This is a genomic window from Nocardia sp. CA-290969 (genome assembly GCF_050936135.1).
In the GTDB taxonomy this organism is placed as follows: Bacteria; Actinomycetota; Actinomycetes; order Mycobacteriales; family Mycobacteriaceae; genus Nocardia.
Map to the genome: position 1 here is coordinate 1,944,634 of NZ_JBNJNJ010000001.1, position 457,493 is coordinate 2,402,126.

The following is a 457,493-nucleotide window of genomic DNA, read 5'->3' on the forward strand; positions in this document are numbered from 1 at the left end:
TCCAGACTGCCCTCGTAGACCAGGCCGGGTGTCGACGAGACAGCATTCGGCATGGCGAGCTGGCACAGCGGAAGCATCGGTAGCGGCGGTGGATCGAACAGGCAACCGTGGGCGGGATTCGGCGTGCTCCAGATGACCTCGCCGGTCGCCGGGTGCAACGCGAACAGTGTGCCCGGCGTGCCCTGATACGTGGCGACATACAGACGGTGGCCGTCATAGCCGGCACCCCATTGAATGCCTTGCAGCGATTCCGAGCCCGGGATGGGCAGCACCGGAACCGGCGTGTTCAGCCTGGTCTGCCAGACGATCTCGCCGGTGACGGCGTCGAGTAAGTGGTAGACACCGCTCTTCTGGCCCGCGCCGACGACCAGCCGGTCACCTATCTCGAAAATGTTCGGCTGCGAACCGAAGTCGAAATCGTGCCCGGGCTCGGGACAGTTGCCGCCCGGCGGCGGATAGGTGCAGCGGCCGTTCCAGGGGGCTTCCCCGGGAGTCATCCGCCGGACCCACCGGGTGGTTCCGCTGTCGATGTCCAGCGCGCCGATCGCTTCCGCACCCTCGGGATAGCCGGTGTAGGCGTTGCCGGCGGTGTAGTACAGCGTGCGCGACTCGGGATGGATCGTGGGTGAGGACCACACCGGCGCACCGCTGGGGGCGAACGGCGGCGACCCACTGGGCGTCGGCTCCGGTGCCGGGATCGTGTAGTGCTGCCATTGCACCTCGCCGGTCGCCGCGTCCAGCGCCACAACACTTCCCCGGAAGGTGCAACACGGGTACAGGTCGCTGGTGGCGGCACCCAGCTCTTGACTGGACACACCGACATAGACGTGACCGTCGAACACGAGCGGTGAACCGGTGATGATCGCGTAACGATGATTGTCCAGTTGCCGAACCCAGCGCTGGGCACCGGTCTGCGCGTCGAGGGCCCACATTCTGGCCGAGTTGTCGCCGAAATAGACCGTTCCATCGATGACGGCGGGCCCGTTGCGCAGCCCGTACGTCGGGAGGTTTCCGCCGAGGGGCGTCTCGGCCCGGAACGACCACCGGGTCGCACCGGTGGACGCGTCCAGCGCGTAGAACGTCCCGTTGCGACCACCGACATAGACGGTTCCGTCGACGACCGCCGGCTGGCTGGAAGCGGCGATCGAGTCGGGAAACGCGAACGCCCACTTCAACTGCAACGAGGGCACCGTGGCCGGCGTGAGGGAGGTCTCGTGGGGGTTGTGCCGGGAACCGGCGAGGTCGAACTGCCACATCGGCCAGTCGCCGTCGGCGCCGGCAGCGGGAGCGGCGTTCCCTACGCCGGACATAGGCAACAGCAAGAAAGCGACGGTCACGAAGATCACTGAACGCAGGAACGATTTCTTCCGAAGTCCGAATGCCCGAGCCGCGAAGATCATCGCCAGAATCTTTCCGTTTATGGTGAGGAAATCGTCCCACTCGGGAGGCCGGGAATTCTCGGACCGGAGGCGAATTGTCGAAAATGTTATCCGGCGGCGCCGTGCGGTAGGCCGGGCGGCGCCGAATCATGGGACCGCAGTCGGTACTTCAACACCAGAGAGCTCGCAAGTAGTGCCAGAGCGACGGCGCACCACGGCACGGCGAGTCCCCAGCCGGTGGCCGGCACCATGTCGATCAAGACTCCGGTGAGGACCGAGCCGACCAGAACGGCGAGTCCGCCGATCGAGGCGAAAAGCCCATAGTAGGCGCCGAGACGGCGTTCAGCGGCCATGCGTGGCACCAGGTCTCGGGCGAGGGGCATGGTGGTCATCTGTCCCAGTGTCAGGAGGAGAGTGAATACGGCGGGCGGGATGAGTGCGGCCACGCCGTGGAGTTGCCGCGGCGCCAGGAGAGCCATCACGACGAATGCGGCGGCCGTCACGATCAGGCCCCAGGGCAGGGCCGCGCCGGTGCGCACCCGCCGGGTGATGGGTAGCTGAGCGATGACGACGAATATCGACGCCAGGGCGAAGTACCAGCCCAGCGGCGCCTGCGACCCCCAAGTGCGGTCGAGCTCCAGCGGTAACAGCAGGTACAGCTGGTTGTACGCCACCAGCTGAGCGCTCATCGCCACCGCGAACAGCAGAAAGGTGCTGTTCCCGGCCACTTCCCGCCAGCCGTCGAGCCATCTTTCGGCAGCGTGGACGCCGGGCTGTGTAGGGAGCCGCCGCAGATGGACGACCAGGATTACGGCGAAGATACCCGCCGCGACCAGGCAGGCGGCGGAGAAGCCGGCCGCCAGCAGGAGCGATCCGAGCAGCGGGCCGATGAACGTGCCGATCTGGCCGTACGCGGCGAAGAGCGCGAAAACGTCCTTTCGGGACTGGCCGCCGTTCTCGGCGCTTCCGGCGGCGGTGGCGAGGGCGGACTCGACCGCCGGGGAGAACAGCGCGCCGGCGAATCCGGTGAAGACGGTCGCCACCACGATTCCGGGCACCGACCCGGCGAAGGCCAACCCGGCGAAGCCGAGGATCCGGCATACACAGCCGGCGACGACCACGGGTTTCACACCCCACCGATCCGCGAGTGAGCCGCCGATGAAGAACAGGCCCTGCTGGGAGAACGTGCGGAGCCCGAGTATCACGCCGACGAACGCCGCCCGCAGGCCGAGATCCTCTGTCAGGTGCACCGACAGGTACGGCAACACCATGAAGAAGCCGATATTGAACGCGAGTTGGGTGAGAACGAGCAGCCGGACGGTCGGGGTCGCCGCCGTAAGGCCGGTCAGCAGCGACCATCGGCGGCCGAGCGCCCGGGGAGCACGTGCCGCCGCGCCGGGCGGTGGCGAGGCCGGCCGGCCGTTACCGCGCGGCGACGGCAACAGGCCCCGGTTCGAACAGGATCGACAGCCGTCCCTTCGACTCGTCGATGAGAACCTCGGCGCGGACGTTGTATACCTGGGCGATCAGTTCGGAGGTCAGAACCTCCGCGGGTTTTCCGCCGGCCACGACCCGGCCCTCTTTCAAAACGACGACGGTATCGCAGAACATGGCCGCGAGGTTGAGGTCGTGCAGGGCGATCACACTGGTGACGGGCAGCCGGGTGACCAGCGCCAGCAATTCCAGTTGATGATGGATGTCCAAGTGGTTGGTCGGCTCGTCCAGGAGGAGCTCGCGCGGCTCCTGCGCCAGGGCGCGGGCGATCTGGACACGTTGCTTCTCCCCACCGGAAAGCCGGTGCCAGAGCCGGTTCGCTTTCGCGGTGAGGCCGGTGTGCTCGAGCGCGGCCGCCACCGCGGCGTCGTCGGTGGTGGGATTCCCGCCGAATGTCGTCCGGTGCGGGATGCGCCCGAGGCGCACGACGTCAGCGACCGTGATGTCGAGGTCGGTGTCGGCGTGCTGGGCGACGACGGCCACCGCGCGCGCAATGTCTTTGCGCCGCATGGTGGACAGGTCGTCGCCGTCGAGGGTGACAACACCCGCGGTCGGGCGTACGACACCGTTGAGCAGATGCAGCAGCGAGGATTTCCCGGACCCGTTCGGACCGAGCAGGCCCACCGTCTCGCCCGGTGCCGGAGTCACCGTGACTCCGTCGACAACGAGCGCACCGCCGCGGTTCCAGCTGACGGTATCCGCGTGCAGGGTCACCGGACTCTCCTCCTGCGCGACAGAATGACGATGAACGCGGGGACACCGACCAGCGCAGTACCCACACCCACCGGCAGGGGAGTGGGCGCGAAGGCGACGCGGGAAACGGCGTCCACCCACACCATGAAGACCGCCCCCAGTAATGCCGTCGCGGGAACCAGCCGGCTGTGCCGGGGCCCCAGCAGGAACCGCGCCGCGTGCGGGAGAACCAGCCCGACGAACCCGATGGCACCGGCGACACTGACGAGGGTCGCGGTGATGATCGCCGTGCACACCAGGAGCATGAGCCGGAACTTCCCGACCGAGATGCCGAGCGATGCCGCGACCTCGTCACCGAACGAGAAAGCGTCCAGGACGTGCGCGTAGTACAGGCATACCGCCGTCCCGGCGAGCACCACCACCGCGCACAGCCGGACGTCGTCCCAGCGGACGCCTTCGAGCGAGCCGAGTAGCCAGAACATCACACCGCGGGTCTCGTCGGAGTCCGCGAACGCGAAGATGACGAACGAGGTCAGCGCCGAGAACAGCTGCGTACTGGCGACACCGGCGAGGATGATCCGGTCGTTGCTGCCGCCGGAGAGACGCGCGAGCAGCAGCACCAGCCCGAACGCGATCAGCGCTCCGATGAACGCCCCGCCGGACAATCCGAGCGCGGCGCTGCCCACACCGAGAACACCTACGATGACCGCGCCTGTCGACGCGCCGGACGAGATGCCCAGGACGAACGGGTCCGCCAGCGGGTTGCGCAGTAGCGACTGCATGATCACGCCGCAGATTCCGAGCCCCGCACCGCACGCGGCAGCCACCAGGGCGCGCGGGAGCCGCTCCTCCCAGACGATCGCGTTCTTCGCCGCCCGCACCGGAATATCGGTGAGACCGAGGTGATTGAGCAGGACGTCACGGACGTTCACCAATGAGACATCCGCCGGGCCCAGGGTGACGGCGATGAGGACCGACAGAGTGAGCGCGACGACCCCGCCGACTGTGATCAGCGACCCGATGACCAATCCTCGCCCCCGAACCCGTTCGAGGGCGACAGTGTCGGCGCGGTCGCGGGTGGCGGTCAGTTGGGCACCTGCCCGTCGCGAAGCCCGGCGACGATCTTCTCGAGTCCGTCGACGGCCCGGATGGACGGGTTCATCTCGGCGCCGTGCAGGGCGATGTACCGCTTGTTGCGCACGGCGTCGAGGTTGCGCGTGACGGGATCGGATTCGAGGAAGGCGATCTTGTCGGCCAGCAGGTCCCCGGGAAAGCGATTGCGCAGCAAATCGCCGAGGACGAGGACATCCGGATTGCGTTCGACAACGGTTTCCCAGCCGACCGCGGGCCAGTCGTCGGTCAGCTCGGCGAAGGCGTTGGTGGCACCGACCGAGGTGGCGAGCAGATTCGCCGAACCCAGCCCCCCGGCCACATACGGGCTCTTGGTATCGGCGAACCAGAACGCCATCGACACCTTCGACTTCTCGAGGCCGGCCAGGGCCGCGGTCTCGCGGCTCTTCAGTTCGTCGATGAGTTGCGCACCCCGGTCGTTCACATCGAAGACGGCGGCGAGCTCACGGATCTCCTGATACAGCGAATCCATCGTCAGCGGTGTGGTGCGCTTCCCGCCACCGTTGACGCTCACCCCGTTATCGCAGTCGGTCGGCGACAGATACGACCCGATCCCGGTCTCTTCGAAACGGCTTCGCTCTGCGACGCCGCCTTGTGCGAAATGCCGGCCGAACGACGCGGTGACGAAGTCGGGATCGGCGCCCAGAACGACCTCGTAGGTCGGTGCGTTTTCCGCGAGGCGCGGAACCGACGCGTTCGCTTCGGCCAGGTTCTCGCGAATGGGATCGGTCCACGAGGCGGTTCCCACCATGCGGTCGCCGAGACCGAGCGACAGCAGGATCTCGGTCGAACCCTGATCCAGCGACACGACCCGTTGCGGTGCCGCGTCGACGGTGATCGTCTCACCACAGTTGTCGAGGACTACCGGGTAGGTGGTACTGCCTTCTCCGGCGGAGACGGTGCCGAGGTCGTCGACCTGCTCGGATTGCCCGCAGGCGACGAGTGTGCTCGCCAGTACGGCGGCGACGGCCACGAGACCGATCCGGCCCACGGAAGTTTTCACGTTCGTCACGGCTTTCTGCTTCTCGGCGACAGGTGGTGCTCCGCGCGATCACTGTGAGGCGGAAACCACAACCTGAACCGAGGAAGCCAGCGAACGTTAGCATAAGTAACCCTATCCTAAGTGTCGCGGTGTAGCCGCAGCTCGGAGCCGGTCGGTTGCGGACCGGCCACGGGCTTCGGGGCAGGTATCGGTGGCCGGTGTCGCATCGATGAGTATCGCCTCTGGTCCGCCCGGGGCGGGGTGCGAGACAATGGGGAGTCGTCGATCACCGGATCGATCAGACCGATAAGGCGCACGGCTATCGGCTCTCGGACAGCTGGTAGTACCCGGTCGGACCGCAGGACGGCCCCGGTGTCCTGCTTCGACCTCCCCGCAGGAAAGGACCGGCGGAAATGACCGAGTTGCAGCCGCTGGATACGGGCTTCATCGAACTGGAGGATGCCGATCCCCGGGTCAGCCTGGGTATCGCCGTCGTCGCGATCATGGCCGGCGAGCCACCACCGCGGCACCGGCTGGCCGAAACGCTGAATCGGCGGTTGTCCGCCGTGCCGCGGTTGCGGCAGCGGGTGCGCCGGACACCCTTGGATCTGACCGCACCGGTGTGGGAGGACGACCCCCGGTTCGATATCGCGCACCACCTTCGGTGGACCGCGCTGCCCTCCCCGGCCGACGAGACGACACTGTGGGAGCTGGTGGCCGCGGAAATCGAAGAGCGCCTGGATCGCGACCGTCCGCTCTGGTCCTGCACCGTGGTGGAGGGGCTGGCCGGCGACCGCTGGGCACTACTGATGAAGGCCCATCACAGTCTGGTCGACGGGGTGTCCGGCGTCGGTGTGTTCGAGAAGCTCTGCGATCCATGGCCGGCGGCCACCCCGGCCGATGCGCCCGCCGTCCGCCGTGAACGCCGGCGGCCGGGGATTTCGCGGATGCTGACGTTGCCGATGGCGGTGCCGGGGGCGGTGCTCGGCACGGTTCGCAGCCTCGTTCCGGTCGGCGCTGCCGTGGTCGGCCCGGGCCCGGAGTCGTCGCTGAACGGGCCGATCGGTCACCAGCGCCGATACGTCGCGGTGCGGTTACCGCTGCGGTCGGTGCGCGAGATCGGCAGCGCCTACGAGGTCACAGTCAACGACGTGGTCCTGGCGGCACTCGCCGCGGGGTATCGCGAGCTGTTGCTACGCCGCGGTGAGGAGCCCACCGCCCCCGGATTACGAATCCTGGTGCCGGTATCGATGCGGGCCGAGCATGCGAAATACGTTATGGACAATCGCGTTTCGGCGGTACTGCCGTATCTGCCGGTCGACCGAGCCGACCCGGTGGAGCGCCTGCGCACCGTGCACCAGCGGATGCGGCACGAGAAGGCCGGCGGGGCGGCGGGCGCCGAGCACACGGTTCTGGGGCTGGCGCATCTGCTGCCGTTCGCCGCCGTGGCCTGGACTCTGCGCGCGGTGGCCCGGTTTCCGCAGCGCGGTGTCGCCGCGCTGGCAACCAATGTGCCGGGCCCGCGACAACAGCTCGGGCTGGACGGGCGACCGGTGCTGGAACTGCTGCCCGCGGTCCCGATCGCCATGCGGCTGCGCACCGCTATCGCGATACTCAGCTACCACGACCAGTTGGTATTCGGGATCACCGGTGACTACGACACGACCCCCGATATCGAAACCCTCGCCGAAGGAATCCAGCGGGCCATAAGCGAACTCGCCGACCGTGCCGGCTGATGGAGCTGCCGTCGACGCGTCCCGATTCTACGGACCGGGCCACCCCTTCCGGGAGTCTCGCGCACCGTCGGGTCAGGCCACCAGTTCCTCGCCCGCGAGGGTTGTGCGGTGCATCAGGCGCCGTGAGGTCGGTTCGAACGGCATGGCGCGATGCAGCATTCCCGTGTTGTCCCAGATGACCAGATCGCCCCTTCGCCAGCGATGATGCAAGACGAACTCCGGTCGCGTCGACCAGTCGAGCAAACTGTCGAGCAGCGTGCGGCTTTCCTCGGGTGTCATCCCGATCACCTCGCCCGCGGTCGCTCCCACGAGCAATGACCGGCGTCCGTTTCGCCGGGTCCACACCAGTGGATGGGTTCTGGTGGGGACACGGTCCCATGCCTGCCGCTCCTGCTCGGTGGCGGAAGGATTGGCGCGGGCTTGGGCGGCGGCGAAACTGTGGACCACCTGCAACCCGTCCAGCCGGGCCTTTTCCGCGTCCGGTAGTGCGTCGTACGCCAGATAAGTATCGGCGAATTCCGTGTCGCCCCCGGCTTCGTCGACCTCACGTGCCGTGAGCAGGGTCGCTCGTTGCGGAGTGTCGCCGGTGGCGCCGTCGATATGCCAGAGGAAATTGCCGCGCCGATACGACGCCAGGGTGGCGGCAGTCTTCGCCGGGTCCAGCGTGATGGTTTCGATCTCGGAGAGGCGGTGCTCTCCGGTGCGGGCGGCTACCGGCCGGCCCAGCGCCCGGGTGAGAGCGACCAGGTCGTCATCGGTGATATCGAGGTCGCGGTAGATCACGACCCCGTACTGCTCCAAGGCGGCCTGGCATTCGGCGGCTGCCGCTCGGCCGGTCAGTTCGCTCCCGTGGGCTCCGATGATCTCGACGCCGAACGACGGTAGGGGGTTCACCGTGGCGCTCATCTCTTCTCCTTTATTGGTGATGCGTACAAGAAGACAGTATCTCATTTATGAGAGTATGATTTCCGTTCATGGAGAGTGGACCGGTGGAAGGAGCCGGGCAGCGGAGTCGCCCAGGAACCGGACGAGCGTCGGCGCGGGCCGCGGCCCGCCTCGGCGGCACCGAGCACGGTGCCGAGAAAACGAACTCCGCCCCCGCTGCGCGTGGCGTCGGCTCGCGAAGCGCGGGCACTCGGGCCGAGCTCATCGCGGCGACCAGGAGGCTGATGCTCGCGCAGGGCTACGCCGCGATCACCTATCGCAGCGTGGCAACCGAAGCGGGAGTCACGCCCGGACTCGTCCAGTACCACTTTCCGCTCCTGGACCAGCTGTTCGAAGCCGTGCTGGAGACCGGAACGGACCGGCTCGTCGAGCGGCTGGGACGGGCAGTGGGATCCGAGCAGCCGTTACGGGCCGTGTGGGCCTACGCCAGTGACCCGGCGGGCACCGCATTGTTGCTCGAGTTCATGGCCCTGGCCAGGCATCGCAAGTCCATCGCACCCGCGCTCGGCGCCGGCGGCGAACGCCTGCGCAAGGCGTTGCTGGCCGCGCTCGAGCCCACGCTGCGGCGGTATCGCTTCGGCGGGCACGACGTTCCGGCGGCGGCAATCGTCTTTCTGATGTCGGCGATCCCGCGAATGATCCACCTCGAGGAGTCCCTCGGCACCTTCACCGGGCACCTGGAAGTAGTGGACTTGATCGAGAAGTGCCTGGACCAGGTGGAACCGAAAGCGCAGGAACAGTGATGAGGATTGTCAGCCAGCGGCGTTTCGGTGGCCCGGAAGTGCTGGAAACTGTCCAGGCTCCCAGGCCGGTACCCGGACGGCGGGAAGTTCTTCTCCGGCTCGGCGCCACCGCGGTGAACCCGGTCGACTGCAAACTCCGGGCAGGCCGGGTGAAATTCCTCGGTGACCCACCCTTCACTCTCGGCTTCGACGTCTCCGGGACGGTTGTCGAAGCCGGAGCCGACGTCACCGGAACAGGCCCGGGCGACAACGTTTTCGGAATGATTCACAGCCGCACCGGAACCTACAGTGAGTTCGTGACTGCGCGCGCCGACCTGCTGGTACCCCACCCGCCGGGCTTGGACCACATGACAGCTGCCGCCGTGCCCACCGCGGCACTCACCGCCTGGCAGGCTCTGGAAGCGGCGGACCCGAAACCCGGCGAGACCGTTCTCGTGCACGCCGCCGCCGGTGGGGTCGGGCATTTCGCCGTCCAGTTCGCTGAGCGCCGCGGCGCGCACGTCATCGGCACCGCACGGGCCGGCAACCATCGGTTCGTGCGCAGTATCGGCGCGGCCGTGGTCATCGACTACACCACGACCGACTTCACCGAGGCAATCGATCGGGTCGACGTTGTGCTGGACCTGGTCGGTGGTGAATACGGCAGACGATCGCTGCGTGTGCTGCGAGACGACGGTCGCTACATCACGGTGCAGGAATCCGACGCCCATGGTGATCCGCGCTACCGGATGGTCACCGGGAAGCCATCCACTACCGTGCTGACGGAAATCGGGGCAGCGGTCGCTCAGGGGCAGGTGCGAGTCTATGTCGACCGTGTCCTGCCGATGAACGAGGTACGGGAAAGTCATCGGCTGAGTGAAACCGGACGAGTCCGCGGAAAACTCGCGCTCACTCCATGGTCTTGACGCAGGTTCGGATGGCGGCTGTGACAAGGGCGGCCACCGAGGTCGTTCGATGTCGTCGGAGCGGAGCCCGAAAGGATTCACAGGGCGGCTGAGGAATGCCGCGGCAAGTCCGTGCAACCGCTTGCCGGCCGTCTCGTGACCGTGTTTCTCTGGGCTCGTTTTCGCTGGCGTATGTCTCCCATCGGATAGGGGAGACCCCGGAAAGGATCTCGATGCTCAAACCTCGAGTCACCGCAACTCGCGAACTGGTGAACCTGGACGGTATGTGGCGTTTCGCCATCGATACCCGTCTCTCGCCCGAACCGTGGAAGCGGCCGTTCGACGTCGCGTACGAGGCTCCGGTGCCGGCCAGTTACAACGACCTCTTCCTCGACCCCGAGGTTCGTGACCATGTGGGCTGGGTGTGGTATCAGCGTGAGGCGCGGGTCCCGCGCGGCTGGGCCGGGGAACGGATCCACCTGAGGTTCGACGCGGCAACGCACCACGGCAAGGTCTACGTCGGGGATGTCCTGGTAGTGGAGCATTCCGGAGGCTACACGCCGTTCGAGGCGGATATCACCGATCTCGTTACCGCAGGCCAGGAGTTCCGCCTCACCGTGGGCGTCAGCGGAGAACTGACCGAGACCACTATTCCGCCGGGCCATATCGAGATCACCGAGGATGGGCGGCGCCGGCAGAAGTACCACCACGATTTCTACAACTACGCGGGACTCGCGCGGTCGGTCTGGCTCTACAGCACGCCCGGATCCCATATCGACGATGTCACGGTGGTCACCGATGTCGATGGTGCCACCGGGCTCGTCGACTACTCGATTACTGCAGTGGGAGAGGGGGAGATTCGGGTTCGGCTTCTCGACGAGCAGGGCGGGGCAGTAGCCACCGTTGAGGGGACATCCGGCACCCTACGTGTTCCGGATGTTCGGCTCTGGCAACCCGGCGCGGCCTACCTGTACACACTCGTTGCGGAATCGGTCGTCGATGGTGTGGTGGTGGACGAGTATCCCTTGCCGGTCGGCGTGCGGACGGTCGAGGTCCGGGGGACGCAGTTCTTGATCAACGGAGAACCGTTCTACTTCACCGGATTCGGCAAGCACGAAGATACGCCCGTGCGCGGCAAAGGCCATGATCCCGCATACCTCGTACACGACTTCGAACTGCTGAAATGGATCGGCGCCAACTCGTTCCGTACATCGCACTACCCGTACGCCGAAGAGGTCCTGGAGTTCGCGGACCGGCACGGCATCGTGGTCATCGACGAGGCTGCGGCCGTGGGCCTCAACCTTTATGTCACCGCGGGACTTCTGGGCGGTGCTCCGAAACCCACCTTTTCCGAAGAGACGTACGGCCGGGCCACCAGGGCCACGCATGAGCAGCACCTCCGGGAACTCATCGCCCGGGACAAGAACCACCCTAGCGTCGTCATGTGGTCGATCGCGAACGAGCCGGCGACTAATGAGGAAGGTTCGCGAGAATACTTCGAGCCGCTCGTCGCGCTCACCCGCCATCTGGATCCGTCGCGGCCGGTGACCTATGCCAATTACATGTTCGCGACACCGGAGAACGAGCTGATCGCCGACCTGTTCGATGTTGTGATGATCAACCGTTACTACGGCTGGTACATCGACAACGGTGATCTGCGGAGCGCCGAGCTGAAACTCGAAGACGAGTTGCGCCGGTGGGTTGCCGAGTACGGTAAGCCGATCATCATGGGGGAGTACGGGGCCGATACCGCGGCCGGGTTGCATTCGCTGTTCGGCAACAGCTGGACGGAGGAGTACCAGGTCGCTCACCTCGAGATGCATCATCGAGTCTTCGACCGCTGCCCGGCATTCGTCGGGGAGCACGTATGGAATTTCGCCGACTTCGCGACCGGGCCGGGAATCCACCGTGTGGACGGCAACAAGAAGGGCGTGTTCACGCGGGACCGCCGGCCCAAGGCAGCCGCCCATGCGCTGCGGGCTCGATGGTCGACACTGCGGAACCGGAAGCCGGATGCCACGGGTGTGGGCCCGGGCTGACGGAGGCAACCCGCGGCAACTGCTTGTGGGTTCGTGGGGCGAGAACGCGTAATTGACGCACGTCACAGCAGAAGGAAGTTCGACATATGTCCGGTCCAGTGCCACGACCAACGCTGTTCGCGCGAATCCTCGCCTTTGCCACCGTTCTGATCACGGGTGCTGCCCTCACTACCGGATGCGCCGGGCAGATGGGCTCCAGTTCGGTCCCGGAGGGGACGCTGGCGATCTCCATTCTCGGCGCGCCCAATTCGTTCGATCCGGCCCACCTCTCCGAGAGCGAGCCGGCCCTTATCTGGAGCGCCGTCTACGACACCCTGCTGTTGACCGACAATTATGGAAAGTTGCAGCCCAACGCCGCGGCGAGCTGGAAATATACCGACGAGGCGCAGACCTTGACCCTGCGGCTGCGCCCCGGGATGAGGTTCAGCAGCGGGGCTCCGGTCGACGCCACCGCGGTGAAAGTGACGATGGACCGCACCAAGGCGACCCCCGGCCAGGTCCAGGGCCTGCTGAAGAACGTGGCCGCGGTCCGTGCGCCCGACCCGCTGACCGTGGTGCTGGAACTCGCCCGGCCGGACGCGGGGTTGTTGCCCGCACTGGCCTCGAGCGCAGGGGTGATCGCCGATCCGGCGACGGTGAGCACCGAGCGCACCCCGCTGAACCCGGTCGCGTCAGGGCCCTACACGCTGGACACCGAGCAGACGGTGCACGGTTCGAAGTACGTCCTCCAGCGCCGTGACGACTACTGGAACGCCGCCGCCCTGCCGTTCCCGACCATCGAGGTCCGGGTGATCGCGGACCGCACGGCGGCGCTCAACGCCCTCCAGTCCGGGGAACTGAATGTCGGCAGTGTGGAGGGCGCCTATGTCGATCGATTGAAGGCCTCCGGCTTCGCGGAGTTCCGGATCGAGGCGAACTCGCTCGCTTATGTGGCACTGGTCGACCGGGCGGGTGAGATGTTGCCACCGCTCGGTGATCTGCGGGTGCGCCGAGCCATCAACCTCGCGTTCGATCGTTCGCGAATCATCGAGACGCTGTTGCGGGACCAAGGGACCGCGACGAGCCAGCCGTTCAACCCGGACGGTCCCGCCTACGACGCGGCTCTCGAGAAGACCTATCCGTTCGATGTCGACGAAGCGAAGCGCTTGCTGGCGGAGGCCGGATACCCGAACGGGTTCGCCGTCACCATGCCGGAGATCTACTACTCCAAGACATTCGTGCCGACGGTGACCCAGTCGCTGGCCGCGATCGGGATCGAGGTGACCTGGGAGCCGATCCCACCGCAGCAGACCAACGCTGTGCTGTCCTCGAAACGGTATCCGATGTACGTCGCCGTCGAGGGGGTCAATGTCTTTCCGCAGGAGTTGGCGTGGCGGTATCTGGTGGACAGTCCGCGAAATCCGTTCGACAGCCGGAGTCCGGAGCTCACCGCGTTGATCGACAGGTACAACCGGGAACTCGACGAGACCTCGAGCGCGGTAATCGCGCGGCAGATCAGTGCATACATGGTGGAGCAGGCATGGGATGCTCCGCTGTTCGCGGTGCCGCGCCACTGGGTGACCAAAGACGGCGTGGTTCTGCTCGGCGACGGGACACGGATCATCTCGACCGTCCGGCAGTTCGGGCTCGCGCAGTGAGGGGTCTTCGAATCGAGTACCGACCGCGTGCCCGGCCGGTTTCCCTCAGCCGTCCAGGCTTCGAGAGAGGCTGCGCCGCAGGCATTCTCGAGCGGATGTCATGACGGTGATCGTGGTGATGGGGGTGTCCGGTTCGGGGAAAACGACGGTCGGTATCCGGCTCGCCGAGCGGCTCGGTACCGAGTATGCGGACGCGGACGCCTTTCATCCGCCGGTGAACATCGAGAAGATGGCCGCCGGTATTGCGCTGACCGATGACGACCGCGCGCCCTGGCTGCGTTCGACCGCCTCCTGGATCGCGGACCGGGGCGAGCGCGGTGGCGTGGTCTCGTGCTCGGCGCTCGAGCGCCGATATCGCGACGTACTGCGTACCGGGGGCGACGTGTGGTTCCTGCACCTGGCCGGATCGATGGCCCTGCTCGCCGCACGGATACAGGCGCGCACGGATCATTTCATGCCTGCCTCGCTGCTGGAATCCCAATTCGCGGATCTCGAGCCGCTTGGGCCTGACGAATTCGGGCGTGTCGTACAGGTGAGCAACCCCGTCGAAAGTGTCGTTGCCGAAGCGGTCGCGGCTTATCGCGGGGCACGAGCCGATATCGAAGCCCAGCGGGCCGGCCGATGACCCTGGCATGGATCGATGCGTCTGCCGGAGTCGCCGGCGATATGTTGCTCGCCGGCTGTATCGACGCCGGTGCTCCACTGGAGGTGGTGCAGCGGGCGATCGATGCCGTTGTCCCCGGCTCGGTCGCATTGCGGCGGACCGAGGTGATGCGCGCCGGGATGCGCGCCTGCAAGATCGACCCGGTGGTCCTGGTCGACGATCCGCCACACCGGCATTGGTCCCGGATCCGGGAGATGCTGGAAAATGCGGATTTACCGGAGGCGGTCCGAGCCGGCGCTCTCCGGGTGTTCCGGCGGCTCGGCGAGGCCGAAGCGGGGATCCACGGCACCACGGTGGACGAAGTACATTTTCACGAGGTCGGTGCCCTCGACGCGATCGCCGATATCGTCGGCACCTGTGCCGCCCTGGATCACCTCGGTATCGACCGGGTCGTCGTGAGCCCGATCGCGGTCGGCTCCGGAACGGTCGGCGCCGCGCACGGGCAGATACCGGTGCCCGTCCCCGCGGTCCTGACCATGACCCGAGGATGGCGAATCCACGCGGGCGGAAGCGGAGAACTGGCGACGCCGACCGGAGTCGCGCTGGTCACCGCGCTGGCCGTCGAATGCGGTCCGATCCCCGATATGGAGCCGGCTGCTGTGGGTATCGGTGCGGGTACCAGCGATTTTCCCGGCCGCGCCAATGTGGTCCGGATCGTCGTCGACTCCGGCGCCGCGGACGTCGGGGAAACCCGGACCACACGGGTGCTGATCGAAGCGAATATCGATGATCTCGACCCACGGGTATGGCCGGTGGTCGTGCAACGGCTGCTGGACAGCGGAGCCGACGACGCCTGGCTCGTCCCTGTTCTCATGAAGAAGGGCAGGCCGGCGCACACTGTCACCGCGCTTGTTCCGGCCGAGGCTGTGACTGCCGCGTCGGAGGTGCTCTTCGCCGAGACCAGCACGATCGGCGTGCGGTACCGCGAAGTCCGGAAAACCGAGTTGGCCCGGACCTGGGTACCGGTACCGGTGGATGGCGGGCAGGTACGGATAAAGGTCGCCGGCCGCCGCGGCGGTATCGACCAGGCGACGGTGGAGTTCGAGGACGCCTTCGCGGTGGCCCGGGAAACGGGCCGGCCGGTTCGAGCGGTCCTCGAGGAAGCCGGTGCTGTAGGCGTCGCTCGCGGGCTGGTCGCGGGAGCGCCCTTCCCCTTTGCGGGGAAACCGGCACCTCCGGCCGAATGAAGGCCTGCTGCGGTCTTCCGCGAAGAGGGCGGGTTGCTCCTTCCGTGTCAGGCGTGCGGTTCAGCAATCTGGGCGGCGAGATGTCCTGCGCCGTAACCGTTGTCGATATTCACCACACCGATACCGGGCGAGCACGAGTTGAGCATCGACAGCAGCGGTGCGATACCTCCGAATGCCGCACCGTATCCGACGGAGGTGGGTAAGGCGATCACGGGCGCGGTGACCAGGCCGGCCACGACGCTGGGTAGTGCGCCGTCCATACCGGCCACCACCACGAGCGCTCGCGCGCGGCGCAGCACCTCGAGCTGAGCGAGTACCCGGTGGAGTCCGGCTACTCCGACATCGGCGATCAACTCGGAGCCGCGGCCGAGGTAGGTCGCGGTGAGATGCGCTTCGAGGGCTACCGGCAGATCGGACGTGCCGGCGGTGACGACCACGACCCGGCCCCCGCTCGGTCGTGGCGGCGCGGGTGGCCAGGCGACCAGACGAGCGTCGGCGTGGTGGGCGGCGTCGGGAAGCACGGTCCGGATCGCCTCGGCTTGTTCGGGCTCGGCCCGGGTGAACAATGTCGCCGTATGCGGGTGCTCACGGACCTCGGCGGCGATGGCGGTGAGCTGCGCAACCGTCTTGCCGCGACAGAAGATGGCCTCCGGGTATCCGCGACGGCCGGCGCGGTCGTGGTCGAGCCGGGCGAAGATCGGTGGTGCCGGCCAGGACGCAGTCACCGGATATCCACCAGCGGCAGGGTGAACGCGCCGGACTGAATGCCCCCGAGGTCCAAGGTGACGAACCGGAATCCTGCCGCTCGTATCGCCGCACGGATCCGGGTACGGGCCGGTTCGACGGCGGCTTTCCCGAACTCGTCGTCCGATAGTTCGATGCGTGCGATATCGCCGTGATGTCGCACCCGGAGGTCACGGAAGCCCAAGGACCGCATCGCTTCCTCCGCGCGTTCGACCTGTGCGAGTTTATCGGGGGTGACTTCGGCGAAATGCGGTATCCGCGACGCCAGGCACGGTGCGGCCGGTTTGTCCGCACAAGGCAACTCGAGAGCGAGCGCCAGCTTGCGGACGGTGAACTTGTCCACGCCCGCCTCGGCCAGCGGACGCAGGACATCGAATTCGGTGGCCGCCCGTGCGCCGGGCCGATCAGGTCTGCGGATATCGTCGGCGTTCTCGCCGTAGGCGACGGCTTCCAGGCCTTCCTGGTCCAGCACGGTGGTCGTGATGCCCTGGAACAGTGCATGTTTGCAGTGGTAACAGCGGTCCGGGCCGTTGTCGCGGTAGGCGGGCACATCCCCTTCATCCGTCGTCAGCTCGACGAGGCGCACGCCGAGGATGGCTGCGAGTTCGTGTGCGCTGCGGCGTTCGGACCGCGCGAGGCTCGGGGATACGCCGAGAATCGCTACCACCTGGTCCGGGCCCAGTTCCCGTACGGCCAGAGCGAGCAGCACGCCGGAGTCGACGCCCCCCGAGATCGCCACCCCGAGCCGTCCGCGGTGCCGTAACCGGGCGGCGACCCTGCGTTCGGCCCGGGCGAGTGCGCCGGAAAGCCGGATCGGTGCCGCGATGCGCCGCTGGCTCATATGCCGTTCTCCCTCACATCCGGTAACTCCGTGTGTTCGCCTATTCAGACCCAGGCCGCCCGGGGGCGGCAAGCGGTTGCCCTGACTTGTTTTCCCGGTGCGGAGTCCACGCAAAGTGGTCATCCGCGCAGTCTCGGCGCGCTAAATTCTTGTAGTGCTAAATTTTGGTGCCCCCGAGTATGCACGCGGCGCCGCGGCCACGGAACCGGTGCGACAGCGGACCTCGTCACCGACCATCTACGACATCGCGCAGGAGGCCGGCGTCGCACCGTCGACGGTGTCCCGCGCCTTCTCCCGGCCGGGCCGCGTGAGCGCGGCGACCTCGGCGCATATCCACGAAGTCGCGGAGCGAATGGGCTACCGGACCACCCCTCGGACGTTCGCACCGGCGAAGGGCCGGACCGGCACACTGGCACTGGTCGTTCCCGATGTGACGAACCCGGGCTTCTTCGCCACTATTCGCGGTGTGGAAGCCGCGGCGGCGGAGGCGGGCTACCTGGTTCTACTGGCCGAGACACAAGAATCCGCGATACTGGAGCGCAAGTTACTGGACCGCCTCATTCCGGATGTCGACGGGGTCGTACTGGTCAGTTCACGTCTCCCGGACCGCGCCGTGCGCACGATTGCGAGCCAATGCCCGATCGTCGTCCTGAACCGGATCGTTGCCGGGATGCGCTGTATCGTGCCCGACACCGCCGTCGGCGTTCGTGGCGCGCTCCGGCACCTGGCCGGACTCGGGCATCGGTCGGTGACCTACATCGCCGGACCGGAGGCGTCCTGGGTGGACGGTATGCGATGGCGTTCGGTGCAGGATCTCTCCGCCGAGTTCGGCTTGAAGGTGAGCAGACTCGGGCCGTGTCCGCCGACGATGTCGGGCGGGCGGGATATCACCACAGCGGTACTGCGCCAGTCGTCGAGCGCCGTACTGGCCTACAGCGACCTGATCGCTATCGGCCTGTTACGCGGACTGCGCGGCCGCGGGATGCGGGTACCGCACGATATGAGCGTGATCGGATTCGACAATGTCGTCGGTTCGGACTTCTGTTCGCCGCCGCTGACCACCGTGGCCGCGCCGCTGCGCACGATGGGCGCAGCGGCATTTCGCGAACTGCGCCACCTGGTTCGCAGCGAATCGGCCGATGCGCGATCGGTGGTCTCGGTACCGCCGCAACTCGTGGTCCGGGAATCCACCGGGCCGTGCGGGTGACCGCGGACCTGTCCCGGGACGGCCGGCTGTGCCATCAGGCCTGGTCACCGCCCGGGTCTGTGCGACGGGAGCACATGGCGACAAAGGTGTCGACCATCGCCGTCATATCGATCGACGAATCCATGAGCCACTGGAGCTGTAGACCGTCGATCACCGCGAGGAGAAGGCGGGCCATATGCTCGACGGGAACGTCCTCGCGCACCCAGCCGCCCTGCTTGCCGTCCTCGAGCGACCGGGTCACCGAGGTCCCGATGGTGCGATACCGGTCGACGAAGTAGCCGTGTGCGTGATGTCCGGGATCGGTAGCTGCCGCCGAGAGGGCGACGAACAACTTGATGATGCCGGGCTCGTCGAGTTTGCGTTGTACGGATTCGGTGGCCGCGGCGATCGGATCATCGGACCGGCGGGCGATCGCGATCCCGAGTTCGTCGCGCCGTTGCAGAATCGCGAGCAGCAGCTCCTCGCGCGACCCGAAATAGTGGAGCAGCGCCGGCTGGGTCACTCCCACCCTGTCGGCGATCTCCTGGAGCGAAGTACCACGATCGCCGTACTCGGCGAAAACACTCAGTGCGGTCTCGAGAATCTGTTCCCGCCGTTCGAGCCCCTTACGGTAAGGGCCACGCCGTTGTCGAGTCGTCACCGGGCCGACGCTACCCTCGGTCGCGACCTCGTTGTCGCGGTTGTCGTTCATTGTGCGTCCTTCACCCGGAGCCGGGAATCTCGGCAGATCCACTCTGCACGGACGATCGGTACCGATAATTCAGCGGGGATCTCGATCGTCAGGGCAACGGATTGCCGCCAGTTGCCCGCACATGGCAATCCGTTGCCACCGCGGTCGGCGCGGGGCTAGCGTCACCCACATCATGACGAAAGCCGGGCGCGCACCCACGATCTACGATGTCGCCGCCGCTGCGGGGGTTGCGCCGTCGACGGTGTCACGGGCGTTCGCCCGGCCCGGCCGGGTGAGCGCAGCGACCGCCGCACGAATCCACCGGGTCGCCGAGGATCTCGGGTATCGGGTGAACCCCCTGGCCCGCGCGCTGCAGAACGGGGCGTCGTCCACCGTCGCGCTGGTGGTCTCCGATGTCACCAATCCGGTCTTCTTCGCCATAATCCGCGGTGTCGAGGCAGCGGCCGGTGCGGCCGGCTACACGATGATGCTGGCGGACACCCAGGAATCGGAATCCCTCGAACGGACCCTGCTCGACCGTCTCCTGCCCGCCGTCGGCGGGATCGTGCTGGCGAGCTCACGCCTGTCCGACCGGGCGATTCGAGCGGTGGCCACCCAACGGCCCACCGTAGTCCTCAACCGGGTCGTCACCGGGACTCGATCGGTTGTCCCGGATACCGCATCCGGTGTCGAAGCAGCCCTCCGGCAACTGTCCGAAATGGGACATCGGTCGGTGACCTATGTGGCGGGGCCCGAGGCATCGTGGGTCAACGGTGCCCGCTGGCGCGCGGTTCTCGACGTAGCCGGTGACCTGGGGCTGCGAGTGGCCCGTACCGGACCCAATCTGCCGACGGTGTCCGGTGGGCTGGCGGCGGCCGAGGCGATGGCGCGCCGGGTGCCGTCGGCGGTGCTGGCCTACAACGACCTACTGGCCATCGGACTGCTCCGGGGCTTCGGGCAGGCCGGGATCCGCGTACCCGACCGGACGAGCGTTATCGGGTTCGACAATGTCTTCGGCTCGGATTTCTGCTCCCCGCCGCTCACGACGGTGGCGACGCCGTTGCGAGCGATGGGTACCGCCGCGTTCCAGGAGCTGGAGCGGGCGATGAAGGCGGAACCGCTGCCCGCGTCCCCGGTGGTTTCGCTGACCTCTCAGCTGGTCGTGCGTGGGTCGGCCGGTCCACGCAGCCGGAAGAGGACTTCGCCGGCTTCGCGCACGACCAGAGTATCGGCGTCGGCTTCCCAGAGTCCCGGCTCCACCGTGGCGGGGTCGACGTAGTCCAGATTCGCCGCGCGCACACGGTGTTCCGGGATACCGGTGGCCAGCGCCACGGTGACCCGGCACCGTTCGCCGGTGTGCTCGTCGTAGGTGCCTGCCCCGCGGAGGTGGGTGGAATGTGCGAGTACGCCCCAGTGCAGATGCCGGAAACGGTCCCATTGCTTCACGAAATAGTCGCGCGTGTGGTAGCCGATCTCCTCGATCTCCGGATGCATCTCCGAGATCGAGGAGATGTGCGGGGCGTACAGGACAACGGACCCGCCGTCGGCCACGATCGGTTCCACCTTGTAGAAGCCCTTGGCAGCGGTCCACATATCGTCGTACTTCGCCGGGATCAGGGAGAGTACGCGACGGACCGGTGCGTCGAGGTAGCGCACGTGAGTGTCCGCCGATATCGCTGCCGCGGCGGCCCAGGCGGTGAGGGGGTCGCCGAACGTCGCGCTGCGCAGCCGTCCGGTGCCGGATTGCACCACCAGGCACAGCGCATGGTGTTCGCCGGGTACCAGTGCAGCGGCCTCGTGAATGAGTGCCCGGACCGGTGTGATGCCCGTGGTCCCGATGATGTCCCGGCTCGTGATCAGGGCGCCCAGCCAGTGCGATACATCGATCACCTCGGGGCCGGACAGCCCGGGGAAGAAGTATTTGTACCCGCCGGAGAATCCGACCACTTCGTGGGGAAAGACCGGTCCCAGAACAACCGTCATATCGTGTTCCACTACTGCCCGGTTGATCCGTACCTCCACGTCGATGTGCAGCAAACCGCCGGACAGTTCCCCGATACGATCGGCCGGTATCCGGCCCACGGTGACGAAAGTCGCCGGATCCCACCATTCGTGGTTGCGGACGGTGAGACCCGGGTAGCGGTCCGCACAGCCGCCGGGCGGATAACCCAGCCAGGTGGCCAGCCGTTCCTCGTCCATTGCCGCATGGGTGCCGAGCGCAATCAGGACGGTGATCCGGCTTGCGCGCCCGGACAATTCGGCGTGCAGGATCGACAGCAGCATCGGCAGGGGACAACTGCGGGTCGCGTCGGGAACCACGAGGCAGACGCTGCGCCCGTCGAGGTGCAGCCCGTCCAGTCGCTCCGCGAGAAAGGCGCGCAGATCGTCTTCGGACAGGTCGGCGCCGTTGTGGCCGGTGAGGGTTACGCACGGCACGGTCACACCCTCGCTTTCTTCGCATGGTCCGGTCGGACGATGCACGCCGGCGAGCGAATCGGCAATGTACTGCGGCAACTGGGGGCAAGGGGTTGTCGGTCACCACCGGTTCCGCACAGCATGGCGGACATGGTTGCTCATTCGCGGACGTCCCGCGGAACACATCCGGATCGCTTGTTCCCGGCCGATCCCGGTGTTCGCGCACTGGCGCGCCGCCTGCACGCGACCGTGCGGGACGAGCCCATCATTTCGCCGCACGGTCATGTGGATGCCCGGCTGCTGGCGGACAACGAACCATTTCCCGACCCGGTGAGCCTGCTGATCACGCCGGACCACTACGTCACGCGGTTACTGCACGCACATCGCGTGCCGCTGAACGCACTCGGGGTAGGGCGGCAGATCCTGGACGAAGCCGAGGCCCGCGCGATCTGGCGGATCGTCTGTGACCACTGGTGGGTGTTCCGGGGAACGCCGGTCCGCTACTGGCTGGAGAGCGAACTCAGCGAGATATTCGATGTCGCCGAACTCCCGGGCCGAGGTCGGCCCGACGCGATCTACGACCGGATTGCCGAATGCTTGCGGCAACCGGCTTACCTGCCGCGGCGGCTGTACGAGCGATTCGGTATCGATGTCCTGGCCACCACCGACGATCCCTGTGACGACCTGTCGGCGCACACACAGCTGCGCTCGGATCCGGCATGGCAGAGCCGGGTGGTACCGACATTCCGGCCCGATCGCTATCTCGAACCGGCGCAGCCGCAATGGAATCGGGACGTCGATCGGCTCGCCGCCGTCAGCGGTGTCGACACCGGTGACTATGCCGGGTACGTGACGGCTCTCGAGGAACGCCGGCGCTACTTCGTTTCCCACGGTGCCACTGCGAGCGATCACAGTCACGAAGACGTGCGCGCCGATCCTCTGGCGCCTGCCGAAGCGCGCCGCATCTACCGTGATGCCCGATCGGGCACCGTATCCGAGGCGGCGGCGACGGCTTTCCGGCGGCATATGCTGTTCGAAATGGCCCGGATGTCGACGCAGGACGGCCTGACCATGATGCTGCATCCCGCGATCCGCCGAAATCATCACCAGCCGACCGCGGCGGCCTTCGGCGCGGACACCGGACACGATATTCCGCTGCGGGTGGAATTCACCGACGCCCTGCGCAGCCTGCTGGAGAACTTCGGTACTCATCCGAATCTGAATCTCGTCCTGTTCACCGCCGATGAAACCGCGTTCTCCCGGGAGATCGCACCGCTGGCAGGCTTCTATCCCACCGTGTTCGCCGGTGCGCCCTGGTGGTTCCTCGATGCTCCGGACGCGATCGGGCGCTTCCACCGGGCGGTCACCGAAACCGCCGGATTCGGCAAACTCGCCGGGTTCGTCGACGACACTCGCGCTTTCTGCTCGGTCCCGGCTCGCCACGATATGGCCCGGCGGCTCGATGCGAGCCGGCTGGCCGAGCTGATCGCCCGGCATCAGCTGTCCGAGGACGAGGCGATATCCGCACTTCGGGGGCTCGTGCGCGAGCAGCCGCGCCGGGTCTTCAAGCTGTGACGCCGCGGCCGGGGCGCCCCGCGCCGGTGCGAATGATCCACCTGGGGCTGGGCAATTTCTTCCGCGCACATCAAGCCTGGTACACCGCACGGGCCTCGGACGCCGCGGAATGGCGAATCGCCGCATTCGCGGGCCGCGGTTCGGATCTCGCCACCAGACTCGATGCCCAAGGTGGGCTGTACACACTGATCACCCGGGGTAGCACGGACGAATTCGAGATCGTCTCCGCTATTTCCCGGGCCCACCGGGCGACCGACCATGCGGCCTGGCAGTCCTACCTGGCGAAGCCGACGGTGGGCGTGGTGTCGCTGACTGTCACCGAGGCCGGCTACACCCGGAACGCCGACGGCGGTCTCGATCACTCCGACCCGGCGGTGCGGGCCGACCTGGCGACACTCCGCACCGAAGTGAATGCGCCGGGAGCCACCGCGGTGGCCCGCCTGGTCGCAGGTCTGGCGGCGCGGGCCGCCGCGGCGGCCGGCCCGATCGCAGTGGTGCCGTGTGACAATCTGCCCGGAAACGGGGCGGCTCTGAAACGGATAGTCCTGGAGTTCGCCGAATATGTGACTCCCGACCTCGCGACGTGGATAGAGTCGAACGTTTCCTTCGTCACCAGTGTGGTGGATCGAATCACGCCGGCCGGCGGTGGCGAGGAATCGCTACTGGCCGAATCCGTCACGGGTTACCACGATTCGGCGCCGGTGGTGACCGAGCCGTACCACGAGTGGGTGTTGTGCGGCGAGTTCCCGGCCGGTCGTCCGCGCTGGGAGACGGCGGGTGCCGTCTTCACGCGGGATATCGCCGCCTACGAACAGCGAAAGCTGTGGATGCTCAACGGTGCTCATTCGCTACTCGCGTACACCGCGCCGCTGCGTGGGCATCGAACCGTGGCGGCCGCCGTGGCGGATCCGGTGTGCCGGGCCTGGGTCGACCAGTGGTGGTCCGAGGTGACACCCCATATCGATCTCCCGGCCGGAGAAGTGCATCGCTACCGAACGGAGCTGATCGGCCGTTTCGCGAATCATCGTATACAGCATCATCTTTCCCAGATCGCCGTAGACGGTGCGCAGAAGCTGCCGGTGCGGATCCTGCCGGTGTTACGCCGAGAACGGGCAGCCGGGCGCCTGCCGGCCGGAGCCGTCCGGGCGCTGGCGGGCTGGGCCTGCGATGTCGGAGCGCGCGGTGCCGGACTATCGGATATCCGCGCGCCCGGGCGACCGGAAGTTCGGTCCGCCCTGCTCCGCCTGGATCCCGCGCTCGGCGTGGATAGCGAACTGATGGCGGCCGTCGTCCGGGAAGCCGAACGTTTGTGCGGCAGAGTATGACTGCGCCGGAACTGTTCCGAGTGGTGGACGTGGAAGCCGGGGTTCCGCAACGAGGAAATGCACACGTCCACCACCCGAAGGGGTGATCGATAGTGGTCAGCCGAGGCTGAACGGTTGACCCCATACCGTGACGACCTCTTTGGCGGTCCCGGTCTCCACCTCCGCCTCCACGAACGCCCGGGCCTGCGCGTAGCCCGCGCAGCCGGCGAGGCCGATCGTACTGTTGCTCCACGTGACGCTGCCGGTGGTGCCCCGGAACGGTGCGAAGTTCCGATGCGATTCCGCGCCGAAGGCATCGGGCGCCTCGAGGTCGAGGAGGTAGAACTTCTTCGCCTGTCCGGGGCCCAGGCTGAGATTTCCGCCGAGACTGCCGCCGGCCGAGGGGCTCTGGCCTGCCCAATCGGAGCTGTAGTTCGCGCCGCCGTTCGCCCCGCCGCCGGCGATATTGACCTGGCAGCCGACGACGTACCCCGGTTTGATCTTTGCTGTGCGGGCCGGTGCGGAAAGCTCGACCTGCGCGCTGGCCGACACCCAGGCATTGCGATGCAGGGGTGTCGCGCCCAGCGACGGGCTGATCGTGGCGGATTCGGCGGCGATGCGCACGACGACGGTGGTGCCGTCGCCGAGGCTTTCGGTAACGCTGCCGCCGGGTAACGGGACGAAGGTGTCGGCTTCGGCGACACCGGTGGCCGCGAATCCCAGAATTGCCGTGGCGGCAAGTCCGATGAGCGTGGATTTCCTGTGGTGGATCATGGTGCTAACCCCTCCGGGTTCGAATCGGCCAGGCCGAGAGCTGTACTGAAGATGCGTTCTGATCAGCCGATACTGAACGGCGCCCCGTACAGAGTGGTCTTGGAATAGTGGTCCCCGATGATTTCGAGGACCGTGTAGGAGCGGGCCTGGGCGTAGCCGCCACAGCCCTGGATCTGTATTTCGACATCGCGGTAGCCGAGGCTGTAAACGCCCGGCCCGAGAATGTCCTTGAAGCCGACACGGACGAACGCGACGTCACCGGGACCGAGTTGGATACCCGCGGAGCCACTCAAGCCGCCGCCGTTGGTGCTGACATTGCCCGACAGGCCCGCGGTGACGGCCTTGTCGCCGATACTGACCTGGCAGCCGACGATGTAGCCCGTGTTCACCTGGCTGGCGCCGTGGGTGGAGGAGTTGTTGGTACCGGGCTGGTTCCCGGGGCTGCTGTACGGACCGGGGCGCTCGACGGTAGGAGTGGCGCGGACATCGGCGGTGACGGTGCCGGACACCCACACCACCCGTCCCGCGCCATTGGCTGCCATCGAAGGTGATACGACAGCCCGCTCGGCGGTCCGGGTGAGCGTGGCCCCGGGGGCATCCGTTCGTCCGTCGGGCAGCGGTACGAAGGTATCGGCGTCGGCCGCGCCGGCGGACAACAGGCCTACGATCACCGTGACGGCCGTACCGATTCCTGCCAGGCGTGCGCCGTTTCGGAATACGGCGGTGCGCGCGCGGTCCGGGATTGTTGCTTTCATGTGCTGGACCCTCATCTCGATGGGAAACCGGTCGTGCCGGAGATCGGAAAGTGCCTGTTCCGGCGGATGACGCCGGAAGCTCGTGACGGGCGAAGTTCCCGGACTTTCCTGAATGGGCTGTCTTTTCCGGGCTGAGCGCCGCGCCGCCGGAAAGCGGTCCGCCGGATCGAGTGGCGCCCGTCACACGGTGTGGTCATGGTTGATGACGGGTGGGATCAGGGGCAACCAGTTGCCGCGAGTTGCCGTACGGCGCGGGTGGGCACGTGGCCCAGGAGCTGGACGTCTGTCCGGTGCACTGCCCAGGCGCGGCAACACACGGCAACTCCTTGTGTGACGGGGGTCTCCGGCCGCGTAATGGACCCACATCGCAGAACAAGGAAGTTCGCCCCATATGTTTGATCAACCGCCCAGTCCACGGTTGCTCGTGCCTTCCCTCGCTGCTCGGAACGCGGGAACCACCTGCTCCTCTTTCGTTCGTCGCCCCGCACCAGCTGTGGCCGGACGGCGCCCCGCCGGGAACGAGGCCCCACGATGATCGGATATGCCGGGCGTCGCCTCGCCGCCGGTGTTGTGCTGGCGTTGCTCGTCACGATGATCACGTTCTCGATGCTGAGCCTGACCTTCGATGACGTCGTGGCGAGCCTGCTCGGTCCGGCCGCCACCCCGGAGACCATCGAGGCGCGCAAGGCCGCGATGGGGCTGGACCGGCCGCTGCCGGTGCAGTACGGCGACTGGCTGCTGCACGCTGTGCGTGGTGACTTCGGCGTCTCCTATTTCAGCAGTGAACCGGTCGAATCCGCGGTCACCGCGCGGTTGGGTGTCACGCTGTCCATCGTGGTGGTCGCCCTGTTCTTCACCGCGGTCGTGAGCCTGACCCTCGGGGTGCTGGCAGCCACCCGGGGTGGTGCGCTCGACCGGATCACCCAAGGAATCTCGATGACCGGCCTGCTGGTGCCGAACCTGTTGCTGGCCATCGTTCTGGTGTACGTGCTCGCCATCTGGCTGCGCTGGTTTCCGGCTACCGGTTTCGCGCGCTTCGGCGACGATCCCGCGCGGTGGGCGAGCACCATCGCGATCCCCGTGATGGCGCTGACGGTGGCCGGGATAGCCGGCCTCACCGCGCAGGTGCGTGGCGCGATGATCGACGAATTGCGCAAGGACTACATCCGCACCCTGCGGACACGGGGGTTGCCGATGCGATCGATCGTGCTCCGGCATGCCCTGCGCAACGCGGTCGGGCCCGCGCTGACGGTTCTGTCCCTCGAATTCATCACCATGGTGGGCGGCGCTCTCATCATCGAGAACATCTTCGCCCTCCCCGGGTACGGCAGCTATGCCTTCAACGCCTCACTCCAGGGTGACGTGCCGGTCATCATGGGCGTGACGACCTTCGTGGTCGTGCTGGTCGTGGGGGTCAATCTCGTCGCCGATCTGTTGAACGGCTGGCTCAACCCGAAAGCGAGGATCCATTGAGCACGAAGTTCTCCGGTCCGGAGATTGCCGCCTCGCCCGATACCGTCGAACGGACCTCCGTACTGCGCAGACTTTCGCGGGATCCGCAAGCAGTTGTCACCGCCGGGTTGCTGCTGGTCATTGTGCTGGCGGGAGTGATCGGCTCGGTACTGGCCGCGCATGAGCCGAACGTCGCGTCGCTCGACGCCATCAATGCCGACCCCGGTAGCCCGGGCTATTTACTCGGCGGCGACAAGGACGGCCGCGATGTTCTTGCGCGACTTCTCCATTCGATCAATACCAGCGTGGTTTCCGCGCTCATCGCGCCGGGGATCGCACTTGCCATAGGTATAACCTTCGGGCTCGTAGGCGGATACTTCGGCGACCGCGTCCGCGGGGCCACGGAATGGGTGTTCAACCTGTTCATGACGTTTCCCGGACTCCTGTTGCTGATCATCCTGATGCCGGTCACCCACGGCGACTATCGGGCCAGTATGGCGATACTCGGCGTCATACTGTCGCCGGGCATCTACCGGATCGTGCGTAACCAGGTGCTGGGAGTGAAGAACGAGCTCTTCATCGATGCCGCACGGGTGTCCGGGCTACCGGACCACCGGATCCTGGCGAGGCACATCCTGTTCCGGGTGCGTGGGCCGGTGATCATCGCCTCCGCTTTCCTGGCCGCCACCGCTATCAACGTGCAAGCCGGACTCGCCTTCCTCGGAGTGGGCTCCAGTACCACCCCGAGCTTCGGGGCGATGATCGCCGAGGGATTCGCCAACATGTACGTCGAACCGGTGCAGTTGGTCTGGCCCAGCGTTCTTCTCGGGGTGATCACCTCGGCGCTGGTCCTGTTCGGCAACGCGCTCCGTGACACCCTCGAAGGCAGTACGAAACCCCGGCCACCCCGGCTCACCGCGGCGCCCGGGCCGACGGCACGTCCCTCGGCGGCCGACGGGTCCGGCGGGGTGCTGGCGGTGCGGAACCTGAGCATCTCCTATCCGACACCGAGCGGCGAGTTGCGTGAGGTGGTCAGCGATCTCAGTTTCGACCTGCGGGAAGGAGAGACACTCGGCCTGGTCGGTGAATCCGGTTCCGGTAAAACGCAAACCGCGTTCGCCGTGCTGGGTGTCCTTCCCGGCGACGCCGTGGTGACCAGCGGTTCCATCGAGCTGGACGGGCGCGAACTGCTCGGGTTGCGGGAGCGGGAACTGCGGGAACTCCGCGGACGCACGATCGCCTATATCCCGCAGGAGCCGATGAGCAATCTGGACCCGTCTTTCACGGTCGGAGCGCAACTCGTGGAATCCGTGCGAGCGGCCACGCCGATGCCGCGGCGGGATGCGCGGCGCCGGGTGCTGTCGATGCTCGACCAGGTGGGAATCACCGACCCCGAACGGACTTTCGATTCCTATCCGCACCAGATCTCGGGTGGTATGGCACAGCGGGTCCTCATCGCCGGTGCCGTGGCCGCACGGCCGCGGGTGCTCATCGCCGACGAGCCGACCACGGCGCTGGACGTCACCGTTCAGGCCGAGATCCTCGATCTACTCCACGACCTGCGGCAGCGTTTGAATATGTCGGTATTGCTGGTAACGCACAACTTCGGGGTTGTGGCGGATCTGTGCGATCGCGTGGCGGTGATGCAGCGGGGTGCGATCGTCGAAACCGGGACCACACCGGAGCTGTTCGCCGGTCCGCGGCACGAATACACCCGGACGCTGCTCGACTCCATTCTCGACGACACCGTAGTGCGCGGCGAACAGCCCGGCAGTGAACCGGGGGACGAGGCCACAGCGATCAGGGAGACGGTGCGATGAGCTCGTTGCTGGAAGTGAACGATCTGCGCGTCACCTATCCGGGCCGCGGTCTGCGGGCGCGGCCGGTGGAGGTGCTGCACGGTGTTTCGCTGACGGTCGGTGTCGGCGAAACATTGGGACTCGTGGGCGAATCCGGTTCCGGCAAGTCGACAATCGGCCGCTCCGTGCTCGGGCTGGCCGCCGCGAACGCCGGTACCATCCGGTTCGGTGGCGCAGACATCACGCATGTGAAGGGAAGACGCCGCCGGGAGCTGGCCCGCGATATCCAGGTGGTGTTCCAAGACCCCTACAGCTCGCTCAACCCTTCCCTCACGATCGGTGAGATCCTGAGCGAACCGCTGGTGGTACAGGGAATCGCGCCGGCGATCGCGCGGTCGCGAATAGCCGAACTGCTCGATCAGGTCGGCTTACCCGGTAATTCTGCCGCTCGGCTACCCCGGGAGTTCAGCGGCGGCCAGCGCCAGCGGATCGCCATCGCCCGGGCGCTGGCTCCCGAGCCGAAACTCATAGTCTGCGACGAGCCGGTGTCGGCGCTGGACCTCAGCACTCAGGCCCGGGTCCTCGAGCTGCTCGACGGAATACAGCGGCGGACCGGTGTGTCCTACCTGTTCATCTCCCACGACCTGGCGGTGATCCGGCACATCAGCCATCGTGTCACTGTGCTGTACCGGGGCGACATCGTGGAGACAGGTCCTGCCCGGGTCGTCACCTCGACCCCGGACCACCCGTATACGCAGCGCCTGTTGCTCGCCGCCCCGGTTGCGGACCCGGTGCGGCAGCGGATCCGCCGGGCCGAGCGTCGCCGGCTGGCGGAACAGACCGGCCCTGCTACGGGCCGGTCACCTGCCGAATGACCGGGCGGATACCCGTCCGGGTGAATTCGAGCGCGGCACTACCATGGGAGCGAATATCGTGGTCGATCTGTCAGCCGGCCCTGCCGGTCGAAATGCCTGGCGTGTGTACTCGGGCGAGGGTGAAGGCAATGGCGTGGCCCGAAGGCGAACACTGCGGCCGCGACTGGTCGCCCTCGCACCGACCGCCGGCACGGTGGTGCGTGACGCCGGGGGATGGCTGTTCGACCGGGCGATGTCCGGCTGGGATGTGACCGTGCTCGTCGCCGACTGCGCCGATACGCGCCCACTGGACATCCTCGGCGTGCGCGTGGTGGATATCGAGTTCGGCCTGACGTCCGCGAAGCCCGGAGCCAGACCACAGGCTGTCGCCGTCGACGCCGGACTGCTCACCTCGGACACGCGCGTCCACGAGGGAATGCTCCGGCTCCTCGACAAGTCGCTGGCGCAGGAGGTGACATTATGGGGAACTCGCTGGCCGGGGGAGTTCCGGGCACATGCGATACCGGTGCGGCATCGACTCACCGCGGCTGCCCGTGCGTTCAAATCCGCGGCCCTGAGCGCCGCATGCGTACCGGTTCGCACCGGCACAGTCGAACGGTTCCGCCGATGTGAACTCTCGGCCGGCGGTGAACGCGGATGAAGATACGCGTGTCTGCTTGCTTGTTCACAGGGAGCGGATCGGATCCCTGCCGTCCCACTCTTCGCAGGCGTTCCGGACCATCGTGGCGAGCTGGGCGGTGCCCGGGGTGTATTCGCTGACTTCGATGATCGGTGCGGGACCGGACGGCGGTTCGAAGTAGGCGTAACGGGCGCCGCCGGGGGCTCCGCCCGACCAGACCACGGGCCGGCCGGCGGTGTGAATCGATTCGAGTGCCGCATCGAAATCGTCTGCCCACCAGGCGAGCTGATGAAAGCCACCGTTTCCGCCGCCGAGGAACTCGGTGTAGATACTCGGGGCGTCGTCATGCTGCTGAATGAGCTCGACCTGAAGGTGTCCCGAGTGGGAGAACGCCAGCGTGACCGTCACTTCGCAGGGTGATCCGCGATAGAGCGACCGCTGGGACAGTCCGCGTAGGACGTACCAGGGACCTATGCCGAGCCCGAGCCACGAGCCGATCTGCTCCTCGATATCGGTGACCACGTAGCCGATCTGCCGTACTGGGCCGGGTAATTGCACCGGCACGCTCGAACTTCCCATGGGCCTCTCGAATCGCTGGTGAACGCTCTGGCTTGTGAACGCTCTGGAGAGTATGGCAATCTCTGTGGCAAGAATAGCATTCTTGAAATAGAGAGTTCCAATCTGAGGTCGGGCCGGTAAGAGCCCGGCCTCCCGGCCGGAGTTCGAGGTGCAGGTGTCATGGGCTATGCCGACAGGCTGTTCGATCTGAGCGGACGGGTGGTACTGATCACCGGCGGCAGCCGGGGACTCGGCCGTGAAATGGCCTTCGCGGCCGCGCGGTGCGGTGCGGACCTGGTGATCGCGAGCCGGAACTTCGAGAGTTGCGCGGCAACGGCCGCGGAGATCGAGCGGGAAACCGAACGGGCCGTGCTGCCCTACAGTGCGCATGTGGGCCGGTGGGACCAGCTCGACGGTCTGGTCGATGCCGCCTACGCTCGTTTCGGCAGAGTCGATGTGCTGATCAACAATGCGGGTATGCAGCCGGTCTACGATTCGCTGAGCACGGTGACCGAGAAGCTGTTCGATTCCGTGCTGAATCTCAACCTCAAAGGCCCGTTCCGGCTGTCGGTACTGGTGGGGGAGCGAATGGTCGCCGCCGGCGGCGGCTCGATCATCAATGTCAGTTCCTCGGGGTCGATCCGGCCGCGGCCGTCGATCGTCCCGTACGCGGCGGCCAAAGCCGGGCTCAATGCGATGACGGAGGGGTTGGCGCTGGCATTCGGGCCGACGGTGCGGGTCAACACCTTGATGGCAGGCCCACATCTGACCGAGGCCACCGCCGGCTGGAAGCTGGAGGATCTCGCGCCCGAGGACAATCCCTTCGCCGCCCACGCGCTGCAGCGTCCGGGACGCCCGGAGGAAATCGTCGGTGCCGCGTTGTTCCTCGCGTCGGACGCGTCCAGTTTCACCACCGGGGCCACGCTGCGCTCCGACGGTGGCATGCCCTGACCTGGATCACTGCCCTACAGCGCCCGATGGGAGTCGGCGAGGGCGAGGCCGCGGACCGTATCAGTGGGATGAGAAGAATTGCAACCACGGTTTCGCTAGAGTTGGGGTGTGGCCGCAGACGAGCCGGTGGCAGGTCCGCCGCGCCCTCGGCTCGCGCCGGTGTACGAGGTCCGCGGTGTGCGTGTGCGCCGTGGTGGAAACACGGTCCTCGATGAGGTGGATGCGGATATTCCGGGTGGAGTCTGCACGGTGCTCACCGGTGCCAGCGGGGCGGGCAAGTCCGCTCTGTTACGGTTGCTGATCCGGCTCGACGACCCCGATGCCGGCCACATCACTCTCGACGGCACGGACCTGACCGCCCACGACGTGCTCGCGCTGAGGCGGCGAGTCCAGCTGGTGGCCCAGCAGCCGATCCTGCTGACCGACTCCGTGCTCGGCGAACTGCGCACGGCCCGCCCGGACCTCACCGAAACCCGCGCCGAGGTCCTGCTGGCGAGGGCCGGTCTGCCTGCCCGCTTCCTCGGCCGCGCCACCAGCGGGTTGTCCGGTGGGGAAGCGGCCCGGGTCTGCCTGGCCCGGGCACTGGCGATGGGTCCGCAGGTGCTGCTGGCCGATGAACCCACCGCCGCCCTCGACGACACGGCCACCCGGGCGGTCGAACACCTCTTGGCCGAATTCGTCACCGGCGGCGGGACGGTGGTGCTGGTCAGCCACGATCCCGCCCAGATCCGCCGGCTCGCGGGCCAGGTGATCGTCCTCGACCACGGCCGCCGCGATCGCTGGAGGGAAGTGGGGTCGTGAACGCTACGGCGATGACCTGGTGGCAGGTGGCGGCCGCGGTGCCACTGGTGGGTGTCGCGGTGGCCACCGCGGCGTATCAGCGGCTGGGCCTGACCCGCGATCTGGTGACCGCGGCGGTCCGGGCCGCTGTGCAATTGGCGGCGGTGGGTGCGGTGTTGCTGCTGTTGTTCGCGCATGCCGCCACCGCGGGGACGACCGGCTGGATCGCGGTGATGCTGCTGATCGCCGGACAGGTCGCCGGGGGCCGGGGCCGTGCCGTACCCCGGGCCCGGATCCTGGCTACCGCTGCGGTCGCCGCCGGGTCACTTCCGGTGCTGGTCGTGCTCATCGTGTTCGGGGTATTGGAGGTGCGGGCCGAGGTGGTCATCCCGATCTCGGGCATGGTCATCGCCACCGCCATGCAAGCCAGTGGTTTGACCTTGGTGCGGGTGGCCGAGGATGTGGGCCATCATCGGCCCGCGATCGAAACCCGTCTGGCACTGGGGATGCCGGCCACTGCCGCGTTCGCTCCGCACCGCCGCTCCGCGGTGCGCACCGCCCTGCTCCCGGCCGTGGATTCGACCAAAGTCGTCGGGCTGGTCAGCCTTCCCGGGGCGATGACAGGGCTGATCATCGCCGGTGTCGACCCGTTGACCGCGATCCGGTATCAGATCGTCGTCATGTACATGCTCTTGGCGGCCGCGACCGTCGCGGCGACCACCAGCGCCTACCTCGCCCACCGCGCTCTGTTCGACAGCACCGCCCACCGGCTTCGCACATCGGCCGGTCCGGCACCCTTTCTCCCGAATCAGCTGAGGAAGTCGCGCTCGTAGCCGAGGCCATCGACGGCCACCCGGTAGCAGTTGTCCGGGTATTGTGCCCGAACAGCGACTGTCGAAGAATGATGAGACCCACACCCCGATGACGATCTCGCGCTCCTCACCGCCGGGGCCGGACACCGCGGCGAACCTCTATGGCAGGCAGAAGGAACGTGGTGCACTGGCGGCACTGATGGCACGGGCACGGGCAGGCAACGGTGGATTCGCTGTGGTACACGGGGAGCCGGGAATCGGCAAGAGCGCATTGCTCGATGATGCTGCCCGCGCTGCCGCAGAGATGCGCGTATTACATGTGACGTGCGTCGAATGGGAATCCGACCTCGGCTACGCGACCCTGCACCATCTGCTGAAACCTGCGCTCGAGCTGCTCGATCGGCTGCCCGAACCGCAGGCAGCCGCCCTGCGGGTGGTGTTCGGGCTGGCGGATGGACCTGCGCCGGACCGATTCCTCGTCGGCTTGGCGGCGTTGTCGCTGCTGTCGGAGCTGGCCGCGGACAAACCGCTGCTCTGCCTCGTGGACGACGCACATTGGGCCGCCGACGCGTCGATCAACGTCCTCGGGTTCGTGGCACGGCGACTGGACACCGAGCCGATCGCACTGGTGCTGGCAGCTCGCTCCGGCGAAGGGCACCGCCTCGAACTTGCGGGAGCCGTGGACCTGCCGTTGACCGGCCTGGACCGATCGTCGGCACGTCGGCTGCTCCTCGAACAGGTCGGTACGCGATTGACTCCGTCGCAGCGCGACGTAGTACTGGAGGCCACTGCGGGCAATCCGCTGGCGATCCGCGAACTCCCGGCCACGGTCGCCGGTGCGCGTGTGCCACCGGGGCCGCTGCCGCTCGTCGAGGAGTTGCAGCGGGCGTTTCTGCGCCGGGTTCGTTGTCACAGCGAACCACTACAGCGGCTGATGCTGTTGATCGCCGCGGACGGCCATCTCCGGTGGGACGTGTTGCGCCGGGCGGCGTCTGTGTTCGATCCCGGTCTCGAATCCGCTGTCGAAGGGATCGGCGACCTCGACGAACTGGTCACCGTGGACGGGCCGACGGTGGTGTTCCGGCACCCGCTGATTCGCTCTGCCGTCTATCACGGGGCCACAGTCGGGGATCGGCGGAATGCCCATCGAGCCCTGGCTGCCGTGGTAGATGACGAAGACGAACTTCGTGCGTGGCATCTGGGACAGGCGGTGGAAGGCCGTGACGAGGATGTTGCCCGGGAGCTGGAGCAAGCGGCGCGCCGGGCCGCCCGGTCGAGTTCCGCCACCACCGCCGCGCTGCTCGCCCGGGCAATGGAAGTGGGTGACCCCGGATTGCGCCGGGCCCGGCGCAGGCTCGAATCCGCGGAGGCGTGGTGGCACGGCGGGGATTTCGACCGGGCCAAGACGATGTTGGAGGGCCTCGAACTGGACAGTTCGGCCGAGCCCCTCCGCGTTCGGGCAACCCTGTTACGGGCGTCTCTGGAACTGCACATCGGCCGGCCCGCCGACGCTCTGGCGATGCTGCGCCCGGTCCTGCCCAGCGCGCTGGAAGCGGGCTCGCACCAGGCGATCCCGCTGCTGATGCGGTTCTGGGAGGCCGGCTTCGCCGCCAATGCGGCGGATGCGTGGGCGGAGTTGTCGAACGTGGTGGAACGGCACGACCTCACCGGCACCGGCGTATGGGAGATCCTCGGCCGGCTGCTACGCGGCACCTGCCGAACCCTGAAGGGGATTGAAGCCGGATTGGCGCCCGGCGACCTGGACGCGGCAGCGCATCTGACAGATCCGGGTCCGGCAGCCTGGGCCGCCGGGATGATCTGGGAACTCGGCGACCGAAAGCGGGGGCGGCACCTGAGCAGGATCGCGATGCGCCATGCACGACGCCTCGGGGCACCGGTGCCCCTGTCCTGGGCGTTGTGGCGAGTGGTCATGGACGACCTGGAGAGCGGGCGTTTCCGCTCGGCGGAAGCGTTCGCGGAGGAAGGCTGCCGGCTGACGGAGGAAACCGGACAGCGGAACGCACACCTGGCGTTTCGCGGCGCCCAGGTCATGCTGGCAGCGCTGCGCGGCGACGACGAGGCGGCCCGTAGGCTCGCCGGTCACGTCATGGCCGACGCGATCGCCCACGGCATGGTCAGTATCGTCGTCCTCGTCCAGCGCGCACTCGGCCTGCTCGAACTCGCGGCCGGCAGGCCCGAGCAGGCTCTGCTGCACTTCCGGCCGCCGGCCGGCGGCTCCTACCTCAGCGTCACCGTGGTCAACGTGCCCGACCTGGTGGAGGCGGCGGTCCAGTCGAACCATGTCGACATGACCGCCGAACCACTGGCACTGTTCACCCGATGGGCGCAGGCCGCCGGCACACCGGAGCTGGGCGCGCCGGCCGCCCGATGCCGCGCACTACTCGCCCCGCCCGAACACGCGGCAGCCGATTTCCGTCGCGCACTGGCACTACACGAGCACACCGACCAACCGTTCGAGACGGCGCGAACACAACTGCTTTTCGGCCGGTATCTGCGCCGCAACCGGCGCAAGTCCGAAGCCCGTGCGCCGCTCAACGCCGCCCTGGAAACCTTCCACATGCTGGGGGCCGACCGCTGGGCAGATCGCGCCCGAGAAGAACTGCGCGCCACCGGCGTACGCATCCAACCCCGCGTTGCCACCGGTGCCGTGCGACTCACGCCGCAGGAAGCGCGGATCGCCGAAGCCGTCGCCGACGGTTACACGAACCGGGACATCGCGGCACAGATGTTCCTCAGCACCCGGACGATCGATTACCACTTGCGCAAGATGTACCAGAAGGCCGGAGTCAACTCCCGCGCCGAACTCACCCGGATCCTGCTGACCGAAGCCGGCAACAACCAGGGTGCCGCGAGCGCGAGAACTGAGCCGGCGACGGAAAGGCCGCCACGATCACCTCTCTACTGAGGTGCTTCTTGAAGTGCGCGGACCTCGATGCGTGAACCCAGTGCGGCGGAGGCTTGTTCGGCCCAGGCCACGGCGGCGGATTCGTCGTCGGCGTTGATGATCCAGAAGCCACCGACGTACTCGGTGGCCTCGACGAAGGGCGCCCGGGTGTGCGACGGGACGTCGCCGGTGGCATCGACGGTGACGGCGGTCGAGGGCGGATGCAGCCCACCGGCAGTGACCAGCGCGTCGGCCGCGACGAGGTCGTTGTTGAACTTCTCGACAGCGGCCATCATCGCTTCGAGTTCGGCGGGGTCCATATCCTGCATGGATTCCATCGTCGGTTCCTCGGCGGTGTCATGGGGCAGGGTCAGGAAGTACTGCGGCACTCGGATTCTCCTTCAACGCGGATCGACGGGTTTCTTTCGAGACGGGCGCGGAAATCCACGCCCGGGCTCTGCCGTGGCGGTCGCGGAGACAGCACCGGGCGAACCGACCGGCGTCGGTCACGCATCGGTGCTCGTTCGCCGGCGGCGGGCCTCAGTCTGCCCGATCGGCGAAGAAGTCGATATCGGTCATATTGCCGGTCTTGCCGTGCCCGGCCGAAGCCGGCTATCTGTGTGTTGCCCGCAGCCGGCCGGACCGCTCGAAGACCTGGACGGCGCCGGCCCTGCTCAGATCCGCTCGATCAGGGTGGCGTTGGCCATGCCGGCGCCTTCGCACATGGTTTGCACGCCGAACCGCCCGCCGGTCGCTTCGAGATGGTTGACCAGTGTGGTCATCAGCCGGGTTCCGGATGCCCCGAGTGGGTGTCCGAGTGCGATGGCGCCACCCCGGGGGTTGAGTTTGGCAGGATCGGCATCGAACGCCGCCTGCCATGCCATCGGAACCGGTGCGAACGCCTCGTTCACCTCGTAGGCGTCGATATCGTCGATGCCGAGGCCCGACCGGGCCAGGATCTTTTCGGTGGCCGGGATCGGGCCGGTCAGCATGATCTCGGGATCGGAGCCGACGACCGTGAAATGGCGCAGCCGCGCTCGGGGAGTCAGATCGAGCCGGGCGGCCGTCTCCTCGCTCATGATCAGCGCTGCCGAAGCACCGTCGGTCAACGGTGAGGAGTTGCCGGGGGTGATGGCCCAGGCGATTTCGGGGTAGCGCCTGCTGAACTCTTCGTCACGGAACGCAGCCGGTAGCGTGCCGAGTTTCGCCGCCGAGGTGGTGGCACGGATCGTCTCGTCGACCGTGTGCAGTGTGCCGTCGGGCCGGGTGACGGGCACGATTTCGGTGTCGAAAGCCCCGTTCGCGCCGGCCTCGGCCGCACGTTGGTGCGAACGTGCCGCGAATTCGTCCAGGGCAGTTCGATCGAACTCCCACCGGGAGGTGATCAGTTCGGCACCGATGCCCTGGTGCGGCAGGCTCGGGAAGCGACCGGCCAAGGGGCCGTGCGGGTGCCCGTCGCCGACGGCTGTTCCCATCGGTACCCGGCTCATCGACTCCACGCCGCAGGCGATCGCGATATCGTAGGCCCCCGCGATCACCCCTTGCGCGGCGAAGTGCACGGCCTGCTGACTCGATCCGCATTGGCGGTCCACCGTCGTACCCGGCACCGTGATCGGGAAACCGGCGTTCAACAGGGCGGTGCGGGCGATGTTGAGCGCCTGGTCGCCGGCCTGGCCGACGCAACCGGCAATCACATCGTCGACCAGTACCGGGTCGATCCCGGTCCGGTCGATCACGGCGGACAAGACGGTCGACAGCAGATCCGCCGGATGGACACCGGATAACGCGCCACCCGGTTTTCCCTTTCCCGATGCGGTGCGGACGATATCCACGATCACAGCTTCGGTCATGCTGACGTGCCTTTCATCGAAGTTCTCTACGGGTTCCGCAGGAGCCGGCGATCCGTATTCGGCCGCATTCGGCTCCTCATGTCGTGACCTTTTCGCGCCCGAGCCTCAGCGAGGTGCCATCCGGATCGCTCCGTCGAGCCGGATGACTTCGCCGTTGAGCATCGGGTTCTCGACGATGTGGCGTACCAGCGCACCGAACTCGGCCGGATCCCCGAGTCGAGACGGATGCGGAACCTGTGCGCCGAGGGATTGTCTGATGTCTTCCGGCAGCGTTTTCAACAGGGGTGTGTCGAAGGTACCGGGAGCTATTGTCGCGACGCGGATCTGGTGTCTCGCCAGTTCCCGGGCGATGGGCAGGGCCATGGAGACGATTCCACCCTTGGCCGCGGCGTAGGCAGGCTGCCCGATCTGCCCGTCGAAGGCCGCGACCGAGGAAGTATTGACGATGACGCCGCGTTCGCCGTCCACGGTGTCTGTCGCCGCGATTCGCTCGGCGGCGAGTCTGATGACGTTGAACGTGCCGGACAGGTTGATCCTGATGATGCGCTCGAAGTCGTCGAGGGGCAGCGGCCCCTTTTTGCCGAGAACCTTTCCGGGGGGTCCGATACCCGCGCAGTTCACCACGACGCGCAGGGGCCCACGCTCGGACAGGATGTCCAGTGCCCGGGTCACGTCCTCGGTGGAAGTCACATCGCCGGGCACGAATGTCACTGCCCCCGCGTGCTTTTCCTGAATCACGGCCCCGGACGAGGAGGGTAGGTCGAGTACGCCGACATGCGCGCCTGCCTCGGCCAGTGCCTCGGTGGTGGCAAGTCCGAGGCCGGATGCGCCGCCGGTGACGAGTGCCACCGTGTTGCCCAGTTCCATCGTGAAGTTCTCCTGTCGATCGAGGTGACCCACCGGTAGGCAGGATGCCCGGCCGAGCGGTCCGAGGTCACAATACGGACCAATAATGTCCAAATCAACAGGGGATCGAGATTCCATCTGTCTCCCGACATGGCTTCTGGCTGCTGGTTCGATAGAACGAGACTCGGGATGCTTCCCAATATGGACGATATATGTCAGTATGGTGGGGGTCACATCGGGAAGTCTCCTCGACGAGGTGAAGCACCCGCGATGGGCCGTTCCGAGCGGCGGTACGAGGCCGTGCGCTATCACCGGACCCGACAACAGGAGCGCAACGTCATGGGAAAGCTCGAGGGCAAGGTCGCCTTCATCACCGGCGCGGCACGAGGCCAGGGCCGCAGCCATGCGATCCGGCTGGCGCAAGAAGGTGCGGACATCATCGCCGTGGATATCTGCGACAACATTCCGGACAGCCCGTATGAGGGCGCTACCGAGTCCGATCTCGCCGAGACTGTGCAGCAGGTCGAAGCGTTGGGCCGGCACATCCTGGCGAGGAAGATCGACGTCCGTGACTACGACGGGCTGAAGAAGGTGGTCGATGACGGCGCCGCGCAGTTCGGCGGGCTGGACATCGTCTGCGCCAACGCCGGTATCGCCGGGATCACCAGCCGGCCGCAGTCCGTCTGGGAATACGACGGCGCAACATGGCAGACGATGATCGATATCAATCTCACCGGCGTCTGGCACACCGCCAAAGCGGCAGTTCCCCACCTCATCGCCAACAAGGGTGGTTCGATCATCCTCACCAGCTCCGCGGCGGGCGTGAAGGCATACGCGAATATCGGGCACTACGTCGCGGCCAAGCACGGGGTGATCGGGTTGATGCGCTCGCTCGCGCTGGAACTGGCACCGCACGGCATCCGTGCCAACGCGGTCAATCCCACCCAGGTGGACACGCCCATGATCCAGAACCAGGCGATGCGCCGCCTGTTCCGGCCCGATCTCGAGCACCCGACGAGAGAAGATTTCGCACCGGCCTCCCAGACGGTGAACGCCCTGCCGATTCCCTGGGTGGACTCGGTGGATGTCAGCAACGCCGTACTCTTCTTGGCCTCCGACGAATCCCGGTACATCACGGGTGTATCGCTGCCTGTCGATGCGGGTGCCCTCATCAAGTAGATGCGAACAGGTCGCGGCGGCAGTGCGCTCGACATTCCGGCGTATCGACCTCGACCGGGACTGCGCTGCGCCGCGCCTTGTGCGAAGACCCTGAATCAGCCGGCCGTGGCCGCATCGGGTGGCCGCACGTGGGAGGAATGGAACAGATGTCACTGACAGACGCACAGCTGATGGAGCTGTACGACAAGCAGGCTCTGCACGACAACCTGATGATGTATGTGCGGGGCGCGGACCGGCACGACCGTGAGCTGATGCGGTCGACGTATTGGCCGGATTCATTCGACGACCACGGTGCCTACGTCGGTGGCGGCCAGGGATGGGCGGATGCGGCGATGACCTGGCACGACAAGATCTACAGCTGCAACCATCATGTCTCGAACGTCCTGTCCGAGATCGAGGGCAACCGGGCGAAGCGGGAGAGCATGTTCGTCTGTGTGGTCCCGTTCAAAGAGCCCGAAGTGACCATGTTCCAGGCCGGCCGCTACCGCGATCTGTGTGAGAAGCGGGACGGTGTGTGGAAGATCCTGCACCGCACGTGTGTCTGGGATTGGATCGACGTCCGGCCGATCAACTCCGATTGGGATATCGTCGATGTGCCACGCGTATCGCACTGGGGCGCTTGGTATCCCGAGGATCCGATCTACCTGGACTGGGTGCAGAGCCCGCCGACCGAGTTCCCGCGACAGCCGGGCCGGCAGCCGTAGCCGGATCGATATCGAGTACCCGGGTGAGCAGCGATCGACAACCGTGATCGATGTCCGCTCACCCGGGTACTGGTTCACAGGAACAACGCTCGGTTCAGGCGAACGAGATAGTCGGCACCCGGGTCCCGCGCACCGCTACCGCTCATGCGTTCCCGGACGGCCTCGAACGCCAGATCCCGGCGCTTCGGCGAACGCGCCGGGTCTGCCGCGGCGAGCGCACCCGGCATCTCCTGGCGGGAAAGGTCCGTGCAGTAGCACGGCGTGCCGGGCTGCTGCCGCCACGATTCGGCCAGAACACCGGCGTCGACGCCGTCGAACCCGGTGTCCTCGACCAGGGCCAGGGCTGTCTTCCGGTCACCTTCGTCGTCGGCGGCAACGGGAATGGCGATCCGCTCCGGACTGCCCGCCGGCCTCCCCTTCTTCGCGAACGAATCCGAGCCGATCGCGTTCCATGCCTTGACCACTGGCCGGCCCAGCTGGTCGGCGACCCAGAGACTCTCGGTCCGACCGGCCTCGAGGGCCTCGATACGCCCATCGCGTTGCGGATAGTAGTTCGAGGTGTCGATCACGACTGTGCTCGATGCCGACCGGCCGATGAGTGGGGCGATATCCGGCAGGCGGTTCAGGGGAACGGAGACGATCGCGATATCGACGTCGAGCACCGCGTCCGCCGCGGTCACCGCGCGCCCACCATGTGCCAGAACGTCGGGCCCGATCGTCTCCGGGCCGCGAGAATTCGCCACCTTCACCTCGTGCCCCGCAGCGCTCAACGTGGTGACCAGGGTTTTTCCGATATGTCCGGTGCCCAGAATGCCGATCTTCATCTATGGTCCTCCTTCTCTTCGGTGCCGAATTCGCCGATCAGTCCTCGTAGCAGGCGACGAGGCGGCCCACGACCCTGCCCTGTCGGAGGAGTTCCAGTCCTTCCGGAATGCGATCCGGTGTGATGCGGTGGATCGGTGGCGCGAGTCCGCCGCCGCGCATGAGCTCGTACAACTCGGTGAGATCCTGCTGGGTGCCCGAGAGGGAGCCGAGGATCTTCAACTGCTTGAAGATGATCGCCTGGGTGTTCACCGTGGCCTCCGGCCGGCCCAGACCGACCTGCACCAGTGTCCCGGCCTTGGGGAGCGCCTCCACTGCCTGTGCGGTGGTGCTCCCGAAACCGGCGTAGTCCACGATCAGCGGCAGATTCTTGTCCGCGAACTCGCCGATCGATTCGGCTACGCCCGCGAGCCCGATCTCGCCGGCCAGTTCCCTTGTGGCCGGGTTCGTTTCGGCGGCATACACCTCGGCGCCTTTCAGCACGGCGATCCGGGCGCCGAGATAGCCGAGACCGCCGAGGCCGATCACTCCGACCCGCATGCCCTCCGTCGCGCCGCCGAGCGCGACCATGGCGTGGTAGGCCGTCAGGCCCGCATCCGTCGCCACCGCTCCCAGCTCGAAGGAAAGTTCGGCCGGCAGGCGGACGAGGTTCGCCTCGGTGGCGCGCACTTCGGGTCCGTAGCCGCCGTCCCAGGTGCCGTAGCCGATGGCATCGCCGTTGGGGATCATCGGCGACAGCCCTACTCGGTCACCGACCTGCCATCGGTCCATCCCGGGACCCACTTCGCTGATCACGCCGGCGTTCTCGTGCCCGAGTGTCATCGGCAGCCGCGGGAACGACGCCATCCATTCCGGCTCGTGCAGGGCGCCCATATCGGAGGCGCACAACCCGGCGGCCTTGATGTCGACGATGACCTCGCCCGGGCCCGCGCGGGGTGTTTCCACCTCTTCCAGGGTCAGGGGCCGGCCGGTGCCGTGAAATCGCCAAGATTTCATGGGGTTTACGTCCTTTCTGGGGATCGAGGGACGAACGGTGAAGAGCGGCGCCGGCCGGCCGGGGTCGAGCGGCGAGATACTCAGGAGAATGCGAACCCGGCGAAATTGTCGGCCGCGACTTTGTCGCATTCGGCGACGTAGCGGTCGAGTCCGGCGACATAGGGCATGAAAACCCTGCTGCCGTCATCGCGATTGACATGCACCATATAGTTTTCGACATTGAGCCGGAGCAGGTTGGACGCGGCCTCCGCCACGTGTGCGGTCCATTCGTCCTGGGCCTTTTCCTCGGGTTCGACCTTCGTGTGACCCCGTTCGCCCATATGCCGCAGCAGATCGGCGACGAAGTCGACATGCTGGACGTTGTCCAGGATCATATTGGCCAGCACCGAGGGACTTCCGGGTCCGGTGAGCAGGAACAGATTCGGGAACCCGCGCGTCATCAGCCCGAGCAGAGTGCGCGGCCCGCGAGCCCACCTGTCGGTCGGTCGCTCGCCGAATTCGTTGCGGATATTGGCCTCGTCGAGGGCTCCGGTGAACGCGCTGAAGCCCAGAGCGAACACGATCAGATCGAATTCCAGATCGTGATCGCGAGTCCGTATTCCCCGCGCCGTGATCCGTTCGATGGGGTCGGCCTTGACATCGATGAGATCCACATTGCTCTGATTGAATGCCTCGTAGTAGCCGGTATCCACGCACAGGCGCCGAGAGCCGATGGGATACGAGCGCGGCGTCAGTATGTCGGCGGTTACGGGGTCGCGCACGGTATCGAGCACATGCTGCCGCACGAAATCGGCCACGATAGTGTTCGCGTGGATATCGGTGCCCTGATCGCTGAAAACGGCATTCATCGTGTGCCCGCCGCGGGCCCAGCGCTCCCGCAGCAGCGCCTGCTGTTCCTCCGGGGTGAAGGAGCCGGCCGGACCGGCACCGAGTGGGATATCCGAGCCGGTCGGATGGTGCAGGATCGCCTCCCGCATCTCGGCGACCCGGCCGGCGAGATCGGCGTACTTCTGCTGATCGAGCGGACCGTTCTGGGCGGGTACGGAGTAGTTCGCGGTACGTTGGAACACCGTGACGTTCTCGGCGTCACGTGCCAGTGCGGGTACCGCTTGGACGCCCGAGGATCCGGTGCCGATGACGGCGATACGTTTACCCGCGGTCTCGACAGGGTCGGTCGGCCAGTGCGAGGTCTGGACCCAGCGACCGCGGTAATCCTCGAGTCCGGGGAAGTCCGGTGTGCGGGCTTTGGAGAGCTGGCCCGACGCCATGATCAGGTAGCGTCCGGTGATCGATTCGCCACTACTGGTGGTGACGCGATAGCGGTGCGCCGCCGGTTCCCATTGAGCGCCGGTGACCCAGGTCGAGAATCGGATATGCGGACGGACGCCCCAGCTGTCGGCGGCGAAATTCAGATACGCCAGGATCTCGGGCTGCGCCGGATAACGCTCTTTCCACGACCATCGCGGATACAGTTCCTCGTCCGGGAAGCAGTAGAAGTAGCTTTCGATATCGACGCGCGCTCCGGGATAGCGATTGTGGTACCAAACCCCGCCCACGTCGGGCGCACCCTCGAATGCGATGACCCGCAACCCCTCCTGGGTCAGTTTGTGCACCGCGTAGATACCGCCCGCACCGGCACCGACCACAACAGCGTCATAGTCCACCGAATTCATAACCGAACCTTTCTCAGGTCGAAATGCCTCATTACAAGCTTTCGTCGTGCCAGGCCGGACCGGTCACGCCGATCGCCGGACAATCGGAAGTACGAGCCTCGACAGCCGGGTGTCGTCGTGCCACACGGTGTTGGTGGCCACCACCAGGTCCTCACGGCGGGCATCCGCGACCGGGATCGCCGCGTTGGGATTGCGGTCGTACTTCGGGAAATTGCTGCTGGAGATGTCCAGCCGCAGCCGATGCCCGGCGCCGAACATGTACGCGGTGGCGACGAGGTCGATATCGATCTCGTAGACCGCGCCGGGTTCCAGGAATTCCGGCCGCGTCGTCGATGTCCGGTAGCGGCACCGCAGAATGCCGTCGCAGACGAGTTCGGCCCGGCCGTCCGGATGGACGTCCACCAGCGTCGCGGTGAAGTCGGTGTCGACCGCGCTCGACGAGACGTACAGTTTCGCCCGGACCGGGCCGGTCACCTCGAGTGACCGGTCGAGCGGCGCGCTCGTGTAACACAACACGTCACGACGGGTCTCGGTGCGTGTCTGGTCCCGGGGGCCCGCGTTGGCGCCGATGAACAGGCCGGGCAGGAAGGTCGCGCCGCCACAGGTCGTGACCGGGTCGGCCGGGTCGTAGACGAAGCTGTCGGAGGCCGCCGCCGAGCCGGTCGAGGTGGACAGCGTGCCGTCGCCGCCGCTGGTTCGGGCATCGGTTGTGCTGCCGAGGTAGTAGTCGACGTATTCGGTGTCCGGCAGGGGCCAGTCCGGCTCGTCGCGCCAGATATCGGGTCCCATGACGAAGATCCGCACCGGGCTGGGCGAAACTGTCGAGGGCGAGCCCGCCAGGTGCTCCTTGAACCACGCCAGTTGGACCCCGGTGATATCCGCCGCGTCGGCCCCTGCCTGGACCCCGAAGGACCGCTCGGGGAACACACCGCTGGTCGCTCCGTGGGCCCACGGGCCGATGATCAACCGCTGACGCCGGGCGTCCGGCCGGTCCGAGCGTGCGCGCAGGGCGAGATAGTTGTCGATCGTGCCGCCCAGGAACAGGTCGTGCCATCCGCCGATGTTCAGCACCGGGATGTCCGGGACAGCCGCCGACAAGTGTTCCCAATAACCGTCCCGGTCCGGGTGGTCCAGCCACTGCGTGAGGTACGGCGCGATGGCGGCCAGCGTGGGGTGATCGCGCGCGGGCAGCGTGCGGAACACGTCGTCCATGTTGTCGAGCATTCGCCGCAGATCGGCGAGGCGATTCTCCTCGACCGAGGGGTTACGGAGCAGTTCTCCGAGGCCGAGTGCCGAAGTGACCCACTGCAAGGCGAATCCCAGGCGGAACGCACCCCCCTGGTACAGCCAGCTGTCGTAGTAGTCACGAGAGGTGACAGCCGCCGATATGGTGGCCAGGGCCGGTGGCCGCTCCGCCGCCGCCAGCCATTGCGTGGCGCCGGTGTAGGAGCTGCCGAACATGCCCACCGAGCCGGTCGACCACGCCTGGCCGGCCGCCCACGCGATGGTGTCCGCGCCGTCGGTCCGTTCGTCGGCGAACGGACGAAAGGTCCCGTCACTCTGATAGCGGCCACGGGTGTCCTGGACGACGACCGCGAACCCTTCCCGCGCCGCGCGCAGCACATCCACCCAGCCGCTGATCATCCCGTAGCTTTCCTTGTTGTACGGAATGCGTTCGAGCAGAGTGGGGAACGGCCCGCCGGTGGCCGGACGGTAGACATCGGTGGCGAGTTCCACGCCGTCGCGCATCGCGACCCTGAGGTTCTTCTCGACGACTAGGTCCATGGTGCCGGCCGAGTCCCTTCCCAGCTTGTTCGTTTCCTGTGGTCGGTCACCACGTCAGAACGCCGTGACGCCGCCGTCGACGGCCAAGGAAAGCGCTGAGGTCCAGGTGGATTCATCGGACAGCAGGTACACGACGGCATGGGAGATCTCGGTCGGGTCCATCATGCTGTCCGGGTGAAAATGGGCGTAGGTGCCCAACAGGGCTTCGTTGCCGGCGGCGATCTCACCGAAGAGGGGCGCGATATACCGCGACATCTCGGTGTCGACCGGACCGGGATGCACGGTGTTGACCCGGATCCGGTGCTTGCCCAGCTCGGCGGCGAGGGTCTTGCCCATCCCGGTGACAGCGAACTTCGAGGCGGTGTACGGGAGATTGAACGGACCCCCTTTGAGTCCGTTGCCCGACGAAACGAGAACGATCGATCCGCCGTGCCCGGCGTCGACCAGTACCGGCGCGGTCGCCTGCACGGTGTTCCACACTCCGAAGAGATTGACGTCGATGACATCGCGGAATTCCTGCTCGCTGAACTTGTCCCAGGGCTTGAAGATTTCGATGCCCGCGTTGGCGACCACACCGTCGAGCCGGCCGAGCTCGGCCACGCCGGCGCTGACGACCTGCCGGAGCCGCTCGAGGTCGCGGACATCGGCCTGCTCGGCGACGATCCGCCGGCCGAGCGCCTCGACGAGACGGACCGTTTCCTGGAGGTCCTCCGCTGTGGCACCGCTGTACTGGAAGACGGTGGGGATCGACGCGCAGATATCGACCGCGATGATGTCCGCGCCCTCTTCGGCAAGGCGGACGGCATGGGCACGGCCCTGACCGCGCGCCGCACCGGTGATGAAGACGACTTTGCCTTCCATACGTCCCGCCATTGCTGATGCTCCATTCTGAAGAGAGAAACCGAGGCGGCGTCCTGCTGCCGCAACCGGAAATGAGTGCTCGCCGCCCCGGCGATGACCGGGGTATGGGACGAGCACTCGGCGAGCACAGTCGCTCAGCCATGTGACGCCGACCATACTGACATGTTCCGTCCAAATTGGAAAGGGAGGCGGCCCGTCGCCCGGCGGGGCTACCACTCGATGCTGCTGCGAGCCTGCGTGCGTCGGCCATATGGAGTCCCGCCAGAAGCTTTGTATCTCGCGCCAGCGGGCGGCGAAGGGCCGTACTTGACGCACTTTCTCACCTTGTTGGCGTCGAATACCGTGCCGGTGTGGCGGCGGCCGCTCCTAACCTGAACACAGCGAATGTGAGCTGAGACACCGACGCACCGGCCCGGAAGAAGATCGACGGACGGAGTGCATCGGCACCGCCCAGGCGCTCGGCTACGAGCCAGTAGACGTGCGATATGACTGGCCGTGCACCGAGCGCCAAACGAGCGGGCGGACTCGCCGGCATTCAGCCCTGTGTCGCGACGGCGAACGCGTATCGCGCAATCCGACCCACCACGGGTGCTTTCCGGCGCCCGGAATCACGAAGATCTGGAGAAACTCGATGAGTACCCCCGAACTGATCAAGAGCGACGTACCGCGTGAATTCGTCGCCGATCACACAGTGGAACGAAATCAGCGGCCCATGATCGACGGACCGAACAAGTTCAAGTTCGCGATCTTCGGGGCAAATGTCTCCACCGGTCAGGGCGGCCTGACACTCGCCGAGAACACGATCAAACTCGGTAATTGGGACGAGGTCCGCGGTCTCGCCGAAAAAGCAGACACCTACGGCGTGGAAGGGTTCATTCCGATCGCTCGCTGGCAGGGGCTTTCCGGGCCGGACCGGCCCTGGGGCCGGCAGCACGAGACCTTCACCTGGGCGGCGGGACTGGCGGCGGCCACGCGGAACATCCAGATCTTCGCCACCTGTCACGTCCCGTTCGTCCATCCGCTCATGGCGGCGAAAATGAGCGCGACGGTCGATCACATCAGTGGCGGCCGGATGGGGTTGAATGCCGTCGCCGGCTACCACCAGCCGGAGTACAAGATGTTCGGTCTCGAACTCCCCGAGCACGATAAGCGCTACGAGATGGCCGAAGAGTGGATGACGATCGTCGAGCGACTCTGGGCCGACGAGGGCGAGGAATTCGAATTCGACTTCGACGGTGAGTTCTTCAAGCTGGGTGGTGCGCAGGCCTATCCCAAGCCTGTGCAATCACCCGGACCCATGGTGATGAGTGCCGGCGCGAGCCCGGCGGGCCAGAAATTCGCGTTCCAGCACGCCAACATCCTGTTCATCATGGTCACCGATGTGAACAACAGCAAACCGGTCACGCAGAAAGTCCGGGCGAACGCCGACCAGGCGGGCCGGCCGGACCTCGACCTCTGGGCGGGTGTGCACATCATCTGCAAAGACACCGAGAAAGAGGCCCAGGACTACGTGAAATACGTCGTCGACGAAAAGGGCGACTGGGAAAGCGCCGTGCGGTATCAGCAGATCATCGCCTCGGGCGATGCCCGCAGTATGCGCTGGGACGATTTCAAACGTAATGAGGACTTCAAGCAGGACGAATCCATCCGCACCTTCATGCGGGCCGGCCTGGTTCCGCTGGTGGGCACGCCGGAGATGATCGTCGAAGGGCTCCAGAAGCTGTCCGATGCGGGTATCGCGGGTGTCTGCACCGGGCTCGTCGACTACGACGAGGGCCTGGACCGGCTCAACGAGCAGATTTTCCCGCTGATGCGCAGTGCCGGACTTCGTGCCTGACAACGGCTCGGATCCTTTACAAAGGAGTGAAGGTAGATGACTTTTCCGGATCCCAAACAATTCCGCCTGATAGTCGCGGGAACCACCGACTCGGGCGAAGCGGATTTTCTCGAGGTCGGCGGCCCTGCCGAGATAAGTATGCCGGGTGTCGCCGAGGGGGCCTTCTATTGGGCAGTTGAAGGCGGACACAGTAAAGAGAACATCGGACGGCCGCCCAGCCGCGTTCAACTGGCCGGGCCGAACGGCTCGACCTTCGGGGTGAGCAGTTTCCCGGCACGTTCGGCCGGAAACGAACTGGATCCCGAACAGCTCGACCCGAGTATGGCCGGTACCGGTGATGACGGCGATCCCAATATGCACGCGAGCGACACCATCGATTACGAAGTGGTGATCTCGGGAAAAGTGGATCTCGAGCTCCCCGGTGGAAAAGTGCGAACCCTCGGACCGGGTGACCTCCTCGTTATGGGCGGCGTACCGCACGCCTGGAAGAACCCGTACGACGAGGACTGTGTCTACATCGTGGTGACGATCGGCTACAACGATTCGAAGTCCAGCGCATAGCGACCGGAACCCAGAAACATCGAACAAGGCAATCAGGATGAAGGAGTAATCATGGGTCCGAGTTCGCCGGGTGCGGCGCTGCGCGAGATATTCCAGCGGCCCGAGACCGTGGTCGTACCGTTCGGATCGCTGCCGATCCACGCTCAGATGGCCCAGCACGCGGGCTTCGAGGCCTTCGAACTCTCGGGTGGGATGTCGGCGTGGTGGGCCGAGGGCGCCTCCGATGTCGGCTGGCTGACGTTGACCGAGGTGGTGGCGCACGCGAAACGCGTCGCACGAAGCACCGATATTCCCGTATATTGCGATGCCGATACGGGTTTCGGCGCCCCCATCAACGTCCAGCGCACTGTCGCGGAGTTCATCGATGCCGGCGTGGCGGGAATCCATATCGAGGATCAGCGGGAGCCCAAGAAATCCGGTGGAACGACCGGAATCGAACTCGTATCCGATGCGGAGGCGATAGGGCGGCTCAACGCGGCGGTCGACGCCCGGGACCGCTTGGATGCCGACTTCGTGATCGTCGCGCGCACCGACGGATTCGGTGCGGCCGGCGGCAGCGTCGACGAGGCGATCCGCCGCGCACAGCTGTACCGCGCCGAGACCGGAGTCGATGTCATTTTCTTCGAAGGCTTCCATACCTGGGAGCAGGCCGAGCTGGCACTGAAAGAAACACCCGGTTCCAACTATGTGATGGGTGCCGATCTCATCGGGCGGCGGCCGCTCCACGAGCTGACCGCGGTGGGTCAGTCGATCGAGGCAGTGCCGTTCGTCCTGCCCGGTGTCCACGAGGTGTGGCGCTTGCTCCTCGATATCAAGGAAGCCGGCGACGCCACCCCCTTCGCGGCCTATGTGGAGAAAATGAACGAGGCGAAAGGCACCGCCTACGACTTCGGATGGGGTGCTCGCCTCGGGCGGCCGTCGCCGGAATATGTGCAGAGCACGGAGGAAAAATATCTTCCGCCGGAAGCCCAGCGCGATTACGTCAATACTCCCAATGCCTAGCGGTCGAATTCCTCGGTCCGCCCGATGATCCACAAACTCTACAAAGGTGTATGAAATGACTGGACACAGCGAACTCGACTTCGGCGGTCGAGTGGCCATTGTTACCGGAGCAGGGCAGGGAATGGGTCGCGAGCACGCCGTCATGCTCGCCTCTCGCGGTGCCCGAGTCGTGGCGAACGATATCGCCACAGCTCGTGCCGAGGAAACGGTGCAGGTAATTACCGAGGCAGGCGGGACGGCAGTCCCCGACAGCCACGATATCGTCACCGAAGCGGCGGGCCTGGTGCAGACGGCCATCGACAGTTTCGGGCGCCTCGATATCGTCATCAACAACGCCGGGATCAACGCGTACGGCCGCTTCTGGGAAATGGACAGCGATCTGTGGTGGCGAGTTTTCGACACCAGCTTCCGCGGTGTCGTCGAGGTCGCGCGCCACGCGATGCCGCACCTCATCGAATCCGGAAGCGGACGGCTGATCAATATCTCTTCGAACGGTTTGATGGGTATCCCCAACGACACGTCCTACGGCGCGGCCAAAGCGGCGGTCTGGGGGCTGGGCAATTCCCTCGTCGCCGAGGCCCGTGAGGTCGGCGTACAGGTCACCACGCTGCTGCCGGTCGCTTGGACACCGATGACCGAGGATGCGTTCGGTAACGGCAGCCCCGTCATTCAGAAGCTCATGCGCGAGCAGTTCCCGGCGGATGCCGTCGCGGCCTTCGTCACCTGGCTCGCGCACCAGGACACCACTGTGCACGGCGAAGCGTTCGAGGTCGGTGGCCTGGCGGCCGCCAGAACTGTCATCACCGCGATGCCGCGGATCAAGGCCGCCGAAACCACCCCCGAAGCATGGGCGGACAAGGCGACCGAACTCACGGCGGACGGTGATCTCACGCCGTTGTTCAACGCGAGCCAGTCACTGCGCGCGCAGATGGTTTTCCTGGCGCCGGAGATGGAATCCGAGATCCCCGCGGACGCGGCGGATGTGTCCGGCAACTGAGTAGCCGGACCGAGCGATCAGTCCCCGGTTCGAAGCGCCGGTGCCGTGCTTCGAACCGGGGCAGGAAGAGAACTGATGAATCGGACCAAAGTACGTGGTTTCGGCGGCGACCCGGCAGTCGTGCGGAACGCGTTTGCGCAATTCCCTTCTGGCGTGGCGGTTCTCGCGGCCGATATCGCCGGCGGCAAGCATGCGCTGGTCGCCTCGTCGTTCATGGTCGGAGTATCGCTGGAACCCTGCCTCGGCGCGGTCGCGGTACAGAAGTCGTCCGAGACATGGGGCGTGCTCGAGGAGGCCGGCTCCCTCGGAGTGTCGATCCTGGGCAAGGGGCAGAGCGATCTGACCCGCAAGCTCGCAAGTAAGGATCGCGCTTCCCGATTCGAGCAGGTCGCGATCGAAGTCGGGGAAGCGGGTGCGGTGTTCATCGAAGACGCCGCACTGTGGCTCGAATGCTCGATCCACGAGGTCATCGAGGCAGGCGATCACTGGATGGTCCTGCTCGAGGTGAACAAGCTCGGCATCGGCGAGAACGACCCGCTCATCTGGCACGGCGCGAAGTTCCGCGAACTGGTCGACGCTCGGACGATCGACGTCGAGTAGACGAGGTGATCAGCGCGGATGGCTGACCAGGGGCGACACCGCCGTCCGGCCCGGTGCGGGCACGAGAGTATGGAGCACAGGACGTGACAAGGTTCGACGATATCGAGCGCGCGGTCGCCGACATCGGTGCCGGTAAACCGGTGGTGGTGGTCGACGACGAGGATCGGGAGAACGAGGGCGATCTGATCTTCGCCGCCGAGAAGGCGACGCCCGAACTGGTGGCGTTCATGGTCCGCCATACGTCGGGATATCTGTGCGTACCACTGGCCGGCGAGGACTGCGACCGGCTCGCACTGCCGCCGATGTATGCCGTCAACCAGGACAAACACGGGACCGCGTACACGGTGACGGTCGATGCCCGGGCGGGAATCGGTACCGGTATCTCCGCCGCCGACCGGGCCGCGACCATGCGCCTGCTCGCCGACCCCGCCGCCGGTGCCGGCGATTTCACCCGGCCCGGCCACGTGGTGCCGCTGCGCGCGAAGGACGGCGGTGTCCTGCGCCGGCCCGGCCATACCGAAGCCGCCGTCGACCTCGCACGGATGGCCGGCCTCCGCCCCGCAGGTGTGATCTGCGAGATCGTGAGCCGGCAGAACGAAGGCGCGATGGCACAGACCGGCGAGCTCCGGGACTTCGCCGACGAACACGGCCTCGCCCTGATCTCGATCGCCGACCTCATCGCGTGGCGCCGCAGGCACGAGAAGCAGGTGGTCCGCATCGCCGACGCGCGGATACCGACCGCGCACGGCACATTCCGGGCAGTCGGCTACCGGAGCATCTACGACGAGGTCGAGCATGTCGCCCTCGTATGTGGGGATATCGCCGGGCCGGCGGGCGACGGTAGCGATGTCCTCGTCCGGGTGCACTCCGAATGCCTGACCGGTGATGTGTTCGGATCGTTGCGCTGTGACTGCGGGCCCCAGCTCGACGCAGCCCTCGAAATGATCGCGAGCGAAGGGCGGGGTGTCGTGCTGTACATGCGCGGTCACGAAGGCCGCGGTATCGGCCTGCTGCACAAGCTGCAGGCCTACCAGCTGCAGGACGCGGGATCGGACACCGTCGACGCGAACCTCCAGCTCGGGCTGCCCGCCGACTCCCGCGACTACGGTATCGGCGCGCAGATCCTCGCCGACCTGGGGATATCCACCATGCGGTTGCTGACGAACAACCCCGCCAAACGGGTCGGGCTCGACGGCCACGGACTGCGCGTCACCGAACGTGTCCCGATGCCGTTGCGTGCCAATGCCGAGAATCTCGCCTACCTGCGGACCAAACGCGATCGTATGGGCCACGATCTCGCCGGTCTGGACGATTACGAAACCGCACACGCCACACCGCCGCCCGGCCATCGCCAACCGATCGAACCTCCGGGCCTGTCGAGCGGATCGGACACACAGGTTCGAGTGCTGATCAGAGCCGACCGCGGATTCGGCTGATCCACTCCGCAAAGCCATGTGTGTTTGTACCCGACTCGATTTTCGAGAACGAACATTTATCAGGAGAGTTAGTGAGTCCCGAAATAGTGCGGACGGCCGAGGCGTATCCGGATATGGTTGCCGAGATCGCGGCCGAGTCGCCGGAAGCAATCTGTCTGGAAGAGGTCGACGGCCCGGTCAGGACCTATGCCGAGGTCCACGCGAACGCGCGGAGATGGCGCCGGGCGCTGGCCGGTCTCGGGGTGGCGGCGGGTGACACCGTCCTGACCTTTGTGGCGTCCTCGGTGGCCTCGGTCGAGTTGTGGTGCGGAGTGGCCTACGCCGGCGCGATCGAAGCGTCGGCCAACCCCGCGTATCGGGGCGCGCTTCTCGATCACATCGTCGGTGATACCCGGGCGCGGGTCGCGGTCGTCGACCACCGGTATTTTCCGGCCGTTCGGGGAGCGCTGATCAAGGCGCCGAATATCGAACAGGTTGTTGTCATCGGCGGCGACTACGATCTCCGATCCGATAATTCCACCGTCATTGTCCGGGCAGACGACATTCTGGCCGCGGCGGGGGAGTCCGCGGACAGCGCGCGCGAGGGCCGGATACCCGGACATACGCCGGCCTGCATCCTCTACACCTCCGGCACGACGGGGTTGTCGAAGGGGGTCGTCGTGCCATTCGCACAGTTGAAGGAGGCGGCGGCCGGAGTCTTCCCGCCGACCGTACTCGGCCATGAGGACGCCATCTACCTCCCCTTTCCGCCATCGCACATCACCTATCGCGCCAATCTGATATCTGTGGCGCGAGTGCGTGGACGGGCGGTTCTACGCGAGCGTTTCTCGACCGACGCCTTCTGGGCGGATATCGAGAAGTATCAATGCACCGCGACGCTACTCCTCGGCGCGATGGCGAATTTCGTCTATCAGAGCGATATCCGGCCCGAATCGACCCCGCTGCGGCGAGTCCAGATGATCCCGGTGATTCCGGAGGTGGAGGAATTCAAGAAGCGGCACGACGTACTGGTGACCACCCAGTGGGGCATGACCGAAGTATGCGCACCCATTGTCGCGGTCGACTACGACGTCAGCATTCCGCAGAGCTGCGGCCGCCTGCGCGACGGGTTCGAAGCACGAATCGTCGACGAATTCGATCGCGAGGTGCCAAACGGCGAACTCGGCGAGCTCGTCCTGCGTCCTCGTGAACCGTGGCATTTCGCCTCCGGATACTGGGCGAATCCGGAGGCGACGGTCGCCGCCTGGCGCAACCTGTGGTTCCACACAGGTGACCAGTTCCGCCGTGATGATCAGGGCAACTACTACCTGGTGGATCGTCTCAAGGATTCGTTGCGCCGCCGCGGTGAGAACATTTCCTCGGTCGAGGTCGAAGCGGCCGTGCTGCAGCATCCCGACGTACTGGAATGCGCGGTGGTGGGGGTCGACTCGGAGTGGGGCGAGCAGGAAGTGATGGCCTTCGTCGTCCCGAAACAGTCGCGGCACCTGGACGAGGCCGCGCTGGACGAATTCCTGTCCGGCCGGCTGGCCGAGTTCATGCGACCACGATTCATCGAGGTGGTCGACCTGCTACCGAAGACCGCGACCGAGCGGGTCCGCAAGGCCGAACTCCGTGAGCGTGGCCGGGGACCCCGGACATGGGCCCGGCCGGAACGTGTCCGGCCCACTCCGGCCCGGATGCCCGAGGGCGGTGTGTCCCGATGATCTCGGGGCAGGACGGCGCCGGCAGCCCGTCAGGTGTCGTCGCCGGGGGAGTCCTGCGCGGAAGGCTGCCGATAGCCGACGCCGCGCAGCACCGTGTCCACGAGTTGTGTCAGGTAGGCCTCCGTATGCGCGACCTCGGCCAGTCCCGGAGGTGTGCTGCGGACGTGCGTGGTGATGGCACCGGCGACGAGATCGGCGATGAGAGTGGGTGTGATGCCGGGGTCGATCTCGCCGCGCCGGACCGCTCGCCGGACCAGTGCCCGGGTCGACCGGATGTAATCGGGATAGTCGAGCTCGCCGACGACCGCGGCCAGCTCCTCGTTGGAATGCCGGTCCATGATCAGCCGGCTGACCATCGTGCCCTCGATGCTCTGGACGAACGCCATCCACTGTCTGGCGAACTCCCGCAGGTCCAGCTCGAGGTTTCCGAGATTGATGTTCCCGACCGAGGGTGCGGCCGAACGTACGGCATCGACCAGCAGTGCGGCCTTGTTGGGCCAGCGCAGATACAGCGAACCTTTGCCGACACCCGCGCGCCGCGCGACCTCGTCGACGGTGAATCCGCTCCAGCCGCGCTCGCCGTATACCGATCTGGCGGCGTCCAGCACCCGGTCGTCGAGATCGGGTTCACGCGGTCGTCCGACCGTGCGCGGCGAAGACGTCATGGCTTTTACCATACCGCTCCGCGTAGCGGCGCCGAAGCCATCTCGCCCGGCCGGAGGGGACACACAGCAAGTTACCGAGCCATTCCGTCCAGAATGTTTCGCGCTCTCGCGGCCGGTGGGGCGCGGTGAGGACGCGGAATCCATATGCCGAGAGGAAGTCCTATGGCGACATCGAATGAACCGGAGACCGACCCGCTTGTGGTCGAGCAGGCCGACGGCGTCCGGACCTTGACCATGAACAGGCCTGCGGTGAAGAACGCCCTGGATTCCGCTCAGTGGCGTCGCCTGGCGGCGGCGCTCGACGACGCGGAGCACGATACGAGTGTGCGCGCGGTGGTCCTGACGGGTGCCCACGGGGTGTTCTCGTCCGGCGGCGAGCTGGGGGCCGACGGTCCACAACATCCGCTGGACCGCATGCGAATCATTTCTGCCACAGCGATTGCCCTGCACGAGTTTCCGAAGCCGACGATCGCGAAGGTGCCGGGCCCGGCGATCGGCGGTGGCTGGAATCTCGCGCTGTGCTGCGACCTCGTGATCTGTTCGAGCAACGCCACTTTCGCGCAGGTGTTCCCCCGGCGGGGGTTGTCGATCGATGTCGGTGGGTCCTGGTTGCTGCCTCGTCTCATCGGGATGCAGAAGGCAAAACTGCTGACGATGACGGGCGATGTCCTCGACGCGGCGGAGGTGGAACGACTGGGACTGGCTACCCAGGTGGTCGAGCCCGAGGACCTCGATGCTGTCGTGGATTCGCTCGCCGGTCGGCTGGCGGCCGGTCCGCCGGCCGCACTGTCCTTGACGAAGTCTCTTCTGCACCGTGCGGCGGGGGCCGACTTCGCCGGCAGCCTCGAGGCCGAAGCGGTGGCGCAGGCCGTGAATTTCGCCGGCGAGGACATCGACAACGGCTACCGGGCTTTCAAATCCAGAACAGCGCCGTCCTTCACCGGTCGTTGGCGCTTCGACGAGTCTCGGTAAGGCTGCCGACCTCGGCGATCAGGTCCTGGTCCAACCTTCTTCCTATTTTGGACTATATGTGTCAGTATGATCGGAGTCACGTTGATGGCTAACAGTTCTCAGGCGGTGATCGCCCTCCGATGGCGCGGCCGTCGCGAGCAGGCGGTCCGGATCGCGCCGGAACAGACCGACGTGGCTCCTGGTCTCGATGTAGCTGTGGCGATCAATCCCGAAGGAGTAGCTGCCAATGTATGAGCGGTATCAGACGATGAAGTTCGACCTGTCGAGCAGCGGTGTGCTGACGGTGACGTTCCTGCGTGCCGACAAGCTGAATGCGATCGATGCCGACTTCCATCGTGAATTGTCCACGGTGTTCGCCGATATCGGCATGGATCGCCGGGTGCGGGCGGTGGTCCTCACCGGTGCGGGACGGGCGTTCTGTGCCGGCGGCGATCTCGAGTGGATCGCGGGGGAGACCCCGGTGACCAGGGAGACCACCTTCTTCGAAGCCAAGAAGATCGTCGACGATCTGTTGAACCTCCCGCAGCCGGTCATCTCCGCCGTCAACGGTGCGGCGGCCGGCTACGGCTTCACGATGGCGTTGATGAGCGATTTCAGCATCGTGGCCGAGGATGCGCGATTGTCCGACCCGCATGTGGTGATCGGTCTTGTCGCCGGTGACGGCGGGGCCATGATGTGGCCGATTCTCGTCGGTATGGCGCGCGCCAAGCGCTTCCTGCTCACCGGGGATCCGGTGGAGGGGCGGGTCGCCGCGGAATGGGGGCTGGTCACCGAGGCTTGCCCGGTGGACGAGGTGCTCCCGCGGGCCATGGAATGGGCCGAGCGGATGGCGGCCTCACCGCATGTCGCGGTGCAGGGCACCAAGAAGGCGCTCAACGCCATCCTGCACATGTTGTCCAGCGTGACACTGGATCTGGGCTTCCAGGCCGAACGCGTCTCCGCGGTGTCGGAGGATCATCAGCGTCTGGTCGGTGCGGCGCTCGAAGCCCGTGATCGCCGGCGCGCGGCGGCTGCGGCCCGGCAGTGACACCGCCCGAACCGGCGCCGATGCCGGGCCTCATGATGGATGTCGACCTGAACGTCGCGTTGCTGCTGCGGCGGATGCGCACCATCCATCACGGGGCACGGGTGTACTCGCGGTCGGCGAGCCACCCGGACGGTCCTTCCCGGTCGGCCACCTTCGTCGAAGTCCTGGATCGGTCGGAGCGCCTCGCTGCGGCATTGGCGCAGTGGGGAATCCGGGCGGGGGACCGCGTCGGTAGCCTGGCGTGGAACACCCAGGAGCACCTCGAGACCTATTACGCGGTCATCGGCATGGGGGCGGTGCTGCACACGGCCAACCCGAGGTTGCACGAGGAACAATTGGTGTACACGATCAACCATGCGCGCGACACCGTGCTGATCGTGGAGTCCGATTTCCGGGAGCGGATCGCCGGTCTGCGGCATCGGCTGCCGCATCTCGAGCAGGTGGTGGTCATCGGCGCCGCCGCCGGCGATCTCGCTACCGGCGAACTCGGCTACGAGGAGTTGATCGCACAGGTGGATCGGCCGCTCGCGCCGGTCGACGTCGACGAGCGGGCTGCCGCAGCCCTCTGCTACACCTCCGGTACGACGGGCGATCCCAAGGGAGTTCTGTACTCCCACCGGTCGATCGTCCTGCACGCCCTGTCCATGGCAGGTCGTGACGTCTTCCGGATCGGTGAGGAAGACGTCGTCCTCGGCCTGGTTCCACTCTTCCATGCCATGGGGTGGGGGCTGCCCTTCCTTTGCGGTCTCACCGGCGCCGATATGGTCCTGCCCGGACCGAACCTGCAACCCGAGGCGGTTGCCGAACTGATCTCCGAGCATCGCGTGACTTGGGCGGGTGGCGTTCCCACAGTGTGGATGGACCTGCTGCGAGTCATCCGGGAGCGCGAATCGGGCCCGGCCCCGGTCGATCTGTCGAGCCTGCGGACCGTCGTCGGTGGCGGGACCGCGGTTCCCGAGTCGCTCATGCGCGCCTACGGTGCCCGCGGAGTCGATTTCGTCCAGGGCTGGGGCATGACCGAAGTGTTCCCGGGAGCCACCATGGTGACGCCTTCGGCGATGACCGACACCGATGAGGGGTGGCGGTCGCGCACTTCGGCCGGCCGGATCTCGCCGCTCTACGAAATGCGTCTCGTCGCCGACGACGGCACGGAGTTGCCCCGGGATGGGGTCACCGTGGGTGAACTGGAGATCCGCGGGCCGATGGTGGCCGGCGCCTATCTCGGCGCCGGCGTCGGCGCGGACAAGTTCCACGACGGCTGGCTGCGGACCGGGGATGTCGGGACCATCGACCCGCAAGGGTGGGTGCGGATCACCGATCGGCTCAAGGACGCGATCAAATCCGGGGGCGAGTGGATCAGCTCCCTGGATCTGGAATCGGCGCTGATGGCACACCCATCGGTTCGCGAGGCGGCCGTCGTCGGGCGCCCGGACGACCGCTGGGGCGAGCGTCCCGCCGCCTTCGTCGTGACCGACGGTGTCGTCGACACCGACGAACTTCGCGAACACCTCACTGGACGCGTCGCGAAATGGTGGATCCCGGACGATTTCCGGGTGATCGACAACATTCCGCGCACCAGTACCGGAAAGTTCGACAAGAAACTGCTCAGAGAGAAATTCGGCAATCTCGTCTGAAGCCGCAGCGCTCGAATCGAAAGCTCCACCACCAGCTGCCTCCGATATTTTTCGGGGCAGAGATTTCTACTCGGCAACCTCAAAGGAGATGGTTTCCATGACCGTACTGGACGACTACCGCGACAAGTATCCGCACTGCGAATTCACCCGGGACGAGAACGGAATTCTGGAATTACGACTCCATTCCGATGGCGGGCCCTTTCAGATCGGCATGCATACTCATCGTGAATTGACCCGCGCATTCCGCGATGTCGCGCTCGATCGCGGTAATCGAGTCGTGCTCATCACCGGCACCGGTGTGGAATTCATGGGACCGCGCGCCGACGCCGAGGGCGGGCAGATCATGACCGTGATCCCCTCCTTCTCGGAGGAATACGCGGTATGGGAACAGGACGCCTGGACCGACCAGCGTGAACTGGTAAACGCAATCCTGGATATCCAGGTCCCGGTGGTCGCCGCGGTCAACGGCCCGGTGGCGCGGCACTGCGAGATTCCCCTGTTCTCCGACGTCATCATTGCCGCGGACACCGCTTCGTTCGAGGATTCGGCGCATTTCGAACTGGAAGATATCGCGCCGGGCGACGGTTCCCAGATCTGGATGACCATGCTCCTCGGGATCAACCGGGCCCGTGCCTACATGCTCACCGGGGAGACGATCACCGCGGAGGAAGCGCTCCGCTGGGGCCTCGTCAAAGAGGTCCTTCCCCCGGACCAGGTGCTCGAGCGCGCCCGGGAGATCGCGGGCCGGATCGCCGAGAAATCGGATACGACGCTGCGTTTCACCCGCGCCCTCATCGTCCAGCCCCTCAAGAAACAGGTCCTCGAAATGCTCGGCATGGGACTCGCCTATGAGGCTTTCGGCGCACTCGGCAAGCACGCCTGAAGCCTGACGACCGACACCGGCGGGTTGCGTCGAACTCGAGAAACGCACCGATAGACCCAGGAGAAATTTCCGCATGAACGACACCACTCCGACAGCGGTCCGCAGCGTGGACCCGTTGTTCGACATCGCCGGCAAAGTCGCGATCGTCACCGGAGCCAGTTCCGGTCTCGGCCGGCAATTCGCCACCGCGATGGCACAGCGCGGCGCTCATGTCGTCGCGGTGGCGCGGCGAAAAGACCCGCTCCTCGAGCTGGTCGACCAGTTCCCCGAACACATCCTTGCCGTATCGGCGGATGTCACGAAAGACGACGAGATCCGCGATGTCATCGACCGCACCGTGGAATGGCGCGGCGCAATCGATATCGTCGTCAACAATGCCGGTATCACCTCGATCCAGCCGGCCGAAGACGAAGACCCGGAAACCTTCGGCAAAGTGATAGACGTCAACCTGATCGCGCTCTATCGCCTCTGCCACCTCGCCGGTCGCCGGATGCTGGAACAGGGGCGGGGCACAATCATCAATATCGCGTCCATCAACGGCCTGGTCGCCAGCTGGTCGATTCCCGAGGCCGGCTATTGCGCCAGCAAGGGGGCGGTGATCAGCCTGACGCGCGAACTCGCGGCGCAATGGGCGGATCGCGGTATCCGGGTCAATGCCCTCGCGCCCGGGTATTTCCGGAGCGAGCTCACCGAGGAACTGTTCGCCAGCAGCGCCGGTGAACGCCGGTTCCGGCGTATGCCGATGCGGCGCGGCGGACGGGAAGACGAACTCAACGGCGCCCTGGTGTTCCTCGCCAGCGAGGCGTCGTCGTATATGACGGGGCAGACGCTCGTCATCGATGGCGGTTGGACAACAGTGTGACCACCGAAAAGACCGGCAACGAGGCCGGTATGCCCCGGGCGGAAGCGCCGGAAACTCCCGCCGGTCACGACGCCGAGACCGATATCAGCCCAGCAATGCTCCGTCGCGCCGTGATCGCGAGCTGTGCGGGTTCCTTCGTCGAGTACTACGACTTCGCTGTGTACGCCGCCCTGACCCCCGCCATCGCGAGCACCTTCTTCTCCGCGACGGACCGGGTGAGCGGGCTGCTGAGCACACTGGGCATCTTCGCCCTCGCATTCGTCGCACGGCCGCTGGGTGGGCTGGTCTGGGGTCGATTCGGCGACAAGATCGGACGGCAGACCACCTTGGTCTCGGTCATCCTCTTGATGTCGGTCAGCACGGCCGCCATCGGATTGCTGCCGAGCTACGAGACGATCGGCGTACTGGCACCGCTGCTGCTGGTGATTCTGCGTATCCTCCAGGGTGTTTCGGCGGGCGGTGAGCTTCCGGGGGCGACGATCTTCGTCGCCGAATCCGCACCGAATCACCGGCGCGGCTACTTCGTGAGCTGGATCGGGGTGTCGATCACCTGCGCGACCCTGGCCGGTCTGCTCACCGCCGCGCTGCTCGCGGCGCTGCTGTCCACCGAATCGCTGAACAGCTGGGGCTGGCGCATTCCGTTCCTCCTCGCCCTGCCGCTCGGCCTGGTGGGGCTCTACATTCGGGTGAAGCTCGACGAATCCCCCGCGTTCCGGCTCGCACGGAAAGCCGAGGCCACTTTCCAGAGCCCGCTTCCCGAGGTGCTCGGAAAGGCCTCCATGTACCGCCGGATGGCGGTGACCGGACTGCTCGGCGCCGGTGCCTTTCTGGGTTACTACATCATGATGATCTACATGCCGACGCTGTTGACCAGCGAGCTCGGCTTCGACTCCGGCGACGGTCTCCTGGCGATCTGCGCCGGCGGCGCGGCCATCGTCGTCCTGGGACCGCCGATGGGCATACTGTCCGACAGGTACGGCCGCCGGCGCGTCCTCGTCTCCGCCGCAGTGGGCTTGATCGTCTTCACCTACCCGAGCTTCCTGCTACTCGACACCGGCAACTTCCTCGCGGCCGTGGCCGCGCTGATATTGCTCGCGATACCGGTCTCTGCCGGACAGGCCGTCTACGTCACCGCCGCGCTGGAGCGCTTCCCCACCAGCATCAGATACACGGCGTTCGGCATCAGCTACAACGTCTTCGGTCTGATCGGCGGTACCGCGGCATATGTCTCCACCTTCCTGGTCGCGCAGACGGGAACCACCTACGCGCCTGCCTTCTATCTGATGGCTGTCGCCGTGGTGGTGCTGCTGACGACGTTGCGGGTCCCGGAGACCGCGAGCCGACCCCTCGAATCGGCATAAGAGTCGGTCCGGCGCTCCGCGGCAACCAGTCATCGCCGGTATCCGCCGGTATATCGAACAAGGAGGACCGTCATGGGACGTCTCGACAACAAGGTCGCACTGGTGACAGGCGCCGCCCGCGGCCAAGGACGGTCACATGTCCTGCGGCTTGCCGAGGAGGGCGCCGATGTGGTGGCGATAGATATCTGCGCACCGGTGGACACCGTGCCCTATGCGCTGCCTACCTCCGAGGATCTGGCGCACACCGCCGAACTGGCGAGGGAGACAGGCCGCCGGATCATCCATCGGGAGTGCGATATCCGGGATCTGGCCGGACTCCAGGCTGTTGTCACCGAGACGGTCGCGGAACTCGGTGGGATCGATATCGTCGTCGCCAATGCCGGCATCACCGGTTTCGCGCCCTCCTGGGAGATGTCCGAACAGCAATGGCAGGACATGATCGACGTCAACCTCACCGGCACCTGGAAGACCGTCCGGGCGGCGGTACCGTCGATGATCGAACGGAAACAGGGCGGCTCGATCATCCTCACCAGCTCCCTTGCCGGTCTCATCGCTTACGCCGATCTCTCTCACTACACCGCCTCGAAGCACGGCGTCACCGGTCTCATGCGCGCGCTCGCGGTCGAGCTCGCTCCGCACAACATCCGGGTGAATTCACTGCATCCCGGCAACGTCGACACGCCGATGATCAACAACCCGGTGGTGCACAGTGTCTTTCTTCCCCACGTGGCGAACCCGACGCGAGCCGAGGTGGAAGACGTTTTCGTGCACTTGCAGGGCTTGCGTGTGCCCTGGATCGAACCCATCGACGTGAGCAATGCGGTGGTCTACCTCGCCTCCGACGACGCTCGCTATATCACCGGCACTACCCATGTGCTCGACGCGGGAGCCATGGCCCCCAACAAGATCCCGCACGTGTGACCAGGCGACAACACAGAACCCGCTGAGGAAAGGTCCACAGTATGTCCATCGAAGACAAATTCGCCATCACCGAGCTGAACCATCGCTACGCCCTTCTTCTCGACACCGGCGAGCCTGCTCGGTGGGCGGCCGAAGTGTTCACGGAGGATTGCTTTTTCGACGAACGCCAGGTCGATTTCGGTCTCCACGTCGGGCGCGAGGCCATTGCGGCGTACGGCGACGAATTGATGGGCATGGTGGAACACGTCGTTCACCATATGACCAACCACGTGATCACCATCCTGTCCGACACCCGCGCGACGGGTGTCGCGTTCGGTATCTGCGATGTGCAGCACGCCGGCGGTGGACCTCGGCTGCGGTTCAACGTTCAGTACGAGGACGAATACAGAAAAGTCGACTCCACGTGGCTGATCTCCAAGCGGGTGCTGGTGAAGACCTTCGAGCCCGAGCAGGTCGGCCAGGCGCCGCTCGCCTCGGGATAGTGCTCCAGCGGTATGTATTGAGGTGTGAGGGCGCACCACAGGCCGCGCCCGGATAGGTGTTGTCACGCCGGACTCCCCGGCCGGCCTCCGTACGGTGCGGCTCTGTGGCGACGACGCTGTCGCCACAGAGCCGCCAGCCGGCCGCAGCGCTCCGGCCGGCGAACCCGTCGCCGCTAATCGACCATGGTCAGGCCACCGCTGACGCTGAGCACCTGGCCGGTGATGTAATCGGCCTTGTCGGAGACGAGGAAGGCGACCGCGGTGGCGATTTCCTCGGTCCGGCCGACTCGTTTGAGCGGGATGGTCGACAGCAACATGGATTTGATGCGGTCGGAGGTATCGTCGGCCCACAGCGGGGTGTCGGTGGCGCCGGGGGAGACGCAGTTCGCGGTGATACCGCGCTTGGCCCACTCCCTGGCCAGCGATTTGGTGAAAGCAATGACGCCGCCCTTCGTGGCGGCGTAGACGGCCTGTCCGCCACTACCGACCCGGCCGGCGTCGCTGGCGATATTGATGATTCGACCGGAGCCGCGTTCGACCATCCCGGCGCCGATTTCGTGACAGACGAATATCGCCGACATGAGATTGACATCGACGAGATTGCGGATCTGCTCGACGCCGAGGGAGACGAACGGGTCATCACCTGCCCAGCCCACGTTGTTCACCAGGATATCGAGGGGACCGAGGGTGGTCGTCACGGCCCGGTTCAGTGCCGCGACCTCCTCAGGCGAGGTGACATCGCAGGTGAACCCGTGGGCGCGCAACCCCTGTTCCGACAATTCCCGTGCGACGGCCTCGGCGCGGTCGCCGTGCAGATCGCAGACCGCCACCTGCGCGCCGGAATATGCCAGCTGAGTGGCGATCGCGGCGCCGATACCCTGGCCCGAGCCGGTCACCAGCGCGATTTTCCCTTCGAGGGACACCTGCATGTTCATACCTCCGTGTATGGGAGTGAGGTCCTGTCGGGCAAAGGCTCACTGCGGTCCGGCCTGATTCTCAATATGGACGGTATATGTCAGTATTATGGCTTCTGCGTCTGTGTGCAAGTTTCGCAGCCGCCCGATGTGGGGTCCTTCGAGGCCGGTGCGGCCACTGTCGGTGGAGCTGCGGGAACGTGAGTGAGAGCGAATTACCGCCGGCGACCAGGTTATCCGATGAATCGGCGCGGTTCGAGGCGTATCCCGGGGTGGGCGCAGGGTTCGTTACGGGTGTGGCCCTCGCGTGGCCGGGGTGCCATCTGATCTCATTTCCTAATATGGACTATATATGTCAGTATATCCCTAGTCCGGTTGACGACGGGGTTTCGAGGAGTCATCCGCTCGACAGCCAGAACGAGGTGCCCGATGAGCAAACGTTCATGCCTCCACCGGCGACCGTTCCGAGTTCGATAGCAGTGAGGCCAACCATGACGACCGGAGAAGCTCACGACCTGCACACCGAGGCGGTCCTGACGCAACAGCGCGGCAATGTCCTGCTGATCACGATCAACCGCCCCCGGGCCCGCAACAGCATCAACCGGATGGTCGCCGAATCGATCGGCGAGGCGCTCGAGTCCGCCGAGCGCGATCCTTCGGTGCGAGCGATAGTCCTGACCGGTGCGGGCGATCGGGCGTTCTGTGCGGGGGCAGACCTCAAGGCGCTGGCCGCCGGGGAAGATATCCACCCCGCGGGGCCTCGTGCTCGCTGGGGTTTCGCCGGGTATGTCGATCACCCCGTCAGCAAACCCACCATTGCCGCGGTCAACGGATTCGCGCTCGGCGGCGGCACCGAACTGGCGTTGGCCAGCGATATGGTCGTCGCGGCCGATACCGCCGAGTTCGGCCTGCCCGAAGTGCGCCGCGGACTGGTGGCCGCCGCCGGTGGTGCGTTCCGGCTGGCGCAGCAGATTCCGCGCAAGGTCGCCTTGGCGATGGCCTTCACGGGCGAGCCGATCTCGGCGGCGCGGGCGGCGGAGCTGGGGCTGGTCACCCGTGTCGTACCGCAGGCGCAGGTCCTCTCGGCTGCACTCGAGCTCGCCGAGGCCATCGCCGCCAACGCCCCGCTCGCGGTGCAGGCCACCAAACGTATCGCGGGCGGTATCACCGACGGGCATGTCGAGCGCGAGGCCGCGGACTGGGCGCGCAACCGCCTCGAAGCGGGACGGGTCCGGCATTCGCGAGACGCACAGGAGGGCCTGCGGGCCTTCGTCGAGAAGCGGACACCGAACTGGACAGGACAATGAAATACAGCACCTCGCGATCACCGGTGATCGCCGGTCTCGGAATGACCGAGATGGGGAAGGTCTACGGCAAGAACGCCCGTCAGTTCGCTGCGGAGGCCACCCGACTGGCCGTCGCCGACGCCGGTCTGCGCTTGGCGGATGTCGACGGTCTACTGGTCTCGGGCGGCGTGACCAACGATGTCGGCCTCGAGTTGCAGGTCGATCTAGGCCTGCGCGACCTTGCGGTTCTGACCCAGATGCAGGCATTCGGCGCTACCGCCGGTGCGGCGGTCCAATATGCATCGATGGCGGTGCAGGCCGGGATGGCCGAAGTGATCGTATGCGTTTTCGGTGATGCTCCCCTCGTGGAGGGGGCCGGGGCGGGCCAGGCCTATTCGGATGGTCACCGGACACCGTCCGGATGGGCGGGCCTCCAGCGGTCGACGGGCGCCGTAACTCCGAACGTGCTGTACTCGCTGGCCGCGCGCCGCCATATGCTCGAATACGGGACGACCTCCGAACAGCTGGGTGCCATCGCCGTCGCCCAGCGCGATTGGGCCGCGCTCAATCCACTGGCGCAGATGCGTACCCCCATCACCCTCGCCGATCACCAGGAATCCCGCATCATCAGCGATCCGTTCCACCTCTACGATTGCTGCCTGGTATCGAACGGTGGCGTCGCCGTCGTGGTGACCACCGCCGACCGCGCCCGCGACCTGGCGCAGCCTCCGGTTCGCGTTCTCGGATGGGCACAGTGTCATCCGGGCACCAAACTGCGTCGTAACGACGACTTCGGGTTGGTGACCGGCGCGGCGCGCTCCGGGCCGGCGGCCATGTCGATGGCCGGCGTCACCGTCGACGATATCGATATCGCCGAACTCTACGACTGCTACACCTACACCGCTCTGGTCAGCCTCGAGGACTACGGATTCTGCGCCAAAGGCGAAGGAGGCGAGTTCGTGGCGACACCGGGAATGATCGGCCCGGAGGGCAAGGTGAAGATGAATACCGGTGGGGGACAGCTGTCCTCGTACTACATGTGGGGTATGACCCCGCTGTCCGAGGCCATCCTGCAGGCGCGCGGGCAGGCCGGCGCCCGGCAGGTGGAACAACACGAGCTCGTCCTGGTCTCGGGTAACGGTGGAATTCTCGACCACCACTCGACCTTGATCCTGGGCTCGTGAGCCGGGCAAGGCCGGAATCAGCGGAGGGATTCCCACATCAATGAACATTCAGCCAGTTGTCCGTGATGCCGCAACCTCGGAGTTCTTCGACGGAACCGCGCGAGGAGTCTTCCTGTTGCGCCGGTCCACGGAAACCGGGGAAATCCTGGCCCCGCCCGCAGCACAGGACAGTCTGGGTAACACCGATCTGGAATGGGTGCGGGCTTCGGGTCGCGGCCGGGTCGTCTCGTGGGCGTTCGTCCCCCGGCCGGGCCGCGGTTCGGATACCCCGGTCGAGATCACGATCGGCCTGGTCGAGCTCGATGAGGGGCCGTGGTGGTGGACCCAGCTGGTCGATATCGACCGCGATACCCTGGCTGCCGGACTACGAGTCCGCGCGGTGTTCCCGAAGTCGGGGCCGGCGGAAACCGACGAGTACGTCCCGGTCTTCACACCCGCCGAGGACGAGTAGGCCGATATCCGATCGAAAAAGCGGCCGGTCCCCTCGTGATCGGCGATCGAGCCGGCGTTCCGGGCCCCATGGGTATCGGGCGCGCCACTTCGCTACAGGCAGCAGAACCGACGAACCTGGAGAGTAGGTCAACAACTATGTCCGATCGAAATGCCGGTGTGGAGTTTCCGTCCGAGGTCGGCGTCTGGTGGAACAGCGAGGCGTGGCCGATACGTGCGGCGCAGGACATCGCCCGCGATATCGAAGCATTGGGGTTCGGTTCGCTGTTCATGCCCGAGGGTGGCGGCAAAGACGCGCTGGTGGAATCCGCGGCCTTCCTCGCGTCCACCGACCGGCTGGTGATCGGTACCGGAATTGCCAATATCCACGTCCGGATACCGACGGCGGCGGAGTCCGGTGGCCGTATGCTCAGCGCCCTGTACCCGGGACGGTTCGTGCTCGGGTTGGGTGTCAGCCACGGCCCGTTCGTCGAACAGTTGGGAGGGGCCGCGTATCGCAAGCCGCTGGCAACGATGCGGACCTACCTCGAGCGCATGGACGCATTGCCCGCGGAGATCGAGGCCGGTGCCAGGCCCCTGCGCCTGCTCGCCGCATTGGGTCCGAAGATGATCGAACTGTCCGGCGAACACGCCGACGGCGCCCATCCCTATCTGGTGACGCCCCAACAGACACAGGTCACCCGATCGATCCTCGGCCCCGATCGCTGGATCGTCACCGAACAAGCCGTGGCGATCGGCGGCGATTCCGAGGATCAACTTCGGCGTGCGCACGATCATCTCACGATGGGTTCGATCCTGCCCAACTACCGGAACTCGTGGCTACGCCAAGGTTTCGACGAGTCCGACCTGGTCACCGGCGGATCGGACCGGTTGGCCCGCGCACTGGTCGGCGTGGGTTCGGCCGACGCCGCCGCCGCTGCGCTCACCGCACATCTCGACGCCGGCGCGGACCACGTCGTCGTGCAGGTCCTGACGGACACACCGGCGACCGATCCGCGGCCCGCGCTCCGTGAGCTTGCCAAGGCGCTGCAGTTGTGATTTCCAGCGCGCGGCTTGCCGTCCGGCGGTGTGCGGACGGCCGCGCGCGATGGTGACACCGCAACGGGCCGCCGGCCTCTTCTACCGGAGCGGCCGACGGCCCGCGGGCGCTGGGTCAGTGGTGTGCGGCGCGATTGATCGCGACGGTCTCGTCCAGCGAGGGTGCCGCGGTGAGGCTCGCGAATTGCTCCCCGAGCCGGTCACGAGTGCGGGGCGCTTCGTCCTTGTCGGCCGCTGCCAGGGCCCGCCGCAACTCCGCGGCATCCAGTTCCGTGCAGTAGGCAGGCGTCCCCGGCTGTTGCCGCCACGATTCGGCCAGAACACCGGCATCGACGGGATCGAAGCCGGTGTCGTCGACGAGTTGCATGGCGATCCGGCGTGCTCGTTCCGAATCGGCGGCAACGGGGATGGCGATGCGGCCGGGTGTTCCGGCGGGTACTCCCTTGGTCTGTTGCGTGCCCGCGAGTGCGGCGTTCCACGCCTTCACAATCGGTTTGCCGAGCTGCTCGGCACTCCACACGCTCTCGACCTGCCCGTTGTCCACCGCCTCGACGTGGCCGTTCATGACGGGATAGTAGTTCGACGTATCGACGATGACGGTATCGCCGGAGACCCCGGCGAGGACGCCGGCGAGCTCGGGCTGCTTCGCGAACGGGATCGACAGGATGATGACCTCGCTGTCGTGGGTCGCGGCTTCCAGGTCGACTGCGCGAGCGCCTGCCGCGCGGACGTCGGTGGCGACGGCATCCGGCCCGCGGGCGTCCGCGATCAGTACCTCGTGTCCGGCCTCGCTGAGCCGGCGTGCGATATTGCCGCCGATGGCTCCGGCGCCGATAACGGAAATCCTCATATCGTGTTTCTTCCCTTCTATCGTGTCCGGATAGCTACATGTACAGCGCGCGGCTGAGGCGGACGCCGTACTCCGAGCCGGGGTTCGTTGTCCCGTCGCCGAGCCTTTCGACGATGGCGGCGACTGCGAGATCACGCCGCTTCGGCAACCGTGCTGCCTCGGCGCTCGCCAAAGCGGCCGGCATCTCGTCGCGGGTGAGATCCGTGCAATAAGCCGGCGCCCCGGGCTGCTGGCGCCAGGATTGCGCCAGCGGTCCGGCATCGAATCCATCGAATCCGGTGTCCTCGACCAGCGCCATCCCGACCGCGCGTTCGCTGTCGTCATCGGCCGCCACCGGGATGGCGATTCGGCCCGGGGTCCCCGCAGGTGTGCCCTTCAGGGCGAAGGAGTCGGAGCCGATGGCGTTCCATGCCTTGACGATCGACCGGCCGAGCTGTTCTGCGGCCCAGAGGCTTTCGACCCGGCCGGCTTCGATAGCCGCGATCTCGGAATCGCGCGCCGGATAGTAGTTCGAGGTGTCGATGACAACCGTCTCGGTGGGTACATTGGTGAGCAGCGGCGCGATGTCGGGAATGCGGTTCAGTGGGATGGAGAGGATGACGACGTCCACACCTTGCACGGCCTCGGCCGCGGGCACCGCACGTGCTCCTGTGGCAAGGACCGTGGGGTCGATCGTTTCGGGCCCGCGCGAGTTGGCCACCTTGACATCGTGTCCGGCCGCGCCCAACTTTCGACTGAGTGTCTTACCGATATGGCCGACACCGAGAATGCCGATCTTCATACAGAACTCCTCGAGTTGTTCATCGTTTTCGTTCATCGGTTACGACGGCCCCGAACTCGGACGTATCCCCGCGTAATCTCGCGTATGTCCAGGCAGGAATGCCGCGAGGACGAGGACCGGCGGTGTCGCCCCTGTCGCCGGGTGGTAATCGATCACGCCGTGGGCCGGCACGTCGCGCAGAGTCCAGCCTTCCCGGGCCGCTTCCAGGGCACGGCCGGAGCGCGGGTCGCGCGGACTCGGCTCCGTAGCCGCCGCTGAACTGCATGCCGAGGACCATCTGTCGAGTTGTCATGGTTGATCCTCCGATCGACGCAACCGGAAAACGGAGAATAGCTCCATTTGTCTGCTCCCGAGAGTACGGAGGCAGACTCCGTATTGTCAAAAACTGGGATCCAGCGACCTGTTCGCGGGGCGACAGAAGGGCGGTCGGGTATGAATCGCAGTCATGGGCACGTGCCCTCCGGCCGGCCGGTGGAACGGCGGCGCGGACCCGCGCGCCGGTGGTCTGCGCAACAATGCGGTGAGCGTCAGCGGGCAAAACCCTTGGCGAACAACTCGTAATCATCCTCGATGAACTGCGGTTCCGGATGTCGGCGGCTCGAGCCCGAGCGCGGCGCTCGGCGATCTACGCCTTCTCGTCCCGCTGGCGGTAGCCGCTCGCGAGGAGTGTGCGGAGCCGGTCGAGCGACTCCGCGTCGGCGCCGTTGCCCTTGATCCAGGCAATGGAACAGGCCGCGAGGAACAGGTCGTAGCCGCGTACCGACGCGCGTACCTGTCCCGTGCTCTGGGCTGCTTCCACGTACTTGTCGGTGGCGGCGATGAAGATGTCGCAAGGAATGGCGAGCGGATTGTCCGGGTCCTGCTCCTGGGCCGCGGCCATGAGCGGATCCGGGAGCCCGCTGAAGGCGCTGAAGTATTCCTCCATTGCCCGCAGCCACTGCTCCAACGCCTCGCCGGCATCGCCCAGCTGTTCGATGTCCGCTCGGCGGGTTACCAGCTCCTCGGAGCGTGTCTGCAGAACGGCCGCCAGTAGCGCTTCCCGGGTGGGGAAGTGCCGGTACAGGGTGCCGGGCCCGACACCCGCCTCTTTGGCCACCGCCTCCAGGGAGGTGCCGACCCCATGCTGGAGGAAGTGGCGTTGCGCGGTCTCCAGCAGGGCTGCGCGGTTGCGTTGGACGTCCGCGCGGGGTTTGCGCCCCCGCTGTTCACTGGCGCTCATGCGTCTTCTGCTTCCGGTGAGCCCATGGCCGCATCGAAACTGATGCCGCCTCCGTCTGAATTGCGAGGGTAAAGCGGAGGCAGAATCCGGTCAAATGGGCGGCAGGAGCGACCCGGGGTGTCCGCCATGGCCGTGGGTGATCGTCCCGCCCGGTGGATTCGTCTTGTTGCCTTCGCTCATCGATGGGTGATGCGCGATGGCGGTGTGTCCTGTAGCCGGTCGGCGATTGCTTCGCCGAGGGAACGGGTGGTTGCGTTGCCGCCCATATCGGGGGTCAGTTCACCGGTGCCCTGGACCAGAACATTTTCGACGGCGGTCATGATGGCGGCCGCGGCGTCGGGTTCGCCGAGGTGGTCGAGCATCATGGCCGCACTCCAGATTTGGCCGATCGGATTGGCAATGCCCTTGCCGGCTATATCGGGGGCCGAGCCGTGCACGGGCTCGAACAGGCTGGGGTATTTGCGTTCGGGGTTGATGTTTCCGCTGGGCGCGATTCCTATGGTGCCGGTGCAGGCGGGGCCGAGGTCGGAGAGGATGTCGCCGAAGAGGTTGCTGGCGACGACGACGTCGAACCAGTCGGGGTGCAGCACGAAGTTCGCGGTGAGGATATCGATGTGGTACTTGTCCACCGTCACATCGGGGAACCGCTTCGCTGCTTCCATCACCCGTTGGTCCCAGTACGGCATGGTGATGGAGATCCCGTTGCTCTTGGTGGCCGAGGTCAGGTGCTTTCGCGGACGTGACTGGGCCAGGGTGAAGGCGTAGTCCAGGATCCGGTCCACGCCGACGCGGGTCATGACGGTTTCCTGGATGACGGTTTCGCGGTCCGTACCTTCGAAGACCATGCCGCCGATACTGGAGTACTCGCCTTCGGTGTTCTCGCGCACGACGTAGAAGTCGACATCGCCGGGGACGCGGCCGGCCAGAGGGCTGGGGATGCCGGGTAGTAGTTTGACCGGACGCAGGCTGACGTACTGGTCGAAGTGGCGGCGGAACTGCAGCAGGCTGCCCCACAGCGAGATGTGATCGGGCACGACCTCGGGCCAGCCGACGGCGCCGAAGAAGATGGCGTCGAAGCGGTTGAGCTGGTCGAACCAGCCGTCGGGGAGCATGGCGCCGGTGCGGGTGTAGTAATCGGCGCAGGCATAGTCGAACTGTTCGTAGTCGAGAGTGAAATCGAAGGTCTTCGCGGCGGCTTCGAGGACGCGCAGCCCTTCGGGGACGACTTCGGTGCCGATGCCGTCACCGGGGATGACGGCGATGCGGTGGGTGGAGCCCATGGGCGAACACTCCTTTGTGCAGGCGTGGAGGAGCTGACGGGCGGCGAGTTCGCTGTGCCCGGTGCGGTTCGTTATTGGTGTGTGTGTCTGTTCGGTCCCTATGCGGGTTCGCGCGTGGGGTCCTGTTCGCGTTGTTCGAGTTCGCGGATGGCGGCGGCGGTGAGGCTTTCGGTGATATGACGGCGCATGAGCTCGCCCGCGCCGGGGCCGTCACCGGCGAGGACGAGATCGAACATTTGGTGGTGTTCGTTGAGATCCCGGGTGCGGGGTTCATCGCCCGGGGGCAGTTCCAGGCCCATACGGCGATAGCGGTCCGACTTGTCCCACACGTCGTCGAGTAGACGGATCAGGACGTCGTTGTGGGAGGCGAGGTAGAGCGCGCGGTGGAAGTCGCGGTGGGCGACCAGGCCTTCCTCGCCCCACTGCCGGGTCACCGGGACGAGCCTTTTCAGCGCCGCGCGCATATCGAAGATGTCTTGTTCGGTCCGCCTGGTTGCGGCCAGTTCGGCGGCGGTCGGGTCCAGCGACAGGCGGACCTCGAACAGTTGCTGGGCTTCTCGCGCGTTCATCGGAGCGACCCGGACGTCGCGATGGGACTCGACCGCCACCAGCCCCTCGCTACTCAGGCGCCGGATGGCCTCGCGCAACGGGGTGATGCTCATGCTGAGGCGGTCGGCCAGCTTGTACTGGGGGAGTCGGGAGCCGGCGGCGAGTTCACCGCTGAGGATCAGCCGCCGGATCTCGGCGTATGCCACGTCCCCCTTGCTGGAAAAGACGTTCGTCACGCCGGTCGACGTCATGCGCCCTCCTTCAACCGATCCGATCTCTGTGTCCGCCGCCACAAGAAGCCCTTGTGTTCGGCGCCGCTCGCAGTTTAGCATCGCACTTGCATCTTATAAGACTTACATCTTATAAGTTCTGCGGATCCGGGACGCTGTCCCGGCTCTTCACCGAATGCCGCGGGCCGTCGCCACCGGCTGTCGACAGGAGAAACCGATGAAGATCATTTCTGTGCACGAGGGCGTTGTTCCGATCAGCTCGTCGATCCGCAATGCCTGGATCGACTTCAGCAGCATGGACTGCTCGATCGTGGCGATCGTCAGCGATGTCGTGCGTGACGGCGAGCCCGTGATCGGGTACGGCTTCAACTCGAACGGCCGCTACAGCGCGGGGGAGATCCTGCGCCGCCGGATGATCCCCCGCCTGCTCGACGCGGACCCGGAGGCACTACTCGACGAGGCCGGGGAGCTGGACCCGGCCCGCGCGTGGAAGCTGATGATGACCAACGAGAAGCCCGGCGGCCACGGTGAGCGTTCGGTGGCGGTCGGTGTGCTGGACATGGCGCTGTTCGACCTGGCGTCCAAGATCGCCGACAAGCCGCTGTACCGGTACCTTTCGGATAAATACGGCGACGGACAGCCCGACGACTCGGTCTTCGTCTACGCGGCGGGCGGCTACTACGCACCGGGCAAGACGCTGCGGGATCTGCAGGACGAGATGCGCGGCTTCCTCGACATGGGCTACACCGTGGTCAAGATGAAGATCGGTGGTGCGGATCTGGCCGAGGACCTACGGCGCATCGAGGCGGTGCTCGAAGTCCTCGACGGTGACGGTTCGCGGCTGGCCGTCGACGTCAACGGCCGGTTCGATCTGCCGACCGCGTTGGAGTACGGCAAGGCCATCGAGCCCTACGGCCTGTTCTGGTACGAAGAGGTCGGCGACCCGCTGGACTACCGCCTCAATGCCGTACTGTCCGAGCACTACTCGGGGCGTATCGCCACGGGCGAAAACCTGTTCTCTTTGCAGGACGCCCGCAACCTGATCCGCTACGGCGGCATGCGCCCGGACCGCGACATCATCCAGGTCGACCCCGCCCTCAGCTACGGTCTCACCGAGTACCTGCGGGTCCAGGAGATGCTCGCCCAGCACGGCTGGTCCGCACGTCAGTGCATCCCGCACGGCGGTCATCAGTTCTCCCTGCATATCGCGGCCGCGCTCAAGCTCGGCGGCAACGAGTCCTATCCTGGTGAATTCCAGCCGACCGGCGGTTTCGCCGACGGTGCGGTGGTGGAGAACAGCCGGGTCGGGCTGACCGAGACCCCCGGTATCGGATTCGAAGGCAAGGCCGCCTTCTACGAGGTGCTCCGGGCCCTGCATCACTGATCCCGGACCGCGGGTCGTGGCCGATGAGGGGCCGCTACCCGCTCCGATGTGCAAAGGAGCACATGATGACCACTGCCACTACGTCACCGGATCCCACCCGGCCACGCCGCTCACGGCTGGTCCGGCTGCTGTCCGAACTCTGGTTCCAAGTCCTGCTGGGGGCGGTCCTCGGTATCGCGGTCGGCCTGTTGTGGCCCGGCGTCGGCGTCGCGGTGAGCCCGCTCAACGACTGGTTCATCGATATCGTCAAGATGATCGTGGTGCCGGTCGTGTTCTGTGTCGTCACCACCAGTATCGCCTCGATGGACAGCCTGCGCAAAGCCGGCCGGATCGGGGCCAAGGCGCTGGGCTACTTCATCGTCCTGTCTCTGGTCTCGATGTTGATCGGGCTGGTCGTGGCCAACATCTTCAAACCGGGTGCGGGTATGAAGATCAATCTGGACGAACTCGACGCCGAGTCCATCCCGGGTCACGACCAGCACGCACCCGGTGTGGTCGAGTTCATCGACAACATCATCCCCGGTTCGTTGTTCGGGGCGATCACCGGCAACGAGATCCTGGCCGCGCTGATGGTATCCATCGTGCTCGGTTGTGCGCTCAACGTCTCGGGGGAGAAAGCCGCACCGATCACCTCCGGTATCGCGGCATTGTCGACCGTGGTGTTCAAGATCGTGAGCTGGGTGATGCGCCTGGCGCCGTTCGGTACCTTCGGCGCCCTGGCCATGGTGGTGGCGAAGTACGGTGCCGAGAGCCTGCAGCAGCTGGGATATCTGATCCTGCTGTTCACCGGCACCTGCATCGTCTACGTCGTGGTGATCCTCGGCGCGATCTCGCGGGCGTGTGGCCTGGGCCTGATCGCGCTGATGCGGTACCTCAAAGACGAGCTGCTGGTGGCGTTGAGCACCTGTTCCAGCGAGGCGGTGCTGCCCGCACTGGTTCGCAAGCTCGAGGAACTCGGTGTCGGCAAACCCGTCGTCGGCATCGTCATCCCGTCGGGATTCTCGTTCAACCTCGACGGCTCGGCGGTCTACCTGACCATGGCCTCGCTGTTTCTGGCACAGGCGGTCGGCATCGACCTGACCTGGCAGCAGCAGCTGGTCATGGTCGGCGTGATGATGCTGACCAGCAAAGGCACGGCCGGTATCGCCGGTGGCGCCTTCATCGTCCTGGCCAGCACGGTCACCGCGGTCGGGCATATCCCGCTGGCCGCGCTGGCGCTGATCGTCGGGATCGACCGCATCCTCAACGAAGGCCGGGTGTTCATCAATGTACTCGGCAACGCCCTCGCTGCGATCGTGATCGGGAAGTGGGAAAACGACTTCGACCGAGACAAGGCACGCGCCGTGCTCGCCGGGAAGCGCGCACAGCCGGTGGCCGGTACACAACCGGTGGCCGATGCCGGCGCACAACCGGTGGACGACAAACAATCGGTGGGCTGAATCGCCCTTCATGAAGAGTCCGGAGCGGGGGCGCCGGCCCCGCCCCGGGAACTCGCGTCCCTCAGTGAAAGGAATCCAATGGCAACAGTGTTGGTGACCACCGACTACCTAGCGCCCGGTGACGAGGTGGACCAGCTGCTGCACCGCCACGGTCATACTGTGCGCTATTCCCCGGCCACCGGCCCCCGCAGCCGCGACGCGGCCCTGAGGCTGTTCGAAGGGGTGGACGCCGCGATCATTGCCAGTGAACCGGTCACTGCCGACATGCTCGACCACGCACCATCGTTGAAGGTCATCGCCCGCAGCGGCGTCGGCTACGAATCGGTCGACCTCGCCTCAACGGCACGCCACGGTATCCGTGTCTGTAACACCCCGGGCGTCAACCACGACGCCGTCGCCGAAATGGCCATGGCCCTGATGCTGATGACCGCCCGGCAACTCCCCGCGGTGCTCGCCGGCGTTCACGGCGGAGGCTGGCCCCGGCACGCCGGCCGGGAGCTGCGCGGCGCCCGCCTCGGCATCGTCGGCTACGGCCCCAGCGGCCGAGCCGTAGCCCGCTTGGCTCACGCCTTCGGTATGACGGTCGCGGTGGCAACCGCCCACCCCGACCCGGCCGACACCCATATCGAATACCTCGACCTGGACACCGTCTGCGCCACAGCCGACTACCTCAGCCTGCACTGCCGCGCCGACCGGAACACCCACCACCTGATCGACCGCGCCCGCATGAAAACGATGAAACCCACCGCCGTGCTGATCAACACCGCCCGCGGCAGCCTCGTCGACGAAGACGCCCTCGCACAAGCCCTGAGCACCGGCGAAATCGCCGGCGCCGCACTCGATGTCCTCGGCCACGAACCACTGCCGGCCCAGAGCCCGCTGCGTGACCTCGGCAATGTGATCATCACTTCGCACCTGGCCGGACAGACCACCGAAGCCCGCCTGCGCGCGGGCCTTTCGGCTGCGCATGCCGTTATCGATGTCCTGGCGGGCCGCGAACCCGCTCATCCCGTCGACCGACCGGAACGGTGAACAGATGACCGCGCAACACACCACACGCCGAGTCGAGGCGACCATCGCCCGCTCCTGGTTGCTGGTCAACGTCGCCGAGCCCGGCGCTGTCGACCGCGCCGTACAGTGCGCCGCCGACCAGATCGTGCTCGATATCGAAGACGCTGTCGATCCCACCCGCAAGCCCGCCGCCCGCGCCGAGGTCGCGCACTGGCTTGCAACCTTCGATGAGGTGGTTACCGCGTGCCAGGGCGGCGGTGGCGGCCGTCGGCCGTCCGCGAAGCCGAGCCCGGCCGGACCGGGCTACTCCGGGGTTCCGCTGTCCGGTCGGTACTGAGCGGCGTCCCGGTACGCGGACGGCGGCATCCCCCGCCACCGCTTGAAGGCGATCGTGAAGCTGGCTGCGTCCTTGTAGCCCAACGTCCGGGATATCCGGGATATGGAATGGTCGGAATTCGAGAGCAGATCGCAGGCGAGGTCACACAGGATCTCGTCGCGTAGCTCGGCGAAATCGTGGCCTGCGAGTTCGAGTTTGCGCTGCAGCGTGCGCGGTGAGACCTGCAGCGTGGCGGCGACATTCGCGAGTTTTCTGTTGAGCGCCGGCGCGGCCCTGATGGCTTTGGCGACGGTATCGGGCCAGTCGCCGGTCGCCCGGAACGAGTCGAGAACTTCGGTGTCCGCTTTGATCCATGCCGCGTGCTGGAATGCGTTCCCGAAAGGGAGTTCCTCTGTCGATATCACGGGATCCCACCACAGCCGCAATGTCTCGGAGCCACATTCGACCACGTTGGCGGAGATATAGGTCAATGCTTCGGGCGAGATTTCCGGTAACGGGAATTCGATGCGAGTGAACGGGAATCGGCCGCCGTAGAGCCACTCGAACGAACGGCTGGTGGCATAGAGGTCGCGGTAAGCGCTGAACGGGATCAGCTCTTTCGCGGTGTCGGGGTAGGTGAACTGGACGCCCGTCACCGTGCCGTCGGATGTCCGGAGCGCCCCGATCTCGAGAAGTCCGGGCGAGTAGTCGACTGCATTCACGGCTTCGACCCAGGCCGCAATGGTCGGTGCGGTCGCGAGAGCCATTCCGCGGGCGCCGACCGTGGCAGTGGTGTAGGCCCGTGCGGCGCGTAGCCAGAGATCGACGCGATCTCTCGTCAGCGTGACGAACTCGAGTTGAAAGGCGAGCTCCTTCTTCGCCGGAATGGTGCCACCCGGGCGGTTCACGGCATCGGGGTCGATCTCGGCGTTGACAAGTGCTGTTCTCCAGTCGAGACCCGCTTCTTCGAGGATTCGGCGCAGCGCGTGGACGCTGAAGTTCGCGACACGAAGGTTCTGATACGAGTTCAGCTTCACTGCTGCCTCCTTACGCGGGTTCGGCGGCCGCCGCTCGATAGCTCTGTCGAAACGGCAGCTCCGGCAGGCATCGGAAGTCCCGCCAGTACGTTTGCATCTTGCGCCATCACGCGGCAATGGGAGGCTTTTGGCGCGTTTTGTGGCTTTGTTGGCGTCTTTTTCCGTGTCGGTCCGACGTGAACGATTCCTAACCTGAGCTGCGGTCAATGTGAGCAGGGACACCGGCGCACCGGTACCGAGGATCATTCGGCGAGGTTACCGACGGACGAGTTTGCGTCTGGACCCGTCATGGCGATCGGCGACGACCGGCAAGCGAATGATGCGGCTCGTCGCGCTACTGTCAATAGAGAAGGAAGTGGTTGCTAGATGCCCCAGCACTCGCAGGCTGAAACTGTCGAGCTCGAGGTCGTTGGATTGCCTCCCGGACAGATCGACCCTGACGCAGAGCTCGGGGATGTCTTCGCGGCTCACAATGTCTCCGGTAAAGACAGGGCTGCATATGCGCTGGGAGATGATGTGGTTTCCGACTACAAGCTGAGCGCTGATTCCTTGCCGCAAGAAGGTGTGCCTTCCGGCACGTATTACCGCTTCCGCTGGGTCAGTAACCTTGTTTACCCCGGCGTCGCCAGAAGCGTGTACCTGTACGTTCCGCACGGTGCCGACCAAGCTGAATCCGTCAACCTCCTTGTATGCCAAGACGGCCCCTATTACGTCGGTCCGCAGCTCCGGGCGACCACAGTCCTCGACAACCTCGTGCACAAGGGCGAGATTCCTATGACTGCCGGCCTGTTTGTCTGCGCCGGTGAGAGTGGTCCCGGCTACCCTATCTTCGGGGGGAACCACAATCGCAGCATCGAATACGACGTGGTCAACGGCGACTATGCGCGATTTTTGGTAGAGGAGTTGTTTCCGGTCGTTCGCAGGAAGGTGCGGCTTACTGATGACCCGCGGGGTCGCGTTATTTGCGGGATCAGTTCGGGTGGTGCCTGCGCCATGACAGCGGCGTTCCATCGTCCGCAGGATTTCGGTAATGTCATCTCGCATTGCGGCAGCTTCATCAATATCCGCGGTGCCCACGAGCTCCCCACGATGTTTCGGCAGACACCGCGCAAGCCGATCAGGATTTGGCATCAGACAGGGTCACGCGACCTCGACCTCATTTTCGGGAGCATCCCCATCGCCAACTACGACATGGATGCGTCTCTGAAATACCGCCGTTATGACTCTCAGTTCGTTTTCGGGAACGGGGGTCACAGCCTCCGCCACGGAGGGGCAGTGTTTCCCGAGACCCTCCGATGGATTTTCCGCGACCAAGTGGACGACCGATAGACTTCTGTTTCCGCAGTGTCCGTAGCGGGTGGCAATAGCCGGACACCGTGCGGACTATCCGTGCGTGTGCAACGGTCGTCCGGCCAGCGCGAGGTGCGCCTCACCCAGGGCTTCGGTCTGGGTGGGATGGGCGTGGATGAGCTGGGCGACCTCGTCGGGATGAGCTCCCCAGTTGACGATCAGCTGCGCCTCGCCGATGAGTTCACCGACGCGTTCCCCCACCAGGTGGATGCCGACAAGGGCACCGCCGCCGGCCCGCACCAGTTTGACGCCGCCGCTGGTGCCGAGGATCTGGCTCTTGCCGTTGCCGGCGAGGTCGTAGACGGTGGTCTCTACCGCCGGGAAGCGTTCCCGCGCTTGGGCTTCGGTGAGTCCCACCGAGGCGACCTCGGGATTCGAGTACGTGACCCGAGGGATGTTCACGTCGTCGACGGCGGGAATCGGCTGCCCCGCGATCTGCTCGGCGACGAACAGACCCTGCTGGAATCCCCGGTGGGCGAGTTGCGGACCGGCGACGATGTCGCCGACGGCGTACACCTCGGGTGTGGAGGTGCGCAGCCGGTCGTCGACCTGGACGAAGCCGCGGTCGTCGAGGTCGATGCCGTGCTCGGCCAGATCGTCGGTGCGGGGACTGCGGCCGATCGCGATCAGCAGGACATCGGCCTCGATGGTGTCGCCGGAGTCGACGGTGACGGTGACCGAGGTGTCGTCCTGGGTGGCGGAGGAGAATCGGGTGCCGGTCCTGATGGTGATGCCACGCTTACGGAACGCCTTGGTGAGCTGTTCGGAGGTCCACTCGTCCTCGGCGGCGACCAGGCGGGGCAAGGCCTCGATGATGGTGACCTCGGCGCCCAGCGAGGCCCAGATACCGGCGAACTCGACACCGATGACACCGCCGCCGAGCACTATCGCGCGCCGGGGCACCTCCGGATAGGTCAGGGCTTGATCACTGGTGAGGATCCGGCCACCGATTTCGACTCCGGGAATCCCCCGGACCTGCGAGCCGGTGGCCAGCACCAGCGACTTCCCGGTGATGCGCCGCCCGGCCAGCTCCACGCTGGTTCCGCCCACATACCGGCCGCGCCCGGCGACCAGGTCGATCTTGTGGCTGCGCACCAGCCCCTGCAGGCCCTTGTACAGGCGTTCGACGATGCCGTCCTTGTAAGCATGCACCGCCTCGGCATCGATGCCGCCGAGGGTGGCGTCGATGCCGAGGGCGGCAGCGTGATTGACGGTGTCGACGACTTCTGCAGCGTGCACCAGCGCCTTGGTCGGGATGCACCCGCGATGCAGGCAGGTGCCGCCGACCTTGTCCTCTTCGATCAGGGCGACGGTGCGTCCCAGCTGGGCGGCGCGAAAGGCGGTCGCATAGCCGCCTGATCCTCCACCGAGGATCAGGACGTCGGGATTATCGGACATGGGAACTCCTCGAGATGCGCCGCAGCGGGACGCGAAAGTCGGCTGACGGCACGGGGCCGGTCAGCTCAGTGCGATCAGGTTCAGCGGGTCGGAAAGGACGGCGGCCACGGTGGCCAGGAACTTCGACCCCTGCTCGCCGTCGACGAGGCGATGATCGAACGACAGGCTCAGCGTCGTGATCGAGCGAAGGGCGATCTCGCCCTGGTACTCCCACGGGCGACGACGGATGGACCCGAAGCACAGGATGGCGGCTTCGCCGGGGTTCAGGATCGGGGTACCGGAATCTACGCCGAAGACGCCGACATTGGTGATCGTGATCGTGCCGTCGGCCAGGTCGGCGGGCCCGGTCTTGCCTTCTTTGGCGGTGGTCGTCAGTTCGGACAGGGCTTGCGCGAGATCGCGCAGGCCGAGGGTCTGGGCGTTCTTGATGTTGGGGACCATCAGCCCACGCGGGGTGGCCGCGGCGATGCCCAGGTTCACGTAGCGCTTGGTGACGATCTCCTGTGCGTCCTCGTCCCAGAACGAGTTCAACGACGGGTTGGTGCGCAAGGCAACCAACAGCGCCTTGGCCACCAGCGTGAGCGGCGTCAACCGCACACCGGCGAAATGCTTGTTATCCCTGAGCTGTTCGAGCAGCTCCAAGGTGGGGGTGATGTCGATGTCGACGAACTCGGTGACATGCGGGGCGGTGAATGCGCTGCGCACCATCGCCGCGGCGGTGTGCTTGCGGACGCCCTTGACCGGCGTGCGCTCCTCGTCTGCGACCACACGCGTGCCGACCGGCTCGGCGACCGGCTTCACGGGCGCAGAGGCCCTCAAGTATCGGTCGAGGTCGTCGCGGGTGACCTGGCCTCGGCTGCCGGACGCCGGGATATCGGCCAGGTCGACACCGGCGTTCCTGGCGGCGAACCGAACCGGTGGCGGAGCCAGCGGACGACCGGGGGAGGAAACCGTGGCCGGGGTCGGCTCGGCGACCGGACCGGCGGCCGCCCGGGCACCTCGACGCCGACTGGTGCGTTCACCGGCCGCGCCGTAGCCGACCAGCACCGGCGTGCGTTCGGCCGTTTCCGTCGATCCGGTCGTCGGCCCGGCGGCCTTCGGCGCGAGATCGTCCTCAGGGGTCTCGATGTCGATGAACGGATTACCGACGTCGATCGTGTCGCCCACGGCGGCATGCAGGGCGACCACCGTGCCCGCGTACGGCGACGGCAGTTCCACCGACGCCTTGGCGGTCTCGACTTCGGCGATGATCTGGTTGAGCTCGATCACGTCACCGATCGCGACATTCCAACTCAGCAGATCCGCCTCGGTGAGGCCTTCGCCGAGATCGGGCAGCAGAAAGGTCTTGATGGTCGGCACGGGCTGATCTCCTGGTGCTACGCAGCGAAGGTACGGTCGACGGCGTCGAGGATGCGGTCGGCGTCGGGCAGGAAGTGTTCTTCGAGTTTGGCGGGCGGGTACGGCAGGGTGAATCCGCCGACCCGCTCGACCGGGGCTTCGAGATGGAAGAAGCAGCGTTCGGTGATCCGAGCGGCGATCTCGGCGCCGATGCCGAGGAAGACCGGCGCCTCGTGGGTAATCACCAGACGGCCGGTGCGCCGGACGGATTCGGCGATGGTGTCGAGATCGAGCGGCGAGATCGAGCGCAGGTCGATCACCTCCAACGAACGACCCTCCTGCGCCGCGATTTCGGCGGCCCGCAGCGCCGTGGTGACCAGTGGCCCGTATGCCAGCAGGGTGGCGTCGGTGCCAGGGGTCAGCACCCGCGCCTTGTACAGCGGAAACGCCTCGGCGTCCGGATCGAGCTGCCCCTTCTCCGAATAGCGACGCTTGGGTTCGAAGAACAGCACCGGATCGTCGGAGGCGATGGCCTGCTGGATCATGGTGTAGGCGTCGCCGACATTGCCGCAGGTGACCACCCGCAGGCCCGCGGTCGCGGCGAAGTACCCCTCCGGCGATTCGGAATGGTGTTCGATGGCGCCGATCCCGCCGCCGTAAGGAACCCGAATAGTGATGGGCATCTTCACGTTTCCGCTGGTGCGGTAGTGCAGCTTGGCGACCTGGGAGACGATCTGATCGAACGCCGGGTAGATGAAGCCGTCGAACTGGATCTCGCAGACCGGCCGGTAGCCGCGCATGGCCAGGCCGACGGCGGTCCCGATGATGCCGGATTCGGCGAGCGGGGTGTCGATGACGCGGGCGGGGCCGAAGTCCTTCTGCAGGCCGTCGGTGATGCGGAAGACCCCGCCGAGGCTGCCGATGTCCTCGCCCATCAGCACGACTTTGTCGTCGTCTTCGAGCGCGCGGCGCAGCCCCTCGTTGAGTGCCTTGCGCAGTGGCACGGTGGTGGCGGTCATCAGTGGCTTCCTTGCAGGGTGTCGAGGTAGGCGGCGTAGCGGCGGCGTTCTTCGTCGACGAGCGGGTGCGGTTCGGCGTAGACGTTGTCGAACAGCGACATCGGGACCGGTTCGACGGTTTCCAGGCAGCCGCGGCGCAACGCGGCGGCGGTGGTGTCGGCCTGTGCTTTGATCTGGGCGAGGTAGTCCTCGTCGACGGCGTCTTCCGCGTCGAGCAGGGCGCGGATCCGGTCGAGCGGGTCCTTGGTCGTCCACTCTTCGTCGAGCGAGGCCGGCCGGTACCGGGTCGGGTCGTCGGAGGTCGTGTGCGGACCCATCCGGTAGGTCACGGCCTCGATCAGGGTGGGGCCGGCGCCGTCGCGGGCACGCTCGAGTGCGGCTCTGGTCACCGCGATGACGGCGAGCACGTCATTGCCGTCCACCCGCACCGACGGCACCCCGAAGCCACGGCCGCGGGCGGCGATACCGACCGGCGACTGCAGGCTCACCGGTTCCGAGATCGCCCACTGGTTGTTCTGGCAGAAGAACACCACAGGCGCGGCGAAACTGGCGGCGAAGCCGAACGCCTCGGAGATATCGCCCTGGCTGGTCGCGCCGTCGCCGAAGTAGGTGATGACCGCGCCGGTGGCACCGTCGAACTGCATGCCCATCCCGTAGCCGGTGGCGTGCAGTGCCTGGGAGCCGACGATGATCGCGGGGGTCGTCATCTTGTACTCGAACGGGTTCCAGCCCGAATGTGTCGATCCGCGCCAGAATCGCAGCATGTGTGTGGGATCGACACCACGGCAGTAGGCGACACCGTGCTCCCGGTAGCTGGCGAACACGAAATCGTCGGAGGCCAGCGCTCGTGCGGAGCCGACCTGGGCGGCTTCCTGACCGAGCAGGGGAGCCCACAGCCCGAGTTCGCCCTGGCGCTGCAGTGCCGTGGCCTCGGCGTCGATGCGGCGGACCACCACGAGGTCCTCGTACAGCCCGCGCAATGCGGGGAGGTCGATGTCGTCGACGTACGGCGAGAAGTCCGGGTGGGTTCGCCGTTCACCGGATTCCGTGACGAGCTGCACCAGATCGTCGGTGTCGAACATGAGCTACCTCCGCTGAAACCGCCGGGCAGAGCACCGGCGCGGGAACTTGGTGTGTGCCACACGCAACCATTGGGCATCTGAATGCGCAAGTCTTGATGAAGAAAATGCGCAGGGTGACCAAACTGAAGAGTTCGTATTGTGCAATACTGCGCTGCATGCCTTCTTTCGATCGAACCGATGCCCGCATCCTCTTGGCGCTGTGCGATACCCCGCGAGCCACCGGGGTCCAGATCGCCACGCTCCTCGGCTTGGCCCGCAACACCGTCCAGTCGCGGTTGTCGCGGTGGGATGCCGACAATGTGCTTCAGCCGTTCGACCGGCGGGTCGCGCCTCGTGATCTCGGATTTCCCCTGCGCGCCTTCGCCACCGCGGTCGTCGACCAGCACCTTCTCGAAGACGTCATCGCAGACCTCGCCGAAATCCCCGAGGTGATCGAGGTCGCCGGGATCTCCGGACCGGCCGACCTGCACATCGAGGTCGCGGCGTCGGACTCCGACGACCTGTATCGGGTGGCAGGGCGGATCCTGGCGGTGCCCGGTGTCGAGCGCACCAATGTCTCCATCGCGATGCGGCAGGCCATTCCGTACCGGACCAAACCGCTGCTCGAGCAGATCGCCGGCACCAAGGGCGGCGTGTAGACGGCCGACCCGCAGCACGACAGCGCGCGGAGCATGCACCTCACGACTGTAAATTTTCCCGAGGGCCCGGTGCTCGACGCGGCCTACGGGGTCGCGCTGCTGCGACGGGTCGCGGCGGCGCCGGAACCGACGGCGGCGATCCGGATCTACAGCCCCGCGCCGACATTGTTGTTCGGACGTCTGGACGTGTGGCATCCGGGGTTCTCCACCGCCATGGATTCAGCACGGCGACACGGGTTCACGCCCGCCTACGCCGCCCACTGGAACGCGGGTCCGGAAGGGTACCTCAGGCGAGGTTGCCCTTCCGGACCGCGCTGGAACGCTGCCGTCAGAACTGTCGCGCCGCGACGTCGGGACGATGCGAGGCGGCAAGTAGCTCTTGCAGGCGGTTGGCCGGAACGGGGGCTCCGGGGTCGGCGAGGTAGTCTGCGGCGAACTTGTCCTGGTCGGCGGCGTAGATCGGGGTGTACGCACCGGACTCCGGTTCGAATCTCCAGGATTCGGCGAGGGTTCCGGCGTCGACGGTGTCGAAGCCGAGGGTGTTCACGATCGTGGAGACCCGCGCCTTGGCCTCGTTGTCGTCCCCGCCGATCGGCAGCGCGGTACGCGGGGAGGAGTATGCCAGGTTCGGGATGTGGTGGAAGAGGATGTTGTTGAACGCCTTGACGATCACCGTGCCCGGGAGAAGCGACTGCTCGTACTCGGCCGTCGTGCTCTCCAGGGAGTCCAGCTGCTCGATGCGGCCATCGCGATGAGGATAGTAGTTCCCGGTGGAAAGGATCGTCTTCCCGGCGAAGGCGTCGACGGGCAGTTTCGGGTACGCGGCCAGCGGCACGGCCAGCACCGGGATGTCGCCGAACTCCGCTGCCGCGCGGACCTCGCCGGCCCGGGCCCGGGGGCCGAGTTCGTCGATCAAATCCGTGAGCGACTCCGGTCCCCGCGAGTTCGCGATGAGGACGTCGTAGTCGGCTGCGACGGCGAGCCGGGCGACTGCCGCTCCGATCGATCCGCTACCGATAATTCCCATGCGCTTCATGGTGCTCTCCTTGCTGTTGACGAGTGTTCACGCCCGCACGAGGCGTGACTTTCCGGCTACCTGTTGTCGGTGATGCCCGTTGGGCGGATCGTGGATGTGGTCGACTCCCACCCACTTCTGAGGAGACCGGCCAGGGCTGCGGCGGACGCGTCGTCGGCCATGGCCGCACTCCGTGCCCAGCTCGTGGCCAGCGCGGCCAGGAAGAGATCCCGGGCCCGGACCTCGCTGCGCGCGCTCCCCTCGCGCTGGGCGGCGTGCAAGAACTCCTCGGTTGTCGTAATGAATCCCTGGCATGTCACGGCCAGCGGAGAAGGGCTCTTCATCGCCGCTCGCAGCGGCTCCGGCAGCCCGTCGAATGCCCCGGCCCACTCGGTGAGCGCGTCGAGCCAGCCCGCGAGTGCGTCGGCGGCATCGGCCGACCGGGTGCGGAGTTCATCGCGCCGGGATACGAGCGCCTCGTCGCGCGCGGCGAGCAGCGCGGCGAGCAGTGTTTCCCGGTTCGGGAAGTGCCGGTACAAGGTCCCTGCGCCGACGCCGGCCTGTTTCGCGATCGCGTCGAGCGAACCGTTGATGCCGTGATCGGAGAAGTGCCGCTCGGCGACAGCGAGGATGTGATCACGGTTGCGCCGGGCATCGGCCCGCGGGGCACGAGCCCCGCTCGTTGCGCTCTCAGGCATGGCGGTCACCTCACATTGACTAAACGGAGAGTATCTCCGTAGACTTTCCTACTATAAGGGGAGACTACCTCCTCTTACGTCCTGGCCGGTGACAACCCACACTCACCGCGCACGCGACAGTGACAAAACCTCCCGGATCTGCGCACGGAAAGAGGACATGATGGGCAGACAGATGATCATCGGCATGCATCTGGGCAACGGGTACGGCAACCTGCCCGGCGCTTGGCGTGCCCCGGCGGTGGATCCCACGAGCTATACGAGCTTCGACGCGAAAGTTCGGCATGCCCAGGCGGCCGAGCGTGGAAAGCTCCAGTTCCTGTTCCTGCCCGACGGCCCCAGTCACGTCGGCGATATCGAGAACGAGCCGCCCAACTTCAATCTCGATGTCATGGTTACGCTGGCAGCCGTCGCGCGCGAGACGAGCCGGATCGGCCTCGTCGCCACCGGCTCGACCACCTTCAACGAACCGTTCAACCTCGCGCGACAGTTCAAGGCACTCGATGTCATGAGTCATGGACGGACCGGTTGGAACGCCGTCACCTCCAGCGGTGAGGATGTCGCGGCCAATTACGGCAAACGCCTGCCGTCCAGCCCCGAACGCTACGGGAGGGCGCATGAGACGGTCCACTTGGTGCAGGCCCTCTGGGGCAGCTGGGGAGAGACCGCATGGGTGCACGACAAGGTGACGGGCCGCTTCGCGGACGCCGAGAAAATCGCCCCGATAAATTTGGGCGGCGAGTTCGTCGCCTCGCGCGGGCCGCTGCACATTCCACCCTCCGAACAGGGGCAACCCGTTGTCTTCCACGCCGGAGGCACTGCGAACGCCCTCGAGTTCGCCGGCCGCTGGGCCAGTGCCGTCATCGGAGCTGCTTTCACGATCGACGATGCGCGTGCGCAGCGCGCCGCATTCCGCCTCGCCGCCGAACGGGCCGGGCGCAACCCGGACGAAATCAAGTTCTTCGCCGGCCTGATGACGACCATCGCAAGCGATAGGCGGGAGGGGCTTGATCGCCGGAACACGTTGAGCGGCCGAACATTCCCGCAGCGCGCGTCCTATCTCGGACGGATGCTCGGCCTGCGGCTCGACCCCGCACGGCTCGACCGGCCACTATCGCCGGAGCAGTTGTCCGCGGCGCGGCCGTCACCGGGCGACCCACGCTCGGTCCACGCACTGAAGATCGCGCGTGAAGGCTGGACCGTCCGCGACGTTCTGGCGCACGGTGTCATCGACTACCACCCCGTCATCGTCGGACCGGCCGCCGAAGCCGCCGACCACATGCAGGAATGGTTCGAGGCAGACGCTGTCGACGGCTTCTGGGTCTCGCCGGACATCTACGAGGACGGGGTCGACGCCTTCGTCGACGGCGTCGTGCCGATCCTCCAGGATCGCGGGCTGTTCCACCGCGAATACGACGGCGCTACTCTGCGCGGACATCTGGGCGCCCCAACCCAATACGGAGTCGATCCGCGCGTCACGCGGTGACTGAGATTGCAGATCATCTCGGTCGCTCCCTCAAGCGCCGGAGATCGGTGCGCGCGATGACCGGCCGGCTTGTGAAGCGGTCGCGGGTGCAGGTGTCCGCATAGCAGGCAGACGCAGCGATCTCGACCGAGCGTGAGCAGACTGCCGCCGGGCGTGTTGCGCAAAGGTATGCGAACCGCGAGATCGGCGCCCGTGTTTCACCCTTCGATGAGGTGGTGCCGGCGTGCGGACGGCGTCGAACCGGTGCCGTCCAGCGTCTTGGTTCCTGCTCGCCAGGCCGACATCAACGCGGCCAATAGTGTGCGCTTCAGCCAAGCTGCTTCGTCTCGATCGGCTCGGCGGGGCTGCAGCGCTTCGTCGAGCATTTCCAGGAAGCGCCGGCGATCGACGCCGAACTCGACGATGAGTTCCGCGCAGTCGGCGCCGCCGAAAGGGGCCCAGCCGATGGCGAATTCCACTATTCGCGCCGCGTCCGGATCGACCGCTGGCACGGAGCGGAGGAACTTCAGTTGGCGCAAGGATGAACGGACCCAGTACGAGCACGTGCTCTCATTCGAGCTCGTTTCCTCCGCTCGCTTGCGCTGCGGTTGGGTCGGTGACGTCGACGTCCCGGCATGCCGTGAATAGTTGCGGTGTCGGATTTGCGAATTCATGAGTTTTCCTGGAGAAGCCGGGTAGGCCTCGGGTGTGAGGGGGCAGTGATGCGGCCCCCCTACGCGGCACGGTCGAATGTCAAGGAGCGAGCCGCCCTGTTGTGCGACGTATCGTGGTCGGACGATGCGATCTCGAATATACTGACACAATTCGTCCAAATAGGAAAGGTGTCCTTGGCGCCGAACCGGCCGGTTTCGAACCGGCATGGCCATCGCCGGTTCCGATGTCGGCGTCCGTCCGGGGGTGGACGCCGCTACTCCCGCCTGCAAATAGGGGCCTCCGTCCGTGGTGGCCGCGCAGAGACCCGACCCGCAGCTGCGCTTGGGTCGGCCCGCGCGGGTTCCTGCGCGGCGGTCTGCGGGTCTGTGAAGATGCCGACGATGCCGGTCACGCAGATGTCCTGGTGTGAATCAATGCCGACTCGATCGAGTCAGCCGTGGGGATCACGCAGTGGTGGTTGTGCGCGTTCGATGAGTTCGGCGAGGCGGTCGATGAGTTCGTCGCGGGTGAGGAGGTTGTCGAGTGCGTTGTCCTGCCAGGCCAGCAGTAGGCCCCACATGCCGGTGAACAGCACTGTTGCGCTGATCTCGGCATCGATGGGATCGACCTCGGCGGTGGGGTCCGGTGAGGTGTGGTCGAGGTAGCTCCGGGTCAGCGCGACCGCGACCTGGCGGCCGCGCTGGGCCAGGTCGGGATTGTTGGCGGCTTCGACGGCGATGATCCGGCCGCGGCGTGGATCGTCGGTGATGAAGTCGATCCAGGATCCCAGCAGGGCGCGCAGCGCCTGCCCGCGGTTGGCCGCCGGAGCTACTGTCGCGGTGGTCAGCAGCGCGATACCGTCGCCGATGACCCGGTCGTAGACGGCGGCAACGAACTCCTCTTTGGTATCGAAGAGCTCGTAGAAGTGCCGTTCACTGATCCGGGTGGCGCGGCAGACGGAGCGCACCGTCACTTCCCGGGTTCCTCGGGTGCCCATGATCTCGATGCCGGCTTCGAGCAGCCGCTCGTGCCGGTCGCTGCGACGCTCGTCGGGGGTGCGACCATTCCATACCCGGCCGGTCGTGGCGCGTGCCGGTTCGGGCGCTGGGATTTCTCGACCTGTTGACACTTGATCGACGCTACCCCTATGTTGACAACACTCGTTGTAGACAACGCATGTTGTCGATAATGAAGGTGGTGCGACGATGCTCTGCTGTGTGGTGGCCGGGACGCTGATGGCTGTGGGCTACCGGATCCGAGTCTGGTTCACGCGCCGCGGCGCCGGTCCGATCCAGTTGTTCGCGCCTCCTGCCCGCCGGCCCGCGCCGGGGCAGACTGTGCCGGGGCCCTCGGTGCCGGCGACGGTCCGGATCTCGCGACGGCCACGGATACTCCGCTGGGCAGCGCTCGGAACCATCATGTATCCGGCCGGAATCGCAGGGCTCCTCGCGCTGGAGTGGGCACATACCGTCACCGCCGCAGCGGGCTGGGGGATTCGCACGGCAGCCCTGATCGCAGCGATGGGGGCGGTGCTGTGGGCAGTGCGCATCGGCGCCGCCACCGTGGTGGAACCGCTGAGTTCGTTGCGTGAACATCTCGGGTGCGCGTTGGTGGGGGTCGGGCTGGTGTGGTTCGTCCTCGGCATCATCGATATGCCTGTGCTGGGGCTGTTCCACCTGGGTCCCGGGGCGGCCGACCATGCTCACGCGCATTTCGCGAATACTGCGCATCATTCGACAACGTTGTGGGACTGGATCTTTCACGGAATCGGCCCGGTGCTCGTGGTTCTCGGATGGAGCGCGCTGCCTGTCCTGCCGCGATTCGCCGAGAAATATCCATCCGCCGGCACTCCGGTCGCTCCGGCTCCTGCGTTCTCGAAAGGCTGATCATGACCACCAACTCCCTCTCCCGCACCGGTTCGGCGCCCGCGGTCACCGAATCCAGTCCCGAAGACCTGGAAATCCTGCGGTACCTGCTCGATCTGGCTCTGCAACCGCTGGACCGCTTCGACGGCTTCACCCACGCCGAGCAAATGCTGCTCAGCGCCCTGCGCTACCAGCTCAACGGACTGTGCTGGGCGCTGACGCTGGCCCAGCGCACCCGCACCCCTGCCTTCACCGGATATCTGGCCGAGGCTCAGCGCAATGCGATCACCAAGATGTGCGACAAACGGGTTTGGAAGTACTGGTGGAAACAGGAGCTCATCGGCTACGGCCGGTGGAACCCCGACCCCATCGCCCACCACAATGTCATGTACTCCGCCTACCTCGGAGTCATGATCGGACTCTACGAAACCCTCAACGCCGATGCCATCTTCGACCAACCCGGATCACTGACGCTGCGCTGGAACGAACGACGCAGCTATCTCTACGACTTCGGCAGTCTCGCCGAAGCGATCCAACGCAATATGCTCGAACGCCCAGACAGTCCGCAATACCCGTGCGAGCCGCATCTGGTGTATCCGGTGTGCAACACCTATGCGCTCAACACCTTGCGCATGCACGACCGGCTGCACGGCAGCACCCTCACCGGCGACCTCGTGGACCGTGTCCGTGAAAGTTACGACCGCGACCGCTGGCGCCGCCCCGACGGCCGCTTCTACAGCGGCAGAACCCGCGCCGGCCGGATCGCCTTCTTACCCCCGATCCTCACCAACGACGCCTGGATGGCCTACTGGCTGCACTCACCCATGCCCGATATCGCCACACACACCTGGGACATGCTGCGCGAGCGGTTCATCACCCTGTCCGGCACCGAAGTCACGATCACCGGCGCCCCGGAGAAACGAATCGACCCCGGTAACTACAGCCTCGTCAACGGTGGCGGCCCCACCTACGCGATCCTCGCCAAGGCTGCCCGCGAACTCGGCGACGAAGACCTCGCCCACGCACTCCAGGAACTTCTCGCACGTCAGTTCCCCCTCGCACACGCCGGCGGTGCGGCCCGCCACACCGGTCTGTCCACCCTCGGCAACGTCCTCGCCGCGATGGCGCGCTTCGGCGGAGCCGGTGTCACCGCCGACCTGATCGACGGCAACCTGCCCCATGAATGGACAACCGGCCCCGTCCTCGCCGAAGCCGCCTACCCCGAGGTGCAGGTCGCACGTGCGGTCACCGACGGGCGGGGACTGGACCTGGTGCTCTACCCCGGGACCGGTGATCCGGTGAACACCGTCCTCGGAATAGGACGACTCGCCCCCGGCACCACCTACCGGGTAACCGGCAATCCGCTCGACCACATCACCGCCGAGGCCGACGGAAGCGCCCTGATCCCGGTTCGCCTGCACGGGCGAACCGAAATCCGCCTCCACCCGGTGTAATCCACACGCCGAGACGTTCGGTCGCAGCTCAGCGCTGCGGGGCTGTGGATTTTTTAAACGGCTCTGCCCCACTTTCGGTGGTGCCTGGCGGGTTTTCAGGCCAGGAGGATGCGGTGGCGGAGCAGCCGGAATTCGGCGCGGCCATACATTTGTCGTTTGATCAGTTCAGTTTTCGTGTTCACGCCTTCGATCGGGCCGTTGCTGTAGGGCAGGCAGAGTCCGGCCAGGACCGCGTGGTAGTCGCGGTCGATCCGCGCAGGAACGGGCCGAGTTCGGGTAGCGCCGCAGTGCGGCACTGGTCATCCAGTCGTCGAGATCACGGCCGCGGTGTTCGGTGACGATGCGGGCGAACCTGCTCACCAGCTCCGCGAGTGCCCGTCGAGATACGCGACGGGCACCCCGTGGCGGGTGGTTCACCAGCCGAAAGTTGAGAACTGGTGGCGGTCGGCGATGTGGTGCAGTGCGTCTCGGCAGTAGGGGATCATCCGGCCCGGGAGCGCATCGCGGGGGAACCAGGCCAGGTCGTCGCATTTGTCCGGCTCCAGGTTCGCCGGCTCACCCTCCCACTGCTCGACCCGAAAGAAGAAAGCCACCCGACCACCGGAGGCGGAATTATGCATGACATGGGCGAAACCGACGGCGGCAGGGTCGATCGTCACCCCGATCTCCTCCTGCGCCTCCCGCACCAGCGCAGCCACGACCGACTCACCGGCTTCCAAGTGTCCCGACGGTAAGTGATAGGCACCGTCCTCGTATCCTGTGTTCGCCCGCCGACCGAACAGCACACGCCCCTGACCGTCGGTGAGCACAAGGTGGACGTCACCGATCACCTTGTGCCGTTGGTCCCTTGCAACCGTCATTGTCGACCCCAATCTTTCTGGCACGCGCACCCCGACCCGAGCGACGCGATCAACAACCTAATCCCCGCTCCGTGCAAACATATGCGGCCAACGCATATCGTCCGGACCGGTACGGCTCCCGTCGGCCCACACTTCGCGGTTATCGAAGATTCGGCAATCTCGGATCGGTGGGTGCTGGCGTAGCGCCCGGCCGGCGCGCCGGCCGGTGAGGTACGAGTAAGGCCGCTGCGGGGTAGAGCCGAAAAGCCGTGACCCTCATCTGGCTGGTTGGCGGCGTCGGGTGGCGCGGATATCCGCGGTCCCCATCTGGTCCCCAACTCCGGGTGGTCGGATGACCAAGAAACCCCTCCTGCGCTGGTCAGGAGGGGTTTTCTCTGGTCGGGCTGACAGGATTTGAACCTGCGACCACTTGACCCCCAGTCAAGTGCGCTACCAAACTGCGCCACAGCCCGTTGCACCCTGTTGGGGTGCTCGATGAGATTACCTCAGAGAGGTTCGGGAGAGCTAATCGGCTGGTCAAAGCTGTTTTGAGGTGTGGGGGCGTTGTCAGGGGGCGGGGGAGCCGTTAGGGTTGGCGCGTCGAATCGGGGTGGGAATCGGACTCGACAGGATGGGGCAGAGCGATGCAATCAACAGCACAACGCCCTCGGAGGACTTCCCGGATAGCCGGTGCGATCGTGGGGGCCGCCGCGGTTTTCGCGGTGGCCGGGTCGCCGGCACTGGTCGTGCCCGCCGGCGCGGAGCCCGCGGTTCCGCCTGGGCCGGTCGTGGCATTGAACGACTATTGCGAGGAGCAGGGCGCGGTCGCGTACCTGGAGGATGGGCGGACCGTCTATTGCACGCAGGTCGCGCAGACCGATGCGTTCGTCTGGTCGTATTCGCGACAGCCGATGCCGCGCGACCCCAATACCCGCGAATACAGCTGTGATGGAGATGGGTGCCGTTACGCCGACGGGTCGGAGGTGCCCGGGTATCAGCGGTGCGGGATTCTGTGTGGGGAGCCGCCGACCTCGGGTGACGTGCAGAGTGGGTTGGCCGAATGCTTCGACTCCGGTACGCCGTTCGAAGAGTGCGAAGGGCGTATGCCCGGCTGAGGGAGCGGGAGTAGAGGCTGAGGGCGCCGAGGTTTCGCCGATCACGTAGAGCTGGAACGACAGCTTGCTGCCGAGTTCCGTGGCGCGGGCCGCGAAACGCGACCCGCGCGGTTCGTCGGAAGTATCTGGGAGGGCCCTGGTGTCTCTGTCGTGCAGCGCGTCGAGGCGGGGCCTTCGGCGAGCTCGATCTGGGTTCGGTCGACCTCGTGAACCAGGTCGGCCGAGGCGACGCGTGTGGTCATCGCCTTGCGGCCCACCACTGAAACCCACGCGTATACGGCGCCGGGCACGGTGTGCACCGCGGTGTCGACGACGATTCCTCGCAAGGTTGCGCCGACATCGTCCTGAGCTTCCAGGTACCGGGACTGCCGCGGCGCGCCACGGCGTCGGCTTCGCCGCGAAGCGGGGCCGGTGGGGGTAGGGGTCAGTTCCGCCGGGAGAGGTCGCGTAGGACGCGATCGTGCGTGATCCAGGGCTCCGGTTCCGGTGGGGTGATCTGTGGCGTCCGGTACGGTTCCCGCTTTGTGCTGTGGCGGGCGGTGCGCCGATGCGGGTGGAGCGCGGTCAGTGCGCTGACCACTGTCGAGCGGACCGGCAGCCGGGCGGTGCGTGGGTCGGCGGCGGCGATGCGGGCGATGCGCGGGTCCGGGGCCACCAGGCAGATCGCGACGCCGTTTTCCCGGTAGGTGTGCGCGTCCTCGGCGAGGGTGGCGAGGGTGCGCAGGGAGAGGAAATCGAGGCGCGTGGTGTCCACGATCAGGGCGCCGGATTCCGCCGCGGCCGCGTCCACGGCCTTGCGGACCTCCCGGCGCCAGAGCGGCAGGGTGAAGGCGTCGGCTTCACCGCGGGCCGCCAGCACGACGATATCGCCGCGGCGGCGGAGGCGGAACGCCAGCTGCTGGTCGGGGGACCTGCGGCCGGACGGTGCCGAGTGGCTCGGCGCGGACGAGGAGAACCTGGAATGTGAATTCATATAGCACCCGAATCGACTCAGGGATGCGCTACGGCATCGCGGTCACACCGACCCTGCAGTCTCAAGGTGAATCCGTGACTCCGTTTCATCGTAGCCCAGAAGACGCGGGGTGGGCGGTGCCTACGGGGGCACCGGCCCATCCACGCCGGCCGCGCCGGGGCGGAATCTTTCCTACGCCGGGCGCGCGTTTGCCCGGTCCGCTCGCGGGTAGGCCGTCGGCCGACGGCAGCGAGCCGTCGCCGGGTTTCCACCGGCAGCGAGTGTCCAGGAGGTATCGGGACATGGGATTCGAACAGGAAACCGGCCAGGTCACCGGCACGAAGGACAAGGATTACAACCTCCTCTGGTTCGCCGAGACCTCGTTGAGCAACGCCCTGCGCATGGAGGTGTACAGCCGCGACGCCGAACGCGCGGGCGACGCCGAACTCGCCGAGTTCTTCCGGCGGGCGCAGGGTGAAAGCCGCAAGGGCGCCGAGCAGGCCAAGGCGCTGCTCGCGCAACGTCTCGGCTGATATGCCCGGCGCAGCAGGTCCGTAATTTCGAGAAGGGAGCACACAGATGAGTCAGATCAGCCCCATCCAGGTACAGAAGTACCTCTCCGGTATCGACTACCCCTGCGATCGCGACGGCTTGGTCGCCGCGGCCGAGAACAACGGCGCCGACGCGGAGGTCATCCACGCGCTGGAGGCGCTGCCCGACCGGAAGTTCGACGGTCCGAACGCGGTGAGCCAGGCAATCTTCTGAGTAGCGGCGAGACCGGCCGGGCGGCCCGAGGGGCAGCCGGGCCGGTCTCGTGGCGGTACGACCGATTCACGGCGGCCGGGACGTTTCGGCTCCGCGATCCGGGATATCCGGCCCGCGTGAAGAAAAATATATTTGTACCGGCTCTCACCGATACCCAGCGCGGTGAAATCGGGACTGTAGATATTCCCGGTGGGATTTCTGTGCACGGACTGCTCGATTACGATTCGCTGATCTCTGCGGAAGAACTGGACTTCGACGAACTGCTGGAACGCGCCCGTGCGGAATTACGGTCCTTCGATGGCCCGGTGGACGCTGTCATCGCGCATTGGGATTTTCCCACCAGCGTGATCGTGCCGATTCTCGCGCAGGAATTCGGATTGCCCGCGCCGAGCCTGGAAAGTGTCCTGAAGAACGAGCACAAATATTGGAGCCGGGTGTTGCAGCGTGAGGTCGTGCCCGACTGTGTGCCGAAATTCTGTGCCTTCGACCCGTTCGACGACGACGCGCTCGATCGGATCGATATACCGTTCCCGTTCTGGGTGAAACCGATCAAATCGCACTCCTCGCAACTCGGCTTCGAGGTGCCGGATGCGGGAGTTTTCGCCGAGGCCGTGGAACGGATCCGCGCGGAGATCGGCCGGATCGCCGACCCGTTCGATCAGGCGCTCGCCCGGGTGGACGTACCGGAGGATATCCGGATGGCCGGCGGGCGGACCTGCCTGGCGGAGGAAATCGTCACCGGCACCCAGGCCGCACCCGAGGGTTCGATGTTCCGGGGTGACTACCACGTGCACGGCGTTTTCGATATGCGCAAGGACGCCGACGGCCGCAGCTTCACCCATCTCGACTACCCGGCCCGCACCGTGCCGCCGGATGTGCAGCAGCGCATGATCGAGGTGACCGAGCGCTATCTGCGGCATACCGGTTTCGACAACGGCTGCTTCAACTCCGAGTTCATGTGGGACGCGGGGACGGGGAAATTATCGCTGATCGAGGTCAACACCCGGATCTCCCAATCGCACAGCGACCTGTTCGCGAAGGTCGACGGCAGCTCCAATCACCGGGTCGCCATCGATGTGGCCTTGGGGACGCCGCCCCGGATGCCGCACCGCAAGGGTGAATTCGCTGTCGCGGCACAATGTCTGGTGCCCCGTTACGAGGACGGGATCGTCACCCGGGTGCCGAGCGACGCGGAAATCGCCGCGCTACAGCGCCGCTTCCCCGGAACGGTCGTGAAACTCGATGTGCAGGTAGGGGAGAAGCTGTCGGAACTCCCGAATCAGGACGCCTACCGCTACAAACTCGCCACTCTCTATATCGGTGCCGGTGACGCCGACATGCTCGAGCAGCGATACCGCGATGCGATCGAGGCGCTGCCGTTCGAATTCGAGGAGGTCCACTGAGGTTGCGTACCGTCGAAACCTTTCCCTACCAGGTGCTCGACACCGAGAACATTTTCATCCCGATGCGCGACGGCGCCCGGCTCGCGGCCCGCATCTGGCGGCCGCGCACCGACGAGCCGATGCCCGCGGTGCTGGAGTACATCCCGTACCGGAAGCGGGATCTGACCCGCGCCCGCGATGCGCTCAACCACCCGTATCTGGCGGGTCACGGCTATGTGAGTGTGCGCGTCGACCTGCGCGGCAGCGGTGATTCCGACGGGGTGCTGACCGACGAATACCTGCCCGTCGAACACGACGACGCCTGCGACGTGATCGAATGGCTGGCCGAACAACCGTGGTGCGACGGCAACGTCGGGATGATGGGTATCTCGTGGGGCGGCTTCAACAGTCTGCAGGTGGCGGCGCGGCGGCCGCCGGCCCTCAAGGCGATCGTGAGTGCCTCGGCGACCGAGGACCTGTACGTGGACAATATGCACTACATGGGCGGCTGTCTGCTCTCGGACAACCTGTCCGAGGCGACGGTGATGTTCGCGTTCAACAGCCTGCCACCGGATCCGGCGGTCGTCGGCGACCGCTGGCGGGAGATGTGGCACGAGCGGCTGGCCGGCAGCGGTTTGTGGATCGAGCGCTGGCTCGAACACCAGCGTCGCGACGACTATTGGAAACGCGCGTCGGTGAACGAGGACTACCGCGCGGTGCAGTGCCCGGTGCTGGCCGTCGGCGGCTGGGCCGATGGCTACACCAATGCGATCTTCCGGTTGCTCGAACATCTCGAGGTGCCGCGGCGCGGACTGATCGGGCCGTGGGGGCACAAGTACCCGCATCTGGGTGTGCCCGGGCCGGCGATCGGCTTCCTGCAGGAAATGGTGCGCTGGTGGGATCACTGGCTCAAGGGCCACGACACCGGGGTGATGGACGAGCCGATGCTGCGGGCGTGGATGCAGGACAGCGTCTCACCGCACCCCTCCTACGCGGACCGGCCCGGCCGCTGGGTGGGGGAACCGAGCTGGCCGTCACCGAATCTGTCGCCGCGCCGCTTCACTCTCACCCGGTACGCCTTGGCGGAGGATCCGGTCGATCCCGAGGAGCGGCCGCTGCATGTGCAGTCACCGCTGAGTGTGGGCATGTTCGCCGGGAAATGGGCCTCGTACGCGGCGACCCCGGACCTGCCGTCCGACCAGCGGGAAGAAGACGGCGGTTCGCTGGTATTCGAAACCGAACCCTTGGCCGACACCTGCGAAGTGCTGGGTATCCCCACCCTGGATCTGACGGTATCGGCCGACCGGCCGAACGCGATGGTGGCGGCCCGCCTCTCGGATGTGGCGCCCAACGGTGAGGCCACCCGCGTCACCTACGGATTGCTCAACCTCACCCACCGCGACGGCAGCGCGGCGCCGGAGCCACTGGAACCGGGTCGCGAGTACCGGGTGCGGGTACCGCTGAACGGGTTGGCGCATTCGTTCCCGCCCGGCCACCGCATCCGGTTGTCGATCTCCTCCTCGTACTGGCCGCTGGCCTGGCCGTCGCCGGAACCGGCGATGGTGACGATCACCGCGGGGCAGAGCACGCTGACCATCCCGCACCGGGTGCCGCGCGACGAGGACCGGCAACTGCGGGACTTCGGGCCGCCGGAGGGTGCTCCCGAGGCGCCGTCCACGCTGCTGCAGCCCGGCCGGCATCACTGGAAGGTCGAACGTGATCTGGCGTCCGGGGTCTCGACCCTGGAGATCGAAAACGATCAGGGCACGTTCCGGCTCGACGACACCGGCACCGTCGTCCGCCGGGCCACCACCGAATGGTTCAGCTTCCGCGGGAACGACCCGGCATCGGTATGGGGCGAGACCCGCACGGTGCGCCGCATCGAACGCGAGGACTGGCGGACCGAGGTCGCCACCCACACCATCCTGCGATGCACCGCCGGCGAATTCATCGTCGACGCCGAACTGGACGCCTACGAATTGGACGATCCCGCCGCCGATCCCCGGACCGCTCAGAAGCGGGTGTATTCGGAGAGCTGGCATCGGCGAATCCCCCGCGACCTGGTATAGCGGGGGTCAGACCGAGTGGGGGTAGGTTTCGCCGGGTTCGTCGGGCCCGCGGTGCGACAGGAGATCCAGCGGTGTCAGCGCGCTGGTCTCGTCGATATGCAGGAGGGCGTCGAACCGGTCGGCGGGGCGGGAGTGGAAGTAGTGGCTCCGGCGCTCGTTGTCCGGCCGGTAGACCACCCCGATGGCCCGCTCCAGCAACGGGGCGGCGAGCGCGGGGATCGGGTCCCGGTCCAAGCGCAGCAGCAGCCTGTCGTCCCCGGTGCGGTGCAGCAGGTTCTCCACACTTCCCGGTTGCGACGGCCGCACCCGTTTCACGCGGGGCGGGCCGTCCCAGCCGTCGGCGGCCAGCACGGTGCCGGTATGGGTGGTGAAGCCGATGAGCCGGGACTCGCCCGGGCATTTCTGGCGCACCAGCTGGCCCAGAGTCAGCTCCCCGGCGGCCCCGAGTTCGGTGGCCCGCGCGTCCCCGATATGCGAATTATGAGCCCACACCACGATTTTCGCTTCCGGATCGGAGTGGGCGCGCAGGTGTTCACGCAACGCGGTGAGGGTGGCGAACATATGCTCGTCCCGCAGGTTCCACGAGGTGACCCGGGAACCGAACATCGCCCGGTAATACTCTTCCGCGGCGGCCACCAGCCGGGCGTTCTGCTCGGCGTAGAACAGTGCGCCGGGGTCGCCGTGCCCGTCGGCACGCAGGTTCCGCACACCCATCCGCTGCAACTCCACGAGTTGCGCGACGACTTCGTCCGCGCAGTCCTCGCCGGCGCCGAACGCGGCCGCGTAACCGTAGTGCTGTTCATCGGTGTGCTGGTCGAAGCAGGCGTAGCGGGCGCGGGCGCGCCGCGCCGCGGCCGGGTCCACGCGTTCGAGATAGCCGACGACCTCCGCGGCCGAGCGGCGCAGGCTGTACAGGTCGAGCCCGTAGAAGCCGGCGGCTCGCGCCGGCTCGCGCCGGTTGTGTTCGCGCAGCCACTCCGCGAAATCGCGGACCACGGTATTGCGCCACATCCACATCGGGAACCGCTGGAAGCCGCGCAGCGCGGTTTCCGCATCGCCGTCGTCCCCGCCGCCGCCGATATACCGGTTCACGCGGTGGGCGTCGGGCCAGTCGGCTTCCACGGCCACCGCGCGGAAACCGGCGCGTTCGATCAGCGTGCGGGTCATCCGGGCCCGGGCCGCGTAGAACTCGGCGGTCCCGTGTGTGGCCTCGCCGATCAGCACGTAGCGGGCATCGCCCACCAGGTCCAGCAACGCCTCGTCGGACGGTACGTCCCCGGCGAGCGGGGTCGCGGCGGCCCGGACCGCGGCCTCCGGTCCGGTCGCCGCCGGGAAACCGTCCTCGGTCCGGGTTCCCGTGTCCGCGGCGAGCAGCTCGCGGACCTCCTCGTCGGAGGTCTGGGTGAAATCGCGGTACGCGCTGCCGACCCCGGCGAACGCGGTGGGAGTATGCGCGCAGACCATATCGTCGACCCGGCCGCGGAGCCCGGCACAGGTATGTTCCGGCGCGACGGGCACCGCGACGACCACCCGGGCCGGATGCATGCGGTACACGGTGCGGATCGCGGCGTCCATGCTCGCGCCGGTCGCCAGGCCGTCGTCCACCAGGATCACCGTCCGGCCCGTGACATCGATCAACTGCCGGTCACCCCGGTAGACCTGTTCCCGCCGGCGCAGTTCGCGGTTTTCCGCCCGGGCGATCCGCTCCAGGAGATCGGGGCCGACCTGTTCCGCGGCCAGGACGTCGGGATTGGTGACCAGGACGCCACCGCTGGCGATCGCGCCCAGAGCCAGTTCCGGGTTCCCGGGCGAACCGAGTTTGCGCACGACCAGGACATCCAACGGCGCCCCGAGGGCCTGCGCCACCTCGTAGGCCACCGGCACGCCACCGCGCGGCAGCGCCAGCACCACCGGGTCGGAGTCGCGGAACCGGTCGAGGAGCCGGCCCAAGGCCCGGCCGGCATCGTGACGGTCGAGGAACGCGCTACTCGCCATGGGGTCGCGCTACCCGGCCCGGTTCCGGTCAAACAGGCCGCACCTCCGATGCCCTGGCCCGGGGGTGAACGCGGTGTTCGCGTTTCCGGTTCCGGGCGTCCGGCGCAGTATCGGGGTTCTCGAGTTGTATCGCAGCGCGCCCGGCGGGGTCGAGGCACCGGCCCGGCAATCGGCCCGCGCGTGCGCGGCGGCCGTCGGATACGCGTTGCGCAGTGCTCGGGAAGCGCGCGTCGGTGCCGCGGGAGGCTGGAAAATGCCTTGGAGCAGGCGCTGCCACCGGGCGGCGGCGGTGTGGAAGAGTTCTCCCGGGCGGTGATTTTCACCCGTATCGATTAGCCGCCGAGTGGCCCGGTCGCCGCGGCGGTGTCAATTGCCGACGCGGGCGCCATCGGGGCTTGCCGGCTCGATGCTGCGGTGCAGGGTGAGCAGGATGTGATCGAGGCGGGTGCGCAATCGGACCTCGTCGTCGGCGAGACCCGGTAACTCGGCGACCAGTCGTTCGGCGACCCGGCGCAGCTTGATGTTGGTTTCCTGGGAGCGCCAGCGCAGCACATGAAAGGCCTGGTCGGCGTTGATTCCGTAGGCCAGCATGAGGGCGCCCTTGGCCTGTTCGATCACCATCCGGGCATCCAGCACCTGCGGCAGTGTGTCGTCCAGCGCCTCGCGGCGGAATTCGTCGGCGGCGGCGGACAGGTCGATATAGAAGCCCTCGGTGCCGATCGGCTCACCGCTGTCGTCGAGCATCGGCTCGGAGACGACCAGGACTTCGCGCACCCGGCCCGCCGTATCGATGATCCGGTGGCGGCTGGAGAACGGGCCCCCGTCCTCGACGGAGGAAATCATGGCCTCGAGCCGATCGCGGTCGTCCGGGTGTTTATGTGACAACAGCAGCTCGGTGGTGGGCCGGACGTCCGGGGAATGCCCGTGGATCCGGGCCACCTCCGGTGACCACTCCCAGCTCCGGGTGGCGAAATGATAACGGAACCGGCCCACCTCCAGGGGGTCGCCGGCGCCGACTACGCGCTCGACGAGTTCGACTTCGGATTTCGGCAGCGCGTCCCGCTCGTTCATGAGCACGATTATTCCCCGCCGGTCCAGCGGGCGGGCGGCGGCCGCCCACACGGCTGATCCGGCGCCCGGTCGAGCGGTGGGCGGAGGTGGCGCGAGGGCTAATCCATGCCGCTGTGCTCCTCCGGCGTGGATTCGTCGGATTCGATCGTTTCGCCGACGGGATGTTCGTCGGCATGTGTGGGCTCGGTGTGTTCGCCGGCGAAATCGGGTTCGTCCACCGCGCTCGCGCGGGTGCGGGGGTCGGGGTCCGGAGTGCTCATGCGGGGCGGGTACCCGGCCGGACGGTGCCGACGCACGGGCGTGGCTGTTTATCCCGCCCGGATGCGGGAAGCCGCCGACCGGAGCCGCGTCCCTTGCGGCGCGTATCGCCGGTTCGTCATCGAGGAGGACACACTGTGGACCGAACACCGGAACAGAATTCCGTGACGCCCGCCGCGTCGGATGCGGCGCAGCGGCCGCTCGGCGCGGGCCGCGACGGTGCCGACGACAAACAACGACAGCTCGACCCGCTGCGGCAGGACCGGGAAAGCGGCTACCTCACCACCCAGCAGGGGGTGCGGGTGGACCACACCGACGATGCCCTGACCGTCGGTGAGCGGGGGCCGACGCTGCTGGAAGACTTCCATGCGCGCGAGAAGATCACCCATTTCGACCACGAACGTATTCCGGAACGGGTGGTGCATGCCCGTGGTGCGGGTGCCTACGGGTATTTCCGGCCGTACGACAATTCGCTGGCCGAATACACCGTCGCGAAATTCCTGACGGATCCGACGACCCGCACCCCTGTTTTCGTCCGGTTCTCGACCGTCGCCGGTTCGCGTGGTTCGGCCGATACGGTCCGTGATGTCCGCGGGTTCGCCACCAAGTTCTACACCGAGCAGGGAAATTACGATCTGGTCGGCAACAATTTTCCGGTGTTCTTCATCCAGGACGGTATCAAGTTCCCGGATTTCGTGCACGCCGTGAAACCGGAGCCGCACAACGAGATCCCGCAGGCGCAATCGGCGCACGACACCCTCTGGGATTTCGTGGCCGAACAGCCGGAGACCCTGCACGCGATCATGTGGTTGATGTCGGACCGTGCCCTGCCGCGTAGTTACCGGATGATGCAGGGATTCGGGGTGCATACGTTCCGGTTCGTGAACGCCGAGGGGCGCGGGACCTTCGTGAAATTCCACTGGAAGCCCGCCCTGGGCACGCATTCCCTGGTGTGGGACGAATGCCAGCAGGTCGCGGGACGCGACCCGGACTACAACCGCCGGGATCTCTGGGACAGTATCGAGGCCGGTGACTTCCCGCGCTGGGAACTGGGTGTGCAACTGGTTCCGGAGGAACAGGAATTCGATTTCGATTTCGACCTGCTCGATTCCACGAAGATCATCCCGGAGGAGCAGGTGCCGGTGCGCCCGGTCGGCGAACTGGTGCTCGACCGCAATCCGGATAATTTCTTCGCCGAAACGGAGCAGGTCGCATTCCATACGGCCAATGTGGTGCCGGGTATCGATTTCACGAACGATCCGCTGTTGCAGTTGCGGAACTTCTCCTACCTGGACACCCAGCTGATCCGCCTCGGCGGCCCGAACTTCGCGCATCTGCCGGTGAACCGGCCGCTGGCCGATGTGCGGACGCATCAGCAGGACGGGTACAGCCGGCACGATATCCCGCACGGCCAGGCCTTCTACACCAAGAACACGATCGGCGGCGGCTGCCCCGCGCTGGCCGACGAGGGCGTGTTCCGCCACTACACCCGCCGGGTGGAGGGCGATACGATTCGCGTCCGCAGCGAAAGTTTCAAGGAGTACTACCGGCAGCCGCGCATGTTCTGGCGGAGTATGACTCCGCCGGAGGCCGAGCACATCGTCTCCGCGTTCGCGTTCGAACTGGGTAAATGCCGGCGGGTGGAGATCCGGACCCGGGTACTCGACCAGCTGGTCCGGGTCGACCCCGATCTCTCGGAGAAGGTCGCGGCACAGCTCGGGCTCCCGGCCCCCGCGGGCGGTACGGTCGAGGACGTGCCGGTATCGCCCGCGCTCTCGCAGCTGAAGGATCCGCCGCCGACCATCGCCACCCGCAAGATCGCCGTCCTGGCGGCCGACGGGGTGGATGTCGCGGGCGTGGACCGGTTGCGCACTGCCCTGCGGGACCGCGGCGCCGAGACCGAGGTACTGGCCGAGCACGGCGGCGAACTGCGCGGCGCCGGCGACGGCACGCTGGCGGTGGACCGGACCTTGGCGACGATGGCCTCGGTGCTCTACGACGCCGTGGTCGTCGCCGGTGGGGACGACGCCGCGCAGGCACTGGCCGCGGCGGGTCCGGCGGTGCATTTCGTCACCGAGGCGTACAAGCACGTCAAGCCCGTGGCGGCGCTCGGTGCCGGTGCGGACGTGTTGCGGGCCGGCGGTATCGCTGTGCCGGGCGAGCCGGACACCGCGGTCGACGGTGTGATCGTGGCCGGCGATACGGTGTCCGACGGTTTCGTCGAATCCTTCGCCGGCGTGCTCGCGGGACATCGCGTCTGGGAGCGGGATACGACGGCCGTACCCGCCTGATAGCGCAACAGCGGGCCCCCGGTGGACTCGGCCGAGTCCACCGGGGGCCTTGCTCGTTCCCCGCGATCCGGACCGCTGTTTCCAGCGGGCAATATGGCAGAGCCGCGTCGTTCCGGCCCGCCGCTACCGTCGGCCGTGCCGTTGCCCGATCGCCACTACCTCGAGCCGTCTCGTTGTTGTCTGCCCGTGCCGATGCCCACTACGCGAAAACCGCTGGCGCCCAGGCTCGTCTCGTCGAGGAGGTTACGGGTGTCCACCACGACCGCCTGCTCGGCCGCGGCCGCCAGCCGCGCCCAGTCGAGCGCACGGAATTCGGGCCATTCGGTGAGGATCACCAGGGCGGCGGCCTCTTTCGCCACCAGGTAGGGGTTGTCGACTACGTGGACCGGATCCAGGCCCGGCGTGCCCGCGGGGACGCACGGGTCGTAGGCAGTGACCGTGACCCCGTGCCAGCAGAGCTGCCGGGCGACCGTCACCGCGGGGGAGTCGCGCAGGTCTCCGGTGCCGGCCTTGAACGCCAGGCCCAGCACCCCTATCCGGGTGCCGGTGAGGCAGCCGTCGGCAGCGCCGGTGACCGCGCGCCGGATCTTGCGCATGACCATGGCCTGCTGGCGGTCGTTGGCCCGCACCGCGTCGCGAACGAGGGCGAAATCCACGCCCTCGGCTTCCGCGGCGCGTAGTAGCGCATGGGTGTCCTTGGGCAGGCAGGAACCGCCCCAGCCGGGGCCGGGGGCGAGGAAATCGGGGCCGATGCGGTTGTCCATGCCCATCGTGCCGGTGACCTGCGTGATATCGGCCCCGACGCGTTCGCACAGGTCGGCCATGGTGTTGACGAAGGAGAGTTTCACCGCGAGGAAGGCGTTGCTGGCGTACTTCGCGAGTTCGGCGCTGGCGGTATCGCAGCGTATGACGGTGGCGCCGGTGCCCGCATAGAGGCCGGCCACCCGATCGGCGGCCTCGGTGGCGGCGTCGCCGGCGCCGACGAGGATCCGGTCCGGATGCAGGAAGTCGTGCACGGCGTGGCCCTCCCGGAGGAATTCGGGGTTGCTCACCACGGGCCGGCCGGCGAGTGCGGGGGAGCCGGCGAGCCGGGCCGCGGTACCCACCGGCACGGTGGATTTGGTGACCAGGGTGCAGTCGGGCCGCAACACGGTGGACAGGGTCTGCAACGCCCGGTCGACCACCGCGAGATCGGCCTCGCCGCCGTCGCCCATAGGCGTGGGCAGGCACAGCAACACCACTTCGGCGTCGGTGAGTGATCCCGGATCCGCGGTGAAGGTGAGCCGATCCTCGGCCAAGCCCTCGGCGACCAGTTCCGGCAGGTCCGGCTCGACGATCGAGATCGTGCCGGCCCGCAGCTGTGCGACCTTCGCGGCGTCGTTGTCCACACAGGTCACGTGATGGCCCAGGTGGGCCAGGCAGGCGGCGCTGGTGAGCCCGACATATCCGGCGCCGACGATTCCCACGCGATTACCCATGGTGGGCCCCCTTTCCGATGACTTCGGACGCGGCGGTGAGTACATGTTCGGGCCCCAGTTGCAGCAGCCCCGGATCCGGTTGCGGCCCAAGGGGATCGCCGGTCGTCCCGGCCCACAGCGCGATATGGTGGCGCGCACCGGCGGGTGGACCCCAGGTACGCGGGGGTGTGGGGCCGAACAGCAGGACCGAGGGTGTGCCGTAGGCCGTCGCGAGATGCCCGACACCGGTGTCGCCGCAGACGACCAGGGCCGCCGCGGCGACCAGCGCGGCGAGTCCGGCGAGATCGGTGCGTCCGGCGAAGACCGCCGACGGGGCGAGCCCGGCCTGCGCGGCCACGGAATTCGCCAGTGGCAGTTCCGCCCGCGAGCCGGTGATCACCACCGGCCGGCCGTCGGCGGCCAGCTCGCGGGCCACCCGGGCGAAACGTTCGGCGGGCCAGCGCCGCGCGGGGGCGGCCGCGCCGGGGTGTACGACGACCGCGCCCGGCACCGGCGCGGGGACCGGTGGGGGCGGGAGCAGCAGCGCGGTGCGGTCGGCCGTGAGCCCGTGGTATTCCAGCAGCCGGCACCAGCGATCTACCTCGTGCAGATCCGCGCGCCATTCGGGGCCGGGATGATCCGGGAAGTCCGGGTGGCGGTGGGTGAACAGGGTATCCGGCCGGGTCGCCAGCAGATCACGGATGCTCTCCGGGCCCTTGCCGTGCAGGTTGACGGCCAGTTCCGGGGGGTGGCCCGGCGGGCGCAGGTCACCCAGTCCGGCGGTCGGGAGCAACTCGTCGACCGCGTCGATCGACTCCACGAGCCCCCGCAGCGGCTCGGGGGCGGCGAGTACCAGCCGCCGGTCCGGGTAGGCGGCGCGCAACGCCCGTAGAGCGGGCACCGCGGTCAGCAGATCGCCGAGCCCGAGTGCCCGCAGGACGAGTACCGATCCGCTCAGGGCCACGACCCCTCTTCGGAGGTGCAGACGACGAGTTCGCGGACCTCGCAGCCCGGCGGCTGGGTCAGCGCGAACAGCACCGACTGCGCGACATCCTCGGGCCGGTTGAGTTTCGCGTCGGGCGGCGGTTTGTACTGTTCGGTGCGGCCGTCGAAGAACGCGGTGTGCATACCGCCGGGGATCAGCAGCGTCACCCCGACCTCACCCGCGGTCTCGGCGGCCAGCGCGCGGGTGAAGCCGACCACGCCGAATTTCGAGGCGCAATACGCGGTCGCGTCGCTCACCGCTTTGATCCCCAGAGTGGAGGCACAGGTGACCACGGTGCCCCGGTGCGCGCGCAGCGACGGGAGCGCGGCGCGGATCACCGCGACCGTGCCGAGCAGATTCACCTGGACCACCCGCTCCCAGTCCTTGGTGGCGACCTGGTCGAGCGGACCGCAGGCGTCGGTACCGGCGGCGGTGAACACGCCGTCGATCCGGCCGTCCGCGCGGTCGGCCAATTCCTGTACCGCGTTCTCCGCGGCGGCGGTATCGGCGAGATCGGCCCGGACGAAATCGACGGTCGTCGCCGGCTGGTCCCGGTCGATCACCAGGGGGCGGCCGCCGTGTTCGAGGACTGCGGCGGTGACCGCCGCGCCCAGTCCGGACGCGCCGCCGGTGATCAGGATATTGCCCAGGGTTCGCATCGCTCTCCTTCGTGGTCGGATCAGCCGCGGAACCGGCTGACCAGCTGGGTCGTCGAATAGCCGCGGACAGTGGGGATCAGCGCGATCTCGCCGCCGTGCCGGCGCACGACCTCGGCCTCGGGCAGGTCCGCCTCGGCGTAATCACCGCCCTTGACCCAGATATCGGGCCGCAGCCGGTCCAGCAGTGCGCTGGGCGCGGATTCGTCGAAGATCGCGACGGCGTCCACCGAGGACAGTTCCAGCAGCAGCCGCGCGCGGTCGCGGGCGGCGACGATCGGGCGCTGCGGGCCCTTGAGCCGGCGCACCGAATCGTCGGAGTTCAGGCAGACGATCAACGCGTCACCCATGGCCCGCGCCTGGCGCAGCAGGCTCACATGGCCGGGGTGCAGCAGGTCGAAACAGCCGCCGGTGGCGACGAGCCTGCCACCCCGGTCGCGGACCGCGGCCGCCACATCGAACGCCGACCCGCCGATATCCGTACCGCCGGTGGCACCGGCGGTGGGACCCTCGCAGGTCGACAGGGCGGCCGCCGCTCCGGTGGAGACGAATCGGGCCGCTGTCTCCACGGCATGGGTCACCGCCTCGGCCACGGTCGCCCCGTCCAGCAGGGCCGCGGCGGCGGCGGAGGCGAACCGGTCGCCCGCCCCGCAGGTATCGGGGACGATCCGGTCGGCGCTGCGGATCGCCGCGGGCACCGGGATCGTCGCCAGCCGTTTACCGTTGGCCAGTACGGCTCCCGTGGCGCCGAGCGTGACGGCGACGGAATCGGCGGACCATTCGTCGCGCAGTACCTTCGCCAATTCGTCGGGTTCGGCGTAGCCGGGCGCGAACTGCCGCGCCTCGCCGAGATTCGGCGAGATCAGCGAGGCGCCCGGGGTCGGCGCCGGCCCGCGCGGATGCGGATCCCACACCACGGGCACGGCCCGGGCGAGTTCGGTGAGCAGGCTTCGGATCCGCGGATGGGCCGCGACACCCCGGCCGTAATCGGCCACCAGGATCGCGCCCGCCGACCGGAGGGTCTGCACCACCGCAGAACTCACCGGGCCGGCGTCGGCGGTGCCGTCGCCGGTGTCCAGCCGCACCAGCGACTGGCCGCCGGCGCGCACCCGGGTCTTGCGCACCGTCTCCCCGCGCAGCACCAGCGGTACGACGTCGACCTCCGGTTCGAGCAGGCGCAGCAGATCACGGCCGCCGTCGTCGTCGGTGGTGGCGGTGATCAGCGAGACCTCGGCGGCCGAGCGGGCGGCGAGCAGCGCGGCCAGACCGGCGCCGCCGGGGCGTAACCGGCGCTGCTGCACATCCACCACGGGCACCGGCGCCTCCGGGCACAACCGGGTGGCGGCGCCTTCGATATCGACGTCGAGCAGTGTGTCGCCCACTACGACCAGTGGTTTCACGCCGGAATTCCCAGGGCTTCGTCGAGTTCGGCGCACAGGGCGTGCACGAGCGCCAGATGCACCTCCTGCACCGTCGCGGTGCTCGGCGCCTCCACGGCGATCGCGTCGTCGCACAACGCCGCCAGCGGGTTGGGGGCCGGCCCGGTCATGGCCCAGGTACCGACGCCGATGTCCTGGCCCGCCTTGGCGGCGGCCACCACGTTCTGGCTGGTGCCGCTGGTGGACAACAGGATCAGGATGTCACCGGGGCGGCCGTGCGCGCGGACCTGCCGGGCGAACAGTTCGTGCCCGCCGTAGTCGTTGACGATCGCGGTACCCGCCGAGGTGTCGGCGTGCAGGGCGATCGCCGACAACGGCTGCCGCTCATGGTGGAAACGGCCCACCAGTTCGCCGGTCAGGTGCTGGGCTTCGGCCGCGCTGCCGCCGTTACCGCAGGCGAGCAACCGGCCGCCGTTGTCCAGTACGGCCGCCAGCTCGCGACCCCAGTAGCCGACCTTCGGCGCGTAGGAACTGGTGCGCTGCAGTGCCGTGCACAGCGCCGCGAAATGTTCTTCGATCACGACACACCTCCCTTCCGCAGACCGGCATGCCGGTCCGCGCTGAGTTCTTCCGCCGCCTGGACGACCTGGTCCGGGGTGATGGACTCCAGACACGGGTGCCCGGCGACCGGGCAGATCCGTGCCCGGCTGTCGCGGCACGCGGCGTGCTGATCGCCGAGGACGGCCACCGGCACGCCGTACGGCTGCCAGCGGGCAGCGGGCACCACCGGCGCGAACAACGAGACCACCGGTGTGCCCACGGCCGCGGCCAGATGGGCGGGGCCGGTGTTGGGTGCCACCACCACGATCGCGTGGCGCAGGACCGCGGCGAGTTCGGGCATGGTGGTCTCGCCCCCCAGGTCGAGGGCATGGCTGCCGGCGACGGCCGCGGTGAGCTCCCGGTCGGCCGGGGAACCGGTGACGACCACCCGGTGGCCCGCCCTGGTGAGGGCGGTGACGATCGCCGCCGAACGCAACTCCGACGGCTGCCGGGCGGGGACGGACGCCGCGGGATGTACCACCACGTACCCCGGCCCGCCGGTCAGCGAGCGGGTATCCGGAAGCGGCTCGCGTACGGCGAGCTTGCCGTCGTCGCCGGGCGGTAACGAGTACCCGGCCGCCGTGGCCAGCGAGAGTGCGCGTTCGACCTCGGGCGGGTCGCCGGACACGCGGTGGCGCAGGTCCAGCAGCGAACCCGGATAGTCCTCGGAGATCGCGCCGATCCAGCCGACCCCGGCCATCCGCAGCAGCAGCGCCAACGGTAGTGGGGACTGATGGAAGGACGTGAGGATCAGCGCGCGGTCCACTTCGAGGGCGCGCACGCGTTCGACGATCCCGCCGATATCCGACGGGGTGACCGCCGGCGGTTCCGGATCGATCCAAGGCGCGCACCACGTCACGACCCGGTCCACACCCGGTAGCAGTTCCGCGCCGGCGCGGCCCCGCGGACCGGCCAGCAGTGTCACCGATTCCGAGTGCGCGGCGACCGCGCGGACACAGGGTCCGGCCAGCAGTACGTCGCCGACGTTGTCCATGCGCGCCACCAGCGCCCGGCCGCCCGTCACGACGCACCCGCCATCGCCATCCGGACGGCCTCGGTGAGATTCCGCGCGACCGCGGCCTCGGTCCGCGCGCGCAGGACTTCCTCGGGGAGGGTCCGCGCGGTCGGCACGAGAATCGCCCGGGCGCCGGCCGACAGCGCGGCCGCGATATCGGCGCCGGTATCACCGATGAGCACGCACCGCTCGACCTCCACGCCCAGCTCCGCGGCCGCCCGCCGCACCATGCCCGGCGCGGGTTTGCGGCAGGCGCAGCCGTCCGCCTCGCCGTGCACACAGACCTGCCAGGTCGCGAACGGGCCGAGAAGTTCCTCGACCCGCCGGTTGACCGCGGCGAGCTGGCCGGGAGTGATCAGCCCCTTCGCCACACCGGACTGGTTGCTGACGACGCCGAGCCGGATACCGGCCGCGCGCAGCATCCGCAGTGCGTCGGCGGCCCCCGGCACGGGGCGTACACCGGCCGGATCGGCCAGGTAGGGGACATCGACGATGAGGGTGTCGTCGCGGTCGAACAGCAGGGCGTGCGGCGCGGGATGGGTCGCGTGGCGGTGGCGCACCTCGCCGCGCAGCCGGTGCCAGCAGGCGGCCGGGGGGATGAGAGCACTGGTCACGGCCATCCGTGTGATCTCGCCGGGAGTGCGGGGTCCGGGCAGGATGCGGCGTACGGCGAACTGGGTGGTGAGCGCGGTCCAGACCGCGCCGAACCCGAGTGCGGTCCGTCCGCGTCCGGCGGCACCCGCGGCCAGGGTGGCGACGCCCACGGCCGTGGTGAGGACATGCCTGGGCAGCAGACCGTCGCGTTCGCCGATGCGGCGGCGCCAGTGCGCGCCGTACTTTCGCCGCATCAGCGCGTTGTCGGCATTGCCGCGTTGCGCCCGGACGCTGGCCAGCGGCCCCGCGGTGCGGGCCGGATGCACGGTGATCCGTTCCCCGTCCGCGATGGCGTATCCGGCGAGGCAGACCCGGATCGCCAGATCGGCATCCTCGCGGTAGGCGCGCGGGAACCGTTCGTCGAAACCGCCGACCGCGGCCAGTACCGAGCGGCGGTAGGCCATATCGGCGGTGATCCAGCGCGCGGTGGCCAGACCGGCGGTTCCGCGTTCGTCGTCGGTCGGCCGCCGGTCCCGGGGCAGGGGGACCTCGATACGGGCCGTCGACGCCGCGACGGTGTCGTCCACTCCGAGCAGATCGGCGGCGAGCCGCGCCGGCCAATCTTCGGCGACGAGCACATCGTCGTCGAGGAAAGCGATCCAGCTGCCCGCGGCGTGCCGCCAGCCGGCATTGCGGGCCGCCGCCGGGCCCCGGCCACCCGAACGGATGACCTGGAGCGACGGGAGCTCGGCCGGCAGCGTGAGGTCGGCACCGCCGCGCCGGTCGTCCACCACGATGATCTCGCGTGGTTCGGGGCCGGTGGCCGCGCCGAGCCGCCGCAGCAGCACGTGCAGGCTGTCCCGGCCCATGGTCGGGATGACGATGCTGTAGTCCAGCGTGGGCCCGTTCATGCGCGCCGCACCAGGAACGGGCCGAGCGCCAGCAGGTCGATCGGCGCGGACCCGAAACATTCGAGGGCGTCGCGCGGCGAATCGACCATCGGGCGGCCGGCGGTGTTGAGGCTGGTGTTGACCACGACGGGCAGGCCCGTGCGCCGGTCGAATTCCGTGAGCAGCCGCGCGGTGAGCGGGTTGTCCGCCGGATCGACGGTCTGCACCCGCGCGGTGTGGTCGACATGGGTCACGGCCGGTATCCGGTCCCGCCAGGCCGGGTCGACATCGTGGACGAACAGCATGTACGGGCTGGGTAGCGGGCCGCGGTGGAAGATCTCGGCGGCACGGCCGGCGAGCACCATCGGGGCGACTGGCCGGAACTGTTCGCGGCCCTTCACATCGTTGAGGCGTTCCAGGTTGGCGGCCCGGCCGGGATGTGCGAGCAGGGAGCGGTGGCCCAGTGCGCGCGGCCCGAATTCGGCCCGGCCCTGGAACCAGGCGACGATCCGGTCCGCCGCCAGCGCTTCCGCCACCTCGGCCGGGATATCCGACGGCCGCGTATACCGGATATTCGCGGTGCGCAGCACCGATTCCAGCTCCTCGTCGGACCATTCCCGGCCGAGGTCGGCTCCGCGCATGGGTGCGGCGCGTTCGCCGAATTCCGCGGCCAGCTGCAAGGCCGCGCCCAACGCGGTGCCCGCGTCACCCGCCGCGGGCTGGACCCAGATCCGGTCGTAGGGGCCTTCGGCGTGCAGCCGGGTGTTGGCCACACAGTTGAGGGCGATACCACCGGCCAGGGTGAGGTTCGGCTGCCCGGTCTGCCGGTGCAGCCACGAGGCGAGCTCGAGCAGGACCTCCTCGAGCCGCCGCTGCACACTCGCGGTGAGGTCGGCATGGTCGCGGCCGAGTTCACCGTCGGGCACGGCGGGCGCGAAATCCGTCCAGCGCACCGGTTCGGTGCGGAAACCACCGTCACCGGTGGGGTAGATCAGTTCGCGGAACCGGTCCAGGAAACGCGGTGTGCCGTAGGAGGCCAGGGCCATCACCTTGTATTCGTCACTGGAGCGGGCGAATCCGAGGTGTTCGGTGAGGTCCTCGTAGAGCAGGCCCAGGGAATGGGGGAGCCGCTGCGCGGCGAGTTCCACGAATTTGCCGTCGCGGTACTCACCGGCCAGATAGGACGTGCTCTCGCCGCGGCCGTCGGCCACCAGTACCGCCGAATCCGCCGGTGCCGCGGACGACCCGAGCGGCGCGGCGAGCGCCGCGGACGCCGCGTGCGCCACATGGTGGCGGACGAATCGCACGATGCCGGGATCGAGCCCGGGAAGTGCCGCGCGCAGGAAGCCCGGTGCCCGGCGGGCGTAATCGGTGCGGGTCTGTTCACTCGACGCGTCGAGACCGCCCAGGGAATGGTCGACCAGGCCGGGGTCGTAGGAATACCCCACCGCGTCGAGCTGATCCGGGCGCAGGCCCGCCCGCTCCAGGCACCATGCGGCGGCCTGCTCGGGCATCTCCCACGCGGAGAACGGCACCGGCCGCTTACCGTGCTTGCGCCGGCTGAATCGTTCCTCTTCCGCGGCGGCGACGATCTCACCGTCCACGACCAGGGCGGCGGCGGGATCATGGAATACTGCGTTCACACCCAGAATGCGCACCGGCTGCCTTTCCGCTCGGGGGCACGGGTTCGGCCCGCTGATGTTGTTGGCGCGCTACCCGTGGACATCACTGCCAAACAGATCCACCCGGTTTTGTTATGCGATCTGCTATGCCTGCCGCGGCTCGAGCAGGGCCTGCGCGGTCGCGGTGCGGCCCGCGAACCAGTCGATCGTGCGGCGCAACCCTTCGGCGCGGCCGACCACCGGCTCCCAGCCGAGGGCGCGGCGGGCCCGGGAGATATCCGGGCAGCGGCGCTGCGGATCGTCCACCGCGCCGTCGATGTATTCGATGGGGGACTCACCGCCGACCGCCGCGCGGATCTCCTCGGCCAAGCCGCGGACCGAGAGTTCATGGGGGTTGCCGATATTGACCGGGCCCGGGCACGCCGAATCGGCCAGTGCGCGTAGCCCGCGCACGGTGTCCTCCACATAGCACAGCGACCTGGTCTGCTCGCCGGTTCCGGCCACCGTCAGCGGCGCCCCCGACAGTGCCTGCTCGATGAATGTCGGCACCATCCGCCCGTCGTCGGCGCGCATCCGGGGACCGTAGGTGTTGAAGATCCGGGCGATACCGGTGTTCGTGCCGTGCTCCCGGCGATACGCCGTGGTCAGCGCCTCCGCGTACCGTTTCGCCTCGTCGTACACACTGCGCGGGCCGACCGGATTCACATGCCCCCAATAGTCTTCCGGCTGCGGATGCACACCGGGATCGCCGTACACCTCACTCGTCGAGGCGAGCACGAAGCGCGCGCCACAACGTTCGGCGAGCTCGAGGGCATTGGCGGTGCCGATCGCCCCGGCGCGCAGCGTCTCGATCGGCAGCCGCAGGTAATCCGGTGGTGACGCCGCCGAGGCGAGGTGGAACACGGTATCGAAGGATCCGAGGCCGGGGAACGGTTCGGTGACATCGTGCTGCACGAGTGCGAAATCGTGCCGGTCCAGCAGCGGGCCCACATTGTGTGGGGTGGAAGTGGCGAAGTTGTCGAGCGCGACCACCGAAGTACCTGCGTCCAGCAACTGCTCGCACAGATGCGATCCCAGGAACCCCGAGCCCCCGGTGATCAGCGCACGGTCACAATCTCTCGTCACGATGGCTCCTCTGATCAGGACGTATGCGGACAGCCGACGCGGCATGGGCTCGTTTCGCGGCCGCGCCGGGTCGCCGGGCCGGCGGCGGGGGCACCGTGGTTCACCCTCACCGTGCCTGCTCCCGGCCGGTTTCCGGCAGTCCGGCGGCGGCGACCACGCGACGGTAGGCGCGCTGGGTTTCCACGGTGATGCGATCCCACGAGTAGCGCGATTCGACGCGCTCACGCCCCGCGGCGCCGAACTTCGCCCCGGTGGCCGGGGCGTCCAGGAGTTCCCGTACCGCGTCGGCCAGCTCGTCGGGTGCCTGGGGGGTGACCAGCGTGCCGGTGACACCGTCGACGACGGTATCGGTGAGACCGCCGACCGCGGCGGCCACGACGGGCACCCCACATGCCATGGCCTCCAGCGGTGTGATGCCGAACGGCTCGTACCACGGGGTGCATACGGCCACGTCCGCCGAGCGCAGCAGCGGCGCCATCTCCGCCCGCGGCACCTGGCCCAGCAGGTGCACCCGGTCGCGCACGCCGAGTTCGTCGGCCAGCGTCAGCAGCCGCACGGCTTCCGGGTCGTCGGCGAGCCGCCCGTCGTCCGGTCCGCCGACCAGCAGCAGTTCGGTGTCGTGCAATCCGGTCAGCGCGGTGATCGCGATATCGAAACCCTTGCGCGGCACCAGCCGGCCCACACTGACGATCCGGTGCCGGCCGGACCGCCGGGCGGCCGGGCCCTGCGGAGTGAACCGCTCCAGGTCGACACCGCACGGGATCACCGAGGTACGGGTCCGCGGCAGGCCCATCCTGGCCAGTTCGAACACCTCGTCGGTGCAGGTGGCGATCACCCGGTCGGCCTGTTCGGCGATGCGGCGCTCCAATTCCACGCGCCCCGCCGGGCTGGTGTCCTGCGCACCCTGGTAGCGGCGTTTCACCACGCCCAGCGCGTGGAAGGTCTGCACCATCGGGATGCCGAGCGGCTGGGCGGCCGCGAGCGTGGCCAGGCCCGACATCCAGAAATGCGCGTGCGCGATATCGGGCATCGTGTGGTGCCATTCCTGCCGCAGATACGCGCCGAATTCGTCCATATGCGGCAGGAGTTCGTCCTTCGGTAACGGATGGGCCGGTCCGGCCGGGACCCGGGTGACCCGATAACCCTGCTCGGTGGTGACCGTGCGCGGCGCGCCGAGCTGCTCGTGCCGGGTGTACACGGTGACCTCGTGACCCCGCCGGGACATGCCCGCCGCCAGCTCGGCGACGTGCACGTTCTGCCCGCCGGCGTCGACGCCGCCGAGGGCGGCGAGGGGGCTGGCATGCTCGGATACCATCGCGATTTTCATCGTTACGCCTTTCCGACCCGGCTGGTGGCCTTCACTCGGTTACTTCGGCGGGTGTCACCCGGTGATCTCGTCGAGCAGTTGATCCCAGCGGCGCAGGAAGGTGCCGAGACCGTAGCGCTCCAGGGCGAACTGCCGGCCGGACTTGCCCGCCAGCACCGCCAGATCCGGTTCGTGCAGCAACTCGTGGAATTTCGCGGTCAAGGTCTCGATATCGGTGGCGAGCGCACCGGCTTCGGGCGGTACCGCGGCGACCGCCTCGGTGGTGGCGAGGGCGACCACCGGCATACCCAGGTGCATGGCTTCGAGCAGGGACAGGCCGAGCGAAGTCCACCGCGCGGTGTGCAGATAGACCCGCCTGCGCGCCATCTCGGTGTGCAACTCGGCCTGGCCGAGATCGCCGATTCCGCGGACCGGATGAACGGTCGGCCTGTCCGGCGTGAACTCGGTGGCGGCGATCCCGTACAGGTCGATCGGTCCGGCCCGGGCGAAATCGGCGAGCAGATCGCTGCCGGTGACCCGACGCCGGCGCGCCGGTTCGTTGATCAACGCCACCCCGTGCGGTAACTCGCCGGTATAGCGCGGCCCGGGATCGACGATGCCGTGCGGCACCACCCGGGTGGGCGCGCGCCCGCTGTCCCACATCAGGTCGTTGAAATGGGTCACATGCACCAGCGGGATATCGCCGCGTTCGGCGAGCGGATGCCGGGTGGTCGCCGCGCCTTCGCGTGGCGCGTTGTGCTCCACGTAGACCGCCGGGATATCGATTCCGGGGCGGCGGCCCAGCCAGCGCTGGGCCAGCTCGAGTTCTTCGGGCCGCTGCAGCACCACGACATCCGGTTCGGCGTCCCGCAGCGCGGCGGCGGGTATCTCCTCGGCCGTCGGCCAGTCCCGGCCGCATCGGCCCCGGCCCCACGGCCCGCCACCTGCCACGACGGGCAGCAGGTAGCGGTGCCGGCCGCGGACGAACGAGGTGGTCCACGAGCCGTGGACGTGCCAGAGCAAGACCTCGAGCTGTCTCGTCGTCTCGGCCATGCCGGTAGCTCTTGCCGCTGCGCGCCGGTTCAAACCTGTGGCGCGCACACCCGCCGGTCACAACCGGGTGTGGATCGGGTGCGGAGCCTGCGGCCTGGAACCGGGCTACCCCGCGTTCCGCACACCCACTTCGGATGTGGCGACTCGCCGGAGCGGGGTTTGAACCGGCGATCACCGGCAAAGCCGACACCATGAGCGGACCGAGCACTCTCACAGAAGCCACGCGACCGGTGGCCGGCGGTATCGAGATCCTCGACCCGGCCACGGGAGCGACCGTCGGCACGGTACCGATGACCGACCCGGCGGAATTGGACGAGCGGGTCGCGGCGGCCCGCCGCGCCCAGCTCGGCTGGGCGCGCACCCCGGCGGCCGAACGGGCCGCGGCGGTCCGTGCGGGAGCCGGACGGCTGCGGGCACGAGCCGAGGAGATCGCCACGTTCGCCGAATCCGAAACCGGCCGACCGCGGGCCGAAGGCGCGGACGGCGTGGCGGCCGGTGCGGCCACCCTCGAGCAGTACGCCGAACTGGGCCCGGTGCACCGGGGCAAGAGCCTGCAGGGCGACTACGACGCGACGGACCTGATGGTGTGGGAACCGCGCGGCGTCGTGGCCGCGCTGACCCCGTGGAACGATCCGGTCGCGGTGTCCTGCGGCCTGCTCGGCGCGGCGCTGGTCACCGGGAACACCGTGCTGCACAAACCGAGCGAGCGCGCCCCGCACACCGGTGCCCTGGTGGGCGAACTGCTGGAGGGCGTGCTGCCCGCCGGTGTCCTGCAGACACTGCAGGGGGACGGCACTGTCGGCGCGGCGCTGGCCGCACACGGCGACGTGGATGTCGTCGCACACGTCGGTAGTACCGCCGCGGGCCGCTCGATCGCCCGAAGCACCGCCGTGACCGGCGCGCATACGCTGCTCGAAAACGGTGGTAACGACGCACTCGTCGTCGACGCCGGCGTCGACCCGGTATGGGCCGCGGAACAGGCCGCGCTCGGCGCGTTCGCGAACTCCGGCCAGATCTGTGTCTCCGTGGAGCGGATCTTCGTGCACGAAGCGGTCGCGCAACCGTTCCTCACCGCGCTGGCCGCGGCGGCGCGCTCCCGGCGTACCGCGCCCCTGGTCGACCGGCGCCACCGCGACCAGGTCCACGCACAGGTTCGCGACGCGGTGTCGGGCGGTGCCCGCGCACTCGCCGGCGGTGCGGTGCCCGACGGGCCCGGCGCCCACTATCCGGCGACAGTCCTGACCGATTGCACGCCGGAGATGCGGATCATGCGGGCGGAAACCTTCGGCCCGGTCGCGCCCGTCCGCGTGGTGGCCACGTTCGAGCAGGGGCTCGCCGAGGCCGCGGCGGACGAATACGGGCTGGCCGCGACCGTGCTCACCACCTCGATGGCCAACGCCCAATACGCCTGGCGGGAATTGCCGGTGGGCACGGTGAAGATCAACGCGGTGTTCGGCGGGGCCCCGGGCGGTGCCGCCCACCCGCGCGGTGCGAGCGGCAGCGGATACGGTTACGGCCCTGAACTACTCGACGAAATGACCCGGACGAAGGTTGTGCATATGCGCCCTGCGCCGGGCTGATCGGTCCGTTGTTCGCCGCGGCATGAACCGGCGCATCCGTCGGCAGTACGCCCGGCGGGGCGCCGCGCTGCGCGGTCCGGGTTCGTTGCCGGCGATATCGGGCCGGATCCCGACCTCGGGACCGCCTGCGGACGCACCGGGCGGCTACCCGTCCCCCGCCTGCTTTCCGAGTGCCCGGTACCCGCCGGGTGCGGGGCGAACGCACTCCGCCGAGTCCGGAGCGCAGCACGTCACCGAACTCCTCCGGCGAAGTCGCAGAACACCCGGGCGCCGGCGATTGGCGCGGAAGGATCCGGGTAAGCGCGGACCATGCGCGTACTGGTGACCGGCTGGTCCAGCTTTGTGCACGGGGAAGCGACGGCGGGGGATGTACTGGGCATGCGCCGGGTGGGAGAAACCTTGGCGGAGGCCGGGATTGCGCACGAGACGGCGTGGAGTCCCGGCTTCCGGCCGGACGCTCTGCACCTCGACGACGCCGACGCCGGGCGGTATTCGCATCTGGTATTCGTCTGCGGCCCGGCGCACGGTGAGCAGGTGCGGGCGTTGCACGAACGCTACGCGGCGTGCCGCCGGATCGCGGTCGGGGTCACCGTGCTCGATCCGGCCGATACCGCGGTCACCGGATTCCACCGGGTGCTCGCGCGCGACGACCCGGATACCGCCCGCCCGGATATGTCGGTCTCGGCGGTCACCACCTCTGTTCCGGTGGTGGGGGTGGTATTCGCGCCCGGCCAGGCCGAGTACGGACCGGCGCGGCGGCACGACACCGTGCACGACGCCCTCGAACGCTGGCTGCACGGCCTCGACTGCGCCCGCCTGCCCCTCGATACCCGCCTCGCCGGTGACGACTGGCGGCACTGCGCCACCCCCGACCAGCTGGCCTCGGTATTCGCCCGCCTCGACGCGGTCGTCACCACCCGGCTGCACGGGCTCGTTTTCGCCTTACGGGCCGGTGTGCCGGTGCTGGCAGTGGATCCGGTCGCGGGCGGCGGCAAGGTCACGGCACAGGCGGCGGCTCTGGGCTGGCCGGCGCTGGTATCCGCCGAACAGGCCCTCGACGCGGGCATGCTGGACCATTGGTGGCGGTGGTGCCTGTCGCCGGAGGCACGCGAGCATGCGCGCCGGGACGAATTCCCGGCCGCCGATTCCCTGACCTCCGCCCTGCTCGACGAACTGCTCCCGGGACGCACCGCATGAGCCGGGCGGACGAGGCGGCGGGGCCCCCGCCCGGCCGGGTGACGGCAGCCGACGACGGGAAAAACGTGGCCGCCGGCGGGACCGGGATCGGGCCGGACGGCGAGGAGAAACCCGTGCCCGGGGCGGTACCGCCCATAGCGGCGCAGAACGGAGCACGCAGCGAGCTGGGTGAGGCCACAGGAAACACAGCGGAGGCACCCTGCGCACCAGCTGCCGCGCGGCGAAGCACCGAGGGTACGCGGAGAATTACCGAGGATACGGCGCGCGCTACCGAGGATGCGGGGCGGGCCACGGCGGTTGCGGGGCGGGCCGCGGCGGTTGCGGGGCGGGCCGCGGCCGATGAGGCGGGATCGACGGCCGATGGTTGGGCCCGGACCACGGTGGTGATCGCAACCCGCAACCGTGCCTCGGAACTGGCCCGTACGCTGACCGAGTTGCGGGCACTACGGCCGCGACCGCGAATCGTGGTGCTGGACAATGCGTCCGACGACGACACCACCCGCGTGGCCGGCGGGTTCGACGGTGTCTCGGTGATCCGGTTGCCCCGCAATCTCGGTGCGGCCGCCCGCAATCTGGGGGTCACGCTCGCTCGTACTCCGTATGTCGCGTTCTGCGACGACGATTCGTGGTGGGCCGATGACGCGCTGGCCCGCGCCGAGCGAGTCCTGGATTCCTGTCCGCGGCTCGGTCTCGTCGCCGCCCGCACCCTGGTCGGTCCCGGTAACCGGGACGATCCGGTCAACGAACTGATGGCGACCAGCCCGCTGGGACGGCCCGCGCGCCTTCCCGGCCCCGCCGTGCTCGGGTTCCTCGCCTGCGCGGCGATCGTGCGCAAAGAGGCGTTTCTGCGGGCCGGGGGGTTCAGTCCGCTCCTGCATTTCGGCGCCGAGGAACGCCTGATGGCACTCGACCTGGCCGCGGCCGGCTGGGACCTCTGCTACATGGCCGATATTCGCGCCCACCACCATCCTTCGTCGCAGCGCCCGCCCCCGGTGTGGCGCCGGCAGGCCGAACTGCGGAACAACGCGTTGATCACCTGGATGCGCCGGCCGCTGCGGCAGTGCGTGACGGAAACGGCCGGCCTGTTCGGCCGGGCGGTGCGTGAACCGTGGATATGGCCGGCGATCGGGGGAGTGCTGCGTCGCCTGCCGTGGGCACTGGCGCAGCGTCGCCGGGTGCCGCCGGAGGTCGAGCGCCAGGCTCTGGAACTCGCCGAGGGAAGGACATGAACCGAATGGGCACCGAACGCATCACGGTCGTCGTCATGACCCGCGACCGTCGCGAGCAACTGCTGGAAACCCTCGCCCAGATGACCGCGCTCCCGGACGCGGCGCCGATCATCCTGGTGGACAACGCCTCCAGCGACGGTACGGCCGACGCGGTCGCCGCGGCGTTCCCGTCCGTCGAGGTGATCCGGGCACAGGAGAATCTGGGTGCGATCGCCCGCAATATCGCCGTGGAGCGGGTGCGGACCCCGTATGTGGCGTTCTGCGACGACGACACCCGCTGGCAGCCGGGCGCGCTCACCCGCGCCGCCGATCTGCTCGACCGATATCCCGGGCTCGGCTCGGTCACGGGCCGCTGCCTGGTGGAACCCGATCTGCGGGAAGACCCGATCACGCCGGAACTGCGCGATTCACCGGTGCCCGGGCCGGACTGGCTGCCGGGCCCGGCGCTGCTCGGCGTGATGGCGGCGCTGTCCGCCTTCCGGGTGAGCGCGTTCCGGGAGGTCGGCGGCTTCTCCCGGCGGCTGTGGTTCGGCGGCGAGGAGGAATTGCTCGCGCTGGATCTGGCGGCACACGGCTGGTGGATGTGCTGGATCGAGGACATGGTGATCCACCACGCCCCTTCGCGGCTGCGGGATTCGACCCGGCGGCGCGGCCTCGGTATCCGGAACACCCTGTGGACGCTGTGGTTACGCCGGCCGGTTCGCAGTGCGGCCCGGCGCAGCGTCGCGGTCCTGCGGTCTGCACCCCGCGACGCGGCGACGGCCCGGGCCGTCCTGGAGGCCCTCGGCGGGCTGCCCTGGGTGGTGCGTGAGCGGGAGGTCGTGCCCGACGAGGTGGAGGCCGGGCTCGTCCTGCTGGAGGAATCCCAGCGCCGGTCGCCGGCCCGCCGCTACGTGGGCTGACCCGGCCGCGGCCGGCGACGTGTCACCGGACGGAACCCGGGTAACCGCGTCGCATGAACGCACCGACCGGAACAGCGGAGTCGTACTGGATCCGATCCACCGAGCAGACCGCGTACCCGCCCGTGACCGAGGATCTCGACGCCGATGTGGCGGTGATCGGCGGTGGTATCGCCGGTCTCGCCGCGGCGTGGGAGATCGCCCGCACGGGCCGGTCGGTCACGGTCCTCGAGGCCGACCGGATCGTCGGCGGGACCACCGGCTACACCACCGCGAAGGTCAGCGCCCAGCACACCCTGGTGTACGACTCGCTGCGGTCGTCGTTCGACGCGGGTACGGCCCGCGACTACGCCAGGTCCCAGCAGGACGCCGTGGAACACCTGGCGCGGACCGCGGCGGAGCTGGATATCGAGTGCGAACTGGAACGTGCGCCGTCCTACACCTACGTCACCGGCGAGAAGCGGACCGCCACCGTCCGCGCGGAGGTCGCGGCGGCGGTCGAGGCGGGGCTGCCGGCCACGCTGGTCACCGAGACCGGCCTGCCGTTTCCGGTGGCGGCCGCGATCCGCGTGGACGACCAGGTCCAGTTCCATCCGCGCAAGTACCTTATCGGTCTGGCCGGACACCTGATCCGCTCCGGCGGCACGATCTTCGAACGGACCCGGGTGGTCGGCCTCGACGAAGGCGACCCCTGCCGGCTGACCACCGAACGCGGCGCCACCGTACGCGCCCGTGATGTGGTGGTCGCGACGCACTACCCGGTGTTCGACCGGGCGCTGCTGTTCACCCGCTTGCAGCCCCGGCGGGAACTGGCCGTGGCCGGTCCGCTCGCCGCCGGCGCGGACCCCGGCGGTATGTACATCACCCCGGAGGAGAACACCCGGTCGGTGCGCACCGCGCCTTACGGTGACGGCCGCCGGTTGCTCATCGTCACCGGCGAGCACATGCGCCCGGGCACCGCGTCGACCGCGGACGGTTTCGAACGGCTGGCCGGGTGGGCGCGGACACATTTCCCGGTCGACTCCCTCGACTACCACTGGGGAGCACAGGACAACACCACCTCGGACGGCATCCCCTACATCGGCCGATTCCATCCCGGTACCCGGCACGTCTACGTGAGCACCGGATTCGGGGGCTGGGGGATGACGCACGCCGTCATGGGCGGCCGGTTGCTCGCCGCCGAACTGGCCGGCGAGCCACTGCCGTGGGCGCGTATCTACGACCCGCGCCGGCTACATCCGAAAGTCGAGGCGGGCACCCTGCTGAAATCCGGTCTCGAGGTGGGCCGCCACCTCGTCGGCGACCGCCTCGCCCCGGGCACTTTCGTCGATACCGCCGCCGATCTCCCGCCCGGCAGCGGAGCGGTGATGCGCCGCTCGGGGCGGCGCTGCGCGGTCTACCGGGATACGGACGGCGAACTGCACACCGTGTCGGCGGTCTGCACCCATCTCGGCTGCGTCGTCGCCTTCAACGATGCCGAAACCAGCTGGGATTGCCCGTGCCACGGGTCGCGCTTCGATATCGACGGAAAGATCCTGGAGGGTCCGGCCACCGAGCCACTGGAACAGATCGATCCCGCCGGCGGCTGAGCAACGAGTCCGGATCCTCCCCACCTCGACTACCGAGGTAGGGACCGCACGTGCGGTGCGGCCACGCAGTCGGCTGTGGCCCCGGATTCCGGCGCCGAGTGCCTGCGAAGCAATGGATCCGCCCCGGATGCTCGCGGGCCGGGCTTGCCGGCGTCGGGATCGCGTTCGGCCGGCAGCCCGCGGACTGCCGGCATCAGTTGCTCGTCCGGCAGTCCGCGGACGCGGGTGGAGGACATCTCACCGCGGTGGCGCCACGCTGCGTAACCGTGCCGGTTCGGCGACGAATTCGAGGCCGAAGTTGTTCAGGGTGGCCGGTAGCGGTGTGCCGGGCGAGAGCGAATGCGACCGCAACCGCAACTCCGGCCCGGACAGCAGCTGCGCGAGCAGTGTGCTGGTGGTGAACAAGACCAGGTTCCGGCCCGGGCATTCGGCCGGGCCGGCGCTGAACGGCACCAGTTGCGGATACTGCTGTGCGCGCCCGTCCAGCCAGATATCGGGTTCGAAACTGTCGGCGAACGGCAGCAGCCGCCGGTCCCGATGGAACGCCGGGACGAGGATCAGCAGCGCGGCGCCGGGTTCGATGGCGAACTGCTCCGAACCTGTACGCCACCGGGTCCATTCGGTGGTGTCCCGCAGGATCACCGGGGTGGTGGGCCACAGCCGGATCGATTCCAGCACACACGCGCGAAGATAGGGACGCAGCCGGGGATGTTCCGGCTCCTCGGCCTCGGCGCGGGCGCGCTCGCGCTGCTCGGGATGCTCGGCGAGCAGCGCCAGCGCACGCGAGAGTGCGATCCCCGCCGCGTCGAACGCGAACAGCCACTGCGGCATCTGGCCCACCGGGTCCACCGCACCGCCCGCCGGGACCTCGGCCAGGGCTCCGGCCAGACTTCCGGGTTCGGCGGTTTCGGCGTAGTCGTACAGCCGAGCGAGGAAGTGTTCCCGCCGCTTCCGCAGGGTCGGTGCCGCGAACGACCAGTTCGCCGCGCCGCGTAACCGCCACAGCTCGTCGGTGATCGCGTCGTCGGTGCGCGCCCGTTCACCCAGCACCACCCGGCGAACCAGCCGCCACCAAGCGGTGGTGAACTCCGCCGCGTCCACCGAACCGCGCCGCACGATCTGTGCCGAAAGCTCTTGCGCTTCGGCGGCGACCTTCGCGGCGATCGGCTCGGCCAGCCGGTGCAGGGGTGTGCCGGTATCGAGCGCCGCTTCGTTCACGGCTCGCCTGCGCTCGCGGATCGGGCCCTGCGAAACCAGCACACCGTGCGGCTGGAACTGCTCGAGCGCGGCCCGTTTCTCCCGGTTGGCCGGGTCGAACGGGGTGGGCGCTTCGTCGAGTACCCGGCCGACATCCCCGGGGTCGAGGATCACCAGCACCCGGCGGCCGGGCAGCACCAGTTCCACCGGCCCGCTGCCGAATTCGTCTCGTAAGCTGTTCCAGCGTCGCGCCGCCCGGTCATCGGCCTGGATGCGCTCCAGCAAGCCCAGGACCGGCCGGCGGCGTGCGATCACCCCGGCGCTGATCGCCGGGAAACCGAGGTCCACCAGCGCGGTGGCCGCCCGGAGCCCGGTCAGTCGGTGCCCGTGCACATCGGCCATTCCGATCTCCCTTCCCTCCGCTCACGGCGGTTCCCCGCCGGACGTCGGCGGCGTACCCGGGCCCGCGCCGGCGAAACAGCACGTGACCAGGCGGGTCAGAGAATCGGGTTGCCGCCCGTCACCGCGACCCGCGCGCCCGATACATAGCTGCCGTCGTTGGAGGCGAGCAGCACATAGACCGGGGCGAGTTCGGCGGGCTGCCCGGCGCGGCCGAGCGGGGTGCTGTCGCCGAAGGCCGTCACCTTCTCGTTCGGCATGGTGGACGGGATCAGCGGGGTCCAGATCGGGCCGGGCGCGACACTGTTGACCCGGATCCCTTTGTCGCCGAGCAACTGCGCGAGGCTCGCGGAAAAATTCGCGATGGCGGCCTTGGTCGCGGCGTAGGGCGCCAGCGTGGGGGACGGCGAATCGGAATTCACCGAGGAGCTGCCGATGATCGAGGCACCGGCGCTCATATGCGGCAGGGCAGCCTTCACCAGATGGAAGTAGGCGTTGACGTTCACCTTGAAGGTGTAGTCGAATTCCTCGTCGCTGATCTCTTCGATCGTGTTGTGCGTCATCTGATAGGCCGCGTTGCTCACCAGCACATCGACCCTGCCGAAGGCGTCCACCGCGTGCGCGATCACCGTGCGGCAGTGCGCCGGATCGGACAGATCGCCGGGTACCAGCACCGCCCGGCGGCCGGCCGCCTCGACGAGTGCGCCCACCTCGGCGGCGTCGTCGTGCTCGTCGAGATAGGAGATCAGCACATCGGCGCCCTCGCGGGCGAAGGCAATGGCCACGGCCCGGCCGATACCGCTGTCGGCGCCGGTGATCACCGCGGCCTTTCCGGTCAACTTCCCGCTGCCGCGATAGCTCTGCTCGCCGCAATCGGGAACCGGTGTCATCCGGGCCTGGACCCCGGGTACCTCTTGCTGCTGTTCCGGAAATCCCATCGTGTTCTCCTTTCCGGCGAGCTGCCGCGCGCTGTCTTGGTCGTGCACCGGATTACCGCGGGATCGTGATCGAAACCGGACGCCGGGAATCGGGCAGGCAGCGCCGGTAGGCGGCGCCGGCCCGGCATCGGCCGGCTCGGCAGGTGGTGTGGTTTGGGCGAGCCGTGAGCGGGAAGCGCCACCGACGAGGACAGTGGGACGGGCTCCGGCGTGTTCGGGCCCGCGTGATCGGGAGGTTCGGTGAGCGGGACAACGAATCCGGGAACAGCGGATACGGGCACAGTGGTCATCGGTGTAGTGGCGGACCCGGACCTGCCCGCCCGATTGGCCCGGGATCTGGCCGCCGGCCTGCCCGCGGTGCTGGGCCGGCACAACCCGCACATCGAGTGGCGGGTCGAGGTGTTCGACGACCCGTTCGAAGCGATGTACCCCGATCTCGAATACGTCATCGACAAGGCCGCACGCCACGTCCGGGACACGGACTGGGACCTCGCGCTGTGCCTGACCGATCTGCCGTTGCGCAGCGACGGCCGGATCGTGCTGGCCTCGCTGGATCTGCGGCACCGGGTCGCCTTGATCCCGTTACCGGCACTCGGCGGTGTGCGATTGCGCTACCGGCTGCGGGAACTGGCAGCGGGGATCGTCTCGGCCCTGCGCGACGGCCCTGAGCCGGCACCGCTCCGGAGCACCGCGCCCACACCGCGTGGGGACGCGAAGCCCACGGTGCACGAACTCGCGGCTCGGGCACCGTTCCGGAACGTGAAAGTCGTGGACGACGGTGCCGACGCCGTCGTGGTGGCACGTGGCGGCCCGCTCCGATTCGCCGGATTGCTCGCGGGGATGGTACGGGCGAACCGCCCGTGGCGGCTGTTCGTGGGGCTGTCCTCCGCACTGGCCGGAACGCTGGCCGGCACCGCGTTCGGAGTGCTCTACTCGAGTATCTGGCAGTTGGCGACGGCGCTGGGCGTGCTGCGGCTCGCCGGGGTCGTCCTGGCCGCGATCACCGCCCTGAGTGTCTGGATCGTCGTGGGCCACAGCCTTTGGGAGCGGAGAACTTCGGCTGATCACGCGCGCGATATCCGGTTGCGTAACGCCGGCACCGTGGTCACGGTGGCGCTCGGGGCGATCGTGTTCTTCGCGGTGCTGTACCTGTTCACCCTGGCGGCCGTCGGACTGGTCATCCCGCCGGGCTACCTCGCGACCGTGCTCGGCGGCCCGGTGTACCTCGGCGATTACCTGACCATCGCCGCCATGGCGAGTGCGCTGGGGACGGTGGCCGGCGCCGTGGGGTCGGGGCTGGAGGACGATCTCACCGTCCGCAAAGCCACCTACGGCTACCGCGACCAGGAACGGCGCAGCTGGGTCGACGGAGGGCAGCGGACACAGAGTTCCTGAACCCGCGGCAGCACGGGCTGACGCGAACAGCCACGGCCAGCCCCGGTAGCCGCGACAGCGCCACCGGGGCAGCGCTACGCGGGTCTCGGCGGCACTGTGTGTCGGGAGGCACTGTGCGAGGCGGGGCCCGGGGTGCCGCGCCGAACGGACAGGTTCAGGGGCGGAATTCCTGGGCTTTGGTCTTCGCCCCCTGCAGCATGAGATGAAACGCGTCCGGATCACCGCGCAGCAACGATTTACCCAGATCCTTGATCTGCTCGTAGGTGGCGTGCGGCGGGATCGGCGGGACCTCCGGATCGCAGCGCACGTCCAGCACCGTGGGGCTGCGCATGGCCAGCGCCCGGTCCCACATACCGCCGATATCGTCGGGGTGGTCGATCGCGATCCCCTCCAGCCCCATCTCGTGCGCCAGATCGGCGTACGGCACATCGGGCAGATTCTGCGATTCCTCGAATTTCGGTGCCCCGCCCATCGCCCGTAATTCCCAGGTGACCTGGTTGAGGTCGTTGTTGTGGAATACGCACACGATCAGCCGCGGATCGCTCCACAGATGCTGGTAGCGCGCGATGGTCATGAGTTCGCCGAGACCGTTCATCTGCATGGCGCCGTCGCCGACGAGGGCGATCACCGGCCGGTCGGGGTGGGCGAATTTCGCGCCGATCGCATACGGCACACCCGGACCCATGGTGGCCAGGGTGCCCGACAGCGAGCCTCGCATCTCACCGCGGAACCGCAGGCAGCGGGCATACCAGTTGGTGGAGGAACCGGAATCGGCGGTGACGACGGCGTTTTCCGGAATACGTTCGGACAGTTCGGTGACCACCCGCATGGGATTGATCGGCTTCGCCTCGACCGCGGCCTGATGCCCGATCGTGTCCCACCACCGCGCGACGTTCTCCTCGACCGTATCGCGCCAGGAACGATCGGAGTTGCGCCGCAGCAACGGGATCAACTGCCGCAGTGTGGCTCCGGCATCGCCGACCAGGTTCACCTCGGTGGGGTAGCGCATACCGATCATCGCCCCGTCGATATCGATCTGCACCGCGCGCGCCTGTCCGTACTCCGGCAGGAATTGGCTGTAGGGGAAATTGGAACCGACGATGAGCAGGGTGTCGCAGTCGCGCATCAGCTCATAGCTGGGCCGGGTACCGAGCAGCCCGATGGATCCGGTGACGAACGGCAGTTCGTCGGACAGAACGTCTTTGCCGAGCAGTGCCTTGGCGATACCGGCGCCGGTGAGTTCGGCGACCTCGAGCACTTGCGCGGCCGCTCCGCGCGCACCCTGCCCGATCAGCATCGCGACCCGGGATCCCGCGTTCAGCACCTCGGCGGCTCGCGCTACTTCGTCCGCCGGTGGGGTGAGCGTGGTGTGCTGGCTGCTGGGCGGGCTCGACGGCACCTGCTTGAACGCGTGCTCGGGTGGATGGTACGGCTCTTCCTGTAGATCGGCCGGCAGGATCACCACCGTCGGCGCCCGCCGGGCCATTGCGGTCCGGAAGGCGCGGTCCAGTGCGTTGGGCAGCTGGCTCGCGACGTTGACCTCGACGAGGTAGTCGGAGGCGACATCCTTGAACAACGATTGCAGGTCGACTTCCTGCTGGTAGCTACCGCCCATGGCGCTGCGCGCGGTCTGTCCGACGAGGGCGACCACCGGCACGTGATCGAGTTTGGCGTCGTACAGGCCGTTGAGCAGATGGATGGCGCCGGGCCCCGAGGTCGCGGTGCACACGCCGACCTTGCCGCTGAATTTGGCGAACCCGGTCGCCTGGAACGCGGACATCTCCTCATGGCGCGACTGCACGAAACGCGGCCGGTTCTCTGCTCGCCCGAAGGCGGCCACCAGCCCGTTGATCCCGTCACCGGGGTAACCGAACACCTGGTCGACTCCCCATTCGCGGAGACGTTGCAGTACGTAATCGCCCACCTGCAGCGGCATATGTCCTCCTGGTTCTGGGTGGATAGGGCTTCTGGGTGGATAGGGCGGCGTCGGGGGCGGCCTACCCTCTGGGCCGCGGTTCAACCACGCGCAGCGGTGTTCGGCCGGTCGCCATCGGTTCGGTGACCATCAGAGCGCGCGGCAAAAGGAGCTGCCGAGCGGCGGCGTCGTCGAGCTCGGCGAGGTGGAATTGCCCGCGTCTGCGTTTCCGGAGCCGGGTCGTCGGCCGGCGGCGTCAGTGGTCGGGAGCCGGCGGCACGGCCGACGTCCTCAGGGGCCGGGCGGTGTGTTCTCGATGTATTCGTCGACCGGGAACGGTGGTGGCGCCGTGTGCCCATGCACGCCCTTCCGCTGCCTCCCCGGTGGGGTGCCTCCGTCTCGGCGTCGCGACGCGCACGGCTGGGCCCCCGCTGGACCCGGTTGCGCGTGATGACAGGACGCCCACGGCCGGTCCTCGACCTGAGCCTCGGCGCCGCCCGGGGCGAACGGGTGATGAACGGGGACCGACAGTGCGGGAGGCGTCGCGCGGAAACGGGTGGCGAATCGACCTGCGCAGCTCGTCGGCCGTTCACCGGGCGGCGTTTTCGGCTCGATAACGTCGAACCCGTCGACACAGTGGCGAGACCGACGTCAGGGGTCGCGATGGGTCACGAGCCTTCCCGCCGAACGATACTCACCGCGATGGCCGCGATGACGACGGTGCCGCTGGGCGGCATCGCGTTGCTCGCGCCTTCGCTGCTGTCGATGGTCGCCCGCGACCTGGAACTGATCACGGTGACCGATCGGTCGGTGGCCGTCAGCTGGACCACCGCCGCACCCGATCCGTCCGGGCGCTGGCGGCCGGTGGCAGCCGATACCGAACTCGCCCTGGGACCGGCGAATTCCCGTAGACCGCTTCCGGTCGTCCATTCCGATGCGACACCGACGGCGTTCCACTACGTCGAAGTCCACGGGCTCGAACCGGGCCGTCCCTACTGGCTGGAGGCGCGCTCCCGCGGCGTACGTGCGCTCACCGGTTCGCCGACGTCCTGGTGGAACGACGACCAGCGGCACGAGTTCCGCACGCTCACTCCGCCTCCCGGCCGGTTGGTGCGCACCCTGGCCCTCGCCAACGACGTGCATTTCGGTGAGGAGGTCAGTGGCGAACTCGTACCGGGTGTGCCGACCGGGGTCCGGCAGGAACCCGGGATGGCGCCGTATCCGGCGGTCATGCTCGACGCCCTGCTCGGCGATGTGCGCGCCCCGGACCGCCGTGCCGACCATCTGATCCTGGCCGGTGACCTCACCGCCGAGGGCACCCCGGGGGAATCCCGGACGCTGCGCCGCCGGCTGGACAGCTGGGGCCGGCTGGGCCGGGAGCTGCTGGTATGCCGCGGTAACCATGACCGGCCGCGTACCGGTGCCCGGTGGCAGCCGGGTATCCGGCTCGCGCGTACCGCGCACCACGACTGCTGGGGCCCGCACTTCCTACCCCGGCAGCGGCTGTTCGCCTACGACCTGGGCGGCCTGCGGGTGATCGCCCTCGACACCACCGATCTCGACCGCGCCGGCGGGCGGATCGACGCCGAGCAGATGTCCACGCTGCGCGCACTGCTGCGTGCCGAACCCGACCGGCCCACATTGGTGTTCGGCCATCACCCGGTGACCCGGGAGGCGGGTCGTACGAATCTCGGCGGACCGGGTTTCATCCTCGACCGGCGCGACGCCGTGAGCCTGCAGCAACTGTACGGACGCGCCCCGGGAGTGTTCCTGCACCACAGCGGGCATACGCACCGTAACCGCCGCACCCGTCCGGACACCCCGGTGCCGGTGGAGTTCCTGGAAGTGGCGTCGATCAAGGAGTACCCGGCGGGCTACGCGCTGCTGCGACTGTACGAGGGCGGGTACATGGTCACGTTCCAGACCACCCGCACCGCCGCGGCCCGCCGCTGGAGCGCCCGGACCCGCGGCCAGCTGTTCGGGTTGCAGTCCCGGTACAGCCTGGGCTCGGTCGCCGACCGCAACCATGTGGTGCGCCGCGATCTGTCCGGGCTCTCCAGCGCTCGATCGTCTACTGTCAGGAAACCTCGAGTAGACTCGGTCGATGACCGACGGTACGCCCAGTACTCCGCAGCAGATCCACCGCGATACCGGTGATCCGGCGCCGGTGCAGCGGGAGGTGATCGGCGAACCTCCCACGGGCGGCGATCTGGAGGCGGCGATCGCCCGCCAGGTCCGCGCGTTGCGCAAGGCCAGCGGGCTGTCCGTCGGCGATATGGCGGCCAAGGTGGGAATCTCCAAGGCGATGCTGTCGAAGATCGAGAACGCGCAGACCTCGTGCAGCCTGTCCACTCTCGCCCGGCTCGCCGCCGGGCTCGATGTGCCGGTGACCTCGCTGTTCCGCGACGCGGATACGGTGCGTGAAGCGGTGTACGTGGCGGCCGGGCAGGGTGCGGTGATCGTGGGCCGCGGCACCCGGATCGGGCATCACTACGAACTTCTGGGTTCGCTGCGCGGCCAGCACAAACGGCTGGAACCGGTGCTGGTGACGCTGACCGCGTCCAGTGAGGTGTTCCCCCGGTTCCAGCACGCGGGTACGGAATTGATCTACATGCTGGAAGGCGTGATGGTCTACGGGCACGGCTCGGCGGAATACACCCTGCGCCCGGGGGATTCACTACTGCTGGACGGCGAGGGGATCCACGGCCCCAACGATCTGGTACGCCTGCCGATCCGTTTCCTCGCGGTCACCGCCTACCCGGACAATCACGAGGAAACGTGACAACGGACCGGCCTTCCCAGTGTGGAAGGCCGGCCCGTTCCCGGTTGTGCGCTCAATCGGCCGCGGGAGCCTTCGCGGCGGCCTCGGCGGTGATGGACTCCGCGGCGGCTACCGCCGCGTCGGCCGGAACGGGGGCCGTGGTGAGCGTGGCCACCTCCATCACGTAGGCCGTTTCCCCGTGGATCGAGGCGTCCAGGCCCTCCTGTTCGGTTTCGGCCGGAACCCGCAGTCCCATGGTCAGATCGACGACCTTGGCCAGGATCAGGGTGACGACGAAGGTGTACGCCAGCACGGCCAGTACCGCGACGGCCTGCCGCCACAGCACATCGACGCCGCCGCCGTAGAACAGGCCGGCCACCCCGTTCGGCGCCGCCGGATCGGCGAGCAGGCCGATCAGCAGCGTGCCGAGAATGCCACCCACCAGGTGGATGCCCACCACGTCCAGCGAATCATCCACCCCGAACCGGAATTTCAGCGAGACCGCGAAACAGCACACCGCTCCGGCCGCGGCGCCGATGATCAACGCACCCATGGGAGATACCGCGCCGCAGGCGGGCGTGATGCCGACCAGTGCGGCGATGAGCCCGGAACTGGCGCCCAGGGAGGTGGCGCGGCCCTCGCGCAGTTTCTCCACGACGAGCCAGCCGCAGATCCCGGCCGCGGCCGCGGCCACGGTGTTGAGGACGACCACGGACGCGCTGTTACCCGCGGCCAGCGCGGAACCACCGTTGAATCCGAACCAGCCGAAGAACAGGATGCCGGCGCCCAGCACGGTGAGCGGAAGGTTGTGCGGCCGCGGCGGATTCGGGAAAACGCCCCGTTTACCGAGGACGAGCACCAGCGCCAGTGCCGCGATCCCCGCGTTCACATGCACCGCGGTGCCACCCGCGAAGTCGATGGCGCCCAAAGTGTTGGCGATCCAGCCGCCGAGCACCGAGCCGTCCGCGGAATCGAACGCGAAAACCCAGTGTGCCACCGGGAAGTACACCAGGGTGGCCCACAATCCCGCGAACAGCATCCAGGCACCGAACTTCATCCGGTCGGCCACCGCGCCCGAGATCAGTGCGACGGTGATCGCGGCGAACAACAACTGGAAGCCCGATACCAGCGCGGGCGGTAGCGCGGGTTCGGCCGGCGCCGTCAGCAGATCCGCGGAGCCGAAATACTCGAGCGGGTTGCCGAGCAGGCCGATACCACCCAGCGAATCACCCAGTACGGCCGAATAGCCGAACACGATCCACAGGACGCCGACCACGGCGAACGCGCCGAAGGTCATCATCGCCATATTGAGTGTGTTCTTGATGCCGACCATGCCCCCGTAGAACATGGCGAGCCCGGGCACCATCAGGCTCACGACGGCGAAGGCCGCCAGTATCCACGCGGTATTCGCCGCGGCGAGTGCTTCGGTCATGATTTCCCTCATCCTGTATCTGTCGCCGAACCGATGTCTCTCATGAGTGGACAGACCCGTCTTTCAGTAGACGCCGCCGTGCGTTGCCGGGAATGATCCGCCGGTAACTTCTCCGTTAACCCCCGCGTGCTCGGCCAGCCAGCGCACGCCCGGACCGCGCGTCCGGGCCAGCCCTTTGTATTCGGCGATATCCGCGGGCAGTTCGGCCAGCACCGAAGCCAGCCGGCCGGCCCATTCGGGAACCGACGCCACCGCCCGGAACGGCAGCAGATAGGTGCGGATCAAGAACATCACCGCGCCCGATACCGGCAACCGGGTGAGGTGCTGGACCTCGGTGCGCAGATGCAGCCGGTCGCCGACCTCCGCAGGGTCGCCGCCGGCGAGGGTCCGGCGGTCGCGACCCCAGATCGGGTAGGTCTCGGTGGACGTATCGAGCCGGCCGTCCACTGTCAGGGTCCAGTTGGTGCGGCGGTAGCTTTCGCCGGGTTCGAGCCGCATCAGGAAATCCTGGGCACGGGTGATGATCCGTTCCCGGTGGACCCGGGGTACCGGGCCGTGCAACTGGGTGAAACTCATCCCGACGTCGAAGCCGAAAGACCAGTCGGCAGCGAAGGTGACCACGCCCGCGTCCGCCCACAGCTGCCCCTCGCGCTGATCCAGCAGCACCACGTCCTCCTGGATCTGGCCACAGATCCAGGACAGCGGATCGGCCGGGAGCGTCGCTGGGTCACCGAACACGAAGCGCTGGTCGATTCCGAGATCGGTATTGCGCCAGTGGTACTGCTCGCCGTCCCGCGCGAGGCTCATCCGCCCGGGATAGTCGGCGCTGAGATCGGACATCACGGTCAGCATCGCGTCCCAGGCGGCGGCCTGCATATGCGGCAGGCAGGCGTATCGGGTGGGGTCGGCGGCGAGGATTCCGGCGCGCAGCGCCAGCTCGTGCCGGTAGTGGCGGTCGATATCCACCCGGTGGGTGCCCCAGCGGCCGGCCGCCGTGGGCACCGGGGTGCGCGCCGGTTCGATATTGGCGCTGTAGCGGTACTGCGGTTTCGGCAGCGGGAACGGGTAGCGGGCGACGTCCTCGGCGCGGAACTGCGCGTAGGGGGCCGGCGTAGCGGTGTTCACAGGTCGATCTCCAGCTGCGGGCTCGCGGCCCGGGACACGCACGCCATCATGCTGTCGCCGGCGGCCCGCTCGTCGGGGGCGAGGTAGGTGTCGCGGTGCTCGATCGCACCGTCCAGCACGGTGATCCGGCATTCCCCGCACACCCCGCGGCGGCACAGATTCGGCACCGGCGTCCCGTGCGCGCGCAACGCGTCGAGGAGCGTGGTGGTGGCCGCTACCGGAATCGCGGCGCCGGTCCGCCGCAACCGCGCGGTGAACGGCGTACCGGCGGGCTGCGGTGCGGGGGCGAACAGTTCGGAGTGCACACGCTGCGGCGGCCATCCGGCGGCGCGGGCCGCCGCGGCGACGGCGTCGATCATCGGACCGGGCCCGCAGACGTAGAGATGTGTGCCGAGCGGGCTGTCGCGCAGTGCCGGGTGCAGCCGCTCCCACAGCTGCGCGCGCGAACCGCACCGGGTGAGCGAGCCCGGGGCCAGGGCCACCAGCTCCGCGGCGTACGGGGCACGGGTACCGCGATGCGCGTAGAGGACCTCGAACGACCGGCCCCACCGGACCGCGGCGCGCATATGCGACAGAATCGCGGTGACCCCGATCCCACCCGCCACAAACAGGTGATGCCGGGCGGCGGCCACCGGCGCGAACCCGCTGCGCGGCCGCGAGACATCGAGCGGATCGCCGGTCCGCCTGCTGTGCAGCCAGCGTGATCCGCCGCGCCCGGCCGGGTCCAGGCGTACCGCGATGGTGTAGTGGTCCGGCTCGACTTCGGGACCGGTGAGCGAATAGGAGTTCTGCTCACCCGGACCCCAGCGGACGGCGAGATGACTGCCCGGCGGGAAGGACGGTAACCGCCCGCGATCCCCGGCACGCAGCGTGAACTCCCGAACATCGCTGTCCAGCAGCCGGATCCGGTCGATCACCAGGCGCAGGGCAGCGTCTCTGCCCGGCCCGGTGGTCACGGCAGGTCCTCGGCGCCGGGGTGATACCCGAGATAGGCGGGGATGCGCGGCGAGAAGTGGTGATACACGGTCAACGGCGACCCGCATCCGCCGCAGCGCGTGGTCTCGCCGAGTGCGGCGGCCGTCTGTGAGACCGCGTGACAATGTGCGCAGTACACCTGGCGCGCACCGGCCTCCGCCTCGCCGGGGCCGGCGGTGACGATCTCGCACTCCAGGGCGCCGGCCGCGCGGATCGCGGCGTGGGCGCGGGCCCGGCCGGGTTCGGCGCCGAGTACGGCGAAACGCCAGCCCACTCGCGCCCGGGCCAGCGTCGCGGCGAGTGCGGTTTCGCCGCTGTCGGCGGCCAGGACGGTCACCGGGACGCCCTCGAGGCGGGCGGCGAATGCGCGGGCCGCGGTGTCGGCGCCGGGTGCGGTGGCCACCACCACGTAGGCGGTGGCGTCCGGGTCGATGGGTAGATCGCAGGCGTCGGCCGCGGTCGGGACGGGCACGCTGGTTCCCTCGTGCTGGGTCATGGGCTACTCCGGGTCGTGGTGGTCGCTCATGGGGATCGGCTCAGGGTGCGAAGGACCGGTGGCCGACGAAGAAGGCGAGGGCGCGTTCCGGTGTGCTGAACCGGATCCGTGATCCCTTCGGGAAGAAGATCGCGTCCTTCGGTCCCGCCGTCTCGACCTGTCCGGTATGGAGGTTCTCCAGCCGGAATTCGCCCTCGAGCACGACCTTCATCTCGTCGTAGTCGTAGTGGTAGTCCAGCGGGGCATCGGTATGCCGTAGTTCGAAATAGCCCGCCGCCATCTCGGAGCCTTCGGGATTGGCATAGACATCGTCGATGAAGGCTTCGGTACCCGGGTAGTCGGCGACGGGCATCTGCGGCAGGGAGCGCCAGAAGTCGGCGGTCACCCGGAACGGGGTGGCGGGGGCGGCGGTGGCGGGTGCGGGATCGGTCATCTGGTCGCTCCGAAGGGTGGGGAATGAGATGAATCAAAGAATAATCAGAAGAAACAATGCGACGGGTTACGCGTGGATTAATCTCCGGCGGATCTGCTCGTTCACCCATGCGGTAGCTGAGTGTCAAGGGTGTATGACAACTGTTTTTGCGGTATCTCTCGGGCCCGCTGGGTTATCCGGTGCTGACGTGCCCGTAACGCCGCCGTCATCTCGAGAATGTTTCTTGATATACAACACAATCTCGTGACAAGAAACAGGTGACCATGGCGGCGACCGAAACCCACAACTACGTCATTGTCGGCGGCGGGCTGGAAGGCCTGGCCATCGCCTGGTCGCTGGCCGAACGCGGGGAAACCGATGTCGTCGTGCTGGAACGCGACACCCTCTGCTCCGGGATGACCGGCAAGTCCAGCGGTGTCGTCCGGTGCCACTACGGTGTGCCGTCGCTCGCGGCCATGGCCTGGTACGGATTGGATGTCTTCAGCAGGGCGGGCGAGCTCTTCGGCGACGATATGGGTTTCCAGCAGTGCGGTTACCTGGTCGGCGTCGGCGCCGGCAACGTCGAAGCCTTGCGGGCCAACGTCGCGATGATGCAGGGGCTCGGTATCGACGTCGCGCTGGTCGACCATGCCGCCGTCCGCGATCTGTGGCCGGGACTGTACCTGGACGATTTCGCCGCCTTCGCCTACGAACCGCGCGGTGGACGAGGCGAGGCCTACTTGGCCGGTATGGCATTCGCCGCGGCGGCTCGCGCCCTCGGCGTGCGGATCGCGCAGGGTGCCCCGGTGCGCGAATTGGTACTCGGCCCCGGCGGCGCGGTGGCGGGTGTCCGGCTGGCCGACGGCGCGCAGATCCACGCCGGAACAGTGATCCTCGCGGCGGGCCCCTGGACTCCGGCGCTCGCGGCGTCGGCCGGGGTGGCGGTCGACGTCCGCGCCCAGCGCGCGCAGCTGGTGCTGGTCGATCAGGGCGCGCCGACGCCGCCGGTGCCCGTGCTGTCGGATCTGGCGGGGCTGTCCTATCTGTGCCGCGAACCCAACGGCGAACTGCTGGTGGGCAATTCCGACCACCAGGCCCCGGAATACCTCGACCCCGACAACTACGTGAACCGGGCCGACGAGAGCACGGTCGAGAAGGTGATCGGCAAACTCGGGCACCGGCTACCCGCTATGCCCGACCCCCGGATCACCGGATCCTATGTCGGCGCCTACGACGTCACCCCCGACTACAACCCGATCATCGGCCCGGCGCCGGTCGACGGCCTCTTCCTGGCCACCGGCTTCTCCGGGCACGGTTTCAAGATCTCCCCGGCGGTCGGCCGGCTCGCCGCCGATCTGCTCACCACCGGGAAAACCGACCTGCCCGGTGTCGATCCCGACGATTTCCGCTACTCCCGTTTCGCCGAGGGCGCCCCCTTGGTGAGCCCGCATCCCTACGTGGGTGCGGGCGAGATGCGCTGACCCACCCAGCCCGCCGCACCGACCGACCCCTGGAGTACCCATGGCCCTCGACACCGCAACAACATTCGCCCCGGTCCCGGAAGCCGCCACCGCACCGGGCACACTGGCCGCGCTGGCGCAGGCCAGCGGCACCCGGTACATCCTCGCCCTGTTCACCACGCTGTCCGGGAAACCGTGTGCCAAGCTCGTCCCGGTCGAGGCCGTCGGCCAGCTGGAAACCGACGGCGCCGGCTTCGCCGGGTACGCCGCCGGCACGATGGGCCAGCAGCCGGCGGACCCGGATCTCGTCGCCGTGCCCGATCCGTCCTCCTTCACCCCGATTCCCTTCGTACGGCCGGGATTGGCGCTGGTGCACTGCGATCCGCACGTCAACGGCCGGGTATGGCCGTTCGCGCCGCGCGCGGTGCTGGCCGCGGCCCTGCGGCGGGCGGCGGCCGGCGGTTTCACCGTCAAGGTCGGCGCCGAGATCGAATACTTCCTGGTGCAGCGCGACGCCACCGGTACGCTGCGCACCGCCGATGCGGCCGATACCAGCCGGCAGCCGTGTTACGACGCCCGCGACGTGACCCGGATGTACGACCACCTGACCGAGATCTCGGCGGCGATGAACACCCTCGGCTGGGGTAACTACGCCAGCGATCACGAGGACGCCAACGGCCAGTTCGAGCAGAATTTCGCCTACGCCGACGCCATGACCACTGCCGACCGGGTGATCACCGCCCGCTATCTGCTCTCGGTGATCGCCGAGAAACGCGGTATGCGCGCCACCTTCATGCCCAAACCGTTCGCCGACCGCACCGGATCGGGGATGCATCTGCACCTGTCGCTGTGGCGCGGGGAGACCGCGCTGTTCCCGGACACCGGCGATCCGCGGGGGCTCGGCCTGTCCGGCACCGCCTATTCGTTCCTCGCCGGTCTGCTCGACCATGCCTGCGCGCTCCAGGCGGTGCTGGCACCGACGGTCAACTCCTACAAGCGGATCGGCGCCGTATCGACCAGCAGCGGAGCCACCTGGTCGCCACGCCGGGCCACCTACGGCGGTAACGATCGCACCCACTACCTGCGGGTACCCGACGGGAACCGGGTGGAGTTGCGCGGCGGCGACGGGTCGGCGAACCCCTACCTGGCCATGGCCGCGGCGGTCGGGGCCGGTCTCGACGGTATCGACCGCGCGCTCGACCCCGGCACCCCGGGTAGCGGCGACCGCGATGGCGAGCTGTTGCCGATGACGCTGCTGCACGCCATGGACGCACTCGAGGCCGACCCGGTGGTGATGGCCGCGCTGGACGGGGCCGGTCCCGGCGTCGGCGAATACTTCGCCCGGATCAAACGGGACGAGTTCTTCGCCTGGCACAACACGGTCTCCGCCTGGGAGATCGACGAATACCTCACCGCCTTCTGATCCGCGAACCGCGAAGGAGCGCACCGCATGTGCGGAATAGTCGGGTTGCATCTGCGCGACCCAGCCCTGTATCCCCGGCTCGGCGAACTACTGACCGGGATGCTCGACCAGATGTGTGAGCGGGGGCCGGATTCGGCCGGAATGGCTGTCTACGGCGACTCGAACTGGTCACCGGCCGGTGCCGCCACGGTCTCCCTGCTGGACGTGGCGGAGCCGGCCACGGACCTCGCGGCCCGGGTGGCCGCCGCGATCGGCATGCGGGTCGACGGTATCGAGCTCGCGCCGACCACCGTGCTCACCGCGGCCACCGGCGCCGCAGAACTGGCGGACGCCGCCCGCCGGGCCGCGCCCGGAGCCCGGCTCATCGGATTCGGTGACGACCTCACCGTGCTGAAGGGGGTCGGCGATCCCAGCGCGCTGGCCCGGCGGTTCGGGCTCCCGGACGCCGCCGGTCATCAGGGTGTCGCGCATACCAGGATGGCCACCGAATCCGCGGTCACCGCGGCGGGGTCGCATCCCTTCTCGGTGGGGCCCGACCAGTGCCTGGTGCACAACGGCTCCTTCTCCAATCACATGAGCGTAAAACACGAACTGGAAAGGGCGGGAGTCGTTTTCGACAGCGAGAACGATACCGAGGTCGCCGCCCGGTTCCTGGCCCGGCAGCTGGCCGAGGGCGCCGATCTGGAGAAGGCGCTGCGGCTGCTCGCCGAACGATTCGACGGGTTCTACACCCTGCTCGTCGCCCACAAGGAATCGTTCGCCGTGGTCCGTGACCCGATCGCCTGCAAACCCGCGGTGATCGCCGAAACCGGGCGGTGGGTCGCGATGGCCTCCGAATACCGTGCCCTGGCCGATCTGCCGGGTATCGACACCGCCCATATCTTCGAACCCGTTCCCGAGGAGGTCTACGTATGGCACCGGCAGTGAGTGAGTTGCACCAGGACACCGCCGCGGTCACCACCCTCGATCTGGGGGTGCGGACCGTGCGGGAGGTCAACGCGCTGTTGCACACACCGGCCGCGCCGCGGCGGGTGCATGTGCTGAGCCCACGCGGGGCACACGCGGTGGCCTGTGGGCTGGACGACGAGATCGAGGTGACGATCGAGGGTCATGTCGGCTACTACTGCGCGGGGATGAACCAGCGCGCCACCGTCACCGTCCGCGGGAACGCCGGTACCGGGGTGGCCGAGAACATGATGTCGGGCACGGTACGGATCACCGGCGACGCGTCCCAATCCGCCGGCGCGACCGCCCACGGCGGCCTGCTGGTGATCGAGGGCAATGCCGGGGCGCGCTGCGGGATCTCGATGAAGGGCGCCGATATCGTGGTCGGCGGCGATATCGGGCATATGAGCGCGTTCATGGGCCAGGCCGGGCGTCTCGTGGTGTGCGGTGACGCCGGGGAAGCGCTGGGGGATTCGCTGTACGAGACCCGGATCTATGTCCGCGGGAAGGTCGCCTCATTGGGCGCCGACTGTATCGAGAAGCCCATGCGCACGCAGCATCTGGCCGAACTCCGGGAGCTGCTCGACGCCGCCGGATTCGCCGCCGACCCCGCCGAATTCACCCGCTACGGCTCGGCCCGCACGCTGTACAACTTCCACGTCGACAACGCCGGCGCGTACTGAGGCCGGGGCAGGAGACCATAATGAGCAGTCCCGCACAGCTCGACCCCGCATTACGGGAATCGGCGACCTTCCCGCGTACCGTGATCGCCGAGATCCAGCGCGCCGCCGAAACCGGGATCTACGATATCCGCGGCTGGGGCGCCAAACGACCGCTCCCGCATTTCGACGATCTGCTGTTCCTGGGCGCCTCGATGTCGCGTTACCCGCTCGAAGGGTATCGCGAGCGCTGCGATACCGATGTCGTCCTGGGCGGCCGGCACGCGAAGAAGCCACTCCACCTGGATATCCCGATCACCATCGCCGGAATGAGTTTCGGCGCGCTGTCCGGGCAGGCCAAGGAGGCACTCGGGCGCGGCGCCGGTGCGGTGGGCACCTCGACCACCACCGGTGACGGCGGGATGACCCGCGAAGAGCGCGGGCAATCGAAAACCCTCGTCTATCAATACCTCCCGTCCCGTTACGGGATGAACCCCGACGATCTGCGGCGCGCAGACGCCATCGAGATCGTGCTCGGGCAGGGCGCCAAACCCGGCGGCGGCGGAATGCTGCTCGGCCAGAAGATCACCGAGCGGGTCGCGCAGATGCGTACCCTCCCGCAGGGCGTGGACCAGCGTTCGGCGTGCCGGCATCCGGATTGGACCGGCCCCGACGATCTGGCCATCAAGATCATCGAACTGCGTGAGATCACCGATTGGGAAAAGCCCGTCTACGTCAAAGTCGGTGCCACCCGGACCTATTACGACGTCAAACTCGCCGTCCAGGCGGGCGCCGATGTGGTGGTCGTGGACGGGATGCAGGGCGGCACCGCCGCCACCCAGGACGTGTTCATCGAACACGTCGGCATCCCCACCCTGGCCGCGCTGCCCCAGGCCGTCCGAGCCCTCCAGGAGTTGGGTGTGCACCGGAAAGTGCAGCTCATCGTGTCCGGCGGGATTCGTAGCGGGGCGGATGTCGCCAAGGCGATGGCGCTGGGCGCCGACGCGGTGGCCATCGGTACCGCCGCCCTCATCGCGCTCGGCGACAACAACCCGCGCTTCGCCGACCAGTACGCGGCGCTCGGTTCGGCACCCGGCTACTACGATGATTTCCAGGCCGGCCGCGACCCGGCCGGGATCACCACCCAGGACCCGGAACTCGCCCGCAACCTCGACCCGGTCGCGGCCGGCCGGCGCCTGGCGAACTACCTGCGGGTGCTCACCATGGAGGCCCAAACCCTCGCGCGGGCCTGCGGGAAATCGCATCTGCGCAACCTCGAACCGGAAGATCTGGTCGCGCTCACCGTGGAGGCCGCCGCGATGGCCGGTGTCCCACTGGCCGGCACCACCTGGATCCCGGGCCGGATATGAGCGCGCCGAGTATGCGGTGCTTCGACACACTGTGGGACGAGATCCTGGAGGTCGGCCGCGCCCCGGCGACCGGCGGATACCGCCGGTTCGCCTGGACCGACGCCGATATGACCCTGCGCGAATGGTTCACCGGCTGCGCCGCACAACGCGGCATGCAGGTGGAAGCCGACCGCAACGGAAACCTCTGGGCGTGGTGGCTGCCGCCGGGCTGGACCGGCGATCCCACCGGCGCCTTCGTCACCGGCTCGCATCTGGACTCCGTTCCCGACGGCGGCGCCTACGACGGCCCGCTCGGCGTGGTGAGCGCCTTCGCCGCCGTCGACCTGGTCCGGGAACGCGGGGTCGTCCCGCGCCGCCCGGTGGCGGTGGTCGCGTTCTCCGACGAGGAGGGGGCACGGTTCGGGGTCGCCTGTATCGGTTCCCAGCTGAGCACCGGTGCGCTGGCCCCCGAGCGCGCACTCGGACTCCGCGACTCCGACGGTATTACGCTCGCCGAGGCGCTGCGCGCGGCCGGCCGCGATCCCGGCGGGCTCGGCGCCGACCCGGCGCTGGCCCGGCGGATCGGGGTGTTCGTGGAACTGCACGTCGAACAGGGCCGGGCCCTGGACCTGGTGGACCGCCCGCTGGCGGTGGCCTCCTCGATCTGGCCGCACGGCCGCTGGCTGTTCACCTTCACCGGCGAAGCCAATCACGCCGGTGCCACCCGGCTGGTGGATCGCCGCGATCCGATGCTCAGCTACGCCACCGCGGTGCACACCGCCCGCCACGCCGCGGAACTACACGCCGCGGTCGCCACCTTCGGCAAGCTGAGTGTGCTGCCGAACGGTGCCAATGCCATCGCCTCGGAAATCCGCGCCTGGCTCGACGCCCGGGCCGCCGACGAGCCCACCCTGCGCCGGCTGGTGGCCGAGATCGGCGACCGCACCCGCGCCGACGCGGACGGCAGCGGTATCGGGTTACGGATCGAGGCCGAATCCGTCACGCCCATAGTGGAATTCCCGGCCGATGTGCGCGACCGGGTCAGCGAGGTGCTCGGTCACCTCGGCGACGTCCCGGTCCTGCCCACCGCCGCCGGTCACGACGCGGGCATCCTGTCCGCCGTGGTGCCCACGGCCATGCTCTTCGTCCGCAACCCCACCGGCGTCTCGCATTCCCCGGCCGAATTCGCCCGGCCCACCGATTGCCACCTCGGCGCCGCGGCCCTCGCCGACCTCATGGCGGAATGGACAGTGACGGGGCCGAATCCGCCGGATCCGACCCCCTGACCCTGCTCTGCGACGGGCCCGGACGCACGGCATCCGGGCCTGTTTTCCGGTGTCCGGCCGCTTCCGAGCCGTCTTGCGCAGCTGGTAGCCGAGCGCCGAACTTCCCGCGCCGCCGCCAGAATCGGTCGCCGTGGATCCGGGTGGTACACGGCCGGCGCCGACGGCGCGGAGCCGTCGGCGCCGGGTTCGGGCCGGCTATCCCGCCCGCACAGTCGCCGGTTCGGTGGCCTCCGGCGCGTCCCGCCGGGCCTCCGCTTCCGCGGCGCGGAGGAAGCTCGGGGTATCCGAGGCGCAGGCCAGGCAGATCGCCTGATGCCCGGCGGAGGGGTCGCGGTCCATTTCCACCGCGACATACGAGTCGCCGCAGCGGTGGCAGCGGATCCGGGTTTCCCACGGATCGGCGACCTCGTCCTGCGGGTCGAACGGCCGGTCCAGCGTGAACCAGTGTGGCCGGGAGCGGCGCAGCGCCACCCCGTAGAGCAGCGCGGCGAGCAGGCAGCTCACCGGCGGCGCCCATACCGACCCGGTGCCGCCACCGAAGGCGACCATCGCGATTCCGACGGCCGAGGACACCACCCAGGCACCCAGCCCCGCGGGATTCACCGCCGGCACCCGACCCGGCCGGACCTCCGGTAGCGCCGCCGCACCGCGGTGGACCAGGATATGGGTGAGTGCGATCGCCACCCAGCTGACGATGATCACACCCTGATAGGTGAGGGCCTGCAGAATCCAGGTCAGCACATCGGTCAGCATCATCACGTACACGATCACCGCGGTGACCCCCAGCCAGAACACCCGCGGTAGCGTGATCTTGGCGGCGCGGGCGAAGAAATTCTGGAAATTGGTGGACGCGAGATAGAAGTTGCCGGTGTTGACCCGGGTCTGGCTGGCCACCACCCACAGCAGCCCCCAGATACCCATCATCGACACGATGCCGAGAATCGCCGACTCCTCGTTGAGCGGCCCCGCGATCTCGATCGTGTGGGCGAGGAAGATACCCACCATTCCGTTGACCAGGAGCGTCATCACGTAGAACGGCGTCCCGAAGGTCACCCGGCCGTTGAACACGGCGTCACCGGGCCGGCCGAACCGCGCGAAATCCCAGGCCATCATGGTGACCACCCAGACACCCATGTACACGGTGTAGGCGAACCACCAGCCGGGCACGCCGAGATCGCCGGACCCGGCGGGTTCGTAGGTGAGCCAGTCGTTGCTGTAGCCGTAGCGGGCGATCGCCCACACCACCGAGCCGACGAGGCCGAGCAGATACAGCGGCAGCAACAGGCCGTTGATCTTGTCCAGCCAGGTGTTCACGCCGCGCATCGCCAGCGGCGCCTGGTACAGCACCACGAGCAGACAACAGACGGCCATGGGCAGCGCGGGGAGGTAAGCGTGCAGCGCACTGGCCACGATCGCGCCCTCCGCGACCACGTAGTAGGTGATGGTGATGCCGAACAGCGCCGCCGCGAACGCCGAGCCGACCCGGCCGAACAGTGCGCGGGAGAACAGCGACACACTGGTCCCGGTGCGCGCGGCATACCGGGCCACGATCGAATTGATGGCCCCGTAGCTGACGGCCGACAACGCGATACCGATCAACGTATCCACCGTGCCCACGCTCAGTGTCACGGTACTGCCCACCACCACCCAGAACATGGCGCTCATGAGGCCGAACCACGCCATCGAGACGGACGCGGGCCCGCTGCGCCAGGACAGTGGAACGATATGCAGCGAATAGTCCTCGGCGGCGGCGCGTTCCAGTACTTTCGGATCGTCCTGCGTGGAGACGACGAGATCGGGCAGACCGGGTCTGGGGGAATCGGAAGAGGTCGACATGGGGGTGCTCCCATTCGTGAACGGAATATCGGAATCCGGCCGGGACAGCGCCGTCGCGGCCGGCGAAGGGGCGGGCACGACGCCCGCCCCTGGCAACCGGGCATAGTCGCCCGGCGTGTCAGACCGCCGCGGACTCGGATACGGTCAGCGTGCCCTTGACGTAGTCGACGCTCGGATCGTCGGTCCAATGCACCAGGGTGCGCCGCTGCAACATCCGGCGGAACTGATCGGTGGTGTTCACCAGGACCTCACCGCTACCCCAGTCGAGGATCACCCCGTACTGGCGCACACAGTCCATTTCGTTGATCAGACCGGACCGGTATTCCTCGGCGACCTCCTCCGGTGCCCGCAGCATCCAGTCGTGGCGGTGCCGCCGGATGTACTCCCGTGCTTTCCCGGTGGCCTCGTGGTCGACCTCGTATTCGAAGACCTCGGCGTCGATCTCCCTGATCACCACGCCGTAGTCCTTCTCGGCGCGTTCGATGGTGACGTAGCCGTCGATCACATCCTCGAGCACGGCCGCGATATCACGCCGCAGCGGGTCGCCCAGCCCGCCACCGCCGGCCGACGGCCGGGTGAACTCGTCACCGGATTCGACGGGTACCGCGGCGAAGATCGAACCCAGGTACTGCTGCGATTCCTTACCCTTGTTCAGCCACACTCCGTGCGGGATGGACGGGAGACCACCCCAGAGGCCCCAGGTCACCGAGCGTTCGCGATCGCAGCAATAGGACATCACCGTCTTGCTGCTCGCCCACAGCCGGCCGCCCTTCTCGGCACCGAGACCCCCACGGAACTTGCCCGGACCACCGGAATCCGGCACCAGATCGTGGCAGGAGGTGAGCACCGGCGCGAGGCGTTCCTGGCCTTCGAAGGGCTGGGTGCCGTACTGGACCCCGAACACCGCGGCCGACGCGTTGTAGCCGTCGGCACCGTTACGAGCACCCCAGCCACCCATCATCCAGTCGTACCACATGAAGTTCGGCGATCCGTTCTCCCGTTCGTCGCGGCCGCCGACCAGCAGATATTCCAGGTTGAAGGTGCACGCCATGGCACGCTCGGGCAGGATGTCGGACCAGATCTCGAATACCGAACTCATGATCTTCTCGAACGGCCCGGAACAGAATCCGGCACACGGCGAGGGCCAGTCGGCATTGACCACCGAACCGACCGGCCCCAGATCGGCCGTGACGGCCCGGTAGAAACCGGAGTTCAACGGAATATCGGGGAACTGCATTTTGGTGCCGGCGACGATCCCGGCGAACGAACCGCCGAAACCCGCGTTCATCATCGACGAGATCGAGGCGTGCGATTCACTGAGGTCGTAGTGCACGGTATCGCCGTCGATGGTCATCTTCATGGTGACCGGGATGAGTCCCTCGCCGAGCGCCGGATCCTGGTCGATGTAGTCCTCGGTGTACCAGGTGCCGTCCGGTAGCGCGGCGATCTTCGCCCGGGTCAATTCTTCGACGTAGTCCTGCACCTCGGCCATCGCCGTCTTGACGGTGTCCACACCGTACTTGTCACAGAGCCGCTGGATTTCCCGTTCGGCGACGCGGGTGGCCTCGGCCTGGGCCTGCATATCACCGATGATGTCGCGCGGGTTGCGGGTGTTCTTGGCGATGAGATAGGCGACGTCTTCGAGGAATTCGTCCTTGCTCCACAGGCGGGTCGGAGGAATGCGCAGGCCCTCGCCCATATGGTCGAGCGCCTTCACGTTGAACGAGCCCGGGGTCGCGCCGCCCACATCGGCCCAGTGGCCGTTGGCCTGCGCGTAGCCGAGTAGTTCGCCCTGATAGTAGATCGGGCGGATGATCCGGGTGTCGTTGAAATGGCTGCCGCCCTCGTAGACGTCGTTGATGACGAATACGTCGCCCGGATGGATATCGCCGGCGAACTGCCGGATCACCGCTTTCGCGGTGTAGTGCAGGGTGCCCACATGCGCCGCGATATCGCCTGTTCCCTGCATGACGGTATTGCCCTCGGTATCGCAGAGCGCCGAGGAGAAATCGCGGGAATAGATGACGAAGGAATAGCAGGTGCGCAGGATCTGCTCGGCCATCTGGTCGACCGTGCTGATGAACGCGTTCTTGAGGACTTCGAAGGTCACCGGGTCCAATGATGTCGCCATTGTCTGTACCTTTTCGAGTTGGATTGCTGCGAGCGAGATTTCAGGCCGAGTAGGTGAGGATCAGATTTCCCCATTCGTCGACCCGGGCGGTCGTTTGCGGCGGGACGACCGTGGTGGAGTCCAGTTGGTCGACGATGCACGGGCCTTGCAGAACGGCGCCCGGCGGTAGTTCGGCCCGGTCGTACACGGGGGTCTCCAGGCGCGCGGTCTCGTCCGGGAACAGCACCCGCCGGACCTCGGTGGCCGTCGGCGTGAACTCGGCGGGGTCGATGAGCTGCGCCGGCTCGGCCTGTGGTTTGGGCGTGACACCGATCGCGCGCACGGAGAGCCGGTAGATCTCCACGCCCGCGGTCTCGTCGGCGTAGTTGTGCTCCTTCAGATGATTGGCATGGAAGGTGGCCACCACGTCGTCGAGACCGGTCAGCGGCAGGGTCACCGGTACCGCGATGGCCCGCCACTGGCCCATGTACCTGGTGTCGACGTAGCACTCGAACACCATGTCCTCGTCGGCGACATGCTCGGCGGCCAGCCGTTCGCGACCCCGGGCCTGCAACCGGCGCAGCGCCTCGGACAGCTGCCGCGGATCGACATCGGCGGCATCGGCGAGATACATCTGAGTGAGGTCGTGCTGGACATCGACCAGCATGCAGCCCATGGCCGAGGTGACACCGGGGTGCGGGGGAATGATCACCGACGGAATTCCGAGATCCTTGGCCAGGTACGCCGCGTGCAACGGTCCGGCACCCCCGAAACCGACCAGCGCGAAATCGCGCGGATCATGTCCCTTGCGAATGGAGATGAGCCGGATGGCGTCGGCCATATTGGCATTGGCAACCTTGATGATCGATTGCGCGGCCGTTTCGATATCCAATCCGAGCGGTGCGGCGACTTTCTCGACCGCCGCGCGCGCCAGCGATTCGTCGAGCTCGCGGACACCGCCGGCGAGTTTCTTTCCGACTGTTCCCAGAATGAGGTTCGCGTCGGTATTGGTGGCCAGTTCACCGGACATGCCGTAGCAGGCGGGTCCCGGTTCCGAACCCGCCGATTGCGGGCCGTTGCGCAGCGAGCCGGCGTCGTCGAGCCACGAGATCGACCCGCCGCCCGCGCCGATGGTCAGGACTTCGATACTGGGGAAGCAGATGGGATAGCCGAATTCCACGCTCCACCGGTTGGTGGTGCCCAGGACACCGTTGTCGGTGAGCGAGACATCGGTCGACGTGCCACCCATATCGAAGCCGATGGAGTTCTCGAAGCCGCAGGTGCGCGCGATATGGCGGCTGGCGATGGCGCCCGCCGCGATACCGGAGGCGGCCAGCCGAGCACCGTACTTCTCCGCCATCTTCGGCGTCATCACCCCGCCACCGGAGTGCAGCAGCAGGACATCGTTGGCGTAACCGCTTTCGCTGAGCCGATCCTCCAGGGTCCGGGCGTAGGGGCCGATGATCGGCACCAGTGCGGCATTGGCGACGGTGGTCGAGAACCGTTCGTACTCGAAGATCTCCGGGTGTACATCGCTGGAGGTGGTCACCGATACGCCGGGCAGTTCCTCGGCGAGGATCTCGGCCATCCGCTCCTCGTTCTCGGGATTGGTGAACGAGTTGACGAAACACACCGCGACCGCCGCCACCTCGCGGCGCCGCAGGATCCGGGCGATATCGCGAGCCTGATCCTCGTCCAGCGGCTGCAGTACCTCGCCGTCGTAGCCGATCCGCTCCCGGACGGTCAGCCGGTGCCGGCGGGGAACGAACGGCGGCGCCACTTCCTGATAAGGGTCCCAGGATTCGCGGTCGCCGCGGCGGATCTCGATCACATCGCGGAACCCCTCGGTGGTCACCAGTGCGATCCGGGGGAAGTTACGCGTGATGAGCGCGTTGGTCGCGATGGTCGTTCCGTGCGAGAAGAACTCCACATCCGCCCAATCCACGCCGGCCTGTTCCATGCCGGCCAATACGCCCTCGATCGGGTCGCTCTGGGTGGGGTATTTGGCGGTGCTGATCCGGCCGTCACCGTGTTGTACGAAAACGTCGGTGAATGTTCCGCCGATATCGACCGCGGTACGGATCCGCTGTCGGGTGGTGCCGATGGCTTCGGTCATCTCGCCTCCTCGGGCTGTCTCGCCTAGCGGAATTCACGAAACCCGCCGGCGGGGGCCCACGGCAATTGGCTCATCGGCCAACCGGACTGCCGCGCGTATTGGAGATCGGTACGAGTCCGGAGCGGAAATTACAGCCCCGAACTGCCCGTATCGCTTCCCGCGACAGGTAACGGCCACGTATCCGACATCGGGACGAGATATGTGGTCACCGGATCGAAACAGGCCGGGCCGGTGCCGGAACGGGCTGTGCTCCTGCGCTGGGCGGCCACCGGGGCAGGCCGTAGAGTGGCCCTCATCGGACCAGGACACCGCCGGGTGAGAGGAGCGTCGGGTGTGAAGATCGGCATGCTCTACTCGCTCAGCGGCGCGCAATCCGAAATGGAGCGCTCGATTCTGGACGGGGCCCTGCTCGCCGTGCACGAAGTGAATACCACCGGCGGTATCCGGGGCGAAGAACTGCGCGTAGCGGTATTCGACGACGGCTCCGACGTCTCGGCGACCGCCGGCGGTATCGACCGGCTGTGCCGGGACGAATCGGTCGATGTCGTCGTCGGCGGGTACACCTCGGCCAGCCGGGTCCAGATGATTCCGGCGGTCCATGCCAACCGGACGTTGCTCATGTACCCCACATACTTCGAGGGCGAAGAAACCGACAGCCGGGTCTTCTATTGCGGTGCGGCCCCCAACCAGTACCTCGAGGACTATCTGTCCTGGATCGCGGACCATCTCGGCCGCCGGGTGTACATCCTGGGCTCGGACTATATCTATCCGCGCGTCCTGGCCGACGCGATCCGGCGGATCGGGGCGCGCTGGTCGGTGACGATCTCCGGGGTGTGGCACGCCCCGCTGGGCGAAACCGATTTCTCGGCGGTGCTCGCCGATATCGAACAGAAAAACCCGGCGGTGATCATCAGCAATCTGGTCGGTGTGGATTCCACCGCCGCGTTCTACGCACAATTCCACGGGGCCGGATTCACCGCCGCGCGTCTGCCCATTGCGGCCACCGTCACCACGGCCGTCGATCTCGCCCATATGCCGGCCGAGGTCAGCGACGGGCATTTCATGGTCGCCAGCTATTTCGCGGGGCTGGAATCCGCGGAGAACCAGGCGTATCGGGCGGCGATGAACACGGTGCGCGGGCAGCGGCGAACCCATTCCGCCCAGGTCGGGGCCTACAACGCCGTCCACGCCCTGCGGCTGGCCGCCGAACAGGCGCGTTCCGCCGACCCCGCCGATATCTCCGACGCGCTGCTGGGCATCCGGTTCGAGGGCAGCCCGGAGGGAATTCCCTTCTACTTCCGCGGTGACCACTACAGCACCCATCCGGCTTATGTGGGCCGGGCATCGGACGGCGAATACGAAGTGGTGGAACAATTCTCGCCGCGCCTGCCCGATCCGTGGTGGTCCGGGAGCCGGCAGCTATCGGTCTCCGGATAATTCGCGCAGGCACAGGGCCAGGTAGAAATCCACCCGGTCGGCGGTGGAGTGGACGCCGCGCCCGGTGAGCCGCTCGATACGGGCGAGCCGGTACCTGAGGGTGTTGATATGGATGCCCAATTCCGCGGCGGTGGCACCGAGTTGCCCGTCGAGAGCCAGGAAGGTCCGCAGCGTATCCAGGTAACGCGACCCTTTCTCGCTGTCGTACTCGACCACCGCCTGCAGCAGCGCCCGGTGCAGTGTGCGCGCGGTCTCCGGTTCGGCCGCCAGGAGCGTCGCCGCCAGTGGGGTCGGCAGGGGTATCCGGCGATCATCGGACCGCCCCGCCCGGGCGGTACGGTCGGCCCACTGCCGCGCGTCGACGAGCCCGCGCACGAGGTCGGCGCTACCGCGGACCACCAGCGTGCTCGTGCCGATCGCCAGGGTCGCACCGTAGCGGTGGGTGAACAGCGTGGTCAGCACCTCGATCGCGTGGTCGAACGCGCTGGGGACGCCGGCATTCCCGGATTCGCCGGCGCCGAGCACGATCAGTGCGTAAGCACAGTGGTCGTGCGCGCCGGCGATACCGGCCCCGCTGCCGCACAGTGCGAGGTCACGCAGGGCCGCGACGAGCGGCCGGGGGTCGTCGGCGGGTTCCGGAACCGCGGCCACGGCACGAACCCGGGTACCCGGACCTACCCCGAGCGAGCGTGCCCAGGGATCGAGCGCCGCGGCGGTCACGGACGCATCGATCAACTCCCGGATCAACGCGTTCTCCGAGTCGCGCCGCGCCGCGCGCTCCACCTCGATCGACCGGGCGTGCGCATCGAGTTCCCGGACCAGCCCGGCGACCGTCTGCGGGTTCAGCGCCACCCGTTGCGGATTGGCCACGACGAGCGCATGACCCGATTCGGGCAGTTCGAGGTGCAGTGCCGGAGCCGACCGCGGAAAGCGCTGCGGCACCACAGGTTCCCGTGACAGCAAGGTGGTCAGCAGTTTCGTTTCCAACGGATCGGCGCCCGAGATCACGCAACCGTCCATGACCAGGCCGGCGGTGGTGCCGGTCGTCCGGGTGAAACGCCCGAGCGTGCCGCGTACGGCCGCGATCCCGGTCTCGCGGGCGGTCTCGGTGTCTTGCGAGCCGGTCGGTAACGCATGCGTCAGCTGCGCGAACGATCCGTCCTTGGGCAGCAGGTACACCGGAAGGACCTGGCGGACACAGGCGGCGACGAATTCCGGCGGGAGGTTCCGGTCGTCGTTGTCGACCACCACCGCCACACCACCCGCCGCCCGGAGCTCCGCGGCCAGCGATTCGGCGCCGGGGACCGCGGGCCACCGCTGTGACGAAACGTAGAACAGGCTTCCCGGTCCGACGGCCGGTGGGACCGCGGGATCGAACTCGTGCAGCCCGGTGACCACGGCGCGATGGGCGCGGTCGGCCGGGCCGGGGGTGAGGCAGCGCAGCCCGGCACGCAGGGCGAACGTACCGAGTGTCGCCATACAACTCCCTCCGGGCCCGGGTCTGCGCATCCGGTGTGCTGCCTCGGCGGACATGTCGACCGGGGTGCGACCGGAAGCGGATCCACCATGAAGTGCACCTCGCTGTGTACGGTGGCCGCGATATCGGCGATGCTGTCCGGCCGGGGGCGTCGTCCCGGCCCCACCATCTGCGGTCAGCGTAGATCACCGGCGGACCGGATGGTCGGCCGAGCCGCACGCCGGCGTCCGCGCCCGGCCGGCGAAAGCCCGTGTGCCGCGCGCCGGCGCAGTACCGGACCGGGCGGGGGAGATGGTGGCGGCCGTCGTCGAAATCCGCGGTGGCGCCGTGCCGAGTTCCGGAAGACCCGTCGCGGCCGAAGGGCCGGTTGCCGACCCGGTGACAAAGGCCGAACGGCTCGGATGTGAACTGCCGCCGGATTCGGGTATCCGGTCGCGGAGACCCACTGGAGGTGGTTTGCATATGGGCGAATACGGTGGCCCCGAACGCGATACGGTCCGGCCGGTAGACCCCGTCGATCCTGTGGATCCCGGTATTCCGGTGGATCCGGCGACCGCGGTGAACCCGGCCGATCCGATGATGCCGAGGCCCGTGATCGACGAGAAGCCGATGCGGACCTGGCTGTGGCCGACACTGCTGATCTTCGGGTTCGTCGTCGGGGTGGCGCTGCTGGTCATGATCGTGGTGAGTTCGGCGGATTTCGGCGATGAGCCCGCGCGGGTGACGCCGACGCCGGGGTCGTGCCAGCCGTTCTGCACGAATACCGGTGCGCCGCCCGCACCCTGACCCCCGCCCGGTGGGCTTTCCGCCTGGGCGTGCCTCTCGATTCCAGGGCCCTGGACGAAACTGTTCTACCTGTTCAGAGGAGTTTCGGGGCCATCGCTGCCAGATACCGCCCATCCGGATCCAGCACCGGATCCGAATGTGAAACAACAGCATCTCTTTCTTTCATGGAAGGTGATCGATGGGCAGCGGTAAGCACAGAGCACTGAGTCCGCGGCGGCAGAAGATGGGGTCGCTGATGGTGGCGGGGGCGGTTCCCGTCGTTCTCGCCATGGTCGGTAACGGCACCGCGAGCGCCGAACCCGGCCGGTACACCGCGGTGAGTCCGGCCGGCCACGATGATTCCGCGCCGCACACTGCCGCCGGTGCGGCGCCGGCCGGCGAATCCGAGGTGCCCGGGCAGCCGGACGAGGAGGCGCGGTGGCCAAACGCCGAAGTCCCGAATGTGCGCCCGTATCACGGCGTCCGCATCCCGGACGACACACTGAGTTCGTTGCAGTGGGCGCGGCCCGTACCGGACAGCGACTACCTGTCGCCGGTGGAAAACCTGCACGGACCCGTCCCGGTATCGCCGGTGCCGCCGATCGCGCCGCCGCCCGGTGTCCTGCGATTCGGCGATGTCCGGGTGGACGCACCGGAATGGCTGCCCAGGGAGCAGGCGATCCAGCTCAACGACGGTGCCGCGACGACCGAGGCCGAACTGGCGACCTTCCTGGACTCGGTCGGGATGGAACGCACCCGGTCGGACCGGGTGGCGGGCCAGACTCTCGGCGCGGCGGCTCTCGGTGCGGCCGCCGGGGCCGCGGTGGCCGCACCGTTCGCACTCGTCGGCGCGGGTGTGGGCGGGGCGCTCGGACTGGCGATCGGGCTGCCGTTCGCGCCGATCGGGCTCGGCGCGGCACCGCTGGGCGCGGCCTATGGGGCGGCGCTCATGGCCGCCCCGCTCGCGGCGGTCGGTGCCGGCATCGGTGCCGGTGTCGGTGCCGCGCATGCGCTGAGTGCACCACCGCGAGCCGTCGGTCCGGCGCCGGACACCGGCGCGCGGACCGTGCTCGCGAGCTGAACCCGCGGCCGGGTCAGGCCGGATGCGGGAGGCTGGTGAGGGCGCGCACGGCGTCGGCCAGCGGGATCATCCGCTCGGACTGCTCGGCCAGCAGGCCCATCTCGATGTACTGACGGATCAGGATGGACGGTGTGACTCCGTGTTCGGCGGCCTTGCGCCGGACCCGGTCGCGCATCTCCGGGGTCCATTTGAACGAGGTGGCCACCATGCCCTGTTCGATCCGGTCCGTGGTCGGCGGCAGGGCCGGCAGCGGTGCGGCATCGTCGTAGACGAGCCCGTCCAGGAAATCCACGGCAGCCTCCGGGGACCGGGGGTAGCCGGGGTCCGGTTCCTTATTGTTCTTCATCTCGGGTCGCCTCCCATGCGGTGTATTCGGCGAGTTGGTGGGGGCGCATCGGACTCGCCAGCAGAATCTGCCACCGGGCGTCGGCCCGCAGCCGGCGCAGCAGCACGATCAGGGCGCGACCCTCATCGGTCCGGCCCCAGACGGTCGCGGCGGGCAGTCCCTCGCGGCTCGTTGCGGCCCGGGGCCACCGCCGCGGTGAATACAGCACCTCCAATACTTCCCAGGGCTCGATTCCGCTGCGGTGGAGTAGTTCGTACGCGCCTATCCACCATTCGTATTGCCCGTGACCCACGGACCCCACGATAATACCTCGGTATTACCCTCGGGGCCCAGAGGCGGTTGCGCGGGTCACGCACCCGCAATTCCCGGGCGACCCGAGGTGGACGATCAGCCGGCCTGGGGGACGGGTGTGTTGTGGCGCGCGGCGACCCACCAGACGCCGCCCTCGCGGACAAGTACGTACAGCGCCACCATGGCCGGATCCTTGTCGATGAGTTCGCCCTCGGCGGTTACCGCGCGGGCGGTTTTGTGTGCGATCGCGATATCCGGGCGGAGGAAGACGATATCGGCGACCTCGTACCGTACGTACTCGTCTTGCAGGAAGCCGGCCAGGCCCCGTCGGGCGGCGTCGAGAAGCGCATCGCGGCCGGTGATCACCGTGCCCACCGCGTTCCCGGCCGCGGCGTTCGCGGTGAACCCGCTGACCATCAGTTCGGCATCGTTGGTGTTGTAGCCGGTCTCGACATCGGCGATCAACTGCTCGATCGCGGCGATATCGCCGGTGTGGTCGACGGTCGTGTCTTCGACCACCGGGGGCCGGGTAGTTGCTGTGCTCATGGCATCAGTTTCGAACCTCGACATAAGTTGAGGTCAAGCTGTGGCCGGTGTGCCGCTCGTCTCGAACCCGGGGCGTACCGGAAAAATCAGCGCAACCGGACCACGGCGGTGGCGCGGCCGAAGATCCGGCGGCCCTGGTGACGGGCGGTGAGGGCGATCGTCGCGGTGCGCTCCAGCGGATCGACCGACTTGACCTTGCCGCTGAACTCGACCTCGGCGCCCTCCCGGGTCACGTAGACCGGACTGGTGAGCCGGACCGCGTACTCGCACACCGCGCCCGGGTCGCCGAGCCAGGAGGTCACGTAGCCGGCGCCGAGACCGATCGACAGCATGCCGTGTGCGACCGGGGCTTGCAGTTCGACGCGGCCGGCCACCTCGGCGCTCCAGTGGATCGGATTGGGGTCGCCGGATACACCGGCGTAGTTCACCAAGTCGCCGATCGTGAGCTGCGCTGTGCGGGAAGGTAACTCGTCACCGGCCCGGACGGAATCGAAATCGCGGACGAAACCACTGACCGGCGGCGCGGTCGCCGGCGAGGCGGGCGATGCCGCTGCCGGTGCGTTGCGTTCCCGCGGCGGGGGACCGGGCCGTTCGGTGCCCTGCCGGAAACCGTGCATGAGGACACCCGCATCGAGATCACCGAGGTCCGGTCCGGCACCGCTGCGACCGACCACGCCGATCTGGGAGACCAGCACCAGCGCGCCGTGCTGATCGGTGACCACGGTCTCGAATGTGATGAGATCGCCGCCGAAGGCGTGCCGTACCGATTCGAGGTGAACCTCGTAGGACAGGGCGTCGCCGGCGCGGATCGGCCGGTGGTAGCGGACCACCTGATCGGTCTGCATGATCTGGCTCAGGTCGTAGCCGGTGAGCACGGACTCGAACATTTCGGTCTGCGCCAGATAGCCGGGCACGGAGAAGAACGTGAGCGGGGCGATCAGTCCGTCGTGTCCGTAGTCGGCGGCGGCGCCCTCGGACCAGTGGACCGGATGATGGTCCTGGACCGCGCGGGCGTATTCACGGATCTTCTCCCGGCCGACCACGTAGTGATCACGCATCCGATACCGCAAGCCCACCGGGAGCCCCTTCGTGACCACCTGAGTGCCGGAAGTGCCTTCGGCGGAAAGGGTTACCTCGTTCTGCCCCATGCTGGAAAACCTTACCGATCGTTCTTCCGGATTGCTGAGCGACTGCCTTGCATTCGGTGGTGAGGGCCGTCACCCGGACCTCGCCCGGGTATCACCCGATACTCGCCGAGAGGTCCGGCAGCATTCGCACCGCCTGATCGGCCCAGTTGTTCCAGGCGTGGATACCGAGAGCGGGGAAGTCGTAGTGCACATTGCGCGCACCCAGGGTCGCCATCCGGACCTGGAAGGCCCGGGTGTTCACCAGCGCCAGCGCCTCCAGTCCCATACCGTTGACGGTGCCCACGGTCGGGCCGTCGCCCGCGGTGGGCAACCCACTGGCCGCCGACACCCACAGCCGGGTGTTGTTGGCGACGAGCCGGGGCGCGGCCACGAACGGGTCGATACGCAGCCATTTCGGATCCCACGGGGCGGCCATCGAATCCACGTTGTAGCCACCGGCATCGATCATCGCCACCCGGATCGCCTCGCGCATACCGGGCGCGGAGATGTTCAGGTAGCCGGAATAGGAGCCGGCGAAACTGAATCGGTCCGGATGGAGCGCGGCCAGGGTGAGGGCGGCGCTACCGCCCATGGACAGGCCGAAGACCCCGTTGCGCTGGGTCGCGAAGCCCAGCCGGTCGCGCAGTGCGGCGGGGAGCTCCCGGGCCAGGAAGGTCTCCCATTTGTAGGTGTAGGACTTACCGGGCCCCTCCGCCAGCACCTGCAATCCGCCGGAGCCCGAGGCCGAACCCGAGGACGAGCCGTTCCCCGACCCGGTCCCCGGCGGTATCCCGGCGAAGGTGCTGGGTGCGTTCCAGTCGGTGTAGAAACTGGACCGGCCGCCGACCGGCATCACCACGTTGATATTCCATTTGGTGAATTCCCGCACGATATCGGTATCGATTTCCCAGCCGCTGAGGTCTTCGCGGGCTCGCATACCGTCCAGCGCGTAGACGACGCGTGAGGTGTTGCCGTCGGCGGCCCGGAACACCCGGCTCTTGATCGGGCCCATACTGCCGTCGACCCAGAAATCGATACCCGCGGGATCGAACGCGGCCCGCGCGGCAGGGGCGCCGCCGGAAACGAGGGAAACCGCCTGGATCAATACGGCGAGCGCGGCCAGGGCCGGCCAGAAACGACGGCGGCCGCGGACGGCGGAGATCGCCGGTGACAAACGCATGAGAGAACAGGGCCTTTCGTCCGGTGAGCAGATCGGGTGCGTGGCCGGCTGTCGCCGTCCACGCATTTCCCGACCGGTGCCGAACATCGCGTGGCCCCGCCACGGCATCGGCATACCGAACACTCTGTCGTATCCGGAAAGGGTCCTGTTACCCGTTTGTGATCTTTCACGCGCCGGGGCCAGGCCGACTATGACCGGGTCCGATCGGCACGCCCCGCCGGTATGGCCGGTGGTCTCCGGCCGCTATTTGTGCGCCTTCTTGTACGCCTCGAGCACGTCGGCGGAGATCCGGCCCCGAGCCGAAACGTCCATACCGTTCTTCCGTGCCCACTCCCGGATCGCCTGGGTCTGCCTGCTGTCGGTCGCGGCCTGGGCGGGCTTTTTACCCTTGGTGGCCCGGCCACCGACCCGGCGCGCGTGCGCGGCCCATTCGCCGACGATATCGCGCAGTTTCTCGGCGTTACGTGCGGAAAGATCGATTTCGTAGGTGACACCGTCCAGCGCGAGGGTGACGGTCTCCTCCGCCGGGGACGTTCCGTCGTAGTCGTCGACCAGCTCAACGATGACCTTGCGCGCCATGCATTCCTCCGAAAAGTGGGCAGATTATCCGGATAATCGTAGCGATATACGCCCGCGCACCCGAATCGGAGTCATCCGGGCGGCATCGCAATCCCCCTGGGCGAGTAGGGGTCTGCACGGTCGGTCCGGGGCGCGGCGTTCAGGACCGGACGAAACGGCGGATCTCCGCGACCACGACTTCCGGTTCGGTGAGCGGGACGTAATGAGCCGAGCCGTGGGCTACTACGTGACGGCCGGTGGGGCCCGCCGCGCGGTGCGCATGGGCATCGTTGACGGCAGCCCGGATCCGCGCGTTCATCCCGTCGCCCGCCCGGCCACCGGAGATCACGGTCACCGGGATGTCACCGAGCGCGGGCGGCGACTCGCGCCAGGCCGCGAGTTCGTCCAGAAAGGTACGTGCCTGCGCCGCCTGGGTCCGGACTGTCTGCGGGGTGAACGCTTCGCGTTCCAGATCCGCCCGTATCTCGTCCGGTACGGCATCGAGCATCCGGCCGTACAGCCGGCGCAGCAGGCCGAGCCGGGCGAGGGCGCCGTTCACGCCGATGGCCAGTCGTTCGGCTCGGCGGAAGGTACGGCCGAACAGTATCCCGGCGGCCTCGTCGGTGGGGTCGACCAGCACCAGTCCCGCGATCCGGTCCGGCCGGCGCGAGGCCGCCAGGCGCGCGACGACACCGCCGGCACTGTGCCCGGTGAGAACGACCGGGCCGGGGCCCAGATGGTCCAGGACGTCGAGCAGATCGCCGGCCATGCGATCGAGGGTGCGGCCGGCCGGGTCCGCGGGGCTACGGCCCAGGCCCGCCCGGTCGTAGACCACGGCGCGGGCGAAACGGCCGACCGCGGGCTGCACCAGGCCCCATGACGAGCGAGTGGCGGCGGCCCCGGCCTCGAAGACGACAACCGGAGCCTCGGCCCGCTCCGGGCCGGGCAGGATCATGGCGTGCAGCCGGCGTCCGTCGCGGGTGGTGACCCATTCCGAAACGCCCTGGATGTGCTGATCCGGCCCGTATGCGGCGTCGATATCGGGCATGCGGCTTCCCCTCGTTCTGTCGCGCCCCGTACCCCCGGCGGTTGCCCATCGCGAAGTGGGAGTCGCCCGCCGTGCCTGTGACGGTAGCAGCAGTGTGCAGTCCCCGCCGCGGTGGGAGCGGCCGGGATTCCGGCGTATTCGCGGAGCCGAATCGGCGCGGCGGTGCCCGGAATACCGCGGGACGCGGCAGTCGCCCGGGAGACGCGGTCGAGTTGATCGGCACGGGGACGACGGGTCCCGGTGAGGGTCTGCCGTTTCTCGTCTGGGCGCTGCGCGATGCCGGCGGCGGCCGGGCCGCCGGGTCGTGACGGCGCCGCACGAAACGTGGGCGCTCGGGTCGGACCGGGGCCGGTGCGGGTGGCCCCGGGTCGTGGCGGCCGATCGCCTAGCCGACCCGGGTGGTGTGGAATTCCCGGAAGGCACGCAGCGTGTCCTGCGGCGCTTCCAACTGCGGATAGTGGCCCACCGCGGGCAGCTCCACCACATCGGGCTCGTCGACCAATTGCCGGTATCGGCGCACCATCCGAGCCCCGGACACCGGATCGCGCAGACCATCGATCACCCGCACCGGAACCTGAGGATGGACCAGCGCGCCCACCCAGCGCTGCCGGTGGGTGCGCCGTTCGGCCATGTACCCCATCAGCTTGTGGCCGTTGCGCTTCCCGTGCTTGCTGCACCACAACAGCCAGAAGCGGTGCATCTCGTCCGGGTCCGGTTTGCTGTCCGGTCCAAACACCGCGGCGAGACTGTGCGCGAAGGTGTCCTCGGTCCCGAACCGGCCGACCAGCGGGCCGAGCGGGCTCGCCAGCAGCCGCTGGATGGGCCGTGGCCGATGTGACTCCGGGAAGAGGCCGCCGTTGAGCAGGCATACCGAGTCGATCATCAGGGACCGGTCGCCGGCGGTACGGCGTTCGGCATCGCGGGCCAGCAGTTCCTGAGCGACGGTATCGCCGTAGTCGTGGGCCAGGACATGGAACCGTTCGATGCCCTGTTCGCGCAGCAGTTGTTCGCACAGATCGGCCTGATCGGCGATCGTGTAGTCGTAGTGCTGCGGTTTGGCCGACCAGCCGAAGCCGATGAAATCCGGGGCGAGCACCCGGGCGAACTGTTCGCACAACTGCGGCCAGATCACATGCCAATCCCAGGACGCCGTCGGAAAGCCGTGCAGGCACAATAGTGCCCCGGCGGAACCGGTTCCGCCGGGGCGCCAGAAGATCTGGTGTCCGCGATGGGTGAAACGCTGCCCGTTCGACCGCCAGCTCGCAAACTCGTCCATGGTCCCAGCATGCCCCGCGCCGGCCCCGGGGTCGAGGAGGTTCGGGGCGCGTCGGCGGTGCCGGCCGCCGCCGATTTCGCCGGCGCGACGCGGGGCTCGTGCACGGCCCGCCGCGGGGTCGCGGCGCCCGGTCTCCAGTAGGGTCGTTGCGCACCGTTCGAGGACAACCGAAACGAGCCAGGAGGCCCGCCGTGCGGATCGGCATACTGCTCAGTGAACGCACCGGAAGCGACGCGCTGCGTGCGCTGACCGATGATCTGCGCCGGACGGCCGACGAAGGATTCCACTCGGCTTGGATGTCGCATATCTTCGGGGTCGACGCGCTCACCGCGCTCGCTGTGGCGGGCAGCCAGGTGCCGGATATCGAACTCGGGACCGCCGTGGTGCCCACCTACCCGCGGCATCCGGGGGCGTTGGCCCAGCAGGTGCGCACGACCGCCCTGGCCGTGGGCCCGGACCGCCTGACTCTGGGCATCGGCCTGTCCCACCGCGTCGTCATCGAGAACATGTTCGGGTACGGGTTCGAGCGTCCCGCCCGCCACATGCGTGAATACCTGTCGATTCTGGAGCCGCTGTTGCAACGGCAGCCGGTGTCCTACACGGGGGAAACCCTGACCGGAAACCTGGAGCTCGGGATACCCGACGAGGGCCGGATCCCGGTGCTGCTGGCCGCCATGGGCACGCAGATGCTGCGGCTGGCCGGGCGGCGCGCCGACGGAACCGTGCTCTGGATGACGGGGCCGGCCACGATCCGCGACCATATCGCGCCGACCATCACCGCGGCCGCCACGGAGGCCGGACGGGCGCCGGCCCGGATCGTCTGCTCCCTGCCGGTGCTCGTCACCGACGATGTCGAGGGCGCGCGGGAACGTGCCGCGCGCACCTTCGCCATGTACGGCACGCTCCCGTCCTACCGGGCGATGATGGATCGCGAGGGTGCGGCCGGGCCGGCGGATCTGGCCATCATCGGGTCGGCGGATCAGGTCGCCGCGCGTGTGCGGGAGGTATTCGCCGCGGGCGCCACCGATTTCGTCGCCTCGATCTTCGCCGGCGGCGCGGACGCGCAGCGCACCCGCGCCCTGCTGGCCGGAATGATCGGCTGACCGGTGCCCGGCCGGGGCCGCCGATCAGGCCGGCCGGGTGATCATCACCGGACAGGCCGCCCGCTGGATCAGGGACTGACTGGTGGACCCGAGCAGCAGACCCCGGAACCCGCCGCGTCCCCGGCTGCCGACCACGACCAGCTGCGCCCGTTCGGACCATTCGCGCAGGTGCTGGGCCGGTGTCGACGGATAGACCTCGCGGCGCACCGTGACCTCGGGGTAACGCTGCTGCCACCCGGCCAGCCGTTCGGCGAGCACGGCCTGTTCCGCGGTCTGCAGGTCCTCGGCCGGTATCTCGATGAAACCGGTGCTCGCGAATTCGGTGAACGTGAGATCGCTCCAGGTGTGCACGGCCACCAGTTCGGCTCCGCGTTCGGCGGCCTCGGCGAAGGCGGCGGCGACGGCAGTATCGCTGACCGGGCTGCCGTCGACGCCCACCACCACAGGTCCGCTGGTGATGTCCTCGGCGTCCTCCCGGACGGCGACGATGGTGCCGCGCCCGTGGGCGGCGACCGCGAGAATCGTCGAACCCAGATGCGCCACGGCCCCGCCGCGGCGCGAGCCGAGCACCACCATATGGGCGGATTTCGACAATTCGATCAGCATCTTCGCGGCGCTGTGCTCGGAGAGCAGGGTATCGGGCGCCAGCTCGGGAGCGGCTTCGTGAACGACCTGCACGCCGGTCGCCAAGGCTTGTTCGCCGTGGGTGCGCAGGGTGCGCACGGCCTCGTCGACCATCGGCTGATAGGCGACCAGCCAGGTTTTCGCCGGCGTCGAATTCATGCCGTAGGCGAGCACGAGCCGGCGCCCGCGCCGGGCCGCGGCCACGGCACCCCAGCGAATCGCCGAATGGGAGGCGGGGGTGCCGTCCACGCCCACCACTACGGCAGCGGATACGAGCCGATGCGGATCCTCCGGATTATCGGTCATATCCCGAGTATCCACCCGGCAAACGGGGGCGGTCCTATACTGCGGGCGTGTCTTCACAATCGTGTGCCGCGGAAGTGTTGCTCTTCGACATACACTGCGCGACCTGGGATTTTCGTTTGCGGCGCGCCGCGGGCAGGGCTTGTCGAATGCCGTGAAATATGCAGATCATGATCACGTGCTGATATCGGATGGGGTGATCGGGCTACGACCGATCGAGGTCGCCGACGCCGCCGCGTACCTCGCTGCCCGGGATCGGGGGCCGGTGCGCGGGACGGCCGGGCCCGGCACGCCGAATATGGTGGCCGAATTCGAACGGTGTGCCGCGGAATGGGCCGCGAACGGACCGCATAGAACATTCGCCGTCGTCGATGTGGACTCGCATGCATTGGCCGGCACCCTGGACGTGACGCTGGAACCGGAATTCCTGTCGAAACGACAGGCCGATATCGCCTACGACATTCATGCGGCATGGTGCGGCCGCGGTGTGGAGGGCCGGACCATCGTGCTGGCCTGCCGATACCTGGCCCGCCACGATCTGGCCGACGAGGCGGTGTTGCGCCTCGATCCGGCGAATACCGCGGCGCTGGCGCTGGCCCACCGGCTCGGATTCCACTATCACCGCAGCAGTACCGGGCCCGAGGGCAGACTCGACTGGTTCCTGCAAGCCTTGTGACCCTGCTCAGGCGCCCTTGCGCGTGCGCTTCTGCGGGGTTTTCCGCGGTGCCGTCTTGCGGGCTTTCGACGTTCCGGTGCTTTTCTCCTCGGCGGATTTCCCACCGCGACCGGCGGATTTCCCACCGGTGCGGCCACTGGCCTCCAGGCTGCGCTGCAATGCCGCGACCAGATCGACCACCTCGGCATCGGATTCCTCCGCCGGGGCCTCGGCGCGTTCGGGTACTTTCCCGTCACCGCGGGCGATCGCTTCTTCCAGCAATCGCTGGAGTTCGACCTGGTATTCGTCGGTGAACTGATCGGGGTCGAAATCTTCCGACATCGATTCGACCAGCGTTTCGGCCATTTTGATTTCCTGCGGCCGGGGCGCTTTGGCCTCCTCGAGCGATTCGAACGACACCGAGCGCACCTCGTCGGGCCACAAGAGTGTCTGCAATACCAGCATTCCGTCACGGACCCGCATGGCGGCCAGCCGGGTCTTCTGCCGCAGCGTGAAATGAACGAGGGCGGTCCGGTCGATCCGTTCCAGTGTGGCCGCCAGCAGCACGTAGGCCTTGGGTGTGGTCGAATCCGGCTCGAGATAGTAGGTCTTGTCGAAGAGGATCGGATCGATCTGTTCCGACGGCACGAATTGCAGCACCGGGATTTCGTGCTTCTCCGCCACCGGCAGTTTGGCGAAATCCTCGTCGGTCAGCACGACCTTCTCGCCTTCGGGCGATTCGTATTGCTTATCGATATCGGCGAATACGACCGACTGCCCGCAGACGGTGCAGACCCGGTCGTATTTGATCCGGCCGCCGTCCTTGGCGTGGACCTGATGGAACTTGATGTCGTGGTCCTCGGTGGCGGTGTACACCTTCACGGGGACGTTCACCAGCCCGAACGCGATCGAGCCTTTCCAGATGGACCGCATCACTCCATGATGACCGAACCGGACCGCCGGTGCGAGAGAGCGGGCAAATGGAGTGTCGCCGCGGCGAGCCGGGCCCGGGAACTCCGGGGTAGCGCCGCGAACAGGCGGGTCATTGCCGCGAGGGTGCCGATCGGGTCGGTGCGACCCGAGAGATAGGCGCGTTGCAGGTCGATATCGAGCTCGAAGAACACGTCGAAAAAGCCGGGCAGCTCGGCCGGGGGGAGTGCCAGCAATGCCCGCAGCCCGGCCCGGCGCAAATGGTGCACCGCGCGCGCCGCTGCCCACGAATTACGGCCTTCGGCGATATCATCGGCCGCCGCCAGCGCGGCAGCCACGCTGTAACCGGTGGCCGGATGGAGATACGCCCCGGCGGCGCCGAATCGACCGGCGCCGGGCGAGCCGCCCACCACCGGGAAACGAACCCGTTCGACGCGTTCGTCGCCGCGTACCGCGATATCGCGGGCCCGCAGCCGGTGGCGCAGCCGGCGGGCCAGTTCCGCGAGTTCGATCGCGGGCGCGCCGACCAGGCAGGTCTCCTCGTACAGCAGCGCGCCGCCGCCCAGTGGAATCGTGTACAGGAATGAGCGGGGTGCATCGGGAGCGGCACCGTTGTCGTCGCGCCAGTCCATGAACAGTGCCGGGTCGTCGTGTCCGGGGCGCTGAAGGACGAGCCCGTACGCCGTCTGTTCGGCGCGGCCGGGCCGCCGGCCCACGCCACGGGCGTCGATCACCCGCCCGGCCCGGAGCGTCCGGCCGGTATCCAGTGTGACGGTGTGCCGGTCCAGGGCCGTGACCCGGCCGGTGAGCACGGTGGTGCCGCTCAGGTCCAGACTGCGCTGTAGCCCGGCGGTATCGAGCACCGTGTACGACCGGGGTATCGCATGCGCGCGCCCGCCGTAGGCGAGGGGTTCGGCCACCGTCGCCGCGACGACGGCGCCGTCCAGCCAGGGCGGCAGCTCATCGGTCCACGCGGCGTAGGTGGCCACCCAGCGCCGGTGCGGATTCGGGTCGATCGCGGTAACCGACAGGCCGTGCGCCAGGCAGCGGTGGGTGAGTGCCCGCCCGGCGGGGCCGAGCCCGCAGATGACGATATCGGCGCTCACCGGGCGATCGAAACATTTCGGCGGAGCTCGCGCCGCGGCGGGGGTGCCGGACGCCGTGCCGGGGACACAGACACCGCTCGCGGGCGGGCGCGGGAGTCCGGATAGTCGCGGCGGCAGTGGTTGCCGTCTACAAGGGGTCCTCGCTCGATGTCACGCCGACGTCGCTCACTGTCGGCGCCGGAATCCGGCGGCATCGGGGCACGTAGGGGCTGTCGTGGACAAAGCGCGGTCGATCGGCGGCGCCGCGGCCGGTCGACCCGGGGGTGTCCGGCGGGCTCGGCCCGCCGGACACCGGAAATCACTGCGGTGGGGTGCCGTGCGGTGCGGCGGTGAAGCCTTCGGCCGCACCGATCGCGCCGCCGACGGCCGCGCCGACCGCCATCACGGGTGCCGCGATCACCGCGTACCCGATCGCCGCGCCGAGCACGGGACCGATCACGAGGCCGATCGGCAGGAACGGGACACCGGAGATCAGTCCCGCGACCGCGCCGACCATCGCGGAGGTGGTCGAGATCGGGGAAGCCAGCGTATTGGCGACCGAAGCGCCGATCGCCGCGGAGCCCACGGTCTGCGCGGCCATCCGGTCCGACCGGCTGCGCTCCACGCCCACCGAATCGTAGAAGGTCGCCAGCTGGGCCTCCGCCTGGGCGGCGCCGGTGTTGATCTCCCGGACATCGAACGGCGGTGCGTCCATGATGATGTTGCCGATCCGCAGTTTGCCCGGCGGCGCCTCGATCGGGGCCACCGGTGCCACCGGCATCGGCGCGTGCAGCTCGCCCTGCGGAGCGAGATACGCGTGCTGGGGCAGCGGCCGGGTGGCCGGCAGCGGCGCCGGTGCCGGATCGGCGACCGCGGCGGGCGCCGGAGCCGCCGGGGCGGGAACGAACGGCGCCGCCACTCCGAACGTATCGGTGGCCGATCGGACGGCCACCCGGGTCGCGTCCTGGACGGCGGTGGTGAGGTCGCGGATCGGGTCGCTGCCGGCGGGTGCCTGGTGGAGCAGATTCGCCGGTAGCGCGGGGATCCGGTCCGAGGCGGGTGGAGCCGGAACTGCTTCGGCATTGGCCGTACCGGCGCCGATCAGTGTCGCGATGAGCGGGACGGCGCCCGCCGCGACCACCGATCCCGCAGCCCGCCGAGCCGGACCGGTAGCTCTGTGCTTACCCATGGTCGCCTTTCTCCGGGAAATTGTCGGTTTGCCCGACATTCGGACCGGAACGCCCGGCGGATGGGATCGGCCTGTTCAGTCCACTTGGCTGCGGGCCACCGGATCGGTAGCCGGACCCTGGAAAGTGCCGATAGCGGACAGTTTGCGGTCGGAAGTCAGGAGGGTGCCCGTCGACTATGCGGGCTCGGATGCCCGACGGCTGAACGATGCGCGCATCGGGCCCGCGGTCCCTGCCGTCTTGCGCTCGACGACCAGCGCCCTCGGGCTCAGCGTGTGGAACCGGCTGTGGGCACGGTAATCGAGTCACCGCAGGGTTGCCGGGATTTCCCCGCGGGCGCGGGGTCTGCCTGCTACGGGCACGGCTGTGCACCGGAGCGAGGTCGGACCGTTCGGGCGCGCGCGGACGATCGGTTGTCCGAATCGGAGTCGTCCCGATCCTGTGCCGGGGCCACCACGACCACCGGCGTGACCGGGCCGGGGGCCATCGCGGCGGCAGGCCCGCGCTACCGTCCGGGTGGCTGCGCAGCCGGACTACCGCGGTGCGGCCCCGAGGAGTGGGGTGGTGAATCCGTCGGTGACCCCGTAGGCCGCCCCGAGTGCCGCGCCGGCGAGCATGGCGGGTACTGCGACGATCCCGTAGCCGACCGCGGCGCCGAGAACGGGCCCGACGACGAGTCCGGTGGGCAGGAACGGTATTCCCGCCACGAACCCCAAGGCCGCGCCCAGCATCCCGAACGGGATGGCCACCGGTGCTGCCACGGCATTGGCGATGGCCGCGCCGATGACGGCGTTGCCCATGGTCTGGGCGGCGAGGCGATCCGACCGGGCAGGATCCATACCCGTCGAATCGAGGTAGGTGGCGATCTCGTTCTCGGCCTGGGCGGCGCCGTGGTTGACCGGCCCGGCGTCGAACGGCACCGCCACCACGAAGTTGCCGATCCGCAGGGTGCCCGGCGGTGTGTCGGCTGCCGCTTCGGGGCCTGCGTGGTGTGCCGCGGGGAGCGAACCCTGCGGGGTGAAGAAGGTCTGCGCCGGCAATGGGACGGTGCCCGGGGCGGTGGGCAGGGTTTCGGCGGGGGCGGCGGGCGGCGTGATCGCCGGAATCGGCGCGAACCCGGCCGGCGGTGCGGTGACCGCGCCGAGGCTTCCGGTCATCGACTCGACCGCCTCCTGCACCGCGACGGCGGCCGCCGACAACGGATCCGGGGCGGGCGCCGGGCCGTTCGCGGCCGGAGCCGGGGTGCCGCTCATGGGTCCAGGGGAGGGGGCGGCGGCCGGTATGCCGGGGGCGGTGAAGGTTTCGGGTTCGCCCGGTGCCGCGAGGGGGTGCGCGGCCGGGAGCGAGGCGGCGGCGGAGGTCACATCCGAGGCCGGGGCGGTGGGTGTTGCCGGGGTCGGGGCGACCATGTTTTCCGCGGCGCCCACCGCTGGGGTGGGGACCGGCGGGAACAGTGCCGCGGGTAGTGCCGGGAGTGCTGGGAACGCGGGTGGAGCGGGGTGTGCTTCGGCAGTTGCTGTACCGGCGCCGATCAGTGTCGCGATGAGCGGGACGGCGCCCGCCGCGACGACCGATCCGGTAGCGCGCCGGGTGACACCTGGAGCTCTGTGCTTACCCATGGTCGCCTTTCTCCGGAACTAGTCGGTTTGCCCGATATTAGCTCCGGAGTGGCTCCGCGCCTGGGACGTCGGCCGGTCAGCCGACCTTACGATTACCTCCCGGTTTGTCCGCCGCGGCGACCCCGTTACCGGTGGGATCGGCCGGGGAGACACCGGGCGCCGGCCCCGGCGGGCGCCGGCCCGCCGCGCCGCGCACGATTTCCTCGCCTTCTTCGCTGTCGCCGTACACCGCTTCCAGGGCGAGCCGGGCGAATATCCACTGCTCGGTCGCCGCCATCTGCCCGCGGGTACGGCCGAGGAAGGTGACGAACCACTGGATGATCGTGATGATCCGGCTCCGGTAGCCGACGAGGTAGTAGAGGTGCAGTGCCAGCCAGGCGAGCCAGGCGATGAACCCGCCGAATTCCAGCTTCCCCACCTGGCAGACCGCGCTGAACCGCGAGATCGTCGCCATACTGCCCTTGTTGAAGTATTTGAACGGCTTCCGGTCGGCCGGGGCCTGTTTGCCCGCGATCTCGGCCTTGATCTGCTTGGCCGCGTAGGTGGCGCCCTGGATCGCGCCCTGGGCCTGCCCGGGGACGCCGGGCACCGACATCAGATCACCGACCACGAAAACGTTCGGATGCCCCTTGATGGTGAGGTCCGGCTCCACCACGACCCGCCCGGCGCGGTCCACTTCGGTACCGTCCGAGCGCTCGGCCAGCATCTTGCCCAGTGGGCTGGCCTGGACCCCGGCCGACCACACCTTGCAGGACGATTCGATCCGGCGGGTGGTGCCGTCCTGGTCCTTCACCGTCACGCCGTGCGCGTCGACATCGGTGACCAGTGCGTTCAACTGGATCTCCACACCCATGGATTCCAGCCGCCGCTGGGCTTTGCTACCCAGCTTCGGGCCCATCGGCCCGAGCACGGCGCCCGCGCCCTCCACCAGGATCACCCGGGCATCCCGGGGGTCGATGTTGTGGAAGGTGCCCTCGAGGGTGCGGTCGGACAGTTCGGCGATCTGGCCGGCCAGTTCCACACCGGTCGGGCCCGCGCCCACCACCACGAAGGTGAGCAGCCGGTCGCGTTCCTCCTGGGTCCGCGCGACTTCGGCCTGTTCGAAGGAGCCGAGGATCCGGCCGCGCAGTTCGAGGGCGTCGTCGATGGTCTTCATCCCGGGCGCGAAGGTGGCGAACTGATCGTTGCCGAAGTACGACTGCTGGGCGCCGGTGGCGACGATCAGGCTGTCGTAGGGGGTCACGGTGGTTTCCCCGAGCAGCACCGAGGTGACCGAGCGCTGTTCCAGGTCGATATCGGTGACCTCGCCCAGCAGTACCCGGGCGTTCTTCTGTTTCCGGAGTACCAGCCGGGTCGCGGGGGCGATTTCGCCGACCGACAGGATCCCGGTGGCCACCTGGTAGAGCAGCGGCTGGAAGAGGTGGGTGGTGCTCTTGGAGATGAGGGTGACGTCGACGTCGGCCCGTTTGAGGTGCTTGGTGCCGAACAGGCCGCCGAATCCGGATCCGATCACGACGACGCGGTGCCGGCCGTTCCCATCAGGTTGCGTGCTCATATCGCTCCTCGCCAGCGGTGGGCCGGGGCTGCCCGGTGATCATTGTCCGACAACGCACACGGTAGTAGCAGTACCCGTCGAGGACACAGTTGGACGCTCGTTGTTCGCCAGTGGTGTGGTAACTCACCACGATAGCCATTGCGTAGTGATATCGGGTGGTGCGCGACGGTACCGATTCGGTCGAAACGGTCGAGCCGCTGCAACAAAGACAATACGATGGGTACAGTCTCTCAGGAGGTTCCGCCATGGTCACCGTCGACCGTGCCGCCGCGTCCCGCGCGCGCACCGACACCGAGAATTCGGCGCTCATCGAAATACCCCGGCGCCAGGTACTCGATCGGCTGCTGCTGAAAATCCCCGAGCGGCCGAGAACCCTGGCCACGCCGCCCGGTGGGCGAACCGCCGCGGCGGTCCGCGGCGATGCCGGCCTGCCGTATCTGGGCCGGACCTTCCACTACATGCGCTGGGGCCCGGCGGAGATGATGGACCGGTATCGCCGGTACGGGCCCGTCACTCTCAACAGTTCGATGGGTATGGACCGGGTGTTCGCTGCGGGGCCCGAGGCGGTCGACGAGGTGGTCGGCCGCCGCCGTCGTGATTTCGGGCAGGGCTGGGACTATTTCATCGGTCCGTTCTTCCGCCGTGGTCTGCTGCTGCTCGAATTCGACGAGCACATGTTCCACCGGCGCATCATGCAGCAGGCCTTCACCCGGGAACGGCTGGAGGCCCATCTGGCCGAACTCACCCCCGTCGTCCGCGCCACGATCGGCCGCTGGGTGCCGGAGGAGGCGGGTGCGAGCGCCACGGTGCCACTCTTCCCGGCGATCAAGGAGATGGCTCTCGATATCGCCGGGGAGACCTTCATGGCGGTGGAGGTGGGCGAGGAACGCAGGAAACTCACCGATGCGTTCGTGGCCTGCACACACGCCGGGCTCGCGCTGGTCCGCCACAATGTGCCGGGCGGAAAATGGCGGGCCGGTCTGCAGGGCCGCAAGGTGCTCGAGGAGTACTTCCGTTCGATGGTGCCGCAGAAGCGGCGCAGCGACGCCCCCGATTTCTTCTCCGGGCTGTGCCACGCCCGCGCCGAGGACGGATCGGTCTTCAGCGACGCCGACGTGGTCAACCATATGATCTTCCTGATCATGGCCGCGCACGACACCACCACGACCACCGCCACCGCCGTCGCCTATTACCTGGGCAAACACCCGGAGTGGCAGCAGAAGGTGCGCGAGGAGGTGCTGGCACTCGATCTGACCAACGACGCCCCGGCGATCGCCGACCTGGATACCCTGCGCACGCTGGACCTGGTGGTGAAGGAGAGTCTGCGCCTGATGCCGCCGGTGCCCGGGATGGTGCGCCGCGCCGTCCGCGATACCGAGATCTGCGGGCACTACATCCCGGCCGGGACACCGGTGGATCTCGGGTATCAGGTCAACCATCTGCTCGAGGAGTTCTGGACCGATCCAGAGGTGTTCGACCCGCTGCGCTTCTCCGACGAGCGGCGCGAGGACAAATCGCACCGGCTCGCCTGGATGCCGTTCGGCGCCGGTTCGCACAAATGCATCGGGATGCATTTCGGCACCTTCGAAGTGAAAACGATCATCTCCGCGCTGGTGCGCGACTACGAGTGGAGTTTCCCGGCCGACTACCGGATGCCGTGGGGTTTCACCACGATTCCGTTCCCGCGCGACGACGCCCCGATGCGGCTGCGGCGTCTCACCTGAGACACCCCGGACGCACAACGCCGGTCTCCCCGTGCGGGAGACCGGCGTTCGTGCGTTCCGGACGGACGGCCGATTCAGCGGCCGGACAACAGATATTCGGCGACGGTGGTGTCGGTGGCGGAACCCTCCTGGTAGCCGCCCTCGCCGTTCATCGCCGTCATGATGGCCAGGGTGTAGCGCTCGCCGGGCCCGGCGAAGCCGACCGAGTTCACCACCCAGCCGCCCTGTTCGTCGGACCACCCGTTCTTCAGGCCGGGCCGCATGGCCGCGCCCGCGCCCCAGACGCCCCAGTGCTGGTTGGAATCGACGCGGCGCATCAGGTCGAGCAGGTAGGCGCGGTCGTCGGGATGCATCCGGTCCAGCACATTCGACATCAGCCGGTCGAGATCGGCCGCGGTGGCCTTCTGGAAGGCCCAGTGCGGGCCGGGATTGGGGGAGGGCTGTGGGGCGAGGCTGGTCATCCCGTTGGCGCGGAAGGCGTTGTTGAACGCCATCCGGTCGAACCCGGCGTATTTGTTCCACAGCAGGTCGGTGGCCTGGTCGTTGGAGGTAAGCAGCATCTGCTCGAGGAGTCCGCGGTCCTCCGGCGGCAGCGTGATGGCGCCGACCCGGGCGCGGTTGAGCAGATCCTCCGCGATGGCGAGTTTGATCGTCGACGCGGTCCACACCATGTCTTCGGCGTGCGGGCTCGCGTACACGGCGCCGGTCTGCCGGTCCCGGATCACATACCCGGTGACACCGGGCCGCGAGTCGAGATAGGAGTTGACGGTATCGATACGGGCGGCCATATCGCAGTCGAAACCGTGGGCGCAACCCTGGGTGTGCGCGAGCGGGACGGCATCGGCAGACGGCAGGCCGGCGGGCACACCGGCGAACAGGATCGCAGCGGCGGCCAGGACGGTGGCGGGTGCGGCCACGCGGGGCGCAGCACCGGTGAGCAGGGGGTAACGCACGAGGAAACACCTTGTCATATCGGCGCTCCGCGCGCACGTTTTCCAGCTAGTGGACCCGGGCCGTGGCCTTCAGTTCCGCCACCGGGCGGCCGTTGAGGCGATAGCAGTGCTCGAACGCCTCGGTGTGCTCGTCACGCGGCCACGAGTGCAGAACGACGCTGCGTCCGTAGTGCCGGGAGTTGACCAGTTCCCACCGGTCCCCGGAGCGGCGGACGGTGAACCCGTCCCTCGGTATCAGGGGAACAACCAGCGCTTTCATCGACGCGAACCAGCCTTTCGTGCGGTAACCCGTTCCTCCCGGGGTTGCACTGTGACACAGCGTCTCTCCCGGATCCCGGCCATCCGGCCGCGTGTCGGTGGCGCATGTGCGCTAAATCACTGTGCAGTCAGGGGTCTTATCGGGTAGAAGCGTTCGGCGCTAGGGACATTCGGGTGATGATCACCTGTCCCGGGGTTGTCCGGTCCGTCGTGGGGGGTTGCCCGGCGGTGTCGGAGGCAGGGCGTATAAACGGGGTGAACGAAGGCGGCCGCGACTGTGCGGGTGCGGTGAGGACGGTGATCGAACCGAGCGGAAGGGCGGAGATGGCGCTGCACATCCACCGTGCCGAACGTGCGGATGCGCTCGCCGCCGCGCTGGCCGCGGTACTCGCCGATCCGCTGCCCGATCCGTTCGCGGAGGAACTGGTCGTGGTGCCGGCCAAGGGCGTGGAGCGCTGGCTGGCGCAACAACTTTCGGCCGTCCTGGGGAGTACGCCCGGAGCGCGCGACGGGATCGCGGCCAATATCCGGTTCCCGGCGCCGGCGGTGCTGGTCGACGAGGTCTTGGCCCAGGCGACGGGTATCGACCCGCAGACCGATCCCTGGGCGCACGATCGCGTCGTGTGGACCTTGCTGCGGGTGATCGACGAATCCCTCGGCGAACCCTGGTGCGCCGTGCTGGCGCAGCATCTCGGCCCGGCCGCGTCCTCCCTCGGGCACTCGCGAGCCGGCGATACCGGAGCTCCGGCCGGCGAACCCGAAGCCGCGGCCGAGGATTCCGGCCTATCGACCGGCGGCGCGGAACACCGGCTCGGCCGCCGGTACGCCACGGCGGCGCGGCTCGCGGCACTGTTCGAGGGGTACGCGCTACAGCGCCCGCAGTTGATCACGGAATGGGCGTCCGGCGCCGATACCGACGGTACCGGCCGGCAACTCCCCGACGATCTGACCTGGCAGCCGGTGCTGTGGCGCCGGCTGCGGGCGGCGGTAGATGCCGCAAGCCCGGCGGAGCGGCTGCAGACGGCGTGCGCACGTCTGCGTGCCGAACCGGAAGCGGTCACGCTGCCGGTCCGGCTGTCGGTTTTCGGCGCGTCCCGGCTACCCGCCGCGCATCTCGCGGTGCTCACCGCCCTGGCAGAGCAGCGTGACCTGCATCTGTGGCTCACTCACCCGAGCCCGGCGATGTGGGCGGCGCTGGCCCGGCCGCGCACGGGTCGCGATCCGGCCGGCGGCCCGGAGGGCCGCGCAGACCGTGGGTTCCACGGATCCGTGGCGGATCCGGCGACACCGCCCGGCTCCATGCCGTTGTCGCCCGTGGAAACGGCCCGGGCCGAGGACGATTCGGCTATCCGCGTGCGGCATCCGCTGCTGGCCGGTTCGAGCCGGGATATCCGGGAATTGCAGCTGCGCTTGCCGGCGGCCGCCACCGATACCCGGTACCCCTCCCTGCCGAGCGTGGGCCGGTCGCGATCGGAGGGACCGTCGGCCGACGCCACCGGCGAGAGCCATCCGGCGGCAGCGGGTCCGGATAATTTTCCAGGGGAAGGCGAGCCGGATCCGGCGACCCTGTTGCAGGCCCTGCAGGCGCATATCCGCGACGACGACTGGCCGCCCGTGCCCGGGCGGCACCACGGCGACGGTAGTGTGCAGGTCCATGCCTGTCACGGCCCGGTGCGGCAGGTCGAGGTGCTGCGGGAGTGCCTGCTCGGTCTTTTCGCCGCCGACCCCACGCTGGAACCGCGTGATGTCGTGATCATGTGCCCCGAGGTGGAGGCATTCGCTCCGCTGGTCCGCGCGGCGTTCGGGCAGCCCGCGGCGGGAAACCCGGACACCGCGGTGGCCGTGGCGCATCCCGGTCATCGGCTGCGGGTCCGGCTCGCGGACCGCGGCCGCGGGGTGACCAACCCGCTGCTGGGCGTGGTGGCGCAGTTACTGGAACTGGCGCGCGGGCGGGTCACGGTCACCGAGGTACTGGATCTGGCCGCCGCCGAACCCGTCCGGCGCGCGTGCGGATTCGACGACGACGATATCGAGCGCATGCGGGAATGGGCGGTCGAGGCGGGCGCCCGGTGGGGGATCGGGCGGCGGCAACGGCAGGCGTTCGGGTTGGGCGATTTCGAGCAGAACACCCTCAACGCCGCGCTCGACCGGATCCTGCTCGGCGTTACCGCCGACGAGAGCGCGCAGGCCTGGCTGGACCGTGTCCTGCCACTCGGCGATGTGGACAGCAACGATATCGACCTCGCGGGCCGGTTCGCCGAATACATCGACCGGCTGGCCTCGATCCTGCGCGACCTGCAAGGTCCCGCACCGGCCCCGCAGTGGTCGGCGATCCTGGGCCGCGCCCTCGATCTGCTCACCGACGTGGCCGAATCGCAGGCCTGGATCCGGACCGAGGCGCGCCGGGAACTGGCGGCGGCCACCGCGTACGCCGGCGATACGGAGTTGCGCCTGCCCGATATCACCGAACTGCTGCAGAGCCGGCTGGCCGCCACCCCGACCCGCGCGAACTTCCGCACCGGTGAACTCACCGTGTGCACCCTGACCCCGATGCGTTCGGTACCGCATCGGGTGGTGGTGCTGCTCGGTGTGGACGACGAGGTCTTCCCGCGCGGCGCCGGTATCGACGGCGACGATGTGGCGGCCCGGGACCCGCTGCTCGGTGAACGGGACCCGCGCTCGGAGGATCGGCAGTTGCTGCTGGACGCCGTCATGGCGGCCCGCGACACCCTGGTGGTGCTGCACACCGGCGCCGACCCGGTGACCGGCGCGTATCGTCCGCCTGCCGTACCGGTCGCCGAACTCCTCGACACCCTGCGCGCCCACGTCGGTCCGGACGGGATGACGGCCGTGCTCACCCGCCATCCGCTGCAGCCGCACGATCGGCGCAATTTCGCGCCGCCGGCGCCGTTCGGTTTCGACCCGGAGGCGTTCGCGGGGGCGCGGGCGACACTGCGGGAACCGGAATCGGCGGCCGGACCGCTCACCCGGGTCCTACCCGCCGCGGAGACCACCGAAATCGGGCTGGCCGAGCTGATCTCGTTCCTGGAGCATCCGATTCGCGGTTTCCTCTGGCAGCGGCTGGGGGTGCGGATCCCCGAACAGGAGGAGGAGATCACCGATCGGCTGCCGATCGAATTCGGGGGTCTCGACACCTGGGCACTCGGCGAGCGGATTCTGACCGCCCGGCTGGCGGGGGCCGATCCCGCCGATCTGCGGGCGGCGGAATGGCGGCGCGGCACATTACCGCCGGCCGAACTCGGCCGGGCCGTACTGGACGACGTGGAACGCACCGTGGAGACCCTGGTGCGGGCCGCAGCACCGGATTACGCACAGCCGCCCCGCGATATCGATATCGCTGTGGACCTGGGCGGCGGCCGCCGGCTGACCGGAACCGTCGCCGAGGTCCGCGGTGATCTGCTGGTGCGCACTACCTTTTCCCGGGTCGCCCCGAAACACCGTCTGGCGGCCTGGGTTTCGGTGCTCGCCCTGGCGGCGACCGAGGACCGGCAATGGCGTGCCGCGGTCACCGGCCGCGGCCGGTTCCCCACGCCCGCGTGGCGCGCCGAACTCACCGCCCCCGCCGCGGCCGAGGCAGGGGCCCTCCTGCGCACCCTGGTCGCGCTGCGGGAGGCGGGACTGAACGAACCCCTGCCCATCCCCACGGCGACGACGGCCGCCTACGCCGAAGCGCGATTCCGGCGGCTCCCACCCGAGGAGGCCATGGTCGCCGCGGACCGGGCGTTCGGCGGTGGCGACCGCACCCGCGATTTCGCCGAGCACACCGACCGCAACCTGCGCTATGTCTGGGGTCCGGCACCGGACCTGAGCCGGCTCGCCGCCGCCCCGGCCCCCGCCGGGGAGCCCGTGGAGGCGACCCGTTTCGGTTCCATCGCCCGGCGCCTCTGGGGACCGCTGCTACGAGCCGAACAGCAGGGGGCGCCGTGAGCGCCGTACGACTCGGCCGCCGGGCGGCGCGCACCGAACGCACAGGCGGTTCGGCGAGCGCCGCCGGCGATCCGAACGAATCACGTGGGAATGCGGTACGCCCGGGCCGCCGGGCCGGACGTACCGAACGCAGAGACGACTCGGCCCTACGTGCTGTGGGCCGGGTCTGCGCGGACAGGGGATGCCCGTGACGGTGATCGCGACCTCGCCACCGGCCGGTGGCGACACTTTCGATCTCTGCGACGACCTGCCGGTGGGGACCACCGTGCTCGAGGCGAGCGCGGGGACCGGCAAAACCTATGCGATCGTCGGCCTGGCCGTCCGCTATGTCGCCGAGGCCGGGATACCGATCTCGCGGTTGCTGCTGGTGACCTTCAGTCGCGCGGCAACCCAGGAATTGCGCGAGCGCACCCGCGACCGGTTCGTCACCGTCGCCGCCGCCCTCGCCGACCCGGCGGCCGCGCGGGCCTCGTCCGACGAACTGGTGCAGCATCTGGCCGGCGCCGAATCCGCCGAGGTCGCCTCCCGCCGGGCCCGGTTGCTCACCGCGCTCTCCGATTTCGATGCCGGGGTGATCGCCACCACGCACAGCTTCTGCCGGCGCATGCTCGGTGAGCTGGGTCTGGCCGGCGATCTCGACACCGGTGTGCGGCTGGTGGAGGAAGCCGACGATCTCACCCGCGCCGTGATCGACGACCTGTATCTGAGCCGGTACGCGCGCACCCCGGCGCCGTTCACGGTGAAGCAGGCCCACCGGTTCGCCACCGCCGCGGTGCGCGACCGGCAGGCCGTGCTCGCGCCCGATACCGACGAGGCGTCGGCGCAGCGGGTGGCCTTCGCCACCGCGGTGCGCGCGGAAACCGAACGCCGCAAACGGTTGTCGGGCCTGCGCGATTTCGACGATCTGCTGGTGCTGCTGCGCGATATCCTGGCCGATCCGGTGCGCGGCCCCGGCGCGTGCCGCCGGATCCGGGACCGCTACCCGGTGGTGCTGGCCGACGAGTTCCAGGACACCGATCCGCTGCAATGGGAGATCCTGTACCGCGCATTCCACGGTCACAACACGCTGGTGCTGGTGGGTGATCCGAAACAGGCGATCTACGCGTTCCGCGGCGCCGAAGTACTCAGTTATCTGGACGCCGTGGGCCATGCGAGCGCGCGGCGGGAACTGACGACCAACCGCCGCAGCGACGCCGCGCTGCTGCGGGCGCTCGATCACCTGCTCGGCGGTGCGGCACTCGGGCACGACGATATCGTCGTGCCCGCGGTCACCGCGACCCAGCCGTGGACCCGGTTGCGGGGTCCGGCCGAGTTGACCACCGCGCTGCGGTTGCGCTGTCTGCCGCGCACCGGAGCCGGGCCGCGCGGACTGTCGGGTTTCCCCAATATCCACCGGCAGCGCGCCCGGGTCGCCGCGGATCTGGCCACCGATCTGGTCACCCTGCTGGAATCGGGCACCGTGCTCACCGAACCGGCGGGACGTTCGCCGGCCGCGGCGGCGGGCAGCGATGAGCGGGAGCGGCCCCTCGGCCCGGGGGATATCGCGGTGCTCGTGCGCACACACACCCAGCTGGAGGTGGTGCGCGAGGCGCTGGAACGCGCCGGTGTGCCGGTCGTATTGACCAGCGGCAGCAGTATTTTCGCGACCCCCAGCGCGACGGATTGGCTGTGGGTGCTCTCGGCGCTCGAACAGCCGCATCGCGCCGACCGGGTGCGGCTGGCGGCACTCACCCCGATCTTCGGCTACACCGGCGGCGAGCTGGACAGTGGGGGAGCGGATCTGGTGGGGCGGGTGAGTGCCGAATTGCGGGATGCGGCGCGGCTGTTCGCCCGCGCCGGGTTCGCGGCCGTATACGAAAGGCTCGCCACCGCGACCGGGCTGGTACCGCGGCTGCTGGCCGCCGAGCACGGGGAACGCCGGCTCACCGATATCCGGCACCTGACGCAGCTCCTCGACGAGGTCGGTGCCGCCGAGGGTTTCGGGCTGACCGCGCTGACCAGGTGGCTCGCCGATCGGGTGCGCGAGCCGGGGTCGGGTTCGGTGGCCGGGCGCAGCCGGCGGCTGGATCGCGATATGGCCGCGGTACAGCTGGCCACCGTCCATGCGAGCAAGGGGCTCGAATTCCCGGTCGTGTATCTGCCGTTCGCGTGGGACAGCTCGTCCGATCCCAAACCGGCCACACTGCTGATGCACGAGAACGGCGCCCGCGTGCTCGATATCGGCGGCCCGGACGCGCCGGGATACGCCGCCCGCAAGGAACGCGCGGACAGCGAAACCGCGGGTGAGGAACTGCGGTTGTGCTACGTGGCGCTCACCCGGGCATGTTGCCAGGTGGTCGCCTGGTGGGCACCGTCGTTCGGGACGGCGGTGGCCCCGCTGCACCGGCTGCTGTTCGGCCGGAACCCCGAAGCGGTACAACCGAAACCGCGGGCGCCGGTCGACGAGGACGCGGTGGTGGTGGACCGGCTCCGGGCCTGGGCCGCCGGAGTGGACGGGACGGTCTCGGTGACGGCGGCCGATCCGGGCGGCGAGCCCCCGCGGTACCGGCCACCCACCGGCACCGTCGACGGCGATCTCGCGATAGCCGTGTTCGACCGGGAACTCGACGACCACTGGCGGCGCACCTCCTACTCGGCGCTCACCGCCGCCGCGCATCTCGCGGCCCCGGAGACCGAACCGGAGGAGATGCCCGGCCCCGGCGACGAACCGGAGGCGCCCGCGCCGCTCGCCGAGCCCGAACCCGGTGCCGCTTCGCTCATGAACGCGCTGCCCTACGGCGCGGAGTTCGGCACCCTGGTGCACGCGGTGCTCGAACGGGTGAGCACCGATACCACCGATCTGGCCGCAGAGGTACGCCTCCGCTGCGAGACCACGGTGGGCGAGATGCTCTCCGACGCCGATCCGGAACTGCTGTCGGCGGCGGTGCTCGCTGTCCTGCGCACACCGATCGGTTTCGGTGCCCTGGCCGATATCGCGGACCGGGACCGGCTGCCGGAGCTGGAATTCGAGCTGCCGCTGGCGGGCGGGGAGGAGCCGGCCGCTGCCTCGGCGACCCTGCACCGGATCGCCGCGCTGCTGCGTTCCCGCCTCGATCCCGGTGATGTCTTCCACCGTTACGCCGACGAACTCGACACCCTCGACGACACCCCGTTACGCGGATACCTCACCGGCAGTATCGACGCGGTCCTGCGTACCCCGGCCGGGCGTTTCGTCGTGGTCGACTACAAGACCAACCGGCTGGGCACCGGTGAGCTCACCGTCGCGCACTACACCCGGGAACGGATGGCCGCGGAGATGATCCGCGCGCACTATCCGCTACAGGCACTGCTGTATTCGGTGGCGTTGCACCGGTATCTGCGCTGGCGGCTACCCGGTTACGACCCCGCCGAACATCTCGGCGGTATCCGTTATCTGTTCGTCCGGGGCATGATCGGCCCGAATACCCCGGACGGTGCCGGGGTATTCGATTGGACCCCACCGCCCGGCCTGATCACCGGCCTGTCGGACCTGCTCGCCGGAGGTGCGCGGTGATCCCGATCCGGGTGGCGCAGCGCGGCAGCGGGATACTGCGCGAATTCAACGAGGCGGGGGTGCTCTCGGCCGCGGATGTGCATGTGGCCGCCCGTTTGGGCCGCCTTTCCGGGGAGACCCGGGAACCGGTGCTGTTCGCCGCCGCACTGGCGGTCCGCGCCGTCCGGTCGGGGTCGGTATGCCTGGATCTGACCAGGATGCGGGAGATCGGCGTGGACGCCGACGACGAACGCCCGGATCAGGTCGACCTCGCCGAACTGCCCTGGCCCGACGAGCAATCGGTGATAGGCGCACTGCGTGACAGCCCGCTCGTGTGCGGTGGCCCGGCCGGCCCGCTGACCCCGCTGCGGCTCACCGATCCGGCCCGCCCCGGCACCGGACCCCTGCTCTACCTGGACCGCTACTACCGGCAGGAGGAGACCGTCCGCCGGGTACTGACCGCCCGCGCCGCCGAGCATCCGGACGCCGACCCGGCGCTGGTATGCCGGGAACTGGACCGTCTCTTCGGCCCGCCCGGAGATGCCCCCGACCGGCAGCGGCTCGCCGCGGCACTGGCCGCCACCGGGTCGACCACCGTTGTCGCCGGTGGTCCGGGCACCGGGAAAACGCACACCATCGCGCGGATTCTCGCGCTCCTGGCCGCGCTCCGGGCCGGCGCGGACGGTGCGCAGGCCACGGCACCGTTGCGGATCGCGCTGGCCGCGCCCACCGGTAAAGCGGCCGCCCGCCTGCAGGAAGCCGTGCGCGATCAGGCGGGACTGCTCGGTCTGCCGGAACTGTCCGCGGCGACCCTGCACCGCCTGCTGGGCTGGCAGCGCGGTCGCAGCACGCCGTTCCGGTACCACGAACACAACCGGCTGCCCTACGACGTGGTCGTGGTGGACGAGACGTCGATGGTTTCGCTGACCATGATGAGCCACCTGCTGGCGGCCCTGCGCCCGGACACCCGGCTGGTCCTTGTGGGCGACCCGGATCAGCTGGCCTCGGTGGACGCCGGTGCGGTGCTCGCGGATCTGGTGGCGGCACCGTTCCCGGGCACGGACAACCCGGCCCTGGAAGCGGTACTGACCGCCGACCCGGGCTGCCTCGGCGCGCCCGGGCAGGCGGGCGCCGAAGCGCTCACCGAGCTGGAGCGTGCGCGGGTGCGCGGCGGGATCGTCCGGCTCACCCGTGGACGCCGGTTCGGTGGCCGGATCGCCGAGCTGGCCGTGGCGGTCCGCGCGGGCGATACCGAGGCCGCGCTGGAGCTGCTGCGTTCCGGTGGCGATATGCTGGAGCTGCTCGGCCCGGACGAAATCGCCGCCGTCCGGGCCGATGTCGTCGCCACCGCGCAGCGGGTCACCACCGCGGCCGCCACCGGCGACGCGGCCGCCGCACTGGCCGCCTTCGAATCGCATCGGGTGCTCTGCGCGCATCGCCGCGGTCCGTACGGGGTCGAACAATGGGACCGGACGGCGGCCGAATGGGCGGCGGCCGCGGGCGCCGGCCCGGAGAGTCGTTCCGGCACCTGGTATCCCGGTCAGCCACTGCTGGTGACGGCCAACGATCACGAGGCCCGTATCTACAACGGCGACACCGGTGTGGTGGTGCGCCGCCCGGACGGGTCGCTGCGGGTGGCGCTGCAGCGCGGCGAGGAGCCGCTGCTCGTCCACCCCACCCAATTCCCCTCTGTGGTCACGGTATTCGCGATGACGATCCACCGCAGCCAGGGCAGTCAGTACGACGCGGTGACGATTGTGCTGCCGGAACCGGGCTCGAGCCTGCTGACCCGTGAACTCCTGTACACCGCGATCACCCGGGCCCGCCGGCATGTGCGGATCCTGGGCACCGAGGAGGCCATCCGCACCGCCATCGACCGCCATGTGCTGCGCGCCAGCGGGCTCAGCCTCGACCGCGGCGACCGGCCGGATTGACGGCTCATTCGTGCGCGTCGTCCGTCCGCGCCGCGGGAAACAGGCCGGGCAGCTCCATCGCGTAGCCGAGGTCGGCGGTGTTGCCGAGGGTCGCCAGGACGACCCGGATCATTGTGAGGCGGGCCGCGGCGACCATGGCCGGATCCGGTTCGGCACCCGGTTCGGCGGCGGCCGAGATCCGGTACACCACGTACTCGCAGACGTGCAGCGCGGCGTCGAGGTCCAGTGGTTCGGGTACCGGACGGCCCAGTTCCGCGAATTTGCGCCGCACGATCTCGCGGATCCCGTCGATGGCGACGTTGCGGTACGCCGAGACCGGCGAGGCCGGATCGTGTAGTTCGGCGAACAGCGGCCGCAGGACGGCCCCGTGCCCGCGGGCCCAGTCGAGGTAGGCGTCGATCAGCCGGATCCCCAGGTCCACGCCTTCCCCGGTGGCCTCGAGGGCGGCCGCGATACCCCCGACCAGTTCCGCGTTGGAGATATCCAGCAGCACGTTCAAGGGTTCGGTGGCATTGGCGAAATAGCGGTAGAAGGTGGGACGCGACAGTCCGGCCCGGTCGATGATCTGGGCGACGCTCAGGCCCCGCGAACCGGTGCGGGTGAAAACCTGCGCGGTCGCGTCGACGATCCGCGCGCGGACCTGCTCTGCCTGTTCCCGGGTCTGCGGCGGGCGGCCTCGCCGGGGCGTGGCGGTGGCGTGGGCTGGGGCGTGCGGCCGTGCCGGCGCGGCAGGTGTCGCCGAGCCGCCGCCGCGGCCCGGGTCGGCCGGGCGGGAGGTCACGAAGCGCTCCGGGCTGTGAGATCCCACAGCCGACGCTGGTGACGGGCTGTTGTGCGCAACGGCCCCCTTGACACTCCATACGGCACGACCATTACATTAACACCACTGTTCAATTAATCATCCGTGCCGCGACCTGCCGATCGCGGCCCGCACCCGCCTCAGGAGTATGCCGACGATGACGACCGCCCAGCGTCCCGCCGCCACCGGCCGCCTGACCCCGGACCTGGTCGACCGGCTACTCGGCCGCGCCGCGGCCGGTGGGGCGCCCGCCGTCACGGTCACCGCGCCGGTCACCGGCGAGCCGATCACCGAACTACCGCAGTCGTCGGTCGCCGATATCGAGGCCGCCTTCGAGCGGGCCCGGACCGCCCAGCGGCAGTGGGCGCAGGTGCCGGTCCGGCAGCGCGCCGCGGTACTGCGCCGCTTCCACGATCTGGTTCTCGCCGAACAGGACACCATCCTCGACATCGTGCAGACCGAGACCGGGAAATCTCGCGCGCACGCCTTCGACGAGGTCGGCGATGTCGCGGTGAATTCGCGGTACTACGCCGCCACCGCCCCCCGGCTGCTGGCCCACCGCAAACCCCGCGGGGTGCTGCCGGTGCTCACCGATGTCCAGGTGCGGCAGCGGCCCAAGGGCGTGGTCGCGGTGATCTCGCCGTGGAACTATCCGCTGGCGCTGGCGGTTTCGGATGCGTTACCGGCCCTGGTCGCCGGTAACGCGGTGGTCGGCCGGCCGGACAACCAGACCGCGCTCACCGCGCTGTGGGCCGTCGACGCCGCCGTGCGGGCCGGTCTGCCCGAGGGCCTGTGGCAGATCGTGCTGGGCCGCGGTTCGGTGATCGGCGGTGAGGTCATCGACCGCGCCGACTATGTCGACTACACCGGGTCGAGCGCCACCGGCCGGACCATCGGCCGCCAGGCGGGGGAGCGGCTGATCGGCTGTTCCCTCGAACTGGGCGGGAAGAACCCGCTGCTGGTGCTCTCCGACGCCGATCCGGTGGCCGCGGCCAAGACCGCGGTGCGGGCCAGTTTCGCCTCCGCCGGCCAGCTGTGCGAATCAATGGAACGTATCTACGTGCACGAATCGGTCTACGACCGGTTCGTCGCCGAATTCGTGCCCGCGGTCCAGGCTTTGACACTCGGTTCGCCGCTGGACTATTCGACCGATATGGGTTCGCTGACCTTCGCGCGCCAGCTCGACACCGTGCGCGCTCATGTCGACGATGCGGTCGCCAAGGGCGCCACCGTCCTGGCCGGTGGCGCACACCGGCCCGACCTCGGCCCCTACTTCTACGAACCCACCGTGCTGACCGATGTCACCGCCGAGATGACGGTGTACCGGGAGGAAACATTCGGCCCGGTCGTCTCGGTCTACAAGGTCGCCACTGACGACGAGGCGGTCGCCCAGGCCAACGACACACCGTACGGCCTCAATGCCAGCGTCTGGTCGCGCAGCGCGGCCCGGGGCCGGGAATTCGCCGCCCGGATCAACGCCGGATCGGTCAATGTGAACGAGGGATTCATCGCGGCGTGGGGCAGCGCGGACGCCCCGTCGGGTGGTGTCGGGATTTCCGGAACCGGCCGCCGGCACGGCCCCGAGGGGTTGCTGAAGTACGTCGATACGCAAACCATCGCGGTGCAGCGCATGCTGCCGATCGCGCCGCTTCCGGGGATGTCGGAGGCGATGTGGGCGAAAACCATGACACTGTATTTCCGGGTGATGAAAACCCTGCGCCAGAAATAGGCCCGCCGGTATCCGGCCGCTGCCCCTACTTTCCTCCCAGAACGACGAAGGATCCGAATCGATGAAACTGGACACGGTGGCCGGTAAGAAGGTGCTGATCACCGGTGCTGCCATGGGCCTGGGCAAATTGTTCGCCGAACAGGCGGTGCGCGAAGGCGCCGCCGCGGTGGTGCTCTGGGATATCAACGAGACCGCGCTGCGGGAGACCGCCGCCGGATTCGCCGCGGCGTCCGGCACCGTGCACACCTACACCGTGGACGTCTCCGACCGGGCCGCCGTCGCGGCCGCCGCGGAATCGGTCCGGGTGGATGTGGGCGATATCGACGTCCTGGTGAACAATGCCGGAATCGTGCGCGGTAACACCTACTTCTGGGAGACGAAGGACCGCGACGATATCGACAAGACCATGGCCATCAACGCCATGGCGCCGATGTATGTGACGCTCGAGTTCCTGCCGGCCATGGTCGCCGGTACCGTGGAGGCCCGGGTGCTCACCATCGCCTCCTCGGCCGGTTTGGTGCACAACCCGCGGATGAGCGTCTACGCCGCGTCCAAATGGGCAGCGCTGGGCTGGTCGGATTCGGTGCGGATCGAACTGGGTCAGGCCGGGCACGACCACGTCAAGGTGACAACGTTCTGCCCGACCTACATCAATACCGGAATGTTCGAAGGCGCCAAGGGTTTCTGGTTCACCCCGATCCTCGACCAGCACAAGGCCGTCGAAACCGCCTGGGCGGAGATGAAAAAGGGCACCCCCGTCGTGATCATGCCGTGGACCTCGCGCCTGAACAAGGTGCTCTCCGGTGTGCTTCCGCTCAAACTGCGCGACCTGTTCCTGAACACGGTCGGCGTCTACCACTCGATGGACGAGTTCAAGGGCCGTAAGTAGCCGCCGGACGGGTGCCGGCGGCCACGGTGGCGCCGAGTTCGGCGGACCGGGCGATCCGGGCTCGCAAACCGCTGCCGGTGAGCACTGCGGTGGCGGCCGGGATCTGATCGGTACCGATCTCGATCAGCACGCTCCCGCCGGGCGCGAGCCATTCGGCCGCCCCGGCGGCGGTGCGGCGGGCGAGCACGAGCCCGTCGGGTCCGCCGTCGAGCGCGGTGGCGGGTTCGTGGTCCCGGGCTTCCGGGGGCAGGCGGGACAGGAACTCCGACGGGACGTACGGGGTGTTCGCCAGCAGGACATCGATCCGACCGCACAGTTGGCTCGGCAGCGCATCGAACAGATCGCCCTGGAAAACCCGTCCGCCGATACCGGCGAGATTGGCGCGCGCACAGTCGGCGGCCACCGGGTCGATATCGGCGGCGAACAGCTCCGGTAGCGGGTCCGGGCCGCCGGCCAGTTCGGTGAGCAGGGCCAGCCCCAGCGCTCCCGACCCGCAGCACAGATCCACCACGATCCGCGGCGGCGTGCTGCGAGCGAGGGCGGCGGCCTCGTCCACCAGCAACGCCGAGCGCCGCCGCGGTACGAACACCCCCGCCCGCACCCCCACTCGCACACCCCTGAATTCGGCCCAGCCGAGTATGTATTCCAGCGGCTCCCCGGCCACCCGCCGCGCGACCAACTCCGCGAGTTCACCCGCCGAACGGGCACCGCCGCCCAGCATCCGCGCCTCGTCCTCGGCGAAAACGCATCCCGCCGCACGGAGCTGCCGGGTGACGGCCTCGATATCGAATGCGGGCATGGGCACAGTCTGCTCGGCGGTCGCAGGTCGGCGCACCGGATTATCGCGCGAGTCTTGCCTGCGGATTCCGGAACGCGCGGTCGCCCTGCTCACCAACAGTTCCGGTGACGAAACGTCCGAGGGTGCCGAACAGCCGATCCCAGCCCCGTGGCCCGTCGGTCGATGCGGATTCGAGGCACTTGCCGCGGCCGAGCCGACAGGTCGAAGAGTGGCATTCAGCTCTGCCGGCCGGTGAACGCCCAGACCGCCGCGGGCCGGCCGGTGGCCTTCGTGCGGCGCCGCTCGTCGGTTTTCTCCAGTCCGGGAATCCCGGCGAGGGTGCGGTTGAGATTCGCCGCGTCCGGCCGGGCGCCCGACAGCGAGGCGGTGAGGTCGACCGCGCGGGTGGCCGGGAACTGCGGCCCGAGCAGCGCGCGGGTGAGTGTGAGGTCTTTCCAGAGCAGCCCCGCCAGCCGGGTGCGGGCGGCCGCGGCGATGCTGTTGTGGTCGAAAGCCAGGGCCGGGACATCGTCGAAGGTGACCCAGTGCGCCGGCCCCTCGTGCGGTTCGGTCACCGCCCACATGACGATGGACAGCGTGGGCCCGCGCGGGTCGCGGTTCGGTTCGTCGAAGGTCACCAGCTGGCCGACCGGTCCCAGTGCGGAGTCCGGGACGCCCAGTTTGGTGCGAACTGCTCGGACCGCGGCCTCGGCGAGGCGTTCGCCCCGCCCGAGCAGAACACCGGGCAACGCGACCTGCCCCGTGAACGGTTCGTGCCCGCGCGGCGCGATACCGAACGTGACCGCGGCGTCCGCGGGCCAGAACCGCAACGCCACGACATCCACGGATACCGCTGATTGGTCCACGTCCCCATCCTGCCAAATCCGCCCTCGCCGCTACCGGGAGCGAGGCCACCGCGATCGCTACGCGCTCCCTCGCCCGAGGTACCCGGCCGGCCTGCTCCGGGTTGAGGATCCGCCGTCGCCGCGTTCGCGCCGGCACGCGTGCTCTGCCGGCTACACCCGTGCGTGCCCGATTCGACGCCGGCACCTGCGGCCGGCCGGTCGGCTGCCGGCGCCTGCTCGGTGAAGCGGTCGGGAGCTGCGCGCCTTCCGGTTGCGCTCGTGGCCGCGTCTACCGGATGGGGTATGCGCGGTCCGCCGGAAGGAGCGGGTTCGGCCGGCACGGTGTCCCCGCCGGGGCCGGAGTGCGGAAGGGTGGACCGGCCGGCGCTTCGAACGCCGCCGCCGGTGTGCGCGGGGGCCGATCGGAGCCGGTCGACGTGCGGACGACCGGTTCGGCGTCGGCGCCTGTCCGCTGCCGGCGCGTGCTCGGCGTGCGCGCGGCCGGCCGGAACAGGGGTTCTGCCGACACGGTGTGTCCACTGGTGCCCGCCGGTGGGGAGCCGGCACCGGCCAGTGCTTCGAAGGCCGTCGACGGGGCACGGGCGGATCGATCGGGGCCGGTGGCGGTGAGGACGACCGGGGCACCCAAGGTCTGCTCCAGCAGGCGTGGCAGGTCGGCTGCCGGATCGCCGAGCACCGGGATGGCCGTGGCGAGGGTCGCGGTGAGCGCGGCCTGGTGACCGAGATCCTGCCACGATCCCGGCGGGAGCGTGTCGAGGATGCCGTGCGGTGTGCGGTAGGCCGTGGCGACCGGCTCGCCGGCCGCTGCATCCAGGTGAGTGAGAACCAGCCCGTCGACACCGCCGCACACCTGCACGGCGTACCGGAGCAGTACCGTATCGAGGCGACCCCGGCGGAACGGCCCCTGGTATCTGCCGTGGGCGTTGTGTATTTCCGGGATACGCAGATCCGGGTCCTCGGTCGGCAGTGGGCCGGCCCCGTGCCGGGTCGTATAGCTGCGGGTCACGCCGAGGACGGCCGCGGTGGCGCCGATCCCGGCCAGCAGGCTGCGGGCGTTGCGCGGTTCCACCGTCGACCAGGTGGTGTACGGATGGAAACCGCGCCATTCGTCGAGCAGCACCCCTTGCGCGCCCTCGAACACCAGCCGGCCCCGCCGGGCGAGGCGCCGCAGCTCGCCGTCGCCGGTGATCCGTACCGCGCGCCCGAACTCCCGATAAACCTCCACCAGGGCATCGACGGGTTCGTGGGTGTGCGCGCTGTCGCCGAGCAGCGGACGGTAGTGCGCGGCCAGCGCGCGGAGCTTATCGCGCAGGACGGCGGGCCGGTGACAGTCCCCGACGCGGGGCGCGTCGTAACGCAGTGCGTAGGAGGCGGTTTCACCGATTCCCAGCCCGCACGATCCGTGCCGCGCGGTACCGCGGGCGTCCTCGCGGGCACGGTTGGCGGCGATATGGATCGGGGTGGTGAGCAGCGCCGCGGCATCGATCGACAGCAGCGACAGCGGATCCGGTACCCCGAGCGCCGCCAGAGTTTCCGCCTCGGCGGCCAGGGCGAGCGGTTCCACCAGCACATGTCTGGACAGGTGCGTCGGCACGCCGGAGAAGGTCCCGGAACCGAACTGGGCGAACGTATGGTGCCGGCCGCCGGCCACCACGTTGTGGGCGGCCTGCGCGCCGCCGTTGAAACGCACCACCGCGGCGACAGCCAGACCCGTCTCGGGAGTGCACAGCCAATCGACCGTGGCGCCTTTGCCCGCATCGCCGAAACCGAGGTCGACGACGATCAGGTGACGGCCGGGATCCTGCTCCGATCCGCCGACACCCCTGCCACTCATGTCGTGGCGCCCGGTAGGGCCTTCGGCGCACGGGTGCCGAGCGCCTTGCCGACGATCTCGGCCTCGTGCACCGACCCGATATCGCGGAGGTCGGCCAGACCGGCCGGTATATCCACCCGGTCCTCGGCCAGCCCGATCGTCAAGGCGATGAGTTCGCAGACCGCGGCCGGATCGTCGAGCCGCAGGAAGTTCTGGCCCAGCAGGCCCGACCAGTGCTCGGCGATCTGCGGATCACGGTAGTACGACGACTGATTCGGCAGGATGTAGTAAACATTCCAGCGTTGTCCGAGTTCGCGGTAGATCGAATCGACCGCGATATCGGTGCGTACATGGTCACCGATCACCGCGCGGATATGGCGGGCGGCCAGGCGGGATTTGTTCAGTTCGTCGCCGATGATGAACAGGTAGCCCTTCTTACGGCGTTTCTCCCAGGCGTCGGTGATCACGTGCTGCGCCATGAAATAGGCGGCCAGCTCGTAGCTTTCGGACTTCTGGCCGCCGCCTCCGCCTTCGAGGAGGATGGTGCGCAACTGCTCGTCCATCCGGTTGTCGGATTCGAACTGACCCACCTGCAACGGCGCCCGGTCGACGTCGGCGTCCCCGATACCGCCGAACAGGATCTGCGGATCGTCGGCATAGCCCTTGTTTTTCAGCAATCCGTGCAGTTTGCCGAGTTTGGTCTGCATGATCACCGGCACCCGGCCCATGGAGCCGGTGACGTCGAACAGCACCGCGATCGGCAGTGACTGCGCATGCTCGGCCGAGTCCCGGCATTCGCGGGCGGTGACGCCGAACGGGTCCAGGTCCGGGTGGCTGGTCCAGGTGTCGTAGGGCTGGTCGCGCAGTTGCGCGGTGTAGCCGAAATCGTCGATTCCGTGCCGTGCCCGGTAGGTCTCGGCGGCGCGGTAGGCGCTGTGGTCCCAGTGTCCGTATCCCATAGGAAACTCCCCGGTTCATCTTTTGGTCGTATTGACTATAACTAAACTGAGCGGCTGTGACCAGAGGCGAACCGGTGCCGCCCGGGAACGCGGCGAACGGACCCGCCGGATGCCGGGATGGGCCTGCGGGGGTACCGGCTGGCTATCGTGAAGGCGTGCCGAACCGCATCGTGAAGCGCAGCGCGACCTTGGCCGACGGCCGGGAGCTCATCTACTACGACGACGCCGACACCCGGCTCGGGCCCGAACGCCGGATCGATACCCGCCGCTTGGATCCCCGGCCGCCGACCGCGACGATGCGTCAGGACGTACTCACCGGGGAGTGGATCTCCATCGCCGCCGCCCGGCAGAGTCGCGTGGTGCTCCCGCCGGCGGACCGGGATCCGTTGGCGCCGCAGACCCCCGGCAATCCTTCGGAGATCCCGGACCGCTACGACGTCGCGGTCTTCGAGAACCGCTCACCCTCCTTCGGGCCCGCGCTACCCGGCGATGTCACCGGCGAACCACCCGCACCCGGCGGTCTCGCCGATATCACCGGCGTCGGCTTCGACCGGGAACGCGTGGCCGTCGGACGGTGCGAGGTGGTGTGTTTCAGCCCGGAACACGAGGGTGCCTTCGGCGATCTCACGCCGAGCCGCGCCCGGACCGTGATCGAGGCCTGGGCCGATCGCACCGCGGTCCTGTCGGCGCTGCCGGGTATCGAGCAGGTGTTCGTCTTCGAGAACCGGGGCAAGGCGATCGGGGTGACCCTGCCACATCCGCACGGCCAGATCTACGCCTACCCCTATGTGACACCCCGGACCACCCGCATGCTCGATATCGCGGAACGGCTCGGCCCGGACCTTTTCGAGCGCATCCTCGATACCGAACGTGCGGGCGGCCGGGTGGTGCTGGCGGGGAAATGGTGGACGGCGTTCGTCCCGTTCGCAGCGCGCTGGCCGATCGAAGTGCATCTGCTGCCGCACCGCCACATCCCGGATCTGGCCGCGACCACCGACGCGGAACGCGACGAACTGGTGACGCTCTACCTGCGGCTGTTGCGCGGTATCGATGCCCTGTACGACGATCCGACGCCCTATATCGCGGCGTGGCACCAGGCGCCCGTGCATACCGGGCGCGAGGTGATCCGCCTGCACCTGCAGCTGACCTCGATTCGCCGCGGCCCGGACAAGATCAAATACCTGGCGGGGTCGGAGGCGGCGATGGGCGCGTTCGTCGCCGATATCGTGCCGGAAGAGGCGGCCGCCCGGATTCGGGCGGCCGTCGCCTCGATAGATTTCAGCGGCTGACCGGGAGCTGGAACGTCCGGGTCGCGTCCAGATAGATGTTGTACTGCGCCGGCCTGCTCGGCGGCGGCAGTTGCGAAACCAGCTGATCCAGCGATGTCGTGGCGCCGATTACCCGGATCCCGGCGATATAGAGATCGGTGACCGCCCGCCGGATATGGTTCGGCGAGGTCACCGCCACCACGCTGAACACCCCCAGATCGCGCAGGATCTGCGCACTGTAGAGCGCGTTCTGGAAGGTGGAACCGGCGCGGTTCTCCAGATGGATCCGCTGGGCCGGAATACCGCGACCCACCAGCCAGTTACGCATCGCCTCGGCCTCGGTGATGCCGTTGCTGGGATTGTTTCCGCTCACCACGATCGGGGAGAACGGCGACGCGATGGCCTGCAGCCACGCCGCCTGCAGGCGGTCGACCAGTTCGGGCCGCGGAGTGCCGTCGGGCAGCAGGCCGTAACCGAAGACCACGATCCCGGTCTGCGGACCCACCAGCGCGGGCAGCGGATTGGGCAGGGTGGCCACGCCGGCGCCGATCGCGCCCAGTACGCCGTCTGTTCCCGCGGCCATACCCGGGTTCACGGCCCGCAGCCGGCCCATGGCGTCGTTCCGGGCCGGCAGATCGCCCGCGTAATCGGACCAGATCACCTGCAGGGAGAGCGCTTCGGCATCGGCGGGGTCGCGGGCGAGCAGCGCGCGCAGATCGGCGCGGCCGGCCTCGGAATCACCCTCGGTGAAATGGCGCTGGGCGGAGTTGTACAGGGCATCGGTTTCGGGGGTGGAGGCCCGGGCGGGCGTGCCGAGGAGTCCGGCGAAAACCATACTTGCGACGGCGGCGAAGGCCACCAGAACGTGCAGACCTCTGCGATTGTGCACTACGGCGACACCTTTCCACGTGTGGAGCTGGTTTCTCGTAGGTGATCGGGTCGGAAACTGTCGGTTCGTGCGGTGCGTGGCAACCCACCCTAGAGCCCGGTACGGCCGGGATACGGGATTTGCGGCTGTCCGATTCGTGACATGTCCGGTGGCACCCTTGCGGATGCCGCACCGTCGCGGGGCTAGGCTGAACCCCCGTGGATACCGCATCGCTGACCGGGAAAGAGCTCGCCGCCGCCGTCAACGCGGATACGACCGCGCGGGCGAAAGCGCTCACCGAACAGGCGGGCCGGGCGCCGCGTCTGGCGCTGGTGGTCGCCAACGACGATCCCGCCAGCGCCTGGTACGTCAACTCGTTGAAGAAATCGGCCGCCAATCGCGGTATCGACTGCGAAACAGTCGATCTGGGGGCCGATGCCACCGCCGACGCGTTGCGCACCGAGCTCTCCGTGCGCAGTGCCGATCCCGGCACCGACGCCATCATGCTGCAGACGCCGCTGCCCGCCGGGATATCGCTGGACGAGGTGTCCCCGGCGATCGCCGCCACCAAGGATGTGGACGGGGTGAGCCCGCTGTCGCTGGGCTTGCTCACCGCGGGTTCGGCCGGATTCGCCCCGGCCACCGCGGAAGCCGTGGTGGAACTGCTGAAACATCACGGGATCGCGCTCGCGGGGCGCCACGTCGCCGTCGTCGGACGGTCGAATGTGGTCGGCAAACCGCTCGCGCAGCTGCTGCTGGCCGAGAACGCGACGGTCACCATCTGCCACTCCCGGACCACCGATCTGCCCGCGGTGACTTCGGCCGCCGATATCGTGGTCGCCGCCGCCGGCCGGATCGGCCTGGTCACCGGCGCGAACCTGCGGCCGGGTGCGGTGGTGGTCGATGTGGGGACCAACGAAGCGGCCGACGGTTCGATCGTCGGCGATGTCGACCCGGCGTCGGTGCAGGGTCGCGCGGCCGCGCTCAGCCCGGTGCCGGGCGGGGTCGGGCCCGTGACCACGGCGCTGCTCATGCGGCATGTGGTGATCGCCGCCGAACAGGCCCGCCGCAACGGCGGTGTGGCATAGCCGGGGCAGGCCGCAGGCCGCCGGTCAGGGGCCGGTGGCCCGGGTGTTTCGCTACCTGCGCCGTGCGGGTAGCGCTAGGGTGTGCGCGCCCGTCGGTGCGGACGGATAGTCGAGTTGAGGTGACATCGTGAACGTCGAAGTGACACCCTTGCCGGGTATAGGCGTACGCAAGGATTTTCCGCTTACGGCTGTGCGCCGGCGTATCGGGGTCGTCGACCACAAGGACGGGACGATCGATCTGATCTTCACCAAGATCGGTGACCCCGACGCCACCACGCAGATCCCGATGACCGAGGCCGAGGCCGGGACATTGGCGAATCTGCTGGGCGCCCCGCAGCTGGTGGGCCAGTTGCGCAACGAACACCGCGATATGGACGGGGTGAACACCCGCCAGCTCCCGGTCGGCGAGAATTCCCCGTACGACGGGCGAACCCTGGGCGAGACGCGGATGCGGACGCGGACCAAGGCCTCCATCGTGGCGGTGATGCGGGCGGGGCAGGCGATGCCGGCCCCGGGGCCCGATTTCGTGTTCACCGGTGGGGATGTGCTGATCGTGGTGGGGACATCGGATGGCCTCGACAACGCCGCGGACATCCTGAAAGACGGCTGATTCCACGGCGATGAATGCGACCACGCTGGCAATGATCCAGCTGGGGGCGGTGTTCTTCGGGCTCGGCGTGCTCGGACGCATCGCGGCCCGGATCGGCATGTCCCCGATACCCCTGTACCTGCTCGGTGGCCTGGTGTTCGGGGAGGGAGGTTTCTTCGAACTCCACGAGGCCGACGAGTTCATCCACCTCGCCAGCGAGATCGGCGTGATCCTGCTGTTGCTGCTGCTCGGCCTCGAATACAGCGCGGCCGAGCTCTTCACCGGTATGCGCAGATCCTGGATGGCCGGCCTGCTGGACCTGGTGCTCAACGCGACGCCCGGCGTGATCGTGGCGCTGCTGCTGGGGCTGGGCCCCACCGGCGCACTGGCCATGGCGGGCGTCACGTATATCTCGTCCTCCGGCATCATCGCGAAGGTTCTCAACGATCTGGGCCGGCTCGGTAACCGCGAGACCCCGGTGATCCTGTCCATCCTGGTCTTCGAGGACCTGGCGATGGCCGCCTATCTGCCGGTGCTGACCGCGGTACTGGCCGGGCTCGGCTTCGTGGCGGGGCTGCAATCGCTGGCGATCGCCCTGGCGGCGGTCACGGTGGTGCTCGTGGTGGCGTTCCGGTACGGAAAGTACGTCTCGGCCATCGTGGCGAGCGAGGACCGGGAGATCTTCCTGCTGAAACTGCTCGGTTCGGCGCTGCTGGTGGCCGGGGTGGCCTCCGCACTGCAGGTATCGGCGGCGGTCGGGGCGTTCCTGCTGGGTATCGCGATTTCCGATACCACCGCGCACAATGCCACCAAGATCCTCGAACCGCTGCGTGACCTGTTCGCCGCGATGTTCTTCGTCCTGTTCGGCCTGACCACCGACCCGCGCAGTATTCCGCCGGTGCTGGGCTGGGCGATCCTGCTCGCGGTGATCACCACGGTCACCAAGATCGCCACCGGCTGGTGGGCCGCCGCCCACGCCCGGGCTTCCCGGCTGGGCCGGGCCCGCGCGGGCGCGGCGCTGGTGGCGCGTGGTGAGTTCTCCATCGTCATCGCCGGCCTGGCGGTGGCGGCGGGCGCCGTCCCGGACGAGTTCGCGGCGCTGGCCACCACCTATGTCCTGCTGATGGCGGTGGTGGGGCCGATCGCGGCGCGGGTGGTGGAGCCGGTGCTGCGCATCGTCACCCGTCAGCCCAAACCGGAACCGGATACGGCCGACGAATAGCGGAACAGCGGCGCCGACGCCGGTCCGGGTGAGCCGCCGATCGGCCTCCGCGGCGAAGAAGGCCGATCGGCGAACCCGGTGGCCGCCGGTCAGGCGGCCGCGGCCGAGCGCAGCGACCGCAGCACGGTATCGGGGTCCTCGACATCGACCACCAGGCGGGTGTAGTCGGTGCCGCGCAGCTCGATCCGTACCGCTTTCCCGCCGAACAGGGTGTCCCAGAATTCCTTCCGGCCCTTACCGCGGAATGTCCCGGCCGCGATCGCGCCGGGGAAGAACGCGCCCGGTGCGCGCACCCAGGGCGGGCGGCGGTCGATTTCGGCCCGTTCGACGGCCACGATATTCGCCAGATCGAAGGTGATCCGGTCGCACAGCGACAGCACCCGGTGCGTACCACGGACATGGACGGTGACGGTGGTGCCGGTGATCTCGATATCCACCATGGGGTTCCTCCCGGAGGCCGAGTTCCGCTGGTCTTATTCCAGAATGCCGTCGCGGCCTGTCGGTTGGCTGTGCTGCTGCTGTGAAAGTTCTCAGGTTCGCCGATCGCGATCACCGCAGGTGGCGATGACCGGCCGGGGTCGCGGTGGCGCGGCGCGGGCGGGATCGGTCAGACTCGTCGGTGTGTATCAGAAATCGAACGAGTGCCCGGCCCCGCGCCGGGAAACTCGGCGGACCGGAAACCCCCGGGACGCGTCGAGTCGAGGTGATAAGAGGTGACCGCACTCGCTCCGGGGGAGAACCGGCCCGCGCCGGGCGACCGCTTGACCGTCACAGTGACATGCTCGGCGCCGGTGGACGTCTCGGCTCTGTTGCTCGCCGCCAACGGTAAGGTTCGGTCGGACGGGGACTTCGTCTTCTTCAATCAGCCCGTGGGGCCCGGTGTCACCTACCGGCACGGCCGGGGCGCCGGGGACGCGGTCGATGTGCAGACTCCGGCGCTACCGGCCGAGATCGACAAGGTCGTGGTCACCGCCAGCCTGGACGGCAGCGGACCGCCGGCGTTCGGTGCGGTGGGATCGCTCACGGCGACGATCACCGGGCAGCAGGGCACGCTCACCTTCCCGGTTTCCGGATTGAGTACCGAAACGGCCGTGGTGTGTGTGGAGATCTACCGCCGAGCGGGCGCCTGGAAGGTCCGCGCGGTGGGTCAGGGCTACGACAACGGCCTGGCGGGTATCGCCACCGATTTCGGTGTCAACGTGGACGACGATCCGGTTCCGCCGTCCGCCCCCGCACAAGCGCAGGCCTCCCGCACGGATCCGACCATGATCGCCAATCCGGTGGCGGCGCAACCGTATCCGGCCCCACCGCCGGCCGCCGCCTATCCGCCGCCCGTACCGCCCGCGGCGCCGTCGTACCCGCCCGCCGCGCCGCCGTATCCGGGGCACCAGCCCCCGCCGCCCGCTTATCCACCCCAGCAGCCGTATCCGCCCGCCGCGGCCTATCCGGCGGCCCCGGTGCCGCCACCACAGCCGGCGCCCCAGCACAATCCAGCACATTTTCCTCAGCAAGGAGCTCAGCCGATGCACAGCGAGCTGTTCGACCCGCGTCATGCCGAAGTCTCTGGTATGGGCATCCAGAAACAGGGCGGCAAGATGATCAAGGTCGGGGTGAACGGCGAAACGCTGGTCCGCTCCGGCTCCATGGTCGCCTACCAGGGCGATCTGCATTTCCAGGCGCTCGGCTCCGGCGGGATCGGCCGGGCCATCCAGCAGCGGCTCACCGGCGAAGGCGTGCCGTTGATGAAGGTATCCGGCCGCGGTGATCTGTTCGTCGCCAACGGTGCCGCCGATGTGCACATCATCGATCTGGACGGCACCGACGGGCTCACCATCAACGGATCGAACGTGCTCGCCTTCGATCCGACGCTGGGCTACGACATCCGGATGGTTCAGGGTGCGGCCGGTTACGCCAGTAACGCCGGCCTGTTCAACTGCGTGTTCTCCGGCCGCGGCCGGATCGCCATCACCAGCCACGGCACCCCGGTGGTGCTCAACGTCGACCAGCCCACCTACGCCGACCCGCAGGCGGCGATCGCCTGGTCGTCGAGTCTGCAGACCGGGGTGAAACGCAACGATTCCTTCGGGCTGGGCCGGCTCATGGGCCGCAGCACCGGAGAGGGGATGACGCTCTCGTTCTCCGGCCGCGGTTTCGTCATCGTGCAGCCGTCCGAACTGCCGCCGGGTGGATTCCTGGGTGGTACCGGCGGCGGACAAGAGGCGGGGCAGAGCGGGGGCCTGCTCGGCGGTCTGCTCGGCTAGCCATCCGGTTGCCCGGGCCGGCCGAGCGGCGACGCCTCGACCCGCTCCGCGGTGACAGTTGTTCCGCATTCGCGCCGTCGCCCGCGGCGGCCCCGGAGCCGGCGAGCTGCCGGCCCGTGCTGCGGAGCCGCTGCCGGCACTCGATCGGTGAGCCGGTCGCTTGCGGCCCAGCGGGCGGTCCGTGTGGCGCCGGGCGGTCCGTGGGCATGCAGAGCTGCCTGGGCGCCGTGTCGCGATGTTCCCTGCCTCGCGACAGCGGCCCCTGGTGAACCGGTGTCGGGGGCGCCGTGGCGAGCCGGGCTGCCGCGCCACGTCGATCGGGCGCGGCAGCGCTGCGCCCCGGTGTGGTATCGACGACGTATGGTGATGCGCTCTCGGTACGACGTGGTGATCGTGGGTGGCGGGCACAACGGGCTGGTGGCGGCCGCTTATCTGGCGCGCGCGGGACTGTCGGTCCTCGTACTGGAGCAGGCGGCCGCCGCCGGGGGCGCGGCCGTCTCGGCGCGATTGTTCGACGGGGTCGACATCCGGTTGTCGCGGTACTCGTATCTGGTCAGCCTGTTACCGGACCGGATCGTGCGTGATCTGGGGCTGCGGTTCCGCACCCGGAAGCGGCGGATATCGTCCTACACCCCGGCCGGGGACACCGGCCTGCTGGTGGACAACGATTCGCCGTCGGCGACCCGGGAGAGTTTCGTCCGCGTCACCGGGTCGGACCGGGATTACGCGGCCTGGCAGCGGTTCTACGCGATGACCGGGGAGGTGGCGCGGGCCGTGTTCCCCACCCTCACCGAACCACTGCCCACCCGTGCCGAACTCCGGCGGCGGGTCGGGGACGCGGCGTGGGCGGCGCTGTTCGAACAACCGCTGGGCGAGACGATCGAAACGTTCTTCGCCGACGATCTGGTGCGCGGTGTGGTCTTCACCGACGCCCTGATCGGTACGTTCACCCACGCCCACGACGAATCGCTCGTGCAGAACCGCTGTTTCCTCTACCACGTGATCGGCGGCGGCACCGGCGACTGGGATGTGCCGGTGGGCGGGATGGGCGCATTGACCGATGCCCTGATCGACGCCGCCCGCCGGGCCGGAACGGAATTGGTGACGAGTGCGGAGGCCACCGCGATCGTCACCGACGGCGCGACGGCGCAGGTCACCGTCGCGACCGGAGGTGCGGTCGAGACCACGGTCGAGGCCCGGTACGTCCTGGTGAACGCCGCCCCCGCCGAACTGGCGCGGCTGCTGGGCGAACCGGCTCAGCCGAAACCCGAAGGCGCGCAATTGAAGATCAATATGGTGCTCGACCGGTTACCCCGCCTGCGCGATACCCGTACCGACCCGCACGCGGCCTTCGCCGGCACTTTCCATATCGCCGAATCCTACGACCAGCTCGAGCGGGCCTACCGGGAGGCGGCGGCCGGGCGGCTCCCCACGGCTCCGCCGTCGGAGATCTACTGCCATACGCTCACCGACCCGAGCATCGCCGGCTCCGCGACCACCCGGCACACGCTCACCCTCTTCGGACTGCACACACCGGCAAGCCTTTTCGCGGCCGACCCACAGGCCACGAAGGACGCCGCGGTCGCCGCGACACTGGCGCAGCTCGACGCGGTGCTCGCCGAACCCCTCGGCGAATGCCTGGCGCGTGACGCCCACGGCCGGCCGTGCCTGGACGTGGCCACCCCGGTCGATCTGCAGCGTTCGCTACGCCTGCCCGGCGGGCATATCTTCCACGGTGACCTGTCCTTCCCGTACCGCACCGGACCCGCCGGAACACCGGCGCAACGCTGGGGTGTCGACACCGCGCACCGCACCGTTCTGCGGTGCGGGGCCGGCACCGTCCGGGGTGGCGGGGTGAGCGGTATCGGCGGGCACAACGCCGCCATGGCGGTTCTCGAGGAAACCGCCGCCCAGCGGCCGGGAAATGCGCGGTGAATTCTGGTCGGAGAATCGGCTGCGGTGCTCGTCGGTGGGAGTATCCGAATACCGTGTGGCGGTAGGGTTGTCGGCTGTGGATCGGCCCGGCGGGTCGTTCGATCGCAGTTCGATATCCGGCGCCGAGGAGAAGTACGTGGCACTCGAAACCGCACCCAAGGGTGAGGCCCCCGACGACAAAGCCGCGCGCGAGCAGAAGGCGATCCGCGAGCTGGAGAACCGGCTCGCGGCCGCCTATGCGCAGGAACGCACGGCCGCCGAGGTGGGTGGTGCGGTGCGCTCGGCACACGATCGGTTCGCCGCCAGCAAGGTCCGGGATTTCGTGCCCATCCTGGTCGAGCGTGCGGTACGCCGGCAACTGGAGCCGGCCGCCGACGCCACCGCCGGCGTGGATGCGGACCATGCCGCCGCGCCGACCGAGAAGATCACCACGGGCGCCGCTGACCCCGCGCTGCCCGGCCGGCTCCGCGCCGTGGCCACCGACCGGCGCGGCCTGTTCGCGCTGGCCGGTGCCGGAGTGGTCGCCGCGGGCGCGGCGGCCTGGGCGGTGACCAGGCCCGAATCCGGCTCGGTGCAGGCGGCCGCGCCCGTTGCGGGTGCGCCGCTGACCGGGGTCACCGGTGTGGTCGGCTCGGAGAAGATGGCGTTCTTCGACGATGAGCGGGTCGCGGAGATCTTCGCCGCGCACGGGTTCGATGTCCGGGTGCGCGCGGCGGGGTCGCGGGAGATCTCCACCTCGGTCGATCTCGGCGGACAGGCCTTCGCCTTCCCGTCCAGCCTGCCCGCGGCCGAGAAACTGAAACGCGAAGTGGGTGTGCAGACCCAGTTCACGCCGTTCTACTCGCCGATGGCGATCGCCACGTTCGAACCCATCGTGAAACTGCTCGACGCGGCCGGCGCGGTGAAATACGACGGCCCGGTTCCGGCGCTCGATTTCTCCGCCTACATCGATATGGTCCAGCGCGGGGTGCAATGGGACGAACTGCCCGGCAACCGCACCTACCCGGTCGAGAAGAACATCCTGGTGAGCACCACCGATGTCCGGACCTCCAATTCGGCCGCGATGTACCTGGCGGTGGCCGGCTATGTGGTCAACGATCATGCCGTGGTGCGCGGCGCGACGGCCGAACAGCATGTGCTGCCCACCTTGCAGCGGCTCTTCCTCGCCCAGGGCTACACCGAGGGCTCGAGCACCGGCCCGTTCGAGGAATACCTCACCGCGGGGATGGGCGCGACACCGATGACCTGGATCTACGAGGCGCAGTACGTCGCGGCGGCGGTCGAGGGCCGGTTGCGACCCGATATGGTCCTGCTGTACCCGTCGCCGACCGTGGTGTCGCGGCACACGCTGGTACCGCTCACCCCCGAGGGCGAGCAGATCGGGGCATTGCTGCACAACGACCCCGATCTGCAGTCGCTGGCCGCCGAGCACGGTTTCCGGACCGGTGATACCGCCCGATTCGACGAGGTGGTCACCGAACACGATGTGCCCGTCGCCCCGGACCTCGTCGATGTGGTCGATGTGCCGGCCTTCGAAACCCTGGAACACCTGCTCGACGGGGTCGCAGGCGCCTACTGACGCCGGTCGCGCGCAGCGCCGGGGAATTGCGCTGCCCGGGCTTGCCCGGCTGTGGCTCCTCCACACCGGCCGGCCCGATATCCCGATCGGGCCGGCGCTGCGTAACCAACTCGGCGAAGGCCGGCGCCGGACTGCCCGGCCCGGTGATATGCCGGCGGTGACGCGGCTCTGTTCGCCTCCGTCGGCCGGCCCGGCGGATCACCGGGATCCGCGGGACCGGCGGCAGGTGTATCAGAGCTGGGTGGCGACCTCGTTCGCGATGAGCGCGAGATGTTCGAGATCGGTCAGGTCCAGGATCTGCAGGTAGATTCGCTGCGTACCGATCTCGCGGTAGCGGCCGATCTTGTCGACCACTTCGGCCGGTGAACCGGCCAGGCCGTTGGTGCGCAGTTCGTCCACTTCGCGGCCGATGGCGGCGGCTCGCCGGGCGATCTCCGCCTCGCTGGTGCCCACGCAGGCGACCAGGGCGTTGGAGTACACCATGCTGTCGGCGGGCCGGCCCTGCCCGGCGAGGGCGGTGCGAACGCGATCGAACTGGGCGGCGCTGTCGGCGGGGGAGACGAACGGCAGATTGAACTCGCTCGCATACTGTGCCGCGATCCGCGGTGTGCGTTTGGGACCCAGTCCGCCGACGATCACCGGTACGGGCTGCTGGACCGGTTTCGGCAGGGCCGGGGAACGGACGAGTTCGTAGTACTTTCCGGTGAAGTCGAAGGTGTCACCGAGCGCGGTTTCCCAGAGACCGGTGATCACCGCGAGTTGTTCCTCGAGACGGTCGAATTTGTTGTCCGGGAACGGAATACCGTACGCGCTGTGCTCCTCGGCGAACCATCCGGTGCCGAGGCCGAGTTCCACCCGCCCGCCCGACATCTGGTCCACCTGCGCCACCTGGATCGCCAGCGGGCCGGGCAGCCGGAAGGTGGCCGCGGTGACGAGCGTGCCGAGCCGGATCCGGCTGGTCTCCCGGGCCAGGCCGGCCAGGGTGATCCACGCATCGGTCGGACCGGGCAGGCCGTCCACGGATCCCATGTGCAGATAGTGGTCGGACCGGAAGAAGCCGTCGAAGCCGAGTTCCTCCGTGGTCCGGGCCACCCGCAGAAGTGTCGTGTAGTCCGCGCCCTGCTGCGGTTCGGTGAAGATACGCAGTTCCATGAGGCCTATCGTGCCGCACGGCCGGCCGGCCGCCGGATCGGGTGGCCGATGCGGGCCCACCCGGCGCGATCCACACTCGGATCAGATCAGCCGCGCGGCGGGGCCGGTCATCGTCGTCGGCAGCACTTGATCCGACCAGCCGCACGGCAGGGAGCAGCTGGCGATGACCACGGTATCGGCTTCCCCGTTGTCGTAGATCCGCCGATACGATTCGGCGCGCGCCGGATAACCGCAGGTTTTGCATTTTCCGAAGTAGTTGAGGATTTCGCCGGTGCGGGTGAGCGCGACCCGGCGCTTGGTTTCGGGCATGGTGTTTCCTCCGGAGTCGGAGCGTGTGATACAGCGCCGAATGTAGTTCGCGCACAGTGGGTGTGTGGGTGGAGTGCGCTGCGGCTGGGACCTCTCACACTGTGGTTACCGGCTGGTTTGGGCAACCTCCAACGGCGAGGTCGGCGGCGTTTCCGGACCGTGAGTGAATATTCGGCAATACGCTTCGTGACCTGTCACAGAGCCCTTCCGGAGCGTGTGTTACTCACTGGTAATAACGGCGGGCCCCGACTATTGTGAGTCAGGTTACAGATGGGGAACCCCGCCGACCCAGTTGTCCGTTGCGGGCCGACGAGAAGTTGTACGAGTTGGTTACCGACGTCATCGATGTGGTCGCGGATCTGCCCGCGGCGCGGGCCGCGGTCTGGGATCTGCTGCTGGACCCGCAAACCTATCCGCGCGTGTTCACCGGGATCGGCGCCTGCTCCCGGCTGGACCTGCCCGGCGAACAGCCGGTCTTCGAATTCCGGGTCGGCACCCCGGCCGCCGGGATCCGGATCCTGCGGGTCAGGGTGGTGGCCGGCCGCTGGTACGAAAGCGTGGAACTGCACGCGCCGGAGATCGGCAGTTTCGCCGCATTGCGGCTGACCGGGGAGGGCGACCGCAGCCGCGTCTCGATCACCTTCTTCACCCCCGGCCGGGTGCACCGGCATATCGCGGGGCTGTCGAATTCCGCCGTGCAGGAGTGGACTGTCAAGGGGCTGCGCCGGATGACCGATATAGTGCGCGGCGCACGCACCTCGGTCGTGGCCAACAGCGACGCCTCACCGGTGCGCCGCAATATCGGGGTGATCCGGCAGGTCACCACCAGCGGGGTGGTGCGTACCCGTGCGCAGGTCGCGGTCAAACAACTGCTGTCGCTGAACAAATGGGGTTTCAACCTGGCCGGCGGGTATGCCGCCGGGGCCGCGTACTCACCCGATCGGCTCGCTGTCGTCGACGACCGGGGCGACCGTACCTTCGCCGAGATGGACCAGCGCACCACCGCGCTGGCCGGTGCGATGGCGACGGCGGGGTTCGGGGCCGGCGACGCCATCGGCCTGCTGTCACGTAACCATGCCGGCATGGTCGAAACCATGGTCGCGGCAGGCAAACTCGGGGTGGATGTCGCCTTGCTCAATGCGGGGCTGGCGGCTCGCACGATCGAGCAGATCGTGCAGCGCCACCGGCTTTCGGCGCTGTTCGTGGATGGTGACCTGGAAGAACTCGTGCAGTATCTGCACGCCGACCTGCCGCGTTTCAACACCGATCTGCGCCCGCCGGTGCCGGACCGCTACACCATCGACGATCTGATCGAGATGGGCGAGAACGATTTCCGGATCCCGGCCCACCCGGGCCGGTTGATCGTGCTGACCTCCGGCACCAGTGGGATCCCGAAAGGCGCGCGCCGTCCCCATCCCAAGGGTTTCGGCACCATCGCCGCGCTGCTGTCGCGGATTCCGCTGGACATGGAATCCGCGATGCTCATTCCCGCCCCGCTCTTCCACACCTGGGGACTGGCCGGGCTGCAACTCAGTACGGCCCTGCGCTCGACGGTGATCCTGCCGGAACGGTTCGACGCGCAGGAGTGCCTGCGCCTGGTCGCCGAACACCGGGTCGCCACCATGATCGTGGTGCCGACCATGGTGAACCGGATCCTGGACCTGCCGCCGGCCGTGCGCGCCCGGTACGACACCTCCAGCCTGCGCCACGTGATCAGTTGCGGGGCCCCGCTGGCCGGGGCGACCGTCCTGCGATTCATGGACGCCTACGGCGATATCCTCTACAACGTCTACGGTTCCACCGAGGTCTCGTGGGCGACCATCGCGACGCCGGCGGATCTGCGCTTCGCACCCACCACCGCGGGCCGGCCCCCGCTGGGCACCCGGGTGGCGGTACTGGGCCCGGATCACAAACCCGTCCCGATCGGCGCGACCGGGCATGTGTTCGTGGGCAACCACATGCTTTTCGACGGCTATGTGAATGCGGCGCCGCCCGACGAGGCGCACGGCATGCTGGATACCGGAGATGTCGGATATTTCGATGTCAACGGCCGGCTCTTCATTGCCGGGCGCGACGACGAGATGATCATCTCCGGTGGCGAGAATGTCTTCCCGCGGCCCGTGGAGGAGGCCCTGTCACACCTGCCGCAGGTGAGCGAGGTGGCCGTGGTGGGTGTGCCGGACCCGGAATTCGGGCAGCGGCTGGCCGCCTTCGTGGTGAAACACGAAGGGTCCGGGCTGGATCCGGAAATGGTGCGCACCTATATCCGGCATCGCCTGAGCCGGTTCTCGGTGCCCCGGGACGTGACCTTCCTGCCGGCGCTGCCGCGCGGGGAAACCGGCAAGATCTTGAAATGGCTACTGGCCGGTGGGAACAACGGCGACCTGCCGCCGGCGGGGATGGGCGGGCTGGGCGTGAGCGGGTCGGCGTAACGGTTCGTCCCGGCGTTGCCGGGCAGCGGGCCGGACCGGCCGGGTCCACGAAGGGCTACCGGCCCCGCGCCACCACTCACGGCGTCCGGCCGAGCGCGCGGCAGGGGCTTGCCGCCGGTGAATGCCCATGTGATGCTGTTCGATCCGATATTCGGGATGACGTGGCATTATTCGCGATTGCCGGTAACTCGGCCGGTCGCGCGACAGCGCTGCGGTATCGCGCAACAGGTGGCGGGGGCACCGGCCACCGAGCAGGCGCGGGTAGATTCAGCATCCGCATAGGCAATCGGTCGGGAGAGGCAAACCTCCGTGGTAGTAGTTTCCGTGCTCGCAGGACTGGCCGTGGCGGTGGTGCTCGCCGGGCTGCACTGGTACCTGTGGCGGCGGTTGGTTCGCGACACCACGCGAGCCGGGTCGGTCTGGCGGCCGGTCGGCGCCGGGGTACTGGCTCTCGGCGCGGTGCTGATGGGCGGTGCGTTCGGTGCGGTGCTGGCCGGGGCCACCTGGGATATCTGGCGCGTACTCGCGTGGCCCGGTTTGCTGTGGGCGGCGTTGTTCCTCTACCTGCTGATCGGAGTGCTGGCAGGGGAGATCGTGCGGCCGCTGCTGTTGCGTGCGCTGGACCGCCGTGATGCCGGTACCACCGCCCCCGCGCACGCCCCGGACAACCACGCGACGACCGCGGCACCTGTCGCCGCGGCGGTCGGCGGGGCCGTACCCGGCGCCGGGGAACTTCCGGCGGCGACGCCGGTGCCGCCGCCGGATGCGGCCGGGCCCGCGGAACCCGGCCGGGAACCCCTCTCGCGCCGGATGCTCATCTCCCGGCTGGCGGCCGGGGCGACGGTGCTCGCGGCGGGTGCGGTCGTCGGCGCCGGAACCTACGGAGTGCTCGACGGCCCGCTGGTGCGCCGCGTCACCGTGCCCCTGGCCAAACTGCCCGCCCAGGCTCACGGCCTGCGGATCGCCCTGGTCAGCGATCTGCATCTGGGCCCGGCGCTCGGCCGTGGATTCTGTGAACGGGTGGTCGCGGCGGTGAACGAGACCCGGCCCGACCTGATCGCGATGGTCGGTGACCTCACCGACGGCGGTGTCGAGGATCTCCGCGCGGAAACAGCGCCGCTGGCCGGTCTGAGCGCCCCGTTGGGTACTTTTTTCGTCCCTGGTAATCACGAGTACTACTCCGATGCCGACGCCTGGCTGACCCGGGTCGGTGAACTCGGGATGCAGGTGCTGCTCAACAGCCGGGTGAGCCTGCCGGATTTCGATCTCGCCGGGGTCGACGACCCCGCGGGGACCGAGGTGGGCCGCGGCCCCGATTTCGGGGCGGCGCTGGACGGCCGGGACCCGGAACGCGCCTGCGTACTGCTGGCGCACCAGCCGGTGGTGGTGCACGACTCGGTGCGCTACGGGGTGGACCTGCAACTGTCGGGTCATACCCACGGCGGGCAACTGTGGCCCGGTAATCTGCTGGCGCGGGGGCCGAACCCGACCGTGGCCGGATTGGAACTGTACGGGGCGACCGCGCTGTACGTGACCCGCGGCGCGGGGGCGTGGGGACCGCCGGTCCGGGTGGCGGCACCGTCGGATATCACGGTGCTCGAACTGGCGTCCCTGCAGGGAGTGTGAGAGCGGCAGGTGCGGGCGAGCCCCGCCTCACAGCCGGGTGAGCAGTGCCCGCAGGCGTTCGATCCGGGGTAGCTGGACGGGGGTGAATTCCGGCGGATGATGGATTTCGATACTGAGCCGGTCGTCGTAGGTGGAGATGATGCTGGTGCCGCCGCCGGGTTGCGGCGGGCGGCGGCCGGTGCGGTCGGGTTTGGCGATCATGGTGGTGCGGAAATCGTCGATCCGCAGGGCGGGCGCGGACAACCGGGGTAATCGGCCCCAGTTCGTGGTCATCACCGTGTCGAACGGGTTCGCCGGTGGGGTGGCCAGGGTATCGGGCAGTTGCAGCGGTGTCTGCTGGACGTAGCCGGTCGCGAGACCGGCCCGCAGGGCGTGGAACACCCCGTGTGCCAATGCGGCGAGTGTGCCGGTACTGCCCGGGCCCGGCCGGTAGCTCGCGAAACCCAGCACATTCGTGCCCTCCGCCGGGCCGATCGGCGGATGGACCCGGCGTCGCAGATCCACCGAGTACGAGCATTGCAGCGCGGTCACCGGGACCTGCCGGGCCTCGGCTTCGGTGAGCAGCAGGGCCGCGGCCACGAGGCTGTGCACCGTCACCCCGGCGCGGTGCCCGTGGGCCACGAGCGCGCCGGTGTGTTCCCGGCTGAGCCGGCAGCGGGTGGTGATCAGCGGCGGGTAAGGCTGGTCGTTGGCGGTCAGCGCGTCGGGCGGGGGGAGCGGGGGCGCGTTCAGGGGCGGTCCGGTGCCGTCCGGGAGGGGCCGGCGGACGATCCCGCGGGCGCTGAGCAGATCCTCCACCGGCAGCGGCTGCCGGATGGGCGTGAGGACGGGGACGCGGCCCCCGGCCGCGGTGGCGTAGCAGTGCCATAACCGCTCGTAGAGGTGCAGTGCGTGGGTCGCGTCGGCGATACTGTGGTGGACGAGCAGGGTGACACTCGCCCGCGCCCCGGAGCGCACCACGTGCACCGAGCCGAGCGCACGCCGCTGATCCGGTTCCGCCCCGGTGAGCAGGTGCTCCGGATCGCCGTCGGCGACGGTCAGCACGGTTTCCGGCGGGCCCGCGGTGACCAGCGTATGGCCGTACGGTTCGCTCGGTGTGAGCTGGGCGCCGAGCATCGGATGGGCGGTGACCAGGGCTTCGTACGCCGCGGCCAGGGCGGCGGTGTCCAGCGGACCGGATACCCGCGCGCAGTATCCGACGAACACCTCGCTGAATGCGAAGATCTGTTCGCTGGGTGCCAGCGGACGGATGACGGTAGCCGCGGTCATTATGGTGCCTCTATCCGGATCTTTGCAGTGAGATTAACCGAAAAGCGCCTATTTGCCTGATATTTCGCCCCGGCCGAGACGGATGCTACACAGCGGCTCCGACACGGCTGGTACGTTTGCTTAGGTAAACCTAATTAAGTGAGGAGGCCGGATGGCCAGGAAACGCACGACCATGACCGTCGCCCGGACCGAATGGCTCAGCTCCCATATCGTCCGCGTATATCTGGGTGATCCCGGATTCGACGATTTCACCGGGAACGAATTCACCGACGCCTATGTGAAGCTGCTGTTCGACCGTCCCGACGGTGAAGTCATGCGCACCTACACGGTCCGGTCGGTGGACACCGCCGCCCGCGAGATCGCCATCGATTTCGTGGTGCACGGCGACGAGGGGATCGCCGGTCCGTGGGCCGCGGCGGTCCGCCCCGGTGAACGGGTCACCTTCTTCGGGCCGAGTGGCGCCTACGCGCCGCGCGCCGATGCCGACTGGCATCTGCTGGCCGGTGACGAGGCCGCGCTACCCGCGATCTCCGCCGCGGTGGAAGCCCTGCCCGAGGGCGCGCCCGCGAAGGTGTTCATCGAGGTGGCCGACCGTGCCGACGAGATCGCCCTGCCGTCGAAGGCCCTGGTCGATATCACCTGGGTACATCGCGGTGGCGCCGCGCACGAGGTCGGTGACGACCGGGCCGGCGACAACGCCCCGCTGATCACCGCGGTGCGCGCCGCGACCTGGCTGCCCGGGCAGGCGCAGGTGTTCATCCATGGCGAGGCGCAGGCGGTGATGCACAATCTGCGCGCCTACATCCGCCGGGAACGCGGTGTCCCGGCGGAATTCGCCTCGATTTCCGGGTACTGGCGGCGCGGGCGGACCGAAGAGGGGTTCCGGGTCTGGAAGAAGGAATTGGCCGAGGCGGAATCGGCCGGGTAGCCCGGGCGCCCGGCGATCAGCCGGCCGGGCACTCCGTGCCGCCGGGTATCGGCAGGCAGATACCCGCCGTGGCCGAGAGCAGGAGTCCCGCGCCCACCGCCAGGGCGCCGAGCGCGACGGCGAGGAAGACCACCACCCACAGCAGCCCGGGCAGTTTGGTCAGCCGGGCCAGCTGATCGGCGTCGGTGGTCCCGTCGCGCATCCGCGACCGTGTCCGTTGCAACTCGAGCACCGGGCGGCTGCCGGCGAGCAGCAGCAGCCAGGTGGCCAGGTAGGCGAAACCGGCCTGCAGGGCGTCGGAACCGAACCAGGACACCGCGAATACCAACGCGCCGGTGGTCATCACGGAGATCACGCCGTAGACGTTGCGGATCATGACCAGCATGGTGGCCAGGGCGGCGATCGCGATCCACAGCATGAGCGTGATCCGCCCGGCGCCGAGCAGGGCGGCGAAACCGAGCCCCACCAGTGGTGGCGCGGGGTAACCGGCCAGCGCGGTGAGGATCATGCCGAATCCGTAGGGTTTTCCGCTGGAGACGGTGAGTCCCGAGGTATCGGAGTGCAGCGTGATCGCATTGAGCCGGCGCCCGCTGAGCAGCGCGACCAGCGCATGCCCGCCCTCGTGCGCGATGGTGACCACGTTGCGGGTCAGCCGCCACAGCGGCCCGTAGCCGACCAGGACGAGCGCCGCCACGGCGGTCGCGAGCACCAGCCACGACGGCGGTGCCGCCTGGGTCGTCGTGAGCCGCTCCGCGATCGAGCTGCTGCGGTCTATCAGATCACCGGTATCCACCGCCGCACCATAACCGGGGGCGGCGCGGGAACGCGCGCCGTAGGGTGTCCTCGTGGTCCCCGGCGGCCGGCCCGGTGGGCCCGTACACGAGTCCCCGGTATGTGTTGATGGGACGTCTCACTATCTTTGGGTGGTCCCGTTCCGAGCTGGACCGAAGTCCGCGCGTTGAGTCACGCGGGCTCGAGTGGATAACTATACGTTTGTCCATATCGGTATTCGGTCACGGTGGAGGGAGCACGGATGTGCACGAGTGGGCAGTACGACCCCGAACCGGAGGGCTCCGCCGAGACGTTCGAGGTACCCGACCCGGCCGAATTGCTGCGGATCTGGTCTGTGCACCCGCTGGGAACCCCGAGTGTCCCGCGCCCGGTGGCGGATTTCGGGACGGCGTTCCGGGTGGGATTGGGACTGGCGCTGGCCCTGCTGGATGATTCCGATCCCTCGGGCCGGCAGGTGCTGGCCCGGCTCGAGGTGGCGGCCGCCCGGTGGGCGCGCGAGGAGGTGCCGCTCGAGGTTATTCAGCATGCCTTGCACGAAGGGGTGAAAAGCGGCCTGGGACTGGGCGGTTCGCGACTGCCGCGAAGCAGTCCGGCGGCCGAGGGGCTGGACGGTTCGTTCGTGGTGGATGTGCTCGACACCCTGACCGCCGCGGTGTCGCGTGCCTATGTGGCGCAGGTGCGCAGCGGGCAGGAGCCGGCGTGAGGCTCACCGGGTCCGGTAGCTGCGCGCCACGAGCGCGGAGCGCAGGTACCACAGGCCCGACGGCTGGGTCGGGTCGAAGCCGGTGAGCTGCGCGACCCGCTTCAGCCGGTAATCGATGGTGTTGGTGTGGATATGCATGAGCCGGGCCGTGCGCTGGCGGTTGAGATTGTTGGAGATATGGCGTTGCAGCGTTTCCAGCAGTTCGGGATGATCGTCGAGCGGATCGAGCAGCGATCCGAGATACTCCCGGCCCGGCCCGGGCCGGGTGAGCTGGTACTCCAGCGCCATATCGTCGAACCGGTACAGGCCGGGGACACAGTCCAGCCGTTGCACCATATCCAGCAGTTCGTGGGCCTGGTCGGCGGCCGACGGAACCTCCGCGGTGGACGATTCCACCATGGCCGCGCTGATCGGCACCTGCGCCGCCCGCGACAGCTGGGGCAGCAATTCGTCGAGTTGCTCCGGGCTCAGCACACCGGCCGGCAGCAGTACGGTGCCACCGTCGACGCTGAGCAGCGACAGGGCCGCGTCACTGCACCGGGTCGCGAGTTCGGCTTGGACGCGGCGCAGTTTGCGGCGGGCCACCACTTTCCCGTCCAGTGCGGCGACGGATTCGTCCGGATGGGCCGGAATGGCCACGGCCAGAACGATATAGGCGGGCGCGATCTCGATACCGCATTCCCGGGCCATGGTCGAGGTACTGTGCCCGCCCAGCAGCGCCGAGGTGAGCGTATGCACCGCGGTGTGGTGTTCGCTGACCACCGAACGCAGTTCCCGGACATAGGCCATGGAGATGCAGACCGTCATCTTGTCGAGCATCTCGACCACGAGTTTCGCGCCGTCGACCAGCGCGGAGTAATCGGTGACCGTCGCGTTCGAGACCACCAGATCCAGGCCGAGCCGGAAACCTTCGTGCACGGCGTGGTGGATGGTGTCGATCGGTACCCCTTCCCGGGCCCAGCCGGCGGCGGCGTTCTCCAGTTTCCGGGTCTTCTCCGGGATGTCCTGGCCGTCGAGCATGCTGACCGCGAGTTCGAGGCAGGTGCGGGTGATGGTGGTGACATCGCCGTAGATGGCGTCACCGGGGAGCGTGCCACACGGCACCACGTTCTCCACGAAATGGCCGACCATCCGCCGGGACAGTTTGCGGACGTCCTGCAGCGGTGCGGACATGGGCTGTCCGGATAGCGTCAGCTTCGTTCTGGTCGCGTCGACGGTCATGCTGACTCCTTCTACCCCCGGGTGGTGAGACTGCGGGTTCACACTAACGAGCGTGTCTCGAACCGGGGACCTGTTTGCCAACTCGACTGGACGACCGTGTAGGCCGAACCGCCGGTGTTGTGACTGGTCACAGTGGTGCGGATTATGGTCGGAAGGGCAGGTCAGGCCGGTAGGGCGGGGGCCAGGATGCCGGTCACCCGCTCGGCGCGGCCACAGGCGCCGCCGCCGGTGGGGACGCTGTCCACCCGCACCCGGACGAGTCCGCCGTCCTCGGTGGGCAGCAGATAGGTACAGGTGGCCGCGGTATCGGCGGCACCCGTGTGCAGGCGCTGCCCGGCTCGGTCCGCGACGGTGACTTCGGTCCGTGGTGCCTGCTCGCCGCCCACGTCGTCCGGTGTGGCGGCGGTGGCGAACAGCACCCGGACCGCCGCGTCCGCGCTGGTCCAGCCGCAGCCCGCCCAGCCGGGTTCGGTGGCGACATCGCGGCGCCTCGACTCCGCCGGGAATCCCGCCTCGGTGAGAAGTCCAGCGGGTAGTGCGCAGGGATCCCAGACCGCGGCCGGATCGGTGGCCTCGCCCGGCCCGCAGGCACCGGCGCCGACGGCGGCGGCGACCGCGACGGCACACCGCAGCAGCCGGTGCCGGACGAAGGATGCGCAAGGTGCCGATTTTTTCATTCCGCGGATGCTAGCCGCGGATTCCGTTGTGCCACAGGCTTGCTGTGTGGCCTCACAGGAGTGGCGTTGCGGGGTTGCGCCCCTGCACAAGCCGGCTGTCGTGCCGGTGCCGTCCCATCCGGTGGAAAACCGGGCGCCGGTCCGGCCTGCGGGGAATAGCGTGACCGCCCGGGGGTGTTGGCCTGTCTGTTTGCAGAGCGAAAGGGGTACGCCGGTGGTGGCGGATACCGCGAAAGCCGCCATCGGACTGCGGTCCGAGCGCGGCGCGATACTGGGGTCGCTGATGCTGGCCACCGCCCTCATCGCGCTGGATTCGACGATCATCGCCACCGCGGTGCTCTCGATCACGGGGAGCCTCGGTGGGTTCGCGCAGTTCCCCTGGCTGTTCTCCATCTATCTGCTCGCCCAGGCGGTGACGGTCCCGGTCTACGGGAAAGTGGCGGATATGGTGGGCCGCAAACCGGTGATCCTGTTCGGTATCGCGGTCTTCGCGCTCGGCTCACTGCTGTGCGGTCTCGCCGGGAGCATGGTGTGGCTCATCGTTTTCCGCGCGGTGCAGGGGATCGGCGCGGGTGCCATCCAGCCGATGACCATGACCATCGCCGGCGATGTGTACACGCTGACGGAGCGGGCGAAGGCGCAGGGGTATATCGCGGGGGTCTGGGCGCTGTCGTCGGTGGCCGGCCCGCTGCTGGGCGGCGTATTCGCCGACTATCTCGGCTGGCGCTGGATCTTCCTGATCAACCTGCCCCTCTCGGCCTGGGCCGCGTGGATGCTGGTGCGCCATTTCACCGAGGATGTACCGCGGCAGCGGCAGCGGGTCGACTACACCGGCGCGATCCTGCTGACCTCCGGTGCGGGCGCGGTGATCCTCGGACTGCTCGAGGGCGGGCGGTCGTGGGCATGGAATTCCCCGGCCGGTATCGGGATTTTCGCCGGCGGGGCGGCCGCGCTGCTGGTGTTCGTCGCCGTGGAGCGCCGCGCGGCGAATCCGATCCTGCCGCTGTGGCTGTTCACCCGGCGGGTGGTGGTGGCGAGTTCGGCGGTATCGCTGCTGGTCGGGGCGCTACTTCTCGGGCTGACCTCCTATGTTCCGACCTTCGCTCAAGGAGTGCTGGGCACCGGTGCGCTGGTCGGTGGTCTCACCGTGGGGGCGCTGACCCTCGGCTGGCCGATCTCGGCGAGCCTGTCGGGGCGGGTGTACCTGCGGATCGGGTTCCGGTTCACGGCCGTCCTCGGCAGTGTGCTCGGCGCGCTCGGCGCCGGCGCGACCCTGTTCATCGGGGCGGGATCGTCGCTCGGGCAGATCGCCGCCACCTGTTTCCTCATCGGCCTCGGTATGGGTCTGGTCGCGAGCCCCACCCTGATCGCGGCGCAGACCGGTGCGAGCTGGAACGAACGCGGCGTGGTGACCTCGGCGAACATGTTCGCCCGGTCGATCGGCAGCGCGGTGGGTGTCGCGGTGTTCGGTGCGCTGGTGAATTCGCGGGTCGGTGATGCCGCCGTACCGGCTCCGGACGCACTGGCCGAGGGCGTCCACCTCGTTTTCGTGGCGGTTATGGTGATGACCGTGGCGATGGTGGTTGCCAGCGCCCTCATGCCGGGCCGCACCGCGTCCGGCGGGTAACGGCCCGGCGGCGCGGCGGCTACTCCTCGCCGGCGAGGACCTCCACCCGTTCGCCGGCGTCGAATTCGATCATCTGGTGTACCCGCGATCCGCCGACGGGGCCGAGATCGGCGACGACCACCTCGCCGCGCTGCGCGAGCGATTCGACGATCGCTTCCACCGGTTTGCCGTCCGATCCGGCGATCCGGATACGGTCACCGATCTCGAGTGCGTCGGCGCGGACACCGCTGCGGGCGAGTTGCGGGTTGTACACACCGCAGTAGGTGCGGCCGGCGGTATCGCCGACTCCGCGATGCGCGATCGTCCACCACACCGGTGTGCTGCTCGCACCCGCGTTCCGGCGATGCCGGCGCAGGACGCGGTCGCGGCCCGCCTCGGCGGCGGCCCGGCTCTCGTGCACCGAGACATGCCGCCGTACCGGCGCGCTGCGGTGCTGGACGGTACCGGCCGCACCGTCGACCACCAGCACCCAGCCGCCGGACAGCTCCTGATCCCGCGCTGCGTTCACCCGCTTGGCCAGCGCCTGTCCGGGCGTCGCGCCGAGCCGGTCGGCGACCTCGGCCAGGTTCTCGGCCAGTCCGAGCGCTCGCAAGAAGCCGGCCACCTCGATTTCGGCGGTGCCGAGCCGCTGCGCCAGCACCGGCATCGGCGTGCGTTCCCGCCAGGCCCGGCGGGCGATGTGTTCGTGTTCGGTGAGCCACAGCGCCGACGGGCCGTGCAGATGGTTGTCCACGACGGTCGCCCACCAATCCCAGCCGGGTTCGGCGGCCAGCCGGTCGCGCAACCAGCCGGCGCGCTCGCTCGCCCGGACCTTCTCGTGCGGGGGCACGAAATTCCGCAGTGCGGCCTGTACGGCCGACGGTGTGCGGCCGAGTTCTTCGGCGATGGCGGCCAGATCCTTACCGGCGCGCAACAGCGCCACGATGGCCCGATACTCCGATTCGCGCCACGACGCCCCGTGCTGACGGGGCGGCAGCAGTCCTTGTTGTCCGAATTCACTCATCACAGAACCCCCGGTTCCGATACGCCGGCGAGCCTTCGCGGGGCCGGAACACCGCCCGCCGCTCACCCTTCCGACTGTGTCCTACCTGCATGATTTTACTGCGGGGGTACGACAGAAACGGCTCCGGCGGAGCGGGCTCCGCCCGGTTCGGAAGCGGTGATATCGACTCGGGCGCAACCGAATCGGCTCACCCGGATCGCCGACGCGGGCCCGGCGGGCGCGCTGCCCGGTGGACAGCGCGCCCGCCGAGTCCTGGTGTCAGGGAGTGGAATAGCCGATCAGCGCACCGATCCCGGCCCCGATCGGGATGGTGATCAGGGCCCCGACCCCGCCCAGGAAGAAGCCCAGCACCGCACCGATACCACCGCCGATCAGCGCACCGATCCCGGCGTTGTGCATCTTGCGCGCTTCGGTTCCCGGGTCGGCGACCAGTTCGGCGAGATGGCGGCCCGCCGGAGTCGCGGCATCGGGGGTCACGGTGAGCGTGCGGCCGTCGGCGGAGACCGCCGCCGCCAACGGTGCGGTGGTGCCACCGGCCGACACTCCCAGCGGCAGGGTGGTGAGCACGCGGCCCGCGGGATCGGCCACGGTGACCGCGGCGCCGTTCGCGGTGAGCCGGAACGTGCCGGTATCGAGCGTGGTCACCACGGCCGTACCGGATGCGTTCGGCGCCACGACATATCCGATGCCCTGTTCGGCGCCGCGGACGGCGACCTCGGCGGCGTGCGGATCGGCATGCGCGGTGCCCGTGGCGGCGCCGAGCGCGCCGATGGAGATCAGCGCGGTGGCCGCGATGTGCTTGATTCTCATGATGTTCCCCACTTGATCTGCTGGCGCGCAGGCGCCGGCGGTCCCCAAGAAGCCGGATCTCGGCTCGAAAGCCATTCTCGAGGAAGCGCTTACGACAAACAATGCTTTCCGGTGAATCGGCGCGATCGGGCCGGGTCCGCGCAGCGGTCGCCGGCGGAACATCGAAAGGCGGGCCGGCCGCTAGACATCCAGGATGTGCGGAAGCCCGGCCCGGAACCGGTCGGCGTCGATTTTCTTGGCGGCCTCGAACGCGGGCAGCGCGACCAGCGGGAACACCGGCGCGTGCGGAGCGGGATCATCGGCGGTATCGATGATGGCGTTGGCCGCGTTGCGGCCCGATTCGTTCGCGCCTTCCATGGTGGCGAGGTCGATATGGCTACGGACGTGGTCGCCGCCGAAGAAGAGATTGGGAATCGCACAGTGCGCGTGCGGCCGGTGGTCGTAGGAGCCGACGGTGTTGACCAGTAACGGGGTTTCGTTGTGGGTGCTGCCCCCGGACCAGCTGATGCCCGGGTCCAGATGCCACGAGTGCACATCCTCGTCGCGCAGCCAGCCCGTTCCGGTGTTCAGCCACGATTTCAGCTGCGCCCACACCTCGGCCGCGATCTCCACCGCGGTGCACTGTTTGGCCGGACGCTGATACAGGATGCCGGGGGTATCCCAATCGGAGATATCCACCGAGAAGCATTCCCGGACCGATCCGTCGCCGTACCGGCTCGCGAAATCGCCGACCCACATCGGTGCCTGCCGCAGTGCGGTGAGCGCCCACGGGGAGCCCAGCGCGGCGATATGACCTTCCGGGATTTCGGTGGGGCGGCGCAGGTAGTACTGGATGCCGACCATCCAGTCGGTGCGCAGTTCCCGCATTCCCGCCAGCTGCGGGTCGGCGGCGAGGATCCGGTCGTCGAGCAGCGGAACCGTCTTCTCGACCGGCATGGCGCAGATGTAGTAGTCGGCGACGACCGAGGTCGCCGTGCCCTGCCCGTCGGTGACCGTGACCGCATCGATCCGGCCGCCCGCGTAGGAGAGCCGGCTCGCCCGCTGCCCCATGACGAACCGCACGCCACGGGATTGCAGATACGACACCCACGGGTCGATCCACGCCGCGTTCGTGGGCCGGTTCAGGATGCGGTCCACGCCGCCGGAGAATTCCGGGATCAGCCCCGTCCCGGCGAGTACCAGCGCCTCGCCGATGGTACCGATGGTGCGCGCCGAACTCAGATGTGGTTTGGCGGCCACGGTGATCCGGGTGAGCGCGTTGACCAGATACGCGCGGTAGGCGGCGGACTTACCGTCGGCGCGCATGATCTGCTCCCAGGTCTGATACTCCCACTGCCCGAACCGGCGTTCGGTGCTGGAGGTGAACCACATGAGCATCTGCTTGCCGAAGAAGGCCAGTTCGTGCGGCGGCAACTCCGGGATGAAACCGAACGCGCTGATGATGCTGTTCTGCAGGCGATCCGGGGTGAGCTGGTCGAGCGCGCCGATCTCCACCGGCGCGAAGATCGGTGGCCGGTCGCGGAAACCGGCGACCGTACCCTCCACGCGGATCAGATTGTCCAGGACACCGTTCGGATTACCGGGGAACGGGATCCGGCGCATGGTGTCGGGGATGTTCTGATAACAGCCGGGAAAGAACCGGAATCCGTGCTCGCCGGGCAGGTCCGCGCGCCCGCCGGTGCCGGTGCCGGGAACGCCCATACTGCGCGCCTTTCCACCCAGATACGACGGTTCGTACACGGTGACCCGGAAACCGCGTTCGGCGAGTTCGTGGGCGGCCGACAAGCCGGCCATCCCGCCGCCGAGGACCGCCACCTCCTTACCGCTCGTCCGTAGCCCCGGGGTGCGGTGCCGGGCGGGTTCGGCGGCGGCGGTCGCCGATCCGGCCGCGACCAGCGCGGCGCCGGCGAGTGCGCCGCGCAGGGCGGTGCGGCGGTCGATCGGGGCTGACATCTTCGGCAGCTGATCCGGCATGGTGCTCTCCTGGTCACACGGTGGCGGAGGGTGGGGCGGCGCGCAGAGTGGTGCACGACGTGTGGAATTCGCGGGCGCCGGTGGTGATTTCGTGGACCAGGTCGCGCAGGACCGGGGCCGGGTTGCGGCGGTGCCGCCACAGGGCGCCGGTCGTCAGCCGCGCCATCCGGGCCGGGGTGTAGAGGTCGGCGGGGCGCCTGGTGCGGGAAAAGATCGCGGTGGTGATCGCCGCGAGTTCCGGGTCGGTGGTGGCGGCCCGATAGAGCTCGACCTCGAGCGGACTCATCGCGGTGCCCCGGGCCAGCCGGTTGGTCCAGTGGTAGATCTCCCGGCATTCGGCCACCCGGTGCCGCTCCCATTCGGCCACCGCGCGATCCAGGCGCGGTGGATCGTGCAGGACCGGGGCCACCTCTTCGGCGAGCCGGCGGCCGTAGTGCAGTGCGTCGCGAATGCCCTGGGCGGTGACCGGATCCTTGAAATGACCGGAGTCGCCGGGCAGTGCCCAGCCCGGCCCGCTCGAACGCCGGAAGTAGGAGGTGATACCGGTGGCCGCCCGGACCCGGCCCACCTGTTCGCCGCCGCGCAGTCGTTCGCGCAGCGGCGGAATACGATCCAGTGCCGCGGCGTAGCGCCGTTCGGCGTCGCCGGGGCGGAGTTTGCCGGGTTCCGCGGGCGGCTGGACCAGGCAGAGCAGCAGGCCGTCGTCACAGGGGAAAGCCGTCCCGAGATCGGCCCCCTCGCGCCATTGCGCGGCGGTCGACCGCCATTCGGCGGCACTGTCGCGCCAGTACGCGAAATAGCAGTCCCGCCCGCTGGGCTCGGATTCGTAGGGCGTCGCCATCCCGGCCAGCCGGGCCACCGTACTGCGGCGGCCGTCGGCGCCGACCACGAGTGCGGCCCGGATCTCGACGGTCCGGTCGTCGGGTCCGGTGTAGCGGACACCGGCGCACCGCTCGCCGTCCCAGACGAGTTCGGTCACCCGGCACCGCTGGCGTATTTCGGCCCCCGCCTCGCCGGCGGTGCGCACGAGTGCGTGGTCGAGGCCGGTGCGGCGGACACACAGGGTGTAGTCGATGCCGTCCACTTCGGGAAACGGTGTCTCGATGAGGTACCCGGCACCGGCGGCGTATGCGTGGGTGAGCTCCGGGGCGCCGATTTCGCGCACGGCGTCCAGGGCGCCCAGCCGGGACAGTTCGGCGACACCGGCCGGCCAGAGCAGGTGCGTGGACAGGGTATCGGCGGGGAACCGCGCGCTGTCCAGCACGACGACGTGCAGTCCGGCCCGTGCCAGGGTGGCCGCGGTGGCCGAACCTGCGCATCGAGCGCCGACCACCACGACGTCCGCTCGTTCGGCCGCGGCGGGGGAGCCAACCATACGAACCGCCTCGGTCATCGAGTCTCGGACACTATGTCCGATTGATGGTCCGGTGCCACGGGCGAATTGTCAACCACCTGAGCGGCACTGTCCCGCACAGTTTTCCGCGCGGGTCGGAGCAGGGCCGGGCGACAGCCCGTATCGGCTCGTCCGCCGCATCGACGGGATACCGGGGAGCGCGGCAGGTGCCGGATCGCGGGGCACAATGGGCGCATGGACCTTGTGAGCGGACACCCGAGACTGTGGTCGAGCGATACGGCGGTCCCCGGATGCCGTCGCTGACCCGAGCGCCCCGGCCCGCCCGCAAACCGGACGACGACCGCCGGGCCGAATTCGAACAGCGGGTCTTGCGCGCGGTCGAGGATCTGCTCGCCGACGGCACACCCTTCACCGAGATCGCGGTTCAGCGGATCGCGTCCACCGCGGAGGTCGCGCGATCCACCTTCTACCGTTACTTCCCGGACAAGAGCCAATTGCTGATCCGGATGGCGGAATTGGCGACCAGTGATCTGTTCGCCGCCGCCGAACGCTGGTGGAACGCCGAACACACCGACCGCGAAGCGGGGGTGCGCCGGGCCATGAGCGCCATGATCGCAGGCTTCCGCCGCCACCGCTATCTGCTGTTGGCGCTGAGCGAACTCGCCGCCTACGACCGGGACGTCGGCGCCTACTGGCGGGGCCGGGTCGCCACCTTCGTCGATCTGGTGCGGGTGCGCCTCGAGGCCGATCGGGCCGCGGGGCGGGTCGCGCCGGAACTGGATCCCGCGGCCACCGCGCTCGTGCTGGCCGCGATGGTGGAACGCTCCATCAGCACGGCCTTCGCCGTCCGCACCGGCATATCCGACGCCGAGCTGGCGACGGCGCTGGGCCGCGCGATCTGGCTGGTGGTCTACGGCGACGCCCCGGTGGATCCCGCCTGAGCTCAGCACATCGCCCGAGATCAGCGTGCGCTCCGGCGTGAACGGTTACGTGCGAAGCGGCGTCGGCGGACCGTCCGGATCCCGTCGCCGGCTGTTCCCGGGTTCGCGCGGTTCACTCGTCGTTATGCGCGCTCCGGCTCCGGCTGTACGAGACGCCGGGCCGCGAGCACGACCGCGGCCCGCTGTTCGGCGATTCGTTGCGGAGGGCCCTGTCCGGCGTGCACGGCGGTGCTGCGGGCGAGTTCGGTGAGCATACGCAGGAGCGTCGGTGCGGGCATATCCGTGGTGACCGTCCCGACGCGCTGCCCGCGCCGGATCTCGGCCAGCTTCGGATCGACGGTGCGGCGCAGAACCTGCTCGATGCGCGCGTCGGCCGGTTCCAGTTCCGCCCATGCCTGCAGCCGCGCGTTCTCGGGGTGGGCGAGGAAATGATCGAACAACCGGCCCACATATCCGGGTAGATCCTCGGCGCGCAGGGCCGTCTCGGCGGTGGTCTGTGCCGTCCACTGTTCGGTGACCGCGGCGTAGAGGTCGGATTTACCGGGGAAGTAGGCGTAGAGGCGGTCCTTGCTGGCCTGGGCGGCCGCGGCGATCCGATTGATCCGGGCGCCGGCGATCCCGTACTCGGAAAATTCCGCTTTGGCCGCTGCGAGGATCCGCTCCCGGGTCGCCTGGCCTGCCGCACGCATGGGCAGATCGTAGCTTGCCGAACCAGATGGTTCGGAACTAAGGTCGTTGCCGAACCAGATGGTTCGCCGAACGGTGGATGGGACTGATATGAGCGCGGACAAGCCACGGTGGCAGCAGTTGCGGGAACAGGCCGAGGGCGTCGCGGCCGGGGAACTGGACGAGCTGTGGGCGCGGCTGCGCCCCGCCCGCGCCGAGGACATCCTCGGCGAATGGCGTGGTGATGCCTTCCAGACCGGGCACCCGCTGTGCCGGGCGCTGCCCAAGAGCCGCTGGTACGGCAAAACCTTCCACTCCCTCGGCGACGCCAAACCGCTGATCTGCCGGGCCGAGGACGGCACCCTGTTCTCCAACGTGGAACTCGGCCAGGGCGAGGCCACGCTGTGGAACATCGAATTCCGCGGCGAGGTGACCGCGACCATGGTCTACGACGGTCGCGCGGTCTTCGACCACTTCAAGTGGCTCGACGACAACACGCTGATGGGCATCATGAACGGCCGCCCGGAACTGGTTCTCGCCAACGGGGAGTACTTCTACTTCCTCCTGGAACGGGCGTAGCGATGCGGGCGACGGCGCTGCTGTCCCGCGACCCCGCCGCACCCTTCACCGTGGAGACGGTGGATCTCGACGGCCCCCGCGACGACGAGATCCTGGTGCGAATCCTCGCCTCGGGCATCTGCCACACCGATCTGGTGAACCGGCCGCTGGGCAGACCCGACCGGCCGGTGCTGCTCGGGCACGAGGGAGCCGGGGTCGTGGCGGCTGTCGGCGCGGCGGTGACCACCGTGTCGCCCGGCGATCATGTGGTGCTGACCTTCCGGCACTGCGGCGCCTGCCCCAACTGCGCGACCGGCCGGCCCGCCTACTGCCGGCATTCGACGGCCCTGAATCATTTCGGGCGCCGCGCCGACAAGTCTCCGCGGATCACCGTCGCGGGGGAAACCGTGCGCGACGGCTTCTTCGGACAGTCCAGCTTCGCCGGATACGCGCTCGCCACCGCGGACAACACCGTTGTCGTCGACGCCGCCGTGGATCCGGCGGTCGCTGCCTCCTTCGGCTGCGGCTTCCAGACCGGCGCCGGCGCGGTACTCAACGTATTGCGCCCGGAAAGCGGGGCCTGGCTGGCGGTCTACGGCGGGGGAGCGGTCGGCTCGGCGGCCCTGCTGGCGGCCCGGACCCTGCCCGGGGTCCGGACCGTCGTGGTGGAAACCGCCGCGGCCCGGCGCGCGCTCGCCGCGGAACTGGGCGCCGATATCGTCCTGGACCCGGCCGGTGCGGATACCGTGCGGACGGTCCGGGAGGTCACCGGCGGCGGTGCCACCCACGCCCTGGACACCACCGGCGTCCCCGCCGTGCTGGCCGGCGCCTTCGACGCACTGACCACCGGTGCGACAGTGGTCGCGGTGGGCCTGGGCGCCGGGGTACCGCCGATCGACGTGCGCGATATGGTGCTGCAGGGCAAAACGATCCGCGGCTGCCTCGAGGGCGACGCGGTACCGGCCACCTTCATCCCGCATCTGCTCGATCTGCACCGCCGGGGCCTGCTGCCGGTCGACCGGCTGGTAACCCGCTTCCCTCATACCGATATCGAGGCCGCACTCGCCGCGCAGCATGCGGGTTCGGTGATCAAACCCGTACTCACCTGGTGAGACGTCGGCCGGGTGGCGCCGGTTCGGCAGCCGGTCACCGGCCGGACGGAAACCGTTCGGCCGCCCGACATCCGGCGGATTCCCGGGCACGTCATCCTGCACAGGTCGAACACCGTCCACCCCACCGGTTACGGACACCGGGGAAAGGCCTGCCGCTGTGTCCGATACACCGATACGCGACTACCTCGCCGAATTCCTGCGCACGCAATGCGATCTGGAATTCGACACGATCGCGCCCGACGCCACCCCGGCCGAACTGGGCCTGGATTCGCTGACCGTCCTCTCGATGATCGTGCTGGTCGAGAAGAAATACGGTGTCGCCCTGCCCGAACGGGAGGTGGCTGCCGCGCAGACCTTCGGCGAACTGATGGATGTGCTGGGGGTGCCGGTGGCTCCGGCCTCCTGAGCGGGGGCCGCGGCTCTACGGGTCGGGGTCAGGAACTCGGCCCGATCAGCCAGGGCAGACGCAGCTGCCCGGCAGGGCTGGGGGATGGGTTCGCAGCACTTCCCTCGGTGGAGTCCTCGCCGGTGATCCCGCCGGGGTCGGCGGAGTCGCCGCTGTCGGACGGTGTTCCGTTACCGGAATAACCGGTGGCGGGATTCGTGCCCTCCGTATCGCCGAGCCCGGTCGTGCCGGTGCCGTGCTCCGTGGCGGTGCCGCTCTCGCCGGCAGGGGCCCGGCTGTCACCGCCGTCCGCGGCAGCGCCGCTTCCGTTGCTGCTGTCCGTGGCCGGGCCCGTGCTGTTGCTGTCCGAGTTCGGTCCGGTCGCGTCGTCCCCGGTGGTCGCGCCGGCGCCGGCGGTCGAGTCGCTGCCGTACGGCGTGGGGCTGCTGTCCCTGGGCGTCGAGTTGTTGCCGTCGCCCACCGAACCACTGCCACCGGTAGTGGCGCCGGTGTCGCCGTCGGTGGTGGGCTGCCGATTTTCCGTGACCCCGCCGTCCTCGCCCGCGTCCGTGCTCGTGGTGCCGCTGTCGGTATCCGTCGCGCCGGTGTTGCTGTCGCTCGTGGTGCTGCTCTCGGTTCCCGTCCCGCCGGTGCTGCTGTCCGTGCTCGTTGCCTCCGATTCGGCCCGGGACGGGGAACCGGAGCTGTTCGCCTCCGGTCCGGCCGTCGTGCCGGGTTCCGGTTCGACCGGGCCGGGTCCGAGTTGCAGGACGATCCACGGCTCCGGCACCGCCGGAGCCGCGCCCGCCGCCGGGGTGAGCAGGAACGCCGATGCCGCGAGTCCGGCGAAACCGGTGGCCGCGACCGAGATGCGCCGTGCTGTTCGTGATCCCACGCAAAACCTCCCGGATGAAAGATCGGTTGTCGTTGGTGCGGAAACAGCGGAGCGCACCGAAACTAACCCGTCGCGCGGGCAGATCCACCGCCGCGCGGGGCGGCGTGACGGAGCCGTGGGCGTGTTGTAACGGATCGGTGACGCGGACCCCTTCGCGGCGCGCGGGGCGGCGGATCCGGATGCCGGTCGGCTGCCCGGCGCCGACCCGCCGGGCGTGTCGGATCGATGACACGCCGCGATTTTCGGCGCTGACCACAGGAAATCGGCGAGTCTCTCCCCACGGCGGCCGCGATTGCGCTTCAATAACCGGTCGGGTTCGGCTTTACGGAAACGGCATTCGTCCGCCACCGGATACACCGGCATCCGAGAGGGGCACGACCACAATGAGCATGATCCTCACCGCACTGCACGACGGCCTTCCCGCGTGGCACGACAGCTACGCGGTACTCGCCCAGGTCGGCAATCCCAGTCCCGAAGCACCGCCATTGTCCGACAAGATCACCCAGATGACCCGGTACCTCACCTGGTTCGTCCTGCTGTCCGGCGTCACCTCGATCGTGTTCGGCGGCGGCAAATTCGCCTGGGAGAAGTGGAACGGCGGTTCGCTGACCGCACCCAAGCAGATCGCCGGCGCCATGATGGGTGGCGCCGTGGCCACCAGCGCGGGAACGATCATGAACGCCATCATGGGCGGCTGACCGCCGGATTCGACGGCCGAGGTGTAGCGCACCGGGACGGCGACGTGAGGGTTGCCGTCCCCGGGCGAACGCGCGTCCCCGAAAACAGCGGCCGAGTTCCCGAGCGCGGCCCGGAACGCCACCGAACCGGCGGCCGTGGAATCCGTGACACGGCAGTCGGGCAGCCGGTACGTGATGCCGGGACACCGTGCCCGGCATCACGGTGCGACCGGCGTACCGGCGCGGGCAGAACGCGGGTTGCTAGATTCGAATTCGTGCAGTCCGGCATCGCGGGAATACTCGCTCGATGGTTGCTGCCTGCCTTGATGGCGGTGGCCGTGCTGGGTATGCATCACCTCCCCGCCCGCGAGCCCGTGCCCGGTGACGCGCAGCACGGCGTTCCGGCTGTTGTGAATGCCGTAAGCGGCGGGCCGGTGGAGGCCTCCGCCGACCGGGCACATTGCTGCAATTCACCGAGGGCGATCGCGCCGGAGCCCGCACACGACCGTCCGGCCGATCACGGCGCGGGACACGAGCTGCTGCATCTGTGCCTCGCGGTTCTGATGGCCCTGGCCGGAATCGTCCTGGTGTTCTTCGTGGTCGCCCGCGGTGCGGCCGGGTACGCCCCGCGGGCGGCGATATTCGGTGACCCGGTCGTCCGCGCGCGACCGCCGCCGCTCGCTCGGCGTTTGGCCGCCCTGGGTGTGTTGCGGCTGTGACGGACGCCCGCCGGACCCGGTGCGCCCGGGTCGCGGCGCTGTTCCGCCAGTCGCAACGACCAACCCAGGGAGAACCGAATCATGAACAGACAATCGCCGGCTGCGATCATCCTCGCGCTGATCGGCTCCGCCGTCGTGCTGACCGCCTGCGGTGACGACACCGGGGAATCCGGCAGCCACCCGGCCACCGGGCCCGTGACCACCTCGGCGGTCACGGGCCCACCGGCGGCCGACCGGCACAATGCGGCCGATATCCGTTTCGCGCAGGAGATGATCCCGCATCACCGGCAGGCGGTCGAGATGGCGGCGCTGGTGCCGTCGCATTCGACCGACCCCCGCATAGTGGATCTGGCCGCCCGTATCCAGCAGGCGCAGGACCCCGAGATCACCGCCATGACGGGGTGGTTGCAGGCGTGGGGAGCTCCGGTACCCGAGGACACCGGCCATTCGGGCATGGATCACGGCAGTATGCCCGGCATGATGACCGCCGAGGACATGGCCGAACTCGAGGCGGCCCGCGGTGCGGAGTTCGACCGGCTGTGGTTGACGATGATGATCGCCCACCACGAAGGAGCGGTACAGATGGCGCGTACCGAACTCGCCGAGGGCAGTGATCCGCAGGCTCGCACGATGGCCCAGCAGATCATCGACGCCCAGCAGGCCGAGATCCAGCAGATGCAGGCGATGCTGGAGAACTGACCGCCGACCGGCCCGGCTGTCCTCGCGGGCGGCCGGGCCACCGCACCTTCGCCGCTACCTGCGCGTCGCACTTCCGTGCCCGGCACCAGGGTGGGACACGGTAGTGGCCGTCACGCCGTGCAGTGGTACGCCGCCCGATCGTGCGGCCATAGTTCGTTCCTGCCCGGGGCCGGTGCTCGTCGGTGCCGGTGGCGGTCGTTCACGACCCGGCGGGATGGCCGGTCCTACCGTCCCGCGGGCCCGGCCCGCTTCTGTTCGCCGAGAGCGGCCAGGGCGGTGAGGGGCCGGATGAGTTCGGCCGGCTCCACCGGAGAATCGCTCGACAAGGCGTGCAAGAGTGCCCCGTCCAGATACATGGCGATCGCCCTGGCAGCGGGGGCACCGGTATGCGGGGTGAGGATCTCGACCAGTCCGTCGAACCAGACCCGGGCCAGTGGACGTAGCTCGGGATGGCGGGTTGCGGCGAGGTAGAGCTCGTTGACGGTGAGCATCTGTTCCGGCCGGTCGAGGTAGCCGGCGGTGAGCGCGGCGAGTGTCGCGGGCAGGTCGGCCCCGGCGGCCAGTTGCCGGGCCCATTCGGCCAGCCCCGCGCGGGTGGCCGCGGCGGTTTCGGCCAGGGCCGCCTCCGTGAGATCGGCCAGGTCCGCGAAATAGTAGGTGGTCGAGCCGACCGGGATCCCGGCCTCCGCCGCCACCCGGCGGTGGGTGATCCCCGCGATGCCGTAGCGGGGAATCAAGGCCCGGGTCGCGTCGAGGATGCGCCGGCGCCGGTGTGGATCCCGCGGGGTCAATGCGCGCCCGCCAGATTGAGGGTGACCACGCCCGCGACCACCAGCGCCACCCCCGCGATCTTGGCGGGACCCAGCGATTCGCCGAGGAACAGGGCGCCCACGATGACGATCAAGGTCGTGCCCAGACCCGACCAGACCGCGTAGGCGAAACCGACCTGCATCCCCCGCGAGATGGCCTGGGCCAGGAGTACGAAGGCCACGGCGTACGCGGTGAGCGAGGCCACCGTCGGCCAGAGCCTGGTGAAGCCCTCGGTGGCTTTGAGCAGGCTGGTCCCGATGATTTCGGCGACGATCGCCAGTCCGAGCATTACCAGTGCCATGACCGGTCCCTCCGTATGTGTACGTTTGTCCATGGACAAACGTACACATAGTGGCCGGGCGTAGGAACCGTCCTGAGCGGGCGAGTATTCGGTCCGGAGCGGCCGTCGGTCCGATCCCCTCCGGCGCGACGGCGCACCGTGCCGGTAACGGGCGCCGGTAGAGCTCGACCTCGCCGCGACCTGCCCTCCCGGGTTACGCCCGTTGGCCAGGCCTGGTCGACCCGGGATCGGGACGCGGTACGGCGACCGGCCGACCCGCTACTCGGTGCGCCGGTTCCGGGTGAGCAGGAACAGGATCACCAGCACCGCGGCGCCCAGTGCGAGGACGAGTTGCCGGTTGGCGGAGAGTCCCGCGGCCGCCATGAGATCGATGGGTTCGGCGCCGGCGCGGGCAGCGATCGGCGTCGGCGCGGTAGCCCGGGGGGCCGTGTCGGGCTCGGCGGGCGCGGAACCGGTGGCCGCGGGGGTCGCGGCATTCGTGGTCTCGGCAGGAGACGCGGCAGCGGCGCCGTTCGCCGAGGAGGTGATCTCCGCGGCCAGGTTGTCGGCGAAGGTCCCGATCAGCGTGCCCGCCACATCGGCCAGCGCGCCGCGGCCGAACTGGGCCGGTTTTCCGGTGATCGCCAGATCGGTATCGACGAAAACATCGGTGATACCGCCGGATTCGACGAGGCGGCAGGTGATCACCGCCTTCGCGGTGCCGTTACCGCGGGTTTCGCGGCCGCCGCCCTCGAGTACCGCGACCTTGCTGTCCGCGTCCTGCGACAGGATCTTGATGACGCCGTTGTAGGTGAGCCCCACCGGGCCCAGTTTCACCTTGATCTTGCCGTGGAAATCGTCACCGTCCCGGGAGGTGAGGGTGGCCCCCGGCACGCAGGGCGCGAGTCGCTCCAGGTCGAGCAGCACCGGCCAGGCATCGTCGGCGGGGACAGGGATCTGGAAGGTGTTCTCTAGTTTCATGCGCGGTCCTTGGCTTCGGTGGCCGGTCAGGCCTGCGGGGTCGCGGGGGTTTCGGTGGCGATCGTGGTGGCGGCGTCGCGGACGGCCCGGATGATGCCCTGGTAGCCGGTGCACCGGCAGATATTGCCGGACAGCGCCTCGCGGATCTCGTCGTCGGCGGGATCGGGGTTCTCCGCGAGGAACGCCGTGGCGGAGACGACGAAGCCCGGTGTGCAGAAACCGCATTGCAGACCGTGGTGGTCGCGGAAGGCCTGTTGCACCGGGGAGAGCCGGCCGTCGGGTTCGGCCAGCCCCTCGACCGTGGTCACCTCGGCGCCGTCGGCCTGGACGGCGAAGACCAGGCAGGCACGGACCGCGTCACCGTCGAGCAGTACCGAACAGGCACCGCAGACACCGTGCTCGCAGCCGAGGTGGGTGCCGGTGAGACCGCAGGTCTCGCGCAGATAATCGGCCAGGGTGCGCCGCGGCGGGATCCGGTCGCGGCGTTTCACCCCGTTGACCACCACCGAGATCTCGATATCAGTCATTGCTCGCCTCCTCTACCGCACGGGTCCAGGCCCGCGCGACCATGACCGCCCCGATCCGGCGCCGGTAGTCGGCGGATCCGTGGATATCGGCGGGTACCGAGTTCAGTGCCGCGGTCGCGGACCGGCCGATCTCGGCCGGGTCGATCTCGGTGATCGGCCGGCCGATCACCTCGGATTCCGTGGCGGCTGCCCGCAACGGGGTGGGTGCCAGGCCGAACAACCCGACCGCGACCCGTTCGACCCGGGAGTCCGCGTCCAGCCGGACCGCGACCGTCGCGCCGGCCATGGCGAAATCGCCGGCCCGGCGGGCGAATTCCTCGATCGCGAAGCCCGTGCGCCCCTGCCACACCGGGAAGGTGATGCCGGTGAGCAGTTCGTCGGGTTCCATGGCGGTGCTCCACATTCCGGTGAAGTAGTCCGCCGCCGCGATTTCGCGCGTGCCCCGGGGCGACAGGGTGTGCATCCGGGCATCCAGTGTCAGGGCCACGACCGGATATTCGCCGGCGGCGTCGGCGTGGGCGATGGCGCCGCCGATGGTGCCGCGGTTGCGGATCTGGAAGTGGCCGATCAACGGGGTGGCGCGGTGCAGCAGCGGCACCGCGCGGCGGACCTCGGCGGATCGGCCCACCGCGGCGTGTGTGGTGCCGGCCCCGATCCGGACCGAATCGGCACCGGGCTCGATACCGCGCAGTTCGTCGAGCCGGCGCAGATCCACCAGATGGTCGAAGACGGCGAGCCGCAGCGCCAGCATCGGGACCAGGCTCTGCCCACCGGCGATGATCTTGGCTTCGTCGCCGAGATCGGCGAGCAGTGTCACCGCCTCGTCCGCGGTGGCGGGGGCGTGGTAGTCGAAGGCCGCGGGTTTCATGCTGTCACCTCCGTGTTCCCGCTCGCGCGGGCCGCGTCGATCATGGCCACGATGCGGGCCGGGGAGAGGGGCAGATGGTCGATTTCGACGCCGAACGGTGCCAAGGCATCGGCGACGGCGTTGAGGACCGCGGGGGTGGCACCGATCGCGCCGCCCTCACCCACACCTTTGAACCCGCCGGGCCCGGAACTCGGGGTCTCGATATGGCCGAGTTCGATCACCGGGACCTCCGTCGCGGTGGGCATCAGATAGTCCAGGAAGGTGGTGGCGACCGGGTTGCCGTCGTCGTCGTAGGCCAGATGCTCGTAGAGCGCGCCGCCGATGCCCTGCACCGTGCCGCCGTAGATCTGACCCTCCACCACGTTCGGGTTGATCATCGGCCCCACGTCCTCGCTGACCACGAACCGCAGCAGCGTCACCCGGCCCGTGTCGATATCGACCTCGCAGGTACAGACATGGGTGGCATTGGCCCAGAGCATCATCTGATCGGCGCGATGCCGGCCGGTGGCTTCGAGGCCGGGCGGTACCCCGGGCGGCAGCAGTTCGGTCTGGTAGTACGCGATATGCGCGATCTCGGCCAGCGAGAGGGATTTATCGGTTCCCGCGACCCCCGCCCGGCCGTGGACGAACTCCACATCCTCGACGGCGGCGCCGAGCTGCGCAGCGGCGATGGCGACGATCCGTTCCCGCAGTAGTCCCGCGGTCTGGGCGATGGCCCCGGCGGCCATGGAACCGGACCGGCTGCCGTTGGTGCCACCACCCTGCGGGGCCACCGCGGTATCGCCCTGAATGGTCTGGACATCGGCGATATCCACACCCAGCGCGTCCGCGGTGAGCTGAATGGCCGTGGTCTCCAGGCTGTTACCGGCCGACCCGCCGGACAGGTAGACGTTCACCTTGCCGGTCGCCGAGATCCGGATGGTGGCGCCCTCGGTGCTCAGGAACGGTGTGCTGCCGGTGGTCGGCTCCACGTAGGTGCAGGTTCCCACGCCCAGGTACCGGCCTTCGGCGCGGGCCCGGGCCTGTTCGGCGCGGAAGGCGTCGTAGTCCAGGATCTGCAGTGCCTGTTCGAAGGTCTCCAGCGGGGAGGCGTCGGAGTAGGGCATACCGTTCGGGTTGGCGACCGGCATCTCCTTGTGGCTGAGCATATTCCGCCGTCTCAGCTCCACCGGGTCCAGGCCGAGGCGGCGGGCCGCGGTATCGAGCAGCAACTCGCGCGATACCGATTCGAACTGCCACGGGCCGCGATAGGCGACCCGGCCCACCGTGTTCGAGTAGTAGGAGGCGGTACTGAATCCGGCCTCCGGTACCCGGTACGGCCCGGGGAACAGCATCCCGACCGCGATCGAGGAGGTGAGCGGCGACGGGACCGGGTAGGCGCCGACGTTCTGGACGTGCTCGATGGTTGCGGCCAGGATGCGCCCGTCGTCGTCGAAGGCCATGGCGACCTCGCCGTGTTCGTGGCGGGCCGCACCGGCGGCCATCAGGTTCTCCTGCCGGTCCTCGATCCATTTCACGGCATATCGGAGGGTGCGGGCGGCGAGCATGACGCAGGTTTCCTCGCGTTGCGGTGCCACCTTCTGCCCGAACCCGCCACCGGTGTCGCGCACGATCACCCGGACCCGGTGTTCGTCGATGCCCAGCAGGCGGGCGCAGAAACCCCGCACCTCGTGCGGTGATTGCGTGGAGGTCCAGATCGTCATCTCGCCGGTGGGGGCGGTCCATTCCGCGACGATGCCCCGCGTCTCCAGCGGTACCGGGGCGTAGGCCTGCTGGTGGATCGTCTGGCGCACCACGTGCGGGGCCGCGTCGAAGACGGGGGCGAGGTCGGCCGGGGCCCGGCCGGCGAGGCCGCCCGCGGAGTTGCCCGCGTGCTCGGCGTGGACGAGTTCGGCCGCGGTACCGGCCGTTTCGTAGTCGACGACGGGATCGAGCGGGTCGTAGTCGACCACCACGAGTTCGGCGGCGTCCTCGGCGATATAGCGGTCGGCCGCGAGTACCAGGACCACCGGGTCGCCGACGAAACGCACCTCGCCCTCGGCCAGCGGCGGCCGGGGTACTTCGGGAAAGCCGGGGGTATCGAGCGCGTAGGAGATCTCGGTGACCAGCGGATTGAGATCGGCGGCGGTGTAGATCGCGACAACGCCGTCCAGGGCCGCGGCCTCGCTGGTGTCGATCGCGGTGATCCGGGCGCGGGGCAGCGGACTGCGGACGAAGCAGCCGTGGACCATACCGGGCCGGGTGATGTCGTCGACGAAGGTTCCGGCGCCGGTGAGCAGGCGCAGGTCTTCGATCCGGGGGACGCGCGCGCCGACCGCCGTCGTTTTCTCCGTGGTGCTCATCGTGGGCTCCGTCGCGTCGGGGCAGGGGGTGTGGCGCTGGGGGACAGCCTGATTCGACCCATCCGGTGCGTTCCTCCGTTCGCGGGATGTCGCGGGCACCGGCGTGCGGTCGCCCGGAACTGCGGTGCGGCCCGGATCCGCCGGCGGGCCTGGTCGGCGGCACGGCGGGACCGGGTTCGGTACACCGATGCTGAGCACTTGTTTAGCATCGGCTTCTCCTCGGTGTCAATACAGGATATGCGGTTCAGAAGAATTAGAATGTCGATTTGCGGAAGTGGTATTCTCGCATGTTGTCCGGGGTTTCCGGGGACCGTTGCGGCGAGGAGGTGGAGTATGCGCGAGCTGGCCGCGCACCTGGCGGGGTGGCATGCCGCGGGCATCGGATATGCCGTGGCGACGGTGGTGGAGATACGGGGCAGCGCGCCGCTGCCGCTCGGCGCGAGTATGGCGGTGAACACCGCGGGCGAAGTCCGCGGAAGTCTGTCCGGCGGCTGCGTCGAGGGGGCCGTCTACGACCTGTGCCTGCAGGTGCTGGCAACAGGCGAGCCCGTACGGCAGACCTTCGGCTACAGCGAGACAGACGCGTTCGCCGTAGGTCTCACCTGTGGTGGCGAACTCGAAATATTCGTCCATCGGGTGGCCGCGGCCGATCGGCCGGTGCTCGAGGCGGCACTGGACTCCTCCCGTTCCGCGGCTCTGGTCCGCGATCTCCGGACCGGTGCGATGGTGACCGTGACCCCGGATGCGGTGATCGGCTCCCTCGACGGCGACCCTCAACCGGTGATCGCATTGGCGCGCGCCCTGCTGCGGCAGGGGACCGGTGGGGTGCATACGGTCGGGTGCGGGCCGTCGGCCCGGGAGGTGTTCGTCGCCACCTTCGCCGCGCCGCCGCGGATGATCGTCTTCGGCGCCAACGTGTTCGCCGGCGCGCTGTGCCGGGTGGGGCGGCTGCTGGGTTACCGGGTCACGGTCTGCGAGGCGCGGCCGGCCTTCGCCGATCGCCTGCGGCTGCCGGAGGCCGACGAGGTGGTCACCGACTGGCCGCACCGCTATCTGCGCACCACCGAGGTGGATGCGCGGACGGTGCTGTGCGTGCTGACCCACGATCCGAAATTCGATATCCCGGTGCTGGTCGAGGCCTTGCGGCTACCGGTGGCGTATGTGGGTGCGATGGGGTCGCGGCGTGCCGATGCCGAACGCCGGGCCCGGTTGCGTGAAGCCGGCGTCACGGCGGCCGAACTCGGCCGGCTGCATTCCCCGATCGGCCTCGAACTGGGTGGCCGGACCCCGGAGGAGACGGCAGTCGCGATCGGCGCGGAAATCGTCGCGCAGCGCCACGGCGGATCCGCGCGCTCGTTATCGGCGACTTCGCGCCCGATTCACGCACCGGAGCGCGTCGACTTCGCGGAGCCGGGGGAATCGCCGCGCACCGGTGATCAGCGGATGAGGTCCTGCGGCGTATCGACATCCTCGGGCGAGCCGGTGCCGTCGCACGGAATGTGCTGAACAAGTTCGGTATTGGCGGCGAGGAACTTCCGGGCGCCGATATCGCCGACAGCGGTTTCCGTCACCGCCGGGAAATACTCCGCACCGAGAAGTACCGGATGCCCGGGGCGGCCGGCGTAGGTGGCGACGGCCAGGCGCGCACCGCTGTGCCGCAGCCGGCGCACGGCGTCGGGGCCGAGCCAGGGCATATCGACCGGGACCACTACGGCCGCGCCCTCGTGCACCGCGCGTAATCCGGTCGCCAGGGAGGAACCCATTCCGCCGGCCCAGCCGGGATTGTGCACCACGGTGGCGCCGTCCACGCGCAACGGCACCGCGCCGGAAACCACCACAACTCGCACGCACCCGCCGTCGCGCAGCAGCCGGACCGCCCTGTCCACGAACCGTTCCCCCAGGTACCGCACCTCGGCCTTCGGCCCGCCGAAACGCCGCCCGGCGCCGGCGGCGAGGACCACTCCCGCGGCCTCCGTCGGGGGTGTCCGGTGCCCGGCCGTGTCCATGCGGCTATTCCTGCGGGAGGTCGATACCCAGCAACGCGGCCTGCACCTGGTGCAGCCGGTCGACATCGCCGCGCAGGCCGGTCACGTTGTCGTGGTAGAGGAATGCTTCGCCGAGGCGCACCAGCGAGTAGGCCAGCAGCGACCGTTCCAGCTGGGGAACGTAGCCGTCCTGTTCCTCGGCGCGGGCGATGAGTCCTTCCACCGCCACCAGGATGCGCGGCTGCACCGGGCCGTCGCTGGAGGTCAGGATCCGCAGCCCGGCCAGGGGCTCGTTCTCGAAATAGCACCGGAACGGTTCGTTGCCGGCCATCCAGCGGTTGACGCGGTCGAGCACCGTGAGGATGCGGCGGGCGCCGGCATCGCGGCGGCGGGCGTCCGCGCGTTCGATGAGCGATTCGAACTCCCCGGCGAGCACGGCGCCGAGGACGCCGTCGCGGGAGCCGAACCAGCGGTAGATCGAGGCGCGGCTCAGTTTGAGCTGGGCGGCGATGGCCTGGACGTCGACCCGTTCGCCGGCGAGGAATGCCTGCCGGGCCAGGGCGACGACTTCTTCGCGGGTGGCCGAGGCGGGGCGGCCGGGTGGCCGGGAGGTGCGGCTGGCTGTGGTCACCCCATTACGATACACACAATCACCCGTGTATCTAAAGCGGGATTCCCGCGACACCCGGGTCCCGAGTGTAGAACTCAGGAAACGGGCTGCGGCAACGGGGATCGCGCAGACCAGCGGCCATGCCGCCGGTCGACCAGAACCGGATGATCGAAGGCCGCCGAAATGGTTGCCGTGGTAATGGTTTCGCCGGCCGGTCCGGCGGCGACCGTGCGGCCGCCGGCGATCAGCAGCGCATGGCTGGTACTCGTCGGCAGTTCCTCGAGATGGTGGGTCACCAGCACCGAGGCGAGCCCGGGGTGTGTCGAGTCCAGGCTGTCGATGGTGTGCAGCAGTTGTTCACGGGCGGCCACATCCAGCCCCGTCGTCGGTTCGTCGAGCAGCAGCAGCCGCGGTGCGGTGATCAGCGCGCGCGCGATCAGGGCCCGGCCCCGTTCGCCCTGGGACAGGGTCGGCCAGCGGCGCTCTACCTTGGCTGCCATCCCGACGGCCTCGAGTGCCGCGGTGGCCCTGTCGATATCCACGGCCGGCGGCGACCAGCGCATCGGGAGATCGACCGTGCCCGTGAGCCCGGTGAGCACGACCTCGCGCACCGTCAACGGCGACCGCAGCGGATGACGCGGATCCACATGTCCGATCGACCGCCGCAGCTTCTGCAGTTCGACCCGGCCGAGTTGTTCACCGAGCACCCGGACCGTCCCCGCGGTCGGATGGGTGAGCGCACCGCAGAAGCCGAGCAGCGTGCTCTTACCGGCACCGTTCGGGCCCAGCAGCGCCCAGTGCTCGCCGGCCCGGACGGTCAACGAGATGCCGTCGAGGATCTGGTTGCCGTCCCGCCGCAAGGTGACATCGGTCAGCTCCAGAACAACCGCGGTCCTGCTGTGCTGGTCTGGCGTGAGCGCGGGTCCTGCGTGGTGACGCTGCGCTGCCGCCTCCGGGCCTGACGCGCTCACGCTGTGTTGGTTGGGCGTGTGCGCGGGTCCTGCGTGGTGACGCTGCGCTGCCGCCTCCGGGCCTGACGCGCTCACGCGAAGGCCTCCTTGATGGTGTGCAGATGGGTGCGGCTGTGCGTGGCCGCGGCTTCGGGATCGCGGGCGGCGATGGCGTCGGCGAGGCGTTCGTGCGCGGCGTGGTCCTCGTCCGGGGCGGCCATCGGGCGGATGTGCAGCATATCGATCATCGCGGCCCGCGAACGGGGGAGGAAAGTATCGAACAGCTGGGTCAGGATGTCGTTGTGGGCGGCCACGATAACGGCCCGGTGGAACGCCGAATCGGTATCGACCAGATCGGCGACGGTGCGGCCCTCGGCCGCCCGGACCGTCAGTGCCCGTCGGATTGCCCGGAGGTCGGCAGGCGTGCGCCGGCGCGCGGCCAGCGCCGCGGCCTCGGCTTCGATGGCGATCCGCGCCTCGAGCACCGACGCGATGGTGGCGCGACGCAGCACGATATCCCAATCCTCGGGGACGTCCAGTGCGGTCACGAAGACCCCGGCGCCCTGCCGGCTGGCGAGTACGCCCTTGCCCGCGAGGACGCGGATCGCCTCACGCAGTGTCGAGCGCCCCACGCCGAGCTGGGCCGCGAGGGTTGTCTCGCCGGGCAGCCGATGCCCGAGCGGCCATTCGCCCGCACGGATCCGCGCCAGCAGTAGATCTGCTGCTTGCTCCGCCAATGGGTGACGTCTTACCTGAATAACCATCCGAGCCTCGCTACTTGTCTGAGGAGTCGTGTACAGTCTGCCATATGTCGCAGCAGCTTCTCCTCGGCCGCCACGGCGGGGCCTGAACGATCGGCCGCCCCGCCGTGGGGTCGTCGTCGGCCGATCACCGTTTTTCCGTGACAGCCGGACGATCAGGAAGGTTCGGGGCGACTCCCCATGACCACCACGCAGACATACCCCACCATCGACACTCCCGCCGGCGCGATTCCCGGCGGCGCGCCGGACTGGTACCGGCAGCGGCGATCGCAGATGCGGTCGTCGCGGTATCGCGAGATCTTCGACCGCGTAACCGTTCCCGCTCAGGACAGGCTGTGGCCGAGCGCCCGGATCCGGCAGGCCCCGCTGTGGGTCCCGGTGGATCTGCGCGACGGTAACCAGGCCCTGGCCGAACCCATGGATCCCGGTCGTAAGCGCCGGTTCTTCACCCTGCTGGTGGCCATGGGGTACAAGGAGATCGAGGTCGGCTATCCGTCGGCCTCGCAGGCCGATTTCGATTTCGTGCGGGTCCTGGCCGATACCGGTATCGCACCGCCGGATGTCACGCTGGTCGTGTTCACCCCCGCCCGGCGCGATCTGATCGCCCGGACGGTCGAATCGGTGCGCGGGCTGGACAACGAGGTGGTGATCCATCTCTACACCGCGACCGCGCCCGTCTGGCGCGACACCGTACTGGGCAAGGACGCCCGCGCCGTACGCGAACTGATCCTGGACGGCGCGCGGGAGGTCGCGGAACTCGCCGGTGACCTGCCGCGGGTGCGGTTCCAGTTCTCCCCGGAGGTCTTCAATCAGACCGAACCGGGCTATGTCCTCGAGATCTGTGACAGCGTCACCGAACTGTGGCGGGCGAGCCCGCAGCGCCCGGTGACCCTGAATCTGCCGGCCACGGTGGAGATCGCGACACCGAACGTCTACGCCGACCAGATCGAATACATGCACCGCAACCTGGCCCGCCGCGACAGCGTCATCCTGTCGGTGCATCCGCACAACGACCGCGGTACCGGTGTGGCCTGCGCCGAACTGGCGGTGCTGGCCGGTGCGCAACGGGTGGAGGGCTGCGTCTTCGGCAACGGCGAACGCACCGGCAATGTCGATATCGCCACCCTGGCCCTCAATCTGCATGCCCAGGGCGTGGATCCGATGATCGATTTCTCCGATATCGACGAGATCCGCCGCACCGTCGAATACTGCACCCGCCTGCCGGTGCACCCCCGGCATCCCTACGTGGGGGATCTGGTGCACACCGCTTTCTCCGGGACCCACCAGGACGCGATCAAGAAAGGTTTCGCCGAACATCGCGAGCGGGCCACACGCACCGGCCGCGCGGAAAGCGATATCGAGTGGCGTGTCCCGTATCTGCCCATCGACCCCGCCGATATCGGCCGCGGCTACGAGGCGGTGGTCCGGGTGAATTCGCAATCGGGCAAGGGCGGGATCGCCTATCTGCTCGACACCGAACACGGCCTGGACCTGCCGCGCCGCCTGCAGATCGATTTCGCCCGGCAGGTGCAGCGGCATACCGACGGTTCCGGTGCGGAGGTGAGCGCCGCGGAGCTGCGCGCCCTGTTCGACGCCGCGTACCTGGACACCCCGGAACCGACGGATGCGCAGCTGAAGGATCTGCGGGTGACGGGTCCGGCGGAATCCCCGGTGATCGAGGTGGAACTCGTGGTCGGGGGTTGCGCACACGGGAGTACCCATGAGGGCAACGACGAGGTCTCCGCCGTGGTGTCCGCACTCGAACAGGCCGGCCGGACGATCGAGGTACTGAGCCTGACTGCGCACCCGGTGGCCGAGCACGCGATCGCCTATCTGGAGTACCGGCGCCACGGCCGGACCGAATGGTCGTGTGCGCGCGCCGATTCGATCTCCGCGGCCCGGGTGGCGGCGGTGGTGCGGGCCGCCGGACTCGCCGATCACGGATGAGGTTCCGGGTTCGTCCGCCGTGGTGACTACGACCGGCCGGGGCCGCCCCGGCCGTCGCCGTCAGTCTCCGGTCCGGCCGTCGACTCTTTCACGCAGCAGGTCCGCGTGACCGTTGTGCCGGGCATACTCCTCGATGAGGTGCAGGTACACCCAGCGGAGGCTGTACTCGGTACCGGCCGGATGCCGGCAGCGGTGGTCGAGCGAAAGTTCGGCCACCGCCGCGTCTGCCAGCCGGATCTCCTGCCGGTACACGGCGAAATCGGCGGCGGGGTCGGCGGTGCCGACATTGTCGAAATCGCCGTTCGGGTCGGCCTCGGCGCAGTACAGATAGCCGAGCCGCTGCCCGGCCGCCGTGCCCCGCAACCAGCCGCGCTCCACCTCGGACATATGGCGCACCAAGCCGTGTAACGACAGCGCCGAAGGTGGTACCGCGCGTTGTTTCAACTGCGCGGCACCGAGCCCGGCGCATTTGGCGAGCAGGGTCTGCCGGTGGAAGTCCAGCCAGGACTGCAGCATCGGCCGCTCCGGCCCGGTGGGTACGGTCTCGATCCGGTCGATCTCGGGCGCGATCCAGGTCACCACACCGAACTTAGCGGCACTCGGATTCGCCCGGCACCCCTTTTCCGGGCGCGCGAGCGATGATCAGAACCAGCTTTCGGCCATATCGAGGGTGGTGGTGTCCAGATCGGCCAGCAGATCGAGTTGTGGTCCCGTGCGGGGGAGTTCGTGCCGGAAGAAGTAGCGCGCCGCGTGGCGTTTGCCGTCGTAGAAATCGCCCGTGCGGCCGTGCGCGGCGACTACCTGGTCCAGCCAGATCCAGGCCACGACGTGGTGGCCGAAAGCCTCCAGGTACACCGAGCTGTTGGCGAGCGCGACCTCGATATCACCGGCGGCGAAGAGGCTGCCGGTGACCGCGATCAGGCGGTTCCAGGTCTTCTCCAGCCGGTCGGCGAGCTCGGCGGGGTCACCGCCGAGCTCGTTGGCGCTGGTCAGGGTGGCGCGGATACGGGTGTCGAGTTCGCGCAGGCTCGCCCCGCCCTGCTGGGTGACCTTGCGGCCCAGCAGGTCCAGGCCCTGGATGCCGTGGGTGCCCTCGTGGATCGGGTTGAGGCGGTTGTCACGGTAATGCTGTTCGACGTTGTATTCGCGGGTGTAGCCGTAGCCGCCGAGTACCTGGATGGCCAGATCGTTGGCGGTCAGGCACCACTGCGAGGGCCAGCTCTTGGCGATCGGGGTGAGGATGTCCAGCAGCAGGGTGCGGGCGCGGCGTTCGTCGTCCGATTCGGCGGTGTGCTGTTCGTCGATGAGCCGGGCGCAGTACAGCACGAGGGCAAGGCCGCCCTCGGCATAACTCTTCTGCGCCAGCAGCATCCGTTTCACATCGGCGTGCTCGATGATCGGGCGCTGCGGGGACGCCGGATCGGCGGCGCCCTTGGTGCGGCCCTGCGGGCGGGTGCGGGCGTAGTCGAGTGATTCGAGGTAGCCGGTGTAGCCGAGCGCGGCGGCGACCAGCCCCACTCCGGCGCGGGCCTCGTTCATCATGTGGAACATGTATTTCAGGCCCTGGTGCGGTTCGCCGACCAGATACCCGATCGCACCCGCGGACCCCTGCGGTGTCCATTTCCCTTCGCCGAAGTTCAGGACCGTGTTGACGGTGCCGCGGAAACCCATCTTGTGGTTGATCCCGGCCAGCGCCACATCGTTGCGTTCCCCGAGTGTTCCGTCCTCGTTCACGAGGAACCGCGGCACCACGAACAGCGAGATCCCCTTGGTGCCCGCCGGGCCGCCGGGAATCTTGGCCAGCACCAGATGCACGATGTTCTCACCGAGTTCGTGATCGCCGCCGGAAATCCACATCTTGGTGCCGGACACCCGGTAGGTGCCGTCCGCCTGGGGTTCGGCACGGGTGACGATATCGGCGAGCGAGGAGCCGGCCTGCGGCTCGGACAGACACATGGTGCCGAAGAACCGGCCCTCCAGCATGGGCGGGACGAAACGCCGCACCAGATCCTCGCCGGCGTGTGCGATGAGCAGATTCGCGTTGCCGATGGTGAGCAGGGGATAGGCGCTGGTGCCGGGGTTGGCGGCGTGGAACCAGGCGAAGGCGGCCTGCGCCACCGCGGCGGGTAGCTGCGCGCCGCCCAGGTCCGCGTCCATGGCCGCCCCGACCATGCCGGCGTCGGCGAAGGCGGTGAGTGCCGCCCGGACCTCCGGGATGATGGTGACCGTATCCCCGTCGAAGGTGGGTTCGCGGGTGTCGTTGAGTTTGTTGTGGGTGGCGAAGTATTTGGTGGCCAGCTGCTCGCTCAGCTCGAGGACGGCGTCGAACGTCTGGCGCGAATGGTCGGAGAAGCGCGGTCGCCGGGTCAGGTCTTCGACATCGAGCCATTCGTAGAGCAGGAACTCGAGGTCGCGCCGGGACAGCAGAGTAGACCGCATAACCACCCTTTCGGTACAAGTTGCCGTCAGAGTATCAAATAACGGCACCCGGGCCGCCACTGCGGCCGCGCTGCCCGAGCGTACTGTTCGCGGCCCCCGGGGGCGTGGATATCGCGCGGGCGGCCACCCTCCGGCCCCGCGATGGGCCGATCACTCCGGCAGTGCCGCCGCAGTGATCGGCCCGCGGGACCGGTCAGGCGGTGTGCAGTGCCGCGCGCAGCACCGAAACGGCCTGGGCGACCGCGGCTTTCGCGGCCTGGGTGGCGTGCATCGAATTGACCATCACGAAATCGTGGACGATACCGCCGTAGCGGGTCTGCACCACCGGGACGCCGGCATCGCGGAGCTTGCCGGCGAAGGCCTCGCCCTCGTCGCGCAGCACATCGGCTTCGGCGGTGATGACCAGCGCCGGCGGCAACCCGGCGAGCTGATCGCGGGTGGCACGCAGCGGGGACACGGTGATCCGGGCCCGGTCGGCCTCATCGGTGGTGTACTGATCCCAGAACCACTTCATCCCCTCCCGGGTCAGGAAGTAGCCTTCGGCGAACTGCCGGTAGGACTCGGTGTCGAAGGCCGCGTCGGTGACGGGATAGAACAGGACCTGCTGGGCGAAGGTGATATCGCCGCGTTCCTTGGCCATCAGGGTCAGCGCGATGGCCATATTGCCGCCGACCGAATCCCCGGCGACCGCCATCCGTGCCGGGTCGAGCCCCTTCTCCGCCCCGTGCGCGACCACCCACTGCGCGACCCGGTAGGACTGTTCGTTGGCAACGGGGTAACGCACATCGGGCGACCGATCGTATTCCGGGAAGACCACGGCGGCCTCGGTCCCGACGGCGAGGTCGCGGACCAGGCGGTCATGGGTGTGGGCGTCGCCGAAGACCCAGCCGGCGCCATGGGTGTAGACGATCACCGGAAGCGGGCCGGTGGTGCCGAGCGGTTTGACGATCCGCGCGCGCACCGAGCCGGTCGGTCCGCCCTCGACGGTGATCCACTCCTCGTCGATCTCGGGCTTGTCGATCGGAGTGTCCTGTACCGAATCCACCGCCTTGCGACCCTCCTCCGGCGGCAACTGGTAGAGGAACGGCGGCTCGGAGGTCGCGTCGACGAAGTCCTGCGCGGCCTGTTCCAGGGAGATGTTCAGCGGGTTTCCGGCCATTGTCGGATGCCTTTCGTGGGTGTGTTCGGGATGCGGTGGGAGACGTTCAGGCGAGGTCGTCGAGAGCGCCGGTGATCACGCCGACGACCTCGTCGGGGTGGGTGTGCATGACCAGATGCGGCGCGTCGACCTCCACGATCCGGCGCAGCGCGGCCCGGCGGTAGCCGAACCGCTCGACCTCGGGGTTGATGGTGCGATCAGCGGTGGAGACGATTCCCCAGCCCGGCGTGGTCTTCCAGGCCGCGACGGTGGCGGGCTCGCCGAAAGCGGCCGCCGAGAGCGGTCGCTGCGAAACCGCCAGCACCCGAGCCGTGCGGGGATCCAGGCCGGCCGCGAAGATCTCGGGAAAGGCGGTGGGGTCGACGGTGACGTCGGTTCCCGGCTCGCCGGTATCGGTGGGATAGGGGGTGTAGACCAGGTGCGCGGCCAGGTCGGAATCCGGGAAGCTGCCCTGCAACTGTCCGAGGCTCTCGCCCTCCTCGAGGGCGTAACCGGAGACGTAGACCAGTCCGGCGACATTGTCCGCCGCCCCGGCGACCGTGATGACCGCACCGCCGTAGGAATGCCCGGCCAGCAGCACCGGCCCGTCGATCCGTTCGACGAAAGAGGCGATGTAGGCGGCGTCGGCGGCGAGGCTGCGCCCGGCGACCGGGGGTGCGAGGACCGGGTATCCGCGCGCGAGCAGTCGCTCGATGACCGGATGCCAGCTGGAGGCGTCGGCGAAGGCGCCGTGCACGAGAACGATCGTTGGTGCGGGAGGCATGGAAGCTCTTCTCTGTGGCGGGTGGCGCGTGTCGGTGCGCCGCCTCCAGCATCGCCGCGGCAGTTCCCGGCGCGCCCCTCTCTACCGGCCGTGAAACCCCCCGATCAGGACGCCGCCGCGGCGATCGCGACCTCCGGGTCCGCTACCGGACGCGTGGAACGGAAGCGCTGCTGGTACTTGCGCGGCGAGACACCGATCCGGGCGACGAACGCTCGCCGCAAAGCCTCGCTGCTGCCGTACCCGGCGGCCGTCGCGGCCTCGGTGACGCTGTGGCCGGCGTGCAACATATCGCGGGCGATGCCGAACCTGATGAAGGCGACGTATTCGGCCGGCGAGTGTTCGAGTTCGGCCCGGAAGAGCCGGGTGAGGTGCCGGACGCTGACCCGGGCGTGGTCGGCCAGGGTCTGGACCGTATGCGGGAACGCGGGGTCCGCGCAGATCAGGTCGACTGCCTTGCGAACGAGGGGGCTACGGGGTACCGGCCCGCTCAGCGAGGCCGAGAACTGGGATTGCCCGCCCGCGCGCTGCATATAGACCACCAGCAACTGGGCGACCCGGCGGGCGATATCGGCGCCGTGGTCCTCTTCGACGAGTGCCAAGGCGAGATCGATACCTGCCGCGACACCCGCGGAGCTGTACAGATTGCCGTCCCGGACGAAGATCGCGTCCGGTTCCACCGTGATCGCGGGGTAGCGGCGGGTGAGATCGGCGGCGAACTTCCAGTGCGTGGTCGTGCGCCGGCCGTTCAGCAAGCCGAGTTCGGCGGGCACGAAGGCGCCGCTGCAGATCGAGGCGAGCCGGCGGGTGTTCCAGGACAGCTGCCGGGCCGCCGCCAGCAGCTCCGGGGTGACGAACTTCGACGGCGGTAGTTCGCTACCGGGTATGACGACGGTATCGAACCGGCCCGCCGCGGCCGCCGCGGCGTGCACCTCGATGCGGGCGCCGATCGAGGTCTGCACACCGGTGCCGTCCGGGGAGAGCAGGACCACCTCGTATCCGGGTGCGGCCTGGTTGGCCTCGATGAACACCTCGGCCGGGCCCACGAAATCGAGCGTTTTGACACCGTCGAAGACGAGGATGCCGATTCGGCGGCGGGGCGATTGCGCACCATCAGAGACCATGCGGCAGAGTATTCTGGAGCCGCGACTCCATAACAAGCGGTGTGGGCGATATCGCAGGACGATTGGTACGGTGAGCGAATGGGACGGCCCCGGCAATTCGACGAGGCACAGCTTCTCGACGCCGCCACAGACCTGTTCTGGTCACAGGGTTTCGACGACACCTCGGTCGGGGATGTCTCGGCGGCGACGGGCGTCGGCAACGGCAGTATCTACGCCGCGTACGGCAGTAAACGCGGCCTGTTCCTGGCCGCCTTCGAACGGTACTGCGATCAGCGCGCCCGCTTCGTCCGCGATACCGTGGTGGCCGCTCCGGGATCTGCCCGCGACGCGGTCCGCGCGCTGTTGTTCGCGATCATCGACGACTGTGCCGCGCAGCCGGATCGGCGCGGCTGCCTGATGCTCAACAGCATCGCCCAGCTGGCGCTGCGGATACCGGAGGTCGTCACCATCGGCAGCCGGACGACCTCGGCCATGGAGCAGGGCGTCGCCGAAGGGCTCGCGCATCGCGGCGATATCGACCCGGCCGTCCTCTCGGCACACAGCGCCGGTGTCGTGGTGATGGCCCAAGGCCTCATCCAGTTGAGCCGTCTCGGCACCCCCACCCGGCGATTGCGCGAAATCGCCGCGGTATCGGGCCCGGCAATGCCGGCGGGCGCACCGGTCGCGTAATCACCGGCGGTGAGGTGCGGCTCGCGCCCGCTCCTCTCGTCCCATGCGGGTGCCGCGGAGTGCGCGAACGTCACACACCCCGCGGCACGGCGGCGGCAGATCGCCCTGGTGTCAGGCGCTGTCGTCCCGGGCCAGCAGCGCCAGGATCGCGGCGGCCATCGCGGCCGGATCGCCGTCTTCCGGGCGCAACACCAGCTCCGGCGCCGGCGGTGCCTCGTAGGGATCGTCGATACCGGTGAAACCGCGGACCTCCCCGGCCCGGGCCTTGGCGTAGAGGCCCTTGGGGTCGCGGGCCTCGCACACCTCCAGCGGAGTGTCCACGAACACCTCGAGGAACGGGATTCCGGCGGCAGTGTGGACGGTGCGGGCGCGCTCGCGGTCGGCCCGGTACGGGCTGATGAGCGAGACGATGGCGATGGTTCCGGATTCGGCGAAGAGCCGGGCCACTTCACCCACCCGGCGGATGTTCTCGGTCCGGTCGGCCGCGCTGAATCCCAGATCGGAGTTGAGTCCGTGCCGCAGATTGTCACCGTCGAGCAGGAACGCCGGCCGGCCCGCGGCCACCAGGCGCCGCTCGAGCTCCACCGCCACCGACGATTTCCCGGACCCGGACAGCCCGGTGAGCCAGACGGTGTGGCCGCGGGTGGCGCGCTCCGAACGATCCACCGCACTGGAATGCCAGACCACCCGCGACGAGGGGAGGCTGGGGCCGGTGATCATCCCGGCGCCGACCGTATCGCCGGTGGTGTCGTCGACGAGCAGGAAGCTGCCGGTGGTGCGGTTGCGCCGGTAGGGGTCGAAGTGCAGTGCCTGCCGGGTACGCAGCTGTACCCGGCCGATCTCGTTGAGCGACAGCGACGTGGCGTTCTCGTCGCGGTGCAGGGTGTTGACATCGAGCCGGTAATCGAGCGAGCGGATCTGCGCACCGACGCTACGGGTGGTGTGGCGGACCGTATACGAGGCGCCGGGACGCATACTCGCCTCGTCGCTGAACCAGCAGACCATGGTGTCGAGATCACGGCTGGTCTGCGCGCGGTTCGCCGGCCGGCAGAGCATATCGCCGCGTCCGATATCGAGTTGATCGGCAAGAGCCACGGTGACCGCCTGCGGCGGGAACGCCTGGTCGAGCGGGACACCGCCGGGCCCCCAGATGCCGGTGACCGTCGTGGACAGACCGGACGGCAGCACCGTGATCTCGTCGCCGGGCGACCACACACCGCTGGCGATCGTGCCGGCGTAGCCGCGGAAATCCGGGGTGTGACTGCGGATCACGTACTGCACCGGCAGCCGGGCATCGATCAGGTTGCGGTCGGAGGCGATATGTACCTCTTCGAGGTGGTGCAGCAGCGGAGTGCCCTCGTACCAATCCATGGTGGTGCTGCGGTGCACGATATTGTCGCCGTGCAGCGCCGACATCGGGATGAAGGTCAGATCCGCGATCTGCAGCCGGGAGGCGAAACCCGCGAATTCCTCGCGGATCTCGGCGAATCGCTGCGCCGAATAGTCGACCAGATCCATCTTGTTGACGCACAACACCAGGTGCGGAACACCCAGCAGCGAGGCCAGGAAGGCGTGCCGGCGGGTCTGCTCCACCACGCCGTGCCGGGCGTCCACCAGGATCAGCGCCAGATCGGCGGTCGAGGCGCCGGTGACCATGTTCCGGGTGTACTGCACATGGCCCGGGGTGTCGGCGATGATGAATTTGCGGCGCGGCGTGGCGAAATAGCGGTGCGCGACATCGATGGTGATGCCCTGTTCGCGTTCCGCTCGTAGTCCGTCGGTGAGCAGGGCGAGGTTCGGGTAGTCCTCACCGCGGTCGCGGCTGGTGCGCTCCACCGCGTCGAGCTGATCGGTGAACAGGGTTTTCGAATCGAACAGCAGCCGGCCGATGAGGGTCGATTTCCCGTCGTCGACACTGCCGGCCGTGGCCAGGCGCAGCAGGGAGCTCATCAGAAGTAACCCTCTCGTTTACGGTCTTCCATCCCGGCCTCGGAGATCCGGTCGTCGGCGCGGGTCGCGCCCCGTTCGGTGACGCGGGCGGTCGCGACCTCGGCCACCACCTCGGCCGGGGTCGCGGCGGTGGATTCCACACAGCCGGTGCAGGTGGCATCACCGACGGTGCGGAACCGGACCAGCGCCTCGCGCGGTTCCTCGCCGTCGAGCAGGGTCAGGAACCGGGTGTGGGCCAGCAGCATGCCGTCGCGCTGGACCACCGGCCGCCGATGGGCGTAGTACAGCGGCGGCAGATCGATACCTTCGGCCGCGATATAGCTCCAGATATCGAGTTCGGTCCAGTTCGACAGTGGGAAGACCCGGATATGTTCGCCCGGACGATGTTTGCCGTTGTAGAGATTCCACAGCTCGGGGCGCTGCCGGCGCGGATCCCACTGGCCGTACTCGTCGCGGAAGCTGAACACCCGCTCCTTGGCCCGGGCCTTCTCCTCGTCCCGGCGGGCGCCGCCGAAAACGGCGTCGAACCGGCCCTCCCGCAGCGTGCGCAGCAGGGTGGCGGTCTGCAGCCGGTTGCGGCTGGCCCGAGGGCCGGTGTCCTCGGTGACCCGGCCGGCGTCGATATCGTCCTGGACCCGGCCCACGAGTAGCCGCAACCCGTATTTCGTGACGACCTCGTCGCGATAGGCGATCACCTCGTCGAAGTTGTGCCCGGTGTCGATATGCAGGATCGGGAACGGCACCGGGGCCGGCCAGAACGCCTTGGTGGCCAGGTGCAGCATCACCACCGAATCCTTGCCGCCGGAGAACAGGAGGACAGGGCGTTCGAAGGTCGCGGCCACCTCCCGCAGGATATGGACCGATTCGGCCTCGAGTGCGGCCTGATGGGAGAGCTCGTAGGTGCCCGCCGCCGACTTCGTGTGCTGGCTCACGCTTAAAAACTAGAACACGTTTCTATAGATGGTCAATGGTGTCGCGGCCGCTGCCCGCCGGCCGCGGCGGTGACCGCGTCGGCCGCGTCGGCCAGAGCGGTACCGCGCCGGGCGATCTCGGCGCCGGTGATCGAGGCGCCCACGTACATGGTGAGCACCAGTTGCTGGCGGCCGTCCGCGTCGTAGGTCGGTGCCGCCAGCAGGCTCACCGGATGCTCCTTGCGGGGCCGCAGATCCGCCCCCAGGTAGACGCGCTCGCCGAGGGTGGTCACCAGTTCCGCGACGGCGGTGCGCAGCTCATCGGGCATTTCGTGGCCGGCGACGCCCGCCAGCATGGAGTACAGCTGCCGGCCCGCGCCGGTCATGCTCTCCACCAGGTACCCGCGCTCGCGGCATTCCGCGACGAGCCGGCGCAACCGGGTTTCGTCCTGATGCAGCGGCACCGTCGGCGGGGTCGAGAGCCAGGCGTCGAACGCCGCGTCGGTATCCCACAGCACGTACATCAGGCCGACCGGCGGCGCGAAACGGTAGGTCGCCCCGACCCGCACCATGGCCGGGCCGGCGCTGTCCAGGACGCTGATCCGTTCCCCGACCACCGCGGACGCGGTGCAGGTGGTGGCATATTTCGCGCTGAGTCGTTCCAGTTCGGGGTGGGCGAGGGCGGCGATGGCGAAACTGTCCTGGGCGACCCGGCCCGCGGCGATCAGCGCCGGCCCGGGTCCGTATTCGCGAGTGCGTGGATCGCGGACGAGATAGCCGGCGGCGGTGAGTTCGGTGAGGATGCCCAGGCAGGTGGGTTTGGCCAGGTCCAGGTCGCGGGCTATTTCGGAGAGCCCGGCGCGGCGGCCGCGGCGTGCCGTGAGGTAGTCGATCACCTGGATCACCCGCTGCGTCGGGGCCGAGCGCCGCCCCACCTCGCGTACCTCTGCCGGACCGGCAACCATTGACCACTCCTAGAACAAGTTCTAACCTTCCCTGTATCAGAATGTACCAGGTCGGTACATATATGGAACACCGGGAGTATCGTGCTGACTCAGCCGTTCGCGGACGCGATCGCCGCCGCCGAGGAAATCATCAAGAGCGCCCCCCATATCCGCACCGAACAGGATCTGGCCGAGGGCTACGACTACCTGGCCGGCAGTATCCGCGCCGCCGTCCAGATGTCGTGGGCGTTCGAGAAGGATTTCCCGTACTTCGTGACCTCCACCGGGCCCTACACCAAGATGGGCCTGGACAACCCGGACACCCTCTACTGGCACGCCAATCTGCGCCCCGACGCGGAATACGTGGTCACCGGCACCCGCGGCACCACCCGCGACCTCAGTTTCCAGGTGCTCAACGGCAACTATTCGCCCACCGAGGTGCCCGGCGGGGAAACCGCCTTCGACGATCGTTCCATCGATATCGCCGCCGACGGCACCTATGAGCTGACGCTGGGACCCGGCACCGGCGGGCGCAACCATATCCAGCTCGCCGCCGATTCGACCATGCTCGCGGTCCGCGAGGTCTTCGGCGACTGGGCGAACGAGAAGGCCGGCACCGTCCGGATCCGCCGGGTCGATACGACGGGTAGCGCGCCACCGGCCGTCACCACCGATCTGATGGCCAAACGGTACGAGGTCGCCGGGAAGATGCTGGTCTCCCGGCTGAAGACCTTCCTGGCCTTCCCCGAGTGGTTCTACCTGAACCTCCCGGTCAACACCATGACCGAACCGCGGCGCACCCCCGGCGGGCTGTCCACCCAGTTCTCCTCGGTCGGCCACTACGAACTCACCGGCGACCAGGTGATGATCCTGACCGTGCCGAAATCCGACGCCCCCTACCAGGGCTTCCAGCTCGGCAGCATGTGGTACCTCTCGCTGGACTACATCAACCACCAGACCAGCCTCAACGCCGATCAGGCGAAGGTCGATCCGGACGGCATGATCCGGCTGGTCATCAGCGAACGCGACCCCGGCCTGGTCAATTGGATCGAACGTACCGGGCACGACCGGGCCTATCTGCAGTTCCGCTGGCAGCGGCTGTCGCGGGAACTGAAACCCGAGGACGGCCCGGCGGTGGAGCTGGTGTCGTTCGACGAGTTGCCCGCCCGGCTGCCCTACTACGAGGAATCGCGGATCACCCCGCAGGACTGGAAAGCGCGGATCGCCGGCCGCCAGGCCGCGGTGGCGGAAAGGATGCTGGGCTGATGCTGTTGCGGGACAAAGTGGTGGTCGTCTCGGGTATCGGCCCCGGGCTCGGCCAGGCCATCGCGGTACAGAGCGCGAAGGCCGGAGCCAAGGTGGTGCTCGCCTCGCGCACCGAGAAGCGGCTGCGCAAGGTCGCCGCCGTCATCGAGGAACTGGGCGGACAGGCGCTCGTGGTACCGACCGATATCACCGACGACGCGGCGGCACAGGAACTGGTGCGTGCCACCGAGGCGGAATTCGGCCGGGTGGACGCGCTGGTGAACAACGCGTTCGCCATGCCGCCGATGGCCGACCTCGCCGAGGTGGCCATCGATGACCTGCGGGCCAGTTTCGAAACCAATGTGTTCGCCGCACTGCGGCTGACCCGGCTGTTCGTGCCCGCACTCGCCGAGAACAACGGGTCGGTCGTGATGATCAACTCGGCGGTACTGCGGCACTCCCGGCAACCGTACGGCCCGTACAAAATGGCCAAGACGACGCTGCTGGCACTCGCGCAGAGCCTGGCCACCGAGCTGGGGCCACGCGGTATCCGGGTGAATTCGGTGGCGCCCGGCTGGATCTGGGCCGACACGCTGAAATGGTATTTCGACTATCTGGCGAAAGAACGCGGGATCACGGCCGAGGAGGTCTACACCGAGACCGCCGCGGATATCGATCTGCGCCGGCTGCCCGAACCCGACGAAATCGCCGACGCCGTCGTCTTCTTCGCCTCCGAGATGTCCCGCGCGATCACCGGCACCTGTCTCGACGTGAACTGCGGCGAATTCCACCACTGAGGAGAAACCACACATGATCGGCAGGGAAGACGTCGGCACGATCGACGATCTGCACGCCTCCGCCACCAAGGTGATCGGCCTCGACGATTTCGGCGCCGACGACTACCGCACCGGCCTGTCGGTGCTGCTCGAATCGTTCGAACGCGATGCCGAACTCACCCCGTTCGGCAACAAGGTCAACCGCGCGTTCCTGCGCGGCGCGCTCATCGCCCGCGCGCTGAGCGAATCGGGCTGGAAACAGTATCCGCAGCACGCCGACGTACCCATCGAGCGCCCGATCTTCGTGACCGGGCTGCCGCGCTCGGGAACCACGGCCGTGCATCGCCTGCTCACCGCCGACCCCGGCCATCAGGGTCTGGAGATGTGGCTGACCGAGATGCCGCAACCGCGCCCGCCCCGGGCGACCTGGGCGGACAACCCGGTGTTCCAGCAGCTGCAGGCCGGCTACGAGAAGCACCATGTCGAACATCCGGAATTCATGGGCGTGCACCATATTTCGGCCGACCAGGTGGAGGAGTGCTGGCAGCTGCTGCGGCAGTCGGCCATGTCGATCTCCTACGAATGCCTGGCCTATCTACCGGGTTACTCGGAATGGCTGCGGGAGCAGGACTGGACCCCCGCCTACGCCCGGCACCGCCGCAATCTGCAGCTGATCGGGCTCAACGATCCGGATCGCCGGTGGGTGCTGAAGAATCCGAGCCATCTGTTCGCGCTCGACGCGCTGCTCGCCGTGTACCCGGACGCCCTGGTGATCCAGATGCACCGGCAGCCGCGCACCATCGTGGCCTCGGTGTGCAGCCTGAACGAACAGGCGACGGCGGGCTGGTCGGAGAAATTCCGCGGCCCGGTGGTCGGTGAGGCGCAACTCGAGCTGTGGTCGCGGGGCGCACGGACCTTCCTCGCCGATCGCGCGAAACACCCCGCGGCGCAGTTCTGCGATGTGTACTACGAGGATTTCGTGACCGACCCGCTCGCCACCGTCGAGCAGATCTACGACCACTTCGGTATCGAATTCACCGAATCGGCACGGTCGGAGATGGCCGCGCTGCACAGCGAATCCACCTCGGGCGCCGCGCGTCCGGCGCACAAATACTCGCTGGCCGATTTCGGCCTCACCGCCGACCAGGTCGACGAGGCATTCGCTCCCTACCTCGCCGAGCACTATCCCGGCGGCAACCGCAAGTAACGGGCCGCGCGGAGAGCGGAACACGTCTCCGTTGTCCGCGCGGTGAGCGGGGTCGCCCCGTGACAGCGGCCCCGCCGCGCCCGCCATGTTGTGGTCACTCCGGGACTGCCCGCCGGGTCCGCGGCGAAGTCCGGTGAACTCGGCCGGCCATACGGCCCGGCAGCGGCCGGCGTTCCGGTCGGTGCCGGGCGGTTTCCGGCCGGAGCCGCCGTCCGGACGGCATCCTCGTCCGGCGGCGGCCCGCCGGACGAGGGGCCTCTCGGCCGGCCCGGCGGAAGGGCGGCGCGTTCCGGTGTTACGGCTGGCCGGGCTTCAGCACGATGAACAGGCCATGCGCTTCGGCACAGAGCAACTCACCGTCGTGCAGGGTGGCCTTGATCCAGACCTTGCGGCCCTCCTGGCGTTCGCCCCAGGCACGCAACTGCAGTTCTTTGTTCAGCGGCGTGATCGCCCGGTAGTCGACGGTGAGCGATGCCGTCCGGGTCACCGACCCGGAATACAGCGAGCCCGCCAGACCCATCAGATCGTCGAAGCCCAGCGAGATGTACCCGCCGTGCGCCGCCGCATTGCCGCCGAGGTGGAAGGTGCGGTAGGTGATCCGGGCCTCCACACCGTCGGGTTTCGCACGATCCACGCGGTAGGGCGGCAGAGTCACATTGCCGCGCGACGGGAGATCGAACCGGGTCCAGCCCGGGGCGTCCCATTCCTCGTGCACATGGGCGGCCAGCCGGTCGTTGAGTTTCTCCAGGATGCCCGCCGCCTCCTGCACCAGATCGTCGGGCGGTACCGCCAGCCGGGCCCGGTCCATGAGCGTGCGCACCTGCTCGACGAACTCACCGTAGTGCGGTCCGCCGCGGCTGGTGTCCACCGACCGGACCTGATCCATCAGCTCCGACATCGGCCGGAATCCGCCCTCGTGGTGCTCGGCGCTGGGGAGTGCGTTCCCGGCCTCGTCTTCGCTCATGAGAACACGTTATCGTTCCCGCCCCGGGTGCCGGTCCACAGGGGCGCCCGGGACCACCCTGCCGCCGCGCGTCCCCGCCCTGCTCGGACCACGTAGGCTGCCGGATACCGGCGTGCGGTGGAATCGTTTCACCGGGCGTCCGGCCCCCGTTCGTGCGAGGATTTCCGGACGGGGTGATACGCACGCGGGGCGGTCGGCTCGGGCCGCCGGGAGGACGACAGATGCCGACGATGCCACTGACCCAGCAGAATTTCCAGACTGTTGTGGCCACCAATCACATTGTGCTGGTGGATTTCTGGGCGACCTGGTGTGGTTGGTGCACCCGGTTCGCGCCGGTCTACGAGGCCTCCTCGGAAACGCATCGCGATATCGTGCACGCCACGGTCGAGGCGGAGGCCGAACCCGCGCTGGCCGCGGCCGGACAGGTCGACCGCTACCCGTGGGTCATGGCGTTCCGCGAGGGCATGCTGGTGCATTCGCAGGCCGGATTCCTGCCCGCCGATCAACTCGAGGAGCTCGTCCAGCAGATCCGCTGGATGGATATGGAGACATTCCGGCGTGAGCACGGTCAGCCGGTGCGCGCGGAAATGACGTCCGCGGTGGAGGTCACGGAGCCCGGTCGCGCCGGACCCGCACCGGGCCCGCATCCCTACGGGTGGCCGGGACTGCGTTCCGCGTGACCGGCGGGCTCGAGCCGGGCGCGATTTTCGCCGGTTACCGCGTCGAACGCCTGCTGGGCGCGGGCGGTATGGGGCAGGTCTACCTGGCTCGCGACCGTGATCTCCCGCGTCCGGTCGCCCTGAAATTGCTGCACCCGGTAGCGGGCGACGACCACGATGTGCGGGCGCGGTTCCTGCGCGAAGCCGATACGGTCGCGCGGCTCGCGCACCCGAATATCGTCGCCGTCTACGCCCGCGGCGAGGAACAGCACCGCCTGTGGATGGCGATGCGGTACGTCGAAGGCACCGATGTCGCGGCGGTGCTGCGCAACGGCCCCATCCGCCCCGACCACGCCGTGCGGATCACCGAGGAAACCGCGCGGGCCCTCGACCACGCCCATGCCGCCGGAATCCTGCACCGCGATGTGAAACCCGCGAACATCCTGCTGGCCTGGGGCGATCAGCAGCAGGTGTTCCTCTCCGATTTCGGGATCGCGAAAGCGCTCGACCGGTCCGACGGCCTGACCCGGACCGGCGAGTTGTACGCCAGTTTCCATTACGCGGCGCCCGAGTATTTCGAGATGCGCCCCGATATCGACCGCCGCGCCGATGTGTACTCGCTGGGCTGCACGCTGTACTACATGCTCACCGGCCGGCTGCCGTATCCGGCGACCACCACGGGCGCACTGATCAACGCCCATCTCAATGCTCCGGTGCCGGTGCCGTCGCACGCCGATCCGCGATTGCCGCGCGGTTTCGACGGGGTGATCGCGAAAGCGATGGCCAAGAACCCGGCCGAGCGATTCTCCGGCTGCGGTGAACTGGCGCAGGCGGCGCGGCGAGCGCTGACCGATACCGAGGTCACCCGGCCGGCGATACTGCCGCCCGTCGCGCCACCGGCCGGCCGATCCCGGCGTGGCCGCCGACCACTCCTGACCGCACTGGCCGGCGCCACTGCCTTGGCCGTGTTCGTCGCGGCCGCCTGGCTCACCGCGGTGCTGCGCGGCGGCAGCGCCGACTCCGTGGTTCCGCCGCCACCGGCGAATACGAAAGCCGCCGCCGAACAGGCCGCATGCGAATACTCCGCCCTGGTGGGAACCTACGACTATGCCGACCCGGCGGGCTGGGAGCGCAAGGTCCACGCCGGGGCCACCGGGCAGTGGAAGAGCCAGGCCGAAACCGTCCTGCCGATGGCCCGGGTGCTCATCTCCGCCGACCCCGAACGATCCCGGGTCGAGAAGGCCACCTGTGCGGCGACGATGAGCGCGAACGATACCCGCGCGGATGTGCGGGTGCAGCTCATCACGCTCAATGCCGAACCGGGCGGGCCCGAGACCTCGCGGGAGCTGTCGGTGTCCACGGTGATGGAACTCGTCGACGGCCGCTGGCTGTGCAGCGTATTCAATTCCTCCTTACTGCCGGGCTGATCCGCTGTGAGGGTTTGCACACGACCGGAAAGGGGCATCGTCGATAGCGTCCGGTTCGCTACGCATAAGCTGGCCGGGCTGCACGATGGAGGTAAGTCTTGACGGTCGAGGTGCTGGCCGACCCGGAACCGGGCGGGTCGTGGCAGGACGGGCAACAGCCGGTCCGGCCCGTCCCACCGGTATCGATGATCGAGCGCATGACACTGATCCTGGACGCGTTCGCGCCCGCCACCCCGGTGCTCACCCTGCAGGATCTGGTGGAGCGCACCGGGCTGCCGCGGTCGACGGTGCACCGCATCCTGGACCAGATGATCCGGCTGCGCTGGCTGGCCCATTCACCCGGCGGCTACCGGCTGGGTCTGCGGACACTGGAACTGGGCGGCCTGGCCGCCGGGCACAACGAATTGCGGGCAGTGATCGGGCCGCTGCTGCACGAGCTGTGCCAGCGGACGTCCGCGGTCGGGCATCTGGGCGTCCTGGACGGCCGCGATGTGGTGTATCTGGACAAAACCGGTGGCCGTAACAGCGCCACGGTGCCCACCCGGGTCGGTGGCCGGCTGCCCGCGCACAGTACCGCCCTCGGAAAAGCGCTGCTGGCCAGTCTCGATCCCGGGGTGGTGGAAACCTCGCTGCGCGAACGGCTGCCCCGGCTCACCCCGCGCACCATCGGTGACCGCCTGGAACTACATCGTGAACTGGCCCGTATTCGCAGCCGGCAGGGGGTCGCGGTGGACAACGAGGAAGCGGTCACGGGAATCGGCTGTGTCGCGGTACCCGTCCGTCGCCGCGGTATCGCGGTGGCGGCCCTGTCGCTGACCACCCGGATCGGCGCCGGCCGGCCCGCCGTCGACACCAATCGGCAGGCACGGCAACTCGCCGCGCTGGCCACCGAAGCGGGCAGATTGCTCTCCCGGGAGTAGGTGTCCGGGTCGCCCCGGCAGCCACACCGCAGAGGTGGCGCGGAGCCGGAGGTCAGGCCGGGCCGAGGGATTTCGCCAGCGCCCGGCCCGCCGCGCGGCCGGAGAAAATGCATCCGCCGAGGAACGTGCCTTCCAGCGCGTTGTAGCCGTGGACACCGCCGCCACCGAAACCGGCGACCTCACCCGCGGCGTACAGCCCGGGGAAGGGCGTGCCGTCGGGGCGCATCACCCGGGAATCCAGGTCGGTCTGCAAACCACCGAGCGTTTTACGGGTGAGGACGTTGAGCCGCACCGCGATGAGCGGCCCCGCGGCCGGATCCAGGATCCGATGTGGCTTCGCGACCCGCGCCGTCTTGTCGCCGAAGAAATTGCGGGCGTTGTGGATCGCGGTGATCTGGGCGTCCTTGCTGAACTTGTTGGTGATCTCCCGGTCGCGCGCGACGATCTGGCGTTCCAGTTCGGCGTAGTCGAGTTGCGGGCCGCGGGCGATCGCGTTCATCCCGTCCACCAGTTCGCGCAGCGTATCGGCCACCACGAAATCGGCACCGTGTTCCTTGAACGCCTCCACCGGGCCGGGCGCACCTTTGGTGAACCTGCTACGCACGGTCGCCAGCCGGTCCTTACTGGTGATATCCGGGTTCTGCTCCGACCCCGAGAGCGCGAACTCCTTCTCGATGATCGCCTGGGTCAGTACGAACCACGAATAGTCGTGACCGGTCGACAGAATGGCCTTCATCGTGGTGTTGGTGTCGAACCCCGGGAAACAGGGCGCCGGCAGCCGCTTACCGAGCGCGTCGAACCACAGCGACGACGGGCCGGGGATGATGCGGATCGCATGATCGGGCCAGATCGGGTCCCAGTTGTTGATGCCCTCGGTGTAATGCCACATCCGGTCCCGGTTCACCAGGGCGGCGCCGGCGGATTCGGCGATCCCCAGCATCCGGCCGTCCACATGCGCGGGCACTCCGGAGATCATGGTGCGCGGTGCCGGGCCGAGCCGGTCGACCGGCCAGTTGCGCCGGATCAGGTCGTGATTGTGGCCGATACCTCCGGAGGTCACCACCACGGCGCCGGCGTGGAATTCGAAATCGTCGGTCACCGTGCGCGAGGAGGCCACCCCGCGGGCCAGTTCCGTCGGTTCCAGCACACTGCCGCGGACCCCGGTCACCGCGCCGCCGGACACGATCAGTTCGTCCACCCGATGCCGGAACGCGAACCGCACCAGTCCGTTGCGTTCCGCCTCGAGCACCGGGTTCAGGAAGACCTCCAGCACGCCGGGTCCGGTACCCCAGGAGATGTGGAACCGCGGTACCGAGTTGCCGTGCCCGTCGGCGAGGGCGCCGCCGCGTTCGGCCCAGCCGACCAGCGGCGTGACCCGCAGGCCGAGGTCGTACAGATAGTCGCGTTTCTCGGTCGCGGCGAACCGGACGTAGGCCTCCGCCCACTGCCGTGCCCAGTGGTCCTCGTCGTCGCGGTCGAAGCCGGCCGAACCGAGCCAATCCTGCAGCGCCAGTTCGTAGGAGTCGTGGATACCGAGCCGCCGCTGTTCCGGGCTGTCCACGAAGAACAGGCCGCCGAGCGACCAGAACGCCTGCCCGCCCAGATTGTTGCGGTTCTCCTGATCGACCACGAGGACGCGATGCCCGGCCTTGGTCAGTTCGTAGGTGGCGACGAGACCGGCCAAACCGGCGCCGACGACGATCACCGGATGGTCGTCGGATACCGGGTCGCCAGGAGAGGTTTCGGACACGGTTCACCCTTCGCTTGCGTAGCTACCGGCGGGAAACTTATCAGACCCACCGGCCGGCCGAACGACGTTTCAGCCCGGGCGCCGGGCCGGGAATTCGTCGGCCAATTCGGTGAACACCGCCCGGTTCAGCACGAAGGCTCGTTTGCCTTCGTCGAGGATGCGGCGCTGTTCGAGTTCGTCGGCGCCGATCCGGTCGAGCAGGGCCCGGTATTCGCGTTTGAAGGCGGCCGGATTACCGATGCGGTCGAATACGTAGAACCGCACGCCGTCGCCGCGATGCGGGAGATCCCACAGCTTCTCGGCGTGCCCGCGGATCACCTGACCGCCGGACAGATCACCCAGATAGCGCGTGTAGTGGTGCGCGATATAACCGCCGGGCCAGGTGCGGGCACATTCCTCGATCCGCGCGGCGTAGGCGGCGGTGGCCGGCAGCGGATCGAGTTCGTCGCGCCAGTCCGGGCCGGCCAGATGGGCCAGGTCGCGTTCCAGTTCCGCGGTCCGTGCGAGTTCCGGTTTGATGAACGGGCCCGCCACCGGATCCGCGGCCAGGTCCGCGCTGTGTGCCTCCAGGGCCCGGTAGATGAACCAGAGCTGACCGGTGTAGCGCCGGTAGGAATCGATTCCGAGGGAGCCGGCCAGCATATCGGTGATGAAGGTCGAATTCTCGGCGGCCTCGTGTTCCCGGGCGGTGGCCTCCCGGATCCGGGTGGAGAACGGGGCGGCGGGATCGGCGGTTTCGGTGGTCTCCGGCATCGAACGTACCTTCCTGCGAACGCGGCGGTCGCTCGCCGCCCGATCTCCTCGGCGGGGGTGGTGCGGTGCGCACCACCCCCGCCGTCGACAACCCGACGATACCGGGCCGGTCGCGCCGGCGGGGACGCTCGTCAGTCGGCGTCGGGGCGGGCGGACGCGGGCAGCGGCTCGGTCGGGAGCAACCGCGATTCACCGTGGTCGCCGCCCAGTGGGCCGGTCGCCGCGCCGACGCCCACCGGCTCCGGCGCCGGGGTGACCGGGAATGCCGCCGTGGGCAGGATGTCCTCGGCGATATCGAGTGCCCGGGTGGGCAGGCTCAGCAGATCCGCCGAAAGCATGGGGAATTCCAGCGTCTCCGGTGCCGCCGGGAGCTGCCCGGGCTCGGTCGGTTGCGCGGCATGTGCCGCCACCGCCGACCCCAGCGGGCCCGGTTCCAGATCGTGCGTCCAGACGGACCGGTCGACACCGGGAACCGGGGCCCGGCCACGGCGGACTTCCGCCGCGATCTGCGGCAACTGCCCGGCGGCCGGGAAACCGGCCGGCAGGTCCAGCGGGGCCACGGTCGCCGCGACGGCGGCCGGGCGGCGGCCCAGCGAGGTGGCCCGCCGCTTGCCGAGATTGACGGTGGGGCGCCGTTTGCCCAGGTTCACCGCCGGCCGGCGCATACGCTTGACCTCCGGGCGGCGCAGCGCGCCGAACTTGCGCAGGATCGGCGGGCGCCGCACCGTCCGGTCGAACCATTCACCGAGGGTGACACCCCCGGCCAGGGCACAACCGATACCGAAGGCCGCCAGCAGCTGATCCGCGCCGCGGGCGAGTTCGTCGTTGAGCAGACCGTAGAGCCCCCGGTACACGCTCAGGCCCGGCAGCAGCGGGGTGATCCCGGCGAGGGCCACGACCAGCGGCGGGGTCAGCGCGCGGCGGGCGAGCAGACCACCGACGAGACCGACTACCGTGGCGGCGGCGCCCGCCGCGACCACCGGGCCGAAGCCGCCGGCGAGCACCAGCAGGTAGCAGATGGTGCCCATGGCGCCGCTGCCCGCCGCCGCGGCGAGGGCGCGCTTCTCCGCGTAGCAGGCCAGCGAGAACGCGAGGGCCGCCACCGCACCGGCCACGACCTGAATCGGCAGGTTGGTCAGTGCGTGGCCCGGGCCGAGGTCCAGCGGCACCGTGGCGTCGAACATCTCACCGATCCGCAGCGTCAGCGCGATACCGGCGATGATGCCGCCGGTCATCATCAGCAGCTCGAGCATGCGGGCGGCCGCCGTGATCGGTGCCCCGGTGATCGCGTCCTGGACCGAGCCCACCAGGCTCAGCCCACTGAGCAATACGGTGATCCCGGCCGCGATGATCAGGGTGGGACTCACCGAGACCCCGAAGGGTTCGGCCACGGCCGCGAGCACCACCGCCGGGGTCGCGGCGATCGCACCGCCCACCAGATGCTGGAAGAAGAACGGCAGGCCGTAGCGGTTGAGCGCGCGGTTGGTGCGGTCGATGAGTGCCGTGGTGCCGAAGCTGAGGGCGGTGACCAGCAGTCCGCCGCCGAGCAGCAGCGCGATCGCCGCGGCCATGAGCGACCAGCCGAAGGTGGCGGTCCACCGCTTGTACGGATGCGGCGCCGTGGTGATCACGTCGAGCGCGGCGCGCGCTTCGTCCGGCGGCACCACTTCGCGCCGGATCCGGCGGGTGAGCCGGTCCACCGCGGCGAGCCGGGTGAAATCGAGGGAGCGGTAGCGCACGACCCGCATGGAACTGGCCGGTGGCAGCCGCGGTCCGCGGTGCGCGTAGATCCGGATCGAGTTGTAGGTGACCTCGACATCGCAGGCCGACAACCCGTAGGTGGCGGCGATGAAGCGCACCGTGGTCTCGGTATCGGTGACAGCGGTACCCGAAGCCAGCACCACCTCGCCCATCCGGACGGCCAGATCGAGAACCTCGGCGACGGCGGCCTCATCGGTGAGATCGATGGGCTGCAGCGGCGCCGGTGCGGAGACGATCGTATCGGCGGTGGCGGGCCGATCGGCGACCAATTTCTTGATGGCGCCGGTGATCACAGGCAGACGCAGGGGAGTACGCCGAGAGTCGGCAAGATCCGACGGGTCCGGAGAGATCTGTGGTGTGGAGGTCGCTCCTTCCAACAATCCTTGCGCAGCCATAGCCGCGAAGGTAGTGGCCGAAGGTGCCTCTTTTCCACCGGAAAATGGGTCGGATGAATGTGACGTTTGTTACGTACCGGTTTATTTGACGTTCCGTTTGGAAAAAAGGACGCGTTTGCCCTGCTGAGCGACCCCTTGTCTATGGCGTCGGCCCGCGCGACGGATGCGTTACGCGCCGCTCCTCGATAGCCACGGTGCGTCACATCCGGCGCGGGGACAGCTGTCGCCAGCTGCGCACCGCGTACCCGGCCGGGCGGTGATCATGTGCGGCGATCGTGTGCGGTTTGTCGCCGGGCCTGCGCACACCGATCCCGTTAGGGTCGAGAACATGAGCACCGGCAGCACTGAGACAGCGCAACAGATACGGCTGGCACTGGACGGGCCGTGGGGTGACGTCCGGGAGGAGGCCCGCACCCAGCTCGCCGGCGGGCAATTCGCCGGCGATCCGGACCTCGACCTGCCCGCCGCCCGCGCCCGGGTCCTGGACCAGATGCGGGAGATCGCGAAACTCGGTATTGCCGAACGCGGTTTCCGCCGCGAGCACGGCGGTACCGGCGAACCCGGCGCCGCGGTCGTGGGATTGGAGATGCTGGCCTACGCCGACCTCTCGCTCTGGGTCAAAGCCGGTGTGCAGTGGGGGCTGTTCGGTGGTGCCGTGGAGAACCTGGGCACCGAACGGCACAGCGAGTACATCCGGCAGCTGATCTCGCTGGACCTGCTCGGCTGTTTCGCGATGACCGAATCCGGGCACGGCAGCGATGTGGCGAACCTGGAAACCACCGCCACCTACGACCCGGCCACCGAGGAGTTCGTGGTCCACACCCCCACTCCGTCCGCGCGCAAGGACTACATCGGCGGCGCCGCCGAACACGCCCGGATGGCGGCGGTCTTCGCCCAGTTGCGCACACCGTCGGGTGAGCACGGCGTGCACTGCCTGCTGGTGCCGATCCGGGACGAACAGGGCAACGACCTGCCGGGGGTCACCACCTCCGACTGCGGCCGCAAGGGCGGCCTGCCCGGTGTGGACAACGGCCGGATCGTTTTCGACCAGGTGCGGGTGCCGCGGGAGAACCTGCTCAACCGCTACGGCGAGGTCGCCCCCGACGGCACCTACAGTTCCGAGATCGACAACCCGAGCCGCCGTTTCTTCACCACCCTCGGGACTCTGGTCCGCGGACGGGTGAGCGTCGGCGGGGCCGCGGCCGCGGGCGCCCGCGTCGCGCTGAGCATCGCCCTGCGCTACGGCTTGAAACGCCGGCAGTTCGGCAACCCCGACGACGGCGGCGAGACCCTGCTGCTCGACTACCGGATGCACCAGCGGCGCCTGCTACCGCTGCTTGCCCGCTCCTACGCCCTGGCCTTCGCTCAGAACGACCTGGTCCGCCGGATGCATCTGGTGCAGACCGGCCAGGATATCGACCCGCATTCGCAGCGGGTGCTGGAGAAACGGGCGGCCGGCCTGAAGGTCGCCCAGACCCGGCATGCGACCCGCAGCATCCAGGAATGCCGGGAAGCCTGCGGTGGTGCCGGGTATCTCACGGAGAACCGGCTGGTCACCCTCAAGGCCGATACCGATGTGTTCACCACCTTCGAGGGCGACAATGTGGTGCTCACCCAGCTGGTCGCCAAGGAGATCCTGACCGCCTACGCCGACGAGGTCCGCGACCTCGACGCCCTCGGCTGGGTCCGGTTCGCCGCGACCATGGCCGGGGATGTGGTCCGCAAACGTTCCGGCGTGCGCCAGCTGATCCAGACCCTGCGCGATCGCAGCGGCGAATCCGTCGACGAGGGCGATCTGGGCAAACGCGCCACCCAGCTGCAGTTGTTCGCCGACCGCGAGGACTACCTGACCCGCACCGCCGCCCACCGGCTGCGGGCGCGGGCCGAGGAAACCGGGCCGTTCGAGGCGTTCAACAACGCCCAGGACCATATCCTGGCCGCCGGTTCCGCCCATATCGATCGGCTGGTGCTGGAAACCTTCATCGAAGGGATCGCCGATATCGAGGACGAGGAGGCGCGCACCCTCGCCGAAACGGTCTGCGATCTGTACGTGTACTCGGTTCTGGAGGAGAACTCGGCCTGGTTCATCATGCACCGGTTCATGTCGGTGGAACGGGCCAAGGCGGTGCGCCGCGGGGTGAACGAACTCGTCGATCGCCTCCGGCCCGACGTGCTCACCCTGGTCGAGGCGATGGGCGTGCCGGAATCCATGCTGGGTGCCGCCATGCTCGACGATGCGAGCGTCTACGAGCGGCGATAGGAGCAAGCCCGGAGAACGTATCCGCGCTCAGTTGGACGGAAGGCCCGGGTTCGGCCGGCGGGTCAGCGTGGCACGTCCCGAGTCCGCTACCCGCCGGATGGGTGGGCCGGGAATGTCCGGCGAATCGCCACCGCTGCCCAATAGAGTGCGATCGCCAAGGCGATTCCGGCGGCGGCGCCACCGATGACATCGGTGGCCAGGTGATAGTCCAGCGCGATCATCCCCACCGCGCCGGCGCACCAGCCCGCGGCGGCGAGCACGACGATCACCACGCGGGCGCGTACCGATTGCAGCAGCAGGACCAGCGTGGTGACCATCGAGACCAGGTGGACGGTGTGCCCGCTGGGATACGCCAGGTAGTCGTGCAGCGGCCGCCCCCACCACGGTTTGAGGAGCCAGGCATTGATCGCGACAGCGATCTCGGGCACCAGCACCACGGTGGCGGCCTCCCACCAGCGGCGCTGCCAGGCGAACCATACGGCGCTGCCGGCGAGCAGGGCGAGCACCACGCCCGTCGCGGTGGCCAGCGCCAGCACCTCCGCCAGCCACGGTCGTGGGTCGAGTCGCGGATCCACCCGCGCACCGACTTCGAGATCGAATGCGGTCGGCCCGCCGCTCGGCGGGAACGACCACGGCAGGGCCGTTGCCACGGCGGCAGCGCCGACCCCCGTCAGCCCCGTGGTGACGGGTCCGGCGGTATGCGCCGGTGTGCCGCCGCGGGCGGGTGGGCCGGCCGCCGGATGTACGTGCGGATTCGGATTGTCGTCGGTGCTGCGATGGAAGTCTCCGGAAGGCCGGGCCGGGCGGTACGGATCCGGCACGCCGGGTGCGGTGCTCACCAGCCGACCCTATCCATCCGCGGTGGGAGCCGGAAAGTCGTGCGCCGGTGCCGGCGGTGCGGACTGGGCCCGGTGGCGGGCGCTGCCGCTGCGGTCCGGACGCCGCCCGGTGCGCGTCGCCGGATTCGTTTTCGAGGGAGTTCGGAGTTCCTCAGCCGGGACCGTAGGTCAGGAAGGCCGTGATCAGGAACCACAGCACCCAGACGACGGCGACGAACATCCCCAGCGCGTATGCCGCGCGCATGAACGCCCGGCCGAAATCGATATCGCCGGCCTCCCGCGGATACAGCCGCCACGGGCTGTACCAGGGCGTGGCGAACCGGCGGCCGGCGGCCAGGCGTTCGGCCTCGGCCAGATCCTCGGCGTACTGTTCCGCCTCCGCCTGGGCGGGGCTGCCGTGCCACAGCGTCACATCGATCGGCCCCAGGAAACCTTCCTCGAGCAGTCGCTGCGGTGCCGGCAGATAGGGCAGGATCCCCATGCCACGGAAGGCGATCGCCACATCGTTGGCGGTCCACCGGTGTGCTTCGCGTTCGGCGAGGATCCCGAAATAGTGCCGCAGCCGGTCGGCGTCGTCGCCGACGATCACATCGAAGCTCGGATCGTGCACCTTCTGCTCGATCTGCACCGGGACCCGCTGCAGCGGCACGATCAACGCCACACCGTGCACGGCCCGCTGACCCAGCCCGCGGGCGGCCAGCCAGCTCTGCAGCGCGAAGGTGTGCTCGCGGGAACGCTCGAGCAGGGGCCGGTCGTCGCCGGCCTCCAGTTCGGCCCTGATTCCGTTGAGGGTCCATTCGCCGGTGAGCGGGACCTGCAGCGTGCCGCCGCGGTCGGTGCGCAGCCCGGCCACATCGATCACCACGCAGCTGGTGGGCGTCCATACCACCGCGTCGAAGTGGTAGGTCTCGTCCTGGTATCGCAGATCGCAGTTCACCGTCGCGACACCGTGCGGACTGCCCGCACCGTCCCAGCCGTTGAGCCAATCGACCAGTGCCCGTTCGGCAACACTGTCGGTGCTGTTCTGAACCTGCACGAGCATGGTGACCGCCCTTCGCGTCCGAACCGGGACTCCGCGGCGCCGCCTGCGGCGCGCCTTTCGAAACTACCGGTCCGGCTCCTCCGCCGGAAGTTTCCCGGCCCGGACGGCGGCGACGAGTTCTTCGTGATCGGCTTCCGTGCGATCGGCGTAGCGCACCGCGAAATCGGCCACGGCTCCGTCGAAGTCGGTGTCCTCGCCGAGGTAGCCGCTGATCAGCCGGGGGTCGAGCGAGCGTGCGTGGGCGCGGGCGAGCAGGGCGCCCGCGAGCCGGCCGTAATCGTCGAGATCGTGTGGTTCGAGTTCCTCCGGGGCTATCCCGCCCTTGAGATTGCGGAACTGGCGGACGATGAACGGCAGCTCCCGGCTACCGCCGCCGGGCTGCGGCACCGCCATCGTTGTCCAGCCGAGCAGGATATCGGTTTCGGTCTGAACCAGCCTGGCGCCCTGCACGATTCGCTCGCCCTCGTGTTCCGGTGGCGCCACCCCGAGCACGGGCGCCAGTGCCGAGGGCGCCGCCTGTTTCAGCTGCAGGACCAGGAACTCACCCGAATTACCGTGCAGCAGCGCGACATAGCTGTGCAGACCGACACTGCCGGTGCCCACGATCCGGAACGCGATATCGGCCACCGCGAACCTGGCCAGCAGCCCCTGGCGGGATTCACGCAGGCTGGCGCCGTAGCGCTCCAGCGCGTCGACGGCCGCGTCCTCGACCGCTTGCTCGACCGTGGTGAGAATCGGCGGATCGCTGACGAAACGGTGGCTTTCGATACCCGTTTCGTGGTCGTCGATATGCGTCCATCTCCGCACGACCTTCTCGCTGGTGTTCTTCCGCGCCTTCTTGGCCGCCTTCTTGAAGTTGTCCAGCAGATCGTCGGCCTCGACCCGGTCGAGGACGGATTCGTCGGCCAGTGCCGACCACGAGGTCAGGAACGGCCGCTGCGCCAGCGCGGCAGTGGTGCGCCGGTAACTGCGCGCGGCGTCGGCCGCGGCGGTACGGCATTCGTCCTCGTTCGCGCCGCCCTCGCGGCCGGCCAGTACCAGGCTGGCCGCGAGCCGCTCCAGATCCCACTCCCACGGCCCGGGCACGGTTTCGTCGAAATCGTTGATATCCATGACGATTTCGCCGCGCGATGTGCCGTAGAGGCCGAAATTCGCGGCATGCGCGTCACCGCACAGCTGGGCGTGGAATCCGGTGTCCGGGCTGCCCGCCAGGTCGATGGCCATCAACCCGGCGGCGCCCCGATAGAACGCGAACGGTGACGCCATCATCCGGCCGATCCGCAGCGGAACGAGATGCTCGAGCCGGCCGGCGTTGGTGGACTCGGTGAATTCGACGATCGACGGCCGCCCCTCCGTGCGGATCGCGCGATCACGAGCGGTGCGTGGCACCCGATCGCGGACGGCCCGGCCGCGGGCCAGTACTTCCTCCGCGGGGATATACGAGCGCAAGGGGATACGACTGTTCGACACGCGGTAACCGTACCGAGTGTTCGTGTAACCGGGGCGTGCGTTATCGCGCTGCGGCGCCGGGTGCCCATACCGCCCACGCTCGCTGCATCCCGCTGCGCCCGGCCCGAGGCCGCCGGGGACATACGTCGGGCGGCGTCGCCGCGGTGACGGTCGCGCCTGTCCCGGAAATGTGCTCCGGCCCGGATGTGCGGGATGGCCGGCCGGATCTGCCGCGCGGTATCGCCCGGCGCGCCGACATGATCTTTCTCTCACCTCTGCGGACGGCCTGCGGCGCCGATTGCCGTTCTTCCGGCGCATCGGGCGGGGGTCGTGCTGGCATCGGCGGGGTCCGTGCGGTAAGCACTGGCATGTGACGAGCGATTCGGGAACCGGCGGATCCGAGACCGCGGACCGGGGAGTCGGTGGTGCGATCGCGGCGGTGCTGTCGGATCGGCTGCTCACCGTCCCCAATGTGCTGAGCGTGCTGCGGTTGATCGGCATCCCGGTCTTCCTGTGGCTGTTGCTGGTGGAACATGCCGACGGGTGGGCCTTCGTCCTGCTGGTCCTCAGCGGGCTGACCGACTTCCTGGACGGCAAACTGGCGCGGTTGCTCGACCAGTCCTCCCGGCTCGGCGCCCTGCTGGACCCTCTCGTCGACCGTCTCTATCTGGTCACCACCCTGGCGGCGTTCGTCGCCCGTGACCTCATCCCCTGGTGGGTGGCGATCCTGCTGATCGGCCGCGATCTGGTGCTCACTCTGACGTTGCAGGTATACCGGCGGCGCGCCCTGGACCCGCCCGAGGTCATCTATCTGGGCAAGGCCGCCACCTTCGCGCTCATGTCGGCCCTGCCCTGGCTGCTGGCCGGGCAGATGGACTGGACAGGCGACGGTTTCGGCCGGGCCTTCGGTGGGGCACTGCTGATCTGGGGCACCGCGGTCTACGTGTGGACGGGGTTGTTGTACCTCGGCCGCGCGATCGCCGTCGCGCGGACGGTGCCCCGGTCCCCGCATCGCCGCGGCGGCGCCCCGGGCGGGGATACCGGCGCGGCAGATCGCGATGGGCTCGCATAGAGTTGCGGGCGTCGTGCACGACGACACGAGGAAAGGACACCACGTGAACCGGGCTCCGGAGGATCTGCGCTACACCGCGGAACACGAATGGGTGCGTCGGACCGAACCCACCCGGGTGCGGGTCGGGATCACCGATTACGCCCAGTCGCAACTCGGTGACGTCGTGTTCGTACAGTTGCCGCAATCCGGTGCCGATGTCGCCGCCGGGGACAGCATCGCCGAGGTCGAATCGACCAAGAGCGTTTCCGATATCTACGCTCCACTGAGCGCGAAAATCGTTGCGGTGAACCAGGAACTGGAGGCGAAACCGGAAACGCTGAACACCGATCCCTACGGTGACGGGTGGTTGTTCGAACTCGAGGTGGACAGTGCCTCCGCACTGGACTCGAGTCTCGGTGAACTGCTCGATGCCGCAGGTTATCAAGGAGTTATCGGGGGCTGATCCAGCCTTCCCGGTTCTACCTGCACGGGCACGGCCCGGCAGGGTACGGTCAATGCCAACGGATGTGCCGCCCGGAGTCGGGGCCGCCGAGCCACGTCGCACCGCGGCATCTGCCTGCATGGTTTATGAGGTTCGAGGAGGAGAGAAACGGTGAGCGAGAACAAAGACCCGGGTTACGGGGAGACCGCGGCCGAGACGACGTCGGTCTTCCGCGCGGATTTCCTGAACGAGGTCGACGCATCGCGCTCCGGCGAGCCGACCGGTGAACAGCCGGTGCAGGGTGTCGAAGGTCTTCCGGTCGGCGCGGCGCTGCTGGTGGTCAAACGCGGCCCGAACGCGGGCTCGCGGTTCTTGCTGGATCAGCCCACGACCTCCGCGGGCCGCCATCCCGACAGCGATATCTTTCTCGACGATGTCACCGTCAGCCGCCGCCACGCGGAGTTCCGCCAGGACGAGGATTCCTTCCAGGTCGTCGATGTGGGCAGCCTGAACGGCACCTACGTCAACCGGGAGCCGGTGGACTCCTCGGAGCTGCAGAACGGTGACGAGGTCCAGATCGGCAAGTTCCGGCTGGTATTCCTCACCGGACCGCGGACCCAGGAGGCCGGTTCGGCCGCCGGTGCGGGCAGTTTGTGAACAGGTGACGATCGGTGCGCCGATCCGGGTGATCGGCGCTTCGGCATGAAAGACTCGAGATCATGACAGGCGCGGCGCAGCAGTGGGCGCACGGAGGGATGTCGATCGGCTCCGTGCTGGATCTGCTGCGACCCGATTTTCCGGATATCACCATCTCCAAGATCCGTTTCCTCGAAGCCGAGGGGCTGATCCGGCCGGAGCGTACGCCCTCGGGCTACCGCCGGTTCTCGGTGGCCGATTGTGAGCGGCTGCGCTTCGTACTGACCGCCCAGCGCGACCAGTACCTGCCGTTGAAGGTGATCAAGGAACAACTCGAGGCGATCGACAGCGGAGCCGCGACGCTCGGGGTACGCGAAGCCCGTGCCCGGGCGCGCACCGCCCGTCCGGATACGGGGCAGGAGATGGCGGACGAGGGCGTGGCGACACCCCGCCCGCCGCGGCGACTGGCGGTGCAGCCCGGCCGGATCACCGCCGACGAGCTCGAGTTCGATCACGAGATCCGGGTGACCCGCGACGATCTGCTGGAGCGGGCCGGTATCGACGACAAGTTCCTCACCGATCTGATCCGGGCGAATCTGATCACCCCGGGCCCCGCCGGTTTTTTCGACGCCGACGCGGTAACCCTGGCCACCACGGCCAAGGCGATGGCCGAATTCGGTTTGGAAGCCCGGCATCTGCGCGCTTTCAAACTCGCCGCGGACCGGGAGGCGGCATTGGTCGCCCAGATCGCGGCACCGATAGCCAAGAGCCGCGATGCGGGTGCCCGGGCGCGGGCGGAGGAGACCGTCCGGGAACTCGCCGCGTTATCGCTGACGTTGCACGCCAGCCTGGTGAAGGCCTCGGTGCGCAACTCGCTCGGCGGATGACCCACCGGCGCCGTGCGCCGCGCTGCCGGCGGCTGGATCGGCCTGACCTGCGGCGGAGCCTGCGACGCCGACGCCGGTGGCAACACACCGATTCCGGTGCACCGCCGCCATCGCGGCGGCGCCCGGAATTCGCCTAGACTCGTGGTACGGCGAGCCCTGCAACGGCGAGGGCGGGCGGCCGGGGAGTATGGGAGGCAGTGCGATGAGCGAAATGCGCGTGATCGGCATCCGGGTCGAGCAGCCACAGAACCAGCCCGTCCTGCTGCTGCGGGAGGCGAGCGGGGAGCGGTATCTGCCGATCTGGATCGGTCAGGCCGAGGCCACGGCGATCGTCCTCGAACAGGAGGGCGTCACCCCGGTACGGCCGCTCACCCACGATCTGATCAAGATCTTGATCACCGATCTGGGGCACACCCTCGAGGAGGTTCATATCGTGGATCTCAAAGAGGGCACCTTCTATGCCGATCTGGTGTTCGAGAACGAGGTGCGGATCTCGGCGCGCCCCTCCGATTCGGTGGCCATCGCGCTGCGCGTCGGCTGCCCGATCTATGCGTCGGAATCCGTGCTCGAGGAAGCCGGTCTGGTGATGCCCGACGAACGCGAGGACGAGGTCGAAAAGTTCAAGGAGTTCCTCGAGTCGGTATCCCCGGACGATTTCAAAGCGACCGACAGTTGAGTTTCCCGGTTTTTTTCTAGACCTCAACTACAGGTCGAGACTGTTACCGCGCGTCGCGTTTGGATCGGCACCTCTGCGGCCGAGAGAATGGGAAGAGTAGCCTCGTACTCGACGCCGGGCCGTCGGATATGGGCACAGATCGGCGGAGCAAGGGAGTAGTTCAGTGGCAGAGCATATGCGGGATATGCGGTCGGAAGTGGGCCCGCCTCGGCGCTACGAAATACAACCCGGTTTGTTCCCCGACGATTCGGTCCCCGACGACCTGGTCGGATATCGGGTTCCGACGGCCTGTCAGGTCGCCGGCATCACCTATCGGCAATTGGACTATTGGGCGCGGACCGGTCTGGTCAAACCGTCCATTCGCGGCGCGGCCGGGTCGGGTAGCCAGCGCTTGTATTCCTTCAAGGACATCCTGGTCCTGAAAATCGTCAAACGTTTGCTCGACGCGGGTATTTCGCTGCAGAACATCCGTATAGCGGTTGATCATCTGCGCAGCCGCGGTGTCCAGGATCTGGCGAATATCACGCTGTTCTCCGACGGCACCTCGGTGTACGAATGCACCTCGCCCGAGGAGGTCGTCGATTTACTGCAGGGCGGCCAGGGCGTGTTCGGTATCGCCGTCAACAGCGCGATGCGGGAACTCACCGGCGCCATCGCCGCCTTCCCGGCCGAGCGCGCGGCCGAGGCCGACGAACGGCCGGAGGACGAGTTGTCCTACCGCCGCAAAGCCCGGATGACCCGGAAAACCGGCTAGTCCGCGGGCCGCGGTTCGCGGTGCGGCCGGCGCCACACAGTGGGTGAGTGCCGGGACGGCCCGGTTCCCGGGCTAAGATAACCGGGCGCCGTAGCCGTGCGGGAGAGTCCCGGGTCCGCTGTGGATCCGGGCGCCGAAGGAGCAGCACCTCCCCGTCAATCTCTCAGGCACCAGGACCGTGCGGGAACCGGCGCCTCTGGAAAGTGGTGGCTACGGGCCACCCGCCCAAGGTGAAAGGCGATCGGAACCTGTGTCCGGCCGCCGAAGCTCTCAGGCGCCGCGACAGAGGGGGAGGGCCCTGTGCCGACCGTGCGGTCGGCCCGCCCGACCAGGGAGCCGTGGTGACCCAGAGTTTCGCAGACCGGCATATCGGACCCGACGACGCGGAGTTCGCGCATATCCTCGCCGAGATCGGTATCGCGTCCGCCGGCGAACTCGCCGCCGCCGCGCTGCCGGCCGGTATCCGTGATCCGCTCACCGGCGACGCCGACCCGCTGGCGGGCCTGCCCCCGGCCGCGAGCGAACACGAGGTGCTGGCCGAACTGGCCGCGCTCGCGGCCACGAATACAGTGGCCACCTCGATGATCGGGCTCGGCTACTACGACACCCTCACCCCGCCCGTGCTGGTGCGCAACCTGCTGGAGAATCCGGCCTGGTACACCGCCTACACGCCCTATCAGCCCGAGATCAGCCAGGGCCGGCTCGAAGCGCTGCTCAACTTCCAGACCATGGTCACCGATCTGACCGGTATGGACGTGGCGAACGCGTCCATGCTGGACGAGGCCACCGCGGCGGCCGAGGCGATGACTCTGTTGCATCGGGTCGGCCGGGGCCGCGGTACCCGCCTCGTAGTGGACCGGGACCTCTTCCCGCAGACCCGCACGGTCCTGGCCACCCGGGCCGAACCGCTCGGAATCGAACTCGTCGAGGCCGATCTGGCCGGCGATGGACTGCCCGACGGGGAGTTCTTCGGAGTGCTGCTGCAGGTGCCGGGTGCTTCGGGGCGCGTCGTCGACTGGACCGGGGTCATCGAGCAGGCCCACCGGCGCGGCGCGCTGGTGGCGGCCGGCGCGGATCTGCTCGCACTCACCCTGATCACCCCGCCCGGGGAACAGGGCGCGGATGTCTGCTTCGGGACCACGCAGCGGTTCGGCGTGCCCATGGGCTTCGGTGGCCCGCACGCCGGCTACCTGGCAGTGCGCACGGCCCATGCGCGGCAGCTGCCCGGACGGCTGGTCGGCGTGTCCAAGGATGCCGACGGCGCACCGGCCTACCGTCTGGCGCTGCAGACTCGCGAGCAGCATATCCGCCGGGAGAAGGCGACCTCCAATATCTGTACCGCGCAGGTACTGCTGGCCATCGTCGCCGGGATGTACGCGTGCTATCACGGCGCCGACGGATTGCGGGCCATCGCGCGGCGCGTGCACCGCCACGCCGAGCAGTTGGCCGCCGCTCTCGGCGACGCCCTGGTGCACGACAAATACTTCGACACCGTCCTGGCCCGGGTGCCCGGGCAGGCCGAGAACGTGGTGGCCAAGGCCGCGGCGCGCGGGATCAACCTGCGGCTGGTGGACGACGACCATATCGCTGTGGCCTGCGACGAGGCCACCACCGGCGACCATATCGCCGCGGTCCTGGACGCGTTCGGTATCGCGCCCGCCGAACCGGTGTGCGCGGGTATCGCCGACCGGACCTCGGATTTCCTCACCCATCCGGCATTCACCCGCCACCACACCGAGACCGCGATGCTGCGGTACCTGCGGGCGCTGTCGGACAAGGACATCGCCCTGGACCGCAGCATGATCCCGCTCGGGTCCTGCACCATGAAACTCAACGCCACCGCGGAGATGGAGCCGATCACCTGGCCCGGATTCGCCCGGCTGCATCCGTACGCGCCCGCCGCGGACACCCCCGGCCTGCGGCGCCTGATCGCCGACCTGGAGCGCTGGCTGGCCGAGATCACCGGCTACGACTCGGTGAGCCTGCAGCCCAACGCCGGGAGTCAGGGCGAGTACGCGGGCCTGCTCGCGATCCGCCGCTACCACCGCGATCGCGGCGACACCGGCCGCGATACCTGCCTCATCCCCTCCAGCGCCCACGGGACGAACGCCGCCTCGGCGGCCATGGCCGGTTTGCGCGTGGAGGTGGTGAAATGCCGGCCCAACGGCGATGTGGACCTCGACGATCTACGCGCCAAGATCGCCGACCACGCCGACCGGCTGGCCTGCATCATGATCACCTATCCGTCCACGCACGGCGTGTACGAGCAGGAGATCGCCGAATTGTGCGCCCTGGTCCACGACGCCGGCGGGCAGGTCTATGTGGACGGCGCGAACCTGAACGCGCTGGTCGGACTGGCCCGGCCGGGCCGGTTCGGCGGCGATGTCAGTCACCTGAACCTGCACAAGACGTTCTGCATCCCGCACGGCGGCGGTGGCCCCGGGGTGGGCCCGGTCGCGGTGCGGTCGCATCTGGCGCCCTATCTGCCCGGGGATCCGCTGATCGCCGATTCGCACGCGGTCTCGGCGGCGAACTACGGGTCGGCATCGATTCTGCCGATCACCTGGGCCTATATCCGGATGATGGGTGCGGAAGGGTTACGCCGCGCCACCCTCACCGCCATCGCGTCGGCCAACTATCTGGCCCGCCGGCTGGGCGAGCACTATCCGGTGCTCTACACCGGCGCAGGCGATATGGTCGCCCACGAATGCATCCTGGATCTGCGTGAGATCACCAAACGCACCGGTGTCACCGTCGACGATGTGGCCAAACGACTGGCCGACTACGGTTTCCACGCGCCCACCATGAGTTTCCCGGTGGCGGGCACGCTGATGGTGGAACCGACGGAGAGCGAGGATCTGGCCGAACTCGACGAATTCGCCGAGGCCATGATCGCCATCCGCCGCGAGATCGACCGGGTCGCCGCGGGGGAGTGGCCGGTGGACGACAACCCTCTGCGCAACGCCCCGCATACGGCCGCATGCCTGGTCGCGGACTGGGACCATCCATACAGCCGGGAGGTCGCGGTGTATCCGCGCGGCGTCGCGCACACCCGGGCCAAGGTGTGGCCCGCGGTGCGCCGCATCGACGGCGCCTTCGGCGACCGCAACCTGGTGTGCACCTGCCCGCCGCTGGATTCGTACAGCGAGTGACCGTCGCTGCCCGGAGCCGGTGACCGTATCACCGCCTCCGGCCCGGTTCGGGCGGCGGCAGGGTTCCGTCGTTCGCCCATGAGTGCCGGGTTCGGCCCGAATCGTCGTTCGCTTCCGTCCCGCGGCGGCGGTGCGGCCGGCCGCCACGCCGCCGTTTTCCGGTATCTGCCGGCGGCCGGAGTCCGGTGTGGTTCTGCAGCCGATATTCCGGCAGACAGGGGCCGGTCGATGTCCCGGCATGGATCGGGCGGGCCCGCCGCTCCGAGGGCAGTTCCCCGGGCGAGATGAAGACCCGGTGCCCTCGGACGCCGGTCAGGGGGTGGTCAGCGCGCCGACCATGGCGGTCCCGAATTCCAGATCGTTGCTGGTGGGCAGGACCTTGTAGGTTCCTCCGGTGCGTTCGGTCAGCGTGCGCAGGGTGTCGGAGCCGGCACCGCCGACCACGATCACGTCGACACGAATCGGGGTCTCCGGCGCGCCGGCGTCCTCGACAGCGGCCAGCAGGTCCGTGCCGCTGAGCGCCGAATCGTCCGCCGGACCGTCGGTGACGAGCAGGATCGAATTCGTCCGGTCGGCGGCGTAGTTCTCGACCGCGCTCCGGTAGGCGGCGAGCAGCGCCGGATAGCATTCGTCGGCTTGCGCGGTCGTCGCCTCGATGGAGCCCAGGGAACCCATGAGCGTGCCGCGGTGCTCGTCGGTGAGCGGGGCGGTATCGGCGATCACCTCGTACGGATCGCCATTGCCGGCGTCCTTGCCGAAGGTCCAGATCCCGAGACCGAATTCGGGCGGCATGACATTGAGGGTCGACGCGAGGGCGCCGATCGTGTTGGTCAGCCGGCTCAATTCACCGTCGGTGGTCGCCATGGATGCCGAGACATCCAGCAGGGCCGTCGCGTGTACGCCCAACACCGGGTTGTCGAGCACTCCGCGCAGCCGGTCCAGGGCGGCGCGGGGTGCTACCGCGACCGGCCGGTCCGGTGGGGCGGCGAATCCGGCGGCGATCAGGTCACGTTGCTGTTCCGGTTTACGCAGGTACTCCGCGAACAGGCCGGCGATGAGGTTCTCGGTCTTGTCCACCCACGGCCCGGTCATCACCGCGGCCGGGTAGTCGGCCACCGGTGCCGCCCCGGCCGGCACGTAGAAGGTGGCCTTGCCGTTCGCCGCGAGCACACGCTGGGTCACCGGTACCGCGTGGACCGCGGCCTCGGCCGGCGCCGCGGCGCCGAGCGCGGTGATCGCCGCCGGGATATCCGTCACCTGCGGTGCGACGGCTGCCAGTGCGGACACCGCGGATACGGCCTGACCGGAGGCCACCGCCTCCGCGGTCAGCGGATCGGTACCCGAGACCGCGCCCGCGACCGCCGCGGCCACGGCCAGCGAGGTGTCGCCGGGTGGCAGCGCCATCTGCAGGCCGTTCCACCCCGGCAGGCCGATCGCCTCGAGTGAACCCTGTTGCAGCCGCGGCAGATCGGCCCAGGAGGTCTGGACCGCGGCAAGCGCGTGGCGCAGCACTTCGGGGACGGCCAGCACGATCGGGCTGGACGCGATCGAGCGCGGGGTGCCCTCGATCAGCCCGGGTACCCGCATGGATTCGATCTGCCTGCTGGATACCGGAATCCACAGTGCCGGGCGTGGACCGAGCACCGGATTCCAGGTGGCGTTGGAGGTGAAGGCGGCGACCATCTCGGCGGTCGGGCGTTCGGTGACCACCACCTCGGCGCAGTGATCGAGCACCACCGGCCGGGTCTCGTTGTAGCGGGCCGCGAGGGTGCGAATGGGGTCGGCGATCTCCGGGTCGACGGTGATATCGAGGACGGCTCCGCCCTCCGTGCACGCGCCGTCGGTGCTCGCGCCGACAGGGGAGTCCTCGCCCAGCCGCCACCAGGCGGCGACGAGTGCGATCAGGACCACGACCACCACCGCGGCGATCACCGGTCCCTTGCTTATTTCCCGGGAGGAGCCGGTGCTGCGATGGGTACCCACGGGCAGTCAGTGTAAGGAGCGGAACGGGTTCGTGGCGTGTCACGCCCGCACGGCTGTGGGGCCGTATGCACGCACACGGCCCCACAGTGTCCGCACCGGGTGACGCCGGTTATTCGCGGATCATCTTTCCCCGGTCGAATTCGTGCCCGCCCCACACCCCGGACTGGCCGGTGCGTTCGGCGAAGGCACGGCAGTCCGGCCGGATCGGGCACCGGCCGCACACCGTACGCGCGTACTCGAAGTCCTGCGATGGATACGGAAACCACGCCTCGTGGTTCGGGTCGCCGCGGCAGGCGGCGCGGTGCCAGCCGTGGCTGTCGGACATGGGCAGCAGATCTGCCAGAACTTCGACGGTCATCTCGATCCCCTCCTCTCGCGGATCGGCTCAGGGTGCCGCGGCCAGGTGCTTCCACACCCGCCGCTGTTCACGGGCCAGCGGTTGCGGCGCCCGGGGTTCCCAGAGCAACCGCATCCCCGCCTCTTCGGGAGTCCGGTCGGCCTTGCCGGTGTTGCACGGCACGCAGCAGGCGATCAGGTTCTCCCAGGTGTTGGGGCCGCCCCGGCTGCGCGGCCGGATGTGGTCGACGGTCGGCGCCCACCCGCCGCAGTACCCGCACCGGTTACCGTCCCGCCGCAACACCGCGGCGTGGGTGGCCCGGCTGCCCGGGGACCGGATCGCGAGATGGGCCAGGTACCGGTAGCGGACCAGGCGGATCGTTTCCGGCAGCATGATCTCGGTGTGCTGGGAACGGACCGGGAAATGCGGCCGGCGTACCACCACCGATTCGGCGATCCCGCTGATCAGCAGCACCACGGCCCGGTCGGCGGCGACTTGATCCAGCGCCTCGTAACTGGCATTGAGCACCAGTACCCGACTGTGTATCCAATTGTCCGGAGTGAGCGTCACCGGTTCGGTGACAGCAGGAAACGGCATGGGAATCACCAGGTTTCGACGGCCGGGGAAACCCGGACTTCAACAGGGGAGAAGGCGTACGGTTCAGCGACGCCGCGGGAGGAACTGGTCGATCACGAGATCGCCGGCGGGTTTCGCCTGCCGCAGCTGTTCGGCATTCACCGGCCGGACCGGCATCTCGGCGCACTGCCGCGATGCCATGATCGACCGGGTGCTGTCTGCCGATGCGATGGGATACAAGACCACTCCTCCCTTCCGAAAATCGTGGCCGCCCCCGTGGCGGCCTGGTGGAATACATGGTGGCACAGGGCGGTAGCCGTTGTCGGCCCATTTTTCCGGGGCTCGGCGAATTCCGGCCGCCTGAGGGAGGCCACTCGGAACCGCGGGGTTCGGTAGCGCTACCGGCCCGAGACCGTCCCGGAGAGTCTGCACCGCCACGCCGCCCCCAACGGCCGAAGCGGCACTACCGGTCGGTAACATAAACGTCGACTTTCCACCCGGTATTCGCGGAAGTGAGGCACGTAGATGACAGAGCGGAAAAAGGTCGGCGGGCTCGAGGTTGCCACCGTTCTCCACGACTTCGTAGAGAACGAAGCGCTCCCCGGCACCGGCGTCGATTCCGCCGCGTTCTGGGCCGGCGCCGAGCGGATCATCAATGAATTCGCGCCGCGTAACCGGGCCCTGCTGGCCGAACGCGACGAAATCCAGGGCAAGCTCGACGCCTGGCACAGCGAGCACCCGGGCGCGAACTACGACCGGTCGGCGTACAAGCGGTTCCTGACCGAGATCGGCTACCTGCGGCCGGAACCGGCCGATTTCACCATCGGCACCACCGGCGTCGACGACGAGATCAGCAGCACGGCCGGCCCGCAGCTGGTCGTGCCGGTGAGCAATGCCCGCTTCGCCATCAACGCCGCGAACGCGCGCTGGGGTTCGCTCTACGACGCGCTCTACGGCACCGACGCCATCCCGGAGACCGGCGGCGCGGAAAAGGGCACCGGCTACAACAAGGTGCGCGGTGACAAGGTCATCGAATGGGCGCGCAACTTCCTCGACGACGCCGTCACCCTGATCACCGGCTCGCATATCGGGTCCACCTCGTACGCCATCGTCGACGGTGAACTCGAGGTCGGGCTCGAGGACGGCACCACGATCGGCCTGGCCGACGCCGGTCAGCTCGTCGGCTATATCGGCGACCCGGCTTCGCCCAGCGCGATCCTGCTGAAGCACAACGGCCTGCACATCGAGATCCAGATCGACCCCGAATCCCCCATCGGCAGCACCGATACCGCCGGGGTCAAGGACGTCGTCATCGAATCCGCGGTCACCACGATCATGGACTTCGAGGATTCGGTGGCGGCGGTCGACGCCGACGACAAAACCCTGTGCTACCGCAACTGGCTGGGCCTGATGAAGGGCGATCTCGCCGAAGAGGTCACCAAGAACGGCAAAACCTTCACCCGCACCATGAACCCGGACCGCGTCTACACCGCGCTCGACGGTTCCGAGCTGACCCTGCACGGGCGCTCGCTGCTGTTCGTCCGCAATGTCGGTCACCTGATGACCAGCGACGCAATCCTCGACGCCGAGGGCAACGAGGTGCCCGAGGGCATCCTGGACGGCATCATCACCTCCCTCGTCGCCAAGCATTCGCTGCGCGACGATGTGGTGCTCTCCAACAGCCGCACCGGCTCGGTGTACATCGTGAAGCCGAAGATGCACGGCCCGGACGAGGTCGCGTTCACCAACGACCTGTTCGCCGCCGTCGAGGATGTGCTGGCTCTGCCGCGCAACACCCTCAAGGTCGGCATCATGGACGAGGAACGCCGCACCACGGTGAACCTGAAGGCGTGTATCAACGCCGCCGCCGACCGTGTGGTGTTCATCAACACCGGCTTCCTGGACCGCACCGGCGACGAGATCCACACCTCGATGCTGGCGGGTCCGATGATCCGCAAGGCCGAGATGAAGACCCAGCGCTGGATCCTGGCCTACGAGGACTGGAACGTCGACACCGGCATCGCCGCGGGTTTGCCCGGTAAGGCACAGATCGGCAAGGGCATGTGGGCCATGCCGGACCTGATGGCCGGGATGCTCGAACAGAAGATCGGCCATCCGAAGGCCGGCGCGACCACAGCCTGGGTGCCGTCGCCGACCGCCGCCACCCTGCACGCCACCCACTACCACCTGGTGGACGTGTTCGAGCGGCAGGCCGAGATCGCCAAGGGCGGGGCGCGCGCGAGCGTCGACGAGATCCTGGAGATCCCGCTGGCGGCCGATACGAACTGGAGCGAGGCGGACAAGCAGCAGGAGCTGGACAACAACTCGCAGTCGATCCTCGGCTACGTCGTGCGCTGGATCGATCAGGGGGTGGGCTGCTCCAAGGTTCCCGACATCTCCGATATCGGGCTCATGGAAGACCGTGCCACCCTGCGTATCTCCAGCCAGCTGATGGCCAACTGGCTGCGCCACGGCGTGGTCACCACCGATCAGGTGATCGCCAGCCTGGAGCGGATGGCTCCGGTGGTGGACCGCCAGAACGCCGGCGACCCGAATTACCGGCCGATGGCACCGGATTTCGCCGGGAGCGTCGCCTTCCAGGCCGCCAAGGAGCTGATCCTGGAAGGGACCACGCAGCCCAACGGCTACACCGAGCCGATCCTGCACCGCCGCCGCCGCGAGGCCAAGGCCCAGTGCAAGTGAGTGAGGTTCAGTGATTGAAAAGTAGCTTCTGACAGCTCTTTTCGAACATAGGCCCCTCACCTGGGACACCGGGTGAGGGGCCTATTCAATCACTCGAGATCAGCTTGGATACCGGCCTGTCACGTTCGAAACGGTCACAAAAACGGTCACACGCGGGGCAGTCGGTCGGTCTCAGAATGTGATGCCCTACCAGCGCCGATGGCTTGATGAGTGTGGTCGTGGCGGAACGAGAGCGCGAGATTTTTGTGGGTGGCCGATAGGTGCGTCGCTCGGATCCAGTGGATCGGCTACTGCGTCAGCGGTCCACCGGAATGAGGTCCGAGCGTCAACCGATTCCGCGACGGGCACGGTTGCGCAACTCACCGATCATGTTCTTCCGGCGTGTCGTCGAGCCGACACGCGGACGAATTTTCGTGGCAGCTAATCTTTGGCAATGAGCGTGCGCGCTTCGTCCTTGCCGACCCGCCTCGTCGCCGGCAGTCCCTCTACCGAGAGTTCACGCGTTGACTCCAATACGGCGACGCCGAGATTCGCGAGGTGCAGGCCCAGCTGCACGGGCCCACTCCGTGAAGCGCCTTGCGCAGACCGTGGCCATGCACCCGCGCACCTTGCAGCGACGGTTCAAGGAAGCCACGGGCCTGACGGCGACGGAGTACATCCAGGCGGCGCGCATCGCGAAGGCCCGCGAGCTCCTAGAGCTGACCAACGAGCCGGTCGCTCGGATCTCGCGCAGCGTCGGCTACCTCGACGTGTCGAACTTTCGGCGGTTTTCACCGCGCAACGGGGTCACGCCGACGGAGTGCCGCGACCGGTTCGGCTTCGCGGCACGCGTCGGCAGTCATCAGGATGCCTGGTCCGGCGGTCAGTTGGCGATGATCCGCTTCACTCCCTCCCGGTACGTGGTGACCTGAAAGCCGGGAAAGCGGGCCGCGAACTTCGAGCTGTCGAAGATGTTGTCGTCGCGGTAGCGGCCGAGCAGCTCGGACATCTCGTCGAGCGGCTCGACGAAGCGGCGCCCGAGGCGGAAAGCGAGCATCGGCAGCACCGTGTAGCCGATCTTGCGGCCGGTGACCTCGCCGGCGATCTCGATGAGCTGGGCGTAGGACTGCCGGTCCGGGTCGATCGGTAGGTGCCAGGTCTGGCCGTAGGCATCGGGGGTGTTGCCGAGCAGGGCCAGCGCTCGGCTCGCGTCGGGGGTCCAAATCAGGGAGCGCTCCGCGTGGGCGTTGACCGGGACGAACGGCCGTTTGCCCGCCCTGATCCGGTCGAACACCAACGAATTGGTGTAGCTCTTGGTCGAGTCGGGCCCGTAGAACTCAGGGGCGCGGCCGATGAGGCCCTGAACCCGGCCGGCGCGCATGGCTTCGAGGAGCATGGTGGCGAGCTCGGCACGGACGCGGCCCTTGCGACCGCCCGGTGCGAATGCTGTCGACTCGGTCTGGGGTGCCGATGTCCCGGGATACATGTAGGTGTTGTCGAAGAAGACGAGCTTCGTCCCGTGTTCGGCGCAGGCGTCGATGACGTTGCGCATGATGACTGGGAACCGACGCTCCCACAGCTCCGAGTCCAGGGGCAGGCCTGCGGTGAGGTAGGCGATCTGGCTGTCCGCGACAGCGCGGCTGGTGGTCTCGGCGTCGGTGAGGTCCGCGGCCACGAGCTCATCGGTGTCGTTGACCTGCGACGGCTTGCGGCTGACGAGGCGAATGTCGGTGGTGTAGTTGCGGTGAAGCTCGTTCACGAGCTCGTCGGCGATCGGCCCGCCGGCGCCGAGGACGGTCTGCATGTGGTCTCCTCGAAGTGATGGGGTGGTGTTGACATCAGCTCGGTTGCGAGCAGCGTCGTGCCACCGAATGACGATGCGGTCGACCACCGTGGCAGGGTGCGGAACCAGCCGACGCGGTCGTTGGTCGTACCTTGGGACACCTGGTCGCTGATGTGGTGTCAGTGTGTCACCGAGGTCGACGCGAAGGTGCGCGTGGTGAGGTCGTCGACGGCCCCGACCGGTGACAGTGCATATCGTCGTCTTGGGGGATGACGAGGGCCGGTCGATTACTCCGAAAGTGCGTTATGTTTACAGTGCTAACACAGCGTAGAAGGGTGAAGTGAGCGATGTCAACATCGGAGAAGAGTGGCTACCATCACGGCGACCTGCGTGCAGCGCTGCTGTCGGCCGCGATGGAGATGCTCGAGGCCGGCGAGCCCTTCTCGCTCCGCGCGATTGCCCGCAGGGCCGGCGTATCGCAAACGGCGCCGTACCGTCACTTCAAGGACCGCGACGCACTGGAGTCTGCACTGGCCGTCGAGGGCTTTCGGGGCCTGCTGGCGGACCTGGGCGAGGGGCGCAACCCGCCCGCCTCACTCCAGGATCTGGCCGAGTTCGCGGTTGCCTACGTCGCCTTCGCGCTGCGGCGTCCGGCTCTGTTCCGCGTGATGTTCGGCAAGCCGTGCGATGATGCGGACGACGAGCGGGTCAAGGCGGCCGACGCCCTGCACGAGCTGCTGGCCGACGCGCTCGACCAGGTCTTTCCCGAGGCGGACGCCTCGTCCCTGGCGTCGGCCGGCTGGGGGCTCGCCCATGGGCTGGCCTGCCTGTATCTCGACGGCAAGCTGCACGCGGCGTCGGGCGAGGAGGTCGCCGAGCGGGTGCGCAGTGCCTTCCTCGCGATCGCTTCGGTCAGCTCCTGACGCAAGTCGCGCACCAGCAGTGCACCGCACATGAAGCGTTGTTGACACTGCTTACATGCCGTGCAATCCTCGGTGTTGGCACCGCTTACATCAGAGGAGAGAGTCGATGGCATCGACCGGCAAGCTGACCGACCGGACCGTAGGGGTCGATCTCGGAGGGCGTCTCGTCGCCGTCCCTGAAGGCGGTCTCTACGACCGGTTTCGGATGAACACCGATCTCGACGAGGTCGCGCAGGATCCGAGGGTCAGTAGTGTCGACTTCTTCCGCCGGATGCCGAAGACCCGCGTGGACTCGCGCATCGGGCCCACGCTGACGCCGAACTTCTACTACCGCATCTCCACGGCCCGGCTCACGATGCTCGCGCCGTCGAAGGCGATCCGGACTCGCCTGCCCAAAGAGCTCGATCCGCTCGAGATCGTTCCGGGGCTCGGGATCGTCTCGGTGATGGCCTTCCGGTACGACGTGTGCGATATCGACTTCTACACCGAGGCCGCTGTCGGCATCGCCGTCAAGCCGGCGCGGCACGGCGGCGGGCTGGGTCTGCTCGACCTGGTCACCGGTCTCAAGAACGACTCCCTGCACTCCTACGTGCTCGCGCTTCCGGTCAACACCGAGATCGCGCAGGTGCGCGGCCACGACGGCTACGGCTTCCCCAAATGGGTCACCCAGCTCGACGTCGACATCGACACCGAGCGCACCTCCGCCCGGGTCGCCAACGACCAGGGCGGCCTCGACCTCGCCCTCTCGGCCCCGACTCCGAAGCAAACCGCCCGGCCCACCGGCACACACGTCTCGACCCTGACCTCCTACACCACGATCGACGAGGCCTGGCACTCCACGACCAGCCAGATCAACACGCTCGCCTCGGGCACCACGCGATTCCCCCGCGGCCTCGACCTCCAGCTCGGCGAGGGCCGGATGAGCGAGAGCTTGCGCTCGCTGAAACCGATCCGGACGATCCAGCTCGACGTCACCACCGAAGGCCAGCTGGCACTGCACATGCCAGTGCCCACCTCCGTCCAGGATCGGAGTTGAGGACGAGATGACCACCACGAATCCCGGCCACGTCGCCACCGTCCTTCCGGCCTCGCTGACGCCGGCCCAGGTCGAGCGCCTGGCCGCCATGGTCGTGCTTGCCGACGCCGACATCGAGAAGGCCGCCGCCGGTGCGGTCGCCGCCTGCTTCCCCTCGGCCGGGCAGCTGTGCGTATCCACCGAGCGGCTCTACGTCGCCGACGAGATCCACGACGCCTTCGTGGCCGCGTTCGTCGAGCGCACCCAAGCCATGCGCCTGGGTGTTGCCTACGACTTCTCGGTGGACATGGGCTCGCTGACCACCGGCTCGCAGCTCGAGACGGTCAGCTCGCACGTCGACGACGCGGTGTCGAAAGGCGCGACGGTGCTGGCCGGCGGCAGCGCCCGGCCCGACCTCGGGCCACTGTTCTATGAGCCGACCATTCTGGCCGACGTGACACCGGAGATGACACTGTTCGAGCACGAGACGTTCGGGCCGGTGGTCTCGATCTACCGCTACCGGTCGGTCGACGAGGCGGTGGCGATGGCCAACGCCACCCCGTACGGCCTCAACGCGAGCGTCTGGGGCCGCAACGGCGCCGAGGCCCGCAAGGTCGCGCGACGGCTGCACGCCGGCACGGTCAACGTCAACGAAGCGTTCGCCGCCGCCTGGGGCAGCATCGACGCCCCCATGGGCGGTATGGGCGACTCGGGCGTAGGTCGCCGTCACGGCGCGGACGGGCTGCTCAAATACACCGAAGCCCAGACCATCGCCCACCAGCGACTCCGGGGCTTCACTCCGCCCCGTGGCGTCGAGCACGAGCAGTGGGCGCGGATCCTGACCCGGGCGTTCAAGACGCTGCGGGCACTGGGCGTCCGATGACTGCGAGACACGACGGCCTATCACCTCGCCATCCGCCCCCGCAGGAAGGAAGATCAGCCAATGACCAAGCGTGTCCTTCACGTCGTCACCAACGTCGGCCACTACGACGACCCGTCCCACGCAACGGGGCTATGGCTCTCCGAACTCACGCACGCCTGGCACGTGTTCGACAAGGCGGGCTTCGAGCAGACCCTGGTCAGCCCGGCAGGCGGCCCCACTCCACTCGAGCCGCGGGCGCTGAAGTTCCCCAACTACGACAAGACCGCCAAGGCCTGGCGCGCCGACCCCGCGAAGATGGAGCTACTCGCCACCACGAAGAGCCCCGAGGAGATCGACTCCGCCGACTTCGACGCCATCTACTTCACCGGCGGCCACGCCGTGATGTACGACTTCCCCGACTCCGAAGGCCTGCAGCGCATCACCCGCGAGATCTACGAGCGCGGCGGCGTCGTGTCCTCGGTCTGCCACGGCTACTGCGGGCTGCTCAACACCCAGCTCTCCGACGGCTCATACCTCATCGCGGGCAAGCACATGACCGGCTTCGCCTGGCAGGAAGAGGTACTCGCCCGCGCCGACAAGCTGGTGCCCTACAACGCCGAGGAGCGCGCGAAGCAGCGCGGCGCACTCTACGAGAAGGCGAAGCTTCCGTTCGTGTCCTACACCGCCATCGACGGCAACCTCGTCACCGGCCAGAACCCGGGCTCGGCCAAGGCCACGGCGCGAAAAGTCGTCGAAGCCCTCGCGGGCAACACACCGCAGGCTCGCTCCTGAGACACGTTCGTTCCGTGGAACACTGCGGTCAAGACGGGCATCTCGTTGTGTCTTGGGTCAAGACCTTGACAGCACCTGGCTGGTCACATGGTTCATGCCACGGCCGGGGAGTCACCTGAAACGCTCGGTAACGGCGCATACCGCGCTGACTTGGTCGGTCAGCGCGGTCATTCACGATCGTGGTCGGATCTCGATGCGCGGCATTCCAAGTTCTGTGGCAGCGGTGGCCCTGGACAAGTACGCACGGCCGAGGATGATCTACACATCACGTGCGTCGAGGTTCGGATCGCGCACCATGGGCAGCGCGCACGTATGTCGAGCGTCGACCAGTTCGTCCCGAGTACCGCATTGGCTCGGGTGAGGACCTTGCGCAGCGCCTCGTAGGTCATCGGTTGGCGATGCAGGCCAGCGCCGGGTCCGCGTCGCCGAAGTGTCTGCTACAGAGGCTGATTCGTAGTCACGGGTTGGCCGAGCCCGGCGAGATAGGGCGGCAGCCACACGAACGCTTCCGCACTGGCGGGCATGAACAGTTGGTCCAGGTGACCCGCAATGGCACTCGTACGAGCCGGTGGCTTGACATGCTCGACGCCCTACCGCTGGAGCGTGCTTTGCTTGCCGCGTTCGCTGAACTCGTGCGGGCGAACAGCGGCGGACCGGTCGCCGATATCGGATGTGGCCCCGGTCAGGTCACCGCGCACCTGCATGCACTCGGATCGAGTGTGTTCGGCATCGACCTTTGCTCCGCGATGGTCGCCTTGGCCCGGCAGGCGTATCCGGATCTGCGGTTCGAGCAGGGATCGATGACCGCTCTGGATCTCCCCGATGCAGGGCTCGGCGGCATCCTCGCTTTCTATTCGACCATCCACATCCAACCGGAGCAGTTGCCGCTGGTGTTCGCCGAGTTCGAGAGAGTGCTGGCTCCAGGTGGCTACCTGTTGCTCGAGTTCTTCGCCGGTGCCGATTCACAACCGCAAGAGTTCGACCACAAGGTCGTGCCGGCCTATCGATGGTCGCCCGACAGTCTCGCGGAACTGCTGGCCTCGGCCGGGTTCGTCGAGGTCGATCTGCGCTACGGCGTTCGCCTCTATCGGCCCCTCGACGTGGAACAGACCCGCCGCTATATCGATGGGCTACGGAGCGCGCCGATCACTGCTGTCACGGATTGAACATGACCCAATCGAACGCCGATGCGCACTCTCACGCAACAGCGATGCGGAGCTCTGACCGTCAGGGCTCCGCATCGCTGTTGCCATCAGTCGCGCCGCTTGGGTGGGCGTCGGCGCAGAACCGGACTGAGCGCGCTCGGCGGTTCGGGTAGCTCTCGTGCCCACGGACCCATGTCCAGGGCTGGCTGTGCGGGCTTCTCCGGGAGTTCTGCCTGGTCGAGATTCACCACGCCCACCAGTTCAGGCGCAGATTCCTCGACAACGGCATCGACAACCTCATCGGTGTGGTTACGACTGGCGGCGTGGCTGTGCTTATCATCGGTCGGGTCACCGCCGAACAGCCGGCCCGGGACACGCCGCACGATCCGGGTCATCACCGGCCCCTTTCGGGCCAGCCGGGATTCCACCGCCACGCGCGCGTTCTCGGCTTCGTCACGGTTGCCGTGCAGCGAGACGTGCAGGATCTCGCCGAACTCGCCCGCGGCGACCAACACGCACTGCGTGCTTGGGTCTTCGGCGCGGGCCAGGCCGGCGCGAAGGGCGAGCGCACCATCCGGGGTGCAACCGAGCCGGTCGGCGATATCGGCATAGGAAGAGCTCAGCCCGAGCTCTACGATGCGGTCGGCGATATCGGCCTCGCTCACCCGAAGCGCCGACGACAACGCGCTCATACCCGCGCTGTGCGTCTGTCCGCGGCGCAGCCAGCCCCACCGTCCTGGTGCCGGGGCGGCAGACCAGACCGCGCGCACGTAGTCGTCGGCGGTCTCGTCCCAGTAGGGCAGCTCCGCCTCGGCGTGTTTGCGGCGCGCCACACTTTCCCAGTCGTAGTCCGGCTCGATCGCGATCCGGTCCTCGAGCCGCTGATACGGCCGGCGCCGGCGTGGCCCGCGCACACCGTCATTCCTCTCGATGAGGTAATCGGCGCGGCTCCGCACCGCCGATACAGTGCGCCCCACTGCCTTCGCGATCTCTTCCCACGTGTCCCCGCGCTGCAAGCCCGCGATGATGTTCCGGTACTCGTACGCGGTCCACCGCGCTCCGTGCATCGGCCACAGCAATCCATTGTCGATGTCCACCCTGGCGCCCTCCCGCCTCGATCACTCAACACCTTCAACCAGGATAGGAAGCGACCCCGACAAGCGGGTACGGTTCAGATCCACGGCGACACAAAAACTTTCGGGATCGACACGTGGATACGGGCCGAGGCTAGGCCGCGACGTCGAACAGTGTCAGCGTCTCCGGGGCTGCCAGAGCGCGCTGCTCGGCGCGTTCCCGCGCAGCACAGGTCGGGCCGGTGCCCTGGGCGATCGACCCAGGTGAGAGCAGCCATCCCCGGCAGCGACGGCAGTGCACCACGAGCTTCACCACGGGCGGTTCAGTGGTGTCGGCCATCTTTCTCCTCCGAGCCAGATCCAGCTACGCCGTGAGGATCGCACGCCCCTCCGGCACATCGGCCTGCCAGCTCGGAATTGGTGCCAACCGCCATGGTCTGCCTCCGCCGAGGCTCCTGGGTTCCGGTCGTAGTCGCTCGACGTCTACTCGCTTCGGGGTTGTCCTTCAGCAGCCAATTGCGTGGCGAGGGTATTGAAGGCAGCTACATACGTGTTCGCATCACGCAGTGCGGTTTTGTCCGGTTTCACCGTGTAGGATTCGACCGCGCCGTTCCCGAACTGGATGCTGAGAGCCGCGACCCCCTTGTTCTTACGCCCCATCAGGGCGGCGCTGCCGCCCAGTGTTGCCACTCCACCAGCGAGGCGGGTCGCAGTCCACGCCTTGTGCGCGCCGGCATCGAAGAGTTCTGCGGTACCGGCCCGAACAGGGCCACATCTCGTCACTCCCTGGCGGGAACTGGGCCACGGATGCAGCAGAGCCGCAAGATTGAGCGTCTTCTCCGCTGGGTGAGTAGCCCGCCACTGCTTCAGCATGGCTTTCTCGTCTTGCCTTGCAGCACGATGGTCGGCCCGAGCAGACGTCTTATCCGAGTTCCGATGAAACCTGTCCCTCTCCTCTACAGGTGAGTGGCCACACAAGGCGCCCCAGGGACTGAAGACCGCCAGAAGTCCAGATTACTCCGAAAATCGCTCCCACCTGCGGATACATTGACTCCTGCCTCCCGGGCCCATTGCACAACGCCTCACCGCCGAAGGTATCCCCTGCCCGTCGGCCCATGACCGCCGCCGCAACCCCCACCGCTCCGGCATCGCCTGGTCCAAAGGCGCCGTCCGCACCATCCTGACCAACCCCCGCTACACCGGCTACGCAGTGTGGAACAAACAGCACAAACACGAATCCTTGATCAATGTCGACGACGTCGCACTAGGCCACCAGACCCGCCTGACCTGGAACCAAAAGACGGACTGGGTCTATTCCGACCACCCCGCACCAATCAGCAAAGCCGGCCTCGACAACGTCGCACTGCGCCTAGTGTCTCGTGGACCGAAATCCGGAGGGGCGCGTCATCACCCGCACCAAGCACACCTACTGCTACACCGGGTTGCTGTTCCACGAAGCCTGCGGCAGGCGAATGCAAGGAAGCTGAAACCACGACTGCGCCCACTTCCGCTGCCGCTATCCCTCCGAATACGCCCTCGCCAACGACCTCGACCATCCGCCATCGGTCTACCTGCGAGAAGACCAGCTGACCGAACCCCTCGACACCTGGCTGGCCGAGGTCTTCCACCCCGGCCACATCGAACACTTACTCACCATGCTCCAACAGGTGCAACCCGACACCACCCCCGCTTTGGACACCGCCCGAGGCTCGCTCCGCGAGCTCGACCAAAAACTGAGCAAATTCCGCGCCGCACTCGAGGCCGGAGCCGACCCGGCCGTCGTCGCAACCTGGACCAAGGAAGTACAAAGCCAACGAGAACTTGTTACCGCGCAGATCGCAGTGCTCGTAGCGCCTCGAGGCCCAGAACGTCAGCTCAGCAAGTAGGAGATCGAACGATTGGTCGAAGCCTTCGACGGCCTTACTCCGATACTCCGGACCGCAGAACCAGGAGATAGGCAGGAGACTTACCGCCGGCTCGGCTTGAAACTCACCTTCAACCACACCACACAAACGGGTCCGGGTGGCGTTTCACGCCTCGATGGCGAGGCGCCGAATCCTGCCACCGTCGAGCTCGAACCGGTAGTGCACGGTGGCGGTGCCGCCGGGGAAATTGCCGTCCAGGCGGATGAGTACGGTCGGGTGCCGGCTGTCGGTGCTGCGCTGCCCGATCCGGGTGGCGGTGTAGCTCCACTCGGTGGAAGAGTTCCGGAGCCATGCGGTGATGGCGGCGATGCCCTCGTAGGTATTGCCGTCGTCGAGCACGGTGGCGTCGGGCGTGAAAAGTGCGGCGGCGTCGGCCGTGCAGTGCTCGTCGTGGGCGTCGAGGTAGGTGACGACCGCCTTGGCCAGTAGGCCGCCGTTGTAGGCGTCGAATTTCTCGCTCATCGTATCTCCTGCCGTGCCGGGGGTGTCGTTCATGTGGTCGGGGTCAGATCGTGCGGATGGTGCCGCCGTCGACCACGATGTCGGCGCCGAGAATTCCGGAGCCCCGATCGGAGACGAGGAAGGCGACCGTATCGGCGATCTCGTCCGGGGTGGCGAATCGGCCGAGCGGAACGCCGCCGAGCCCGTCGAGCAGGGAATCCCGCGCGGCCTCGGTATCCCCGTCGAATCGGTCCGCGAGACGCCGGACGAGCGCGTCGGCGGCCTCGGTCTGGATACCGCCGGGCGAGACGGTGTTCACGCGGATCCCGTGCGGCGCGAGCTGGTTCGCCAACCCCTTGCTGTACGCGCGCAGTGCGGCTTTCGCGGCGGCATAGGCGAGCGTGCTGTCCCATAGGGGCATTCGTGCCTGGATCGAGGAGATGTGCACGATCGCGCCGTGACCGGCCTCGATCATCGCGGGCACGAGCGCGCGGTCCAAACGTACCGCGGCGAGCAGGTTGAGGTTCAGCTCGCGTGCCCATTCCGCGTCGTCGAGTGCAGCGAACCCGCCCGCCGGTGCGCCGGAGCCGCCGGCGACGTGCACGAGGATGTCCGGGGTTCGGTCGGCGAGCACTGCTTCAGCGATTTCGCCGGCCGCGCGGGCATCGGTCAGGTCGGCCGTGACCAGGTTCAGGTCCGGGTGCGCCGGTTCGCCGGGGTGGCGGGCAATCACTGTGACGTCGGCGCCCGCCGCCCGGAGTCGCTCCGCGATCGCGGCCCCGGCACCGCGGGTGCCGCCGGTGACCACGGCTCGTTTCCGGGTCGTCCTGCTCACTTCGCTTTCGCGAGTAAATTCTAAATTGAAAGTAACCATGGATGCTAGATTAGCAGTAACTGGTGACAGTCATGAGCTCCGGACGGAAGGAGGTGCCGATGCCCGCACGTATCCGGATCGAGGACCGGGAATGCCCCCTGTCGACGGCAGTGTCCTACGTCGGCGAGTGGTGGACGATCCTGATCCTGCACGACTGTTTCGACGGCTACACCCGCTTCGACCAGTACCTGGAGAACATCGGCCTGTCGTCCAGCATGCTCACAACGCGTCTGAAAACCCTCGTCGACCGGGGCATACTCGCCAAGCGTGCATATCAGGAGCGCCCGGTGCGCTATGAATACGTGCTGACCGATTTCGGCCGGTCTCTGCGCCCGGTCCTCGTCGCGCTGGCGGCCTGGCGCAATGCGCAACTCGCCCCCGAGGAGCGGGCGATGATTCTCGTGGACTCCGAGACCGGGCGCGAGGTCGAACCGGTGGTCATCGAACCGGTGTCGGGTGCTTCGGTAGCGGATCCGCGGTTCGTCTTCGCGGCAGGCCCCGCGGCCGGACCGGAAATGCGGGAAAGATACCGCGACAGATCCGCAGAGCCGGCGACCGAGGGTGTACCGGGCGACGGCCGAGAGGGCGCCGAGACTGCGGCTGAGCGGCTTCTCGGACAAGGGCCGGGCTACGCCTCGGCCGGTTGACTCCACATCGTATTTCGCTGCCGGGAGGTCAAGATCGGAGAGAGCGGTACGCGCCGTGGTCACGTGGAAGTCAGACCCCGGTATGGCTTAGTCGAGGAAGCGGCGGGCGGTTACGGCTACGGCCCGGCGTCGAGCGGCCTCACGGTGTGCCTGGACCTGTTGAACTGAGAGCCACGTTCGCCCGCGACCGCATCGGCCGGCGCCGCACTCACACGGGAGTCACCCGTGGAAAGACCGTGGGCGTCGCGGACCGGTGGCCGACCAGCGTTCGAGATATCCCCGCGGCTCGGTCAGCTCTCCGGCCGCAGGAAATCGAGGAGCGCGGTATTCACTTCGCTCGGCCGCTCCTGCTGCACCCAGTGCCCAGCGCCATCGATCATGACTTCGCGGTACGGGCCGGCGACTATCTCGGTGATCCGATGCCGAGGCGTGTTGCGTAGGGCGAAGTCGGCGGTCCCGGCGAGAAACAGGGTGGGCACCCGAATGGTCGAGGTGGGGGCGTTGGCGAGGAGGTGCCAGTTGCGGTCGATATTGCGGTACCAGTTGAGGCCACCGGTGAATCCCGTGCGTGTGAATTCGGCTATGTAATAGTCGATTTCGTCGTCGGTGATCCAGTCCGGGGTTCGGTCGGGTTCGGGGAGCCGTTCGATGAATCCCTGCGGGCCGGGCGCCGAGAGGCGGCGGGTGGTCGCCTGGTCGCGGGGGTCGTCGCCGTCGCGTAGGCCGCTGAGCATGCGGCGGATGGCGGTGGCGGGGTCGCTGCCGAGTTCGGTATCGGCCGGTCCGACCTGCTGGAAGTAGAGCATGTAGAAGAAGCTCTCGCCGAAGCGTCGTGCCAGGATCTGCATCGGCGGTGCGGGCGGCCTCGGAGTAGGAGGCACGCTCAATACCGCGAGGGCCGAGGTGCGATCCGTATGTAGGAGGGCGAAGCCGGCGGCGACGGTCGCGCCCCAGTCGTGGCCGATGATCACCGCCTTTTCCACACCGACATCGTCCAGCAGGCCGGTGAGGTCTGCGGTGAGGTGGGCGATGTCGTAGGCCTCGACCCGTTCGGGTCGGCTCGAACCGCCGTATCCGCGCTGGTCGGGGGCGAGGACGTGATAGCCGGCCGCGGCGAGTTCGGGAATCTGGTGCCGCCAGGAGTACGCGAGCTCCGGAAATCCGTGGGCCAACAGGATGACCGGCGCCCCGGGATCCCCGGCCTCGGTCAACCTCAGCGCCACACCGTTGGTGTGGACCAGGCGTTGATGACTGCGATACACCCACTCAATCAACCACAGCCGGACGGCCGATGTCGCCAACCCGCGCGACCGTCGGCTCCGGACCCGTCCGGGGCGGCGGGCGGGTCGCGTCCGCGTGGACACCGCTTTCGGAAAACGGCCCGTGCACGCTCCGGAGACAGGGCGGCGACGCCGGCGGGATATCTCCGCGCAGCCGTGGGGGCCCGGCCGGCCCCCTGCACAACCGACAACCCGTCCGCGAAATCACTCGCCCGCGGGCGCACACGGCGAGCGCATCTCATCGCGTGGCTCGGCGAAGACGAGTCCGTATCCGGCGCCGGTTCTCAGCAATCCCGAACCATCCAGATGAAGAACCGGCACCGGAGAATCCAGTAGCGGCCGGGACTCCGATTCGATGCGGTACCGAATCTCCTCGGGCGGTGGAATCTTTTGCGCCACGAACTCGTGGTCCTCTTCCGTGAACGCCGCGTACGGTTCGACCCGGACCGTATTCGGCCGAGTTCGCGACCAGCGGAACAGAACCCAGTCGGAGAGAAACGGCCGCGCGTACTCCACCGACCCGACTCCGTCGGGAAAGAAGATCAGGAACTCGTCTTCCATCGACGAGTAGTACCCGGTCTCCACGCTCCACTCGCCGACCAGATCACTTCGAGACATGGAGACATTCGACCACTCGTGACCGAAGCGGACCAGCCGTGGCTGTCAGGGACCGGCTCGGTAACGGCTCTTCTCTGGTCAAGCCCCCCGGCCAGCAGAGAGGTACCAACTTGTTGAATTGGAGCCGGAGTTCGTGGTCTGCAGCGCCCGAAGTTGGTTTGCCCTCCTCGTTGAAACCCGTTCGTTCGTAGTTCTTCCTGGAGGTTGTCGTGCCGAAAGCCACTCCTCCGATCAGGTCGTGATCGCTGTCGACCCGCACAAAGCTGGACGGCAGTCGCTGTCGATCGACAGTGCCGGCCGCTCGGCTTATTGCGTGTCGAGGTCAACCGCACCGATTATCGGCACATGCACTCAGGCCGCCAACCGGCTGCATCGCCTGCTGGTCCAATTGGTACCCGCGGTCGATGCCCCGCAGGAATGGGTCGAGTTCCGGTAGCTCTGCGGCGCGGCGCTGGTCATCCAGTCGTCGAGGTCGCGCCGGCGGTGGTCGGTGACGATTCGGGCGAACCTGCTCACCGGCCCCGCGGGCACCGTCAGGTCCGGGCAGGCCGCGACGTTGCCGACACTACCGAATCTGGCTGCATACCAGTCCGATCGGTCAGTGATTCACCGAACGTTGTGGATCGGTGGGACTGATTCGGGCACTGCTTCGGAACCATAGGTCGACGGAAGGATGCAGCGTGAACTCAGATGGGTATGGGGTCCTGTTCCCCAGGTGAACAGGCGGTCCCTGGTGCTTCATCACGAAGCTGGGCAACCGGATCGGTTTCGAGCCGTCCGGCCGCGGGGCCACCACTTCTTCCGCTTTTGCGCGGAAGGGCCGGTAGCTGTCCGGGGTCAGTGGGTGGCCAGCCGGACCGGCATGCGTTTGATGCCGTGGATGAGTGCGCTGTGCCCGTATTCAGGTTCACCGAGTTCGACCGGCGGAACCTTGGTGATCAGCTCCCGGAACAGATGCTTCAATTCCATGCGGGCCAGCCAGGCGCCGAGGCAGTGGTGGGGGCCGCCGCCACCGAATCCAGCGTGGTGGTTAGGGTCGCGGGTGACGTCGAACGCGTGCGGATTGTCGAACGCCGACTCGTCGCGGTTGGCGGAACTGTAGAACATCACGACCTTCTCACCTGCCGCGATCGGAGTTCCGGCAACCTCGGTGTCGCGGGTCGCCCGGCGAGCGAAGTGCACCACGACGCTGCCCCAGCGGATGAATTCCTCGATCGCGGTGTTCATACGTCCGTCGAGATCCTCGCGCAGCCAGTCCATTTGGGCCGGATGCTCCACGAGTGCTTTGAAGGCATGGGAGGTGGTTTGCTTGGTGGTGTCGTTGCCGGCGGCGGAGATCAGGACCATGAAGGCGCCGATATCCTCGTCGCTGAGGCGGTGCCCGTCGAATTCGGCGGCGATCATCGCGGTCATGAGGTCGTTGTGTGGTTCCGCACGGCGCTGCCGGGCCAAGTCGGCGCCTGCGGAGTGGAGGATGCCGATCTGCCTGTAGAAGAACTCGGCGCGCTCCTCGAGGCTGGTGTATTCGAGGTCGGTGGTGCCGAACAGGGCTTCGGTGGCGAACGCGACCGCCTCGCGGTCGGCCTCGGGTATGCCGATCATCTGCGAAATCGTTTGCATGGGCAGTTTCCGGGATACCGCGTCGACGAAATCGAGGGTTTCGCCGGTCCGCAGATCGGCGACGAAATCGTCGACGATCCGGGCGGCATTGGCGCGGACCTGCTCTTCCACCCGCTGGATCTGGCGCGGAGTGAACGCCGAGCTGATCAATTTCCGGTAACGGGCGTGCCGGGGCGCGTCCAGGGCGATGAAGAATTTGGTGCTGTATTCGACATCGGGCGGCATATACCCCAGGGTCGTGCCGTCTTCCGAGGAGAAGATCTCCGGGTTCCGGCTGACCTGCACGATATCCCGGTACCGGGTGACAGCCCAGAAACCGGGATCGGGATCGGCGAAGATCAGGGAATCCGGCGGGGCATGCCAGGTGAGGCCCTCGGCCGCGCGCAACCGGGCGAACGCCGCCTCCCGGCCGTCGAAATCCTTCTCCCAGAACTCGTAACTGGAGATATCGACCTCATGATGGGGCCGTGGGGACGCCGCGCTGTCTGTCAGTGTCATGACCGCCTCCGAACCGAGTGTGCCCTCCCCATGGTGGCACTCCCGCGCCTCGGGGGCACGAAATCGACCTGGATACCGAACCCGGGCCGGCGGTGCATGGTCGGGTTCGGCGATTTCTGACGATCGAGCCGCGGCGGCGAGGTCGGCGCGGCCGACGTTCGGCCCGACACCGGTACGGTTCCCGTTCACCACCGCTGTGGCGGAGTGTTGCGGGGACGCGAATCAAGGACGCCGGCGCGCACCGCCTGGCTGCTCAGGGTAAGAAGGCGGGCAGCACGTAGTCGGCGAGCGTGGTGCGGTGGGCGGGATCGGCCGGGTTGTGGAAGTCGAGACGTCCTACCAGGATCAATTTCACCAGCCCCAGCCATTCGCAGGCTTTCTCGTTGTCGATACCGGGTCGTAGTTCGCCGCGTTCGCGGGCCCGATCGAAAGGGGCTGCTGCACGATCGGGTGATAGTGGTTATGCAGCCTGGCCGGCTGCTGCTGGGGTCATGATCGCTTCGTATTCGACCGGGGTCAACCCGCCCGGTCGGGCTTGCCGGCGGCGCCGGTGATAGGTGCTTTCGATCCAGGTCACGATCGCGATCCGTAACTGTTCGCGGTGTCCCACCGTTGCCGGTCCAAAACATTGCGCTGCAATAGGCTGAAGAAGCTTTCCTTCGCCGCGTTGTGCCCGGCCGCACCGACCGGTCCCATGGACCCGACCATGCCGAAACGGTTGAGCGCGTGAACGAATCGTCTGGATCGAAATTGCGACCCGCGGTCGGTATGCAGGATGCAGCCGGCCACGTCACCGCGTCGGGCGACAGCGTTGTTCAACGCGGTGACCGCGAGCCTCGACTTCATGGTTCTCCTACTCGAGCAGCCAGTTGCGGCGCCGCAGTTCCCGCAGCTGATCGGACTCGGTACGGCTGTTCCGGGCTTGGTATCAGCTCGGATACCACTGAACCTCGATCACCGAGACCCCGCGGTCGACCTCGGCATAGTGACCGGCGAATCCCGCCGGGGAAGAATCGACAACCTGTTCGGATTCGGCGGCCACAATGTCGCACTCGCCTTCGGGCGCCACCGAGTAATCCTACCGAGGAGGGGCGCACAGGAGACCGCTGAGAGCAGTCGAATCGGAAGCGGGTATCTCACCCGGGTATCTCGCCACGCCATCGGTGTCGAGAAGTCGGCAACCTGAGTTCCTGTCGCCCCGCTGTTCGACAGCCTCACCCAACGTGAGCCTGAGCAATCCGATTCCGCAGAATGAGCCCGTCTGATCGGGGTGCCCGATTCGAGTTCCCGAATCCTCTTCGGGCAATACGGTCTCCGGGACCGTGGGAGACGGGCACAAGGGGGTTCGGTCTGTGGTGCACGTGATCGGGACGTCGCCTGCCCACGAACCGAATCGGTCACGGCGCGCAAGGGGTGCGGAACGCTTGCTCCGCAATACCGCCGCCCCTCGTGCGTTCGGCCGGTCAGGCATCCAGGTCGGTGGCCACCAGTTTCGCTACCAGGTCCAGGGACTGCTGGTCGTCGCTGGTGACCACGACCTCGGTGCCGTGGGTAGCGCCGAGGGTCATGATCATCAAGGCGGATCCGGCGTCGACCGGGTCGCCGCCGACCAGGGACAGGGTGACCGTGGTCCCGGCGCCGGAGACCGCCTCGGCGATGATATTGGCGGGGCGGGCGTGCAGGCCGATGGCGGAGGCGACGGTGACGGTGGTACTGGCCATGACAGCTTTTCTCCTCGAGATGTAGTGGATTACGTCAGTTCAGTGGTGGGGACGGCGGCCGGGGCGCTGCGCGGCTCGATCAGCTCCTTCGCCGCGATCACACAGAGCGCTGCGACGACCGTGCCGGCGGCGAGGGCGGCAAGGAACCAGGCTATGTGGCCCACGGCGAAGAAGACGAAGATCCCGCCGTGCGGTGCGCTCAGGGTGGTCTCGGTGGCCATGATCAGGGCACCGGTCACCGCGCCGCCGGCCATCATGGACGGTATGACCCGGAGCGGGTCGGCGGCAGCGAAGGGGATCGCGCCTTCGGAGATGAAAGAGGCACCGAGGAGCCAAGCGGCCTTACCGTTTTCGCGCTGGGCAGCAGTGAACAGATGCGGGCGGACCGCGGTGGACAGCGCCATCGCCAGCGGCGGCACCATACCGGCGGCCATCACGGCGGCCATGATCCGCAGTGAGGCGGGGTCGGTGACGGATAATCCGGCAACAGCGAAGGCGTACGCTGCCTTGTTGACCGGTCCGCCGAGGTCGAAGCACATCATCAGCCCGAGGATGGCCCCGAGGGCGAGGACCGAGGTACCCGTGAGGCTGTTGAGCCAATCGGTGAGACCGCTGGTGACCGCGGCAAGCGGCTTGCCGAGAATGATGAACATCAGCGCACCGACGAGCAGCGAGGCGAACAGCGGGATCACCACCACCGGCATCAGCCCGCGGGCCCAGTGTGGGACAGGGAGTTTCGCTACCCAGAGGGCGGCGAATCCGGCGACCAGTCCGCCGACGAGGCCGCCGAGGAAGCCGGCGCCGACGAACACAGCCACGGCTCCGGCGGTGAACCCCGGTGCGAGACCGGGCCGGTCAGCGATCGCGAAGGCGATGTATCCGGCCAGCGCCGGTACCAGGAAGCCGAATGCGAGCGTGCCCAGCTGGTACAACACCGCACCCAGGTAGGTGGTGAGTCCACCGGCGGGGAGAGCGGTGAGGGAGTTGTCCAGCACGATGTTCTGGGCGTTATCGGCGATCTCGTAGCCGGCGAGCAGGAACCCGAGCGCGATGAGCAACCCCCCGGCCGCCACGAACGGGATCATGTAGCTGACGCCGGTGAGCAGAATCTGTCGCAGCCGAGTGCCCCAGCCGAGTGCGGGCGGGGCCGGGTCTGCCGTTGGGCGGGTGGATCCCGAGACGGTCCCCGCCATCGGGTTGCGGGCTGCGCGCAGAGCTTCATCGACCATGGTGTCGGGTTCGTTGATGGCCCGTTTGACACCGGACTCGATCACCGGCTTTCCGGCGAACCGTTCCCTGCCGCGGACACCGACGTCGGTGGCGAAAATGACGGCGTGTGCGGCGGCGATGGTTTCGGCGCTCAGCGGGGTGCCGCCGCTGGATCCCTGGGTTTCCACCCGGACTGTCACTCCGGCTCGCTCACCCGCGGCGACCAGTGCGTCGGCGGCCATGTAGGTGTGGGCGATTCCGGTCGGGCAGGCGGTGACCGCGACGATCGTCCGTTGCGGTGATGCCTCGTCGCTCAGGGCCGATTCCTTTGAAACAGGCTGGGATTCGGCACGTCCGGCAGGCCGGTCGGACGGTGCCGGGGCGGGCTCCGGCGCCGGGATGTCCGGGCCCGTTGCGGGCTGCCCGCCGATCACCTCCCCGACCAGTGCGATCACCTCGTCAGGGCCGGCGGCAGTACGCAGCGCGGCGACGAACTCCGGCCGGACCAGTGCGCGGGCAAGGCTGGAGAGCAGTTTCATATGCTCGGTACCCGCGCCCTCGGGTGCGGCGATGAGGAAGACGAGGTCGGCGGGCCCGTCCGGGGCTCCGAAGTCGACCTTCGGGTCGAGGCGGGCGAAGGCCAGCGCGGCGCTGGTGACCGTCTTGTCCCGGCAGTGCGGGATCGCGATACCGCCCGGTAATCCGGTGGCCGATTGGCTTTCCCGCTCCAGTGCGGCATCCCGCAAGGTGGTGGCGTCGGCGGCGCGACCGCTGTCGGTGAGCCGTTGGGCGAGCGCCGCTATGACTGTTTCCTTGTCGGTGCCGAGACCGGAGTCGAGGCTGACCAGATCGGCGGTGATGACGGGATCGGAGGGAGGGGACGGGTAGGCCATCGCGGTGTCCTTCAGCGACTGTGCAGGGGTACCGGCGTCGTGACGGCCACGGCTCCGGGGTCGGTGTGATGCGGGCCGGGCAATCCGGTGCCGGGCAGGGTGGCGGCGGCGCTGCCGTAGGCGACGGCGCGGCGCAGTCGATCGGCCGGAGCCGCGCCCTCGAGATCGGCGAGCAGATACCCGGCCAGTGCCGCATCACCCGCGCCGACAGTGCTGCGCGGGGTGATGGCCGGTGCCTGCGCGTGCCACGAGCCGTCCCCGGTAACGAGGACGGCTCCCGCGCCGCCGAGTGTCGCGAGCACGGCCTCGGCGCCGCGGGCGACGAGGGAGCGCGCCGCCTGCGCGGCGGCTGCCGGATCCTCCAATTCGACCGGGTCGCCCCCGGTGAGCTGGGCCAGCTCCTCCGAATTCGGTTTGAGCAATTGCGGCATCGCCGATTCCAGATCGGCGGCGAGGGCCAGCAGCGGCGCGTCCGACGTGTCGACCGCGACCTTGGTGCCGCGCAGCATGGCGAGAAGATCCACGTACCACTCGTCGGGAACGCCCGGCGGCAACGACCCGGACAGCACCACCCAGGATGCCGCGCCGGCCAGTCGGCAGACCTGATCCGACAATGCCGCAAGGCCGTCCGCCGACAGCGCCGCGCCCGGCTCGTTGATCTTCGTGGTGGTGCCGTCGAGTTCGGTGAGAGTGATGTTGGTACGCGCCGTACCCGCATACGGCACCGCGTAGTGGTCGATGCCGGCGTCGGTGAGCATCGCCAGCAGCGGATCGCCCGCATTACCGGGGAGCACGGCGACAGTCGCGATATCCGCCGCGGCAACCACCCGGGAGACATTGATGCCCTTCCCGCCGGGATGCGACAGCCCGGCCCGGGCACGATGCACGGCCCCGCGCCGCAGCGATTCCGGCAGGGTGACGGTGTGGTCGATGCTCGGGTTCGCGGTGACGGTGATGATCACGCGATCGCCACCTCGATCCCGCACTCGGTCAGTTCGGCGTGCACCGCGGTCGGCAGTGCGGTATCGGTGACCAGCACGTCGACCTCCTCGATCGCGCCGAAACGCAGCAGATCCTCGCGGCCGACCTTGCTCGCATCGGCCACCACGACCACCCGGTGCGCGGCGGCGATCATCGCACGTTTGACCGCGGCCTCATCAGGGTCGGGGGTGGACAGCCCGTGCCCGATCGTGAGCGCGTTCGTGCCGATGAAGGCCACATCGACACGGAGGTCGCCGAGCGCCCGCAGCGCCTCGGCGCCGACAGCGGCCTGGGTCACCCCGCGCACGCGGCCGCCGATCAGGTGCAGTCGTGCGCCCGCATTCCCGCTGAGGCGGGCCGCGATGGGCACCGAATTCGTCAGCGCCACCAGATCCCGGTCGGTAGGCAGGGCGGCGGCGACCCGAGCGGTCGTGGTCCCGGCATCGAACAGCACGCTGCCGCCGGTGGGGGGCAAATAGTCCAGGGCGGCCTTGGCGATGCGGTCCTTCTCGGCGGCATGCGAATGCTCCCGTTCGCTGGTGCCCAGCTCGATCGTGGTCAATGCGGTGGCCGGGACCGCTCCGCCGTGTACCCGCCGGATCAGACCCATGCGCTCGAGCACGGCGAGGTCGCGCCGCACCGTCTCGGTGGTGACGCCGTACTGCTCGGAAAGCTCGGCGACCGATACGCGCCCGCGATCCGCAGCCAGCACGGCAATGGCCTGCTGGCGCTCCTCTGCGTACATCCGCTCCTCCGCCTGTATGTTGGTTCCTGTTGTTTTATGCCCGTATGTGTTGCTTTGTCAAGAGTTGTGCGTAGTCTGGATCACATCGAGACGACCGCTGCATCACCGTGCACGTCCTCGACACCGGCGTGGAGGAGGAATCGAATGAACCCATCACCGCAGGACACAGCGCTGCAGGCAGCCGGCGCCACCCTGCACGGCACACCCGCGGTACCGGGCGTCGCGGTCGCCTCGACGATCCGGCCGGCTCCGCGGGTGCCCGTCGAAATGCGCTCCGTGGCCATCGCCGAATCCGATCGGGCTGCCGAGCTCGCGCGGTTCCACGCAGCCGCGACCGTGGTGGCCCGTCGCCTGCGCGAGCGCGCCGCCCGCGCGAGCGGTGCCGCGACCGAAGTGCTCGCCGCGAATGCCGCCATGGCCGCCGACCGCGGCTGGCTGGGCGCCGTCGAGAAAGCGATCGCCACCGGTATGCCCGCCGCGGTCGCCGCGGTCGCGGCCACCGACCAGTTCGCCGAGATCTTCAGAGGGCTGGGCGGATTGATGGCCGAGCGGGTTACCGATCTGCGCGATGTCTGCGATCGGGTGGTGGCCGAGCTCGCCGGAGCGCCCGAGCCCGGTATCCCGGCACCGGCACAGCCCTCGATCCTGCTCGCCGCCGATCTCGCCCCGGCCGACACCGCCGGTCTCGATCCGAACATCATCGTCGGCCTGGCCACCTCACTCGGCGGCCCGACCAGCCACACCGCGATCATCGCCCGCCAGCTCGGCATCCCGTGCGTCGTCGCGGTCGATGGACTCGACGAAGTACCGGCGGGCATCGATGTCCTCGTCGACGGTACGACCGGACAGGTGGTGATCGGGCCGGACGCGGAATACGCCGACCGCGCACTGACCACATACCGGGCGCTGGCCGCACGCACCGCGGCCTGGACCGGTCCCGGCGCAACCGCCGACGGCCACCGGATCGAGGTGCTGGCCAATGTCCAGGACGGGGCCGGAGCCCGGGCGACACGCCAGCAGACGCCCGCCGAGGGTGTCGGGCTCTTCCGCACCGAACTGTGCTTCCTGGACCGCGAATCCGAGCCCACCGTCGCCGAACAGGCCGCACTCTATCGGGAAGTGTTCGACGCCTACCCCGGGCAGAAAGTGGTGATCCGCACTCTCGACGCGGGTTCGGACAAACCGCTGCGCTTCGCCGACCACGCCGAGGAAGCCAACCCCGCACTCGGGGTCCGCGGTATCCGCCTGGCCGCCCGTGGCAGCGCCATCCTGGACCGGCAGCTCGACGCGATCGCCGAAGCCGCCGCCGGCCGGGCGTTATGGGTGATGGCACCGATGATTTCCACTGCCGCGGAGGCGAAATCGTTCGCCGGCAAGGTCCGGGAGCGCGGTCTGGTCCCGGGCGTGATGATCGAGGTCCCCGCGGCTGCCCTGCAGGCGGAGCAGATCCTGGAACACGTCGAGTTCCTCTCGATCGGCACCAACGATCTCGCCCAGTACACAATGGCCGCGGACCGCATGTCCGCCGAACTCGCCACACTCACCGACCCCTGGCAGCCGGCGGTTCTGGCCCTGGTCGCCCGCACCGCCGCCGCCGGCCGCGCCGCGGGCAAACCGGTCGGCGTCTGCGGCGAGGCAGCCGCTGATCCGCAGTTGGCCTGTGTGCTCGCCGGATTCGGCGTCTCCTCGTTATCCGTAGCGGCCCCCGCCGTCGCCGCGGTCGGCGCGACACTGGCGAGCGTCACCCTCGACAGCTGCCGCCGCGCCGCCACCGCCGTACTCGCGACCGCCGGCCCCGGCGAGGCACGCGCCGCAGCCGCGGCAGTACTCACGCCGTAACCGTGCAGATCGCCCGGTTCCACTCACGAGAAGCTGAGGCCGGCCAGCCAAAAGAGCGCGCTGCGATCCATGAAGGTGCCTCGCAACACGATCAACCGGATGAACGCCAGGCTGAGGTCGGCAGTCCTGCCGTACCGGTTCATCAAAAGTACACCTGCGAGAACTCGGCCGTCGAAGTCTACGCTGATAGTGGCAGGGACGGCGTCGATCCGCGTCGTCGAGGCGTGCATCTGCATGGGGTCGACCATGTGTATACGCAGAATCGCATCGATCCTGAAAAGACCACGTCGGGACCGACACTCACCTCAGCCACCGGGCTACCGTGCCGCCGTCACCTCACAGCCGCCACCGAAAGCGGGCCGGAGGCGAGTTTTCGGTGTTTCCGGCCTGATTCGCTGACCAGTCGGTCGGCGGGCAGGTGCCGTAATGACGACACTTGATGCCGTGGCGAAGAAGAAGGCCGAGTCTTCGGCCGGGCAGCCGGCGGCGGCGGAGTTGGTCCGGATTGCCGAGGAGCAGGTCGGTCCTTGACCGGGCCCGAGGGGCTGCTCCAGAAGCGCACCAAAACCCGTCCTCGAAACCGCGCTCAACGATGAGACGCCCGCACGGCTGGGGTATGAACCCCACCGGTCGCCCGCCGACCGGTGCTCGGTCAATATGCGTAATGGGACTCCGTCAACACCGTCTTGGACCTGTTCCGGTACGTCCTCTCAGGAACCGGTCAGTGCTGCTGGCGCGGGCCTGAATGTTCGTTGCGATCCGTGCTGTCTCGCGGATCGGTACTGCTTCCCGTGGTGCTTTCGGGATTGTTCTCGAGGCATTCGATGCACGAATCGAGTAGCTCGTGCAACGCGGCAACGCGTTTCGTTCCAAGCTGTTCGTTGAGTGCTGTCTGTGCCTCCTGCCAGGCGCGCCGTCCTTCGGCTCGCTTCGCGTGCCCGGCCTCGGTCGCTTCGACGAGACGGCTGCGCGCATCCTGTCCGACGCCGATATTCAGCCATCCCTGAGTCACGAGCGGCTGCATGTTGCGTGTCAACGTCGACGCATCCATCTGCATACGCTTGGCCAGATCGCTCGGACGAATGGGGCCAAGCCTGACGACGTATGAGAGCAGTGCGTATTGCGTGTTCTTCAACCCTGACCGGGCGATGTAGTGGTCGTAGTGCCGGGTCACCATGCGGGTGAGCTGGCGAAGTTTCAGGTTGGTGCATTCCTGCGCCCCGATGGCGGTCTCCACCTGATAGATTGTATATGCAAATATTGCATATACAAATATGTGCGGGAAGGGTTGCTGATGGAAGTCGATACGGTCGTCGCCCGATGGAGCGCGGAAGAGGAAGCTGTCCGCGCCCGCCTGCGGGCCCCGGATGCGGCGCCGAGGGCGCAGATCTTCGGCCGCACGGGCATGGAAGTTCTCGCTGCGATCTTTGCCGGTGAATTGCCGCCGGCGCCCATCGGCGAGACGCTCGACTTCGTGCCGATCCATATGGAGCCTGGCGTCGCCGTGTTCCAGGGTCGTCCTCAGCGGCGGCACTACAACCCTCTGGGGTCAGTGCACGGCGGCTGGTTCGCCACGTTGCTCGACTCAGCGGTCGGCTGTGCGGTGCACTCCACCTTGCCTGCCGGCAAGGGCTACACCACGCTGGAGCTGAAGGTCAATATGCTGCGCCCGTTGACCGACGCGGTGCCCCTGGTCCGGGCCGAGGGCAAGGTGGTCCATCCCGGACGTCAAGTCGCAACGGCCGAGGGCCGGATCGTCGGTCCGGACGGAAAACTTTACGCGCACGCCACTACGACGTGTCTTGTTTTCGACCATCCTGCAAACACCCCGGGAGTTTTCGAGGGCAAGGCATGACATCGTCAACTACACCCGAGCCGGAGCACCGATCGGCACCTGTGGCGGTGCAGAAGGGATGGCGATGACCCTCTATTACCTGGATGACTTCGTACCGGGACAGCGATTCGCTGGGAACTCCCGCATTCGTATCGAGGCCGACCGCGTCAAGGCGTTTGCCTCCGAGTTCGATCCCCAGCCCTTTCACCTGGACGAAGGCGTGGCGGGCGCCTCGATCTTCCGAGGTCTGGCCGCGAGCGGCTGGCATACCGCAGCCATCACGATGCGGCTGCTTGTGGACAGCGAATTCAAGCCCGTCGGCGGGATCGTCGGCGCAGGCTTCGATGAATTGCGCTGGCCGCTTCCGGTGCGACCCGGCGACGAGTTGCGCGTGGAAAGCGAAGTGCTAGACGTGCGGTCGTCGAAGTCACAGCCGGAGCGGGGACTGGTCAAGCTGCGCACGAACACGCTGAACCAGAGCGAGGAGATCGTCCAGATATCCGTGGGCAATATTGTCGTTCCGCGCCGCCCGGAGTAGGTGCAGGTTGCGGTGCGAAACATTCGTCAATGGAGCGAAGAATGAAATACACGGTATTCGGCAAGACCGGCCTGCGGGTTTCGCAGGTAGCGCTCGGTACGGGCAATTTCGGCACCGGCTGGGGCCACGGCGCCGATCCTGATATCAGCAAGGCGATCTTCAACGCCTATGCCGACGCCGGTGGCAACTTCATCGACACGGCGGACGCCTATCAGTTCGGCCAGTCCGAAGAACTGCTCGGCACCCTGCTGGATGGGCGGCGCGAGAACTTTGTTCTGGCCACGAAGTTCACCAACGGCGCTGTTCCCGATGCCGATCGGCTGGTCACCGGCAACAGCCGCAAGGCGATGGTGGCCTCGGTGGAGGCGAGCCTGAAACGACTCAAAACGGATCGGATCGACATCTACTGGGCGCACCATCCCGACGGTGTCACGCCCATCGAGGAAATCGTTCGTGGCTTCGAAGAGCTGGCGCGCGCGGGCAAAATTCTCTACGCGGGGCTCTCGAATTTCCCCGCCTGGCGTCTCGCCCGCGCGGTCACCCTGGCGGAACTCACTCGCGCAGTACCTATCGCGGCCGCGCAGTTCCAGCACAGCTTGGTTCATCGTGAGCCCGAGGCCGACCTGTTCCCGGCGTCGCATGCACTGGGCCTCGGCGTCGTCACCTGGTCGCCTCTGGGCGGTGGCATGCTGACCGGCAAGTACCGAAAGGGCGAGAAGGGTCGCGCAGAGGGCCTCGGTGGTCGGGTGTTCCAGCCGGAGAACTCGGCGCAGCGCACGCAGATCCTCGACACGGTACTTGCCATCGCCGACGAACTGGACGTCAGCGCAGGTCAAGTCGCTATTGCCTGGGCGGGTACGCATGGCGCGGTTCCGATCATCGGGCCGCGCTCGGTGACTCAGCTCGCCGACAACCTCGGTTCCCTGTCGCTCGAGCTTTCGTCCGAGCAGATCAGCCGCCTCGATTCTGTCAGTGGTCATGTCCCTTCGGCACCGACCAGGACGCCCGTTCCCTGGGGCGCCGACGACCTCACCCGGATCATCGCCTGAGCCCTGGGTGCGCAGCTGTCCGAGAGCGTGGGACCGTTCCTCACTGCGATGCCGAGTATCGCCAGGGCGCGCACCGAACTTCCTCTCGATGTGCTCGGCGATGTTCTTGCGTTGCAATGAAATGTTTATCGGTGCTCCGGCCGGTTTGTGCTGCCGCACGATCTCCGCGGCGTTGGAACCGGGCAGGACTTCTTTCTCCGCAAGATCGCGCGTGACCACGGCGGCGCGTTCACTCATCTCACAAATGCCATCCGCGAAACCACCGTTGCCGCCACTGACCGTTTTCAAGACGGAGAAATTGCTGCTCGCATCGGCTCTCGACGACATGCAGGACATGACCGGCCGGCTCACCGCGCACCTATTGGCGGCGCAGGAGCAGCCCGAGTCGATGTACAAGATCGGTCTGCACAGCGTGCGGTTATCCTCGCGGTCGGCGACCTGCTCGCCGGTTGGCGCCTGCTCACCGGTCACCGCGCTTGCCGCGCTCGCCGGCGTGTCCAGTCACGTCGGCTTGGTCGGAACGGTCAGCACCAGTTTCCCGGTTCCCCATGGATCACGCTGCCCCGACCACTCCAGGTCGGGGGCGGCGTCGTGTCCGGGCACCGGAAGATACTGTGCCGTCGAGAGATACCGCCGGGCGTACGAATGTCACCGGAATCACCCCGGACTGCGCAGCCGGGCCCGGGCGGTTAGCTTTGTCGGGAACCGAAACATTACTTTGGGATCGGCCGGATCCCACCCGATGGAGGAAAAACCTTGCGCGTCTTGCTCGTAGCCAGCGCATTCAACAGTCTCACCCAGCGCGTGCACACCGAATTACGCGGTCGCGGGCACGAAGTGGGGGTCGAGCTGGCGCTCGGTGACGATCTGCTGCGGGCCCGGGTCGCGCATTTCCGGCCCGACCTCATCCTGGCGCCCATGCTGACCACCGCCATCCCGGAAGATATCTGGACCGAATACACCGTGCTGATCGTGCATCCCGGCCCGAAGGGCGACCGGGGGCCCTCCTCACTCGACTGGGCGATCAGCACGGGTGCCCGCGAATGGGGTGTGACGGTGCTGCAGGCGGTCGCGGAAATGGACGCGGGTCCCATCTGGGCGTCGGTCCCGTTCCCCGTGGCGGCCTGCGGAAAGAGCGAGCTGTACCGCAACGAGGTCTCCGACGCGGCGGTCGCGGCGGTCCTGCTGGCGGTGGACCGGTTCGCCGGCGGCGTCTTCGAACCCGAACCACTGGACTACCGCCGGCCCGACGTCCGGGGGCAACTGCGCCCCTACCATTCCCAGCAGTACCGCCGGATCGACTGGGCGGCCGACGATACCGCCACGGTCCTGCGCAAACTCCGCGCCGCCGATTCCCAGCCGGGGGTGCTGGACGAGCTGTACGGCCGGGAGTACTTCCTGCACGGCGGTCATCGCGAGGATCGCCTCCGCGGGATTCCGGGCGCGGTGATCGCCACCCGCGACGGCGCGATCTGCCGGGCCACCGTGGACGGCGCGGTGTGGCTGCCGCAGCTGCGCCGCCGCCGGACACCCGGCGGGCCGGCCACGTTCAAACGTCCCGCCGTCGACGCGCTCGGGTCCGATCTGCCCGCCGGTATCCCGGATGCCCCGGTCACCCCGGCCGAGGCGGCGCTGCGCGACACCTGGTCGGAGCTGCAGTATTACGAGCAGGGTTCGGTGGGCTACCTGGAATTCGCCTTCGCCGGTGGTGCGATGAGTACCGGGCAGTGCCGCCGGCTGCTCGCGGCCTACCGGCAGGCGAGCGCCCGGCCGACCCGCGCCCTGGTACTCGGTCCGGCGCGTGACTTCTTCTCCAACGGAATCCATCTGAACGTCATCGAGGCCGCCGAGGATCCGGCCGAGGAATCGTGGCGCAACATCACCGCGATGAACGACCTCGTCGAAGCGATCCTCACCACGACGGACAAACTGGTGATCTCGGCGCTGGCCGGGAACGCCGCGGCCGGTGGCGTCATGCTCGCGCTCGCCGCCGACGAGGTGTGGTGCCGGGAATCGGTGGTGCTCAACCCGCACTACCGTCTGATGGGACTGTACGGCTCGGAGTATTGGACGTATTCGCTGCCGCGCCGCGTGGGTGCGGCCGAGGCCGATCGGCTGACCCGCGCGACGCTGCCCTTGAGCGCCGGCTCGGCGGCGGAGATCGGCTTGGTCGACCGGGTCGCGGCGGGCGGCACCGCGGAATTCCGGGACTGGGTACGCCGCGAGGCGACGATGCTCGCCGACGCGCCGGAGCTGGAGAGCCGGTTGACCGCCAAGAAACAGCAGCGGGAAGCGGACGAAGCGGTCAAACCGCTGGCCGAGTACCGGGCCGAGGAACTGGCGCATATGCGCCGGAACTTCTACGCCGAGGGCGAGCCCTACCACCAGTTGCGGCGAAACTTCGTCTACAACGTGGCGCCTCCGGCCACCCCCGCGTACCTGCTGGCCTGATCACCGCGCTGCGCGCGGTAGCCCAGTTGTGACATCGACTGGCGGCGGTATAGCCCACTGGGGTGAAATTTTTACTTTGCAACCGGCTTCGGGTGCGTCGAACTACTGTCCACGGGGCCGTGGTTCGGAAATCGACTATTAAAGCGGAGTAGAGAGACGTGCTACATCTCGAGCACTTCAGCAGCGGCTGGGTGACTCCTGTCCTTGCCTATGTGATGTCCTTCATCGGTTCTGTCCTCGGCCTGCGCTGTGCGGTGCGCGCCCGGACGGCACAGCCGGCCTACGGCTGGCTGATCGCGGCCGCGATCGCCCTGGGCGGCGCCGGTATCTGGGTCATGCATTTCACGGCGATGCTCGGATTCGCCATCGACGGTACGAGCATCCGTTACGACATGCCGATGACCCTGCTCAGCGCCGCCATCGCGATCCTGGTGGTGCTGGTCGGGCTCTCGATCGTCGTCCGCGGGCACCGGGAGGTGATCGCGCTACCGCTCGGCGGGGCGATCACCGGCCTCGGCGTGGCAGCCATGCACTACCTGGGTATGGCGGCGATGAACACCGGCGTCACCATGCAATACAGCACCGGCCTGGTCCTGCTCTCGATCGCGATCGCGGTGGTCGCCGCGACCGCGGCGCTGTGGTTCATGCTGCACGTCCAAGGCTGGGGCAATACCGTCGGCGCGGCGCTGATCATGGGTGTCGCGGTGTGCGGTATGCATTACACCGGGATGGCGTCCATGAGCGCTCACCACGGGGAACATCACGGGCTCCCCGAGGGCGTCGCGCCGGTCGAGCTGCTGACCCCGCTGCTCACCACGGTCGCGCTGGTCGTCGTGGGCCTGGTGGTACTGGTCGGGGTGGCCGAACTGGAAGTGCGCAGTGTCGCCGTGGCGGCCGGGCCGGCCACCGAAGCGGAAGTGTCCGACACGTTCCACTCCACCGACCCGGCGACCTTGGCGCATAGTGGCCGTCAGTGGCCGCGGCTGCCCGCCGACCACTAGCCTGGGATGTCGCAGCGGTGACAGTCCGGCCGCCGGCCGGTTGTCCTGTGCTGCCGGAAGGCCCTATCCTGGGCCGCCGTATCTGCAAACTGATGTGAGGATTGGCTGGATGGGTAGTACCGTGCTCGATATCGCCGCATTGATCGTGATGCGCATCGGGGATTTCTGGACCTGGGCGTCGACCGGCTCGGCGGGATTCCCGCCGCTGTGAGTCGCTAGCCGACCCGATACGTGGAGCCCGGACGCCGATGCGTCCGGGCTCCACGTTTTCGCGCCGGCGGCAGGCCACCGGAAGTCAGGAACCGACCACCGACTGCTGGTCGCCGGGGGGCGAATACACCGATTCGTCGACGTGCAGAACCATGAAACCGTTGTCGGAGCAGGTGACATAGAGGTCGTTACCGCGCCATTCCGGCGGTGACAGGCACCAGTCGGTGGAAACATCGCCGAACGCGAGTTTGCCGGTGCGGCCGGACAGCGCCTGGGAGGGATCGAACTGGCCCTCGAGCACCGCCCGCGCCGCACTCGGCGCGGTCATCGCCGGGATACCGAGCAGCGAGGCAAGGGCATGCGGTGAATTGACCAGTTCGAGGTTGCGACCTGTGCGGGCCGGTGGGTTGAAATAGGCGATCTCCCGGATGGCATGCGGATCGCGGATATCGAAGACCCGGATCCCGGACGAGATCCAGCCGCAGGCCAGCGCCGTCGGGTTCGCCGGGCGATCGGCTGCGCAGTAATGCGATTCGTAGGCGAAGATCGAACCACCCATGGACGAGGCGATATTGCTGTCCATGTGCTGCGGAAGGTTGATCTCCAGTTTCACCTTGGCGACGACCTTCGGGTTCGCGTCCTCGGAGACGTCGATCAATTTCACGCCGCCGGAACCGCCTTCGTCGACGGTGTAGATATGGGGTTTTCCGTCGTAGGTGACCGGAATGCTGTGCTGGGTGGCCCAGCCGTCGGACCAGAACATCCGCCCGAGGTGATGGACCTGCGGATTCGGGTCGCGCCGCTGGACGGCGCTGACATCCAGCACCGTGACCCCGCTGAGCGCCGACAGATAGAGGCGGTTTCCGTCGGGGCTCACTCCGAAGCCGTGCGCGGTGAGACCGGTGAGTCCCTGCCAGACGACCCGCGGGTTCGCCGGGTCGGTGAGATCGACCGCGCTGAGGAACCCGGGCGTGATACCGGAGGCCCAGTAGGTGTTGCCGTCGGGGGAGAACCCGCCCTCGTGGGTGGTGATCGGCAGCGGCATCCCGAGATTCGTTCCGGGGCCCGGATTCAGCAGCCGCGGATGCGCGCAATCGGAAATATCGTAGACGGAGAGATATCCGGCGCCGACGAGTAGCGGAACCCCGGTGCCCACCAGCAGTTTGCGCCGGGCATTGACCTTCAGGCTCTCCCAGGTACCGGCCACCATGGCCGGTTCGTTCAGGGTGACGGTCGGGCGCGGGTGCGCGGGGTCGGAGACATCCAGTACCTGCACCCCGCCGTTCTGGTGCAGCAGATTACCGGGGAAGAAGGTCCCCATGTACGCGCAGTGTTCGAAACTCGTGGAGGTGATCCCGGCGCCGCGGCCGGCGAACTGCCCGACCATGGACATATTGCAGCGGTACCCCTGGGTACTGCGCCCGCTGTCACGGTCGGCGGCCGGAACATCGCCCTGCAAGCCGGGTTCGGGCATCGACCCCGGCCCGCAGTCCGCCCGGGGGGCCGCGGTACGGCCGACGTCGAGGAACTCCCGGACCTCGTTCTGGATCTCGGATTGCAGATCCGCCGCGGCACTGCCCGGCAGCATGATCGCGGTGACCACGGCCACCGCGCCCAGGGCAAGTGCCCGGGCCCGATGTAGTTCGCCGAAGGGACGCCCCATTGCATCCTCACGTTTCCCGAGCTGCCTCGTCCGACCCGCCGGGGCATGTTTTGGGACACATCCCGGAATTGTTCAGTGATGGTAGCGATTCGGGGCGCGAGCTGGAGTCGAATCGGTGAAACGAGCCGGTCGGTCCAGCGCGACCAGCAACGATTCGCAGTCGTCCAGCAGGCGGCGGCGCAGCACCGCGGCGCGTTCGGCGAGCCCGGCCTGTGCGCGGACGTAATCGGCCCGCCCGGCGGGAGTTTCGATCGGCACCGGCTCGTATCCGTAGTCCCGCAGATCGTACGGGCTGGCCCGCATATCCAGTTCGCGGGCGTCGCGGGCCAGGGCGAAACAGTCCAGCAGCAGATCCGAGCAGAGCAGCGGAGCGAGTTTGAAACCCCACTTGTACAGATCCATATTCGCGTGCAGGCAGCCGGGTTGTTCGGTGTGCAGTTGATCGTCGCGCGTGAGCCGGCGAGCGTTGCGGGCGACGGCGGGCGGGGTGAAGAAGCGGAACGCGTCGAAATGAGTGCAGCGCACCGGCATCGATTCCACCACGGCATCGGTTCCGGCGGCGCCGAGCCGCAGCGGGACACCGGCGTGGCGCACCTCCCCGCTGCGGTACACCATCGCCCATTCGTGCAGGCCGAAGCACGACAACTGGGCGGGCCGGGACGCGGTGGCCCGCAGCAGGTCGGCGATATAGGACACGGTTTCGGCGCGGGCACGCAGGAACCGCGGATCGGCGGTGACCACCGGGCCGGTTGCGCCGTCGTCCGTGTCGAGCCGGTGGTAACCGCGCGATCCGGTGTACTCGTGCGCCCCAGCCAGGGCGATACCGAATCCGGGGTGCCAGCGCCGGAGTTGCGCGGGTTTGTGCCCGTAATAGGTGAACAGGAAATCGAGTACCGGATGCTTCTCGCCCTCGGCGCGGCGGCGCAGGAAGTCACCGGCGAGTTCGTCCAGCCGCCGCCGATGCGCCGCGGCGCGGGTCCGCCAGTCCGATTCGGCGAGGACCCGGCGGTCCATCTCCACCGTCATTCGGCCACCCGGTGCGTGGCATCGCGTACGGTCCCGACGAATTGCTCGACCAGATCCTCCAATGCGACGATGCCGGCCGTATTACCGCGCGCGTCGACCACCCGGCCCAGATGGCTGCTGGTGCGCCGCAGCCGGGCCAGCGCCTCGTACAGGGTGGTGCCCAGCAGCACAGTCGGCAGGGGCCGGATATCGGTGCGCGGAATCTCGGTGTTCGGGCCGGCCGATTCGTCGGACACCTTGTCCAGCACATCCTTGACGTGCAGATACCCGACCAGCGAACCGTCGGCGGCCCGCACCGGGTAACGGGAGAACCCGGTTTCGGCGACCGCGCTCTCGATATCGCCGAGGGTCGTACCGCCCGGCCCGCGCAGCGGGACGGTGCGCATCCGGTGCAGCGGGACCATGACCTCGGCCACGAACCGTTCGCCGGTGCCCAGCGCCTGGGTGAGACGGCGGTGCTCCTCCTCGTCGAGCAGGCCCTCGGACCGGGATTCGCCGATCATCTCGGCGAGTTCGTCGCTCGAGACGGTGGCTTCGAGTTCGTCCTTCGGCTCGATTCGCAGCATCCGCAGTGTCGCGTTGGCCGCGAAGTTGTAGACCGCGATGAGCGGCCGGGCGATCCGCAGCCAGGCCAGGTGCATCGGTACCAGCAGCAGGGCGCTGCGTTCCGGGCCCGCCAGCGCGATGTTCTTCGGGATCATCTCGCCCAGCAGGATGTGCAGGATCACCACGATGGTCAGCGCCACCACGAACGACACCGGGTGCAGCAGCGATTCCGGCAGGCCGGCCAGTTCGAAGGGGTATTCCAGCAGATGGGCGACCGCGGGCTCGCCGACCCGGCCCAGCAGGATCGAGCAGATGGTGATGCCCAGCTGCGCGGCGGCCAGCATCATCGACAGGTTCTGCCCGGCCCGGATAACCGTATCGGCATTGCGTTTACCCTGGGCGGCGAGCGCTTCGAGGCGGTCGCGCCGGGCGGAGATCAGCGCGAACTCGGCCGCGACGAAGAAAGCGTTACCGGCCAGCAGCAGCACGGTCAGTGCGACGGCGAGCAGATCACCCATGGTGGTACTCCCGTCCGGCCGGCTGTTGTTCCCGTTCGAGCGAGCGGTCGTCCACCGGCACCAGCCGGACCCGGTCCACGCGCCGGCCGTCCATCCGCTCCACCCGCGCGAGCCAGCCGCCCGGGCCGTCCACGTGGCGCCGGTCGTGTCCGCGCCGCTGTGGCAGCACGACGATATCGCCGGCCACCGGGATACGGCCGAGCCTCGTCAGCACCAGACCGCCCAGGGTTTCGTACTCGCCCTCGGGGGCCTGGTATCCGGTGGCCCGGGAGACCTCGTCGATGCGGAGCAGCCCGGAACAATCCCAGCCGTCGGAGACCCGGCGGACATCGCGTTCCTCTTCGTCGTGTTCGTCGCGGACATCGCCGAGGATCTCCTCGATGATGTCCTCCATGGTCACCAGGCCCGCGGTGCCGCCGTATTCGTCGACGACCAGCGCGACCTGCATACCGTCGGCGCGCACCCGTTCCAGTACCTCGTCGCCGTCCAGGCTGGCGGGCACCACGGGCACGGGTTGCGCGATCTGCGCAAGTCCCACACCGGCCCGGGTGCGCGCGGGGTAGGTGAAGGCCTGTTTGACGTGCACTACGCCCAGGGTGTTGTCCAGATCGCCGTCGATCACCGGGAACCGGGAGTATCCGGTACGGGCGGCGGCGGCCAGTAGATCACCGATGGTGTCGGTGCGGTCCAGCGCCTCGATCTTGACCCGGGGCGTCATCAATTCCTCGGCGCTGCGGGCCCCGAACTGCAGCGATCGGTCCAGGATCTGGGCGGTGCGCTGGTCGAGCGCGCCGTGCTGGGCCGAGGTGCGAACCAGCGAGCCGAGTTCCTGCGGCGACCGCGCGGAACGGAGTTCCTCGGCCGGTTCCACGCCGAATCGGCGCACCGCCCAGTTCGCCGAGCCGTTGAGGAACTGGATCATCGGCTTGAACACCGCCGAGAAGGCCACCATGGGTCCCGCGGTGGCGCGTGCGGTAGCCAAGGGGGCGGCGATCGCGATGTTCTTCGGCACGAGTTCGCCGTAGATCATCGACAGCGAGGTCGCCAGGATCAGGGCCAGGACCAGCGAGATACCGGTCGCCGCGGAATCCGGGATGCCGACCACGCCGAACAGCGGCGCCAGTAACCGGGCCAGCACCGGTTCGGCGATATAACCGGTGATCAGCGTGGTGATGGTGATTCCGAGCTGGGCGCCGGACAACTGGAACGACAGGGTGCGATGCGCCGTGCGGACCGCGCGGGCCCGCACATCACCCTCCCGGGCGTGCGATTCGACGGTGCTGCGTTCCAGCGCGGTGAGGGAGAATTCGGCCGCCACGAACAGCGCGGTGCCCGCGGTGAGTGCCACGAACCCGATCAGGCCGGCGACGGTGAGTACGACGGACATATCACCACCCCCCGGCGGGCATCGGCATCAGCGTGGCCGGATGAGCGGGAGGTCGGTGGAGGGTGGTGCGGAGGGGGACGCCGGGTCTGTCACCCGGCTCGATAGATGAGCCCTCCTGAGTGGCGCCCTCGGACGCGGGTGACAACTGGTTCCTTTCGTCCCGGATGATCAAGGGCCGGCAAGGGGCCGACGCACCTCATGGTACCGGCCCGTGCATGTGGTTGCACGGGCCGGTATCGGCGACGCGGAGAACGGGCGGCTCACCAACCGCCGGGTAACGGCCGCCCCTCGGCGAAACCCGCCGCCGACTGGACCCCGAGTACCGCGCGTTCATGGAACTCGGTGAGGTTCGCCGCACCGGCATACGTGCAGGCACTGCGCACGCCGGAGCAGATGTGGTCGATCAGGTCCTCCACACCGGGCCGTTCCGGATCGAGCAGCATCCGGGAACTGGAGATGCCCTCCTCGAACAGGGCCTTACGGGCACGGTCGTAGCCGCGGTCGGCGCTTGTGCGTGCGGCCACCGCGCGTTTGGAGGCCATGCCGAAGCTCTCTTTGTAGGCGTTGCCGTCCCGGTCCACCCGCAGATCACCGGGCGACTCGTAGGTTCCGGCGAACCACGACCCGATCATCACATTCGACGCGCCCGCGGCGAGGGCCAGCGCGACATCGCGCGGGTGCCGGACACCGCCGTCGGCCCACACATGGGCGCCGAGGTCGCGGGCCGCGGCCGCGCATTCGGCCACCGCGGAGAACTGCGGGCGGCCGACACCGGTCATCATCCGGGTGGTGCACATGGCGCCTGGCCCGACGCCGACCTTGACGATATCGGCGCCGGCCTCGATCAGGTCGCGGGTGCCCTGGGCGGAGACGGTGTTACCGGCCACCAGTGGCACACCGAGACCCAGGTCGCGGATGGCGCGCAGGGTTTCCAGCATCTTCACCTGGTGCCCGTGCGCGGTATCGACCACCAGCACATCCGCGCCGGCATGCACCAGCGCCTTGGCCTTGGCCGGGACATCCCCGTTGATCCCGACGGCCGCCGCGATACGCAACCGGCCGTCCTGATCGACGGCCGGTGTGTAGATCCCGTGCCGGACCGCGCCGGTCCGGGTCAGCACGCCCGCGAGGGTTCCGTCGGCCGCGAGCAGCACCGCCAGATCGGCGTGCGCGGCCTCGAGCCGGTCGAAGATATAGGACGGTTCGGCGGTGGCCGGTGCGGTGACGAAATCGGTGGTCGCGACCTCGTGCAACCGGGCGAAGCGGTCGACATCGGCGCACGCGGCCTCGGTGACCACACCGACGGGACGACCTTCGTCGACGACGACGGCCGCACCGTGCGCCCGTTTGTGGATGAGCGCCATGGCGTCGGATACCGAATCGTCGCGGGTGAGGGTCACCGCGGTATCCGCGAGCAGCGAGCGGCTCTTGACGAAGGCGATGGTGTCCGCGGCCGCGTTGTTGGGCAGATCCTGTGGCAGCACCACGATCCCACCGCGGCGGGCCACGGTTTCGGCCATCCGCCGGCCGGCCACCGCGGTCATATTCGCGACCACCAAGGGGATGGTGGTGCCGGAGCCGTCGGACGTCGTGAGGTCCACATCGAACCGGGACGCGATATCGGTGCGGTTCGGAACCAGGAAGACGTCGTTGTAGGTCAGGTCGTACGGCGGGGTTTGCCCGGGGAGAAACTGCACTGCACCCATGGTAATGGGCAGCGGCCGGTGGCGGGCGCATCACCCGCGGCGACCTCGGGCCCCGCCGACCGGTGTGTCGGGTGCAGGCCGCGGATGGTGCTGGCGCGGGTGGCGGGGTGGTCTGCGGGCGCGGGTCGCCGGACATGCGTTGTCGCGGGGCGGTGTGTAGTGGCCGGTGGCCGGGCGGTTCCGTGCCGCGGTGAAAGCCGCCACGCCGCGCGGGTGTGCAGGGTCCGGGCCAGGTGTGGGGAACCGGCGTTCACCGGTACCCACTACGCACGGATCGGATCTCCGGGAGGACGACCGGGCGCCGGTCCACGGGGCTCCTCGGTTCAGCCGCTGGGCGCCGAGCCGGGAAATCCGCCGGTGAACCGCACGGGTGCCACCGAAGGCGAGATCCGCCGGCGTCTGCATCATCCCGGGCCTCGGCCGGGCGGCCGGGCTCCCGCTGGACGGATGCCGGGAGATACCCGTCGGCATCGCCGGGCCGAGGGCCGGAAGATCGGTCCGCGGGAGGTGGCCCCGGCGCCGATGCGGGTCGGTCCAATTGGCTCGGCCGGCCGGTAGCTCCCTGGTCTGGCGCCGATGCGCGTCGGTCCATTCGGTCGGGTGGACGGTGGTTACCTGGCCCGGCGCCGATGTGGCCGGCGCGCGGGGGCGCTGCCGGAAACGCGGCGTGGTTGCCCGGAGCCGCGGGGCGGCCGTACGCGATCACGGGCGGCGGGCTGCGCCGCGGCCGGCGTCACAGCGGGTGCCCGCGCCCCGGTGAGTTGCTGAAGTTGCCGGTCTGCCGGGCGCACCGAGTGCGTCACCGTTTCCACCTCCGCGGCCTGTATCAGCGCGCTGACCTCGGCGCGCTGATCGGGGGTTACCACGGTGACGACCGTGCCGGCCGCTCCGGCGCGGGCGGTCCGCCCGGCGCGGTGAACGTAGTCCTTGGGGGAGGTGGGCGGGTCGGCGTGGACCACCAGTGATACCGCGTCGACGTGGATTCCGCGGGCGGCGATATCGGTGGCGACCAGGGTCGAGACCGCGCCGTCGGCGAACGCGGCGAGGGTGCGCAGCCGGCGGTTCTGTGCCTTGCCGCCGTGCAGGGCCGCGACCGCGATGCCCTCGTCGCGCAGCCGGCGGGTGAGTTTCTCGGCACCGTACTGGGTGCGCACGAACATCAGGGTGCGTCCCTCGCGGGCAGCGATCCGCGCGAGCACCGCGGGCTTGTCCGCGGTATCGACGAACAGCAGATGATGAACCGCGACGGCCGCCGCGGGTTCGGGCGCGACGCTGTGGGTGACGGGATTTCGCAGGTAGTGCCGGACGAGATCCTGGACGGAGTCGTCGTCGAGAGTCGCCGAGAACAGCAGTCGCTGGCCGTCGGCGGGGGTGGCGTCGAGCAACCGGCGGACCTGCGGCAGGAAACCGAAATCGGCCATATGGTCGGCCTCGTCGAGCACGGTGACCTGGACCGAATCCAGGACGGCCGCCCCCTGTTCGACCAGGTCGGTGAGCCGGCCGGGGGTCGCGATCAGCAGATCGACCCCGCGCAGCAGTTTCTCGGCCTGCCGGGCCGTGGGCAGGCCACCGACCGCGGTACCCAGCCGCAGGCCCAGGGCGAAGGGTTCCAGGGCACGTTCGATCTGCAGCGCGAGTTCGCGGGTCGGGGCCAGCACGAGACCGCGCGGCGCACGAGGTATCGCGGGCCGCCCGGCGAGCCTGGCGAGCATCGGCAGGCCGAAGGCCAGCGTCTTTCCCGAACCGGTCGGGGCGCGGCCCAGCACATCGCGGCCGGCCAGGGCGTCTGGGATTGCGGCATCCTGGATGGGCCGGGGGTCGGTGAAGCCTTCGCGGCGCAGCGCCTGGACGGTGAGCACCGGCAGGCCGAGGTCCGCGAACGGCGGTCTGGGGGCCGGACGTCCGGCGTTCGAGGGCTGCGGAGGCGACGAGGGGGGTTCAGCCACGGAAGAGCCGGCTCAGCTCGACCAGCCAGGGGATCGCCACGGCCTGGGTCGGCACCACCAGGATCGCGATCGAGGCGAGATAGGCGGCGCCGGCCAGGCGCATATCCCCGAGCGGACCGGCCAGTCGCTGGATCCGGATGAGGGTGCTGGGCCCGCCCACGGCCAGTGCGCCCTGCGGTGCCGTGGACTTCGAACAGGCGACCAGCGCCCGGGCCAGCGGTTTGGGGCCGGTCACCTTCACCGCGGAATCGTCGGCGAGCAGTTCGATGAGCAGTTTCACCGAATCCAGCGCCGATTTGCTGCGGACGAACCGGGGGAAGGCCTCGTGCGCGGCGGTGAACGCCTCGAGCACGAGATCGTGGCGGGCCCGCAGATGCGACCGCTCGTGGCTGAGGATGGCGGTCAGCTCCTGTTCGGTGAGGTTGTCCAGGGTGCCCGCGCTCACCACCACGCGGCGCCGCAGGCCCGGCAGACAGTAGGCGATGGGTTCGGCGGCCGAGAGCACCCGGATATCGGCGGCGCGGCGCACCGGGCCGCTCTGGTCGAGCAGGTCCACCAGCATGCGGTGCTTGGCCCGCCGCCGCCGGGTATGGATCCCGACCCGGATCGAGGCGTAGATGAGCCGCGCACCGATCAGCAGGGTGAGCATGAAGACCGAGACGTAGGCCAGCCACAGCGGTAGCCCGAGCGCATCGATTTCATCGGTGGGCTTGGTGGTGGGCCGGCCGTCGGGGCCGGGGACCAGCAGTTCGGCGGCGATGGCCAGCCCGGAACTGAAGGCACTGAGCACGGCGGCCAGCGCGATGGCCTGCCAGAGAACGAGCGCGGCACGCGGTACGCGGTAGGTCCAGGTCGCGCGACTGAGCGCCTCCGGGACGGGACCGGCGAGAAGCAAGGCAAGTACGGCGAAGGCCGGTGCTGCTGCGTTCATCGACTCTGCTCACTGCGTTGTGGGGCCAGGGTCCGAGCTCACTGCGGCGGTGCGGTGTCCTCGGTGTCTTCGAGCTTAGCGAGCGCATCCCGCAGGGCCAGCGCCGCGGCTTCGTCCTTGCCGACCTGCTCCACGAAATGCACCAGGGCCGCTGCCCGGCTGCCGGCCTCGTCGGCTTGCTGCAGCGCATCCATCATGAGTCCGGCCACCAGCTCGTCGCGGCTGTGTACCGGAGCGTACCGGTGCGCGCGATCGTCGCGCCGCTGCACCACGAGATTCTTCTTCGCCAGCCGCTGCAGCACCGTCATCACCGTGGTGTACGCGAGTTCGCGGCGTGCCGACAGGGCTTCGTGCACCTGTCGGACCGTTTGTGGTTCATCGGCGGACCACAACTGGTCCATAACCGCTTTCTCGAGTTCACCAAGTCCAGCCATCTCTCGATTTTACGACTACAACGACACTTGGGCGTACTACAGGGTGTCGTAACCGCGTGGGATTGGTCATAGCTCACAGTTCGCCCGTGCCGGCGGTGCGGCGGCGAGCGGGTTCGCCCGTGGTCAGCGCAAGATTTCCGGCGGGCCGCCCACCGTTCCGCGGACATGCCGGGTGCCGATCGGAACGATCATCGGCCGCTCCGAGACCGGATCGACGAGCACCTGCGCACGCAGGCCGAACACCTCGTCGAGCAGGTCCGCGGTGATGATCTCGGCCGGTGTGCCGTGGGCGAACACCGTACCGTCGCGCAGCACCACCAGGCGGTCGCTGTAGCGGATCGCCAGATTCAGGTCGTGCAGCACCATCACGACCGTGCGGCCCAGATCGGCGTGTAACCGGTCCACCAGGTCCAGGACCTCCAGCGCGTGGGCCAGATCGAGGTAGGTGGTCGGTTCGTCGAGCAGCAGGATATCGGTCCCCTGGGCGAGGGCCATGGAGATCCAGGCGCGTTGTCGCTGCCCGCCGGACAATTCGTCGAGCGGGCGGTCGGCCAGGTCGGCGATACCGGTGCGGTCCAGCGCCGCGCGGACCTCGGACTCGTCACCGGACGACCACTGCCGCAACCAGGATTGATGCGGGTGCCGCCCGCGGGCGACCAGATCGGCCACCGTCAGGCCTTCCGGCGCGACCGGTGTCTGCGGCAGCATGCCCACGATCCGCGCGACTTCCCTGGTTTTCGACGTGGCGATCGCCTTACCGTCCAGCAGCACCTGGCCGGTGCGTGGTCGCAGCAGCCGGGCCAGCGCGCGCAACATCGTGGATTTGCCGCAGCCGTTGGGTCCGATGACCGTGGTCACCAGCCCCGGTTCGATCGCCAGATCGAGATCCGCCACGACGATCCGGTCGCCGTATCCGAGCGTGAGACCCTGTGCGGCGAGCCGGTGACCGGGGGTTTCTACGGGTTGTGCGGTCACAGCGTGGCCTTCCGGGTGATGAACACGAGCAGGACGAGCAGGAACGGCCCGCCCAGCGCAGCGGTCACGATGCCGACCGGCAGGTCCACCGGCAGCAGCACGCGGGCGAGGATATCGGCGCCCAGTACGACGACGGCCCCGGCCAGCGCCGACCCGATGAGTGGTTCCCCCGCGGTGCGCAGCATCCGCCGGGCCACCTGCGGCGCGATGAGCCCGACGAACTCGATCGGCCCGACCGCGGCCGTGGCGACCGATACCGCCACCACCGCGGCGCCGATCAACAGTGCCTGCTGGGACCGCAGTCGTACACCGAGCATCCGGGTGGTGTCGGTATCGAGCCGTAACGTGGCCAGGGTGTGGGCCGAGCACACCGCCACGAGCACGACAACCGCCAGTGCGACCGCGGCGGGGACGAGGGTGGCGCGGGTGGCCTCGTCGAGGGAACCGATCAGCCAGCGCTGGGTACGGGTGATATCGGTGAGTTCGGCGCGGGCCAGTTGCCAATTGATTCCCGCCAGCAGCAGGGAATTCACGCCGACCCCCAGGAGCACCAGGCGTATCCCGGTTGCCCCCGCACCGGCGCCGGGGTGGCGGCCCCATGCCAGCACATAGATCACCGCCGCCGTTCCGAGCCCGCCGAGGACCGCTGCGATCGGCGCGCCGATCGAGACGGCGAAACCGGTACTCGCGCCGCTACCGGCCAGAACTGTCACCGCGCCGAGACCCGCGCCGCTGCCGATGCCGAGCACATCCGGTGCGGCCAGCGGGTTGTGCAGGACGGATTGGGTGAGCGCCCCGGCCAGACCGAGCGCCATTCCCACCACGACTCCTGTCGCGGCGCGTGGCAGCCGGGATTCCAGCACGATGTAGCGCTGCGCACGCGAACCCCCGCCGGCCAGCACATCGACGACCCGGCCCAGCGGAAGGGTGGTGCTCCCGACGGCGATATCCACGCAGAACAGCGCAACCGCGGCGACCGCCAGGACGGCCGCGGCGAGCACGACCGTCGGCCGCCAGACGAGCGAAACCGGCCCGACGCGTACGGCTTTCGGAAGAGCTGCGGTGGGAACCGGCGGTCCGGGCTGTGTGACGGTCACGCCGCCACCAGCTTGCGGCGGCGGACCAGCAGCACGAACACGGGCGCCCCGAGGAACGCCAGCATCACCCCGGCCGGTAGTTCGCCCGGCTGCGCCACCACCCGACCGGCGATATCGGCGAGCAGCAGAACCGCCGCGCCGAACAGGGCCGCGTACGGGAGTAACCATCGCTGGTCGGGTCCGGTGCACAGGCGCGCCAGGTGCGGCGCCAGCAGACCCAGGAACGCGATCGGGCCCACCGCGGCCGTCGCGGCGCCGACCAGCAATACGACCGCCGCGAGACCGAGTGCACGGCTGCGGCCGAGGTGTACGCCCAGCCCGCGGGCGATGTCGTCGCCGAGTCCGAGGAGATTCAATCCCGGGGCGGCGCTCAACGCCAGGACGGTTCCGGCGGCGAGGAAGGGCAGCACCTGCCAGAACACGGCGGCGTCCCGCCCGGCGACTTCACCGACCACCCAGAACCGATACGTGTCCAGGGCGTACGCGTCGAGTGTGACGAGTGCGTTGGTGAGGGCCTGCAGGAACGCGGTCAAGGCCGCGCCGGCCAGGATCAGGCCGAGCGGACCCGTTCCCGCGCCGCCGATCCGGGTCGCGCCGAAGACGGCGAGTCCGGCGAGCAGTGTTCCCGCGAAGGCGAACCAGATGTACTGCTGCGGGCCGGACAGTGCGAACAGGTAGATACCCAGCGCGGTGGCGAAGGACGCACCCGCGGTGAGACCGAGCAGCCCCGCGTCGGCGAGCGGATTGCGGGTGTAGCCCTGGACGAGGGCGCCGGCCAGTCCGAGCGCGAGCCCGGTGACCAGCGCCAGAGCGGTACGGGGGATACGCATTTCGCGCACGATCTCCTCGTCGGAGGTGAGCGACGCGCAGGTGAACGGGCCGTCCGGGCAGGACAGCGCGTGCGTGAGGGCGTCGCCGACGATATCGGGCGGCAGCGTCCGGCTGCCGATCGCGACGCCCGGGATCACCAGGAGTACCAGCGCGACGGCGAGCAATCCGAGTCCGAGCAGGCGCCGGCGACGCGGGGGGACGACGAGAGTCACAGGCGCGGTTGCTCCCTTGTTCGCGCGAAACACTTGCTAGGTCTGGTAAGGCTAACCTATCTTTCGATCAAGTCGTTGCTGCGACGCCGATCTCGAGGAGGTTCGAATGTCCGAACTGGCCACTGTGCGCATCCCCCGTCCCTACGAGGCGGCGTTCGGTTCGGCGTGTTCCCGGTTGCGTGCGTTGCAGCCGGAACATCCGCGTGTCTATGCCGCCGCGGCCATGGCGGATCAGGGTAAGCGGCGCTGGTGGGCGCTGTCCACCGGTCTGCGCGAGGGTCGCATCGAGTTGATGTACCGGCGGCACGCCGCGGAAATGATCAGCGCGACCGCGGCTGCCGAGGTGGTGGCCACCGCCCTCATCCACGCCGTGGTCGGCCGAGTCGCGGCGTTGTGGGTCGCCGACGGCCGCGCCTGGGATCCGGGGCTGGAGAATGTGTGGATCCATACCGACAACGACGGGGGTATCGACTGGGCGGGTCTGGCGGATACGACGATTCGCGTGGTGGACGGCGATCCGCTGGCCGGAACGCCCGGGGTGGTCACCCTGCCGTGTGAGCGTGCCATGTGGGTCTGGCTCGCCTACCGCTGCGAACCGTCGCTGCTGCTGGTGCAGGGCGCGCTCGCCCGGTGTGCCGGGTTGAGTCCACGGCGATTCTGGACGTTGGTCGCCGAATCTGTTTCCGGTGCGACGACCTACGTGCCCGATCTGGCCGGTGCCGACCCGGTGGCCGGCGCCCGGCGCGGGCAGGGGCTGCTCATGGCATTGGAGGACCGCGGACTGGCGATCCGGCGGGCCCAACGTGTTGCCTAGTTAGGTAAGCCTGACCTATACTCGTAAGCGGCATAAGGATCGCGCGAGCGTCCCGAGGGCTGCGGTGACCCCCGATCCCATGCGTGCGGCGGGCTCCACTCCGGTGGAGCCCGCCGCTTTCTTTCGGTGAGTTCCCCGCCGGGCGGTATCGCACGGCGCATCCGGCCTCGGCTTCCCGCCCGACCTCTTCCGTCCCGCTTCCGGCGCTCGTGCGATTGTTGGGATATGACGGAACAGCAAACCCGGCTCCCGCAGTCGTTCGCCGAGATCGGCCCCGAAGAAATGAACGAGCTCAACAAGGGCACCTTCGCCGACCTGCTGGGCCTGCGGGTGACCGAACTGGGACCGGACCGGGTATGCGGCGAATGGGTCGTTACCCCGCGGCATCATCAGCCGGCCGGAATTCAGAACGGGGGAGTGCTCTGCACCGTCGTGGAAACCCTCGCCAGCACCGGCGGCGCCGCCTGGTACGGCGATCGGGGGGTCGTGGTGGGGGTCAACAACTCCACCGACTTCCTGCGCGCGGTGCGCCAGGGCAAACTCACCGCCGAGGCGACGCCGATCCACCGCGGCGGCATGCAGCAGTTGTGGCAGGTCGTGGTGACCGACGAGGACGGGCGGCTGGTCGCGCGCGGGCAGGTGCGCTTGCAGAACCTACCGCACCGGTCCTGACCTGCGCGGCCGCCGATCGGACCGTGCCACGGCCCGATCGGCGGCCTGACCCGGGACTGCAGGCCCGGGTCAGGCCGTGGCGGCGGTCCCGCCGCGGCGATGCGCGGGCGAAACGACAGCGGGCCGCGACGGTGCGTGTGTACGGTCGCGGCCCGCCGGGCTCGATCTCAGATACCGCCGGTGGAGAGCAGGCCCCCGTCGACGCGGATCGTTTCACCGGTGATCCACTGCGCCTGGTCCGAGGCCAGGAACGCGATCAGCCGCGCCACATCCTCCGGCGAGCCCAGCCGCTTCATCGGATAGGCCGCGGCGGCCGCTTCCTCGTCGGCCGAGTACAGCGCATCGGCGAAACTCGTCTTCACCACGCCCGGCGCGACCGCGTTGACCCGGATCTTCGGGCCGAGCTGCCAGGCGAGTTCGTCGGTGAGCCGGATCAGGGCGGCCTTGGAGGCGCCGTAGGCCGCGATCACCCCGGTGGATCGCAGGCCCGCGACGCTGGCCACGTTCACCACCGCGCCGCCGTGCTCACCCATCCACGCCTTGTACGCCTCCTGGATGTAGCCGAGCGCGGCGACGACGTTCACATCGAAGATCTTGCGGACCGCGTCCAGATCGGCTTCCATCAGCGCGCCGTACACCGGGTTGATCCCGGTGTTGTTGATCAGGATGTCCAGCGACCCGAATTCGGTGACGGCCCGCTGGACCGCGGCCGCCCGCGCCTCGGCGTCGCCGGAGTTACCGGCCAGCGTGACAACCTCGCCCTGATGCCCCAATCCGCGCAGCTCGGCGGCCGCCTTGTCCAGCGGTTCGGGTTTGCGCGCGGTGATCAGCACATTCGCGCCCCGGCTCAGCAGCTCGGCGGCCACCGCGTAGCCGATACCCCGGCTGGCCCCGGAGACCAGCGCGCTCTTACCCAACAGATCGGTGCTCATAACCGGGCACGTTACCGTGCCCGGTGCGGCCCCCCGGTCGGCCGCCGCGGGTGGGTAGCCGCGCGGTCCGGGTAAAATCGGTGGTTCCGTGTCCGGACCCGGCCGATCATGGGTGGAGATGCCCGCTGCCGAACCCGCCGGACCATACCCTGCGAACCCGTTTCCGAGGAGATATCTGTGATCACCGCGACCGACCTCGAGGTCCGGGCCGGCGTCCGTACCCTGCTGACCGCGCCGGGCCCGGCGCTGCGGGTGCAGGCCGGTGACCGGATCGGCCTGGTCGGCCGCAACGGCGCCGGGAAGACCACCACCTTGCGCATCCTGGCCGGCGAGGGTGAGCCGTACGCGGGCAGTATCACCCGGTCCAGCGATATCGGCTATCTGCCGCAGGATCCCCGCGAGGGCAATCTGGATGTGCTCGCCCGTGATCGTGTGCTGTCCGCCCGCGGGCTGGATGCGTTGATCCGGGATATGGAGAAACAGCAGGCGCTGATGGCCGAACTGGCCGACGAAACCGAACGCGAACGGGCGGTTCGTAAATACGGCCGGCTCGAGGACCGGTTCTCGGCGCTGGGCGGCTACGTAGCCGAAAGCGAGGCCGCGCGGATCTGCCACAGCCTGGGCCTGCCCGACCGGGTACTGGATCAATCGCTGCGCACTCTTTCCGGCGGTCAGCGCCGTCGAATCGAACTGGCGCGCATCCTGTTCGCGGCCTCCGACGGCAGCGGTGGCCGCTCCGACACCACACTGCTGCTCGACGAGCCGACCAACCACCTCGACGCGGATTCGATCACCTGGCTGCGCGGGTTCCTGCAGAACCACGACGGCGGCCTCATCGTCATCAGTCACGATGTCGATCTACTCGCCGATGTCGTCAACAAGGTCTGGTTCCTCGACGCGGTCCGCGGTGAGGCCGACATCTACAACATGGGCTGGACGAAATACCTCGATGCCCGGGCCACCGACGAACAGCGCCGCCGTCGGGAACGCGCGAACGCGGAGAAGAAGGCGTCGGCGCTGCGGGCGCAGGCCGCCAAACTCGGCGCGAAGGCCACGAAAGCGGTTGCCGCCCAGAATATGGCCAAACGCGCCGACCGGCTGATGGCGGAACTGGACGAGGTGCGGGTGGCCGACAAGGTCGCGCGGATCAAATTCCCCGAACCGGCCGCCTGCGGTAAGACCCCGTTGATGGCGGAGAACCTCACCAAGGTCTACGGCTCGCTGGAGATCTTCACCGGAGTGGATCTGGCGATCGACCGCGGCAGCCGGGTGGTGGTGCTGGGCCTCAACGGCGCGGGTAAGACCACCCTGCTGCGGTTGCTCGCCGGCGCGGAGGAACCGACCGCCGGCGCACTGGTGCCCGGTCACGGGCTGAAAGTCGGCTATTTCGCGCAGGAACACGACACCCTCGACGATTCGGCGACCGTCTGGGAGAACATCCGGCACGCGGCGCCGGACGCGGGGGAGCAGGACCTGCGCGGCCTGCTCGGCGCGTTCATGTTCACCGGCCCGCAACTCGATCAGCCCGCCGGGACACTGTCCGGCGGTGAGAAGACCCGGCTGGCTCTCGCGGGCCTGGTCTCCTCGGCCGCCAACGTGCTGCTGCTGGACGAACCGACCAACAACCTCGATCCCATCTCCCGGGAACAGGTCCTCGACGCCTTGCGCACCTATGCGGGTGCGGTCGTCCTGGTCACCCACGATCCCGGCGCCGCCGAAGCGCTGAATCCGGAGCGGGTGATCCTGCTCCCGGACGGCACCGAGGACCATTGGTCGGCCGAGTACCTGGAATTGATTCAGCTCGCGTGATTTTCATCACAAGAACTCATTGCCGGATGCTCGCTGAGTGCTTAGCCTGAGAGTGACGCTGCTCGGCGACTCGGAGGAAGCCATGGGCGACAGGCCGGTACAGAGCAAGAGCACATTGGGTAAGGGCACCCGCGTCACGGGAAAGTCACGCGACCGCCTGCAGTCCCAATTGAAGAAGCAATACGAAGCAGGAGCGAGTATCAGGTCGCTGGCACGTGCGACCGGGCGTTCCTACGGTTTCATCCACAATGTGCTGACGGAGTCGCATGTGCAACTCCGCAGCCGTGGTGGAGCGAACCGCCGCAAATCCCGCTAGCGGCACCGTATTCGCAGGCACCGCCGCCGGGTCGACCGGCGGCGCGGCCTGTGGTGTGCCCGTGCGGTCCGGTCACCACCCGGACACGGAGCCGTCGCCGTGGACCAGCAGACCGGCCAGGCTCGCGAAGATCGGTAACCCGGTCTTGATCTCCAGGTAGGCGAACTGACCCTGAGGGTTGACCTCGAGGAAATAGTGCTCGCCGTCGAGACCGATTCGTAGATCCAGCACGCCGAAAACCAGACCCAACGCATCCATCAGGGTCGCGAGCGCGGCGCTGACCGGCGGTGGGAGCCGGTTGGGCGAGAAGTCCACAGAGACGTCGAGGCGGGAATCGACCTGCCCCGCGCCCGAGCGGGAATCGATCCGGACCACCCACTCCCGGCCGCCCACCCACACCACCCGCAGATCACATTCCGGGTCGATATAGCGCTGGAAGATGGTCGGCGCCCAGCGGATCGCGCCGAGCCGGTCCAGATCGGTGGGCTCGACCAGCCGTGTTTCGGCGAACTCCGCGCGCGAGGTACCGGTGCGCTTGAAAATCACCGGGCCGGCGCAGTATTCGATGAATTCCCGGGCCCGGCCGGGATCGTTGGTGACCAGCGTATCCGGTACCGCGCAGCCCGCCCGGCGGGCCGCGTCCAATTGCACGATCTTGCGGTGGGCGAGCCGGTCGCGCCCGGGATCGTTGACCCACCGGGCCGGGAGCGACCACAGCAACCCCTCCATGAATGCGTCGCATTCGGCCTGCCGGTAGGCGTCGTCGTCGGCGCGAGTACCGGCCGGTACCCGGCTCGGATGTGGCCGCCGCCACCACACGGCCCGTACCTCGTCGAGCCCGGTCAGGCCGGCCAGCTCCCGCTGGGTCCCGGACTCGCCGAGCCGGAAACTTCCCGGCTCACCGGGGAAATCGCGCAGGTCGAGCCGGAGTGGGTTGACGGCGTACCGATCTCGCAGCACGGCCTGCAGGGCCGCGGCGTGCAGATCCTCGGTTTCGGAGACGATGAGAACCCTCTCCGGACCGGTGGTCATCGAGCGGGCCGCTCAATCGAGGCTGTCGCTGTGGATCGCCTCGTCGCTGTCGCCGCGTGACCTGGTCTGCGCCCAGGTGAATGCGGCGGCGTGTGCCGGGAGTTCGGTGAGGTGTAGTCGCGCTGCCCAGGATTCGGTGAGCCGGTGTAGCTGCGCCTCACCGAAGGCCGGCGACGCGGGCGCTGCCAGGGTCAGCGGCCGTTCCCCCACGTCGATCCGCATTCTGCGGGTGAAATCGGCCGTGGTGCCCGGCCTGATGTCGACCAGAACCGAGTTCGCGGACTCTTTGTCGCTGTGTGGCCGGATGGCGAGCACATCCCGGCGCTGAAAGGTCCATGTCCCGTCCGCAACCCGAACCCGGATGGCGCAGTCGGATTCGCTGACGACAACACCCGTGAGGGTGGCGACAGCCCCGGATTGCGTTGTGCCGACGGGATGGAGGGCATCGGTCATCTGATTTTCTCCGATCTAGCTCGCAGTGTGCCACGACCCGAGCGCGTCCGGATCATAACGCCGCCCACCGGAAGGGGCAGCCGATATCGCCGGATTCCACCCGTTCGGAAGCTGATCTTGTTTCCGTAGAAATTCGTGGGGCGGAAGTTTTCCGGAATGCGAGTGACCGGGTCCGGAGCGAACAATATTTGCCGGGCGCTGACCGGCGGGTTGCCGGCCGCGGCGGCGGAATTCACCCGCCGAGCAGGCCGGGCTCGGTCGCCAGTCCGCGTAACCGGCCGGCCGGGTCGTCGAGCAGCCGCCGGGCGTCGAGGTCGAGCAGGCCGCCGATCACCGCGATCTCGGCCGAGAGGGTGCCGTCGGCACGGACGATCTCCTGCTGGATCCGGAACGTTTTGCCCGTCCCCCAGGCCATCCCGCACGAGACGGTGATCCGGTCGCCGCCACGCAGTTCCCGCCGGTACTTGATGGTGGTCTCCAGCACCACCGTGCCTACCCGTGCGGCGAGCATCTTATCCGGACGCAGACCGGCGGCCAGCAGGAATTCCGAGCGGGCATGCTCGGCGTACTGGTGGTACACGGCCTGATTCACATGGCCCAGGGCGTCGAGTTCGTAACTGCGCACGGTCAGCGGGACGGAGAAGGTCATGCCGGTGCGAACCCGCCGGCGGAGGTCGTTGTTCCCGGTTCAGTGCCGCTGGGCTTCGCGCTCCCGCCACCACAGCGGTGCGTCGGTGAAATGGTTGTCGAACTCCTCCTGGCTTGCCGCGAGTTCGGCGAGGGTGGCTTCGCCCCGGGCGATCCGCTCGAGCAGGCGGAAATACTCGAAACGCGTCACGCCCGGGGTGAGCGCGATGAGGACCCGGGCGCCGGTGCCGGGCGCGGCGCCGAAAGCGTGCACGGTCCGGCGCGGTACCACGACCGCGCCGCCGGCGCCGACGGTGGTGATCTTCTCGCCCGCGAGCAGTTGCAGTTCGCCGTCGGCGACGTAGAACAGTTCGTCGGAGCGGGTGTGGAAATGCGGGGTCGCGCCGTCGGCGCCGGGGGCGAGGGTCACCTCGAGGGTGCTGAGGGCGCCGTGTGCCTCGTCGGCGTCGATGAGCAGCCGCACGGTGGCCGATTCGGTGTGCAGCGTTTCCGCGTCGCCGGGGTGCCGGATCGCGACGGGGTGGGGTGTGGTGGTCATGTCTCATCCTTTGATTCGCTGGCATATAGTTCGCTTACGAACTATATGCCAGCGAATAGACTGTTGTCCATGAATGAACCCGCCATGGATCCGATCGCCGCCATCGAAGAACAGTGGCGGCGCGAGCGTCCCGATCTGGACCTGGCCGCGATGGTCGTCTTCGGCAGGCTCGGGCGGCTGGCCGTGGTCGCCCGGCGCCGGATCGACGCGGTGTTCATCGCGCACGGTCTGCGCAGCGGGGAATTCGATGTTCTGGCGGCACTGCGCCGCGCCGGAGCGCCGTTCGAACTGAACCCGTCCACGCTCGCCGACACACTCATGCTCTCGCGTGCGGGGATGACCGGGCGGCTCGATCGGCTGGAATCGGTGGGCTACGTACGCCGGACGGCCGACGCGACCGATCGCCGGGCGGTCCGGGTCGGGTTGACGGCGGCCGGCCGGGAACTGGTCGACACCGTGGTCACCGCGCACACCGAGAACGAGAGCCGGATGCTCGCCGCACTCACCGAACCCGAACGGCGGGAACTGGACCGGCTCACCGCAAAACTGCTCGATGCGCTGGAATCGCCGTGAGTGGCCGTGGTGCCGCCGCACCCGGTCACGGGCGACGGCGAACCGAGGCCTCCACCAGATCCAGTACCGCGGTGAGGTTTTCGTTGGTGTGCCCGGACGCGATCCGGGCGATCAGACCGTCCAGTACCAGGTCGAGATAGCCCAGCAGCACATCGGTGGGCACATCGTCGCGCAGCGCGCCCGCGGCCTTGCGCCGTTCGAGGCGGGCCAGTGTCGCCGCGGTGAGTTCGGCCGAGCGCTGGGTCCAGCCCGCGCGGAACTCCGGATCGGTGCGCAGCCGCCGGGCGATCTCGAGCCGGGTGCCGAGCCAGTTGTACTCCTGCGGGTCGGCGAGCATATCCCGCATGACCTGCACGATGCCCTGATTGGCCGCGACCTCCGCCATCCGCTCGGCATCCTCCTGGGCGAGGGCGAGGAAGAGCGCGTCCTTGTCACGGAAGTGATGGAAGATCGCGCCCCGGGACAGGCCGATGGCGTCCTCCAGGCGGCGCACGGTGGCGCCGTCGTACCCGAACTCGGCGAAACAGCGGCGCGCGCCGTCGAGTATCTGTGTGCGCCGGGCGGCCAGATGATCGTCGCTGACCTTGGGCATGAACTCTCCTCCACAGCGGGGTGGGGTGGACACGAAACGCAGGCGGTGGTCACAGATACGCGCAACCCCGCCGCGGCCGCGACCGGGGCGGGGGAACCCGTTGTCTGCTCGGTGCTCTCGTACGGGCGATCGGCGCACCGGGGACAGGACGGCTCGCACCACCCCGGACCCGTGCGCCGCGGCGGCTTTCACCCAGGCCGGCCGCCGGGCGCCGAACCCCGGAACCGGGCACACGGCCCTCGGTCCCGAAGTCCGGCGCGCGAACGGCAACGCCCGGATCCGCGGTGTGTTCGCTCAGCCCCGGATCATATTCCGCAGCACGTACTGCAGGATGCCGCCGTTGCGGTAGTAGTCCGCCTCACCGGGGGTGTCGATCCGGACCACCGCGTCGAACTCCACCTTCGACCCGTCGTCCTTGGTCGCCGTGACGTGGACCGTGGCCGGGGTGGTGCCCGAGTTGAGCTCCTCGATGCCTGCGATATCGAAGACCTCGGTACCGGTCAGGCCCAGCGATTTGGCCGATTCACCCTCGGGGAACTGCAGCGGGATCACGCCCATGCCGATCAGGTTCGAGCGGTGGATGCGCTCGAACGATTCGACGATCACGGCTTTCACGCCGAGCAGGCGGGTGCCCTTGGCGGCCCAGTCGCGCGACGAACCGGAGCCGTATTCCTTACCGCCCAGCACGACCAGCGGGATACCGGCCTTCTGGTAGTTCTGCGAGGCGTCGTAGATGAACGCCTGCGGAGCACCTTCCTGGGTGAAGTCGCGGGTGTAGCCGCCCGAGACATCGTCGAGGAGCTGGTTGCGCAGCCGGATGTTGGCGAAGGTGCCGCGGATCATCACCTCGTGGTTACCGCGCCGCGAGCCCAGCGAGTTGTAGTCCTTGCGCGCGACACCGTGCGAGTCGAGGTAATCGGCGGCCGGGGTGCCCGGCTTGATGGCACCGGCGGGGGAGATGTGGTCGGTGGTGACCGAATCACCCAGCAGTGCCAGGACGCGCGCGCCCTTGATATCGGCGACGGGTTCCGGATCCAGGCCCATACCGTCGAAGTACGGCGCCTTGCGGACGTAGGTGGAATCGTCCTTCCACTCGAAGGTGTTGCCCTCCGGGGTGGGCAGGCTGCGCCACCGCTCGTCGCCCTTGAAGACATCGGCGTAGGACTTGGTGAACATCTCCTGGCTGATCGCCGATTTGATGGTGTCGTCGATTTCCTGGGCCGAGGGCCAGATATCGCGCAGGAACACCGGATTGCCCTGCGTGTCCTTGCCCAGCGGATCGTTCTCGAAATCGAAGTCCATGGTGCCCGCGAGCGCGTAGGCGATGACCAGCGGCGGCGAGGCCAGGTAGTTCATCTTCACATCGGGGGAGATACGACCCTCGAAGTTGCGGTTACCCGACAGCACCGCGGTGACGGTGAGGTCGTTTTCGTTGACCGCCTTGGAGATCTCCTCCGGCAGCGGGCCGGTGTTACCGATGCAGGTGGTGCAGCCGTAGCCACCCAGGTGGAAGCCGAGCTTCTCCAGATAGGGCCACAGACCGGCCTTCTCGTAGTAGTCGGTGACGACCTGCGAACCCGGGGCCATATTGGTCTTGACCCACGGCTTGCTGGTCAGGCCCTTCTCCACCGCGTTACGGGCCAGCAGCGCGGCACCGATCATGACCGACGGGTTGGAGGTGTTGGTGCAGGAGGTGATACCCGCGACCGCGACCGCACCGTGATCGAGGATGAACTCGCCGCGCTCTTCGGAGACGACCCGGATCGGCTTGGACGGCCGGCCCTGTGAATTGACGGCCGCGGACTGCACATCGACGGCGCCGTCGTCGGCGAAGGACAGCGTGGCCGGGTCGGACGCGGGGAACGACTCCTCGACCGCCTCGTCCAGCTGGGAATGCGGCGTCGGGTGCTGATCCTCCACGTAGTTGTGGATGTCCTTGCGGAACGCGATCTTCGATTCGTCCAGCGCGATGCGGTCCTGCGGACGCTTCGGACCGGCGATGGAGGGCACCACGGTGCTCAGGTCGAGCTCGAGATACTCGGAGTAGGTGGGCTCGGCGGCCGGGTCGTGCCACATGCCCTGCTCCTTGGCGTAGGACTCGACGAGCGCGAGCTGCTCGTCGGTGCGGCCGGTCAGGCGCAGGTAGTTGATGGTCTCCTCGTCGATCGGGAAGATCGCCGCGGTGGAGCCGAATTCGGGGCTCATATTGCCCAGGGTGGCGCGGTTGGCCAGCGGTACCTCGGCCACGCCCTGGCCGTAGAACTCGACGAATTTGCCGACCACACCGTGCTTGCGCAGCATATCGGTGACGGTGAGCACCACATCGGTCGCGGTGACACCGGGCTTGATCTCACCGGTGAGCTTGAAGCCCACCACGCGCGGGATCAGCATGGAGACCGGCTGGCCGAGCATGGCGGCCTCGGCCTCGATCCCGCCGACGCCCCAGCCCAGCACGCCCAGGCCGTTGACCATGGTGGTGTGCGAGTCGGTACCGACGCAGGTGTCCGGGTAGGCCTGGCCGTTGCGGACCATGACCGTGCGGGCCAGGTACTCGATGTTGACCTGGTGGACGATGCCGGTCCCGGGCGGGACGACCTTGAAATCGTCGAACGCACCCTGGCCCCAGCGCAGGAACTGGTAGCGCTCGCCGTTGCGCTCGTATTCGAGTTCGACATTGCGCTCGAAGGCGTCGGCGCGGCCGAAGACGTCGAGGATCAGCGAGTGGTCGATCACCATCTCGGCGGGAGAGAGGGGGTTGACCTTCTCCGGGTCGCCGCCGAGAGCGGCGACGGCCTCGCGCATGGTGGCCAGGTCGACCACGCAGGGCACGCCGGTGAAGTCCTGCATCACCACGCGCGCCGGGGTGAACTGGATTTCGATACTGGGCTGGGCGCTGGGATCCCAGTTCGCCAGTGCGCGGATATGGTCGGGGGTGATGTTCGCGCCGTCCTCGGTGCGCAGCAGATTCTCGGCGAGGACCTTCAGTGCGTACGGGAGTTTCTCGGTGCCGGGCACGGCCGAGAGGCGGAAGATCTCGTAGGAGTTGCTTCCGACCTCGAGGTTGCCCTTGGCGCCGAAAGTATCGATACTTTTGGTCACGTCAGCTCCACTTGTCGGGTGTGGGCGCCGTCGGCGGGGCTGTGCCGGCGGCGGTACGTCTCTGGCATGAGGTGCCGGCCCGGGATGGCGCCGGTTCCCCGCGGTTCCCAACCCTAACAGTACGCTTGTCCTGTGAAATTTTCGGGGCGCCCCACGACCCTGGCCGGCCGGCGCGGCAACCTTCCGGCGTGGCGGGTGTACGCCAACCCTTCGCCCGTCACGTAATCTGCTCTCGAGCTGGTCCGGGTTACCGGGTCGTACCGTCGGGTACCCCCGGACCTCACGCCCAGTATCGGATCACCGTCGCCTCGCCCACCGATGCGGCTCGACCAGACCGGATGGATGATGACCGTCACCCACACCTCGGCCTTCGCCCTGAAAGCCACCAAACTGCCGGACGGATTCGACGCGGACACCATGCAGGAGGTCCGCACCGATCTCGCCGACAACGGGGTGGCCGCACCCGACGGAGACGACCAGAGCGAACTGGCCGCAATCGTCGCCGGCGCGCGGGAAAAGGGTATCGATCTGAGCATCGTGGTGATGCACGGCAACCCCGGCCACGATTCGGAGTTGCGCGATCTGGCGACCGATGTCGCCGGGTTCCGGCACGGCACGGTCGCGGTGTTCAGTGACGACTGGATCGGCACCACCAGCGATTCGATCAGCCGGGTGCGGCTGGAATGGGCCGAGGACAAGGCGAAGTTCAAAGGCGGCGACAGTGAGGAAGCGGCCCAGATCCTGGTGCACCGCCTCGAGCAGACGCCGGCGGTGGGCTGGACCGAGATCACCCTGGTGCTGCTGGCCGGGCTCGTACTGGCGATCGGTGGCCTGTACTGGGTGAAAGCCCGGCGAGACGCGGAACCGGCCGCCCCGGACGCGCCGGCCGGCGAGCGCGTCCGTGAACCCGCGGCGCACTGAACCGGTCTCCCGTCCGTCGTTCGCCGGGAGATTCCGCTAGCGGCTCGGCGGCACGAGGCTGCCGAGGTTTCGCCGGGCCGGGTAGCGGGCATCATGCCGTATCGGTACGTATGGTCGACAACGACGGGCGATGACAGCGAAAGCCGCCACAGTGGAGCCGGTTGCGGCGGATGCGGCCATCACCTGGAATAGTTGTGACAGCACGCACAGGACCGAGGCGAAAGCGGGGATGTTGGTGACTTCGACGGACGGTGTCAAAGGGGCGGATTTGGCGAAAGAACCGCCGGCGCCTGCTTCGAGCACCCTCGAACGTGACGTCCAGACCCTGGAAAAAGCGATCTACGAGGTCAAGCGGGTAATCGTCGGGCAGGACCGGCTGGTCGAACGGCTGCTGGTCGGCGTGCTGGCCCGCGGTCACGTACTGCTGGAAGGTGTTCCCGGTATCGCCAAGACGCTGGCGGTCGAGACCTTCGCCAAGGTCGTGGGCGGGTCGTTCTCCCGCGTCCAGTTCACTCCCGACCTGGTCCCCACCGACCTCGTCGGTACCCGTATCTACCGCCAGGGCCGGGAAGAGTTCGATACCGAACTCGGCCCCGTCGTCGCGAACTTCGTCCTCGCCGACGAGATCAACCGCGCCCCCGCGAAGGTGCAGTCCGCACTGCTCGAGGTGATGGCCGAACGGCATGTGTCGATCGGTGGCAAGACCTACCCCATGCCGGACCCGTTCCTGGTGATGGCCACGCAGAACCCCATCGAGAGCGAGGGCGTGTACCCGCTGCCCGAGGCGCAGCGCGACCGCTTCCTGTTCAAGGTGGTCGTCGACTATCCCTCCGTCGAGGAGGAACGCGAAATCATCTACCGGATGGGTGTGACCCCGCCGGAGCCGGGCCGGATCCTGGAGCCGGGCGAACTACTGCGCTTGCAGAAGATCGCCGCCGGCACCTTCGTGCACCACGCGCTGGTCGACTATGTGGTCCGGGTGATCTCGGCCACGCGTACCCCGGCGGAGTTCGGGATGCACGATGTGGCGAGCTGGGTGTCCTACGGCGCCTCACCCCGTGCCAGCCTCGGCATCATCGCCGCCGCCCGCGCCGTGGCCCTCATTCGCGGCCGCGACTATGTGGTGCCGCAGGACGTGATCGAGGTGATCCCGGATGTGCTCCGGCATCGCCTGGTCCTGTCCTACGATGCGCTCGCCGACGAGATCAGCCCCGAAGACGTGATCCAGCGCGTGCTGCAGACCGTCGGCCTGCCGCAGGTGGCGCCGCAGGCCGTGGCGCCCGGTGCGCCGCCGGCCGCCGAGAACGGCAACGGCCGTCCGCCCGCTCCGCCGCAGCAGGCGCCCCAGGTACCGCAGACCGCCGGCACGAACCAGCCCCAGTGACCCGGCCGGAGCCCCGTGCCCGAGTGCCCATGGCAGACCACGCGCCACCTTCCTTCCGGTCCGGCGAGCTGACCGATCCGCATCTGTCGGCCGCACTGAAAACGCTGGAACTCACGGTGCGCCGCCGGCTCGACGGCGTGCTGCACGGCGATCACCTGGGTCTCATCCCGGGACCGGGTTCGGAACCGGGTGAGGCGCGCGCCTATCAGCCCGGTGACGATGTGCGGCAGATGGATTGGTCGGTGACGGCCCGCACCACCCATCCGCATGTCCGGCAGATGATCGCCGACCGCGAGCTGGAGACCTGGATGGTGGTGGATCTGTCCGCCAGCCTGGATTTCGGCACCGGCGCCTGCCAGAAACGCGATCTCGTGGTCGCTGCCGCGGCCGCCATCACCCATCTGACGATGGGCGGCGGGAACCGGGTCGGCGCCGTGGTCGCCACCGGCGAACAGCTGGTGCGGATTCCGGCGCGCAGCGGCCGGGTGCACGCGCAATCGCTGCTGCGCAGTATCGCCACCACTCCGCATCCACGCGACGGGGTGCGCGGTGATCTGCACGGCGCGATCGAATCGTTGCGCCGCCCGCAGCGCAAACGCGGACTCGCGGTCGTGATCAGCGATTTCCTCGGCGATATCACCTGGCAGCGGTCGTTGCGCGCCATCTCCGCGCGGCACGATCTGCTGGCCGTCGAGGTACTCGATCCGCGCGATATCGCCCTGCCCGATATCGGCGACGTCGTCCTGCATGATCCGGAAACGGGCCGCACCCGCGAATTCAGCGTGACACCCCAGTTGCGCGCCGACTACGCGGCCGCGGCCCAGCGGCACCGGGAGGAGGTCGAGCAGACCTTGCGCAGTTGCGGCGCCCCCGTCATGACCCTGCAGACCGACCGGGACTGGATCGCCGATGTGGTCCGGTTCGTCTCCACCCGGCGCCACAGCCTCGGCGCCTCGACCCCGCGGGTGCCACGCCAGTGAGTATTTCGAACTTCGCCTCTCCGATCTGGCTCGGATTCCTTGCTGTCATCCTTTTGCTGGCGCTGGGCTATCTCCTGGTCCAGCGCAGCAAGCATCGCCATATGCTGCGTTTCAGCAATATGGAGCAGCTGGAGAAGGTGGCGCCGAACCGCCCGACCTTCTGGCGCCATATCCCCATCGTGCTGGTGATCGTGGGGATGGTGTTCTCCACCATCGGCGCCGCCGGCCCGACCGCCGAGCAGAAGGTTCCGCGTAACCGCGCCACCGTCGTACTCGTCATGGACGTATCGCTGTCCATGGAGGCCACCGATGTCTCGCCGAGCCGGCTGGAGGTGGCTCAGCAGGCGGCCAAGGATTTCGCCGAAGGTCTCACCCCCGGGATCAACCTGGGACTGGTGACCTACGCGGGCACCGCGTCGGTGCTCGTCTCGCCGACCACCGACCGCGGGTCGGTGAAGGCCGCGATCGACAACATCAAGCTCGCCGAACGCACGGCCACCGGTGAGGGCATCTTCACCGCCCTGCAGTCCATCGAAACCCTGGCCTCGGTGCTGGGTGGTTCGGAGACACCGCCACCGGCCCGGATCGTGCTGATGTCCGACGGTAAGCAGACGGTGCCGGATTTCGAGGATTTCGACAATCCGCGCCACGAGTTCGTGGCGGCCCGGCTGGCCAAAACGAAGAACATCCCGGTATCGACCATCTCCTTCGGCACCAAATGGGGTGTCGTCGAGATCCCCCGGGAGGACGGCGGGTCCGATCAGGTCGACGTCCCGGTGGACGACGAGGCGATGCAGGAGATCGCGCAACTCTCCGGCGGAGAGTTCTATACGGCTTCCAGCCTGCAGGAACTCTCCAGCGTCTACGACACGCTCGAGGAGCAGATCGGCTACGAGATCACGCGCGGTGATGCGAGCCGGCCGTGGTGGCTGCTGGGATTGCTGGCCACCCTCGCCGGTGTCGTGGTGGCGCTGCTGCTGCGCCAGCGGCTGCCGTAACCGGGTGCGCCGCCGGGCAGCGCCCGCGGCGATCGCAACATGTACGGGCCGGGTCCGCCAGCGGACCCGGCCCGTTCGTCGTCTCCGGGTTTGTGCGGGACGCACAAGGATGTGCGGGAAATATCGGTGGACGTCCCATGAGAGTGGCCGGGTGGGCGCCAGGTAGGTTTGTCCCCATGTCGAACTTCACAGCACGCTCGGTTCTGGTGACCGGCGGTAACCGCGGCATCGGGCTCGCGGTGGCGCAGCGTCTGCACGCCGACGGCCACAAGGTGGCCGTCACCCATCGCGGTTCGGGCGCACCCGAGGGTCTGCTCGGGGTGAAATGCGATGTCACCGACAGCGAATCGGTCGATCGCGCGTTCGCCGAGGTCGAGGCCGCGCAGGGTCCGGTGGAGGTGCTGGTCGCCAATGCCGGGATCACCGACGACACGCTGCTCATGCGGATGAGCGAGGAACAGTTCACCAAGGTGGTCGACGCCAACCTGGCCGGCGCCTTCCGCTGTGCCAAACGGGCCAACCGGGCCATGCTGCGTGCCCGCTGGGGCCGGATGATCTTCCTCGGTTCGGTCGTCGGTCTCGCCGGTCAGGCCGGGCAGATCAACTACGCCTCCTCGAAGGCCGGCGTGATCGGCCTGGCCCGTTCGATCACCCGCGAGCTCGGCGGGCGCTCGATTACCGCCAATGTCGTCGCTCCAGGCTTCATCGAAACCGATATGACCAAAGACCTGCCGCAGGAGATGCGGGATATGGCCGAGAAGTTCATCCCGATGAAGCGCATCGGCAAACCCGAGGACGTCGCCGCCGTGATCAGCTTCCTCGCGTCCGAGGATTCGGCCTACGTCTCCGGCGCTGTGATCCCGGTCGACGGTGGTATGGGCATGGGGCACTGACCGGCCGCAGTTCACCGAGCACATCTCTAACGCCGCGCCGGCGGCGCGCTGAGCGCATCGCCGACGGCGGCCGCGCGCGGCACCCAACACACAGATCAGGGAGAACCGAGAACTCATGGGCGGATTGCTCGAAGGCAAGACGATCCTCGTCACCGGCATCATCACCGATGCCTCCATCGCGTTCCACGCGGCGGCGATCGCGCAGAAGGAAGGGGCCCGGGTGCTCATCACCGGCCTCACCGAACGCCTGCGGCTGATCGACCGGATCGCCAAGCGCCTGCCCGAGGAGGTGCCGCCGGCCATCGGGCTCGATGTCACCAATCAGGAAGATCTCGACAAACTTCCCGACGAGCTGCGCCGCCTCGCGCCCGAGGGCATCGACGGTGTCCTGCATTCGATCGCGTTCGCCCCGAAGACCCTGATGGGCCCGGACGCCGTACCGTTCCTGGACGGCCCCAGCGCCGATGCCGCCAAATCCTTCGAGATCTCGGCGTGGAGCTATGCGGCGCTGGCGCGCGCGGTCCTGCCGGTGATGAACGAGCGCGGCTCGATCGTCGGAATGGATTTCGACCCCCGGACCGCCATGCCGTACTACAACTGGATGGGCGTGGCCAAGGCCGCGCTGGAATCGGTGAACCGGTACGTGGCGCGTGAGGTCGGGTACGCCAAGAAGATCCGGTCCAACCTGATCGCCGCCGGGCCGGTCAAAACGCTGGCCGCCAAGGCGATCGCCGGGACCGCGACCGACGATGCCAAACAGCTCAAACAGCTGGACACCTATTGGGACGGTGCCTCCCCGATCGGCTGGGACGGCGGGGCCGAGGTGGTCGGTAAATCGATCGTCGCGCTGCTGTCGGACTGGCTGCCCGCGACCACCGGATCGATCATCTACGTCGACGGCGGGGCCAGCCACAACACCTGGTTCCCCGAGAACATGCCGCTGGACTGATCACCCGAGCCGAGAAGGAGGCGCCGTGGCCCGCGCGGCCGACGCGTTACTGCTGCTGTCCTTCGGCGGACCCGAGGGTCCGGAGGAGGTGCTGCCGTTCCTGGAGAACGTCACCCGCGGCCGCGGTGTCCCCGCCGAACGGCTGGCCGAGGTCGCCGAGCACTATCTGCACTTCGGCGGCGTGTCCCCGATCAACGCCTGCAACCGCGCCATTATCGCCGCGGTGGAACGGGAGCTGGCCCGGGCCGGGCTGGACCTGCCGGTGTACTTCGGCAACCGCAACTGGCACCCACTGGTCGAGGACACGGTGGCCCGGATGACCGCCGACGGGGTGCGTTCGGCCCTGGTGTTCCCGACCTCCGCCTGGGGCGGCTACTCGGGCTGCCGGCAGTACGACGAGGATATCGCCCGCGCCCGCACGGCGGTCGGCGCCGGTGCTCCGGAACTAGTTAAACTGCGCCAGTATTTCGACCATCCACTGCTGATCGACGCCTTCGCCGACGCCGTGCGGGCGGCCCGGGCGTCGCTACCCACCGACCGGCTCGACAGCACCCGGCTGGTGTTCACCGCGCATTCGGTGCCGGTCGCCGCGGACAACGCGGCCGGGCCACCCGCGGACGGCGGCCGGCTCTACAGTCGGCAGGTCGCCGAAACGGCCCGATTGTGTGCCGCCGAAACGGGCTTCGGCGATTACGACGTGGTGTGGCAGTCGCGGTCGGGCCCACCGCAGGTGCCGTGGCTGGAGCCGGATATCGTCGACCACCTGGAGACGTTGCCGGACAAGGGTTTCGACGCCGTGATCGTCTGCCCGATCGGTTTCGTCTCCGATCACCTCGAGGTGCTCTGGGATCTCGACAACGAAGCCGCCGCGAAGGCCGCCGAACTGGGTATCGCGTTCGCCCGTGCGGCGACACCGGGCACCGACAGCCGATTCGCCGCCATGGTGGTGGAATTGATCGAGGAACTGGTGCGCGAGACCGCGCCCCGCCGCCTCGGCGAGGCGCCCGGTTACGGCGGCACGGCCGACGGTGCGCTGTGTGCCGTCGATTGTTGTGCGCCGGTTCGCCGTCCTGCGGTCCGATAGTCCGCGCAGGAGCGCGGCCGGCGCATCGGGTCGGTCGGCCCGCGTCCGTTCGCGCGAAGCCGCCGAGGTGCGCCCGGACGCCGTGATCGCCGGTATATCCGCAGTCCGGAGCTTCGGGCGGTCGCGCGGCATTGCAGACCCCGGGAAGACATTCCGGTGTCCGGCGTGGGCAGTATTCGCCCGACTCGAGCACGGGGTGGCGGTTGGATAACCGGTGTGGCGTCCGGCTCCCGTCCGGGGCGTCAGCGAGATAGCGGACCAGAGCCGGAAATGTGCCCGGCGGTGCTCGGAGGACCGTGGAACACTCAGCGCGACGGCGGGGCCGCGGTGTGCACCGCGACGAGGCGGGCGGCGCGGATCGCGTCCCACAGCGGGCGCAGCAGGGATTCGTGGGCGGTGGCGGCGGTGGCCGAGGTCGGCGCGGAGGCGGGTTCGCGCTGGGCGACGGTCAGGATCGCCGCCACATGGTCGGCGGTGTCGAGGATGCGTTTGGCCCGCAGCGGGACATAGTCCGGGTAGGTGTGGCGGGAGTAGTCCGCCAGTTCGGCTTCGATGAGTTCACGCGGATCGGAATCGCCCCCGCCCAAGCCCGTCGTATGCAGGCGCATGAGCGCGTCGGCGGCGTCGCGGACGGCTTCCCGCATCGCGTACTCGGCCTCACCCAGCGACATATCGGGCCCCGCCGCGGGCGGCATCGGCACCGCGTAGACCGTCCACTGCAGGGTGGAGTCGTCGGTGTGATACGGGATGAGCCCGGTACCCTCGGTTCCCGGAACACCGATGAGAAGCCCTTCACCCGCCTCGATCGCATCCGTGGCGAAGGCGGTGCCGATCGGCAGGCCGCGCACATCGCCGGGCACCGGCAGGACCAGCCGCAGCTGCGCCCCCGGTGCGGCGAGGGTTTCGCGAATCATCTTGAGCAACGGCATCACTGCCGTCCCGGGTGACTCTCCGAGCGCCGACCACGGCAGATCGGTGCGCCCGCCGGTGACCGGATCACCGGCCGCCAGGGTGTGCCGCGGCGCCCAGGCGTGCAACGCCTCGAGGACGTCGTCGGGCGCGCTGCGGCCCGCGAGCCAGGAACCGGCCCACAGGGTGAGGGTGGCACTGGGAGAGCACATAATCATCGAGCATAAAGGGTCGCCGCGACCGGCGGGCAGCGTCTGCGCAGGCTGTCCGCACACGTTAGAATTGTTGCCCCGGTTCGGTGACGAAATCGATGAGACGTTCCACCGCACCGAGTAGCGGAGCCTCCAGATCACGGAACGAATTCACCGCCGAATACACCCGGCGCCAGCCGTCCTGCGGTGTGCCCCAGCCCAGCCGCCGGCAGACACCTGTTTTCCAGTCCTCGCCGCGCGGAACCTGCGGCCACTGCGCAATTCCGAGGGCCGCGGGTTTCACCGCCTGCCAGATATCGATATACGGATGCCCGGTGACGAGTACGTATTCGCCGAGCCCGGTGGTGAGATGTGATTCCTTGGACCCGGTGACCAAATGATCGACCAGCACACCGACTCGTTTACCGGGGCCGGGCCCGAATTCGGTCAGCCGGCCGGCCAGATTGTCGAGCCCCTCCAGATGCTCCACCACGACCCCCTCGACCCGCAGATCGTGACCCCAGACCCGCTCCACCAATGCCGCATCGTGCACACCTTCCACCCAGATCCGGCTGGGCGCCGCGACTTTCGCGCGCACCCCGTCGACCCGGGTCGAGCCGGAAGCCGAACGGGCCGGTTTCGCGGGCGCGGGTCTCGTGGGCCGCAGCAGCGTCACCGGCGCACCGTCGATGAGAAAAGCGGCTTCGCGTAGCGCGAAAAGCCGCACCGCCCCGCGGGCGTCGGCCAGTTTCACGAAATCGCCGTCGTAGCTGCGGTCGAACCCCACCACCGCGCCGCAGAAACCGCTGGCCGCATCTTCCACCACGAGATCGGGTTCGGCCACGACCTGTGGGACGGACCGTTTCGCGGTGCGCGGATGGCCGGAGAAGATATCGCCGTATCGATCGCTCACCGGCCCGAAAGTAGCGCATCGGGCCGGTGCGCGGCGGCTGCCGGTGCGGGGTGTCGGCCGCCCGGCCGCGCCGGCGGCGAAGATTACGCCCGTATATCGCCACCGCTGGGGCGCCGTGGCCGCCCGGCGGATGAGCTCCGGCAGTTCGCGGTGTCGATTACGCTGGGTGAGGTGGCCGCTGTTGTCTGGCTGGTCGCCGGTGTACTGCTGGCGGCCGCCGAGATGTTCGTCGGTGAACTGACGCTGCTGATGCTCGGTTCCGCCGCGCTGCTGACCGCCGGAGTGAGCTTCCTGACCGAAGCCCCCGTTGTGGTGGAGGCCGTGGTTTTCGCTGTTTCCGCGGTGGTACTGCTACTCGGTGTCCGGCCGGCCCTGTTGCGGCGCTTCGGGACTCCGCCGCCGACACCGACCAATGCCGACGCGCTCCCCGGGAAGACCGCGCTGGTCCTGGAACCGGTCGGGGAACACGACGGCCGGGTGAAGCTCGGCGGTGAGATCTGGAGCGCCCGGTCCCTGGACCCGGGGCAGGAGTACCCGCAGGGCGCGACCGTGTATGTGATGAAGATCGACGGGGCGACCGCTGTCGTCTGGAAGGGCCCGTAATGACTGCGTTGATAATCGTCGCCGCGCTGGTGGTGCTGGTGGCGCTGGTGGTTGTCAAATCGATCGCGCTGGTACCACAGGCCGAGGCGGCGGTGATCGAGCGATTGGGCCGCTACACCCGCACGGTATCGGGGCAGCTGACGTTCCTGGTCCCGTTCGTCGACCGCATCCGCGCCAAGGTCGACCTGCGTGAACGGGTGGTGTCCTTCCCGCCGCAGCCGGTGATCACCCAGGACAATCTCACCCTGCAGATCGATTCGGTGGTGTATTTCCAGGTCATGGAGCCGAAGGCCGCGGTCTACGAGATCTCGAACTATATCGCCGCGGTGGAACAGCTCACCGTCACCACGCTGCGCAATGTGGTCGGCGGGATGACCCTGGAGGAAACCCTGACCTCCCGCGACCAGATCAACAATCAGCTGCGCGGGGTCCTCGACGAGGCGACCGGCCGGTGGGGCCTGCGGGTGGCCCGGGTGGAGTTGAAGGCGATCGACCCGCCGCCGTCGATCCAGGAATCGATGGAAAAGCAGATGAAGGCGGACCGGGAGAAGCGCGCCATGATCCTCACCGCCGAGGGCACCCGGGAATCGCAGATCAAAACCGCCGAGGGCGCCAAACAGGCGCAGATCCTCTCGGCCGAAGGTGCGAAACAATCGGCGATCCTGTCCGCCGAAGGGGAACGGCAGAGTCGTATCCTGCGCGCCCAGGGTGAGCGCGCCGCCGCCTACCTGCAGGCGCAGGGGCAGGCCAAGGCGATCGAAAAGGTATTCGCCGCAATCAAATCGGGAAAACCCACCCCGGAGCTGCTGGCGTATCAGTACATGCAGACACTGCCCATGGTCGCCCGGGGCGATGCGAACAAGGTGTGGCTGGTGCCCAGCGATTTCGGTAAGGCGCTCGAGGGTTTCGCGAAGAATTTCGCCACCCGCGGCGACGACGGGGTTTTCCGCTACGAGCCGCCCACCGACGAGGAGGTGCCCGGTAAACCGGAGGACGATTCCGACGAGGTGGCGGACTGGTTCGACACCAGCACCGATCCGGCTGTCGAGCGGGCCGTGCGGGCCGCGGAATCGGTCGCCCGGACACCCGTGGACACCGCGGCGCCGGTGAACACCACGAAACCGGACCCCGGGGGCCCATCCCGGTAGGAGCCCGCGGACCCGGGCCGGACCGCCGTGCGGCCGCGCCCTCGGCGTGTCCGTATCGAAACGGATCGACGGACAGCGGATAACAGCCGGACTGCCGGCTTCGGAGCACCGTGCGAAGGCTCCCGGCCGGGATTTCGGGTCGAATCCCCCGACACCGTCGCGCCGATCGGTAATAATCGGAACCTCTGCTGGACAAAGGAACTCGGGGGGACCGTGACGACACGTCGCACCGTTCTCCGGGCTGCCGCGGCGCTGCCGTTGCTGGCGGCGTGCTCACCGGATGTGCTGCTCGGCGCTCCGGGATCGGTGCGGATCGCGGTGTCCTGGAGCGGACCGGAACTGGCGGCGTTCCGGTCGGTGCTGGCAGCCGCGCGGCTGCCGGAACCCGTGGAGGTCGTGCCGCTCGGCGACGAGATCTACACCGCGCTGACCGCCCGCGGCCGCTCGGCGCCGGATATCGTCATGCTCCCGCAGGCCGGTCTGGTCCGCGACCTCGTGGTGGACGGGCGATTGCGCGCGGTTCCGGACGAGCTGTGGTTCGATGCGCAGGGGCCGCGCTACGCCGACCACTGGCGGCAACTGTGCTACCACCGCGGCCGGCCATACGGGATTCCCTTCAAAGCCAGTGGCAAATCGCTCGTCTGGTACGACCGGGAAGCCCTTCCCGGACTCCGGGCGGGCGCTCCGGCGGACTGGACGCTGCTGGATTGGGCCGCGGAGGTGCGCCGCTTCGCGGGCACCGGGCGGCGGTTCCTGGCGCTCGGCGCCGCGGACGGCTGGGTGCTGACCGACCTGTTCGAGAATCTGCTGCTGGCCGAATCACCGGCTGTGTACGAGTCGCTGGGTACCGGGGAGCGGGACTGGGACAACGCGGCGGTCCGCACCACTTTCGGCCGGCTCGGTACCTTGTGGGGTATCCGGGAGGGGCTGCCGGGCGGGGTGGCGACGGCGCTGGTCCGGCAATTCGCCGACGCGATACGAGATGTGTTCGAACATCGCCGCGCGCTGGCGGTGGCGGCACCCGATTTCGCCGAACCGGTGGTACGGGATGCGCTGCGCCGGGCGCGGCGTGCCGAATCCGTGGTGGGTGTCGTACCGTTTCCGGCGGTGGCGGCGGGCCGGGAGCGGCCGCGCATCGTCGGGGGAGACGTCATGGTGCTCACCGCCGCCGCGGGAGCGCGCGCCGGCGAGGTGGTGCGCGCACTGGCGGATCCCCAGGCGCCGCTGCCGTGGATACACGGAATCGGCGGGTTCCTCGGCCCGAACGCGTACACCAGGGCCGACTATTCGCCCTGGACCGCCGATTCGGCCGCGGCACTGCGGACCTGGCCCGCGTTCGACCTGTCCGATCGCATCGGTGCCGTCGGCGGCCGGGAGGGGATGTGGCGGGTGCTCACCGATTTCCTGATCACTGTGGGTGATGCCGGTGGTGATGTGGACGCGGCCACCGACACCGCGGTCGCGACCCTGGCGCGGTTCGAACGGGGGTGGCGATGACCTCGGAGGAACCCGGCGACCAGGCCCCGCGGTCACCGGCGGCCGGTGGTGATGTAGCGGGGCCGGCAGCCGGTACGGAACCCCCCGATTCGGTACCGGGCGCGAGCCGGTCGGGGGCGGCGCCGGCAGCGACCGGCACCCAGGGCGCGGCGGAAACGGTGCGGCGGGTGCGGATCTATCGGGCCCACGGCCTGGATCTGGAACTTCCGGTCATGCGGATGCGCGGCCCGCTCGTGCCCGGTAGCCCGCCGGCGCGGGGGATCAGCCGACTCGCCTGTACACCCGCGGTGCTGTTGCTGACGATGCTGCTGATCCCGGTGGTCGCCACTGTGGTCCTGGCGGTACGGACCCGGGTGTGGCCGGTAGCGGCATCCGCGGGCCTGGCCGCGGTGTTCGTGGCGGCCGTGGTGTGGGCGGACCGTGACCGGCCCGGCGGGCGACGGTGGGCGTTTCCGGTGGCGATCGCGGTGGTGGCCGTGCTCGGTCTGTATCGGATGGGTCCGCCGTACGCCCGCAGTCTTTACTGGATGGGTTTCGCGGCGATACTGCTGGTCGCGGCGATGGTGCTCGCCTGGTGGAGCCGCAACACTCGCGGCCTGTGGTTGCTCCCGCTGATCGTGCCGTTCGGAATCTCGGCGTTCGTCGCCGGTGTGTCCTTCCGGCTCATCTTCCAGTACTCGGGCGCCCAGGTCGGATTCGACGGGTTCCCCGGTTACCGGACCTGGTTCGCGGTCATGCTCGGCTCGGCGTTCCTGTGGACCTGGCTCGGTTTCCTGATCGCACTGTTCCGGGCGAGTATCCGGGAACTGGAGGCCGACCCGGTACGGCGGAGCAGACTCGACGGCCGGTCCGGCCCCGGTTTGTACCTGCGGTTGTTCGATCTGCAGCGCCCGGTGGTGCTGGTGGCCGGGCTGGTCGTCGGGGTGGCCGCCGCCCGGGTGTTCGACGTAGTGCTGATCGGCGTCCCGGGTTCGGTGCAGTACCGGCTCGACAGTGCCACCGTGTACTGGTGGCGTCTGTCCGCGGATCCGGCCACCGCGGGCGAAGCGGCGGCCTACGCGGTGCCGTTGACGGTGCTGGTCGCGATGGTCGCGTGGGCGTTGCAGAGTGACCTCCGCGCGCGCCGGGCGCGGTTGTCGCCGGTCCCGGCGTTGCCGTATCCGGTGCCGGTCGGGGCCGGTACCGGGGGCGGATTCGCCGGATCCCTGCGCCTGCTGGGTTTCGGTCTGGTCGCGGTGGCGGCGGTGCTTCCGCTGGTGGCGCTGGTGGTGGTGGCGCTGCAGGGCCCCGACGGGTGGTCGCTGCACGCCTTCACCGATATGTGGGCGGACCCGGCGCTGCGCAAATCCATCCAGGCGACCCTGTGGGTGGCATTCCTCGCGACGGTCGTCGTGGTGGCCGCCGCCGCGCCGCTGGCCTATCGGCTCGCCGTCGCACCGGAGGGCTGGTTGTCGCGCGGTATGGTCACCGCGCTGGTCGTCCTTGCCGTACTACCCGTACAGGCGTATCTGGGCCCCCTCGATACATTCATCGACGAGCACGGCCTGTCCGGCACCCGGATCCCGCTGGTGCTGGTGCATGTCGCCGCCGGGCTGCCCATCGCGGTGCTGATCCTGCGCGGTGCCGTCGCCGCGCCGCCGGGTAGCCCCGCCGCGGACGCATTGCGAGGGATGGCCGCCCCGGGGACAATCGGCCGCCGGCTGCTCACCGCGGCCGGTCCGGCGCTGGTGGCGGTGGCGGTGCTCGAATTCGTCCAGGTCTGGAACGATTTCGTGGTCGGACTGCTGATCAGCGGCGCGGGTGCGTCGCCGTGGTCGCTGTTGCTGTGGGGTGAGGCGCGCCAGTTCGGCGAGAACGCCGCACAACTCGCGGCCGGCGCCCTGATCTCGGCCGTGCTGCCGGTCGCTCTGGTCCTGGCGACCTGGCGGCGCTGGATAATCCCCGGGCTCACCGGCGGGGTGCTGCGATGAACGACTCCACAGCGCGATCCTCGGTGGTGCCGGGTGTACTGGGCGGGCTGTCCGTGCTCGCCACCACCCTGCTGCTCGAATTGGGCCGCAACCTGGTGATGAACTCGTTCGGGGAGAGCGATGCCGTCCGGCTGGTCTCTTCGGGGCTGCGCTGGCTGGCCGTGCTGGTCGTGGCGCTGGCGATGCTCTATTCCGGTTACCGGTTTGCATTGCAGCGGCGAGCCGGGATCCGGCTCGCCGTCCGCCGGAACGCGCTGGCGATGCTGGACGGCGCTCGCCCGGCCGGTTCCGCGGATACGCGGGATATGGCCTGGCCGACGAGGTCGGACCGGGTGGCGGGATGGCACAGCGACGTGGTCGCCGCGCTGCGTGAACTGCCGGTGCGCAGCTACGACACCGCGACCCTGCACGCCGTTCTGGCCGCGGTGGCGGCCGTGCACGACGAGCTCCCGGGTTCGCTGCCCGGCCCTGGCGACGACGCAGCGGGGTCCACTACATCGGATGCCGAGGAACCGGCGCCGTACTGCGATCCGCGCACGGCGGCCGGCCTGCGGCAGTGGCTGGAATACGGGGGCGTCCTGGATCGCCACGGCGGCCACCATGTGCTGGCGAAGGTTCCCGCGACGCCGGCAGCGGAGGATGCGCTGGCCGGGGTCGTATGGCAGGCAGCATTGTTCGCGCTGCTGTCGCACTGCGCCGATCAGGCGTCGAGCTGGGCGGTCGCGCTGACCACGATCCCGTTCGCGCCGGGAGCCCGGCGCTGGTTCACGGTGGAAGAGCCCTACCTCCGGGAACTCGTGCGCCGGTGTGCCCTGCGAGCACAGGGGGAAACCGATCCGTCCGGAGGCGGTAGCGCCGCCTGGCACATTCCTTCGGCCACGGTCGTTCAGCTGGTCCGGATCGCCGACGCGCTGGATATCTGGTATGCGCACCAGGTCGGGATGGCGGGCGACCGGACCGCCACGGTGGCGCGGAGCCTGGAACAAACGACCGCGGATTCGGGACTGCGCTGGTTTCGGCGGCTGATGGCGGTGCGCCGGCTGGAAGTGCCGGATGCCGAACCGCGACTTCCGGTGCGGGACGCCGGCAACGACAGCACCGGACCGGCGTCGGCAGGCAGCGACGGAGACACCCCGACGATGGCGACCGGCGGGCCGGCGGGAAACCGGCGTTCACCGGCCGGTGCAGACCCACGGGATCGGTCGGCGCCGGTCGCCGGTGACGATTCGGAAGCGTCGCCGGCCGGCGATCCGCAGCCGGCGCTGTCGACCGCGCTGCACTGTGTGATGCGAAGACGGGCGACCGGGCTCGCCGCCCGGTCGAAGCACCGCGCGGCGTGGGTCCGGTTGCGTGACGCGGCCACCGCGGACGAGCTGAACGCAGCGGTCAGGGACCTGCGCGCAGCATGGTGGCGGCTGCCGCGGGAGGACGTCACGAATCAGGTGCTGGTGCTCACGAATCTGGCCGTCGCGCATATCGCACAAGGCCGGCTGGACGCGGCCGCGGACCGGCTCGAGCTGGCCGCGGTGCGCGCGGCCGCGGAGGAAGACGACGAAGGCCGGGCGCTGGTATACGAACTGGACGCGGCGGTGCGCTGGGCGCGCGGCGAACCCCGGGGCGCACTCCGTAGTTGGCAGCGGGCGCTGGGACTGTACGAGTATCTCGGCGACCCGCGCGGTATCGCCGGCTGCCTGCACCATCTCGGTTCGGCGCTGGAGCTGGTCCCCGAGCACGCAGACCTGGTGCTGGGCGACGATCCGCCCCCAGCCGCCGGTGAGGCGCGGCGCTACGCCCGGGAGTGGCGCGACGAGGCCGCGGTGTGGCGGCGAGGCGAGACGCCGCCGCAGACCGGCCGCCGGCCGCTGCGGGTCCCGGACGAATCCGGAGATTTCCGACGTTGACAGCGACGGCCGCGAATCTGTGAACCGCTTTCGCGACAGATGAACCGGGACGGCGCGGACGGCGATCCGGTCGGCTCGGGTCCAGGATTACCTCCCCACCGGACCCGGCGGCAGCGCAATCGATACGGCGGCCCGGTGTCGCCGAGGCGCGGCCCCGGCGAGCGAAGCGGCTCGGGTTCAGGGGCGCACCCGGTACAGCCGCCAGATCGGCTGGTTGTCACCGTCATTGGGGATTTCGAGTTCGAGGGTGGCGATCTCCGCGCCGGTTTCGTAGAGCGTGGGGTAGCGGACATTCACCGCGTCGGAGGCGCCACGGCCGCTGTTGGGGACAGCCAGGATGTAGTGGACCCCGTGCGCGGCGGGATCGTTGAGGATGGTGATGAAATCCTGGTCGGACGGAATGATGTAGGTATGCGGCCGGTCGGTCGCGGTGTAGACCGCGAATCCGTAGACGGTGTCCATCAGGACCGAGGCGTCCGGTAGGCCGAGATCGTCGATGTAGCGGGCCAATTCGCGTTCGGTGCGGAAGGAGGCGATGATTCGCCGCTCCTGGGAGCGGGTGGCGGAGGTATCGGCGGGATCGGGGAATACGATCTCCTGCAGGGCGTACTGCTGAACGGACAGGGTCGGGGAAAGCATCAGTGCCCCGGTGACGATCGGGGTCGCGAGGACCAGAACCGCCGCGAGGACCGCCGGCGCGAGTGCCGCACGGCCGGGGTCGGTGCGTCGCGGCCGGTGATGGCGGCCGGGGCGACGGGCGGGGATCTCGCCGCTCGGCGGGACCAGCTGGCAGGCCAGAACCACCATCAGCGGAATGGCACTGATGTAGAAGCGCAGGAACGGGAAGGTCGTCCCGGTCATGTAGTTGCGGGTCGCGAAGGCGAGGACCGCGCCGAAGACGATGCCCGCGGCCAGTACCTCCGGGTCGCGCCGCCGCCACGCCAGCGCGAGGCATACCGGGATCAGGACCGGGAGCGCCGGCCCGAGGATCATGATCTCGCTGATCGAGTACAGCAGCCCGTACAGCGGCGCCGGTGCGCCGCCACCGCTGCTGCTCTGTTCGACGATGCCCGCGTTGCCGTAATCGGAGGTGAGCTGCTGGAAAGGTTCCCCGGTGATGAGCCAGCTGGTCATCGCCCAGGCCACGGCCGCGATCCCGGTGGGCGCCGCCACCAGCAGCGCGTCCATTGCGGTATCGGTGAACCGGTGCCGGCGCGGGCCGGGTGTCCGCAACCAGGTCACCACGGCGACGAACACCATCACCCCGGTGGCGACCGGCAGCGCGTCGTAGCGGGTCAGGTAGCCCAGTGCCAGCGCGATCGCGGCGAGGCACAGATCGTGCACATCGTCGGTGTGCAGCCAGCGGATCAGCCGGCGCGCGGTCCAGCACAGCAGGAAGACGAACGGTGCCTCGCTCATCCCGTTCGCCGCGTAGAACACGATCATCGGGTTGAGCGCGAACAGGGCTGTCAGTACCCACATCAGCCAGGTGGGTACGCCGCGGTCGGCGCACAGGCCGCGGATCTGCACCACCGCGCCTGCCATGAACGGCGCCGACATGAGGACAGCGGTGATATTCCAGGAGGTCAGCACCGGCCACCAGTGGCTGAACAGAACCACGGGAAGCTGCACGACGGTGGCCAGCGGGGTGAAGATGAAGCCGACGGCGGCCAGATGCGGGTCGCGGCTGAACAGCACGCTGCGAGCCGCGGAGACCCGGCTCAGCGAATCGCCCATGATGTAGTGCGGTTCGACGGCCAGATACAGGCCGGCGGCCAGGTATACGGCCGTGGCGAGCAGGAACAACCAGCGTGAGGTCCTCATCGCGGTGCGTCCGCCGGCTTCGCCGAATCCGCGCCGGGCAATCCGTGGAAGGTTTTCTCCCAGTAGGACGGTTTGCCGATGAGCTGGTAGACCCCCTTGATCGCGGCGACGCTCATCAGCACCCAGTAGAGCGGGGTGGTCAGCGCCGCGAGCAGCAGGACGGTCAACCGGCTCTCCCGGCAGGCGACCAGGTTCATGTACAGCACCGCCGCATTGCCGAATACCAGGCAGAAAAGCGCCGGGAAGTAGACATACGGTGGGAACTGATCCTGGACGGCGGACGGCTGGCCGAGCAACCAAGCGAGTGTGATCAGCCAGAAGAGCATGTTCAGGCAGGCGATGAGAGGCGTACCGGCGAGCAGAGTCGTGAACCGGGCGAAGCCGATCGGGCCGAGTGTCCGCCACAACCTGCGCGGGCGCCGCATATGAACCAGCCAGGTTTGCAGGTAGCCCTTGTACCAGCGCGAACGCTGCCGGATCCAGTTGACCGGGTCGCTGTTGGCCTCCTCCCAGGTAACCGAGTCGAGTACCGCTGTCCGGTAGCCGCTTCCGGCGATCCGTACGCCCAGATCCGCGTCCTCGGTGACGTTGAACGGATCCCAGGCGCCGATCTCGGCGAGCACATCGCGCCGCAGGTGATTGGAGGTACCGCCCAGCGGAATCGGGGCGTTCCCGCGTACGAGTCCGGGCAGGATGAAACCGAACCACAGCGCGTAGTCGGCGGTGAACCAGGCGGTGAGCAGGTTCTGGCCGCCGTTGTGGAAAGCCAGCCGGGCCTGTACGCAGGCGGTGTCGGCGGGCAGCCGGTCGAACGCGACCGCCGCGCGGCGCAGTTGCAGCGGGTCGGGGCGGTCCTCGGCGTCGTAGATGGTGACGAGATCGCCGGTGGCGAAATGCAGGCCGAAATTGCAGGCCTTGGGCTTGGTACGCGGCTCGGCCGGGGGTACCTCGACGATGTGCAGCGTCGCGGGTGCGTCCACGGCCCGCGCGGCGGCGATGGTTGCGTCGTCGTCGGCCTCGAGCAACAGCAGGATCTGCAGTTTGCCCGCCGGATACCGGAAGGCGGCGAGGTTTTCGATCACGGTGCCGATCACCTCCGGCTCGTGGAACGCGGGAACCAGGATGGTGTAGGCGGGCAGGGCGTCGTCGTCGACGGCCTCGGCGTCGGCATCGGAAACGGTGATGATGCTGCGGCCGTCGAGGCCGCGGAAGAACAGAACGAGCCGGTCGGCCAGCGTCCATACATACGCCCCGGTGCAGACCACGGTGATCGCGATGAGCGTCGGCGTCCGGGCCAGCACCGCCCCCACCGCGAGCAGGGCCAGTAGCACGATCAGTACCGACCGCTGCCAGGGGACGACGACCTGCGCGGCGGATAACTCCGGCCGGCGTTCCCGCAGCCCGTGGACCGCGTCGTGCAGAGCCGCGGCCACCGGGTCCCGGCCGGGTTGGTCCTCGTTCACCACGGCTGCACCTCCACGAGTTGCCGGCCCAGCGTTTCGAGCAGATCGGCGTCCTTGAATTCCGGGTCGGTCGCCGTGACTGCCGAGACACCCCGGGCGAGCAGGGCGACCATCGCGGCCGCCGTACCCGCCACGGACGGCTCCGGCGGCAGGAAATAGGCGTCCGGTTCGTGGTTGTCGACGGTCATCACCGTCACGCGCTGGATATGCGCGGCATCCCGCCGCCATATGAAGGTGAGGTAGTTCCAGGTGAGGTGGAGGCGTTCGTCGACGACCGAGTACATGGTGGCGACGAGACCGCGTCCGAGCGGCACCGAGCGGGGCGGGTTGCTGACCCGTGCGTAGCGCAGATCGTAGGTGATCAGTGTCGGGGTGACGTCGAGCTCCGCGCCGTACCGCACGGTGAGCAGGTCGATCTGCGCGGTGCGGTTGCGGTCGAGGGTGTCCCAGCGCGGATTCGGCTCGAGTGTGCGGATCGTCTGCCGCAGAGAGGTCGACTCGCTGCTGAAAAAGCGCTGTGGCCAGTCCAGGTTCTGCAGGCCGGTCTGCCGCCAGCCCGGCGGGACCACCAGGCCGGTGGTGCCCTGATACGGCGGGCCCGCGGCCACTTCGTCGCCGGACATCGCGGGCATCGGCGCCACCGTCATCAGCACCGCGACCGCGGCCAGCGCCACGAGGACATACCGGGGATCGTCCGGCTCGCCGCCGATCGGCGGTGCGGCGCCGGCGGGCAGCAGCGGCGCGCGCAGGACCAGCGCGCATCCGCACACCACGACGGCGGTCACCGGGACCACGCCGATCAGGACCGCCGATATCCGGATATCGGGTATCCAGTGCGTGGCGGTGGCGAGAACAGCGCAATCGACCGCCACCGCCAGCGCGCCGACCCAGGCCACCCGGCGCCCGCCGCGGTGGAAGCCGTAGGCCAGGGTGATCGCGGAAGCCACGATCATCACCAGAGAATACGCGAACAGGCCACCGCCCAGCGCGACGGCGACGAGCCGGTAGACGACCGGATTGACCACCAGGAGCAACACCCAGACTTCCCAGTACCGCATGGTGGCCCGCATTCCGAACAGCAGCACCGCCCCGGACACGACGAACAGGATCAGCGCCAGCACATCGAAATGGAAGAGCTCATAGAACGGGGCGTAGCGGGGGAGCAGCAGCCGCTGCACGAACAGCGCCACGACCAGGCCGATGAGGCCGACGATGACATCGGTTTCCCGGTCGTGGATCGGCAGCACCGGTTTGCGGCGCCGGCGGACTCCGAGCATGAGCGCGAGCGCCAGAACCGGCAGGACGAACAGGTAGCCGATGGAGGTGCCCTCTCCCGCACCCCGCCAGATATCGGCGAGTGTGCGCCGGAAGGCCAGCGCGGTGAGGACGATCAGCAGTGTCCAGCGGACCGCGCGGCGCGTGATCGGTGCTGCGATGCCGCGGCGCATCGCCGGTCAGCGCCGGTTCGTCCGGCGGCGACCGCGTGCGGCGAACCACAACGCCACGACGAGACCTGCGGCGAGCAGTACCGCGGCGGCGATGAGTATCGTGCGCATGATCCCCGAGACGGTGGCTTCGGGGCCGGTCTCCGCGGCCGGCGCGGGCAGGCTGTAATCGACGGGTTCGCGTCCGGCGGCGGTGAATACGACGTCGCCGGAGAGCGAATACCAGCCGTCGGGCCGGCCGGCGAGCCAGCCGAGGGTGCGGTCGAGTTCGCCGGGCCCGGCGTTGCTCGCGGCGACCAGCAGCTGACGCTCGCCGTCGTAGTAGCTCTGCAGCGAGGCGAACCGCAGGTCCGGGGAGAGCTGCAATTGGGTTGTCGTGCCGTCGCTTTCGGTCAGCTGCAGCCGGGTGTCGTCCGTTCTGCCCAGTGGTGGTGATATGCCTTCGGGTGTCTGTCCGTCGGCCGCGATGAGGATCGCCGGACGGGTGCCGCCGGCGACCTCGGACACCGGAGTCCAGCGCGGATCGAGCCGGGTGGTGGTCAGCGATTGGAGTCCGGCGGTTACGGCGACCGCCCGGCTCAGATCGTCGAAACCACCGGCCGTGGCGGCCACCTCCACCACGGGCAGCAGGCCCTGCGGCAGTGCCTGGAATCCGCGCGGTGGACCACCGGGTGCGGCGTCGCCGGTGACCTCGCTACCGGGCAGGACGGTCAGTGTCAACGGCTGATCGGTACCGCAGCGGCCGGTGTCGCCCGTGGTGCGCAACGTGACCTGAACCGGTGTGCTGCGCTGCAGGACATCATCGGGGATATCGATCCAGCGGTCGATCTGCCCGGACGAATCCGCCGCCCAGTTCGCGAGTTCCCGCTCGCCCGCGGTGACGATGAGCTGGCCCGCCTGACTGGGCGGCAGCGGGGTGTAGTGGCCCTGGAGTTTCACCCGGATATGCCCGGTCGGCCGGCCCAGCCGGGACTGGTCGAGCGAGAACCGGACGCTGACCTCGGCATGCGAACTCGCGCTGAGCGTGCCCACCCCGAGGTCGCCGAGCGTGCTGGTATCCGGCGCCAGGATCGGTGCCTGATCCAGCGAGCCCGCGACGGCACGGCTGGCGACCGCGAAATCGGCGACCCGGCTGGTGATCAGCCGGGTCTGATCGAGCAGCGCCTCGCCGTCACCGGTGACGAGCAACCACGGTATCCCGGCGGCCGGAGTGAGGGTGGTGGCCGCGTCACCGCCGGCCCGGATCGCGATCGAGCGGGTGAACGGATCGTCGGGTTCGGTGACCGAGCCGTCCGGCGCCGATCGGCGCAGACTCACCCGGACCGGCTGACTGCCGTAGTGGGCGACGATCGCCGAGGACAGCGACAGTGCCGCGGTGGACTCGAGGTCCGACGGCGTATCCGGTACATAGATGCGGAGTTCCTGCAGGATCGGCGGCAGGAAATCGGCGATGACGGTGGGTGGTTCGGGCGTCCCGGCGTATCCGACCCGGACCTCGCGCAGTACGGCTCCGTGGTCGAACCAGTCGTCGGGGCAGCGGCCCGCCGCGGGAAACAGGTTCACGTGCAGGGTGATGGTGGCGGCCTGATCCGCGACGCCTGCCTCGTCCAGTGGCAGGGTCACCGGGACCCGCGTCGCGGGCCCCGCGGGGAGATCGGCGTGGGCGATGAACCGCTCCCCGGATTCCACATCGATTGTTCCCCGCGCGAGATCGGCCGGCAGATCGACGGCCATGGTGAGCTCGGTGGGAGTGGTCCCGGGCGGTACCGGAATCGCCAGCTGCACCTCGTCGTCGTCACCGCGGAGCGTGATCGGCTCACCGAGACCGAGATCGCGGGCCGCGAATTCGGTCTCGCCCGCCGGTGCGGCGGCGGTTCCGGGTGGTTGCGTGGTTGCCGAGGGGGCGGTGCACACCAGTGCCAGCGCGGCCGCCCAAGCACATGACATCCGTACGAGAACCCGCATGGGCACGACCCCTCGGTTATCCGGTGGCGGTTCCGGAGGTATCCGATGAACCGCCACGTCTGCGCGGTAACTCAGTCCGAGTGCATGGTAACCGGGAGGTCGTGGCTACCGGTCGGCAACGATATCGCTCGGCGTTGCGGCCGGGGCCGCGGCCGAAGCGGGCGCGGGGACTGTGGCCGGGCCGGTCGTGACCGGTTTCCAGCGCTGATCGATCACCAGGCCGAGGCAGCCGGCGGCGATACAGGCGATCGACACCCCCACCATGACCGGATGAGTGCCGCCGGTCAGGGCGTCGGCGAGTACCACGGTGGCGGCCGTGCCGGGCAGGATGCCCACGAATGTCGCGCCGAGATAGGGCCAGAAACGGATCGAGGACAACGCGCACGAATAGTTCACCACCGAGAACGGCGCGAAGGCGATGAGCCGTAGCGCGCCGACCGCGAGCCAGCCGCGGCGGTGCAATCGGTCATCGATGATCTGCACCGTGGGGTGGTTCAGATAGGGCACGACCCGTTCCCGGCCGAACGCGCGGACCAGCAGGAAGGCCGCCGCGGCGCTCAGCAGCGAGGCGGTGACGGCCACACCGAGACCGACGACGGGTCCGAAGAGCAGCCCCGAGGCGACGGTGAACACCGTGCGCGGGACCGGCGCGATGATGATCAGGGTGTGCGCCGCGAAGAACAGCACCGGGAACCACGGCCCGGCGCCTTCGGCCCATTCCTGGATCTGGCGCGGATCGGGCAACGGGGTGAGCAGCGCCGCCGCGCAGACGACCGCGGCCAGGCACAGCACGAGGACCAGCCGGCGGTCGCGGAGGATGCGGGGCACCGGGCGAGATTACCGAGTGCTGCTCGCGGCGCGGCAATCGGTGCCGCAGCTGTGGCCGGTCACGACGCCGGCGGGCGGCGGTTGTGGAATGGGTGGGCGCGGCGGAAGACAGTAGCGAACCGGCCGCGCGCCCGCCGCGCCCGGCCGACGTTACTCGTTGGTAGTGGTGGCCCCGGGCGCTCGCTGCGTGGGCCCCGGCTAGCATCGGAGGAGCGGGCTGAATGCCCGTTAACCAAAGTGTTCGCTGAGCTGGGCGGATACCAAGGTACCCGCGCACGCAGTTGGTGCGCTTGTACTGGAACGACAAGAGGGAACAGGGTATGCCGATTGCTGCAGAGCCCGCGGCCGGGGCTGATCCGTCCTCGTCCGCGGTGCCCGATTATCCCGCCTGGCGCAAGGGTGTGGCGGGTGTGCTGGCCAAGACCCGCAAGGTCGATGCGGCCGAACTCGGTGCGGAACCCGAAAAGCTGCTGAACCAGTCCACCTACGACGGGCTGGATATCGCACCGCTGTACACGCGCCGGGACGAACTGCCCGAACAGCCGCTACCCGGTGCCTACCCGTTCGTCCGCGGCGGCGACGCCACGCGCGATGTCCATCGCGGCTGGTTCGTCAATGTCTGTATCGGCGCCGCCGACGCGGCGACCACGAACCGGGAGCTGACCGCGGGCCTGGAGAACGGCGCGAGCGCTGTGGAACTCGGCGTCGGTGCGCACGGTGTGCCGGTGGGCGAGCTGGCCGCCGCACTCGACGGTCTGCTGTTCGAGCTGGCGCCGCTGGCCCTGCGGGCCGGTACCGAAGCCGCCGAAGCCGCCGCGGCCGTCTACGAGGTGGTCGACCGGTATTCGGCGCCCGACCGCTCCGCGATCCGGATCTCCCTCGGCGCAGCCCCGCTCACCGCCGCGTTCGCCGGAACCGACGACCTCGGCCTCGCCGAGACCACGGCCCTGGCGGCCGCCGCCGGCCGGCGGCCGGAAACCGTCCGCGCGCTCACCGTGGACGGCACCGTCTTCCACGATGCCGGTGCCTCCGACGCCCAGGAGCTGGGTGCCGCCGTCGCGGCCGGGCTCGAATACCTGCGCGTGCTGTCCGGGGAGATGCCGGTCGCCGAGGCGTTGCGCCAGGTGGAGTTCCGGTTCGCCGCCACCGACGACCAGTTCGCGACCATCGCCAAGTTCCGGGCCGCGCGCCGCCTGTGGGCGCGGGTCGCGCACGCCCTCGGCGCGCCGTCGGAAGGCGCGGCCCCGCAGCATGCGGTGACCTCCGCGGCGATGATGAGCCGGCGCGACCCCTGGGTGAATCTGCTGCGCACCACCCTGGCTGCTTTCGGCGCCGGTGTGGGCGGCGCCGATACCGTCACCGTGCTGCCGTTCGATTCCGCGTTGCCCGCCGGTGAACTCGGCGTCTCGGCCTCGTTCTCGGAACGGATGGCCCGCAACACCCAGCTGCTGCTGCTCGAGGAGTCCCATCTCGGGCATGTCCAGGACCCGGGTGCGGGATCGTGGTACGTCGAGCAGTACACCGCCGACCTGGCTGCGGCCGCATGGGAATTCATGCAGGAACTCGAATCCGCCGGCGGCTATCGCGCGGCGCTGGACTCCGGACTGCTCGGCACCCGGATCGGTGCCACCAACGCGCGGCGGGAAAGCGATATCGCGCACCGCCGGACCGCCGTCACCGGCGTCAACGAATTCCCGAACCTGGCCGAGGCGCCGCTGTCGGAGGCCGCCCGGACGGCGGGGCCCGGACAGCGGTACGGCGCCGCGTTCGAAGCGCTGCGTGACCGGTCGGATACCTATCTGGCGGCGCACGGCGCCCGGCCGCAGGCGCTGCTGGTGCCGCTGGGCACGGTGGCCGAGCACAACGTGCGGGTCACCTTCATCGCCAACCTGTTGGCCTCCGGCGGGATCGAATCCATCAATCCCGGTCCGCTGGCCGGGGACGAGATCGCCGCGGCGGCACGGGAATCCGGTGCGAAGATCGCGGTGCTCTGCGGTACCGATGCCCGGTACGGCACCGATGCCGCGGGTGCGGTGGAACAACTACGCGATGCCGGTGTCGAGACGGTACTGCTGGCCGGGCCCGAGAAGGTTCTGACCGGTATCGAGGAGGCCCGGCGTCCGGACGGGTTCCTGGCGGCCCGGATCGACGCGGTCGCCGCCCTGACCGCCCTGCTGGAGAAGGTGGGAGCCTGATGACGACACAGCGAATCGAACAGGTGGTCGGCAGTTTCGCCGAGGTGCCGCTCAGCGAGCCGGGTTTCACCCCCGCCGCGGCCGACGAGAGCGCACGGACGGCTTTCGTGCAGGAGTCGGCCACCGCGAACAACTACACCCCCGAACAGCTGGTGTGGTCGACCCCCGAGGGGATCGATGTGCCGCCGGTGTTCACCAAGGCCGACCGGGATGCCGTCGCCGCGGCGGGTTTTCCGCTCGACAGCGTCCCCGGTGTCGCGCCGTTCGTGCGCGGACCCTATCCGACGATGTATGTGAACCAGCCCTGGACAATCCGCCAGTACGCGGGTTTCTCCACCGCGGCCGATTCCAACGCCTTCTACCGCCGTAACCTGCAGGCCGGTCAGAAGGGTCTGTCGGTGGCGTTCGATCTGGCCACCCACCGCGGGTACGACTCCGATCATCCGCGCGTCCAGGGCGATGTCGGGATGGCGGGCGTGGCCATCGATTCCATCCTCGATATGCGCCAGCTCTTCGACCAGATCCCGCTCGACCAGGTCAGCGTCTCGATGACGATGAACGGCGCGGTGCTGCCGATCCTGGCGCTGTACGTGGTGGCGGCCGAGGAACAGGGCGTGGCGCCGGAACAGCTGGCCGGAACGATTCAGAACGATATTCTGAAAGAGTTCATGGTCCGCAACACCTATATCTATCCGCCGAAACCGTCGATGCGGATCATCTCCGATATCTTCGCCTACACCAGTGCGAAGATGCCGAAGTTCAATTCGATCTCGATTTCCGGCTACCACATCCAGGAAGCCGGCGCGACCGCCGATCTCGAGCTCGCCTACACCCTCGCCGACGGCGTGGAATACCTGCGGGCCGGTATCGACGCCGGTATGGAGATCGACAAATTCGCGCCCCGGCTCTCGTTCTTCTGGGCCATCGGCATGAATTTCTTCATGGAGGTCGCGAAGCTCCGTGCGGGCCGGCTGCTGTGGAGCGAACTGGTCGCGAAATTCGATCCGAAGAATCCGAAATCGCTGTCGCTGCGGACCCATTCGCAGACTTCGGGCTGGTCGCTGACCGCGCAGGACGCCTACAACAATGTCGCCCGGACCTGTATCGAGGCGATGGCGGCGACCCAGGGGCACACCCAGTCGCTGCACACCAACGCCCTCGACGAGGCGCTCGCGCTGCCGACCGATTTCTCGGCCCGTATCGCGCGCAACACCCAGCTGCTCATCCAGCAGGAGTCCAACACCACCCGCCCGATCGACCCGTGGGGCGGCTCCTACTACGTGGAATGGCTGACCCACCAGCTCGCCGAACGCGCTCGCGCGCATATCGCCGAGGTGGAGGCGCACGGCGGGATGGCGCAGGCCATCGGTGAGGGCATCCCGAAGCTGCGGATCGAGGAAGCCGCGGCCCGGACCCAGGCCCGTATCGATACCGGCCAGCAGCCGGTGATCGGCGTCAACAAGTACCAGGTCGCCGAGGATCACGAGGTCGAGGTCCTCAAGGTCGAGAATTCGCGGGTGCGCGCCGAACAGCTCGAGAAGCTGCGGCAGCTGCGTGCCGACCGCGACCAGGACGCGGTGGACCGGGCACTGGCCGAACTGACCCGTGCCGCCGCCTCGTCCGGCGGCGGCATGGAGAACAACCTGCTGGCGCTGGCCATCGACGCCGCGCGGGCGAAGGCGACCGTGGGCGAGATCTCCGACGCCCTGGAGCAGGTCTACGGCCGGCATCAGGCCGAGATCCGTACCCTGTCCGGTGTGTATCGCGACGAGGCCGGCAAGGTCACCAACATCACCACCGCCGGGGATCTGGTGGCGGAGTTCGCCGAGGCCGAGGGCCGGCGTCCCCGCATCCTGGTCGCGAAGATGGGCCAGGACGGGCACGACCGCGGCCAGAAGGTGATCGCCACCGCCTTCGCCGACCTCGGTTTCGACGTCGATGTGGGCCCGCTGTTCCAGACCCCCGAAGAGGTGGCCCGCCAGGCCGCGGACAACGACGTGCACGTCGTCGGTGTGTCCTCGCTGGCGGCCGGTCACCTCACGCTGGTGCCCGCTCTGCGGCAGGCACTGGCCGATGTCGGCCGGCCCGACATCATGGTCATCGTCGGCGGGGTCATCCCGCCCGGTGACTTCGACGAGCTCTACGAGGCGGGTGCCGCGGCGATCTTCCCGCCGGGCACGGTGATCGCGGACGCCGCGATCGACCTGCTGCGTAAGCTCGGCGCCGCGCTCGGTCACGAGCTCGGTTCCGGCGCAACCGGTTCCGAGGCGAATACGCAGGGATGAACGCGCGCGCCATCGACGTCGACGCGCTCGCGCAGGCGGTCCGCTCCGGTGAGCGGGCCGCCCTCGCCCGGGCGATCACCCTGGTCGAATCCACCCGGGCCGACCATCGGGACCAGGCCCAGCAGCTACTGCTGAAGCTGACCCCGGAACCCGGTGCGGCCCTGTCGAACCGGGTCGGTATCACCGGTGTGCCCGGGGTGGGAAAATCCACCTTCATCGACGCGCTGGGGATGAACCTGATCGGGCAGGGGCACCGAGTGGCGGTCCTGGCCGTGGACCCGTCGTCCACCCGCACCGGCGGTTCGATCCTCGGTGACAAGACCCGGATGGCGCGGCTGTCGGTCGAGGAGAACGCTTTCATCCGGCCGTCGCCGACCGCCGGAACGCTCGGCGGTGTCGCCAAGGCGACCCGGGAGACCATCGCGCTGCTCGAGGCGGCCGGTTACGACGTGATCCTGGTGGAAACCGTCGGCGTCGGACAGTCCGAGGTGACCGTGGCGAATATGGTCGACGTGTTCTGTTTCCTCACCTTGGCCCGTACCGGTGACCAGTTGCAGGGCATCAAGAAGGGTGTGCTGGAACTGGCCGATCTGGTCGCGGTGAACAAGGCCGACGGCAAACACGAGATCGAGGCCAAGAGCGCGGCCCGGGAACTGGCCGGTGCGCTACGACTCATCCATCCGCACGATGCGCTGTGGAAACCGCCGGTGCTCACCATGAGCGGCCTGGAGGGGACCGGGCTGGACAAGTTCTGGCAGACGGTCCTGGAGCATCGCCGGGTGCTCACCGAGGCGGGGGAGTTCGCCGAGAAGCGCCGCCGCCAGCAGGTCGACTGGACCTGGACCATGGTGCACGATCAACTGCTGCGCCGGCTGGCCGACAACCCGAAGGTGAAGGCGATCCGCGGGGACGTGGAGGCCCAGGTGCGAGCCGGAGCACTCACCGCCGCCCTCGCCGCCGAACAACTGCTCGACGCCTTCGACAGCTGAAACGAGGGCGGGCGGCCGGTTTCAGTCGAGAGCGAAGAGTCCGGCGGCGGTGCGGTAGCAGACCGCGCGCAGCCAGTCGTCGCCGAGCTCGAGGCGTTCCAGCGCCTGGACGGCATGCCGGTACGGGTAGGGGATATTCGGGAAATCGCTGCCGAACATGATGCGGTCGCCGAGGCCGGCCAGGCGCTGTCGGTCGGCCGGCGGGAACGGGGCGGTGGCTTCCGCGAAATCGGTGAAGGCCATGGTGGTGTCGAGGTGAACGCCGGGATAGCGGTCGGCGAGGTCGAGGAACTCCCGGTACTCCGGCATGCCCATATGTGCCACGATCAGGCGTAGCCGCGGGAATTGCCGGAGTACCTCGGCGATCGGGCCGGGACCGGTGAATGTGCCGGGCGCGGGCCCCGAGCCGCAATGGATGACGGTCGGCACGGCCGCGTCGCTGAGCGTGCCCCAGACCGGCGCCAGCAGCGGGTCGCGCGGATCGTAGGCGCCGACCTGGATATGTGCTTTGAACACCCGCGCGCCCTGCTCGATGGCGGCCGGAACGTAGTCGGCGGCGGCGGGTTCGGGAAAGAACGTGGCGGTGTGCAGGCAGTCGGGGACGTCGGCGGCGAATTTCGCGGTCCAGTCGTTGAGCCAGGCCGCCATCTCCGGACGGTGCGGATACACCAGTGCCGTGAACGCGCGCACTCCGAATCGGCGTAATGCCGCCAGCCGGACCGATTCTTCCGCGCGATAGGTGATCGGCCACGGACGTCCGGTGAGCGGGCCCGCGGAATCGAAGTAGGCCCACACCTTGCGCAGTACCTGATGGGGCATGAAATGGGTGTGCACATCGACCAGCCCGGGCAGTCCGAGCCGCTGCCGGAACCGGGCCAGATAGGCCTCGTCGGCAGGGATCTCGGCGGCGGCGGATTCGGTCACTGGCTGGTTCTCCTGACTCGGGGACGGGTCTAACGGTCAGTTCGGTCCGGCGGCGACCTGTCGCGCAGTGGACTCGCCCGGAAAACAGGCGCGGGCATAGTCACCGAGACGTGCGACGAGACGGTCGAAGAACAGGCCGGGATCGGTGGCGACGACGATATCGGCGTTGGGCGGGCGGCCCCACATGCCCGCCCAGTCCGCGATGGTGGCGCCGCGGGTGAGGCTGCCGGTGAGTTCCACATCGACCGTCGCGGGCCGGGTGCGGGCCAGCGTGGGATCCAGGGCCACCGCCGCGGCGAACGGGTCGTGCATATGCGCCAGGTAGCCGAGGTCGTAGGAGTGGTGGAAATCGAAGTAGAAACGGACGGCGTCGGTGAGATGGCGGACGATCGGATTGCTCGCCACCGACCGGGCGGTGGGCGGATCATCCGGTGAAACGGTCTCGACGGGTGTACTACCGGCCCGCTGCGCCAACCGGACCAGATGGTCGGGCCGCATTTCGATGGTCTCGGTGATATCGAGTCCGCAGATCACCGGGCGTCGCGACGCGGGCGCGGCGGAGAAGGCGTCGAAAACGATCTGCGCGGCCTCGGGGTCGACATGGATGTTCCACTCGTTGGTGGGGGTGGTGTTGCCCGGATGGTTGAACGCGCCGCCCATGATCACCAGCCGGCGCAGCAGCCGGGGGAGTTCGGGTTCGATGCGCAGGGCCAGCGCCAGGTTGGTGAGCGGGCCGGTGCACAGGCCGAGGAGTGCACCGGGATTCCCGCGCGCCAGGTCCACCCACATCTGCGCGGCGCTGCGCGTGGAGATCTGCCGGGTCGGTGCGGGAAGTTCGGCGTAGCCGACGCCCTGCGGGCCGTGGGTGTCCTCGGTGGTGCGCAGGGGTATCGCGAGCGGATCGGCCGCGCCCAGCGCCACCTCGATCTCCGGCGCGCCGGCCAGTTCCAGCCAGGCGAGGTTGTTGATCGCCACCTGTCCGGCCGGGACGTTTCCGGCGGTGGCGGCGATTCCGGCGATCTCGGCGTCGGGGCTGGCCAGCAGATACAGCAGGGCGAGGGAATCGTCCACTCCGGTATCCACGTCCATGATGATCCGCTGCCGCACCCCCCGAGCGTAGCGAGGCGGTTCCGGGGAACCGCAGTCGCTGTCCCGCGGGGGCGCGACGCAGTCACGTCACGTGACGCATTTCGGTCAGTGCCGGGGGAATTCAGTCCCGGGTGGGCCAGTAGTTGTCCGTGGCGGGCCGGCGAGCCAGTGGTGCCGTACCGCCGACCTCGGTGAGGCCCAGATGGAACAGCATGCCGACGGTCACCAGGCTGACGCTCACGATGAGCGGGGTGAGCAGTTGGGCCGCACCGGCCCCCGAGGGCGGCATATGGTGCTGATTGTCGCCGATATGCATGGCGAACATGCCGGTGTAGTGCATACCGGCAACGGCCATACCCATCACCAGCGCGGCGCCGAGAGTGGCGAGGGTGCCGCGCACATTGAGGGTGAACCACAGCGCCGCGGTCGCGGCGACCACCGCGATGATCATGGACAGGGCCACGGTCGGCCAGTCGTAGCCGATCTCCGCATCGGTTTTCATGGCGTACATCCCGGCGTAGTGCATGGCACCGACGCCGAGCCCGGTGATCACACCTCCGATGAGCAGGCCCTGGGTGCCGAGTCGGCGCCGCTGGGCCAGGCACAGCCCGATCCAGACCACCACCATGGCGATCAGGGCGCTGATCAGGGTGATCGGCACGTCGTATTTGATGGCGGCGCCGTCGATCCGGAATCCCAGCATGGCGATGAAATGCATGACCCAGATACCGGTGCCGCCGAGGGCCACGGAGGCGGCGATCAGCCAGCCGTCGAATATCGACTGCCCGCGTACCCGGCTCATGCACCGTAGCCCTAGCAACGACCCGGTGAACGACATGACGTACGCGACCACGGGGGTGAGCCAGCCGTGGCTGAAGTGGTCGATCTCCACCGGGGACCTCCTCGCTGGGCGGAATCCCGAACCGCACGACTGCGGAACGCGGGCATTCCAGAACGGTGAACGTGCAGGGAGTGAATTTAAGGGAGATATGTTGTAAAAAACAAGGGCCGCAGAAAGGACATCGGCGTACTTGTGACAAGAGGGCCGGAAAGGCGGCTTCCGAACCGAAGGGCGCACTCCGCTGCCGGCCGGGACGGGTTTCCGCTATCGATCGGCACTCCCGCCGCGCGGGCAATTTCGCCTGGCGGCAGTCGAATACGGCCGGGCCGGATCGGCGAGGCGGCGGGGGCCGGGGTTCCTGAATCTCGCTCCGACGACTCTATCGTCCGCACGGTGCGGCCGGCGGATTTTCGGTTGCGCTGTGCGTACCCGCTCATGGGCGTAGGCTTCGAGGAACTCGAAGGAGACCCATGCCTGGCATATCCAGCCGCAGCACCGCCATCGCCCACGAACTACCCGAGGTCGAACTGGCCGAATTCGCCGAGATCCGGAGTGCCGAGCGGGCCGAGGTCGCCCGTCGCAGTGCCGTCGCGGCCCGTATCGTCGCCGGTCATTCGACCGACGCCGCCGACTGCCGCAATCTGCTGGCCATGCTCGGCCTCGACGCGGAAGCGGGCAAACTCGCCGGTCTCCAGACCTGAGCACCGCGCGGCCGGCGGCAGCCCACCGGACAGGTAGGGTCCGCCGGCCAGGGGTACTCCCCGGAGGGGGCGCATATCGTGCGCCCGGCCCTCCGTACGCTCGGAGTATGTCCGATACGGCAATACTCGGGACCGATCACCCGGTTGGGGCCACGGATCCCGTGGCCGATCTGGCCGAGCTGATCGGCGGTCGCCGTCTCGTCGTGCTCACCGGAGCCGGAATCTCCACCGACAGCGGAATCCCGGACTACCGGGGTCCGGATGCGCCGCCGCGTAAGCCGATGACCTACCAGCAGTTCACCGGCGACCCACAGTTCCGCCGCCGGTACTGGGCGCGTAACCACGTGGGCTGGCGGTACATGGACGCCGCCCGGCCGAACGCCGGTCACCGTGCCCTGGCCGAACTCGAACGCCGCGGTGTGGTGGCCGGGGTCATCACCCAGAATGTCGATCTGCTGCACACCAAGGCGGGCAGCCGCCGGGTGATCGACCTGCACGGCACCTACGCGCAGGTACGGTGCCTCGACTGCGGCGCCCGGATCTCCCGGATGGCGCTGGCCGAGCGGCTGGAATCGGTCAACCCCGGTTTCGCCGCCGGTTCGGTGACCGGCCTCGAAGTCGCGCCCGACGCGGACGCCGTGGTCGAGGATATCGAGGGTTTCCGCATGGTGGACTGCGCGCGCTGTGGCGGACTGCTGAAGCCGGATATCGTCTACTTCGGTGAGAACGTCCCGGCTGATCGTGTAGCGGCGGCCTGCGAACTGGTGGACGCGGCCGAGGTGCTTCTCGTCGCCGGTTCGAGCCTGACGGTGTGGTCGGGGCGGCGGTTCGTCCACCGGGTTGCCCGCCGCGGCGGCACCGTGCTGATCGTCAATCGCGGACCCACCCGCAGCGACGGCTTGGCCGCGCGCACCGTCGCCGCGGGCTGCTCGCCGGTTCTGGCCGGTCTCGCCGATCGCTTCCGGGATCGGTATCGAGTGCCTTGAGTGGCGCGGTGCCCCATGCGAGACGGGCGATCCGTGGACGGTCCTGCGGGCCCGCGCACGAGCTCGGCGAGTGCTGATGTCCGGTGGCGATACGGCGACCTGCTACCGACGCCCGCCCACCCGACCCGCGTATTCTGCGCACTATGCGGAGCACACTGATCGCGGTGCGGACCGGGAACTCCGAGACGGTCCGGGACATAACCGGCGAATGCGCGGAATTCGTGCGGCAGGCCGGTGCGGACGGGCTGCTGCACGTCTTCGTCCCGCATGCCACCGCCGGCGTGGCGGTCATGGAGTTGGGTGCGCACAGCGACGAAGACCTGCTGGCCGCGCTGCGTGATCTGCTGCCGGCCGACGACCGCTGGCGGCATGCGCACGGGTCGCGCGGGCACGGGCGCTCGCATGTACTGCCCGCCCTCATCGCGCCGTATGCGACCGTCCCGGTCGTCGACGGCGAACTCGCCCTGGGGACATGGCAATCCATCGCCCTGGTGGACGTGAATGTCGACAACCCCGACCGGCAGGTGCGGCTGTCACTGCTGACTTCCGCCGGGTGAGCCGGGCGCCCCGGTAACGTCGGGCCCATGAGCAGTCTCGGCGTGGCGATCATCGGGTACGGCCTGGCGGGTGCGGTGTTCCATGCACCGCTGATCTCCGCGGAACCGCGGCTGCGGGTGGCGGCGGTGGTGACCGGGTCGGCGGAGCGGGCCGAACAGGCCCGGCGCGACCATGCCGGGGTGCGGGTGCTGCCGGACGCCGACGCACTGTTCGCCGATCTGTCCGGAATAGACGTGGTGGTCGTCGCCAGCCCGAACCGTACCCATGCCGCGCTCGCCCGCCGGGCGCTGGCGGCGGGTACCGCGGTGGTGGTGGACAAGCCGTTCGCGGTCACATCCGCCGAGGCCGCCGAAGTCATCCGGAGTGCCGAGGAGGCCGGCCGGATCCTCACGGTGTTCCAGAACCGCCGCTGGGACGGAGACTTCCGGACGGTCGGGCAGCTCGCCGGCGACGGCCGGCTGGGGCGGGTACGCCGCTTCGAATCCCGGTTCGAACGCTGGCGTCCGGTACCGAAGAGCGGCTGGCGGGAAACCGGCACCGCCGCCGATGCCGCCGGGATCCTCTACGACCTCGGCAGTCATCTCGTCGATCAAGCGCTGACCCTGTTCGGTCCGGTCACCACCGTCTACTGCGAACTGGATTCCCGCCGCCCGGGAGTGAGCACCGACGACGATATGTTCCTGGCCCTGACCCACGCCGCAGGCGTCCGATCCCATCTGTGGGCCAGTGCGGTGGCACCGCTGCTCGGGCCGCGTTTCCGGGTGCTGGGGGAGAAAGCCGGCTACCAGGTCCACGGTATGGACCCGCAGGAAGACGCGTTACGCGCCGGGCGGCGCCCCGGCGACGGGACGCCTTGGGGGACAGTCGATCCCGAACGGTACGGAATCCTCGGCGCCGAGCCCGAAAGGGCGGCGTTCCCCACAGTGCCCGGCGACTATCTCGCCTTCTATCGCGCACTGGCCGACGCGATACTCGACGGGGCTCCGGTCCCGGTGGACCCGGGCGACGCGCTGGCGGGTCTGCGGATCCTGGAGGCGGCACGGGAATCGGCGGTCTCGGGCACCGTGGTGCAGCTCTGAGAGCTGCGGGGCGCCCATGGTCGTACTGTGCGAAGTTGTCCACCGGGGTGGTCGCCGTCGTGAATGCCACCCGGTGGGTGCCCTGACGAGCTCACGGGCCGGCGGCGCACGGTATCGGTCAGTGCACCGATACGTCCGCTACGGTATTCGGTATCCCCGGAACGTGACCCTTCTGCGCGTCTCGAAACCGAGCCGCTCATAGAGCGCGATCGCGCCGGTATTCGATTCGGCGGTGTGCAGGAACGGGCGTTCGCCGCGGGCGATGATCCGGGCGGCGACCGCACCGATCAAGCGGGAAGCGTGGCCGCGTCCGCGCGCTTCGGGAGCGGTGCAGACGGCACTGATCTCGGTCCAGCCCGGCGGCCGGAGCCGTTCACCTGCCATCGCGACCAACACGCCGCCGTCGCGGAGGCCGAGATAGGTGCCGAGTTCGTGGGTGCGGGGGCGGAACGGGCCCGGCTGGGTCCGCGCGATGAGGTCGAGCATATCGGGGACATCCGCCGCGTTCAGTTCGACCAGGCCGGCCGGGTCGTCGGTCCCGGTATCGCCGGTGTAGATCATCTGGCGGCCGTCGAGGGTGAGGACGGGTTCCCAGTCCGGGGGTGGGACGGCCGTGGAGCTGAACATATCGGCGAACTCGCCGGAGCCCAGGAGCCGGGCGAGATCCGCCCAGTCGCCGGGATCCGGGTCGGCCGGGACGGCGGAGAAGGACGCCACTTCCGCCGGGTAGGTACAGGCCCGGCCGCGGCGGCGCGCGAGATGTGCGTGGTGGCCCCGTAGTGATTCGCCGACCGGATCGTCGAGGACGGTGGCGGTGCGGTACATGATGGCGCTACTGCTCTCTCGGTAAAACGGGTGGCCGGAACGGCCGCTGCCGGGCCAGCCTACGGGCTACCGTGCGGCCGGGTGGCGCCCCGGCTCCGGTGCGGCTGCGGGCGGCCGCCGAGCGCCGGGGTGTGGCGGCTGCGGGGGGCTGTGCCGAACTCGTGGAGGTGGCGCGCGGCCGGTGAGCTCCCGGAGCGTCGCGGCTCCGGGCGGCGATGCGGCCGGACGAATGCGACGGCGGCCCCGGACCGAAAACTGAGGGCGGGTCGCCGCAGTTATTTCCGGTAATACCGCCGAACTCTTCCCGCGTGCCGGTGTGACGGGCCATGATGGAGTCATGACGCGACCTACGTCTCCTATTGATTCCGGTACCGGCTCCCGGAACCTCCTGCGCACCTGTCCGCTGTGCGAGGCGGTCTGCGGTCTCGAACTGACCCTCGACGATGCTGATCAGGTGACCGCGGTCCGTGGAGACAAGCAGGATCCGTTCAGCGCCGGATTCCTCTGCCCGAAGGGCGCCAGCTTCGGCCGGCTCGACGGCGACCCCGACCGCCTCACCGAGCCCATGATCCGGGACCGGGCCACCGGCGCGTGGCGCACCGCGACCTGGAACGAGGCATTCGATCTCATCGCCGAACGTATCCCGGCGATCAAGTCCGCGCACGGCAACCAGGCCGTCGCCCTCTATCTCGGGAATCCCAACGCGCATACCGTCGCGGGCACCCTGTATGCCCCCGCACTGATCCGCGCTCTCGGCACGAAGAACCTGTTCTCCGCCAGCACTGCCGACCAGATGCCCAAACAGCTGGCCTGCGGGCTGCTCTACGGTGATCCGCTGGCGGTCCCGGTGCCCGATCTGGACCGCACGTCCTACCTGCTGATGCTGGGTGCCAATCCGCTCGAATCCAACGGCTCGGTCTGTACCGCCCCGGATTTCCCCGGCCGGCTGCGGGCGCTGCGCAAGCGCGGGGGCCGGCTGGTGGTGGTGGATCCGCGCCGCACCCGGACCGCGGATATCGCCGACGAACACCTCTTCATCCGTCCCGGCGCCGACGCCTACCTGCTGTTCGGCATCGTGCACACCTTGTTCGCCGAAGGGCTCACGACGGTGTCGGTCGAGGTGCAGGGACTGGACGCAGTGCGCTCCGCCGCCACGGAGTTCACGCCCGAAATGGTCGCGGACCGTACCGGTGTACCCGCCGATACCGTCCGCCGCCTGGCCCGCGAACTCGCCGGGGCGCCCACCGCGGCGGTGTACGCCCGGATCGGCACCTGCACCGCGGAATTCGGCACCCTGACCCAGTGGCTCGTCGATATCGTCAATACGCTCACCGGTAATTTGGACCGTCCCGGCGGCGTCATGTTCGCCACCGCCGCCGCTCGCGGGATCGTGCGCACCAAACCGTTCCGCCCGGGCCGGTGGCGCAGCCGGGTCCGGCAGTTGCCGGAAGCGATGGGGGAGTTGCCGGTCGCCACACTGATCGACGAGATCACCACACCCGGTGACGGGCAGGTGCGTGCCCTGATCACCGTGGCGGGCAACCCCGTCCTGTCCGCGCCCAGCGGCCCCCGGCTGGACGACGCGTTCGCCGGGCTGGAATTCATGGTCAGCGTCGATCGCTACCTCAACGAGACCACCCGGCACGCCGATGTGATTCTCCCGCCGCCGCGTCCGGTGCAGTCTCCGCACTACGATTTCGCGCTGCTGCAGTTCGCGGTCCGTAACTACGCGCGGTACTCCCCACCGCTGGTACCGCTGGGCGACCGGCCGTCCGAGGCCGCCGTCTACGTCCGGTTGGGGGCGGCGGTGAGCGGGCAACCGCACAATCCCACCCCGGAATTCGACCCGCTCGCCGCATTCGACGAATTCGTGATCGCCGATATGCTGCAGCGCGCCGGCCTTGCCCAGCGCCGGCCGGAACTGCTGGGCGGTACCACCACCGAACAGCGACTGGACCTGATGCTGCGGCTCGGCCCCTACGGCGCCTGGAACGGCGGTGAGCTCAGTCTGCAGACGCTGCTGGACAATCCGCACGGTATCGACCTCGGCCCGCTGCGGCCGCGGCTGCCCGAGGTGCTGCGGACCGCCTCGGGCAAGGTCGAATCGGCGCCCGAACTCCTGCTGGCCGATATCGACCGGCTGCGCGCCGCGGCGGTGGCCACCCGGGCGGATATGGTGCTCATCGGACGGCGTCATCTGCGTTCGAACAACAGCTGGATGCACAATATGGAACGCCTGGTCGGCGGCACGAACCGCTGCACGCTGCAAATCCACCCCGACGATATCTCGCGGTTGGGTCTCGGCGACCACGCGATCGTGAAATCCGCCGCCGGATCGCTCACCGTCCCGCTGGAACCGACCGATTCGATTATGCCTGGGGTGGTGAGCCTGCCGCACGGATGGGGACATTCCGGAAGCGCCCAGCAGGTGGCAGCGGGCAATCCCGGCGTGAACGCCAATGCGCTGACCGATGATTCGGTGCTCGATATTCCCTCGGGTAATGCCGTCTTCAACGGCGTCCCGGTCTCGCTGATGCCCGCCTGAGGACAGCGCCACGCCGCGTACCGTGATCCGAAAATGATCGCGGGTAGGCGGATGTGAGAGTGATGAGGCTATCGCACTGCCGAATCGGTCGGTCATATCCCGAATAAACCGCTTCGCCGTACCACGATTGATAGACTATGGCGCGAAGCACTATCAACGGGTCCGGTCCCGCCGATTCGTCCTCGCCGACGCGGACGAACGACTGCGCTGGTAGTCGAGATTGTCCAGGTCCGCCGCCCCCGGCGGAGGCCGGTATCGGCGGGACCGGAGCGGATCGGCGACTGCGCCCTGGCCCCGGCCGGGCGTCTCATCGTCTCCGGCAGTGCGTGAGTGCGGTTCCCGCTGTGCGAGCCCTGGTGCAGACCTTGGCCCTTCGTCTCGGTTCCGCCGGCGCCCGCCGCCGACGCGCTGAGCGAGCTCACCAGAAGAGAGAAGTGATGACCACTGCCCCCGACGCACCGGCACGTCCCGGCGCCACCGCCCTTCCGTCCGGCGACGAGCCGCTCGAGCTGGTTCCGCTCGATTCGCTGACCGCCGAAATGGTCGGGCACTGGACCTATTTGATGATGGAAGGCGCCGCCTTCGCCATGCAGGGCCTGCACCCGGTGATCCGGGAGGTCACCGACAAGTACTCCATCGCCAAAACCGATCCGGCGGGCCGCGCGATCCGCTCGGTGGATTCGGTGCTGCGCTGGACCTACGGCGGGATCGAGGCGATCCAGGACGGCCGCCGGCTGCGTTCCCTGCATGCCCCGCTGAAGATGAAAAGCGCCGAGGGTAAACACATCAGTGCCCTGCATCCGGGCGCCTACCAGTGGGTGATCGCCACCGCCTACGTGACCACCGCGAAGGCCGGTCCGCTGCTGATGGGCCGGGAATTCACCGACGCCGAACTCGACGAACTGCTGCGCGACAACATTCGCCTGGCGCGCATCCTGCAGGTGCCGATGAAGGGGTACCCTCGCACCCGCGCCGAATTCGACGCCTACTACGAGCATATGGTCACCGAGGTGCTGACCGCCGACGACGAGGTGCGCGAACAGTACCGGCAGTTGCGCACCGGCGATCTGGAACAGTTCCGGGCCATGGGTTTCCCGGCCGGCCGGATCGCGCGGTTACTGGCCACCCCGCTGATCCGGTTCAATTATCTGTCGATCGTGGGCCTGCTCGACCCGCGGCTGCGGGAGCTGATCGGGGTGCGCTGGACTGCGGCGGAACAGCGCACGCTGGAACGGATCTACACCGTGATCCGGATCGCCTACCGCGTGCTGCCGGACCGGCTGACCTATTTCCCGATCGCCTACCACGCGCGTAAACACCATCAGCAGATCCGGAAGATGAAGGATCGCGAGTTGAAATCGGCCGCCTACACCGTGCGCCCCCGGCAGGAGACCCCCCGCGATCCGGTATCCGTGATACCCGGGTGACGCCCGGCCGGTGCCGCTACCCGCCGCCGGGATGCGGGAACATCAGCGGGGCGAGGTAGCGCCGGGCGAATTCGCGGGCGGCTTCGGCATCGCCGAGCGGTAGGACGCCCCGCGGGTTGGCGATGAAGGAGATGGTGAGCCGGACGAACAGCTCGGCCACCACCTCGGGGTCGAAACTGCCGAGCTCACCGCGCTGCTGCCAATGGGCGAGGAATCGTGCCACCAGTTCGCGGCCCCGCGCGACGGCATCGTCACCGGTGAGGAAATCGGTGAGCTGCCCGGCCGCGCCGGTGGCGCGGAGACTGCGGGTGAGCAGCCGGGGCGCGGTGGCTTCGCCGACGAACGCGGCGAACATATCCGCCAAGGCGCCCACCGGCCCGGCGGAGCGCTGCATTGCGTCGGCGACGATCATCGAGACCCGCTGCGATTCCGCCATCAGCGCGTACCGCAGGATCGCCGATTTGGTGCCGAAGCGCCGGTACACCGTCGCCACCCCGACACCGGCCGCCTCGGCGATCCGGACCATGGTGGTGTCTTCGAAACCGTGCGCGGCGAAACATTCGCGGGCGGCGTCGACGATGGCGCGGGATCTGGTGTCCAACTGCTGCAATTCGGTCCACGGCGCAGCGGCGGTATCCATTCGCGCCAGCCTACCGGCTCGTCGCCCGCCGGAAGGAGTCCCGGTGGGCTCGCGGTACCGCGAGAGATTCCGCCGTGGTGTTCCGAGCCCCCGCGGTGATAGCCTGATGAGGTTCGAACTATCATTTCTACGTTCAGCCCGAGGTGACGAGATGGCGAACAACGCAACGGTGCGCACCGCCGATCAGTCCGCCGATACCCGGATCCGGCCTGAGGTCCTGCGTGAATTCCGCAAGCATTCCGGCAGCGCCCTGGCCGGTGTCTTCGCCGGCGCCGCCTTCGACCAGGTGGCATTGGTGCCGGTGGCGGCGGCGGTGGACCGCACCGGCCGGTTCGCGGCCAACTTCGCCGACCGCGGGGTACGCAGCGGGGCGTCGGCGATGATCGCCCTGTGGGGTGATTCCGACGACCGCCGCGCCGAGGCCGAATGGCTCAAACTGCGGCATCGCGATGTGCGCGGCGCCGGTACCGCGGACTTCGGTGAGGTGAAATACAGTGCGCTGAACCCGGTCACCTGGAAATGGATCGCGGTGAGCGGCATTTTCGTCGTCCTCAACACCTTCACCTACTGCACGGGTACGCAATTGCGTCCGGCGGAGGAGGAAGCGGCGTACCAGCTGCTGCGTGAGGCGTTCGCCGACCTCGAACTCCCCAGTGCGGCAGGCAAACTACCGGCGGATCTCGCCGAGGCGCGCCGCTACTACGACACCATGGCCACCGAGGAATTGCAGTCCAACCCGTTCCTCGTGGAGAAGTTCGCCGCGCTCACGAAACTGCCGCTGCCCACCCTCGGCCTGCCGCCCCTGGCGCGGCGTGCGCTGACCCCGATGTGGCTGGTGGTGCGGCCGGTCGCAGGACATGTCATCCAGGTGTGCTCGTCGAAGGCGATGCATCCGCGGGTACAGGAGCTGACCGGTTTCGAGCTGAAACCGCGCCATGAACAGGAATTCGCGGTCTACATCCGGTTACTGCAGTGGGCCTGGCGCACTCTGCCCGACCGCGTGCTGTTGCAGCCACTGGCCTACAACCGGTTCCAGTACGAGAAGATGATCCGCGCCTTCCGCGGTTTCGGACTCGAATCCTTCGCGGTGCCCGAGGACCGGCGCTGAACCCGCGGGAGAAGCCGGGATACTCAGTGCTGCGCGCGCAGGAACCGGCCGGTGCGTTCGGCGCCGAGCACGGGATCGGCGATCCCGTCGCCGAACACGAAACGGCCCCCGATGTACACGGCGGTGACCGCCGCATCGTTGCGATTGACCATCCGCGGCAGGTTCCCGTACTGGGCGACCGGGCTCTCGGCGTAGGCGTCGAGCGATTCGTCGAGCCCGGCCGGGTCCACGATCACCAGATCGGCGCGGTCGCCCGCGCGCAGATGCCCGGCGTCGATGCCGTACCAGTCGGCGAGTTCGCCGGTGAGCCGGTGCACCGCCCGCTCCAGCGGGATCACCGGTGTGCCGGCCTGTTCGGCGCGATACATGCGGCGCAGGAAGCGGAGCCCGAAGTTGTAGAAGGCCATATTCCGCAGATGTGCGCCCGCGTCGGAGAATCCCAGCTGGATACCGGGATGGGCCGCGAAACGGTCCAGGATTTCCGGCCGGTGGTTGGAGATCGTGGTGCGCCAGCGCAGTTTCGTTCCGTGCTCGAGGACCAGGTCGAGGAAGGCGTCCACCGGGTGGACCCCGCCCCGGTCGACCCCCACCTGACCGAAGGTTTTCCCGATCACCGCCTCGTCCGGGCAATCGACGATCTCGGCGTCGAAGAAATCGCGATGCCAGACGCGCAGCCCGAATTTCGCGTCGTAATCTTTACGGAACCGGCGGCGGTAGCCCTCGTCGGCGAGCAGGGTGTCGCGTTCCACCCGGTCGGCCAGGTGCAGCGCGGCGGCACCGGATCCGAACTCTTCGAAGATCACCAGGTCGATGCCGTCGGCGTACACCTCGAACGGCACCGGCAGATGCTGCCAGCGGAAATCCCCGCCCAAGGCGTTGACCAGCCGCGCCAGCGATCCGATGAGGACGACGGCGAACGGGTTGGCCTTGATATCGGCCGCCGAGAGCAAGGTGGTCTTCAGCCGTTTACGCCCGATACCGAGACTGCTGAAGATCATCGCGCCGAGGCTGCGCGGGGAGGTGATATCCGGGCCGCCCTGCAGGATCCGCCCGCGCCGGCGCAGGATCGCATTCAGCCGGCGGCGTTCGCGGCCCTTGGCGTAGGTGGACGGCAGGGTGCGCGACCGGCACGTTTCGCCGTCGACCTTGTCGAACAGCAGTTGCTGCGCCGACATACCGACGAAACCGGCATCGAGTGCTTCGCGCAGCGCGGTTTCCATCTCCGCCAGCTCGGCCCGCGTGGGCCGCACATCCTTGCGGGTGGCCCGGTCCAGGCCCATCAGCGCGGTCCGGATATCGGAGTGCCCGAGCATCGCCGCGATATTCGGTCCCAGCGCGAGCTGTTCGAGCGCGGCGATGTACTCGTGTGCCGAGTTCCACGTTTTGGTGTCGTCGAGGGTGTCGATGACATGGCCGCGCGGGATGGCTTCCACCCGGCCGAAGATATCGCCCGCGCCCGTGGGGTCGATATGAATCGTGGACAGCGAACACGACCCGAGCAGGACGGTGGTGATTCCGTGCCGCACCGATTCCGACAGCGACGGTGTTTTCAGCACCTCGATGTCGTAGTGGGTATGGATATCGATCATCCCCGGCAGCACCCATTTGCCCTGGGCATCGACCACGTCCGGGCAGCCCGTCTCGTCGAGCGGATCCGGCGAGACGGTGACCACCCGGTCGCCGCGCAGGCCCAGATGCCGAATCGCCGAGGGCGCGCCGGTCCCGTCGAACCAGCGGCCGCCTTTGATGATCGTGTCGTAGCTCACACCCCCATTGCAACTGGTCAGCTGACCGGAGTCAAGGGGCGGTGGTGCCGGGCGGGCGGACCCGCCCGGCGGTGGTTCAGCCGGCCTCGACCTCGGACCGGTCCTCGCTCCACAGCGTGTGGAATTTACCCGCGGCGTCCACCCGCTCGTAGGTGTGGGCACCGAAGAAATCGCGCTGGGCCTGGGTGAGCGCGGCCGGCAGCCGCTCGGCACGCAGCGCGTCGTAGTACGACAGCGAGGACGCGAACGCCGGCACCGGGATACCCAGCAGCGTCGCGGTGGCGACCACCCGGCGCCAGCTGTCGATCGCGGTTTCGATCGCGCTGCGGAAGTAGGGCGCCAGGATCAGGCTCGGCAGCGCCGGATCGTTTTCGTAGGCCTCTTTGATCCGGTTCAGGAAACGGGCCCGGATGATGCAGCCGCCGCGCCAGATGGTGGCGAGATCACCCGGGGCGAGGTCCCAGCCGTATTCCGCACTGCCCGCGGCGATCTGATCGAAACCCTGTGCGTAGGCGACGACCTTGGAGGCGTAGAGAGCCTGCCGGATATCCTCGGTGAACTGCACGATATCGGTGGGTTTGGCGGCCAGTTCACCCGAAGCCAGGTCCTTGGCCGCCGCACGCTGCCCCCGCGACCCCGACAGCGCCCGGGCGAACACCGCCTCGGCGATCCCGGTTACCGGGACACCGAGATCGAGCGCCGATTTCACCGTCCAGCGGCCGGTGCCCTTCTGCTCGGCCGCGTCGACGATCACGTCGACCAGCGGTTTGCCGGTTTTCGCGTCCACCTGGTTCAGCACCTCGGCGGTGATCTCGACCAGGTAGCTCTCCAGATCACCGGAGTTCCACTGGGTGAAGATATCGGCGATCTGCTTCGGATCCAGATCCAGGGCGGCGCGGAACAGGTGATAGGCCTCGCCGATGAGCTGCATATCGGCGTATTCGATCCCGTTGTGCACCATCTTCACGAAATGGCCGGAACCGTCGGGGCCGATATGGGTGCAGCACGGGGTGCCGTCCACCTGGGCGGCGATCGACTCCAGCAGCGGGCCCAGCGATTCATAGGATTCGGCGGGCCCACCGGGCATGATGGACGGCCCGTTGAGGGCGCCCTCCTCACCGCCCGAGATACCGGCGCCGACGAAGTTGAGGCCGCGCTCGCGCAGCGCCGCTTCCCGGCGGATGGTGTCGGTGTAGAGGGCGTTACCGCCGTCGATGATGATATCGCCGGGTTCCATGGCATCGGCCAGTTCGGAGATCACCGCGTCGGTGGCGTCCCCGGCCTTCACCATGATGAGGACCCGGCGCGGTTTCTCGAGCGCCGCCACGAACTCGGCGACGGTTTCGGTGCGGACGAAATCACCGTCGTCACCGTGCGCGGCGAGCAGCGCGTCGGTTTTGGCGACGCTGCGATTGTGCAGGGCCACGGTGTAGCCGTGCTTGGCGAAGTTGCGGGCGATATTGCTGCCCATCACCGCCAGGCCGGTGACCCCGATCTGGGCACGCGCTGTGGAGGACGCCATGAACCTGCTCTTTCCTTCGACGGTTCCAACAGTTCCGGCCGGTGGCACCGGGTTCGTGGGCAGTGCGGTTCGCTCACGAGCACGGGCGAGGCCTCTGTTCTTTTCTACCGGGTGGCCTCCCGGCAGTGCGCGCGGACCCGCCGATACCGGGATGACACCTGTCCGGGCCGGCTCTGTATCGCCGTGCTGTGTCCTGCGCGCAGGTGGTGTCCTGCCGTGGGCGGCGAGAGCCACCGCGGGCCGGTGCCGACGATTCCGCGTGACAGTCCCGGACACGAGGTCGGTTCGCGCACAACGGAAATGGCTTGCGCAGCGCCGATGTGGCGGGCGCCGCGAACGGGTACAAGGGAGGGGTGCGGTACAAAATTATGTTGGCGGTTTCGAGTGCGGCGATACTGGCCGCGATATCCCTGTTCCCCCTGCCTCCCGCGGCGGCCGCCCCGGTGCCCCGGGTGGACGCGGAACGATCGCTCGGGGGACGCGCGATCGAAATGGATGTTTTCTCCCCGGCGATGAACCGGGTGATCACCAACCGGGTCATCCCGGCGGCCGGTGGCGGGCCGGCTCCCACGGTGTACCTGCTGACCGGTATCGGCGGCGGTACCGACGGTATCTCCTGGTGGGACGATACCGATGTGCGCCGCTTCTTCGCGGACAAGAACGTGAACGTGGTGCTGCCCATCGGCGGCGCCTACACCATGTACACCGACTGGCAGACCGACGATCCCGCGCTCGGCCGCGCCCGCTGGCAGACCTACCTCACGACCGAACTCCCGGCGGTGGTGGACACCCGATTCGCGACCACCGGGCGCAATGCGATCGCCGGGGTCTCCATGAGCGGGGGGTCGGCCCTGGATCTGGCGATCCAGGCGCCCGGGCGCTATCAGGCGGTCGCGTCGTACAGCGGATGCCCCTGGTCGTCGGATCCCGCGGGAATCACCATGATCAGCGCTCAGGTGATCCGTGGCGGTGCGAATCCGGGAAACATGTGGGGTGCGCCGGGCAGTGCGGGCTGGCAGGCCCACGATGCCTTCCGGCACGCGCCGCGGCTGGCCGGTAAGACGGTGTACGTATCCGCCGCCTCCGGTATCCCCGGTGCCATCGATCGCGGCTGGGGTTTCCCGCCTGTCGAAGCCATCGCCGGCGCCTGCACCTCGGCTTTCGCCGCCCGGCTCGCGCAACTGGGAATCGGTGCCGTCCACGTCGACCGGCCGACGGGTGCGCACACCTGGGGGCAGTTCGAATACGACCTGCACGATTCCTGGCCGCATCTGGCGCGGGCGATCGGCGCCTGATCATCGAACGGACCGGTGTTTTGCGGCGGCCGTCGAGCCCGGCGTGCGCGCCGCGGATGGGCGATCATTGTGTGATGAAGGAACTGCGGTGCACCTACTGCGCCGGAACCGAATTGGAACCGGGATTCCTGGAGGATCGCGGTGAAGGAACCGGGGGCCATGTGCGCTGGGTCGAGGGTGCGCTCGAACGAGGATTCTTCGGTGGCGCCAAGCGACTCGGCCGCCCGCGGCGCGCTGTCGACACCTACCGGTGTATCCGCTGCGGCCACCTCGATATGTTCGCCCGGCCCGAACGCGAGTAACGCCGCCGTCCGTTTCCGGTGGTCACGCTCGCCGAGGCGCGCGGTGGAAACGGGAAGGCGGGCTCGATCGCGTTCGGTGGCGGCCGCGGCGCGCGGCGGAAGCGACCGCCCAGCTCACCACCCGCCCGATTGCCGGACGCGGTTCGTCGATGCGTCCGAAATCCTCAGTTCACCGCCGGCGCGGACGCCGGATCGGAGCGGTCGGGCGTGGCCGGTGCGGGCAGTGCCCACGCGACGGCGGCCAGTACCAGCGCGACCACCGCGATCGCCGTCAGCATGACGGTGCTGCCGCCCAGCGTATGGGACCGGAAGAAGACGGTCGCCAGCAGCGCCAGACCGACACCGTTGCCGATCTGCTCGATCGTGGGCAGTAGACCGGAAGCCTCCGCCATCTGGTCGTCGTCCAGCCCGGACAGCATGATGGGCTGCAGGGGTACCGCGAAGAGACCGGCGCCGAAACCGCACAGGAAAACCGGTGCGGCGCAGAGCAGCATGTTCACCTCACCGCCGGTGATGTTGATGTACGCGACACCCATCAGGACACATCCCGCGTACAGCACCAGTCCACCGCCGAGCGCGCGGGGACCCCAGCGTTTCACCAGCAACGGGGAGAGCAACGCGCCCGCTCCCGCACCGAAGGCGAACGGGGTCATCGCGATTCCGGTGCGCAGCGCGGAGAATTCCAGCACATCTTGCAGCGTGATGGAGATGGCGAAGACGAAGGCGGTGAACAATCCGAAGAATCCGGTGATCAGAATCGACCCCACCGCGAACCCGCGGTCGGCGAAGAGGTCCAATCGCAGCAGCGGCCCGGTATCGCGGCGCGTCGCCCGCTGTTCGTGGCGCAGGGTGATCGCGCCCGTTGCCAGCGCGACCACGACGAGTAGGCACGGCACCGGCCGCAAGCCGTGGAGATGGATCTCCGACAGCGCGTAGAGCAGGACGAAAAGAGTGGTGGCGCACAGCACGACGCCGGTGTAATCCATCGGCGCCCGCTGCGGCGCCACCTCGAGCCGCAGGAACCGCCACGCGATCGCGAACGCGACGATCCCCAGCGGCAGGTTCATCAGGAAAATACTGTGCCAGCCGAGCCCGGCGATATCGGCGGTCACCAGGGTGCCACCCAGAATCGGCCCGAGCAGTCCGGCGAAACCCGAAGTGGCACCGTAGAGCGCGAATACGTGGGTGTGCAATTCTCGCGAGAACAGAATGGTGAGAATCGCGATGGTCTGCGCCGCCATCCCCGCCCCCGCCACGCCCTGCACGACCCGCGCGACGACGAGTTCGGTCGCGCTGTCCGCGGTGCCGCACCACACCGACGCGGCGGTGAACGCGAACACCGCGATCAGGAACATGCGCCGCCGCCCGAGCCGGGCACCGAGCCGTGCGGCCGGCAGCAGAGTGCACGCGAAGGCCAGCGAGTACCCGGAGACGATGAGCAACTGCTGGGCCGAGCTCGCGTCCAGATCGGCGGTGATCTCGGGCAGCGCGGTGTTGACGATCGTCACGTCGATCATCTGCATGAACACCGACAGGAGGCAGCCGGCGAAGGCGATCCACGCGCCCGGGCCGGCACCGGCCCGGGCGGTGGCGATCAGGCCCGCGATCACGATCGCGCGTCTTCGCCGAGTACTACAGCGCCGGCGGAGGTTCCGCCGCCGAATCGGACCGCCGGGCCCGGCCCGGTGACCGGAACGGCCGGGTCGAGGCCGCTGGCCTCGTGCGTATCCGCCATCTGAATGTTCCTCCCGGATCCGGGGTGATCTGCGTGGCTCGGCCGCCGACGCCGCCGGAATATCTGCGTGATGAAAATCCGGCCGATATGCCGAATATTCGCAAAATATCCGGGTTTCGCTAGGACGATACGGCCGACCCTACCGATCGAATTCGACTGTCCGGAACGTGTTCCGGACAATCTTCCGTCACCACACAAGGGCGGGTGGACCCCAGTTGTGAAGTCGCCCAGCGCCCTTACCGCTGCGCCCGAATACGCGGTCATCCCCGCAACGCCGCCGCGAATACCGGCCACGACTCGTGCAGCTCCCGTTGCCAATAACCCCACGAATGTGTGCCCTCGGGGCGCACGGCCACGGTGGCGGGAATTCCCAGCTCCCGCAACCGCTCACCCAGTCGTGCGGTACATCCCGCGGCGACGGTCTCCAGGACGCCGCCGAGCACCAGTTGATCGATCAGTTTGCCCGGCCTGTGCCGGATCCCGGGGCCGTCCATGGTGTCGAGCGGGCCGGGCGCGCCGGTCCCGGACGACACATACAGGGCGGACCCGCGCAATTTCGCGGCGTGCAGGAACGGATCATTGGCCGCCCACGCCGGGTCCTGCGGCGGTCCCCACATGTTCCGGGGATCGCCGCCGTTGCTGCGTACCACCAGCTCGACCACCGCCCGGCCCTGCGGATCGCTGGTTCGCACGCAGCCGCTGTAGGAGCCGAGTGCCCGGTAGCGGCCCGGCGCGGTCAACGCCAGCTGGAAGACCGACGCGGCGGCCATCGAGACACCCGCGAGCGCGGCGGCGCCGGTGCCGTGGAAGCGGGTATCGATCAGCGGCGGCAGTTCCTGGGTCAGGAAGGTCGTCCAGCGCTGCCGTCCCAGCGCCGGGTCGTCGGCCCGCCAGTCGGTGAAATAGCTTCCCGCGCCCCCGATCGGATTGACGACAGTGACCTGTTCGGTGGCGAAGAATTCGGCGATATCGGTGCGGTCGAACCAGTTGCCGCCGTCGCCGCCCCCGGTGATTCCGTTGAGCAGATACAGCACCGGCGCCGGGGCCGCCGGGTCCGCGGCCGGCAGTACCCGCACCGGGATATCGCGACCCATCGCGGGGGAGTGCACCGTGAGTTCCACAGCGCGCCCCGCGAGTGTCCGCACGCCGGCTATCCGGGCCTGCGCCGCGCCCGGCAGCGCCGGGGCAGGAGCCTGCGGGCCCCGTAGGACGGGTGCGGCCGCCGCGGGGACGAGTGTGGCGGGAGCGAGGACGAGCGCGGCCACGGCGGCGAGCACGATCCGGTTCGTGCGGTGCGGGTGTCGCATTGCCGGAAACTATTCCGCGCGGCGCCGCGACGCACGGTGTTCGGCCGAACTCTGTGACACGGGCCAGTGTGGGGTGGTTTCGGCTGCCACCGGTCCTGATCCGGTCTCGCGGCCGAGTGGATGGATATCTGCCCCGGTCCGGACCTGGACAACCAACTGGACAGGTGTCACCATCGGTGCGCGGCCGGGACACGGTCGCGCCGAGCGACGAGAGGATATGCGCATGGACACCCGTGCGGACCGGGGGCCGGGAAACGGGATCGGCGGTGGCCGGCGATGAGCACGATGCGTCCGTGTGAGCGGGTCGGGATCGAATTCGTCGATACCGCGCCGGTGCGGTGCAGCAACAGCGTCGACCTGGCGATCACCCCGGAGCAGCTGTTCGAGGTCCTGGCCGACGCCGAATCCTGGCCCGAATGGGCGACGGTGATCACCAAGGTCACCTGGACCAGCCCGGAACCCCGCGGGGCCGGCACCACTCGCCTGGTCCATATGCGCGGCGGTTTGGTGGGCGACGAGGAGTTCCTGGTGTGGGAGCCGAACACCCGGATGGCCTTCCGCTTCAACAATTGCTCCACGAGCGCCCTGTCGGCGTTCGCGGAGGACTATCGCGTGGTGGAGACCCCGGACGGCTGCCGGCTCACCTGGACCCTTGCCCAGCGCCTGGCCGGCCCGGCTCGATTCACCGCCTTCCTGGCGGCGCCGTTCATGAATATCGCCTTCCGCCGGTTCCTGGCGAATCTGCGCCGCTACACCGATCGCAGGTTCGCACCTACCGGGAGCTGACCGCCGGCCGGGGTGCCGCCACGCGCCGCCCCGGTCAGCCCATCAGCAGCGAGCCCGCGAGCCAGGCCGCCAGCACCAGCACGACGCCGATCAGCGCGCCGGGATACAGCGCCCGGCCGCTGCGCGCGGCGTTGATCGAGGTGGCCGCACCCAGAAGGAACCCGAAACAGCCGCCCAGCACGATGATCCAGTTGCCGGTACTCGGATCGGTGCTGCAGCCGGCCCGGCCCTCACAGACACCCATGGCCAGCAGGTACCACGGCGAGATGACCACCGAGACGATGGCCAGGACGGCGAGCAGGAACCACAGCAGTGCCGTGATCACGAGATCGGTTTCGCGGGGTACCGGTAACGGCCCGCCGCGCCCGTAGGCCTCGTCCGGGATGGGGGCGACGGGATAGTCGGTGGTCATCTGGTTCGGGAACATATGCCTCGCGATCGCTCGAGCCGACAGGGTCGCTGGTTGTTATTGCAGAACCTTCCCTGTGCCGCAACTGATCCGGCACGCGCGCGACACTACACTGCGCGCCGCCGCCGGGCAGCGGCAGCGGCGCAGGTATCGGAGCTACCGAGCGGAACGGCTGTGCGGGACTGTTCGGCCCCGTCATTTCTCCGGCGGTGATTCCGTGGTGCCGGCCGGCCGGTCGGTTACCGTTTCCCGGTCGTCGTCCGCAGTGCGGCTTGTAGTATCCGGGGCGGTTTCGGGCCGGGCCGGTGGTGGAGTCGCGGCGGAATCGACCGGCTGGTCCGGGCTCGTCGCCACGTAATTCGCTGTGGTCGCCCGGGATACGCTGATTCGCCAGGGCAGCACCGATCCTGCTGCCCGCCGGGGCATCGACGCGACCGCCACCACCGCCGCGCCCACCGCGATGATCACCGCGGCGATCGCCGCGGTCGTAACGGTACCCGACGCGACGTAGTCGACCTGGTTCAAACCCGCCACCGGTTTCGTTCCGTCGTTGAACGCCCAGTTGACCCAGGAGCCGATCTGGCCGCCGAGATCCCAGCGCCGGATCGTCATGTTCTTGAGGCTCTTCTGCCGGGCGGTGAGGTACAGCAGGTTCACCACCACCAGCACCGCGCTCAGCACCGCCGCACCGGTGGCGATACGCGCGAACCGCGGTGAATCGGTGACGATATGGATGGCCACGGCGGCGATCATCACGGCGATGGCGCTACTGGCGGTGACCGCCCAGGAGCCGGTCAGGTCGGCCGAGGGTGGCGGTCCCTGCGAGGACCATACGGTGAGGTACCGGGTGGTGGAGTCGACCTGCCCGAACGGGGTGGCCGCGGCCATCCCGTCCGGCCCGTGCGCCACCATCCAGTGCTGGAACATCAGGATGAAGGTGACCACACCCCCGAGGGCGGCGAATACGTAACCCCATTTTCCGCTGAGTCGCGGCGCCGTGCGGATTTCCTCGGCGCGATCCCGTGCCCGCCGGGCAATCGCCGCGGCCGTAGCCCGCCGCCGGTTCCACCGCTGCGCGCTCTCCGGGACCGTATCCGGATCAGCGATCGTCGGGCTGTGCGCCGTGGCGGACGCGGCGCCTGCCGCGCCGATTGGGTCGGCGCCGCGGCCCCACGGGGTCGGTTTGGCCATCAACCCAGTGTATTTCTGCGTTCACCACTGGGAACAGTCACTGAAACAGGTGGCCGGACAACGAGTTCCGGTGTCAGGCGGCATCCGAATGGCCGGCGCGGCCGGCCGCCACCAGATCCACGACGGTTTCGTGCAGTACGGTCCGGGCGAGCAACGCCTGCTGGTGCAGGGCTGTCGAATCCGTGTCGTCGGATTCGGCGAGATCGACGAGTTCGTTGACGATATGACACAACGCGAGCAAGCGTCGCACCGTATCCCGCCGCTCGGCCGGCGGTATGACTTCGGGGTCCACGATCATCACATCGCCCGCCGTCCACGAGTTGTTTCGCGGCGCCCGGTAGCGTCCCTCCCGAGAATCGATCGACCCGCCGGGAGGCACTGTGACCGTGGTCCGGGTACTGCTGACGCTACTGGCCGTGGCGCTCGTCGCGCCGCTGTCCGGGTGCGGCGCCGGCGACGTCGCACGCGAGGAGCCCGGCCCGGCCGGCCGCGGGGATCTCGTATCGGCCACCCCGATCGCGACGATGGACGCCGCGCAGACCCGCGACTACCTCACGAAGTGGAAATATCCGGTCCCGCGGGCCAACGGTGTGCGCAGCTACCGGGTCGTCTACGGCACCGTCGGCCCGGACGGTGCGCCCACCACCGCGAGCGGACTGGTCGTCGTGCCCGAAACCGATCTCCCGCGCCTGCGCACCGTTTCCTACGCGCACGGGACGATCGTGCGCCGGGACGAGGCACCCTCCGCGGCCGGGGAGTCCGATCGTGCCCGCACGGTGTTGTTCGCCGCCGCCGGATACCTGGCGGTCGCACCGGATTATCTCGGGCTCGGTTCGGGTCCGGGGCCGCACCCGTATGCGCACGCACCGTCGGAGGCGTCCGCCTCCGCCGACCTATTGCTTGCCGCGCGAACGCTGCTCGCCGAACAGGGGCGCGAGATCTACCCCGATATCCTGGTCACCGGTTTCTCGCAGGGCGGGCAAGCCGCACTTGCGCTCGCCCGGGAACTACAGGCGGGAGCGGTCCGGGATGCGCGCCCCGGCCCGGTGGCGGCGGTCAGCGGTCCCTACGCGATCCAGGAGGTCCAGGCCCCGGCCGCACTGGACGGCCGGGTCGAACCGCGCCAGGCGGCGCTCTTCCTGGCGTACTGGACCACCGCGATGAACCGTATCCACCACCTCTACGACGACCCTGCCGCCGCATTCCGGCAACCGTACGCGCGGCAGGTCGAGCAACTCTTCGACGGCGACCACGATCTGCTGACCATCGCGGCGAATCTGCCGCGTACCCCGGCGGAACTACTCACCCCCGAATATCTCGAGCTGGCCCGCAGCCCCACCGGCGCCGCTCTGCGCGCCATGGCGGACAGCGATACCGTCTGCGACTGGACACCTACCGCGCCCGTCCGCCTGTACGCCGCGCCCGGTGACCGCAGTGTCCCGTTCGAGAACTCCCAGCGGTGCATGAAGGCCGAGCTCGGTGCGAGTGCCGAACTGATCGATCTCGGCGATATCGACCACGGCGCCACCACGACCACCGCGCTGCCGCTGATCCTGGACTGGTTCCTGAAGACGGCTCCGCCCGCCTGAACCGGGCGGTTCGGGCGGGCGGAGCGCTACGGTCCGGCGCGATCAGTGCATGAGTACCGGTGCCGGGGTGTTCTCGTCGGCCTTCGGAACCGAGCTCGCCTTACGCGGCAGCAGCAGCGAGAACGCCACCGTCACCACACACAGCACGAAGGCGACCCAGAAGCTGCTCGCGTAGGCGTCCGACATCTCGCCCAGCATCACGGCCTCGAACTTGTCGCCCAGGCTCGCGATGTACTGCAGCACCGACGGATCGGGCTGTTCGCCCGACCGCTGTGCCTCCATCACCGCCTGGCCCGCGGAAACCGCCTGCGAATCCTGCATCCGGTTGGTCAGCACCACCGAGATCACCGCGACACCCACCGAACTGGCGATCTGCTGGATGATGTTCAGCAGGGTGGATCCGCGTGCCACCTGCGCCTCCTGCAGGGTGCGCAGCGCGGCCGTCATCAGCGGCATCATCGTCAGGCCCATGCCGAGACCCATCACGAACAGCACTCCGAGGACGTAGAAATAGGAGCTGTCCGCCTCGATCTGGGTGAGCCCGAAGATGGTCGCGGTCAGAATCGCCAGACCGGCCGGGACCACCCGGCCCACCGGCACCTTGTCCACGAGCATGCCCGCGATCGGCATGGTGAGCAGCGAACCGATACCCTGCGGCGCCACCAGCAGCCCCGCCATCAGCGCGCTCTCACCCCGAACCTGCTGGAAGTAGGTCGGGATCAGCAGCAGCCCACCGAAGAACGACGCCGAGAACAGGAACATGGTGATGGTGGCGACGGTGAGATCGCGATTCTTGAACAGGCGCAGATCCAGCAGCGGATTCTTGGGCTTGAACGAGTAGAAGATGAATGCGGCCACCAGCAGGCCGCCGACCAGCATGGTCGCCCACACCTTCGGGGTATTGACGGTGCCTTCCTCCGGGATGGAGGAGATGCCGTAGAGGAACAGCGCCAGACCCGGCGAAAGCATCAGCATGCCCACGAAATCGAACCGCTCGGTGGGCTGTGCCTCGTCCTTGGGCAGGGCGAACCAGGCGTAGACGATCGCGATCACACCCAGCGGCAGGTTGATCAGGAAGATCCAGTGCCAGGAGGCGTCCTCGATGAGCCAGCCACCGAGAACCGGGCCGAGGATCGGGCCCAGCAGCATCGGAACACCGAGGATGGCCATCAACCGGCCCATCCGTTCGGGTCCCGCGGCCTTGGTCAGGATCGTCATACCGAGCGGCATGAGCATCCCGCCGCCCAGCCCCTGGATGACCCGGAACCCGATGAGGGCGCCGATGTTCCAGGACAATGCGCACAGCACCGATCCGGCGGTGAAGAGCAGCAGCGCCACCATATAGAGGCGTTTGGTGCCGAACCGGTCGGCGGCCCATCCGGTCAGCGGGATCACGGTGGCCAGCGCCAGCGTGTAGGCGGTGACCGTCCAGGCGACGGTGGAGTAGTTGGCGACGTCGAATTCGGTCTGGAACGTCGGCATCGCGACGTTGACCACGGTGATGTCCAGGATGGACATGATGGATCCGAGGACCACCACCCCGGCCAGTTTCAGAACCGATGCGTCGATTCTGTCCGAAGCCCCCGCGGGTGGTGCGGGGGCCTGAGTTTCGTTCACGAATTGTCTCCTGACGGTGCTGGGGGGTATGCCGCGACTCTGTGTACGGCCCCGGACTCGAGCACGGCGGTGATGACCTCGCAGAGATCGTTGCGTAGTGCGTCGGGCAGGCGCGCGACGACCTGGTCGATGGTCGCGCGGTGGATGGCGATCTGGTCCCAGGCGAGCTGAAGACCGTGTTCGGTTGGGCCGACCAGTTTGACCCGCCGGTCGGTGGGGCTCTCCTGTCTGGTGAGCAGGCCCAGACGCACCAGCCGGTCGACATTGCGGCCGGCCGCCGTCATGGACAGGCCGAGTTCGTCCGCGATGATGTGGATCGGTTGCGGTTCGCGGTGCTGGACGACGCTGAACAGCACCCGGGCCTGAGCCACGCTGAGATCCAGTTCGGCGAGCCGGTCGACTCCCTTCCACCGTCCCGGATCGCAGACCGCGAGCACGAAATGCTCGATCAGTGTGCTCGTCTCCACCTCACTGGCCACCGCGCGATGATATGGGACCCCGTGATAGTTGCGGAAGCGGGATTATCGCGTATGTGATGGGAACCATAGCGGGCAGCTCGGAGCATCACGCGGACCGGCGGCCGACGGTCCGGCCGACGGTCCGGCCGACGGTCCGGCCGACGGTCCGGCCGGGGGATCGCTCGGCAGACCCGCGCCGGGGAGAAGCCGACCGGCTAGTTCACCGGTCGCTCACCGGTGAGGAAGTCTCCGATCAGTCCCGCGACTTCCCCGGGCCGCTCCAAATGCAGGAAATGTCCCGTATCCGCCACTGTTTCGGTAACGCCGCCCGCCGGTGCGAGTACCTCACCCACCCGCGCCGCGAACACCGGATGCATGGTGGTATCCGCCGAACCGTGCAGGTAGAGCATCGGCACCCGGGGTGCCTGATCCCAGTACCGGTGCGGTTCGGCGTAGGGCTCCGGAACCCGCGCCGGGCGCCGGAAGGCGCGATAGTAGGAGAGGGCGGCGGTCCGATGTGCGCCGGTGGGCAGCGCGGCGAGCGTATGCGCGATATCGGCGTCTGCCGGATACCCGGGGGACCAGTCGTGCCAGAGCCGGGGTACGAGCCGGTCGAGACTCCGTTCGGCGATTCCGGGCAACTGGTTGAACAGGATGTACCAGCTGTACCGCAGCTGCCGCAGATACGCACCCGCCGACCGCAGGGCCGTTGCCGGCCGCGGCCGCATCGCCGGAACCGGCGGCACCGCGAGCGAGACCACCCGCCGGAACGGGCAGTCGGGCCGGGCGGCAATCGTATTGGCGGTCAGTGCGCCCCAATCGTGCCCGATGAGGACGGCATCCTCGGGGCTGCCGAGCGTTCGGTGCAGGGCCAGCGCGTCGTAGGCGAGAGCGCCGAGGTGGTAGTCGCCGTCCCCGGGTACGGCGGTCGGGGCGTAACCACGGGTGAACGGTGCGATCACCCGGAACCCGCGATCGGCGAGCGCCGGACCGAGGTACCGCCAGGTCCACGCGCTGTCCGGAAAGCCGTGCAGGCACAGGGCGAGCCGGCCGCCGGGCGCGCCCCAGGCCAGCGCCGTCATCGCCAGATGGGGCAGTCCGAATTCCACGGTCTCCGGTTCCCGCATACGTTCTGTGTTCATCCGGTATGTCCTCTCCGATCTGCCCGCCACGGTAGCGGCCCGTACCCGGATTCCGCCCCGCCGTCGTGGCGTTCGCAGCTAGCGGTATGCTCACAGCCCCCGGGAGAGGTAGCTGTGCCGGTGCTGCGGACGGGCTCGGATTCCGCACAGCCGATAGGCTTCGATTCGCACAGCCGCGGGGTTGTTGATGTCATATGTGGCAATGTTGTTCGGGGATCGGAGGAGCTAGCCCATGGCGCGCAAGGTCGTCATCAGTTTGATCGATGACCTCGACGGCGAATCACCCGCGGCCGAAACTGTGGTGTTCGCATTCGAGGGCGTGAAGTATGAGATCGACCTGACCGAAGCCAACGCGGGGGAGTTGCGCGCAGTCTTCGGCAAATGGACCCCGTTCGCCCGCCGGGCCGGCCGGGCCGGGCGGACCAAACGGGAGCGGGCGGGCGGATCGGTATCGGCGAAGGTGATCCGGGAATGGGCGCAGCGCAACGGGCACGAGGTATCGGCGCGCGGCCGTATCCCGGCCGGAGTACTCGCCGAATTCCACCGGGTGAACGGTTAGGACCTCACCGCGGTGTGGGCCCGTTGCGCATCCGGGCCCACACCGCGGCTGTATGTAACGTGTGTAGTCCCGGACCCGCTCCCGCCGTGCGTTTTTCACGCATCCGGCCCAGCGGCCGGGCAGTACATCACCCGACGCTGGGCGCTCCGCCGCGGTTGCCGGGCTTGTAGGCGATCCCGCCGACCATCACGTTCTCCTCGGGATACCGTTCCCGCAGCGGCGGGCCGGCCGGCCACCACTCCTCCAACTGGACCAGTCCCGGTGGGATCAGTTCGAGATCGCCGAAATATTCGAGGATTTCCTCGGTGGTGCGGTACCAGCCCGAGCCCAGGCCCTTTTCGGTGAACCGCCGTTCGAGTTCGCGGGCCAGCGCGTGCAGTTCCGGCTCCCCGGGGCCCGGATCGTGGAAGTGGCTGATCGCCAGAAATGAACCCGGAGGCAGTAATTCGATGTACTCCCGCATCAGTCCGGCGGGGTCGAACTGGTCGTCGATGTGGTGGAGCAACCCGCACAGAATGAGCCCGATGGGCCGGTCCATATCGAGGAATTTGGTGATATCGGCGGCGCGCAGCAGGGTGCCCTCCTCCAGGAGGTCCGCCGATACGAAATGGGTGTTCTCGTTCTGTTCCAGCAGAACCCGCCCGTGCGCGTTGCACACCGGATCGTTGTCGACGTAGACGACGTGGGCGTCCGGATTCTGCTGCTGGGCGATCTCGTGCGTATTGGCCACCGTGGGCAGCCCCGCGCCGACATCGAGGAACTGGTCGATACCCGCGGGGCCGGCGAGATACCGGATCACCCGGTGCAGCCAGCGCCGGTTCATGATCGAGACATCACCCTGCCGCGGCGCTACTTCCAGAATCTGTTCATACGCGGCCCGGTCGACGTCGTAGTTGTCCTTGCCGCCGAGGCTGTAGTCGTAGACCCGGGCGATGCTGGCGCGGGTGGTGTCGACCCCGACAGGTTTACGAATGCCGGCCCGGGTTGCCCGTTCGGCCATGTCGACCTCTCTCTGCACGAATGAACAAGACTGGAGCTGTGAATCAGATCACAGCATAGAGCGTCGCGGCACGATCCGTCGGTTATCCGGCGCTGTCGACACTGTGCAACCGCGGCGCCGGTGCGGCGCGTTTGTATCCGACCCCGCCGATGACGACCCGCTCCTCCGGTAGCCGTTTCCGCGTGGACGGCCCGGACGGCCACCAATCCTCGAGCTCGGTGAATCCCGGCGGGATGAGTTCCAATCCGTCGAAGTACCGGAGTTGCTCCTCCCGGGTGCGGTACCAGCCCGAGCCCAGCCCCATCTCGGTGAAGGCGCGCTCCAATTGTTTGGCGAGCGCGTGCAGTTCGGGATTCTCGTCGGCCGGGTCCCAGAAATTGGTGATGGCCACATACGAGCCGGTGGGGAGCCGGCTGATGTACTCGCGCATGAGTCCCGGCGGGTCGAGGTCGTCGTCGAGATGGTGCAGCAGCCCGCACAGGATGACGGCGATCGGCCGGTCCGGATCGAGGTACTGCATCACGCTCTTGCTCTCGAGCAGCGTGTTCTCCTCGAGGAAATCACCGGAGACGAAATGGGTGTTCTCGTTCTGTTCCAGCAGAACCCGCCCGTGCGCGTTGCACACCGGATCGTTGTCGACGTAGACGACGCGGGCTTCCGGGTTCTCCTGCTGTGCGATCTGGTGGGTATTGCCCACCGTCGGCAGGCCGGCGCCGATATCGAGGAACTGATCGACACCGGCCGGACCGGCGAGATACCGGACGACCCGGTGCAGCCAGCGCCGGTTCATCCGGGAGACATCGCCCTGGTGCGGCGCGATCTGCAGGATCTGTTCGAAAGCGGCCCGGTCGACGTCGTAGTTGTCCTTGCCGCCGAGGCTGTAGTCGTAGACCCGGGCGATGCTGGCGCGGGTGGTATCCACGCCCACGGGTGCGCGAACCCCGGTCCGGTGAGCCGGTTCGGCCATGAAAACCTCTCTCTACGTTGTTGTTCGAACACCGATGCTAAGACCGCGCATGCGCCGGACCGAGATCAGGCCCCGCCGTCGCCGCGTTCGAGAACCTTGCCGGGCAGCCAGCCGCCACCCAGATGGGTGACCCGCCACCAGTCGATATCGATGACGACCGCGGTGACCGGGGTCGCGAAGAAGGGCTCGATCTGCGGTTCTTTGCGCAGCAGGGCCTGGAATGTTTCGTCGCGGTCGCTGTCGTCACGCAGGGTGACGGTGCCCAGACCCTGCGCGAACGGGTCGGCGATACCGCCCGGAACCACCTTCACGCCCACATTGGGGTTGGCGCGGAGCTGGTTCAGGGTCCGGCCGGAGTTCTCCAGAATCAGGGTGAGCCGGAACAGGTCTTCGTCGAGGTTGGCGAAGAATGCGCTGGTGGCCCAGTTGACGCCGTCTTTGGAGGTCGCGAGGTCGATGCTGGAATGGGAGAGGATCTCGGTGAGCTTCTTGCGAATCTCGGTGGTGGTGACGTCGTCGGACATTCGGCCCTCCAGTGTGTTCTCGGTTGTGCGGTGCGGTGTTTCGGTATCGGGCTGCCGGCTACCGGTGCGGCGAGCCGGCTGTCCGGGTGGTTCCCGGGGGAGCGGTGGCGTGCAGCCTAACGGTCCGATTCGGCGCGATCCCGGCGGGGGCCGATTCTTGATTCGCGAGAAATCCGTTGGCATACAGGCTGTTACGCGCCGGTAAAGCGATCGGAATGTCGCCGGGGAATCGTCGGCGGATAGCCGGTGCCCGCGGGGCCGCGGAATTCGGCGCGCTCGTGCTCGGAAGACACATCGGCGAACCGGCCGGTCGGTTGTCGCAACCCGGGCGGGCGGAAGGTATGCTCGGTACCGCTTCAGTGGTACCCGCACCTGCTTCCGGTGCCCTCATCGGTGTCATCTCCCCAGGTCTTCGTGGTTGCGAGGCCGGATCGTCGTGTCGTGGGGGAGTTTACGCAAGGAAACCCGCTACCGCGCGTAAACAACCGAGAAGCTACCGGTAAGCGGCGCTGTAGAATTCGAGTGATCGGTGTGCGGTGTCGGGTTGCCGTGAGGATGCCGGTCTCGCCCGGTGCGGGCGCGTTACCGAAAATTTGGGCTTACCACAGAGTAAGATCGCCTGCCGACCGGTGCGGTTCGTCGGTGGCGGGCGCCGTACGATGCAGCACAGCACGAACTGGCCAGAGGCGATCATGACAAACGAGCAGGACGATTCCGATATCCCGGACAAGACGGAGGCCGACCGTGGTCCCACGGTGCTGCGTATCTCGCTCGGCAGCCGTCTGCGCCGGTTGCGTGAGGCCTGCGGGATCAGTCGTGAGGACGCCGGCGAACATATTCGCGGCTCACACGCCAAGATCAGCCGCCTCGAGCTGGGTCGCACGAGATTCCGGGAACGGGACCTGCTGGACCTGCTGAAACTCTACGGAGTGGACGATCCGGAGAAGCTCGCCGTCTATCTGGATCTGATGAAGAAGGCCAACGATCCGGGGTGGTGGCAGCCGTTCAACGATCTGCTGCCGTCGTGGTTCGAAACCTATATCGGGCTGGAGCAGGCCGCGACCACGATCCGCACGTACGAGGCGCAGTTCATCCCGGGCCTGTTGCAGACCGAAGCGTATGCGCGTGCGGTGATCAAACTGGGTTACGACGACGACACCGAGCGCCGGGTCGGAATGCGGATGCGCCGTCAGGAAATCCTCAGCCGGGCCACGGCGCCCACGCTGTGGGCGGTGGTGGACGAGAACGCGCTGCGCCGGCCGGTCGGGGGTTATCCGGTTCTGCGCGGGCAGATCGAACACCTGATCGCGGTGTCCGAGCGTCCGAATGTGAAGATCCAGGTCCTGCCGTACGAGGTGGGCGGGCATCCGGCCGCCGGCGGTTCGTTCAGCATTCTGCGTTTCCCGGAGCCCGAGCTACCCGACATGGTCTATATGGAACAGCTGACCACCTCGCACTATCTCGAGAAGAAGCACGAGGTGGAGGTGTACATGACCGTGATGAACAAGCTCAGCGTCATCGCCCCCACTCCGGGTGAGAGCCGCGACTTCCTGCGCCGGGTGCTCGGCGACCTCCCCGAGAAATAGCACGCCCCGATATGCCGCTCCGCCGGCTGCGCGCCCCCGAATAGGGGAGCGGTAGATCGCGGTGCGCGGGAACAGTTTTCACGTAGCCGGCCGGTCTGAGGGCATCGGCCCGGGTCTTGCCCGGCCGAAAGGCGATTCGGTAGTTCACTCGCCGACATACATAATGGACAGCGGCGACGAACGATGTGACTACATAGATATGCGCATTAAACGATGTTTCATCCGATCCCGCCGTCGGACACCCGACCCGAAACTCACGACACAGCACCAAAAGGAATCCAGGACCTCCTTGGTGGTAGGAAAGAGTGCGTGGCCGCGACAGGTGATAACTCTGGCTCCGTTCGTTCTCGTGCTGTGTCGGAGGTGGTGGAGCTGGTCAGTACGCTGATCCGCTTCGACACCTCCAACACCGGCGACCCGGCCACCACGAAGGGAGAGCGGGAGTGTGCCGAGTGGGTCGCGCGGCAACTGGAGGACGCCGGTTACACCACCGAATACGTGGAATCCGGCGCGCCCGGGCGGGGCAATATCTTCGCCCGGTTGCCGGGGGCCGATTCGAGTCGTGGCGCGCTGTTGCTACACGGGCATCTCGACGTGGTGCCGGCCGAGGCGGCCGATTGGAGTGTGCACCCGTTCTCCGGTGCGGTCCAGGACGGATACGTCTGGGGCCGCGGGGCGATCGATATGAAGGATATGGTCGGCATGATGCTGGCCGTCGCCCGCCAGTTCAAGATGGAGGGCACGGTACCGCCGCGCGATCTGGTGTTCGCCTTCCTCGCCGATGAGGAGAACGGCGGCAAATGGGGGTCACAGTGGCTGGTGCGGAACCGGCCGGATCTGTTCGAGGGGATCACCGAGGCAGTGGGGGAGGTCGGCGGTTTCTCACTGACAGTGCCGCGCCCGGACGGCGGGGAACGCCGGCTGTACCTGGTGGAGACGGCGGAGAAGGGGCTGGGCTGGATGCGGTTGCGGGCCAAGGCCCGCGCGGGGCACGGCTCGTTCCTGCACGAGGACAATGCGGTGACCATTCTGGCGGCCGCGGTGGCGCGACTGGGCACGCATACCTTCCCGCTCGTCCTGTCCGATTCCGTGGCGGAATTCCTGGCGGCGGTATCGGAGGAGACAGGTCTCGCGTTCGACCCGGGTAGCAAGGATATCGAGGGCACGCTGGCGAAACTGGGGTCGATATCCCGGATCATCGGTGCCACCCTGCGGGATACCGCGAACCCGACCATGCTGAACGCCGGGTACAAGGCGAACGTCATCCCGCAGACCGCGGAGGCGGTCGTGGATTGCCGGGTGGTGCCGGGGCGGCTGGCGGAGTTCGAGCGGGAGGTCGACGAGCTGATCGGTCCCGATGTGGAGCGTGAGTGGGTCACCAAACTGGATTCCTACGAAACGACTTTCGACGGCCATCTGGTGGACGCGATGAACGCGGCGATCTTGGCGCACGATCCGCACGGGCGTACGGTGCCCTACATGCTGTCCGGCGGTACCGATGCGAAGGCTTTCGCGGATCTGGGCATCCGGTGCTTCGGGTTCGCGCCGCTGCGGTTGCCGCCGGAGCTGGATTTCGCGGCACTGTTCCACGGTGTCGACGAACGCGTGCCGGTCGACGCGCTCGAATTCGGCACCGATGTCCTGGAACACTTCCTGTTGCACAGCTGATCCGATTCGAGAGAGGGTTTCCATGACCTACAACCCCTATGACGCCTTGCCGTCGGTGCCGTCGTTCACGGTGACGTCGGCGGATGTGACCGAGGGAGCGCCGCTGGCCAACGATCAGGTCAGCGGTGTGTTCGGCGCCGGTGGGAAGGATGTGTCCCCGCAGCTGAGCTGGTCGGGCTTCCCGGCGGAGACGAAGAGTTTCGCGGTGACGGTCTACGACCCCGACGCGCCGACCGCTTCCGGTTTCTGGCATTGGGCGGTGGCGGATATCCCGGCGTCGGTGACGGAACTCCCCGCCGGTGCGGGCAGCGAGGGCGGTACGCTGCCGGCCGGGGCGGTGATGTTGCGCAACGACGGTGGTTTCGCCGGATACGTCGGTGCGGCTCCGCCGGCCGGCCACGGCCCGCACCGGTATTTCATCGTGGTGCACGCGGTGGACGTGGAATCGCTCGGTGTCCCGCCGGAAGCGACCCCGGCGTTCCTCGGGTTCAATCTGTTCTCGCACACGCTCGCGCGGGCCACCCTGGTGGGCACATACGAACAGAAGTAGCGTGTGAAAAGTACTGTGGCCCCGGCGTTTCCGCCGGGGCCACAGTACTTTTCAGACGCTGGTTCAGCCGCGAACGTCGATAACGGTGGCGGGTGCCTGTTCCGCGTAGAGGGCGGTGATCTGTTCGGCGTACTTGCCGGCGATCGGCGCTCGTTTCAGCGACATTTTCGGGGTGAGCTCGTCGCCGCCCGGCTCCCATACGGTGTCGACGATGGTGAACCGTTTGATCTGTTCGACCCGGGAGAGTTTCGCGTTCCCGGCCTGGATGGCGGCGCGGACGTCGTCGACGATCCGGGGGTGGCGGGCCAGGGTGGCGATATCGGCGTCGGTGGCGTCGATTTCCTTGGCGCGGATCGCGGCCATATCGGGATCGAGCATGATCAGCGCGGTGATGTACGGTTTGGCGTCGCCGATCGCGACCGCCTGGCCGACGAGGGACGAGGCAGCCTTGACGGCGTTCTCGATATTGCTCGGGGCGATGTTCTTCCCGCCCTCGCTGATGATGAGTTCTTTCTTGCGGTCGATGATCCGCAGATAGCCGTCGGGGTCGAGGGTGCCGACATCGCCGGTGTGCAACCAGCCGTCGGCGTCGAGGGCCTCGGCGGTCTTGTCGGGCATCCCGCGGTAACCGTGGGTGATGATCGGGCCGCGAACCAGGACCTCACCGTCGTCGGCGAGGCGGAGTTCGAGCCCGTCCACGGCCCGCCCGACCGATCCGGGACGGGGTTTGTCCAGTTCGGTGTAGGTGGCGACGCCACTGGTTTCCGACATACCCCAGACCTCGGAGACACAGAAGCCGAGCCCGAGGAAGAATTCGAGGGTTTCCGGCGGGATGGGGGCCGCGCCGGAGGAGGCGACGCGCAGTTCGTCGAGGCCGAGGGCAGCGCGCAGCTTCGCGAGCAGGAGCTTTTCGGCGACCGCGTGCTGGATGTTCAGCAGCGGTCCGCGGCCGGTGCCGGCGAGATCGGCTTTCGCGGCGGCGATTCCGGTGGCGACCGCCCAGGTGGCGATGGTTTTCTTCGCGCCGGTTTCGGCGGCGATCTTGGCTTCGACACCGGCTTTGATCTTCTGCCAGACCCGCGGGACACCGAAGAAGATCGTGGGGCGGGCATCGGGCAGGGCCGCGGCAATTTCCCGGGGGTCGGGAACCGTGGTGATCTGGATTCCGGTGACGAGGTTGATGGCGTGCCCGGAGATGCGGTCGGCGACGTGGGCGGCGGGCAGGTAGGACAGGGCGCGGTCGTCGATGCCCACGTCGAGGGGGCCGCTGCTCAGGGCGAGGAGCTGGGCGAGCACATTGCCGTGCGTCAGTTCCACGCCTTTGGAGGGGCCGGTGGTGCCGGAGGTGTAGATGAGGGTGGCGAGGTCGCCGGGTTCGACCGCCTGCCAGGCGGCGTCGAAATCGAATTCGGGGTCGGGATTGTTCTCCAGGTCGGCGAGGGTGGTGGCGCCTTCGGCGGTGCCGTCCACGACGACGAGATGGTCGATGGGGACCCCGGCGGCGCGGATGGTGCCGAGGAATTGCTGCTCGGTGATGACGATCTTGTTGCCCGCATTGGTGAAGACGTGCGCGATCTGTTCCGCCGAGCAGGTGTTGTACACGGAGAACGGGGTGGCGCCGACGTGGAGTGCGGCGGTGTCGAGCAGGTTGAATTCCGGCCGGTTGGTGAGCATGATGCCGACGGTGTCACCGCGCGTGAGCCCGAGTCCGGCGAGGCCCGCGGCGAGGACACGGACCCGTTCGCCGTATTCGCGCCAGGTGATCTCCTGGGTTCCGCCGACCGTGCGCAGGGCGACGGCGTCGGGCCGGAGGGTGCGGGTCTGCTGAAAGGCGGCGGGCACCGTGTGGACGGTGGTGCCGGTGGGGTGCGGGTAGGCGATATCTGTTGTCATGGGTCCGTTCCCGAGTTGCTGGGGTTCCGGGCACTCGCTGGGCCCACGGGCAGGCTGCCCGGTGGGAGCGGCCCGTGGTCGAGTGACGTGGATCACCAATGGTAGCCGGGGAACGGAAATGGTGGAGCTGTTCTGTCTGGGTCAGCGGCTGGTGGCTGCGACCTCGTCGTCCCCGGCCCACGCGGTGGCGAGAATCGGTTCTGCCGGGTCGCGAGGCGGGATCCAATGCCCGCGGTGGCGGCGTTTGGCTTCGAGGTAGGCGGCGGCGCGTTCGCTGAGCGGCGGGGTGTGCAGCGGTTCGGGGACGACGTCGATATCGGCGGCGCGCAGGGCCTCGACCTTGTCGGGATTGTTGGTCAGCAACCGGACCTTGGTGAGCCCGAGCGTCCGCAGGCTTTTCGCGGCGTGTGCGTAGCTGCGTGCGTCGGCGCTGAAACCGAGCTCGCGGTACGCGGTGAACGTGTCGACCCCGGTGTGTTCGGCTTTCCGGTAGCCCAGGGCCTTCGCGATCAATCCCTCGCCGCGCCCCTCCTGCTCGAGGTAGACCAAGACCCCGGCGCCGGCTTCCTGGATGAGGTCGAGGGATTTGCGGAGTTCGGGCCCGCAATCGCAATCCTGGGAGCCGAGTGCTTCGCCGTAGAGACAGCGCGAGTGGATCCGCACCAGGCAGCCGTCCGCGGGTTCCCCGAAGACCAGTACGTGCCCGAGAGACGGCCCACCGTCGACGGCGAACACCTCCAGCTGGATCTCGTGGCCGTTGCGGCTGAACCGGTGCCCGGTGGCGCGAGCGGAGGTCTCCGCGACTGCGGTCAAGGTCGGTACTCCTTCGATGATGTGTCGATACCGCAAAAGTGGGTGGGGCCGTGCCTCCGCAGCGCACGGCCCGCCGATCGGGACATCGTTCCCGTGCGAGGGCGGGCCGTTAGGTGACTTTACGCCTGCCTGCACGAATACGCACTCGGTGCGCGGCGGGTCGGTGAGGTCCGCCGGCCGGGACGGGCCCGGGGTGATGCCCGTCGGTCCGGGCATCGGTCAGTGCCTTTCGGAGGTGAGCCGGATGATGCGGTCCACCTCGTCGGCGGTGGGCATGGCGCCGGGTACGTCACCGGCGAACGACTGCGTGGCGACCATCGCGGCCGTGGCCCAGGTGTAATCCTGTTCGTCGGCGACCCGGCGGGTGGGGCCGCCGTCGCCGTCCGGGACCGGGGGGCGCGACAGCAACCGGTACACCAGTGCGGCGGAGAAGGCGCCGCGTGAGCCCGGTACGTCGGTGAGTGCGGCGGCCTGGAAGCGCGGGATGTCGAGGGCGAGCCGATCGGATCGGACGGTGCAGCCGAAATCCTCGACGACACAGACGACGCGGGTGCCGAGCATCTGCAGTTGCCGGGCGATATGGGCGCCGGATTGGGCGGGTATCTCGGGGACCATGCTGTCGAGTTCCTGGGTGGAGCCGATCAGGTAGTCGACGGTGGACAGGTAGCGGTAGAGGATCTGCGGGGTTTCGACCTCGGCCGCGGTGAGCAGCAGGGTCGGTCGCTGCGGGAGCGCCTGCAGGGTGGACAGGACCTGTTCGATCACCGGGAGCGGGGGTTCGAGGGTGACGAGAACGGCGTCGGTTTCGGTGAGCGCGGTCCGGACGGCGGGGCCGGTGAGTTCGGCGGCGGTGAGGCGGATGCGATCGTCTTCGCAGAAGATGGTGCCCGCGATCCCGGTTCTGCTGACGATGAGCGCGGTGATCGGGGTGGCGGCGTCGGGTACGACCTTGACCAGCGAGGTGTCGACCCGTTCCGCGCGTAGGTAGTCGAGGATGCGGTGCCCGGCCTCGTCGTCGCCGACCGCGGTGACCAGCCGGACGTCGAGACCCAGGCGGGCGGCGGCCACGGCGCGGTCGAGGCCTTTGCCGCCGGGATTGTCGCTGAACCGGCCGCGGGCGAAACCGCGGGCGTCGGGGATCTCGTCGACCTGGTAGATGTGGTCGATGACGGCGTCGCCGACGACGGTGAGGCTGCCGCTCGCGGCGCCGCTGCCGTGGCGGTTGCCGCCGCGGGCGCTCCGGGTATCGGTGTAGACGTTGCCGGTGACCAGGAGCGCGGCCAGGGCGGTGAAGGCGCGGCGTTCGGGGGTGGCGCGCAGGGAGCGCACGGTGGGGGCCGGGGGGATGGCCTCGGCGTCGGCGATCTCGTGTAGCCGGCGCCAGTGTGCGGAGAGGTATTGGCGCCGGTCGCCGAGGTCTTGCGAGTAGAGGCCGGCGGTGTCGATATCGGTGGTTTCGGTCTCGCGGAGCAGGCCGAGGGAGAGTTCGGCGTCGGTGATCACGCGGTGGGTCGGGGGGAGGCGGCGGGCCAGTTCCCGGACGACGGGGAGGACGGCGGCGGTGGGGGTGGTGCCGTGGGCGGCGGCATAGCGCCGGATGACCGGGAGATCGAGCAGGGGGGTGATATCGATTTCGGTGGTGGCGAGGCGGTCGGGGCTGAGCCCGGAGCGTTTGCAGAGCCGGGTCAGGATGTTGCGGATGGCGACGATGGCGGTGTCGTCGGTGGGGGACATACCGCTCACCTTTCTGGTATTTCGCCGTCGCCGAGGGGTTTCGACCCGGTCACTATCGGCAATAACCATAGTGCAGGACGGCGTTTGACATTTGCATTGACCCGCGGAACTGTCAAATGACACACTTGAATCAGCGTTTTACCTCGATCAGAGGAACGGGAGGGCCTGGTGATGACAATGACGACAGCCCGGTTCCGCGGACACCGTTATCCAGCACGTCGCCGCGCCGCCTGCGCCGGGACGGACCCGGAGGCCTTCTCCGCGACGGCGCGCTGAGCGCCCGGCAGTCCGTCCTTATCCCGACGGCAGCGATGCCGTGCCGGCCGGAGACCGGCCCGGTCTCGGTGCCGAGCCCCCTGAGGAGGCAGCTGTGACCATCCATATCACCGACTGGCTGATGACCAGCGGTATCTCCCCCGAATTCGCCGAGCGTGTGCAGACCCGTCACGGATCGTCGTGGCTGTTGAGCTGGTTGCCGCAACGGGCCCTGTCGTTCGAACAGGCCTATGCCGCTATGGAACTCGACGAGATCCTGTCCGATCCCCGGCTGGTGCACGACACCGCGGCACTTGCCCGCGCGCACGAGCGGGTGGAAGTGGTCGGACTGGTGTGGGAGCAGGTCGTGTATCTGCTCGCCGCTCGGGTCGAGGCCAGGTTGATGGAGGCACAGGTCCTGCGGGACCCACCGGCCACCGAGCCCGCCCCGTACCGGGATGATCCCGGCGCCATCCGCAGCGGATCCGCCGCCTGAGGCGTTTGCCCGTCCGGATCAGTGGTGGGTGGTGTGGCCGGCGCCGACGGCGTCGGCCACACTGCGGTATCCACCGGCGCGTAGTCGTGCGGCGATCCCGCGGTGGATGCGCCGCGTCCACAGTGGTCCGCCGTAGATGAAACCGGTGTAGCCCTGGAGCAGGGAGGCGCCGGCGAGGATACGTTCCCAGGCCTGATCGGGGGTTTCGATACCGCCGACCGAGATCAGGGTGATCCGGTCACCGACCCGGGCGTACAGCCGTCGCAGCACTTCCAGGGAGCGTTCGGCCACCGGTGGTCCCGACAGTCCGCCCGCGCCGAGGGCGTCGACCTCCGCGCGATCGCTGCGCAGGCCGTCGCGGCCGATCGTGGTGTTGGTGGCGACGATTCCGGCCAGGCCGAGCTCCACGGCCAGGTCGGCGACCGCGTCGACGTCCTCGTCGGACAGATCGGGTGCGATCTTCACCAGCACGGGTACCCGCACACTGTCGAGGACCGCCGCCAGGACGGGCCGCAGCGACTGCACGGCTTGCAGATCGCGCAGCCCCGGTGTGTTGGGGGAACTGACGTTCACGACCACGAAATCGGCGTGCGGTCCCAGCAGCCGGGCGCTGGTGGCGTAGTCGCCGGCGGCGTGTTCGGCGTCGACGACCTTGGTTTTACCGATATTGGCGCCGATCGGCACCGACGGAACCCGGCCGTGCAGCCGGGACGCCGCGGCCGCGGCGCCGTGGTTGTTGAAACCCATCCGGTTGATCAGGGCGCGGTCGGCGGGCAGCCGGAACAGGCGCGGCTGTGGATTGCCCGGCTGGGCGGCCGCGGTAACGGTGCCGACCTCGGCGAATCCGAAACCGAGTGCGCCCCAGGCGTTCACTCCGGTGGCGTCCTTGTCGAAGCCGGCGGCCAGGCCGAGAGGTGCGGGGAAATCGACCCCGAAGACGGTGGTGCGCAGCAACGGATCCGGGACGGCGAACAGGCGGTGCAGCAGCGCCCGGGTGGGGGCGAATGCGGTGGCGGCGCGAATGACCCCGAAGACCAGCCGATGGATCCGTTCCGGCGGCACCAGGAACATCAGGCGCAGCAATAATCGGTACAGCACGCTCATAGCTCCGTGGTGTGGCCCGCCGGGCTGCTGAGCGCGGTTTTGCGGCGGCGCAACAGGACGCGGCGGCTGCCGTCGGTATAGGCGCGGACGCGGGACAGCTCCCAGCCCCCGAATTCGGCCTGGATCGCGAGTCGCATGGAGGCGGTGACCCGGGTGACGTCGGGCGGCAGGCGCAGCGGGATGTACTCGTAGTCGTCGGTGGTGGATTCCCAGCCGGCCGGGAGTTTCGTCCGCGTCGCCGCGCCGTGGTGCGTGGATGCCATCACTGCCCTCTCTCGCGCTGGTCCGCGGATATCCGTTGCAGACCTGGTTCGGTGGCGGAGCCGATGTAGAGATCGCCGGTGTCCGGGTCGACGGTGGCCGCGTTCGGCTGCCGGACGGTGGGGTAGCGGCCCACCTCGCGCGGTGTTCCCGTCGACAGGTCGTAGCCGACGATCTCGTTGCTCTGCGTGCACGTCACCCATACGGTGTCAGAACCCCGGTCGTAGGTGAGTGCGTAAGGCGACGATCTTACCGGGTAGCGCTGCCGCAGGACGAGTGGATCGGTGGTGAACACCAGTAGCTGGCCGCTGTCGGGGTCGGTGACGATCACCCGGTCGAAGGAGGCTTCGACGAGGTTCGCGGCGCCGGTTCCGGCGCGTAGCGCCAGGCCCAGGTTCTCGTAATCCGGTTCGATCTCGGTGAGCAGGGTCTGGCGGCGGTCCAGTACGGCGAGGGTGTCTCCGGTGAGGGCGATCGCGTCGGCGGAGGCGAGCCCGGTGACGGTGCGCCTGATCTCGCCGTCGCGGCCGAGGACCAGGATCCGGCCGTCGGCCGTGCCGGCGATCAGGGTGCCGTCCGGGCGGGAGCGCACGCTGTGCAGGTCGCCGTCGACCGGGATTTCGGTGACGTCCCGGCCGGCCCCGTCGATCCGCAGGATCATCCCGTCGGCCGCGGCCAGGAATTCGCCCGGGGTCCCGGCGGTGACGGTACGGGCCGGGCGCGGGAGCCGGACCTGATGGCCGGTGGGCGGCCGGGTGGCGGGGTCGAGAACGGTGAGTGTGCTGCCGGACGGGTCGAGGCCGGCGAGCAGCCCGCTGCCGGGATCACCGGCCAGGACCGTCAGCGGAGTGGGGACCGGGTAGACGTCGCCGGCCGGGGTGGTGCCGACCGGCGGTGATACGGCCGGTGTCGCGGGTTCGCGGGTGGGTGCGTCGCCCGCACCGGTCTCGGAATCGCCGGAGCAGCCCGCCAGCAGGGCAGCGGTGAGCAGCAGGACGGCGACGGTACCGCGCGATCGCCGGTGTCGCGCTCGTCTCGCCGGCTCCGGAAACGACCGATACTGCATGCGATTATCTGATCACGACCGGATGTGCCCGCCTGTCGGCGGGGTCCGGGGGTGTCGGCGCCGGGTGTCGCGCGGGCTGGGGTTACCGTACGGATCAGACGGTGCGGAGTTCAGGAGTTGACGATGCACGAGGTGCCGGGATTTTCCGCCGAGGAAGTGACGACGGGTCCGTTCGCGCACGGGTTCGGCTGTACCGGAGACGGGCGGTCGTTCGCTTTCCGTACGGTCCGGGCGACCCTGCAACTGGAGATCTACCGAGCGGATCTGGATTCGGAGGTGCCCGGCCCGGACGATGTGGTGGCGGTGGCCGAGACACCGGTGACCGATATCGATCTCGACGATGCGCGCAGTGTGGTCGCCGCGGTACGAGATCTGCTGCCGCGCGCTGCTTCCCCGGCGGGGAGCCGTAATGTTCCGACCGTACGGGCGCTGCTCGCCCGTATCGGGTCGGTTATCGAAGGTAGGCAGTGAGTGGTATGCAGGACGTGATGCGGTACACACCTGTTCTCCGTCTGGGACGCGCGCTGCGCGTCGGTTTCGCCGTGGCGGCGTCGGCCGCGATGGTACTGGTCGCCGGATGTGGGACCGGTGCGGACGAGGACGCGGTGGCCGCGGCCCGATCGTCGGCGAAGGCGGCACTGTCGTCCTCCGCTGCGGCGACTTCGCGGGCACTGGCATCGCGGTCGCTGCCGACGGCGGCGGAACTGGACGCCCGGATCAAACAGGCGCTGGATCCCGCGCTGCCCGATTCGGAGCGGACGGCGCTGATCGAGGACGGCGAGGCGTTCGAGGACGCGATCCCGGATATGTACAAGGCGTTGCAGGACAATCCGCGCGCGGTGTACGGGGTGACCGATCCGGTATTCGACAATCACGACGGCACGGTGACGGCGACGCTGCGGCTGGACAAGGACGGTTCGGGTACGGCGGTCCGCACCACCGTCGTGCATTTCATCTATCTGGACGGTGCGTGGAAGCTGTCGCGGACGGATCTGTGCGGGATCCTGCGTTCGGCCGATTACCGCACCCCGGCCTGCGGGTAGTAGCGGGCCGGCGAGATGTTGACGGCGGGGACCCATCGGTGGGGTCGTTTCGTGTACCGGCACCGGGTCGCGGTGCTGGTGGTTTCCCTGATCCTGGTCGGATTGTCGGGACTGTTCGGCCGGGATCTGGCGGACCGGCTCACCCAGGACGGCTGGTTCGACGAGTCCAGTGAGTCGGTGGCGGCCTCGAAACTGGCCGACGCCACGTTCGGTCGCGATACCGACAGCGATGTGATCGCCCTGTACACCGCGCCGGCCGGAACGACGGTCGACGATCCGCGGGTGCGGGCGGCGGTGACCGCCCAGCTCGACGGCCTGCTCCGCGACCATCCGGACCGGGTGCTGCGAATCGACAGCTATTGGGACAGTGCCCTGTCGGGGCAGTTCGCCGACGATTCCCGCACGTACGCGTTCGCGAGTATCGGCCTGCGCGGTGAGGGTTCGGCGACGGTCGACAACTTTCTGGCGATCACCGGTGATCTGGACGCGGGCGAACCGGGGTCGGGTCCCGGTGGCACCACGGTGCAGTTGGCGGGGCTGCAACCGGTGGTGGAGGGCATCAACACCGGGATGCAGGACGATATCCGGCGCGCGGAGATGATCGCGCTGCCGCTGGTGGCGTTGCTGCTCTACTTCGTGTTCGGCGGCGTGGTGGCGGCGCTGCTGCCGGTGCTCGTGGGCGGGATGACGATCCTGGGCACGCAGGGCATCATGCGGCTGCTCACCGGCCATATCGAGGTGAATGTTTTCGCCGGCGCGGTGGTGACCCTGGTGAGCCTGGGCCTGGCGATCGACTACGGCCTGTTCACGGTGACCCGGTTCCGCGAAGAGTTGGCCGCGGGGCGCACGGTGGAGGACGCCGTGTCGCGGACGGTGGCGACCGCGGGGCGCACCGTGATGTTCTCGGCGGCGATCATCGCGGTGAGTCTGGGGGCGCTGTTCATCTACCCGAACGGCGTGCTGCGGTCGGTGCCGTACGGCGGGATCAGTTCGGTGCTGCTGGCGGCGGTGCTGTCGGTGACCGCGCTACCGGCGATGCTCGCGATCGTGGGCCACCGGGTCGATCTGTGGCAGTGGCGCCGGTTCGCCCGCGCGAGCACCGAGGCCGAGATCGATCGCGGGATCTTCTCCCGGCTGGCGGTGTGGGCGATGGCGCGGCCGTGGGCGGTGATCGTGCCTGTGGTGCTGGGTCTGCTGCTGTTGATGGTGCCGTTCCGGCATATCGAGTTCGGCGGGTTGAGCGAGAAGTATCTGGCGCAGGACAACCCGGCGCGGGTCGCGCAGGAGAAGTTCGACGCGTTGTTCCCCGGTTTCCGCACCGAACCCCTGCGGCTCGTGGTGACGGGCGCGGACGCGCAGCAGCTGAGCGATATCCGGTTGCAGGCGAGTATGACGCCCGGTTTGACCGGCCCGTTCGAACCGGCGGCGCCGACCCGCGACGGGATCAATGTGCTGGAAGCGGGTCTGGTGGACGAGCGCGCCGCGGATACCGCGATCGCGGTCCTGCGCGGTATCGAGGAGCCGGACGGGGTGCGGGTGATGGTGGCCGGTGTCCCGGCGCTGGAACGCGACAGTATCCACGGGCTGCTGGAGGGTCTGCCGCTGCTGGCGTTGCTGCTGGTGGCGGCGGCGCTGGCCTTGATGTACGCGGCGTTCCGGTCGCTGATCCTGGCGGTGAAGGCGGTGGCGATGTCGGCGCTGAGCCTCGGTGCCACGCTCGGAATCCTCACCTGGATCTTCGTCGAGGGACACGGCGCGGAACTGTTCGATTTCACACCGGGCCCGCTGATGTTCGCGGTGCTGGTGCTGATCGTGACCGTGGTGTTCGGGTTGTCCACCGACTACGAGGTGTTCCTGCTGTCGCGGGTGGCCGAAGCACGGGCGAACGGCGCGGACCCGCCGGAGTCGATCCGCTACGGTATCGCGCACACCGGCGGGGTCATCACCTCCGCGGCGGCGATCCTGATCGTGGTCACGGGCGCGTTCGGGTTCTCGGAACTGGTGATGATGCAGTACATCGCCTACGGGATGATCGCCGCGCTGATCCTGGACGCCACGGTGATCCGGATGCTGCTCACCCCCGCGGTGCTGAAACTGATCTGGCGGGCGAAACCGTCCGGCAGCACCGGCGCTGCCCGGCCGAAGCCGGAAGCGGCGGTTTCCGCGGCCGGTGAAACCCGGCGGTGAGCGCCCACGCGGGCGTCGGCCGCCGGTCGGGATGCGGCCGGGAGCGGCGCCCCACCGTTGTCGATCCGATGCGCACAGAGTTGCCCGCCAACCGGACCGCTCGTCAGCCGCGGGCGGGCCGGGCAGGCAGGACCAGTTGCGCGCCGGTATCGGGGTGGTCGAGAACCTCGACCGGGTATCGGTAGACCCGGCTGAGCAGTTCCGCGGTGAGGACCTCGCGCGGTGCGCCGGCGGCCGCGAGCCGCCCGCCGTCGAGCACGGCGACCCGGTCGGCGTAGGCCGCCGCGGAGGCCAGATCGTGCAGAACGACCACCACCGCGGCGCCGGCGGCGGCCCGGTCGGCGGCGAGGGTCAGTACCGCCTCCTGATGACCGAGGTCCAGGGCCGCGGTGGGTTCGTCGAGCAGCAGGGTCGCGGTGTCCTGGGCCAGGACCCGGGCCAGCGCGACCCGGGCCCGTTCCCCGCCGGAGAGGCTGGGAAACGACCGTCCGGCCAGATGCGCGCAGTCGGTGGCGGCCATGACCGCGGCGATCACCGCGTCGTCCTGGTCGGCGTGGGAGGTGCGCTGCCAGGGCGCGCGGCCCATGGCGATCACCTCGGCCGCGGTGAACGGGAAACCGACGGTGTGCGATTGCGGCAGCACGGCGCGGCGGCGTGCCATATCGATCGGCGTCCAGTGGCCGAGCGGCCGGCCGTCGAGTTCGACGCTGCCGGCGCCGGGTTCGAGTTCACCGGCCAGTACCGCGAGCAGTGTCGATTTACCGGCGCCGTTCGGCCCGACCAGGGCCAGCACTTGTCCGGCGACGACGTCGAGATCGACCTCGTCGAGAACGCGGCGGGTGCCGCCCCCGCCGCCGTGCCGGTCCAGGGTGATGCCGCGGGCGCGCAGGGTGACAGCCCCCGGCGCGGTGTCGGCGGGCAGGTCGTGCGCGCGTTGTAGCAACCCGGAGATGCGGCGTCGCACAGGGATGTGTGTGGCGTCGAGCGTGCCGGGTCCGTCGGGGCCGGGCGCGTGCTCTGCCCTGCTGTGCGGGGCTGCCGGTGCCGGCTCGGTTGTGCCGGCCCGGTCCGAGACCGACCCGGGTCGTGCGTGATCGCGTGCGGTTGCGTCCGCCTCCCACTTGCTCATGCCCATCCTCCGGCTCGGGCGCGGGTTCGGCGCAGCAGCCAGAAGAAGAACGGCCCGCCGATGAGTGAGGTGAGCATGCCCAGCGGGAGGTCGGCGTTGTCGACCAGGGAGCGGGCGGCGACATCGGCGGCCAGCAGGACTACCGCGCCGGTGACCGCGCTGACCGGGATCAGCGCGCGATGACCCGGCCCGACGATCATGCGCACCACATGCGGGACGATCAGCCCGACGAACAGGATGATCCCGGTGAACGCGACCCCGGCGGTGGTCAGGACGGCGACGATCACGATCACTGTGCGGCGCAACCGCTCCACATCGACGCCGAGGTGCCGGGCCGCGGATTCGCCGAGGGCCAGCAGGTCGAGTCGCGGGGCGACGAACACTGCGGCCGCGATCCCCCCGGCCGTGAGTACGGCCACCACGGCAACCGAATCCCAGGTGGCGCCGTTGAGGCTGCCGAGCTGCCAGAACACGATCTGGTCGCGGGCGGCGGGGGAGGCGATGAACAGCAGAAAGGCGATGAGCCCACCGGCGAACGCGTTGATCGCTACTCCGGTGAGAACCAGGGTCACCACTTCTGTCCGGCCCCCGGACCGGGACAGCACGTACACCAGGATGGTCGTGATCAGCCCGGCCACGAACGCGGCGGCCGCCACCGACCAGGCCGCCACGAACGCACCACCGAACACGATCACCGCGCCCGCCCCGACCGCGGCGCCCGACGACACCCCGATCACCCCGGGCTCGGCGAGCGGATTGGCGAAAACCCCCTGCAGCAGGGCGCCTGCGGTGGCGAGTGCGGCGCCGACCAGGATCGCGAGCAACACCCGGGGGAACCGAACCTCCCACAGGGTCACCTCACCGGCCGGGTGGGCGGGCAGCGGACCCCAGTCCAGCCCGATCCGGTGCGCGACACTTCCCGCCACCTCGGCGGGGGCGGTCGGCACCTGCCCGATAGCGGCGGACGCCAGCGCGAGTGCGATGAGCGCGAGCGTGGCGACGGTGAACGCCAGTACCGCGCGGCGCCCGCGGTGCCCCACGTCCGGGACGCTCGGCCGTTTGTCGAGATCGACGGTCATGCCGCCGCATCCCTCGGCTCGTCGTGGCGCCGGCGCGCTGCCGGGTTCGGCCGCACCCGGCATCCGGCGCGACGATGAGCGGTGAGCGTAAACCCGGTACGCTCCGCCGATTCCGGGCCCGACCCGTCCATGCGCTGCTGGCGATTGGTCCACCCGGGTGCGCGGCGGCCGAAGCGCGGGCGGCGGTATCGCACTGCCCCTCCGGGCCCGATCTCCTCATGCTGTGTCCGTGGCGGATGAGCCGCGGTTCTGAGTTCTGCGTGCCGCCGCGGCGGGGCGACCGTTCCCGGACCTGGCTCGCTCATGCGGTCGTCTGTCCGTAGATCGCGTCGGACAGGGCCGTGATGACGCGCCCGGTGTTCGGGCCGAACGACAGCAGCACCGAATCGGACATGTCGACGATACGTTTGTTGCGCCCCGCGGGGGTCTGGGCGATCCCGGGGATCTGGGCGATCCCGTCGACCCCGCCGATCGATTTCATCCCGTCGGTCATCACCAGCAGCACATCCGGGGCGGCGGCGATCATGGCCTCGCTGGTGATCGCCTGGAACGGTTCGTTCACGCCGGATTCGGTTCCGGCGTCGCGGGCGCCGAGCGCGGCGATCAGCGCGTCCGCGCCGGAACCGCGGCCGGCGAGCATGGTGATGGCGCTGGAGCGCAGGTACAGGAAGGCGATGCGCAGCGGCGGGTCCTGGGCGGGGACGGCGGCGGAGGCGGCGGCGATCTCGTCCTGGGTGCGCTGGGCGAGCTGCTGCCCGCGCTCGGGCACCCCGAGCGCGGCGGCGACGGCCTCGATCTGCGGGACGACGCCCTCCATGGTGCGTTGCGGATCGAAGTAGACGACGGTGACCCCGGTGGCGCGCAACTGTTCCCGGACCGCGGGCGCGGCACTGGTGGTGTCGGTGAGGAAGACACTGGGCCGCAGCGCCAGGATCGATTCCACGTTCAGCGCGCCGTTCCCGCCGGTGACGTTCGGCAGATCCGCCACGGCGGGGAACGACGCGGCGGTACTGCGGCCGATCAGGTTGTCACCGAGGCCGAGCGCGTACACGATCTGGGCGAGCGTGCCGTAGCGGTCGGCGGCCACGATCCGGCTCGCGTCGGTGACGGTGACGTCGGTGCCGTCGAAGGACCGCACCGTGGCGGGTAACGCCGGGGCCGGGGCCGGGGTGAGCGGTACCGGGTCGAGATTGTCCAGGACCGCGGTGGCCGGCCCCTGCTGCCCGGTGGCGCCGGCGGGTTCGGTGCCCCCGCATGCGGCGGTGAGGACCAGCAGTCCGGCAGCGAGGACGGCCAGCAGTGCGCGGACCCGCCCGGTCGGCGCCCGGAAGTAGCTCGTTTCGTATCGTCTGCGCGGGAGCGCAGCCCCTCCGTGGTTACTTTTCGTTACCGCCTCCGGGCCGGACTCGCTCATGCAGGCAAGGCTAATCCGTGCCGGTGTGGGGCGGGTGCCCCCGCCCCGGCTACGGGGTGGAGCTCACATCGTCGAGCGCGGCGGCTATCGCCCGCGGCAGTTCGAGGGTTTCGGCGGCGAGCACCCCGGTCAGCTGGCCCATATCGCGGGCGCCGACGAACATGCTCGCGACGCCGGGCCGGTCGCGTACCCAGGCCAGGGCGACCGCCAGCGGTGAGGTGGCCAGCCCGTCGGCGGCAGTGACGAGGGCATCGACGACGGCGGTGGCCCGGTCGTCGTCGAGGCGGCCGCGGATCTCGGCGGCGGTGGCTTCGTCGGCGGCGCGGGAATCGGCGGGGACACCGTCGCGGTATTTGCCGGTGAGGATGCCCGCGGCCAGCGGCGCGGTGGCCACGATCCCGGCGCCGTGGTGGGTGGCGGCGGGCACCGTATCGTCTTCGGCGCCGCGGGTGAGCAGCGAATACGGGGCCTGCACGGCGGTGATCGGGGCGCGCGCGGCCAGGCTGGCCAGCTGCCAGGCGGTGAAACCGCGGACTCCGGCGTAGCGGACCCGGCCGGAGCGGATCGCGTACTGCAGGGTGTCGGCGATCTCGTCGAGCGGGGTGGCCGGATCCCAGGCGGTGACCTGCCAGAGGTCGAGATGGTCGGTGCCCAGCTCCAGCAGGGTGCGGTCGAGCTGGCGCAGCAGGGTGCGGCGTGAGCAGTCGACGGTGATACGCGCCTGCTCGGGGGTGGGGGGTTCGCTGCCCGGGGGAACGGCAGGGAGGTAGGGCACCTGCCCGGCGCCGGCGCACAGGACCAGTTCGTCGCGCGACACCAGATCACCGAGCAGCTCCGCCAGGATGCGCTGGGCGGCGCCACCGCCGTAGGCGGGGGAGGTGTCGACAAGGGTGCCACCCGCTTCGGCGAACGCGATGAGTTGCGCGGCGGCGGTATCGGCGTCGGTGCGGCTGCCCCAGGTGTGGGTGGCCAGCCCGATCCGGGAGACGCGCAGTCCGCTACTGCCTACGGTGCGCTGTTCCATCACCGAGTCCCCGTGCGCAGGAGAAACAGCGCGAACGAGTCGGTCCCGGAGGTGGCGGCGACGCGGGACCACCCAGGGTCCGCGTTCAGGCCCGATGGACACGGCATGGTGCGACGTTTCCTCACGGCGCCCAGCCTAGAGCGTGACCGCCCGCTGCCCGTTCGCGGCGAACCGTGGGCGCGGCGTGTCCGGCCGTACCGGCCGCCGCGCGCGTCCGGGCCGGCGCACTGTAGGGTCGCTGCGGCTGCGGGTCCGCGCGATCGTGTTGTGGCAGCGGTGCCGTCGACAGCGAGGAAAGCGCGGAGTTCGTGGTTCAGGAGGATGTGTGATCGGCGAGTCGATGACCTGGGTGCAGGCGCTGGTGCTCGGGTTGGTGCAGGGATTGACGGAGTTCCTGCCGGTTTCGTCGTCGGGACATCTGCGGATCGTGTCGTCGGTGTTCTTCGGCGACGACGCGGGCGCGTCGTTCACCGCGGTCACCCAGCTCGGTACCGAGGCCGCGGTGTTGCTGTTCTTCGCCAAGGACATCTGGCGCATCGTGCGCGTATGGTTCGCGACCGTCTTCGAGAAGCTGAGCGCCCGTTCGCGGGAGACCGTGCCGCTGGCCGAACAGGTCACGACGAAACTTCCGGTGGTCACCGGTGCCGGCCCCGTCGGTTACGACCCCGATGCGGACGCGCAGCGCGAACTCGATTACCGCATGGGCTGGTATGTGATCATCGCCACGATCCCGATCGGGGTACTGGGTTTCGTCTTCAAGGACCAGATCCGTACGGGCGCACGCAATCTGTGGCTGGTGGCGATCATGCTGATCGTTTTCGCGCTGGTGATCGCGGCGGCCGAGCACTACGGCCCGAAACAGCGTCCGCTGGAACAACTCACCACCCGCGACGGTCTGGTGATGGGTTTCGCGCAGTGCCTGGCGCTGATCCCGGGTGTTTCGCGGTCGGGCGCCACGTCCAGCGCGGGCCTGTTCCTCGGGTTGAAACGGGAGGCGGCAGTGCGCTTCTCGTTCCTGCTCGCGATTCCCGCGGTCACCGCGTCGGGGTTGTTCAGCCTGCCGGACGCGTTCGAGCCGGCCGGGGACGGCTTGAACGCGTCGGGCGCGCAACTGCTGGTGGCGACGCTGATTTCGTTCGTGGTCGGGTACGCGTCGGTGGCGTGGTTGCTGCGGTTCGTGGAGAAGCATTCGTTCTACTGGTTCGTCGGATACCGGATCGTGCTGGGATTCGTGATCATCGGTTTGCTCGCCGGTGGGGTCGTGTCGGCGACATGAACCGGGCGGGAAGCGGCGCCGGTGCGGCGGCGCGGGGCGGGCTCGCCGGACGTCGGCGCGCCGCCACGGCCGTTAGGCTGACAGCATGACGGTGATCCTGCTGCGACACGGCTTGTCGACCTCCAATTCCGCGGGGACACTCGCCGGGCGCAGTCCGGGAGTGGAACTCACCGATCGCGGGGGCGAACAGGCCCGTGCCGTCGCGGCGCGACTGGCGAATCTGCCGATCACCCGGATCGTCACCTCGCCACTGCTGCGCTGCCAGCGCACGGTGTCGCCACTGGCGGCGGACCTGGAGCTGGAACCGGTGGTCGACGACCGGCTCGCCGAGGTCGACTACGGCGAATGGACCGGCCGCAAGATCGGTGAGCTGCTGTCCGAACCGCTGTGGCAGGTGGTGCAGCGGCATGCGTCGGCCGCGGTCTTCCCCGGCGGGGAAGGGCTGGCACAGGTTCAGGCGCGCGCGGTGTCGGCGATCCGGGAACACGATCGCGCGCTGGCGGAGTTGCACGACGGGGATCGGCTGTGGGTGGCCTGCACCCACGGTGACGTGATCAAGTCGGTACTCGCCGATGCGCTCGGGATCCATCTCGACGGATTCCAGCGGATCATGGTCGAACCCGCCTCGCTCAGCGTTGTCCGTTACACCCGGACCGCGCCGTTCGTCACCCGGATGAACGACACCGGTTCGGACCTTTCCGGTCTGGCGCCCGCGCCGGCCCCCGAATCCGGGGCTTCGGGCCCGGTACCCGGCGGGGAGATCGGTGCGGGAAGGAAAGACGGATAATGGGTATGCCCGATACCGGCGGATGCGCCACCTCTCGGCGGCGTCGGGCGAATCGGCGTGTGCGCCGGGAAACGGCGTGGCGGAGCACCGCAGCCGAACAGGGTCACGTATCAGGAGGTGCATGTGTCACGAGCAATCCATGTATTCCGCACCCCCGAACGTTTCGTCGCCGGAACTGTCGGTGAGCCGGGCGACCGCGCGTTCTACCTGCAGGCGGTGGAGGAACCCCGGGTGGTGAGCGTGCTGCTGGAGAAGCAGCAGGTGAAGGTCCTCGCCGACCGGATGGGTCTACTGCTGGACGAGGTGGCGCGCCGGTTCGGTGCCGAGGTGCCGCCGCAGGCCGATCAGGTCAACGACAACGACCCGCTGGTCACCCCGATCGACGCCGAGTTCCGGGTCGGGACGATGGGGCTGGGCTGGGATGCCGATGCGGGCGCCGTGGTGGTGGAGTTGCTGGCCATCACCGAAACCGAGGTGGACGAATCGGTGGTCCTCGACGACACCGACGAGGGTCCGGATGCGGTGCGGGTGTTCCTCACCCCGGACCAGGCGCGGGAGTTCGCGTTGCGGTCCACCCGGGTGATCGCGGCCGGGCGGCCGCCGTGCCCGCTGTGCGGGGAGCCGCTGTCGGCGCGCGGGCATATGTGTGTGCGCACCAACGGGTACAAGCGCGGTGAACTGTTCGGCGCGAACGATCTGGAGGAATGAGCGTGCCCGATACCGGGGACGCGCTGTCCACCGGTGAACTGACGGTACTGGGCCGGGTGAGTGTCGCCAGTAACGTGACCCTGGTGTGCGACCTCGCCGTCGGCGACGGAACCGAACGGGTGGTGTACAAGCCGGTCCGGGGGGAGCAGCCGCTGTGGGATTTCCCCGACGGCACGCTGGCGGGCCGCGAGGTGGCGTCGTATCTGATCTGTTCGGCGCTGGGCTGGCCGGTGATCCCGGAGACGGTGCTGCGGGACGGGCCCTACGGGCCGGGGATGGTGCAGCGCTGGATCACCGGCCGCGATCCCGGCGAACCCGGCAGTACCCGCCTGGATCTGGTGGATCTGTGCCCGGTGGGCCTGGTCCCGGACGGTTACCGCGAGATCCTGCGGGCCTACGACGGCGCCGGGGACGAGGTGTCGCTGGTGCACGCCGACGATCCGCGGCTGCAGCGGATGGCGGTGCTGGATGTGCTGTTGAACAATGCCGACCGCAAGGGCGGTCACGCGCTGGAGGGCGTGGACGGCGGCGTGTACGGCGTGGACCACGGGATCTGTTTGCATCAGGAGAACAAACTGCGCACCGTGTTGTGGGGGTGGGCCGGGGAGCCGGTCCCGGCGGATCTGCTCGCCGATATCGCGACCTTCACCGACACCCTGCCCGGGGAACTCGCCGACCGGCTGGCCGAGCATCTCACCGACCCGGAGATCGACGCCCTGCTGCGCCGCGCGAAACGGTTGCTCGACGACCCGGTGATGCCGTTACCGGTGACCTCGCGACCCATTCCGTGGCCGGCGTTCTGATCGCCGCACCCGCGGGTCATCGGATGATTCGCTCGGCCTGAGGGCAACGGTTGTGCTCTCCGCACCGACGGCTCCGTGCAGGTCAGCGGACCGCCGTCGGCCGCGGTAGGGGGCGGGACGGCGGGGTGGGCGGCGCCCGGCCGCCGCCGACCTCTACTCTCGGAGGTATGCAGTCCTGGTCCGACACCCCGATTCCCGCGGTCCCCGGAGCAGGGCCACCACTCCGTTTGCACGACACCGCCGACGCCTGTATCCGCCCGGTGACCCCGGGCACGACGGCGACCATGTACGTCTGCGGGATCACCCCCTACGACGCCACCCATCTCGGGCATGCCGCCACCTACCTGACCTTCGATCTGGTGAACCGGTTGCTGCGCGACAACGGCCACGATGTGCACTACGTGCAGAACGTCACCGACGTCGACGATCCGCTGTTCGAGCGGGCCGCCCGCGACGGCGTGGACTGGCGGGATCTGGGCACCGGCGAGATCGAACTGTTCCGCGCCGATATGGCGGCCCTGCGGGTGCTGCCGCCGCGCGACTACGTGGGCGCGATCGAATCGGTCGACGAGGTGATCGAGCTGGTCCGCAAACTGCAGGCCGCGGGTGCCGCCTACACCGTCGACGACCCCGAGTTCCCGGATATCTACTTCCGCACCGACGCCACCGACCAGTTCGGCTACGAATCGGGCTACGACCGTGACACCATGGCCCGGTTGTTCGCCGAACGCGGCGGCGATCCGGACCGCGCCGGTAAACGCGATCCGCTCGACGCCCTGCTGTGGCGGGCCGAACGCCCGGGTGAGCCGTCATGGCCGGCGCCGTTCGGTGCGGGCCGCCCCGGCTGGCATATCGAATGCGCGGCGATCGCGGTGAACCGGCTCGGCACCGAATTCGATATCCAGGGCGGCGGCAGCGATCTGATCTACCCGCATCACGAGTACTCCGCAGCACATGGGGAGGCGCTGGTGGCGGGCCGCCGGTTCGCCCGCCACTACGTGCACACCGGTATGATCGGCCTGGACGGGGAGAAGATGTCGAAGTCCAAGGGCAACCTGGTGCTGGTGTCGAAGCTTCGGGCCGCCGGCGTGGATCCCGCCGCGATCCGCCTGGGTCTGTTCGCGGGCCACTATCGTGCCGACCGCATGTGGACCGACGATGTGCTCACCGACGCGCAGGCGCGGCTGGACCGCTGGCGGCAGGCGGTGGCCGCCCCGGCAGCCCCCGCGGCCGCCGATACGGTCGCCCGGCTGCGCACCCACCTCGCCGACGACCTGGACACTCCCCGGGCGCTGGCCGCGGTCGATGCCTGGGCCCGCGACACCCTCGACTACGGCGGTGCGGATACCGGTGCGGGCGCGGAGATCGTCACCGCGGTCGACGCGCTGCTGGGCGTGCGGTTGCGCTGAGTTCCGGCGTTGTCCACGGGGCACGGCTCCGCTGCCGTCGCCTGCCCTGCGTCGGAGGTGAGGAGCCGAGGACTCTACGGGTGCTGCCGGTTTCGGGCCTGACCGATACAGACAGTGTTCATGGGTGTGGACGGGAGGCCGGCGCGGTGGTGCCGCGCTCCCATCTCCGGTCCTGACCGCTCATACCCTTCGGGCGCAGACCTTTTCGCGGTCCGGTGCGCAGTGAACCCTCACAAGTACCGGCCGGTCTGCTTCGGCCATACGGTACTGTTCGATGCTCGAGATCCTCACCCGTTCCCCGACCAGATCGGCGCCGTATGTCTCGTATCGTCAGTAAGGACAACTATTTCGACACCGGCCTGGAGGTCCTGTCCGACCTCGGCTTCCGGCATCTGAACATCGGCGTGCTGTGCCGCCGGCTGGGCGTGACCAGCGGCTCCTTCTACCATCATTTCGGCAGCTGGCAATCGTATGTGGATGCGCTGCTGGAACATTGGGAGAACCGGCAGGTGGTGATCCTGCGGTCGCTGCATTTCGATCCGTCCACCCCGGACGCGGCGATCCGGGCGCTGTCGGACCTGACGCTGGGCCTGCACCATCGGGCGGAGGCGGCGATCCGGGCGTGGGCGGCGAACGACGAATCGGTGGCCGTGGCGCTCAAACGGGTCGACGAATCCCGACGGCGCACCGTGCGGCGAACGATCTCGGGTGTGGTGGGCGACGAGGAGATCGCCGCGGTGGACACCGAACTGGGTATGGCCATGCTGATCGGATACCAGCAGATGGTAGCGGCCGGCCAGCAGGTGAGCCTGGAACAGCTACTCGGCGAATACGCCCGCCTCGTCTACTCCCACACCCGGCCCCCCGCCACAAACACCTGAGCCACACACCGCCTCTCACGTCCCCACATCCGGTCCTCATGGGCGGGGCCCGCCCCTGGTCTGGAGCGACAGAGCGGGGGAGCGAAGCGGAGGAGCGGCGGAGTGAAGACCAGGGGCTCAGGGGGCCCCGCCCTCGAGCCGCGGAGCGGCTCCAAAAATACAGCCCGCCCCCTTCGCGGATGGTCTACCTCGGGACCCGCGTCGACTTCGACCTCATCCTGTGAGACGCGGAAGCTTCGAATTCTCAGTACTGCAGTGTCCGCAACCGGCACAAGGAAAGGCCCGAACCGCTGCCGACGGTCAAACCGCCCGACGGGGCTGCCCGGCACGCCGGATGACGCTCATTTCAAAACAAGCAGCGCCGCGCGTTCGAGCCGATCGGCGATATCCGCATACGACTCGTAACCCATCCCGGCGCGCACCAGCGCCCCCGCGTACAACAGTTCCAGCGACTCCACCGTTTCGGGGTCGGCTTCCGGTTCCAGTGCCCGGGTGAGGCGGTGGCGGATCTCCACTCCGATCCGGGTGCGCAGATGCTGGACGTCCGGGTCGCGGCCCAGCAGGGCGCTGGTCACCGCGCCCGACAATTCCTGTTCGTCGGCCACCAGCAGCGCGATGCCGCGGAGTTCGGCCAGTACCCGCACGGTGGGGTCGGCGTCCTCGCTGACCGGGGTTTCCGAGGTACGCAGTCGCCGCCAGAAGATCTCCGCGACCAGATGCTCCTTCGAGGAGAAGTAGGTGTAGGCGGTGGCGGTGCCCACGCCCGCGGCGCCGGCGACCATCCGGATGGTGAGTCCGGCGAAACCTTCCCGGGCCAGCACCTCCATGGCCGCTCTGGTGAGCTTGTCGACAGTGTCCGCCTGCTTTCCGCTCAGCCGGCGCCGGGTGGCCTCGAGAATTCTGGAATCGCCTTCGGACATGTGTCTAGATAGTAGTGTCGGTACGGTGCCGGATCAACCGACGCCCAGCCCACGGGGCCGGGTAGTGTCGATCACCGCCCTCCCAGACGTGATTTCCGGAAGAGAGACCACACCGCCCATGAGTGCCCCAGCCCCCGCCGCACCGCTGACCGACGAGCAGTTGTTCGATCATGCCCGCCGCGCCACCGGTTTCATGCCGGAAGAGGAGGGCCGGGCCCTGCACGCCGCCGCGGTGCGGTACTGCCGGGGCGGGGTGATCACCGAAATCGGCACGTACTGCGGAAAATCGGCCATCCTGCTGGGCGCCGCCGCACGCGCGAAGGGCGGGGTCGTGTTCACCGTCGACCACCACCACGGCTCCGAGGAACACCAGCCCGGCTGGGAATACCACGACACCACCCTCGTCGACCCGGTCACCGGCCTGTTCGACACACTGCCGAGGTTCCGGCACACCATCGACACCGCGGGGCTGAGCGATACCGTGCTCGCGATCGTCGGCGCCTCCGCGCGTGTCGCGGCGACCTGGCGTACCCCGATCGAATTCCTGTTCATCGACGGCGGGCACACCGAGGAAGCCGCCGACCGCGACTACCGCGGCTGGGCGAAATGGGTGGTTCCCGGCGGCGGCCTGGCCATCCACGATGTATTCCCCGACCCCGCCGACGGCGGGCAAGCGCCCTACGGCATCTACCGCCGCGCCCTCGACAGCGGCGAGTTCCGCGAGGTCTCGGCCACCAGCTCGCTCCGCATCCTCGAGCGGATCACATCATCCGCCGAGATATCGGCGGGCTGATTCCCTGCGGGTAGCGACAGGCTGCCCGCAGAGCTCATCCCGGCCGCGTCGTCGCCCACCGAGCATGCTCGCACGGAAACCGGCCGCGTCAATCGAGGCAGAACTCGTTGCCTTCGGGGTCGGTCATCACGATGAAACCGCTTTCCATCGGCGGGGCCGGTTCGAAGCGCCGCACCCTGGCCGCTCCCAGCGCGACCAGCCGTTCGCATTCGGTCTCCAGCGCCGCCATCCGCTCGTCGCCCTGCAGACCGGGGGCCGCCCGCACATCGAGGTGCACCCGGTTCTTGGCGACCTTGTCCTCCGGCACCTGCTGAAAGAACACCCGCGGACCCTTGCCGTCCGGGTCCTCGATCGCCGACCGGGTGTTGCGCTGCTCCGGCGGCACCCCGAGCCCGGCGAGGAATTCGTCCCAGGCGGCCAGCGGATCGGCGCCCGCGGGCAGGTCCACTCCCGGCGGGCCGGGATGGACGTAGCCCAGGACATCGCGCCAGAAGGTCGACAGAGCCCGTGGGTCGCGGGCGTCGAAGGTGATCTGGATATCGCGGCTCATCGCGTTTCTCCGTTCGTGGCGGGGTGCATGTGCAGGTAGAGGTCGCGCAGCAGACAGACTTCGGACAGATGGTGGATCAGTTCGCGGTGAATATGTAGCACCAGGTCGGCTATGGGCGCGTCCGGATAAGGCTCCTTCGGGCCGACGGGGACAGCGAGCGCGGCGTTGTCGAGACCGCGCACCCCGTCCAGCCAGGTCTCCAACTGGGTTTCGAGCTGATCGAGTGCCGTCCGCGCGTCGCCGGCGTATTCCCAGGTTTCGTACGATGCGGCGGGCGCGCCGAAATGTGCCGCGTTGCGCGCGGCGAGCACGCCGACGATGACATGGCCGAGCCGCCAGGCGATGGTGGTGAACGGTGCGGGCACCGGCTCCGGGAATCCGAAGTCGATCGTGAAGTCCCCGGCTCCGGCCTGGATCGGCGCGGACGAGGTACCCCGCGGCCACACGCTCCAGGCGTGCGGCACCGGCGACCAGAAATACTCGTCGTCGGTGAGGCCCTGGAGCCGGTCGCGTATCTGGTGCGTCCAGTGGAACTCGATCTGCTCACGCAGGGCCCGGTTCCAGTCGAGTGTCTCGGTGTCCATAACGCCAGCTTCGCACCCATGGCGGACAGGATCGGTCCGCTATCGCTGGAAAACTGGGATGCGTGGCAGACGACGAACGGAGTACGACCGAGCGGGTGCTCATCCTGCTCGGCCTGTTGCAGCAGCGGCGAGTGTGGACCGGCCCCGAACTCGCCGAGCGCCTGCGGGTCACGCCCCGCACGATCCGGCGCGATATCGAACGGCTGCGCACACTCGGCTACCCCGTATACGCCGGTCAAGGCGTCGGCGGCGGCTACCGGCTCGGACCGGGCCAGGACCTGCCGCCGCTACTGCTCGACGACGAGGAAGCGATCGCCACCGCGGTATCGCTGCTCGTGGGCGCGGGCGGCGCGAGCACCGGCGATGCCGCCTTACGGGCGCTCACCAAGATCGACCGGGTGCTACCCACCCGGCTGCGGCAGGAGGTACGTACGCTGGCCGGCTCGGTGGAGTCCTTCGGTACCGGCCGCCCGCCGGTCGACGCCGAAGCCCTGATGGCGCTCGCCCGGGCCTGTCGCGACGAGGTCGAGGTGGGTTTCGACTATCCCTCCGCGGGCCGGGTGGAACGCCGGCGGGTCGAACCGTATCGCCTGGTCGCCTCGGACCGGCGCTGGTATCTGCTGGCCTACGATCTCGACCGCGACGATTGGCGCACCTTCCGCGTCGACCGGATGACCGCGGTGACCGCCCGCACCTGGCGGTTCCGCCCGCGAGCCGCCCCCGACGCCGCGACCTACGTACAGGAGGGCGTGACGAGCCGGGCCTACCCGCACCGCGCGCGGTTCCTCGTCCACGCGCCCGCCGAAACCGTCCGCGACCAGGTCCCGGCCGCCGCGGCCGTGGTACGGCCACGCGGCAGCGACCGCTGCGAACTACTCAGCGGTGCCGCCGATCTCGATCGAGTGCTCGCACACGTACTGCTCCTCGGCCACGAATTCGAGGTACTCGACCCGCCGGAACTGGCGGCCCGCTGCCATACCTTGGCCCAGCGACTCGGCCGGGCCGGGGCAACGAATGCGGGATCGCCGGAACCGGACTCGGATCGGTAACCGGGATGGGTATCGCCGTGTTCCGTTCCGGCGGCCCGCCGCGTGAGCGAACGGCCGCGCATACTTGCGCCCGGCCGAAAGAGTCGATCGTGACGGCCGCCTTCCACCGGCTGCCGCGAACCGGCCCTCGGTGCCGCTGTGGCGGCCTGTGCCGGCTCGTCACGCACAGGGGCGGCGGGGATCCCCGGCCCGGGTTCGGTAGCCCGGCTCGGCCGTGAATCCCCGCCGCGTCGGCGTCCTCGGCCGAGTGCGGTGCCGCCTTCTCAATCGGCGCGGTAGTCGGGCGCGCGCCCGGCCGCGTACTTCCGGGCCCACGTGTAGTCGGGTTTTCCACTCGGCGAACGGGTTACCGCCTCGGTGACCCAGATCGCCCGCGGCACCTTGTACCCGGCGAGATGACCGCGGACATGGGCCTGCAGGCCGGGTAGATCCAGCGCCCCACCCGCTCCGGCCGACAGACTTACCACGGCGGCCACCTGCTGACCCCAGCGCGGATGCTCGACCCCGATCACGGTCGCGTCGTAGACGGCGGGATGGGCTTTCACCACACCCTCCACCTCTTCGGCGAACACCTTCTCCCCGCCGGTGTTGATGACCATATTGCCGCGGCCGATCAGGCTGATCGTGCCGTCGTCCTCCAGGATCGCCCGGTCGTCGGTGATGACGATCCGCTGCCCGTCGACCGTTTTGAACAGTTTCGCGGTTTTGGCCTCGTCCTTGTAGTAGCCCAGCGGCACGGCCCCGGTTTTGGCCAGCCAGCCCTCGTCCCCGGGCTGTACGGGCCGGCCGTCGTCGTCGACGACCACCGCGCCGCGGCCGATCGAGACGCGCGGTTTACGGGACGGGTTGTCGTCGCGCTGGGCGAAACCGATTCCGCCGAAACCGGTTTCGGAGGAGCCGATGGAATCGGAGACGAACAGGTTCGGGATGAGGTCCAGTAGATCGTTCTTCGTCGTCTGGGTGAGCAGCGCGGCCCCGGAGGCGATCATGAACAGGCCCGTGGTGTCGGCCGGGCGGGCCCGGTAGGAGTCGATGAGCGGGCGGGCCATGGCGTCGCCGGTGATCACCATGACCCCGGGGTGTTCGGCGGCCACCGTCTGCCACACGATATCCGGGTCGAACCGGGGTTCGAAGATCACGCAGTTCCCCGACCACAGCGCGATGAACGTGGGCATCATCGCGGCCAGGTGCATGAGCGGCGGCAGGATCAGCCAGGTGGAGGGTTCCCCGGCCGCGCCGGTGCGTGACTGCTGGTATTCGTCGGTGACGGGTTCGTTGCTGTAGAAGTCGATGCCGCCGCCGAGAACCCGCCACATGTCCTCCTGCCGCCACAACACGCCTTTGGGCATTCCGGTGGTGCCGCCGGTGTACATGATGAACCGGTCGTCGGGGGTGCGGGTGACGTCGGGCCGCGTCGCGGGTGCGGCAGCGGTGACGTCGGCCAGGCAGTCCACGCCGTCGTCCACAGGGGTGCGGTCGTCGGCCGCGCACAGCAGGTACTTCAACCGCGGCGACTTCTGTGCTGCCGCGCGCACCGCGTCCCCGTAGCAGGCGTGATAGACGAGGTGTTCGAGGTCGGCGTTGTCGTAGAGGTAGGCGAGTTCCTCCGGCCCGTACCGGAAGTTGATGTTCACCGGGGCCGCCGCCAGTTTGAAACAGGCGATCAGCGTTTGCATGGTGTCGATGCTGTTGTGCATCTGGAACCCGACATGGGTTCCGCGTCCGACGCCCACCGACGCGAGATGGTGGGCCAGCCGGTTGGCCCGCTCGTCCAGTTCGCGGTAGGTGATGCGCCGGCCCTGTTCGATCAGGGCGATCCGGTCGGGCATGGCGTCGACGGAGTGTTCGAACAGGTCGGCGAAATTATTGGCCATATCAATCCTGCGGTGCTGGCGGAACCTCCCGGGCCGGGAGGATCAGAGAACGGTGAGGGGCAGCGGTATACCGCGATCGGCGAAGCGGAAATCGACCCCGGTGCTGAACCGGGTGATCGCCACCTCCGGGGCCTCGGCGAACGGTTCGGCGGCCGCGCTGATCTCGGCGGTCCAGCCGTCGGGGCCGCTGTCGCCGACCCGGCTGTGGAACCGTGGATTCACGCCCCGCACCAGCGAATCCAGCGGTCCGAGATGATCGGGGTCGATCATCGACGGCCAGGCGCGGTCGGTGAGCGCGCCGCTGGTGCCGGGGAACCGGACCCGCACGGTATCGATGCCGGGCTCGACTTCGACATCGGTGTAGTGCAGGGGGTTGAGCGCCGGATGGATGCGCAGCACCTGCGCGAGCGCGGCCAGATCGTCGCCGAGCCCCAGGCAGGCGCGGATCCGCTCGGAGGCGACCCCGGCGATCCCGGTGAACTGTTTGCGGCCGATCTCCAGCGCCGAATCGTCGTCGGTGCGTTCGTGGACGGCGATCATGAAGCCGAGTACCAGCAGATGCTGCTGCAGGCACACCTCCTCGGCGATGCGCACGAGCGCGGAATGGGAGAAATCCGGGAACCGCAGATCGCTGAGCAGGGGCCCGCTGTAGTCGCCGCGACCCTCGTCGGCGGGGTCGATCGCCGCGAGCGGTAGCCGGGCGGCCACCGATTCCGCGACCAGTGGCGCATTGCGCGGAACCTCCGGCGGGATATGCGATTCGTCGATGACCACCGTCCACGCGCACACCGGATGCCGGTCGGCGGGCCGGCGCGGCGGCCGGTGGATCGGCCGGACCTGGGCGTACTTGTTGGTCGCCAGCGCGGTGGCATCGAAGGTGGGGTCCTCGATGTCGTGGCACATCGCCTTCACATAGGGTTCGCCCATCGGCTCCACATCCGCGAGTGCCCCGCAGTGGTCGAGCCAGAACTCGCCGTGGCGGGAATCGTCGACCCGGAACCGGAAATCCATGAACTGCGGTGGCGCCCCGATATCGAGCTGCAGGCCCTTGAAGATGGTGACGATATCGTCGCCGGTGTAACCGAGGGCCTGCTGCATCCGGCGGGTATAGACCGGGCTGGACAGCTGCCATTCCTCGATCGCGACTTCGGCCATCCCCTCCCGGCCGAAGGCGGAGATACAGTGCGCCATCCCGGATCGGTCGATGAGCTGCCCGCACAACAGCAGCTCGGGCACCAGCGCCGCCAGCGCCTCCCGGCTCAGCGCGTGGAACCTGCTCGTGGGCACGGTCATCGGGGTCACCACAGGGAGGCCGGCGCGGTGCCGATCTTGTACCAGCCGGGCAGTCGGGAGGCGGTGGATTTCGCGATCCGCTGGTTCATCGGCTCCGACATCGCCTTGTTCGTCATCATCTCCAGGAACAGCGCCGAGACATTGCCGAAATCGAAGAAGTCGCGCTGCCACGACCACTGGTAGTCGCCGCCGTAACGGAACCAGCTGCCGCCGATCCCGTTCACGGTGTACAGGCTGCCGTCGGGGCGGGGTGTGGTGGTGTACTGCTGCTTCCAGAACCCGATGCAATCACCGCTGCGCTCGTCGATGACGAATTGCTGATACGGGTACTCCCAGCCCTGCAGGCCCTCCATCTCCTGCCCGAGCGCCAGTTCGCGGATCTCGTCGCGGCCCACCGCCATGAACTCGTCCTTCGGGCCGTAGTTCCAGCCGTAGGTGGCGTCGGCGGTGTACATCTCGGCCAGCGGCTTCCAGTCACCCAGTTTCTCGCAGCGCTCGTTCTCGGCCACCCAGCGGCGCACCATCTCGTCGAGTTCGGCGCGATCGAAACCTGTCATCGGTGTTGTTCCCTTTCGAAAAGAACCTGTGGGGCTGTGTCAGTCGGTGGTGGTGTCGAGCAGCAACGCCTGCGTCGGGCAATAGCGCACGGCGTTCTCGACATCGGCCTTGTGCTCCGGCCCTGGATTCGGGTCGAGGATTTCCACCTGACCGCGTTTGGGGACGGAGAAGATGTCCGGTGCTTCGGCGGCGCAGACGGCGTGCCCCTGGCACAGGTCCATATCGGCCACGATTTTCATGGTGTGCGCTCCCTCGGCGTCGGTGATTCCGAGAACGAGTTCTTCCCGATCCGCGGAGGGCCGATCCGCCGGGAAGACACATTGCTGGACATGTGTCTGGACGCTACCACCGTCGGATGTGTCCGACAACGATTCAGCGATTTTCTCAGAGTCGGAGCCCGGCCCGGGGTGATTTGCGAATGCCGCTCCGGCGGCGAGTCCGCTGATCCTGGATGATGTCAACAAGAACATGTTCTTGCGTGGCGGAGAGTGTCCGAATTATATTCCGTACACCTGTCCAGACACTTTCGCCGGACCGTTGCGGCGCCGAAGGAGCAGCATGACCGATCCCACGACCCAGCCCGCGGCGAACGACCCCGGCGCGCAGCCCACGGTGCGGGAGCGGGGACTGGCCAAGATGGCGGAAGTCTACGGATGGGAATTCCAGGACGGCCCCGGCGACCATTTCGCCGTCACCGCCGACCATCTGTTCGCCGATATCTGGTCCCGCCCGGGTCTGTCGCTGCGGGATCGGCGGCTGCTGTTGCTCGGCGCGCTCACCGCGCAGGGCCTGTTCGATGTCGCCGGTATCCAGGTCGGCGCCGCGCTGAAGAACGGCGAACTCGACGAAACCGCACTGCGCGAGATCTCCCTGTTCCTGTGCCACTACGTGGGCTGGCCCGCCGGCACGTCGCTGGACCACGTGATCGGCGCCCAGCTCGACCAGCACGCCAAGGCCGCGAAGAAAGCCGCCCGCAACGGTCAGTGACCACCTTCCGCCGGGACGCCGCCGCGGCCCGATCCACCCCACGACAGACAAGGCTCAGGTATGCGTTTCGGCATCGTTCTGTTCACCAGTGATCGCGGGATCAGCCCCGCCGCCGCCGCCCGCGCGGCCGAGGACCACGGATTCTCCTCGTTCTACGTCCCCGAACACACCCATATCCCGGTGAAACGCGAAGCCGCGCATCCCCAGACCGGTGACGCCACGCTGCCCGACGACCGCTATATGCGCACCCTCGACCCGTGGGTTTCGCTGGCGATGGCCGCCGCCGTCACCGAACGGATCGAACTCGCCACCGCGGTCGCGCTGCCGGTCGAACACGACCCCATCACCCTGGCCAAGACCATCGCCTCGCTCGACCACCTCTCCGGCGGCCGGGTCACCCTCGGTGCCGGTTTCGGCTGGAATACCGACGAGCTCGCCGACCACGGCATCCCCGGTAACAGGCGCCGCACCGCGCTGCGCGAATACCTGGCGGCGATGCGCGCCCTGTGGAGTGAGGACGAGGCGTCCTACGAGGGCGATTTCGTGAAGTTCGGGCCCAGCTGGGCGTGGCCGAAACCGGTCGACCGCACGGTCCCGGTGCTGATCGGCGCGGCCGGTACCGAACGCACCTGTGCGTGGATCGCCGCGCACGCCGACGGCTGGATCACCACCCCCGGCGAGACCGATATCTCCGGCCGGCTGGCGACCCTGAAGAAAGCCTGGGCCGACGCGGGCCGCGAGGGCGCCCCGCGGGTGGTCGCGCTGGATTTCAAACCCGACGCCGACCGGCTCGCCGCCTGGGCCGCCGACGGGGTCACCGATGTGCTCTACGGGTTGCCGGACAAGCCGGAACCGGAGGTGCGTGCCTACCTCGAACGGCTGGCTGGCAAACTGCGGGACATGAATTCGATCACCCGTGAGGTCAGCTAGCCGTGCGAATTGCCTTGTTGTCCTACCGCAGCAAGCCTCATTGCGGTGGGCAGGGGGTCTATGTGCGCCGGCTCAGTGCCGGGCTGGCCGAACTCGGCCACCAGGTGGAGGTGTTCTCCGGCCAGCCCTACCCGGCCGACCTCGACCCGCGCGTGACCCTGACCGAGGTGCCCAGCCTGGACCTCTACCGTGAGGACGATCCGTTCCGCACGCCCAGGCCCGGCGAGATCCGCGACCGGATCGACCTGCTCGAACTGGCCACCATGTGGACCGCCGGCTTCCCCGAGCCCCGCACGTTCAGCCTGCGCGCCGCCCGGTTGCTGCGCGACCGGGTACACGATTTCGACGTCGTGCACGACAACCAGTGCCTGGGTAGCGGACTGCTCGATATCGCGCGGCGGCTGCCGCTGGTCGCGACCGTGCACCACCCCATCACCAAGGACCGGGAGGTCGATCTGGCGGCCGCGATCTGGCGGCGCAAACCGCTGGTGCGCCGCTGGTACGGGTTCCTCGGAATGCAGCAGCGCATCGCCCGGCAGATTCCCGATCTGCTCACCGTGTCCACCTCGTCGGCGACCGATATCGCCGACGATTTCGGTGTCGACCCCGCACAGCTGAAAGTGGTGCCCCTCGGTGTGGACACCGAGCTGTTCGCGCCGCGCGGGCCCCGGGTGCCCGGCCGGATCGTGGCGGTCGCCAGCGCCGACAAGCCGCTCAAGGGCATCTCGCATCTGCTGCAGGCGCTCACCCGGCTGCGGGTGACCCACAAGGTGGAACTGCAGCTGGTCGCGAAACTGGAACCGAACGGGCCCACCGAGAAGCAGATCGCCGAACTGGGGCTCTCCGATATCGTCACCGTCCGCCCCGGCCTGACCGATACCGAACTCGCCGAACTGCTCGCCTCCGCGGAGATCGCCTGCATCCCCTCCTTGTACGAGGGGTTCTCGCTGCCCGCCGTGGAAGCGATGGCCTCGGGCACTCCGCTCGTGGTCAGCCGCACCGGCGCCCTGCCGGAAGTGGTCGGCGAACCGGGCGTCTGCGCCGAACTCACCGAACCCGGCGACTCCGCCGCGCTGACCCGCGTGATCGGGCGGCTGCTCGATTCCCCGCAGACCCGGCAGCGTATGCAGGCCGCCGGCCGTGATCGCGCCGTCTCGGTGTTCAGCTGGGAGTCGGTGGCCGCGCAGACCGTGCAGGTGTATCAGAACGCGATCGACCGGCACGCGGGCCGGCCGGCGGGCGCATCTGCCCAGCTCACCACCACAGGAGGCGCCTCGTGCTGACCGTCGACTTCGATCGCGCCGGAATCGGTCCGGGAACCCGGGTCATCGATGTGGGGTGCGGCGCCGGCCGGCATTCGTTCGAGGCCTACCGGCGCGGCGCCGATGTGGTCGCCTTCGATCAGGACGCCCCCGAACTCGCCAATGTCGCCACCATGTTCGAGGCCATGGCGCAGGCCGGCGAGGCCCCGGCCGGTGCGAAAGCCGAAACCGTCGAGGGCAACGCGCTCGACCTGCCCTACGGTGCGGGCGAATTCGATGTCGTGATCGCCTCCGAAATACTGGAACACGTCCCCGGCGACGACGCCGCCATCGCCGAACTCGTGCGGGTGCTGCGCCCGGGCGGGCAGCTGGTGGTCACCGTTCCGCGCTGGCTGCCCGAACGGGTGTGCTGGGCGCTGTCGGACGAATACCACGCCAACGAGGGTGGCCATATCCGCATCTACAAGGCGGACGAGCTGCGGGACAAGATCACCGCCCATGGGCTGCGGCACACCCACCGCACCCATGTGCACGCCCTGCACTCGCCGTACTGGTGGATCAAATGCGCGGTCGGGGTGCACAAACCCGACCACCCGCTGGTGCGCGCCTATCATCGGATGCTGGTGTGGGACATGATGAAACAGCCACTGCTCACCCGGACGGCCGAGAAGGCACTCGATCCGCTGATCGGTAAGAGCGTGGCCCTGTACTTCAGCAAACCGGCGGTGACCCGTGCCGCCGGTTGATCTACCGTCGGTACCTTCGGTCCTCACCCGCCGTCAGTGTCTGCAGACCGCACAATCCATTGCCGCCGACCAGGAATCCTCCGGTGCTATCCCGTGGTTCGCCGGCGGCCACACCGACCCGTGGGATCACGTGGAATCCGCGATGGCGCTCACCGTCGCGGGGCTGCGCGACGAAGCCGTCGCCGCCTACACCTGGTCGGCCCGCACCCAGCGGCCCGACGGGTCGTGGCCGATGCAGTTCCGCGACGGTGAGATCGAGAACGCCGCCACCGATGTCAACTTCTGCGCCTATATCGCCACCGGCCTCTGGCACTACCTCGCCGTCACCGGTGACACCGCGTTCGCGTCGGAAATGTGGCCGGTGGTCCGGGCGGCGATCGACCTCGTCGTCGACTGCCAGGGCGAGCAGGGTCAGATCTACTGGCTGCGCGACGGCACCGCCATCCTGCCCGAAGCGCTGGTAACCGGTTCGGCCAGCATGTACCACAGTCTCGGCGCCGCACTGGAATTGGCGCGCCGCCTGGGCGACCCGCATCCGGAGTGGGAAGTGGCCCGCACCCGGCTCGGCACCGCGCTGCGTGAGCATCCGGAGTTGTTCACCGCCAAGGACCGGTACTCGATGGACTGGTATTATCCGGTGCTCGGCGGTGCCCTGCGCGGCTCCGCCGGCCACGCCCGGATCGCCGAACGCTGGGACACCTTCGTGGTCGGCAATATCGGTATCCGCTGCGTCGCCGACCGCCCCTGGGTCACCGGCGCGGAAACCTGTGAACTGGTGCTGTCCCTGGACGCCCTCGGCGACCGCGACCGCGCCCATCAGTTGTTCGCCAATATGCAGCATCTCCGGGAAACCGACGGCTCCTACTGGACGGGGTTGGTGTACGCCGACGGGAAACGCTGGCCGGTGGAACGCACCACCTGGACCGGCGCCGCGGTGATCCTGGCGGCCGACGCCCTCTCCCGCACCACCCGCGGTAACGGTATCTTCCGCGACCTCGCCGCCGACGCCGTCCCCGCCCAGCCGGTACCTCTGCCGGTCAGCAGCGGGTAACACGCACGTCGGTCGTACGCACCTGCTGCGCAGGACCGGGCTCCTGCGAGGCGCCCCCTGTCGTCGGGTCATGCGGTGAACCACGCAACAGTTGGGAGCGAAATATTGTGTCCGACAATCGAAGTACCCACGGCGACGAGCGGATGCTCATCGAGTACGCGCTCGACCGCAACCGCGAAGCGCTCATTGCGACTGTCCGCGGTCTGTCGGAGGCCGATGCCCGCCGGCGGCTTGTTGCGTCGCTGACCACGCCCATCTCCTTGATCAAGCACGCCGCCGCCGCGGAACGGATCTGGTTCCAACGATTCTGGGCAGGTCTGGACGCCGCCGAATGCGACGGCTACTCGAACCGGGACGAAGGCACCTTCGCCGTCGGCGACGACGAGACAGTGAATGAGGTGATCGCCGAATTCGAGCGTGCCAGTGAACGTTCGCGGGATATCGCGTCTCGTTTCGATCTCGACGAGACCAAGGACAACCCCCGCGAAGGAACGGTGAGCATGCGATGGACCCTGCTCGCCATGATCGAAGAGTTCGCCAGGCACGCGGGCCACGGCGATATCCTCCGCGAACAGATCGATCGGCCGATACCCCGGGAGCCGAACCGGTGACCCTTGCGTCCGTCGACGCGAACAAGTGCGTACGCGGAGGGACGTTCGCTGGACGCGACGCCGGAGATCTTTCCTCGCCGTGGCGAGGATCGAGCCCGCCGATATCGGCTTCGCCGACCCATCGTTCCGATTCGTCGGCGACCTCAGCGGGCGAACCCGCGAGGACGGGACCGCGGCCGCCGATCCCGAGCGAGGTGGCGAGGTCGTGCGTGGTCCAGGCGAGGGCGGCCGGACCGCCTACGGCGCCGAACAGAGTGACAGAATGCCCGGGGCCGTCTCATCTCGAACCGCGAACGGAGCCTAATGGTCACGAGCACACCTGACGCCCGGACCATCGTGTCCACGGAACCGGAATCGTTCGCATGGACGGTTTTGACCCGCCGGCACCCTGCCATCCTCGACCAGGTCGGCGCGGCACATCCTTATCCTCCCGAGATCCGGCGCCGCCTGGACGATCTGCGTGAGCAGATCACCGGAATCGTGCAGCCCCTGCCCGACGGCAGTGCCGGGAAACCGCGGTGGGACCGATGGGGGGAGGGAATGTACGGCCTGCGGTGGCTGGATATCCCCTTTCTCTGGGCCGAGAGCTACTTCTATCACTTGCTGCTGGACGCGGTCGGCTACTTCGGACCCGGTCCGTGGCAGGGAATCGATCCGTTCACCCGCAAGAGCACCGAGCTCGCGGATTCCGCGCTGGATGCCGAGCTGGGCCCGGCATCCGAACGACTCGCCGGATCACCCGAGCAACGCACCCCTGCCCTCCTCCACGCCGCATTGTGGGGTAACCGAGCCGATCTGGGCTTCCGTTTGTCCGGATCGAGTGCCGCGGCACACGAGGCACCCGGCAGTATCCTCGACGATCACACCGCCGCGGTGGCCGAGCACCTCAACGCCCACTCGGCAGGCAGTATCACCGTGATCGCGGACAATGCCGGTCGTGAACTGATCCCCGACCTGCTCCTGATCGATCACCTGCTGCGGCTGCATCCGGCACTCACCGTCGAACTGCACCTCAAACCGCGGCCCTACTACGTTTCCGACGCCACCACGGCCGACTTGCTGGCCACCGTCGAACGCCTCGCGGGCATTCCCGGAGAAGCGCGCACCGCGGCCGCGCGGCTCCACGCCGCGCTGACGACCGGACGGCTGCGGGTGCGGGCGCACGAGTTCTACTGTGCGCCGTTGTCGTTCCATCATCTGCCCGGCGATCTGCGTGCCGATCTCGCCTGGGCCGACACCGTGATCCTCAAAGGAGACCTCAACTACCGGCGCCTCGTCGGCGACCGGCAGTGGCCCGCCACCACATCGTTCGCCGCACTCACCGAGTACTTCCCCACCCGGGTGATCGCACTGCGGACTCTCAAATGCGATGTCGCCGTCGGACTCGACGCCCGCACGGTCGCCGGACTCGACGACTCGGAACCGGGTTGGCGGACCAGCGGATCTCATGGCGTGGTGCAGATGCACGACCCGGTCCCGCGCTGATTGCGCCGGAACTGAACGGTGTCACCAGGATTCGCTGTACCGCTGCGGCGAATGCGCCCCGGGGCGGACGTCGGGCACCAGGACGGTGGTGTGCCACCGGTCCTCTTCCCACAACTGCTCCGGCATTCCCGTGTGCAGCCGGCGCTCGAATGGCGTGGCCAGTGCGATCACCAAGGTGGTGCGTTCGACCAGACGGCGCCGTGCCCAGGTCATCGGACCCGAAACTTCTAGCACACCGGGGCCGGGACCGAGAGTCACCGGGAGGTTCACCGCCAGCGGTTCGGAGGTCCATGTGGTGGGATAGTCGTAATACCGGGCGACGTAGGTGCGCGGTGCGTTTTCGGTGCCGAACGTGAGCGCGGACAGTGCCCATTCGACGCTGGGGAGGCCGAAGAGGTCCCAGAACTGCGCGGACAACCAGGAATGGATCGGCAGCGCGATCGTCCGGTCGTTCCGGGCGAGCGGCGGGGAATCGATGTCGAGCAGAGTGATTTCGGTGTCTTGCCGGTGGATCCTGGAGTTCGCCCGATCGGTCATCGAGCAGAGCGGGATACGTCGGTGGTGTGGCCGTAGGGGACCGCATCGAGCAGCGTGACCTCGATCTCGGTGCCGTTGGGCACCCGGTAGCTGCGTTGTTCGCCGCGGCGGGCGCCGGTGAGGGCGGCGCCGAGGGGTGAATCGGGGGAGTAGACCTCGAGGTGGCCGTGTTCGGCGTCGCGGCTGCCGAGAAGGAAGGTTTCGGTGTCGTCGGTGCCGCTGTAGCGGATGGTGAGCACCATGCCGGGTTCGGCGATGCCGTCGTCCGGTGGGTCTTCCCCGAAGACGGCGGTGCTCAGCAGGTTCCGGATATGTGCGATGCGGGCCTTGCGCTGATGGTGGGCGGCCAGCCGGTCCTGGGGGTCGGCGGCGTCGGTGTCGCCGGTGTTCTCGGCGGCCAGGAGCCCGGCCAGTTCGGCCTCGAGTTGTTCGCGGGCGTGCGTTGTCAGCCAGATGGGCGCACTGCTGGTCATATCAGTCCTACGGGGTTCGACAGAAAAAGTGGGTGCCGGCCGTCGGGGCGGCGGAGGGAGGGGAGCCGCCCCGACGGCACAACTCCGTGGAGCCGGGTTCTGACGACACCGGCTCCACGGATCGGGGAAATGGCCTGCGGCTCAGCCGGGTGCCGGGTTGGCCACCCGGCATTGTGCTCGTTCGCGGTCGAGCCGACTCGTTACGCGCGCCATGCTCACCTCCACGTCGAACGATGCGCTGTTACAGCCATGATGACGCGGCTGCGAGCGGTATGCATGTCCGTATGCCACAGTTTCGGACCGGCTGGTTGTTCGTTTTCTACAGCGTGCGGGTCACGAATCGCCGAAGGCCGCCAGGTCGATCGTCATCGCCAGGCGGGTGCGGGCATCGTCCAGCTCGAGTACGGCGACCTCGCGCATCTTGCGCAGCCGGTTGCGTACGGTGTTCGGGTGGACACCGAGCTGGATGGCGGCCTCGGACAGGTCGCCTTGGGCGTCGAGCCACGCACGCAGCGTCGCGACATACGCCGTGGCGTGCGCGTGGTCGTATCGGCGCAGCTCCGCGACCGGGCCACGGGCCGGGATCCGGCCGGTTCGCGCGGCGGCGCGCAAACGCTGCAGCAGGATCTCGCCCCAGGATTCGTCGTACGCGGGGGTCGCGGCCTCTGCCGATCCCTGTTCGTGCAGCGCCAGGCATTCGTCGGCCTCCTGCCGGGAGGCGGGCAGGTCGGTGGCCGAGGCCGGTCCGCCGATTCCGGCCGACATCGTCACGCGGGCGGGTAGCGCCGCCCGCAACGCCCGCACCCAGTCCCGGGCCGCCCGGACCTGTTCGCCGGGCAGGATCGTGTACACAGTGTTGTCCGACAGCGTGCTGCGGCCCGGGCGTGACCAGCCGAAACCGAACGTGGCCTGTTCGAAGGCGAGCAGGAGTCCGGCATGCCGTTCCGCGGCGATCTGGGCGCGCACCGCGACCACCCGCAACGGTTGCGGCGCCAACCCGAGCCGGCCGGCCACGGTCGCGGCATCGGGGCTGCCCTCCAGCAGCCGGATCACCAGTTCGGACTCCACCTGGCGTTCCAGGTCCGCGCTGGCCCGCGACCGCAGCAGATGCAGTGCCACCGTCCGGGCGCCGTCGGCCAGCGCCGTCCGCCGGGCGCGCGGCAGCGGTGCGGTGCAGGCCACCCATACGGAACCGAGTAGTTCCCGGCCCACCCGGACGGCGATCACCATCCGCCCGTCGAGGCCGTGCCCGGGGTCGGGTTCGACGAACAGCGGCTCGTCGGACCTCAGCAGGTGCGCGTGGACGCCGCGTGATTCGAAGAAGTCGCGCAGACCGGGAGGTTGCTGCCGGTGCAGAACGGTTTCCGAAAGAGCCCGGTCCGCACCGCGCCGCAGGGTGGAGTGGGCCATGACGCGCGACAGCGGGTCCTCGATGGTCACCGCTGCGTCGACGGCATCGGCGAGACTGTCCGCCAGCGCGAAAAGGTCCGTCGGACCACGCCCGGACGCGGTTTCCCGGCCCTCCAGGACGAGCCCGTACACCACGCCCGCGAGCTGGCTCCACGACACCGCGGGATCGACCACCAGCACCGCGACCCCACCGCCGGGCCCGATCGCGGCCGTCTCCCGTTCGGCGTCGGCGCCCCCGCGCACCAGCACGGCGACCGCTTTCGCCGCCCGCGCACCGGTGACCGCGTCGCTCACGGTCGCGGCGCCGACGGCGAGAAAGATATCGCCGGTCGCCTCGTCGGCACCGGTCGCGTCGTGCATCGCGACGCTGCGGATCATGGTCGCCCGCGATACCGGGCAGCAGCGCAACCGCACCCCGTACCCGCCGAGCACGTTGACGAGATGATCCAACCGCACCATGAACGACTCCTGTCCATCCTGGATCCGCCACCGTAACCGGTGTCGCGGTGTGGTCGGTGCGGCCGGTTGCCGGCGAATCGCGTGCCGGGCCGTCAGCCGATCATCACCGCGCGCCGGACCGTTTCCCGGAGCAGGGCGCGGCGTCGGTCGTGTGCTTCCGGCGGCTCTCCGGCCTCCGCCGCATAGACGTTGCTGACCGGCGACCAGGCCATCGACATGGCGATGACCAGCGCCATCACATCGAACGGGTCGCCCGCGCAGACGATTCCCTGCGCCTGGGCCTCGGCAATGACACGGAGTTTGTGGTCGTCGAGGCGTTCGGCGTCGTCGACGAGATGGCCTGCCGGACGGCGCTCCAAGCGCGCCCAGGTGGCCAGCCGGATGAGGTCGGGGCGGCGGAGGTATTCGTCGTACAACCGCACGGCCCAGTCCGCGAGATCGCCCGCATCGATGGGCACGACGTTCACGATCCGCTCCAGCGAACCGGTGAAGATGGCGTCGAACAGGCCTTCCTTACTGCCGAAATAGCCGTAGAGCTGGGCTTTGTTCGTGCGCGCGTCCGCCACGATTCGTTCGATACGGGCGCCGGCGATACCGTGCGCGGCGAATTCCCGGGTCGCCGCGTCGAGAATGCGCTCGCGGGTGGCGGCGCCGCGGGCGGTCAGCGGCCGATCGGTCATGGCATCCAACTTACAACAGAACAGTCTGTTTACTGATCGGCAGATCGCGGCTACTGTCAATAGACAGAACAGTCTGTTTAAGGAGTGGGTGTGCGAACTACGATCGGATGGCGTGCCGGCGGCGATGCGACGCTACAGCGGGCAACGATCCCGCGCCGCGAGCTACGTGCGGACGATCTCGCGGTGCGGGTGGACTACTGCGGCGTCTGCCACAGCGACCTCCAGGCCGTCCGTGCTCATCAGGGCGCGCGGGATCATGTGCTGGTACCGGGGCACGAATTCACCGGTGTGGTAACCGAAGTCGGTGGCGACGTCACCGGATTCGATGTGGGCGATGCGGTCGCCGTCGGCAATATCGTCGACTCCTGCGGGATCTGCGCCATGTGCCGGGCCGGGCAGGAGAACTTCTGCCACGAATTCCCCACGCTGACCTACGGCGGCACCGACCGGCGTGACGGGTCGGCCACCTCGGGGGCGTACTCCCGCGAATACCTCGTCCGCGACCGCTTCGCCTACCACCTTCCCGAAGGTCTCGATCCCGCCGGTGCCGCGCCCCTGCTGTGCGCCGGGATCACCGTCTGGGAGCCGTTGCGGGCGCTCGGCGTCGGCCCCGGTGATCGCGTCGCGGTGGTCGGTCTGGGCGGCCTGGGACATCTCGCGGTCAAGCTGTCGGTCGCGCTGGGGGCCGAAACCACTGTGGTCAGCAGATCCCGGGACAAGGCCGCCGATGCCCGCCGGCTGGGCGCGCACGAATTCCTGGTCTCCGGTGATACTGCCGGAATGAGTGCCGGCAGGGACCGGTTCGATGTCGTCATCGATACGATTTCGGCTCCCCACGACCTCGAGCCCTATCTGAAACTGGTCGGGCTGGACGGAACTCTCAGCCAGGTCGGGTACTTGGGCCCGGTCACCGTGCAGACCACCGATCTGCTCATCGGTCGTAAGAAACTCGGCTCGGCCGGGAGCGGCGGCCGCCCCGCCACCGCGGCACTGTTGGACTTCTGCGCCCGCCACGACATCACCGCCGATATCGAAGTCCTGCCCTCGGCACGCGTGAACGAGGCCTTCGCCCGGCTCGAACGCAACGACGTCCGCTACCGTTTCGTACTCGACCTGTCGGACCTGGACTGAACGGACCGGATCCGGCGGCGCTCAGGGCATCCGGGCGGCGCCGCCGAGTCCCACATCGATCACCGATCCGGTGACATAGCGCCCGGATTCGCCGACGAGATGATCGACGGCGTCGGCGACGGCTTCCGGTGGGCACCACGGAATCCGCATGGGGCTCATGCGGGCGTACCGGGGCTCGACCTCTTCCCGGGTGGGATTGTCGAGGTCGGGGGCGAACAACGAGTACAGGGCGGGGTTGTGCAGCATCGGGGTGTCCACATTGGTGGGGCATACGACATTCGCGGTGATACCGGTTTCCGCGTATTCGAGGGCGACGGATTTGACGAGGCCGATCACGCCCCATTTCGACGCCGAATAATGGGCGAGGTTCGGGGTGCCCTGCCGGCCACTCATCGAGGAGATGGCGACGATCCTGCCCCAGCCGCCGGTCATATGGGGCAGCACGGCCCGGAGACAGTGGAATGTTCCGGACAGGTTCGTGGCGAGCATATCCGACCACATGGCGTCGGTGAGTTCGGTGACCGGCGCGAATCCGACGATTCCCGCGCAGGTGACGAGGATATCGATCCTGCCCGACTGTCCGGCTACCGAGTCGGCGAAGGCGGTGACGGCGGCGGAGCCGCGGACGTCCACCACAGCGGTGTGGCAGCGCCCGCCCTCCGCGTCGATCAGCCGGGCCGTTTCGGTGAGGTCGTCGCCGGTGGACAGCGGATAGGGGGCGGTATCGCTGGGCGCGCACAGATCGGCGAGCCAGACGACCGCGCCGCGGCGGGCGAGCGCTCGGGCGACGGCGCGACCCTGGCCCCGCGCGGCACCGGTGACGATCGCGGTGCGGCCGTCGAGATCACCTTTCGCTGCGTGCATCGTCGTCCGCGCTCCCTTCGACCATCGTCTTCACCTGTGCCTTGGCGATTTTCCCGCCGGGCGCCAAGGGCATCTGCTCGAGTACACGCAGCCGTTCCGGCAGGTATTCCCGGGTGATTCCCTGCGCCCGCAGCCACGAGTTCAGTTCTGCCAGGGACAGCTCGGCTCCGGGTGCCAGGGTGACGGCCGCGCAGAGCCGTTCACCGAACAGCTCATCGGGAACCCCCACCGCCGCGACCATCTCCACCGCGGGATGTTCGCGGATGTAATCCTCCACTTCCAGTGCGGAGATGTTCTTCCCACCGCGGATGATCAGGTCTGCCAGCCGGCCCACCACGCGTAATCGGCCGGTGTCGTCGACTTCCACGATATCGCCGAGCCGGATCCAGCCGTCGTCGGTGAACAGTTCGGCGTTGGCGGCGTCGTCGTTCCAGTAGCCGGGGGAGGCGAGCGGACCGCGCACCGCGGGCTGCCCGCGCCGGATTCCCGGACCGCCTCCGGGTGTCTCGTCGAGGATGCGGACGTTCATTTCCGGGATCAGCCGTCCGCCGGTGCCCAGGCGGGTCTGCTCGTCGTCGCGGACCGTGGTGGCGCTCGCCGCGCCGGTTTCGTTGGAGCCGTAGAACTGCAGCACCAGCGCCCCGGTGGTGTCCTCGAAACGTTTGGCCTCCGCGTACGGTACGGCTTCCCCGCCGGTGAACATGACCCGCAGCGCGCCGGCCCGGGACAGTTCCCGGCCCGGGGTTTGCAGCATCATCCGGAACTGGGTGCTCACACACGCGAGGATCGTGGCGCGGTGCTCGGCCATCAGATCGATCGCCACCGCCGGGTCGAACCGGCTCATCACCAGTGCGGGCCGGCCGAGCAGCGCGGGCAGGAAATGCGAAGTCCACAGCCCGAACCCGAACGGCGCGGGCACGAACGCGGCGACGACCTCCGCGCTGCCCATCTCGGCGTTCCGGCAGGCTATCGCGGCGAAAGCGCTCCACCGGCGCTGGGTCTGCATCACGAGCTTCGGCCGCCCGGTGGTGCCGGAGGTGCTGTTGAGCAGACAGACCTCGTCGACGCAGAACTCCCGCACTGCGCGGTGATGGTTTGCCGGTGCCGCAGCGCCGTCGACGGTCACCTGCGAACCCTCGACGATCACCAGGTGCGCGGGTGTGTTGTTGCGTAACTGCAGTTCCCGCACCAACTCCGAAACCGGCACACCCCGGTTCTCGCTCGTGGTGACGAGCACGGTGGATCCCGACGCCGCCATCAGATGAGCCAGTTCCGCCGGCCCGGACCGGGCCCCGACGGCGACCGCGAGGACCCCCGCCCGGTAGGCGCCGACGAGCGTGGCGTGGAACTCGACGGTGTCGGGCAGGTACACCGTGACCGCGGGAATGCTGCCGAGGGAAAGCAGCGCCGCGCGGATACGGTCGGCGAGGTGGTCGTATCCGGCCCAGGTCGTGGTTCCGCCGGGGGTGATATAGGCGGGTTCGTCCGGGCGGGTACTGCCCCAGTGCCGGACGAGGTCGCTGACGGAGTAGCCGGTGTACGCTTCGGGGTCCGTGGTGAATCCGGGGGCGGCGGCGAGATCGGCGAGAGCGGCTGGCATCAGAGTGCTTCCTCGAGCATCCCCATGGACGCTCGGTAGGCGGTATCGAGTGCGTCGGCGCTGTTCTCCGGCTCCGAGAGCGTGCCCCGGACCATGACGTATCCACGGTCGACGATCCGGGCAACCCGGTAGAGCGCCGGTTCGGCGACGAGCACGGTGATGCCCGAATCCGCCAGTTCCCGGACCTGATCGAGCAGTTCACCGGCGATCTTGGGGGAGAGCCCAGTGGTCATCTCGTCGAGCAGCAGCGCGCGGGGCGCAACCAGCAGGGCGCGGGCGAGCAGCAGCATCTGTTGCTCGCCGCCGGACAGGACGCCGGCCAGTTGTTTCGAGCGGGTCCGCAGGATCGGGAAGCGGTCGAAGGCCGAATCGAGGACATCGTTGCGGGCGCCGAGCAGCCGGGCCCCGATCTCCAGGTTCTCCCGCACGGTCAGGCGCGGGAAGAGTTGCCGGCCCTGCGGTACGAACGCGATCCCGGCGCGCAGCCGCTGTTGCGCGGGCCCACCGTCGACACCGGTGCCGTCGACGGTGACGGTCCCGGTCGACGGCGTGCTGCCGAACACGGCGGACAGCAGGCTCGACTTGCCGGCGCCGTTCGGGCCCACCACCGCCGTGACCTCCCCGGAGCGGGCCTCGAATCCCACTTCGCGGACCGCAACGGCCTTCCCGTATCGAACGGTGAGTCTCTGCACGCTGATCATCGGGCCTCCTCGGTGGTACCGAAGTACACGGATTGCATTTCCGCGCTGTGCATACAGTCCTCTGGGCTACCGGTGAAAGCGACCGCGCCCTCGGCCAGTAGCACCACCGAATCGGCCAGTTCGGCGATGAGGTCGACATTGTGGTCCACCAGCACCACCGAATGTCCCGCGGCCCGCACCTGGTGAACGGCACGGGAGATCGCCGCGATACCTTCGGTATCGGAACCGGCGAACGGCTCGTCCAACAGCAGCACACGGGGTTCGGCGGCCATCGCGCGGGCGATTTCGACCAGGCGCTGCGAACCCAGGCCGAGACTTCCGGTGGGAACGCGGCCGGTGGTGACCCCGTACTCCGCGGCCACCGCCGCAGCCCGGTCGAGCACCGCCCGGGGCGTGCCGGCGAGCCCGCGGAGCAGAGCGCGCAGCGAGGCACCGTAGGAACCGATCGACCGGCCGACGATTCCGGGCACGATGTTCTCGACCGGGGTCAGTTCCAGTGCCAGCTGCGGATGCTGGAAGGTCCGGGCCAGACCGGCGCGGGCCCGCACTGCAGGACCGTCCGGGAGGGTACGGCCGTCGACGCGGACCGTGCCCGCGTCCGGGGTCTGGGTGCCCACGATGCAGTCGACCAAGGTGGTCTTACCGGCCCCGTTGGGGCCCACCAGGCCGAGCACGCGACCGGCGGGCAGCTCGAAACTCACGTCGTCGACCGCGGTGACGCCACCATAGTGCTTGGTCAACCCCGTCACGGACAGCAGAGCTGTGGATGCCATCGCTGTCACCTCCTGTCCATGGTCCGGGACGGTATGAGCCGCCGGAGAATCCGGTGTGCCCAGCCGATCACACCGCCGGGCGCGAGCAACAGGATCACCAGCACGACCACGGCCAGCAGCAGTTCACCCGAACCCTGATAACCGGGCATGTTCAGCGTGACGCCCACGACGATCAGTGCGCCGAGGGGAGCGCCCCACGCCGAGCCACGGCCACCGATGATCGGCATGAAGATCGCCAGGAACACCAGGTCCAGCCCGAAGGTCTCCGGCGTCACCGCCTGTACCGAGACGGTGAACAACGCGCCTCCGGTGGACGCGATCGCCGCGCCGACGGCCAGCGCCACCACGGTCAGGTGAGTCGGCGAGATCCCGGCGGACTGCACGGCCGGTGCGTTCTCCCGCGCCGCGGACAGCGACAGACCCCACGCCGACCGGCGCAGCCGGTCGATCAGCACCGCGACCGCGCAGACGAAAACGATCGCGGCCACCACCTGGGCATAACGCGGTGGCTCCCAGCCGAACAGGGACGGCACCGGAATATTCGCGATTCCGGCGGATCCGCCGGTGATCGAGGTGGCGTCGCCGAGCCAATGCTCGAAAGCGATGGCGAACAGCAGGGTTACGGCGGCGAGGTAGAAACCGGACAGCTTCCTGGTCGCCACCGCCAGGACGAGGGCGACCGCGGCGGCGATCACCATGCCGGCGAGCCAGCCCCACCACGGTGAAAGGCCTTGTTTCACCGACAGGTACGCGACCGCGTACGCGCCGATGGCCGCATAGGCGCTGTAGGCCATGGACAGTGAACCGGCCAGGACGAACGGTAGGTACATGCCCAGCGCCACCAGCGCATAGGTGGCGGCCAGGAACACGAGGTCCTGCCGGTACAGGCTGGGTCCCAGCCAGAGCAGTACCGCGGCGAGGACGGCCAGACATATACCCAGTTCCCCGAGTACGGTCCGCGCGGTGGTGGTACCGGTTCCGGTGGCCGGAGCAGTGGTCTCGGTGGTCGTGACAACAGCCATCACACCCGCACCTTTCGTTGGAACAGTCCTTCGGGCCGGAACGCGAAGAACACGAGGGCGACGAGGAAGATGGCGATCGAACTACCGGTCGCACCGAAATAGAAACTGCCGAACACCTGCACCCAGCCGAGCGCAAGCCCGCCGATCAACGGTGCCCACGGCTTTCCGGTGCCGCCGACGACCAGGGCGAGGAACCCGGTGAGCGTCCAGGACAAGCCGCTGGTGAACTGGGCGCCGGATTTGGCCGCGAAGATGATCCCCGCGATTCCGGCAATGGCGCCGGACAGGCCGAAGGCCCACAACCGGACCCGGTTCACGTTCACCCCGATCATCCGGGCCGCGTCGTGGTTGTCACCGACCGCCCGCAACAGCTGGCCCGTGGCGGTGGCACGGAGCCACAGCACGGTGGCGGCCAGTGCCACCACGGTGACCAGGATGATGGTCGCTGTCGTACCCTGCACTCCCACCGACCCGATGTGGAAATCCGGCCATCCGAGCAGATTCGGCACCGGCACCGGGGTCCGGCCGAAAACCGTGCCGGCCAGTTGCTGAATCGCGAACAGTGTCGCGGTGACCGCGACGAGGGCGGGCAGTTCGGCCCCACCGGAGCGGCGCTGCACCGGCCGGACCACCACGATCTCGGTGATCAGCGAGATACCCACTGCGACCGCGATACCCAGAATCGCACCGAGCAGGATCGGCACACCCCAGTGGGCGGACGCGTAGCCGGCGAGCAGCGCGGCAGCCATCGCGTACGGACCCGCGGCGAAGTTGAAGAACGACGCGCCCACCACGACCAGATAGATCGACAAGGCGACGAGCGCGAAGAAACAGCCGATTTCGACGGCGGCCAGCCACAACTGCGGATCGGTCATCGACCGGCTCCCTTCGGTGTGCATTCCGGCTGGTACTCGGTCCACGGGCCGGCCGGAACGTTATCGGGACCGAACTCGACGAGCACCAGACCGCAGGCCGAATCGGGGGCGATATGGTCGTCCGGCGCGAACGACAGCGTCAGCGGGGCCTGCCCGAAGCTCGCCGGAACATCGCGCACCTGCTGCATCGCTTCGTTGAGCCGCTGCCGATCGGTATGGGTTCCGGCGAGTTCGATGGCCCGCGCCAGCAGCATCACCGAGTCGTAGGCCTGTGCGTCGTAGGCGGTCAGCGAATAGTCCGGTCCCTTGACGGTGCGCAACCAGTCCTGAAGTTCCGCTGTCCGGGGGTTGTCGTCGCTCAGGCTGCCCATGTAGACGAGGCCGTCGAGCGAACCCGGTGCCGCGAGTTTCCACGATTGCGGCTGGTTTCCGATCGACGCCAGCGAGAAGCGCTGCAGCCCCGGGGCCAGCCGATGCAGCGTGTTCTGCGCGAGGAGTTCGAAATTGCCGCCGACACTCGCGACGAGCACCACATCCGGGTCGCTGTCGAGCAGCCGGCTGACCCCGGCGGTGAGGTCGGCGGTATCGACGGCGGCTTTCTGGGTGCCGACGATATCGATGCACTGCCGCAGTCTCGGCGAGAGCGTGTCGAGGATGCCCGCGATCGCCGGACTCGCATCGGCCAGTACGCCGAGCCGTTTCTTGCCCTGTGCCGCGAAGGCGCCGCAGTAGACGTCGGCGTACTGGGCCAGCGGATTGGGCACCATATACGCGTATTCGTTACCGGGCGGCCCGGCCACGGCGTCGGTCAACGCGGTGGGCGCGATGGTGACGACTTCGGTGGACTGGGATATCTGTTTGGCCTGCAGCGCCGAGCCGCTGCCCGTCGCGAGGATTATCGCCGAGGCGCCCTGATCGACCAGTTTGCGGATGATCGACGGTGTATTCGTCGGGCTGCTCTCGTCGTTCTCCACCACCAGCCGGACCTCTTTACCGCCGATCCCGCCCGCGGCGTTGAGCCGGTCCACCGCGGCCCGCACGGTGTTCCCGGCGATCGTCGAATACGACGCTCCCGGTCCGGTCGAATCCTCGTCCATTCCGATGACGATGTAGTCGTCCACCGGTTCGCGGACCTGGGCGCAGCCCGCGGGCACCAATGCCGCGGCGAGCACCCAGGCGAAGGCCCGGGCACGTCTCATGAGACCACCACCAATCAAGCAAACGCTTGGGTATTACCAAGCAGATGCTTGAGAGTGTGTCGTGCGCCACTGTGTCTGTCAACGGGTTGTCGCGCCCCGGACGGCGCCGGATATCGCTACGAGCCGGTGAGCAGGGATTTCGTCAATGCCGCGAGCTGACGCTCGATCCGGTCGAGCCGATCGGCGATCATCCGGGTGTCATCGGCCGGGCGGCCGATCGCGCGCGCATCCGGTGCGGCACCGCCGTCGACGAAGGCGGCCACGACGGTGTCGGTCACCTCGTCGCGCCGCTCGGCCAGATGCTCCCGGTGATAGCGGATCGACCACCACACGCCCTCGCGCAGCATCCGCGCGAATTCCACGGGGTCGAGCCCGGCGCGCAGTTCCCCGGCCGCACCGGCCCGCGTCGCCGCGTCGATCCAGAAGGTATGCGCCTCGCGGACCGCGTGCGCGATGGCCTCCGGCGCATCCGGGCCGTGATAGGCCCGCTCGTTCTGGTAGATCTCGGTGGCGTACGGATGCGCCTGCGCGATCTCGATCGACGAGTACACCAGCGCCCGCAGTTCCTCGCGCATCCCGCTCACATGCGGCAGCACGGACCGGTAGCGGGCATTGAGATCGGTGAGGAAATCGTCGAGGATCGCATACGCGATCGCGTCCTTGGACGGGAAATGGTGATACAGGCTGCCGGACAACATCCCGACACCCTCGGCGATATCCCGGACGCTGGTTCCCGCCACTCCGTTCTCGACGAAAAGCCCGGCGGCCACACGTTTGATCTGGTCTCGGCGGTTCACCACCCGCTCATGCTTACCGCCGGCGCCGGCGGCTGTCGAGCGGCCACGCACGCCGGGATCGCCGGCCGCGGCCGTCCCGGCGCCGCCGCGGCGGTCAGGCGACCGGTGCCGACCGCTCCAGACCGGGGATCTCGCCGTTGCGGAAGGCGTCGACGAAAAGTTCGTGGTCCGCGCGGGTGCGGTGGGCGTAGGACTGGCCGAAAGCCACCATATCGGCGACGAAATCCTCTTCCGCGGAACCGATGGCCGCGATGATCGCCTCCTCGCTCTGGAATTCGACGAGAGTCTGCTCGGAATCGGCGTCGGAGACACAATGCATCCCCGCGGTGGCCTGGCCGAGGTATTCGATCACCGGCTGCATCTCCTTCGGCTCGGTGAGATCGGACCAGTCGAGATCGTCGACATACGGGGACAGTTCGGAGACCACGTAGCCCGCCCCGTCGACCTCGGTGTAGCCGAGCCACGGGTCGGCGTGGGCTTGCAACGCGCGCTGGGAGACGGCGGTGCGATGCCCGTGGTGCCGGAAGTAGTCCCGGATTCGCTCGTCCCGCACGATCCGGCTGGGTGCGGCCACATTGCCCTGTTTCATCGACAGGATCACGTCGTTCTCCAGGGCCTCGGTCTGCCCCTCCACAAGAATGTTGTAGGCGGGCAGGCCGGCCGACCCGATGCCGAAACCCTTGCGGCCCACGACATCCTTGACCCCGTAGGTGATACTCCGGAAACGCTTGTGCTCCGGGATGGTTTCGAGATATCGGGTGAACGCGTCCAAGACGAGTGCGCGTTCCGCGTCGTCCACCGCCCGGACATCTTTGCCGCGGCGGAACCGGCGTTCGTAGTTCTCGATCACCGTGGTGCTCGCCAGTAGCGCGGTGCGAGTATTCATCCGGGCATCGAGCAATACATCGTGCACCGGGCCCTCCGTATTGCGCAGATGCAGTTTGAAATCCTGCTCGTCGCGGGTGCCGTCGTGGAAAGCGCGCACCATACGTACATACGAACGCACATAGGTCGCGATCAACGCCTCGATATCGGCATCGGAAACCGCCTTGCGGCGGGCCAGCAACGCGACGCTGGCGCAGAACCGTTTGATATCCCAGGTGAACGACCCGAGATAGGCTTCGTCGAAATCGTTGACGTCGAAGACGAATTGGCCCGCCGAATCCATATAGGTGCCGAAGTTCTCCGCGTGCAGATCGCCCTGGATCCAGATCCGGCCGGTGCGCTCATCGGCCCACCGGTCCTCGGTGGTCGCCATATCGTTGTAGAACAGGCAGGCCGACCCGCGATAGAAGGCGAACGGATTATCGGCCATCTTGCGGAACTTCTTGCGGAACGCGCCCGGGTCGGCGGCGATCATATCCCCGAAGGCCTCGGTGAAGACCTCGACGATCTCGGCCCTGCGGTCCTGCGCATTGCGCTCGTTCGTCCCGTTCTGCGTACCCACGGCTGCGGCTCGATCCTCTCCTCGGTAAGTCGTCGCCCCCGGGCGCCCGGACCGGGCGGCGGAGTCGGCGAGTTCGATCGTGCCAGAACATCCCCGGCCACGCCCGCCCCGCCGGTGACCACGTGTCGCGCGGCGCCGGGCCTGTTCTCAGGGCGCGGATTTGCCGGTGCAGTGTTGTCGTGCACACCCCGCCGTGCCCGCGGGACGGCTATCGCCGATATGCGGCGCCCGGGTGATCCGCGGCCAGCCGTGGACCGGCGCCGCCGAGTCTTTCCCGCAAGGTGCTGCGTCCGGTGCGTTCCGGGACCCGGCCGCGGCGGCGCAGTTCCGGCACCACGAGGCGGGCGAACTCGGCGAACGTTCCCGGTGTTGTCACATATGCGATGTTGAAGCCGTCGATATCGGCCTCGTCGGCCCAGCGTTCCAATTCGTCGGCGATATCGCCGGGCGAGCCGGCCACCACCGGGCCGCGGCCGCCGATCCCGAGTTCGGTGGCCAGATCGCGCGGGGTCCAGGTGCGGGCCGGATCGGCGGTGAAGGAGGTCAATGCCGAGCGGTTGGCGTCGGTTTCGATATGACGCAACGGCCGGTCGGGATCGGCCTCGGCCAGGTCCACCCCCGTCCACCCGCCGAACAGCGCGAGCGCGCCGTCGAGGCTTGCGTATCCCTGGTAGGACCGCAGCTCGTCCAGCGCCTGCTGCCGGGTCTCGGCGACGATCGGGGTGAGCATGGTGAACACCTTGATCGAACGGGGGTCGCGGCCGAGTTCGGCGGCCGCGGTACGCAGCGCCTGTACCGGGCGGCGCACCACTTCGGGGTTGGGTCCGGAGACGAATACGGCCTCCGCGTGCGCGGCAGCGAACCGGACCCCGCGCGGCGAGGCACCGGCCTGGAACAGGGTCGGGGTGCGCTGCGGCGACGGTTCACACAGGAACGGGCCGGGCACCGTGAAATAGCGGCCCTTGTGCCCGATATCGTGCACCTTCGCCGGATCGGTGTAGACGCCCCGGTCCGGGTCCCGTTGTACCGCGTCGTCTTCCCAGGACGACTCCCACAGTTTGTAGCAGACCTCGAGGTATTCCTCGGCGATCTCGTACCGTTCGTCGTGCGGAATCTGGCCGCTCAGACCGAGGTTGCGCGCGGCACTGTCCAGATACGAGGTGACGATATTCCACGCGACCCGGCCCTCGGTGAGGTGGTCGAGCGTGCTGAGCCGCCGGGCCAGCGCGTACGGCTGTTCGTAGGTGAGCGAGACGGTGACACCGAATCCGAGCCGTTCGGTGACCGCGGCCATCGCCGAGACCGCCAGGGTCGGATCGTTCACGGGGAACTGCGCGGCGTCGGCGACCGCGGCATCCCGCGAACCGCCGTACACATCGTAGACGCCGAGGACATCGGCCAGGAACAGCGCGTCGAAGCCGCCGTCCTCGAGCAGGCGGGCCAGGCCGGTCCAGTAGCCGAGTTCGCGGTACCGGTGTCCCTGGTCGGCGGGATGTTTCCACAGTCCCGGTGATTGGTGGCCGACGCAGGCCATATCGAAGGCGTTGAGGTATATGCGTTTCACCGGGCCTCCCCGAGATCGTCTCGATAGGTCTCCCGGGCCGCCACCGCCGCGAGCGCGGTGAGCGCGGACAGTACGACGAAATACGCGACGATCAGCCACGGCTGCCCACCGCCGGCGACCAGCAGCGCGGCCGCGATGAGCGGCGCGAATCCGCCGGACAGTACCGCCCCGATGTGATAGCCGAGCGAGGTGCCGCTGTACCGGACCCGGGTATCGAACAGTTCGGCGAACCAGGCGGCCTGCGGCCCGTACATCGCATCGTGCAGGACGTTGACGCCGAAGACGATCGCCGCGACGATCGCGACCTCCGATCCGCTGTGCACCGCCAGAAAGAACAATGTGAGCGCGACCGGCCCGCCCACCGCACCGAACAGATACAGCGGCCGCCGCCCGACCCGGTCCGACAGCCACGACCACAGCGGGGTACTGATCAAGCCGAGCGCCGAGGCGATCAGGACGGCTACCAGGCCTACCTGGGTGTCCTTGCCGAGTTCGTCCTGGATGTAGGTCAGCGAATACGTGGTCAGCAGAACGAACAGGCCGATCTGGGAAAGCCGTAAACCGGTGGTGAGTACGACATTCCGCGGTTGAGTGCGCAGCACCTCGACGACGGGGAGCCGCGCCACCTCGTCCCGTTCGCGCAGCCGGTCGAAGATCTGCGCATCGGTGAGCCGCAGCCGGATGAGCAATCCGATCACCACCAGCACCACGCTGAGCAGGAACGGGATCCGCCACAATCCGTCGAGGAATGCCTGCTCGCCGGACAAGGACCGGACGAGATAGAAGACACCCGTCGCCAGCAACATCCCCGCCGGCGAGCCGAGCTGGGTGAAACTGCCGTACCAGCCACGCTGCCCGCACGGCGCATGTTCGACCGACAGCAGCGCCGCACCACCCCATTCGGCGCCGACCGCCAGTCCCTGCAGCACGCGCAGCGTCGCCAGCAGCGCGGGAGCGACCAGACCGGCCTGCGCGTAGGTGGGCAGCAGGCCGATGGCGGTGGTGGTCGCGCCCATCAGCAGTAACGCACCCACCAGCACGGCTTTGCGCCCGATCCGGTCGCCGAGGTGCCCGGAGATGATCGCGCCCACCGGGCGGGCGCCGAACCCGGCGGCGTACGTCGCGAAGGTGGCGAGCGTGCCCGCGGTGGACGAAACATTCGGGAAGAACAACGGTTTGAACACCAGGGCGGCGGCGGTCGCGTAGAGGTAGAAGTCGTACCACTCGATGGTGGTGCCGATCATGCTCCCGAATGCCACGGTCCGCGGTGCCGGCCGCGCGGCAGGCGGGTCCTCCGGACGGCTGATCACGGTACTCACCGGCGAGAAACTAGCGCGGGGTACTCCCGGGGGACAGGCTTCTTCTCGCTGTGATCGCAACCCGCCGCTCGCGGCGGCCGAGCCATGGCCGACCGGCCGGAAAGCCCTGGGAGCGGCTGCGATGGCGTCTCGGCGAAGGGGTGCTCACCCGCGTGGGCTCAGTCCGGCTGTGGCGAGCCGGAAGAGGTGGTGGGCCCGCGGGGCGGGATCGGGAAGGGTTTCGGTGGCCAGGGTGATGCCGATGATGAGGGTGATCAGATCGGCGATGGTGACGTCCGGTGCGACCGCTCCGTCGCGGATCGCGCGGCGCAGGAGTGGTTCGCCGGCCTCGTGAATGGTTGCCGCGCAAGAGTTCTCGTGCACGGAATCGGTGGTGTCGTCGTAGGACAACGCGGCCGCGAGCCCTCGGGCCGTGACGCAGTACGTGACGACATCGCCCAGCCATTCGAGCAGGGCCGTACGGCTGTCGCCCGCGTCCGTCAGTTCGTGCGCGCGCCCGCGCAGGACCTCGACCCGTCCCTTCGACACGGCCTCGAGGAGCGCGCGACGCGTGGGGAAGTGCCGGCGCACCGTGGCCGATCCGACCTCGGCGGTGCGCGCGATCTGCTCGAGCGAGGCTGCGGCGCCGTGCGTGGCGACCTCGGCCTCGGCCACCGCGAGTATGCGGGCGTAGTTGCGACGGGCGTCGGCGCGCTGCTGGTCCGGCATCGCATTCCTCTCGATGTTGCTAAGTGGCGGGCCCCGCCGTATTCTAGCGGAAGCTAAACGGCGGGTCCCGCCATTTAGCTGTCGGCAACGTTGGAGGAGAAATCATGTCCGCAGAGTCCGCGCCCGTTCTGGTCACCGGCGCCACCGGTAAACAGGGCGGTGCCACTGCCCGCGCCCTGCTCGCCGCGGGTGTTCCCGTTCGAGCCCTGGTTCGCGATCCGGCCACCGGACCGGCCCGGGCGGTAGCCGCGCTGGGCGCCGAGCTGGTCACGGGCGATCTGGGCGATCGTGATTCCCTGGTCCGGGCCGCGACAGGCGTCGGTACGGTTTTCTCGATACAGCAGGCCCCGCTGACGGCGAGCGGTTTCGATTTCACCGCCGAATTCGATCAGGCGGTGAACCTGATCGACGGTGCCCGGGCGGCCGGAGTGCCCCAGTTCGTCCATACGTCGGTTTCCGGTTCGGACGGGAATACTCGTATCCCCGGTTTCGCCGAAGGTCGCTGGCCGTCGCTGGTGGCACCGCTGAACACCAAGTTCGCGATCGAGGAGCGGGTGCGCGCGGCCGGTTTCGACCGCTGGACGATACTGAAGCCGGGCTTCTTCATGGAGAATTTCCTGCCCACAATGGCCTTCCTGTTCCCCCGGGGAATCGAGGGTGGCCTGGTGAGTGTCCTGAAACCGGACACGCGGCTGTCGCTGGTCGCGGTGGCCGATATCGGCCGGGCAGCGGCCGCCGCTGTTGCCGAACCGGAGCGCTTCGACCGGGTGGAACTGGAACTGGCCAGCGACTATCTGTCGATGGCCGAGATCGCGGACGTCCTCTCGTCCGTGCTCGGCGTGACACTGACCCCTCCGGATATGACGGAGGAACAGGCGCTGGCGGCCGGTATGCCGGAGATGGGTGCTTCGCACGCGTTCATGAACGTGGAAGGGCAGCCGGCCCGCCCGGAATACGCACGCGCCCTGGGAATCCCGCTCACCGGCTTCGCGACCTGGGCGCAGGAGCACCTGCGAGCGTCGTAGAGTGCGCCCGGCGGCGTGGCCAGGTGCCGGTGGGGCGGCGGTCCGGTGCGGGTTCGCCGGCGTATGGGTTGACGCCACGCCTCTTCGCGGATACTGTCGTGCTCCTCATGGGTACTTTGTTGTTCTTCCTGTAATCACAGCCGACGCGTCGAGCGCCGCTCTCCGAGTGTGCCTCCGCGTTCCCTTCCCACAACGTCTTCCGGTTTCGTACCGGCTCGCCGGCGTGTGGGTTCCCGTGATCACGGCCGTCGGCCGAGAACAGGAGGACATTCATGCTCACTGCTGCTGCTCAACTCACCCTCACCGAAACCACCAAACGTTACGGTGACCGCACCGTCCTGGACCGTGTGTCGCTCTCGATCCGCCCAGGTGAAACAGTCGGTGTCGTCGGCGACAACGGGTCGGGTAAATCCACGGTGCTGCGGCTGCTCGCGGGGCGGGAACTGCCCGACAACGGTGAGGTCGTGGTCGCGGCTCCGGGCGGGATCGGCTACGTTCCGCAGACGCTGGAACTGCCGGGCACCGCGACCGTCGCCGACGCGATCGACCTGGCGCTGGCCGATATCCGCGAGCTGGAATCCCGATTGCGTTGTGCGGAAACGCAATTGGGTACCGGCGAGGCGCTCGAGGCGCAACTGGACCGGTATGCGCGACTGCAGGCGGCATTCGAGGCCCGCGGCGGTTATCAGGCCGATCGCCGTGTCGATATCGCGCTGGCCGGGCTCGGGTTGCCGGGGCTGGCGCGGGACCGCCTGCTGGGGACCCTCTCCGGTGGGGAACGGTCCAGGCTCGTCCTGGCGGCCACGCTGGCGGCGGCGCCGGAACTGCTGCTGCTCGACGAGCCCACCAACGACCTGGACGACGCCGCGGTGGCGTGGCTGGAGAAATATCTGCGCGGCCACCGGGGCACCGTCGTCGCGGTCACCCACGACCGGGTGTTCCTGGAGCGGATCACCGAGGTGGTGCTGGAGGTCGCGGACGGGCGGATCGCCCGGTTCGGTGACGGATACGACGGTTATCTGCGCGCCAAGGCGGCGCAACGGCGCCGGATGGCCGAGGACCATCAGCGATGGAAGGAGGAACTGGCCCGCAACCGCCGGCTGGCGGATTCGAATGTCACCCGGTTGGAGGCGATTCCGCGCAAACTTCCGCTGGCCGTGTTCGCCGCGGGGCCCTTCCGGACGCGCGGGCGCGACCACGGTGCACGCGCCCGCATCCGCAACGCCAAGGAGCGGCTCGACCGGCTCTCGGCCAACCCGGTCGCCGCGCCACCGGACCCGCTGAGTTTCACGCCGGAACTGGACAACCATGCGCCCGTAGCGGACGGTCCGGTCGCCCGGCTGACCGATGTGGTCGTGCCCGGACGGCTCGAGGTGGGCGAGATTTCCCTCGCTCCCGGCGAGCGGTTGCTGGTCACGGGACCCAACGGCGCGGGTAAGACCACACTGTTGCGGTTGCTGGCCGGGGAGCTGGCAGCGGACAGCGGGTCGGTCCGGGTGTGCGGCCGGGTCGGGTATCTACGACAGGAGGAGGTTCCCTGGCCCGCGGAGATGACCGTGCTGCAGGCGTTCGCCTACGGCCGCCCCTGGTATCCGGCGGAGTACGCGGACGAACTGCTGCGCCTGGGACTGTTCCGGCCCGAGGACCTCGGGCTGCGTGTCGGTGAGCTGTCGTACGGGCAGCGCCGGCGAATCGAACTGGCGCGCTTGGTGAGCGACCCGGTCGATCTGCTGCTGCTCGACGAGCCGACCAACCATCTGTCCCCGGCGCTGGTCGAGGAACTGGAGGAGGCGCTGACCGGGTATCCGGGTGCGCTGGTGGTGGTCACCCACGACCGGCGGATGCGGGAGCGCTTCCGGGGCACCCGGATGGAGATCCGGGACGGGGTGTGCCCGGGAATCGGTGCGGCGGTGGCGCGAACGGCGTGAGGTGGATAGGGGCGGCGGATGAGCGTGCCCATCGGCTATCGGTGCGGGGTGTCGAGCACATATTGTCGTGCTCGACACCCACTGCCGGCCGACCGCTGACGGTGGACGCCCGCCCGGCACCGGGCCTGTCGAGGATCGGAGAACGATGGACCCGAGACGGATCGAGCTCAACCGCCGGCACAGCCGGGAGATGGGTGCGCTGTACCGGCAGTTCCTGGATGCTCATCCGGACCCCGCGTTCGGCGAAATACCCATGACCCAGGCGGAGGATGTGGCCTGGGGCGCCTACAGTGCCGAATTGCTCGCCCGGCAGCAGGCCGAGCGTACCGCGCTGGCGGACCGGCTCGAGGCCGAATTCAGTCCGCTATCGCCTCCGCGAGTTCCTCCACCTCACGAATGACCGGGGCGGGGACGCGGACCTCGCCGGGCGTGTAGGTCACCGAGCGGAGGCGGCCGGAGAAACGGAACGGGCCGCGCCGTTCGCGCAGCTCCCAGACGACCGGGCCGCGGGCGTCGACCCCGACCGAGATCCCGGTCCAGGGCGCCATCCCGACCAGCTGGAACTGGTTGTCGAGGGTGGCGATCTCGGTGGTGTTCCCGGCCGTATCGGTGACTGCGACAACGAAATTCCAGCGCACGGTTTCGGTGGCCGTCGCCCGCACCCGGACGCCCACCACGCCCGCGGGCAGCGGTGCCGAGGTCCGGGCTACGCGGCCGTAGCTGTTCAGCGCGAAGACGAGCTGTCCGTCTTCCACATAGAGGATGTATCCGCCGTGCGGGTCACCGTGGGCGACCAGTACACCCTCGGTGCCTGCGGTGATCTCGTCGGTGACGACGTCGATGGTGAAGTCCCGGTACTGGATCAGCACACTCGACCGGTACCGCTCCAGGGGCGGGGTTCCGGCGAGGATTTTCACCGGTTCGGCCAGGCGGCGCTCCGCGGGGCGGCGCGCGACCGCGCGCCGGTCGTTGATCAGTGGGAAGACGGTGTTGTGCCAGGCGGCGCGGTCCCAGGCAGCGGCGAGTTCGCGCACCTTCTCGGGGTACAGGTGTGCGATATCGGTGGTTTCGGCCGGATCCGATTCGACGTCGAAGAGCTGCCATTGCGGATCGTCCACGCGGGCCGGGTCGGTGTGCAGGGAGAGCAGCTTCCAGCCGTCGCGGTAGAACCCGCGGTGGCCGCCGAATTCGGCGTACTGCTCGGTATGCGGGGTCGCGGCGGTGGCGTCGCGCAGCACCTCGGCGATACTGACGCCGTCCCGTTCCCGGGCGGGGCGGCCGTGCCGGTGAGTGGGTGTCCGCAGGCCCGCGAGGTCGAGCAGGGTGGGGGTGATATCGGTGACGTAGGAGTACTGCTTGCGCAGTCCGCTGTCCCCGTCGGGCCGGGGCAGGCCCGCGGGCCAGGAGATCAGGAACGGCACCCGCACACCACCGGCGAAGGTTTGTCCCTTGTAGAAGCGGAACGGTGTGTTGGAGGCCTGCCCCCAGCCGCGCGGATAGTGGACGCCGATCTTGCCGGTGCCGATCAGTTCCTCGTCGAGGGGGACATCGCGCACCCAGTCCTGAGGTACGGGACCGTGCACGAACTGGCTGAAATACGAGCGGGTGCCCGCCGCGCCGCCCTCCGCGGTGCCGCCGTTGTCCGAGGTGAACACGATGATCGTGTTATCGGTTTCGCCGAGCTCGTCGAGGGTGTCGAGGATCGCGCCGACGCTCTGGTCGATACTGTCGACCATCGCCGCGTACACCTCCTCGTACCGGACGAAGCGCCGCTGCTCCTCTTCGCTGAGCTCCTCCCACGGCGGGGCGTCGAAACCGGGTTCGGTATTGCGCTCGGCCATCGCCGTATCCGGCGCGAAGAAGCCCGCCGCCTGCTGGGCTTCGAAGCGTTTACGCCGGATCTCGTCCCAGCCCTCCGCATACCGGCCGCGATATTTCGCCAGGTCCTCCGGTTTCGCCTGATGGGGTCCGTGCATCGCGATATGGGCGAAGTAGAGGAAGAACGGTTTCTCGGCGTCGTGGGCGCGCAGGCTTTTGATCTGTGCCACCGCCCGTTCGGTGATGTCGTCGGTGACGTAGTAGTCCGCCGGGTACTCCTCGATATCGACCACGGAATTATCGGCGATCAGTTCGTTCGGATAGAAGAAGGAGTTCATTCCTTCGAGCGACCCGTAGTAGGTGTCGAAACCGCGCTGCAGCGGCCAGGAATCGCGGGTGCGCCCCGGAGCGAGGTTGGTGTCACGGGCCAGATGCCATTTGCCGACGGCGTGGGTCGCGTATCCGTTGGCGCGCAGGATTTCCGCCAGGCTCAGTACGTCGTCGGCCAGCTCGAGTCGCAGGCCGGGATAGCCGGGGTCGGAGTTGGCGACGGTACCGTAGCCGGCGCGGTGCGGGTTCAGGCCGGTGAGCAGCGCGGCGCGGGCGGGAGAGCACACCGAGGTGGTGTGGTAGTTCGACAGCCGGTATCCGCTGCCGGCGAGCCGGTCGAGGTTGGGTGTGTCGATCTCGGAGCCGAACGGGCCGATATCCGAGTAGCCCATATCGTCGATCAGG

The 457,493-nt window shown here is 68.5% G+C and carries 411 protein-coding genes, 1 tRNA gene, 5 pseudogenes and 2 riboswitches (2 of these 419 only partly in view); of the genes and pseudogenes, 190 read left to right on the top strand and 227 right to left on the bottom strand.

Going from position 1 to position 457,493, the window contains the following annotated elements; all coding sequences use genetic code 11:
• The 5 genes from ACQEVO_RS09130 to ACQEVO_RS09150 all read right to left on the bottom strand — a co-directional run.
• Window positions 1-1,337: the 5' portion of a PQQ-binding-like beta-propeller repeat protein gene (locus ACQEVO_RS09130; RefSeq protein WP_432910920.1), read on the bottom strand. 223 nt of this gene lie to the left of the window's left edge; only the first 1,337 of its 1,560 coding nucleotides appear in the window; the start codon lies at window positions 1,335-1,337; the stop codon falls past the left edge of the window.
• Between the two features lie 149 nt (window positions 1,338-1,486).
• A complete protein-coding gene (locus ACQEVO_RS09135; RefSeq protein ID WP_432910923.1) occupies window positions 1,487-2,821 on the bottom strand; it encodes an MFS transporter in 1,335 nt (444 codons plus the stop codon).
• Complete coding sequence (locus ACQEVO_RS09140; RefSeq protein WP_432910926.1) at window positions 2,802-3,587, bottom strand: ABC transporter ATP-binding protein; 786 nt, start codon at window positions 3,585-3,587, stop codon at window positions 2,802-2,804. The genes ACQEVO_RS09135 and ACQEVO_RS09140 overlap by 20 nt, the downstream gene beginning before the upstream one ends.
• Window positions 3,584-4,588 carry a FecCD family ABC transporter permease gene (locus tag ACQEVO_RS09145; RefSeq protein ID WP_432922507.1) on the bottom strand — a complete coding sequence of 335 codons (1,005 nt, stop codon included), beginning with the start codon at window positions 4,586-4,588 and terminating at the stop codon, window positions 3,584-3,586. Before ACQEVO_RS09145 ends, ACQEVO_RS09140 begins: the two co-directional genes overlap by 4 nt.
• Before the next feature lie 62 nt (window positions 4,589-4,650).
• Window positions 4,651-5,700: an ABC transporter substrate-binding protein gene (locus tag ACQEVO_RS09150; protein ID WP_432922510.1), complete on the bottom strand. Its 1,050-nt coding sequence runs from the start codon at window positions 5,698-5,700 to the stop codon at window positions 4,651-4,653.
• A 392-nt stretch (window positions 5,701-6,092) separates the two neighbouring features.
• Here ACQEVO_RS09150 and ACQEVO_RS09155 point away from each other — a divergent pair, with 392 nt between their 5' ends.
• Complete coding sequence (locus tag ACQEVO_RS09155) at window positions 6,093-7,415, top strand: wax ester/triacylglycerol synthase family O-acyltransferase (protein ID WP_432910929.1); 1,323 nt, start codon at window positions 6,093-6,095, stop codon at window positions 7,413-7,415.
• Between the two features lie 72 nt (window positions 7,416-7,487).
• Here ACQEVO_RS09155 and ACQEVO_RS09160 read toward each other — a convergent pair whose 3' ends face one another.
• Window positions 7,488-8,321, bottom strand: a complete 834-nt coding sequence (locus ACQEVO_RS09160; protein ID WP_432910932.1) for a TauD/TfdA dioxygenase family protein — start codon at window positions 8,319-8,321, stop codon at window positions 7,488-7,490.
• 68 nt (window positions 8,322-8,389) lie between these two features.
• Between ACQEVO_RS09160 and ACQEVO_RS09165 the strand changes: the two genes are divergently transcribed.
• From ACQEVO_RS09165 to larC, 6 genes are all read left to right on the top strand, one after another.
• The gene (locus ACQEVO_RS09165; RefSeq protein WP_432910934.1) at window positions 8,390-9,103 is read left to right on the top strand and encodes a TetR/AcrR family transcriptional regulator; all 714 of its coding nucleotides are present in this window, start codon (window positions 8,390-8,392) and stop codon (window positions 9,101-9,103) included.
• The gene (locus ACQEVO_RS09170) at window positions 9,103-10,008 is read left to right on the top strand and encodes an NADP-dependent oxidoreductase (protein ID WP_432910937.1); all 906 of its coding nucleotides are present in this window, start codon (window positions 9,103-9,105) and stop codon (window positions 10,006-10,008) included. Before ACQEVO_RS09165 ends, ACQEVO_RS09170 begins: the two co-directional genes overlap by 1 nt.
• 212 nt (window positions 10,009-10,220) lie before the next feature.
• Window positions 10,221-12,026, top strand: a complete 1,806-nt coding sequence (gene uidA / locus ACQEVO_RS09175; RefSeq protein WP_432910939.1) for a beta-glucuronidase — start codon at window positions 10,221-10,223, stop codon at window positions 12,024-12,026.
• A gap of 86 nt (window positions 12,027-12,112) precedes the next feature.
• A complete protein-coding gene (locus ACQEVO_RS09180) occupies window positions 12,113-13,663 on the top strand; it encodes an ABC transporter substrate-binding protein (protein WP_432910941.1) in 1,551 nt (516 codons plus the stop codon).
• Window positions 13,664-13,763: 100 nt separating this feature from the next.
• Window positions 13,764-14,288, top strand: a complete 525-nt coding sequence (locus ACQEVO_RS09185) for a gluconokinase (RefSeq protein WP_432910944.1) — start codon at window positions 13,764-13,766, stop codon at window positions 14,286-14,288.
• Window positions 14,285-15,514, top strand: a complete 1,230-nt coding sequence (gene larC / locus ACQEVO_RS09190; protein WP_432910945.1) for a nickel pincer cofactor biosynthesis protein LarC — start codon at window positions 14,285-14,287, stop codon at window positions 15,512-15,514. The genes ACQEVO_RS09185 and larC overlap by 4 nt, the downstream gene beginning before the upstream one ends.
• A 47-nt stretch (window positions 15,515-15,561) precedes the next feature.
• Here the strand turns inward: larC and larB are convergent, their stop codons facing one another.
• Window positions 15,562-16,239: a nickel pincer cofactor biosynthesis protein LarB gene (gene larB / locus ACQEVO_RS09195; protein ID WP_432910948.1), complete on the bottom strand. Its 678-nt coding sequence runs from the start codon at window positions 16,237-16,239 to the stop codon at window positions 15,562-15,564.
• The gene (gene larE / locus ACQEVO_RS09200; RefSeq protein WP_432910950.1) at window positions 16,236-17,099 is read right to left on the bottom strand and encodes an ATP-dependent sacrificial sulfur transferase LarE; all 864 of its coding nucleotides are present in this window, start codon (window positions 17,097-17,099) and stop codon (window positions 16,236-16,238) included. The genes larB and larE overlap by 4 nt, the downstream gene beginning before the upstream one ends.
• 208 nt (window positions 17,100-17,307) lie before the next feature.
• On the opposite strand from larE, the gene ACQEVO_RS09205 reads away from it, so the two are divergent.
• Window positions 17,308-18,306 (top strand): LacI family DNA-binding transcriptional regulator, encoded by a 999-nt coding sequence (locus ACQEVO_RS09205; RefSeq protein WP_432910953.1) that lies wholly within the window; start codon window positions 17,308-17,310, stop codon window positions 18,304-18,306.
• A 34-nt stretch (window positions 18,307-18,340) separates the two neighbouring features.
• Here ACQEVO_RS09205 and ACQEVO_RS09210 read toward each other — a convergent pair whose 3' ends face one another.
• Window positions 18,341-18,997 carry a TetR/AcrR family transcriptional regulator gene (locus ACQEVO_RS09210; protein ID WP_432910955.1) on the bottom strand — a complete coding sequence of 219 codons (657 nt, stop codon included), beginning with the start codon at window positions 18,995-18,997 and terminating at the stop codon, window positions 18,341-18,343.
• Between the two features lie 172 nt (window positions 18,998-19,169).
• On the opposite strand from ACQEVO_RS09210, the pseudogene ACQEVO_RS09215 reads away from it, so the two are divergent.
• Window positions 19,170-20,090: pseudogene (locus ACQEVO_RS09215) on the top strand (LacI family DNA-binding transcriptional regulator); the annotation flags it as partial.
• A gap of 38 nt (window positions 20,091-20,128) precedes the next feature.
• Here ACQEVO_RS09215 and ACQEVO_RS09220 read toward each other — a convergent pair.
• Window positions 20,129-21,418, bottom strand: coding sequence for a lactate racemase domain-containing protein (locus tag ACQEVO_RS09220; RefSeq protein ID WP_432910957.1), 1,290 nt, complete (start codon window positions 21,416-21,418; stop codon window positions 20,129-20,131).
• Between the two features lie 123 nt (window positions 21,419-21,541).
• Between ACQEVO_RS09220 and uxaC the strand changes: the two genes are divergently transcribed.
• Window positions 21,542-22,966 carry a glucuronate isomerase gene (gene uxaC, locus ACQEVO_RS09225; protein ID WP_432910959.1) on the top strand — a complete coding sequence of 475 codons (1,425 nt, stop codon included), beginning with the start codon at window positions 21,542-21,544 and terminating at the stop codon, window positions 22,964-22,966.
• A 32-nt stretch (window positions 22,967-22,998) separates the two neighbouring features.
• Window positions 22,999-24,291: a mannitol dehydrogenase family protein gene (locus ACQEVO_RS09230; protein ID WP_432910961.1), complete on the top strand. Its 1,293-nt coding sequence runs from the start codon at window positions 22,999-23,001 to the stop codon at window positions 24,289-24,291.
• 96 nt (window positions 24,292-24,387) lie between these two features.
• Here the strand turns inward: ACQEVO_RS09230 and ACQEVO_RS09235 are convergent, their stop codons facing one another.
• Window positions 24,388-25,044 carry an MspA family porin gene (locus tag ACQEVO_RS09235; protein ID WP_432910963.1) on the bottom strand — a complete coding sequence of 219 codons (657 nt, stop codon included), beginning with the start codon at window positions 25,042-25,044 and terminating at the stop codon, window positions 24,388-24,390.
• A gap of 62 nt (window positions 25,045-25,106) precedes the next feature.
• Window positions 25,107-25,799 carry an MspA family porin gene (locus ACQEVO_RS09240; RefSeq protein ID WP_432910965.1) on the bottom strand — a complete coding sequence of 231 codons (693 nt, stop codon included), beginning with the start codon at window positions 25,797-25,799 and terminating at the stop codon, window positions 25,107-25,109.
• 531 nt (window positions 25,800-26,330) lie between these two features.
• Between ACQEVO_RS09240 and ACQEVO_RS09245 the strand changes: the two genes are divergently transcribed.
• From ACQEVO_RS09245 to ACQEVO_RS09260, 4 genes are all read left to right on the top strand, one after another.
• Window positions 26,331-27,272 carry an ABC transporter permease gene (locus ACQEVO_RS09245; protein WP_432910967.1) on the top strand — a complete coding sequence of 314 codons (942 nt, stop codon included), beginning with the start codon at window positions 26,331-26,333 and terminating at the stop codon, window positions 27,270-27,272.
• Window positions 27,269-29,071 carry a dipeptide/oligopeptide/nickel ABC transporter permease/ATP-binding protein gene (locus ACQEVO_RS09250; RefSeq protein ID WP_432910969.1) on the top strand — a complete coding sequence of 601 codons (1,803 nt, stop codon included), beginning with the start codon at window positions 27,269-27,271 and terminating at the stop codon, window positions 29,069-29,071. The genes ACQEVO_RS09245 and ACQEVO_RS09250 overlap by 4 nt, the downstream gene beginning before the upstream one ends.
• Complete coding sequence (locus ACQEVO_RS09255) at window positions 29,068-29,925, top strand: ATP-binding cassette domain-containing protein (protein ID WP_432910972.1); 858 nt, start codon at window positions 29,068-29,070, stop codon at window positions 29,923-29,925. The genes ACQEVO_RS09250 and ACQEVO_RS09255 overlap by 4 nt, the downstream gene beginning before the upstream one ends.
• 133 nt (window positions 29,926-30,058) lie before the next feature.
• A complete protein-coding gene (locus ACQEVO_RS09260; protein ID WP_432910973.1) occupies window positions 30,059-30,565 on the top strand; it encodes a hypothetical protein in 507 nt (168 codons plus the stop codon).
• A gap of 24 nt (window positions 30,566-30,589) precedes the next feature.
• Here ACQEVO_RS09260 and ACQEVO_RS09265 read toward each other — a convergent pair whose 3' ends face one another.
• Window positions 30,590-31,123: a VOC family protein gene (locus ACQEVO_RS09265; RefSeq protein ID WP_432910975.1), complete on the bottom strand. Its 534-nt coding sequence runs from the start codon at window positions 31,121-31,123 to the stop codon at window positions 30,590-30,592.
• 159 nt (window positions 31,124-31,282) lie between these two features.
• Here ACQEVO_RS09265 and ACQEVO_RS09270 point away from each other — a divergent pair, with 159 nt between their 5' ends.
• From ACQEVO_RS09270 to ACQEVO_RS09285, 4 genes are all read left to right on the top strand, one after another.
• Window positions 31,283-32,053 carry an SDR family NAD(P)-dependent oxidoreductase gene (locus ACQEVO_RS09270; RefSeq protein WP_432910978.1) on the top strand — a complete coding sequence of 257 codons (771 nt, stop codon included), beginning with the start codon at window positions 31,283-31,285 and terminating at the stop codon, window positions 32,051-32,053.
• Window positions 32,054-32,161: 108 nt separating this feature from the next.
• Window positions 32,162-32,854 (top strand): ABC transporter ATP-binding protein, encoded by a 693-nt coding sequence (locus ACQEVO_RS09275; protein ID WP_432910981.1) that lies wholly within the window; start codon window positions 32,162-32,164, stop codon window positions 32,852-32,854.
• A gap of 11 nt (window positions 32,855-32,865) precedes the next feature.
• On the top strand, window positions 32,866-33,666 hold the full coding sequence (locus ACQEVO_RS09280) for an ABC transporter permease (RefSeq protein ID WP_432910983.1): 801 nt from the start codon (window positions 32,866-32,868) through the stop codon (window positions 33,664-33,666).
• 88 nt (window positions 33,667-33,754) lie between these two features.
• Entirely contained in the window at window positions 33,755-36,571 is a 2,817-nt protein-coding gene (locus ACQEVO_RS09285; RefSeq protein ID WP_432910986.1) for an AAA family ATPase, read from the top strand.
• On the opposite strand, the gene ACQEVO_RS09290 is transcribed toward ACQEVO_RS09285, so the two are convergent.
• The 3 genes from ACQEVO_RS09290 to ACQEVO_RS09300 all read right to left on the bottom strand — a co-directional run bounded on the left by ACQEVO_RS09290 (window position 36,565) and on the right by ACQEVO_RS09300 (window position 39,267).
• Window positions 36,565-36,939, bottom strand: a complete 375-nt coding sequence (locus ACQEVO_RS09290; RefSeq protein ID WP_432910988.1) for a YciI family protein — start codon at window positions 36,937-36,939, stop codon at window positions 36,565-36,567. The genes ACQEVO_RS09285 and ACQEVO_RS09290 overlap by 7 nt on opposite strands.
• 285 nt (window positions 36,940-37,224) lie before the next feature.
• Window positions 37,225-38,400, bottom strand: a complete 1,176-nt coding sequence (locus ACQEVO_RS09295) for a thiolase family protein (RefSeq protein WP_432910990.1) — start codon at window positions 38,398-38,400, stop codon at window positions 37,225-37,227.
• 105 nt (window positions 38,401-38,505) lie between these two features.
• Window positions 38,506-39,267, bottom strand: a complete 762-nt coding sequence (locus ACQEVO_RS09300) for an SDR family NAD(P)-dependent oxidoreductase (RefSeq protein WP_432922513.1) — start codon at window positions 39,265-39,267, stop codon at window positions 38,506-38,508.
• A 318-nt stretch (window positions 39,268-39,585) separates the two neighbouring features.
• Between ACQEVO_RS09300 and ACQEVO_RS09305 the strand changes: the two genes are divergently transcribed.
• Both ACQEVO_RS09305 and ACQEVO_RS09310 read left to right on the top strand, forming a co-directional pair.
• On the top strand, window positions 39,586-40,425 hold the full coding sequence (locus ACQEVO_RS09305) for a mycofactocin-coupled SDR family oxidoreductase (RefSeq protein ID WP_432910993.1): 840 nt from the start codon (window positions 39,586-39,588) through the stop codon (window positions 40,423-40,425).
• Between the two features lie 146 nt (window positions 40,426-40,571).
• Window positions 40,572-41,129, top strand: a complete 558-nt coding sequence (locus ACQEVO_RS09310; RefSeq protein WP_432910996.1) for a nuclear transport factor 2 family protein — start codon at window positions 40,572-40,574, stop codon at window positions 41,127-41,129.
• Between the two features lie 74 nt (window positions 41,130-41,203).
• On the opposite strand, the gene ACQEVO_RS09315 is transcribed toward ACQEVO_RS09310, so the two are convergent.
• The 5 genes from ACQEVO_RS09315 to ACQEVO_RS09335 form a co-directional block, all read right to left on the bottom strand.
• Window positions 41,204-41,953, bottom strand: a complete 750-nt coding sequence (locus ACQEVO_RS09315; protein ID WP_432910997.1) for an NADPH-dependent F420 reductase — start codon at window positions 41,951-41,953, stop codon at window positions 41,204-41,206.
• A gap of 37 nt (window positions 41,954-41,990) precedes the next feature.
• Entirely contained in the window at window positions 41,991-42,947 is a 957-nt protein-coding gene (locus ACQEVO_RS09320; protein WP_432910999.1) for a zinc-binding dehydrogenase, read from the bottom strand.
• Between the two features lie 80 nt (window positions 42,948-43,027).
• The gene (locus ACQEVO_RS09325) at window positions 43,028-44,620 is read right to left on the bottom strand and encodes a flavin-containing monooxygenase (RefSeq protein ID WP_432911002.1); all 1,593 of its coding nucleotides are present in this window, start codon (window positions 44,618-44,620) and stop codon (window positions 43,028-43,030) included.
• A 63-nt stretch (window positions 44,621-44,683) separates the two neighbouring features.
• Complete coding sequence (locus tag ACQEVO_RS09330) at window positions 44,684-46,405, bottom strand: CocE/NonD family hydrolase (RefSeq protein WP_432911004.1); 1,722 nt, start codon at window positions 46,403-46,405, stop codon at window positions 44,684-44,686.
• Between the two features lie 54 nt (window positions 46,406-46,459).
• Window positions 46,460-47,278, bottom strand: coding sequence for a mycofactocin-coupled SDR family oxidoreductase (locus ACQEVO_RS09335; protein ID WP_432911007.1), 819 nt, complete (start codon window positions 47,276-47,278; stop codon window positions 46,460-46,462).
• Window positions 47,279-47,897: 619 nt separating this feature from the next.
• On the opposite strand from ACQEVO_RS09335, the gene ACQEVO_RS09340 reads away from it, so the two are divergent.
• The 7 genes from ACQEVO_RS09340 (at window position 47,898) to ACQEVO_RS09370 (ending at window position 55,402) form a co-directional block, all read left to right on the top strand.
• Window positions 47,898-49,103, top strand: coding sequence for an LLM class flavin-dependent oxidoreductase (locus ACQEVO_RS09340; RefSeq protein ID WP_280436593.1), 1,206 nt, complete (start codon window positions 47,898-47,900; stop codon window positions 49,101-49,103).
• A 36-nt stretch (window positions 49,104-49,139) separates the two neighbouring features.
• Window positions 49,140-49,664 (top strand): cupin domain-containing protein, encoded by a 525-nt coding sequence (locus ACQEVO_RS09345; protein ID WP_432911011.1) that lies wholly within the window; start codon window positions 49,140-49,142, stop codon window positions 49,662-49,664.
• Between the two features lie 51 nt (window positions 49,665-49,715).
• Complete coding sequence (locus ACQEVO_RS09350; protein ID WP_432911014.1) at window positions 49,716-50,666, top strand: isocitrate lyase/PEP mutase family protein; 951 nt, start codon at window positions 49,716-49,718, stop codon at window positions 50,664-50,666.
• A gap of 55 nt (window positions 50,667-50,721) precedes the next feature.
• Window positions 50,722-51,663 carry an SDR family NAD(P)-dependent oxidoreductase gene (locus ACQEVO_RS09355; RefSeq protein ID WP_432911016.1) on the top strand — a complete coding sequence of 314 codons (942 nt, stop codon included), beginning with the start codon at window positions 50,722-50,724 and terminating at the stop codon, window positions 51,661-51,663.
• A gap of 75 nt (window positions 51,664-51,738) precedes the next feature.
• Window positions 51,739-52,263 carry a flavin reductase family protein gene (locus tag ACQEVO_RS09360; protein ID WP_432911018.1) on the top strand — a complete coding sequence of 175 codons (525 nt, stop codon included), beginning with the start codon at window positions 51,739-51,741 and terminating at the stop codon, window positions 52,261-52,263.
• An 83-nt stretch (window positions 52,264-52,346) separates the two neighbouring features.
• The gene (locus tag ACQEVO_RS09365; RefSeq protein ID WP_432911020.1) at window positions 52,347-53,699 is read left to right on the top strand and encodes a bifunctional 3,4-dihydroxy-2-butanone-4-phosphate synthase/GTP cyclohydrolase II; all 1,353 of its coding nucleotides are present in this window, start codon (window positions 52,347-52,349) and stop codon (window positions 53,697-53,699) included.
• Between the two features lie 71 nt (window positions 53,700-53,770).
• Entirely contained in the window at window positions 53,771-55,402 is a 1,632-nt protein-coding gene (locus ACQEVO_RS09370) for an AMP-binding protein (RefSeq protein WP_432911022.1), read from the top strand.
• A gap of 29 nt (window positions 55,403-55,431) precedes the next feature.
• Here the strand turns inward: ACQEVO_RS09370 and ACQEVO_RS09375 are convergent, their stop codons facing one another.
• A complete protein-coding gene (locus ACQEVO_RS09375; protein WP_432911025.1) occupies window positions 55,432-56,067 on the bottom strand; it encodes a TetR/AcrR family transcriptional regulator in 636 nt (211 codons plus the stop codon).
• A 162-nt stretch (window positions 56,068-56,229) separates the two neighbouring features.
• Here ACQEVO_RS09375 and ACQEVO_RS09380 point away from each other — a divergent pair, with 162 nt between their 5' ends.
• From ACQEVO_RS09380 to ACQEVO_RS09415, 8 genes are all read left to right on the top strand, one after another.
• The gene (locus tag ACQEVO_RS09380) at window positions 56,230-57,039 is read left to right on the top strand and encodes an enoyl-CoA hydratase/isomerase family protein (protein ID WP_432911028.1); all 810 of its coding nucleotides are present in this window, start codon (window positions 56,230-56,232) and stop codon (window positions 57,037-57,039) included.
• A gap of 226 nt (window positions 57,040-57,265) precedes the next feature.
• Complete coding sequence (locus ACQEVO_RS09385; RefSeq protein ID WP_051743150.1) at window positions 57,266-58,066, top strand: enoyl-CoA hydratase/isomerase family protein; 801 nt, start codon at window positions 57,266-57,268, stop codon at window positions 58,064-58,066.
• Between the two features lie 32 nt (window positions 58,067-58,098).
• Window positions 58,099-59,700 carry a long-chain fatty acid--CoA ligase gene (locus ACQEVO_RS09390; RefSeq protein ID WP_432911031.1) on the top strand — a complete coding sequence of 534 codons (1,602 nt, stop codon included), beginning with the start codon at window positions 58,099-58,101 and terminating at the stop codon, window positions 59,698-59,700.
• A 97-nt stretch (window positions 59,701-59,797) separates the two neighbouring features.
• Window positions 59,798-60,583: an enoyl-CoA hydratase/isomerase family protein gene (locus ACQEVO_RS09395; protein ID WP_432911034.1), complete on the top strand. Its 786-nt coding sequence runs from the start codon at window positions 59,798-59,800 to the stop codon at window positions 60,581-60,583.
• 73 nt (window positions 60,584-60,656) lie between these two features.
• Window positions 60,657-61,445: an SDR family NAD(P)-dependent oxidoreductase gene (locus ACQEVO_RS09400; protein ID WP_432911035.1), complete on the top strand. Its 789-nt coding sequence runs from the start codon at window positions 60,657-60,659 to the stop codon at window positions 61,443-61,445.
• Entirely contained in the window at window positions 61,442-62,806 is a 1,365-nt protein-coding gene (locus ACQEVO_RS09405; protein ID WP_432911037.1) for an MFS transporter, read from the top strand. The genes ACQEVO_RS09400 and ACQEVO_RS09405 overlap by 4 nt, the downstream gene beginning before the upstream one ends.
• A gap of 72 nt (window positions 62,807-62,878) precedes the next feature.
• Window positions 62,879-63,727 carry a mycofactocin-coupled SDR family oxidoreductase gene (locus ACQEVO_RS09410; protein WP_432911039.1) on the top strand — a complete coding sequence of 283 codons (849 nt, stop codon included), beginning with the start codon at window positions 62,879-62,881 and terminating at the stop codon, window positions 63,725-63,727.
• A gap of 41 nt (window positions 63,728-63,768) precedes the next feature.
• Window positions 63,769-64,209 carry a nuclear transport factor 2 family protein gene (locus ACQEVO_RS09415; protein WP_432911040.1) on the top strand — a complete coding sequence of 147 codons (441 nt, stop codon included), beginning with the start codon at window positions 63,769-63,771 and terminating at the stop codon, window positions 64,207-64,209.
• 173 nt (window positions 64,210-64,382) lie between these two features.
• Here ACQEVO_RS09415 and ACQEVO_RS09420 read toward each other — a convergent pair whose 3' ends face one another.
• Complete coding sequence (locus ACQEVO_RS09420) at window positions 64,383-65,144, bottom strand: SDR family NAD(P)-dependent oxidoreductase (RefSeq protein ID WP_432911041.1); 762 nt, start codon at window positions 65,142-65,144, stop codon at window positions 64,383-64,385.
• 470 nt (window positions 65,145-65,614) lie between these two features.
• Between ACQEVO_RS09420 and ACQEVO_RS09425 the strand changes: the two genes are divergently transcribed.
• From ACQEVO_RS09425 to ACQEVO_RS09440, 4 genes are all read left to right on the top strand, one after another.
• Window positions 65,615-66,430, top strand: coding sequence for a crotonase/enoyl-CoA hydratase family protein (locus ACQEVO_RS09425; RefSeq protein ID WP_432911042.1), 816 nt, complete (start codon window positions 65,615-65,617; stop codon window positions 66,428-66,430).
• Window positions 66,427-67,593: a thiolase family protein gene (locus tag ACQEVO_RS09430; RefSeq protein WP_432911044.1), complete on the top strand. Its 1,167-nt coding sequence runs from the start codon at window positions 66,427-66,429 to the stop codon at window positions 67,591-67,593. The genes ACQEVO_RS09425 and ACQEVO_RS09430 overlap by 4 nt, the downstream gene beginning before the upstream one ends.
• Before the next feature lie 40 nt (window positions 67,594-67,633).
• Window positions 67,634-68,044, top strand: a complete 411-nt coding sequence (locus ACQEVO_RS09435) for a Zn-ribbon domain-containing OB-fold protein (RefSeq protein WP_432911046.1) — start codon at window positions 67,634-67,636, stop codon at window positions 68,042-68,044.
• A gap of 137 nt (window positions 68,045-68,181) precedes the next feature.
• Window positions 68,182-69,081, top strand: a complete 900-nt coding sequence (locus tag ACQEVO_RS09440) for a TIGR03620 family F420-dependent LLM class oxidoreductase (protein ID WP_432911048.1) — start codon at window positions 68,182-68,184, stop codon at window positions 69,079-69,081.
• Window positions 69,082-69,196: 115 nt separating this feature from the next.
• Here the strand turns inward: ACQEVO_RS09440 and ACQEVO_RS09445 are convergent, their stop codons facing one another.
• From ACQEVO_RS09445 to ACQEVO_RS09465, 5 genes are all read right to left on the bottom strand, one after another.
• Window positions 69,197-69,931 (bottom strand): NADPH-dependent F420 reductase, encoded by a 735-nt coding sequence (locus tag ACQEVO_RS09445; RefSeq protein ID WP_432911050.1) that lies wholly within the window; start codon window positions 69,929-69,931, stop codon window positions 69,197-69,199.
• 34 nt (window positions 69,932-69,965) lie between these two features.
• Window positions 69,966-70,712 carry an NADPH-dependent F420 reductase gene (locus ACQEVO_RS09450; RefSeq protein ID WP_432911051.1) on the bottom strand — a complete coding sequence of 249 codons (747 nt, stop codon included), beginning with the start codon at window positions 70,710-70,712 and terminating at the stop codon, window positions 69,966-69,968.
• Window positions 70,713-71,337: 625 nt separating this feature from the next.
• Window positions 71,338-71,931: a TetR/AcrR family transcriptional regulator gene (locus tag ACQEVO_RS09455; protein ID WP_432911053.1), complete on the bottom strand. Its 594-nt coding sequence runs from the start codon at window positions 71,929-71,931 to the stop codon at window positions 71,338-71,340.
• A 176-nt stretch (window positions 71,932-72,107) separates the two neighbouring features.
• The gene (locus tag ACQEVO_RS09460) at window positions 72,108-73,211 is read right to left on the bottom strand and encodes a tartrate dehydrogenase (RefSeq protein ID WP_432911055.1); all 1,104 of its coding nucleotides are present in this window, start codon (window positions 73,209-73,211) and stop codon (window positions 72,108-72,110) included.
• 98 nt (window positions 73,212-73,309) lie between these two features.
• Window positions 73,310-74,011 carry a GntR family transcriptional regulator gene (locus ACQEVO_RS09465; RefSeq protein WP_432911058.1) on the bottom strand — a complete coding sequence of 234 codons (702 nt, stop codon included), beginning with the start codon at window positions 74,009-74,011 and terminating at the stop codon, window positions 73,310-73,312.
• A gap of 196 nt (window positions 74,012-74,207) precedes the next feature.
• Between ACQEVO_RS09465 and ACQEVO_RS09470 the strand changes: the two genes are divergently transcribed.
• From ACQEVO_RS09470 to ACQEVO_RS09485, 4 genes are all read left to right on the top strand, one after another.
• Entirely contained in the window at window positions 74,208-75,374 is a 1,167-nt protein-coding gene (locus ACQEVO_RS09470) for a mandelate racemase/muconate lactonizing enzyme family protein (protein WP_357420708.1), read from the top strand.
• Window positions 75,375-75,439: 65 nt separating this feature from the next.
• The gene (locus ACQEVO_RS09475; protein ID WP_432911061.1) at window positions 75,440-76,813 is read left to right on the top strand and encodes a cation:dicarboxylate symporter family transporter; all 1,374 of its coding nucleotides are present in this window, start codon (window positions 75,440-75,442) and stop codon (window positions 76,811-76,813) included.
• 78 nt (window positions 76,814-76,891) lie between these two features.
• Window positions 76,892-77,845 (top strand): phosphoglycerate dehydrogenase, encoded by a 954-nt coding sequence (locus ACQEVO_RS09480; RefSeq protein WP_432911064.1) that lies wholly within the window; start codon window positions 76,892-76,894, stop codon window positions 77,843-77,845.
• Between the two features lie 4 nt (window positions 77,846-77,849).
• Entirely contained in the window at window positions 77,850-78,161 is a 312-nt protein-coding gene (locus ACQEVO_RS09485) for an aldolase/citrate lyase family protein (RefSeq protein WP_432911067.1), read from the top strand.
• Here the strand turns inward: ACQEVO_RS09485 and ACQEVO_RS09490 are convergent.
• Entirely contained in the window at window positions 78,128-79,423 is a 1,296-nt protein-coding gene (locus ACQEVO_RS09490; RefSeq protein WP_432911069.1) for a helix-turn-helix domain-containing protein, read from the bottom strand. The genes ACQEVO_RS09485 and ACQEVO_RS09490 overlap by 34 nt on opposite strands.
• 120 nt (window positions 79,424-79,543) lie before the next feature.
• Between ACQEVO_RS09490 and ACQEVO_RS09495 the strand changes: the two genes are divergently transcribed.
• Complete coding sequence (locus tag ACQEVO_RS09495) at window positions 79,544-80,506, top strand: alpha/beta hydrolase (RefSeq protein ID WP_432911071.1); 963 nt, start codon at window positions 79,544-79,546, stop codon at window positions 80,504-80,506.
• A gap of 54 nt (window positions 80,507-80,560) precedes the next feature.
• Here the strand turns inward: ACQEVO_RS09495 and lpdA are convergent, their stop codons facing one another.
• From lpdA to pdhA, 4 genes are read right to left on the bottom strand one after another with little or no spacing between them, the layout of a single operon-like run.
• Window positions 80,561-81,925 (bottom strand): dihydrolipoyl dehydrogenase, encoded by a 1,365-nt coding sequence (gene lpdA, locus ACQEVO_RS09500; protein WP_432911074.1) that lies wholly within the window; start codon window positions 81,923-81,925, stop codon window positions 80,561-80,563.
• Between the two features lie 60 nt (window positions 81,926-81,985).
• Window positions 81,986-83,284: a dihydrolipoamide acetyltransferase family protein gene (locus ACQEVO_RS09505; protein ID WP_432911077.1), complete on the bottom strand. Its 1,299-nt coding sequence runs from the start codon at window positions 83,282-83,284 to the stop codon at window positions 81,986-81,988.
• 17 nt (window positions 83,285-83,301) lie between these two features.
• Entirely contained in the window at window positions 83,302-84,282 is a 981-nt protein-coding gene (locus ACQEVO_RS09510) for an alpha-ketoacid dehydrogenase subunit beta (RefSeq protein WP_432911080.1), read from the bottom strand.
• Complete coding sequence (gene pdhA / locus ACQEVO_RS09515; protein ID WP_432911083.1) at window positions 84,282-85,364, bottom strand: pyruvate dehydrogenase (acetyl-transferring) E1 component subunit alpha; 1,083 nt, start codon at window positions 85,362-85,364, stop codon at window positions 84,282-84,284. Before pdhA ends, ACQEVO_RS09510 begins: the two co-directional genes overlap by 1 nt.
• A gap of 155 nt (window positions 85,365-85,519) precedes the next feature.
• Between pdhA and ACQEVO_RS09520 the strand changes: the two genes are divergently transcribed.
• Window positions 85,520-86,002, top strand: a complete 483-nt coding sequence (locus ACQEVO_RS09520; protein ID WP_432911086.1) for an Lrp/AsnC family transcriptional regulator — start codon at window positions 85,520-85,522, stop codon at window positions 86,000-86,002.
• A 328-nt stretch (window positions 86,003-86,330) separates the two neighbouring features.
• Here ACQEVO_RS09520 and ACQEVO_RS09525 read toward each other — a convergent pair.
• Both ACQEVO_RS09525 and ACQEVO_RS09530 read right to left on the bottom strand, forming a co-directional pair.
• Window positions 86,331-87,041, bottom strand: a pseudogene (locus ACQEVO_RS09525) (NADPH-dependent F420 reductase); the annotation flags it as partial.
• Between the two features lie 53 nt (window positions 87,042-87,094).
• Window positions 87,095-87,715, bottom strand: coding sequence for a TetR/AcrR family transcriptional regulator (locus tag ACQEVO_RS09530; protein WP_432911089.1), 621 nt, complete (start codon window positions 87,713-87,715; stop codon window positions 87,095-87,097).
• Between the two features lie 172 nt (window positions 87,716-87,887).
• Between ACQEVO_RS09530 and ACQEVO_RS09535 the strand changes: the two genes are divergently transcribed.
• Window positions 87,888-89,198: an NtaA/DmoA family FMN-dependent monooxygenase gene (locus ACQEVO_RS09535; protein ID WP_432911092.1), complete on the top strand. Its 1,311-nt coding sequence runs from the start codon at window positions 87,888-87,890 to the stop codon at window positions 89,196-89,198.
• Window positions 89,199-89,395: 197 nt separating this feature from the next.
• Here the strand turns inward: ACQEVO_RS09535 and ACQEVO_RS09540 are convergent, their stop codons facing one another.
• Together ACQEVO_RS09540 and ACQEVO_RS09545 are read right to left on the bottom strand one after the other, a co-directional pair.
• Window positions 89,396-89,851, bottom strand: a complete 456-nt coding sequence (locus ACQEVO_RS09540; protein WP_432911095.1) for a hypothetical protein — start codon at window positions 89,849-89,851, stop codon at window positions 89,396-89,398.
• A 431-nt stretch (window positions 89,852-90,282) separates the two neighbouring features.
• Entirely contained in the window at window positions 90,283-90,960 is a 678-nt protein-coding gene (locus ACQEVO_RS09545) for a TetR/AcrR family transcriptional regulator (protein WP_432911098.1), read from the bottom strand.
• A gap of 76 nt (window positions 90,961-91,036) precedes the next feature.
• Between ACQEVO_RS09545 and ACQEVO_RS09550 the strand changes: the two genes are divergently transcribed.
• On the top strand, window positions 91,037-91,717 hold the full coding sequence (locus ACQEVO_RS09550) for a hypothetical protein (RefSeq protein WP_432911100.1): 681 nt from the start codon (window positions 91,037-91,039) through the stop codon (window positions 91,715-91,717).
• A gap of 2 nt (window positions 91,718-91,719) precedes the next feature.
• Window positions 91,720-93,150 carry a hypothetical protein gene (locus tag ACQEVO_RS09555; protein WP_432911103.1) on the top strand — a complete coding sequence of 477 codons (1,431 nt, stop codon included), beginning with the start codon at window positions 91,720-91,722 and terminating at the stop codon, window positions 93,148-93,150.
• A 95-nt stretch (window positions 93,151-93,245) separates the two neighbouring features.
• Here ACQEVO_RS09555 and ACQEVO_RS09560 read toward each other — a convergent pair.
• The 3 genes and pseudogenes from ACQEVO_RS09560 to ACQEVO_RS09570 form a co-directional block, all read right to left on the bottom strand.
• Window positions 93,246-93,448: pseudogene (locus tag ACQEVO_RS09560) on the bottom strand (transposase); the annotation flags it as partial.
• A 115-nt stretch (window positions 93,449-93,563) separates the two neighbouring features.
• A complete protein-coding gene (locus ACQEVO_RS09565; RefSeq protein WP_432911106.1) occupies window positions 93,564-94,010 on the bottom strand; it encodes an NUDIX hydrolase in 447 nt (148 codons plus the stop codon).
• A 375-nt stretch (window positions 94,011-94,385) separates the two neighbouring features.
• A tRNA-Pro gene (locus ACQEVO_RS09570) sits at window positions 94,386-94,462 on the bottom strand.
• A 171-nt stretch (window positions 94,463-94,633) separates the two neighbouring features.
• Here ACQEVO_RS09570 and ACQEVO_RS09575 point away from each other — a divergent pair.
• Window positions 94,634-95,104: a hypothetical protein gene (locus ACQEVO_RS09575; protein ID WP_432911109.1), complete on the top strand. Its 471-nt coding sequence runs from the start codon at window positions 94,634-94,636 to the stop codon at window positions 95,102-95,104.
• Window positions 95,105-95,528: 424 nt separating this feature from the next.
• Here the strand turns inward: ACQEVO_RS09575 and ACQEVO_RS09580 are convergent, their stop codons facing one another.
• Window positions 95,529-96,077, bottom strand: a complete 549-nt coding sequence (locus ACQEVO_RS09580) for an STAS domain-containing protein (protein WP_432911111.1) — start codon at window positions 96,075-96,077, stop codon at window positions 95,529-95,531.
• Window positions 96,078-96,358: 281 nt separating this feature from the next.
• Here ACQEVO_RS09580 and ACQEVO_RS09585 point away from each other — a divergent pair, with 281 nt between their 5' ends.
• The 4 genes from ACQEVO_RS09585 to ACQEVO_RS09600 all read left to right on the top strand — a co-directional run bounded on the left by ACQEVO_RS09585 (window position 96,359) and on the right by ACQEVO_RS09600 (window position 100,272).
• Complete coding sequence (locus tag ACQEVO_RS09585) at window positions 96,359-96,589, top strand: hypothetical protein (RefSeq protein ID WP_432911113.1); 231 nt, start codon at window positions 96,359-96,361, stop codon at window positions 96,587-96,589.
• A 46-nt stretch (window positions 96,590-96,635) separates the two neighbouring features.
• Complete coding sequence (locus ACQEVO_RS09590) at window positions 96,636-96,821, top strand: DUF2795 domain-containing protein (RefSeq protein ID WP_432911115.1); 186 nt, start codon at window positions 96,636-96,638, stop codon at window positions 96,819-96,821.
• A gap of 116 nt (window positions 96,822-96,937) precedes the next feature.
• Window positions 96,938-98,224 carry an ATP-grasp domain-containing protein gene (locus ACQEVO_RS09595; RefSeq protein ID WP_432911116.1) on the top strand — a complete coding sequence of 429 codons (1,287 nt, stop codon included), beginning with the start codon at window positions 96,938-96,940 and terminating at the stop codon, window positions 98,222-98,224.
• Window positions 98,225-98,226: 2 nt separating this feature from the next.
• Window positions 98,227-100,272 carry a CocE/NonD family hydrolase gene (locus ACQEVO_RS09600; protein WP_432911119.1) on the top strand — a complete coding sequence of 682 codons (2,046 nt, stop codon included), beginning with the start codon at window positions 98,227-98,229 and terminating at the stop codon, window positions 100,270-100,272.
• Window positions 100,273-100,278: 6 nt separating this feature from the next.
• On the opposite strand, the gene ACQEVO_RS09605 is transcribed toward ACQEVO_RS09600, so the two are convergent.
• The 3 genes from ACQEVO_RS09605 to ACQEVO_RS09615 form a co-directional block, all read right to left on the bottom strand.
• Complete coding sequence (locus ACQEVO_RS09605; protein WP_432911121.1) at window positions 100,279-102,267, bottom strand: erythromycin esterase family protein; 1,989 nt, start codon at window positions 102,265-102,267, stop codon at window positions 100,279-100,281.
• 366 nt (window positions 102,268-102,633) lie between these two features.
• Window positions 102,634-103,338, bottom strand: a complete 705-nt coding sequence (locus ACQEVO_RS09610) for a PAS and ANTAR domain-containing protein (protein ID WP_432911123.1) — start codon at window positions 103,336-103,338, stop codon at window positions 102,634-102,636.
• 98 nt (window positions 103,339-103,436) lie between these two features.
• Complete coding sequence (locus tag ACQEVO_RS09615; RefSeq protein WP_432911125.1) at window positions 103,437-103,598, bottom strand: hypothetical protein; 162 nt, start codon at window positions 103,596-103,598, stop codon at window positions 103,437-103,439.
• 162 nt (window positions 103,599-103,760) lie between these two features.
• Here ACQEVO_RS09615 and ACQEVO_RS09620 point away from each other — a divergent pair, with 162 nt between their 5' ends.
• On the top strand, window positions 103,761-105,887 hold the full coding sequence (locus ACQEVO_RS09620) for a catalase (RefSeq protein WP_432922516.1): 2,127 nt from the start codon (window positions 103,761-103,763) through the stop codon (window positions 105,885-105,887).
• A 155-nt stretch (window positions 105,888-106,042) separates the two neighbouring features.
• On the opposite strand, the gene ACQEVO_RS09625 is transcribed toward ACQEVO_RS09620, so the two are convergent.
• The 11 genes from ACQEVO_RS09625 to ACQEVO_RS09675 form a co-directional block, all read right to left on the bottom strand.
• A complete protein-coding gene (locus ACQEVO_RS09625) occupies window positions 106,043-107,365 on the bottom strand; it encodes a UDP-glucose dehydrogenase family protein (RefSeq protein ID WP_432911128.1) in 1,323 nt (440 codons plus the stop codon).
• Complete coding sequence (locus tag ACQEVO_RS09630) at window positions 107,358-108,308, bottom strand: glycosyltransferase family 9 protein (RefSeq protein ID WP_432911131.1); 951 nt, start codon at window positions 108,306-108,308, stop codon at window positions 107,358-107,360. Before ACQEVO_RS09630 ends, ACQEVO_RS09625 begins: the two co-directional genes overlap by 8 nt.
• Window positions 108,299-108,988: an SDR family oxidoreductase gene (locus ACQEVO_RS09635; protein WP_432911133.1), complete on the bottom strand. Its 690-nt coding sequence runs from the start codon at window positions 108,986-108,988 to the stop codon at window positions 108,299-108,301. The genes ACQEVO_RS09630 and ACQEVO_RS09635 overlap by 10 nt, the downstream gene beginning before the upstream one ends.
• A gap of 20 nt (window positions 108,989-109,008) precedes the next feature.
• Window positions 109,009-110,385 (bottom strand): D-glycero-beta-D-manno-heptose 1-phosphate adenylyltransferase, encoded by a 1,377-nt coding sequence (rfaE2, locus tag ACQEVO_RS09640; RefSeq protein WP_432911135.1) that lies wholly within the window; start codon window positions 110,383-110,385, stop codon window positions 109,009-109,011.
• Window positions 110,382-110,945, bottom strand: coding sequence for a D-sedoheptulose-7-phosphate isomerase (locus ACQEVO_RS09645; protein ID WP_432911137.1), 564 nt, complete (start codon window positions 110,943-110,945; stop codon window positions 110,382-110,384). The genes rfaE2 and ACQEVO_RS09645 overlap by 4 nt, the downstream gene beginning before the upstream one ends.
• Window positions 110,942-111,988 carry a glycosyltransferase family 9 protein gene (locus tag ACQEVO_RS09650; RefSeq protein WP_432911139.1) on the bottom strand — a complete coding sequence of 349 codons (1,047 nt, stop codon included), beginning with the start codon at window positions 111,986-111,988 and terminating at the stop codon, window positions 110,942-110,944. Before ACQEVO_RS09650 ends, ACQEVO_RS09645 begins: the two co-directional genes overlap by 4 nt.
• Window positions 111,985-113,484, bottom strand: a complete 1,500-nt coding sequence (locus ACQEVO_RS09655; RefSeq protein ID WP_432911142.1) for an HAD-IIIA family hydrolase — start codon at window positions 113,482-113,484, stop codon at window positions 111,985-111,987. The genes ACQEVO_RS09650 and ACQEVO_RS09655 overlap by 4 nt, the downstream gene beginning before the upstream one ends.
• Complete coding sequence (locus tag ACQEVO_RS09660; RefSeq protein WP_432911145.1) at window positions 113,481-115,121, bottom strand: carbamoyltransferase family protein; 1,641 nt, start codon at window positions 115,119-115,121, stop codon at window positions 113,481-113,483. The genes ACQEVO_RS09655 and ACQEVO_RS09660 overlap by 4 nt, the downstream gene beginning before the upstream one ends.
• A gap of 108 nt (window positions 115,122-115,229) precedes the next feature.
• The gene (locus tag ACQEVO_RS09665) at window positions 115,230-116,210 is read right to left on the bottom strand and encodes a UDP-glucuronic acid decarboxylase family protein (protein ID WP_432911148.1); all 981 of its coding nucleotides are present in this window, start codon (window positions 116,208-116,210) and stop codon (window positions 115,230-115,232) included.
• A 106-nt stretch (window positions 116,211-116,316) separates the two neighbouring features.
• Window positions 116,317-117,537: a glycosyltransferase gene (locus tag ACQEVO_RS09670; RefSeq protein ID WP_432911151.1), complete on the bottom strand. Its 1,221-nt coding sequence runs from the start codon at window positions 117,535-117,537 to the stop codon at window positions 116,317-116,319.
• A 54-nt stretch (window positions 117,538-117,591) separates the two neighbouring features.
• Window positions 117,592-118,569 carry a glycosyltransferase gene (locus ACQEVO_RS09675; protein WP_432911153.1) on the bottom strand — a complete coding sequence of 326 codons (978 nt, stop codon included), beginning with the start codon at window positions 118,567-118,569 and terminating at the stop codon, window positions 117,592-117,594.
• A 191-nt stretch (window positions 118,570-118,760) separates the two neighbouring features.
• Between ACQEVO_RS09675 and ACQEVO_RS09680 the strand changes: the two genes are divergently transcribed.
• The 5 genes from ACQEVO_RS09680 to ACQEVO_RS09700 all read left to right on the top strand — a co-directional run bounded on the left by ACQEVO_RS09680 (window position 118,761) and on the right by ACQEVO_RS09700 (window position 125,063).
• Window positions 118,761-120,149, top strand: coding sequence for an aldehyde dehydrogenase family protein (locus ACQEVO_RS09680; protein ID WP_432911156.1), 1,389 nt, complete (start codon window positions 118,761-118,763; stop codon window positions 120,147-120,149).
• Between the two features lie 309 nt (window positions 120,150-120,458).
• Entirely contained in the window at window positions 120,459-121,346 is an 888-nt protein-coding gene (locus tag ACQEVO_RS09685) for a polysaccharide pyruvyl transferase family protein (protein ID WP_432911159.1), read from the top strand.
• Window positions 121,347-121,726: 380 nt separating this feature from the next.
• A complete protein-coding gene (locus tag ACQEVO_RS09690; RefSeq protein ID WP_432911162.1) occupies window positions 121,727-122,575 on the top strand; it encodes a glycosyltransferase family 2 protein in 849 nt (282 codons plus the stop codon).
• Window positions 122,576-122,580: 5 nt separating this feature from the next.
• The gene (locus ACQEVO_RS09695) at window positions 122,581-123,477 is read left to right on the top strand and encodes a glycosyltransferase family 2 protein (RefSeq protein WP_432911165.1); all 897 of its coding nucleotides are present in this window, start codon (window positions 122,581-122,583) and stop codon (window positions 123,475-123,477) included.
• 53 nt (window positions 123,478-123,530) lie between these two features.
• A complete protein-coding gene (locus ACQEVO_RS09700) occupies window positions 123,531-125,063 on the top strand; it encodes an FAD-dependent oxidoreductase (protein ID WP_432911167.1) in 1,533 nt (510 codons plus the stop codon).
• 237 nt (window positions 125,064-125,300) lie between these two features.
• Here the strand turns inward: ACQEVO_RS09700 and ACQEVO_RS09705 are convergent, their stop codons facing one another.
• On the bottom strand, window positions 125,301-126,662 hold the full coding sequence (locus ACQEVO_RS09705; RefSeq protein ID WP_432911169.1) for a cytochrome P450: 1,362 nt from the start codon (window positions 126,660-126,662) through the stop codon (window positions 125,301-125,303).
• 95 nt (window positions 126,663-126,757) lie between these two features.
• Window positions 126,758-127,597 carry an SDR family oxidoreductase gene (locus tag ACQEVO_RS09710; protein WP_432911172.1) on the bottom strand — a complete coding sequence of 280 codons (840 nt, stop codon included), beginning with the start codon at window positions 127,595-127,597 and terminating at the stop codon, window positions 126,758-126,760.
• A 240-nt stretch (window positions 127,598-127,837) separates the two neighbouring features.
• Here ACQEVO_RS09710 and ACQEVO_RS09715 point away from each other — a divergent pair, with 240 nt between their 5' ends.
• Complete coding sequence (locus ACQEVO_RS09715) at window positions 127,838-128,992, top strand: hypothetical protein (RefSeq protein WP_432911175.1); 1,155 nt, start codon at window positions 127,838-127,840, stop codon at window positions 128,990-128,992.
• A 154-nt stretch (window positions 128,993-129,146) separates the two neighbouring features.
• On the opposite strand, the gene ACQEVO_RS09720 is transcribed toward ACQEVO_RS09715, so the two are convergent.
• The gene (locus ACQEVO_RS09720; RefSeq protein WP_432911178.1) at window positions 129,147-130,928 is read right to left on the bottom strand and encodes a thiamine pyrophosphate-requiring protein; all 1,782 of its coding nucleotides are present in this window, start codon (window positions 130,926-130,928) and stop codon (window positions 129,147-129,149) included.
• A 681-nt stretch (window positions 130,929-131,609) separates the two neighbouring features.
• On the opposite strand from ACQEVO_RS09720, the gene ACQEVO_RS09725 reads away from it, so the two are divergent.
• Window positions 131,610-133,064 (top strand): metallophosphoesterase, encoded by a 1,455-nt coding sequence (locus ACQEVO_RS09725; protein ID WP_432911180.1) that lies wholly within the window; start codon window positions 131,610-131,612, stop codon window positions 133,062-133,064.
• Window positions 133,012-133,689: a helix-turn-helix domain-containing protein gene (locus ACQEVO_RS09730; protein ID WP_432911183.1), complete on the top strand. Its 678-nt coding sequence runs from the start codon at window positions 133,012-133,014 to the stop codon at window positions 133,687-133,689. Before ACQEVO_RS09725 ends, ACQEVO_RS09730 begins: the two co-directional genes overlap by 53 nt.
• A gap of 52 nt (window positions 133,690-133,741) precedes the next feature.
• Here the strand turns inward: ACQEVO_RS09730 and ACQEVO_RS09735 are convergent, their stop codons facing one another.
• The 5 genes from ACQEVO_RS09735 to ACQEVO_RS09755 form a co-directional block, all read right to left on the bottom strand.
• Window positions 133,742-135,100, bottom strand: coding sequence for an ammonium transporter (locus ACQEVO_RS09735; RefSeq protein WP_432911185.1), 1,359 nt, complete (start codon window positions 135,098-135,100; stop codon window positions 133,742-133,744).
• A gap of 63 nt (window positions 135,101-135,163) precedes the next feature.
• Complete coding sequence (locus tag ACQEVO_RS09740; RefSeq protein WP_432911186.1) at window positions 135,164-136,225, bottom strand: heme-dependent oxidative N-demethylase family protein; 1,062 nt, start codon at window positions 136,223-136,225, stop codon at window positions 135,164-135,166.
• Window positions 136,222-137,181 (bottom strand): PDR/VanB family oxidoreductase, encoded by a 960-nt coding sequence (locus ACQEVO_RS09745; protein WP_432911188.1) that lies wholly within the window; start codon window positions 137,179-137,181, stop codon window positions 136,222-136,224. Before ACQEVO_RS09745 ends, ACQEVO_RS09740 begins: the two co-directional genes overlap by 4 nt.
• Entirely contained in the window at window positions 137,178-137,696 is a 519-nt protein-coding gene (locus ACQEVO_RS09750) for a dimethylamine monooxygenase subunit DmmA family protein (protein ID WP_432911191.1), read from the bottom strand. The genes ACQEVO_RS09745 and ACQEVO_RS09750 overlap by 4 nt, the downstream gene beginning before the upstream one ends.
• 40 nt (window positions 137,697-137,736) lie before the next feature.
• Window positions 137,737-138,129 (bottom strand): ethanolamine utilization protein, encoded by a 393-nt coding sequence (locus ACQEVO_RS09755; protein ID WP_432911192.1) that lies wholly within the window; start codon window positions 138,127-138,129, stop codon window positions 137,737-137,739.
• Window positions 138,130-138,392: 263 nt separating this feature from the next.
• Here ACQEVO_RS09755 and ACQEVO_RS09760 point away from each other — a divergent pair, with 263 nt between their 5' ends.
• From ACQEVO_RS09760 to ACQEVO_RS09785, 6 genes are read left to right on the top strand one after another with little or no spacing between them, the layout of a single operon-like run.
• Complete coding sequence (locus ACQEVO_RS09760) at window positions 138,393-139,589, top strand: NAD(P)/FAD-dependent oxidoreductase (protein ID WP_432911195.1); 1,197 nt, start codon at window positions 138,393-138,395, stop codon at window positions 139,587-139,589.
• A 40-nt stretch (window positions 139,590-139,629) separates the two neighbouring features.
• Window positions 139,630-140,991, top strand: coding sequence for a type III glutamate--ammonia ligase (gene glnT, locus ACQEVO_RS09765; protein WP_432911198.1), 1,362 nt, complete (start codon window positions 139,630-139,632; stop codon window positions 140,989-140,991).
• Window positions 140,992-141,018: 27 nt separating this feature from the next.
• The gene (locus ACQEVO_RS09770; RefSeq protein ID WP_432911201.1) at window positions 141,019-141,918 is read left to right on the top strand and encodes a class II glutamine amidotransferase; all 900 of its coding nucleotides are present in this window, start codon (window positions 141,019-141,021) and stop codon (window positions 141,916-141,918) included.
• Window positions 141,903-142,619 carry a protein glxC gene (locus ACQEVO_RS09775; protein WP_432911203.1) on the top strand — a complete coding sequence of 239 codons (717 nt, stop codon included), beginning with the start codon at window positions 141,903-141,905 and terminating at the stop codon, window positions 142,617-142,619. Before ACQEVO_RS09770 ends, ACQEVO_RS09775 begins: the two co-directional genes overlap by 16 nt.
• Before the next feature lie 20 nt (window positions 142,620-142,639).
• Window positions 142,640-143,965, top strand: a complete 1,326-nt coding sequence (locus tag ACQEVO_RS09780; protein WP_432911206.1) for an FMN-binding glutamate synthase family protein — start codon at window positions 142,640-142,642, stop codon at window positions 143,963-143,965.
• Between the two features lie 11 nt (window positions 143,966-143,976).
• On the top strand, window positions 143,977-145,230 hold the full coding sequence (locus tag ACQEVO_RS09785) for an allantoate amidohydrolase (RefSeq protein WP_432922519.1): 1,254 nt from the start codon (window positions 143,977-143,979) through the stop codon (window positions 145,228-145,230).
• Between the two features lie 195 nt (window positions 145,231-145,425).
• Here ACQEVO_RS09785 and ACQEVO_RS09790 read toward each other — a convergent pair whose 3' ends face one another.
• The 3 genes from ACQEVO_RS09790 to ACQEVO_RS09800 all read right to left on the bottom strand — a co-directional run bounded on the left by ACQEVO_RS09790 (window position 145,426) and on the right by ACQEVO_RS09800 (window position 151,292).
• On the bottom strand, window positions 145,426-147,066 hold the full coding sequence (locus ACQEVO_RS09790; RefSeq protein ID WP_432911208.1) for a purine-cytosine permease family protein: 1,641 nt from the start codon (window positions 147,064-147,066) through the stop codon (window positions 145,426-145,428).
• A gap of 118 nt (window positions 147,067-147,184) precedes the next feature.
• Window positions 147,185-149,197: a hydantoinase B/oxoprolinase family protein gene (locus tag ACQEVO_RS09795; RefSeq protein ID WP_432911210.1), complete on the bottom strand. Its 2,013-nt coding sequence runs from the start codon at window positions 149,195-149,197 to the stop codon at window positions 147,185-147,187.
• A gap of 40 nt (window positions 149,198-149,237) precedes the next feature.
• The gene (locus ACQEVO_RS09800) at window positions 149,238-151,292 is read right to left on the bottom strand and encodes a hydantoinase/oxoprolinase family protein (RefSeq protein WP_432911212.1); all 2,055 of its coding nucleotides are present in this window, start codon (window positions 151,290-151,292) and stop codon (window positions 149,238-149,240) included.
• 333 nt (window positions 151,293-151,625) lie between these two features.
• On the opposite strand from ACQEVO_RS09800, the gene ACQEVO_RS09805 reads away from it, so the two are divergent.
• Window positions 151,626-152,729 carry a transporter substrate-binding protein gene (locus ACQEVO_RS09805; RefSeq protein ID WP_432911215.1) on the top strand — a complete coding sequence of 368 codons (1,104 nt, stop codon included), beginning with the start codon at window positions 151,626-151,628 and terminating at the stop codon, window positions 152,727-152,729.
• On the opposite strand, the gene ACQEVO_RS09810 is transcribed toward ACQEVO_RS09805, so the two are convergent.
• On the bottom strand, window positions 152,712-154,208 hold the full coding sequence (locus ACQEVO_RS09810; RefSeq protein WP_432911217.1) for a PucR family transcriptional regulator: 1,497 nt from the start codon (window positions 154,206-154,208) through the stop codon (window positions 152,712-152,714). The two genes, ACQEVO_RS09805 and ACQEVO_RS09810, sit on opposite strands and share 18 nt — an antisense overlap.
• Window positions 154,209-154,668: 460 nt before the next feature.
• Between ACQEVO_RS09810 and ACQEVO_RS09815 the strand changes: the two genes are divergently transcribed.
• Window positions 154,669-154,992, top strand: coding sequence for a hypothetical protein (locus tag ACQEVO_RS09815; protein ID WP_432911219.1), 324 nt, complete (start codon window positions 154,669-154,671; stop codon window positions 154,990-154,992).
• Window positions 154,993-155,170: 178 nt separating this feature from the next.
• Window positions 155,171-156,052 carry a hypothetical protein gene (locus ACQEVO_RS09820; protein WP_432911221.1) on the top strand — a complete coding sequence of 294 codons (882 nt, stop codon included), beginning with the start codon at window positions 155,171-155,173 and terminating at the stop codon, window positions 156,050-156,052.
• 13 nt (window positions 156,053-156,065) lie between these two features.
• On the opposite strand, the gene ACQEVO_RS09825 is transcribed toward ACQEVO_RS09820, so the two are convergent.
• The 8 genes from ACQEVO_RS09825 to ACQEVO_RS09860 all read right to left on the bottom strand — a co-directional run bounded on the left by ACQEVO_RS09825 (window position 156,066) and on the right by ACQEVO_RS09860 (window position 162,424).
• Window positions 156,066-156,398, bottom strand: coding sequence for a hypothetical protein (locus ACQEVO_RS09825; RefSeq protein ID WP_432911223.1), 333 nt, complete (start codon window positions 156,396-156,398; stop codon window positions 156,066-156,068).
• A complete protein-coding gene (locus ACQEVO_RS09830; protein WP_432911226.1) occupies window positions 156,385-156,690 on the bottom strand; it encodes a hypothetical protein in 306 nt (101 codons plus the stop codon). Before ACQEVO_RS09830 ends, ACQEVO_RS09825 begins: the two co-directional genes overlap by 14 nt.
• Window positions 156,691-156,785: 95 nt before the next feature.
• Window positions 156,786-157,235 carry an SgcJ/EcaC family oxidoreductase gene (locus tag ACQEVO_RS09835; protein WP_432911229.1) on the bottom strand — a complete coding sequence of 150 codons (450 nt, stop codon included), beginning with the start codon at window positions 157,233-157,235 and terminating at the stop codon, window positions 156,786-156,788.
• A gap of 86 nt (window positions 157,236-157,321) precedes the next feature.
• Window positions 157,322-158,383, bottom strand: a complete 1,062-nt coding sequence (locus ACQEVO_RS09840; RefSeq protein ID WP_432911231.1) for a fused (3R)-hydroxyacyl-ACP dehydratase subunits HadA/HadB — start codon at window positions 158,381-158,383, stop codon at window positions 157,322-157,324.
• Between the two features lie 91 nt (window positions 158,384-158,474).
• Window positions 158,475-159,542, bottom strand: coding sequence for an alpha/beta hydrolase (locus ACQEVO_RS09845; protein ID WP_432911233.1), 1,068 nt, complete (start codon window positions 159,540-159,542; stop codon window positions 158,475-158,477).
• A gap of 243 nt (window positions 159,543-159,785) precedes the next feature.
• The gene (locus ACQEVO_RS09850; RefSeq protein WP_432911235.1) at window positions 159,786-160,121 is read right to left on the bottom strand and encodes a histone-like nucleoid-structuring protein Lsr2; all 336 of its coding nucleotides are present in this window, start codon (window positions 160,119-160,121) and stop codon (window positions 159,786-159,788) included.
• Between the two features lie 139 nt (window positions 160,122-160,260).
• On the bottom strand, window positions 160,261-161,148 hold the full coding sequence (locus ACQEVO_RS09855; protein WP_432911236.1) for an alpha/beta fold hydrolase: 888 nt from the start codon (window positions 161,146-161,148) through the stop codon (window positions 160,261-160,263).
• A 385-nt stretch (window positions 161,149-161,533) separates the two neighbouring features.
• A complete protein-coding gene (locus ACQEVO_RS09860) occupies window positions 161,534-162,424 on the bottom strand; it encodes an alpha/beta fold hydrolase (RefSeq protein ID WP_432911239.1) in 891 nt (296 codons plus the stop codon).
• Window positions 162,425-162,615: 191 nt separating this feature from the next.
• Here ACQEVO_RS09860 and ACQEVO_RS09865 point away from each other — a divergent pair, with 191 nt between their 5' ends.
• Complete coding sequence (locus tag ACQEVO_RS09865; protein WP_432911242.1) at window positions 162,616-163,527, top strand: LLM class F420-dependent oxidoreductase; 912 nt, start codon at window positions 162,616-162,618, stop codon at window positions 163,525-163,527.
• A gap of 24 nt (window positions 163,528-163,551) precedes the next feature.
• On the opposite strand, the gene ACQEVO_RS09870 is transcribed toward ACQEVO_RS09865, so the two are convergent.
• Window positions 163,552-164,457 (bottom strand): universal stress protein, encoded by a 906-nt coding sequence (locus ACQEVO_RS09870; RefSeq protein ID WP_432911245.1) that lies wholly within the window; start codon window positions 164,455-164,457, stop codon window positions 163,552-163,554.
• Window positions 164,458-164,632: 175 nt separating this feature from the next.
• Between ACQEVO_RS09870 and ACQEVO_RS09875 the strand changes: the two genes are divergently transcribed.
• Window positions 164,633-165,130, top strand: coding sequence for a GNAT family N-acetyltransferase (locus ACQEVO_RS09875; RefSeq protein ID WP_432911249.1), 498 nt, complete (start codon window positions 164,633-164,635; stop codon window positions 165,128-165,130).
• 6 nt (window positions 165,131-165,136) lie between these two features.
• On the opposite strand, the gene ACQEVO_RS09880 is transcribed toward ACQEVO_RS09875, so the two are convergent.
• From ACQEVO_RS09880 to ACQEVO_RS09900, 5 genes are all read right to left on the bottom strand, one after another.
• Window positions 165,137-166,042 (bottom strand): Ku protein, encoded by a 906-nt coding sequence (locus tag ACQEVO_RS09880; protein ID WP_432911252.1) that lies wholly within the window; start codon window positions 166,040-166,042, stop codon window positions 165,137-165,139.
• Window positions 166,042-167,145, bottom strand: a complete 1,104-nt coding sequence (locus ACQEVO_RS09885; RefSeq protein WP_432911254.1) for a lycopene cyclase family protein — start codon at window positions 167,143-167,145, stop codon at window positions 166,042-166,044. The genes ACQEVO_RS09880 and ACQEVO_RS09885 overlap by 1 nt, the downstream gene beginning before the upstream one ends.
• Window positions 167,146-167,443: 298 nt before the next feature.
• Window positions 167,444-168,313 carry a hypothetical protein gene (locus ACQEVO_RS09890; RefSeq protein WP_432911257.1) on the bottom strand — a complete coding sequence of 290 codons (870 nt, stop codon included), beginning with the start codon at window positions 168,311-168,313 and terminating at the stop codon, window positions 167,444-167,446.
• A 531-nt stretch (window positions 168,314-168,844) separates the two neighbouring features.
• Window positions 168,845-169,930: a hypothetical protein gene (locus ACQEVO_RS09895; protein WP_432911259.1), complete on the bottom strand. Its 1,086-nt coding sequence runs from the start codon at window positions 169,928-169,930 to the stop codon at window positions 168,845-168,847.
• 76 nt (window positions 169,931-170,006) lie between these two features.
• Window positions 170,007-171,485, bottom strand: a complete 1,479-nt coding sequence (locus ACQEVO_RS09900) for an NAD(P)/FAD-dependent oxidoreductase (protein ID WP_432911261.1) — start codon at window positions 171,483-171,485, stop codon at window positions 170,007-170,009.
• A gap of 245 nt (window positions 171,486-171,730) precedes the next feature.
• Here ACQEVO_RS09900 and ACQEVO_RS09905 point away from each other — a divergent pair, with 245 nt between their 5' ends.
• Window positions 171,731-173,209, top strand: a complete 1,479-nt coding sequence (locus tag ACQEVO_RS09905) for a cytochrome P450 (protein WP_432911263.1) — start codon at window positions 171,731-171,733, stop codon at window positions 173,207-173,209.
• Between the two features lie 74 nt (window positions 173,210-173,283).
• Here ACQEVO_RS09905 and ACQEVO_RS09910 read toward each other — a convergent pair whose 3' ends face one another.
• Entirely contained in the window at window positions 173,284-174,162 is an 879-nt protein-coding gene (locus ACQEVO_RS09910) for a serine hydrolase (RefSeq protein WP_432911266.1), read from the bottom strand.
• A gap of 46 nt (window positions 174,163-174,208) precedes the next feature.
• Window positions 174,209-174,421 (bottom strand): hypothetical protein, encoded by a 213-nt coding sequence (locus ACQEVO_RS09915; protein ID WP_432911269.1) that lies wholly within the window; start codon window positions 174,419-174,421, stop codon window positions 174,209-174,211.
• A 323-nt stretch (window positions 174,422-174,744) separates the two neighbouring features.
• On the opposite strand from ACQEVO_RS09915, the gene recC reads away from it, so the two are divergent.
• The 3 genes from recC (at window position 174,745) to recD (ending at window position 183,813) form a co-directional block, all read left to right on the top strand.
• Window positions 174,745-178,368, top strand: coding sequence for an exodeoxyribonuclease V subunit gamma (gene recC / locus ACQEVO_RS09920; protein WP_432922522.1), 3,624 nt, complete (start codon window positions 174,745-174,747; stop codon window positions 178,366-178,368).
• Between the two features lie 187 nt (window positions 178,369-178,555).
• Window positions 178,556-181,900 carry a UvrD-helicase domain-containing protein gene (locus tag ACQEVO_RS09925; RefSeq protein WP_432911271.1) on the top strand — a complete coding sequence of 1,115 codons (3,345 nt, stop codon included), beginning with the start codon at window positions 178,556-178,558 and terminating at the stop codon, window positions 181,898-181,900.
• Window positions 181,897-183,813 (top strand): exodeoxyribonuclease V subunit alpha, encoded by a 1,917-nt coding sequence (recD, locus tag ACQEVO_RS09930; RefSeq protein WP_432911274.1) that lies wholly within the window; start codon window positions 181,897-181,899, stop codon window positions 183,811-183,813. The genes ACQEVO_RS09925 and recD overlap by 4 nt, the downstream gene beginning before the upstream one ends.
• A 4-nt stretch (window positions 183,814-183,817) precedes the next feature.
• Here the strand turns inward: recD and ACQEVO_RS09935 are convergent, their stop codons facing one another.
• Window positions 183,818-184,594: a TetR/AcrR family transcriptional regulator gene (locus ACQEVO_RS09935; protein WP_432911277.1), complete on the bottom strand. Its 777-nt coding sequence runs from the start codon at window positions 184,592-184,594 to the stop codon at window positions 183,818-183,820.
• Window positions 184,595-184,769: 175 nt separating this feature from the next.
• Here ACQEVO_RS09935 and ACQEVO_RS09940 point away from each other — a divergent pair, with 175 nt between their 5' ends.
• Both ACQEVO_RS09940 and ACQEVO_RS09945 read left to right on the top strand, forming a co-directional pair.
• Window positions 184,770-186,341, top strand: a complete 1,572-nt coding sequence (locus ACQEVO_RS09940) for a succinic semialdehyde dehydrogenase (RefSeq protein ID WP_432911279.1) — start codon at window positions 184,770-184,772, stop codon at window positions 186,339-186,341.
• Between the two features lie 61 nt (window positions 186,342-186,402).
• Window positions 186,403-187,230 carry an SDR family NAD(P)-dependent oxidoreductase gene (locus ACQEVO_RS09945; protein WP_432911281.1) on the top strand — a complete coding sequence of 276 codons (828 nt, stop codon included), beginning with the start codon at window positions 186,403-186,405 and terminating at the stop codon, window positions 187,228-187,230.
• On the opposite strand, the gene ACQEVO_RS09950 is transcribed toward ACQEVO_RS09945, so the two are convergent.
• From ACQEVO_RS09950 to ACQEVO_RS09965, 4 genes and pseudogenes are all read right to left on the bottom strand, one after another.
• The gene (locus ACQEVO_RS09950; protein WP_432911283.1) at window positions 187,214-188,029 is read right to left on the bottom strand and encodes a putative protein N(5)-glutamine methyltransferase; all 816 of its coding nucleotides are present in this window, start codon (window positions 188,027-188,029) and stop codon (window positions 187,214-187,216) included. The two genes, ACQEVO_RS09945 and ACQEVO_RS09950, sit on opposite strands and share 17 nt — an antisense overlap.
• Before the next feature lie 215 nt (window positions 188,030-188,244).
• Window positions 188,245-188,874: an NUDIX hydrolase gene (locus tag ACQEVO_RS09955; protein ID WP_432911286.1), complete on the bottom strand. Its 630-nt coding sequence runs from the start codon at window positions 188,872-188,874 to the stop codon at window positions 188,245-188,247.
• 562 nt (window positions 188,875-189,436) lie between these two features.
• Window positions 189,437-190,708, bottom strand: a pseudogene (locus tag ACQEVO_RS09960) (adenylosuccinate synthetase); the annotation flags it as partial.
• Window positions 190,705-191,646, bottom strand: a complete 942-nt coding sequence (locus tag ACQEVO_RS09965) for a hypothetical protein (RefSeq protein ID WP_432911288.1) — start codon at window positions 191,644-191,646, stop codon at window positions 190,705-190,707. The pseudogene ACQEVO_RS09960 and the gene ACQEVO_RS09965, both read right to left, overlap by 4 nt.
• A 155-nt stretch (window positions 191,647-191,801) precedes the next feature.
• On the opposite strand from ACQEVO_RS09965, the gene galT reads away from it, so the two are divergent.
• Window positions 191,802-192,935, top strand: coding sequence for a galactose-1-phosphate uridylyltransferase (gene galT, locus ACQEVO_RS09970; protein ID WP_432911291.1), 1,134 nt, complete (start codon window positions 191,802-191,804; stop codon window positions 192,933-192,935).
• Here the strand turns inward: galT and ACQEVO_RS09975 are convergent.
• The gene (locus ACQEVO_RS09975) at window positions 192,925-193,803 is read right to left on the bottom strand and encodes a YdcF family protein (RefSeq protein WP_432911293.1); all 879 of its coding nucleotides are present in this window, start codon (window positions 193,801-193,803) and stop codon (window positions 192,925-192,927) included. The two genes, galT and ACQEVO_RS09975, sit on opposite strands and share 11 nt — an antisense overlap.
• Window positions 193,804-194,000: 197 nt before the next feature.
• On the opposite strand from ACQEVO_RS09975, the gene ACQEVO_RS09980 reads away from it, so the two are divergent.
• The 3 genes from ACQEVO_RS09980 (at window position 194,001) to ACQEVO_RS09990 (ending at window position 196,681) form a co-directional block, all read left to right on the top strand.
• Window positions 194,001-194,870, top strand: coding sequence for a bifunctional 5,10-methylenetetrahydrofolate dehydrogenase/5,10-methenyltetrahydrofolate cyclohydrolase (locus ACQEVO_RS09980; protein ID WP_432911296.1), 870 nt, complete (start codon window positions 194,001-194,003; stop codon window positions 194,868-194,870).
• 127 nt (window positions 194,871-194,997) lie between these two features.
• Window positions 194,998-195,480, top strand: coding sequence for a cation:proton antiporter regulatory subunit (locus ACQEVO_RS09985; protein ID WP_432911299.1), 483 nt, complete (start codon window positions 194,998-195,000; stop codon window positions 195,478-195,480).
• Window positions 195,481-195,490: 10 nt separating this feature from the next.
• On the top strand, window positions 195,491-196,681 hold the full coding sequence (locus ACQEVO_RS09990; RefSeq protein WP_432911302.1) for a cation:proton antiporter: 1,191 nt from the start codon (window positions 195,491-195,493) through the stop codon (window positions 196,679-196,681).
• An 89-nt stretch (window positions 196,682-196,770) separates the two neighbouring features.
• Here ACQEVO_RS09990 and ACQEVO_RS09995 read toward each other — a convergent pair whose 3' ends face one another.
• On the bottom strand, window positions 196,771-197,121 hold the full coding sequence (locus ACQEVO_RS09995; protein WP_432911305.1) for a hypothetical protein: 351 nt from the start codon (window positions 197,119-197,121) through the stop codon (window positions 196,771-196,773).
• A 273-nt stretch (window positions 197,122-197,394) separates the two neighbouring features.
• Here ACQEVO_RS09995 and ACQEVO_RS10000 point away from each other — a divergent pair, with 273 nt between their 5' ends.
• The 3 genes from ACQEVO_RS10000 to ACQEVO_RS10010 all read left to right on the top strand — a co-directional run bounded on the left by ACQEVO_RS10000 (window position 197,395) and on the right by ACQEVO_RS10010 (window position 202,456).
• A complete protein-coding gene (locus tag ACQEVO_RS10000) occupies window positions 197,395-198,942 on the top strand; it encodes an AIM24 family protein (protein WP_432911308.1) in 1,548 nt (515 codons plus the stop codon).
• 360 nt (window positions 198,943-199,302) lie between these two features.
• Window positions 199,303-200,877, top strand: a complete 1,575-nt coding sequence (locus ACQEVO_RS10005) for a phytoene desaturase family protein (RefSeq protein ID WP_432911311.1) — start codon at window positions 199,303-199,305, stop codon at window positions 200,875-200,877.
• A gap of 136 nt (window positions 200,878-201,013) precedes the next feature.
• Complete coding sequence (locus ACQEVO_RS10010; RefSeq protein WP_432911313.1) at window positions 201,014-202,456, top strand: three-helix bundle dimerization domain-containing protein; 1,443 nt, start codon at window positions 201,014-201,016, stop codon at window positions 202,454-202,456.
• 231 nt (window positions 202,457-202,687) lie between these two features.
• Here ACQEVO_RS10010 and ACQEVO_RS10015 read toward each other — a convergent pair whose 3' ends face one another.
• Both ACQEVO_RS10015 and ACQEVO_RS10020 read right to left on the bottom strand, forming a co-directional pair.
• A complete protein-coding gene (locus ACQEVO_RS10015) occupies window positions 202,688-203,608 on the bottom strand; it encodes an LLM class F420-dependent oxidoreductase (protein ID WP_432911316.1) in 921 nt (306 codons plus the stop codon).
• 81 nt (window positions 203,609-203,689) lie between these two features.
• Window positions 203,690-203,917, bottom strand: a complete 228-nt coding sequence (locus ACQEVO_RS10020) for a hypothetical protein (protein WP_432911319.1) — start codon at window positions 203,915-203,917, stop codon at window positions 203,690-203,692.
• Window positions 203,918-204,243: 326 nt separating this feature from the next.
• Between ACQEVO_RS10020 and ACQEVO_RS10025 the strand changes: the two genes are divergently transcribed.
• Window positions 204,244-206,349, top strand: a complete 2,106-nt coding sequence (locus tag ACQEVO_RS10025; RefSeq protein WP_432911321.1) for an AMP-binding protein — start codon at window positions 204,244-204,246, stop codon at window positions 206,347-206,349.
• Window positions 206,350-206,673: 324 nt separating this feature from the next.
• Window positions 206,674-207,975 carry a metallophosphoesterase gene (locus ACQEVO_RS10030; RefSeq protein ID WP_432911324.1) on the top strand — a complete coding sequence of 434 codons (1,302 nt, stop codon included), beginning with the start codon at window positions 206,674-206,676 and terminating at the stop codon, window positions 207,973-207,975.
• A 27-nt stretch (window positions 207,976-208,002) separates the two neighbouring features.
• Here the strand turns inward: ACQEVO_RS10030 and ACQEVO_RS10035 are convergent, their stop codons facing one another.
• Window positions 208,003-209,244 (bottom strand): phthiocerol/phthiodiolone dimycocerosyl transferase family protein, encoded by a 1,242-nt coding sequence (locus tag ACQEVO_RS10035; protein WP_432911327.1) that lies wholly within the window; start codon window positions 209,242-209,244, stop codon window positions 208,003-208,005.
• A 151-nt stretch (window positions 209,245-209,395) separates the two neighbouring features.
• On the opposite strand from ACQEVO_RS10035, the gene ACQEVO_RS10040 reads away from it, so the two are divergent.
• Entirely contained in the window at window positions 209,396-210,172 is a 777-nt protein-coding gene (locus ACQEVO_RS10040) for a siderophore-interacting protein (RefSeq protein WP_432911330.1), read from the top strand.
• Between the two features lie 16 nt (window positions 210,173-210,188).
• Here the strand turns inward: ACQEVO_RS10040 and ACQEVO_RS10045 are convergent, their stop codons facing one another.
• Window positions 210,189-210,965 carry a M50 family metallopeptidase gene (locus ACQEVO_RS10045; protein WP_432911333.1) on the bottom strand — a complete coding sequence of 259 codons (777 nt, stop codon included), beginning with the start codon at window positions 210,963-210,965 and terminating at the stop codon, window positions 210,189-210,191.
• Window positions 210,966-211,205: 240 nt separating this feature from the next.
• On the opposite strand from ACQEVO_RS10045, the gene ACQEVO_RS10050 reads away from it, so the two are divergent.
• Complete coding sequence (locus ACQEVO_RS10050) at window positions 211,206-211,667, top strand: hypothetical protein (RefSeq protein WP_432911336.1); 462 nt, start codon at window positions 211,206-211,208, stop codon at window positions 211,665-211,667.
• 3 nt (window positions 211,668-211,670) lie between these two features.
• Here the strand turns inward: ACQEVO_RS10050 and ACQEVO_RS10055 are convergent, their stop codons facing one another.
• Together ACQEVO_RS10055 and ACQEVO_RS10060 are read right to left on the bottom strand one after the other, a co-directional pair.
• The gene (locus tag ACQEVO_RS10055) at window positions 211,671-212,888 is read right to left on the bottom strand and encodes a PucR family transcriptional regulator (protein WP_432911339.1); all 1,218 of its coding nucleotides are present in this window, start codon (window positions 212,886-212,888) and stop codon (window positions 211,671-211,673) included.
• 161 nt (window positions 212,889-213,049) lie between these two features.
• Complete coding sequence (locus ACQEVO_RS10060; protein WP_432911341.1) at window positions 213,050-213,565, bottom strand: hypothetical protein; 516 nt, start codon at window positions 213,563-213,565, stop codon at window positions 213,050-213,052.
• 214 nt (window positions 213,566-213,779) lie between these two features.
• Between ACQEVO_RS10060 and ACQEVO_RS10065 the strand changes: the two genes are divergently transcribed.
• Window positions 213,780-215,192: an MFS transporter gene (locus ACQEVO_RS10065; RefSeq protein ID WP_432911343.1), complete on the top strand. Its 1,413-nt coding sequence runs from the start codon at window positions 213,780-213,782 to the stop codon at window positions 215,190-215,192.
• Between the two features lie 19 nt (window positions 215,193-215,211).
• Here ACQEVO_RS10065 and ACQEVO_RS10070 read toward each other — a convergent pair whose 3' ends face one another.
• The 4 genes from ACQEVO_RS10070 to ACQEVO_RS10085 all read right to left on the bottom strand — a co-directional run bounded on the left by ACQEVO_RS10070 (window position 215,212) and on the right by ACQEVO_RS10085 (window position 220,354).
• Complete coding sequence (locus tag ACQEVO_RS10070) at window positions 215,212-216,195, bottom strand: hypothetical protein (protein WP_432911345.1); 984 nt, start codon at window positions 216,193-216,195, stop codon at window positions 215,212-215,214.
• Window positions 216,196-216,453: 258 nt separating this feature from the next.
• Complete coding sequence (locus tag ACQEVO_RS10075; protein ID WP_432911347.1) at window positions 216,454-217,005, bottom strand: hypothetical protein; 552 nt, start codon at window positions 217,003-217,005, stop codon at window positions 216,454-216,456.
• A gap of 180 nt (window positions 217,006-217,185) precedes the next feature.
• A complete protein-coding gene (locus ACQEVO_RS10080) occupies window positions 217,186-218,979 on the bottom strand; it encodes a hydroxysqualene dehydroxylase (RefSeq protein WP_432911350.1) in 1,794 nt (597 codons plus the stop codon).
• Between the two features lie 13 nt (window positions 218,980-218,992).
• On the bottom strand, window positions 218,993-220,354 hold the full coding sequence (locus tag ACQEVO_RS10085) for an NAD(P)/FAD-dependent oxidoreductase (protein ID WP_432911353.1): 1,362 nt from the start codon (window positions 220,352-220,354) through the stop codon (window positions 218,993-218,995).
• A 269-nt stretch (window positions 220,355-220,623) separates the two neighbouring features.
• Here ACQEVO_RS10085 and ACQEVO_RS10090 point away from each other — a divergent pair, with 269 nt between their 5' ends.
• A complete protein-coding gene (locus ACQEVO_RS10090) occupies window positions 220,624-221,274 on the top strand; it encodes a TetR/AcrR family transcriptional regulator (protein ID WP_432911355.1) in 651 nt (216 codons plus the stop codon).
• A 122-nt stretch (window positions 221,275-221,396) separates the two neighbouring features.
• On the opposite strand, the gene ACQEVO_RS10095 is transcribed toward ACQEVO_RS10090, so the two are convergent.
• Window positions 221,397-221,963 carry a TetR family transcriptional regulator gene (locus tag ACQEVO_RS10095; RefSeq protein ID WP_432911358.1) on the bottom strand — a complete coding sequence of 189 codons (567 nt, stop codon included), beginning with the start codon at window positions 221,961-221,963 and terminating at the stop codon, window positions 221,397-221,399.
• 88 nt (window positions 221,964-222,051) lie between these two features.
• Here ACQEVO_RS10095 and ACQEVO_RS10100 point away from each other — a divergent pair, with 88 nt between their 5' ends.
• From ACQEVO_RS10100 to ACQEVO_RS10110, 3 genes are all read left to right on the top strand, one after another.
• Window positions 222,052-222,519 carry a DUF4334 domain-containing protein gene (locus ACQEVO_RS10100; RefSeq protein ID WP_432911361.1) on the top strand — a complete coding sequence of 156 codons (468 nt, stop codon included), beginning with the start codon at window positions 222,052-222,054 and terminating at the stop codon, window positions 222,517-222,519.
• A 2-nt stretch (window positions 222,520-222,521) separates the two neighbouring features.
• Window positions 222,522-223,610: an NAD(P)-dependent alcohol dehydrogenase gene (locus tag ACQEVO_RS10105; protein ID WP_432911364.1), complete on the top strand. Its 1,089-nt coding sequence runs from the start codon at window positions 222,522-222,524 to the stop codon at window positions 223,608-223,610.
• 157 nt (window positions 223,611-223,767) lie between these two features.
• Entirely contained in the window at window positions 223,768-224,016 is a 249-nt protein-coding gene (locus tag ACQEVO_RS10110; protein ID WP_432911367.1) for an acyl carrier protein, read from the top strand.
• A gap of 28 nt (window positions 224,017-224,044) precedes the next feature.
• On the opposite strand, the gene ACQEVO_RS10115 is transcribed toward ACQEVO_RS10110, so the two are convergent.
• Window positions 224,045-224,890: a hypothetical protein gene (locus ACQEVO_RS10115; RefSeq protein ID WP_432911369.1), complete on the bottom strand. Its 846-nt coding sequence runs from the start codon at window positions 224,888-224,890 to the stop codon at window positions 224,045-224,047.
• 383 nt (window positions 224,891-225,273) lie between these two features.
• Between ACQEVO_RS10115 and ACQEVO_RS10120 the strand changes: the two genes are divergently transcribed.
• The 3 genes from ACQEVO_RS10120 to ACQEVO_RS10130 all read left to right on the top strand — a co-directional run bounded on the left by ACQEVO_RS10120 (window position 225,274) and on the right by ACQEVO_RS10130 (window position 226,985).
• Window positions 225,274-225,588 (top strand): hypothetical protein, encoded by a 315-nt coding sequence (locus tag ACQEVO_RS10120; protein WP_432911371.1) that lies wholly within the window; start codon window positions 225,274-225,276, stop codon window positions 225,586-225,588.
• A gap of 254 nt (window positions 225,589-225,842) precedes the next feature.
• Window positions 225,843-226,286: a hypothetical protein gene (locus ACQEVO_RS10125; protein ID WP_432911374.1), complete on the top strand. Its 444-nt coding sequence runs from the start codon at window positions 225,843-225,845 to the stop codon at window positions 226,284-226,286.
• An 81-nt stretch (window positions 226,287-226,367) separates the two neighbouring features.
• Window positions 226,368-226,985, top strand: a complete 618-nt coding sequence (locus ACQEVO_RS10130; protein WP_432911377.1) for a DUF305 domain-containing protein — start codon at window positions 226,368-226,370, stop codon at window positions 226,983-226,985.
• 224 nt (window positions 226,986-227,209) lie between these two features.
• On the opposite strand, the gene ACQEVO_RS10135 is transcribed toward ACQEVO_RS10130, so the two are convergent.
• The 6 genes from ACQEVO_RS10135 to ACQEVO_RS10160 all read right to left on the bottom strand — a co-directional run bounded on the left by ACQEVO_RS10135 (window position 227,210) and on the right by ACQEVO_RS10160 (window position 232,793).
• Entirely contained in the window at window positions 227,210-227,776 is a 567-nt protein-coding gene (locus tag ACQEVO_RS10135; protein WP_432911380.1) for a TetR/AcrR family transcriptional regulator, read from the bottom strand.
• Complete coding sequence (locus ACQEVO_RS10140; protein ID WP_432911383.1) at window positions 227,773-228,096, bottom strand: DMT family transporter; 324 nt, start codon at window positions 228,094-228,096, stop codon at window positions 227,773-227,775. The genes ACQEVO_RS10135 and ACQEVO_RS10140 overlap by 4 nt, the downstream gene beginning before the upstream one ends.
• A 258-nt stretch (window positions 228,097-228,354) precedes the next feature.
• On the bottom strand, window positions 228,355-229,056 hold the full coding sequence (locus ACQEVO_RS10145; protein ID WP_432911386.1) for an SRPBCC family protein: 702 nt from the start codon (window positions 229,054-229,056) through the stop codon (window positions 228,355-228,357).
• A gap of 26 nt (window positions 229,057-229,082) precedes the next feature.
• Complete coding sequence (locus ACQEVO_RS10150) at window positions 229,083-229,583, bottom strand: (2Fe-2S)-binding protein (RefSeq protein ID WP_432911388.1); 501 nt, start codon at window positions 229,581-229,583, stop codon at window positions 229,083-229,085.
• The gene (locus ACQEVO_RS10155) at window positions 229,576-230,451 is read right to left on the bottom strand and encodes an FAD binding domain-containing protein (RefSeq protein WP_432911390.1); all 876 of its coding nucleotides are present in this window, start codon (window positions 230,449-230,451) and stop codon (window positions 229,576-229,578) included. The genes ACQEVO_RS10150 and ACQEVO_RS10155 overlap by 8 nt, the downstream gene beginning before the upstream one ends.
• On the bottom strand, window positions 230,448-232,793 hold the full coding sequence (locus tag ACQEVO_RS10160) for a xanthine dehydrogenase family protein molybdopterin-binding subunit (protein ID WP_432911392.1): 2,346 nt from the start codon (window positions 232,791-232,793) through the stop codon (window positions 230,448-230,450). The genes ACQEVO_RS10155 and ACQEVO_RS10160 overlap by 4 nt, the downstream gene beginning before the upstream one ends.
• 333 nt (window positions 232,794-233,126) lie before the next feature.
• Here ACQEVO_RS10160 and ACQEVO_RS10165 point away from each other — a divergent pair, with 333 nt between their 5' ends.
• A complete protein-coding gene (locus tag ACQEVO_RS10165; RefSeq protein ID WP_432911395.1) occupies window positions 233,127-234,299 on the top strand; it encodes an XdhC family protein in 1,173 nt (390 codons plus the stop codon).
• Here ACQEVO_RS10165 and ACQEVO_RS10170 read toward each other — a convergent pair.
• From ACQEVO_RS10170 to ACQEVO_RS10185, 4 genes are all read right to left on the bottom strand, one after another.
• Window positions 234,230-234,799, bottom strand: coding sequence for a nucleotidyltransferase family protein (locus ACQEVO_RS10170; RefSeq protein WP_432911396.1), 570 nt, complete (start codon window positions 234,797-234,799; stop codon window positions 234,230-234,232). The genes ACQEVO_RS10165 and ACQEVO_RS10170 overlap by 70 nt on opposite strands.
• 4 nt (window positions 234,800-234,803) lie before the next feature.
• Window positions 234,804-235,409: a QsdR family transcriptional regulator gene (locus ACQEVO_RS10175; protein ID WP_432911399.1), complete on the bottom strand. Its 606-nt coding sequence runs from the start codon at window positions 235,407-235,409 to the stop codon at window positions 234,804-234,806.
• 74 nt (window positions 235,410-235,483) lie between these two features.
• Window positions 235,484-236,269, bottom strand: coding sequence for an ABC transporter ATP-binding protein (locus ACQEVO_RS10180; RefSeq protein ID WP_432922525.1), 786 nt, complete (start codon window positions 236,267-236,269; stop codon window positions 235,484-235,486).
• Window positions 236,270-236,430: 161 nt separating this feature from the next.
• Window positions 236,431-237,102: a FadR/GntR family transcriptional regulator gene (locus tag ACQEVO_RS10185; RefSeq protein ID WP_432911402.1), complete on the bottom strand. Its 672-nt coding sequence runs from the start codon at window positions 237,100-237,102 to the stop codon at window positions 236,431-236,433.
• Window positions 237,103-237,372: 270 nt separating this feature from the next.
• On the opposite strand from ACQEVO_RS10185, the gene ACQEVO_RS10190 reads away from it, so the two are divergent.
• On the top strand, window positions 237,373-239,046 hold the full coding sequence (locus ACQEVO_RS10190) for a 2-isopropylmalate synthase (RefSeq protein ID WP_432922528.1): 1,674 nt from the start codon (window positions 237,373-237,375) through the stop codon (window positions 239,044-239,046).
• 60 nt (window positions 239,047-239,106) lie between these two features.
• Here the strand turns inward: ACQEVO_RS10190 and ACQEVO_RS10195 are convergent, their stop codons facing one another.
• From ACQEVO_RS10195 to ACQEVO_RS10215, 5 genes are all read right to left on the bottom strand, one after another.
• On the bottom strand, window positions 239,107-239,625 hold the full coding sequence (locus ACQEVO_RS10195; protein WP_432911404.1) for a DinB family protein: 519 nt from the start codon (window positions 239,623-239,625) through the stop codon (window positions 239,107-239,109).
• A 63-nt stretch (window positions 239,626-239,688) separates the two neighbouring features.
• The gene (locus ACQEVO_RS10200) at window positions 239,689-241,485 is read right to left on the bottom strand and encodes an acyl-CoA dehydrogenase (RefSeq protein ID WP_432911406.1); all 1,797 of its coding nucleotides are present in this window, start codon (window positions 241,483-241,485) and stop codon (window positions 239,689-239,691) included.
• Between the two features lie 193 nt (window positions 241,486-241,678).
• Entirely contained in the window at window positions 241,679-242,644 is a 966-nt protein-coding gene (locus tag ACQEVO_RS10205; RefSeq protein ID WP_432911408.1) for an alpha/beta hydrolase, read from the bottom strand.
• A 46-nt stretch (window positions 242,645-242,690) separates the two neighbouring features.
• Entirely contained in the window at window positions 242,691-243,407 is a 717-nt protein-coding gene (locus tag ACQEVO_RS10210; protein ID WP_432911410.1) for an alpha/beta fold hydrolase, read from the bottom strand.
• A 104-nt stretch (window positions 243,408-243,511) separates the two neighbouring features.
• Window positions 243,512-244,528 (bottom strand): GlxA family transcriptional regulator, encoded by a 1,017-nt coding sequence (locus ACQEVO_RS10215; RefSeq protein ID WP_432911412.1) that lies wholly within the window; start codon window positions 244,526-244,528, stop codon window positions 243,512-243,514.
• Between the two features lie 78 nt (window positions 244,529-244,606).
• On the opposite strand from ACQEVO_RS10215, the gene ACQEVO_RS10220 reads away from it, so the two are divergent.
• Window positions 244,607-245,197, top strand: coding sequence for a TetR/AcrR family transcriptional regulator (locus tag ACQEVO_RS10220; protein WP_432911414.1), 591 nt, complete (start codon window positions 244,607-244,609; stop codon window positions 245,195-245,197).
• A gap of 111 nt (window positions 245,198-245,308) precedes the next feature.
• Here the strand turns inward: ACQEVO_RS10220 and cysC are convergent, their stop codons facing one another.
• The 3 genes from cysC to ACQEVO_RS10235 are packed head-to-tail and all read right to left on the bottom strand — an operon-like array spanning window position 245,309 to window position 249,023.
• On the bottom strand, window positions 245,309-247,147 hold the full coding sequence (cysC, locus tag ACQEVO_RS10225) for an adenylyl-sulfate kinase (RefSeq protein WP_432911416.1): 1,839 nt from the start codon (window positions 247,145-247,147) through the stop codon (window positions 245,309-245,311).
• The gene (cysD, locus tag ACQEVO_RS10230) at window positions 247,147-248,079 is read right to left on the bottom strand and encodes a sulfate adenylyltransferase subunit CysD (RefSeq protein WP_432911419.1); all 933 of its coding nucleotides are present in this window, start codon (window positions 248,077-248,079) and stop codon (window positions 247,147-247,149) included. Before cysD ends, cysC begins: the two co-directional genes overlap by 1 nt.
• A 32-nt stretch (window positions 248,080-248,111) precedes the next feature.
• Window positions 248,112-249,023 (bottom strand): helix-turn-helix domain-containing protein, encoded by a 912-nt coding sequence (locus ACQEVO_RS10235; protein ID WP_432911422.1) that lies wholly within the window; start codon window positions 249,021-249,023, stop codon window positions 248,112-248,114.
• Window positions 249,024-249,104: 81 nt separating this feature from the next.
• Between ACQEVO_RS10235 and ACQEVO_RS10240 the strand changes: the two genes are divergently transcribed.
• Genes ACQEVO_RS10240 through ACQEVO_RS10250 form a run of 3 tightly spaced genes read left to right on the top strand, consistent with a single transcriptional unit; the run spans window position 249,105 to window position 252,230 of the window.
• Entirely contained in the window at window positions 249,105-250,268 is a 1,164-nt protein-coding gene (locus ACQEVO_RS10240) for a hypothetical protein (RefSeq protein WP_432911424.1), read from the top strand.
• Entirely contained in the window at window positions 250,268-251,044 is a 777-nt protein-coding gene (locus tag ACQEVO_RS10245) for an SDR family oxidoreductase (RefSeq protein WP_432911427.1), read from the top strand. The genes ACQEVO_RS10240 and ACQEVO_RS10245 overlap by 1 nt, the downstream gene beginning before the upstream one ends.
• Window positions 251,045-251,057: 13 nt before the next feature.
• Window positions 251,058-252,230, top strand: coding sequence for a sulfotransferase family protein (locus tag ACQEVO_RS10250; protein WP_432911429.1), 1,173 nt, complete (start codon window positions 251,058-251,060; stop codon window positions 252,228-252,230).
• 295 nt (window positions 252,231-252,525) lie between these two features.
• Here the strand turns inward: ACQEVO_RS10250 and ACQEVO_RS10255 are convergent, their stop codons facing one another.
• Window positions 252,526-253,194: a PaaI family thioesterase gene (locus ACQEVO_RS10255; RefSeq protein WP_432911432.1), complete on the bottom strand. Its 669-nt coding sequence runs from the start codon at window positions 253,192-253,194 to the stop codon at window positions 252,526-252,528.
• Window positions 253,195-253,415: 221 nt separating this feature from the next.
• Here ACQEVO_RS10255 and ACQEVO_RS10260 point away from each other — a divergent pair, with 221 nt between their 5' ends.
• The 3 genes from ACQEVO_RS10260 to ACQEVO_RS10270 all read left to right on the top strand — a co-directional run bounded on the left by ACQEVO_RS10260 (window position 253,416) and on the right by ACQEVO_RS10270 (window position 256,200).
• Window positions 253,416-253,874, top strand: a complete 459-nt coding sequence (locus ACQEVO_RS10260) for a thioredoxin family protein (RefSeq protein WP_432911435.1) — start codon at window positions 253,416-253,418, stop codon at window positions 253,872-253,874.
• Window positions 253,871-255,280 (top strand): serine/threonine-protein kinase, encoded by a 1,410-nt coding sequence (locus ACQEVO_RS10265; protein WP_432911438.1) that lies wholly within the window; start codon window positions 253,871-253,873, stop codon window positions 255,278-255,280. The genes ACQEVO_RS10260 and ACQEVO_RS10265 overlap by 4 nt, the downstream gene beginning before the upstream one ends.
• Before the next feature lie 98 nt (window positions 255,281-255,378).
• Window positions 255,379-256,200 carry an IclR family transcriptional regulator gene (locus ACQEVO_RS10270; RefSeq protein ID WP_432911439.1) on the top strand — a complete coding sequence of 274 codons (822 nt, stop codon included), beginning with the start codon at window positions 255,379-255,381 and terminating at the stop codon, window positions 256,198-256,200.
• Between the two features lie 52 nt (window positions 256,201-256,252).
• Here ACQEVO_RS10270 and ACQEVO_RS10275 read toward each other — a convergent pair whose 3' ends face one another.
• From ACQEVO_RS10275 to ACQEVO_RS10285, 3 genes are all read right to left on the bottom strand, one after another.
• Window positions 256,253-257,950, bottom strand: coding sequence for an FAD-binding dehydrogenase (locus ACQEVO_RS10275; RefSeq protein WP_432911442.1), 1,698 nt, complete (start codon window positions 257,948-257,950; stop codon window positions 256,253-256,255).
• 69 nt (window positions 257,951-258,019) lie between these two features.
• On the bottom strand, window positions 258,020-258,703 hold the full coding sequence (locus tag ACQEVO_RS10280; RefSeq protein ID WP_432911443.1) for a heme oxygenase (biliverdin-producing): 684 nt from the start codon (window positions 258,701-258,703) through the stop codon (window positions 258,020-258,022).
• A 131-nt stretch (window positions 258,704-258,834) separates the two neighbouring features.
• Window positions 258,835-260,859, bottom strand: coding sequence for a threonine/serine ThrE exporter family protein (locus tag ACQEVO_RS10285; protein WP_432911445.1), 2,025 nt, complete (start codon window positions 260,857-260,859; stop codon window positions 258,835-258,837).
• Window positions 260,860-261,187: 328 nt separating this feature from the next.
• Between ACQEVO_RS10285 and ACQEVO_RS10290 the strand changes: the two genes are divergently transcribed.
• On the top strand, window positions 261,188-263,119 hold the full coding sequence (locus tag ACQEVO_RS10290) for an acyl-CoA dehydrogenase family protein (protein WP_432911446.1): 1,932 nt from the start codon (window positions 261,188-261,190) through the stop codon (window positions 263,117-263,119).
• Between the two features lie 86 nt (window positions 263,120-263,205).
• On the opposite strand, the gene ACQEVO_RS10295 is transcribed toward ACQEVO_RS10290, so the two are convergent.
• From ACQEVO_RS10295 to ACQEVO_RS10305, 3 genes are all read right to left on the bottom strand, one after another.
• On the bottom strand, window positions 263,206-263,958 hold the full coding sequence (locus tag ACQEVO_RS10295) for a phosphatase PAP2 family protein (RefSeq protein WP_432911449.1): 753 nt from the start codon (window positions 263,956-263,958) through the stop codon (window positions 263,206-263,208).
• 151 nt (window positions 263,959-264,109) lie between these two features.
• Window positions 264,110-265,000, bottom strand: coding sequence for an NERD domain-containing protein (locus ACQEVO_RS10300; protein WP_432911452.1), 891 nt, complete (start codon window positions 264,998-265,000; stop codon window positions 264,110-264,112).
• Between the two features lie 63 nt (window positions 265,001-265,063).
• On the bottom strand, window positions 265,064-266,470 hold the full coding sequence (locus ACQEVO_RS10305; protein ID WP_432911454.1) for a DUF2252 domain-containing protein: 1,407 nt from the start codon (window positions 266,468-266,470) through the stop codon (window positions 265,064-265,066).
• A gap of 409 nt (window positions 266,471-266,879) precedes the next feature.
• Between ACQEVO_RS10305 and ACQEVO_RS10310 the strand changes: the two genes are divergently transcribed.
• The 7 genes from ACQEVO_RS10310 (at window position 266,880) to gcvP (ending at window position 274,047) form a co-directional block, all read left to right on the top strand.
• Window positions 266,880-267,521: a CDP-alcohol phosphatidyltransferase family protein gene (locus ACQEVO_RS10310; RefSeq protein ID WP_432922531.1), complete on the top strand. Its 642-nt coding sequence runs from the start codon at window positions 266,880-266,882 to the stop codon at window positions 267,519-267,521.
• A gap of 43 nt (window positions 267,522-267,564) precedes the next feature.
• Entirely contained in the window at window positions 267,565-267,963 is a 399-nt protein-coding gene (gcvH, locus tag ACQEVO_RS10315) for a glycine cleavage system protein GcvH (protein WP_432911457.1), read from the top strand.
• A 150-nt stretch (window positions 267,964-268,113) separates the two neighbouring features.
• Window positions 268,114-268,599 (top strand): oxoglutarate dehydrogenase inhibitor Odhl, encoded by a 486-nt coding sequence (odhI, locus tag ACQEVO_RS10320; RefSeq protein WP_030520553.1) that lies wholly within the window; start codon window positions 268,114-268,116, stop codon window positions 268,597-268,599.
• Between the two features lie 62 nt (window positions 268,600-268,661).
• Window positions 268,662-269,465 carry a transcriptional regulator FtsR gene (gene ftsR, locus ACQEVO_RS10325; RefSeq protein WP_432911461.1) on the top strand — a complete coding sequence of 268 codons (804 nt, stop codon included), beginning with the start codon at window positions 268,662-268,664 and terminating at the stop codon, window positions 269,463-269,465.
• Window positions 269,466-269,667: 202 nt separating this feature from the next.
• Window positions 269,668-270,141: a bifunctional nuclease family protein gene (locus ACQEVO_RS10330; RefSeq protein ID WP_432911464.1), complete on the top strand. Its 474-nt coding sequence runs from the start codon at window positions 269,668-269,670 to the stop codon at window positions 270,139-270,141.
• A gap of 175 nt (window positions 270,142-270,316) precedes the next feature.
• Window positions 270,317-270,895 carry a MerR family transcriptional regulator gene (locus tag ACQEVO_RS10335; protein ID WP_432922534.1) on the top strand — a complete coding sequence of 193 codons (579 nt, stop codon included), beginning with the start codon at window positions 270,317-270,319 and terminating at the stop codon, window positions 270,893-270,895.
• An 89-nt stretch (window positions 270,896-270,984) separates the two neighbouring features.
• Window positions 270,985-271,084: riboswitch (glycine riboswitch) on the top strand.
• A riboswitch (glycine riboswitch) is annotated at window positions 271,085-271,191 on the top strand.
• A 45-nt stretch (window positions 271,192-271,236) separates the two neighbouring features.
• Complete coding sequence (gene gcvP / locus ACQEVO_RS10340; protein WP_432911467.1) at window positions 271,237-274,047, top strand: aminomethyl-transferring glycine dehydrogenase; 2,811 nt, start codon at window positions 271,237-271,239, stop codon at window positions 274,045-274,047.
• Between the two features lie 312 nt (window positions 274,048-274,359).
• Here the strand turns inward: gcvP and ACQEVO_RS10345 are convergent, their stop codons facing one another.
• The 4 genes from ACQEVO_RS10345 to ACQEVO_RS10360 all read right to left on the bottom strand — a co-directional run bounded on the left by ACQEVO_RS10345 (window position 274,360) and on the right by ACQEVO_RS10360 (window position 277,183).
• The gene (locus ACQEVO_RS10345; RefSeq protein WP_432911470.1) at window positions 274,360-276,030 is read right to left on the bottom strand and encodes a VWA domain-containing protein; all 1,671 of its coding nucleotides are present in this window, start codon (window positions 276,028-276,030) and stop codon (window positions 274,360-274,362) included.
• Window positions 276,031-276,139: 109 nt separating this feature from the next.
• Entirely contained in the window at window positions 276,140-276,388 is a 249-nt protein-coding gene (locus ACQEVO_RS10350; protein ID WP_432911473.1) for a WhiB family transcriptional regulator, read from the bottom strand.
• A 27-nt stretch (window positions 276,389-276,415) separates the two neighbouring features.
• Window positions 276,416-276,964 carry an HNH endonuclease gene (locus tag ACQEVO_RS10355; protein ID WP_432911475.1) on the bottom strand — a complete coding sequence of 183 codons (549 nt, stop codon included), beginning with the start codon at window positions 276,962-276,964 and terminating at the stop codon, window positions 276,416-276,418.
• 63 nt (window positions 276,965-277,027) lie between these two features.
• Window positions 277,028-277,183: a hypothetical protein gene (locus ACQEVO_RS10360; protein ID WP_432911478.1), complete on the bottom strand. Its 156-nt coding sequence runs from the start codon at window positions 277,181-277,183 to the stop codon at window positions 277,028-277,030.
• 285 nt (window positions 277,184-277,468) lie between these two features.
• Here ACQEVO_RS10360 and ACQEVO_RS10365 point away from each other — a divergent pair, with 285 nt between their 5' ends.
• On the top strand, window positions 277,469-279,646 hold the full coding sequence (locus ACQEVO_RS10365) for a malate synthase G (protein ID WP_432911481.1): 2,178 nt from the start codon (window positions 277,469-277,471) through the stop codon (window positions 279,644-279,646).
• 420 nt (window positions 279,647-280,066) lie between these two features.
• On the opposite strand, the gene ACQEVO_RS10370 is transcribed toward ACQEVO_RS10365, so the two are convergent.
• Window positions 280,067-280,201 carry a hypothetical protein gene (locus ACQEVO_RS10370; RefSeq protein WP_432911483.1) on the bottom strand — a complete coding sequence of 45 codons (135 nt, stop codon included), beginning with the start codon at window positions 280,199-280,201 and terminating at the stop codon, window positions 280,067-280,069.
• 11 nt (window positions 280,202-280,212) lie between these two features.
• Between ACQEVO_RS10370 and ACQEVO_RS10375 the strand changes: the two genes are divergently transcribed.
• Window positions 280,213-280,557 (top strand): helix-turn-helix domain-containing protein, encoded by a 345-nt coding sequence (locus tag ACQEVO_RS10375; protein ID WP_432911486.1) that lies wholly within the window; start codon window positions 280,213-280,215, stop codon window positions 280,555-280,557.
• Here ACQEVO_RS10375 and ACQEVO_RS10380 read toward each other — a convergent pair.
• Window positions 280,509-281,429, bottom strand: coding sequence for an NAD-dependent epimerase/dehydratase family protein (locus tag ACQEVO_RS10380; RefSeq protein WP_432911488.1), 921 nt, complete (start codon window positions 281,427-281,429; stop codon window positions 280,509-280,511). The genes ACQEVO_RS10375 and ACQEVO_RS10380 overlap by 49 nt on opposite strands.
• Window positions 281,430-281,755: 326 nt before the next feature.
• Between ACQEVO_RS10380 and ACQEVO_RS10385 the strand changes: the two genes are divergently transcribed.
• The 5 genes from ACQEVO_RS10385 (at window position 281,756) to ACQEVO_RS10405 (ending at window position 286,166) form a co-directional block, all read left to right on the top strand.
• The gene (locus ACQEVO_RS10385; protein ID WP_432911491.1) at window positions 281,756-282,331 is read left to right on the top strand and encodes a TetR/AcrR family transcriptional regulator; all 576 of its coding nucleotides are present in this window, start codon (window positions 281,756-281,758) and stop codon (window positions 282,329-282,331) included.
• 106 nt (window positions 282,332-282,437) lie between these two features.
• Window positions 282,438-283,367 (top strand): acetoacetate decarboxylase family protein, encoded by a 930-nt coding sequence (locus ACQEVO_RS10390; RefSeq protein ID WP_432911494.1) that lies wholly within the window; start codon window positions 282,438-282,440, stop codon window positions 283,365-283,367.
• Window positions 283,368-283,374: 7 nt separating this feature from the next.
• Complete coding sequence (locus tag ACQEVO_RS10395; RefSeq protein ID WP_432911497.1) at window positions 283,375-284,229, top strand: aldehyde dehydrogenase family protein; 855 nt, start codon at window positions 283,375-283,377, stop codon at window positions 284,227-284,229.
• Window positions 284,230-284,289: 60 nt separating this feature from the next.
• A complete protein-coding gene (locus ACQEVO_RS10400; RefSeq protein ID WP_432911500.1) occupies window positions 284,290-285,000 on the top strand; it encodes a type 1 glutamine amidotransferase domain-containing protein in 711 nt (236 codons plus the stop codon).
• Between the two features lie 398 nt (window positions 285,001-285,398).
• Window positions 285,399-286,166 carry a class I SAM-dependent methyltransferase gene (locus ACQEVO_RS10405; RefSeq protein ID WP_432922537.1) on the top strand — a complete coding sequence of 256 codons (768 nt, stop codon included), beginning with the start codon at window positions 285,399-285,401 and terminating at the stop codon, window positions 286,164-286,166.
• Window positions 286,167-286,252: 86 nt separating this feature from the next.
• Here the strand turns inward: ACQEVO_RS10405 and ACQEVO_RS10410 are convergent, their stop codons facing one another.
• The 3 genes from ACQEVO_RS10410 to ACQEVO_RS10420 all read right to left on the bottom strand — a co-directional run bounded on the left by ACQEVO_RS10410 (window position 286,253) and on the right by ACQEVO_RS10420 (window position 288,091).
• Window positions 286,253-287,242, bottom strand: a complete 990-nt coding sequence (locus ACQEVO_RS10410) for a hypothetical protein (RefSeq protein ID WP_432911503.1) — start codon at window positions 287,240-287,242, stop codon at window positions 286,253-286,255.
• Window positions 287,243-287,372: 130 nt separating this feature from the next.
• Window positions 287,373-287,558 (bottom strand): DUF6011 domain-containing protein, encoded by a 186-nt coding sequence (locus ACQEVO_RS10415; RefSeq protein ID WP_432911506.1) that lies wholly within the window; start codon window positions 287,556-287,558, stop codon window positions 287,373-287,375.
• Between the two features lie 143 nt (window positions 287,559-287,701).
• Window positions 287,702-288,091 (bottom strand): hypothetical protein, encoded by a 390-nt coding sequence (locus ACQEVO_RS10420; RefSeq protein ID WP_432911508.1) that lies wholly within the window; start codon window positions 288,089-288,091, stop codon window positions 287,702-287,704.
• Between the two features lie 223 nt (window positions 288,092-288,314).
• On the opposite strand from ACQEVO_RS10420, the gene ACQEVO_RS10425 reads away from it, so the two are divergent.
• Window positions 288,315-289,175: a recombinase family protein gene (locus ACQEVO_RS10425; RefSeq protein WP_432922540.1), complete on the top strand. Its 861-nt coding sequence runs from the start codon at window positions 288,315-288,317 to the stop codon at window positions 289,173-289,175.
• Between the two features lie 73 nt (window positions 289,176-289,248).
• Here the strand turns inward: ACQEVO_RS10425 and ACQEVO_RS10430 are convergent, their stop codons facing one another.
• Together ACQEVO_RS10430 and ACQEVO_RS10435 are read right to left on the bottom strand one after the other, a co-directional pair.
• The gene (locus tag ACQEVO_RS10430) at window positions 289,249-289,605 is read right to left on the bottom strand and encodes a nuclear transport factor 2 family protein (protein ID WP_432911511.1); all 357 of its coding nucleotides are present in this window, start codon (window positions 289,603-289,605) and stop codon (window positions 289,249-289,251) included.
• Window positions 289,606-289,648: 43 nt separating this feature from the next.
• Entirely contained in the window at window positions 289,649-290,419 is a 771-nt protein-coding gene (locus tag ACQEVO_RS10435) for an oxidoreductase (protein ID WP_432911514.1), read from the bottom strand.
• 98 nt (window positions 290,420-290,517) lie between these two features.
• On the opposite strand from ACQEVO_RS10435, the gene ACQEVO_RS10440 reads away from it, so the two are divergent.
• Window positions 290,518-291,105 (top strand): winged helix-turn-helix transcriptional regulator, encoded by a 588-nt coding sequence (locus tag ACQEVO_RS10440; protein WP_432911516.1) that lies wholly within the window; start codon window positions 290,518-290,520, stop codon window positions 291,103-291,105.
• 290 nt (window positions 291,106-291,395) lie between these two features.
• On the opposite strand, the gene ACQEVO_RS10445 is transcribed toward ACQEVO_RS10440, so the two are convergent.
• Together ACQEVO_RS10445 and ACQEVO_RS10450 are read right to left on the bottom strand one after the other, a co-directional pair.
• Window positions 291,396-292,367 (bottom strand): alpha/beta fold hydrolase, encoded by a 972-nt coding sequence (locus ACQEVO_RS10445; protein ID WP_432911519.1) that lies wholly within the window; start codon window positions 292,365-292,367, stop codon window positions 291,396-291,398.
• Window positions 292,368-292,589: 222 nt separating this feature from the next.
• A complete protein-coding gene (locus ACQEVO_RS10450) occupies window positions 292,590-293,003 on the bottom strand; it encodes a hypothetical protein (RefSeq protein ID WP_432911520.1) in 414 nt (137 codons plus the stop codon).
• A 238-nt stretch (window positions 293,004-293,241) separates the two neighbouring features.
• Between ACQEVO_RS10450 and ACQEVO_RS10455 the strand changes: the two genes are divergently transcribed.
• Window positions 293,242-293,439, top strand: a complete 198-nt coding sequence (locus ACQEVO_RS10455) for a hypothetical protein (protein ID WP_432911523.1) — start codon at window positions 293,242-293,244, stop codon at window positions 293,437-293,439.
• Between the two features lie 401 nt (window positions 293,440-293,840).
• Here the strand turns inward: ACQEVO_RS10455 and ACQEVO_RS10460 are convergent, their stop codons facing one another.
• The 7 genes and pseudogenes from ACQEVO_RS10460 to ACQEVO_RS10490 form a co-directional block, all read right to left on the bottom strand.
• Window positions 293,841-295,121: a cytochrome P450 gene (locus ACQEVO_RS10460; protein WP_432911525.1), complete on the bottom strand. Its 1,281-nt coding sequence runs from the start codon at window positions 295,119-295,121 to the stop codon at window positions 293,841-293,843.
• A gap of 460 nt (window positions 295,122-295,581) precedes the next feature.
• Window positions 295,582-295,973 (bottom strand): annotated as a pseudogene (locus ACQEVO_RS10465) (transposase); the annotation flags it as partial.
• A gap of 76 nt (window positions 295,974-296,049) precedes the next feature.
• A complete protein-coding gene (locus ACQEVO_RS10470; RefSeq protein WP_432923391.1) occupies window positions 296,050-296,190 on the bottom strand; it encodes a hypothetical protein in 141 nt (46 codons plus the stop codon).
• Window positions 296,191-296,584: 394 nt separating this feature from the next.
• Window positions 296,585-296,842: an HPr family phosphocarrier protein gene (locus ACQEVO_RS10475; protein WP_432911527.1), complete on the bottom strand. Its 258-nt coding sequence runs from the start codon at window positions 296,840-296,842 to the stop codon at window positions 296,585-296,587.
• 29 nt (window positions 296,843-296,871) lie between these two features.
• Window positions 296,872-298,944, bottom strand: a complete 2,073-nt coding sequence (locus tag ACQEVO_RS10480) for a PTS fructose transporter subunit IIABC (protein ID WP_432911528.1) — start codon at window positions 298,942-298,944, stop codon at window positions 296,872-296,874.
• Window positions 298,945-298,955: 11 nt separating this feature from the next.
• Entirely contained in the window at window positions 298,956-299,906 is a 951-nt protein-coding gene (gene pfkB, locus ACQEVO_RS10485) for a 1-phosphofructokinase (protein WP_432911531.1), read from the bottom strand.
• Window positions 299,903-300,670 (bottom strand): DeoR/GlpR family DNA-binding transcription regulator, encoded by a 768-nt coding sequence (locus ACQEVO_RS10490; protein WP_432911534.1) that lies wholly within the window; start codon window positions 300,668-300,670, stop codon window positions 299,903-299,905. Before ACQEVO_RS10490 ends, pfkB begins: the two co-directional genes overlap by 4 nt.
• A 144-nt stretch (window positions 300,671-300,814) precedes the next feature.
• Here ACQEVO_RS10490 and ptsP point away from each other — a divergent pair, with 144 nt between their 5' ends.
• Complete coding sequence (gene ptsP / locus ACQEVO_RS10495; RefSeq protein ID WP_432911537.1) at window positions 300,815-302,509, top strand: phosphoenolpyruvate--protein phosphotransferase; 1,695 nt, start codon at window positions 300,815-300,817, stop codon at window positions 302,507-302,509.
• Between the two features lie 23 nt (window positions 302,510-302,532).
• On the opposite strand, the gene ACQEVO_RS10500 is transcribed toward ptsP, so the two are convergent.
• A complete protein-coding gene (locus tag ACQEVO_RS10500; RefSeq protein WP_432911539.1) occupies window positions 302,533-302,745 on the bottom strand; it encodes a hypothetical protein in 213 nt (70 codons plus the stop codon).
• A gap of 485 nt (window positions 302,746-303,230) precedes the next feature.
• Window positions 303,231-303,746, bottom strand: a complete 516-nt coding sequence (locus tag ACQEVO_RS10505; RefSeq protein WP_432911541.1) for a MarR family winged helix-turn-helix transcriptional regulator — start codon at window positions 303,744-303,746, stop codon at window positions 303,231-303,233.
• 57 nt (window positions 303,747-303,803) lie between these two features.
• On the opposite strand from ACQEVO_RS10505, the gene ACQEVO_RS10510 reads away from it, so the two are divergent.
• The 5 genes from ACQEVO_RS10510 (at window position 303,804) to ACQEVO_RS10530 (ending at window position 309,382) form a co-directional block, all read left to right on the top strand.
• A complete protein-coding gene (locus ACQEVO_RS10510) occupies window positions 303,804-304,364 on the top strand; it encodes a PaaI family thioesterase (protein ID WP_432911543.1) in 561 nt (186 codons plus the stop codon).
• Between the two features lie 58 nt (window positions 304,365-304,422).
• The gene (locus ACQEVO_RS10515; protein ID WP_432911546.1) at window positions 304,423-304,881 is read left to right on the top strand and encodes a MaoC family dehydratase; all 459 of its coding nucleotides are present in this window, start codon (window positions 304,423-304,425) and stop codon (window positions 304,879-304,881) included.
• A 41-nt stretch (window positions 304,882-304,922) separates the two neighbouring features.
• Entirely contained in the window at window positions 304,923-305,930 is a 1,008-nt protein-coding gene (locus tag ACQEVO_RS10520) for an aldo/keto reductase (protein WP_432911549.1), read from the top strand.
• A gap of 756 nt (window positions 305,931-306,686) precedes the next feature.
• Complete coding sequence (locus ACQEVO_RS10525; protein WP_432911552.1) at window positions 306,687-308,381, top strand: hydrogenase maturation protein; 1,695 nt, start codon at window positions 306,687-306,689, stop codon at window positions 308,379-308,381.
• Window positions 308,382-308,539: 158 nt separating this feature from the next.
• Window positions 308,540-309,382 (top strand): MHYT domain-containing protein, encoded by an 843-nt coding sequence (locus ACQEVO_RS10530; RefSeq protein ID WP_432911555.1) that lies wholly within the window; start codon window positions 308,540-308,542, stop codon window positions 309,380-309,382.
• Between the two features lie 295 nt (window positions 309,383-309,677).
• Here ACQEVO_RS10530 and ACQEVO_RS10535 read toward each other — a convergent pair whose 3' ends face one another.
• From ACQEVO_RS10535 to ACQEVO_RS10585, 11 genes are all read right to left on the bottom strand, one after another.
• A complete protein-coding gene (locus ACQEVO_RS10535) occupies window positions 309,678-311,255 on the bottom strand; it encodes an LVIVD repeat-containing protein (RefSeq protein WP_432911557.1) in 1,578 nt (525 codons plus the stop codon).
• A 72-nt stretch (window positions 311,256-311,327) separates the two neighbouring features.
• On the bottom strand, window positions 311,328-312,281 hold the full coding sequence (locus ACQEVO_RS10540; RefSeq protein WP_432911560.1) for a 3-methyladenine DNA glycosylase: 954 nt from the start codon (window positions 312,279-312,281) through the stop codon (window positions 311,328-311,330).
• The gene (locus ACQEVO_RS10545; protein ID WP_432911563.1) at window positions 312,278-313,345 is read right to left on the bottom strand and encodes a hemolysin family protein; all 1,068 of its coding nucleotides are present in this window, start codon (window positions 313,343-313,345) and stop codon (window positions 312,278-312,280) included. Before ACQEVO_RS10545 ends, ACQEVO_RS10540 begins: the two co-directional genes overlap by 4 nt.
• The gene (locus ACQEVO_RS10550; RefSeq protein ID WP_432911566.1) at window positions 313,338-314,732 is read right to left on the bottom strand and encodes a hemolysin family protein; all 1,395 of its coding nucleotides are present in this window, start codon (window positions 314,730-314,732) and stop codon (window positions 313,338-313,340) included. The genes ACQEVO_RS10545 and ACQEVO_RS10550 overlap by 8 nt, the downstream gene beginning before the upstream one ends.
• Before the next feature lie 260 nt (window positions 314,733-314,992).
• A complete protein-coding gene (locus ACQEVO_RS10555; RefSeq protein ID WP_432911568.1) occupies window positions 314,993-316,429 on the bottom strand; it encodes a GuaB1 family IMP dehydrogenase-related protein in 1,437 nt (478 codons plus the stop codon).
• A gap of 620 nt (window positions 316,430-317,049) precedes the next feature.
• Window positions 317,050-318,384, bottom strand: coding sequence for a DEAD/DEAH box helicase (locus ACQEVO_RS10560; protein ID WP_432911570.1), 1,335 nt, complete (start codon window positions 318,382-318,384; stop codon window positions 317,050-317,052).
• Complete coding sequence (locus tag ACQEVO_RS10565; protein WP_432911573.1) at window positions 318,377-319,315, bottom strand: M56 family metallopeptidase; 939 nt, start codon at window positions 319,313-319,315, stop codon at window positions 318,377-318,379. The genes ACQEVO_RS10560 and ACQEVO_RS10565 overlap by 8 nt, the downstream gene beginning before the upstream one ends.
• A gap of 38 nt (window positions 319,316-319,353) precedes the next feature.
• Entirely contained in the window at window positions 319,354-319,749 is a 396-nt protein-coding gene (locus ACQEVO_RS10570) for a BlaI/MecI/CopY family transcriptional regulator (RefSeq protein ID WP_432911575.1), read from the bottom strand.
• A 123-nt stretch (window positions 319,750-319,872) separates the two neighbouring features.
• Window positions 319,873-320,724 carry an ABC transporter ATP-binding protein gene (locus ACQEVO_RS10575; RefSeq protein ID WP_432911577.1) on the bottom strand — a complete coding sequence of 284 codons (852 nt, stop codon included), beginning with the start codon at window positions 320,722-320,724 and terminating at the stop codon, window positions 319,873-319,875.
• Window positions 320,721-321,821: a FecCD family ABC transporter permease gene (locus tag ACQEVO_RS10580; protein WP_432911579.1), complete on the bottom strand. Its 1,101-nt coding sequence runs from the start codon at window positions 321,819-321,821 to the stop codon at window positions 320,721-320,723. The genes ACQEVO_RS10575 and ACQEVO_RS10580 overlap by 4 nt, the downstream gene beginning before the upstream one ends.
• Window positions 321,818-322,864, bottom strand: coding sequence for a FecCD family ABC transporter permease (locus ACQEVO_RS10585; RefSeq protein WP_432911581.1), 1,047 nt, complete (start codon window positions 322,862-322,864; stop codon window positions 321,818-321,820). The genes ACQEVO_RS10580 and ACQEVO_RS10585 overlap by 4 nt, the downstream gene beginning before the upstream one ends.
• Window positions 322,865-322,970: 106 nt before the next feature.
• Between ACQEVO_RS10585 and ACQEVO_RS10590 the strand changes: the two genes are divergently transcribed.
• Both ACQEVO_RS10590 and ACQEVO_RS10595 read left to right on the top strand, forming a co-directional pair.
• Window positions 322,971-323,678: a hypothetical protein gene (locus tag ACQEVO_RS10590; protein WP_432911584.1), complete on the top strand. Its 708-nt coding sequence runs from the start codon at window positions 322,971-322,973 to the stop codon at window positions 323,676-323,678.
• Between the two features lie 225 nt (window positions 323,679-323,903).
• On the top strand, window positions 323,904-324,350 hold the full coding sequence (locus ACQEVO_RS10595) for a PaaI family thioesterase (RefSeq protein WP_432911586.1): 447 nt from the start codon (window positions 323,904-323,906) through the stop codon (window positions 324,348-324,350).
• 167 nt (window positions 324,351-324,517) lie between these two features.
• Here ACQEVO_RS10595 and ACQEVO_RS10600 read toward each other — a convergent pair whose 3' ends face one another.
• Entirely contained in the window at window positions 324,518-325,282 is a 765-nt protein-coding gene (locus ACQEVO_RS10600; RefSeq protein WP_432911588.1) for an SDR family oxidoreductase, read from the bottom strand.
• A gap of 177 nt (window positions 325,283-325,459) precedes the next feature.
• On the opposite strand from ACQEVO_RS10600, the gene ACQEVO_RS10605 reads away from it, so the two are divergent.
• Entirely contained in the window at window positions 325,460-327,091 is a 1,632-nt protein-coding gene (locus ACQEVO_RS10605) for an ABC-F family ATP-binding cassette domain-containing protein (protein WP_432911590.1), read from the top strand.
• An 82-nt stretch (window positions 327,092-327,173) separates the two neighbouring features.
• Window positions 327,174-327,407 (top strand): helix-turn-helix domain-containing protein, encoded by a 234-nt coding sequence (locus ACQEVO_RS10610; protein WP_280402216.1) that lies wholly within the window; start codon window positions 327,174-327,176, stop codon window positions 327,405-327,407.
• A gap of 72 nt (window positions 327,408-327,479) precedes the next feature.
• On the opposite strand, the gene ACQEVO_RS10615 is transcribed toward ACQEVO_RS10610, so the two are convergent.
• The 4 genes from ACQEVO_RS10615 to ACQEVO_RS10630 form a co-directional block, all read right to left on the bottom strand.
• On the bottom strand, window positions 327,480-328,439 hold the full coding sequence (locus tag ACQEVO_RS10615) for a hypothetical protein (RefSeq protein ID WP_432911593.1): 960 nt from the start codon (window positions 328,437-328,439) through the stop codon (window positions 327,480-327,482).
• Between the two features lie 12 nt (window positions 328,440-328,451).
• Window positions 328,452-328,892, bottom strand: coding sequence for a hypothetical protein (locus tag ACQEVO_RS10620; RefSeq protein ID WP_432911594.1), 441 nt, complete (start codon window positions 328,890-328,892; stop codon window positions 328,452-328,454).
• A gap of 232 nt (window positions 328,893-329,124) precedes the next feature.
• Window positions 329,125-329,541: an acyl-CoA thioesterase gene (locus ACQEVO_RS10625; RefSeq protein WP_432911596.1), complete on the bottom strand. Its 417-nt coding sequence runs from the start codon at window positions 329,539-329,541 to the stop codon at window positions 329,125-329,127.
• Window positions 329,542-329,580: 39 nt separating this feature from the next.
• On the bottom strand, window positions 329,581-330,078 hold the full coding sequence (locus ACQEVO_RS10630; protein WP_432911598.1) for a cupin domain-containing protein: 498 nt from the start codon (window positions 330,076-330,078) through the stop codon (window positions 329,581-329,583).
• A gap of 69 nt (window positions 330,079-330,147) precedes the next feature.
• On the opposite strand from ACQEVO_RS10630, the gene ACQEVO_RS10635 reads away from it, so the two are divergent.
• Window positions 330,148-330,651, top strand: coding sequence for a MarR family winged helix-turn-helix transcriptional regulator (locus tag ACQEVO_RS10635; protein WP_432911601.1), 504 nt, complete (start codon window positions 330,148-330,150; stop codon window positions 330,649-330,651).
• Window positions 330,652-330,676: 25 nt separating this feature from the next.
• On the opposite strand, the gene ACQEVO_RS10640 is transcribed toward ACQEVO_RS10635, so the two are convergent.
• Both ACQEVO_RS10640 and acnA read right to left on the bottom strand, forming a co-directional pair.
• Entirely contained in the window at window positions 330,677-331,243 is a 567-nt protein-coding gene (locus ACQEVO_RS10640; protein ID WP_068035890.1) for a TetR/AcrR family transcriptional regulator, read from the bottom strand.
• 294 nt (window positions 331,244-331,537) lie between these two features.
• Window positions 331,538-334,342, bottom strand: coding sequence for an aconitate hydratase AcnA (gene acnA, locus ACQEVO_RS10645; RefSeq protein WP_432911605.1), 2,805 nt, complete (start codon window positions 334,340-334,342; stop codon window positions 331,538-331,540).
• A gap of 342 nt (window positions 334,343-334,684) precedes the next feature.
• On the opposite strand from acnA, the gene ACQEVO_RS10650 reads away from it, so the two are divergent.
• The 7 genes from ACQEVO_RS10650 (at window position 334,685) to ACQEVO_RS10680 (ending at window position 341,551) form a co-directional block, all read left to right on the top strand.
• Window positions 334,685-335,263, top strand: coding sequence for an Rv1476 family membrane protein (locus ACQEVO_RS10650; protein ID WP_432911608.1), 579 nt, complete (start codon window positions 334,685-334,687; stop codon window positions 335,261-335,263).
• 229 nt (window positions 335,264-335,492) lie between these two features.
• Window positions 335,493-336,647: a chaperone MoxR1 gene (gene moxR1 / locus ACQEVO_RS10655; RefSeq protein ID WP_432911611.1), complete on the top strand. Its 1,155-nt coding sequence runs from the start codon at window positions 335,493-335,495 to the stop codon at window positions 336,645-336,647.
• A 29-nt stretch (window positions 336,648-336,676) separates the two neighbouring features.
• Window positions 336,677-337,627, top strand: coding sequence for a DUF58 domain-containing protein (locus ACQEVO_RS10660; protein WP_432911614.1), 951 nt, complete (start codon window positions 336,677-336,679; stop codon window positions 337,625-337,627).
• Window positions 337,624-338,625 carry a VWA domain-containing protein gene (locus ACQEVO_RS10665; RefSeq protein ID WP_432911616.1) on the top strand — a complete coding sequence of 334 codons (1,002 nt, stop codon included), beginning with the start codon at window positions 337,624-337,626 and terminating at the stop codon, window positions 338,623-338,625. Before ACQEVO_RS10660 ends, ACQEVO_RS10665 begins: the two co-directional genes overlap by 4 nt.
• A 176-nt stretch (window positions 338,626-338,801) precedes the next feature.
• A complete protein-coding gene (gene fabG1, locus ACQEVO_RS10670) occupies window positions 338,802-339,518 on the top strand; it encodes a 3-oxoacyl-ACP reductase FabG1 (RefSeq protein WP_432911617.1) in 717 nt (238 codons plus the stop codon).
• 115 nt (window positions 339,519-339,633) lie between these two features.
• On the top strand, window positions 339,634-340,467 hold the full coding sequence (gene inhA, locus ACQEVO_RS10675) for an NADH-dependent enoyl-ACP reductase InhA (protein WP_432911619.1): 834 nt from the start codon (window positions 339,634-339,636) through the stop codon (window positions 340,465-340,467).
• 25 nt (window positions 340,468-340,492) lie between these two features.
• Entirely contained in the window at window positions 340,493-341,551 is a 1,059-nt protein-coding gene (locus ACQEVO_RS10680) for a ferrochelatase (protein ID WP_432911622.1), read from the top strand.
• Window positions 341,552-341,856: 305 nt separating this feature from the next.
• Here the strand turns inward: ACQEVO_RS10680 and ACQEVO_RS10685 are convergent, their stop codons facing one another.
• Window positions 341,857-342,672, bottom strand: a complete 816-nt coding sequence (locus ACQEVO_RS10685) for a hypothetical protein (protein ID WP_432911625.1) — start codon at window positions 342,670-342,672, stop codon at window positions 341,857-341,859.
• 64 nt (window positions 342,673-342,736) lie between these two features.
• Entirely contained in the window at window positions 342,737-343,564 is an 828-nt protein-coding gene (locus ACQEVO_RS10690) for a DUF3097 domain-containing protein (protein WP_432911628.1), read from the bottom strand.
• Window positions 343,565-343,735: 171 nt separating this feature from the next.
• On the opposite strand from ACQEVO_RS10690, the gene ACQEVO_RS10695 reads away from it, so the two are divergent.
• From ACQEVO_RS10695 to ACQEVO_RS10715, 5 genes are all read left to right on the top strand, one after another.
• Window positions 343,736-344,167 (top strand): NfeD family protein, encoded by a 432-nt coding sequence (locus ACQEVO_RS10695; RefSeq protein ID WP_432911630.1) that lies wholly within the window; start codon window positions 343,736-343,738, stop codon window positions 344,165-344,167.
• Window positions 344,167-345,315 (top strand): SPFH domain-containing protein, encoded by a 1,149-nt coding sequence (locus tag ACQEVO_RS10700; RefSeq protein WP_432911633.1) that lies wholly within the window; start codon window positions 344,167-344,169, stop codon window positions 345,313-345,315. Before ACQEVO_RS10695 ends, ACQEVO_RS10700 begins: the two co-directional genes overlap by 1 nt.
• Window positions 345,316-345,528: 213 nt before the next feature.
• The gene (locus ACQEVO_RS10705) at window positions 345,529-346,812 is read left to right on the top strand and encodes an ABC transporter substrate-binding protein (protein ID WP_432911636.1); all 1,284 of its coding nucleotides are present in this window, start codon (window positions 345,529-345,531) and stop codon (window positions 346,810-346,812) included.
• A complete protein-coding gene (locus ACQEVO_RS10710; RefSeq protein ID WP_432911638.1) occupies window positions 346,809-348,782 on the top strand; it encodes a hypothetical protein in 1,974 nt (657 codons plus the stop codon). The genes ACQEVO_RS10705 and ACQEVO_RS10710 overlap by 4 nt, the downstream gene beginning before the upstream one ends.
• Complete coding sequence (locus ACQEVO_RS10715; protein WP_432911641.1) at window positions 348,779-350,683, top strand: hypothetical protein; 1,905 nt, start codon at window positions 348,779-348,781, stop codon at window positions 350,681-350,683. The genes ACQEVO_RS10710 and ACQEVO_RS10715 overlap by 4 nt, the downstream gene beginning before the upstream one ends.
• A 177-nt stretch (window positions 350,684-350,860) precedes the next feature.
• On the opposite strand, the gene ACQEVO_RS10720 is transcribed toward ACQEVO_RS10715, so the two are convergent.
• The 5 genes from ACQEVO_RS10720 to ACQEVO_RS10740 form a co-directional block, all read right to left on the bottom strand.
• The gene (locus ACQEVO_RS10720) at window positions 350,861-352,507 is read right to left on the bottom strand and encodes an ABC transporter (protein ID WP_432911644.1); all 1,647 of its coding nucleotides are present in this window, start codon (window positions 352,505-352,507) and stop codon (window positions 350,861-350,863) included.
• The gene (locus ACQEVO_RS10725; protein ID WP_432911646.1) at window positions 352,504-353,970 is read right to left on the bottom strand and encodes a glycosyltransferase; all 1,467 of its coding nucleotides are present in this window, start codon (window positions 353,968-353,970) and stop codon (window positions 352,504-352,506) included. The genes ACQEVO_RS10720 and ACQEVO_RS10725 overlap by 4 nt, the downstream gene beginning before the upstream one ends.
• On the bottom strand, window positions 353,967-355,418 hold the full coding sequence (locus ACQEVO_RS10730; RefSeq protein WP_432911648.1) for a hypothetical protein: 1,452 nt from the start codon (window positions 355,416-355,418) through the stop codon (window positions 353,967-353,969). The genes ACQEVO_RS10725 and ACQEVO_RS10730 overlap by 4 nt, the downstream gene beginning before the upstream one ends.
• A gap of 6 nt (window positions 355,419-355,424) precedes the next feature.
• Window positions 355,425-357,380, bottom strand: coding sequence for a hypothetical protein (locus ACQEVO_RS10735; RefSeq protein ID WP_432911651.1), 1,956 nt, complete (start codon window positions 357,378-357,380; stop codon window positions 355,425-355,427).
• Between the two features lie 105 nt (window positions 357,381-357,485).
• Window positions 357,486-358,208 carry a TVP38/TMEM64 family protein gene (locus ACQEVO_RS10740; protein ID WP_432911654.1) on the bottom strand — a complete coding sequence of 241 codons (723 nt, stop codon included), beginning with the start codon at window positions 358,206-358,208 and terminating at the stop codon, window positions 357,486-357,488.
• 320 nt (window positions 358,209-358,528) lie between these two features.
• On the opposite strand from ACQEVO_RS10740, the gene ACQEVO_RS10745 reads away from it, so the two are divergent.
• Genes ACQEVO_RS10745 through meaB form a run of 3 tightly spaced genes read left to right on the top strand, consistent with a single transcriptional unit; the run spans window position 358,529 to window position 363,677 of the window.
• Window positions 358,529-360,403, top strand: a complete 1,875-nt coding sequence (locus ACQEVO_RS10745; RefSeq protein ID WP_432911657.1) for a methylmalonyl-CoA mutase family protein — start codon at window positions 358,529-358,531, stop codon at window positions 360,401-360,403.
• Window positions 360,403-362,688 carry a methylmalonyl-CoA mutase gene (gene scpA, locus ACQEVO_RS10750; RefSeq protein ID WP_432911660.1) on the top strand — a complete coding sequence of 762 codons (2,286 nt, stop codon included), beginning with the start codon at window positions 360,403-360,405 and terminating at the stop codon, window positions 362,686-362,688. The genes ACQEVO_RS10745 and scpA overlap by 1 nt, the downstream gene beginning before the upstream one ends.
• Window positions 362,685-363,677 carry a methylmalonyl Co-A mutase-associated GTPase MeaB gene (gene meaB, locus ACQEVO_RS10755; protein WP_432911662.1) on the top strand — a complete coding sequence of 331 codons (993 nt, stop codon included), beginning with the start codon at window positions 362,685-362,687 and terminating at the stop codon, window positions 363,675-363,677. The genes scpA and meaB overlap by 4 nt, the downstream gene beginning before the upstream one ends.
• Window positions 363,678-363,698: 21 nt before the next feature.
• Here the strand turns inward: meaB and ACQEVO_RS10760 are convergent, their stop codons facing one another.
• The 3 genes from ACQEVO_RS10760 to ACQEVO_RS10770 all read right to left on the bottom strand — a co-directional run bounded on the left by ACQEVO_RS10760 (window position 363,699) and on the right by ACQEVO_RS10770 (window position 366,582).
• A complete protein-coding gene (locus ACQEVO_RS10760) occupies window positions 363,699-364,601 on the bottom strand; it encodes an amidohydrolase family protein (RefSeq protein ID WP_432911665.1) in 903 nt (300 codons plus the stop codon).
• A gap of 36 nt (window positions 364,602-364,637) precedes the next feature.
• Window positions 364,638-365,690: a nucleoside hydrolase gene (locus tag ACQEVO_RS10765; protein WP_432922543.1), complete on the bottom strand. Its 1,053-nt coding sequence runs from the start codon at window positions 365,688-365,690 to the stop codon at window positions 364,638-364,640.
• Window positions 365,691-365,811: 121 nt separating this feature from the next.
• Complete coding sequence (locus ACQEVO_RS10770; protein ID WP_432911667.1) at window positions 365,812-366,582, bottom strand: MHYT domain-containing protein; 771 nt, start codon at window positions 366,580-366,582, stop codon at window positions 365,812-365,814.
• 419 nt (window positions 366,583-367,001) lie between these two features.
• Here ACQEVO_RS10770 and ACQEVO_RS10775 point away from each other — a divergent pair, with 419 nt between their 5' ends.
• The 4 genes from ACQEVO_RS10775 (at window position 367,002) to ACQEVO_RS10790 (ending at window position 369,855) form a co-directional block, all read left to right on the top strand.
• Entirely contained in the window at window positions 367,002-367,232 is a 231-nt protein-coding gene (locus ACQEVO_RS10775) for a hypothetical protein (protein WP_432911669.1), read from the top strand.
• Window positions 367,233-367,339: 107 nt separating this feature from the next.
• Window positions 367,340-368,218 carry a Sir2 family NAD-dependent protein deacetylase gene (locus ACQEVO_RS10780; RefSeq protein ID WP_432911671.1) on the top strand — a complete coding sequence of 293 codons (879 nt, stop codon included), beginning with the start codon at window positions 367,340-367,342 and terminating at the stop codon, window positions 368,216-368,218.
• A 143-nt stretch (window positions 368,219-368,361) separates the two neighbouring features.
• Window positions 368,362-368,775 (top strand): secondary thiamine-phosphate synthase enzyme YjbQ, encoded by a 414-nt coding sequence (locus ACQEVO_RS10785; protein WP_432911673.1) that lies wholly within the window; start codon window positions 368,362-368,364, stop codon window positions 368,773-368,775.
• Window positions 368,776-368,802: 27 nt separating this feature from the next.
• Complete coding sequence (locus ACQEVO_RS10790; RefSeq protein WP_432911676.1) at window positions 368,803-369,855, top strand: Gfo/Idh/MocA family oxidoreductase; 1,053 nt, start codon at window positions 368,803-368,805, stop codon at window positions 369,853-369,855.
• A gap of 138 nt (window positions 369,856-369,993) precedes the next feature.
• Here the strand turns inward: ACQEVO_RS10790 and ACQEVO_RS10795 are convergent, their stop codons facing one another.
• The gene (locus ACQEVO_RS10795) at window positions 369,994-370,680 is read right to left on the bottom strand and encodes a GNAT family N-acetyltransferase (protein ID WP_432911679.1); all 687 of its coding nucleotides are present in this window, start codon (window positions 370,678-370,680) and stop codon (window positions 369,994-369,996) included.
• Between the two features lie 337 nt (window positions 370,681-371,017).
• Here ACQEVO_RS10795 and ACQEVO_RS10800 point away from each other — a divergent pair, with 337 nt between their 5' ends.
• Both ACQEVO_RS10800 and ACQEVO_RS10805 read left to right on the top strand, forming a co-directional pair.
• Window positions 371,018-373,225, top strand: a complete 2,208-nt coding sequence (locus tag ACQEVO_RS10800) for a molybdopterin-dependent oxidoreductase (RefSeq protein WP_432911682.1) — start codon at window positions 371,018-371,020, stop codon at window positions 373,223-373,225.
• Between the two features lie 437 nt (window positions 373,226-373,662).
• The gene (locus tag ACQEVO_RS10805) at window positions 373,663-374,652 is read left to right on the top strand and encodes an oxygenase MpaB family protein (protein ID WP_432911683.1); all 990 of its coding nucleotides are present in this window, start codon (window positions 373,663-373,665) and stop codon (window positions 374,650-374,652) included.
• A 16-nt stretch (window positions 374,653-374,668) separates the two neighbouring features.
• On the opposite strand, the gene ACQEVO_RS10810 is transcribed toward ACQEVO_RS10805, so the two are convergent.
• A complete protein-coding gene (locus ACQEVO_RS10810) occupies window positions 374,669-375,292 on the bottom strand; it encodes a TetR/AcrR family transcriptional regulator (protein WP_432911686.1) in 624 nt (207 codons plus the stop codon).
• Between the two features lie 151 nt (window positions 375,293-375,443).
• Between ACQEVO_RS10810 and ACQEVO_RS10815 the strand changes: the two genes are divergently transcribed.
• On the top strand, window positions 375,444-376,400 hold the full coding sequence (locus ACQEVO_RS10815; protein WP_432911689.1) for an oxygenase MpaB family protein: 957 nt from the start codon (window positions 375,444-375,446) through the stop codon (window positions 376,398-376,400).
• Between the two features lie 23 nt (window positions 376,401-376,423).
• Here ACQEVO_RS10815 and ACQEVO_RS10820 read toward each other — a convergent pair whose 3' ends face one another.
• Entirely contained in the window at window positions 376,424-378,166 is a 1,743-nt protein-coding gene (locus tag ACQEVO_RS10820) for an N-acyl-D-amino-acid deacylase family protein (RefSeq protein WP_432911692.1), read from the bottom strand.
• A 76-nt stretch (window positions 378,167-378,242) separates the two neighbouring features.
• On the bottom strand, window positions 378,243-379,688 hold the full coding sequence (gndA, locus tag ACQEVO_RS10825) for an NADP-dependent phosphogluconate dehydrogenase (protein ID WP_432911694.1): 1,446 nt from the start codon (window positions 379,686-379,688) through the stop codon (window positions 378,243-378,245).
• A 368-nt stretch (window positions 379,689-380,056) separates the two neighbouring features.
• Between gndA and ACQEVO_RS10830 the strand changes: the two genes are divergently transcribed.
• Together ACQEVO_RS10830 and ACQEVO_RS10835 are read left to right on the top strand one after the other, a co-directional pair.
• Complete coding sequence (locus tag ACQEVO_RS10830) at window positions 380,057-380,983, top strand: alpha/beta hydrolase (RefSeq protein ID WP_432911696.1); 927 nt, start codon at window positions 380,057-380,059, stop codon at window positions 380,981-380,983.
• Window positions 380,984-381,057: 74 nt separating this feature from the next.
• Window positions 381,058-381,285 (top strand): hypothetical protein, encoded by a 228-nt coding sequence (locus tag ACQEVO_RS10835; RefSeq protein ID WP_432911697.1) that lies wholly within the window; start codon window positions 381,058-381,060, stop codon window positions 381,283-381,285.
• A 164-nt stretch (window positions 381,286-381,449) separates the two neighbouring features.
• On the opposite strand, the gene ACQEVO_RS10840 is transcribed toward ACQEVO_RS10835, so the two are convergent.
• From ACQEVO_RS10840 to ACQEVO_RS10850, 3 genes are all read right to left on the bottom strand, one after another.
• Window positions 381,450-382,895, bottom strand: coding sequence for an MFS transporter (locus ACQEVO_RS10840; protein ID WP_432911700.1), 1,446 nt, complete (start codon window positions 382,893-382,895; stop codon window positions 381,450-381,452).
• The gene (locus ACQEVO_RS10845; protein WP_432911702.1) at window positions 382,892-383,020 is read right to left on the bottom strand and encodes a hypothetical protein; all 129 of its coding nucleotides are present in this window, start codon (window positions 383,018-383,020) and stop codon (window positions 382,892-382,894) included. Before ACQEVO_RS10845 ends, ACQEVO_RS10840 begins: the two co-directional genes overlap by 4 nt.
• Window positions 383,021-383,280: 260 nt before the next feature.
• Entirely contained in the window at window positions 383,281-384,327 is a 1,047-nt protein-coding gene (locus ACQEVO_RS10850) for an alpha/beta hydrolase (RefSeq protein WP_432911704.1), read from the bottom strand.
• Between the two features lie 285 nt (window positions 384,328-384,612).
• Here ACQEVO_RS10850 and ACQEVO_RS10855 point away from each other — a divergent pair, with 285 nt between their 5' ends.
• On the top strand, window positions 384,613-385,113 hold the full coding sequence (locus ACQEVO_RS10855) for an SRPBCC family protein (protein ID WP_432922546.1): 501 nt from the start codon (window positions 384,613-384,615) through the stop codon (window positions 385,111-385,113).
• Between the two features lie 34 nt (window positions 385,114-385,147).
• Here the strand turns inward: ACQEVO_RS10855 and ACQEVO_RS10860 are convergent, their stop codons facing one another.
• The 3 genes from ACQEVO_RS10860 to ACQEVO_RS10870 form a co-directional block, all read right to left on the bottom strand.
• Complete coding sequence (locus ACQEVO_RS10860; RefSeq protein WP_432911707.1) at window positions 385,148-385,525, bottom strand: hypothetical protein; 378 nt, start codon at window positions 385,523-385,525, stop codon at window positions 385,148-385,150.
• A gap of 192 nt (window positions 385,526-385,717) precedes the next feature.
• Window positions 385,718-386,713, bottom strand: a complete 996-nt coding sequence (locus tag ACQEVO_RS10865; protein WP_432911709.1) for a hypothetical protein — start codon at window positions 386,711-386,713, stop codon at window positions 385,718-385,720.
• Window positions 386,714-386,786: 73 nt separating this feature from the next.
• Entirely contained in the window at window positions 386,787-387,005 is a 219-nt protein-coding gene (locus ACQEVO_RS10870) for a hypothetical protein (RefSeq protein ID WP_432911712.1), read from the bottom strand.
• Between the two features lie 88 nt (window positions 387,006-387,093).
• Between ACQEVO_RS10870 and ACQEVO_RS10875 the strand changes: the two genes are divergently transcribed.
• A complete protein-coding gene (locus ACQEVO_RS10875) occupies window positions 387,094-388,302 on the top strand; it encodes a hypothetical protein (RefSeq protein ID WP_432911715.1) in 1,209 nt (402 codons plus the stop codon).
• Window positions 388,303-388,344: 42 nt separating this feature from the next.
• On the opposite strand, the gene ACQEVO_RS10880 is transcribed toward ACQEVO_RS10875, so the two are convergent.
• The 3 genes from ACQEVO_RS10880 to ACQEVO_RS10890 form a co-directional block, all read right to left on the bottom strand.
• Window positions 388,345-389,919 (bottom strand): DHA2 family efflux MFS transporter permease subunit, encoded by a 1,575-nt coding sequence (locus ACQEVO_RS10880; RefSeq protein WP_432911717.1) that lies wholly within the window; start codon window positions 389,917-389,919, stop codon window positions 388,345-388,347.
• Window positions 389,916-390,398 carry a MarR family winged helix-turn-helix transcriptional regulator gene (locus tag ACQEVO_RS10885; protein WP_432911719.1) on the bottom strand — a complete coding sequence of 161 codons (483 nt, stop codon included), beginning with the start codon at window positions 390,396-390,398 and terminating at the stop codon, window positions 389,916-389,918. Before ACQEVO_RS10885 ends, ACQEVO_RS10880 begins: the two co-directional genes overlap by 4 nt.
• 194 nt (window positions 390,399-390,592) lie before the next feature.
• Window positions 390,593-391,519, bottom strand: a complete 927-nt coding sequence (locus ACQEVO_RS10890; protein ID WP_432911722.1) for an alpha/beta fold hydrolase — start codon at window positions 391,517-391,519, stop codon at window positions 390,593-390,595.
• Between the two features lie 232 nt (window positions 391,520-391,751).
• Between ACQEVO_RS10890 and ACQEVO_RS10895 the strand changes: the two genes are divergently transcribed.
• Window positions 391,752-392,078, top strand: coding sequence for a histone-like nucleoid-structuring protein Lsr2 (locus tag ACQEVO_RS10895; RefSeq protein WP_432911723.1), 327 nt, complete (start codon window positions 391,752-391,754; stop codon window positions 392,076-392,078).
• Between the two features lie 127 nt (window positions 392,079-392,205).
• Here the strand turns inward: ACQEVO_RS10895 and ACQEVO_RS10900 are convergent, their stop codons facing one another.
• The 3 genes from ACQEVO_RS10900 to ACQEVO_RS10910 all read right to left on the bottom strand — a co-directional run bounded on the left by ACQEVO_RS10900 (window position 392,206) and on the right by ACQEVO_RS10910 (window position 394,569).
• Window positions 392,206-393,078 (bottom strand): SAM-dependent methyltransferase, encoded by an 873-nt coding sequence (locus ACQEVO_RS10900; protein ID WP_432911725.1) that lies wholly within the window; start codon window positions 393,076-393,078, stop codon window positions 392,206-392,208.
• A gap of 82 nt (window positions 393,079-393,160) precedes the next feature.
• Window positions 393,161-394,045: an SAM-dependent methyltransferase gene (locus ACQEVO_RS10905; RefSeq protein ID WP_432911727.1), complete on the bottom strand. Its 885-nt coding sequence runs from the start codon at window positions 394,043-394,045 to the stop codon at window positions 393,161-393,163.
• A gap of 65 nt (window positions 394,046-394,110) precedes the next feature.
• Complete coding sequence (locus tag ACQEVO_RS10910; RefSeq protein WP_432911729.1) at window positions 394,111-394,569, bottom strand: hypothetical protein; 459 nt, start codon at window positions 394,567-394,569, stop codon at window positions 394,111-394,113.
• Window positions 394,570-395,261: 692 nt separating this feature from the next.
• Here ACQEVO_RS10910 and ACQEVO_RS10915 point away from each other — a divergent pair.
• The 3 genes from ACQEVO_RS10915 to ACQEVO_RS10925 all read left to right on the top strand — a co-directional run bounded on the left by ACQEVO_RS10915 (window position 395,262) and on the right by ACQEVO_RS10925 (window position 398,373).
• Window positions 395,262-396,155, top strand: coding sequence for a helix-turn-helix domain-containing protein (locus tag ACQEVO_RS10915; protein ID WP_432911731.1), 894 nt, complete (start codon window positions 395,262-395,264; stop codon window positions 396,153-396,155).
• Between the two features lie 309 nt (window positions 396,156-396,464).
• Complete coding sequence (locus ACQEVO_RS10920) at window positions 396,465-397,823, top strand: M20/M25/M40 family metallo-hydrolase (RefSeq protein WP_432911734.1); 1,359 nt, start codon at window positions 396,465-396,467, stop codon at window positions 397,821-397,823.
• A gap of 22 nt (window positions 397,824-397,845) precedes the next feature.
• On the top strand, window positions 397,846-398,373 hold the full coding sequence (locus ACQEVO_RS10925) for a YbhB/YbcL family Raf kinase inhibitor-like protein (RefSeq protein ID WP_432911737.1): 528 nt from the start codon (window positions 397,846-397,848) through the stop codon (window positions 398,371-398,373).
• Between the two features lie 63 nt (window positions 398,374-398,436).
• On the opposite strand, the gene ACQEVO_RS10930 is transcribed toward ACQEVO_RS10925, so the two are convergent.
• From ACQEVO_RS10930 to ACQEVO_RS10940, 3 genes are all read right to left on the bottom strand, one after another.
• Window positions 398,437-400,266, bottom strand: coding sequence for an AMP-dependent synthetase/ligase (locus tag ACQEVO_RS10930; RefSeq protein WP_432911739.1), 1,830 nt, complete (start codon window positions 400,264-400,266; stop codon window positions 398,437-398,439).
• Between the two features lie 141 nt (window positions 400,267-400,407).
• Entirely contained in the window at window positions 400,408-401,079 is a 672-nt protein-coding gene (locus tag ACQEVO_RS10935; protein WP_432911742.1) for a GTP cyclohydrolase II, read from the bottom strand.
• A gap of 219 nt (window positions 401,080-401,298) precedes the next feature.
• A complete protein-coding gene (locus ACQEVO_RS10940) occupies window positions 401,299-402,813 on the bottom strand; it encodes a carbohydrate kinase family protein (protein ID WP_432911745.1) in 1,515 nt (504 codons plus the stop codon).
• A gap of 370 nt (window positions 402,814-403,183) precedes the next feature.
• On the opposite strand from ACQEVO_RS10940, the gene ACQEVO_RS10945 reads away from it, so the two are divergent.
• Window positions 403,184-403,564, top strand: a complete 381-nt coding sequence (locus ACQEVO_RS10945) for a hypothetical protein (RefSeq protein ID WP_432911748.1) — start codon at window positions 403,184-403,186, stop codon at window positions 403,562-403,564.
• Between the two features lie 18 nt (window positions 403,565-403,582).
• On the opposite strand, the gene ACQEVO_RS10950 is transcribed toward ACQEVO_RS10945, so the two are convergent.
• Genes ACQEVO_RS10950 through ACQEVO_RS10960 form a run of 3 tightly spaced genes read right to left on the bottom strand, consistent with a single transcriptional unit; the run spans window position 403,583 to window position 405,995 of the window.
• Complete coding sequence (locus ACQEVO_RS10950) at window positions 403,583-404,659, bottom strand: quinone-dependent dihydroorotate dehydrogenase (RefSeq protein ID WP_432922549.1); 1,077 nt, start codon at window positions 404,657-404,659, stop codon at window positions 403,583-403,585.
• A gap of 5 nt (window positions 404,660-404,664) precedes the next feature.
• Window positions 404,665-404,931 (bottom strand): DUF5703 family protein, encoded by a 267-nt coding sequence (locus ACQEVO_RS10955; RefSeq protein ID WP_432911751.1) that lies wholly within the window; start codon window positions 404,929-404,931, stop codon window positions 404,665-404,667.
• A complete protein-coding gene (locus ACQEVO_RS10960; RefSeq protein WP_432911753.1) occupies window positions 404,931-405,995 on the bottom strand; it encodes a hypothetical protein in 1,065 nt (354 codons plus the stop codon). Before ACQEVO_RS10960 ends, ACQEVO_RS10955 begins: the two co-directional genes overlap by 1 nt.
• Before the next feature lie 123 nt (window positions 405,996-406,118).
• Between ACQEVO_RS10960 and ACQEVO_RS10965 the strand changes: the two genes are divergently transcribed.
• From ACQEVO_RS10965 to ACQEVO_RS10975, 3 genes are read left to right on the top strand one after another with little or no spacing between them, the layout of a single operon-like run.
• A complete protein-coding gene (locus ACQEVO_RS10965) occupies window positions 406,119-406,466 on the top strand; it encodes a hypothetical protein (RefSeq protein WP_432911755.1) in 348 nt (115 codons plus the stop codon).
• Between the two features lie 5 nt (window positions 406,467-406,471).
• A complete protein-coding gene (locus ACQEVO_RS10970; RefSeq protein WP_432922552.1) occupies window positions 406,472-407,038 on the top strand; it encodes a hypothetical protein in 567 nt (188 codons plus the stop codon).
• A 15-nt stretch (window positions 407,039-407,053) separates the two neighbouring features.
• Entirely contained in the window at window positions 407,054-409,225 is a 2,172-nt protein-coding gene (locus tag ACQEVO_RS10975) for an MMPL family transporter (RefSeq protein WP_432911758.1), read from the top strand.
• Window positions 409,226-409,328: 103 nt separating this feature from the next.
• Here the strand turns inward: ACQEVO_RS10975 and ACQEVO_RS10980 are convergent, their stop codons facing one another.
• From ACQEVO_RS10980 to ACQEVO_RS10995, 4 genes are all read right to left on the bottom strand, one after another.
• Window positions 409,329-410,177 (bottom strand): heme ABC transporter ATP-binding protein, encoded by an 849-nt coding sequence (locus ACQEVO_RS10980; RefSeq protein ID WP_432922555.1) that lies wholly within the window; start codon window positions 410,175-410,177, stop codon window positions 409,329-409,331.
• 173 nt (window positions 410,178-410,350) lie between these two features.
• The gene (locus ACQEVO_RS10985) at window positions 410,351-411,433 is read right to left on the bottom strand and encodes a FecCD family ABC transporter permease (RefSeq protein WP_432911761.1); all 1,083 of its coding nucleotides are present in this window, start codon (window positions 411,431-411,433) and stop codon (window positions 410,351-410,353) included.
• 301 nt (window positions 411,434-411,734) lie between these two features.
• Window positions 411,735-412,847: a heme/hemin ABC transporter substrate-binding protein gene (locus ACQEVO_RS10990; RefSeq protein ID WP_432911764.1), complete on the bottom strand. Its 1,113-nt coding sequence runs from the start codon at window positions 412,845-412,847 to the stop codon at window positions 411,735-411,737.
• Between the two features lie 49 nt (window positions 412,848-412,896).
• The gene (locus ACQEVO_RS10995) at window positions 412,897-413,871 is read right to left on the bottom strand and encodes an aldo/keto reductase (RefSeq protein ID WP_432911767.1); all 975 of its coding nucleotides are present in this window, start codon (window positions 413,869-413,871) and stop codon (window positions 412,897-412,899) included.
• A gap of 340 nt (window positions 413,872-414,211) precedes the next feature.
• Between ACQEVO_RS10995 and ACQEVO_RS11000 the strand changes: the two genes are divergently transcribed.
• From ACQEVO_RS11000 to ACQEVO_RS11025, 6 genes are all read left to right on the top strand, one after another.
• Window positions 414,212-415,147, top strand: a complete 936-nt coding sequence (locus tag ACQEVO_RS11000; protein WP_432922558.1) for an undecaprenyl-diphosphate phosphatase — start codon at window positions 414,212-414,214, stop codon at window positions 415,145-415,147.
• Between the two features lie 85 nt (window positions 415,148-415,232).
• Complete coding sequence (locus tag ACQEVO_RS11005) at window positions 415,233-415,934, top strand: histidine phosphatase family protein (protein ID WP_432911770.1); 702 nt, start codon at window positions 415,233-415,235, stop codon at window positions 415,932-415,934.
• A 123-nt stretch (window positions 415,935-416,057) separates the two neighbouring features.
• Entirely contained in the window at window positions 416,058-416,642 is a 585-nt protein-coding gene (locus ACQEVO_RS11010; protein WP_432911772.1) for a DUF3090 domain-containing protein, read from the top strand.
• Window positions 416,639-417,445, top strand: coding sequence for an SCO1664 family protein (locus tag ACQEVO_RS11015; RefSeq protein WP_432911774.1), 807 nt, complete (start codon window positions 416,639-416,641; stop codon window positions 417,443-417,445). Before ACQEVO_RS11010 ends, ACQEVO_RS11015 begins: the two co-directional genes overlap by 4 nt.
• Before the next feature lie 167 nt (window positions 417,446-417,612).
• Window positions 417,613-418,854: a cysteine--1-D-myo-inosityl 2-amino-2-deoxy-alpha-D-glucopyranoside ligase gene (gene mshC, locus ACQEVO_RS11020; RefSeq protein WP_432911777.1), complete on the top strand. Its 1,242-nt coding sequence runs from the start codon at window positions 417,613-417,615 to the stop codon at window positions 418,852-418,854.
• A 317-nt stretch (window positions 418,855-419,171) separates the two neighbouring features.
• Window positions 419,172-419,735 carry a TetR/AcrR family transcriptional regulator gene (locus tag ACQEVO_RS11025; protein ID WP_432911779.1) on the top strand — a complete coding sequence of 188 codons (564 nt, stop codon included), beginning with the start codon at window positions 419,172-419,174 and terminating at the stop codon, window positions 419,733-419,735.
• A gap of 341 nt (window positions 419,736-420,076) precedes the next feature.
• On the opposite strand, the gene ACQEVO_RS11030 is transcribed toward ACQEVO_RS11025, so the two are convergent.
• Window positions 420,077-420,655, bottom strand: coding sequence for a TetR/AcrR family transcriptional regulator (locus ACQEVO_RS11030; RefSeq protein ID WP_432911780.1), 579 nt, complete (start codon window positions 420,653-420,655; stop codon window positions 420,077-420,079).
• A 118-nt stretch (window positions 420,656-420,773) separates the two neighbouring features.
• Here ACQEVO_RS11030 and ACQEVO_RS11035 point away from each other — a divergent pair, with 118 nt between their 5' ends.
• Window positions 420,774-421,448 (top strand): class I SAM-dependent methyltransferase, encoded by a 675-nt coding sequence (locus tag ACQEVO_RS11035; protein ID WP_432911782.1) that lies wholly within the window; start codon window positions 420,774-420,776, stop codon window positions 421,446-421,448.
• 88 nt (window positions 421,449-421,536) lie between these two features.
• On the opposite strand, the gene ACQEVO_RS11040 is transcribed toward ACQEVO_RS11035, so the two are convergent.
• On the bottom strand, window positions 421,537-421,998 hold the full coding sequence (locus ACQEVO_RS11040) for a VOC family protein (protein WP_432911784.1): 462 nt from the start codon (window positions 421,996-421,998) through the stop codon (window positions 421,537-421,539).
• On the bottom strand, window positions 421,995-422,582 hold the full coding sequence (locus ACQEVO_RS11045; protein WP_432911786.1) for a DinB family protein: 588 nt from the start codon (window positions 422,580-422,582) through the stop codon (window positions 421,995-421,997). Before ACQEVO_RS11045 ends, ACQEVO_RS11040 begins: the two co-directional genes overlap by 4 nt.
• A 62-nt stretch (window positions 422,583-422,644) precedes the next feature.
• Between ACQEVO_RS11045 and ACQEVO_RS11050 the strand changes: the two genes are divergently transcribed.
• Window positions 422,645-423,631 carry a helix-turn-helix transcriptional regulator gene (locus ACQEVO_RS11050; RefSeq protein WP_432911789.1) on the top strand — a complete coding sequence of 329 codons (987 nt, stop codon included), beginning with the start codon at window positions 422,645-422,647 and terminating at the stop codon, window positions 423,629-423,631.
• A gap of 263 nt (window positions 423,632-423,894) precedes the next feature.
• Here ACQEVO_RS11050 and ACQEVO_RS11055 read toward each other — a convergent pair whose 3' ends face one another.
• From ACQEVO_RS11055 to ACQEVO_RS11070, 4 genes are read right to left on the bottom strand one after another with little or no spacing between them, the layout of a single operon-like run.
• Complete coding sequence (locus ACQEVO_RS11055) at window positions 423,895-425,505, bottom strand: acyl-CoA synthetase (protein WP_432911792.1); 1,611 nt, start codon at window positions 425,503-425,505, stop codon at window positions 423,895-423,897.
• A 42-nt stretch (window positions 425,506-425,547) separates the two neighbouring features.
• Complete coding sequence (locus ACQEVO_RS11060) at window positions 425,548-426,798, bottom strand: hypothetical protein (RefSeq protein ID WP_432911794.1); 1,251 nt, start codon at window positions 426,796-426,798, stop codon at window positions 425,548-425,550.
• Between the two features lie 5 nt (window positions 426,799-426,803).
• The gene (locus tag ACQEVO_RS11065) at window positions 426,804-427,355 is read right to left on the bottom strand and encodes a nuclear transport factor 2 family protein (protein ID WP_432911797.1); all 552 of its coding nucleotides are present in this window, start codon (window positions 427,353-427,355) and stop codon (window positions 426,804-426,806) included.
• A gap of 39 nt (window positions 427,356-427,394) precedes the next feature.
• The gene (locus ACQEVO_RS11070; protein WP_432922561.1) at window positions 427,395-427,595 is read right to left on the bottom strand and encodes a ferredoxin; all 201 of its coding nucleotides are present in this window, start codon (window positions 427,593-427,595) and stop codon (window positions 427,395-427,397) included.
• 319 nt (window positions 427,596-427,914) lie between these two features.
• On the opposite strand from ACQEVO_RS11070, the gene ACQEVO_RS11075 reads away from it, so the two are divergent.
• From ACQEVO_RS11075 to ACQEVO_RS11105, 7 genes are all read left to right on the top strand, one after another.
• Window positions 427,915-428,343: a carboxymuconolactone decarboxylase family protein gene (locus ACQEVO_RS11075; RefSeq protein ID WP_432911800.1), complete on the top strand. Its 429-nt coding sequence runs from the start codon at window positions 427,915-427,917 to the stop codon at window positions 428,341-428,343.
• A 60-nt stretch (window positions 428,344-428,403) separates the two neighbouring features.
• A complete protein-coding gene (locus tag ACQEVO_RS11080) occupies window positions 428,404-429,273 on the top strand; it encodes an LLM class F420-dependent oxidoreductase (protein WP_432911803.1) in 870 nt (289 codons plus the stop codon).
• Window positions 429,274-429,275: 2 nt separating this feature from the next.
• On the top strand, window positions 429,276-430,556 hold the full coding sequence (locus tag ACQEVO_RS11085) for a glycosyltransferase family 4 protein (RefSeq protein ID WP_432911806.1): 1,281 nt from the start codon (window positions 429,276-429,278) through the stop codon (window positions 430,554-430,556).
• Window positions 430,550-431,281, top strand: a complete 732-nt coding sequence (locus ACQEVO_RS11090; protein ID WP_432911808.1) for a methyltransferase domain-containing protein — start codon at window positions 430,550-430,552, stop codon at window positions 431,279-431,281. The genes ACQEVO_RS11085 and ACQEVO_RS11090 overlap by 7 nt, the downstream gene beginning before the upstream one ends.
• Window positions 431,268-432,332, top strand: a complete 1,065-nt coding sequence (locus tag ACQEVO_RS11095) for a prenyltransferase (RefSeq protein WP_432911811.1) — start codon at window positions 431,268-431,270, stop codon at window positions 432,330-432,332. The genes ACQEVO_RS11090 and ACQEVO_RS11095 overlap by 14 nt, the downstream gene beginning before the upstream one ends.
• Before the next feature lie 143 nt (window positions 432,333-432,475).
• A complete protein-coding gene (locus tag ACQEVO_RS11100; RefSeq protein ID WP_432922564.1) occupies window positions 432,476-432,943 on the top strand; it encodes a DinB family protein in 468 nt (155 codons plus the stop codon).
• Window positions 432,944-433,246: 303 nt separating this feature from the next.
• Window positions 433,247-434,428: a damage-control phosphatase ARMT1 family protein gene (locus ACQEVO_RS11105; protein ID WP_432911813.1), complete on the top strand. Its 1,182-nt coding sequence runs from the start codon at window positions 433,247-433,249 to the stop codon at window positions 434,426-434,428.
• A gap of 21 nt (window positions 434,429-434,449) precedes the next feature.
• Here ACQEVO_RS11105 and ACQEVO_RS11110 read toward each other — a convergent pair whose 3' ends face one another.
• The 4 genes from ACQEVO_RS11110 to ACQEVO_RS11125 all read right to left on the bottom strand — a co-directional run bounded on the left by ACQEVO_RS11110 (window position 434,450) and on the right by ACQEVO_RS11125 (window position 437,987).
• Window positions 434,450-434,965, bottom strand: coding sequence for a hypothetical protein (locus tag ACQEVO_RS11110; protein WP_432911816.1), 516 nt, complete (start codon window positions 434,963-434,965; stop codon window positions 434,450-434,452).
• Window positions 434,962-435,438, bottom strand: coding sequence for a GreA/GreB family elongation factor (locus ACQEVO_RS11115; RefSeq protein ID WP_432911818.1), 477 nt, complete (start codon window positions 435,436-435,438; stop codon window positions 434,962-434,964). Before ACQEVO_RS11115 ends, ACQEVO_RS11110 begins: the two co-directional genes overlap by 4 nt.
• Window positions 435,439-435,771: 333 nt before the next feature.
• The gene (locus tag ACQEVO_RS11120) at window positions 435,772-437,307 is read right to left on the bottom strand and encodes a PucR family transcriptional regulator (RefSeq protein ID WP_432911821.1); all 1,536 of its coding nucleotides are present in this window, start codon (window positions 437,305-437,307) and stop codon (window positions 435,772-435,774) included.
• 92 nt (window positions 437,308-437,399) lie between these two features.
• Window positions 437,400-437,987 carry a TetR family transcriptional regulator gene (locus ACQEVO_RS11125; protein WP_432911824.1) on the bottom strand — a complete coding sequence of 196 codons (588 nt, stop codon included), beginning with the start codon at window positions 437,985-437,987 and terminating at the stop codon, window positions 437,400-437,402.
• 90 nt (window positions 437,988-438,077) lie between these two features.
• On the opposite strand from ACQEVO_RS11125, the gene ACQEVO_RS11130 reads away from it, so the two are divergent.
• Complete coding sequence (locus tag ACQEVO_RS11130; protein WP_432911827.1) at window positions 438,078-439,118, top strand: NAD(P)-dependent alcohol dehydrogenase; 1,041 nt, start codon at window positions 438,078-438,080, stop codon at window positions 439,116-439,118.
• A 21-nt stretch (window positions 439,119-439,139) separates the two neighbouring features.
• Here the strand turns inward: ACQEVO_RS11130 and ACQEVO_RS11135 are convergent, their stop codons facing one another.
• The 12 genes from ACQEVO_RS11135 to ACQEVO_RS11190 form a co-directional block, all read right to left on the bottom strand.
• Complete coding sequence (locus tag ACQEVO_RS11135; RefSeq protein WP_432911830.1) at window positions 439,140-439,982, bottom strand: mycofactocin-coupled SDR family oxidoreductase; 843 nt, start codon at window positions 439,980-439,982, stop codon at window positions 439,140-439,142.
• Entirely contained in the window at window positions 439,963-441,582 is a 1,620-nt protein-coding gene (locus ACQEVO_RS11140; protein WP_432911832.1) for a class I adenylate-forming enzyme family protein, read from the bottom strand. Before ACQEVO_RS11140 ends, ACQEVO_RS11135 begins: the two co-directional genes overlap by 20 nt.
• Window positions 441,582-442,283, bottom strand: a complete 702-nt coding sequence (locus tag ACQEVO_RS11145) for an ABC transporter ATP-binding protein (protein ID WP_432911834.1) — start codon at window positions 442,281-442,283, stop codon at window positions 441,582-441,584. The genes ACQEVO_RS11140 and ACQEVO_RS11145 overlap by 1 nt, the downstream gene beginning before the upstream one ends.
• Window positions 442,280-443,056: an ABC transporter ATP-binding protein gene (locus ACQEVO_RS11150; protein WP_432911837.1), complete on the bottom strand. Its 777-nt coding sequence runs from the start codon at window positions 443,054-443,056 to the stop codon at window positions 442,280-442,282. Before ACQEVO_RS11150 ends, ACQEVO_RS11145 begins: the two co-directional genes overlap by 4 nt.
• A gap of 5 nt (window positions 443,057-443,061) precedes the next feature.
• Window positions 443,062-444,078 (bottom strand): branched-chain amino acid ABC transporter permease, encoded by a 1,017-nt coding sequence (locus ACQEVO_RS11155; protein WP_432911840.1) that lies wholly within the window; start codon window positions 444,076-444,078, stop codon window positions 443,062-443,064.
• Complete coding sequence (locus ACQEVO_RS11160) at window positions 444,078-444,953, bottom strand: branched-chain amino acid ABC transporter permease (protein ID WP_432911843.1); 876 nt, start codon at window positions 444,951-444,953, stop codon at window positions 444,078-444,080. Before ACQEVO_RS11160 ends, ACQEVO_RS11155 begins: the two co-directional genes overlap by 1 nt.
• On the bottom strand, window positions 444,950-446,152 hold the full coding sequence (locus tag ACQEVO_RS11165; protein ID WP_432911845.1) for an ABC transporter substrate-binding protein: 1,203 nt from the start codon (window positions 446,150-446,152) through the stop codon (window positions 444,950-444,952). Before ACQEVO_RS11165 ends, ACQEVO_RS11160 begins: the two co-directional genes overlap by 4 nt.
• Window positions 446,153-446,268: 116 nt before the next feature.
• A complete protein-coding gene (locus ACQEVO_RS11170) occupies window positions 446,269-446,952 on the bottom strand; it encodes a TetR/AcrR family transcriptional regulator (RefSeq protein ID WP_432911848.1) in 684 nt (227 codons plus the stop codon).
• Window positions 446,953-447,043: 91 nt separating this feature from the next.
• Window positions 447,044-448,309 (bottom strand): DUF2252 domain-containing protein, encoded by a 1,266-nt coding sequence (locus tag ACQEVO_RS11175; RefSeq protein ID WP_432922567.1) that lies wholly within the window; start codon window positions 448,307-448,309, stop codon window positions 447,044-447,046.
• A 295-nt stretch (window positions 448,310-448,604) separates the two neighbouring features.
• Window positions 448,605-449,960: an LLM class flavin-dependent oxidoreductase gene (locus ACQEVO_RS11180; protein WP_432911850.1), complete on the bottom strand. Its 1,356-nt coding sequence runs from the start codon at window positions 449,958-449,960 to the stop codon at window positions 448,605-448,607.
• Window positions 449,957-451,204, bottom strand: coding sequence for an MFS transporter (locus ACQEVO_RS11185; protein WP_432922570.1), 1,248 nt, complete (start codon window positions 451,202-451,204; stop codon window positions 449,957-449,959). Before ACQEVO_RS11185 ends, ACQEVO_RS11180 begins: the two co-directional genes overlap by 4 nt.
• A 219-nt stretch (window positions 451,205-451,423) precedes the next feature.
• Window positions 451,424-451,987, bottom strand: a complete 564-nt coding sequence (locus ACQEVO_RS11190) for a TetR/AcrR family transcriptional regulator (RefSeq protein ID WP_432911853.1) — start codon at window positions 451,985-451,987, stop codon at window positions 451,424-451,426.
• A gap of 104 nt (window positions 451,988-452,091) precedes the next feature.
• Between ACQEVO_RS11190 and ACQEVO_RS11195 the strand changes: the two genes are divergently transcribed.
• The 3 genes from ACQEVO_RS11195 (at window position 452,092) to ACQEVO_RS11205 (ending at window position 455,340) form a co-directional block, all read left to right on the top strand.
• On the top strand, window positions 452,092-453,012 hold the full coding sequence (locus ACQEVO_RS11195; protein WP_432911856.1) for an NmrA family NAD(P)-binding protein: 921 nt from the start codon (window positions 452,092-452,094) through the stop codon (window positions 453,010-453,012).
• 272 nt (window positions 453,013-453,284) lie between these two features.
• Window positions 453,285-454,940, top strand: coding sequence for a TlrC/CarA/OleB/SrmB family ABC-F type ribosomal protection protein (locus tag ACQEVO_RS11200; RefSeq protein WP_432911858.1), 1,656 nt, complete (start codon window positions 453,285-453,287; stop codon window positions 454,938-454,940).
• 145 nt (window positions 454,941-455,085) lie between these two features.
• Window positions 455,086-455,340, top strand: a complete 255-nt coding sequence (locus ACQEVO_RS11205; RefSeq protein ID WP_432911861.1) for a hypothetical protein — start codon at window positions 455,086-455,088, stop codon at window positions 455,338-455,340.
• Here the strand turns inward: ACQEVO_RS11205 and ACQEVO_RS11210 are convergent.
• A protein-coding gene (locus tag ACQEVO_RS11210) for an arylsulfatase (RefSeq protein ID WP_432911864.1) crosses the window boundary here: on the bottom strand, window positions 455,297-457,493 show its 3' portion. The gene runs 140 nt beyond the window's last position; 2,197 of the gene's 2,337 nt are visible here — the last part of the coding sequence; its start codon lies off the right edge, out of view — the gene reads right to left on this strand; it ends in the stop codon at window positions 455,297-455,299. The genes ACQEVO_RS11205 and ACQEVO_RS11210 overlap by 44 nt on opposite strands.

Bases quoted from the DNA above. Each gene is read 5' to 3' on its own strand.
- ACQEVO_RS09155 (WP_432910929.1), top strand. From the start codon at position 6,093: ATGACCGAGTTGCAGCCGCTGGATACGGGCTTCATCGAACTGGAGGAT.
- ACQEVO_RS09160 (WP_432910932.1), bottom strand. From the start codon at position 8,321: ATGAGCGCCACGGTGAACCCCCTACCGTCGTTCGGCGTCGAGATCATC.
- ACQEVO_RS09165 (WP_432910934.1), top strand. From the start codon at position 8,390: ATGGAGAGTGGACCGGTGGAAGGAGCCGGGCAGCGGAGTCGCCCAGGA.
- ACQEVO_RS09170 (WP_432910937.1), top strand. From the start codon at position 9,103: ATGAGGATTGTCAGCCAGCGGCGTTTCGGTGGCCCGGAAGTGCTGGAA.
- uidA (WP_432910939.1), top strand. From the start codon at position 10,221: ATGCTCAAACCTCGAGTCACCGCAACTCGCGAACTGGTGAACCTGGAC.
- ACQEVO_RS09180 (WP_432910941.1), top strand. From the start codon at position 12,113: ATGTCCGGTCCAGTGCCACGACCAACGCTGTTCGCGCGAATCCTCGCC.
- ACQEVO_RS09185 (WP_432910944.1), top strand. From the start codon at position 13,764: ATGACGGTGATCGTGGTGATGGGGGTGTCCGGTTCGGGGAAAACGACG.
- larC (WP_432910945.1), top strand. From the start codon at position 14,285: ATGACCCTGGCATGGATCGATGCGTCTGCCGGAGTCGCCGGCGATATG.
- larE (WP_432910950.1), bottom strand. From the start codon at position 17,099: ATGAGCCAGCGGCGCATCGCGGCACCGATCCGGCTTTCCGGCGCACTC.
- ACQEVO_RS09210 (WP_432910955.1), bottom strand. From the start codon at position 18,997: ATGAACGACAACCGCGACAACGAGGTCGCGACCGAGGGTAGCGTCGGC.
- uxaC (WP_432910959.1), top strand. From the start codon at position 21,542: ATGGTTGCTCATTCGCGGACGTCCCGCGGAACACATCCGGATCGCTTG.
- ACQEVO_RS09230 (WP_432910961.1), top strand. From the start codon at position 22,999: ATGATCCACCTGGGGCTGGGCAATTTCTTCCGCGCACATCAAGCCTGG.
- ACQEVO_RS09235 (WP_432910963.1), bottom strand. From the start codon at position 25,044: ATGATCCACCACAGGAAATCCACGCTCATCGGACTTGCCGCCACGGCA.
- ACQEVO_RS09240 (WP_432910965.1), bottom strand. From the start codon at position 25,799: ATGAAAGCAACAATCCCGGACCGCGCGCGCACCGCCGTATTCCGAAAC.
- ACQEVO_RS09245 (WP_432910967.1), top strand. From the start codon at position 26,331: ATGATCGGATATGCCGGGCGTCGCCTCGCCGCCGGTGTTGTGCTGGCG.
- ACQEVO_RS09255 (WP_432910972.1), top strand. From the start codon at position 29,068: ATGAGCTCGTTGCTGGAAGTGAACGATCTGCGCGTCACCTATCCGGGC.
- ACQEVO_RS09265 (WP_432910975.1), bottom strand. From the start codon at position 31,123: ATGGGAAGTTCGAGCGTGCCGGTGCAATTACCCGGCCCAGTACGGCAG.
- ACQEVO_RS09270 (WP_432910978.1), top strand. From the start codon at position 31,283: ATGGGCTATGCCGACAGGCTGTTCGATCTGAGCGGACGGGTGGTACTG.
- ACQEVO_RS09280 (WP_432910983.1), top strand. From the start codon at position 32,866: ATGACCTGGTGGCAGGTGGCGGCCGCGGTGCCACTGGTGGGTGTCGCG.
- ACQEVO_RS09285 (WP_432910986.1), top strand. From the start codon at position 33,755: ATGACGATCTCGCGCTCCTCACCGCCGGGGCCGGACACCGCGGCGAAC.
- ACQEVO_RS09295 (WP_432910990.1), bottom strand. From the start codon at position 38,400: ATGACCGAAGCTGTGATCGTGGATATCGTCCGCACCGCATCGGGAAAG.
- ACQEVO_RS09300 (WP_432922513.1), bottom strand. From the start codon at position 39,267: ATGGAACTGGGCAACACGGTGGCACTCGTCACCGGCGGCGCATCCGGC.
- ACQEVO_RS09305 (WP_432910993.1), top strand. From the start codon at position 39,586: ATGGGAAAGCTCGAGGGCAAGGTCGCCTTCATCACCGGCGCGGCACGA.
- ACQEVO_RS09310 (WP_432910996.1), top strand. From the start codon at position 40,572: ATGTCACTGACAGACGCACAGCTGATGGAGCTGTACGACAAGCAGGCT.
- ACQEVO_RS09315 (WP_432910997.1), bottom strand. From the start codon at position 41,953: ATGAAGATCGGCATTCTGGGCACCGGACATATCGGAAAAACCCTGGTC.
- ACQEVO_RS09320 (WP_432910999.1), bottom strand. From the start codon at position 42,947: ATGAAATCTTGGCGATTTCACGGCACCGGCCGGCCCCTGACCCTGGAA.
- ACQEVO_RS09325 (WP_432911002.1), bottom strand. From the start codon at position 44,620: ATGAATTCGGTGGACTATGACGCTGTTGTGGTCGGTGCCGGTGCGGGC.
- ACQEVO_RS09330 (WP_432911004.1), bottom strand. From the start codon at position 46,405: ATGGACCTAGTCGTCGAGAAGAACCTCAGGGTCGCGATGCGCGACGGC.
- ACQEVO_RS09335 (WP_432911007.1), bottom strand. From the start codon at position 47,278: ATGGCGGGACGTATGGAAGGCAAAGTCGTCTTCATCACCGGTGCGGCG.
- ACQEVO_RS09340 (WP_280436593.1), top strand. From the start codon at position 47,898: ATGAGTACCCCCGAACTGATCAAGAGCGACGTACCGCGTGAATTCGTC.
- ACQEVO_RS09345 (WP_432911011.1), top strand. From the start codon at position 49,140: ATGACTTTTCCGGATCCCAAACAATTCCGCCTGATAGTCGCGGGAACC.
- ACQEVO_RS09350 (WP_432911014.1), top strand. From the start codon at position 49,716: ATGGGTCCGAGTTCGCCGGGTGCGGCGCTGCGCGAGATATTCCAGCGG.
- ACQEVO_RS09355 (WP_432911016.1), top strand. From the start codon at position 50,722: ATGACTGGACACAGCGAACTCGACTTCGGCGGTCGAGTGGCCATTGTT.
- ACQEVO_RS09360 (WP_432911018.1), top strand. From the start codon at position 51,739: ATGAATCGGACCAAAGTACGTGGTTTCGGCGGCGACCCGGCAGTCGTG.
- ACQEVO_RS09375 (WP_432911025.1), bottom strand. From the start codon at position 56,067: ATGACGTCTTCGCCGCGCACGGTCGGACGACCGCGTGAACCCGATCTC.
- ACQEVO_RS09380 (WP_432911028.1), top strand. From the start codon at position 56,230: ATGGCGACATCGAATGAACCGGAGACCGACCCGCTTGTGGTCGAGCAG.
- ACQEVO_RS09385 (WP_051743150.1), top strand. From the start codon at position 57,266: ATGTATGAGCGGTATCAGACGATGAAGTTCGACCTGTCGAGCAGCGGT.
- ACQEVO_RS09390 (WP_432911031.1), top strand. From the start codon at position 58,099: ATGATGGATGTCGACCTGAACGTCGCGTTGCTGCTGCGGCGGATGCGC.
- ACQEVO_RS09395 (WP_432911034.1), top strand. From the start codon at position 59,798: ATGACCGTACTGGACGACTACCGCGACAAGTATCCGCACTGCGAATTC.
- ACQEVO_RS09400 (WP_432911035.1), top strand. From the start codon at position 60,657: ATGAACGACACCACTCCGACAGCGGTCCGCAGCGTGGACCCGTTGTTC.
- ACQEVO_RS09410 (WP_432911039.1), top strand. From the start codon at position 62,879: ATGGGACGTCTCGACAACAAGGTCGCACTGGTGACAGGCGCCGCCCGC.
- ACQEVO_RS09415 (WP_432911040.1), top strand. From the start codon at position 63,769: ATGTCCATCGAAGACAAATTCGCCATCACCGAGCTGAACCATCGCTAC.
- ACQEVO_RS09420 (WP_432911041.1), bottom strand. From the start codon at position 65,144: ATGAACATGCAGGTGTCCCTCGAAGGGAAAATCGCGCTGGTGACCGGC.
- ACQEVO_RS09425 (WP_432911042.1), top strand. From the start codon at position 65,615: ATGACGACCGGAGAAGCTCACGACCTGCACACCGAGGCGGTCCTGACG.
- ACQEVO_RS09430 (WP_432911044.1), top strand. From the start codon at position 66,427: ATGAAATACAGCACCTCGCGATCACCGGTGATCGCCGGTCTCGGAATG.
- ACQEVO_RS09435 (WP_432911046.1), top strand. From the start codon at position 67,634: ATGAACATTCAGCCAGTTGTCCGTGATGCCGCAACCTCGGAGTTCTTC.
- ACQEVO_RS09440 (WP_432911048.1), top strand. From the start codon at position 68,182: ATGTCCGATCGAAATGCCGGTGTGGAGTTTCCGTCCGAGGTCGGCGTC.
- ACQEVO_RS09445 (WP_432911050.1), bottom strand. From the start codon at position 69,931: ATGAGGATTTCCGTTATCGGCGCCGGAGCCATCGGCGGCAATATCGCA.
- ACQEVO_RS09450 (WP_432911051.1), bottom strand. From the start codon at position 70,712: ATGAAGATCGGCATTCTCGGTGTCGGCCATATCGGTAAGACACTCAGT.
- ACQEVO_RS09455 (WP_432911053.1), bottom strand. From the start codon at position 71,931: ATGAGCGCCAGTGAACAGCGGGGGCGCAAACCCCGCGCGGACGTCCAA.
- ACQEVO_RS09460 (WP_432911055.1), bottom strand. From the start codon at position 73,211: ATGGGCTCCACCCACCGCATCGCCGTCATCCCCGGTGACGGCATCGGC.
- ACQEVO_RS09465 (WP_432911058.1), bottom strand. From the start codon at position 74,011: ATGACGTCGACCGGCGTGACGAACGTCTTTTCCAGCAAGGGGGACGTG.
- ACQEVO_RS09470 (WP_357420708.1), top strand. From the start codon at position 74,208: ATGAAGATCATTTCTGTGCACGAGGGCGTTGTTCCGATCAGCTCGTCG.
- ACQEVO_RS09475 (WP_432911061.1), top strand. From the start codon at position 75,440: ATGACCACTGCCACTACGTCACCGGATCCCACCCGGCCACGCCGCTCA.
- ACQEVO_RS09480 (WP_432911064.1), top strand. From the start codon at position 76,892: ATGGCAACAGTGTTGGTGACCACCGACTACCTAGCGCCCGGTGACGAG.
- ACQEVO_RS09485 (WP_432911067.1), top strand. From the start codon at position 77,850: ATGACCGCGCAACACACCACACGCCGAGTCGAGGCGACCATCGCCCGC.
- ACQEVO_RS09490 (WP_432911069.1), bottom strand. From the start codon at position 79,423: ATGATCCTCGGTACCGGTGCGCCGGTGTCCCTGCTCACATTGACCGCA.
- ACQEVO_RS09495 (WP_432911071.1), top strand. From the start codon at position 79,544: ATGCCCCAGCACTCGCAGGCTGAAACTGTCGAGCTCGAGGTCGTTGGA.
- lpdA (WP_432911074.1), bottom strand. From the start codon at position 81,925: ATGTCCGATAATCCCGACGTCCTGATCCTCGGTGGAGGATCAGGCGGC.
- ACQEVO_RS09510 (WP_432911080.1), bottom strand. From the start codon at position 84,282: ATGACCGCCACCACCGTGCCACTGCGCAAGGCACTCAACGAGGGGCTG.
- pdhA (WP_432911083.1), bottom strand. From the start codon at position 85,364: ATGTTCGACACCGACGATCTGGTGCAGCTCGTCACGGAATCCGGTGAA.
- ACQEVO_RS09520 (WP_432911086.1), top strand. From the start codon at position 85,520: ATGCCTTCTTTCGATCGAACCGATGCCCGCATCCTCTTGGCGCTGTGC.
- ACQEVO_RS09530 (WP_432911089.1), bottom strand. From the start codon at position 87,715: ATGCCTGAGAGCGCAACGAGCGGGGCTCGTGCCCCGCGGGCCGATGCC.
- ACQEVO_RS09535 (WP_432911092.1), top strand. From the start codon at position 87,888: ATGATCATCGGCATGCATCTGGGCAACGGGTACGGCAACCTGCCCGGC.
- ACQEVO_RS09540 (WP_432911095.1), bottom strand. From the start codon at position 89,851: ATGAATTCGCAAATCCGACACCGCAACTATTCACGGCATGCCGGGACG.
- ACQEVO_RS09550 (WP_432911100.1), top strand. From the start codon at position 91,037: ATGCTCTGCTGTGTGGTGGCCGGGACGCTGATGGCTGTGGGCTACCGG.
- ACQEVO_RS09555 (WP_432911103.1), top strand. From the start codon at position 91,720: ATGACCACCAACTCCCTCTCCCGCACCGGTTCGGCGCCCGCGGTCACC.
- ACQEVO_RS09565 (WP_432911106.1), bottom strand. From the start codon at position 94,010: ATGACGGTTGCAAGGGACCAACGGCACAAGGTGATCGGTGACGTCCAC.
- ACQEVO_RS09575 (WP_432911109.1), top strand. From the start codon at position 94,634: ATGCAATCAACAGCACAACGCCCTCGGAGGACTTCCCGGATAGCCGGT.
- ACQEVO_RS09580 (WP_432911111.1), bottom strand. From the start codon at position 96,077: ATGAATTCACATTCCAGGTTCTCCTCGTCCGCGCCGAGCCACTCGGCA.
- ACQEVO_RS09585 (WP_432911113.1), top strand. From the start codon at position 96,359: ATGGGATTCGAACAGGAAACCGGCCAGGTCACCGGCACGAAGGACAAG.
- ACQEVO_RS09590 (WP_432911115.1), top strand. From the start codon at position 96,636: ATGAGTCAGATCAGCCCCATCCAGGTACAGAAGTACCTCTCCGGTATC.
- ACQEVO_RS09605 (WP_432911121.1), bottom strand. From the start codon at position 102,267: ATGGCGAGTAGCGCGTTCCTCGACCGTCACGATGCCGGCCGGGCCTTG.
- ACQEVO_RS09610 (WP_432911123.1), bottom strand. From the start codon at position 103,338: ATGAACGAGCGGGACGCGCTGCCGAAATCCGAAGTCGAACTCGTCGAG.
- ACQEVO_RS09615 (WP_432911125.1), bottom strand. From the start codon at position 103,598: ATGAGCACTCCGGACCCCGACCCCCGCACCCGCGCGAGCGCGGTGGAC.
- ACQEVO_RS09625 (WP_432911128.1), bottom strand. From the start codon at position 107,365: ATGGGTAATCGCGTGGGAATCGTCGGCGCCGGATATGTCGGGCTCACC.
- ACQEVO_RS09635 (WP_432911133.1), bottom strand. From the start codon at position 108,988: ATGCGAACCCTGGGCAATATCCTGATCACCGGCGGCGCGTCCGGACTG.
- ACQEVO_RS09655 (WP_432911142.1), bottom strand. From the start codon at position 113,484: ATGAACGGGCCCACGCTGGACTACAGCATCGTCATCCCGACCATGGGC.
- ACQEVO_RS09670 (WP_432911151.1), bottom strand. From the start codon at position 117,537: ATGAAAATCGCGATGGTATCCGAGCATGCCAGCCCCCTCGCCGCCCTC.
- ACQEVO_RS09675 (WP_432911153.1), bottom strand. From the start codon at position 118,569: ATGGCCGAGACGACGAGACAGCTCGAGGTCTTGCTCTGGCACGTCCAC.
- ACQEVO_RS09680 (WP_432911156.1), top strand. From the start codon at position 118,761: ATGAGCGGACCGAGCACTCTCACAGAAGCCACGCGACCGGTGGCCGGC.
- ACQEVO_RS09685 (WP_432911159.1), top strand. From the start codon at position 120,459: ATGCGCGTACTGGTGACCGGCTGGTCCAGCTTTGTGCACGGGGAAGCG.
- ACQEVO_RS09695 (WP_432911165.1), top strand. From the start codon at position 122,581: ATGGGCACCGAACGCATCACGGTCGTCGTCATGACCCGCGACCGTCGC.
- ACQEVO_RS09700 (WP_432911167.1), top strand. From the start codon at position 123,531: ATGAACGCACCGACCGGAACAGCGGAGTCGTACTGGATCCGATCCACC.
- ACQEVO_RS09705 (WP_432911169.1), bottom strand. From the start codon at position 126,662: ATGGCCGATGTGCACGGGCACCGACTGACCGGGCTCCGGGCGGCCACC.
- ACQEVO_RS09710 (WP_432911172.1), bottom strand. From the start codon at position 127,597: ATGGGATTTCCGGAACAGCAGCAAGAGGTACCCGGGGTCCAGGCCCGG.
- ACQEVO_RS09720 (WP_432911178.1), bottom strand. From the start codon at position 130,928: ATGCCGCTGCAGGTGGGCGATTACGTACTGCAACGTCTCCGCGAATGG.
- ACQEVO_RS09725 (WP_432911180.1), top strand. From the start codon at position 131,610: ATGGCCGCGATGACGACGGTGCCGCTGGGCGGCATCGCGTTGCTCGCG.
- ACQEVO_RS09730 (WP_432911183.1), top strand. From the start codon at position 133,012: ATGACCGACGGTACGCCCAGTACTCCGCAGCAGATCCACCGCGATACC.
- ACQEVO_RS09735 (WP_432911185.1), bottom strand. From the start codon at position 135,100: ATGACCGAAGCACTCGCCGCGGCGAATACCGCGTGGATACTGGCGGCC.
- ACQEVO_RS09750 (WP_432911191.1), bottom strand. From the start codon at position 137,696: ATGACCCAGCACGAGGGAACCAGCGTGCCCGTCCCGACCGCGGCCGAC.
- ACQEVO_RS09755 (WP_432911192.1), bottom strand. From the start codon at position 138,129: ATGACCGATCCCGCACCCGCCACCGCCGCCCCCGCCACCCCGTTCCGG.
- ACQEVO_RS09760 (WP_432911195.1), top strand. From the start codon at position 138,393: ATGGCGGCGACCGAAACCCACAACTACGTCATTGTCGGCGGCGGGCTG.
- glnT (WP_432911198.1), top strand. From the start codon at position 139,630: ATGGCCCTCGACACCGCAACAACATTCGCCCCGGTCCCGGAAGCCGCC.
- ACQEVO_RS09770 (WP_432911201.1), top strand. From the start codon at position 141,019: ATGTGCGGAATAGTCGGGTTGCATCTGCGCGACCCAGCCCTGTATCCC.
- ACQEVO_RS09775 (WP_432911203.1), top strand. From the start codon at position 141,903: ATGGCACCGGCAGTGAGTGAGTTGCACCAGGACACCGCCGCGGTCACC.
- ACQEVO_RS09780 (WP_432911206.1), top strand. From the start codon at position 142,640: ATGAGCAGTCCCGCACAGCTCGACCCCGCATTACGGGAATCGGCGACC.
- ACQEVO_RS09785 (WP_432922519.1), top strand. From the start codon at position 143,977: ATGCGGTGCTTCGACACACTGTGGGACGAGATCCTGGAGGTCGGCCGC.
- ACQEVO_RS09790 (WP_432911208.1), bottom strand. From the start codon at position 147,066: ATGTCGACCTCTTCCGATTCCCCCAGACCCGGTCTGCCCGATCTCGTC.
- ACQEVO_RS09795 (WP_432911210.1), bottom strand. From the start codon at position 149,197: ATGGCGACATCATTGGACCCGGTGACCTTCGAAGTCCTCAAGAACGCG.
- ACQEVO_RS09800 (WP_432911212.1), bottom strand. From the start codon at position 151,292: ATGACCGAAGCCATCGGCACCACCCGACAGCGGATCCGTACCGCGGTC.
- ACQEVO_RS09810 (WP_432911217.1), bottom strand. From the start codon at position 154,208: ATGGCGACACTCGGTACGTTCGCCCTGCGTGCCGGGCTGCGCTGCCTC.
- ACQEVO_RS09815 (WP_432911219.1), top strand. From the start codon at position 154,669: ATGGGCGAATACGGTGGCCCCGAACGCGATACGGTCCGGCCGGTAGAC.
- ACQEVO_RS09820 (WP_432911221.1), top strand. From the start codon at position 155,171: ATGGGCAGCGGTAAGCACAGAGCACTGAGTCCGCGGCGGCAGAAGATG.
- ACQEVO_RS09825 (WP_432911223.1), bottom strand. From the start codon at position 156,398: ATGAAGAACAATAAGGAACCGGACCCCGGCTACCCCCGGTCCCCGGAG.
- ACQEVO_RS09835 (WP_432911229.1), bottom strand. From the start codon at position 157,235: ATGAGCACAGCAACTACCCGGCCCCCGGTGGTCGAAGACACGACCGTC.
- ACQEVO_RS09840 (WP_432911231.1), bottom strand. From the start codon at position 158,383: ATGGGGCAGAACGAGGTAACCCTTTCCGCCGAAGGCACTTCCGGCACT.
- ACQEVO_RS09845 (WP_432911233.1), bottom strand. From the start codon at position 159,542: ATGCGTTTGTCACCGGCGATCTCCGCCGTCCGCGGCCGCCGTCGTTTC.
- ACQEVO_RS09850 (WP_432911235.1), bottom strand. From the start codon at position 160,121: ATGGCGCGCAAGGTCATCGTTGAGCTGGTCGACGACTACGACGGAACG.
- ACQEVO_RS09855 (WP_432911236.1), bottom strand. From the start codon at position 161,148: ATGCCCGATATCGACGCCGCATACGGGCCGGATCAGCACATCCAGGGC.
- ACQEVO_RS09860 (WP_432911239.1), bottom strand. From the start codon at position 162,424: ATGGACGAGTTTGCGAGCTGGCGGTCGAACGGGCAGCGTTTCACCCAT.
- ACQEVO_RS09870 (WP_432911245.1), bottom strand. From the start codon at position 164,457: ATGACCGATAATCCGGAGGATCCGCATCGGCTCGTATCCGCTGCCGTA.
- ACQEVO_RS09880 (WP_432911252.1), bottom strand. From the start codon at position 166,042: ATGCGGTCCATCTGGAAAGGCTCGATCGCGTTCGGGCTGGTGAACGTC.
- ACQEVO_RS09890 (WP_432911257.1), bottom strand. From the start codon at position 168,313: ATGGGTAAGCACAGAGCTACCGGTCCGGCTCGGCGGGCTGCGGGATCG.
- ACQEVO_RS09895 (WP_432911259.1), bottom strand. From the start codon at position 169,930: ATGGGTAAGCACAGAGCTCCAGGTGTCACCCGGCGCGCTACCGGATCG.
- ACQEVO_RS09900 (WP_432911261.1), bottom strand. From the start codon at position 171,485: ATGAGCACGCAACCTGATGGGAACGGCCGGCACCGCGTCGTCGTGATC.
- ACQEVO_RS09905 (WP_432911263.1), top strand. From the start codon at position 171,731: ATGGTCACCGTCGACCGTGCCGCCGCGTCCCGCGCGCGCACCGACACC.
- ACQEVO_RS09915 (WP_432911269.1), bottom strand. From the start codon at position 174,421: ATGAAAGCGCTGGTTGTTCCCCTGATACCGAGGGACGGGTTCACCGTC.
- recC (WP_432922522.1), top strand. From the start codon at position 174,745: ATGGCGCTGCACATCCACCGTGCCGAACGTGCGGATGCGCTCGCCGCC.
- ACQEVO_RS09940 (WP_432911279.1), top strand. From the start codon at position 184,770: ATGACGACCGCCCAGCGTCCCGCCGCCACCGGCCGCCTGACCCCGGAC.
- ACQEVO_RS09945 (WP_432911281.1), top strand. From the start codon at position 186,403: ATGAAACTGGACACGGTGGCCGGTAAGAAGGTGCTGATCACCGGTGCT.
- ACQEVO_RS09950 (WP_432911283.1), bottom strand. From the start codon at position 188,029: ATGCCCGCATTCGATATCGAGGCCGTCACCCGGCAGCTCCGTGCGGCG.
- ACQEVO_RS09965 (WP_432911288.1), bottom strand. From the start codon at position 191,646: ATGGGATACGGACACTGGGACCACAGCGCCTACCGCGCCGCCGAGACC.
- ACQEVO_RS09990 (WP_432911302.1), top strand. From the start codon at position 195,491: ATGAATGCGACCACGCTGGCAATGATCCAGCTGGGGGCGGTGTTCTTC.
- ACQEVO_RS09995 (WP_432911305.1), bottom strand. From the start codon at position 197,121: ATGGTGGATATCGAGATCACCGGCACCACCGTCACCGTCCATGTCCGT.
- ACQEVO_RS10005 (WP_432911311.1), top strand. From the start codon at position 199,303: ATGGTGATGCGCTCTCGGTACGACGTGGTGATCGTGGGTGGCGGGCAC.
- ACQEVO_RS10015 (WP_432911316.1), bottom strand. From the start codon at position 203,608: ATGGAACTGCGTATCTTCACCGAACCGCAGCAGGGCGCGGACTACACG.
- ACQEVO_RS10020 (WP_432911319.1), bottom strand. From the start codon at position 203,917: ATGCCCGAAACCAAGCGCCGGGTCGCGCTCACCCGCACCGGCGAAATC.
- ACQEVO_RS10035 (WP_432911327.1), bottom strand. From the start codon at position 209,244: ATGACCGCGGCTACCGTCATCCGTCCGCTGGCACCCAGCGAACAGATC.
- ACQEVO_RS10040 (WP_432911330.1), top strand. From the start codon at position 209,396: ATGGCCAGGAAACGCACGACCATGACCGTCGCCCGGACCGAATGGCTC.
- ACQEVO_RS10050 (WP_432911336.1), top strand. From the start codon at position 211,206: ATGTGCACGAGTGGGCAGTACGACCCCGAACCGGAGGGCTCCGCCGAG.
- ACQEVO_RS10055 (WP_432911339.1), bottom strand. From the start codon at position 212,888: ATGACCGTCGACGCGACCAGAACGAAGCTGACGCTATCCGGACAGCCC.
- ACQEVO_RS10060 (WP_432911341.1), bottom strand. From the start codon at position 213,565: ATGAAAAAATCGGCACCTTGCGCATCCTTCGTCCGGCACCGGCTGCTG.
- ACQEVO_RS10070 (WP_432911345.1), bottom strand. From the start codon at position 216,195: ATGAGTGAATTCGGACAACAAGGACTGCTGCCGCCCCGTCAGCACGGG.
- ACQEVO_RS10075 (WP_432911347.1), bottom strand. From the start codon at position 217,005: ATGAGAATCAAGCACATCGCGGCCACCGCGCTGATCTCCATCGGCGCG.
- ACQEVO_RS10080 (WP_432911350.1), bottom strand. From the start codon at position 218,979: ATGCCGGATCAGCTGCCGAAGATGTCAGCCCCGATCGACCGCCGCACC.
- ACQEVO_RS10085 (WP_432911353.1), bottom strand. From the start codon at position 220,354: ATGGTTGGCTCCCCCGCCGCGGCCGAACGAGCGGACGTCGTGGTGGTC.
- ACQEVO_RS10090 (WP_432911355.1), top strand. From the start codon at position 220,624: ATGCCGTCGCTGACCCGAGCGCCCCGGCCCGCCCGCAAACCGGACGAC.
- ACQEVO_RS10095 (WP_432911358.1), bottom strand. From the start codon at position 221,963: ATGCGTGCGGCAGGCCAGGCGACCCGGGAGCGGATCCTCGCAGCGGCC.
- ACQEVO_RS10100 (WP_432911361.1), top strand. From the start codon at position 222,052: ATGAGCGCGGACAAGCCACGGTGGCAGCAGTTGCGGGAACAGGCCGAG.
- ACQEVO_RS10105 (WP_432911364.1), top strand. From the start codon at position 222,522: ATGCGGGCGACGGCGCTGCTGTCCCGCGACCCCGCCGCACCCTTCACC.
- ACQEVO_RS10120 (WP_432911371.1), top strand. From the start codon at position 225,274: ATGAGCATGATCCTCACCGCACTGCACGACGGCCTTCCCGCGTGGCAC.
- ACQEVO_RS10130 (WP_432911377.1), top strand. From the start codon at position 226,368: ATGAACAGACAATCGCCGGCTGCGATCATCCTCGCGCTGATCGGCTCC.
- ACQEVO_RS10140 (WP_432911383.1), bottom strand. From the start codon at position 228,096: ATGGCACTGGTAATGCTCGGACTGGCGATCGTCGCCGAAATCATCGGG.
- ACQEVO_RS10145 (WP_432911386.1), bottom strand. From the start codon at position 229,056: ATGAAACTAGAGAACACCTTCCAGATCCCTGTCCCCGCCGACGATGCC.
- ACQEVO_RS10150 (WP_432911388.1), bottom strand. From the start codon at position 229,583: ATGACTGATATCGAGATCTCGGTGGTGGTCAACGGGGTGAAACGCCGC.
- ACQEVO_RS10155 (WP_432911390.1), bottom strand. From the start codon at position 230,451: ATGAAACCCGCGGCCTTCGACTACCACGCCCCCGCCACCGCGGACGAG.
- ACQEVO_RS10160 (WP_432911392.1), bottom strand. From the start codon at position 232,793: ATGAGCACCACGGAGAAAACGACGGCGGTCGGCGCGCGCGTCCCCCGG.
- ACQEVO_RS10165 (WP_432911395.1), top strand. From the start codon at position 233,127: ATGCGCGAGCTGGCCGCGCACCTGGCGGGGTGGCATGCCGCGGGCATC.
- ACQEVO_RS10170 (WP_432911396.1), bottom strand. From the start codon at position 234,799: ATGGACACGGCCGGGCACCGGACACCCCCGACGGAGGCCGCGGGAGTG.
- ACQEVO_RS10185 (WP_432911402.1), bottom strand. From the start codon at position 237,102: ATGGTTATTCAGGTAAGACGTCACCCATTGGCGGAGCAAGCAGCAGAT.
- ACQEVO_RS10190 (WP_432922528.1), top strand. From the start codon at position 237,373: ATGCGGTCGTCGCGGTATCGCGAGATCTTCGACCGCGTAACCGTTCCC.
- ACQEVO_RS10200 (WP_432911406.1), bottom strand. From the start codon at position 241,485: ATGCGGTCTACTCTGCTGTCCCGGCGCGACCTCGAGTTCCTGCTCTAC.
- ACQEVO_RS10205 (WP_432911408.1), bottom strand. From the start codon at position 242,644: ATGGCCGGAAACCCGCTGAACATCTCCCTGGAACAGGCCGCGCAGGAC.
- ACQEVO_RS10210 (WP_432911410.1), bottom strand. From the start codon at position 243,407: ATGCCTCCCGCACCAACGATCGTTCTCGTGCACGGCGCCTTCGCCGAC.
- ACQEVO_RS10215 (WP_432911412.1), bottom strand. From the start codon at position 244,528: ATGGTCTCTGATGGTGCGCAATCGCCCCGCCGCCGAATCGGCATCCTC.
- ACQEVO_RS10220 (WP_432911414.1), top strand. From the start codon at position 244,607: ATGGGACGGCCCCGGCAATTCGACGAGGCACAGCTTCTCGACGCCGCC.
- cysC (WP_432911416.1), bottom strand. From the start codon at position 247,147: ATGAGCTCCCTGCTGCGCCTGGCCACGGCCGGCAGTGTCGACGACGGG.
- ACQEVO_RS10235 (WP_432911422.1), bottom strand. From the start codon at position 249,023: ATGGTTGCCGGTCCGGCAGAGGTACGCGAGGTGGGGCGGCGCTCGGCC.
- ACQEVO_RS10245 (WP_432911427.1), top strand. From the start codon at position 250,268: ATGCTGTTGCGGGACAAAGTGGTGGTCGTCTCGGGTATCGGCCCCGGG.
- ACQEVO_RS10250 (WP_432911429.1), top strand. From the start codon at position 251,058: ATGATCGGCAGGGAAGACGTCGGCACGATCGACGATCTGCACGCCTCC.
- ACQEVO_RS10255 (WP_432911432.1), bottom strand. From the start codon at position 253,194: ATGAGCGAAGACGAGGCCGGGAACGCACTCCCCAGCGCCGAGCACCAC.
- ACQEVO_RS10260 (WP_432911435.1), top strand. From the start codon at position 253,416: ATGCCGACGATGCCACTGACCCAGCAGAATTTCCAGACTGTTGTGGCC.
- ACQEVO_RS10280 (WP_432911443.1), bottom strand. From the start codon at position 258,703: ATGCCGGAGACCACCGAAACCGCCGATCCCGCCGCCCCGTTCTCCACC.
- ACQEVO_RS10285 (WP_432911445.1), bottom strand. From the start codon at position 260,859: ATGGCTGCGCAAGGATTGTTGGAAGGAGCGACCTCCACACCACAGATC.
- ACQEVO_RS10290 (WP_432911446.1), top strand. From the start codon at position 261,188: ATGAGCACCGGCAGCACTGAGACAGCGCAACAGATACGGCTGGCACTG.
- ACQEVO_RS10300 (WP_432911452.1), bottom strand. From the start codon at position 265,000: ATGCTCGTGCAGGTTCAGAACAGCACCGACAGTGTTGCCGAACGGGCA.
- ftsR (WP_432911461.1), top strand. From the start codon at position 268,662: ATGACAGGCGCGGCGCAGCAGTGGGCGCACGGAGGGATGTCGATCGGC.
- ACQEVO_RS10330 (WP_432911464.1), top strand. From the start codon at position 269,668: ATGAGCGAAATGCGCGTGATCGGCATCCGGGTCGAGCAGCCACAGAAC.
- ACQEVO_RS10335 (WP_432922534.1), top strand. From the start codon at position 270,317: ATGCGGGATATGCGGTCGGAAGTGGGCCCGCCTCGGCGCTACGAAATA.
- ACQEVO_RS10350 (WP_432911473.1), bottom strand. From the start codon at position 276,388: ATGACCGTCGAAGTTCTGGCAGATCTGCTGCCCATGTCCGACAGCCAC.
- ACQEVO_RS10355 (WP_432911475.1), bottom strand. From the start codon at position 276,964: ATGCCGTTTCCTGCTGTCACCGAACCGGTGACGCTCACTCCGGACAAT.
- ACQEVO_RS10365 (WP_432911481.1), top strand. From the start codon at position 277,469: ATGACAGAGCGGAAAAAGGTCGGCGGGCTCGAGGTTGCCACCGTTCTC.
- ACQEVO_RS10380 (WP_432911488.1), bottom strand. From the start codon at position 281,429: ATGCAGACCGTCCTCGGCGCCGGCGGGCCGATCGCCGACGAGCTCGTG.
- ACQEVO_RS10385 (WP_432911491.1), top strand. From the start codon at position 281,756: ATGTCAACATCGGAGAAGAGTGGCTACCATCACGGCGACCTGCGTGCA.
- ACQEVO_RS10390 (WP_432911494.1), top strand. From the start codon at position 282,438: ATGGCATCGACCGGCAAGCTGACCGACCGGACCGTAGGGGTCGATCTC.
- ACQEVO_RS10395 (WP_432911497.1), top strand. From the start codon at position 283,375: ATGACCACCACGAATCCCGGCCACGTCGCCACCGTCCTTCCGGCCTCG.
- ACQEVO_RS10400 (WP_432911500.1), top strand. From the start codon at position 284,290: ATGACCAAGCGTGTCCTTCACGTCGTCACCAACGTCGGCCACTACGAC.
- ACQEVO_RS10405 (WP_432922537.1), top strand. From the start codon at position 285,399: ATGCAGGCCAGCGCCGGGTCCGCGTCGCCGAAGTGTCTGCTACAGAGG.
- ACQEVO_RS10415 (WP_432911506.1), bottom strand. From the start codon at position 287,558: ATGGCCGACACCACTGAACCGCCCGTGGTGAAGCTCGTGGTGCACTGC.
- ACQEVO_RS10420 (WP_432911508.1), bottom strand. From the start codon at position 288,091: ATGCTGAAGCAGTGGCGGGCTACTCACCCAGCGGAGAAGACGCTCAAT.
- ACQEVO_RS10430 (WP_432911511.1), bottom strand. From the start codon at position 289,605: ATGAGCGAGAAATTCGACGCCTACAACGGCGGCCTACTGGCCAAGGCG.
- ACQEVO_RS10440 (WP_432911516.1), top strand. From the start codon at position 290,518: ATGCCCGCACGTATCCGGATCGAGGACCGGGAATGCCCCCTGTCGACG.
- ACQEVO_RS10450 (WP_432911520.1), bottom strand. From the start codon at position 293,003: ATGTCTCGAAGTGATCTGGTCGGCGAGTGGAGCGTGGAGACCGGGTAC.
- ACQEVO_RS10460 (WP_432911525.1), bottom strand. From the start codon at position 295,121: ATGACACTGACAGACAGCGCGGCGTCCCCACGGCCCCATCATGAGGTC.
- ACQEVO_RS10475 (WP_432911527.1), bottom strand. From the start codon at position 296,842: ATGGCCAGTACCACCGTCACCGTCGCCTCCGCCATCGGCCTGCACGCC.
- ACQEVO_RS10480 (WP_432911528.1), bottom strand. From the start codon at position 298,944: ATGGCCTACCCGTCCCCTCCCTCCGATCCCGTCATCACCGCCGATCTG.
- ACQEVO_RS10490 (WP_432911534.1), bottom strand. From the start codon at position 300,670: ATGTACGCAGAGGAGCGCCAGCAGGCCATTGCCGTGCTGGCTGCGGAT.
- ptsP (WP_432911537.1), top strand. From the start codon at position 300,815: ATGAACCCATCACCGCAGGACACAGCGCTGCAGGCAGCCGGCGCCACC.
- ACQEVO_RS10500 (WP_432911539.1), bottom strand. From the start codon at position 302,745: ATGCAGATGCACGCCTCGACGACGCGGATCGACGCCGTCCCTGCCACT.
- ACQEVO_RS10510 (WP_432911543.1), top strand. From the start codon at position 303,804: ATGGAAGTCGATACGGTCGTCGCCCGATGGAGCGCGGAAGAGGAAGCT.
- ACQEVO_RS10515 (WP_432911546.1), top strand. From the start codon at position 304,423: ATGGCGATGACCCTCTATTACCTGGATGACTTCGTACCGGGACAGCGA.
- ACQEVO_RS10520 (WP_432911549.1), top strand. From the start codon at position 304,923: ATGAAATACACGGTATTCGGCAAGACCGGCCTGCGGGTTTCGCAGGTA.
- ACQEVO_RS10535 (WP_432911557.1), bottom strand. From the start codon at position 311,255: ATGGGGCGTCCCTTCGGCGAACTACATCGGGCCCGGGCACTTGCCCTG.
- ACQEVO_RS10540 (WP_432911560.1), bottom strand. From the start codon at position 312,281: ATGACGGTGGAGATGGACCGCCGGGTCCTCGCCGAATCGGACTGGCGG.
- ACQEVO_RS10545 (WP_432911563.1), bottom strand. From the start codon at position 313,345: ATGGGTGATCTGCTCGCCGTCGCACTGACCGTGCTGCTGCTGGCCGGT.
- ACQEVO_RS10550 (WP_432911566.1), bottom strand. From the start codon at position 314,732: ATGTCCGTCGTACTCACCGTCGCCGGCCTGATCGGGTTCGTGGCACTC.
- ACQEVO_RS10565 (WP_432911573.1), bottom strand. From the start codon at position 319,315: ATGAACGCAGCAGCACCGGCCTTCGCCGTACTTGCCTTGCTTCTCGCC.
- ACQEVO_RS10570 (WP_432911575.1), bottom strand. From the start codon at position 319,749: ATGGCTGGACTTGGTGAACTCGAGAAAGCGGTTATGGACCAGTTGTGG.
- ACQEVO_RS10590 (WP_432911584.1), top strand. From the start codon at position 322,971: ATGTCCGAACTGGCCACTGTGCGCATCCCCCGTCCCTACGAGGCGGCG.
- ACQEVO_RS10595 (WP_432911586.1), top strand. From the start codon at position 323,904: ATGACGGAACAGCAAACCCGGCTCCCGCAGTCGTTCGCCGAGATCGGC.
- ACQEVO_RS10600 (WP_432911588.1), bottom strand. From the start codon at position 325,282: ATGAGCACCGATCTGTTGGGTAAGAGCGCGCTGGTCTCCGGGGCCAGC.
- ACQEVO_RS10610 (WP_280402216.1), top strand. From the start codon at position 327,174: ATGGGCGACAGGCCGGTACAGAGCAAGAGCACATTGGGTAAGGGCACC.
- ACQEVO_RS10615 (WP_432911593.1), bottom strand. From the start codon at position 328,439: ATGACCACCGGTCCGGAGAGGGTTCTCATCGTCTCCGAAACCGAGGAT.
- ACQEVO_RS10620 (WP_432911594.1), bottom strand. From the start codon at position 328,892: ATGACCGATGCCCTCCATCCCGTCGGCACAACGCAATCCGGGGCTGTC.
- ACQEVO_RS10625 (WP_432911596.1), bottom strand. From the start codon at position 329,541: ATGACCTTCTCCGTCCCGCTGACCGTGCGCAGTTACGAACTCGACGCC.
- ACQEVO_RS10630 (WP_432911598.1), bottom strand. From the start codon at position 330,078: ATGACCACCACACCCCACCCCGTCGCGATCCGGCACCCCGGCGACGCG.
- ACQEVO_RS10635 (WP_432911601.1), top strand. From the start codon at position 330,148: ATGAATGAACCCGCCATGGATCCGATCGCCGCCATCGAAGAACAGTGG.
- ACQEVO_RS10640 (WP_068035890.1), bottom strand. From the start codon at position 331,243: ATGCCCAAGGTCAGCGACGATCATCTGGCCGCCCGGCGCACACAGATA.
- ACQEVO_RS10650 (WP_432911608.1), top strand. From the start codon at position 334,685: ATGATGACCGTCACCCACACCTCGGCCTTCGCCCTGAAAGCCACCAAA.
- moxR1 (WP_432911611.1), top strand. From the start codon at position 335,493: ATGTTGGTGACTTCGACGGACGGTGTCAAAGGGGCGGATTTGGCGAAA.
- ACQEVO_RS10660 (WP_432911614.1), top strand. From the start codon at position 336,677: ATGGCAGACCACGCGCCACCTTCCTTCCGGTCCGGCGAGCTGACCGAT.
- fabG1 (WP_432911617.1), top strand. From the start codon at position 338,802: ATGTCGAACTTCACAGCACGCTCGGTTCTGGTGACCGGCGGTAACCGC.
- inhA (WP_432911619.1), top strand. From the start codon at position 339,634: ATGGGCGGATTGCTCGAAGGCAAGACGATCCTCGTCACCGGCATCATC.
- ACQEVO_RS10685 (WP_432911625.1), bottom strand. From the start codon at position 342,672: ATGTGCTCTCCCAGTGCCACCCTCACCCTGTGGGCCGGTTCCTGGCTC.
- ACQEVO_RS10700 (WP_432911633.1), top strand. From the start codon at position 344,167: ATGACTGCGTTGATAATCGTCGCCGCGCTGGTGGTGCTGGTGGCGCTG.
- ACQEVO_RS10710 (WP_432911638.1), top strand. From the start codon at position 346,809: ATGACCTCGGAGGAACCCGGCGACCAGGCCCCGCGGTCACCGGCGGCC.
- ACQEVO_RS10715 (WP_432911641.1), top strand. From the start codon at position 348,779: ATGAACGACTCCACAGCGCGATCCTCGGTGGTGCCGGGTGTACTGGGC.
- ACQEVO_RS10720 (WP_432911644.1), bottom strand. From the start codon at position 352,507: ATGAGGACCTCACGCTGGTTGTTCCTGCTCGCCACGGCCGTATACCTG.
- ACQEVO_RS10730 (WP_432911648.1), bottom strand. From the start codon at position 355,418: ATGCGCCGCGGCATCGCAGCACCGATCACGCGCCGCGCGGTCCGCTGG.
- ACQEVO_RS10735 (WP_432911651.1), bottom strand. From the start codon at position 357,380: ATGCGGGTTCTCGTACGGATGTCATGTGCTTGGGCGGCCGCGCTGGCA.
- ACQEVO_RS10745 (WP_432911657.1), top strand. From the start codon at position 358,529: ATGCCGATTGCTGCAGAGCCCGCGGCCGGGGCTGATCCGTCCTCGTCC.
- scpA (WP_432911660.1), top strand. From the start codon at position 360,403: ATGACGACACAGCGAATCGAACAGGTGGTCGGCAGTTTCGCCGAGGTG.
- meaB (WP_432911662.1), top strand. From the start codon at position 362,685: ATGAACGCGCGCGCCATCGACGTCGACGCGCTCGCGCAGGCGGTCCGC.
- ACQEVO_RS10765 (WP_432922543.1), bottom strand. From the start codon at position 365,690: ATGGACGTGGATACCGGAGTGGACGATTCCCTCGCCCTGCTGTATCTG.
- ACQEVO_RS10775 (WP_432911669.1), top strand. From the start codon at position 367,002: ATGCCTGGCATATCCAGCCGCAGCACCGCCATCGCCCACGAACTACCC.
- ACQEVO_RS10780 (WP_432911671.1), top strand. From the start codon at position 367,340: ATGTCCGATACGGCAATACTCGGGACCGATCACCCGGTTGGGGCCACG.
- ACQEVO_RS10785 (WP_432911673.1), top strand. From the start codon at position 368,362: ATGCGGAGCACACTGATCGCGGTGCGGACCGGGAACTCCGAGACGGTC.
- ACQEVO_RS10790 (WP_432911676.1), top strand. From the start codon at position 368,803: ATGAGCAGTCTCGGCGTGGCGATCATCGGGTACGGCCTGGCGGGTGCG.
- ACQEVO_RS10795 (WP_432911679.1), bottom strand. From the start codon at position 370,680: ATGTACCGCACCGCCACCGTCCTCGACGATCCGGTCGGCGAATCACTA.
- ACQEVO_RS10800 (WP_432911682.1), top strand. From the start codon at position 371,018: ATGACGCGACCTACGTCTCCTATTGATTCCGGTACCGGCTCCCGGAAC.
- ACQEVO_RS10805 (WP_432911683.1), top strand. From the start codon at position 373,663: ATGACCACTGCCCCCGACGCACCGGCACGTCCCGGCGCCACCGCCCTT.
- ACQEVO_RS10810 (WP_432911686.1), bottom strand. From the start codon at position 375,292: ATGGATACCGCCGCTGCGCCGTGGACCGAATTGCAGCAGTTGGACACC.
- ACQEVO_RS10815 (WP_432911689.1), top strand. From the start codon at position 375,444: ATGGCGAACAACGCAACGGTGCGCACCGCCGATCAGTCCGCCGATACC.
- gndA (WP_432911694.1), bottom strand. From the start codon at position 379,688: ATGGCGTCCTCCACAGCGCGTGCCCAGATCGGGGTCACCGGCCTGGCG.
- ACQEVO_RS10830 (WP_432911696.1), top strand. From the start codon at position 380,057: ATGTTGGCGGTTTCGAGTGCGGCGATACTGGCCGCGATATCCCTGTTC.
- ACQEVO_RS10835 (WP_432911697.1), top strand. From the start codon at position 381,058: ATGAAGGAACTGCGGTGCACCTACTGCGCCGGAACCGAATTGGAACCG.
- ACQEVO_RS10845 (WP_432911702.1), bottom strand. From the start codon at position 383,020: ATGGCGGATACGCACGAGGCCAGCGGCCTCGACCCGGCCGTTCCGGTC.
- ACQEVO_RS10850 (WP_432911704.1), bottom strand. From the start codon at position 384,327: ATGCGACACCCGCACCGCACGAACCGGATCGTGCTCGCCGCCGTGGCC.
- ACQEVO_RS10855 (WP_432922546.1), top strand. From the start codon at position 384,613: ATGCGTCCGTGTGAGCGGGTCGGGATCGAATTCGTCGATACCGCGCCG.
- ACQEVO_RS10860 (WP_432911707.1), bottom strand. From the start codon at position 385,525: ATGACCACCGACTATCCCGTCGCCCCCATCCCGGACGAGGCCTACGGG.
- ACQEVO_RS10865 (WP_432911709.1), bottom strand. From the start codon at position 386,713: ATGGCCAAACCGACCCCGTGGGGCCGCGGCGCCGACCCAATCGGCGCG.
- ACQEVO_RS10890 (WP_432911722.1), bottom strand. From the start codon at position 391,519: ATGAACACAGAACGTATGCGGGAACCGGAGACCGTGGAATTCGGACTG.
- ACQEVO_RS10895 (WP_432911723.1), top strand. From the start codon at position 391,752: ATGGCGCGCAAGGTCGTCATCAGTTTGATCGATGACCTCGACGGCGAA.
- ACQEVO_RS10900 (WP_432911725.1), bottom strand. From the start codon at position 393,078: ATGGCCGAACGGGCAACCCGGGCCGGCATTCGTAAACCTGTCGGGGTC.
- ACQEVO_RS10905 (WP_432911727.1), bottom strand. From the start codon at position 394,045: ATGGCCGAACCGGCTCACCGGACCGGGGTTCGCGCACCCGTGGGCGTG.
- ACQEVO_RS10910 (WP_432911729.1), bottom strand. From the start codon at position 394,569: ATGTCCGACGACGTCACCACCACCGAGATTCGCAAGAAGCTCACCGAG.
- ACQEVO_RS10915 (WP_432911731.1), top strand. From the start codon at position 395,262: ATGACAAACGAGCAGGACGATTCCGATATCCCGGACAAGACGGAGGCC.
- ACQEVO_RS10925 (WP_432911737.1), top strand. From the start codon at position 397,846: ATGACCTACAACCCCTATGACGCCTTGCCGTCGGTGCCGTCGTTCACG.
- ACQEVO_RS10930 (WP_432911739.1), bottom strand. From the start codon at position 400,266: ATGACAACAGATATCGCCTACCCGCACCCCACCGGCACCACCGTCCAC.
- ACQEVO_RS10940 (WP_432911745.1), bottom strand. From the start codon at position 402,813: ATGTCCCCCACCGACGACACCGCCATCGTCGCCATCCGCAACATCCTG.
- ACQEVO_RS10955 (WP_432911751.1), bottom strand. From the start codon at position 404,931: ATGGCATCCACGCACCACGGCGCGGCGACGCGGACGAAACTCCCGGCC.
- ACQEVO_RS10960 (WP_432911753.1), bottom strand. From the start codon at position 405,995: ATGCAGTATCGGTCGTTTCCGGAGCCGGCGAGACGAGCGCGACACCGG.
- ACQEVO_RS10965 (WP_432911755.1), top strand. From the start codon at position 406,119: ATGCACGAGGTGCCGGGATTTTCCGCCGAGGAAGTGACGACGGGTCCG.
- ACQEVO_RS10970 (WP_432922552.1), top strand. From the start codon at position 406,472: ATGCAGGACGTGATGCGGTACACACCTGTTCTCCGTCTGGGACGCGCG.
- ACQEVO_RS10975 (WP_432911758.1), top strand. From the start codon at position 407,054: ATGTTGACGGCGGGGACCCATCGGTGGGGTCGTTTCGTGTACCGGCAC.
- ACQEVO_RS10985 (WP_432911761.1), bottom strand. From the start codon at position 411,433: ATGACCGTCGATCTCGACAAACGGCCGAGCGTCCCGGACGTGGGGCAC.
- ACQEVO_RS10990 (WP_432911764.1), bottom strand. From the start codon at position 412,847: ATGAGCGAGTCCGGCCCGGAGGCGGTAACGAAAAGTAACCACGGAGGG.
- ACQEVO_RS10995 (WP_432911767.1), bottom strand. From the start codon at position 413,871: ATGGAACAGCGCACCGTAGGCAGTAGCGGACTGCGCGTCTCCCGGATC.
- ACQEVO_RS11000 (WP_432922558.1), top strand. From the start codon at position 414,212: ATGACCTGGGTGCAGGCGCTGGTGCTCGGGTTGGTGCAGGGATTGACG.
- ACQEVO_RS11005 (WP_432911770.1), top strand. From the start codon at position 415,233: ATGACGGTGATCCTGCTGCGACACGGCTTGTCGACCTCCAATTCCGCG.
- ACQEVO_RS11015 (WP_432911774.1), top strand. From the start codon at position 416,639: ATGAGCGTGCCCGATACCGGGGACGCGCTGTCCACCGGTGAACTGACG.
- mshC (WP_432911777.1), top strand. From the start codon at position 417,613: ATGCAGTCCTGGTCCGACACCCCGATTCCCGCGGTCCCCGGAGCAGGG.
- ACQEVO_RS11025 (WP_432911779.1), top strand. From the start codon at position 419,172: ATGTCTCGTATCGTCAGTAAGGACAACTATTTCGACACCGGCCTGGAG.
- ACQEVO_RS11030 (WP_432911780.1), bottom strand. From the start codon at position 420,655: ATGTCCGAAGGCGATTCCAGAATTCTCGAGGCCACCCGGCGCCGGCTG.
- ACQEVO_RS11035 (WP_432911782.1), top strand. From the start codon at position 420,774: ATGAGTGCCCCAGCCCCCGCCGCACCGCTGACCGACGAGCAGTTGTTC.
- ACQEVO_RS11040 (WP_432911784.1), bottom strand. From the start codon at position 421,998: ATGAGCCGCGATATCCAGATCACCTTCGACGCCCGCGACCCACGGGCT.
- ACQEVO_RS11045 (WP_432911786.1), bottom strand. From the start codon at position 422,582: ATGGACACCGAGACACTCGACTGGAACCGGGCCCTGCGTGAGCAGATC.
- ACQEVO_RS11055 (WP_432911792.1), bottom strand. From the start codon at position 425,505: ATGGCCAATAATTTCGCCGACCTGTTCGAACACTCCGTCGACGCCATG.
- ACQEVO_RS11060 (WP_432911794.1), bottom strand. From the start codon at position 426,798: ATGACCGTGCCCACGAGCAGGTTCCACGCGCTGAGCCGGGAGGCGCTG.
- ACQEVO_RS11065 (WP_432911797.1), bottom strand. From the start codon at position 427,355: ATGACAGGTTTCGATCGCGCCGAACTCGACGAGATGGTGCGCCGCTGG.
- ACQEVO_RS11070 (WP_432922561.1), bottom strand. From the start codon at position 427,595: ATGAAAATCGTGGCCGATATGGACCTGTGCCAGGGGCACGCCGTCTGC.
- ACQEVO_RS11075 (WP_432911800.1), top strand. From the start codon at position 427,915: ATGACCGATCCCACGACCCAGCCCGCGGCGAACGACCCCGGCGCGCAG.
- ACQEVO_RS11080 (WP_432911803.1), top strand. From the start codon at position 428,404: ATGCGTTTCGGCATCGTTCTGTTCACCAGTGATCGCGGGATCAGCCCC.
- ACQEVO_RS11100 (WP_432922564.1), top strand. From the start codon at position 432,476: ATGCTCATCGAGTACGCGCTCGACCGCAACCGCGAAGCGCTCATTGCG.
- ACQEVO_RS11105 (WP_432911813.1), top strand. From the start codon at position 433,247: ATGGTCACGAGCACACCTGACGCCCGGACCATCGTGTCCACGGAACCG.
- ACQEVO_RS11110 (WP_432911816.1), bottom strand. From the start codon at position 434,965: ATGACCGATCGGGCGAACTCCAGGATCCACCGGCAAGACACCGAAATC.
- ACQEVO_RS11115 (WP_432911818.1), bottom strand. From the start codon at position 435,438: ATGACCAGCAGTGCGCCCATCTGGCTGACAACGCACGCCCGCGAACAA.
- ACQEVO_RS11120 (WP_432911821.1), bottom strand. From the start codon at position 437,307: ATGGTGCGGTTGGATCATCTCGTCAACGTGCTCGGCGGGTACGGGGTG.
- ACQEVO_RS11125 (WP_432911824.1), bottom strand. From the start codon at position 437,987: ATGACCGATCGGCCGCTGACCGCCCGCGGCGCCGCCACCCGCGAGCGC.
- ACQEVO_RS11135 (WP_432911830.1), bottom strand. From the start codon at position 439,982: ATGCACGCAGCGAAAGGTGATCTCGACGGCCGCACCGCGATCGTCACC.
- ACQEVO_RS11140 (WP_432911832.1), bottom strand. From the start codon at position 441,582: ATGCCAGCCGCTCTCGCCGATCTCGCCGCCGCCCCCGGATTCACCACG.
- ACQEVO_RS11145 (WP_432911834.1), bottom strand. From the start codon at position 442,283: ATGATCAGCGTGCAGAGACTCACCGTTCGATACGGGAAGGCCGTTGCG.
- ACQEVO_RS11150 (WP_432911837.1), bottom strand. From the start codon at position 443,056: ATGGCATCCACAGCTCTGCTGTCCGTGACGGGGTTGACCAAGCACTAT.
- ACQEVO_RS11155 (WP_432911840.1), bottom strand. From the start codon at position 444,078: ATGGCTGTTGTCACGACCACCGAGACCACTGCTCCGGCCACCGGAACC.
- ACQEVO_RS11160 (WP_432911843.1), bottom strand. From the start codon at position 444,953: ATGACCGATCCGCAGTTGTGGCTGGCCGCCGTCGAAATCGGCTGTTTC.
- ACQEVO_RS11165 (WP_432911845.1), bottom strand. From the start codon at position 446,152: ATGAGACGTGCCCGGGCCTTCGCCTGGGTGCTCGCCGCGGCATTGGTG.
- ACQEVO_RS11175 (WP_432922567.1), bottom strand. From the start codon at position 448,309: ATGATCGCCGCCGACCCGGGCGCGTTCCGCAAGAAGTTCCGCAAGATG.
- ACQEVO_RS11185 (WP_432922570.1), bottom strand. From the start codon at position 451,204: ATGATCGGCACCACCATCGAGTGGTACGACTTCTACCTCTACGCGACC.
- ACQEVO_RS11190 (WP_432911853.1), bottom strand. From the start codon at position 451,987: ATGCCGGACCAGCAGCGCGCCGACGCCCGTCGCAACTACGCCCGCATA.
- ACQEVO_RS11195 (WP_432911856.1), top strand. From the start codon at position 452,092: ATGTCCGCAGAGTCCGCGCCCGTTCTGGTCACCGGCGCCACCGGTAAA.
- ACQEVO_RS11200 (WP_432911858.1), top strand. From the start codon at position 453,285: ATGCTCACTGCTGCTGCTCAACTCACCCTCACCGAAACCACCAAACGT.
- ACQEVO_RS11205 (WP_432911861.1), top strand. From the start codon at position 455,086: ATGGACCCGAGACGGATCGAGCTCAACCGCCGGCACAGCCGGGAGATG.